This window comes from Brenneria izadpanahii (assembly GCF_017569925.1).
Taxonomy (GTDB): domain Bacteria; phylum Pseudomonadota; class Gammaproteobacteria; order Enterobacterales; family Enterobacteriaceae; genus Brenneria; species Brenneria izadpanahii.
In genome coordinates, this window is sequence record NZ_CP050854.1 from 4,838,969 (window position 1) to 5,300,341 (window position 461,373).

A 461,373-nucleotide genomic window follows, 5' to 3' on the forward strand; every position below is an offset into this window, starting at 1 on the left:
TCGATACCGATGGCGTGGTGCGTTACCGCCTGTTTTCCGAAGGCTATTTCGTCATTACGCCCCCGGAATACCGTAAACGGATAAAAACAATCGAGGATATTCGCGAGCTGTCCGCCGCGATGCCGCTGGTCAGGTTTAACCGGAACTCGCAGATCGGCATGCAGATTGAGCGCTATCTGCGCAGAATAGATATTCGCGTTCCCAATATGCTCGAATTTGATAACGCGGATACGTTAACGTCGATGGTGGCGGCGGGGATCGGCTGGGCCGTTACCAGCCCCATCAGTTTTCTCCAATCGGAGACCTATTCCAGACAGGTTTTAACGCATATGCCGGAACAATTGAACATAAAACGTTCGCTTTATATTGTCGGGCACCGTGATGAATACAGCGCATTCTTTGACGAAGCCTGTGATGTTACGCACGAAATAATCAAAACCGTATTTATTCCAAAATTGAAGAGCCTTAATCGGGGAATAGAAAAGCTGGTTTCTATTAATGCGGATGATACGGAATAACGGTTGGTAAATTTTCAACAATTGGGAATATCAGCGCCAATGTAAATAAAATAAAGCCATGAAATAAACACGTTACGGCGTGTTTATACTCGTCATACTTCAAGTTGCATGTGCGTTGGCTGCAACTCGAATTATTTAGAGTATATCGGGATTCTTCATCCTAAAAAAATAATTACTCCATCATGATTCAGTAAAAAATCGTGACAGGAAACGTCGTCTCATTAATAAGCCGGCCGTATTTTTAAGTTATACCTCCGCGCAAGAGAAAGGAATAATGGTTATGTCAAATAACATCCGTATAGAAGAAGATCTGTTAGGTACTCGTGAAGTTCCGGCCAATGCGTATTACGGTATTCATACGCTGCGGGCGACCGAGAACTTTTATATTAGCGACAGTAATATCAGTGATATTCCAGAATTCGTACGCGCCATGGTGATGGTAAAAAAGCGGCGGCGTTGGCAAACCGGGAATTACAGACGATTCCACGCAAAATCGCCGATACCATTATTCAAGCCTGCGATGAAGTGCTGAATAACGGCAAATGTATGGATCAGTTTCCCGTGGGGGTCTATCAAGGGGGCGCGGGCACGTCGGTCAATATGAACACCAACGAAGTGCTGGCGAATATCGGTCTGGAGTTGATGGGGCATCAAAAAGGCGAATATCAATACCTCAGCCCGAACGACCACCTGAACAAATGCCAGTCCACCAACGACGCCTACCCCACCGGTTTCCGCCTGGCGGTGTACAGCTCCATCCTGAAGCTGGTGGATGCCATCGCCCTGCTGGGCCAGGGGTTTGAGCGTAAAGCGGCGGAATTTGAAAATATCCTGAAGATGGGGCGCACCCAATTGCAGGATGCGGTGCCGATGACTCTGGGCCAGGAGTTCCATGCGTTCAACATCCTGCTGAAAGAAGAAAACAGAAACCTGCTGCATACCGCGGAACTGTTGCTGGAAGTAAATCTGGGCGCCACCGCGATCGGCACGCGCCTGAATACCCCGGATGAATATCAGCATCTGGCCGTGCAGTATCTGGCGCAGGTCAGCGGCCTGCCGTGCGTTCCGGCCGAAGATCTGATCGAAGCCACCTCCGACTGCGGCGCTTATGTGATGGTACACAGCGCCCTCAAGCGGGTCGCGGTCAAACTCTCGAAAATCTGTAACGATCTGCGCCTGCTCTCTTCCGGACCGCGCGCCGGCCTGAACGAAATCAATCTGCCGGAGTTGCAGGCAGGCTCTTCCATTATGCCGGCGAAGGTTAACCCAGTGGTGCCGGAGGTGGTGAATCAGGTCTGTTTTAAGGTTATCGGCAACGATACCTGCGTGACGATGGCGGCCGAAGCCGGTCAGCTTCAGTTAAACGTCATGGAACCGGTCATCGGGCAAGCCATGTTCGAGTCCATCCATATTTTGTCCAACGCCTGCGACAATCTGCTGGAAAAATGCGTCAACGGCATTACCGCCAATAAAGAGGTGTGCGAGGCCTATGTTTTCAACTCCATCGGCATCGTGACCTATCTGAACCCGTTCATCGGTCACCATAACGGCGATATCGTCGGGAAAATCTGCGCCGAAACCGGCAAAAGCGTGCGCGAAGTCGTACTGGATCGCGGCCTGCTCACCGCAGAACAGCTGGACGATATCTTTTCCATCCAAAACCTGATGCACCCGGCCTATAAGGCCAAACGCTACACCGACGAAAAAGAATCCGTTTAGTCATCCGCTCTCAATAACAACGGCCCGGCACATGGCTATTCGTACCATGTGCCGTTATTTCAAAAGTGAAACGCCATAAAAATCAAAATAATACTTATACCAACTAATTTCTAGAGACGGGAAGGCGGCCCCGAAGGGGCAAGGTACTGAAGGAGGCGAATTGCCAGTCAACATCTCTGCAGCCTGAAAGCGGGGGGTATATCAAATTGTTTTAAGGAGCATTGTATGTTGGTCCCGGAACTCATTATCGTGCTGTTCGCCATCTATCTGGGGGCGCGGCTCGGCGGTATCGGTATTGGCTTTGCCGGCGGTCTGGGCGTGTTGATTCTCACCCTGGGCTTCAATATCGCGCCGGGCGCGATCCCTTTTGACGTTATCGAAATCATTATGGCGGTCATCGCCGCTATCGCCGCCATGCAAGTGGCGGGCGGCATGGATTACCTCGTCAGCCTGGCGGAAAAACTCCTCCGCCGTCATCCTAAATACGTCACCTTTCTCGCCCCGCTCGTGACCTACGTCATGACGCTGCTGGCCGGTACGGGGCATACCGCTTTCTCTACGCTGCCGGTTATCGCGGAAGTCGCCAAAGAACAAGGCATCCGGCCTTCGCGTCCGCTATCGATCGCCGTTGTCGCTTCTCAGGTGGCGATTACCGCCTCGCCGATTTCCGCCGCCGTCGTATTTGTCGCCAGTATTCTGGAGCCTTACGGCATCAGCTATCTGATGCTGTTGGGGATTTGTATTCCCACCACGCTGACCGCCGTTTTGCTTACCGCCATCATCACCAATTTCCTGGGGAAAGAACTGAAAAATGATGAAATTTATCAGGAACGTTTGAAAAAAGGCGAAGTTGATTTGCGCAGCACCAGCGCGTTGGAGGTCAAACCAGGGGCGAAACTTTCCGTACTGCTGTTTCTGCTCGGCATTATCGCCGTCGTATTTTACGCCACCGCCATCAGCGATACGGTGCAATTGATTGCTGACCCTGTTTTGCCGCGCAATGAAGCGATTGTGGTGTTTATGCTGACTATCGCCACGCTGATCTGCATTACCTGTAAAATTGATACCGGAAAAGTGCTTACGGCCAGCACGTTCAAATCCGGCATGAGCGCCTGCGTCTGCGTAATGGGGGTCGCCTGGTTAGGCGATACATTCGTTAAAGCGCATATCACCGATATTCAGGAAACGGCGGGAACGCTACTGCAAAACTACCCGTGGATGTTGGCCATCGTGCTGTTCTTCGCCGCCATGCTGCTCTATTCGCAGGCCGCGACCGCCAAGGCGCTGATGCCGGCGGCATTGCTGCTCGGCGTTTCTCCAGTGACGGCGGTGGCGTCGTTCGCCGCGGTATCCGCGCTGTTCGTGCTGCCGACCTATCCGACTTTGCTGGCCGCCGTGGAAATGGATGACACCGGCTCAACCCGCATCGGGAAATATGTGTTTAACCACTCATTCCTGATACCGGGCGTGCTGACCATTGCGCTGTCGGTGATATTCGGGTTTATTCTCAGCAATATTCTGCTGTAACCCGCCGGGGGACGATCTCCTTCTCCTTTTGCCGACAAACTTGTCGGCGAATCCGGCGGCCGCGGGTGAGGCCTCTCTGTAGGAACCTCCCCCGTGTTTCCCCTCTACCCGCGCGCGCGCATTGCAAAGGACGAGCGAGGCGGGCACGAACAATCTTTATCAATCGGATACAAAGCCAGTATTTCTGGCTTTTCATACTTTTCATACGCATAGCGGAATTAATTTTAGGCGCGCAAAAGAGCCCGCCGTCAGCAGGAAGCCCTTCTCTGGCAGTAAAAACAGCAACTTTTACCGTTTTTCCGTTTCGGAAGGAAAAGCCCGCCCACAGCCCTATTCAGCCGTGGTAACGTAGAAAGCGTCAGATTGCTGAAGTGTCGGCGTTAAACGGAATAAATTGAACAGGTAAACAGGTTATCCTGACGCATTGAACCGCCTGGTACGGCAAAAAAGAGAAAGGTGATATCGGTTATGACGAGTAAGAAAACAGCAACAGCACTGGTCGCCGCGGGGCGCAGCAAAAAATTTACGCACGGTTCGGTAAATCCCGTCATCCAACGGGCGTCCTCCCTGGTATTCGACACCGTTCAGGATAAAAAAAACGCGGCCATTAACCGGGCCAACGGCGGCTTATTCTACGGACGCCGCGGCACATTGACCCATTTTTCCCTACAGGAAGCGATGGTCGAACTGGAAGGCGGCGCCGGCTGCGTCCTGTATCCGTGCGGGGCGGCGGCGATCACCAATGCGATTTTTTCTTTCGTATCGGCCGGCGATCACGTACTGGTCACCGGTTCAGCCTATGAACCGACTCAGAGTTTCTGTAACGCCGTTCTCAGTAAACTGAATATCGGCACCACCTATTTTGATCCGCTGATCGGCGCAGGCATCAGCGAGTTAATCCAGGAAAATACTAAAGTCGTATTTCTTGAATCGCCAGGCTCCGTCACCATGGAAGTCCACGACGTACCGGCAATCGTACAAGCCGTTCGCCGCATCAACCCGGAAATCGTCATCATCATGGATAACACCTGGGCGGCGGGCATCCTGTTTAAAGCCCTGGATTTCGGCATTGATATCTCGGTGCAGTCCGGAACGAAATACATGGTCGGCCACTCTGACGCCATGTTGGGCACGGCCGTGGCGAACGAACGTTGCTGGGAGCAGCTACGTGAACACTCCTACCTGATGGGGCAAATGGTTGATGCCGATACCGCCTATGTCGCCAGCCGTGGCTTGCGAACGCTGGGAGTCCGGCTCAAACAGCATCAGGAAAGCAGTATCCGCATCGCTAAATGGCTGTCCGAGCGCCCGGAAGTGGCCGTCGTCAATCACCCTGCGCTGCCGGGCTGTAAAGGCCATGAATTCTATGTGCGTGATTTTAAAGGATGCAGCGGATTATTTTCATTTGTATTGAAAGATAAGCTGAGCAACGCGCAGCTGGCCCACTACCTGGATAACTTTGAACATTTCAGCATGGCGTACTCCTGGGGCGGTTTTGAATCGCTGATTCTGGCCAATCAGCCGGAATCTCTGGCATCGATCCGTCCGGTTGCCGGCGTTGACTTTACCGGCACACTCATTCGGTTACATATTGGGCTTGAAGATAGCGATGATCTGATTGACGATCTGGCGCGCGGCTTTGACAGAATTCAGGAAGTGTGACGGCAACAGGCCCATATCCCTTGATTTAGCTGCATTGAAGTAGGTAAAGCGTGTATCATAGTCGAGATAATCTTAACTAAAACCGCTTTACCTTAACCCAACGCTTATCCTAACCAGCATTAATCTTAACAGAATAAGCGCTTAGCCCTGCGCTGGTCTTAGCGTATTTAAGTACAACATGGTCGGGCAGTTTCGCCCCTTTTTTATTTTTTAGGGCTTCAGTTACCTGACAGGAAGTAATATGAGTGTGGTTCACGAAATTATTCAGGCGCTATGGCACCAGGATTTTAGCGCCCTGGCAGACCCCCATGTCATCTGGGTGGTTTACGGTATTTTGTTTACAACCCTATTTCTAGAGAATGGCCTACTGCCAGCCTCTTTTCTTCCTGGCGATAGTCTGCTGCTGCTGGCCGGCGCCATGATCGCCAAAGGCGTCATGAGTTTTATTCCCACCATGATTCTGCTGACCGTAGCCGCAAGCCTCGGATGTTGGTTCAGTTATCTTCAGGGACGCTGGCTAGGCGATACCCGGTTGGTCAAAGGCTGGCTGCTGCAACTCCCGGCCCATTACCACCAGCGGGCTTACCACCTGTTCCACCGCCACGGGCTGGTGGCGCTGCTGATTGGCCGCTTTCTGGCGTTTATCCGTACGCTATTGCCGACCATTGCCGGTATTTCCGGACTCAATAACATGCGTTTTCAGATATTTAACTGGCTGAGCGGTTTCCTTTGGGTCGGCGGTATCGTGACGCTCGGCTACGCCATGAGCCATATCCCGCTGGTAAAACGCTATGAAGATCAGGTAATGACCGCGCTGATCCTGCTGCCCGTCATCCTGCTGATCAGCGGCTTAATCGGTATCGTCATCATGGTATGGCGCAAAAAACACGCCACGGCCTGAACGCGTTAACCCGCCCCCCAAAGCGTTAAAATACGATTTCACGCCGTATAAAATAGCAGCCTCATTTTCTACTATAATCAATCGATATGTCTGCGGGGCCAAAAACCTATCGGCCATACCTCCGCAGGCGACCCCACCTCCGTTATTCACTGGATATCGCATTGATTAATGGTAGAAAAAGGAGAGTGATATGACGCAACCTAAATTGAAACTGGCTGACGGCAATATTATGCCTCAGCTGGGTCTTGGCGTCTGGCGGGCAAGTAACGAAGAGGCTGTTAGCGCCGTAACCGAAGCATTAAACGCGGGTTATCGCGCCATTGATACCGCCGCCATCTACACAAACGAAGAAGGCGTCGGCCGGGCATTGCAATCCACCGACATCCCGCGCGAAGAATTATTCATCACCACCAAACTCTGGAACAGCGACCAGAAAGAGCCGCAAAAAGCGCTGGAAGCCAGCCTGAACAAGCTGCAATTGAGCTATGTGGATCTCTATCTTATCCACTGGCCGCTGCCGCGACAAAACACCTATGTGGATGCCTGGCGGGCATTGATTAAATTACAGGAACAGGGGCTGGTAAAAAGCATCGGCGTCAGCAACTTCCATATTCATCACCTACAGCGGCTGAAAGATGAAACCGGCGTATTTCCCGTCATCAATCAGATAGAGCTCCACCCGCTGTTTCAGCAGCGTCAGCTTCACGCCTGGAACGCCACCCACCGAATCCAGACCGAATCCTGGAGCCCGTTGGCGCGAGGCGGCGAAGGGGTCTTCGATCAACCGATTATCCGTAAACTGGCGACGAAGTATAATAAAACTCCGGCGCAAATCGTGATCCGTTGGCATCTGGACAGCGGATTGGTCGTCATTCCGAAATCCGTTACCCCTTCCCGCATCAGAGAAAATTTCAACGTGTTTGATTTCCGTCTGGATAAAGACGAGCTGGGCGAAATAGCCAAACTGGACAGCGGCAAACGCCTCGGCCCTGACCCGGATAACATGGAAAGCGACTGACGCCGCGCCTCTCGCCGGCAAGACTGCTTTCTGTCGGCAACGCGACTAATCCGTTACCTGAAACTCATACACATCGCTGCGGCAATAAATTTCACAGTATTCCAGCAGTTCACCCTGGGCGTCATAGGTATGCTGACGGCTTAACAACAGCGGCGCGCCCGACGGTACGCCGAGATGCCCGGCCACATCCGCCGGCGCCGCCACCGCTTTTAAGCGATAACGTTTTTTATCCGGATAAATATTGCGCTCCGCCCAGTATTGATACAACGAGTGCTCCAATTGCCGCGGTTCCGGTAATAACGCCGTCGGGATCCATACGCTTTCCAGTGACGCCGGTTCGCCATTAATTAATCGCACACGCCGCAAATGCGTGACCTCGCTATCCTTGGGCAAAGACATTTCCTCGGCAATTGCGGCAGAAAGTTTTTTTCTGCTCCTTTCCAGCCAAAGATTGCCCGCCTTGCCGCCGCATTGCAGCACCAGCGAGGTAAAACCCGATTCATCCTCGTTCAGAGAATAACTCAAATGCTGACTCACTCTGGTGCCAATCCCCTGCTGACGAACGATTAAACCGTTCTCTTCCAGTAGCGCCAAAGAACGGGAAACGGTCACGCGAGATAGGCCGGTCTGTTGCGCGATCGTTCTTTCAGCAGGTAGAAACTGGCCGGATAGGTCTTTTCGCCGCTTAATTTCCGCCTTAAGAAGCGAAGCAAGCTGCATATAAAGTGGGGCAGAGGACGGTTCAGCCAGCTTATCCCTGACCCAAAGTAGTAATTCCTGCATATTGCATGCCTTTTTATTGTTTTTTACGCTGTATTAAGCATACGCAATTGTTAAACAAAAATGTTGAATCGATTAAGTTGTAGAGCAAAATTCATCGGACTGGTATTGGCATATTATAGGCATTAAATTGGACTTGCGCCTGTGGATTGATTTCCGTAAACTCATGCGCGCAATGCCAACACCAGGGTATTAATTAACCGACACCAGAAAACCCGGCGACACCCCGGCTGGTTGCTTTCCGAACAGCCGACAATTGGTGCGTCAGGGTCTTCATCAGAGCTACAAAGGCAGGCGTTGGTTCAAAAATGCGCCGCCTAGCCCTGATAATAATATAGCCGCGGTTGAATTGACCGCAGGCGAATATAGCAACGATAGAGACTAAATCGTCGTCTTAATGGATGCCGATGAGTCGGTCGAACCGGATATTTTCTTCCGGTCTGAACCGGCCGCATCGACGCTTTTCATCAAGACGCCGTTGCTCGCGCGTTCGACACCTCCCTGAATTCCCAGCGTTAAATCCTATTATCTGCTACCCTTGGGGACGGCGCGAATACCATCGATTCATAACCATTGCTAACCAAATGGCGCATCACATGGCATTCGGCCTTCCCAGCGGCATGGTTTACCCCATCGGCTAACTCGATGGGTTCGCCCTCTGCGCCGCCATTCGTCATACCAAGGCTAAAAAGGAGCATGCCGACATGGGTGAGCTACAACCAAATCAAACCAACGCGGCGCCGCCACAAAACAAAACATGGAAAGTGGAAAATGCCGGCATCGATCGGATCCCGGAAACGGAACGCACCGGTAAGCCGCTGGAGTTATTTTGGATCTGGTGTGCGGCGAATATTGGTATCCTCGGCATTGTCTACGGCGCCATTATCGTGTCGTTCGGCCTCTCGTTCATTCAATCCATTCTTGCCGCTATTCTCGGGGTGGCCAGCTTTGCGCTGGTAGGCTTTACCTCGTTTGCCGGTCAAGCCGGACGTACCGCCACCCTGACGCTTTCCCGCACGATTTTCGGTCTGAAAGGGAATATCGCGCCTACCGCGTTCAGTTGGTTTACCCTGATGGGATGGGAAGCCGTCAACCTGATAACCGGCACGCTGACGCTATCCGCCCTGTTTGAAGCCCTGGGGTTGAGCGGCGGCGCAACGCTGACCGCCGTTTGTTTACTGCTGTTCGGCGGGCTGACGATTGCCGTCAGCATTCTGGGGCAAAGCACGCTGATCCTGCTGCAAAGCTGGATAACGCGAATTTTCGGCACCATGACGCTGGTGGTGGTGATCCATATTCTGTTCAACACGCCGTGGCATACGGTGCTGTCACTACCGTCCGGCGACTGGCTAACCAGTTTCCTGCCCGCGGTATCGGTCATTGCCGCCGGTACCGGCGTGGGCTGGACGATCGCCGGCGCGGATTACAGCCGCTACCAAAGTCCGGCCAGCAGCCGGGGCAGCGTCTTCGCCGCTGTCGTAGGCGGCTCCGCCCTGCCGTTGATACTGCTGATGCTGGCCGGTATTTTGCTGTCCTCCCAATTGCCCGAGCTCTCCAGCGCGGCGAACCCGATCGCGCTGATCGGCACGGTGTTGCCGACCTGGATGTCCGTTCCCTATTTATTAACCGCCACGGCCGGTATCATTACGATTGCCGTATTAAGCCTCTATTCCGCCAGCCTCAATCTGCTGACCATCGGCGTAAAGGTACGCCAGTCGATCGCGGTGGCCTTTGACGCCTTGCTGGTTGTGGGCGTCGCCATCTATGTGCTGTTTATATCCGGCGACTTCCTGACGCCCTTTATCTCCTTTCTGATTTTCTGCGGCCTGTTCCTCGGCCCCTGGTCCGCGGTGTTCATCCTCGATTATTTCCTGGTTCGCCGCCGTCACGGCTACAACGACGAACTGCTCTTCGGCCTAAACGGCAAGAATCTTGGCGTCCGCTGGATACCGCTATGCTGCTGGCTGCTGGGCGCCGTCGCCGGCCTGATGGTGACAAAAACCGGCTTTATCGACGGACCGCTGGCGATAGGTATTTTCGCCAATTCCAGCTTAGGGCTGTTTATCTCGTTTGCTATCAGCCTGGCCACCTACTGGCTTTACCTGGCGGTTAAACCGCAAGAGAGGCTGATATGAGGACATTTACGCCTGAACGGCCTGTCGTCGTGGTTGGCGGCGCCTGCGGCGATCTGCTGCTGGCGCTGCCGCGCCTGCCGGTCAGCGGCGAAGATATCGAGGGCAAGGATCTCGGCCACCAGATTGGCGGCTGCGCGTTTAACGTGGCTCGCGCGCTGCACCGCCTCAATGTGCCGATCGTCAACGGCATGCCGGTCGGCAACGGGCCGTGGGGGAGAGCCGTCGAGGCCGCCATGACGGAGATGAATCTGCCGGTGCTATTGCGCCATGCCGAAATGGATAACGGCTGGTGTCTGGCAATGACGGAGCCTGACGGCGAACGGACATTCATCGGCATCACCGGATGCGAGGCCCACTGTAGCCGGGAAATGCTGCAACAGCTCACAATGCCCGACCACGCGCTGCTGTACGTTAACGGCTATGAGCTGTTCGGCGATGGCGGACAGGCGCTGCGCCAGTGGACGCTGGAACAGACTCAGCAAAAGTTGATTGATTTCGGCCCGCGCCTGCCCTTCATCCCGGCCGAGTTCATTCACGCGCTGGCCGGCAGCGACACCATCCTGACGCTGAACCGCGATGAAACCCGGCAGCTATGCGGAGAGGGCGATCTGGTTGCGCAAGCGATGCGGTACGCGCAGCGCTGCGGGCTAACGCTGATTTGCCGCCTGGATAAGGAAGGCGCCTGGATTTGCCCGCCGGACGGCGAACCCGCTGCCGTAGCGGCCTATCAGGCGCAGGTTGTCGATACCGTTGGCGCAGGCGACGCGCACAGCGGCGGTCTGCTGGCGGGTCTATCCGCAAACTGGCCTTTACGCGATGCCGTAGATCTGGCTAACCGGGTGGCGGCCTGCGTCGTTGCCGGCCGGGGCGCGGCGGCCGCGCCGGACTGGAACACGCTGCGCCACCGCTTTCCAGACTCCGGCCGGCCGTAAAAAGGGCCGGCAAGCCATCAGGCTGAAGGCTGTACCACTAATTGGCCGGTTGAGCCATGATCGGCCATTTCCAGCGTCTGGCTGTAATACAGGAAAGGAAAAGCCAGCGATGACGGTTGGGTAAAATAAACCAGCAGTTCGACGTCGCTGTCCACCCACACCGTATCCTTCCAGCCGCTGTCCTCTATCGGCACCGCGCCTCCGTTGACGCTGCGCACTAAAAACTTCACCCCTTGAATATGAAAGGGCTGGGGGGTATCGGCATGAATAATCCAGCGTTCACAGCGGCCCAGTTGGGTCTGAACATCGACGCGGGTCATATCCCACATAGCGCCGTTGATGCCCGGCAGACTATCGCCCAGACGAAATTCCCGCGTGCGGCTGATGCTGCCTTCGATAATATTATCCGCCAGCAAACGCATCGGCAGGTTATTCGTCACCAATGGCAATAACCCGGTCGGCTTAAGCGTTAATACCTGCGTAGAAATCAAAATGCTGGACGGCTCAAACAGCCCGCGCAAACGGTCCATAATGCCGGCTGATTCGCCCGCCGTCAGCGAAACCTCACCGCCCTGCGACATATCAATCAAGATCTCCCGCCGCTCGCCGGGAGCCAGGGAGATCTGATTAATCGCCATCGGCGCCGGCAGCAGCCCCTGATCGCTGGCGATAACGTGGATCGACCGCCCGTCGCTCATACGCATCACGTAGCGGCGGGAATTTGACGCGTTCAGCAGCCGCAAGCGCACCCAGCCGCGAGATACTTCAACATAAGGATTCTGGGCGCCGTTAATCAGCAGCGTGTCGCCGACAAAACCGTCGCTGCCCGCCGGGTTATAAATCGGCACGCCAAAGCTATCCAGGCGTTTATCCTGAATAATCAGCGGAAAATCATCCACGCCGTAATGATTGGGGATAGGCAGGGATTTAGCGGTGCTATCTTCCACCAGCCAGAGCCCCGCCAGCCCGTTGTACACATGCGGCGCCATGCGGTTCGGCGTGTTGGCGTGATACCAACAGGTGGCGGATGGCTGACGGATCGGCAGTACCGGCGACCAATCCATCCCCGGCGATATCATGCGCGCCGCGCCGCCCATTAGCGAGCCGGGCACCTGGAGTCCGCTGATGGTCATGGATACCGGTTCATTGAGCCGATTATTGTAAATCAGCTTAACGTCATCGCCGTCAAATACCCGGACCGTCGGTCCCAGATAACGGCCGTTGATGCCCCAGACCGACGTTTTACGGTCATCGGTGAAAGCCCAGTGAGCTCGTTGCATCGTCAGAAACAGAGGCTGTCCCCTACGCGACTCCAGCAATGGGGGATCGGTAAAGCGGTTGGCATTCCGCCTGTTGCCGCCAACAATGGCTTGCCCCCCGCACAATATAATGCAAAACCCGATGCCTGAATAAACTGACGCCGGCTGAGTGACATAGTGACTCCGTAAATCTAATAAACCGTATAAAAGATTTAACTTCCGATTAGTCATCTGGAAGAAAACAAGTATTCGGACTGCCGGCCAACGTTTTCAGATTTCGTCGGCGCGAGTCCAACTTTCCTTCATCGCCTTTGCAACAACAACACCGGGAGTGTTTTCAAGCACCCTTGCGGCGCAGACACTACATTAATGCTCCGTCGTCGAGCCGCCTTCCTGCGTCATTCCCGCAGATCCCCGGCCACGACGGCGATAATAATAGACGGGAGATGACGTTAGAGCGACCGTTCAGGAACAGTCTATTTTTATTGTTCTGTGTTTATTATCAGGCTCAATGTTAAACCTGAAAAATAGCCCTTTACCGAAAAGCAAAGGGATAGGCCGTTTGCGAATTATTTTTTTTCCGCCGCTTCGCGTTCCGCGACTTCCGCATCCAACTGCGCCAATTTGGCGGCCATAATGTCATGGCAGTGCGCGGCCAACTCGCGTACCTGATCTTTGCCGTAGGAGCGGGTATCGATCGGCGGCAGCATCTCTATGATGACATGACCATTATTCCAGCGGTTCAGTTTTATTTTATTGCTGGTCGTGGAAACGCAAATCGGCACGATCGGCACTTCCGCGCTGATGGCGGCATGAAACGCCCCCGTTTTAAACGGCAACAGCCCGCGTCCCCGGCTGCGCGTGCCCTCCGGGAACATCCAGATGGAAATATTCTTTTCCTTGATATGTTTGACCACCTGAGCAATGGTGCCGTGCGCTTTGGCCCGGTTGTCACGATCGATCAGCAGATTCCCCGTCAGCCAGTACAGCGGGCCAAAGAAAGGGATCCACAGCAGGCTTTTCTTGCCCACGGTGACCGTGCGCGGCTGCACGATATTCGAAGCGGTGACCATATCGTAATTATTCTGGTGATTCGCGATATAAATACAGTTGCCGTAATGCGCGGCTTCTTTTGGGATCCGCAGTTCTACTTTTAAACCAAACACCACCGACAGGCGACCAAAAAGGTGACCGAATGTCGAAACGTGACGCGGGTTTTTAGGACTGAAAAGACAGTAAATAGATCCAAAAACACAGACTAAAATCGAAAATACGATCACCACAATAAAACGAAGAATGAATAACATAACAACCTCATAAGCCAACTGCCGCCGCTAGTATAGCTATTCTGCTACAAAACACACGGTGATTCCTTTTGCAGAACGGTCAGTTTTCCGCTGCGATACGCAGAGGGCCGGCGGTCTGTAGACAGGATGAAATCCGAAGGGGCGAATCGCCAGGGAAAGCGCGGCCATCTTACTCTTATCGCGCTTTCCCGGCGTTGATTATTTACTCTTCGCTACTGCCGCCGCCGATCCGCTTCGGCGCATCGACATCAATATGATCGATACGCTGCAAGCCGCGCAACAGCGTCCCTTTTCGCCCGCGTTCAGACTGGTATCGCTGTAAGTCGTTCGGGCGCAGAATCAGTTTTCGTTTGCCGAAGAACAACGTGACCGACGACTGCGGCAGCAGCAGCAGCAGCCAGCTCAGACGATCCTTGCCGCTGGAGAAGTCCGCTGACGAAATAGACACGATCTTATTGCCCTTTCCTTTCGACAACTGCGGTAAGTCAGAAACCGGGAACAACAGCATCCGGCCTGCGGCGGTGATTGCCAGCAGGGTATTGTCCTCGCCGTGGATCTCAAGCGGCGCCAGCACCTTGGCATTATCCGGCAGCGTGATGATGCCTTTACCCGCGCGGTTGCGCGCCACCAAATCGTTAAAGGTGCAGACAAAGCCGTAGCCGGCATCGGAGGCCATCAGCAGCGGCTGATCGTCCGCGGCCATCAGCACATGCTCGATGGTCGCTCCCGGCGGCGGCGTCAGCTTGCCGGTCAACGGTTCGCCCTGACCGCGCGCGGAAGGCAAGGTCAGCGGGTCCAGCGCATAGCTGCGGCCGGTCGAATCGATAAATACTACTGGCTGATTGGTTTTACCGCGGGCGGCGGAACGGAAGCTATCGCCCGCTTTGTAACTTAATCCCGCCGGATCAATGTCATGCCCTTTGGCGCTGCGAACCCACCCCATTTCCGACAATACGATGGTGACCGGCTCCGAAGGCACGAAATCATGTTCGCTCATCGCTTTCGCTTCAGCGCGCTCTTTCAGCGGCGAACGGCGATCGTCGCCGTAAGCGGCGGCATCCGCCTGAATTTCCTTTTTCAGCAGATTGCTCAGCTTGCGTTCGGATGCCAGCAATGCCTGTAAATGGTCGCGCTCTTTCGCCAGATCGTCCTGCTCGCCGCGGATTTTCATCTCTTCCAGCTTGGCCAAATGACGCAATTTCAGTTCCAGGATCGCTTCGGCCTGGGTTTCGCTCAGGCTAAACTGGCGCATCAATACCGGTTTGGGCTCATCTTCGGTACGGATGATGTGGATCACTTCATCAATATTCAGGAATGCAATCAGCAACCCTTCCAGAATATGCAGACGCTTAAGCACCTTCTCCAGCCGGTAATTCAGCCGGCGGCGCACGGTATCACGGCGGAACACCAGCCATTCCGTCAGGATTTCAACCAGTCCCTTAACGCTGGGCCGGCCGTCCAGACCGATCATATTCATATTGATGCGGTAGCTTTTTTCCAGATCGGTAGTGGCGAACAGGTGGTTCATCACCTGATCCAGATCGATACGGTTGGAACGCGGCACCAGCACCAGACGCGTGGGATTTTCGTGATCCGATTCATCGCGCAGATCTTCAATCATCGGCAGCTTTTTCGCGCGCATCTGGCTGGCTATCTGTTCCAGCACCTTGGCGCCCGAAACCTGATGCGGCAGCGCGGTAATCACCGCTTCGCCATCTTCTTTTTTCCAGATGGCGCGCATCCGCACCGAACCGCGCCCGTTCTGGTAAATTTTACGCACTTCATTACTTGGGGTGATGATTTCCGCTTCCGTCGGGAAGTCCGGCCCTTGCACGTGCTGCAATAAATCTTCCAGCGAGGCGCCGGGTTTATCAATTAACGCGACGGCCGCCGCGGCGACTTCCCGGATATTGTGGGGCGGGATGTCCGTCGCCATACCTACGGCGATCCCGGTGGTGCCGTTAAGCAGAATGTTCGGCAGGCGGGCAGGCAGCATTTTCGGCTCCTGCATCGTTCCGTCGAAGTTCGGCACAGTGTCAACCGTGCCCTGCCCCAGTTCGCCAAGCAGGGTTTCCGCGTATTTGGACAAGCGGGATTCGGTATAACGCATGGCGGCGAATGACTTCGGATCGTCCGGCGCGCCCCAGTTCCCCTGGCCATCCACCAGCGGATAGCGATAGGAAAAGGGCTGAGCCATTAATACCATCGCTTCGTAACAGGCGCTGTCGCCATGCGGATGGTATTTACCCAATACGTCGCCGACGGTACGGGCGGATTTTTTGAATTTGGCGCTGGCGTTCAGGCCCAGCTCCGACATGGCGTAAATGATACGCCGCTGTACCGGCTTCAGGCCATCGCCGATAAACGGCAATGCCCGATCCATGATGACGTACATGGAGTAATTTAGGTACGCATTTTCAGTAAACGTGTGCAGCGCAAGGCTTTCTGCGCCGTCATGCGTCATCTCACTCATTTATCTCGTTTCCTCACATCGCAGCGCGATTAGAACGCTTTCCGACACGCTTGTTTGGCGGGAATAGTACCTTATCCGGCGGTCTCCTGTCACAGAGAACAAAGGCCGGCAACCTTAACGGCCGCCGGCGATGCGGCATCGCCGCCTGAGATTCATGCCGGTGAGCCGTTTTCAGCGCATCGGCCCAGGTTTGCGCGGCGGTCAAACCGGCTTCTCATGCTTCTCGTCTTTTTCCGTTTCCGAATAGTTGGCCGTTCCGCCCAACGACAAATAATGACATCCAGAAGACACTTTTATTAAGAGTTTTTAATAAAACCGCAATTGAAAAGACGAATGATAACTCTTAATGTTCGGTAATAATTATCATTACGGTGTTCCTGTGTTGTTACCAAACCCTGGCTTCATTTCCGCCGAAGTCCATTGCCCGCGTTACCATCCCTGGTCGCTGGAGTCGTCTATCAATAGAGTATCACTATGTTAATCAACAAGAATTTCAAAAAAATCATGCTCACCGGGATTTTGGCCGGCACAGCATTCAACAGCGCTGCCGCCGATACCCCAACATCTGCGCAAACCAATACGGCCAGCAAATCTGAATCGACTGGCGACGTGATGACGGTTTATTCTCCCAAAGTTGAGAAAGAAGCCGGCAGCAAAACCACCATCACCGCCAGCGATATGCAGAAAGAGGGCGGCAATGATTTCGGCACCATTATGCGCTACCAGCCGTTGATCAGCGCCACCGGCGCCAGCGGCGGCTCCAACACCGGCAAAAGCGGTTATACCGGAGATCGCGGCGGCTATACCGGCTATAACATCCGCGGGCTGGAAGCCAACCGCATCGCCATCGACGTGGACGGCATCGCGCAACCCAACGCCACGGGGCGGCCTTCCGTCGGTCGAACCGGCTCCAACACCTTCGGTATCGGCCGCGACTATATCGACCCCTATATGTATGGCTCCGTGGGCATCGAATCCGGCGCCACCGCGGTATCCAACCCCAATACTGCGCTGGGCGGCTCGGTGTCTTTCCTGCCCAAATCCGCCGATGATTATCTTTCCGCCAATAAATCAAGCTACTTCGGCTACCAGAGCGACTATGATTCATCCAACAGCAGTTGGCACAACGGCATCACCGCCGCCGCGGGCGATGACTACCTGCGCGGCGTGATTGTGATCAGCCGCCGCGACGGCCAGGAAACCGAAAACAACAGCGGCACCATCGATGCCTATCCGGCCAACTGGCACTCCGACGCGATAATGGCGTCCGGCATTTGGCAGGCGACGGATACCCATCAATTGACCGGCACGCTGGATTACTACCACAAAACCAACCATACCAACTATGACTACTGGGGCACCAGCACCAGCACAATCTACGGCAGAGCGCAGCAGAGCAGCCAGACCCGTCGCTGGAGCGCCAGCCTGAAAGATCGCTGGACGCCAACCGACAACCCGCTGATCGATCTGGCTGAAACCAAGGCGTACTACCAGCAGACCGAAGCGCACGATAATACCTGGGCGCCGGCAACCACCGGCGCCACCGCGGCTGAGGCTCACCGCATCTATTCCGATTACAATGTGAAGACCTACGGTTTGGAAACCAAGATGTCCAAAGAATGGGGCATCCATAATCTGAATTGGGGCTTGAACGCCAGCGAATCGAAAACAGAACGCCCGTATCGCCTCGATCCGGAGTTAACCTCGTACAATGACATATCCAAACCAGAAGCGGATAGCCGCACTTATATTCTGGGCGGTTTCGTACAGGACACAATGACCTGGGATCTGGCCGGCCATGACTTCTCGGTGGTGCCGGCGGTGCGTGTGGCCTATCAAAACAGCAAGGCCACCAATTTGTCCAATATGAGCGGTGGCGACGCCAACGTTTCCGATTCGGACGTGCAAAAACTCTACGGCGAAGGGTTCAGCGATTCGCAGGTGTTGCCTTCCCTGAGCTTCCTGTATGACATTACGCCAAAACTGACCACCTATCTGCAATACAAGCGCGGCGCACAGTTCCCCAACGCCAGCCAGTTGTATGGTTCTTATAACCTGACGGCAAACTATGCGACGGCTTACGGCGCACAATATGCGCTGCTGGGCAGCCCCGAGCTGGAAACCGAAACCAGCAATAACTTCGAGCTGGGCCTGAAAGGGGAAGCGGTTGAAGGGATTACGGTCAGCGCCGCCGCGTTCTACAATGACTATAAAAACTTCATTGACTACACCCGTTACTCCCGGACGGCCAATCCGGAAAAATTCACCAACGTACCGAGCAATATCAACATCGTCTATCAGGCGGAAAATCGTGATAAAGCCTATATTTACGGCGGTGAAATCAGTACCAAATTCAACTTCGGCACCTGGTTCGAACAGGTTAACGGTTTAAGTGCGCGCTTGGCGTTCGGTTACGCCGAAGGCGCATCCAAATCCAGCTACCTGGGAGACAAATATGTCGATCTGGCCAGCGTAGCGCCGATGAAAGCCATCGTAGGCGTCGCCTATGACGATCCGTACGGAAACTATGGCGCCGCGCTGACCGCGACGTTCAACAAAGGCAAACAAGCCTCTTACACCAACCGCCAGAGCTATAACAACAGCGGCACGCCAATTACCGATTCCACAAGCGAGTATATGCGGGTGCCCGGCTACGGCCTGGTGGATCTGACCGCTTACTACCGCGTGTCCAAAAACGTGAAGCTGAGCGGCGGCATCTACAATATTACCGATCGCAAATACTGGAACTATCCAAGCAGCCACAGCTTGGAAAACGCCAACACCCAGGATCTGTACGATCAGGCGCTGTCCGTCGCGCCGGGCCGCACTTTCCAGCTTGGGGTTAACGTTGATTTCTAATTAATGGCCTATGGCGGAGCCGGCCCGGCTCCGCCTATCTCCGCAGGGATAAGAGAAGGTTCGGCGCTCTTATCCTTTTCTTTGTCATGCGGGTTCATTCGGAACAGGATCTTCCGGATTTTCTCACTTATCCCGGCCGGGATAACGAGATTATTGCGCCGCAGTCAACAGTGTTGTGACATATTCCCTATATTTTCACCCATGAAAATCTGCCAAACTGGTTCTTTATCAACCAGAATCCAATCCAGGCAAGACAAATCCATAAGCGAGTCTACGATGCATAACATATTGATTATTCATGCCGGTAAGGCATTTGGTCATTCCGGCGGCAAACTCAACAAAACCCTTACCGAGGTTGCGATTAGCGAGTTACAGGATAAAGGCCACGATGTACGGGTGACCTGGGTCGATCAGGGCTATGACATCGAGCAGGAAGTGCAGAATTACCTGTGGGCCGACGCCGTCATTTATCAGATGCCCGGCTGGTGGATGGATGTTCCCTGGATACTGAAAAAATACGTCGATGAGGTCTTCACCGCCGGTCACGGCTCGCTGTATGCCAGCGACGGCCGCACCCGTTCCGACAGCAGTAAAAAGTATGGTTCCGGGGGCTTGCTGCAAGGCAAGAAATATATGCTTTCCTTGACCTGGAACGCGCCGCTGGAAGCCTTTACCGATCCGCAGCAGTTTTTCCACGGCGTCGGGGTGGACGGCGTGTATTTACCGTTCCATAAAGCCAATCAGTTTATCGGCCTGTCGCCGTTGCCGACGTTCATCTGTAATGATGTGATCAAATCCCCCGATGTAGAAAACAACATCGCCCGCTATCGTCAGCATCTGGCAAAAGTTTTTGCCTGACGGCAACCGCCCGCAACGACGGCGCAACGCCCGCCAATCAAAGCGGATGTTGCGCTATTTTCTCACTGAGGAAATCCAGAAAGCAGCTAATCCGCGCCGCCAGCGGCGTATGACGGTAATACACCGCATTAACCGGCATGCGCACGTCCATCGTCTCATCCGCCAGGATCTGCACCAGACGCCCGCCGGCCAGATCTTCATGCGTCATAAAATCCGACAGACGGACAATCCCTTCGCCATGAAGCGCCAACTGGCGCAGCATCTCGCCGTTTGAGGCGGATACCGACGGCAAGATGGGGTAACAGTCCCGGTTACCGTCCTGCAGCGGCCAGTGATTGAGCCATTCCAACTGCGTAAATCCCAGACAGCTATGCTGCGACAGTTCCTCAACGCTCATCGGCGTACCGTGGCGGCGCAAATAGTCCGGGCTGGCCAGCACGCGCAAGCGGCTGCTCCCTAAAAAGCGGGCATGAATGCTGGAATCTTTTAAGACGCCGATACGAATAGCGACGTCCGTTTGCTGTTCCAGTAAATCGATAATGAAATCATCGCTGTTCAGCTCCAGCATTATCTGTGGATAACGGCGGCGGAATTCAGGGATGAGGGGGATGATGACGTGCTGCATGAAGGGGAAAGCCGCATTAACCCGTAACCGGCCGCAGGGCTGTTCATGGCGCAACGCAATCTGTTCTTCGGCGTGCTCGACGGCGCGGATCACATCGCGCGCATGCTGAAGAAACATAATGCCTTCTTCCGTCAATGCCAGCCGCCGGGTGGTGCGCTGCAGCAGCGTGGTGCCCAATTTGCCTTCAAGACGACGCAACGCCCGGCTGATGCCGGACGTCGTCTGACCGAGCTGTTCCGCCGCCGCGGTGATCGAACCGGTGTCGACCACCACGACAAAAGCCTGCAATTCCTCAAGCGTCACTTTCATTAACGTTTACCCTGCTATCGCGGCGGCCGCGAATATGCCCGATCTCCGCCCGGCGAGCGGGAAGATACCGCGCACATTCCGCGATTGGCGTCGGCTTGATTGCGCCGCATCAGCGTCAGACTTCGATTTCAGCCTTGTCGCCTTTTTCCTGTAGCCAGTTGCGGCGGTCTTCGGCGCGCTTCTTCGCCAGCAGCATATCCATGATGGCCATCGTCTGATCGATGTCGTCGTCGTTGATCGTCAACTGCACCAGGCGGCGGGTGTTCGGATCCAGCGTGGTTTCACGCAGTTGCAGCGGGTTCATTTCACCCAGCCCTTTAAAGCGCTGCACGTTGGGTTTGCCTTTTTTACGCTTGAGTTGTTCCAGTACGCCCGCTTTTTCTTCTTCATCCAGGGCGTAATAGACTTCTTTGCCGAGGTCGATGCGGTACAGCGGCGGCATTGCCACATACACATGCCCGCCCTTCACCACCGAGCGGAAATGGCGCACGAACAGAGCGCACAGCAGCGTGGCGATATGTAAACCATCGGAGTCCGCATCCGCCAGAATACAGATCTTGCCGTAACGCAGCTGGCTCAGATCGTCGCTATCGGGATCGATGCCGATCGCCACCGAAATATCGTGGACTTCCTGCGAGGCCAGAACCTCATCGGAAGAGACTTCCCAGGTATTCAGGATCTTCCCCTTAAGCGGCATGATCGCCTGATACTCGCGTTCCCGCGCCTGCTTGGCCGAACCGCCCGCCGAATCCCCTTCTACCAGGAACAGTTCCGTACGGTTAAGATCCTGCGACGTACAGTCGGCCAGCTTGCCGGGCAACGCCGGTCCGCTGGTCAACTTTTTACGCACCACTTTTTTGGCGGCGCGCATACGGCGTTGAGCGCTGGCGATAGCCAGTTCCGCCAGTTGCTCGGCGGCTTGAATGTTCTGGTTCAGCCACAGGCTGAACGCATCTTTCACCACGCCGGAAACAAATGCCGCGCACTGGCGCGAGGAAAGACGCTCTTTGGTCTGCCCGGCAAATTGCGGATCCTGCATTTTCACCGATAGCACATAGGCGCAGCGTTCCCAGATATCATCGGCGCTCAGCTTTACGCCGCGCGGCAGAATATTGCGGAATTCGCAGAATTCGCGCATCGCGTCCAGCAGACCCTGGCGCAATCCGTTAACGTGCGTGCCGCCCATCGGGGTGGGGATCAGGTTGACATAACTTTCGGTCAGCAGTTCGCCGCCTTCCGGCAACCACAGCAGCGCCCAATCAACCGCTTCGGTATCGCCGGCAATCGCGCCCAAAAACGGTTTCTCCGGCAGCGTGATCAATCCGTTCACCGCTTCACTCAGGTAATCGTTCAATCCGTCCTGATAGCACCAGCGTTGCTCGGTATTATTGACCTTATCTTTAAAGACGATCTCCACGCCGGGACACAGTACGGCTTTGGCTTTCAGCAGGTGCGTCAAACGCGATATGGAAAAACGCGGGCTATCGAAGAATTTTTCATCCGGCCAGAAATGTACGCGGGTGCCGGTATTACGGCGGCCGCAGGTTCCGGTAACGGCGAGCTCCTGCACTTTATCGCCATTCTCAAACGCCATGTCATACACTTGACCATCGCGCCGAACCGTCACCTCCACCCGTGAAGACAACGCGTTGACCACCGAGATCCCCACGCCGTGCAACCCGCCCGAAAACTGATAATTTTTATTGGAGAATTTACCGCCGGCATGCAGCCGGCACATGATCAGCTCAACGGCCGGGACGCCCTCTTCCGGGTGGATATCCACCGGCATTCCGCGGCCGTCGTCGATCACTTCCAATGACTGATCGGCATGCAGAATCACATCAATCCGGCGAGCATATCCTGCCAATGCCTCATCGACGCTATTGTCTATTACCTCTTGCCCCAAGTGGTTGGGACGCGAAGTATCGGTGTACATTCCCGGACGACGGCGCACCGGTTCCAGTCCGCTGAGTACTTCAATCGCATCAGCGTTATAACTTGATTGAGTCATGGTTTGATTTAATTCGTTGTTTTAAATGAAAAGTGGTGAACCGTACCGATGAGCGTTATTGCCAAAAACATGACCGGCAACGTTCGCCTGCGCGCCATCGCCATCATTGCTGCCGGCGCCCTGATGTTCAGTCTGCCGCGAGCCCCAAAAAATTCACTATGGGTGAAAAAAAGTGCTCAAATCCGACAAAGGCATGGTTGCCCCCTGATTCCACTGTTTGACGGCAGTCCGTGTAATAAGACACCGCCTGACGATAATCCAGTACTTCATCTCCAGTCTGAACCAGTAGCCACAACAAATCGGGCGACTCCAGCGGTTCAACCTGCATGACCTTCAGATCGTAAACGTGCCGTGACTCTAGCACATATTGTTCACCGGTGTAGGGGTTCTGATATTCGCCCAAATAATCAAGCAAAAGCTCGAACGGTTTTACCGCCGGATTCACCACCACGGCGGGTATGGTAAAGCACTGCGACAGCCAGGTGGCATAATAACCACCGAGAGAAGAGCCAACAATACCCAGCGGGCTACCGGCCCGTTCCATCACCAGCGATTCCATCATTTCAGCCGCGTCGGCCGGATAAGGCGGAAGCTGCGGCACCAGCATCTCAATGTCGGGATGATGGCGCGCCAGCCACGCTTTCAGCGCCGTCGCTTTGGTTGAGTTGGGCGTGCTGTTGAAACCGTGCAGATAGAGTAAAACCGGCATCAGTAGCCATCCGAATTCATGTCGGGCAGGAATTCGCTGCCCTCCAGACGAAACACCTCGGTTTCCAGCCCGCCATCCGGCATTAAGTCCAGATAGCGCCAGCCCGGCGCGACATCGTCAATGGCGAAATTCGTACAGTGCGGCTTAAACTGAACGCAGGTGGACGGCGTTGCCAGCAGGCGTTTCCCGTGCCAGTCAAGATCGAGTTCCTGATGAATATGCCCGCATAAGATGGTATTCACCAGAGGATAACGGGCCAGCACCGCGGCCAGGTTATGCGCGTTACGCAAACTGTGTTGATCAAGCCAGGTACAGCCGGAAGGGTGAGGATGATGATGGAGTAAAAGCAGGGTAAAACGATCCGGCTGGCTTTGCAGACTACGCTCAAGCCATTCGAGCTGATAGTCGCTGAGTTCGCCGTGCGGCACGCCGAACACCTGGCTATCCAGCAAAATAATCTGCCATTTATCGCCTAACATCACATGCTTGGACGGCGCAATCCCCTCTTGGGCCAGCACATCGACCATCGCCGGCTGAAAATCATGATTCCCCGGCAGCCACACGCAAGGAGCGGACAATTGCCGGATCCCACGGGAAAAGTGGCGATAGGCTTCCAGAGAGTGATCCTGTGCCAAATCGCCTGTCGCGACGATCAAATCGAAAGGATATTGTTGCGCCTGAATGGCGGCCAACACCGCGCGATAACTGCGGTATGTGTTAACGCCAAGCAGTGTTTCATGCTCACCGGCAAAAAGGTGGGTGTCTGTTATTTGTAAAATCCTGATTCTGGCCCCACTCGCCACAGGAAGTGTCAACAGGCTTTCCAAATGATGGTGTCCTTGGTTACTTAAATCTGTCTAACAAACAGGGATCGACATCGAACCATACGCCAAACAATATTTTAGCCAATCAGCAAGAAACTGATTAATTTGATGCTTTTCGTCACGTTGATGTAACTTCTTATTCGGATAATCATAACGTGCCTTGAAGCGGAAGATCTGCTGACTGGCACACACTTCCGCAACCAGCGCGTCATGATATAACCGCACCGTCATCATGGGCAGGCTCCAGTAGCTTACCGCAGGCGCAGTCTGTTGAATCTTAACCAAAGAGGTATAGCGGGTCGATTCAAGGATAGTTAAGCGATAAACGGTATTATTAACGTGATAAACCGCGGTTTCACCGACTTCGTCTATACGGGGCAGCAAACGCCGTAATTGCATGAAATTGGTTTCGCATAGCCTCATCATCGCCGGGAAATCCGGGGTATAACGCTTCATAAATTCAATCCACCCACTCATTTCTCAGTTTTTCATGGTGCAACGCCAGCCATTGCAGGGCAATGACAGAAGCTGCGTTATCGATAATTCCTTCCTCAACCCATTGATAACTCTGTTCGCGGCTCACTACATGCACCCGGATATCTTCATTTTCCTCCGCCAGGCCATGAATTCCCGCCGCCGTCCTGGTATCCACTTCCCCTACCATAACAGCCAGACGCTCGCTGGTGCCACCGGGACTGGCAAGATAGTTGACGATGGGCCGGCAGCGCCCGACGACCAGGCCGGCTTCTTCCTGCGCTTCCCGCCGGGCGACATCTTCCAGGCTTTCACCCGGTTCAATCATGCCCGCCACCAGTTCCAACAGCCAGGGAGAAACGCTGCTGTCATAAGCCGCAATGCGTATCTGCTCAACCAGCACCACCTCATCGCGCACGGGATCGTACGGCAACAGCACGACCGCATGCCCGCGTTCGAAGATCTCGCGGCTCACTTCATCGCTCATTTCACCATTAAACAGACGATGACGGAAACGATAGCGCACCAGTGAAAAAAAACCCTTGTATAATTCTTCACGTGCAATAATTTCTACGTCATCTTTATTAAAGGTGACAGGACTAGATTCTGAAGACGCCATAATGCAACTCCTGTAACGGGTATCGATGGAATCCATCATTGTATGGCGAAAATGCCGCTCATCATACTCGCTGTTGTTTGTGCTAGATTTACATAAAATCAGGATCTATCCCAGCAGGCATTATTACTCAAGACCGTTTCAGTACGGCAAGTGCAAACTGTATATGTATGAAAGCTCTGCGCCGCAGGGTCTAAATAACACCGGAACCGCCCTGATCGGGCGGCTCCCGGAAATATGGCACGTTCAGTTACCTAATCTTATTGGCAGATTCTGATAGAATCGGAAACTATTCGTCTACAGACAGCGCTATCATAGAGACATTGCTGTACAACAAGGAACGCAAATGAAGAAATTGCTCCCTCTTCTCATTGGTTTGAGCCTGGGCGGTTTTAGTTTAATGAGTCAGGCGGAAAACCTGCTACAGGTATACCAGCAAGCCAAAAATACCAATCCAGACTTACGTAGCTCAGCAGCCACCCGTGATGCCGCGTTTGAAAAAATCAATGAAGCACGAAGCCCGCTATTGCCGCAATTAGGCTTAGGCGCGGATTACACTTATACCGACGGTTTTCGCGATAACAGCGGCGTTAACAATGATGTCAAAAGCGCATCATTGCAGTTAACCCAGACACTGTTCGATATGTCTAAATGGCGCGCGCTAACCTTGCAGGAAAAACAGGCCGGTATTGAAGACGTTACTTTCCAGACGGCTCAACAAGCCCTGATTCTGAATACTGCGACCGCGTATTTCAACGTACTGCGCGCAATTGATTCCCTGTCTTACATCAACGCCCAGAAACAGGCTATTTATCGTCAGTTGGATCAGACGACCCAGCGCTTTAATGTCGGCCTGGTTGCGATTACCGACGTGCAAAACGCCCGCGCCGAATATGATAGCGTCCTTGCCAGCGAAGTGCTGGCCCGCAATACGCTGGACAACGCTCTGGAAGTTCTGCGCCAGGTCAGCGGTAATTTTTACCCGCAGCTGGCGGGACTGGACATCAAACGGTTTTCGACTCAAAAAACAGAGGGCGTTAACAATCTGCTGAAGGAAGCGGAAAACCGCAACCTGAGCCTGTTGTCCGCCCGTCTGAGTCAGGATCTGGCGCGTGAGCAAATCCGCTACGCCCAGACCGGCCACATGCCGACGCTGGATCTGACCGCGTCCAGCAGCGTAAGCGATACCAGCTATTCCGGTTCGAACACCCGCGGCAGTTCATATAGCGACAGCAATGTGGGCCAGAATAAAGTCGGCATCAGCTTTAATCTGCCGCTGTATAGCGGCGGCGCGACCAGTTCGCAGGTGAAACAGGCTCAACACAGTTTTGTCAGCGCCAGCGAACAGTTGGAAAGCACGCATCGCACCGTCGTTCAAACCGTGCGTTCGTCGTTCAACAATATTTCCGCGTCTATCAGCAGCATCAACGCGTACAAACAGGCTGAAGTTTCCGCGCAAAGCTCTCTGGACGCGATGGAAGCGGGCTATCAGGTCGGCACGCGCACCATTATCGACGTGCTGGACGCCACCACGACGCTGTATAACGCCAAGCAGCAGCTTTCCAGCGCCCGTTATGATTACCTGATTAATCAGCTAAACATTAAGTCCGCCCTGGGTACGCTGAACGAAAGCGATCTGCAAGCGCTGAACGCCGCGCTGGGCCAGCCGGTTTCAACTACGCCGCCGGTCGCCGACAACAGCGTCAGCGCGCCGCTTGCCCACACGACGGCATCGCGTCAGTAATCACTTAGCCTCTCGCTGCAAGGGGAACGTCCGTTCCCCTTTTTTGTTGTTTTTTCAGGCGGCCGCGATATGTCATCAGGAAATTCTTCCGGCATTTTCCATCCCCGTCCGCCAGATAAAGCGAACCGCCGCACAACCGAATGTATAGCAACGTAAAGAGTCGCCGGGTTACCGCCATTGGCGCTTTAAATTCAGGCAGCCTTACCCTATCCTTAAGCGCAATTGTTAACAATTGGGCTTGATGCCTATACCCTGAATGATTCGGGCGGCGGCCGATACGACGCCTGCCGCTTGAAAAATAAAAGGTATTTTCTCTGGGATTAATATGATGAAACGTACTAAAAACATCAATCAGGAAATGTTTCGTAAGGGATGGCGGCCGTATCGCCTGGCGCCTATCGCGTTAGCGGTCAGCAGCGTATTTATGTTAGCCGGCTGTGAACAGGCTGATGAAACGGTTTCTCTTTATCAGAACGCCGATGACTGTTCGCGCGCCAACCCATCCATGAGTGAACAATGCACTACCGCTTACAATAACGCGCTGAAAGAAGCCGAAAAAACCGCGCCTAAATACGCCACCCGCGAAGACTGCGTGGCGGAGTTCGGCGAAGCGCAGTGTACTCAGGCTCCAGCGCCCGCGCAGGCGGGCATGGCTGCCGAATCTCAACAGAGCGGCAGCTTCTGGATGCCGCTGATGGCGGGTTACATGATGGGCCGAATGATGGGAGGCGGCGGTTACGCGCAACAGCCGCTGTTTACCTCAAAATCCCCCGCCAGCCCGGCTAACGGACAATTTGTCGACGCTTCCGGTAAAAACTACGGCAGCGCCACAACGGGCCGCACCATTAACGTACCGAAAACGGCTCTGGCGCCCAAACCCGCCACCACCACCACCATCACCCGCGGCGGCTTCGGTGAAACGGTAGCCAAACAGACCGCCATGCAGCGCAGCAGCGCCGGCACTTCCCGTAGCATGGGGGGCTGAGGACACATTTAATGAAGCGGATTGAAATTACCGAACGCCCCGACTGGCGTGAAAAAGCTACGGAATTCGGGTTCCAGTTTCACACCATGTACGGGGAACGTTACTGGTGTGAAGAGGCGTACTATCAGTTCACGCTGGCGCAAATTGAAGAGTTGGAAGACACCACCGCAGAGCTGCACCAGATGTGTTTGCAGGTGGTGGAGAAAGTCGTCGGCAGCGATGAACTGATGGCCAAATTTCGCATTCCCAAACATACCTGGGAATTCGTCAGGCATTCATGGCGAACCAACCAGCCGTCGCTCTATTCGCGTCTCGATCTGGCCTATGACGGGAAAACGCCGGCCAAGCTGCTGGAAAATAACGCCGATACGCCGACTTCGCTGTATGAAGCGGCGTTTTTCCAATGGCTGTGGCTGGAAGATCAGATCAAAGCCGGCCAATTGCCGCAAACCGCCGATCAGTACAACAGCATTCAGGAAAAACTGATCGAACGATTTGAAGATCTCAGACTGAATCATGGCTTTGGTCTGCTGCATTTCGCCTGCTGCCAGGACACCGCTGAAGATCGAGGTACGGTGCAATACCTGCAGGATTGCGCGCTGGAGGCGGGCCTGCCGAACGAGTTTCTCTATATGGAAGAAATCGGCCTCGGCGAAAAGGGGCAGTTTACCGACCTGGAGAATCAGGTCATCAGTAATCTGTTTAAACTCTATCCGTGGGAGTTTATGCTGCGCGAGATGTTCTCCACCAAGCTTGAGGACGCCGGCGTTCGCTGGCTGGAGCCGGCCTGGAAGAGTATCGTTTCCAATAAAGCCTTGCTGCCCATGCTGTGGCAGATGTTCCCGAACCACCCGAACCTGCTACCCGCTTATTTCACCGAAGACGAACACCCCGAGTTGGAGAATTACGTCATCAAACCGCTGTTCTCACGCGAAGGCGCCAATATTCAAATAGTGGAAAACGGCAAGGAGATCGCCGCGGTGGGCGGCCCCTACGGTGAAGAAGGCAAGATCGTCCAGCAGTATCATCCGCTGCCCAAATTTGGCGACAGCTATACGCTGATCGGCAGTTGGCTGGTAAACGATCAGCCCTGCGGCATCGGCATGCGTGAAGACCGGGAACTGATTACTCAGGACTTATCGCGTTTTTATCCGCATATCATTCTGGACTAACCCTATCCGGGTTAAAACAAGGCGCGGTCTCATACCCAATAGATTTCAAGTTGCATCAAGGCGGCGGCCGAATGAATCCCCAGTCAATTACTTAAGTAAGCGACTGGGGTGAGTGAGGGAAGTCAACGCAGATGCAGCTTGAAAGATGACGGGGATACGCCGTGCCTTGTTCGCGTTATCCCACCTGTACCGACAGCATACTCAGTGAACCCATTTCAATGCCGTCCACCGGGATACTCACCGCTTCTTTGCCGTCCCAGCATCCTAAAACGTAAAGCAGCGGCAGATAGTGGTCGGGCGTTGGGTTGGATAACGACGCGCCCTCATGCCGCATAAAGTTTACCAGCGGATGATCGTCCCCTTGATACGTCAGATTATCACGCACAAACTGATTGAACGAAACCGCCCACGGATAAGGCTCCGCATCGCCATCCCATTTAGCCATACGCAGGTTATGCACCACGTTGCCGCTGGCGACAATCATGATCCCCTCATCACGCAGGGCGCTCAGTTTCTTTCCCAACTGATAGTGATAGGCGGCTGGCTGTGTGCCGTCTACGCTCAGCTGCACCACCGGAATATCCGCCTGCGGATACATTTTTATCAGCACGCCCCAGGAACCGTGATCCAATCCCCACTCGCCGCGATCAGCCGCCACCGGAACCGGCGCGAGAAGTCGTTGAATTTTTTCGGCCAAATCAGGCGATCCCGGCGCCGGATACCGAGTATCAAACAGCGCCTGCGGGAAACCGCCGAAATCATGAATCGTCCTGGGTTTATCCATTGCCGTAACGGCCGTGCCGCGGGTATACCAGTGGGCGGAGACCGCGACGATAGCCTTTGGTCGCGGTAATGTTTCCCCCAGCGTCCGCCATGCCTGAGTGTACGGGTTATCCTCCAGCACGTTCATCGGGCTGCCATGACCGAGGAACAGAGCGGGCATACGGGAAGCATTGTTCATAGCTGTATCCTTAATGAAAGATCGGCATCGTGCAACAGCACGTTATGGCAATCACTGTACGCCTTTTGCACATCGGAAAAACTCGGATATCTGTGATGAAGACCATCAATAAATTTGAAGAGAAAGCGTACGCATTACGCATAAAAAAACGGCCAACCTGTGCGGTTAAACATAGGTTGGCCGTATAAAGAGAGTTGAAACTGACCATTAAGCCGCGTTCTTTCATAAAAAGCGTCGTGGACAGTCATTCATCTTTTCGCCCGCTCGCGCGGGCTGAAAACCGCCGCGGCGGAATTCATAGAAAAGTTGAAACTGACCGTTAAGCCGCGTTCTTTCATAAAAAGCGTCGTGGACAGTCATTCATCTTTTTGCCCGCTCGCGCAGGCCGAAAACCGCCGGGGCGGAATTCATAGAAAAAGTTGAAGTTGACCGTTAAGCCGCGTTCTTTCATAAAAAGCGTCGTGGACAGTCATTCATCTTTTCGCCCGCTCGCGCGGACTGAAAACCGCCGCAGCGGAATTCATAGAAAAAGTTGAAGTTGACCGTTAAGCCGGGTTCTGTCGTGGACAGTCATTCATCTAGGCCAGCAATCGCTCACTGGCTCAAGCAGCCTACCCGGGTTCAGTACGGGCCGTACCATGTGAACCCCTATTTGGCCTTGCTCCGGGTGGAGTTTACCGTGCCGCGGACTGTTGCCAGCCGCGCGGTGCGCTCTTACCGCACCCTTTCACCCTTACCTGATCCCGCTTACGCGGGCCATCGGCGGTTTGCTCTCTGTTGCACTTGTCGTAGGCTTGCGCCTCCCAGGCGTTACCTGGCACCCTGCCCTATGGAGCCCGGACTTTCCTCCCCTCCACCTGTCTCCCCCGAGAGGGACGGCAGTGAAGCGGCGACTGTCTGGTCAACTTCGGCGCGGATTGTATAGTGTTTTACGCGAGCTGTCATCCTTCCTGCTGGTCGAGCGCGTGCTTATACAGAGCATTTTTCTTAACGCCGTGTATTTCCGCGGCTAACGCGGCCGCCTTCTTCAAGGGCAATTCTTTCTGCAACAGGGACAGGGTGCGTAAGGCTTCGGCCGGCAAAGCCTCGGCGTCCGCTTTATGCCCTTCGACAATCAGCACCATCTCGCCCTTACGACGATTTTCGTCTTCCTTCACCCACGCCAGCAGTTCGCCTACCGGCGCGCCGTGAATCGACTCCCAGGTTTTGGTGATTTCACGCGCCAGCACAACATAACGCTGCGCTCCCAATACTTCGGTTATGTCCAGCAAGCTCTCCAGCAGCCGGTGCGTCGACTCATAAAAGATCAGGGTTCTCGGCTCTTCCTGCAGTGCACGCAGCGTATCTTTACGCGCCTTGGTTTTTGCCGGCAGAAAGCCTTCATAACAGAAACGATCCGAAGGCAGCCCCGCCGCCGAAAGCGCGGTAATCGCCGCGCAGGCGCCGGGCAGCGGCACAATTCGGATCCCCGCCTCGCGGCAGCGACGCACCAGGTGATAGCCGGGATCGTTAATCAGCGGCGTTCCCGCATCGGAAACCAGCGCGATACTTTGCCCTTCCTGCAATTTTGCCAATACCGAATCTGCTTTCTGCTGTTCATTATGATCGTGTAATGCGAACAGCCGTGCATTAATTGCAAAATGTTGTAACAACAGACCGGTATGACGGGTATCCTCTGCAGCAATCAGATCGACGCGCCGCAATACGTCCAAAGCGCGCTGGGTAATATCGCCCAGATTGCCAATCGGCGTGGGGACAATGTAAAGGGTGGATGCAGAAATGTCTGCTTGTTGGTCTTGATTCATTGTTTCATCCGGGTTGCCGATTTAATATTGAGCATCTTTAAAAAAAATCATTGGATACAGTATGCTTTCCTTTCGTTCCGTCCGTACTCAGACAGGGCGTGTTATTCCTGTTTTGCTAGCGGCGCTGTTTCTTGCAGGCTGTCCAAGCCAGGCGCCGCAAAGTCCGCCGCCTGAGGTGCAGGGCAAGGCTGATGCTTCTGCCGACTATTATCTGCAACAAATGCAGCAAAGCGGCGATAGTAACAAGGCCGCCTGGCAGTTACTCGCTATTCGCGCCTTATTGCAGGAAGGTAAAACGCCGCAGGCCAGCCAGCAGTTTAACGCATTACCGGCCAATTTAAGCGCAGCGCAGAAGTTGGAACAGCAATTATTGAGCGCTGAGCTATCCGTCGCACAGAAAAATGTGAACGCCGCCAATGCGGCGTTAAGCCAGTTGGACGTCAACGCGCTCTCCGCCCAACAGCAGCTTCGCTACTACGACGCGCAGATCCTGGCGAATCAACAACGTCCGTCGGCGGCATTGCTGCGCGCCTACATCGCTCAGGAACCCTTACTGCAGGATAATTCCGCCCGCCAATCGAATATCAACCAAACCTGGCAAACGCTGGTGCAGATGACGCCGCAGGAGTCTGACTCAATCCTGATCAATGCCGACGAAAACGTTCTGCAGGGCTGGGTCGATCTGCTTGGCTCCTATCAGGCCAACCGCCAGTCTCCCGACCAGCTAAAATCGGCCATTGAGGATTGGCAAACCCGCTACCCGCGTCATCCGGCGGCCCAAATGCTGCCGACGCAGCTGACGCAATTCATCGATTTCCATCCGTCGCAGGTCAGCAGCATCGCCCTGCTATTGCCGTTAAATGGTCAGGCGCAGGTGTTCGCCAATGCCATCCAGCAGGGATTTAACGCGGCCAGAAGCGGTCAGGCCATGGTAACAAACTCATTCCCGCAGGCGGCCGGCGACGGTCAACAAACCGGCTCTCCGGACCAAAACGCCGGCGCTGCCGCTACCCCAAGCGAACCAACCGATCTGAACGGTCAGAACGAGCAGAACGGGCAGAACGGGCAAGATGGTCAGCCGGTTGCGCAATACAGCGATGAGATTGCCCCGGTAACACCCCCCGCCGCGCAGCCCTCTCTCCCCAGTTCATTGCCGGTAAGAGTGTATGACACCTCATCACAACCTTTAGCGAATGTCTTGGCGCAGGCTCAGCAGGACGGCGCGTCTCTTGCCATCGGGCCGCTATTGAAAAACGAAGTGGAACAACTGGCGACCAGCCAATCCCCCTTGAACATTCTGGCGCTCAATCAGTCTGAGCACGTACAAAATATTCCTAATATCTGCTACTTCGCTTTATCGCCGGAAGATGAAGCCAGAGACGCCGCCAAGTTTATTCATCAGCAGGGCAAACAGCAGCCGTTACTTCTGGTTCCGCGCGGGAACCTTGGCGATCGCGTCGTCAATGCGTTTGCGCAAGCCTGGAGCCAGCAAGGCGGCGGTCTTCTGCTGCAACAGCGCTTTGGCAATACCATCGAGCTCAAGCAGGCTATCAACAGCGGCGCAGGTCTGAGCCTGAGCGGTCAACCCGTTAACCAAACGTCCCAGACGCCGCCGGGAACCACCGTGGGCGGCTTAACCATCCCGGCACAGGTAGAACCGGTGGTCGGTTCATCGGTGAGCGGCAATATCGATGCCGTTTACATCATCGCCACGCCTGATGAACTGTCATTGATCAAACCCATGATCGATATGCGCACCACATCGCGCGCACGTCCCGCGCTGTATGCCAGCTCGCGCAGCTTCCAGGCAGGCAGCGGCCCTGATTTCCGTCTGGAAATGGAAGGATTGCAATTCAGCGAGATCCCGCTGTTGGCGGGCGCGAACCCGACCTTGATGCAGCAGGTAAGCAGCCAGTTCAAAAATGATTATTCGCTGGTGCGCCTCTATGCGATGGGCATGGACGCCTGGACGCTGGCCAGCCATTTTGCTGAAATGCGCCAGATGCCCGGACATCAGGTCGATGGAGCGACCGGTATACTGAGCGCAACGCCCGATTGCGTGATTAACCGGCAAATGACCTGGCTGCAATATCGTCAGGGCCAGTTGGTGCCGGCATCCTGACCGCCCGGACAACCGGCGCGGATTATGAACAGCGGGCCCGGCGCTATCTTGAAGACGCCGGCTTGACCTTCGCCGCCGCCAATGTCGCGTTGCGCGGCGGTGAGCTGGATTTGATTATGCGCGACCGGCAAACCTGGGTCTTTGTGGAGGTTCGCTATCGGAAGAATGCCGATTTCGGCGATGCCGCCGCCAGCGTCACTCGGCGAAAGCAACAGCGGCTGCTTCATGCCGCCGCCGTCTGGCTGGCGCAGCGCGGGAGCGGTTTTGACACGGCGGACTGTCGCTTCGACGTAGTGGCGATCACCGGCGATCAGATTACCTGGCTTCCTAACGCCTTCAACGCGCAGGGATGATACATTTCATAAATAATTCTAACGAGATAGACCAGGCATTTATCACGTATCGCGCGGCATACGGATAACGTATAAATGCCGCAGGCCCGGCTGGCGTACATCCGGGCGCTTAGTTCATGGACTCTAATTAAAAGTAGGTTAATTCAACGTGCTGGATAGAATAAAAGTTTGTTTTACCGAGAGTATTCAGACGCAGATTGCTGCTGCGGAAGCCTTACCGGATGCAATTTCCCGTGCGGCCATGGTGCTGGTGCAGTGCCTGCTAAACGGCAACAAAATTCTGTGCTGCGGCAACGGAACGTCGGCGGCCAATGCCCAGCATTTTGCCGCCAGCATGATTAATCGTTTTGAGGCGGAACGCCCTAGTTTACCGGCCATCGCACTTAATGCCGATAATGTGGTCTTAACTGCGATTGCCAATGACCGGCTGCATGAAGAGGTCTACGCCAAGCAAGTTCGGGCATTGGGACAAGCCGGCGACGTGTTGTTGGCGATATCAACCCGCGGGAATAGCAGAGACATTGTCAAAGCGGTGGAAGCGGCGGTAACCAGAGATATGACGATTGTCGCTTTGACCGGCTACGATGGCGGTGAACTAGCGGGGCTGCTTGGCCCGCAGGATGTGGAAATCCGCATTCCTTCCCATCGTAGCGCCCGTATTCAGGAGATGCACATGCTGACAGTTAACTGCCTGTGCGATTTAATTGATAACACACTTTTTCCACACCAGAACGATTAAGGAGCACTACATGAGGATAAGTTCTGCATTTGCCGTGCTGTCTATCGCCCTCTTGTTACAAGGTTGTGTTGGCGCGGTAGTGGTTGGAAGCGCCGCGGTCGCCACCAAAAGCGCCACCGATCCCCGCACCGTGGGGACGCAGGTTGACGACAGCACACTGGAAATCCGTGTGACCAATGCGCTCGGCAAAGATGAGCAATTGAAAAAAGAGGCCCGCGTTGTCGCTACCGCCTATCAGGGAAAAGTTTTGCTGACGGGACAAGCGCCGACGGCCGAATTATCCGAACGGGCTAAACAGATTGCGCTCGGCGTGGACGGCGCGGCCGAAGTGTATAACGAAGTTCGCCAGGGCACCCCCGTTTCATTGGGAACCGCGTCAATGGATACCTGGATCACCACCAAAGTTCGTTCTCAGATCCTGGCAAGCGATACCGTTAAATCTTCGAACGTGAAAGTCACCACCGAAAATGGCGAAGTATTCCTGTTAGGTCTGGTTACCCGGCGCGAAGGCACGTCCGCGGCTGAAATCGCCAGTAAGATTAGCGGCGTGAAGCATGTCACCACCGCCTTTACCTATCTGGACTAAACCATAAGCCCGCCATGGCCGCCGATGCGCGATACATGCATCAGCGGCCGTGGTTGCCCGACCTATTGCCCCCTGGTTCTCCGCTCTGTACGCTTCCGTCATCCCGGCAAACTCTGCCGTCGTCATTCCATCCTTGCGCCGCTAGGGGCATTTTTCATCATCGGCTTACTGCGCCGCGGACGATAGCAGCCAGATGGCCCGCCGGGTATACATGCTGACGCCACGCTTTGGTTCTTCTAGGCCGGTTTGCTTTTCACCAGACACCAGGTCGGAAAAACCGGCTTGTGCGATCTCGTTGCGATAACGCGGCGTTTGCAACGCGCGTTCAGCCTGCAACATCAGCGGTATCAGAACGCTGCTCTGCCGTTCGTGCCGATCGATGGTCTGGTACGGCCATACTCTGTTGTCATCAAGGTAAGGCGCCATAAAGTCCAGCGCGGCGATCAGGCTGCTCCCTTGCGCCGTTTGATATCGCCATAAGTTTTCACCCGCCTGGGAAGCCAGCGTCGCCATATCCGTCATCGCCTGTAGATTGAAGTAGCTGTAGTGGAAAGAGCGGGTTCTCGCCAGCTCTTCCGGTTGGGAGCCGTCAGCCTGCAGTTGATGATCCATTTTGCGCCGCAATAGCGCCGCCATCGATTTTACGCTATCCGTTTTTCCCACATACCAGGCGATACCGGCTACCTGTACGGCATACCAACTGCCGTGGTTATTCATCGCCGCCGACTCTTTTTTCCCCAGCTTGCTGGTTTGCAGCCAGCGTAGATATTCCCTCATCCATTGCTGCATTTGTTGCTCGTCCAGCGTTGTCCAGCCAGGCGCTTTGCGCAGCATGATCAGCGCATCGACAATACGGACGGCGAAATATCGGCCGTCCAGCACTCCGGCCCCGCGCCCTGACGCAATGCCCGGCACGCCTTGAGCGTAATCCAGGTTGGGATTCATGCGGGTTGTAGGATCAATGAACCAGGTTCGGATCATCGAGATCGCTTTATCGGCGTAGGCCTGTCGCCCGGAGAAATACCATGCCAGCGCCAGAGCCTGCGTCTGCGCGGTAAACGCCGCCAGTCGCTCGCCATCGGTCCGCTCATCCTTACTGGCGGGGTTTACCTGCCCATCGCGCCGTATCCAAGGCAAACCATCAGCTTTGTCCGGATCCGGCCACCAGTAGGCGCTGAGGCTCAAATAATCATGTTTTGAACCGCTGGAAGGCAGGGACATTTTCTGCGTGACGCTGGGATTGGTGATTTTCAGCGCGCGATCGGCCTGCGCGAGCAATTGACGATAGGCCAGACTCGTTTGCGGTTTCGCTCTATTTTGCCGCAGCTGTTGCTTTACCGATGCCAGTTGGGGCTGAGATAAAAAAGCGTAAGGATTGTTCGTTTCATCAGCCGAACTGATTGTTGCCGCACCACCCCACAGCGACGCGGTAAACAGTAATAGATAACTCAACCGCATAATTTCCCTCACCGCAAAAACATTTCAGGATGTTGCGTTGTGAGTCATCCGGCATATGGCTTAGCGTATGAAGCCTATTCAGTTTAAGCCGTTTGAACGCAAAAACGCTTCGCCGCCGATCTGGCGCATCTGGCGCAAAATCCACTGCTGGCGCTGAATTACGTACCCGGAAGGCGCATTGACGCGAAAACGGATCGGATTTGGCAGCACCGCAGCCAGCAAAGCCGATTCGCTCGCCGTCAGCCTGCTGGCGGGCTTGTTGAAGTAATGCCTTGAAGCCGCCTCTACGCCAAAAATACCGGGGCCGAACTCCGCGATATTCAGATACACCGTCAGAATGCGCCGTTTGGTCCATACCAGCTCAACCCCCGCGGTGATTCCGGCTTCGAGCCCCTTGCGCAGCCAGCTGCGGCTATCCCACAAAAACAGATTCTTCACCATCTGCTGGGAAAGCGTGGACGCCCCGCGGATCCGCTGCGTATTGCGTTCGTTGTGCCGCAACGCCGAGTTAATGGCATCGAAATCAAACCCCCAATGTTCGGGGAATTTCTGATCTTCCGCGGCGATCACCGCCAGCGCCATCGACGGAGCGATATCATCCATCGCCACCCAGGTAGAATGGGCGACGTAGGAAAAATCGCCGTTCAACCATGCGCTGATCTGACGGTCGGCCATCACGGCTGAGAACGGTACCGGCAGGAAAGAAAACAGTAAGATCCCTGCCAGCCAGAGTCCCAATACCGCCAGCAGGCAGCGAACAATCAGGCGCTTAAAACGCATCAGCAGACCGTTACTGCGACGGCTCAATCTCATTCAATAAAGTCCAGTACGCGCGCGACCAGCTTATCGATACCTTTTGCCGCCTCACTGATTGAGTTGGCTAACATGTAAGCGGGCGTAGTCACGATTTTATGTTCCGCATCCACCACGATATCATCCACCGGGCAAACAACATGAATCCCGCCCATTTCTTCAATGATTTCAGCAGTATCAATATCATTACCAATTGTAAGTCTAATCGGCTCGCCCAATAACGTTGGTAACAGCGCGGGACTGATGCAAATAAAACCAATTGGTTTATTTTGCTTATAAATTTCCTGTGTGAGTAATTTTAAATTTTCATCAACATGACAGGCCGCCCCTTGGGTGGCGAAGTCGCTTAAATTTTTAGCGGAGCCAAAACCGCCGGGTACAATCAGCGCATCAAGCTGTTGCGCATCGGCGTCTGAAAGCGGTTGAATTTTTCCTCTGGCGATCCTGGCGGACTCAACTAAAACGTTGCGATTTTCATTGGTTACGTCACCTGTCAGGTGATTAATAACATCGGACTGCGGCTTATCGGGCGCAAAACAAACCGCCTCCGCCCCGGCCCGATCCAATGCAAGCAGCGTCAGCACTGCTTCATGAATCTCTGAACCATCGTAAACGCCACACCCGCTCAGGACAATGCCGACTCTTTTCATCATATTTTCCCTCATTTCATTACATCAACTAATTGATTTTTTAATTGACAAACACTAATCTACATCACACATTTTAATGATTCTTCTAACTAACGTTTCTGCTTTTGCTATTTTGTTGCTTGACGAAGATGTAAAATAGTTAGGATATGAACATCCGCACTTGCGAGCTTACGAACCCTGATATCTAAACGCAGGTGCCCGTTTTCCCTGGTGTTGGCGCATAATTCGCGCACCCCGGCCTCGGTCGGGGTCATTTTTTTCTGGCGACAGCTACTGATACTCTCCCTTCGAACCCGCGTTCCGCACTGTCAAAAATCTCTCCCGATAATTTTTTACTCGCCTCATCCCTGAGCTTCGATCCGCGGTCACTCCGCCGTGTGATGCCGATACACGCATCAAAAAACATCGGGGTTGAGTTTGATGGCAAAGCCCTGACCGGCAAACCCGTCATTCCCGCGCAGGCGGGAATCTATTTTAATCAACGGGTTATTTACTCGCCTCGTCCTGCGGCCAACTAGCCCTTGGCGTTTGTTTCGGCCTTCGCCACCCAATCCCGCAGCACCTGAACATCATGACGCCAGTCATGCTTCAGTTCATCAATCCATTCCTGGACGTTATCCCACCAGGCCGGCAATGTCGCCGTCTGTATCTGTTGGGCGACCTGCTGCAGATGGCGCAGGCCGACCGAACCCGCGGCGCCTTTAATCTTGTGCCCTTCTTCAGTAATTCCTTTCTGATCGCGCGCGGTCATATTGGAATCAAGAATGGCCAAATATCCCGGCATCATTTGCTCAAACATATCCAGACTTTGGTGAATCAATTTTGGCCCGACCAGCTCCAGATACTGTTCCAGCATCGCAATATCCAGCAGATCTTCGTTAACCGCCGCGCTGTTTTTGGCCGCAACGGGCTCATCGGCGCGGGTAATCTGATGATCCCAATATTGTTTGATCACCGTCGTCAGCGCGGGGACCGACAGTGGTTTGCTGAGTACGTCGTCCATACCGGCGTTCAGATACTCTTTTTTATCTTTCAATACGTTGGCCGTCAACGCGACCAGCGGCGGCAAACTGCGGTTGGCGTAACGCTTGCGGATCTCGCGGGCCACATCCAATCCCGTCATATCCGGCAGTTGGATATCCAGCAACGCTAAATCAAACTCATCGGGATCGAACATATCCAGCGCTTCCTGGCCGGTCATCGCCACTTCCACGCTGCTGCCCAATTTTTCCAGCACCGAGCGCGCCACCACCACATTCAACTCAATATCCTCCACCAGCAGCACATGCAGCGCCGGCAGCGGCATCTCATCATCAACGTCAGGGCTACTGAGCGTCTCCTCAACGCTTGGCGCGGTGACGGTCACGGTAAAGCAAGACCCTTTACCCTGAATACTGGCGACGTGAATATCTCCGCCCATGTTCTGCGCCAGGCGTTTCGAAACCGACAGGCCGATTCCGGTGCCGGTCGCCGGCTTCCCGCCGTGCTGGTCTTTTACCTGATAGTACATGGCAAAGATTTTTTCCAACTCATCCGCCGGGATCCCCATCCCGGAATCCTCGACCTCAAAGCGCAGACAATCGCCCTGCTCATGCCACACCCGCACCACGATTTCTCCTTTCGGCGTGAATTTCACGGCGTTGCTGAGCAAATTCCACAAAATCTGCCGCAGGCGAGTGCCGTCGGTGATGATTTTCTGCGGCAGCGGCTGGTGCAGCTCCATGATCAACTTCAGACCTTTCGGCTGGGCCAGCAGCCCGCCCAGGTTCTCCAGATCGACCAGAAATCCGGTAAAATCTATCGGCTGGTTGTCCAACTGCACCTTGCGGCGCTCCTGCTTGTCCATTTCAATCACGTCGTTAAAGATATTGCCCAAGGTAATCGCGCTGACATGAATGGTTTTCAGATACTTTTGCTGTTCCGCATCCAGTTGGGTATCCAGCAAGATACGGCTTAACCCGACGATGCCGTTAAGCGGCGTACGAAGCTCGTGGCTGATTGTTGAAATGAAGGTGGTCTTCTCCCTGCTGGCATTCTCTAACGCGTCCTGGTAACGCTTACGCTCCGTTATATCGCGCCCAAAGCCCATCAGCCCGTGACGTTTGCCCATGCGATCGTAAAAGGGGACTTTTCGCAGCTCAAAACAGGCTTTGCGGCCATCCGGATAGACCAGCCATTGCTCATACGTCAGCGAAACGTTGTGGCGGAAGACTTTCTCGTCCGTTTCCATCACTTTTTCAGCGATATCCGGGGGATAAACATCCTGCGGCGTCAGGCCAATCAACTGTTTCTGGCTTTTGCCCACCAGCAGTTCCATCGCCCGGTTGCAGCCGGAGAACTCTTTTTCTTCATTGCGGTAGTAAACCAGATCCGGCGAGGCATCAAGGAAAGAGCGCAACAACGCGGACTGTTGCTCCAGCTCAATCTGCGCCTGCTCACGGCGGGACATCTCTTCTTTCAGCTTGCTCACCACCCGCAGGCGCGCTTCTTCTGATTTGATGCGATCGGCGATTTCCTGATTAAGCTGGGCGATATTTTCCTGCAGTTGTTCATTCAACTCCAGATCGCGGTGACGCATCTCTTCCAGCTTCGCAACCAGCTTTGATAAACGCTGACGCGACTCTTCGAGTTGTTCCACCACCACGGAAAGAAAATAGACGGCCCAGGGGGTGATCAGTAACCCAAAAAAGACGGAACGCACGACATCGATATTTTCCACTTTCCCGCTGAGCAGCAGGGTGACGGCCATCTGCACCACCATCGCCAGCAGCACCAACACCGAGGCCAGCAACAGTGAAAAACGGACAAGCCCCAGTTTTACCATCAAATCAACGTAGTACTGAGCTAACAGGCGGATTTGCTTCATAGCGGTTTCCTTAAATCACGAACCACCGAATCATATCGTAAAATGGCGGCGCATACGGTACCCGGCGCAACATATAGTTTGCCGGCGGCATCATAAATCCGCTTTTAGGGTAAACGCCGCGCGGCGTTAAATAGGATGGTACTGATAAGGCGTGCCCAGCGCCGATCCCTGAACGCCGTTTTGCTGTAGATAGCGATCCAGCTCGACCATGCCGGTCCAGCGGTTTTCACACCAGAGCGGAGCGAGCAACGTTGGTCGGCGGGCGCTGGCGGATATGCGGTGATAGATGATTTCCGGCGGCGTGCGGCGAATCATCTCGCCGGCGGTCGATACATATTCTTCCAGCGGCAGCGCGGACAACCGGCCCGCACGCCAGGCTTTAGCCATAATGCTGCCATCGACAATATGCAGCGGATGGAGTTTGATGCCCTCCACGCCGGTTTCAACAACCTGATCGAGCGTGGAGAAGCAACGTTGCGCGTCTTCCCCGGTAGGCCGACGATAAGATGACAGCAAACGTTCAGGCCACGTTCGCGGGCGCGCCGAACCGTCCGTTGATAACAGGCGAAATCATGGCCGCGGTTAATCCGGCGCAGCGTTTTGTCGCTGGCGCTCTGCAGGCCCAGTTCCAGCCACACTTCATAACCCTTCTCATGATAACCGGACAATAAATCCAACACGGTATCCGGCACGCAGTCTGGCCGGGTGCCGACGCACAGCCCCACCATATCCGCCTGGGCCAGCGCCGCCTGATACATGCTTTTCAATACATTCACTTCGGCATAGGTGCTGGTGTAAGCCTGAAAATAGGCGAGATAGCGGCTCGCACGGTTTATTTTCCCGGCCTGCGCGGCCAACTGCTGGGCAATGCTGCGCTGCTGCATCTGTTCGTCGGCAAACGACGCGACATTACAGAACGTACAGCCGCCGCGTCCCAGCGTGCCGTCCCGGTTGGGGCAGCTAAAACCGCCGTGCAGCGTGAGTTTGTGTATCTTCTCCCCGTAGCGGCGTTGAAGATTTCCGCCAAACATATTGATTAATTTTTGTAATTGCATATTCTGGTTAGCCCTCTTGAGGTTGAGCAGCCTACTCCGTCAGCCTTTTGGCCGCGATGACGCCGATCAATCCCCCGCCTTTGGTTAAAATGAATTATTATTCATTTTTGGTGCAAATAAACGCACATCGACGCTAATTAATTTTTCTTATCCGCTCGCCTGAATTCATTAGAAGATGACGGAAAAATGAAAAACAGTGGCATAAGTTAAAAAATCAAACAAAAGCAGTATAAGATTCCACAAAGCAAAAATATGGCAGCATGTAGGGAAGATATTATGACATATGCATAGTGATACAGCTCACAGTTCCATCCGATCCAATAATCGTTCGCCGGCATATTTTTACTAAAAAAATCATTAAGTTTCATATGTATAACTAAAAATTATTCCTTAATCGCCTATATTGCATGGGTATTTGACCTGAACAGGCTTTCTCGCTAATTTGGAAATCCGCTGGAAGCTTTCCCGACAAGTTATCGACTTGTCATATTTATGCAGTAAATGAAGACTCCCTCTACAAACAAGTCATTCATCACTTGTGAGACCGTCACGAGAGGCCAAAGAAGAGAGCGGCAGGCATACGCAGCTCAACGCCACAGCGCCTTCTTGCAGTAGGTTATGAGAGTCACACAGAGCCCGGGGAGGTTCACTATTATGTTGTACGATTCATCTCAAGAGAGAGACAACTGTGGTTTTGGATTAATCGCCCATATAGAAGGTGAACCTAGCCACAAGGTAGTGCGTACCGCGATTCACGCACTCGCCCGTATGCAGCACCGTGGCGCGATCCTTGCTGACGGCAAGACCGGCGACGGCTGCGGCTTATTGCTTCAAAAACCCGATCGCTTCTTCCGCCTGGTGGCGGAGGAACGCGGCTGGCGGTTAGCCAAAAACTACTCCGTCGGCATGATGTTCCTCAATCAGGACGAAGAGCTGGCCCGAGCCGCTCGCCGCATTGTAGAAGAAGAGCTGCAAAACGAAACGCTTTCCGTGCTTGGCTGGCGTGAAGTGCCGACCAATCCTGATGTATTGGGCGAGATCGCGCTCTCTTCCCTGCCGCGTATTGAGCAGATTTTCGTCAACGCCCCGGCCGGCTGGCTGCAAAGCGATATGGAACGCCGTTTGTTTATGGCGCGCCGCCGTATCGAAAAACGGATTGAAGACAAAGAGTTCTACGTTTGTAGCTTCTCCAATCTGGTTACCATCTATAAAGGTCTGTGCATGCCCGCGGATCTACCGCGCTTCTATCTCGACCTGGCCGACCTGCGCCTGGAGTCGGCGATCTGCCTGTTCCACCAGCGTTTCTCGACCAACACCGTACCGCGCTGGCCGCTGGCGCAGCCGTTCCGCTATCTGGCGCATAACGGCGAGATCAACACCATCGCCGGCAACCGGCAGTGGGCTCGCGCCCGCGCTTATAAATTCAAGACCCCGCTGATCCCCGATCTGCAGGATGCCTCCCCGTTCGTTAACGAAACCGGTTCCGATTCCAGTTCACTGGATAACATGCTGGAACTGTTCCTCAGCGGCGGCATGGACATCATCCGCGCCATGCGTCTGCTGGTGCCGCCGGCCTGGCAGAACAACCCGGATATGGATCCGGAGCTGCGCGCCTTCTTTGATTTTAACTCCATGCATATGGAGCCATGGGACGGCCCGGCCGGCATTGTAATGTCCGACGGTCGCTACGCCGCCTGTAACCTGGACCGTAACGGCCTGCGCCCGGCGCGCTACGTTATAACCAAAGATAAGCTGATCACCTGCGCCTCCGAAGTGGGGATCTGGGATTACCAGCCGGATGAAGTGGTCGAAAAAGGCCGCGTCGGGCCGGGCGAACTGATGGTCATCGATACCCGTCACGGACGCATTCTGCATTCCGCCGAAACCGATGACGACCTCAAAAGCCGCCACCCGTATAAAGAGTGGATGGAGAAAAACGTTCAGCGTCTGGTGCCGTTTGAAGAGCTGCCGGACGATCAGGTCGGTAACCGCGAATTCGACGATGCCTTACTGGAAACCTACCAGAAACAGTTTGGCTACAGCGCCGAAGAGCTGGACCAGATCCTGCGCGTCCTGGGTGAAAACGGCCAGGAAGCCACCGGTTCGATGGGGGACGATACGCCGTTCGCCGTACTTTCCAGCCGTCCGCGCATTATTTATGACTATTTCCGCCAGCAGTTCGCCCAGGTCACGAACCCGCCCATCGACCCCTTGCGTGAAGCGCACGTTATGTCGTTGGCGACCTGTATCGGACGCGAAATGAACGTCTTCTGTGAAGCGGAAGGCCAGGCGCACCGCCTGAGCTTTAAATCGCCGATCCTGCTTTACTCCGATTTCAAACAGCTGCTCTCACAGGATCGGCAACACTACCGCGCCGATGTACTGGATCTGACGTTCGAACCAGAAAAGCAGACGCTGCAACAGACCATTGAAAAACTGTGCGACGCCGCCGAACACAAAGTTCGCGACGGCGCGGTTCTGCTGGTGCTTTCCGACCGCGGGATTGCCGAAAAACGGCTGCCGGTGCCGGCCCCGATGGCGGTTGGCGCCATTCAGCGCCGCCTGGTTGAGAAAAGCCTGCGTTGCGACGCCAACCTCATTGTCGAAACCGCCAGCGCACGCGATCCTCACCATTTCGCCGTACTGCTCGGCTTCGGCGCCACGGCGATTTATCCTTATCTCGCCTACGAAACGCTGGCGCGGATGGTCGATAACCACACCATCGAAAAACCCTATCGGGCTGTGATGCTGAACTACCGCAACGGCATCAACAAAGGGTTGTACAAAATCATGTCCAAAATGGGCATATCTACCGTGGCGTCCTACCGCTGTTCCCAATTGTTCGAGGCCGTCGGTCTGCACCGGGACGTTTCGACCCAGTGTTTCCAGGGCGTGGTCAGCCGTATCGGCGGGGCCAACTTCAGCGATTTCGAACAGGATTTGCAAAACCTGTCCAAGCGCGCCTGGCTGAAGCGCAAAACCCTGGATCAGGGCGGACTGCTGAAATTCGTTCACGGCGGCGAGTATCACGCCTACAACCCCGACGTGGTCACCTCGCTGCAGCAAGCGGTTAAAAGCGGCGAATACAGCGATTACGAACAATACTCCAAGCTGGTCAACCAACGTCCGGCCGCAACCCTGCGCGACCTGCTGGCGTTGAAACCGCAGGAAGGCGCCGCGATCTCTATCGATGACGTCGAACCGGCGACGGAAATGTTCAAACGCTTCGATACCGCGGCGATGTCGATCGGCGCCCTCAGCCCGGAAGCGCATGAGTCGCTGGCCGAAGCGATGAACAGCCTGGGCGGTTTCTCAAACTCCGGCGAAGGGGGCGAAGATCCGGCACGCTACCGCACCAATAAGGTTTCCCGCATCAAACAGGTAGCCTCCGGCCGCTTTGGCGTTACGCCCGCTTATCTGGTCAACGCCGACGTTATTCAGATTAAAGTGGCGCAGGGCGCCAAACCCGGCGAGGGCGGCCAGTTGCCCGGCGATAAAGTCACGCCTTACATTGCCAGACTGCGTTACTCCGTGCCGGGCGTGACCTTGATTTCACCGCCGCCGCACCACGATATCTACTCAATCGAAGATTTGGCGCAGCTGATTTTCGATCTAAAACAGATCAACCCGAAGGCCATGATCTCGGTAAAACTGGTTTCCGAACCGGGTGTCGGCACCATCGCCACCGGCGTGGCGAAAGCGTATGCCGACCTGATTACTATCGCCGGTTACGATGGCGGCACCGGCGCCAGCCCGCTGACGTCGGTGAAATATGCCGGCTGTCCGTGGGAACTGGGCCTGGTGGAAACCCAGCAGGCGCTGGTCGCCAACGGTTTGCGCCACAAAATCCGCCTGCAGGTGGACGGCGGGCTGAAAACCGGGTTGGATATCATCAAAGCGGCCATTCTGGGCGCGGAAAGCTTCGGTTTCGGCACCGGTCCGATGGTGGCGTTAGGCTGCAAATACCTGCGAATCTGTCACCTGAACAACTGCGCGACCGGCGTCGCCACGCAGGACGAAAAACTGCGCCGCGATCACTACCACGGTTTGCCGGAACGCGTGACCAACTACTTCAAATTCATCGCCCATGAAACCCGGATGCTGATGGCGGAGCTAGGCGTGAGCCGGCTGGTGGATCTGATTGGCCGTACCGACCTGCTGGTCGAACTGGATGGCTTCACCGCCAAACAGAACAAGCTGGATCTCTCCCCGCTGCTGCATACCGCTCAGCCCCAGCCGGGCAACGCGCTGTACTGCACCGAGAGCAACCCTCCATTCGATAAAGGGCTGTTGAACAAAGAACTGCTGGCGCAGGCGTTGCCGCATGTGGAAGCGAAACAGAGTAAAGCGCTCTACTTTGATATCCGCAACACCGACCGTTCCGTGGGCGCGACCCTGTCTGGCGAAATCGCGGCGCAGCATGGCGATCAAGGTCTGGCGAGCGACCCGATAAAAGCTTACTTCACCGGTACCGCCGGGCAGAGCTTCGGCGTCTGGAATGCGGGCGGCGTAGAGCTGACGCTGACCGGCGATGCGAACGACTATGTCGGTAAAGGCATGGCCGGCGGCAGCATCGCCGTGCGTCCTCCGGTGGGTTCGGCATTCCGCAGCCATGAGGCCAGCATCATCGGCAACACCTGCCTGTATGGCGCGACGGGCGGGAAACTGTTCGCCGCAGGGCGCGCCGGCGAACGCTTTGCCGTGCGTAACTCCGGCGCCATCACCGTGGTGGAAGGCATCGGCGATAACGGCTGTGAATATATGACGGGCGGCATCGTTTGCGTGCTGGGCCGCACCGGCGTTAACTTTGGCGCGGGTATGACGGGCGGTTTCGCCTACGTCCTGGACGAAGACGGCGAATTCCGCAAACGTGTTAACCCGGAACTGGTGGAAGTGCTGGATGTAGAACAACTGGCGATTCATGAAGAACATTTGCGCGGACTGATTACCGAGCATGTGCAACATACCGGTTCGCAACGCGCAGAAGAGATCCTCGCTAACTGGCCGGCATGGGCGGCGAAATTCGCCCTGGTGAAACCGAAGTCAAGTGATGTGAAGGCATTGTTGGGTCACCGTAGTCGTTCCGCAGCCGAGCTGCGGGTTTTGGCGCAGTAAGAGGTCATCATGAGTCAGAATGTTTATCAATTTATCGACCTGCAGCGCGTTGATCCGCCTAAGAAACCGCTGAAAATTCGAAAAATTGAATTTGTTGAAATTTACGAGCCGTTCTCGGAAGGTCAGTCCAAAGCACAGGCGGATCGCTGCCTGTCATGCGGCAATCCTTACTGCGAATGGAAATGCCCGGTCCATAACTATATTCCTAACTGGCTGAAGCTGGCCAACGAAGGCCGGATTATTGAAGCCGCCGAGCTATCGCATCAAACCAACAGCCTGCCGGAAGTATGCGGCCGCGTTTGCCCGCAGGATCGCCTGTGCGAAGGCTCCTGCACGCTGAATAGCGAATTCGGCGCGGTCACCATCGGCAATATTGAGCGCTATATCAATGACAAAGCGCTGGAAATGGGCTGGAAGCCGGATGTTTCCAACGTACAGCCGACCGGCAAACGCGTGGCGATTGTCGGAGCCGGGCCGGCAGGGCTGGCCTGCGCCGACGTACTGGCGCGTAACGGCGTACAGGCGGTGGTGTTCGATCGCCATCCTGAAATCGGCGGCCTGCTGACCTTCGGCATCCCGGCGTTCAAGCTGGGAAAAGAAGTCATGATTAAACGCCGCGAAATTTTCAGCGGCATGGGCATTGAGTTCCGTCTGAATACCGAAGTGGGTAAAGACGTTCAGTTAAAAGAATTGCTGGCTGAATACGACTCCGTGTTCCTCGGCGTAGGCACTTATCAATCCATGCGGGGCGGACTGGAAAACGAAGATGCATCGGGCGTTTATGACGCGCTGCCTTTCCTGATCGCCAATACCAAACAGTTGATGGGCTTTGCCGCATCGCAGGAAGAACCGTATATCACGATGCAAGGCAAGCGCGTGGTGGTGCTGGGGGGGGGAGATACCGCGATGGACTGCGTGCGTACCTCGATTCGCCAGGGCGCGACGCACGTCACCTGCGCCTATCGCCGTGATGAAGCAAACATGCCGGGCTCTAAACGCGAAGTGAAAAACGCGCGCGAGGAAGGGGTTGAGTTCAAATTCAACCTGCAACCGCTGAGCATCGAAATCAACGGCGCTGGTGAAGTTTGCGGCGTCAGAATGGCGCGCACCGCGCTGGGCGCTCCCGACATCAATGGCCGCCGGCGTCCTGAAATCGTCGAAGGTTCAGAGCACGTACTGGAAGCGGACGCCGTGGTTATGGCGTTCGGTTTCCGTCCGCACAAAATGGAATGGCTGGCGGAATACGGCGTGGAATTGGATAAGCAAGGCCGCATTATTGCGCCGGAAGGCAGCGAAAATGCATTCCAGACCAGTAACCCCAAAATCTTTGCCGGCGGCGATGCCGTACGAGGCTCCGATTTGGTCGTTACCGCGATTGCCGAAGGTCGCAAAGCCGCCGACGGCATCATGAACTACCTGGAAGTGTAATCCTCTGTTTTTTGTTTTTTCGTCCCATCCCTGTGGCTTGCCCAGACGGGCTGCCACAGCCGGCATTTAAAAACGCCCCCGGCGTTGTTTTATAAAGGTAAAACGCGGTGATGAGGTCAATGCTTATGACGCCTCGCACCGCGCTCGCCCCGCTCCGTACCTTAACTCATCAATAGCGCTGCTTTATCTGAGCCGCACGCGATCGGCAACATTTTGAAATATTATCTCATCCAATGACAATTAATCATCATAATCAACTGCTTGGCATCTGCTATCATAGTGTCTAATATTGCTATATTCGATTACTTCAATATTAACTATAACTTTAATTTATCTTAAGGAGATAACATGGCAGTTAAAGTAGCGCTTGTCACCGGTGCAGGTCAGGGGATTGGTCGCGCTATCGCACTGAGATTAGCAAAAGACGGCTTTGCCGTTTCCGCTGTAGACTACAATGCAGACACCGCCAAAACCGTGGCTGAAGAGATCAATAAATCCGGTGGGAAAGCGATTGCCATCCAGGCTGACGTTTCCAATCGCGATGCGGTTTTTGCCGCCGTAGCAGAGACGCGGAAGCAACTAGGCGACTTCAATGTTATCGTCAATAATGCCGGTATCGCGCCCAATATGCAGTTTGAAGTTACGCCGCCGGAAGTTATTGAACGCGTTAATAAAATCAACGTTAACGGCGTTATCTGGGGGATGCAGGCCGCGATTGAAGCGTTTAAATCCCTGAAGCATGGCGGCAAAATCGTTAACGCCTGTTCACAGGCCGGTCATCTGGGCAACCCCGACCTGGCGGTTTACAGCGCCAGTAAATTTGCCGTTCGCGGCCTGACTCAGAGCGTTGCGCGTGAAGTGGCGAAATACGGCATTACCGTAAACGGTTATTGCCCTGGCGTGGTCAATACGCCGATGTGGCGTGAAAGAGATCGCATCGTTTCAGAAGAAGCGGGCAAACCTGCGGGTTACGCTACAGCCGAATTCGCTAAGCAAATCACGCTGGGCCGTCTTTCCGAGCCTGAAGATGTGGCTGCCTGCGTGTCTTATCTGGCCGGTCCTGACTCTGACTATATGACGGGACAATCCTTACTGATCGATGGCGGGATGGTGTTCAGCTAATCGCCGAATCGCATACCGATGCGTAACCGGGCCTCTGTGCCCGGTTGTTCCCCGCCGGGAACTAGGTGTTGTATAAATTCACGATCTCCTGCTCTGTCATTTCCTGGGTTTTCTCAGCAAACGAGTAATAGCCAGGCTTCCTGTCGATATAGATCTGAGCAACAAGTTTTTTCTCGGCATACTCGTCAAACAGCCCAACCGGTACGAAATAGGTCTCTGGCGCAAGCAATTTAAAGAACAGGTGTGTGCCGCATACCTTACAAAACGCACGCTCAGCCCATTTTGAAGAGCGATATGAGGTGATATTGGCCTCACCTTCTATCGATATGTCGTTCCGGCAATCAACCGACATAAAAGGCCCGCCGCTCCACTTTTCACACATACCGCAATGGCAGGCCGTTACCTCTTTAATCGCTTGCGCGGTCGAAATCGTCACGCCGCCGCATAAGCAAGTCCCCTTATAGCTCATAACTTCCTCCGTCACAGAAAAGCACAAGGCTTTACGATGAATCACAGCAAAAAATAGGCGCTGATTCAGAATGTATAAAGGCACATTCAATGTGCCTTTATACAAGTGTGGCTCGCTATTTAACGACCCGCAACGAGGGTCTTCCCCCTTTGGGGGGCTGGGGAGGATCGTCATCAGGATTCTCGCCTTCATCCGTCACGCCTGGCGGATTATTATCGACGATCGACATCACCGTGCCGGATGTGGCAGATTCATCCTGGAAATCATCAACCTCTCCCGCCGACTCATACGCGGGTTCCGGTTCAAACATCGTGCCAGCGCCATTTTCACGAGCGTAAATAGCCAGTACCGCCGCCATGGGTACATAAACCTGACGCGGCACGCCGCCGAAGCGGGCGTTAAAACGAACGCTGTCGTCAGCCAGCTCAAGGCCGCCTACGGCCCGAGGCGCAATATTCAGCACAATCTGCCCGTCACGGGCAAATTCCATCGGGACCATGACACCCGGCAGAGTAACATCGATAACCAGGTGGGGCGTCAGCTGGTTATCCAGCAACCAGTCATAAAAAGCCCGTAGCAAGTACGGCCGACGCGGAGACAGTTGAGACAACGCCATTTCGTTTAACCTCTGGTTTGCAAACGCATTTCACGTTCAGCTTCCGTCAGGGAAGCCAGGAACGCATCGCGTTCAAATACGCGAGTCATGTAACCTTTCAATTCTTTCGCGCCGGAACCGCTTAATTCGATCCCTAACTGCGGCAAACGCCATAACAGGGGAGCCAGATAGCAGTCTACCAGACTGAACTCTTCGCTCATGAAATATGGCGCTTCATTGAAAACGGGCGCCACCGCCAGCAGCTCTTCACGCAGTTGTTTGCGGGCGGCATCCGCTTCCGTCGCGCTGCCCTGCATGATTTTGTTCAGCAAAGAGTACCAGTCATTTTCAATACGGTGCATCATCAGACGACTGTTGCCGCGCGCTACCGGATACACCGGCATCAGAGGCGGATGGGGGAAACGTTCATCCAGATACTCCATGATGATACGTGATTCATAGAGCGTCAGTTCACGGTCGACGAGCGTCGGCACCGAACCATAAGGATTGAGGTCAATAAGATCCTGCGGCAGATTATCCATGTCTACCTGCTCAATCTCGACACTCACACCTTTCTCCGCCAGTACAATGCGGACCTGATGGCTAAAAATGTCGGACGGACCAGAAAACAGCGTCATTACCGAACGTTTGTTGGCAGCGACAGCCATGAAAACCTCCAAGTTTATCGAGAAAATACGGCGGATAGCCGATCTGCTATTACCCTGCAAACCCATATCTGTATTTTGTCATTCGGGGTAAAAGAACCACTTGGCAAAATCAGTCGATTTAGAAAAAACCACTTGCTGGCAAACAGGCATAAAATCGGCGAATAGTTTATCAGATTTTGTCCGTTCTGTGGGGACGCTAGCGCAATTTCATCGTTAACACACAGAAAATAAAGACTATTTTTTTTCGATAAAATTTTCGATAGCGATAGTCTTACAGACAGAAAAAACCCGGCGACAAGCACCGGGTTTTTCGCATTGATTTCGCTGCGAAAGCAGCAGGAAATTAACGCTTGGAGAACTGAGGACGACGACGTGCTTTACGCAGGCCGACTTTCTTACGTTCAACCTGACGAGCATCACGGGTAACGAAGCCTGCTTTACGCAGTTCGCCACGCAGAGACTCATCATACTCCATCAGAGCGCGGGTGATACCGTGACGGATCGCGCCGGCCTGACCAGAGATACCACCACCTTTAACGGTGATGAACAGATCCAGTTTTTCAACCATGTCTACCAGTTCCAGCGGCTGGCGAACTACCATGCGGGCAGTTTCACGGCCAAAGTACTGTTCCAGACTACGCTGGTTGATAACGATGTTACCGCTGCCCGGTTTGATAAATACGCGAGCGGCGGAGCTTTTGCGGCGACCAGTGCCGTAGTATTGATTTTCAGCCATTGCCTATAATCCCGATTAAATGTCCAGAACTTGCGGTTGCTGTGCCGCGTGATTGTGCTCAGTGCCCGCGTAAACTTTCAGTTTACGGAACATTGCACGACCCAGCGGGCCCTTCGGCAGCATGCCTTTAACCGCGATTTCAATCACACGCTCAGGACGGCGGGCAATCATCTCTTCAAAGGTCGCTTGTTTGATACCACCGATGTGGCCGGTGTGGTGGTAATACATTTTGTCGGAACGCTTGTTGCCGGTTACGGCGACTTTATCTGCGTTCAGAACGATGATGTAATCACCGGTATCAACGTGCGGAGTATATTCCGCTTTATGCTTGCCGCGCAGGCGACTAGCCAGTTCAGTTGCGAGGCGACCCAGGGTCTTACCGCTCGCGTCAACAACGTACCAGTCGCGTTTTACGGTTTCTGGTTTAGCTGTAAAAGTTTTCATTAAAAGCTTACCCAATAATTAGTTACACGTTGGTGAACACCCAAACGCTCGAAAACAGTTGAGGCTCACACGACCATCAAGTCCAGCAAACCTACCCCTTCGAATAGCCATTGCCGGCACTATAAAGTTTTTGGGAAAAAAACTTCGTTGTAACGTGGGGTCGCAAGATTATAGAGAAGTCGTTATCAAAAATCGACCTTTTTTCTTGCCGGGCCGCAGAAAAATCACCGATCTATGCTAAATGCGGCTGGCGCAAATACTCCTCGCTCTGCATCTCCTGCAGGCGGGATAAACAGCGCTGATATTCAAACTTCAGGTGTTCGCCCTGGTAGATCTCAAACATGGGCGCTTGCGCGGAAATAATCAATTTCACCCGCCGTTCGTAGAATTCATCCACCAGCGCCAGGAAGCGGCGCGCCGCGTTCTCGTCTTTCGTTTCCATAATCTTCACGTTATGCAGCAGCACGGTATGGTAAAGCTGCGACAGCGCAATATAGTCGTGCTGGCTGCGGGCATCGGCGCATAGCGTGGCGAAATCCACCGAAAGTACGCCGTCCCCCGCGCTGAGCGTCGGCAACGCGCGATGGTTGATCTGCAACACCGGACCGGGCGCCGCAAACGGCTTACCGGAGAGCCGTGTGAACATGCGCCGCATTTCCGTTTCGACGTCGGCAGAGAGCGGCGTCAAATACAGATGAGCCTGCGTCAGCGTGCGCAACCGGTAATCAATGCCGGCGTCAACATTGCGCACGTCGCAGTATTGTTTAATCAAATCAATGGCAGGCAGGAAACGCGTCCGTTGCAGGCCGTTGCGATATAAATCGTCGGGCGGAATGTTCGAAGTCGCCACCAGGGTAATCCCGCGGGAAAAGAGCGCGCGCAGCAGTTCGGCCAGCAGCATGGCGTCCGTGATATCAGAGACGAAAAACTCATCAAAACACAGCACGTCCGCTTCGGCTTTAAATCCATCGGCCACTTTTTCCAGCGGGTTCTCCTGTCCCTGAAGCTGATTCAACTCTTCATGAACCCGCAGCATAAAACGATGGAAATGCAGCCGTAGTTTGCGTTCGGTCGGTAAGCTATGGAAAAACATATCCATCAGCCAGGTTTTGCCGCGCCCTACGCCGCCCCACATGTACAGACCCTGAACCGGAACCGCGGCGCGCTTATCACTTAACCCCAGCCACGCGCGCCACTTCCCCAGCCGCCCTGCCGTATCGTCGCCAGAACGCGCCGCACGCTCGCATAACGCCTGATGAATATGGTCTAACTGAACCATGGTTTGATGCTGCACGTCGTCAGGTTGATACTCTCCGGCCGACAGTGCCTGCTGATAAAGCGTTAGCGGTGTGGTGGTTTGCTGCATAATGTTCGCGATCCCTGAGAAAAAATTTAATGATGTTTTGTCGCGCATTGTCGTCGATTTGAGCCGTAATCGTAGCAGTTAACCGCCTTGATGCCAGAGATGAGTCAACATTCCCCTCCGTCATCACGCTTCAGGATTCCACTCAGACAAGGTTAGCGGTTATAGTGGCTATTATATTAAGTGAAAAGCCCTACGGAACAACGAAGTCAAAATAGGAGTTATTATGACCTGGGAGTATGCGCTGATTGGTTTAGTCGTCGGTATTATTATTGGCGCTGTCGCCATGCGTTTTGGCAATCGAAAGATGCGGCAACAGCAGGTATTACAAAACGAACTGGAAAAGAGCAAAGCGGAACTGGAAGAGTATCGTCAGGAACTGGTCGGGCATTTTGCCCGTAGCGCCGAGCTGCTGGACAACATGGCGCGTGATTACCGCCAGCTTTACCAACATATGGCGAAAAGCTCCAACAACTTGTTGCCCGACGTTCCCGGTCAGGATAATCCTTTTAAATATCGCTTAACCGAAGCAGAGGCGGATAACGATCAGGCGCCGGTGGACATGCCGCCGCGCGACTACTCTGACGGCGCATCCGGTTTACTGCGCGGCGAGCCCCCGCTGCGCAAGTAAGCGCGCGATATTCAGCGTGAGGCTTGTTCCGGCCTCACGCTTTCCCACCTTGCATCTTCCCGCCGCCCCTCTTGCGTAGGCGATGGTTACAATCTACTGACGAAACATCAGTGAACTTTACACACCGATCGCCAGTCTGACTCTTCACCATATGTTTAAGTTTATATATCATCATTTTATTCATTCCGCAGGTTGTGAGAGAGTTAATCAGCAATGAAGAAAAAATCTTTATTATTTAGCGCATTGGCCATGAGCATGAGCCTCTCCTTGTTATCGCTCCCAACTGCTTACGCTACTCTGCCTGCGGCCGTTCCGGGGCAACAGCAGCTTCCCAGTCTGGCTCCCATGCTGGAAAAGGTCTTGCCCGCGGTGGTCAGCGTGCATATCGAAGGCACCAGAACGCAGAGCCAGCGCGTGCCGGAAGAGTTCAAATTCTTCTTTGGCCCCAATATTCCGCAAGATAAGCAGAGCTCCCGGCCTTTCGCCGGATTGGGTTCCGGTGTGATTATCGATGCGGCGAAAGGCTATGTTCTGACCAATAATCACGTCATTAATAACGCCGACAAAATCCGCGTACAGCTGAATGACGGTCGTGAATACGACGCCAAACTGATCGGCCGTGACGAGCAAAGCGATATCGCCCTGCTCCAGTTAGCCGATGCCAAAAACCTCGTTGAAATCAAAATGGCGGACTCCGATCGCTTGCGCGTCGGCGATTTCGCCGTTGCCGTGGGAAACCCCTTCGGACTTGGGCAAACGGCGACATCAGGCATTATCTCGGCGCTGGGCCGCAGCGGATTGAATCTGGAAGGGCTGGAAAACTTCATCCAGACGGATGCTTCAATTAACCGGGGCAACTCCGGCGGCGCGCTGGTTAACCTGAATGGCGAACTGATCGGTATCAATACCGCCATCCTGGCTCCCGGCGGCGGCAATATCGGCATTGGCTTCGCCATCCCCAGTAATATGGCGCAGAACCTGGCTCAGCAGTTGGTTGAGTTTGGCGAGGTAAGGCGCGGTCTTCTGGGCATCAAAGGCAGCGAAATGACCTCCGAGATGGCGAAAGCCTTCAAGGTCGACGTGCAACGAGGCGCCTTCGTCAGCGAAGTGCTGCCGCAATCCGCCGCGGCCAAAGCCGGCATCAAAGCGGGCGACGTGCTGACATCGCTGGACGGCAAACCGATCGGCAGCTTCGCCGAACTGCGAGCCAAGATCGGCACAACGGCGCCGGGTAAGACCGTGAAGGTCGGCCTGTTGCGCGACGGGAAACAGATGGAGGTCAGCGTTGTGCTGGATAACAACAACACGACTACGACCAGCGCGGAAACGCTATACCCGGCCTTACAGGGCGCTTCGCTGACTAACGGTCAGTTGAAAAACGGCAGCAAAGGCGTTCAGATTGAGAACGTAACCAAAGATTCGCCGGCCGCTCAGTTAGGTTTGCAGAAAGACGACGTCATTATCGGCGTTAACCGTGAGCGGGTAGAAAATATCACTCAATTGCGTAAAATTCTGGAAGCCAAACCGTCCGTTCTTGCACTGAACATCGTGCGCGGCGACGAAACAATTTATCTGCTATTACGTTAATTCTAAACGATAGCGGCAAGGCTCCCAAAGCGGCAGGCAAGACGCCCGCCGTAAAAAATCGAGCACTGCATCATGCGGTGCCCAATCATCTCATGATATTCTCACGTCATATTCTTTCTTTACCGTAAAAACATGCCCATGCTTGTTAAGTTATTCCGTTCCGTATTGATTGGAGTGATCGTCGCCGGCCTTCTGCTATTCGCGCTGCCGGCACTGCGATCAAATACGCCGTTGCTTCAAGGCGGTAATGATAATAGCGACAAATCCGCCGAAGACGCGCCGTTAAGCTATTACCACGGCGTGCGCCGGGCCGCGCCCGCCGTGGTAAATGTTTATAACCGAGTTCCCAGTCCAGAGCAGCCGAACGAGCTCAATGTTCAAACTCTCGGCTCCGGCGTGATCATGAGCGAAAACGGCTACATTCTAACCAACAAGCATGTCATTAATAACGCGCAACAAATTCTGGTGGCGCTGCAAGACGGCCGGCTCTTTGAAGCGATGGTTGTTGGTTCGGACAGCTTGACCGATCTGGCCGTACTGCAAGTCAGCGGCGTCAATCTGCCCGTCATTCCGATTAACCCCAACCGCACGGCGCATATCGGTGATGTGGTGATGGCGATTGGCAACCCCTATAACCTGGGGCAGACCATCACACAAGGGATCATCAGCGCCACCGGCCGCGTCGGGCTTAGCGCCGCCGGAGATAACCGTCAGAACGGCCGGCAAAATCTTCTACAGACCGATGCATCGATTAACCGGGGCAACTCAGGCGGCGCGCTGGTGAATACGCTGGGCGAACTGGTCGGCATCAATACCTTGTCTTTTGATAAAAGCAACGACGGAGAAACGCCGGAAGGCATCAGCTTCGCCATTCCCGTCGCTCTGGCGACCAAGGTCATGGGCAAACTTATCCGCGATGGCCGAGTCATCCGCGGTTATATCGGCATTAACGGCATACAGTTGGAAAATCTCGACAAGCAGGATATTGTGCATGAACAGGGAAGAATGAGCGGGATTCTGGTTAAAACCGTCGATCCGGGCGGGCCTGCGGATAAAGCGGGGATTCAGGTTAATGATATTCTGCTGAGCGTTAACAACAAGCCGACCAGTTCCGTCATCGAAACCATGGATCAGGTAGCGGAATTACATCCGGGCACCGTCATTCCGGTGACTATCGAACGCGATAAAAAAACGATCACGCTGAATATGACGATTCAGGAATTTCCGGTTAACTAACCGCTCTCGTCCGGCGGATAGGCAAATAAAACCGGGTAACGATTAAGCTACCCGGTCCGCTTTCATTGGCTAGTCGCTTTCTTTGACGCGTTCGATATTCGCGCCCAGCGCGCGCAGCTTGGCTTCAATGCGCTCGTAGCCGCGATCGATATGGTAAATGCGATCGACCACCGTCACGCCTTCGGCAATGCAGCCAGCCAGCACCAGACTGGCCGATGCGCGTAAGTCCGTCGCCATAACCTGCGCGCCGGACAGTTTTTCCACGCCGTGGCAAATTACCGTATTGCTTTCAATTTCCGCCTGAGCGCCCATGCGGATCAGCTCCGGCACGTGCATGAAGCGGTTTTCAAAAATCGTTTCGGTAATCACGCCGGTTCCTTCGGCAACCAGATTCAACAGGCTGAACTGCGCCTGCATATCGGTCGGGAAACCAGGATGGGGCGCGGTGCGAACAGTCACCGCTTTCGGACGTCGTCCATGCATATCAAGACTAATCCAATCCTCGCCGGTTTCGATATCCGCCCCCGCTTCACGCAGTTTCGCCAGCACCGCATCCAACGTATCGGGACGGGTATGACGGCAGACCACTTTGCCGCCTGAAATCGCCGCGGCGACCAGGAATGTCCCGGTTTCGATACGGTCCGGCAGAACGCGGTATACGCCGCCGCCCAACCGCGCGACGCCTTCAATGATTACTTTGTCGCTGCCCGCGCCGCTGATTTTCGCGCCCAGCGTATTCAGGAAGTTCGCCGTATCGACGATTTCCGGCTCGCGCGCCGCGTTTTCAATAATGGTGGTTCCTTCGGCCAGCGTTGCGGCGCTCATGATTGTCACCGTGGCGCCCACGCTGACCTTATCCATGACGATGTGCGCCCCTTTCAGACGCCCATTCACCGAAGCCTTGACGTAGCCCTCTTCCAGAGTGATTTCCGCACCAAGCTGTTCAAGACCGCTGATATGCAAATCAACCGGACGCGCGCCGATGGCGCAGCCGCCGGGTAATGAAACCTGCCCCTGCCCAAAACGCGCCACCAATGGCCCCAAAGCCCAGATGGACGCGCGCATGGTTTTCACTAAATCATAAGGCGCGCAGAATACGTTAACCTCGCTGGCGTCAACGTGTACCGAACCATTACGCTCAACGCGCGCGCCCAACTGACTGAGCAGCTTCATTGTCGTATCAATGTCTCTCAGCTTCGGCACATTCTGGATTTCTACCGGCTCTTCCGCGAGCAAGGCGGCAAACAGGATGGGCAGAGCTGCGTTCTTGGCTCCGGAAATGGTGACTTCACCAGTGAGCCGGGTTGGCCCCTGCACACGAAATTTATCCATAGCGGCTGTTTCTCAGTGTTTCAAATTCAATATTGCGTCACATAGCCGCAGGCTTAAAAACCATTAAGCTTACGGTCGCGCTGCCATTCTTCCGGCGTGTAAGCCTTGATCGACAGGGCGTGGATGCGGTTATCCGCGATATACTCCATCAGAGGAGTATAAACGGCCTGCTGTTTCTTCACCCGACTCATGCCGGCGAACAGTTCACCTACAGCAATGACCTGAAAGTGGCTGCCATCGCCCGATACGTGGGCTTCTTCCAGTGCTAATGCGTTCATCAGCACATCTTTAATTTCATTATTTTCCATCGCTCTCGATATCTATGTCAGGGGGGGATGATAAACAAGGTGGTATATTAGATGAATACAGCGCTGTCTTAAACAAAGAAAAAGCCCCTGGCCGCCATCTTTCAAATTGCCGGCGCGGCGGCTCGCCGGTTACCCGGCCCATCCATGGCCTCTCCCCTTGCGGGCCGCCGCAAACAATTTCAGACAGATTCGCATAGAGACTGACTATACGGCCGGTTCAACAGGAATGATTTCATCCAGGTTATACAACGCTATCAGCGTCTTTAGCCGGTCGCCTGCCCCGACTATCTTCAATTCTCCCCCTTTCAGGGAACGCTGGTAATAAAAATGAATCAACAAGGCCAGCCCGGCGGAATCAACCCGGCTCAGCCCGGACACATCCAGCGTTGTCTTATCGGCCAGCAACATGTCGCGCTGCTGCCAGAGCGGCAGCAACGTTTCACGGTTCAGTCCGCCCGATAAAACCAGCGTTGATTGCTGCGATTGCCAGCTCAGTGCATTATCCATTTTTCTTACTCTGTTTAGTTTTGCTTATCCAGCGTAATCGGTTGTTTTGCGGCGGCTTCCAACTGCTGAGTCAGGCCATCGACGCCTTTCTGACGCAATGTCGCCGCCCATTCATTTTGCTTGGTGGTAATCATGCTGACGCCTTCGGCAATCATGTCGTAAGCCTGCCAGTTGCCGGTTTGCGTATTTTTGCGCCATTGGAAATCAAGACGAACCGGCGGACGGCCGCCGCTATCGATAATCGTCACGCGGATGGCGATTATATTGGCGTCTCCCAACGGCTGTTCGGGCGCGATCTGATAGGTCTGCCCGTGATATAGCGCCAGAGCCTGGCCGTAAGCCTGTTCCAGATAGGCTTCAAAAGCCTTGAAATAGGCATCGCGTTGCGCCGGCGTGGCCTCTTTATAGTAACGGCCCAGAACCAACGCGCCGGCATATCTGATCTGCACATACGGCAGAAGTTCTTCGCGTACAACGTTACGCAGATAGTCAGGATTCTGCCTGATGCGCGGCTGCTCGGTTTTCAGGCGGGTAAAAGTTTTTTCCGCCGCTTCATTCATCAGGCGGTAAGGATTCGTTTGATCCGCGGCGCTGGCCAATGGCGCAACCGCCAGCAAAGCCACTATCAGTAAACGTTTAAACATGCAGCTATCCTCTTATGGATGTGAAGTAACGGGTTGGCTCTGAGGCGCAGGCGCGGCGTCTGCGGCCGGAGCCGAATTCCCCTGCCCGGCATTATCCTCGTTATTGCCGCCGCTCTTATATAAGAATTGACCGATGAGATCCTCCAGCACCATGGCTGATTTAGTGTCCTGAATGACGCCGCCGTCTTTCAGGATCGCCGTTCCCATCTCTTCATCCTCAAAACCGATATTCAATGCCAGATACTGTTCGCCCAACAGGCCGGAGGTGCGGATTGCCAGAGAACTGGTATCCGGAATATGGTCGTAACGTTGCTCGATATCCATCGCCACGCGGGGAAGGTACGTTTTCTCATCAAGCGTAATATCCGCAACCCGGCCTATCACCACGCCGCCGATCCTTATCGGCGAACGGGTCTTCAACCCGCCGATATTGTCAAACGTCGCGTATAAACGATAGGTGGACTCGCTGCCGATTGACTTGAGGTCGGCCACTCTCAGACACAAAAAGATAATGGCGAACAGCGCAATCAGCATAAATACGCCAACCCAAATTTCATTTTTCTTTGTTTGCATCGACTCAGTTCCCAAACATCAGTGCTGTCAGCACAAAATCCAATCCCAATACCGCTAATGATGAATGCACGACGGTACGGGTCGTTGCACGGCTGATCCCTTCTGAAGTAGGAATCGCATCATAGCCATTAAACAGCGCAATCCAGGTCACGGTGATGGCGAAAACCACGCTTTTAATCAAGCAGTTCAACATGTCCTGCCGCCACTCGACGGCCCCTTGCATGGCCGACCAGAAAAATCCGCTGTCTATGCCTTTCCAGTCAACGCCGACCAGCGCCCCGCCCCAGATACCGATGGCGACGAAGATGATCGTCAGCAGCGGCATGCTGATTACGCCGGCCCAAAAACGCGGGGCCACCACGCGTCTAAGCGGATCGACCGCCATCATTTCCATACTGGAAAGCTGTTCGGTGGCCTTCATCAGGCCGATTTCCGCCGTCAGCGCCGAGCCGGCGCGACCGGCGAACAGCAACGCCGTGACGACCGGGCCAAGCTCGCGCAGCAATGATAGGGCGACCATCATACCCAGACTGGCTTCGGCGCTATAGGTGGTCAGGACAAGATAACCCTGCAGCCCCAGCACCATGCCGATAAACAGGCCGGACACCATAATAATCAGCAGCGACTGCACCCCGACGCTATAAAGCTGTTTGATGAGCTGCGGCCACTGTTTCCTGAATTCAGGCCTGCCCACCAATGCATTAAACAGCATCAGCCCGGCACGGCCAAAAGAAGCGCAGGTAGAAATTCCCTGACGTCCCAGCGACGCCAATGCCTGTAAAAACATGAATTATTTAACCCCCAGATAAACCTAGCAGCGCGGTTTTATAGTCGCCCGCCGGATAGCGGAAAGGAACCGGGCCATCCGCAACGCCATCCAGAAACTGGCGTACGCGGGAGTCATCGTTCATTTGCAATTGCGCCGCCGTTCCTTCGGCGACGACCTGCTGCTCGGCGATGATGTAAGCGTAGTCGGCAATGCTCATCACTTCCGGCACATCATGTGAAACGACGATACAGGTGACGCCCAATGCATGATTCAGTTCATCAATCAGCTTCACCAGCGTTCCCATGGTTATCGGATCCTGACCGACGAAAGGCTCATCAAACATAATCAGTTGCGGATCGAGCGCAATCGCCCGCGCCAGCGCGGCGCGGCGCGCCATCCCGCCGGAAAGCTCCGCGGGCATCAGCGAGGCAGCGCCGCGCAGCCCCACGGCCTCCAGCTTCATCATAACGGTGCTGTACAGCAGCGGCTCCGGCAAACGGCTGTGCTCGCGCAGCGGCCAGGCGACATTATCGAACACGTTCAAATCGGTAAAGAGCGCGCCGGATTGAAACAACATGCTCATTTTTTTACGGGATTCATACAGTTCAGAGCGTGAAAGCGCCGGAATGTTGTCGCCGTCAAACCAGATCTCGCCGCTATCCGGCCGTATCTGTCCGCCAATCAAACGCAGCAATGTCGTTTTACCAATGCCGGAGGGCCCCATAATTGCGGTAACCTTCCCCTTGGGGACGCTGAGCGTAATATCTGTGAAAATCTGCCGTTTCCCGCGCCTAAAGTTCAGACCGCGAATTTCAACCAGATTAGTAGTCTCATGGTCCATTATCTTATGTTCCTTACCAATCAGCATGTTACGTATTATCGTCCCTGTTTAACGAATGACCGTAATGCAACCCCGCGTGGCCGCTCCCAGCGTTATCTTCGCGCAGACGGCGCTCGCCGAATAAACGAACGCAGCGACGCTCATGAGATACCTGCGCAGATATGACGGATTGGGAAGCGAAACAACGGGATAATACTTTATCCCTACTTTGAGCCTAACGTATGGCATCTTTCCGGACCCGAGTTTTACAAAAAATTACGGTAACTTCTTGTTCAAAGGGGCTGAAACAAAACTGCCATAGGTTTTACTTTTCCGTCGCGCGCGGTCAGAATTAGCGCTAATGATGGAAAGCATCCTTTTCGTTCATAATTCGTCCAGAACTGCTGGTTTATATAACGCATAAGCCAGTGATTATACCTCAATAAAGGACGCTGCATGCTTTTTGCAACCGTACTCTTGATCGTTGGTTTAGTATTGCTGGTCTATGGCGCCGATCGCCTGGTCTATGGCGCCGCGGCTCTCGCGCGTTCTTTTGGCATATCCCCGCTGGTTATCGGCATAACTATCGTGGGTTTCGGTACATCCCTGCCCGAACTGATAGTGTCCGTCACGGCCGCGTTAAACCATCAGATCGATATGGCCGTGGGTAACGTTCTGGGCTCCAATATCGCGAATATTCTGTTGATCCTCGGCAGCGCCGCGCTGATTCGCCCTCTAACGGTTCATTCCGAACTGCTGCGCCGCGAATTTCCGCTTATGCTGTTGGTCACCGTTTTATGCGGCTTTCTGCTGCATGATAGCTACCTGAGCCGCACGGACGGCGTGCTGCTGTTGATCGCCGCCGGACTATTTATATTACTGATGTTCAAAATGACGCGGCTGGCTCAACAGGAAGGCTCCGATAGCCTGACCAGGGAACAATTGGCGGAATTGCCGCAGGAAGACAGCAATCAGACGGTCGCCATCTTGTGGCTTATCCTCGGCTTGATTATTCTGCCGATGGCCGCTCGTATTGTAATCGACAACGCCACCGTAATAGCCCGCCACTTTAATATCAGCGAACTGACCATCGGCCTGACCGTGCTGGCGATTGGCACCAGCCTGCCGGAGTTGGCGACGGCGATTGTTGGCACGCTGAAAAAAGAAGATGATATTGCGTTGGGCAATCTGATTGGCTCGAATATTTTTAATATCGTGATCGTTCTGGGCGTTCCGGCGCTGCTGTCTCCGGGAGGCGTCAATCCACTCGCATTCCAGCGCGATTACTGGGTCATGCTGGGAGCCAGCGCGCTGTTGACCGCGCTTTGCCTCAGCAGGAAACGCCGCATCGGACAGGGCGCCGGCGCGCTGTTATTATGCGCTTTCGCCGCTTACCTGTCGGTGTTGTTCTTTTTTTCCTAACCAGAACATCAAAACAAGCAGGATTATCCAGGTATGTCACATTTTGAACTACAACCCGGTTTTGATTTTCAGCAAGCTGGCAAACAGGTGCTGAACATCGAACGCGACGGGCTGGCGCAGCTTGACCAATACATCGACGACAACTTCACCCAGGCCTGTGAAAAAATATTCTACTGCCAGGGGAAAGTGGTGGTGATGGGCATGGGGAAATCCGGCCATGTCGGCTGCAAGATGGCCGCCACCTTCGCCAGCACCGGCACCCCGGCGTTTTTCGTCCATCCCGGAGAAGCCAGCCACGGCGATCTGGGGATGGTCACGCCGCACGATATTGTGATCGCCATTTCCAACTCCGGCGAATCCAATGAGATTTTGTCGCTGATCCCGGTATTGAAACGCCAGAAAGTGTTCCTGATCTGCATGACGGGCAACCCTGAAAGCACGATGGGAAAAGCCGCCGACATTCATCTGTGCGTTCACGTTCCGCAGGAAGCCTGCCCGCTCGGACTGGCGCCCACCAGCAGTACGACGGCGACGCTGGTGATGGGCGACGCCATGGCGGTGGCGCTATTACAGGCGCGCGGTTTTACCGCCGAAGATTTCGCCTTATCCCATCCCGGCGGCGCGCTGGGCCGCAAACTGCTGTTGCGCGTCAGCGATATCATGCATTCGGGCGACGAAATCCCGCACGTTCCCCTGGAGGCCTCTCTGCGCGACGCGCTGTTGGAAATTACGCGCAAAAATCTGGGGATGACGGTAATCTGCGACGAGGAGATGAATATCCAGGGCATCTTCACCGATGGCGACCTGCGCAGAATTTTCGACATGAATATTGACTTGAACAGCGCCCGCATTGCTGATGTTATGACCGCGGGCGGCATTCGCGTTACGCCGCAAACGCTGGCGGTGGAAGCCCTGAATCTGATGCAATCCCGCCATATTACGTCGCTGCTGGTCGCGGAGAACGACCGGCTGCTCGGTATCGTTCACATGCACGATATGCTGCGTGCCGGCGTCGTGTGATATACCCCATACTGTAGAGTAAAAAAGCAAGGATAAACCTGAATGAATGAAACCGGGGCGCAAACCGATACCTGCTATGGACCTGTCGATCGTCAGGTGCTGGATAAAGCCCGTGAAATTCGTCTGCTGATTTGCGATGTCGATGGCGTACTGTCTGACGGCTTGATTTACATGGGCAATCAGGGAGAGGAACTGAAAGCGTTTAACGTCCGGGATGGCTACGGCATCCGCTGTTTGCTGACATCCGGGATCGAGGTGGCCATCATTACCGGCCGATCGGCCAACATGCTGGTCGATCGCTGTGAAACGCTGGGGATCTCGCATCTTTACCAGGGACAATCGGACAAGATTTTGGCCTTCAACGATCTGTTGGATAAACTGTCGGTGAATGCCAGCCAGGCGGCCTATATCGGCGATGATCTGATCGACTGGCCGGTAATGTCTCAAGTGGGGCTGAGCGTTGCCGTCGCGGATGCGCATCCTATGCTGCTGCCGCGGGCGGACTACGTCACTCGCATCGCAGGCGGGCGCGGCGCGGTTCGTGAACTTTGCGATTTAATTCTGCTCTCACAAGATAAGCTGGAAGATGCCAAAGGGTTGTCGATATGAGTAAAACAAAGCGTTGGCTGACAGCCTTACTGGCGCTGCTGGTGCTTATTTTGATCGGCTGGAATTTAACCGATCAGGATACCGAGCCGCAGTCGGATACCCCGACGGATGCGACGCCGGTTTATACCAGCGAGAAAACCACGACGCTGGTTTACAGCCCGGCCGGCAAACTGAGCTATCGACTGATTGCAGATAAAGCGGAGTATTTCGATGACGAGCAGCTCAGTTGGTTTACAACCCCCGTCGCTACGCTGTTCAACGACCAGGGGACGGCCACCTGGTCGGTGCGCGCCGATCGCGCCAAGCTGACCAAAGAAAAAATGCTCTACCTGTATGGCCACGTCGAGGTCAACAGTCTGACGAATGATTCACAGTTGGAGCGGATTAAAACCGACAACGCCCAGGTCAATCTGGTAACGCAGGATGTCTCTTCCGACGACGAGGTTACCCTGTATGGCGCCAGTTTCACCTCTAACGGGATGAAAATGCGTGGTAATCTGCGTGAAAAAACAGCCGAGTTGATCGAAAAGGTAAAAACCTCCTATGAAATCCAAAACAATAAATAATCCGCTGCGCACCGCCCTGATCGCCAGTTCGCTGTTAACCGTTAGCGTTTCGGCCTTTGCCGTGACGGGGGACAGCAACCAGCCCATTCACATTGATTCAGCACAGCAGTCCCTGGATATGCAGGGCAACACCGTGACCTTTACCGGTAACGTGGTGGTCAAACAGGGAACGATCGAGGTAAAAGCCGATAAGGTGGTCGTAACCCGTCCACAGGGCGCGCAGGGGCGCGAGGTGGTGGAAGGATACGGCAACCCGGTCACGTTTTACCAAATGCAGGACAACGGCAAGCCGGTGAAAGGGCGCGCCCAAAAAATCCGTTACGAGTTGGCTAATGATTTTCTGGTGCTGACCGGCGACGCTTATCTGGAACAGTTGGATAGCAACGTCAAAGGCGACCGCATCACTTATTTGGTGAAGCAGCAGCAGATGGAGGCATTCAGCGACAAAGGCAAACGTGTTACCACGGTATTGGTTCCCTCTCAACTTCAGCAAAAAGAGAACAAGGAACAAACCTCCAATTCTCAACAACCGAAACCACGAGTCACTGAATAACTTATGGCAACATTAATCGCAGAAAACCTGGCTAAGGCGTATAAAGGCCGTAAGGTCGTGGAAGATGTCAGCCTGACGGTCAATTCCGGTGAAATTGTCGGCCTATTGGGCCCGAACGGCGCCGGGAAAACCACAACGTTTTATATGGTTGTGGGCATTGTCCAGCGTGACGCTGGGCGGATCGTGATTGATGACGAAGATATCAGTCTGCTTCCGCTCCACGATCGCGCGCTTAGGGGGATCGGCTACCTGCCGCAGGAAGCCTCGATCTTTCGCCGGTTAAGCGTGTATGACAATCTGATGGCGGTATTGCAGATCCGCAAGGATCTAACCACGGAGCAGCAGGAAGATCGGGCGAATGAACTGATGGAAGAATTCCATATTATTCATTTGCGCGATAGTCTGGGACAATCGCTCTCCGGTGGGGAAAGACGCCGGGTGGAAATTGCCCGCGCACTGGCGGCGAATCCGAAATTCATCCTGCTGGATGAACCTTTTGCCGGTGTTGACCCCATTTCGGTGATTGATATAAAAAAAATAATAGAACATCTGCGTGACAGCGGACTGGGCGTGTTGATAACCGATCATAATGTCCGCGAAACGCTGGATGTCTGTGAGCGCGCCTATATCGTCAGTCAGGGGCATTTAATCGCTCACGGTTCACCGACGGAGATACTGGCCGACGAACAGGTCAAACGCGTCTATTTGGGCGAAGGCTTTAGACTCTGATAGGGTATGAGCTTTATCGCATGTTCTATATCCGATAGATTTCAGGATGCAGCAAAGCGGTAACCGAATGATTTCCCTTATTTTAAGCGGGGTTCGGCAGGGAAACGGCGGCGCTGTGACCGGAAAGCTAAAGGGAATATAAGGAAGTTAGCGCAACTTATGAAGCAAGGTTTGCAACTCAGGCTTAGCCAGCAACTGGCCATGACTCCACAGCTACAGCAGGCAATCCGTCTGTTGCAGTTGTCCACGCTTGAACTGCAACAAGAGATTCAACTGGCGCTGGAAAGCAATCCGTTACTTGAGCAAACGGATAATCACGAAGAAATAGAGTCATTTGAAACCACAGACAGCGATTCACTGGATACCGGTGAGGCGCTTGAACAAAAAGATATGCCGGAAGAGTTGCCGCTTGACGCGACCTGGGACGAGATCTATTCCGCAGGCACGCCATCCGGCACCGGCACCGATTATCGCGATGAGGAATTGCCGATCTACCAGGGGGAAACTACCCAAACCCTGCAGGATTACCTGATGTGGCAGGTCGAACTAACGCCTTTTTCCGATACCGATGCCGCCATAGCGACGTCCATCGTCGATGCCGTGGACAACACGGGTTATCTCACCGTGCCGCTGGAAGATATTCTCGACAGCATCGGCGACGAAAACGTCACGCTGGATGAGGTTGAAGCGGTGCTGAAACGGGTTCAGCGTTTTGATCCCGTCGGCGTTGCGGCTCGCGATCTGCGCGACTGTCTGCTGGTTCAGCTTTCCCAGTTCGCGGACGATACCCCGCGCCTGGCGGAAGCCCGATTGATTGTCAGCGATTATCTCGACCTGCTGGCGAATCATGATTTCCGCAGTTTGATCCGCACCACCCGGCTGAAAGAAGAGGTGCTGAAAGAGGCGCTGGCGCTGATTCAATCCCTCGATCCCCGTCCGGGCCAGTCAATCAATACCGGCGAATCGGAATATGTTATCCCAGACGTTCTGGTGCGGAAGATTCATGGCCGCTGGGTGGTGGAGTTAAATACCGACAGCATCCCCCGGCTGCAGATTAATCAGCAATATGCCGCGCTGGGCAACAGCGTGCGCAGCGACAGCGACGGTCAGTTTATCCGTAGCCATTTACAGGAAGCCCGCTGGTTAATAAAGAGTTTGGAAAGCCGTAATGATACGCTGCTCAAAGTCACCCGCTGCATCGTCGAACAGCAGCAGGAATTCTTTGATCAGGGCGAGGAATTCATGAAACCGATGGTCCTGGCGGATATTGCCCAGGTCGTTGATATGCACGAATCCACGATTTCCCGTGTGACGACGCAGAAGTTTCTGCACAGTCCGCGCGGCATTTTTGAACTAAAATACTTCTTCTCCAGTCACGTGAATACCGACAATGGAGGTGAAGCCTCCTCAACGGCGATCCGGGCGCTGGTCAAGAAGCTGATCGCTGCGGAAAACCCCGCCAAACCGTTAAGCGACAGCAAACTCACCACGCTGCTCTCCGAGCAGGGAATTATTGTGGCGCGCCGTACCGTCGCTAAATATCGAGAGTCTTTATCTATCCCACCATCAAATCAGCGTAAACAGCTGGTTTGATCTCAACTAGAAGGAAGACGCTATGCAGCTCAACATTACCGGACATCATATCGAAATTACCGAACCTCTACGCGATTTCGTGAATACAAAATTTGCCAAGCTGGAGCAATTTTTTGACCGCATTAATCAGGTCAATGTGATACTTAAAGTGGAGAAAGTGCAAAAAATCGCCGACGCCACGCTTCACGTTAATGGCGGAGAGCTGCATGCGACATCGGAAGCGGAAGATATGTACGCCGCTATCGATTTGTTGATCGATAAACTGGCCCGGCAGTTGACCAAGCATAAAGACAAGCTCAAACAGCACTGATTTTCCTCTCTGGTCATTTAGCCAGAGAACAGACCTGGCCCATAAAACCTATGGGCCAGGCTCATCGGAAGTGAATGAACGTGTCGTCAAGTGAATATAAAATGAACAACGATCCCATATTGCAACTCAGCACCGTGTTACGCCCCGAGTGCACCCGAAGCGCCGTCCATTGCCAAAGCAAGAAACGAGCATTGGAAATCATTAGCGAGCTGGCCGCCAAACAGCTTAATCTGTCCTCTCAGATTATCTTTGACGCCCTGCTCGTTCGTGAACGCATGGGCAGCACCGGTATCGGAAATGGCATCGCCATCCCTCATGGTAAACTTGAAGGGGAGGATGTCCTGGGGGCAATCGGGGTATTTATCCAGTTGGAGCAGCCTGTCGCGTTCGATGCCGTCGATAACCAACCCGTTGATTTACTTTTTGCCTTGCTGGTTCCCGCAGAACAATGTAAAACCCATTTACATACGCTTTCGCTGGTCGCCAAACGATTGGCCGATAAAACCGTTTGCCGACGTCTGCGCGCCGCGCAAAGTGATGAAGAGTTGTATCAGATTATGACGGAAGCCGGTTAAATCAGGTGATGATACCGGCGATAAAGGGCGGCATAGTCTGCAATAAGCGTGCGCTGTATTCTCGAAAACAGTGGTATTCTCGAAGGCATTGCATTATCGAAAACAGGGGCAGCGATAGTTCGCCATCACGTTGCCAGGGGGGAGTCGCCAGATGGTGCTGATGATCGTCAGTGGTCGCTCAGGCTCAGGGAAATCCGTAGCCCTGCGAGCGCTGGAAGATATGGGATTCTACTGCGTAGATAACCTTCCTGTGGTTTTACTGCCGGAGTTAGCTAATACGTTGGCCGCGCGGAATATCTCTGCGGCGGTCAGCATTGACGTGCGCAATATGCCGGAATCGCCGGAAATATTCGAGCACGCCATGGCGCAACTGCCGCAAAGCTTTTCGCCACAGTTGCTGTTCCTCGACGCCGATCGCAATACGCTGATCCGCCGTTACAGCGATACCCGCCGCCTGCACCCGCTGTCCAGCAAGAATTTGTCGCTGGAAAGCGCCATCGATGAAGAAAACGATCTGCTGGAACCGCTGCGATCGCGCGCCGATCTGATCATCGACACCTCGGAAATGTCGGTGCATGAACTGGCGGAAATGCTGCGTACCCGTCTGCTCGGCAAACGGGAACGTGAACTGACGATGGTTTTTGAATCCTTCGGCTACAAGCATGGCATTCCGATCGACGCCGATTATGTATTTGATGTCCGCTTTCTGCCCAATCCCCACTGGGATCCGAAATTACGTCCGATGACCGGTTTGGATAAACCCGTCGCCGCCTTCCTCGACCGGCATACCGAAGTACATAATTTTATCTATCAGACCCGCAGCTACCTGGAACTGTGGCTGCCCATGCTGGAAACCAATAACCGCAGCTATCTGACCGTGGCGATTGGCTGTACCGGCGGCAAACACCGTTCCGTTTATGTTGCGGAACAGCTGGCTGATTATTTCCGTTCGCGCGGTAAAAATGTACAGTCCCGCCACCGCACGCTGGAAAAACGTAAATAATCATGACCGTCAGGCAATCCGTTGAAATCAAAAACAAGCTGGGTATGCATGCCCGTCCCGCCATGCAACTGTTTGAACTGGTGCAAAGTTTTGACGCTGAAGTGATATTGCGTAATGACAGCGGCACCGAAGCGGAGGCCAGCAGCGTGATTGCCATGCTGATGCTGGACTCGGCCAAAGGCCGCGTTATCGAAGTGGAGGCCAGCGGCCCGGATGAGGCTAAAGCGCTGGCCGCCGTTGTTGATCTTTTCGAAGCCGGATTTAACGAAGAGTAACGCGCCGCATCATCCGGCCCCATAACCGCCGGGGCGGCCTCACTCTCCCGCAATCTTCATTTCAGGCAGCAGCACCGAGCCGCATTGAATATTGCTGCGCGTTTCGGTGTCATTCCCTACCGTCACGATGTTGCGCAGCATCTCTTTCAGATTACCCGCGATGGTAATTTCACTCACCGGATACTGAATTTCGCCATTTTCGACCCAGAACCCGGAAGCCCCGCGGGAATAGTCCCCGGTCACGCCGCTCACGCCCTGGCCCATCAGCTCGGTAACCAGCAGCCCTTTCCCCATCTGTTTCAGCAGGCCGTTAAAATCCAGCCCCTGCCCGGCAATACGCCAGTTATGAATACCGCCGGCGTGTCCCGTGCTCTTCATACCCAGCTTGCGGGCCGCGTAGCTGGTCAGCAGCCAGGTTTGCAGTACGCCGTCTTTCACAATGTCACGCCGGCTGGTGCGTACCCCTTCGCTGTCAAACGGCGTGGACGCCAGCCCTTTGCGCAGATGCGGCAATTCTTCTATCGTCAGCCACTCGGGCAGGATTTGCTGCCCCAGCTTATCCAACAGGAAGGTTGATTTACGGTACACGCTGCTGCCGCTGATCGCCCCGACCAGATGGCCGAACAGTCCGGTTGCCACTTCGGCGGCAAACAGAACCGGCGCCTGCATGGTCGGCAGCTTGCGCGGGGACAGGCGGGACAGCGTGCGGCGCGCGCACTCTTCCCCAACCCACTCCGGGGTGCGCAACTCGTCCAGCGATCGGCCGATGGTGTAGGCGTAGTCGCGCTCCATATCGCCATTCACTTCCGCGATCACGCAGCTGGACATGGAGTGACGGCTGGAACAATAGCTTTGCAGCATACCGTGGCTATTGCCAAAAACCTTAATGCCATAATGGCTGTTAAAGCTGCCGCCTTCGGTATTGGTGATGCGCTTATCCGCTTTCAGCGCGGCCTGTTCAGCGCGGGCCGCCAGTTCGATGCCGCGTTCCGCATCCAGCTCCGACGGATGAAACAGATCCAGATCCGGCGCATCAAACGCCAGCAGATCTTTATCCGCCGGGCCGGCGTACGGATCGACGGAAGTGTAGCGGGCGATATCCAACGCGGCCCGCACGGTACGGGCTATCGCATCGGGACTAAGGTCGGTCGACGATGCGCTGCCTTTACGCTGCTGGTGGTACACCGTAATCCCCAGCGCGCCGTCACTGTTAAATTCAACGTTTTCAACTTCACCATAGCGGGTGCTAACGCCAATCCCTGTCGTTTTCGACACCGCGACTTCCGCCGCATCGGAACCCGCCCGCGCCAGCTCCAGAGCCTGAGCAACCGCCTGTTCCAGCGCTTTACGCTGTTGTGCAACCTGAGTGATTATTGTCATCGTCCTGCCATAATGAATGAGAAAACCGAAACCAATATATACCTGCAACTTGAAAGATGAAGGGTATAAAAGGGTGTAGCATAGTGCTTCTAAGTCTAACAGGATCTTTAGACAATTTCGCACAAAGCCCAAACCTGTTAGGATCGGTCTCTTTTTTATAACAGACGCCTTGCCTGACCCGCTGAAAGCCGCCGCTGCGGCGTTAAATTAATGGAAGGCATTCCCTTCTCCCTGGCGGCTAACGCTTCGCGTTGTTAAAGACGCTTCCGGCGTTTTTTTATTCTGGAATTTTTAAGGATCCACCATGAACAAGAAACCCGAAGACTGGCTTGATGAAGTCCCGGACAATAACGAAGACGACGATGATGAAATTATCTGGGTCAGCAAGAGCGAGATAAAACGTGATGCCGAAGCGTTGAAAGAGCTTGGGGCGGAACTGGTTGATTTGGGTAAAAACGCATTAGAACGGATTCCGTTGGATGACGATCTGCGCGCGGCGGTCGAACTGGCGCAGCGCATCAAGAAAGAGGGACGCCGCCGCCAGTTACAGCTGATTGGCAAAATGCTGCGCGCGCGCGATCCGGAACCCATTCAGACCGCGCTGGATAAACTGAGAAACCGCCATAATCAGCAGGTGGTGCTTTTCCATAAACTGGAACAGTTGCGCGATCGTCTGATGGCCGAAGGGGACGATGCGATCCCCGACGTTCTGGCGCTCTATCCCCATGCGGATCGTCAGCAGTTACGCTCGTTGGTCCGTAACGCGCAAAAGGAAAAAGCGGCCAATAAACCGCCCAAATCCATGCGCCAGATCTTTCAGTATCTGCGTGAGCTGGCGGAAGCCAGCGAATGATAAAGTAAGTAAAGGCGAGCCCCGGAAATGGGGCGACGCCGCCGGCCCTGAAGCCCCTCCCCGCGGCCGGACTCACCGGCTAGCCGGCCCGTAATGACTGCACCAGGCTTCCAGTTGCTCCGGAGGCAGCGGCCGGGAAAATAAAAAGCCCTGAGCCAGCTCATAACCTTGCTGCGTCAGTATTTCACGCTGCCTTTCATTTTCCACGCCTTCCGCCACGATGCATAAATTGAGTTTATCGCAAATATGGGTGACGGCATCGGTAAGCACGCGGTTTTTATGATGGCATTCAATGTCATGTACGAAACTTTGGTCAAGTTTCAGTTCATCGAAATTGATACGGTTAAGATAGCTTAAGCTGGCAAAACCGGTGCCGAAATCATCCATAGACAACTTAATCCCTAACTCACGCACCTTATTGAGGATATTCATGATATCGGCATTGGCGTCCAGAATGACCTCCTCGGTGATTTCAATGGTCAGATTGTCCGGCGGCAGCGACAGTTGCGATAACATGCGGGAGATCAACGCCGGCAGCTTAGGATTGTGAAAATTGGTGGGCGACAGATTAATCGATACCGTCGGTACGTTCACGCCTCGCTGGTGCCAGTCGGCAAGCTGCCGGCAAGCCTCCTGGATAACCCACTCCCCCAGCTTGTCCATCAGGCCGCACTCTTCAGCCAGAGGAATGAATCGGATCGGGGAGATTTCGCCGAACTCCGGGTGAAACCAGCGGGAGAGCGCCTCAACGCCATGGATCTCACCGTTCTTCAGGCTGATCTGCGGTTGATAATAGAGTTGCAAAGAGGAGTCTTCGAGGGCTTTTCTCAGCGCGCTTTCCAGCGTTAAACGCCTTCTGGCGATCTCATTCATCTCTTTATTAAAAAAGCCCAGGCGTCCTCGCAGATGGTACTTTGCCTGATGCAAGGCGATATCCGCCCCCTGAATCAATGTTCCCATATCATGGCTGTTATCCGGATAAAAACTGATGCCCATGGTGACGGAAGGGGTCACCATAACTCCGTTGATGGGAACCGGTTTTAACAAAACCGACAGCAGGCGTTCGGCCTTCGCCGTGGCATCCCGCACATCGGCGACGTTCAACAACATGGCAAACTCATCGACAGAAAGTTTGCCGACCAGATCGGCCGCGCCGCATTGCCGGCGCAAACATTCCGCGATATGGCAGAGCAATGTATCGCCCGCCGCCACGCCCAGAGAGCTGTTGACCTGCTTGAAACGATCCAGGCCGATCATCAACACTGCTAAAGAGTGGCCTCGGCGCGCGGCGTTGATCACGGCGTTATCCGCACTGGCACGGAACAGATTACGATTCGGCAAGCCGGTTAACGGATCAAAAAAAGCCAGCAGCCGGATCTTTTCACTGGACTCATCCCGTTCTATCGCCAATGCGCAAAGCCCGGTACTGAGCATAACCAGATCCTGATGAAATTTGCTGGGCCCGCGCGCCTGGCGAAAATAGAACGAAAGCGTGCCGATGACCTTATGCTGGCTTGAAAAAATAGGGCTGGACCAGCAGGCGGCCAATCCGAGAGGCAATACCAGATCGCTACATTCCGCCCACAATGGATTGTTGGCGATATCGCAGACCATCACGGGGACGCCCAACCAGGCTGCGGTGCCGCAGGATCCGGCCTTAGGCCCGATGGAGATGCCGTCTAACTTCTGACTGTAAGAGGCGGGCAATCGCGGCGACGCCAGCGGCCGCAGACAGCCATGATCATCCACGCGCGACACACTGCATATTACTTCAGGAGCGATGCTTTCTATCTCCAGGCAGAGGCGTTCCATAACCTCTTCCAACGGTCTGTCGCGGGCGAGCGCCTCCAATACCGGAAATTGCAGCACCTCATACATTTTGGTTGCGGTAATCTCAGTAAATACGCTGACGGCGTACATAACATTATTACGCTCATCATAAAAATGATTGAGCACAATAGAGCACCATAAGGGATAGCCGGACTTATGATAAACGCGGGTTTCAACGCGATAGCGATGGTTGACCGCCCGGAATTCATCTTTATCCGGCTGACAGCCGAACTCAGTCTCGCACCGGATAAGCTGTTCTGGCTCATGGCCTGACGCCTCCTGCCGGCTATAACCGAAAAGCTGCGTAAAACCGTCGTTTACGAAAGTGATTCGCCGCCGGCCGTCCACATAACGCGCAATAAGTATCGCACTGTCACTACCGTTGACGGCGGCTGCCAATAGCCATTCCTCAATCGATTCTGTAACAGCCCCCGCCTTTAAAGGGTGACTTTTCATACAATTACCTTTTCATTAAACAGAACCATCATCGCTATTGCGCACCCGCGCCGGGAAACGGTAGCGGCCCGGCGCGGCTCAACGTCAGCAGTAAATCTCTTTTACCGGCTAACCGTCATTCATCCTTTCCCGATAAGGATGCCGTCAGTTGGGCATCAGCATCGTTACCCCTTCCAGATAAGGTGAATACGCGCATTGACGCTTCCAATAAATCCGCCTGCTCGGCCAGCGAGTTGGTGGCGGATGAAGCCTCTTCAACCAACGCGGCGTTTTGCTGTGCGACCTGTTCTAACTGCGTTACCGCAACATTGACCTGCTCAATCCCCTGGCTCTGTTCTTCCGAAGCTAATGAAATGGCGGAAACCAGCTCCTTCACTTTATTGACTTCGGCCAACAGTGTTTCCATATCGTTGCCGGACGCCGTTGCCAATGCGGAGCCCTGATGTACCCTATTACCGGCATCTTCAATTAACTCTTTGATTTCTTTAGCTGACGAGGCGCTACGTTGCGCCAGATTACGCACCTCGGAAGCCACCACGGCAAAGCCTTTCCCGGCCTCGCCGGCCCTGGCTGCTTCAACTGCCGCATTCAGCGCCAGGATGTTGGTTTGGAAAGCGATGGAATCGATAACGCCGATAATGTTGGAGATCTTCTCCGAACTTTCGGAAATATCGTTCATCCGCTTAACAATATTGGTGATGTTGTCGCCGTTCTTTTGCGCTAATACCGCCATGCCTTCGGCCATTCCGGTCACCTGCCGGGTATTCTCCGTATTCTGTTTCACCGATGAAGTCAGCTCTTCCATACTGGCGGCCGTTTGCTCAATCGATGCCGCCTGCTCTTCCGTTCGGGATGATAAATCCTGATTGCCGGCAGACATCTGACGGGAGCCGACAGAAATCACCTCGGAAGATTCCCTAACGTCGGAAACAATGACTTTCAATGACTGCTTCATATCTTCCAATGAGGTTAATAATCCCCCCATTTCCGTTTTAGGCTGGCGCGGAATATCAACTGACAGATCGCCTTTGGCAATCAGGCTGAAGAAATGCTTGGCCTCGTTGATCGGGGTGAAAACAATCGCGCTCATCAAAATTTTTGATATTATAATCAATGCAATAGTTAAAATAATGGCGGCAATCACCACGCCTACGTTGATGTTATAGGTGCCGACGGAATGTTCGATTTCCTGATCGCCCAATGCGCTAGCGAAAGTAGAAAACTCTTTAATACTTTTCTGCAGCGCCTCACCCTTTTTCGAAACCGTTGTGGTTATCATCTGGTAAAAAAGATCTAAATTACCCGCATCCAGAGCCTGTTTTGCAGGAACGACGCCCTCTTTTATATAGGCGTCGTAGGCCTTCTCAATGTTAAGACGCAGCTGCCGCCCCTGCTCCGTCACCGGGACAATACTCCGCAGCTCCTCCATATTTTTATTAGCTGAATTTAAGTAACCGTTCGCTTTCGCCTCCATGGCATCGGTATTTTTTCCATCTTCCTTGGCCACAGCCAAATTATAAAATACGATCCTGCCGCTTAATAAGTCGGCATATAAAGCATGGAGTGGATTGAGCTGATCCCCTTCAATTCTGTCTATGGTATACAAAGCATTATTACTTTTCGTCAGCGCATTGATACTAAAAACGCCGATGCCGATAAGCAAAAGACTGAACACCCCTATAATTATAGTCAGACCTAGACTTATTTTTATTTTCTTAAACATCGTCACCTCCAAAAAATATTAACAACGGTGACTATCGTCCTGATTAGATAAAGCTTTATCACAAAAACTTTATTTAAAATAATCAACTAACACAAAATAAAAACCAAGCTAATAACTCCAAATAACATATAGATACTAGAACTATGCTCCGCAAAAATATCATTTTGCTCCGCAATAATCCCGCAGCAAAACAGTTAACATCTCATTTATTTTATCGGGGGAGATTTAAATGATTTACCTCATTAATCCTTCAATAAAAAATCATACACTCGCGCCAAAAAAATCGGCCACAAAAACACTAATCAACTGATTTTATTTAATTTACTAGAAATCATCATTGCTGTGAAAATAAGCTAAACGCGTAAGCAAGCGTTATCGTTCGCTGGCGGACGCGAATATTCATAAAGTATTCATGACAGAAAATTCACTTGGATATCGCTACCAAAATAATTTTAATTCAACCAAAGTAAATAGTTATCAAATCACCAATCAAAAGTATTCTTAAAAAGTAAGAATAACCCAGCGTTATCGGCGCACAGATGCCAATACATACAGTGATAAAATATAATGTTCACAAAAAAATAATACCGGAAAGAAAAAATATCCTCGCAATAAAAAACCTTGGTTATTAAGAAAATAATCTTATTTATCAAGATACCAGAATATAATTTAAATAATAAAAAAGCGCCAGCCGATTGCGGCGGACGCTCTTTTGGCAAATGCCGTCGGCAATATCAGCTTACGCCGTACCGCCCACGGTAAGATTATCCAGTTTCAACGTCGGCTGGCCAACACCCACCGGCAGACTCTGCCCTTCTTTGCCGCAAACGCCGACGCCTTTATCCAACGCCAGGTCGTTTCCCACCATCGAAATCTGCTGCATCGCCTCAATACCGGAGCCGATAAGCGTAGCGCCTTTCACCGGGCTGGTTATGCATCCTTTTTCAATCAGGTAGGCTTCCGACGTGGAAAAGACAAACTTCCCGGAGGTAATATCCACCTGGCCGCCGCCAAAATTCGGCGCATACAGACCGTAATCCACGCTGGCGATAATCTCTTCCGGCGTGGATTTACCATCCAGCATATAAGTATTGGTCATACGCGGCATCGGTAAATGCGCATAGGACTCACGCCGGCCGTTACCCGTTGGGGAGACGCCCATCAGGCGGGCGTTAAGTTTATCCTGCATGTAACCTTTCAGGATCCCATTCTCAATCAGCACATTATATTGCCCCGGCACCCCTTCGTCATCCATCGCCAGTGAGCCACGGCGGCCATCCAACGTACCGTCATCAACCACGGTACAAAGCTCGGACGCCACCAATTGGCCTATCTGACCGCTGAATACCGATGTGCCGCGACGGTTAAAATCGCCTTCCAGCCCGTGCCCCACCGCTTCGTGCAACAGCACGCCCGGCCAGCCCGCGCCCAGCACCACCGGCATGGAGCCGGCCGGCGCCGCTATCGCGGACAGATTGACCAGCGCCATGCGCACCGCTTCCTTCGCCCAGGCGTCGACGCGCGTTTCGCCTTCCGTCGTTTCCCAGAAATAGTCATAACCACTACGCGCGCCGCCGCCGCTGGAGCCGCGTTCACGTTTACCGTCCGCTTCGACCAGTACGCTGATAGACAGGCGAACCAGCGGACGGACATCCGCCGCCAGCGTGCCGTCAGTGGCGGCGACCAGCACCAATTCATACACGCCGCTCAGGCTGGCGGTAACTTCCTGCACTCTGGCATCGGCGGCGCGGGCCACCGTATCCGCGCGCCGCAACAGGGTTATCTTGTCTTCACGGCTCAGGCTATCCAACGGATTAAGCGGGGAATAAAGCGCGCGATGGGGAACCTCTCCCAGCGTATGCGCCACGCCGTTGCCCTGTTCGCGCACAATACTGCGCGCCGCCTGAGCGCTCTGGCGCAACGCATTCAGGGTAAGCTGATCGGCATAGGCGAACCCCGTTTTTTCGCCGTTAATGGCGCGGATCCCCACACCCTGATCGATATTGTAGGAGCCGTCCTTAATGATACGGTCTTCCAGCACCCAGGATTCGTGATAGCTGGACTGAAAATAAAGGTCGGCATAATCCAGACGACGCTCATTTAACACGTCCAGTACGGAAGACAGGTCTTGAAGACTCAACTTGTTTGCGGTGAGTAATTGCTCACTGACAAAAGACAGGCTCATATTTTTTCACTCTTTATTAGATGAAATCGGATGGACGAACCGCGCTAACCATTGATGCCGCTATTCGCCAGCGGGGGAAACGCGGGATGAGACTGCTCACCTCCATCTATCGCCCCCGTCAATCGACCGGCATTGTGCTATTCGGACTTATTTCTTACTCGTTTCGCGCAGTACTTCCTGAATCTTCGGCTGATCAAGGCTACCGGAAATCTGGTAGCGGATCAGCGAAATTTTATTCCATAACGGCGCCAGCACCTTACTGGCGGCAAATACCGCGGCGCCCACCACCGGGTTTACGACAAATGCCGTCGCCACGCCGACCGTGGCCGAGATTTCCGGCGCAATTACCGCTTCCATATTGATCTGGCGGTTCGCCAGATCGACATCGCCCTTCATGGCGATATCCGCCTCCAGCCCATCAACCAGCATATCGTCGGTATGCAGAACGCCGTCCTTAATCCATGCGGTGCTGCGAATGGAGTCAAAGTAAAAACCGCGGCCAAAGGTATCGCTGAAATCAAGCTTCAGCTTGCGCAGCAACGCATCAAAGCTGACTAAGCGCAGCAGTTGCCCGGCCTGCCCCGTGCCCGCGTCGGCGATTTCGCCCTTGCCTATCCGCGTATGCAGTATGCCGCTCAGGCTGGCAATATCGGGCGCCCAGGGCTTACCATGCCAGTAAAGATCGTAATCAACATCGAAAGGCCCGGCACGCAGCGGCGTATCGACGCCAAACCATTCGGCATTCTGTATCAGGCTATCGCCCGATACCTTTCCTTTCAATGCGGTGCGGGCGCCTTCGGCGTTTTCCTGCCAGCTGCCATTCACCGTCAGACGCGCTTTACCCGTATCAATGACGCCGTTGCTTAACGTCAGCTTCTCTTTTTCCGGCTGCAGCGTTCCCTGAACCTGACCGAAATTCTGCCCGACGAACCAGCATTGATGGCAATTTATCTGTAGTGCGGGCCAATGTTCAAAGCTGATGCCTTGCTCATTCAGCGGCGATCGGTTCTCAGCCAGCGTGATGGGGTTAGTCGCTTCATCCCCCTTCCATTGAGGATTGTAGTAGAGATAGCGAATATCGCCGCGCCACACGCCACTGCCGGGTATATCAAGCGTCGCGTCGATCTCACGCCCCTTGACCTGCGCCTCTCTGCCGCCGCCCAGGGTATTTTTGCTGCTAATCGACAAATCGTGCCACTGCTGGCCCAGTAGTTGAAGCTCGGGCGTACGCACGGTGAGGTTAGCCGGCAGGCGGACGCGGCTGGCGGCGTCAGTAACGCTAGGGCTCAGCGACGACCGCGCGGAGGGCAGTAGCCCAAGCCAGCGTTCGCCATCCAACGCAGGAAGATCGAGAGCCAGAACCGACGTTTCCGGCAAGGGCGGCGGCGTTTTTGCGCCCCGGCGCAGCGCGCCGCGCGCCAGCGTCACCGTATCGCCTTTCAGCGACCACTGGCTGTTAAATCCATAATCCTTGCCGGCGTTGCCCTGCATCGTAAAGCCATTCAGGTCGCCCCGGGTTTTGATCTGCAACGACTGGCTCTCTCCCGCCGCTTTGTTCAACGGTGCAGGTAAGTGACTACTCACTTTGTCGAGAGCAGCCAGAATATCGACGCTATAAGCCGATTTACCGCCATGAGGCAGCGTCACGGATACCGCACTTTTCCAATCCGCGCTGCCGGAGAGATTATCGGCGACCAACTTCGGCAATCCTGGTAAACGGGAGGGTTGCCACGCCCCCTGAAGATTAACATTCACCTGAAACGCCTTATCCTGTTCTTCCGTTGTAAAATCCACCGTCATCGGCTGATTTAGCCAATTGGCCTGCAGCGTTTCGCTGCGCAGATTGCCGTTATCATAGTGGAACTTACCGGTCAGATTTTTTATCGTGGAGGATAAGGGCTTGATGTAAAGGCCGTTGTTATTTAACGCGATATCTCCGCTGGCTTTAACTTCCTCGCCGTCCAGCGGAATATCCAGATGCAGCGACCCTGTTACCGCGCCGTCAATTTGCAACGCTTCAAGCGCGGCCCCCAGCGAGGATTTCATCGGCGTCTGTTGGAAATAATCGCCGATGTCCGATCCCAGCCCTTCTAACTCAGCGTCGATCAGCAAGCGCTCCTGGTGATAATCAGCAATGACCGCGCTGATATTCCTGCCATTCACGTTTCCCAACGAGGTTTGCGGCGCCAGCATCCACAAGCCGTTATTGGCAAAATCAAGATCGATATCCAGTTGCGTTAACGCAGGCCAGCCGGGCTGAAACTCAAAGGTCGAATTTTTGACCGGCGCCCAGACTTCAAATTGCCCTTCGTTGTGGGCGTAGGGGAAATGCTGTGGGTCGCCCGCGAAGATCAGCGTGCCGTTATCCACATACCCGCCCTTCAGCGCGCCGGTCAGGTAATCCATCAGCTTCGTTCCCATAAAGGGTTCAGGGTAATAGCGCCAGGCGTCGGCGGCATCCGTCAAACGCAGACCAGCCAGAATATCCAGCCTTGGCTCCCCTTTTTCAGGATGCTGATAATGGAAATCGCCGTTTACCCATAGCGATCTAGCCTGGACGTCCAACCCATGGCTCCATAGCTCCCATCCCTGACTGTCGTAACGCCAGTTAATCGCGCCGCTGGCCTGTTTGATTTCCAGCGGCGCCCGGAACATGCTTTCATAAGGCAGCGAACTGTCGCCCAGCGCCAGCTCCAACCGTCCTCGTTCGGCGCTGCCGCTCACGGCTCCCGAAAAATTCGCCATTCCCGGTAAACGCTGCCACGCTTGCCAGCTCACGTCATGCCATTTGGCCTGGAAACGGCTTTTCTCCGGCTGCCGCAAGGGAATGTCGATGGCCAGAGAATCAAGCATGCCTTTTGGCTGCAGCCCATCCCAGCGGCTTTTCAACGTGGGCGTGGTCGTGGATAGCAGCGGCAACACGGTTCCCAAACGCTTCAGATCCAAATTACCGGCTCGAATGCGTAATTCCTCCTGCGCGTCCGTACCCTGCGGATGTTCGCCCTTCGGCAGCCAAAGGGCCGACAATTGCCCCTTCGGCCAGGAAACCCCATCAGTCGCCAGATTCAGCGCCGGCACCGCAAGCTGCCAGCCATTATCCTGGCGATCGGCGTGCAGCACCATATCCTCAACGTTCAGATGGTGGGTTTCTTCATCCTCGGCCCAGGAAGCGGTTCCCCGATGAAGAAATACGTCCGCGCCATGAATATCGCCGCCGTTGACCTTGAGCCAGGCCGACAGGCTGAAATCAGCGCTTTCCAATCCGGTATTACTTTTCATCCAGCGGCTCAACCAGGGCTTCATGTCGATATTGTCGGCCTGTAGATAGATCGTGCCGTCATTAAGCCGCCCCTGCGCATCGTCCAAATCCATCCTCATCTGCACCACGCCATGCTGGCCGTTAAAGCTCGATAGGCTGATCAACCCTTCGGCGCGGTGGCGTTGGTCGCTATTCAGCCAGGTCAGTTGGGGGATGCTGAACTCGGCGCGCGCGCCGGAGGGCGTTAGAAAAGAGAGATGGCTGTCGCGCAGGTCGAAGTGATCAAACTGGCGCAGGAAAAGGTCATTCAGCCTGCCGGACTCCATCAGATCGCCATCCTGACGCTCTCCGGTCAGCGTGGTATTAAGATCGAGCTGTAGCTGATAAAAAGTGAGATCGCGGAACTGCCAGCGCCAATGCAGCAAGGATTGCCAGACATCCAGCGCCAGGGTAATGCGCTCGGCGCGCCAATCCGACTCCGGCAGGGTGGTTTGAAATTTTTCGAGTTCCAGCGAGGGGCCGAAAGACTCCCAGCTACCTTTAAGCGAGCCGATCTCCAGTGGAACCCCTGTGGCAGACTGAGCCCATGCGACCAACTGAGGCCGGAAGTAATCGAGCTGTGGCAGCACCAATCTTAAACCGCTGACTAACAGCGCAACAATCACGATAAGAGTGGCGCCCGTTACTAACAATATTCCGGGCAGTCGCCTCACGTATTTCTCCTTGTTTTCGTCACTGACGACGAGCGAAAGCCGTTTTCTCAGGGGATCGGTATGCTGTCGCCAACCATGCTCATGCCCGGGAAGGCGAGTACATAGCTGACATGAATCGCAAGCTAATTACATCATGACAACGTCGAACTGTTCCTGACTATACAATGGTTCAATCTGTACTTTGACCTGTTTGCCGACGAAGATTTCCACTTCGGCCAGCGCATGAGACTCTTCGCTTTTCAGCGCCTCTCCTACCGCCGGCGATGCATACACCAGGAAGCGATCGGTATCATAAGCATGATGAACGCGCACAATCTCGCGCATAATCTCGTAGCAGACGCTTTCAACCGTTTTCACCGTGCCGCGCCCGTGGCAAGTGGGGCATTCGTTACATAATACGTGCTCTATACTCTCACGGGTTCGTTTACGCGTCATCTCCACTAATCCTAGTTGAGAGAAACCATTAATACTGGTTTTTACCCGATCTTTACTTAACGCCTGTTCCAGAGAATGCAGTACGCGGCGACGGTGGTCTTCATTGTTCATATCGATGAAGTCGATGATGATGATTCCGCCGAGATTACGCAGGCGCAATTGCCGCGCAATCGCCTGAGTCGCTTCGATATTGGTATTAAAAATGGTTTCATCCAGATTACGATGGCCGACGAACGCCCCGGTATTGATATCGATGGTGGTCATGGCTTCGGTCTGATCGATAATCAGATAACCGCCTGATTTCAATTCAACTTTTCTTTCCAGCGCCCGCTGGATTTCATTTTCCACGTCAAACAGATCAAAAATGGGCTGCTTGCCGGAGTAATGCTCCAGCTTGTTGGTCATTTCGGGAATATATTCCGCCGTAAACTCCAGCAGCGAGTCGTAGGTCAGTTTGGAATCCACGCGGATGCGATCCAGCGACGCGCCGGCGAAATCACGCAGGATCCGCTGCGCCAGCGCGACTTCGCCATAGAGCTTATATTTGGTCTGATTGCGTTTTTTCCGCTCCATGACCTTACTCCACAGCCGCTTCAAAAACGCCGCATCCTGAGCTAGCTCTTCCTCGCCGATCCCTTCCGCCGCGGTACGGATAATGAAGCCGCCGTTCTCATCGCAATAGTCCGCGACCGTTTTCTTTAAACGCTCACGCTCGACTTCGCTTTCAATGCGCTGTGAAACCCCGACATGCGAGGCGCCCGGCATAAAGACCAGATAACGCGAAGGCAGGGTGATATCCGTTGTCAGACGGGCGCCTTTGGTGCCCAGCGGATCTTTAACCACCTGCACCATCAGATCCTGCCCCTGGCGAACCAGTTCGGCGATGTCGCGCACATGAAAGTTTTTCTGTTCGTCACCGGCAACGCATTCCGTATGCGGCATAATATCGGACGCATGCAGGAATGCGGCCTTATCCAGACCTATATCCACAAAGGCGGCCTGCATCCCCGGCAAGACCCGGCTAACCCGGCCTTTATAGATATTACCGACGATGCCGCGTTTGGCTTCACGCTCAATATGGATTTCCTGCAAAATGCCGCCGTCGATATAAGCAACCCGCGTCTCTGACGGCGTAACGTTTACCAGTAACTCAGCAGTCATGTTTTCCTCTTGCAATCCGCAACGCAGCAAAATTACTGAACAACTCATAGGTTTCCACCAGCGGTAAGCCTACCACCGCGTGGTAACTTCCCTTGATTGCCTTAACAAAGCATCCGCCTTTACCCTGAATGCCATAAGCGCCGGCTTTATCCATCGGCTCGCCGCTGGCGATATAATGCTCGATATCCTGACGGGAAAGTGTGCGAAAGACGACATCAGTAACAACAAGGCTGCTTAAAATATCGTGTTTATCCGCCAATGCCACGGCGGTCATCACCTGATGCCGTTGCCCGGACAACTGGGTAAGCATCTGTGCAGCATGAGCCTCATCCCTGGGTTTTTCCAGCACTTGTCCATTCAATACCACAATAGTATCGGCTCCCAGCACCGGTAAATCCGTGGGCGCGGCCAATACGCCAGCCGCCGCTTTTTCATGGGATAGCCGGCGAACATAGGTTTCCGCTGCTTCATTCGGCAAACGCCGCTCTTCCACCGCCACGCTCAAATGAGCGAAAGGGATATCGAGCAACGCCAGTAGTTCTCGCCGGCGGGGAGAAGAAGATGCCAGATAAAGTTGAGTCATGAACAGCCTTATTGCACGGTGAACTGACGGCGTATTTTGCGCATCAGCAGGAACAGCCACGGCCAGAGCACGCCGTCGACCACGCTATTCCAAAACGTCTCCGGACGAAAAGCGATGTTGATCACCAAAAATTCCGCCCAGAACACAATCAAATCCATCAACAATGAAAGCAGCATTACGATCAACGCCTGCTGCCATAGCGCCATATTACGGAACAGCTGAAATTTAAACGCCACCAGGTAGGCGACGATACTCAGCGCCAGCGCCCGCACGCCCAATGTCGATCCCAAGATCAGATCCATGATCATGCCCAGCACAAATCCGGTTCCCACGTTAACCCGATGCGGCAACGCCATAACCCAATAAATAAGGAACAGCGTCAGCCATGAAGGGCGATACATATAAATCTGCTCCGGCCACGGCATAATCTGCAAGACCATCGCGATCAAAAAAGAGAGCCAGATAATCCAGTTACCATTTCTGCGGTAGCGATTCATGGGCGTGCTCCGGCAGGCGGCTCGGCGGGATCGGCGGCCGGCTGCGGCGGCCCCATCTCATCCGGAGAAGGCAATACCTGGGGCATCATCTGCATCAGCCGTTCATTGGCGACGCGGTGCACCTCTCCCGGCGGTAAGGCCGCGCCTGAATTTTTTTCCACGCCCCACAGCAGCAGCAGATAGCGTAAACGCTGCAAACCGGCTGTCGGATGCGCCTGAATTACAGTATAGGCCCGTTGAGTATCAATTTTTACCGATGAAACCACCGCAACGGGATAGCCTTCGGGGAATCGGCCGCCCAATCCGGACGTTACCAGCACATCGCCAACGCGAATGTCGGTATTATTCGGCAGGTGTTCCAACTGTAGATCGTCAGTACAGCCATTCCCGGCGGCAATCACGCGGATATCGTTGCGCAGCACCTGAATAGGCAACGCATGGGAAACATCGCAAATCAGCAAAATCCGGCTGGTAAACTGTCCGACCGCCACAACCTGGCCGACCACGCCTTTGTCGCTGATAACCGGCTGTCCTTCATACACGCCGTTAACCCGGCCCTTATCAATGACCACCTGATCGCTATACGGATCGGTGCCCGCCGATATGACCTGGGTAACCATTTTCTGTTCATCCTGACGCAGCGGCGAGCCGAGCAGTTCACGTAACCGGGCATTTTCTTGTTTTAGTTGTCCCAGCAACAATAAATCGCTGTTTTTCAGCAGCAACTCCTGGCGCAACGCGGTATTTTCCAACTTCAGTTGTTCGCGAGTGGCCAAAGATTCAGACATGTTATCCAGCACCTGGCGCGGGCCATTTGCCAGAAAATAGAAGGGGCTGACGGCGGTATCCATGTACGTTCTGATGTGAACGAACGCACCAAGCCGGCTGTCGGCAATGATCACAGAAATCGCGGTAACGACAGCAAGGAAAAGTCGTAGTTGCAGGGAAGGCCCCCTGCTAAAAATCGGCTTCATAAAATTTGCGTATTCCTCGACAGCAATAAATCGCCTGGAGCGATTTTCAACAACGCGAAACATTGGCCCGCAGGGCGGCAGGCAGGGGCCGGCCGTAACAATCGCCCATCGCGTTTTGAGTCTGCCGACAAACGGTTCTCCCACTGTCGTCCCCGCGAAGGCGGGAACCGGCCCCATCCAACATGCCTGGATTAGAGATTCCCGCCCAAACGGGAATGATGAAGTCGGAGGTTTTGCCATTCATTACCCCCGCCCAGCCGCCGCATCAGGGACGGAGCTAATCCATTAAGACCTTCTTCCCTACCAGCCAGGAAGAAGACGGCGCGGGGTTATGAACCAGAAGATTCGCCAACAGCCTGAACGTTTTTAAACGCTCTACAGCAACGGCCCGCAAGGCCGCTTCTCACGGATGAGACGAGTAAAAAAAGGGCTGCCGTCCGGGATGAAGAACATACCGGTTCATCCGCTCGGCCTCCCTTTTCCCCTGGTCGGATTATTCTTCGCTGAACAAATCGCCACCGTGCATGTCGATCATTTCCAGCGCCTTACCGCCGCCGCGAGCCACGCAGGTCAGCGGATCTTCAGCCACCACGACAGGAATTCCCGTCTCTTCCATCAGCAGACGGTCCAAATTACGCAGCAACGCGCCGCCGCCGGTCAACACCATGCCCCGCTCGGAAATATCAGAAGCCAGTTCCGGCGGACATTGTTCCAGCGCCACCATTACCGCGCTGACAATGCCCGTCAACGGCTCCTGCAACGCTTCCAGAATTTCATTGGAGTTCAGATTAAAGCCGCGCGGCACGCCTTCCGCAAGGTTACGTCCGCGAACTTCGATTTCGAGCACTTCATCGCCCGGATACGCCGAACCGATCTCATGCTTGATGCGCTCTGCCGTCGCTTCGCCGATCAGCGAGCCGTAATTACGGCGGACATAGTTGATAATCGCTTCATCAAAGCGGTCGCCGCCGATGCGTACGGAAGAGGAATACACCACGCCATTCAGTGAAATAACGGCGACTTCGGTAGTACCGCCGCCGATATCCACCACCATGGAGCCGGTCGCTTCCGAAACCGGCAGGCCCGCGCCAATCGCGGCGGCCATCGGCTCTTCAATCAGAAACACTTCCCGCGCCCCGGCGCCCTGGGCGGACTCGCGAATGGCGCGACGCTCTACCTGCGTCGCCCCGACCGGCACGCAGACCAATACGCGCGGGCTCGGACGCATAAAGCTATTGCTGTGCACCTGCTTGATAAAGTGCTGCAACATTTTTTCGGTCACAAAGAAGTCGGCAATAACGCCGTCCTTCATCGGACGAATGGCGGCGATATTACCGGGCGTGCGGCCCAGCATTTGTTTAGCGTCATGGCCTACGGCGGCTACGCTTTTCGGAGAACCGGCGCGATCCTGGCGAATAGCAACCACAGAGGGTTCATTCAGTACGATGCCCTGCCCTTTAACATAAATGAGGGTATTGGCGGTACCCAGGTCGATGGACAAGTCGTTGGAAAACATGCCACGAAATTTCTTAAACATAACTAAAGGATAATCCTGCAAGCTGGGGGCGAAAAATAAATTCGCCTACTTTACCAACCACACAAAGCAGCGACAAGGCACGAAAACGCTCTGCTTTGGTGAAAAAAGTCTGTGTCGCGCACATCGGATCCGGAAAGGAATGCAACCTGAAACGCGCCCTCTCTAAATAGCAAGGCAGAATACCACTTTCCACCCGGCGGAATAGCACTAACACAGGACATAAAATCTGACATTTAACCGGATTGCCGCTAATGTGAGCACACACTAACTTAATCGACGGCCGACTCATTCTACGTCAATTCGCGCTGGACTTTTACACTAAACACGATAGTGCGGTGAATATTTTTTCAACTCATCGCTTACCGGTAGCGAAGCGGCAAAAAAATCGCCCTGTCCGCCGTAAACGCCCTTATCCAATAACGTCCGCCACTCTTGCTTCGTCCGAACGCCGGCGGCGAAAACTTTAGTCTGCGAGCCCTTGCAGGCTTCCGTCAGACTTTGCACAAACAACTGATTTTCCGGGCGTCGCTCAATGCTGCGCACCAAGCCCGGATGAAGCTTAATCACTTCCACCTGCAGCGACTTTATATAAGTCGTGCTGACCAGCGTCAATCCCGCCTGAGTGACCGCCAGACGGCAGCCGAAACCCTGGATAAGATGCAGCGCCGAACGCAAACGGCCGATATATTGACAGACGTCGGCCTCTGCAAGTTCAAATAAAATGCATTGTCGTTGTTTTTTAGGGCATTGCATCAGAATTTCCTGTAACCAGCTCAGAAACGTCTTTTGCAAAAGTGAGTCCACACTAACCGGAATAGCCAGGGTTTCATCAGGCCAACTGGCCGATAATGCGATGATCCGGGAGACCAGTTGCCGATCATAACTGACGGTCAGGCCCAATTGCTGCACCAGCGGCATGTACTCCGCGGCCAGCAGCTCTTGCGTACCGTCATAGATGCGGCTCATCATTTCACGATGATGGAGCACGCCTTCCTTCGTCACCGCCGGTTTCTGATACAACCGCGGCCCCCCTCGGGCCAATGTCTGTTCCAGCAGCGTGCGCCATTTCACGCTGCCGCGGCCTTTATCCGGCACCTGGCGGTCAAAGACACACCAGCCGTTGCCGCCTTGCAGCACCGCGTTGCGCGTGGCGTCTTCCACGCTTTCCATCACCTGCTCCGAACTTTGCCCGCTGCGATAGGCGCAAATGCCGATATGCAGCATATCCTCACGATCGATCAACGGCGTGACGGGCAGGATATCAATGGCTTTGACCAATTGCGCCGCAATATTGTCCGCCTCTTTCAAGGTGCGGTGCGGTAATAACACCGTGAAATCGCTGTTGAAATAACGCGCCAGAAGCGCCGACGGATAGCGCATCACAAACGTCGACAGCAAATTCACCAGCGTAAAGCTATATTCCTGAATCTCGCCGCCGTAGCCATGCGTTTCCTGCAAGGTTTCAAAATCGGGCAGACGAATCATCATCACAACGCCGTGCGTACCGACGTTTTCAATATCTTCCAACTGCGTCGCCAGCTGGTTGTCAAAAAACAGACGATTACTCAGCCCGGTTTCCGCATCCTGAGCCGCAAAGGCACGAATCAGGGTATCGACCCGGCCGCGCTCTTCCCGGGCTTCGAGCAGGTCAGCCAGCAGTTGATCGATAGCGCCGCTGGCGTTCATCGGCCACTCGCGCGCGGATCCGCGCATCACCTCCTCCCGCTCCCCGTTCAGAATTCGCCTGGCCCGCGCCTCAAGCTCTTTCTGCCCGGCCGTTTCACGATGCAGCCAGCGAATAAACAGATGCAGCGCCAGCATCGACAGACAGATAGCCAATGCCACCAACAGCGGAAACATCAGAAAATTCGGCGCCCCGATCAGCGGGTTGAGGAAAGTCGATACCACCACGATATCCGCATGGTGCGTCAGCGGGAGGTCGGTCTCGTGGTACAGAAAAGACCGATAGCGATCCGCATCGGACAGGCGTACCGAATACAGCACGGCGTCCGCATTCCGGATCTCCAACGCGACAACGCCCGCGGTTTTCATTATCGTCGGCAGCCAGTATTGGATATTTTCGGGCGATTGCGCCGAAAGCGCCCGATCAATACTGGACGCCATCTCGCTCAACTGTTGAGTCGCCCGTTGCTGACTATAGTAGAAGAGACTAAAAACGCTGCTGACAAGCATTAAGGCCATGGCTAACACCGTCAACAGCGTCATGCGCATGGTGAATTTGGTCGTAAATCCCATCCCTGCGTTCTACTCCTGATAAATGTTGTTTCTGCGGCTCTGCTGTCTTTTATCAGTCTGTATACTACCTGTACAAATATAGCCGCTAAATAGTTAAGTACCTTTTTATTCTGCCGCAAGAGAGCATACATGCACCCTCAGCTTCCCGAATAGCGAAATGGAATAATGCACCCCAAATCCGTGAACTTGATACGATTCAACGCCCAAAGGCAAGATAACGATAAGCCGCGGTGACCGCTTTCAGGCGTTAGCGCGTTATTCTGACAGATAGTCTTGTTACACCCTGCAAAAAACTATTTCTCTCCATCAATCGCGGTTTCCCTCCCGATTCATCTATAAATAGGTAGAGCGCCACCCCTAACCTACCCTGCGGGCAGAATACTTATGGCTAAAAATCGCAAGCTGACAGAGGCGGACGTCACGCCGGAGGCCATTTTCCACCAGCGTCGCCGCGTGTTGAAAGCGCTGGGCGTCACGGCCGCGACCCTGTCGTTGCCGCTATCGGCGCAGGCGGATTTGCTTGCCTGGTTTACAGGCGGCAATCGTCCCAAAGCCCCGCCGGGCAAACCGCTGTCGTTCACGCAGCCGGCGGACTGGCGGCTAAAGACGCCGCTCACGCCGGAAGATAAGGTCGCCGGTTACAACAATTTTTACGAATTCGGGATGGATAAGGCCGATCCGGCGGCCAATGCCGGCGGATTGAAAACGGCAGGCTGGGAAATACGGATTGACGGCGAGGTGGCAAAGCCCATCACGCTGGATATCGATGACCTGCTTAAGCGTTTCCCGCTGGAGGAGAGGATTTACCGTTTTCGCTGCGTGGAGGCCTGGTCGATGGTCGTGCCCTGGATCGGATTCGAGCTGGCGAAGCTAATCAAGTTTGCCGAACCCACCGGCAATGCCCGCTATATCGCCTTTCAAACGCTCTTCGATCCTGAGCAGATGCCGGGGCAGAAGAGCGGCTTTATGGGCGGCGGGCTTAACTATCCTTATGTTGAGGGGCTGCGGCTTGATGAAGCTATGCACCCCCTTTCGCTTCTGACCGTCGGCCTGTACGGCAAAACGCTGCCGCCGCAGAACGGCGCGCCAATCAGGCTGATGGCGCCGTGGAAATACGGCTTTAAGAACATCAAATCCATCGTGCAGATCCGCTTCACCCGCGAGCGCCCGCCGTCGACCTGGAATTTGGCGGCTCCCGATGAATATGGTTTTTACGCCAATGTAAATCCGCACGTAGACCATCCCCGCTGGTCGCAGGCGACGGAGCGCGTAATCGGCGCCGGCGGTATTCTGGATGTACAACGGCAGCCGACGCTGTTGTTCAACGGTTACGCCGAGCAGGTCGCCTCGTTGTATCGGGGTTTGAACCTGCGGGAAAACTTCTGATTAATGCGGATAATAACAGTTGGATAAAACCTGAATGCGGCTAACACCACAACACCTGAAGCGGCTGAAAATCATACTCCATCTGGCGGCCTTTTTACCGCTGCCGTGGCTGATCCTGGCGGTCGATCAAGGATGGCTAAGCGCCGATCCGGCAAAAGATATCCAGCATTTCACCGGTCGAATGGCGCTGAAATTATTGCTTGCCACGCTGCTGATCGCGCCGCTGGCGCGTTACGGCGGGCAGCCGCTGCTTATTCGCTGCCGACGCCTGATCGGGCTATGGTGTTTCGCCTGGGCGACGCTGCATCTGGCGAGTTACGCGCTGTTTGAACTGGGGCTGAACCATCTGGCCTTACTGGGGGAAGAATTGCTCGCCCGGCCGTATTTAACGCTGGGGATCGCCAGTTGGCTGATTCTGCTGGCGTTAGCGCTCACCTCCCCCCGCATCGTGATGCGCAAGTTGGGATCCCGCTGGCAAAAACTGCATAACTTTATCTATCTGGTCGCAATTCTCGCACCGATACACTATCTTTGGTCAGTCAAAATAATCTCACCTCAACCCATTCTCTATGCACTGCTGGCGCTGGTCTTGTTACTATTACGTTATAAAAAATTCCGCCAATGGTGGCGATAAATCATCGTCACGTTGAACAGGCGGGCGCGGCTCCCGGCGGGACGCCGGTTGAATATCTCCGCAGATAAGACCAGTATTTAGCTGCGAATTGCGACGAAATGGTTATAATGCTCGACTTTGTTTTCAGCATCGGGCAATTTGCATCTGAAAGGTGACAAACGAATAGCTTCGCGCTATTTTGTGCGACATTGTTTTTTGCAATCTGGATCAATCGCGGGAGATAGCGGCACAATGGCAGGAAAGTTTCACATTTTGCTTTTAAATGGCCCGAACCTTAATCTGCTGGGAACCCGTGAGCCAGATAAATACGGCAAGACAACGCTGGCGGAAATTGTTAGCAATCTGGAAACACAGGCTCAGGCGTTGGACGTGCAGCTTTCTCATCTGCAATCCAATGCGGAGCATATTCTGATTGACAGAATCCATCAGGCCAGGGGAAATACGGATTTTATTTTGATTAATCCGGCGGCATTTACCCACACCAGCGTCGCGCTGCGCGACGCTTTGCTGGCGGTCGCCATCCCGTTTATCGAAATTCATTTGTCCAACGTGCATGCACGTGAGCCTTTCCGCCATCATTCCTATCTGTCTGATGTCGCGGTGGGCGTGATCTGCGGCTTAGGGGCAGATGGTTATAACTATGCGTTACAGACGGCGGTAAAACGCCTGTCTACCTCCAATTAAACAGAAGAGTACGGAACCACATCAATGGATATTCGTAAAATCAAAAAACTGATCGAACTGGTTGAAGAATCCGGCATCGCCGAACTGGAAATTTCCGAAGGTGAAGAATCAGTACGTATCAGTCGTGCCCCGGCAGCGCCAAGCTATCCCGTGATGCAGCAGGCCTACGTGCCGGCGCAACAACAGCCGGCGTTATCCTCCGCTGTTGCGCCTGTATCCGCGCCCGCCGTGGCGGAAACCGCCGCGGCGCCGGCAGCCATCAGTGGTCACATCGTTCGCTCTCCAATGGTTGGGACTTTCTACCGCACCCCGAGCCCTGATGCCAAAGCGTTTATTGAAGTAGGCCAGCAGGTCAATGTCGGCGATACGCTGTGCATTGTTGAAGCCATGAAAATGATGAACCAAATCGAAGCTGACAAAGCGGGCGTCGTCAAAGCGATTCTGCTCGACAACGGTCAACCGGTTGAATTTGACGAGCCGCTGGTTGTCATCGAATAACGGGGCTTACCATGCTAGATAAAATCGTTATCGCTAACCGCGGAGAGATTGCGCTGCGTATTTTGCGTGCCTGCAAAGAGCTGGGCATCAAAACCGTCGCCGTTCACTCCAGCGCGGATCGCGATCTGAAACACGTACTGCTGGCGGATGAAACCGTGTGTATCGGTCCGGCGCCGTCCACCAAAAGCTATCTGAATATCCCGGCGATCATCTCCGCCGCGGAAATCACCGGCTCCGCCGCTATTCACCCCGGCTATGGTTTTTTGTCGGAAAACGCTGACTTTGCCGAGCAAGTCGAGCGTTCCGGCTTTATTTTCATTGGCCCGCGCGCCGAAACCATTCGCCTGATGGGCGACAAAGTCTCCGCCATCAATGCCATGAAAAAAGCCGGCGTGCCTTGCGTTCCCGGCTCCGACGGCCCGCTGGACGGCGATATGGAAAAAAACCGCGCCTTCGCCAAACGTATCGGCTATCCGGTGATCATTAAGGCCTCCGGCGGCGGCGGCGGTCGCGGTATGCGCGTCGTACGCAGCGATAAAGAGCTGGAACAGTCCATCAATATGACCCGTGCGGAAGCCAAAGCGGCGTTCAACAACGACATGGTTTATATGGAAAAATATCTGGAAAATCCGCGTCACGTGGAAATTCAGGTATTGGCGGACGGCCAGGGCAACGCCATCTATCTGGCCGAGCGCGACTGCTCTATGCAGCGCCGTCACCAGAAAGTGGTGGAAGAAGCCCCCGCTCCGGGCATCACCGGCGAACAGCGCAAATTTATCGGCGAGCGCTGCGCAAAAGCCTGTCTCGACATCAACTATCGCGGTGCCGGCACCTTCGAATTCCTGTACGAAAACGGCGAGTTCTACTTCATTGAAATGAACACCCGTATTCAGGTGGAACACCCGGTTACCGAAATGATTACCGGCGTGGATTTGATCAAGGAGCAATTACGCATTGCCGACGGTCAGCCGCTGTCCATCAAGCAGGAAGACATTCACGTTCGCGGCCACGCGGTAGAATGCCGTATCAACGCCGAAGATCCGAATACCTTCCTGCCGAGCCCAGGTAAAATCACCCGCTTCCACGCGCCGGGCGGTTTCGGCGTGCGTTGGGAATCGCATATCTACGCCGGGTACACCGTACCGCCGTATTACGATTCCATGATCGGGAAATTGATCGCCTATGGCGAAACCCGCGAAGTGGCGATTGCCCGCATGAAAAATGCATTGGCTGAACTGATCATCGACGGCATCAAAACCAACGTCGAACTTCAGATGAAGATCATGAACGACGAAAACTTCCAGAAAGGCGGAACCAATATCCACTATCTGGAGAAGAAACTCGGTTTGCAGTAAAGCGGCATATCGCTGAAAGCCAAGGGAAAACACGGGGATGAGGTTAACGCTTACGCCGCCTCGCCCCGCGTTTCCCGATCTCGCCGCGATGAATTCGCGCCGCGGCGATTAATAGCGATAGGCGATCCCCAGCCAGTAGTTGCGGCCCTCTTCGACATACCCTTCCTGATAGGCGTATGCCTTATCAAACAAATTATTGATTGATGCGTTAACGCTGACTCCGCGCCCCAGGTCGTAATCCAACCGAACGCTGGTGACGGCGAATCCGCGCGTTTTATCGTTATTGTCCGAATTATTGAATCCCCAGCTACGCGCCTCTTCCATCACGGTGATACTGAACGACTCGACCGGCGTTACGGTAGCCCAGGCGAAAACCTTATGCTTTGGCAAATCCACGATATTGCCGATTTCCCGGCGCTTAACATCGCTGTGGATCAAGCCGTAATTTATCCCGACCGATAACCAATGTTCGATGTCGCCATGAATGCCCACGTCCAGACCATAGTAATCCACCCGGCCGCTGTTGCGATTCTGAATCAGGGTCGGCGCGATGTTATGCGACAAAATCGCATCCGATACCCGGTTATAGTACACGCCGGCATCAAAGCCCCAGCCGTCGGCAAGAGCGCCACGATAATTCAGCTCAACATTGCGCGCACGTTCGGCCTTCAGATCAGGGTTTACCAGCGCGTCCTGATTGCTCGCGGGTTTCGATGTCGTATAGCGTTCCTTCAGCGTTGGAAATCGGCTGCGCTCGGATAGCGAAAACTGCAATTCGTCCTGATTATCGAAGCGGTATTTCGTCATCATTTGCCAGTTAAAGGCATGCTGCTTATTTTGCTCATAGGTTGTTATCGAACCATCGGTTTCATGCTTCATGCCCTGCTTGCTATCTCGCCAGTCGTAACTGGCGCCAAACACCACGTCCAATTTATCGAGCGCGCTCCACTGGTATTCGCTTGCCATCGACCAGGTGCGATCTTTATAGCGATCATAGGGTGCGTTCCGCTCCCCTTTTTCACGGTGCACATCGTCTTTCCAGTGCAGAGCGAACGACAGCAAATCCGCCTCGCGCATATCGATTCCCAACTGCAACCCGGCGCCATTACTGAAATCCGCATAACGGCTGTAACTACCGTTTCCGCTCTTAAAATCCTCCAGCGTTCTGTACATCAGCAACGTATTTTCAAACTCATCGTGATAGAGGCGGCTTTTCAGCGTCACCCCGTCGGTTAACCGCGTCGTTCCCTGATAGTAATAGCTTGTTTTGTCATATTCAGGCCATTGCCAGTAACGCGCCGTCTGCGCCGGCGAGTTTCCGGCATAAGGCGGGGTATTTTTTTCGCCATCCAGCTTAATGTAAGTGAAAACATATTCGTCCGATTCCCGCGGAGTAAAACCGACTTTGACCATACCGCGTTTATCATCGTTGCCGGAATTCATCCGCTTACCTTCGCTGCCCGCCGCCGGATTATCCACGCCGTGAGGCAACCCGGCGAAACGCTGCTTCTGACGGCCGCCGCTTACCTGGAAAAAGCCCAAATCGCTTTTCCCTCCCAGCGACATGTCCATGTTGTAGGCGTTGTCCCGGCCGCGCGCCCAGCCCTGGCTCATACGAACGCTCGCTTCCAGCTCCTTTTTCGGCCGTAGCGTGGTGAGGTTAATTGCGCCCCCCATTTGATTCGGCCCCTGCAACAACGAGGCGTACCCTTTGGAAACCTCCACCGCCGCCAGGTCGGAAGCCTGAACGCGCCCCAGATCCAGATTACCGTCATAGGGCACATAAATCGGGACGCCATCAAGAAATACCGGAACCTGCCGGCTGTCAAAACCACGCACTTTCACCTGCTGTTCACTGCGGCTTCCCGATTTCTGCAAGGTCACGCCCGGCACCACGTTCAATGTCTCCGCCACATTACGACGATTCAACTGCTCAATCTGTTTCTGGGTGACGACATCATTGGTCGCTGCGACCGGGCTGCTCCAGACGGTCATTACATCTGTATCCCGCGAGTCGTCGGTCTCCGTTTCAGCGGCGGCCGGCGCGGGTGAGAGGGGTAACAAACCGAGGGGTAACAAACCGAGGGATAACATCCAGCTTAGTTTTTGTATTTGCATCACATTTCCCCTTTAGAATATATCGCTATGTTTTTTCTACATATTGATAGCGATTTACGCGTTTCCGATAAGGCAACCGGCCGGAAAAGGAGCATTACGATTTGGGTATCAGGACGACGCGAACGGCCGTCTCAACGCCACGGTATCCCAAAACACAAACGCCCAGTCCCGCGTTGGCGACACAAACGGCAGGTCATCATGCCGGTGCTGGTTGTAATAGTCTTTCAGACTCAGCATTTCACTCTCGCTTAATCCCCCCAACGACCAGGCGACGCCCTGGGCAAAGCGTTCGAACGTTTCGATCTGTCCCTGGCAATTTGGCCCGCGGATAAAATCTACCTTGGCGTGGATCCCCATCCGATAGAGGATATTCACCGCATAAATGTAATTTGGCAGAGAGGCGGAGGTTCGCCCGATGGCCGACAGGATCCGGGGATCGACAAAAGTGGGAGACACCGTATGCGTGGTATATACCCGCATACGGGCCTGCTGATTCAGCTTGTAAAGCGCCTGTTCCAAATCCATCACCAGCGTGGAACGCGACGCGACGGCGATATCGCACTCCGGCAGCCCCGACCAGTCATCTTCCCAGGCGCAATGGATAAACGTTGCATGGGTTACGCCCATGGCGGCCGCCCGCCGCCGCGCGACATCCAACATGCCCTCGCTGTAATCGATGCCGTAAACCTGTTCGAAGTGCGCGGCAACATTCAAACACACGGAACCCGGTCCGCAGCCGACGTCCAGTAAGGTTTGCGCGCCGGAGAAATCCATTTTGGCGGCGAACTGCTCCAGATACGGATCGCGCGGCGCGGCGCAGTTTTCCGCTATCTTTTGCGCGCGTTTATCCCAATGTTCCGGCGTTTTGGCCGTCCTGGCGGCACGCGCCAGATGCGCCCGATAGAGCGCGGAAAAATCAATCTCATCAATAATCATGTTCTTTTCCCCCAAATAAATGCCGTCAGGTTCGGAAATGCGCGTGAATGTCGCTTTCGTCCACGCCATAAAGCTCCGCCAGCCGAGCGGGCGTCAGCATGGCTTCGGGCAAGCCCTGTTGCGCGCCCGCGGAGGGGTACAACAGCACGACGCTTTCCGCCACGGCCATCGCATGCTGGGGATGATGCGTCGACATCAATATCGTCATGCCCAATTCTTTCAGCCGTTTAATATGCGCCAGCAGCTTAATCTGGTTGCCGAAGTCCAGACTCGCCGCAGGCTCGTCCATCACCAGCAGCGTGGGCTGCTGAGCCAGCGCGCGGGCAATCAGCACCAGTTGCCGCTCTCCGCCGCTCAGCGTGGCATACGGGCGTTGACTAAGGGATAAAATGCCGAGTTGGGACAACGCCTCTTCGGCCAGAGATATTTCCCGTTTCCCCGGTACGGAAAACAGCGACAACCGGGCATGGCATCCCATCAGCACCATATCCAATACGCGAAACGAAAATGGCGAATGATGAGCCTGAGGAACATAGGCCGCCACCCTGGCCAATTCCAGGGCGGACCAGCTCATTATCGGTTTCTCCGCTATCCATATTTGTCCGGAAAGCCTCGGAATCAGCCCCAATAACGTGCGCATCAACGTGGTTTTGCCGCTGCCGTTGGCGCCCAGCAGGCAGGTAATCCGTCCCGGCGGCAATGACAGCGAGACATTGCGATTCACGATCTTGCCGCCATATCCTACGTCAACCGCTTGGAGCGTCGCGACACCGGCGTCAATCATGATCTCCCCCCTCGCAACAGCAGCATCAGAAAGAACGGCGCGCCAATGGACGACGTCAAAATCCCCAGCGGCAATTCGATGGCGGCAAGAGTGCGCGCCAGCGTATCGGTTAACAGCAGCAGCAGCGCGCCCGCCGCCACGGACACCGGCAATAGCCGATTGAAATTATCCCCCACCATCAAACGGCAGATATGCGGCACCACCAGCCCTACCCAGCCGATAATGCCGGCAATCGAAACCGCGCTGGCGGTAATCAGAGTCGCAGACAGAATAAACAGCAGCCTGGTCCGGGGAATATTCAACCCAAGCGTACGCGCCTCATCATCAGGCAGGCTGAGCAGGTTCATGCGCCAGCGCAGCAATATCAGCGGCGTCATACCCAGTAATATCAACACCGCCGCGCCTTGCAAATCATGAGTGGTGATAGCGGAAAGCCCGCCTAACAGCCAGAACGTAATCGAAGGCAATTGCGTATAAGGATCGGCAAGGATCTTGATCAATGAGATCGCGGCGCCGCCCAACGATCCAATCGCCAGCCCGACTAAAACCAGCGCCAATACGGGATCGTGCCGCCGGGCCATCCGCGCGATCAGGCAAACCAGCGCGACCGCGCCCAATCCGCCCGCAAATGCCATCAGTTGGATCGGCAGGATCGGCAAGCCGAGGAAAATCCCCACCGTAGCGCCGACTCCCGCACCGGCGGAGACCCCAAGAATATCTGGAGAAACCAGCGGATTACGGAACATCCCTTGATAGGCCGCCCCTGCCGCCGCGAGTCCCGCGCCAATAAGGAGCGCCGCCAGCAGACGCGGCAAACGAATATTCCAGAAAACCGTCGCCTTACGGGGATCGATCGGCGTAGCTCCCCACGTTGAGGTAACAATCTGGATAACTTCGCGTAATGAAAGGGCATATTTTCCCACCAGCAATGCCAACAGCACGCCGCTGATAAGCAAAACGCCCAGCAGCAAAACGACATTGCGGGTGCTCATGCAGGCTCCAATAGTTGCTCAAGCAGCATGTCATTCAGCTCGGTATGATAAAACAGACGGAAAAACTCCCGAATATCCTCCGCAATATGCCGTGTCGCGCCACGATCAAAATAGCCTTGCAAACGGCGCAGCCCCAGTAATCGATTAACGCCCGGCGGCGAATCCAGCCAGCCAAACGGTTTCCAGGGCATCAAGATAACGCGCCGTTGCATAACCGCCTGAACGCCGCGCCAGAGGTCTGAACGAGTAATCTGCCGGTAACTCTGAATATCCTGCGTAATGACGACCTCAGGGTTCCAACTCAGAATTTGCTCCATCGACACCTGCGTCAGCGTACTCAATCCGCCTGCCGCGGCGACGTTTTCAAGCCCCAGCAGCTCTACGGCCTCCGTGTGGATCGAGCCGCGCAGCCCCGTTTCCAACCCCATTGCGCCGCGGGCGAAATAAAAACGCGGCTTCTCAGCATAGCGGCCGGCCCGGTAATCGGACGCATGGCGCAAAATCCGCTCGGCAAACTGCGCCTGCCGCTCCGCCCGCGCGTCCACATCCAGCAGCCGTCCTACTTGTCGGAGCTGGGAAGGCGTGTCCTGAAGCCCGCCGTCCACCAGCACGTAAGGTACGCCAGTCTGTTCCGCCACCCGTTGCGCCAGCGAGAGGTAAGTCTCATCGACATCGCCGCAATCAATGATGATGTCCGGATCCAGCGAGAGCAGCGTTTCCAACGACAGCGTACTACCGCGCCCTGAAAGACGCCCCAAACGCGGCAACCGTCGCACCGCATCGGTAAACAGGCTTCCCGTATCCCCGGACAGATCAAAAGACGACAGCCCCAGAAGTTTTTCAGGCGCGAGAGCCAATAGCAGCATGTCCGCCGGCGGCCCGGCGCTGATAACGCGCCGGATTTCATGGGGCGCGGGAAGCTGGCCGAAACGTCCGGCGATCCGATCGGAAGGCTGCGCGAAAACGGGAGGAAGAAGAGGCAAAGACGAAAATGCAGCCAAATACGACAAAAATGTACGCCTGCTGATTCCCATAATGTCACCAGAGTCGGATAATTATCGTTATGTGTTTTTTTATACTGCGGCGTGAATTATCACCCGCTGCGAACCATGTTCAACCGCCGGTATCACGTTTTCCTCAATTAGACTTATTCCTGATGATAAAAAATGACGGAAACGCGTTTTCTACGGCGGACAAAATCCACTCTCGCACGCCCCGCCTAAAAAAACAGAATATGCCGCCGCGCTTCTTCAAAACGGGGTAAGCGGCAAGACGGCTTTTTCAGGAAGGCGGGCGCCGGCCTCAGCGATACTTTTGGCTTTCCGGGCCAATTATTACTAGGCAATTAGCTCACATGCCGTAAAATTCCCGGTTTTGTCATACCAATACGAATGATCCGCTATACGATGGATAAAAAAATGGATACACGTTTCATGCAGGCGCACCGGGAAGCCCGCTGGGCTTTTTTCCTGACGCTGGCGTACCTGTTCGCCTGGATTCTGGCGGCCTACCTGCCTGACAACGAGCAGGGCATTACCGGTCTCCCCCACTGGTTTGAAATGGCCTGTCTATTGCTGCCGCTTGTCTTCGCTCTGCTGTGCTGGTTGATGGTTCGCTTCATCTTCCATGATATCTCTCTGGAGAATGACGATGCAAAATGAAGTGCTGCTGCCGCTGCTGGGATATCTGTTATTGGTTTTCGGTTTGTCGGTGTACGCCTATCGCCGCCGCCAGGCGGGTAACTTTCTTAACGAGTATTTCCTCGGCGGACGTTCGATGGGTGGCTTCGTTCTGGCGATGACCCTGATCGGCACCTATGTGAGCGCCAGTTCATTCATCGGCGGTCCCGGCGCGGCCTATAAATACGGCCTGGGATGGGTGTTGCTCTCCATGATTCAGCTTCCCACCATGCTGCTGTCGCTGGGCATCCTGGGCAAAAAGTTCGCGATTTTAGCCAGACGTTATAACGCCATTACGCTTAACGATATGCTGTACGCCCGCTACGGCAGCCGGTTGCTGGTGTGGTTCGCCAGCCTCAGCCTGCTGGTGGCGTTTATCGGCGCCATGGCGGTGCAATTTATCGGCGGCGCGCGTCTGCTGGAGACCGCCGCCAATATTCCCTACGATATCGGCCTGCTGATTTTCGGCGTGACCATTGCGCTGTACACGGCGTTCGGCGGCTTCCGCGCCAGCGTATTGAACGATGCCATGCAAGGCATGGTGATGCTGTTAGGCACGATAATACTATTAGTGGGGGTGCTCCACGCCGCGGGCGGTTTGCACAGCGCGGTGGATAAACTCCAGTCGATCGATCCGGCTTTGGTGACGCCTCAGGGCAGCGGCCACATCCTGTCGATGCCGTTTATGGCCTCTTTCTGGGTGCTGGTGTGCTTCGGGGTTATCGGCCTGCCGAACACCGCCGTGCGCTGTATCTCCTACCGCAACAGCCAGGCGCTGCACCGCGGCATCATTATCGGCACCATCGTAATCGGCATTCTGATGCTCGGCATGCATCTGTCCGGCGCGTTGGGCCGGGCGATTATGCCGGATCTGACCATTCCGGATCAGGTGTTGCCGGCGCTGATGGTGTCCGTTCTGCCGCCGTTAGTGGCCGGGATATTCCTCGCCGCGCCGATGGCGGCTATCATGTCCAATATTAACGCGCATCTGCTCCAGGCTTCCGCCACAATTATAAAGGATCTTTACCTCAGCGTTCGCCCGCAGCAAATACGTAATGAAAGGCATATTAAGCGCCTTTCCAGCATGACTACCCTGCTGCTGGGGTTATTGGTATTGCTGGCCTCCTGGCGTCCGCCAGAGATGATTATCTGGCTAAATCTGCTGGCCTTCGGCGGACTGGAAGCCGTATTCCTCTGGCCGCTGGTGCTCGGCCTGTATTGGGAGCGCGCCAACGCGACGGGCGCCTTATGCGCCATGTTCGGCGGCGCCGGTTGTTATACGGCGCTGGCCGGTTTCAATATTCATGTGGCGGGCTTTCATCCCATCGTACCGGCGCTGACGTTAAGCCTGCTGGCGTTTATTATCGGTAACCGGTTCGGACATCGCGTACCAGAACCGATTACCGCCCCTACTTCACTTTAAAATGTATTAGAGACTGCTATGCCGTGGATTCAACTGAAAATAAACACCTCCGGCAGCCATGCCGAACAACTGGGAGACGTTCTGATCGAGAGCGGCGCCGTGTCCGTTACGTTTCAGGATACGCATGACACCCCCGTGTTCGAACCGCTGCCGGGCGAAACCCGTCTGTGGGGCGATACCGACGTCATCGGCTTATACGACGCGGAAACCGAAATGGCCGGGGTTATTGCCGCGCTGGAGCAGGAACCCCTGCTGGGCGCCGGATTCAAACATAAAATCGAGCAGTTGGAAGATAAGGACTGGGAGCGCGAATGGATGGATAACTTCCACCCCATGCGCTTCGGCGAGCGGCTTTGGATCTGCCCGAGCTGGCGCAACGTGCCCGATCCGGCGGCGGTGAACGTCATGCTCGATCCCGGCCTGGCCTTCGGCACCGGAACCCACCCCACCACCGCGCTGTGCCTGCAATGGCTAGACGGGCTGGAGCTACAGGGTAAAACCATCATCGACTTCGGCTGCGGCTCCGGCATCTTGGCCATCGCCGCGCTCAAGCTGGGCGCGGCCCGCGCTATCGGCATCGATATCGACCCGCAGGCCATCCAGGCCAGCCGCGACAACGCGCAGAGAAACGGCGTTTCCGACCGTCTGGAGCTCTATCTGCCAAAGGATCAGCCTGCCGATCTCGCCTTCTCCGCCGACGTGGTGGTCGCCAATATCCTGGCCGGCCCGCTGCGTGAGCTGGCGCCGTTAATCAGTGAACTGCCGAAAACCGGCGCCCATCTTGGTTTATCGGGCGTTCTGGCCACCCAGGCCGCCAACGTGGCCGAAGCCTATCAGGACAAATTCCAGCTTGATCCGGTGGCGGAAAAAGAAGAATGGTGCCGGATCACCGGCATTCGTAAGTAAGGTTTAAAAACGCGCAGAAATCGTCATCAGGCTATCTCTGCGCGTCGACAAAGCCTTCCACCATCATCCCCGCGTCTAGGTTTCATTGTTCAAACCGATCGGAATTATCCGTTTCTGGCCGATTTTCCTACCAATGCCTTAACCATTTAAAATGTAGGTGTATCCTCGATAACTCGTCTGACTATCATCAGTTATGTAAACCGATGAAGTGAATCATCATATTGTTTTAAATGGATTATCTAATGAAGTATAAACTACTGGCCGCCCTGGCTTTCACCGCCTGCTTCTCATTGCAGGCTTCCGAACACGCCCACTGGAGCTATGAAGGACAGGAAGCGCCTGCGCACTGGGGCGAGCTCTCCCCGGATTTCTCCCTGTGCGAGAACGGTAAGAATCAATCCCCCATTGATATCCACGGCGCGCTGAAAACCGTCCATGAAGGCTTAAAACTCGCTTATCAGACCGGTCCGCAGCATATCGTCAATAATGGCCACACCATTGAGGTGGAAGTCGGCGCGGGCAATACGCTGACGATAGATAACGATACCTTTACCCTCCAGCAATTCCATTTCCACTCTCCCAGCGAGAACGAAATCGACGGTAAAACCTTTCCGTTAGAAGCGCATTTCGTCTACAAAGACCAGGATGGAGCGCTAACGGTAATGGCGCTGATGTTTGAACAGGGTGAAGCCAACAAAGAACTGGAAAAAGCCTGGCGGCAAATGCCGTCAACGCTCAATAAGCCGGAATTATTAACCGCGCCATTGAACGTCGGCGCGCTGATCCCGGCAACGGCGCAACGGAGCTACTACCGCTTTAGCGGCTCGCTTACCACTCCGCCTTGCTCAGAGGGCGTCCGCTGGCTGGTGTTGGATAAACCGGCTACGATTTCGGCGGCCCAGATAGCCAAATTCACCGCGGCCATCCATCACGCCAACAATCGCCCCATCCAACCGTTAAATGGCCGGGTTATTGTTAACTAACCCTGCTGCTTTTGCCCGCGGCTCTCGGCTAACTTATGCCGGGAGCCCATCGCTTGCCGTGTTATGGTGCAAAAATTTATCGCTGTTCTTTGTTTATTGACGACGTATTCCCCTGCGAATACCAAATATCGCTGTCACTCCTGCTTGGATCACAGCAAATTACAGATAAACTACGATGCGACGGGAATATTTTTTTGCACAAAAAAAACTCATAAATAGCCAAAACTTATTGTTAAATATAGATAATATTTTCACCCAGCAGAATGAAACGCGTTTTCTTTGATCGCCTTAGGCTAATTGGTCAAAGTTTGGCCTTTCATATCACGTAAAAAATGCGTAATATACGCGCCCTTGCAGACACAGTATGGTCACTCTTTGTCTATGCGCATTGGACAATTTCAGCTACCTAATCGCTTGATAGCCGCCCCGATGGCTGGTATCAGCGATCGCCCATTCAGAGCACTCTGTCATTCGATGGGCGCTGGAATGGCCGTGTCCGAAATGCTGATTTCCAATCCGGAGGTTTGGCGTTCGGACAAGTCACGCTTGCGCATGGTGCATAGCGATGAACCAGGGATCAGAGCCGTGCAGATTGCCGGCAGCGATCCGGATGAAATGGCCGTCGCCGCGAAGGTCAACACCGATTTCGGCGCGCAGATCATCGACATCAACATGGGATGCCCGGCAAAGAAGGTGAACCGCAAGATGGCAGGATCTGCATTATTGCAGTATCCGGATTTGGTAAAACAAATCCTCTCGGCGGTAGTGAAAGCGGTAGACGTACCGGTAACACTAAAAATCCGTACCGGCTGGGCGCCAGAGCACCGTAACTGTGTAGAGATTGCCAAATTGGCTGAAGACTGTGGTATTCAGGCTCTGACCGTTCACGGACGCACTCGTGCGTGCCTGTTCAATGGTTCGGCGGAATACGACAGTATTCGGACAGTTAAGCAGGCCGTTTCCATTCCCATTATTGCGAATGGCGACATTACTGACCCGCATAAAGCCAGAGCGGTTCTTGATTACACCGGGGCAGATGCCCTGATGATAGGACGAGCCGCTCAGGGAAGACCCTGGATCTTTCGGGAAATCCAGCATTATCTGGACACAGGGGAGTTGCTGCCGCCAATGCCGTTGGCAGAGGTAAAGCGCTTGTTGATCAAGCATATACGGGAATTGCACGACTTTTATGGTCCAGGCAAGGGATTTCGTATAGCTCGTAAGCACGTATCCTGGTATCTCCAGGAAAACGCCCCAAACGACCAGTTTAGGCGCACATTCAACGCCATTGAGGATGCCAGCAAGCAGCTGGAGGCGTTGGAGGCATACTTTGAAAATCTTGCGTAAACAGAAAAAGAGCTGACAGAACTATGTTCGAACAACGCGTGAATTCTGACGTACTGACCGTTTCCACTGTAAACTCTCAGGCACAGGTAACCCAAAAACCCCTGCGTGACTCGGTTAAACAGGCACTGAAGAACTATTTTGCCCAATTGAATGGTCAGGACGTAAGTGACCTGTATGAGCTGGTATTGGCTGAAGTTGAACAACCACTGTTAGACATGGTGATGCAATACACCCGCGGCAACCAAACCCGCGCCGCACTGATGATGGGTATCAACCGCGGTACTCTGCGTAAGAAACTGAAAAAATACGGCATGAACTGATTCACCACCGTATCTGGTTGATTTAAAAGGCGCTTGTCGGAAACGGCAGGCGTTTTTTGTTTATATGGGCTACGCCACACAGCCATGCGCGTGCGATTCCGCGCCCTCTTTCAATCCCTTTAACCAGCACAAACCCGTTGCCATATGATATTGCGATGTGGAATCCTTTTATCGTCCGCTCGGCCATTTTTGGTTAACGGCGGAAAACGGGCGTCACTGACCTCCGGAGGGAAAAGAGATGCTGGATCACCTGAGTATTCCGGTTACGGATATTGACCGTAGTCGGCGCTTTTACCAACGCGCCTTGCAGCCGTTAGGATACAAGTTGATTAAAGATATGACGACCGCAGTCAGCTTCGGTATCACCGAGGGAGAAAGGAAACCGACCGATCCCGGCGGAGACAAATCTTTTATTATGAAAGAATCTAGTCCGCTACCGGATTACCCAGCCAAAGAATTTTCTCTTTTCCTTATCAAATCACGCTATTCCCGCCAACTAACCGTTGCTATGAAAAATGGTTAAACAGCCATAAAAATCATATAACAACCTAATATAAATAAAAATTATTCATTTTCAGCACAAATATTCCCGTATTTCCGCCGCGACGACAGCACACATCTGGTGCCATAGCCACTGGCCCCATAAATCAGCCATTTCTCACTAAACTTTCAAAATGAACAAAATAACTTTCAAAATGTGATCGAATTAAAGTTTAAAAAACACATTTAGATATATTTTTACCCCACTCCAATAAAACAACCATCGTCGGAAGCAAACCAGAGGAAACAGGAGAACATAATGATAGACGTCATCACCCATGGGGCTGAGTGGTTCATCGGCCTGTTTCAGAAAGGGGGGGAAGTTTTTGTCGGTATGGTTACCGGCATACTGCCTTTGCTGATAAGCCTGCTCGTTATTATGAATGCGCTGATCGTGTTTGTCGGTCAGGAACGGATCGAACGTCTGGCCCAGCGCTGTGCGGGCAACCCGATCTCCCGTTATTTGTTGTTGCCGGTTATCGGCACATTCGTCTTTTGCAACCCAATGACGTTAAGCCTGGGCCGCTTTATGCCGGAGAAGTACAAGCCCAGCTACTACGCCGCCGCCTCTTATAGTTGTCACTCAATGAACGGGCTGTTTCCCCACATCAACCCTGGGGAGCTGTTCGTCTACCTCGGCATCGCCAACGGCCTGACCACGCTCGGCCTGCCGCTGGGCCCGCTGGCGGTGAGCTACCTGCTGGTCGGTATGGTGAGCAACTTTTTCCGCGGCTGGATCACGGACCTGACCACCACGCTATTTGAACGCAAAATGAGCATCCAGCTCGACCGTCAGGTTCAGCTTTAACGGGGAACACCATCATGAATAACGTAATTCGTATCGAAAAAGGCGAAAGCGGCTGGGGCGGCCCGTTGCTGATTGAAGCCGTGCCGGGTAAAAAAATTGTCTATATCACCGCGGGAACGCGTCCGGCCATCGTCGATCGTCTAAGCGAATTGACCGGCTGGCCGGCCGTTGACGGCTTTAAAGACGGCGAGCCGCCGGCGGAAGAGATCGGCGTCGCCGTTATCGACTGCGGCGGCACGCTGCGCTGCGGTATTTATCCCAAACGCCGGATCCCGACGGTGAATATTCATTCAACCGGCAAATCAGGTCCGCTGGCGCAGTTCATTCTGGAAGACATCTATGTCTCCGGCGTCCGTGAAAAAAACATTCAACGGGTGGAAGATTCCTCGGCCGCATCCGCAACATCGTCTTCTCCGACAGAGCAAACAGAGGGCGGTTCGGCCTCCCCAAGTCTTGTCCGGGACTACGACGGCAGCAAGAAAATCACCGAACAGAGTGATGGTCTGCTGGCCAAAATCGGTATGGGCATGGGATCGATTGTCGCCGTGTTTTTCCAGGCCGGGCGGGAAACCATTGATACCGTACTGAAAACCATCCTGCCGTTCATGGCGTTCGTCTCGGCGCTCATCGGCATCATTATGGCGTCGGGATTAGGCGATGTGATCGCGCACAGCCTGACGCCGTTGGCAAACAGCCCGATCGGACTGATCACGCTGGCGCTGATCTGCTCATTCCCCCTGCTCTCCCCATTTCTTGGGCCGGGCGCGGTGATCGCGCAGGTTATCGGCGTATTGGTCGGCGTACAGATTGGACAGGGGAATATCCCGCCCGCACTGGCGCTGCCCGCGCTGTTCGCCATCAACGCCCAGGCTTCCTGCGATTTCATTCCCGTCGGCCTGTCGCTGGCGGAAGCGAAGCAGGACACCGTGCGCGTAGGGGTGCCTTCGGTACTGGTGGGACGCTTTCTTACCGGCGCGCCGACCGTACTGCTGGCCTGGGTGGTTTCCGGTTTTATCTACCAATAGTTTTTCGCACTGGGAGTCGGTATGAACACGGTTTTTCAAACGGTATTTACCCGTATTGGCGACAACGCGCCGGAGTCTCTGGTCGAGGACATGATGATCACTTTTCGCGAGGGAGCGCCGGAAGACATCGAGTCATTCTGCTTTATCCACCGGCACGGCGATCTGCAAGGCGAACTGCGCGCAGGCGGCACGCTGATGCTATCGGACGCGCGCTACCCGATTACGGCGGTAGGCTCGGTGGCAACGCAAAATCTACGTGAGCTGGGCCATATCACCATCCGGTTTGATGGTGCGACAGAAGCGGAGTTTCCCGGCTCATTGCACGTTGCAGGCAAGACGCCGACGGATATCAAGGTCGGCAGTAAATTAACGATTGTTTCTTAAATATCAGGTGGGGAGATGCATATGAAACAGGTTGCGGTAGTCATCGGCGGAGGACAAACCCTCGGTGCGTTCCTGTGTGAAGGGCTGGCCGACGCAGGTTATCAGGTCGCGGTGGTTGATTTAAACGCTCAACACGCCATGCAGGTAGCGGAAAAGATTAACGCGCAATACGGCGCCGGATGCGCCTGCGGCTTTGGCGCCGACGCCACGAATGAAAAGCAGGTTGAGCAGTTGGCGCAGGCGGTCGATGCCCAATTCGGTCAGGTCAATCTTTTGGTCTATAGCGCGGGGATAGCGAAAGCGGCCCCCATTACACAGTTCCAGCTTAACGACTTTGATTTGTCTTTGCAGGTTAATCTGGTGGGGTATTTCCTGTGCGCCCGCGAGTTTGCCAAGCTGATGATCCGCGACGGCATCGCCGGGCGCATTATCCAAATCAACTCGAAATCGGGGAAAGTGGGCAGCAAGCACAATTCCGGTTATAGCGCGGCCAAGTTCGGCGGCGTTGGGCTGACCCAGTCGCTGGCGCTGGATCTGGCGGAGTTCGGCATTACCGTCCATTCGCTGATGCTGGGCAACCTGCTGAAATCGCCGATGTTCCAGTCATTATTGCCGCAGTATGCCAAGAAGCTGGGCATCCGGCCGGAGGAAGTGGAGCAGTACTACATTGATAAAGTGCCGTTAAAACGCGGCTGCGACTATCAGGATGTCCTGAATACATTGCTCTACTACGCCAGCGACAAGGCATCTTACTGCACCGGCCAGTCGATCAACATTACCGGCGGGCAGGTCATGTTTTGATAAGCACAACGCCTCCGGCGCCATGCCGGAGGAATCACTAAGGAGGCGGATGATGACGCCAGCATCACTACTAATCACCTTTGCGGTAAGCGCGTGGCTGTTACAAATCGCTCTCGGCTGGTGGCAGTTGCGTCGTTTCAATCAGGCGTTTGACGATCTGTATCAACGAGGCCGCAAAGTCGGCGTTGGCCGCTCGGCCGGAAGATTTAAAGCCAGGGTGATTATCGCGCTGGCGTTTGATGAGCAGGACCGGGTGTGTGACGGCTTTATTATGCGCGGGCTTACGGTGTTTGCCCGTCCACGCCAGGTAAAAACATTAATCGGATTGAAAAGAGAACAGCTGGTGCCAAGTGTGATCTTTCCCATAGAACCAACCTGTCAGACCGCGCTTTCATTGGCGATTGAAGCGAAATCATGATATTTTCATTTTAAAAGGTATTTCCTTTCATTTGGTAGTATTTCATCCGCCAAATCACGTGAGGGAATAAATGAACATATCGGATGGAAATCGCATAATGAAACCGAAACAGCGTCAGGCGGCAATTCTGGAATATCTGCGGACCTACGGCAAAACGTCGGTGGAAACGCTCGTCAGCCGCTTTAATACGACGGGAACGACGATTCGTAAAGATTTAACCGCGCTGGAAGAGGAAGGCGCAGTTATCCGCACCTATGGCGGCGTGGTGCCGAGCCGTGAAGAGGGCGATCAGCCCATCGACCGCAAAACGCACATCAATACCGCCAAGAAAAAGCAGATTGCCCAAGCGGCCGCCACGCTGATTAATGACGGCGACTCGTTGATTTTTGATGCCGGCAGCACCGTGTTGCAGATGGTGCCGTGGCTCACGCAGTTCAACAACATTACCGTCATGACCAACAGCCTGAGCATCGTCAATGAACTGGTGGAGTTGGACAACGATCAAACCATTCTGATGCCGGGCGGAACCTACCGTAAAACCTCGGCCTCGTTTCACGGCAGCCTGGCGGAAGCCGCGTTTTCCCATTTCAGTTTCGATAAGCTGTTTATCGGCGCCGACGGCGTGGATCTGACTGCCGGCGTCACCACCTATAATGAACTGCACGCCGTCAGCCAGGCCATGTGCCGCGCCGCGCAACAGCTCATCCTGCTGGTGGATTCATCCAAATTCGGACGCAAAAGCCCGAATGTGGTGTGCGAACTCAGCGCCGTCGATATCCTGATTACCGATAGCGATATCAACCCCGATTATCTCTCCGCTCTCCGAGATAAAAACATTAACGTAATCGTGGTGGGAAATAACGATGAATGAGCGTTTATTAACTTTTGCCCGCGAAACGCTGGAAATAGAAATCACCGAGGCGCAGCGTATGCTGGCCCGGCTGGATTCGCGTTTTGTCGATGCCTGTAAGCTGCTGCTGGCATGCTCAGGAAAAGTCGTGGTATCGGGCATGGGGAAATCAGGGCATATCGGCAAGAAGATCGCCGCCTCGTTGGCCAGCACCGGCACGCCGGCGTTTTTCGTTCACCCGGCGGAAGCGCTGCATGGCGATCTGGGCATGATTGGGCCGCAGGATGTGGTGATATTTATCTCTTACTCCGGCCGGGCGCAGGAGCTCAATGTACTGTTGCCGTTGCTGGCCGAAAGCCATATCCCGGTTATCGCGCTGACCGGCAGCGCGGAGTCGCCCCTCGGTCTGGCCGCCGACTGCGTGCTGGACGTCAGTGTAACGCGCGAAGCCTGCCCGATGGGGCTGGCACCCACCTCCAGCGCGGTGAATACGCTGATGATGGGCGACGCGCTGGCGATGGCGCTGATGCGTCATCGCGGGTTCAGCGCCGAGCAGTTCGCCCGCTCGCATCCCGGCGGCAGTCTGGGCGCCAGATTGCTCAACCGCGTCCACCATATTATGCGCAGCGGCGATCAACTGCCCCGCGTCGGGCAAACGGCAAGCGTCATGGACGCCATGCTGGAGCTGAGCCGCACCGGGCTGGGTTTGATTGTGGTTTGCGATGATGAAAACCGGGTGGCCGGCGTATTTACCGACGGCGACCTGCGCCGCTGGCTGGTCAAGGGCAACTCGCTGGATACCGCGATTATCCAGGCGATGACCAGCCCCGGTTACCAGTTACCCGCAGACTGGCGGGCCGTCGCCGCGCTGGAAGCGCTGCATGAACAGCATATTACCGCCGCCCCGGTGGTCGACAGCGAAGGCCGGCTGGTCGGCGCGATCAATCTGCACGATCTGCACGCGGCAGGCGTCGCCTAGGCGGCGGTTAACGCGGGACGGAGCATCGCCGGCGCCTTTTCGGCGCCCAAACGCGCCGCTTTACTCTCCCGGCGTTTTCCCGCCGAGCGTCGCCCCGTCGATAAAGCGCACGCCGCACTGAATCTGTAGCGGTATGGCGTGATGGTCGGACATTCGGCGCTTCAGCAAGCGGATGCTTTCACGCCCTATCGTATAGCGGTCGACATGCACCGTTGTCAGGCGGGGCGTCGTCATTTCCGCGAAGGTCATATCCTCATAGCCCACCACCGACAGATCGCCGGGAACGGAAAGCCCTTCTTCGCTGGCGGCCTGCATCACCCCGACGGCGGTCAGATCGTTGACGCAGAATACCGCGCTATAGGGAAACGCCTCTTTTTGCGCAAACACATTGCCGAAATAGGCCAGCGCCGTTTCGAAACGATCGTAGCCGATTTCCAGCACATCGCCGGTAACGCCCTCCGCCTCTGCCACCGCGTCCATAAAGCCGCGCATTCTTTCGCGCCAGGGGAAACGCAAATCCCCGGTAACGAAAAGCAGCCGGCGGTGGCCGTTGGCGATAATCCGCTGAGTAGCCAAACGCGCGCCCGCGTAGTTATTGGCGATGACGCTATCGAACCGCATCGTCATATCCACCGTGTTCACCAGCACCAGCGAACCCTGAGCGGTGAAATGCTCAACCACCGCCGGCTCAGGCGAGGTATAGAACATGATGGCCGCGTCGGTATCGTGCGCCTGAGCGTTACGTTCAATACACGCCAGATCAACCGCGCCTTCAGGCATCAGCTTTGGAAACAGCACATAGCCTTCCTGCTCGGCCTCCAGTTTCGCGCCTTCCAGCACCTGCTGAAAAACCTCATGCAACCCGCCGGTTACCGGGTGCATCGGCAGATAAACGACCACATTGGCCGCGGCCCCCGCACGCTGGTTTTCTATATATCCCAAATCATCGGCAATCCGGCGGATCCGTTCGCGCAACTCCGCCGACATGCCGACTTGCCCGGAAAGCGCCCGGGAAACCGTACTGACGGACACATCGGCCAACCGGGCAATATCCGCCTGATTAATCCGTTTTGAGGGCTCCATGACTTCTCCTGCATAGCCGAAACAGCGGCAACGCAATTTTCGTATTTGCGCAAATTGCGTTGCCGAATAAGGTTCACACTCTCGAAAGTGCGGGAAACGACGGTTGATGAAAAGACATTCATCCTACTGACAATATTCAAGATCAAGGGCAAGCATGGGTAAGGCCAACGCTTACGCGGCCTTGCCTGAGTGAATCCCGTCGCTCTGGCGTTGGCGGCGGTCATTGTCATCAACCGTCAAGTTTATCTCAATTTCGTTGCATTGATAGCGGAGGAATTTACAGAAATTCCCGCCGGATGTCATAAAAAAATGCTATACGCAAATTGCGCAATTTGTGTTGACCAGGAAAATTATCAAGAATAGTCTCCAGATAGTGGAGGCGAACCGACGATGCCGTTAAGGCTAAACCGCCCCACCAGACAAAATTGGAATAACATAGGACGAGACTCATGCAACCTCTTCCATCTGATACAGCCTACGATCTGGTGCTCAAGGGCGGACGGCTGATCGATGAACGCAACGGTATTGACGCCGTACGCGATATTGCCATCAAGTCCGGCCGGATTGCCGCCATCGGACCGGATCTGGCGCCAGACGCCCGCTACGTGCGGGATGTTTCCGGTTGCATCGTATCGCCGGGACTGATTGACTTTCACACCCATGTCTACCACAAGGCGACATCGCTGGGCGTCGATCCCGATATGCTGGCGCGGCGCTCCGCCGTCACCACGCTGGTCGATGCCGGCAGCGCCGGCGCCGGGAATTTCGACGGATTGCGCGATTATGTCATGCGTCATTCGCCCTATCGTATCCTGGCCTTCCTCAACGTCTCCTTTCCAGGCATTTTCGGCTTTGATAAAGGTCTTTTTATCGGTGAGGCCACGCTGGCCGAGATGCTGCCGGTCGATAGATGCATCGCCAAAATAGAAGAAAACCGGGACAGCATTGTCGGCGTAAAGGTTCGCATCGGCGGCCCGGCCACGGGAGAGCTGGGACTGGGCGCGCTCGATCTTGCGCTGGAAGCGGCGAACGCGGTCAATCTGCCGTTAATGGCGCATATCGGCGGGCCGCCGCCCAGCTATGCCGATGTGGTCGCCCGCTTAAGACCCGGCGATATCCTGACCCATTGCTACCGTCCCGATCCTAATTCCGCCATCGGCGCAGACGGCCGCATTCTGCCGGAAATCATTGCGGCGCGTCAGCGCGGCGTGCTATTCGATATCGGCCACGGCATGGGCGCGCTTTCGTTCAAAAGCACGGAAGCCGCGCTGGAAAATGGTTTTATGCCGGACATTATCTCCTCCGACGTGCATGTCGCATCGGTAGAAGGACCGGCGTTCGATCTGCTGCATACCATGAGCAAACTGCTCAATTGCGGCATACCGCTTGCTTCTATTATCGCCATGGCGACCAACCGGCCAGCGCTGGCGATGCGGAGATCCGATCTTGGACACCTGGGCATCGGCGCCATTGCGGATATCACCATATTGGAAGAAGTTGAAAAACCGTTCAGTTTTGTCGATGTCGGCGGCGACATTCGTCAAGGCGACCGCCTGCTTCATCCGGCGGCGGTCTACCTGGGCGGCAAAGATATGGAAATCTCGCGCAGACCTTTCGAGGAGCTGCGTCATTACTCCTGTAGTTGTTGTCATCAACATTAGCATCAGGACGGTCCGGACAGCACCGGGCCGACACGCAAAATGGGGGCGAAAATGAAACTGAAATCACTCTTTGCTATCGCGGCGACTCTCTTGCTCTTCGGAGTCGGCGCGCCAGCCATGTCACAGGATAAGCAGGGCGGAATACTGACCATCGCCACGGTGGGCGAACCGCCAACGCTGGACCAGATGCAGACGCCGACCGATCTGGTCGGCATGATCAGCCAACATATCTACGAAACGCTCTACACATTCGATGACAAATGGCAGCCGAAACCGCTGTTGGCCGCCGATATGCCGATGCTGTCGGAAGATGGCCTGACTTATACGATCCCGCTACGCAAAGGGGTTACGTTTCATGACGGTAGCGCCATGACCTCGGCGGATGTGGTGGCGTCGTTACAGCGCTGGGAAAAAATCAACTCCAAAGGGAAACAGGTTGCCGATTACATCGATAGCGTGAGCGCCAACGGCGGCGATACGGTAATCGTCAAGCTGAAATCCCGTTATTCCCCGCTGCTGGCGACGCTGTCGCAGGCCGCCATCATCATGCCGGCGGCAAAAATCCAGGATACGCTGACCGAGTTCGTGGGAACCGGCCCCTATATGCTGAAGGAACGTAAACCAGACCAGTACATCCAGCTCGTTCGCTTCCCGGCTTATCAGTCCCCTGAAGGCGCGCCCAGCAACTACGCCGGCGAACGTCAGGCATTGGCCGATGAACTCCGTTTCGTACCGGTTCCCGATGCCAATACCCGCGTGGAAGGTCTGCTGGCCGGCCAGTATGACTATGCCGACTCTCTGCCGTTCAGCGCCTATGCGCGGGTCGCCGCCAGCGACAAAGCGCAACCGGTGGTATTGCAATCGGGCGGTTGGGCTTCTTTCAACATGAACATGAAAGAAGGGCTGTTCACCAATAAAGACCTGCGCAATGCGGTACAGGCCGCGCTTAATCCCAGCGATATGATGATGGCCGCATTCTCGGATGCGAAGTTCTACCATGTCGACGGCGCCTATTTCCCGCAAGGCTATTTCTGGCACACCGAAGCCGGCGTCGCCCGCTACGGCGAAGGCGATCCCGCGGCGGCCGGCGCGCTGCTGAAAAAGGCCGGCTATAAAGGAACGCCCATCCGGCTGCTGACGTCGCGCCAGTATGAATTCCATTACAAGATGGCGGAAGTGGCCAAAGCCTATCTTGAAGCCGCCGGTTTCAAGGTCGATTTACAGGTGACCGACTGGGCGACGCTGACCACGCGCCGCGCCGATCCGTCGCAATGGGATATTTTCATCACCCATTCCAATTTCCCCGGCGATCCGACCATGATGAACACCATTTCGGATACCTATCCCGGCTGGTATGTCTCTGCGGCCAAAACTAAGGCGGTGGATACCTATCTACAGGCCGTCACGCCGGAAGAAAAATTTGCGGCATGGGAAAAGCTGCAGGCCACGCTGTATGACGACGCGCCGCTTTTCAAAGTCGGCAATTTCAATGTGCTTTCCGGACTGGCTAAAGGCATTCAGGGGTACGAACCGCACTATTGGCCAACATTCTGGAACGTTCCAGCCAGATCGTAAGGAAGGGTTGCCATGTCGCGGATCTTGTATGCCTTTATTACCCGTCTTGCAGGTATCATCGCCGTCCTGCTGATATTGGCGACCGTCGTTTTCCTGATCGTCCGCGTCACGCCGGGCGATCCCGCCGCGGTGATGCTAGGCTCGGACGCCACGCCGCAGGACATTGCGGACCTGCGCGAAAGGCTGGGGCTTAACGCCCCGCTGCTGCAACAATACGTTTCCTTCATCGCCAAGGCGGTGCAGGGCGACCTCGGGCAATCCATCTTTCTTAATATGCCGGTGACCTCGGCGCTGGCGGCGCGCGCGGAACCGACATTTTTCCTGACGCTCTTTTCCATCCTCATCGCCACGGTGATTGCGCTGCCGGTCGGCATTCTGTCCGCTTACAAACGCGGCTCGGCGTTTGATCAGATCGTCGTGGGCGTCACGATGGTGGCCGCCAGCATTCCCAGTTTCTGGCTGGGTTTGATCCTGATCCAGACGATGTCGGTAAAGCTGGGCTGGTTCCCGGTATCCGGCTACGGCGGGCCGGATTCGCCGTTCCTCACCCGCCTGCACCACCTTGTCTTACCGGCCGTCGCGCTGGGGATCGTCAACTCGGCGCTCATCACCCGTTTTACCCGCGCGGCGATGCTGGACGTGCTGGCGGATGACTATATTCGCACGGCCAGAGCCAAAGGCGCGGCGGAGAAGAACGTTATCCTCAAGCATGCGTTGAAAAATGCGCTGATCCCGATCATCACGGTGATCGGCCTGTCCATCGCGCTACTGGTTTCCGGCGCGGTGGTGACGGAAACCGTCTTTGGCCTGCCCGGCATCGGCAATCTGGTCGTTTCTGCCGTACAGCGCCGCGACTATCCGGTTATTCAGGGCGCGCTGCTCGCCGTGGCCGCCATCTATGTGCTTATCAATTTCATTGTGGATATGCTCTACATTCTTGTCGATCCGAGGGTCCGGCTATGACCACCGCAACCCTTTCCCTTAACGTAAAGCTACGGCGCATGTGCCGTAACAAAGCCATTCTGCTGGGCGTGATCATCCTGAGTCTGGTGGTGTTCGCCGCGCTGCTTGCGCCGTGGATAGCGCCCTACGCGCCGAATAAATTGTCCATCGTCAACCGGTTGCAGCCGCCGTCGCTGACGCACCTGTTCGGTACGGACGAGTTTGGCCGGGATGTCTTCTCCCGCGCCATCCATGCCGGGCGGATTTCCCTGATGGTCAGCGCCGGCGTCGTGATTTTGGCGACCGTACTGGGCATTTTTCTCGGCGTGCTGGCCGGTTATTTCCGCCGCCTGGATGCGCCGCTCTCCCGCATGCTGGACGCCATGATGTCATTCCCCGATATCCTGCTGGCGATCGCCCTGGTGGCGGCGCTCGGCCCTTCGCTGCTCAACGTTATTCTCGCCCTGGGGATCACCTACGCCCCCAGGCTGGCGCGCGTGGTGCGCGGGTCAACGCTGGTGCTGCGCGAACTGCCTTACGTGGAAGCGGCCAAATCGCTGGGACTACCCACTCACCGCATATTGCTGCGTCACATCCTGATCAATCTGGCGTCGCCGATCCTGGTGCAGTCGAGTTTTATCTTCGCCTCGGCCATGCTGGCCGAAGCCAGCCTGTCTTTCCTCGGTATCGGCGTCAGCACCGACGTTCCCACCTGGGGCACCATGCTGGCGATGGGACGGGAATATATGAATGACGCCCCCTGGCTGATGTACTTTCCGGGGCTGGCTATCGTCTTTGCCGTGTTGTCTTTGCAGTTACTGGGTGACGGTCTGCGCGATCTCGTCGATCCCCGCTTGTCCAAGGAGGTCTGAGTGATGAACAATCCCGCTGCGCCGGTACTCAGTATTGAAGGCCTGACCACGTCATTTCGCACTGAAAGTGGTTGGAATCCGGTTATCCGCGATATCTCGCTTAGCGTAGCGCAGGGAGAAACCGTCGCCATTGTCGGTGAATCCGGCTCGGGGAAAAGCGTCACCGCCCTGTCGACCATGCGGCTGCTGCCCGCGGGTAAAGCGCGTTGTGAAGGAAAAATCCTGTTTCAGGGGCGCGACCTGCTCACGCTGCCGGAAGCGGAAATGCGCAAGATCCGCGGCAATCATATCGGCATGATCTTTCAGGAGCCGATGACCAGCCTTAACCCGGTGTTCACCATCGGCGCTCAGCTGGCGGAAGCCCTGATGCTGCACCGGGACATGTCGGCGCATGAGGCGAAGCAGGAGGCCGTACGCCTGCTGGAGCGGGTGCGCATTCCCTCCGCCCGCTCCCGGATTAATGACTATCCGCATAAGCTGTCCGGCGGTATGCGCCAGCGGGTGATGATCGCTATGGCGCTGGCCTGCCGGCCGCAGTTGCTGATTGCGGATGAGCCCACCACCGCGCTGGACGTCACGATTCAGGCGCAGATCCTGCACCTTATCCGTGAACTTCAGGCGGAAGAGAATATGGGCGTGCTGTTTATCACCCACGATATGGGGGTTGTCGCCGAAGTGGCGGACCGAACGGTAGTAATGTTCCGCGGCGAGAGAATCGAAACCGGAAAAACCGCCGATATCTTCGCCCGTCCCCAGCATATCTATACCCGCACGCTGCTCTCTTCCATTCCTCAGTTGGGATCGATGGGAGATGCCGCGCGTCCCATGCGTTTCCCGGAGATTAATCCGCACACCGGCGCAGTAATCGAACCGGCGCAGATAGAGGAAACCATCCTCAGCAACAACCCGATCATTAGCGTCAGCGATCTTTCCGTGCGCTTCGATATCTCCGCCGGGCTGGGCCGGCTTGCCGGCCGGGTTCATGCCGTCGAAAACGTCTCCTTCGATCTCTTCCCCGGCGAAACCCTGTCCATCGTCGGCGAATCCGGCTGCGGCAAATCCACCACCGGGCGCGCCATCATGCGCCTTAATGAGCCCACGGCCGGCGCCATCTTCGTTGCCGGACGCAATGTGCTGACCTCCACCAGCCGCGAGCTACGGGAAAGCCGCCGCACGGTGCAGATGATCTTTCAGGATCCCTTCGCCTCTCTTAATCCGCGCATCACTGTTGGTTCCGCCATCGCCGAACCGATTCTGGCCCACGGAATGATGGGGCGGAAGGCCGCGCGCGAACGGGTCGACGACTTACTGGAAAAAGTAGGTCTGAAAGCGGAAATGGCCGATCGTTACCCGCATGAATTTTCCGGCGGTCAGCGCCAGCGGATCTCCATCGCCCGCGCGCTCGCCCTGGAGCCGAAGGCCATCATCGCCGACGAAGCCGTCTCCGCGCTGGATGTCTCCGTAAAGGCCCAGGTGGCCAATCTGCTGCTCAGTTTGCAGGAAAGCATGAAAATCGCCTTTCTGTTTATTTCGCATGATATGGCGGTAGTCGAACGGCTCAGCCACCGCGTGGCCGTCATGTATCTGGGCGAAATCGTCGAGATCGGCCCCAGAGCCGCCGTTTTCAGTAATCCGCAGCATGAATATACCAGACGGCTGATCGCCGCCGTGCCGCTGCCGGATCCGTCTCGCCGTAAACCGCTGCCGCCGGAACTGACCAATGAGATAAAAAGCCCGGTTCGCCCGACCGATTACATTCCGCCCAAACGCACTTATCGCGAATGTTCTCCGGGGCATTTCGTCGCCATTGAGGCGCATTGAAACCACAACCGCTGGCGCATCGCGCCGGCCCATTATGATGGAGAAAACAACGCGTGAACGACATCGCCGATCCCGCTTCAATATATGGGGTGGATACGCCCGCCGTGCTGGTTGACCTTGATATCGCCAGCGCGAACATTACCCGTTTCCAACGCTACGCCGCAGGCCACGGTCTGAAAGTCAGGCCGCATATCAAAACCCATAAACTGCCGCAGATAGCCGAAATGCAGCTGGACGCCGGCGCCGTCGGCATTACCTGCCAGAAGGTTTCCGAAGCGGAAGCCATGATTGCCGGCAGTCCGCGCATCACCGATGTGCTGCTCACCTATAACATCCTTGGCGAAAACAAAGTGCGTCGGCTGGCGGCGCTGGCGCGTAAGGTTCGTCTTGCTGTGGTCGCCGATAGCGCCGAGGTGATTAACGGCCTGTCGGCCGTCTTCGCTTCAGAAGCGTCGCCGCTTGCCGTTTTGGTGGAGTGCGATACGGGGGCGCAGCGCTGCGGCGTATCCTCCCCGCAGGATGCCGCCCGCCTCGCCGGGCTGATTGACGGCGCGCCGGGGCTGACCTTCGCCGGGCTGATGACCTATCCGCCAGTTGCCGGAGAAGACGCCGTCGAGCGATTTATGCAAGAAGCGAAACAGCTTGTTTATCAACAAATTGGCGAGCGCGAGTTGATTATCAGTTCCGGCGGAACGCCCTCCATGATGCAGGCGGCGAACGCGCCGGCGGTCACCGAATACCGCCCCGGAACCTATGTCTATAACGATCGGTCGCTGGTCGCGCGTGGAGTATGCGGATGGGAGGACTGCGCGCTAACCGTACTGGCCACCGTGGTTTCGGTGCCAAACAACCACCGCGCCGTAATCGACGCCGGCAGCAAAACATTAACCTCCGATTTGCTCGGTATGTCGGGCTATGGACAGGTTCTCGGCCGCCCGGACATCGTCATCGATCAACTCTCCGAAGAGCATGGTCGTCTGATCAGCGACGCCCCTATCGGGCTGTCGGTCGGCGACAAGATCCGCATCGTGCCCAACCATGCCTGCGTCGTCACCAATATGGTCGATGAAATCCATATTATTCGCAACGGCCTGCTGGACGGCGTTCAGCCGGTTGTCGCACGCGGATGCATCATCTGACGCGGCGGACTTTTTTAGCGACGAGTGAAACAGAAGGAAAGAAGCAATGACAATTAAACGTTATGGTAGTGGAGAGAACGGCGCGGGCGGCAAAGCGCTGCCTTTTGCCCGTGCGGTACAGGCCGACGGCTGGCTATACGTTTCCGGCCAGGTCGCGATGGAAGGCGGCGAGATCGTCTCCGGCGGCATCGTGACCGAAAGCCGCAAAGCCATTGAAAACCTTATCGCCATCCTTAATGAAGCGGGTTACGGCACGGAAGACGTGGTGCGGGTCGGCGTATGGCTGGACGATCCGCGCGATTTCTGGAGTTTTAACGGCGTATATGCCGAATATTTTGGCGACAATCCCCCGCCCGCGCCTGTGTGCAATCCAGTATGATGGTCGATTGCAAAGTTGAAATTGACTGCGTGGCCTATCGATCCGACAAACGTTGATAGCTAAGACAGATAGAATAACGGCGGCAATAGATAATGGCGCCGCCCACCCGCCGCCGCTCTCACCGGTCACACCGCCGGGAACGGCTATATTCAGTTCTGATATAACCCATCGCGCAATGTAATTTATAAAAACAGATCTTCTCGCGTAAATTCATCATCAGTAAAAGTTATAGAACATAGCTAATCATTACCCACGGGAACTGATAATAATGAAGAAATTACAAGTTGCTTTACTGACTGGCGCCCTGCTTGCCACCAGCGTGCTGGCGCAAGCGCAGGATGATCTTAGCGCCATCAAATCCGCCGGCGTGATTAAATTCGGTACGGAAGGCACCTATGCGCCTTATACCTATCACGATAAATCGGGTCAACTGGTCGGTTTTGATGTGGATATCGGCCGCGCGGTCGCCGAAAAACTTGGCGTAAAAGCCCAGTTTATCGAGGGACGCTGGGACGGGCTTATCGCCGGCGTGGACGCCAAGCGCTACGATGCCGTCATTAATCAGGTTGGCGTGACGCAAGAGCGTCAGGTTAAATACGACTTCTCCAAACCTTATATCGATTCAAAAGCCGTGCTTATCACCCGCGCCGATAACACCGCCATCAAAGATTTCAACGATTTACAAGGCAAAAAATCAGCGCAAAGCCTGACCAGCAACTATGCGAAATTGGCAACCAGCCACGGCGCGGAAATTGTGCCGACCGATGGCTTTAATCAGTCTTTGGATCTGGTGCTCAGCGGCCGGGCTGACGCCACGCTGAACGACAACCTGTCTTTCCTCGACTTCAAAAAACAGAAGCCGGACGCTAACGTCAAAGTTGTCGCCACTTCCCCCACGGGAGAACCTTCGGCCATTTTAATCCGTAAAGGACAAACGCAGTTGGCGGACGCCTTGAACAAGGCGCTGGATGAAATTAAAGCGGATGGCACCTATAAAACGATAGCTATACGATACTTTGGTGAGGATGTATCTCAATAATCGCGCCTTTATCGGAGCCGTTTTTCATGCCGCCTTGGTTACAGCTTATGGCGGACTCTTTCTGGAGTCTGCTGTCCGCGGGACTGAAGTTTACCGTCCCGCTTGCTATTCTTTCCTTTATTTTCGGCCTGGCCGTCGGCGTTATCGTCGCCCTGATCCGTCTTTACGGCCCTAAGCCGCTGAAATGGCTAGGCGATTTTTATGTTTGGGTTATCCGTGGAACGCCGCTGCTGGTCCAGCTATTTCTCATTTTTTATGGGCTTCCCAGCGCCGGCATTACGCTGGATGCCTTCCCTGCCGCCTTAATCGGATTCACGATCAGCGTTGGCGCATACAGTTCGGAAATCGTCCGCGGCGCAATACTGTCCGTACCCAAAGGCCAGTGGAACGCCGCCTACTCTTTGGGAATGAACGGAACGCAGGCGATTCGCTGGGTCATCTTTCCGCAGTCGGTTTTCGTTTCATTGCCGCCGCTATCCAATACCTTCATTTCGCTCATTAAAGATACATCGCTTGCCGCCGTGATTACGGTTCCGGAGATGTTTTTATCCGCACAGCGCATTGTGTCCGTCACCTACGAACCGCTGATTCTTTACGTTGAGGCGGCGTTGATTTATCTGATGTTCAGCACGGTGCTAAGCCAGCTACAGGTGAAGCTCGAAAAGTATTACCAACGCCATATCGTGCAGTGATATTTTTGTTTTCCTCAACTTCGATAACAAAACGGATACGTTGACTCCGCCGTTTCTTGCGCTCCCAAATAGAGCAACATGGCCCTGATTTCTTTATTTTGGTGCAATTGCATTCATTAATTGCCCCTCTGCGGATCAATTCATTCTCATTTTCTTTTCTCTTATCAGCAAACTATAAAATTGGCACTCTAATTGCTTAGCTGTTGCCGCGGCGGTAAGCCGACAGGCAAGAGTGGTGCATCTCAATTTTTTGCACTTCAAACACAACAGCATATAACAATTTAGTTACAAGGATGATTATGAAAAGAATGATTATTTCGACTCTGGTTGCCGGTGCGTCCTTGCTTGCAGCGATCAATCAGGCCCACGCTGGCGCGACTCTGGATGCCATTCAGAAAAAAGGGTTCGTACAGTGCGGCATCAGTGATGGGTTACCTGGTTTTTCCTATGCGGACGCCAGCGGTAAATTCTCCGGCATTGATGTTGACGTATGCCGTGGCGTGGCGGCCGCCGTATTCGGTGACGCGGACAAGGTAAAATATACGCCGCTGACGGCGAAAGAGCGTTTCACCGCGCTGCAATCCGGTGAAGTCGATCTCTTGTCGCGCAATACCACTTGGACCTCTTCTCGTGATGGCGGCATGGGTATGCTGTTCACCGGCGTAACCTATTACGATGGCATCGGCTTCCTGACCCACAACAAGGCAGGATTGACCAGCGCTAAAGAGCTGGACGGCGCAACGGTCTGCATTCAGGCGGGTACGGACACCGAACTGAACGTGGCTGACTACTTTAAAACGCATAAAATGCAGTACACGCCCGTCACCTTCGACCGTTCCGACGAAAGCGCCAAAGCGCTGGAATCCGGCCGCTGCGATACCCTGGCATCTGACCAATCCCAGCTTTACGCGCTGCGCATCAAGCTGAGCAACCCCAGCGAATTTATCGTGTTGCCTGAAGTGATCTCCAAAGAACCGCTGGGACCGGTGGTACGCCGCGGCGATGAAGAGTGGTTCTCCATTGTTCGCTGGACGTTGTTCGCGATGTTGAACGCGGAAGAGTTGGGCGTAACGTCGCAAAACGTCGACCAGTTGGCCGCCAAACCCACCACGCCGGATATGTCCCACCTGCTCGGTCATGAAGGCAGCTACGGTAAAGATCTGAAATTACCGAACGACTGGGCGCATAAAATCATCAAACAAGTCGGTAACTACGGCGAAATCTTTGAACGCAATGTCGGGATGGGCAGCGAATTAAAAATCAAACGCGGCCTGAACGAATTATGGAATAAAGGCGGGATTCAGTACGCACCGTCCGTACGTTAATCGCCAGCAGAAACAGAAACACGGGTGCAGCAGGATTGCTGCGCCTTCTGTATCCCCGCTATTGAGGCTTCAATATGCAACAACGCCCAACCGTGAAAAGTGATTTATCACTAACGAATCCAGCGGTGCGCGCCTGGCTGTATCAAATCATCGTTGTCATCGCCGTATTGGCTATCGCCGCTTACCTGTTACACAACACCGTTACCAACCTGGCCCAGAGAGGGATCACATCAGGATTCGCATTCCTGAACAATAGCGCAGGCTTTGGCATCATCCAGCATCTGATTGACTACCAACAAGGCGACACCTATGGACGTGTTTTCCTTGTCGGGTTATTCAATACCTTATTGGTTTCAGCGCTATGTATCGTCTTCGCCTCAATTCTTGGTTTTGTCATTGGTCTGGCACGCCTGTCCGACAACTGGCTGCTGCGCAAGATCTCAACCGTCTACATTGAGATCTTCCGTAATATCCCGCCGCTGCTGCAGATCTTCTTCTGGTATTTTGCGGTGCTGCGCAACCTGCCCGGCCCGCGACAGGCTATCAATGCCTTCGATATTTCGTTCCTGAGCAACCGCGGCCTTTATATCCCCTCGCCCGAAGCCGGACCCGGCGCTATCGCGTTTTGCCTGTCCATTATCATCACGCTGGCTGTCACGCTGATGGTTTTCCGTCGCAATAAACGCTACCACGCGCTCACCGGACAAATCAGAAAAACATGGCCGGTGGCGTTAGGACTTCTGGCGGCGTTGATTGTGCTAAGCCACCTGATCTTTGGTCCGGCCATGCATTGGAATGTTCCGGTATTACAAGGCTTTAATTTCCGCGGCGGCATGGTATTAATCCCCGAATTAGCGGCGCTGACGCTGGCGCTGTCGGTTTATACCTCTGCCTTCATCGCTGAAATTATTCGTTCCGGGATTCAATCCGTTTCTTACGGTCAGCATGAAGCGGCCCGTTCCCTTGGCCTGCCGAATCCGATAACGCTGCGCAAAGTGATTCTGCCTCAGGCATTGCGCGTCATTATCCCGCCGCTGACCAGCCAGTATCTTAACATCGTTAAAAACTCCTCGCTGGCCGCCGCCATCGGCTATCCGGATATGGTATCGCTATTTGCCGGTTCGGTGCTGAACCAGACCGGTCAGGCGATAGAAACCATCGCAATAACCATGTCGGTGTATCTCATTATCAGCCTGCTGATTTCTCTGCTGATGAACATTTACAACCGCAAGATTGCGTTAATAGAGCGCTAAGAGGATTACATGACGATGATTTCTCCAACACAGAACCGTCAGGCCTCGCTTTTTAAAGCGATCTATTGGGCGCGGCGCAATCTGTTCTCCAACATCACCAACAGCCTGCTGACGCTGCTTTGTCTGTGGTTGCTGTGGCTAGCCATTCCTCCGTTATTGAACTGGGCCGTCTTGCAGGCCAACTGGATTGGCGCAACCCGCAACGACTGTACCAGAGAGGGCGCATGCTGGGTGTTTATCCATGCCAGATTTGGTCACTTCATGTACGGGCTTTACCCGGCAGAAGAGATCTGGCGCATCAACTTTGCGCTGGTTATCGGTCTGCTCAGCATCCTGCCGATGTTTTGGCGCAATCTTCCGCACCGCGGGCGCTACATCGCCGTCTGGGCCGTTACTTATCCTCTGATAGCCTGGGGGCTGCTGCACGGCGGATTCGCCGGGCTCAGCCAGGTTGAAACCCGTCAATGGGGCGGATTGACGCTGACGCTGATTATCGCCGCCGTGGGCATCGCGGGCGCTCTGCCGCTGGGTATTTTATTGGCGCTGGGGCGCCGCTCATCGTTACCCGTCGTGCGCGTGCTCTCAATTGTTTTTATTGAGTTCTGGCGCGGCGTGCCGCTGATCACCGTGCTTTTTATGTCGTCCGTTATGCTCCCTCTGCTTTTAACGGAAGGCACCAATATCGATAAGCTGCTGCGCGCGCTGGTTGGCGTGATTCTTTTCCAGTCCGCCTATGTTGCCGAAGTGGTGCGCGGCGGATTGCAGGCGCTGCCCAAGGGCCAGTATGAGGCGGCGGAGTCACTGGGGCTGGGCTATTGGCGGATGCAGGGACTGGTTATTCTGCCGCAGGCGCTGAAAATGGTGATCCCCGGACTGGTGAACACCATTATCGCCCTGTTTAAGGACACCAGTCTGGTGATCATCATCGGCTTGTTCGATCTCTTCAGCAGCATTCAACAGGCGACGGTCGATCCGGCGTGGCTTGGCATGTCGACTGAAGGCTATGTTTTTGCCGCCATGGTCTATTGGATCTTCTGTTTCAGTATGTCGCGCTATAGCCAGCATCTGGAAAATCGTTTTAACACCGGACATAAGTCGCATTGAGGCCAGCCATGAATCAGAATTCTTTAACGCAATCAGCCGATCACATGATCACATTAGAGAATGTGAATAAGTGGTATGGACAGTTTCACGTACTGAAAGACATCAATCTACAGGTAAAACAAGGCGAGCGGATCGTACTGTGCGGCCCTTCCGGCTCCGGGAAATCCACCACAATACGTTGTATCAACCATCTGGAAGAGCACCAACAGGGACGCATCGTGGTTGATGGCATCGAACTGAACGACGATCTGCGAAATATTGAGAAAATCAGAACTGAAGTGGGTATGGTGTTTCAGCACTTTAATCTGTTTCCACATTTAACGGTGTTGCAAAACTGCACCCTGGCGCCTTGCTGGGTACGGCATATGCCGAAGAAAGAAGCGGAAGAGCTGGCAATGCACTATCTGGAACGGGTGCGTATTGCCGCGCACGCGCACAAGTTTCCAGGACAGCTGTCCGGCGGGCAACAGCAGCGCGTCGCCATCGCCCGTTCGCTGTGCATGAAACCCAAGATTATGCTGTTTGATGAACCGACTTCGGCGCTCGACCCGGAAATGGTGAAAGAAGTGTTGGATACCATGCTGGGACTGGCGGAAGATGGCATGACGATGCTGTGCGTAACCCATGAAATGGGATTTGCGAAAACCGTCGCCGACCGCGTCATTTTTATGGATCAGGGGGAAATCGTCGAACAGGCGGCGCCGGATGTTTTCTTCTCTAACCCACGTTCCGAGCGGACGCAGGCATTCCTTTCTCAGATTCTGCATTAAGCAAAAAGGAAGCCTGCCATATTTGACAGGCTTCCTTTCAAACCTTCATCTCGCTTCCACCGCCTAATACATCGATTTATAGGCCGATACCGTCAGCATCGTTCAGTGATAAAATCCATCCGGACACGCCATCAATTTGAATATGGCGGCACTTACCCGTTGTCGGTAAACGTGGGGATTAACATATTGGGTGATGCATGTTGTTACTGATCGATAACTATGACTCTTTTACCTACAACCTGTATCAGTATTTTTGTGAGCTGGGTGCGGAAGTACAGGTCAGGCGTAATGATGAGCTAACGCTGGATGATATCGAACGGCTATCGCCGTCGCGGCTCGTTATCTCTCCCGGTCCCTGCACGCCGAATGAAGCGGGTATCTCACTGGCCGCTATCCGTCATTTTACCGGCAAATTGCCCATCCTTGGGGTGTGCCTTGGGCATCAGGCCATGGGGCAAGCATTCGGTGCGCGCGTCATTCGCGCCCGGCAGGTCATGCACGGCAAGACGTCAGCCATACAGCACGATAATACCGGTGTTTTTACCGGACTGTCTCAGCCTTTGACGGTAACGCGCTATCACTCGCTGGTGATTGAACCCGCCTCCCTCCCTGACTGCTTTGAGGTGACGGCCTGGAGCGAGCGCGATGGCAAACCTGACGAAATAATGGGAATTCGGCATCGCTCATTACCGTTGGAAGGCGTTCAGTTTCATCCTGAAAGTATTCTCAGCCAGCAAGGACACCAACTTTTAGATAATTTTCTTAAAATAGAAATGGATAGAAAATAAATTTTCTTTCGGGGCGATTAAACATTGCCTGCGATTGATTTTTTATGCATATTTATTGACTATATTTTCACTCAGTAGTCGTTGATATCGGAGCGTGCAGGCAGATGGCAACAGATAAAAAAGCAGTAACTCGGGAAACTCACGACAAAGTTATTTTGCCGGTTTATGCACCAGCGCAGTTTGTACCAGTAAAAGGTAAAGGAAGCCGAGTATGGGATCAGCAAGGACGAGAATACATTGATTTTTCTGGCGGTATTGCGGTTACCGCGCTTGGCCACTGCCATCCCGCTCTGGTCGCCGCGTTAAAACAGCAGGGAGAACAGCTGTGGCACACCAGCAATATTTTTACCAACGAGCCGGCGCTGCGGTTAGCCAGCAAGCTGATTAACGCAACGTTCGCCGACCGGGTCTTCTTTGTTAACTCGGGCGCGGAAGCAAACGAAGCCGCTTTCAAGCTGGCGCGACACTACGCGATTAAACGCCACAGCCCGTATAAAACCAAGATTATTGCTTTCTATAACGCATTCCACGGACGCACGCTCTTCACCGTATCGGTTGGCGGCCAGCCTAAATACGCCGATGGCTTTGGGCCAAAACCCGCCGATATCGTACACGTTCCCTTTAACGATCTGGCCGCGGTAAAAGCGGTAATGGATGACCATACCTGCGCCGTTGTGCTGGAACCCGTTCAGGGAGAAGGCGGCATTACCCCGGCAACGCAGGAATTCCTGCAGGGCGTACGTAAACTGTGCGATCAATATAAAGCGCTGCTGGTCTTCGATGAAGTACAGTGCGGCATGGGCCGTACCGGTAAGCTGTTCACTTATATGCACTACGGCATTACGCCAGACATTCTGACCACCGCCAAGGCATTGGGCGGCGGCTTCCCCATCAGCGCGATGCTCACCACGGAAGAGATCGCCTCGGTAATGACCGTTGGCGTGCATGGCACCACCTATGGCGGCAACCCGCTGGCCTGTGCGGTTGCGGAAGCCGCGTTAGATACCATTAATACCCCGGAAGTGTTGTCCGGCGTAGCGGAACGTCACGACCTGTTTGTCGGCGCGTTGGAAAAAATCAACCAACGGTATGATATTTTCGAACAAATTCGCGGCATGGGATTATTACTGGGAGCCGAGCTTAAGCCAAAATGGCATGGCCGAGCTGGCGACTTCTTAGCAGCGGCGGCGGAGCACGGAGTAATGGTTTTGATGGCAGGGCCGAACGTGATTCGTTTTGTGCCGTCTCTGGTTATCGATCCTAAAGAGGTGGAAGAAGGAATGGCGCAGTTCACCAAAGCAGTGGATCAGGTGGTTAATAACTCCGCCGGTTGATACTTGATACGCTATTTCTAATCCTCAAAAAGCCCTGGAGCCCACCAGGGCTTTTTTATCACGCCACACCGTTTGCAGATAGCTAGAGCTATAACGCAAAAACGCCCCAGCTTGCGCATGAGGCGTCTTCGCTTATGACCGGCGTCCTGCCCGTCCCTACCGGCCGTTGCCGCGCAACGCTCAAGTCCCGCTGTCCTGCGCCGGCGAGCGCTCTCCCACTAAACTCAAACTGCGCGCAAAACAAAAGGCCCAGTCTTTCGACTGGGCCTTCCGCCTGATTTGATGCCTGGCAGTTCCCTACTCTCACATGGGGAGACCCCACACTACCATCGGCGCTTCGGCGTTTCACTTCTGAGTTCGGCATGGGGTCAGGTGGGACCACCGCGCTATCGCCGCCAGGCAAATTCTGTTTTATCCCAACCGTTACAGTTTTCTCTGCAACCATCGGAACCAATCTTCGAACAAGCTGAACTTCTCTGAGTCTATTCGTATCATCCTGATACTCACCCCCATGGGGCCAGTGCTCCGCACTGTTCAAAATCGTTACCGACGATTTTGTCTCTCAAAACACCTTCGGTGTTGTAAGGTTAAGCCTCTCGGGTCATTAGTACTGGTTAGCTCAACGTCTCGCAACGCTTACACACCCAGCCTATCTACGTCGTCGTCTTCAACGGCCCTTCAGGGGACTCAAAGTCCCAGGGAAGACTCATCTCGAGGCAAGTTTCCCGCTTAGATGCTTTCAGCGGTTATCTCTTCCGCACGTAGCTACCGGGCAATGCAATTGGCATCACAACCCGTACACCAGTGGTGCGTTCACTCCGGTCCTCTCGTACTAGGAGCAACCCCTCTCAATCTTCCAACGCCCACGGCAGATAGGGACCGAACTGTCTCACGACGTTCTAAACCCAGCTCGCGTACCACTTTAAATGGCGAACAGCCATACCCTTGGGACCTACTTCAGCCCCAGGATGTGATGAGCCGACATCGAGGTGCCAAACACCGCCGTCGATATGAACTCTTGGGCGGTATCAGCCTGTTATCCCCGGAGTACCTTTTATCCGTTGAGCGATGGCCCTTCCATTCAGAACCACCGGATCACTAAGACCTGCTTTCGCACCTGCTCGAGCCGTCACTCTCGCAGTCAAGCTAGCTTATGCCTTTGCACTAACCTCCTGATGTCCGACCAGGATTAGCTAACCTTCGTGCTCCTCCGTTACTCTTTGGGAGGAGACCGCCCCAGTCAAACTACCCACCAGACACTGTCCGCAACCCCGCTCAGGGGCCCACGTTAGAACATCGAACATTAAAGGGTGGTATTTCAAGGTCGGCTCCACGCAGACTGGCGTCCACGCTTCAAAGCCTCCCACCTATCCTACACATCAAGGCTCAAGGTTCAGTGTCAAGCTATAGTAAAGGTTCACGGGGTCTTTCCGTCTTGCCGCGGGTACACTGCATCTTCACAGCGAGTTCAATTTCACTGAGTCTCGGGTGGAGACAGCCTGGCCATCATTACGCCATTCGTGCAGGTCGGAACTTACCCGACAAGGAATTTCGCTACCTTAGGACCGTTATAGTTACGGCCGCCGTTTACCGGGGCTTCGATCAAGAGCTTCGCCCAAAGGCTGACCCCATCAATTAACCTTCCGGCACCGGGCAGGCGTCACACCGTATACGTCCACTTTCGTGTTTGCACAGTGCTGTGTTTTTATTAAACAGTTGCAGCCAGCTGGTATCTGCGACTGGTCTCAGCTCCATCCGCAAGGGACTTCACCAAATCCAGCGTGCCTTCTCCCGAAGTTACGGCACCATTTTGCCTAGTTCCTTCACCCGAGTTCTCTCAAGCGCCTGAGTATTCTCTACCTGACCACCTGTGTCGGTTTGGGGTACGATTGCGTGTTGCCTGGAGCTTAGAGGCTTTTCCTGGAAGCGTAGCATCGGTTACTTCGTCACCGTAGTGACTCGTCGTCACGCCTCAGTGTTGACAGTGTTCCGGATTTACCAAAAACACCCACCTGCACGCTTAAACCGGGACAACCGTCGCCCGGCCAACCTAGCTTTCTCCGTCCCCCCTTCGCAGCAACACCCAGTACAGGAATATTAACCTGTTTCCCATCGACTACGCTTTTCAGCCTCGCCTTAGGGGTCGACTCACCCTGCCCGATTAACGTTGGACAGGAACCCTTGGTCTTCCGGCGTGCGGGTTTTTCACCCGCATTATCGTTACTTATGTCAGCATTCGCACTTCTGATACCTCCAGCAACCCTCACGGGCCACCTTCGCAGGCTTACAGAACGCTCCCCTACCCAACAACGCCTAAGCGTCGCTGCCGCAGCTTCGGTGCATGGTTTAGCCCCGTTACATCTTCCGCGCAGGCCGACTCGACCAGTGAGCTATTACGCTTTCTTTAAATGATGGCTGCTTCTAAGCCAACATCCTGGCTGTCTGGGCCTTCCCACATCGTTTCCCACTTAACCATGACTTTGGGACCTTAGCTGGCGGTCTGGGTTGTTTCCCTCTTCACGACGGACGTTAGCACCCGCCGTGTGTCTCCCGTGATAACATTCTACGGTATTCGCAGTTTGCATCGAGTTGGTAAGTCGGGATGACCCCCTAGTCGAAACAGTGCTCTACCCCCGTAGATGAGTTCACGAGGCGCTACCTAAATAGCTTTCGGGGAGAACCAGCTATCTCCCGGTTTGATTGGCCTTTCACCCCCAGCCACAGGTCATCCGCTAATTTTTCAACATTAGTCGGTTCGGTCCTCCAGTTAGTGTTACCCAACCTTCAACCTGCCCATGGCTAGATCACCGGGTTTCGGGTCTATACCCTGCAACTTAACGCCCAGTTAAGACTCGGTTTCCCTGCGGCTCCCCTATTCGGTTAACCTTGCTACAGAATATAAGTCGCTGACCCATTATACAAAAGGTACGCAGTCACCCCACCCCAAAACACTCACTGCTTGTTTTGTGTGTTGGTCATCGCAAAAAACGCGATGACAACCGTCACCTCGACATCCGCATCGCCTTTCGGCCCGGAAGTGTTTTGGTGGTGGGGCTCCCACTGCTTGTACGTACACGGTTTCAGGTTCTATTTCACTCCCCTCGCCGGGGTTCTTTTCGCCTTTCCCTCACGGTACTGGTTCACTATCGGTCAGTCAGGAGTATTTAGCCTTGGAGGATGGTCCCCCCATCTTCAGACAGGATATCACGTGTCCCGCCCTACTCATCGAACTCACAGCCTGTGCATTTTTGTGTACGGGACTATCACCCTCTGTCGTGCGACTTTCCAGACGCTTCCACTAACACACAAACTGATTCAGGTTCTGGGCTTTTCCCCGTTCGCTCGCCGCTACTGGGGGAATCTCGGTTGATTTCTTTTCCTCGGGGTACTGAGATGTTTCAGTTCCCCCGGTTCGCCTCGTTTGACTATGGATTCATCAAACGATGATGCACAAGTGCACCGGGTTTCCCCATTCGGGTATCGTCGGCTGTTACGGTTCATATCACCTTACCGACGCTTTTCGCAGATTAGCACGCCCTTCATCGCCTCTGACTGCCTAGGCATCCACCGTGTACGCTTAGTCGCTTAACCTCACAACCCGAAGGTGTTTCGTAAAACACATTCGCGCCGTGATTATTTGAGAGACTCCGATACAACCAAACCACATCCCGCTACGAGATAGGTTCAGCCGCATCGTTTCAAATTTCAGCTTGTTCCAGATTGTTAAAGAGCATAATACTTCACAGCATACTGTTTCCAATACGCTCTGAAGTCTTTATATGGTGGAGCTATGCGGGATCGAACCGCAGACCTCCTGCGTGCAAAGCAGGCGCTCTCCCAGCTGAGCTATAGCCCCAAATCAGTCATACCTCTGGCAACTCGCTTAGCCGACGAAAGGTTCGTTGCGAGTAGCGCAGTGTGCAAACGCACATGAGCAACGCAGCAGCGAAGATTTCAAGGATAAGTAGAGTTGGTAGGCCTGAGTGGACTTGAACCACCGACCTCACCCTTATCAGGGGTGCGCTCTAACCACCTGAGCTACAAGCCTATTAAGGTATTTCTGCTCGTCATTTTCATCAGACAATCTGTGTGGACACTGCACTAACCTGTATCAGGCTTTTGGTAAGGAGGTGATCCAACCGCAGGTTCCCCTACGGTTACCTTGTTACGACTTCACCCCAGTCATGAATCACAAAGTGGTAAGCGCCCCCCCGAAGGTTAAGCTACCTACTTCTTTTGCAACCCACTCCCATGGTGTGACGGGCGGTGTGTACAAGGCCCGGGAACGTATTCACCGTAGCATTCTGATCTACGATTACTAGCGATTCCGACTTCATGGAGTCGAGTTGCAGACTCCAATCCGGACTACGACGCACTTTATGAGGTCCGCTTGCTCTCGCGAGGTCGCTTCTCTTTGTATGCGCCATTGTAGCACGTGTGTAGCCCTACTCGTAAGGGCCATGATGACTTGACGTCATCCCCACCTTCCTCCGGTTTATCACCGGCAGTCTCCTTTGAGTTCCCGACCAAATCGCTGGCAACAAAGGATAAGGGTTGCGCTCGTTGCGGGACTTAACCCAACATTTCACAACACGAGCTGACGACAGCCATGCAGCACCTGTCTCAGAGCTCCCGAAGGCACGTTCGCATCTCTGCAAACTTCTCTGGATGTCAAGAGTAGGTAAGGTTCTTCGCGTTGCATCGAATTAAACCACATGCTCCACCGCTTGTGCGGGCCCCCGTCAATTCATTTGAGTTTTAACCTTGCGGCCGTACTCCCCAGGCGGTCGACTTAACGCGTTAGCTCCGGAAGCCACGGTTCAAGACCACAGCCTCCAAGTCGACATCGTTTACGGCGTGGACTACCAGGGTATCTAATCCTGTTTGCTCCCCACGCTTTCGCACCTGAGCGTCAGTCTTCGTCCAGGGGGCCGCCTTCGCCACCGGTATTCCTCCAGATCTCTACGCATTTCACCGCTACACCTGGAATTCTACCCCCCTCTACGAGACTCTAGCCTGCCAGTCTTGAATGCAGTTCCCAGGTTAAGCCCGGGGATTTCACATCCAACTTAACAGACCGCCTGCGTGCGCTTTACGCCCAGTCATTCCGATTAACGCTTGCACCCTCCGTATTACCGCGGCTGCTGGCACGGAGTTAGCCGGTGCTTCTTCTGCGGGTAACGTCAATGAATAAGGCTATTAACCTTATCCCCTTCCTCCCCGCTGAAAGTGCTTTACAACCCGAAGGCCTTCTTCACACACGCGGCATGGCTGCATCAGGGTTTCCCCCATTGTGCAATATTCCCCACTGCTGCCTCCCGTAGGAGTCTGGACCGTGTCTCAGTTCCAGTGTGGCTGGTCATCCTCTCAGACCAGCTAGGGATCGTCGCCTAGGTGGGCCATTACCCCGCCTACTAGCTAATCCCATCTGGGTTCATCCGATGGTGTGAGGCCCGAAGGTCCCCCACTTTGGTCTTGCGACGTTATGCGGTATTAGCTACCGTTTCCAGTAGTTATCCCCCTCCATCGGGCAGATCCCCAGACGTTACTCACCCGTCCGCCGCTCGCCGGCAAAGAAGCAAGCTTCTTCCCGCTGCCGCTCGACTTGCATGTGTTAGGCCTGCCGCCAGCGTTCAATCTGAGCCATGATCAAACTCTTCAATTTAAGATTTGTTTGATTCGCTTAATTAAAAGCTGTGCTCAAAGAATTAATAACTGTTTATTCGTAATGAATTTACTGTTGTCACTCTTCAAGACTTTTTTATATCGTTGCCGATACGGTCTTGTGAGTGCCCACACAGATTGTCTGATTGAATTGTTAAAGAGCAGTGCCACAATATCCTGTGGCGCGGGCGGCATATACTATGCTTTTCCGCAGTGAAGTCAAGCGATTATTGCCTGGCTTCCGACTTGCCGCACAACAGCGCGAGCGCCGTTGCCGTGTCAGTGGGAGCGCATTATAGGGACTTCTGAGCAGGTCGCAATAGGTAATTTGCATAAAAAAAACCATTTGCTGAATTACACAGCAAAAGGCCGGTTTATACCCATTTGTGCACAAGCTTATCCACAGTTCGGTTTCTTGCTGAAATTAGACGAGCATCACGCAAACGTTTTCGCTACAATTCTCCCGCGAAAAACGCACCATCTTTTACTGTGAACGCTAACTGAATATTTTTCTTTATCTTGCTGGGATGCATTATTAATGAAGAAAAAGACGATATTCACGTACTGTTCTTTACTGACTACCCAATCCAAGGGATACATCATCATGCAACAACCTCGTCCTATCCGCCGTGCTCTGCTCAGCGTTTCTGACAAAGCAGGTATTGTCGACTTTGCTCAAGCGTTATCACAACGAGGAGTTGAGCTTCTCTCTACCGGAGGCACCGCGCGCCTGTTGGCTGATGCCGGATTACCGGTCACGGAAGTGTCTGACTACACCGGTTTCCCGGAAATGATGGATGGACGCGTTAAAACCCTGCATCCGAAAGTTCATGGCGGTATTCTCGGACGCCGCGGTCAGGATGATGCCGTCATGACGGAACACGATATTCAGCCCATTGATATGGTTGTGGTAAACCTTTATCCGTTTGCCCAGACCGTCGCCCGCCCCGACTGTAAACTGGAAGACGCGGTGGAGAATATCGATATTGGCGGCCCGACCATGGTTCGCTCTGCGGCCAAGAACCATAAAGATGTCGCCATCGTGGTTAAGAGCAGCGATTACAACGCCATCATTAATGAGCTGGATGCTAATAACGGTTCATTGACTCACGCAACGCGCTTCGATCTGGCGATCAAAGCGTTTGAGCACACCGCAGCCTATGACGGCATGATTGCCAACTACTTTGGTTCGCTGGTGCCGCCTTATTATGGCGCAACCGACAAACCATCAGGGCGTTTCCCACGGACGCTCAATCTGAACTACATCAAGAAACAGGACATGCGCTATGGCGAAAATAGCCACCAGCAGGCTGCTTTCTATGTAGAAGAGAATGTAGCGGAAGCCTCTGTTGCGACATCCCGGCAATTGCAGGGTAAGGCATTATCCTACAATAACATCGCCGATACCGACGCCGCGCTGGAGTGCGTGAAGGCATTCGCCGAAGCGGCCTGTGTTATCGTCAAACATGCCAACCCGTGCGGCGTGGCCATCGGCGACTCGATTCTGGACGCCTATGAGCGCGCCTACAAAACCGACCCCACCTCCGCTTTCGGCGGCATTATCGCCTTTAACCGTGAGTTGGACGAACAGACCGCGCAGGCCATCATCAGCCGCCAGTTCGTTGAAGTGATTATCGCGCCATCCATCAGCGAAGCCGCCTTGAAAGTCACGGCAGCGAAACAAAATGTCCGGGTGCTCGCCTGCGGCGCATGGCAGCAACGCGTTCCCGGTTTGGATTTCAAACGAGTTAACGGCGGCCTGCTGGTGCAGGACCGCGATCTGGGAATGGTCGATGCCTCACAGTTGCGCGTGGTGACCGAGCGTCAACCTAGCGAGCAGGAGTTGCGTGATGCGCTGTTCTGCTGGAAAGTCGCTAAATTCGTAAAATCCAACGCCATCGTCTACGCCAAGGACAATATGACCATCGGTATAGGCGCCGGCCAGATGAGCCGGGTTTATTCCGCAAAAATCGCTGGCATCAAGGCCGGTGACGAAGGGCTGGAAGTTAAAGGTTCAGCCATGGCTTCCGATGCGTTTTTCCCATTCCGCGATGGCATTGACGCCGCCGCGGCCGTAGGCATCACCTGCGTCATTCAGCCGGGTGGTTCCATTCGTGACGATGAAGTCATCGCCGCAGCCAACGAACACGGCATCGCGATGATCTTTACCGACATGCGCCATTTCCGCCATTAATCCAGGATCTGACGAACATGAAAATTTTAGTTATTGGTAACGGCGGGCGCGAGCATGCGCTGGCCTGGAAAGCCGCTCAATCCCCGCTGGCGGATATCGTTTATGTCGCGCCGGGAAATGCCGGTACGGCGCTGGAGCCGGGATTAAGCAATGTGGACATCGCCGCAACCGATATTCCCGCGCTGGTCGCGTTTGCGCAGCAGAAGCAAATAGACTTAACCATCGTCGGGCCGGAACAGCCTCTGGTCATCGGCGTGGTCGACGCTTTCCGCGCCGCCGGTCTGAAAATATTCGGGCCCACGCAAGCTGCCGCGCAGTTGGAGGGTTCGAAATCCTTTACCAAAGATTTCCTTGCCCGCCATAACATTCCTTCCGCGGAATACCAGAACTTTACCGAAGTAGAACCGGCGCTGGCTTATGTTCGCAGCAAAGGCGCACCGATCGTGATTAAAGCCGACGGCCTCGCCGCAGGGAAAGGCGTGATCGTGGCCATGACGCTGGAAGAAGCGGAAAACGCCGTGCAGGATATGCTGGCGGGCAACGCGTTCGGCGATGCCGGTCATCGTATCGTGGTGGAGGAGTTCCTGGACGGCGAAGAAGCTAGCTTCATCGTCATGGTCGATGGCGAACACGTATTGCCGATGGCCACCAGCCAGGATCATAAACGTGTCGGCGACAAGGACACCGGTCTGAATACCGGCGGCATGGGAGCCTACTCCCCCGCCCCGGTGGTGACCGACGAAATTCACCAGCGCGTGATGGATCAGGTGATCTGGCCGACGGTGAAAGGCATGGCGGCCGAAGGAAATATCTATACCGGCTTTCTGTACGCCGGGCTGATGATTTCCGCCGACGGTCAACCAAAGGTGATTGAATTCAACTGCCGCTTCGGCGATCCCGAAACGCAGCCCATCATGCTTCGTCTGCGTTCCGACCTGATCGAATTGTGCCTGGCGGCCTGCGACGGCAGATTGGACGAAACAGACTCCGAGTGGGATGAGCGTCCTTCATTAGGTGTCGTGCTGGCATCGGGCGGATACCCCGGCGATTATCACACGGGAGACGTCATTTCTGGTTTACCGCAGCAGGATATTGAAGATGGTAAAGTCTTCCACGCGGGAACCAGGATAGACGGCGAGAATGTCGTAACCAGCGGCGGACGCGTACTGTGCGTGACGGCACTAGGCAGAACGGTAGCCGATGCTCAGAAACGGGCCTATCAGTTAGCGGCGGAAATTCAATGGCGGGGATGTTTCTGCCGGAAGGATATTGGCTATCGCGCAATTGAGCGGGAACAAGCCTAACGGATCGACAAGCCCGGAGAAATCCGGGTTTTTTTATGCGCCGCGCAAAATATCAAGATGAAATCGCCGCCGCGCCTGAGCCGTTAAGACAGGATCCGATCTACAGCCTGTTTGCTTCAGCGTCCCAGCGGCAAAAATCGCCCCGATCGACCAGCAGCAACTGCGTCCCTTCCGATGCTTCCAGCCATGCAATGCTCAGCGGACCGGTAAGCTGTTGTCTCTTTTGGGCAATCCAATCCTGTGAAGATTGGTCAAAATCGGGCCTGATGCGCGAACCATCGCAGGTAGTGACCTGATCGCCCTGCAACGCTCCCTGCCTTAATATGACATTCCCTGCCTGAAGGACATCGCTCAATTCCCGCGCCCTTTGGGCATCCCACTGATAGAGCGCAATATCGTCATCGGAGATTGACTCGCGTCGCTCAGCCAACTGGCGTTGCATAAAGCTGACGGCGCCGTCTTCCGCGAAACGTATCTGGGTATCATCTTTCCGGGCTTCCAGGGTTCTTTTGATTTCACGCACATTACCCTGCTGATACAAATAACGGGTCACGACCGTGCCATCGCCCTGAAACGGGTTATAAACCGATATCAGCCTGATGGTATCTTGCTGAGCGTCATCTTTCCGCCACAGACGAACAATCCCGCTGTCGGAAATGTAGCCGCTGGCGAAAACCGCCGAAGGGGGGGTATGGCCGCTACAGGCCACAATTGAAAATATCGCTGCGCCAATGACGAGCCGGCGCAATAAAAGCAAAAGGGGCGAATCCGCCCCCCTGCTTAAACTCTTAACCGGCATTGGCTTATTTAACAGCGTCTTTCAGAGCCTTGCCAGAAACAAATGCTGGCACATTGGCGGCAGCGATTTTGATTTCTTTACCGGTTTGCGGGTTGCGGCCAGTGCGCTCGTTACGATGGTTTACTTTAAACGTACCAAAACCAACTAATTGTACTGCATCACCTTCTTTCAGAGACTCTGTAATTGCCGCCAGAGTTGATTCCAGAGCAGCTTTTGCTTGTACTTTTGAAAGATCAGCTTTGTCCGCAATTACATCAATCAGTTGAGTCTTATTCATAAGTTATCCTTACAGTGTGTTTATCGCTTGCTAAGCATCGAGTGCGACGGATATGCCATGACAGCACTCTCCTGCATACACGCACCGACAGCCACTTTATTACGCCCCCCAAATGTAGACCAGACAGGGTGCGGATGTGAAGCCTTAAGACATATCAATTCAGGCCTTAAATCACGTTTTATCGTGTTATTGGCTTAAATTTATCCCAATGTTACTACTTCCGGCTTCGCGCAAATCGGCGCGAAGCCCTTTAATCAACTCAATGTCACGCTCTTCGCTGACAGCCAGCAGGCGAAAAATCTCCCATTGGATGTCCCATTCGTCTTCGATCGCCGGTAAGACTTTCAGTTCATCATCGGTCATTTCTTTACCGGCCTGCGTCATTTCCAACATAGCAACCGTACGGATCGACGTTTCACTGACGGCAATCGCATGCTCCAGCGTCTCTCCGCTCAAACGGGAGTGAATCAGTTCGCCTAGAGCAATACAAGCATCAATTGCCGGATAGACACCATATATATCATAGTCATCAGCGGCGGGAATCGCTTCTTCTAATTTTTCCAGTTGGTTATCAAAATTGACTTTGGCATCTTTAACCACCAACGTTTCCCAAACCAGATCGAGAATACGGCGATAAACCATAGCGTCGCCGAACCCGGTTTGCTGACAAAACTCATGATAGTTTGGATACATACGTTCGCAAAGGCATGCCATAAAAGTAACATGCTGCCAGCTTCCTAGCTTTTCCAAACGCAAATGAATCGGGTTACGTAACATCTCTATGCTCACTATAGACTATGCGCGGCAGTGTACCTGAAATTAGCGCCGCGCCCTATGCCTGAATTCCTAAAGTTTTTGTAACGGGAGCTATCGCAACATCCGTTGCTGCCAACGCTGAAAAGCAGGGCGGTTAGACGCCACCGCGTCAGCCCAGCGAGTGGGTTCGGGCAGACGATAGCCGCGCATGCAACGCTGCACCCACAGCAATGCCGTATCCATGCCGACGCGATGACCGGTCGCCACAAACAGCGGATTACAACGCGCTTTGCTGCGCCACACCCAGCCAATCTGTTCGCCTTTATCCAGCAACGGCTGCCGGCTGCCGACGTCATCCGCCAATCGCTCGAAATGCCCGCACAGGCGGCGTTTCGCCACGCCAATCGTCGGTACATCCACCAAAAGGCCGAAATGGCTGGCGACGCCAAGCCGGCGAGGATGCGAAATACCATGCCCGTCGACGAATAACAAGTCCGGCTTGCGCTCAAGCTGCGCCCAGGCGGCCATTAAGCCCGGACACTCCCGGAAAGATAGAAAACCGGGAATATACGGCATCGTCGTGCCGATACGCGCAATTTTATACTCCACCAGTTCCAGCGACGGGTAGCGCATCAAGGCAATGGCCGCTCGGGTCACCGCGCCGTCCTGTTCAAACCCCACGTCGGCGCCGGCAATAAACGTCGGCTGATCAAAGGGTAAATCGTCATAGCGGATAATTTCTGCGGCGCGCGTCAGTTGCTCCGCGCGCAACTGTTGGGTATCAATCACACGTCCTCCCTATGAATGATAGGCGCGGGATAACGCATGCACGGCGTCAACGAATACGCCCGCATGCTCAGGGGGCACATCCTGATGAATACCGTGGCCGAGATTAAATACGTGTCCGCTTCCCTGTCCGTACCCAGCCAGAATAGATGCGACTTCCTGCTCAATCCTGGCCGGCGGCGCATAAAGCATGGAAGGATCCATGTTTCCCTGCAGCGCGACTTTATCGCCGACGGCGCGGCGCGCCTCGGCAATATCGATCGTCCAATCTACGCCCAGCGCATCGCAGCCGGTTTGCGCCATCGCATCCAGCCACTGCCCTCCCCCTTTGGTAAACAGGGTGACGGGCACGCGCCGACCTTCGTTTTCGCGTTGCAGGCCATCGACGATTTTATGCATGTAATGCAGGGAAAACTCGCGATAATCACGACCGCTCAGCACCCCGCCCCAGGTATCAAACACCATGACCGCCTGAGCCCCGGCGCGGATCTGCGCGTTCAGATAAAGGATGACGCTGTCCGCCAGTTTATCCAGCAACAAATGCAGCGTTTTCGGTTGCGCGAACATCATCTTTTTGATGATGGTAAACGCCTTACTGCTGCCGCCCTCAACCATATAGGTGGCTAATGTCCAGGGGCTACCGGAAAAACCGATCAGCGGCACCGCGCCGGCAAGATTCTTACGGATGGTGCGCACCGCATTCATCACATACGCCAACTCTTGTTCCGGATCGGGAACCGGCAGGTTAACGACATCGGCGTGACTGGCGATCGGGGTCTGAAAGCGCGGACCTTCGCCCGCTTCAAAATAGAGCCCCAGCCCCATCGCATCGGGAATGGTCAGAATATCTGAAAACAGGATCGCCGCATCAAGATCGTAACGCCGCAAAGGCTGTAGCGTGACTTCGCAAGCCAGCTCCGCATTTTTGCATAGCGACATGAAATCCCCGGCCTGGGCGCGCGTCGCCTTATATTCCGGCAAATAACGCCCCGCCTGACGCATCATCCACACCGGCGTTACATCGACGGGCTGGCGCAGCAAAGCCCGCAGGTAGCGATCGTTTTTCAGATCAGTCATCTATTTTTCCTTTAGTCGTCATCCCGGCGCATAGTTGCGCCGCCGATTGTAACACGTTCGTTACCATCCTCATGATAAGCGCGACACAGCGCCACCGTGTCCTCAATCAACCGGCGGGCCACCGTGCCCGGCGGCGGCAACAGCGGAAGGCGGTCATAGCGGAACCAGCCTGCATCACGCAATTCCGAAGGATCGTGTTGAACTTCGCCCCCCGCATAGTCGGCCATAAAAGCCATCATCAGGGAGTGCGGGAAAGGCCAGGGTTGAGAACTGATATAACGCAGGTTCTTAATCTGAATACGGCTCTCTTCCATCACTTCGCGGGCCACCGTCTGTTCCAGCGTCTCGCCCACCTCGACGAAACCGGCCAGCACCGTATACATATTTCCACGGTGACGATTATGCTGCGCCAGTAAAATTTCATCCCCCCGGCGGATCGCCACGATAATGCACGGCGCAATCTGCGGGTAATAACGCTCCTTGCAGTGCTGGCACAGGCAGGCCAGTTCGGTTTTACTGCGTACCATTTCATGGCCGCAGTAGCCGCAAAACTTATGGGCGCGATAAAACTCCGCCAGTTGCACGCCCCGTCCGGCCATTTGAAAAAGCCCGGCGTCCTGATCGATAAGTTGGCGCACAGAGCCCATGCCGACGTCCCGGTTCTTACAAACCAGCCATACAGTTTGCCCCTGCCATTCGCCGATCCGGCGTGCGATCTCCCCTTGCAGCGACCAATTTTCCGCCGTTCCCTGCGGTAATTCTCCCTGAGGAAGCCATATTTGATTCGAGTGACTGACGACCCACCATCCTGTTTCGTCACCTTTTAACGTTTGTTCCATATCGTTCTATTGCCCCACTATCACTTAACTGGCTCTTTACCATTTAGAATGATTTAGATAACTTGATAAATAACGGCTAATTTTTACCATTCATGGAGCCAATAATGCTAAACCAGTTACAAAGCCTGACTGAACTTGTCGGTGGCAATAATGCGTTAATCGACCAGTGGCTACAAGCGCGTAAACAGCTCCTGATTACTTACTACCATCTGATTGGCATCAAGCCCAACAAAGACACATACACACGCCTTGATGAAAAGGCGCTGGACGACTTCCACCAGAATCTGGTCGATTATCTTTCAACCGGTCACTTTCATGCGTATGAAAGGATATTGCAGGAAGCCGCGTCCCTAAGCGAACAAAAGCTGTCGCAGTCTGCAAAGCTTGATTGCGCTTTACAAGACAATACGCAACAGATCATGGACTTCTATGATCGCCATCTGGCGGCGTCGGTCGATCATGACAACTGTATGGCATTCCAGCAAGCGCTCTCCAACGTTGGAGAAGCGCTGGAAGAACGCTTTACGCTGGAAGATAGAATGATCCGGCTGGTTTGCGATAATCCATAACGAGATCAATCATAAACCTATCATCCTCCTGCTGAAAGTCTCGGTCTGATGAGTAAAACGCCGCGTTTCCTCGCAGACCAGACAAGCAGTCTTTGACATGTCCCGGTTGTCGTCCTACAGTGTCATTGTTGTAATCAGCCCGCTAATAGTGGGGCTATCTTGTCGGAGTGCCTAGCGAGTTTCCCTTTCCCGGTTTTTAACCGGCAATGGAAACACACAGGCTGAGACCGTTAATTCGGGATCCGCGGAACCTGATCGGGTTAAGACCCGCGAAGGGAACAAGAGTAATGTGTCCGGTTCAAACGCAATTATTCAGCAGCGTGTTTATTCTCCGGCATTCAAATCGGTTATTACTCCCTCCGAACTCCAGACAAGCAATTTTCCCTTTACTCATTACAGGAACTTGCTATGTCTACAGAAAAACCACGTCCCCATTCGCCAAAAACCAGCCGCCGCCAGCAGCGCGCCGCCGCCCAGCAATTTATTGATACGTTGCAGGGCATGGCATTTCCCAATTCCCGGCGTATTTACCTCTCCGGTTCACGTGAGGATATCCGCGTCCCAATGCGCGAGATCCAGCTTAGCCCGACGCTGATCGGCGGCAATAAAGATAACCCGCAGTACGTCGCCAATGAATCCATTCCCGTTTATGACACCGCCGGCCCATACGGCGACCCGGCTTTACATCCCAATGTGCATGTCGGCTTAAACCGGCTGCGAACAAGTTGGATTGCCGAGCGCGGCGATACGGAAACCCTGCCCGGCGCCAGTTCCGACTTTACCCAACGGCGGCTGGCGGATGCCGGTCTTGACCATCTTCGTTTCGAACACTTACCCCGCCCGCTCCGCGCCAAAGCGGGAAAATGCGTGACCCAACTGCACTATGCCCGTCAGGGCGTCATCACTCCGGAAATGGAATTCATCGCGATACGCGAAAACATGGGGCGCGAACGCATTCGCGGCGAGGTGCTGCGTCAGCAGCATCCCGGCCAGAGCTTCGGCGCCAATTTACCGGAGAACATCACCCCCGAGTTTGTACGCCAGGAGGTGGCGGCCGGCCGCGCCATCATTCCGTCCAACATTAACCACCCGGAATCCGAACCGATGATCATCGGCCGTAACTTTCTGGTGAAAGTGAACGCCAACATCGGCAATTCCGCCGTGACCTCCTCCATCGAAGAAGAGGTCGAAAAGCTGGTGTGGTCCACCCGCTGGGGAGCGGATACCGTAATGGATCTCTCCACCGGGCGTTATATTCATGAAACCCGCGAGTGGATTCTGCGCAACAGCCCGGTGCCGATTGGCACCGTACCTATCTATCAGGCGCTGGAAAAAGTTAACGGCGTGGCGGAAAACCTAAATTGGGAAATGTTCCGCGATACTTTGCTGGAGCAGGCGGAACAAGGCGTTGATTACTTCACCATCCACGCCGGCGTGCTGCTGCGCTACGTCCCCATGACCGCTAAACGGCTGACCGGCATCGTCTCCCGTGGCGGCTCAATCATGGCGAAATGGTGCCTGTCGCACCACAAAGAGAGCTTCCTGTATGAGCATTTCCGCGATATCTGCGAAATTTGCGCAGCCTATGACGTTGCCCTGTCGCTGGGGGATGGGCTGCGTCCCGGCTCTATTCAGGACGCCAACGATGAAGCGCAGTTTGCCGAATTGTATACGCTGGGCGAACTGACCAAAATTGCCTGGGAATACGATGTACAGGTGATGATCGAAGGCCCCGGCCATGTGCCGATGCAGATGATCCGCCGCAACATGACCGAAGAGCTGGAGCACTGCCATGAGGCGCCGTTTTATACGCTGGGGCCGCTGACCACCGATATCGCTCCCGGTTACGACCATTTCACCTCAGGCATCGGCGCGGCGATGATCGGCTGGTTCGGCTGCGCCATGCTCTGTTACGTCACGCCTAAAGAGCACCTCGGACTGCCTGACAAAGAAGACGTTAAGCAGGGGCTGATTACCTACAAAATCGCCGCCCATGCCGCCGATCTGGCTAAAGGCCACCCCGGCGCGCAAATCCGCGATAACGCCATGTCCAAAGCGCGCTTCGAGTTCCGCTGGGAAGATCAGTTCAATCTGTCGCTCGATCCCGAAACCGCCCGCGCCTATCACGATGCCACGCTGCCGCAGGAGTCCGGCAAGGTTGCCCACTTCTGCTCCATGTGCGGACCGAAGTTCTGTTCGATGAAAATTTCGCAAGAGGTTCGTGATTACGCGGCGAAGCAGGAAGCCGAAGCCAAACCGATCGAAGTAGGCATGGCGCAAATGTCGGAAGCGTTCCGCTCCCGCGGCGGCGAGCTTTATCACAGCGTCACCAGCCTGCAAACGGAGGAGAGCAAATGACCTTATCTCGCACAGCGTCATCGTCTCAGATAGCCGCGCCCTTTGCTCCCACCGAGCAGCGGCTCGGCCTCTATCCGGTGGTGGATAGCGTAACCTGGATTGAACGCCTGCTCGGCGAGGGCGTCAAAACGATCCAATTACGCATTAAAGATCGAACCGATCAACAGGTCGAACAGGACGTTATCCAGGCTATCGCATTAGGCCGTCATTACCAGGCGCGGTTGTTTATCAATGACTACTGGCGGCTGGCGGTAAAGCACCAGGCCTATGGCGTTCATCTGGGACAGGAGGATCTGGATACGGCCGACCTCGCCGCCATTAAGCATGCCGGCCTGCGCCTCGGCGTATCCACCCACGACGATGCGGAACTGGCGCGCGCGATCGCCATCAATCCGTCGTATATCGCACTGGGGCATATCTTCCCCACGCAAACCAAAGAGATGCCTTCCGCGCCGCAGGGCCTCGCTGAACTGACGCGCCACGTGGCCGAGCTTGAGGGGCGCTTCCCGACCGTCGCCATCGGCGGCATCAGTATCGACAAAGTTCCATCCGTCCTGGCCACCGGCGTGGGCAGCATTGCCGTGGTCAGCGCGATCACCCGGGCGCCGGACTGGCGTCAGGCCACCGCGACGCTGCTCAATATGATTGAAGAGCGGGAGGTGTAACGTGCTAACCGATCAAGAGTTTCTACGCTACAGCCGTCAGCTGCTGCTGGAAGACATCGGTCCCGAAGGCCAGGAAAGGCTCAAATCCGCCAGCGTGTTACTGGTGGGACTGGGCGGACTGGGCGCTCCCGCGTCCATGTATCTGGCCGCCGCCGGCGTCGGCACATTGCTGCTGGCGGATGACGACAGACTGCACCTTACCAATCTGCAGCGGCAAATTCTTTACCGCACCGCCGATATCGATAAACCCAAGGCAGAGCTGGCGCAACAACGCCTGCGGGCATTAAACCCGAACGCGGAGATCGTCGCCCTGACGGAGAGGCTCGGCGGCGAAGCGCTGTCTCAAGCGGTCAAGCACGCCGATGTGGTGCTGGATTGCAGCGACAATATGGAAACCCGCCACGCCGTTAACGCCGCCTGCATCCGCGCGGGTAAGCCGCTGGTCAGCGGCAGCGCCGTCGGCTTCAGCGGACAGTTGCTGGTGCTGACGCCGCCTTACCATCAGGGCTGTTACGCCTGCCTCTATCCCGATGCGGCGGAACCGCAGCGTAACTGCCGAACGGCGGGCGTGCTCGGCCCGATCGTCGGAACGATCGGCTCGCTACAGGCGCTGGAGGCCATCAAGCTGCTGTCCGGCATCCCCTCGCCGTTAAGCGGAAAGCTACGGCTGTTCGATGGCAAACAGCAAAGCTGGAACACCCTGCAACTCGCCCGATCGCCCCATTGTCCGGTCTGTGGAGAGTTTGCATGAAAATTACCTTGAACGACCAGACTATCGAACTGGAGGATACCCTGACGGTTGAAACCCTGCTGACGCAGGTTAACCGCCTGGAACCCGGTACGGCGCTGGCCATCAATCAAACCATTATCCCGCGTGAGGCCTGGGCCCGGCATCGGCTACAGGACGGGGATGATATTTTGCTTTTTCAGGCAATCGCGGGAGGATGACATGCTGCAAATTGCCGATACGACTTTTACATCCCGGCTGCTGACCGGCACCGGAAAATTCGCCACGCCGGAGATCATGCTGGCCGCACTGCACGCCTCCGGTTCACAACTGGTCACTATGGCCATGAAGCGCGTTGACCTGAAAGGCGGCAACGATGCGATCCTTGCTCCGCTACGCCAGTTAGGCATTAAACTACTGCCGAACACCTCCGGCGCCAAGACCGCCGAGGAAGCGGTGTTCGCCGCTCAACTGGCGCGTGAAGCCCTGGGCACACACTGGGTGAAGCTGGAAATTCATCCGGATATGAAATATCTGCTCCCCGATCCGCTTGAAACCTTGAAAGCCGCCGAACGATTGGTCAAAGAGGGTTTCGTCGTATTGCCCTATTGCGGGGCGGATCCAGTGCTGTGCAAGCGGCTGGAAGAGGCGGGATGCGCCGCCGTTATGCCGTTGGGGGCGCCGATTGGCTCTAATCAGGGGCTGCAAACCCGCGATTTCCTGCGCATCATCATCGAACAAGCCCGCGTTCCCGTGGTGGTGGACGCCGGGATCGGCGCGCCCAGCCATGCCGCAGAGGCATTGGAAATGGGAGCGGATGCCGTACTGGTCAATACCGCCATCGCCGTCGCCCGCGATCCGGTAAAGATGGCGCAGGCTTTCAGGATCGCGGTGGAAGCCGGCGACCTGGCGAATCAGGCCGGTCTGGGGAGCAAGCGGTACATCGCCAGCGCCACCAGCCCGCTGACCGGTTTTCTGAACTCGCAGACCGAAGGAGCTATCTGATGGAAAACGACTTTCAAACCGTCTGGCAGCGACTCGACTGGGATGACCTTACCCTAAGGATCAACAGCAAAACCGCCTATGAGGTTGAACGAGCGCTCAATGCGGCGCGGCCAGACCGGGAAGACTTTATGGCGTTGATCTCCCCCGCCGCCGCCCCTTATCTGGAAGCGATGGCGCAGCGCGCGAAGCAGCTCACTCGTCAGCGATTCGGCAATACGGTGGGTTTCTACGTGCCGTTATACCTTTCCAATCTATGCTCGAACGACTGTACCTACTGCGGTTTCTCCATGAGCAACCACATCAAACGCAAAACGCTGGATGATGAAGAGATCTTGCGTGAATGCGCGGCCATCAAGAGACTGGGCTTCGATAATCTGCTGCTGGTAACCGGGGAGCATCAGCGAAAAGTGGGCATGGATTACTTCCGCCGGGTTTTTCCGCTCATCCGCCCGCACTTCAGCTCGCTGATGATCGAAGTGCAACCGCTGGAGCAGCAGGCCTATGCCGAATTGAAGCAGTTAGGGCTGGACGGCGTCATGGTGTACCAGGAAACCTATCATCCGGCGACCTACCGACAGCACCATCTGCGCGGAAAGAAACAGGATTTTTACTGGCGGCTAGGCACCCCGGATCGGCTTGGCCGCGCCGGGATCGATAAGATCGGCATCGGCGCCTTGATCGGCCTATCGGACAGTTGGCGCACCGACTGCTATATGGTGGCGGAACACCTGCTTTACCTGCAGCAAACCTACTGGCAGAGCCGCTATTCCATCTCCTTCCCGCGGCTGCGCCCCTGCGCCGGCGGCATTACGCCCGCCTCGCTGATGGATGAAGCCCAACTGATGCAGGTGATCTGCGCCTTCCGCATGCTGGCGCCGGACATTGAGCTATCGCTTTCCACCCGCGAGTCGCCTTTCTTCCGCGACCATGCGGTTCCCATCGCGATAAACAACGTCAGCGCCTTTTCGAAAACGCAGCCGGGCGGCTATGCCGATGACCATCCCGAATTGGAACAGTTCTCCCCGCATGACGCCCGCCGGCCGGAAGAGGTCGTTCAGGCGATTATTCAGGCCGGATTACAGCCGGTCTGGAAAGATTGGGATGGTTATCTGGGACGAGGTTCGCAATAGATCATGAACGTTGCGCATCGGAAAAATATCTCTCTACAGGGCTTCGCAAAACGCAGATGTTCCTGTCGTCACGATGAAACAGGCTGGCTACAGTAGCGGCGTCGGCACGTCGCCGGCCAGAGTGTTTGCCGCTTGCCGCTCTGCATACCAACCGGCCGATACGGTTTTTATCCTTAACCGTATCGGCCCTTCCCTGACCGCGGCGCCATCAAGATGCGTTCATCATCCGGCTGACCGTTTCCCCCAGGATACGCAGTCCTTCGCCCATTTCGTCAGTGAACGGCAAGGCGTAGTTTAGTCTCAGACAGTTGCGGTATTTTCCCGAGGCCGAAAATAGCGACCCGGCGGCAATCTGAATACCTGATTTACGCACCTCACAGTTGAGCCGCAGCGAGTCAAAAGACTCCGGCAGCTCAATCCACACCAGAAATCCGCCTTGCGGACGACTGACGCAAATGCCGCAGGGAAAATAGTGGCGTACCCAGCAGGTAAATACGTCAAGATTGCTCTTATACTGCATACGCATACGCCGTAGATGGGGCTGATAGTGGCCCTGCCGGATAAACTCGGCCACCGCCAGCTGCGTATGCGAAACCGTATAGCCGGTGCCGGTATATTTAGTATGAACAACGCGATCGAGGTAACGGCCCGGCGCAATCCAACCCACACGCAGGCCCGGCGCCAGGCTTTTGGAAAAAGAGCTGCACAGTAATACCCGGCCGTCTTCATCAAAGGATTTAATGGTTCGTGGACGAGGATAATCATAGGTCAACTCGCCATAAGCATCGTCTTCAATAATGGCGAGATCGAAGCGCTGGGCCAGTATGACCAAATCTTTCTTGTACTTATCGGGCATAGTGAATCCCATCGGATTATTGCAGGTCGGCACCAGCAGCACGGCTTTGACCGGCCACTGTTCCAACGCCAGCTCCAGCGCATCAAGACTAATACCGGTGACGGCGCAGGTCGGGATCTCAATCGCTTTAATCCCTAATCCACGCAGAATCTGCATGGTGCCGGGAAACGTCGGCGACTCAACCGCCACGATATCGCCGGGCTGGCATACCGCACGCACCGCGGTGAACAACGCTTCCTGACAGCCGGTGGTGATCACGATATCGTCCACCGTCAGCAGGCAACCGCTATCCAGCGCCAGACGAGCCACCTGCTCACGCAGTGCTGGCATGCCATACATACAATCATACGTCAACACGCGCGCATCCTGACGCTGACACAGACGACCCATCGCTTTCCACAGCGGTTTCACCGTTGACTGGCTCACATCCGGCATCCCGCTGCCAAAGTTGAACGCGCTGTTTTCGGGGCCATCGTTAAACAGCTCGCGCACGGACTCCCACTGGGTGATCTCAACCGGCCGCTGAGCCGGACGAGTCAATTCCGGAACCGGCGGCGTAGCCTTGCGGGATGCCACAAAATACCCCGAGCGTGGCCGCGGCGAAATAAGCCGCCGGGCTTCCAGCAGATGGTAAGCCTGCTGGACGGTACTGATACTGACGCCGTGTTCCAGACTCAATGCCCTGACCGACGGCAGGCGTTCACCGTTTTGGTACAAGCCTTGTTCGATGCGCTGCGCCAGTAAGGAAGCAAGATGTTGGTAACGCGTCATGTATCGCTCCTCACACATAATTGAAGACATAACCAGTACAGATTAAGGTAAAAAATACCATTCAGATGCAATATCACACAATCTGTATGTTAAAAAAACGCATTTCCTGAATCTGTATCGGATCAGCGTTCCCCCGCATCATAGTGCAAAGCAATCAGCCAAGGGGGAAAACATGGAAAATCAGACCAAACACGCGCAACCGACGTCCGGTAGATCCTCGCGGTGGTCAATGCTGATACGGCTCTATCAGAAATGGAGAACGTGGCGGCTCAAAGTGCAAACCCGTAGGGCTTTGCTGCGCATGAATGATGAAAGGCTGAAAGATATCGGACTGACGCGCGACGATATAAATCGCCTTTAGCGCACGGCACCCGGTTTATGAGCCGATACAAAACCGTATCGGCTCTGTTTGATTAATCCAGCGGTTGTGGCTTCATCCGCATACCGACAATGGCCGATAACAGACATCCCACGGCAAGGTACGTTGCCACGCCGTGCCAGGAGCCGCCTAAAACTTCCACCAGCAACACCGCGATAAACGGCGTAAAACCGCCGCCGACGACGCTGGCGACCTGATAACCCACGCCCGCGCCGCTATAACGGTACGCCGTACCGAATAGCTCGGTAAACATCGGCTGCTGCACGCTGACGATCATATCGTGAGCGATATTAGCCAGCATGATGGCAAAAAACAGTATCCACAGACTGGCCTGCGCTTCCAGCGCGATAAAAAAAGGAAACGCGCTGACGGCGCCGATCAACGCGCCGGTGACATAAATCCGCCGACGGCCGAAACTGTCGGCCAGGCGGGCAAAGAAAGGAATAGACAAGCAGCTTATCCCCCCTACCAGCAGACTAATGTTGAGGAAGAGCTCCCGCGGCATCCCCAGATTGGCGGTGGAGTAATTAAGCGCAAAAGCCGTGACGATATACATGGTCAACAGCTCCCCTAAGCGCAGGGCGATGATCAGCAAAAATGCCTTGGGGTGTTTACGCAACGCCTCGACAATCGGAAACGAACGGGCTTTTTCCTGCTGCTGCTTGTTGGCCTCAAACTCTTGAGACTCCTCCATTCCGGAACGGATCCACCAGGCGATCGCCACCAGCACGACGCTGAATAAAAACGGCAGACGCCAGCCCCAGTTGATGAACTCCTCATTCGTGGTGTGGTGGCTGACCAGGGAAATCGACCCCGTCGCCAGCAACAGCCCCACGCCATAACCGACCTGCACCCCGCTGCTGTAGAACGCTTTCTTCTTTTTAGGCGCATTTTCCACCGCCAGCAGCGCGGCGCCGCCCCATTCGCCCCCGACGGCAAATCCCTGAATGGCACGCAGCATTACCAGTAAAACCGGCGCCCACCAGCCGATGGAGGCAAAAGTCGGTAAGAAACCAATTAACGCGGTGGATAAGCCCATCGTCCAGACGGTAATCATCAGCATGCGTTTGCGGCCCAGCTTATCGCCAAAATGACCGAACACAATCCCGCCCAGCGGCCGGAATAGAAACCCTACCCCAAAAGTACCAAATGCCGCCAGCGTACCCATGGCGGGACTGATTTGAGGGAAAAACTCAATATTAAAAACCAAAGCGGCGACAATGCCGTAAAGCAAAAAATCATACCAATCCACCACGGCGCCGATAAAACTCCCCCAGGCAGCCCGTCGGGCGCGCCCAGTCGCCGGGTAAGCGGCAGTTCCTGCTGCCGATGAAGGTATTGATGTTGTCGAGGAATCCATGTCTATCTCGCTGTCTATCTGGTACAACAAAAAGCCCCGGCTTTGGCGGCCAGGGCTTTTAGCAACGGAACCGCCCCTGGGGGCGGTTTTATACGGTGCTTAGCAACGATTATTCGTCGTCGCTGTTACCGAAGCCAGCGTTAAGCAATTCAGCCAGGTTGGCGGATGCTTCATCAGCACTGACCTGAGGCGCGACTGGCGCCTCGCCTGCCTGACGGCGACGCATGCGATCCTGATGGTAGGCATAACCAGTACCCGCCGGGATCAAACGACCAACGATAACGTTCTCTTTCAGGCCGCGCAGTTCATCACGTTTACCGGCAACCGCCGCTTCAGTAAGAACACGCGTAGTTTCCTGGAACGAAGCCGCAGAAATGAAGGACTCGGTCGCCAGAGATGCCTTGGTAATACCCAGCAGATCGCGGCTGAAGGTAGCCGGGATCTTGCCATCCGCTTCCAACTGACGGTTGGCAATCTTGACGCGAGAGATTTCCGCCTGCTCGCCTTCCAGGAATTCCGTGCTGCCCGCATTAACGATGGTGCCTTTACGCAACATCTGACGAACGATAACTTCGATGTGTTTATCGTTAATCTTAACGCCTTGCAGACGGTAAACTTCCTGAACTTCGTTGGTGATGTAACGCGTTACCGCATGTACGCCACGCAAACGCAGGATATCGTGCGGCGATTCCGGGCCATCGGAAACCACGTCGCCACGCTCTACGCGTTCGCCTTCGAACACGTTCAGCTGACGCCACTTCGGAATCATCTCTTCGTACGGTTCGCTGCCATCCAGCGGCGTAATCACCAGACGACGCTTGCCTTTGGTTTCTTTACCGAACGAGATAACCCCGCTGATTTCAGCCAGGATAGCCGGTTCTTTCGGACGACGCGCTTCAAACAGGTCGGCGACGCGCGGCAGACCACCGGTAATATCCTTGGTACCGCCGGATTCCTGCGGAATACGCGCCAGGGTATCACCCGCGCCGATCTTCACGCCGTCTTCCAACTGGACAATCGCTTTACCCGGCAGGAAGTATTGAGCAGGCATATCAGTACCCGGAATCAATACATCTTCGCCTTTATCGTCAACAATCTTCAGCGCCGGACGCAGATCTTTACCGCTACCGGTACGTTCCGCGCTATCCAGAACCACGATGGAAGACAAACCGGTCAGTTCGTCGGTCTGACGAGTAATCGTCTGACCGTCAACCATATCCGTAAAGCGGATGCTGCCGCTCACTTCACTGATAACCGGCATGGTATGCGGATCCCAGTTAGCAACGGTTTCGCCGCCGTTAACTTCAGAACCGTCGCCTTTCGCCATTACCGCGCCGTAAGGCACTTTATAGCTCTCTTTGGTACGACCGAATTCGTCGATCAGCTTCAGTTCGGTATTACGTGAAGTAATAACCAGTTTACCGTTGCTGTTCACCACGAACTTGGCGTTATTCAGCTTCAGGCTACCTTTGTTTTTCACCTGAATGCTGGACTCTGCCGCCGCACGCGATGCCGCGCCACCGATGTGGAAGGTACGCATGGTCAGCTGCGTACCCGGTTCACCGATGGACTGCGCCGCGATAACCCCGATGGCTTCACCCTTGTTGACCAGGTGGCCACGCGCCAGATCGCGACCGTAACACTTGGCGCACACGCCGAAGTCGGTTTCACAGCTTACGACGGAACGGACTTTGACCGCATCGACGGAGTTTTCTTCCAGCAGGTCACACCATTGCTCGTTCAGCAGGGTGTTACGCGGCACCAGAATATCCGCCGTACCCGGTTTCAGCACATCTTCCGCCGTTACGCGGCCCAGCACACGTTCACGCAGCGGTTCTTTAACATCGCCGCCTTCGATAACCGGCGTCATCATGATACCTTCGTGCGTACCACAATCGTCTTCGGTCACCACCAGATCCTGCGCCACGTCAACCAGACGACGAGTCAGGTAACCGGAGTTCGCGGTTTTCAACGCGGTATCCGCCAGACCTTTACGCGCGCCGTGCGTAGAGATGAAGTACTGGAGTACGTTCAGACCTTCACGGAAGTTCGCGGTGATTGGCGTTTCGATGATGGAGCCGTCCGGCTTCGCCATCAGACCACGCATCCCGGCCAGCTGACGAATCTGCGCCGCGGAACCACGCGCACCGGAGTCGGCCATCATAAAGATGCTGTTGAAAGAAACCTGCTGTTCAACTTCGCCATCACGGTTAACCACGTCTTCAACAGACAGGTTTTCCATCATCGCTTTGGCGACGCGTTCGTTGGCCGCGGCCCAGATATCGATAACTTTGTTGTAGCGTTCGCCGGCGGTAACCAGACCGGATTGGAACTGTTCCTGAATCTCGGCCACTTCGGTTTCGGCTTCTTCGATGATCCCGGCTTTCTTCGCAGGGATAACCATGTCGTCGATACCTACGGACGCACCGGAGCGCGCGGCGTAAGCAAAGCCGGTATACATGATCTGGTCGGCAAAGATAACGGTCGGCTTCAGACCCAAAATGCGGTAACAGGTGTTCAGCATTTTGGAGATCGCTTTTTTACCCAGCGGCTGGTTCACAATTGAGAACGGCAGACCTTTCGGTACGATCATCCACAGAATGGCGCGACCGACAGTCGTATCAATCAGCGTGGTCTGATGCGTGATTTCGCCCTCAATGCTCTTGATCTCTTCCGTAATACGCACTTTGACGCGCGCATGCAGAGAGGCCAGGCCGGCGCGGTAAACGCGTTCAGCTTCTTTCGGCCCGGTCAGCACCATGCCTTCGCCCTTGGCGTTAACGCAGTCGCGGGTCATGTAGTACAGGCCCAATACCACGTCCTGCGAAGGAACGATGATTGGTTCGCCGTTCGCCGGAGACAGAATGTTGTTGGTAGACATCATCAACGCACGCGCTTCCAACTGGGCTTCCAGCGTCAGCGGTACGTGCACGGCCATCTGGTCACCATCGAAGTCGGCGTTATACGCGGCACAAACCAGCGGGTGCAGCTGAATGGCTTTACCTTCGATCAGTACCGGTTCAAATGCCTGGATACCCAAACGGTGCAGCGTCGGCGCACGGTTCAGCAGTACCGGGTGTTCGCGGATAACTTCGTCCAGGATATCCCAAACGACCGCTTCTTCACGCTCGACCATCTTCTTGGCGGCTTTGATCGTCGTGGCCAGGCCACGCAGTTCCAGCTTGCCGTAGATGAACGGTTTGAACAGTTCCAGCGCCATTTTTTTCGGCAGACCGCACTGATGCAGACGCAGGTATGGACCAACGGTGATAACGGAACGGCCGGAGTAGTCGACGCGTTTACCCAGCAGGTTCTGACGGAAACGACCCTGCTTACCTTTGATCATATCGGCCAGCGATTTCAGCGGACGCTTGTTGGAACCGGTGATGGCCCGACCGCGACGGCCGTTATCCAACAGCGCATCAACCGCTTCCTGCAACATACGTTTTTCGTTACGTACGATGATATCCGGCGCGGCCAGATCCAGCAGACGTTTCAGACGGTTGTTACGGTTAATGACGCGACGATACAAATCGTTCAGGTCTGAAGTCGCGAAACGGCCGCCGTCCAGCGGAACCAACGGACGCAGATCCGGCGGCAGCACCGGCAGAACGGTCAGGATCATCCACTCCGGCTTGTTGCCGGACTGCACGAACGCTTCCAACAGCTTGATGCGTTTGGTCAGCTTCTTGCGTTTGGTTTCGGAGTTGGTTTCATTCAACTCTTCGCGCAGCTGTTCGCATTCCTGTTCCAGATCCATGTTTTTCAACAGAGCCTGGATAGCTTCCGCGCCCATCTTGGCGTCGAATTCGTCGCCGAACTCTTCCAGCGCGTCCAGATACTGCTCTTCAGTCAGGATCTGACGCTTTTCAAGATTGGTCATGCCGCCTTCGACAACCACGTAGGATTCGAAGTACAGCACGCGTTCGATATCGCGCAGCGGCATATCCAGCAGCAAACCGATGCGCGACGGCAGCGATTTCAGGAACCAGATGTGCGCGGTGGGAGACGCCAGCTCGATGTGGCCCATACGCTCACGGCGTACTTTGGTCTGGGTCACTTCAACGCCGCATTTCTCACAGATAACGCCGCGGTGTTTCAGACGCTTATACTTACCGCACAAGCATTCATAGTCTTTTACCGGCCCAAAGATACGGGCGCAAAAAAGGCCGTCACGTTCCGGTTTGAACGTACGGTAGTTGATGGTTTCTGGTTTTTTAACTTCACCAAAAGACCACGAACGGATCATGTCTGGCGAAGCCAGAGCAATTTTGATCGCATCAAACTCTTCGGTTTTAGTTTGCGCTTTCAGAAACTTTAATAAGTCTTTCACGGATTGGCTCCTGTCGGAGTTAGACCTGTTAGGCATCTAAACCGAAATTTAGATGCCCCTATGACGAATGCCAGCGACACAACGGGCTGGAATTACTCTTCTTCCAGCTCGATGTTGATACCCAGCGAGCGGATTTCTTTCAACAATACGTTGAAGGATTCCGGCATGCCCGGCTCCATCTGATGATTGCCGTCTACGATGTTCTTATACATCTTAGTACGGCCGTTCACGTCATCGGATTTAACCGTCAGCATTTCCTGCAGGGTATAGGCTGCACCGTAAGCTTCCAGCGCCCACACTTCCATCTCACCGAAGCGCTGACCACCGAACTGAGCTTTACCACCCAGCGGCTGCTGAGTAACCAGGCTGTAAGAACCCGTAGAACGCGCATGCATCTTGTCGTCGACCAGGTGGTTCAACTTCAGCATATACATGTATCCCACGGTAACCTGACGTTCAAATTGCTCGCCGGTACGTCCATCGTACAGTGTGATCTGACCGGAAGTCGGGATACCGCCCATCTGCAGCAGTTCCTTGATTTCTTTCTCCTTCGCACCGTCGAATACCGGCGTTGCGATCGGCATACCTTTTTTCAGGTTCTCAGCCAGACGCATCACTTCTTCGTCGGAGAAAGTGCTCAGATCGACTTTCTGGCGCACGTCGTCGCCCAAATCGTAGGCTTTCTGAATGAACTCACGCAGCTTGGCCACTTCTTCCTGCTGCTTCAGCATGGCGTTGATCTTCTCACCAATACCTTTCGCAGCCATACCCAGGTGGGTTTCCAGAATCTGACCGATGTTCATACGCGAAGGTACGCCCAGCGGGTTCAGAACGATGTCTACCGGCGTACCGTTTTCATCGTAAGGCATATCTTCGATCGGGTTGATCTTGGAGATAACGCCCTTGTTCCCGTGACGACCCGCCATCTTGTCACCCGGTTGAATCCGACGTTTAACGGCCAGATAAACCTTGACGATTTTCAGCACGCCCGGCGCCAGGTCGTCGCCCTGAGTGATCTTACGGCGTTTAGCTTCAAGTTTTTTCTCAAACTCGTGCTTCAACTCGTCGTACTGCTCGGCCAACTGTTCCAGCTGATTTTGTTTCTCTTCATCAGTCAGAGCCAGTTCCAGCCAGCGCTCGCGCGGCAGTTTGTCCAGTTTATCCGCTTCCACGCCGCCGGAAACCAGCACCGCATGGATACGGGCAAACAGACCGGCTTCCAGAATCTGCAGCTCTTCGGTCAGGTCTTTCTTAGCCTGCTTGAGCTGCATCTCTTCGATTTCCAACGCACGTTTATCTTTTTCCACGCCGTCGCGGGTAAAGACCTGTACGTCGATAACCGTACCGGAAACGCCGTTCGGCACGCGCAGAGAAGAATCCTTAACGTCGGACGCCTTCTCACCGAAGATCGCTCTCAGCAGTTTCTCTTCCGGGGTCAGCTGGGTTTCGCCTTTTGGCGTAACCTTACCGACCAGAATGTCGCCGCCGGTCACTTCCGCGCCGATATACACGATACCGGACTCATCCAGTTTGGAGAGCGCCGCTTCGCCCACGTTCGGGATATCGGCCGTGATTTCTTCCGGCCCCAGCTTGGTGTCGCGAGACACGCAGGCCAGTTCCTGAATATGGATGCTGGTAAAGCGATCTTCCTGCACCACACGCTCAGAGACGAGGATGGAGTCTTCGAAGTTGTAACCGTTCCACGGCATGAACGCTACGCGCATGTTCTGACCCAGCGCCAGTTCACCCAGATCGGTGGACGGGCCATCGGCCAGTACGTCGCCGCGTTCAACCGGCTCGCCCAGAGATACGCAAGGCATCTGGCTGATGCAGGTGTTCTGGTTGGAGCGGGTATATTTGGTCAGGTTATAGATATCGATCCCGGCTTCGCCCGGATACATTTCATCATCGTTAACGCGGATCACGATACGTGACGCATCGACATACTGCACGGTACCGCCGCGTTTCGCGACAGCCGTTACGCCGGAGTCGACCGCAACCGCACGTTCCATACCGGTACCAACCAGCGGCTTATCGGCGCGCAGGGTTGGAACGGCCTGACGTTGCATGTTCGCACCCATCAATGCACGGTTGGCGTCATCGTGTTCCAGGAATGGAATCAGTGAAGCACCGACGGATACCACCTGCTGAGTGGATACGTCCATATATTCAACCTGATCGCGGCTGAACAAGCTGGACTCGCCTTTATTACGGCAGGTAACCAGTTCATCAATGAAGTGGCCGTCTTCATCCAGGTTGGTGTTCGCCTGGGCGATAACGAAGTTGCCTTCTTCAATCGCGGACAGGTAATGGATTTCATCCGTTACCACATTGTCGCGCACGCGACGGTAAGGCGTTTCCAGGAAACCATACTCGTTAGTCTGCGCATAAACAGACAGGGAGTTGATCAGACCGATGTTCGGACCTTCCGGCGTTTCGATAGGACATACGCGGCCATAGTGGGTCGGGTGTACGTCTCGAACTTCAAAGCCGGCGCGTTCACGAGTCAAACCGCCTGGGCCCAAGGCAGAGATACGGCGTTTGTGCGTAATCTCGGACAGCGGGTTGTTCTGATCCATAAACTGCGACAGCTGGCTTGAACCGAAGAACTCTTTCACCGCGGCCGAAATCGGCTTGGCGTTGATCATGTCCTGCGGCATCAGCGTGTCGAGATCGCCCAGGGAAAGACGCTCTTTCACCGCGCGTTCAACACGAACCAAACCAACGCGGAATTGGTTTTCAGCCATTTCGCCGACGGAGCGGATACGACGGTTGCCCAGGTGGTCGATATCATCGACTTCGCCTTTACCGTTACGAATATCAATGAGCTTTTTCATCACATCGATGATGTCTTCTTTGCTCAGGATACCGGAACCTTCAATTTCGTCGCGCAGCAGAGAACGGTTGAACTTCATCCGGCCGACCGCAGATAAGTCGTAGCGATCTTCGGAGAAGAACAGATTCTCAAACAGCGTTTCAGCCGCTTCACGCGTCGGCGGCTCGCCGGGACGCATCATGCGGTAAATTTCAACCAGCGAGCTCAAACGGTCGTTAGACGGATCCACTCGCAGAGTTTCCGAGATATACGGGCCGTGATCCAGATCGTTGGTGAACAGCGTTTCAATACGTTTGTGGCCGGATTGGCTCAGCTTCGCCAACAGATCCAGCGACAATTCCATATTAGCGGTGCCGATCAGTTCGCCGGTGCTTTCATCCACGTAATCTTTGGAAAGCACTTTACCGACGATATATTCGACCGGTACTTCAATACGCTCGATGCCGTCTTTCTCTAACTGACGGATATGGCGGGCGGTGATGCGACGCCCTTTCTCAACGTAAACTTTACCTTCCGCTTCAATATCGAAAGAAGCGGTTTCACCGCGCAGACGCTCAGGCGTCAGATCCATCTGCAATTTGTTGCCATTGATTTCATAGACAACTTTATCGAAGAACAAGTCCAGGATCTGTTCGGTAGAGTAGCCCAGCGCGCGCAGAATAATCGTCGCGGGCAGTTTACGGCGGCGGTCAATACGGACAAACAGGTTATCTTTCGGATCGAATTCGAAATCCAGCCAGGAACCACGATAAGGAATGATGCGTGCGTTATACAGCACCTTACCTGAAGAGTGGGTTTTACCCTTGTCGCTGTCGAAGAATACACCAGGACTACGGTGCAACTGAGAAACGATAACACGCTCAGTACCGTTGATCACAAAAGTGCCGTTGTCGGTCATGAGCGGAATTTCGCCCATGTAAACTTCTTGCTCTTTGATATCTTTAACGGTGCCTTCAGGCGCTTCACGTTCGTAAATCACCAGGCGCAATTTGACGCGCAGCGGCGCAGAAAATGTCACGCCACGGATTTGACATTCTTTAACGTCAAATACCGGTTCACCCAGGCGATAGCTAACGTATTGCAGCTCTGAATTACCGCTATAACTCTGTATGGGGAAAACAGAACGGAATGCAGCTTCCAAACCGTACTGACCTTCCGGATCTTGCTCGATAAACTTCTGGAACGAGTCAAGCTGGATAGAAAGGAGATAAGGCACGTCCAGCACTTGCGGTCGTTTGCCAAAATCCTTACGAATGCGTTTTTTCTCGGTATAGGAGTAAACCATAGGGTTCCTCAGCTCGCTGAAAAGTCGAACCACTCTGTCCGTCCTAGCAAAGGACAGGTCATGCAACACTATTTCTGTCTATCGGAAAATGAAGTCCTTTCCGTAATACATCTTTCTATTACTCTTAAACCATTTCATTGCTCTTGCTCAGGCAGGGAACCCGGACAGGGAAGCAGTATATTAAGTCGTCAATAGAAAAATATATTGGGGGTAAAATCAATGGCTGAATAGTGTGAAATACCATTGATGCCCTACAGCGCAAAAAGGCTGGTGACCAAAAAGTCACCAGCCATCAGCCTAATAAATCAGGCTGCAACCTGGAAAGTCGGCTTATTTAACTTCAACTTCTGCGCCAGCTTCTTCCAGTGCTTTCTTCAGAGCTTCAGCGTCGTCTTTGCTGATGCCTTCTTTCAGAGCGGCCGGAGCGGATTCAACCAGATCTTTGGCTTCTTTCAGGCCCAGACCAGTTGCGCCACGTACTGCTTTGATAACAGCAACTTTGTTGCCGCCGATAGCTTTCAGTACAACGTCGAACTCAGTTTTTTCTTCAGCAGCTTCAGCCGGGCCAGCAGCAACAGCTACAGCGGCAGCAGCGGAAACACCGAATTTTTCTTCCATAGCGGAAACCAGTTCAACAACGTCCATTACAGACATAGCTGCTACTGCTTCCAGAATTTGATCTTTAGTGATAGACATAACAATTGTTCCTAAGAATCAGAAATAGTTTATACGTTAGCAAGTGCGGTAGAGAAAAAAGGGCAATTAAGCAGCTTCTTTCTGATCGCGTACAGCAGCCAGAGTGCGGACCAGTTTGCCTGCGGCGGCTTCTTTCATGGTCGACATCAGACGTGCCAGTGCTTCTTCGTAAGTCGGCAGCGTTGCCAGACGGTCAATTTGAGCCGCCGGGATCAGCTCACCTTCAAAGGCTGCAGCTTTGACCTCGAATTTTGCATTCGCTTTCGCGAATTCTTTGAACAAACGAGCAGCGGCGCCCGGGTGTTCTAAAGAGTATGCAATCAGGGTCGGACCAACAAACGTGTCTTTCAGGCACTCAAAAGAGGTCCCTTCAACAGCACGGCGCAGCAGAGTGTTGCGAACAACACGCATGTAAACGCCAGCTTCACGACCTGCTTTACGCAGTTCAGTCATTTTATCTACGGTTACGCCACGAGAATCCGCAACAACCGCAGACAGCGCACCTTTGGCTACTTCGCTGACTTCAGCAACAATTGCTTGTTTGTCTTGAAGATTTAATGCCATTAGCTTTTGCTCCTGGATTTAGCCGGAGGAAACCTCCGGAACTCACTTCACTTATCGCCAAAATGGAAATAAGCGTTGAAACACGGTGAGCAGAATCCAGCAAAGACAATCAAATGTTCTTCAGGCTCTGTCACCGTCTACGCAGGAAGATTAAGTCTCTTACAAGACACCTGCGGTCTTGGACGGAGGCCTGGATAGGCCAGGCTCCAACCGAAAATTCTTCTTTAATTCCGCTAACGGAACAACGGGCGTAAGATTATAGGTAAATCCCACGCCCGAGTAAAGCGAAACAAAAGCTATCAGACAGCGACTGCGTTCAGACCGCTTTGGTCAACAGCAACGCCGGCGCCCATAGTGGTGGACAGGCTGACTTTCTTGATGTACACGCCTTTCGCCTGAGACGGTTTGGCTTTTTTCAGCGCAACCAGCAGGGCTTCAAGGTTTTCTTTCAGTTTGTCAGCATCGAAATCAACCTTACCGATAGTGGTATGGATGATGCCGTTTTTGTCGTTGCGATAACGAATCTGACCTGCTTTAGCATTTTTAACCGCTTCAGCAACGTTAGGCGTTACGGTACCCACTTTCGGGTTTGGCATCAGGCCGCGAGGCCCCAAAACCTGACCTAATTGGCCAACAACGCGCATAGCATCTGGAGATGCGATGACGACGTCAAAGTTCATTTCGCCTTTCTTGATCTGATCGGCCAGATCTTCCATACCTACCAGTTCAGCGCCGGCAGCTTTCGCCGCTTCAGCGTTTGCACCCTGGGTAAAGACGGCAACGCGAACGGAACGACCGGTGCCGTGCGGCAGAACGGTTGCACCACGAACGTTTTGATCGGATTTACGTGCGTCGATGCCGAGGTTAACGGCAACGTCCACGCTTTCGACGAATTTAGCAGTGGCCAGCTCTTTGAGCAGGGCAACGGCTTCGTTGATGTCATATTGTTTGGTTGCATCAACTTTTTCACGGATCACGCGCATGCGCTTGGTCAGCTTAGCCATTTATTAACCCTCCACTACCAGGCCCATGGAACGAGCAGTACCTTCAATGGAACGCGCCATGGCTTCCACGTCGGCACCAGTCATGTCCGCAGCTTTGGTTTCTGCGATTTCACGAACCTGAGCACTCGTTACTTTACCTACCTTGTCTTTGTTCGGCTTACCGGAACCAGACTTGATACCCGCCGCTTTTTTCAGCAGAACGGCTGCCGGAGGCGTTTTGGTAACGAAGGTAAAAGAACGGTCAGAATAAACGGTAATAACAACCGGAATCGGCAGACCTTTTTCAACGCTTTCAGTTTTAGCATTGAACGCCTTACAGAATTCCATGATGTTAACACCTTGCTGACCCAGAGCCGGACCTACCGGTGGGCTCGGGTTAGCCATACCAGCCGCAACCTGCAGCTTGACATAGGCTTGTACTTTCTTGGCCATTTAACTTTCCTCGAATGGGTGATAGCGCCTTAAAAAAGGCTCCCCGTTATTTAATACGTTTCAGACGCTATAGCGCCCTGAAAACAAAAGGCGCGAAATTGTAGATTAATTTCGCGCCTGATACAAGCAACTCTTGCAGGAAACTTGGAAGTCCGCTTTAGCCTTTTTCGACCTGGCTGAAATCGAGCTCTACCGGCGTTGCGCGACCGAAGATCGACACAGACACTTTCAGGCGGCTCTTTTCATAATCAACTTCTTCGACTACGCCATTGAAGTCCGCAAACGGACCATCATTAACGCGAACCATTTCACCGGGTTCAAACAGCGTTTTCGGACGGGGCTTATCACCCACCTGCTGAAGGCGATTCATAATCGCATCCACTTCTTTATCGCTGATAGGCGCGGGACGATCCGACGTACCGCCGATAAATCCCATGACGCGGGGAACGCTACGAACCAGGTGCCAGCTCGCATCTTCCATCACCATCTGTACCAGCACATAACCAGGGAAAAATTTCCGTTCGCTTTTGCGACGCTGGCCGCCACGAATTTCAACCACTTCTTCCGTTGGCACCATGACTTCGCCAAACAGATCTTCCATGTTATGCAATTTGATATGCTCACGCAGCGACTGAGCCACGCGGCCTTCAAAACCGGAAAACGCCTGAACGACGTACCAACGTTTTTTTGGGGCTTCAGACATCTTAGAACCTCAGGCCAGTGATAAACGATACCAATCGGACCAGAATACCATCCAGCCCCCACAAAATCAGTGACATCACGGCAGTAACCGCGGCAACGATTAACGTGGTGTGTAACGCTTCCTGGCGAGTCGGCCAAATCACTTTACGTACTTCGGTACGAGCTTCACGGGCAAACGTTACTGTTGCTTTACCTTTTGTGGTCAGCAATGCCACGCCACCGGCGGCAGCAATCAGGATCACAACAGCTAATGCGCGCAGCGGCAGACTAAAGTCGCGGTAGTAATCGTTGCCGACAATCGCAACTATCAGCAATACAGCCACTACCAGCCATTTAATCACTTCCAGGCCACGCCCGGTCCCCTGAGCTTCGGTATTCGCACTCATAAACCAACCTGTCACAATGATTCAGACAAATAACTTTGCCCCGCAAAGCAGGGCAAACCAAACCGAAAGATGTTCTGTAAACGAATAATTCGGTATTTACGCCGTATCTACAGAGCCTATCTCACCAATGATTATATTCCATAATCGCTGATGAGATAGGTTCTACCACATGACAGCGTAGAAAAAGGGCATCAAATGATGCCCTTTTATCGCGTGTCGCGTCAAACGTTATCAGCGATTAAGCGATAACTTTAGCAACAACGCCCGCGCCAACGGTACGACCGCCTTCACGGATAGCGAAACGCAGACCGTCATCCATTGCGATTGGCGCAATCAGAGTAACAACCATCTTCACGTTATCGCCCGGCATTACCATTTCCACGCCTTCCGGCAGTTCGATGGTGCCCGTTACGTCAGTTGTACGGAAGTAGAACTGCGGACGGTAGCCTTTGAAGAACGGAGTATGACGGCCGCCTTCATCTTTGCTCAGGATATACACTTCAGATTCAAACTGCGTATGCGGCTTGATTGAACCTGGTTTAGCCAGTACCTGACCACGCTCAACGTCATCACGTTTGGTACCACGCAGCAGAACGCCCACGTTCTCGCCCGCACGGCCTTCGTCCAGCAGTTTGCGGAACATTTCCACGCCGGTACAAGTGGTTTTCGTGGTGTCTTTGATGCCGACGATTTCAACTTCGTCGCCAACTTTGATGATACCGCGTTCTACACGACCGGTAACAACCGTACCACGACCGGAGATGGAGAATACGTCTTCGATCGGCAGCAGGAACGGCTTGTCGATGGCACGTTCCGGTTCCGGGATATAAGTATCCAGGGCGTTAGCCAGTTCGATGATTTTCGCTTCCCACTCGGCGTCGCCTTCCAGCGCTTTCAGCGCAGAACCGCGGATAACCGGCGTGTCGTCGCCCGGGAATTCATACTGAGACAGCAGTTCACGCACTTCCATCTCAACCAGTTCCAGCAGTTCTTCATCATCAACCATGTCACATTTGTTCAGGAACACGATGATGTAAGGAACGCCAACCTGACGACCCAGCAGGATGTGCTCACGAGTCTGCGGCATCGGGCCGTCGGTCGCGGCAACAACCAGGATAGCGCCGTCCATCTGCGCAGCGCCGGTGATCATGTTTTTCACATAGTCGGCGTGTCCCGGGCAGTCAACGTGCGCGTAGTGGCGAGTCGGGGTATCGTATTCAACGTGAGACGTGTTGATGGTGATACCACGGGCTTTTTCTTCCGGCGCGTTATCGATCTGATCGAATGCACGAGCGGCACCGCCGTAGGTTTTAGCCAGCACGGTAGTGATCGCTGCAGTCAGCGTTGTTTTACCATGGTCAACGTGGCCGATAGTACCGACGTTAACGTGCGGTTTTGTACGTTCAAATTTTTCTTTAGACATCGATTGTCCCTCTAAGACACGGATAAATCGGTGGTATCACCACATCAACCAAGCAACTGCTTGCTGAATTTTTTAACAGAAAGAAAATCAGGAGGAAGAATTAAAGAAGTGGTGCTGATAGGCAGATTCGAACTGCCGACCTCACCCTTACCAAGGGTGCGCTCTACCAACTGAGCTATATCAGCACATCTTTGGAGCGGGCAGTGGGAATCGAACCCACATCATCAGCTTGGAAGGCTGAGGTAATAGCCATTATACGATGCCCGCATCCTGGAACTCGGCTACCTGATTTTTCTGTAGATTTTGAAATTGGAGGACAACATTAACCTCCGCATTCTTCGATCCGGCTTAGTGCTGCATACCGTATCGATTTTATCCTGTCGCCAGGATTGAATTTGGTGGTGGGGGAAGGATTCGAACCTTCGAAGTCTGTGACGGCAGATTTACAGTCTGCTCCCTTTGGCCGCTCGGGAACCCCACCTGATTGTGCACTTAATGGTGCCGGCTGCCGGAATCGAACTGGCGACCTACTGATTACAAGTCAGTTGCTCTACCTACTGAGCTAAGCCGGCATCAAGTGCTGCGCATTCTAGGTAGACCGAACGGCCTATGCAACAAAAAAATCGCATAAAATGCGCTATCGCTTAGATTTTATCCAAATTTGAACACGGATCCATAACGGCAGCAATAATTCGCACAAAGAAACACCAAATCCGATCAGTATCAAATACCCAATCAATGAAATTTCTAACGGCTCTGTTGCACCAAAAACGTGATGCTTGCCCCGATAAAAGGCATTTTTTAATGACTACAGCCTACCTTTCATGCGTCTGGTCGTAATTGCAAGTTGGAACGGATCTTGCCTAATAATAGATATGTCCCACCTGCCAGGAGACTCATCATGAAAATCGTATCCCTCAATGTCGCCACCTTGCCAGTCTACCGTGGCGAGCTTGCGAATCTATTAATAGATGCGGTAGCTAAAGGCGCCTCGGTCGGGTATCAAGCGCCGTTATCACATGAAGAAGCGGAAAGCTATTTCCACAGCCTGCGTCCATCATTAGCAAAGGGAGAGCGTATTCTGTGGATTGCCCGCGACATCGAGGGTGTCATCGGCAGCGTGCAATTGGAGCTTTGTCAAAAAACAAACGGGCAGAACAGAGCCGAAATTCAAAAACTACTGGTGCATAGCCGGGCGAGAAGAATGGGAATCGGCAGGCAATTAATGCAAACGTTGGAAAAGGCCGCGTTGCAACAACAGCGTGGGTTACTTTATTTGGATACTCAGGCTGGTTCGCCCGCGGAAATGTTTTACCGTTCATTGGGATACAGGTACTTAGGCGAACTTCCTGATTATGCCAGCACGCCAGATGGTTATTACCATCCCACCGCGATTTATTATAAACGCCTCTTCGCGGTGAATCATGTAGGGCGAGCCATTGCCAGCTAATCTCCAGCCCGATGCCTCCTTATTTCATATCGGCATCGGGTATCAAATTGTTTTTCTCTTCTTTTTTTCACCAGCAAAGTGTTAACCTGCTCATAATCCAAATTTTTATACAAAGAAAGAGTTCTATGCCCTGAGCCTGGCTGATTATACTATGTAGCTCGTTTAGCTTAGGTGGGCTAGAGTCCCCTTTCTTACCTGTACAAGCAGGCAGAATTAGACTTATGAGAAATAGAGAGCAACCTTTGGCTACACCATATCTGCAATTTGATCGCCGTCAATGGGCCGCTTTGCGCGATTCTGTTCCATTAACGCTGACAGAAGAAGAAATAGTTAAACTTAAAGGGATTAACGAAGATCTATCCTTGGATGAAGTCGCTGAAATCTATCTGCCTTTATCCCGACTGCTTAACTTCTACATTAGCTCAAACCTGCGACGTCAGGCGGTTTTGGAGCAGTTTTTGGGAACGGATGGCCAAAAGATCCCTTATATCATCGGTATTGCCGGCAGCGTAGCCGTGGGTAAAAGCACCACCGCTCGCGTTTTGCAAGCGCTACTCAGCCGCTGGCCGGAACACCGCAGCGTAGAGTTGATCACAACGGACGGCTTTCTGCATCCGAATAAGGTATTAAAAGATCGCAATCTGATGAAGAAAAAAGGCTTTCCGCAGTCTTATGACATGCATAGCCTGGTAAAATTCGTTTCCGATATTAAATCAGGCGCGCCTAAAGTCATGGCGCCAACCTATTCTCATCTTATTTATGACATTGTTCCCGACCATCACAAAATAATACAACAGCCAGATATTTTAATACTGGAAGGTTTGAATGTATTACAAAGCGGCATGGATTACCCCCACGATCCGCATAGGGTTTTTGTCTCTGACTTTGTTGATTTTTCAATTTATGTTGATGCGCCCGAAGACTTATTAAAAAGCTGGTATATCAATAGGTTCCTAAAGTTCAGACAGGGCGCGTTTTCAGATCCCAGCTCATATTTTCATAACTACGCAAAGCTATCCGAGCAAGAGGCGATCGATATTGCATCTCAACTTTGGCAAGAAATAAATGGACTTAATTTAAAACAGAATATTCTACCGACTCGCGAGCGAGCCAGCCTTATTATGACAAAAAGCGCTAATCATGCCGTGGAACGCGTCCGTTTAAGAAAATAAATATCAGCTTAGAATAAGGGGATAACATCCCCTTATTCTACAATCCTCTTAACGAGATCTCCCCGCCAATATACGGTGTGATTTCACCATCGCTTTCCAACAATAATGCGCCTTGTTGATCGATACCCCGATCAATTCCATGTATCTCTCTATTACCGATAATCAACTTAACAGGGCGATTGAAATAGTTGTCCAGCTGTTCCCAGCGGGAAATAAATGGAGACAGTCCTTGTTGTTCAAACATAGCCAGCGCATGTCTGAGTTCTGAAATCAGCGTAGCGGCCAGGATATTACGATCGACCGAGATCCCAGCTTCCTGAAGGTTTATCCATCCTTGATTAATCACATTATCTGTCGGATCTCGCATCCGTAAATTAACACCGGCACCAATCACCAAGTGCGCCGCATCGCCCGTTTTTCCCGTCAGTTCAACCAGAATTCCAGCCAGCTTGCGATCGTTCAGATACAGATCGTTAGGCCATTTTACACGAACCCCCTCGGCACCAAGCTTATGCAACACCTCGGACATGATTATCCCAATAACCAGGCTTACGCCAATAGCGGCTGCCGGGCCTTGTTCCAGACGCCAATATAATGATAAATAAAGGTTAGCGCCAAAAGGAGAAAACCACTGACGACCGCGGCGTCCGCGCCCTGAGTATTGATATTCAGCAATACAGGCATCACCGGAGGACAGAGAATTAAACCGCTCTAGAATGTACTGGTTAGTTGAATCAACTACCGGTAAAACAGTGACCCCACCTTCCGGTAGCGCACTAAGGATCTTTTCCTCATCCAGCAACTGCATCGGCGCAGGCAAGCAATACCCCTTTCCGGTGACGGTAAAAATATCAATCCCCCACTCTCGAAGCGTCTGGATATGTTTATTAATCGCCGCCCGACTCATTCCCAACATTTCACCCAGAACTTCCCCTGAATAAAAGCCACCGTCGGACAGAATATTAATTAGTTTAAGAGGAACCTTAATATCCCTCATGATAATACCTCAACAGCATTGACCTCTCCCCGAGCGGCAATAAAACGAACTTCTGGCTCCAGCCAAATGCTAAATCGTTCAGCAACCTGATTGCGGATATGACGAGCTAGATTAACAACATCAAGACTCGTTGCATTACCTTGATTAATCAACACTAACGCCTGCTGGCTATGTACTGCGGCCCCCCCAACCTGAAACCCCTTCAGATGGCACTGGTCTATCAACCATCCCGCAGCCAGCTTAACCTGACCGTCAGGCTGCGAGTAATGGGGGGCATTAGGATATGTCTTCAGAATATCGGCGGCATTATCAGCCATAATAACAGGATTTTTAAAGAAGCTTCCCGCATTTCCAGTCACCGCGGGATCAGGCAGCTTACTGCCCCGCATATGACAGACCATATCGAATATTTGCCGAGGTGTTGCCGTTGCCGGATCCAGTTTGTTCAAATCACCATAACCTAACAGGGGGCGCCAGTTTTTATTCAAAAATAAACCGACGGCAACGATGGCGAATCCGTCCCGGTATTGATGTTTAAATATACTTTCCCGATAACCAAATTGACATTCGGAAGCGGTGAGGCGTTTTATCGTGCCGTGAGTCAAATCCAGTAAATCCACATACTCACATACGTCTTTTAACTCTACGCCATAAGCGCCAATATTCTGAATAGGCGCGGAACCAACGCATCCTGGAATTAAAGCCAGATTCTCTAAGCCCGCTATCCCCAACGCGAGCGTATGCTGCACCAGATAGTGCCAATTTTCGCCCGAACCGACGTGCAGGCGCCACCCATCAGTATCTTCTTTAACATCGATACCTTTAATACGGTTGAGCAGAATTGTTCCCGAAAAATCTTCAAGGAAAAGCACATTACTCCCTTCCCCTAATAGGAGAACAGGGGTCTGTGATAAGCAGGCCGTTCGCCACCCGTCAATTAATTGCTCTTGTGTATCCGCGATTGTGACTTGCGACGCGAAAACAGGTAATGCGAAGGTATGATACGGTTTTAGCGATATGACACTATTCGTCATAGTATGAGTACTCTTTAGATCAGATATTCCATAGTCTACCTGATCCAGAACGGATATTTGCGCGGTTTTATCTTAATAACGAATGTGGCGTACAACGTAAATTGAAAGGGTTTTTATTCCATCCGCAACGTCCAAATCCCGCTGTCCCGCGCCGGCGACCGCTCTCCCATCAAACTCGAACTGCACGCAAAACAAAAGGCCCAGTCTTTCGACTGGGCCTTCCGCCTGATTTGATGCCTGGCAGTTCCCTACTCTCACATGGGGAGACCCCACACTACCATCGGCGCTTCGGCGTTTCACTTCTGAGTTCGGCATGGGGTCAGGTGGGACCACCGCGCTATCGCCGCCAGGCAAATTCTGTTTTATCCCAACCGTCGCAGTTTTCTCTGCAACCATCGGAACCAATCTTCGAACAAGCTGAACTTCTCTGAGTCTATTCGTATCATCCTGATACTCACCCCCACGGGGCCAGTGCTCCGCACCGTTCAAAATCGTTACCGACGATTTTGTCTCTCTAAAACACCTTCGGTGTTGTAAGGTTAAGCCTCTCGGGTCATTAGTACTGGTTAGCTCAACGTCTCGCAACGCTTACACACCCAGCCTATCTACGTCGTCGTCTTCAACGGCCCTTCAGGGGACTCAAAGTCCCAGGGAAGACTCATCTCGAGGCAAGTTTCCCGCTTAGATGCTTTCAGCGGTTATCTCTTCCGCACGTAGCTACCGGGCAATGCAATTGGCATCACAACCCGTACACCAGTGGTGCGTTCACTCCGGTCCTCTCGTACTAGGAGCAACCCCTCTCAATCTTCCAACGCCCACGGCAGATAGGGACCGAACTGTCTCACGACGTTCTAAACCCAGCTCGCGTACCACTTTAAATGGCGAACAGCCATACCCTTGGGACCTACTTCAGCCCCAGGATGTGATGAGCCGACATCGAGGTGCCAAACACCGCCGTCGATATGAACTCTTGGGCGGTATCAGCCTGTTATCCCCGGAGTACCTTTTATCCGTTGAGCGATGGCCCTTCCATTCAGAACCACCGGATCACTAAGACCTGCTTTCGCACCTGCTCGAGCCGTCACTCTCGCAGTCAAGCTAGCTTATGCCTTTGCACTAACCTCCTGATGTCCGACCAGGATTAGCTAACCTTCGTGCTCCTCCGTTACTCTTTGGGAGGAGACCGCCCCAGTCAAACTACCCACCAGACACTGTCCGCAACCCCGCTCAGGGGCCCACGTTAGAACATCGAACATTAAAGGGTGGTATTTCAAGGTCGGCTCCACGCAGACTGGCGTCCACGCTTCAAAGCCTCCCACCTATCCTACACATCAAGGCTCAAGGTTCAGTGTCAAGCTATAGTAAAGGTTCACGGGGTCTTTCCGTCTTGCCGCGGGTACACTGCATCTTCACAGCGAGTTCAATTTCACTGAGTCTCGGGTGGAGACAGCCTGGCCATCATTACGCCATTCGTGCAGGTCGGAACTTACCCGACAAGGAATTTCGCTACCTTAGGACCGTTATAGTTACGGCCGCCGTTTACCGGGGCTTCGATCAAGAGCTTCGCCCAAAGGCTGACCCCATCAATTAACCTTCCGGCACCGGGCAGGCGTCACACCGTATACGTCCACTTTCGTGTTTGCACAGTGCTGTGTTTTTATTAAACAGTTGCAGCCAGCTGGTATCTGCGACTGGTCTCAGCTCCATCCGCAAGGGACTTCACCAAATCCAGCGTGCCTTCTCCCGAAGTTACGGCACCATTTTGCCTAGTTCCTTCACCCGAGTTCTCTCAAGCGCCTGAGTATTCTCTACCTGACCACCTGTGTCGGTTTGGGGTACGATTGCGTGTTGCCTGGAGCTTAGAGGCTTTTCCTGGAAGCGTAGCATCGGTTACTTCGTCACCGTAGTGACTCGTCGTCACGCCTCAGTGTTGACAGTGTTCCGGATTTACCAAAAACACCCACCTACACGCTTAAACCGGGACAACCGTCGCCCGGCCAACCTAGCTTTCTCCGTCCCCCCTTCGCAGCAACACCCAGTACAGGAATATTAACCTGTTTCCCATCGACTACGCTTTTCAGCCTCGCCTTAGGGGTCGACTCACCCTGCCCCGATTAACGTTGGACAGGAACCCTTGGTCTTCCGGCGTGCGGGTTTTTCACCCGCATTATCGTTACTTATGTCAGCATTCGCACTTCTGATACCTCCAGCAACCCTCACGGGCCACCTTCGCAGGCTTACAGAACGCTCCCCTACCCAACAACGCCTAAGCGTCGCTGCCGCAGCTTCGGTGCATGGTTTAGCCCCGTTACATCTTCCGCGCAGGCCGACTCGACCAGTGAGCTATTACGCTTTCTTTAAATGATGGCTGCTTCTAAGCCAACATCCTGGCTGTCTGGGCCTTCCCACATCGTTTCCCACTTAACCATGACTTTGGGACCTTAGCTGGCGGTCTGGGTTGTTTCCCTCTTCACGACGGACGTTAGCACCCGCCGTGTGTCTCCCGTGATAACATTCTACGGTATTCGCAGTTTGCATCGAGTTGGTAAGTCGGGATGACCCCCTAGTCGAAACAGTGCTCTACCCCCGTAGATGAGTTCACGAGGCGCTACCTAAATAGCTTTCGGGGAGAACCAGCTATCTCCCGGTTTGATTGGCCTTTCACCCCCAGCCACAGGTCATCCGCTAATTTTTCAACATTAGTCGGTTCGGTCCTCCAGTTAGTGTTACCCAACCTTCAACCTGCCCATGGCTAGATCACCGGGTTTCGGGTCTATACTCTGCAACTTAACGCCCAGTTAAGACTCGGTTTCCCTGCGGCTCCCCTATTCGGTTAACCTTGCTACAGAATATAAGTCGCTGACCCATTATACAAAAGGTACGCAGTCACCCCACCCCAAAACACTCACTGCTTGTTTTGTGTGTTGGTCATCGCAAAACACGCGATGACAACCGCCACCTCGACATCCGCATCGCCTTTCGGCCCGGAAGTGTTTTGGTGGTGGGGCTCCCACTGCTTGTACGTACACGGTTTCAGGTTCTATTTCACTCCCCTCGCCGGGGTTCTTTTCGCCTTTCCCTCACGGTACTGGTTCACTATCGGTCAGTCAGGAGTATTTAGCCTTGGAGGATGGTCCCCCCATCTTCAGACAGGATATCACGTGTCCCGCCCTACTCATCGAACTCACAGCCTGTGCATTTTTGTGTACGGGACTATCACCCTCTGTCGTGCGACTTTCCAGACGCTTCCACTAATACACAAACTGATTCAGGTTCTGGGCTTTTCCCCGTTCGCTCGCCGCTACTGGGGGAATCTCGGTTGATTTCTTTTCCTCGGGGTACTGAGATGTTTCAGTTCCCCCGGTTCGCCTCGTTTGACTATGGATTCATCAAACGATGATGCACAAGTGCACCGGGTTTCCCCATTCGGGTATCGTCGGCTGTTACGGTTCATATCACCTTACCGACGCTTTTCGCAGATTAGCACGCCCTTCATCGCCTCTGACTGCCTAGGCATCCACCGTGTACGCTTAGTCGCTTAACCTCACAACCCGAAGGTGTTTCGTAAAACACGTTCGCGCCGTGATTATTTGAGAGACTCTGATACAACCAAACCACATCTCAATACTGCACGGAGAGACAGGTTCAGCCGCATCGTTTCAAATTTCAGCTTGTTCCAGATTGTTAAAGAGCATAATACTTCACAGCATACTGTTCCCAATACGCTCTGAAGTCTTTATATGGTGGAGCTATGCGGGATCGAACCGCAGACCTCCTGCGTGCAAAGCAGGCGCTCTCCCAGCTGAGCTATAGCCCCATGACCTACACTTACAGCTACCTTTAGTACCACTCATAGAAGAGTTAATCCGTTTCCAGGCAAGGCGTGAAATGGCGAAGCATACTCTCGTATGCGAGTCATTTCACAACGCAGCATGGGAATGAATTTGGTAGGCCTGAGTGGACTTGAACCACCGACCTCACCCTTATCAGGGGTGCGCTCTAACCACCTGAGCTACAAGCCTATTAAGGTATTTCTGCTCGTCATTTTCATCAGACAATCTGTGTGGACACTGCACTAACCTGTATCAGGCTTTTGGTAAGGAGGTGATCCAACCGCAGGTTCCCCTACGGTTACCTTGTTACGACTTCACCCCAGTCATGAATCACAAAGTGGTAAGCGCCCCCCCGAAGGTTAAGCTACCTACTTCTTTTGCAACCCACTCCCATGGTGTGACGGGCGGTGTGTACAAGGCCCGGGAACGTATTCACCGTAGCATTCTGATCTACGATTACTAGCGATTCCGACTTCATGGAGTCGAGTTGCAGACTCCAATCCGGACTACGACGCACTTTATGAGGTCCGCTTGCTCTCGCGAGGTCGCTTCTCTTTGTATGCGCCATTGTAGCACGTGTGTAGCCCTACTCGTAAGGGCCATGATGACTTGACGTCATCCCCACCTTCCTCCGGTTTATCACCGGCAGTCTCCTTTGAGTTCCCGACCAAATCGCTGGCAACAAAGGATAAGGGTTGCGCTCGTTGCGGGACTTAACCCAACATTTCACAACACGAGCTGACGACAGCCATGCAGCACCTGTCTCACGGTTCCCGAAGGCACTAAGGCATCTCTGCCAAATTCCGTGGATGTCAAGAGTAGGTAAGGTTCTTCGCGTTGCATCGAATTAAACCACATGCTCCACCGCTTGTGCGGGCCCCCGTCAATTCATTTGAGTTTTAACCTTGCGGCCGTACTCCCCAGGCGGTCGACTTAACGCGTTAGCTCCGGAAGCCACGGTTCAAGACCACAGCCTCCAAGTCGACATCGTTTACGGCGTGGACTACCAGGGTATCTAATCCTGTTTGCTCCCCACGCTTTCGCACCTGAGCGTCAGTCTTCGTCCAGGGGGCCGCCTTCGCCACCGGTATTCCTCCAGATCTCTACGCATTTCACCGCTACACCTGGAATTCTACCCCCTCTACGAGACTCTAGCCTGCCAGTCTTGAATGCAGTTCCCAGGTTAAGCCCGGGGATTTCACATCCAACTTAACAGACCGCCTGCGTGCGCTTTACGCCCAGTCATTCCGATTAACGCTTGCACCCTCCGTATTACCGCGGCTGCTGGCACGGAGTTAGCCGGTGCTTCTTCTGCGGGTAACGTCAATGAATAAGGCTATTAACCTTATCCCCTTCCTCCCCGCTGAAAGTGCTTTACAACCCGAAGGCCTTCTTCACACACGCGGCATGGCTGCATCAGGGTTTCCCCCATTGTGCAATATTCCCCACTGCTGCCTCCCGTAGGAGTCTGGACCGTGTCTCAGTTCCAGTGTGGCTGGTCATCCTCTCAGACCAGCTAGGGATCGTCGCCTAGGTGGGCCATTACCCCGCCTACTAGCTAATCCCATCTGGGTTCATCCGATGGTGTGAGGCCCGAAGGTCCCCCACTTTGGTCTTGCGACGTTATGCGGTATTAGCTACCGTTTCCAGTAGTTATCCCCCTCCATCGGGCAGATCCCCAGACGTTACTCACCCGTCCGCCGCTCGCCGGCAAAGAAGCAAGCTTCTTCCCGCTGCCGCTCGACTTGCATGTGTTAGGCCTGCCGCCAGCGTTCAATCTGAGCCATGATCAAACTCTTCAATTTAAGATTTGTTTGATTCGCTTAATTAAAAGCTGTGCTCAAAGAATTAATAACTGTTTATTCGTAATGAATTTACTGTTGTCACTCTTCAAGACTTTTTTATATCGTTGCCGATACGGTCTTGTGAGTGCCCACACAGATTGTCTGATTGAATTGTTAAAGAGCAGTGCCACAATATCCTGTGGCGCGGGCGGCATATACTATGCTTTTCCGCAGTGAAGTCAAGCGATTATTGCCTGGCTTCCGACTTACCGCACAACAGCGCGAGCGCCGTTGCCGTGTCAGTGGGAGCGCATTATAGGGACTTCTCGGCGGCTGACAAGCGCTAAATGAAAAAAAATCCTCAAGCGCTTATTATTTACCCATCGCGCCATTAAAGTGATAGTTTTTCCAGCGATGAAAAGCCGTAACGCTGTAATACAGGCCAAAGCGTCGCCACTTTAGGTGTTATCGCCAGACAATAAACCAGATTCTTTTCCGCTGAGACAGGCGCATGCTCAAGGTTAGCGATAAGCCATGCCGTTCTCCTGGCGATAGCCGCCCCCGAATCAACCAGGCGAGTGCCGTTGGGCAACGCCAGATGCAGCTCATCCGCCAATAGAGGGAAATGCGTGCATCCGAGCACGACGGTGTCAGGCGGTTCCGGCAGCCGTAACCACGGACGCAAGACTTTTTGCAGCTCGTCTGTACTAATGTTTTCCCCTTGAAGTTTAGCCTCCGCCAGTTCAACCAGCTCGGAAGATCCCAGCAACAGTATCTGGCAGTCATTGGCGAAACGCGCGATAAGCTCATGCGTATAGGGCCGTTGCACGGTCGCGCGGGTGGCCAACAGCCCGACGACGCCATTGCGCGTCAGCTTAGCGGCAGGTTTAACCGCCGGAACAACGCCCACCACCGGGAAGCTAAAGCGTTCGCGCAGTGATGGAAGGGAAATGGTGCTGGCGGTATTACAGGCAATCACCACCAGCGCCAACCGGTGTCGTTGCTGGATTGCCGTAACAACGCTGAGAACACGTTCGATAATAAACTGCTGAGGCTTTTCGCCGTAAGGAAATGCCTCATTGTCGAACGCATAGATATAGTGAAGATCCGGCAATAATTGCCGGATTTCATTATAAACAGACAACCCGCCTACGCCGGAATCAAACACCAGCACGGTAGGACGGGCAGGCAGGTCAGAAGGTATAGCTTCCGGTGAGATAGTATTCTCGCCCTGCCGTACGGTAGCCATATGCCGTCTCATAATCTTTATCAAACAGGTTGGCGATTCTACCACGAACCGTTAGTTGGGGGGTTATCGGATATGAGGCGGAAAGATCGACCGTGCTGTAGCTTGGCAGGCGGCGTTGTTGAGCGTTAAATATACTTGGGCTGTTATCGTATCGTTTGCCGGTGTACTGATAAACGATATCCATATCAACATCAAACATGGTCCAGTCAATCTGGTATGAGGCTTTTTGCTTAGCGCGACGCGCCAACACGCTATTATCCGAGTCCCGTCGAGGATCCAGGTATTCTAGCGTGAGACGATGACTAAATATCCCAGTATCAACGTTACCCGTCCACTCCACGCCTTTTATGGTCGCTTTATCCGTATTGAAATACTTGCTGGTGGCAAAATCGTAATCAATCAGATTATCAACCTTGTTGCGGTAAGCGGATAAACGCCATGACAACGGCCCGGTAAGCCCTTCCAATCCGGCTTCCCACTGAGACGACTCCTCTGCCTTAATATCTCTATTACCCCAGGTGCCGTATATCTGACCAAAAGCCGGAGCGCGAAACGCGGTTCCGTACGACACGGTGAAGCGATAGCCCGGTATAAATTCCCAGCCAGCGGCGCCCTGCCAGGTATTATGGCGATTATATTGGCTGCTATCGTCCGTCCGTACGGCGCCTTCTAATGTTACCTGATCAAAGTATTGTTGCTGGGCGGTAAGATAGAACCCAGTGTTTTCACGCGCATGTCCTTCATTGCCCGTGCCCGGCTTGTTCTCTTCCCTCCGCCAGTCAGCACCGGCGCTCACCGAACCATGCGCTATTTGTAACGTATTGCCCCATAATACGCTGCGCTGCGTCACTTCATTCAATGAGTAGCCGGGGGCATAGTTCCCTTGGTCGGATTCGAAATTATAATCTTTATATGTCTGATAACTTGCAATAAATTGCGATGAAAAATCGTTATGTTGGAATCGCAGGCCGCCATCAAAATTCCGGCTGTATAGCTGCCGCGTATCGCTGCTGCCGGCAGAGGTTTGATCGTAATCGGTCTTATTGCCGTAGCCATAGGAGCGCACAAAACCGGACACAGAATCATTGAATCGCTGTTCTATGCTTCCCCAAAGAGCCTTGCTACGAAAGCCATCGTCATCGTTATCGGCTGGAACGGATGACCTAGGGTAGACATTGAAACCCTGTGTTTCCTCAAAAGATCCGGCCAAACTTAACGCGGTATTATCTCCGATATGCTGACGAATGCTGCCATCATAGATTTGATATTTATGCGAACCCATGCCCGCTTCCAGTTTTCCGCCATCCGTCTCTTTTTGAGTAATGATATTAATTACCCCGCCGATGGCTTCCGAGCCATAAACAGCCGAGCGAGGGCCGCGGATATATTCAATACGCTGCACCAGCGTCATCGGTATCTGATTAAAATCAACGCTACCGATCACTCCCGGCGAGGCCATGCGAACCCCATCAATCAAGACGAGCACATGACTGGAATTGGTTCCGCGAATAAACATCGACGCGCTTTGCCTCATCCCCCCGTTCTGCGCGATATCCACGCCCGGCAGACGGCGCATAACATCCGTCAGGTTTTTTGCCTGCCAGCGGTCGATATCTTCGCGGGTAACGATATCTACCGGGGCAAGAACAGAAGAAACGGGTTGAGGAACGCGGTTAGCCGTAACGACGATATCACCGTCACGCTCTTGAGATGAATCCGTATTGTCTTGCGCCCAGACGGGAAAGGCCGTGACAGAGAACACTGTCGACAGCAATATTTTTTTATTAAGCATTTATCGAGCATCCAAACGATATAGAGGATGCCGCACTACCATGATGAATAGCACGCGATGATCATGGTCACTGCGACGTATACCGGCAGGTCTTCGGGCTTGGGGCCGCTGTTACTTTGATTCCCGAAACATCGTTCGTGATCGCCATGATTCGCAATAAACGTTGGTAACAACCGTTCGTAACAACAAAGAGCGATGACTTCCCATCTTTAACAAGACAGTGTCTGCATCATGCTATCGCTCTGACTACCCTTACCGCTGCGCGTCAGCTCCAGATTCACACTGGATTCCCTTTTAACTTGTAATAAAAGGCCGGATTTTCATGCTACGATCGCGCTACTCGGAGGTCTAGTCTCTTATTTCATTACAGAGTAATAACATTGTAAAGCTGGACTTCCCAGCCGGATTACCTGGATTTTCCGGCCAATATAGCCATTTTTGATGCCGTTCAGATGAGAAAACCATGACGCCAGAGAACTTGCCCGTTGAACAATACGACAACCAGTTAGCACAAAAAACAGAACGTCTTAGCAACATGATGGCATCATTTAATGCGCCTAAACCTGCTGTTTTTCGTTCCCCCGCCAGCCATTACCGAATGCGCGCAGAGTTCCGCATCTGGCATGACGGCGACGATCTTTACCACATCATGTTCGATCAACAGACCAAGCAGCGTATTCGCGTCGATCGGTTTCCGGCGGCCAGCGAATTGATAAACCGGTTGATGCCTGCATTGATCGCCGCTCTGCGGCCCAATCCTATTCTGCGTCGCAAACTGTTCCAGATTGATTATCTTTCCACCATGAGTGGCGAAGTAGTGGTTTCCATGCTGTATCACCGGGCGTTGGATGATGAATGGCGGCAGCATGCCGGCGCGCTGCGCGATGAACTGCGTACGCAGGGGTTTCAATTGCAACTGATTGGCCGCGCGACAAAAACCAAGATCTGCCTGGATCGGGATTATGTCGACGAATGTCTGCCCGTCGCCGGGCGCGATATGATTTACCGGCAGGTTGAGAACAGCTTTACCCAACCCAACGCGTTCATCAACATTCAAATGCTGGAATGGGCGCTGGACGCGACAAAAGGTTCGACGGGGGATCTGCTGGAGCTGTATTGCGGCAACGGAAATTTCTCACTGGCGCTGGCGCGTAATTTTGATCGCGTGCTGGCGACCGAAATCGCCAAGCCGTCGGTCGCCGCCGCGCAATACAATATTGCCGCCAATCACATTGATAACGTGCAAATTATCCGTATGTCGGCGGAAGAGTTTACGCAAGCCATGAATGGCGTTCGCCCGTTCAAGCGTTTACAAGGCATCGATCTGACAGACTATCGCTGCGAAACCATTTTCGTCGATCCCCCGCGTAGCGGGCTGGATACGGAAACCGTCAAGCTGGTACAGGCTTATCCGCGTATTCTTTATATTTCCTGCAATCCCGAAACGCTGCGCCATAATCTGGAAACGCTGACGGAAACTCATCAAATCAGCCGGCTGGCGCTGTTTGACCAATTCCCCTACACCCACCATATGGAATGCGGCGTGCTGCTTGAGAAACGCCAGTAATCATGCGGCAAGGCAGGTGGTCTTTACTCGCCTGCCGTACGTCATACCTCCGGGGCGTCATTCTCTTTGGCGGATTTCCGGGCTTTTAGCTTGAAGCCGATCCAGAACACCAATGCCACGCACAGAATTGAGGGCACAAAGTTTGAGCCTATACTGGGATACTCAACGCGCACGATCGCGCTGTAGAGCAACAGCCCCAGTAAAAAACAGGCGGCCACCAGCAGGGGAGCCTCTTCCGACATACTGCGGCTCATATATCGCTGGTGAAGGCAATAGATGGATAAAATCAGCGTAATGATGGGAAATATCGAAAACGGCACCAGCGCGCTAAACAACGCAGAAAATGAACCGTTAATGGATAAACCCGCGACCAACGCTAAAATCAGCGTACCTTTTTCTCCATAATGGTAGGATTGTTCTGTCATAGCTTTTCTCTTCTCTATAGCTGTTTATACCCTTCCATTTTCCAAGCCGGCTTCCGGCGCGCTGAAATCTATCGGGTATATACCAAAAATTTACGACATACCTGCGTGGCTATCCTGCTCTTTGCGATACCAGTAGTAGGCGCCTTTGGAAATCATGCGCAGTTGCAATACCAGCCTCTCCTCCAGTTGTTTCCGCTGCTCCAGGCCGACATCCAGCGCCTCCGCCCCGGCGCTGAAAACAATGATGACCATCGCTTCCGCCTGCGCTTCCGCAAAACTGCGTGGAATATGATTTTCGACTTCCAGATAATCCGCCAGTTCAGCAATAAAATGCTGAATCTCGCGCGCGACAGCGGCGCGAAACGCGGCGGAAGTCCCCGAACGCTCGCGCAATAACAGCCTGAAGGCATTAGGGTTATTGCCGATAAACTCCATAAAGGTTGAGACCGACGTTTTTATCACGCTGCCGCTTTTGGCAATTCGTTGCCGCGCCTGGCGCATCAGCTGGCGCAGCATCAGGCCGCTTTCATCGACCATCGTTAACCCGAGCTCATCCACATCACGGAAGTGACGATAGAAAGACGTCGGCGCGATGCCGGCCTCACGCGCGACCTCGCGTAAACTCAGGCTGGCAAAACTGCGCTCCGCGCTTAACTGGCTGAATGCCGCTTCAATGAGGGAACGACGCGTCCGTTCTTTTTGTTGTGCTCTGACACCCATTATCCTGCCCAAACCATCCGTATTTCTCTCCAGAAAAGCACTATAGCAAACTTTATTGTCAGCATACTGAGACAAAGTCTGCCACATTAAAAATGTGATCATAGGTTTCCATAATAAATACAAGGGTTATTGGGTTGCACCCTGGCGCATGTTACAATGTCGTTATCGCCTTGTATGGAATGAGTTACTTACTATGACCACAAAACAACCATTCGATTATGATGCCATCGTTATCGGTTCCGGCCCCGGCGGTGAAGGCGCCGCGATGGGATTAACCAAACAAGGGGCGAAAGTCGCGGTGATTGAACGGCACTACAATGTCGGCGGCGGCTGCACGCATTGGGGAACCATCCCTTCCAAGGCGCTTCGCCATGCCGTCAGCCGTATTATTGAGTTTAACCAGAACCCGCTATATAGCGACAACGCCCGCGTTATCAGTTCCTCTTTTTCCGATATCCTGCGCCACGCGGACAGCGTTATCGGCCAGCAAACCCGGAGGCGCCAGGGATTTTATGAGCGTAATCAGTGCGAGCTGTTCTCCGGCGAAGCCCGTTTTGTCGATGAGCATACCGTTGCCGTTCATTATCCAGACAACAGCCACGACACGCTGACGGCGGCCAATATTATTATCGCCACAGGCTCGCGCCCCTATCGCCCAACGAACGTCGATTTCAATCATTCCCGCATCTACGACAGCGATTCCATTCTGCAGCTCGACCACGAACCCCGGCATGTCATTATCTATGGCGCGGGGGTCATTGGTTGCGAATACGCGTCCATTTTTCGCGGCCTTAACGTCAAGGTTGATTTAATTAATACCCGCGATCGTCTGTTGGCTTTTCTCGATCAGGAAATGTCCGACGCGCTCTCTTACCACTTCTGGAACAACGGCGTCGTCATCCGCCACAACGAAGAGTTTGACAGCATTGAAGGCCTGGCGGACGGCGTTATCGTTAATCTCAAATCCGGCAAAAAAATGAAGGCGGATTGTCTGCTGTACGCCAACGGACGCACCGGCAATACGGAAACGCTCGGTCTGGAGAATATCGGCCTGAGCACCGACAGCCGCGGACAAATCAAGGTCAATAGCATGTATCAAACCGGACTGGCGCATATTTACGCCGTCGGCGACGTTATCGGCTATCCCAGTCTGGCTTCCGCCGCCTACGATCAGGGGCGTCTTGCCGCGCAGGCGATCGTCAAAGGGGATGCCAGCGCCCATTTAATCGAGGATATTCCCACCGGGATTTACACCATTCCTGAAATCAGCTCGGTGGGGAAAACCGAACAGCAGCTTACGGCAATGAAAGTTCCCTATGAAGTGGGTCGGGCGCAGTTCAAACATCTGGCGCGCGCGCAGATTGTCGGAATGAACGTGGGAAGCCTGAAGATCCTTTTCCACCGCGAAACGAAACAGATACTGGGTATCCACTGTTTCGGCGAACGCGCGGCCGAGATTATCCATATCGGACAGGCGATTATGGAACAGCAAGGCGAAGGTAATACTATCGAATACTTTGTTAATACTACCTTCAACTACCCGACAATGGCGGAAGCCTATCGGGTTGCGGCATTGAACGGGTTAAACCGCCTGTTTTGACACGTTTTCCATATAACTTTGCATATGCTCGCGGATGGTATCGGCCAGTTGCTCATAGCGTCCGCGCAACGGCGAACCGGGGCGGTAAACCAGAGCAATAGTGCGCTTCGGTTCGGGTTTGTGGCAAGGCAGGTAGCAGACGCCATCGCGCTCGCGCTCGTGGGGAACCGCCAGCGATGGCAACAGCGTGATACCGCTCCCCGCCGCCACCATATTGCGCAGCGTTTCCAGACTGGTGGCGCGGAAATGAGTGTCTTCGTCGGCTCCCGCCTGGAAACAGAACCCCATCGCCTGATCGCGCAGGCAGTGCCCGTCTTCCAGCATCAGCAACTTTTCGCCAGCCAGGTCGGACATCGCCACGCGCTCACGATTCGCCCAGGGATGATCCTGATAAATCGCCAGCTTCATCGGCTCATCGAACAACGGCACTTCGATAAAAGCTTCAGACTCTTTCACTAACGCCAGGATAGCGCAATCCAGCTTACCGCTGTCCAACTGGGCCAAAAGCTGATGGGTCTGCGCTTCATGCAGATACATTTCAAGTTTGGGGAACGTACGATGCAGCATCGGAATGATCTGTGGCAGCAGATAAGGCCCGACCGTCGGGATCAAACCGATATGCAATGGCCCAGACATGGTTTCTCCCTGCTGGCTGGCCATCTCTTTCAATACTTTAACTTCACGTAATACCGTACGCGCCTGTTCAACCAGCAGCAAACCCGCCTGAGTGAACAAAACTTTTCTACTGGTTCGTTCCAGTAGCATCACGCCTAACTCGTCTTCCAACTTACGGATTTGTCCACTGAGCGTTGGCTGACTAACATGGCAAGAGTCTGCGGCGCGTCGAAAATGACGATGTTCTGCTAGCGCCACCAGATATTCCAGATCCCGAATATTCATTTATTATTCTCCTTATAATGATAGCAATTAACGATAGAAAGATTAGCAACGAATGATTATTCCTATCAATATTTAAGCGAATAATATTATCCATCGAAGCGCATCTGTTTATTTAACCTAAATAAAGCAACACTTTCACCATTAACAGTTCGAGTCCATATTATCAGCCAGAACATATTATCAGCCAGAAAAGTAAGCAAATTACATAGAAAGCTTTCCATACGCGCCAAGGCGAGCAATGGAGTGGGGTTAACAAATACGTTAATGATAAAACTGTCATCGTCTTTCTTCACCGGAGGCTTTTAGCAGCCAGATCCCTTAGCCATCTGCCACGCTATAACGAGTGAGCCGGCGTATTCAAGTGATTTGGCGCCGATCGCATTTTGTGTAGCTATATTAACGACACATCTATATTACATGCTTAGGATTCCGATCCAGGTACAGACGATATTGCGGCCATTCCTTATAAGAGCGGATAATTTATTGTTTATACAGGGATATGGGTGAAAAACTCTGCTTTTTGATGTGATGCCTGAGGATGTTATTTCTCGATTGAGGCTATTTCGGAAGTCGATACAACAGAAAAACCCTGCGTCGGCAGGGTTTCAGACAATCTTCGCTTTTCTTGTTCAGGCAACGGTCGGACGCACACCCAGGGTATGGCAAATCGCGTAGCTCAGATCGGCGCGGTTGAGGGTGTAGAAATGGAAATCTTTCACGCCTTCCCGGCTGAGGATTTTCACCATATCCATGGCGATAGACGCACCGACCATTTTACGGGTCTCAGGATCGTCATCCAGCCCGTCAAACATTGAGGTCATCCAGTTTGGCACACGAACGTTGGTCATGGTGGCGAAACGCTGTAACTGTTTGAAGTTGGAAACCGGCAGAATGCCCGGCACTATCTCAACATCAATGCCGGTAGAAACGCAGCGGTCGCGAAAACGAAGATAGCTTTCCACGTCAAAAAAGAACTGGGTGATCGCCCGATTTGCGCCGGCGTCAATTTTACGCTTCAGATTAATCAGGTCGGCCTGAGCGCTTTTTGCTTCGGGGTGTACCTCGGGGTAGGCCGCGACGGAAATATCAAAATCCCCGACTTCTTTTAGCAAAGCGACCAAATCGGCGGCATACATTTCCGGTTTACCGCCGCCTTCGGGTAAATCGCCGCGCAACGCCACAATGTGGCGAATGCCGCTTTGCCAGTAATCCTGCGCGATCTCGCGTAGCTGCTCGCGGGAGGCGTCGATGCAGGTAAGATGCGGCGCCGCTTCCAGGCCGGTCCGTTCTTTAATCGTTTTGATAATGCTGTGGGTGCGGTCGCGTTCGCCGGAATTCGCACCGTAGGTAACGGAAACAAACTTCGGTTTGAGTTTGCTCAGGCGGTCAATGGAATTCCAGAGCGTTTCTTCCATTTCGCTGGTACGCGGCGGAAAAAACTCAAATGACACATTAATCTGTCCCTGTAATTCCGCCAGACTTTGATTCAGCGATTCCCGCTGATTTGCGTGAAAAAAACTCATACCTGCCTATCCTATTAACCAATGCGATTATTATCGTTTTTCATAACCGTCTATACGTTTAGACGTCCATATAGAAAATGACGCAATCTGCCTGAAGAGTCAATGTTTTTGCTCGGCTATATGGTGATGATTATTCATCAAACGTGAAAAATATTCATAACAAGGTTCGAGCGTAACGATGGGTTCGGCCCGTCGGACCCTGTTTATGGCTGTCCATGCGCCAAGCAGGCTTGTGCCGCAACAGAGGATGCAAAGTAGCATGGTGGAAAATAACGCGGTCGACGCGTGCGCAGACGATCCCGCCTCGCACGCTATTTTTCCGAACGCGATCCTTCAGCATCGCGCATGCGTCAGCTCAAAGCAGCTGCGCCAGACGGTTTAAATCCGACTGAATCGCCCCGGCCGTGACATCTCGCCCGGCGCCCGGTCCGCGGATCACCAGAGAGTTATCCCGATACCAGCGGCTTTCTATCGAAAATACATTATCGCCCGGCAGCAGCGAGGCCAGAGGATGATCGGGTCTGACCGCCTCAACGCCAACGCGAGCCTTGCCATTAGCATCAAAACGAGCGACATGGCGCAGAACCATCCCCATTTCCTGAGCGGCCTCCAGCCGTTGCAGCATCTGTTCGTTCAGCGATTCGCCATTCTCAAAGAACTGATCGACCGAGCCTTCTTCACACCCCGCCGGCACCAGCGATTCAACCCGCACCTGACTGGGCTCAATCTCATACCCGGCTTCACGCGCCAGAATAACCAGCTTGCGCATCACATCCTGCCCGGACAAATCAACGCGCGGATCCGGCTCGGTCAACCCTTGCTGGCAAGCCTGATCCACCAAATCCATAAAGGGTACCGAACCATCAAACTGGAGGAACAGCCACGACAGCGTTCCCGAAAAAATACCGCTGATCGCCAGAATGCTGTCGCCGCTTTCCCGCAGATCCCGCACGGCAAAGTTCACCGGCAGACCCGCGCCGACAGTGGCGTTATATAACCAGTGGCGGCCGGTTTTGGCGAAAGCGTCGCGAATCTGACGATAATTATCGCCGCCGGACGCGCCCGCCAGTTTATTCGCGCTGATGACGTGGAAACCATAACTGGCGAAATCGAGGTATAAATCAGCGACCGACTCGCTGGCCGTCACATCCAGCACCACTAAATCATCATAGGGATGGGAACGCATCCACAGAAACAGATCTTCGCCATCCCGCTCCTGCGCTTCGCTGTCGAAAAACGCCAATACCCGGCTGACGTCCAGACCGTCATAGTTCAGCAAACTGCGGGTACTGTCCACCACGCCGGCGAGAACAAACTCAAACCCGGTACGGGCGGAAATATGCGACTGCTCGCGGGCGAACAGCTCCAGCCAGCGGGATCCGATATTTCCTTTACCAAACAACACCAGACCAATGCGTTTTTCCGCACGGAATAATGAATGATGCAGCCCGCGCACCAGATGTTCCGTCGGCCCGACCCGCAATACCGCCACTAGGCTGATGCCGTCTTCCGACTGCCAGATGAACTCCGTCGGCTGATCTTTCAACTGCTGGTAAAAACGGTGGCTATGCAACGGATTATTGCAGACGCCCGCGCCCACCATCGCCACCAGCGCCAAACCTTCGCGCAGGGTTAACTGCGCGGACAATCCGGCCTGATTCAGCAATTGCCAGGCGCTGTCGACCACTTCCGTGGTGTAACACAGTTGCAGTAGATTGCGATCGTGATGGATCCCCGTCGCCAGCGGTTTCACTTGCGAGCGATTCAGTAACTGTTCAACATCTTTTTGGATCTGCGGGAAATCGTGTTCCGATGGCGCCTGAATTTCAATCAGACAAACATCGTCGTGGCTGGTGACGATTTTTGCGCCCGTACCCGACGCCAGCACGCGTTCAATACGCGTAGAACCTTGCTCTGGCTGATAGCTGCAACGCAATTGCAGATCGATATCGCTGCCGGATACTGGCTGTAAGGTACGGGTATGCAGCACCGGCGCGGCCAGCCGCGCCAGTTCGCTCGCTTCATCCAACCGCAGCAGCGGCAGCAGACAGGCATCCTTGACTTTGCGCGGATCCGCGCTGTAGACCCCGGCGACATCGCTCCAGATGGTCACTCTTTCAACGCCGGCCAGCGCGCCGATCTGGGTAGCGGAATAGTCGCTGCCGTTGCGTCCCAGCAGCACCGCTTCACCCGCTTCGTTGCGGCAGATAAACCCGGTGACGACCAAGCGCTGCCCTGGGTATTTTGCCAAAAACTGTTGCAGCAGCGGTCTGGAACGGCTTTCATCCACCTGTGGCTGCGCGGCCCGCTCAGCGCGCAGAAAATCGCGCGCGTCCAGCCAGGAAGCCTGAATATCCATCTGGTTAAGCAGCGCGGCCATCAGACGAGCCGACCAGATCTCTCCGTGACCGACCACTTCGGCATACACGGCGTCATCGATCTTACCGTCCAGGAGTGCGGCTAAACGCTCCAGATCGCGAATAAACTGCGCCGTCAGCGGTTCGGCCACTTCTGGAGGTAATAGCCCGACAATCAGATCGCTCTGATAACGGCGCAACGCCTGCTGAACCTGATGCGCGGAAAGACGATCGCTTTGGCTCAGTCTTAACCAGCTAATCAGGTGGTTAGTCGTGCCGCCGGCCGCCGAAACCACCATTAAATCGCCCGGCTGGCTGTGCTCGGCCATAATGCCGGCAACGCGCTGATAACACTTCACATCGGCCAGGCTGCTGCCGCCAAATTTATGCAGTTGCCGGCCGGTTACCGTTCCCGCTACTCCTGATGCACTCATTCTTACCCCTTCGCCGCAGCCTGAAATGCACGATCCAGATCGGCAACCAGATCGTCGCCGTCTTCAATCCCGGTTGATACACGTAACAAGGTTTCTGAAATCCCGGCAGCCGCACGCGCTTCCGGCGCCATCCCCGCATGCGTCATCGTCGCCGCATGGGAAATCAGGCTTTCCACCCCGCCCAGCGATTCCGCCAGCGTAAACAGCTCCAACGACGCCAGAAAACGGCGCAAGGTCTCTTCGTCGCCGTCCAGCTCAAAACTCAGCATCGCCCCAAACCCGGATTGTTGGCGACGGGCGATATCATGACCGGGATTTTGCGGCAGCGAAGGATGATACAATTTTTTCACCAGCGGCTGTTGCTGTAAATACTCCACCAACTGTAGCGCATTTCGCTGCGCTGCGGCCATACGCGGAGACAGGGTACGCAAACCGCGCAGCAGCAGATAACTGTCGAAGGCGCCGCCGGTTACGCCGATATTGTTCGCCCACCAGGCAAGGTCGGTCGCCGTTTCCGGATCGCGCGCAATTACCGCCCCGGCGACCACATCGGAGTGACCGTTCAGGTATTTGGTACAGGAATGAAGCACCAGATCCGCGCCCAACGCCAGCGGTTGCTGCAATGCCGGGCTGAGGAAGGTGTTATCCACCACGCTGATCGCCCCGGCTTCTCTCGCCGCCTGACAGATGGCCGCGATATCCACCACGCGCAGCAACGGATTACTGGGACTTTCAATCAGAACCAGTTTGGGTTTCTCTTCCAACGCCGTTTTAAGCGCGGTTTCATCCCCCTGATCGACGAACTTGACGCGAAACGCCCCGCGTTTGCTTAAGCTATCGAACAGACGGTAACTGCCGCCATAGCAATCATGAGGCGCGACCAGCAGATCGCCGGGACGCAGAAAAACGGTGCACACCAGCATAATGGCGGACATGCCGCTGCTAGTCATGACCGCCCCCGCGCCACCTTCCAGTTCGGCCAGCGCCCGCTGCACGACATCGCGGCTTGGATTACCCCGGCGGGAGTAGTCATGGGCTCTTGGCTGATTGAATCCGGTAAAATTATAAGTACTGGAAAGATGAATGGGGGGAACAACGCAGCCATACTGCTCGTCATTGTTTAACCCGCTGCGAACTGCGATCGTTGCCTGTTTACGCGTCATCGGATCTTTTCCTGGCTAGAGACTGAGAGATAAGGGTTAAAGAGTAAACCCAGTCAGCATAGACGTCAATACATCTAGACTTCTAAACTTCTTTGCGTATAGATTGAGCATAAGCATAATAACCGCTAGAATCGTAGTATTTCATGACAGATGCTATACCCGATAGATTTCAGAATGCAGAAAGCCAACTTCCTGCGACGTGAAAGATGACTGGTATATCTTCATTACGACTATTTTTAAGGTATCCCATGGCTGAGTGGAACGGCGAATATGTCAGCCCTTACGCTGAACACGGTAAAAAGAGCGAACAGGTTAAAAAAATAACCGTCTCTATTCCTCTTAAGGTATTGAAAATATTAACCGATGAGCGAACCCGGCGTCAGGTAAACAACCTGCGTCATGCAACAAACAGTGAGCTGCTGTGTGAAGCGTTTTTGCATGCCTTCACCGGACAGCCGCTGCCAAACGATGAAGACTTACGTAAAGAACGCAGCGATGAAATTCCCGAAGCCGCCAAAATCATCATGCGGGAGATGGGTATCGATCCTGATACTTGGGAATACTGATGGGGAATAACGAACAAAGGCGCCGGAAGGCGCCTTTGCTATCTTAACCGCTAACGGGCAAAACTTATTTTTTAGCGCCCGGTACGCTGAAACGCTTGTTGAAGCGCTCAACACGACCGCCGGTATCAACAACACGCTGTTTACCCGTGTAGAACGGGTGGCAAGCGCTGCACACGTCCAGGTTCAGGTCGTGGCCCACGGTAGAGTGGGTTTTGATAACATTACCGCAAGAGCAAGTTGCAGTAACTTCAACATAATTCGGGTGAATACCTTGTTTCATGGGAAACCTCTGTTAAGGCCGTGTCGCTATCCAGCCCTGTTCCGCCAGACACCACACGAAAGTGAGTTAAAGAAGTTGAGTCAATCAACCATTATACAACGCAGTATAATGGCGGCGAATCATACAGAAACTAACCTCCCGATGCAATCGCATCAACACATTATCATACGCAACATGTACACTAGCGCCTTGCATTAATTCGCGCCTATGCCGCGGTTGGTTAAAATCACCATATTCTGAACCCAGTCGGAGAGGTCATGTCTGTCGCTCAGGTCGCATTTCCCGTGCCGTTGGCACGTACGTTCGATTATTTACTGCCTGCGGGCGTCGCCCCTCAGACCGGCGTGCGGGTTAGCGTATCTTTTGGCAACCGCAAGGCCGTCGGCATTATCGCCGCTATCAGCGAATCCAGCGAATTGCCCGTCGAACAGCTAAAACCGATACACGCCATACTTGACGACAGGCCGTTATTTCCGCCCAGCCTGTGGCGAATCTTAATGTGGGCGGTGGAATACTATCACTATCCCATCGGCGAGGTGCTGTTCCATGCCCTGCCAATACTCCTGCGCCAGGGAAAGCCGGCGCACCGCGCGCCGCTTTGGCAATGGTTCGCCACCGAACAGGGTAAGGCCACGCCGCTGGACTCGCTGAAACGCGCCCCCAAGCAGCAACAGGCGCTGGCGGCGTTACTTCAGGCTCCGCTTTATCGCCATCAGGTCAGCGAAACCGGGCTGACGGAAACCGCGCTGCAATCCTTGCGTAAAAAGGGGCTGTGCGATTTAAAAGCCGCCGAGCAAGCCGTCCGCGACTGGCGTGAAGATTTCAGCATTGCGGGCGATCGCCTGCGGTTAAATACCGAACAGGCCACCGCCGTCGGCGCGATTCGCAGCGAAGATCAACATTTCGCTGCCTGGCTGCTGGCCGGGATCACCGGGTCGGGGAAAACCGAGGTTTACCTCAGCGTATTAGAAAACGTGCTGGCCGAGGGAAAACAGGCGTTGGTTCTGGTGCCGGAGATCGGGCTGACGCCGCAGACCATCGCGCGCTTTCGCGAGCGCTTCAACGCCCCGGTCGAAGTGCTGCATTCAGGCCTGAATGACAGCGAGCGGCTTGCCGTCTGGCTCCGCGCCCGCAGCGGCGAGGCGGCTATCGTCATCGGCACCCGTTCGGCGTTGTTTACGCCATTTGCCCGCCTGGGGTTGATCGTCATCGATGAAGAACACGATGGTTCTTACAAGCAACAGGACGGCTGGCGTTATCATGCGCGCGATCTGGCGGTGTTTCGCGCCAGGGAAGAGGATATCCCGATCGTTCTAGGCACGGCGACGCCGGCGCTGGAAACGCTGTACAACGTACAGATCGGTAAATACCGGCAGTTAACTCTCAGCAAACGTCCCGGAAACGCCCGATTAGCCAGCCAGCATCTTTTGGACTTAAAGGGACAACCGCTTACCGCCGGACTGTCGCAACCGTTGATTACCCGCATCCGCCACCACCTGTCTCAGGACAATCAGGTCATTTTATTCCTCAACCGTCGCGGTTTCGCCCCGGTGGTGATGTGTCACGAGTGCGGCTGGATTGCAGAATGCCCGCGCTGCGATCACTATTATACGCTGCATCAGCAACAGCACATATTGAGCTGTCATCACTGCGATAGCCACCGTCCGGTGCCGGATCAGTGTCCACAGTGCGGCTCAACCAATCTGGTTCCGGTCGGAATGGGAACCGAACGACTGGAACAGGTGCTGGCGCCGCTGTTCCCAAACATACCGATAACCCGTATCGACCGCGACACCACCAGCCGCAAAGGGGCGCTCGAACAGCAGCTATCCCAAGTGAGACAGGGCGGCGCCCGCATTCTGATCGGCACCCAAATGCTGGCGAAAGGCCACCATTTTCCCAATGTGACGCTGGTCGCGCTGCTGGATGTCGACAGTTCGCTGTTTTCCGCCGACTTTCGCGCCGCCGAACGGTTCGCCCAGCTTTATACGCAGGTGTCGGGACGCGCCGGACGCGCCGGCAAAGCGGGGGAAGTGGTGCTGCAGACGCATCATCCCGAGCACCCGCTGCTGCAAATCCTGCTGCAACAAGGCTATGACGCTTTTGCCCGCCAGACGCTGAAAGAAAGGCAGAGCGTTTTTCTGCCGCCGTATACCAGCCACATTCTGTTTCGCGCCGACGATCATGATAACCAGCAGGCCGCGCTGTTCCTGCAACAGTTGAAGAATCTTTTGGAAAGCAGCCCGCTACGGGATGAATCGCTCTGGCTGCTCGGCCCGGTGCCGGCACTACAGCCCAAACGGGCGGGACGTTTCCGCTGGCAGTTGCTGTTGCAGCATCCCTCCCGGGCTTTGCTGCAACGGTTGATAAGAACATCAATACCGTTAATCGGCACCCTGCCGCAGTCACGAAAAGTGAAGTGGGTGCTGGATGTCGACCCGACGGACAGTTAGCGCTTTTAGCGTCGCCGTCATTGCGAGGCTGGTCGAGAAACTGACATCTATCACACTTGTTATGCAAATTAAGCAGTAAAAATTGCGCGCAATCTGCTTAGACTAGTCACGAAAGCGGTATTCTGAAAGGAATTGCAACACAATGCCGTACAACACAATGAACACCGTCATCGATAAATGATGGTAGTAACCACGGCCTAAAGGCTGAAAACGCCCCTGGCTACAACGCCAGTTTAGGCTGACGCAAGGAGAAGAGCGTTGGAGCAGAAGAAAGGCATCACCACAGCAACGATGAAAGACGTGGCGGATAAGGCGGGCGTATCAACGGCCACAGTGTCCCGCGCGTTAATGAATCCGGAAAAAGTGTCCGCGGCCACACGACAAAAAATCGAACAGGCGGTCATTGCTGTAGGATACTCTCCCCACTCCTCGGCCCGAAATCTGAAACGTAATGAGTCACGGACCATCCTGACCATTGTTCCCGACATCTGCGATCCCTTCTTTTCCGATATTTTCAGGGGAATCGAATCGACCGCGGCTGAACATGGTTATCTGGTGCTGATCGGTGATTGCGCTCACCAGCATCAGAAAGAGAAAACGTTTGTCGATTTAATTATTACCAAACAAATCGACGGCATGCTGCTGCTTGGTTCAAACCTGCCGTTCGATGCAGGCAAAGAAGAGCAGCGTAACCTGCCGCCAATGGTTATGGTCAATGAGTTCGCCCCGGAACTGGAATTACCGACCGTACATATTGATAATCTGACGGCCGCGTTTGAAGCCGTGCACTATTTACAGCAGTTAGGCCACCAGCGTATCGCCTGTATCGCCGGGCCGGAGCACGTGTACCTGAGCCAATATCGCCTACAAGGTTATATTCAGGCATTGCGCCGCAGTGGAATAACCGTCGATAATCAATATATTATTCGGGGCGCGTTCACTTATGAAACCGGCGCGAACGGTCTGATTGCCCTGATGAAGCATCCTTCGCCCCCCAGCGCCATTTTTTGCCATAGCGACATCATGGCGATCGGCGTGCTTGCGCAGGCAAAAAAAATGGGGTTGGAGATACCGCGCGATATCTCGGTAGTCGGTTTTGATGATATCGTGCAGGCTCAGTATTGCTCTCCGCCCTTAACCACGGTGGCGCAACCACGCTATCAGCTTGGGCGAGAGGCGATGCAGTTGCTGCTAGAGCAACTACACGGACACATGGTACACAGCGGCTCTCGGCTGCTGGCCAGCGAGTTGGTCATACGCGAAAGCACTGCGGCGCTAAATTATTCACGAAACAGGCTTTAAGATTTCAGGAACTGGTCAAATATTTTAGTGTTCAGTAACATGGCATCCTAATTACTTTATTTAATTCACAGCGAAACGACAGTGGCACAAAGAGACTATGTCAGCCGGGGGCGTTCCAATACGCGCCGGAAAAAGACAACCAGCCGGAGAAAAAGCAGTTCTTCAGGAATGTCCAAAACCATGATGGCGTTGGCTGTCGCTGTTTTGGTCACCTTTGCGGGCGGCTTATATTTTATCGCCCACAACAAACCGGCGGACTCACCTGTGTTGCCGCATCAAAATACGGGCAAAAGCAATGGATTGCCGCCTAAACCAGAAGAACGCTGGCGCTATATTAAAGAGCTGGAAAACCGTCAACTGGGCGTCGTTTCCCCCACTGAGCCTTCCGCCGGAGGCGGGATCCAATCGCCGGCGCAGTTGACCGATGAACAACGTCAGCTATTGGAACAGATGCAGTCTGATATGCGTCGCCAGCCGACGCAGCTCTCTGAAGTGCCCTACAACGATCAAACGCAGGTACCGCGCTCGCAGGTCACCATCAAGCCGCCGGAACAAACCCGGCCGATAACGCCGCCGCCGGCCGTTCGGGCGCCGACGGCCGTCGCTCCGACCGCGCCAAAGCAAGAATTACCGAAACAGGAAACGGTGAAACAGCCGGAAGCGGCAAAAACAGAAAAAACGCAGCGCTGGATGGTGCAGTGCGGCTCGTTCAAGAGCGCGGAGCCCGCCGAATCGGTCAGGGCGCAGTTGGCGTTTGCCGGTATTGAAAGCCGGATATCCTCCAACGGCGGATGGAACCGGATCATGCTGGGGCCCTATAATAACCGCGCCGCCGCCGACAAAATGATACAGCGTCTCAAGGAGATCGGTACTTCCAGTTGTATTCCGCTCGCCAGTGGGGGTTGAAAAAAACCACGCCATCCCCATTTATAAAACCAATATGCCCCGTGGTCAGCAGGTAATGCCGTCCACTTAAGTCTGATATCAGGGGAAACACGGCGATAACGTTCCCGCAGGGAGGTTTTTCTTCGTGGCCGCGCCCGATTATCTGGCTTTTTAAACAAACGACATTACGCAGTCAGCGGGGGTCTTTTTATTCGGTAACGGGGACTTACTCGTGACAACAATTGTAAGTGTACGCCGCAATGGTCATGTGGTCATCGGCGGTGATGGACAGGCGACGCTGGGAAATACAGTCATGAAGGGCAACGTGCGCAAAGTACGCCGCCTCTACAACGATCGCGTTATTGCAGGTTTTGCCGGCGGCACGGCGGATGCCTTTACCCTATTCGAGCTCTTTGAACGCAAGCTGGAATTGCATCAGGGCCATCTGGTGAAAGCCGCGGTAGAATTGGCGAAAGATTGGCGAACGGACCGTATGCTGCGTCGTCTCGAAGCGTTACTCGCCGTGGCGGATGAGAATGCGTCATTAATTATCACCGGTAACGGCGATGTCGTGCAGCCGGAAAATGATTTGATCGCGATCGGCTCCGGCGGCCCCTATGCGCAGGCTGCCGCTCGCGCTCTGCTGGAGAATACAGAACTAAGCGCGCGGGATATTGTCGAGAAATCGTTAGGTATTGCTGGCGATATCTGCATCTACACCAACCAGTTCCACACGATTGAAGAACTAGCCTCAAAGGCGTAAGGATCAACTATGTCTGAAATGACCCCGCGCGAGATAGTCAGCGAACTTGATAGCTATATCATCGGTCAGCATAACGCCAAACGCGCCGTAGCCATCGCGCTGCGTAACCGCTGGCGGAGAATGCAGCTGGAAGAATCGCTGCGTCACGAGGTGACGCCCAAAAATATTTTGATGATTGGCCCGACCGGGGTAGGTAAAACCGAAATCGCCCGTCGTCTGGCCAAACTGGCCAATGCGCCGTTCATAAAGGTTGAAGCCACCAAATTCACCGAAGTCGGCTATGTTGGTAAAGAAGTCGATTCGATCATCCGTGATTTAACGGATTCGGCGATCAAAATGGTGCGCCAGCAATCCATCGAGAAAAACCGTAATCGCGCCGAAGAATTGGCCGAAGAACGTATTCTCGACGTACTGATCCCCCGGCTAAAAACAACTGGGGCCAACCCGACGAGCATCAAGAGTCGTCAACGGCTCGTCAGAACTTCCGCAAAAAACTGCGTGAAGGCCAGTTAGACGATAAAGAAATCGAAATCGATCTGGCCGCCGCACCGGTTGGCGTGGAAATTATGGCTCCTCCGGGCATGGAAGAAATGACCAACCAGCTGCAATCCATGTTTCAGAACCTGGCAGGCCAAAAACAGAAGGCCCGCAAGGTAAAAATCAAGGAAGCCTTTAAGCTGCTGGTGGAAGAAGAAGCGGCCAAGCTGGTTAATCCGGAAGAGCTGAAACAACAGGCAATCGAGTCGGTTGAGCAACACGGCATCGTGTTTATCGATGAGATCGATAAAATCTGTAAACGCGGCGAGAGCTCCGGCCCGGATGTGTCCCGTGAAGGGGTGCAGCGCGACCTGCTGCCGCTGGTGGAAGGCTGCACCGTCTCAACCAAACACGGTATGGTTAAAACCGACCACATCCTGTTTATCGCTTCCGGCGCCTTCCAGGTTGCCAGCCCGTCGGATCTGATCCCCGAGTTACAGGGGCGTCTGCCGATTCGCGTTGAATTACAGGCGCTGACGACGGAAGATTTTGAGCGTATTCTGACGGAGCCAAGCGCATCATTGACCGAACAATACAAGGCATTGATGGCGACGGAGGGCGTCAATATTGAATTCTCGGCAGACGGTATCCGCCGGATTGCGGAAGCTGCATGGCAGGTCAACGAACGCACTGAGAATATCGGCGCCCGTCGTCTGCATACCGTACTGGAGCGTTTGATTGAAGATATCTCTTACGAAGCCAGTGAAATGAGCGGTCAAAACGTTACCATTGACGCAGATTACGTACGTAGTCACCTGGATGAATTAGTAGCAGATGAAGATCTGAGCCGATTTATCTTATAATCCGTTTTCACGGATCGTCCTGTTAACTGTTAAGTGGGAGGCCAAGGCCTCCCATTTGTGTTTATGGCGCTGTCGTTAGAAACTTTTTATACCCAATAGATTTTAAGATGGCGGGTATATTCATAAACAACGGATGTATTCCTATCGGGAATCGCCAATAAAAATGAAGCACACCATGACTTTATTAACCCATAAAAGCAAAACCAAAGCCTGGCTGGACAGTTTGCGTCCTAAAACCTTGCCGTTAGCTTTCGCCTCCATCGTCACCGGCTCGGCGATAGCGAGCTGGCATAGCAGTTTTAAACCGGGCATCGCGCTGCTGGCTTTGCTTACGGCCGGGTTACTGCAGATTCTTTCCAATCTGGCGAATGACTATGGGGATGCGATAAAAGGCAGCGATACCGAAGAGCGTATCGGCCCGCTGCGTGGAATTCAGACGGGCGCGATCACCCTGGCGCAGTTAAGAAACGCGCTGATAGTCACCATTGCCCTAACCATTATTTCCGGCGTGTGCCTGGTGATCGTCGCCTGTGAAAAACCGACCGATATCATCGGGTTCCTGATTTTGGGTCTGCTGGCGATTCTGGCCGCCATTACCTATACCGTAGGCAGCAAACCTTACGGTTATATCGGTCTGGGCGATATCTCCGTGCTGATATTTTTCGGCTGGCTAAGCGTGGCCGGCTCCTATTACCTGCAAACCGGCCATTTCGACAGTATCGTCATGCTGCCGGCCACCGCCTGCGGCTTGCTGGCCACCGCCGTGTTGAACATTAATAACCTGCGCGATATCGACAACGATCGCATCAGCGGGAAAAACACGCTGGCGGTACGCCTCGGCGCGCAAAGGGCCCGCTGCTACCACACCATGCTGCTGTTATTGGCGCCGGTTTGCCTCGGCTTGTTCGCCATTTTCTATCTGCATAGTCTGGCGGGCTGGCTTTTTATCCTGGCCCTGCCTTTGCTGCTCAAACAGGCTATTTACGTTCTGCGTGAAACCAGCGCCTTTAGCATGCGTCCGATGCTGGAAAAAACCGTCAAGGGCGCTCTGCTGACCAATATTCTGTTTGCCGTGGGCGTCATACTGAGCTGACGGACTTATCCGCGGTCTGACATAACGGTTTACTGATACGCATCAAGTTAACATTTGATGATTTTGCCAACATCCGTCAGAAAGGGATATACTCACTATCCCGGTGGCAAACTGACGTAAATCCTATGAAATACGATACTTCCGAACTGTGCGATATTTATCACGAAGAGGTGAATGTTGTTGAACCTCTGTTCTCTAATTTTGGCGGGCGTACTTCATTTGGTGGGCAAATCACCACGGTGAAATGTTTTGAGGATAACGGCCTGCTTTATGACCTGCTGGAAGAGAACGGCAGCGGGCGCGTACTCCTGATCGACGGCGGCGGTTCGGTACGCCGGGCGTTAATCAACGCGGAATTGGCAAGATTGGCCGTCCAGAACGAATGGGAAGGCATTGTCATCTATGGAGCCGTGCGCCAGGTGGACGATCTGGCTGAACTGGATATCGGCATCCAGGCAATGGCGGCAATCCCGGTGGGCGCGGCCAGCGAAGGGATCGGCGAGAGCGACATTCGCGTTAATTTCGGCGGCGTGACTTTCTTCTCAGGCGATCATCTCTACGCGGATAATACGGGGATCATTCTGGCGGAAGATCCGCTGGATATCGAATAATCCGCATCGATAGCCGCAAATCCCCCGTGGCGAAAAGGGCGGCGACGCGCCCTTTTCTGAAAGCGTTAGACTTCTTCCATCTTCCCTAACAGGGCGCGCAGACGCTCCTGCCACATCGTTTGTTCTTCTTTCAGTTGCTCGTTTTCACGCACCAGCGCTTCACGGGAACTTACCGCAGCCTGAACATCTTGCGACAAGGCGTTGTTTTTTTCTTTCAGCTCTTCAATTTCCATTTGTAACAATGTAATAGTATCAATCGCTTGCTGAACTTTCGCTTCCAGCTTCTCAAACACTTCAAATGACATTCTTCAAACCCCTTTTAATCGCAAGGCATAAAAATCGGTTAACGCTAGCCCATAGCGTCCGCTGTGGTCACTATACAACCGCACACCTGACGCGGTGTCCGTTTAATACGCCCATAGACGTAATCCGATGGTGGGACTGACCTGATGACAGGACTGACCATAATAGAATTGTATGTAGCCAATGTATCCCTGTCTAGCAGACATCCCATACAGCGCCGAGTGTGACATCTTTTCGTCACAACCTCTATCAGCGCAGACTGAAAAAGAGCGTTAGCCACTTGTCGCTTTATGTTTTATGTTAATAAATTTAACGCGGAAGTTAACATCGATCAGGGTCATCAATCACCAAAGGACAATAAATTAAGCGAATACGCTCATTTTTTTGACGGACAACACACATTTTGATTTCGATATTTCTCGTTTTCGAACATTAACGATAAATTCACATCATAAATACATTTAAAGCAGAGAGTGTCGCTGTTCAGGCACCTTTTCCACCCGGCAGTACCCTACAACCAGCAGGATAATAATTATGAGCCAATCAGAAAATTCAACCCTTAAAGGCCAGTGTATCGCCGAATTCCTAGGCACCGGCCTACTGATTTTTTTCGGCGTCGGTTGCGTCGCCGCACTAAAATTGGCAGGAGCCAGCTTCGGGCAATGGGAAATCAGCATCATCTGGGGTTTGGGCGTGGCAATGGCCATCTACCTGACCGCGGCTATTTCCGGCGCCCATCTCAATCCGGCGGTCACTATCGCCCTATGGCTGTTTGCCTGCTTTGAACGCAGAAAAGTCATCCCCTACATCCTGGCCCAGATAGCAGGCGCATTCTGCGCCGCCGCACTGGTCTACGGCCTGTATTACAACCTGTTCGTGAATTTTGAACAGACGCATAACATGGTGCGCGGCAGCGTAGAAAGCCTGAATCTCGCCGGTATCTTCTCTACTTATCCACACCCCCTGGTTTCCGTTATGCAGGCGTTTCTGATCGAAATGGTGATCACCTCCATAATGGTGGGTCTGATCATGGCGTTGACCGACGATGGCAACGGCATCCCGCGCGGGCCGTTGGCGCCATTACTGATCGGTATTTTAATCGCCGTCATCGGCGCTTCTATGGGGCCGCTTACCGGCTTTGCGCTGAACCCGGCGCGCGACTTTGGTCCCAAACTGTTCGCCTATCTGGCCGGGTGGGGAGAAATCGCCTTCACGGGAGGACGCGATATTCCTTATTTCCTGGTGCCGATTTTCGGTCCCATAGTCGGCGCCTGCCTGGGAGCATTTGGCTACCGCGCCGTTATCGCCCGTAATCTGCCTTGCGATGTCTGCAAAGCCGACAACGAAACCACTGTACGCACCGAGAGCCATTAGATTCAACGCCACGGTGTTTATTCTTGATATGGTTTAATAACAGGATTTGATTTATGAACCCGGAAAAAAAATACATTGTCGCTCTCGATCAGGGAACCACCAGCTCCCGCGCCGTGGTGCTGGATCACGACGCCAACATCATCAGCGTCTCACAGCGTGAATTCAGCCAAATTTATCCGAAAGCCGGCTGGGTGGAACACGATCCGATGGAGATATGGGCCTCGCAAAGTTCCACTTTGGTGGAAGTGCTGGCCAAAGCCGATATCAATTCCGATGAAGTTGCGGGTATCGGCATCACCAACCAGCGTGAAACCACCATCGTCTGGGAGAAGGATACCGGTAAACCGATTTACAATGCCATCGTCTGGCAGTGCCGCCGCACGGCGGAAATCTGCGAACAGTTGAAGAAAGACGGTCTGGAAGAGTATATCCGTAACACTACCGGGCTGGTCGTCGACCCTTACTTTTCAGGCACTAAAGTTAAATGGATCCTGGATCACGTTGAAGGATCGCGCGAGCGCGCCCAGCGCGGCGAACTGCTGTTCGGCACGGTCGATACCTGGCTGATCTGGAAAATGACCCAGGGACGCGTCCACGTCACCGATTACACTAACGCATCCCGCACCATGCTGTTCAATATCCATACGCTTGAGTGGGATGACCGCCTGTTGCAGGCGCTGGATATTCCACGGGAGATGCTGCCGGAAGTTCACTCCTCTTCGGAAGTTTATGGTCAAACCAACATTGGCGGTAAAGGGGGCACGCGTATTCCCATTGCCGGCATCGCGGGCGATCAGCAGGCGGCGTTGTATGGTCAGCTGTGCGTTCACCCCGGCATGGCCAAAAACACTTACGGCACCGGCTGCTTCCTGCTGATGAATACCGGTACGGAAGCCGTACTGTCGAAACACGGTCTGCTGACCACCATTGCCTGCGGTCCGCGCGGTGAAGTCAATTACGCCCTGGAAGGCTCCGTTTTCGTCGGCGGCGCGTCCATTCAGTGGCTGCGCGATGAACTGAAACTGATTGGCGAGTCCATGGATTCGGAATACTTCGCCACCAAAGTGAAGGATACCAACGGCGTCTACGTCGTCCCCGCCTTTACCGGGCTCGGCGCCCCCTACTGGGATCCGTATGCCCGCGGCGCGATCTTCGGCCTGACCCGCGGCGTGAACGCCAATCACATCATTCGCGCCACGCTGGAATCTATCGCTTACCAAACCCGCGACGTGCTGGACGCCATGCAGGCGGACGCAAATACTCGCCTGAAGGCTCTGCGGGTGGATGGCGGCGCCGTTGCCAACAACTTCCTGATGCAATTCCAGTCCGATATTCTCGGCACTCGCGTGGAACGTCCGGAAGTCCGTGAGGTCACGGCGCTGGGCTCCGCCTTCCTGGCCGGTCTGGCGACCGGATTCTGGAACGATCTGGATGAAGTGAAAAGCAAAGCCACGATTGAACGCGAATTCCGCCCCAGTATCGAAACCGTTGAACGCAACTTCCGCTATAAAGGCTGGCAAAAGGCCGTCGCGCGCGCCCGCGAGTGGGAAGAACACGACGAGTAACCCGGTCAGACGCAGAAAGGGCGCATCACTGCGCCCTTGGATTTGATAACAATGCCGCCATCCCCGCCATCTCGGCCGGCGGATCCCATATTCATCGTCCCCGCAGGCAGTCGGCGGGGAGCTCCCGCTGAGACCGCAAACAACCATCGGCTGATTCCCGCCGGCGCGGAAAGATAACCATCCGGGATTAAGCGGTCATTGAGCCTTGCTCGCCATGATCTCTATAATCTGGACATCCGTCTGCTGCATTGAGCCGCAGGCCAGCGCGCACAGATTAGCGATAGACTGGTCGACATCATGGGCCACGATGCCTTCGTTGCCGGTGACCGCGCTGTTATCGAGCGCCATCAGTACCGCTTTATAAGCGGCGGAGACGCTGGTCGAAACTTTCATCGCGCAGCTATTGGACGCGCCGTCGCATATCATGCCGCTCACATCGCCGATCATACTGCCGATGGCCATCGCCACTGGTTCGTAACGGCCGGCAATCAACCAGGCGATACCGGCCGCCGCGCCCATGGCGGCCGTCGTCGCGGCGCACAGCGCCGAAAGCGCGGGGAGCTTGCTATGGATGTAAATGGCCGTCAGATGAGAGAGCATCAGCGCGCGCGCCAGTTTCTCTTCGCCGCTGCCCAAATATTCCGCCGCCACCACCACCGGCATGGTCGCCGCAATCCCCTGATTGCCCGATCCCGAATTACTCATCGCGGGTAGTACGGCGCCGCCCATACGCGCATCCGAAGCCGCAGCGGTTCTGATCATGATATCCGAGAGCAAATCATGCGACAGCAATCCCTGCTCGCGCTGACGCGCCAGGGTGGCGCCGATATGCAATCCATAATGCTTACTCAGCCCTTCACGGGAAAGCGCGGCGTTCAGTTCAGCCGAATCCAGAATAAAGCGAAGGCGCTCAAACTCGACCTGAGTGGCGAAATCGTAAACTTCCCGCGTCGTTGCCTTTTTAAGACCGCCGCCATCAACATGCGCATCGGCCTGGCAGCCGCCGTTCAAGCGCTCATCGAAAAGCACCTCGCCATTCTTTTCAATGCGGATAACGTTGGTGTGGCTGCCCGCGATGGTGACCGTAGCGGACGCCTGCTGACTGTACACGGTTACCTGTGAGTAAAGAATGTCCTCGCAGGGCTGCATCATGCTGACGCTAACGCCGCCTTGCGCCAATAGCGCTTTCCCCGCGTCTATAGCCTGAGGTTCGGCGTAGCGAAGAACTTCCAGCCCGGCCTGCGGATCGCCGCCGAATGCGCCAACCGCGGCGGCGATGGGCAGACCAACCATACCGGTGCCGGGAACCGACACGCCCATCCCGTTTTTCATCAGGTTAGGCGACACCTTGGCGGTCACTCGCTCCACCCTCCCCGGCAGATAAGAGGCCGCCAGCGCAGATGCCAGCGCCACTGAAATAGGCTCGGTGCATCCTACCGCCGGTTTGACTTCCTGCTGTACGACGCGGATAAATTCATTCCACAACGGATTGCTTTCGCGCTTATTCATCATTCATACCCTAAGCCCACGGAGATCGGCCGATATTTGCCGGCTTTTGCTATGAATAATCATATTCCAGGTTGGATAGAAATTTTTTTCAACTTTCGTCGTCACTCGATGAAATAATAGAAAAAATTTCTCCTATTCTTTCCATTCCATTGGTTAATACCTAGGTATAAGCAAATTTATATAATAAAATTATCTCGCCATAAAAGATGACTGCCGCATGGATAACCAATTCATCCTGCTATGCGATCGCGCTGATTCCCTGGCAACACGCTTTCCCTTTCAGTAAGCTACGGTGCATAATTGCGTCATCCCCCGGCGTCATTCCTTCAGGTATGCTTTGCATGAAAAATCAACGCGTCACGCTACAGGACATTGCTCAGTTATCTGGCGTTACCAAAATGACGGTCAGCCGTTATCTTCGTACCCCTGATAAAGTGGCGCCTGAAACCGCTGAACGTATCGCCAAGGTTATGGCTGAAGTTGATTATTGCGCGGAGAATCATAAAGAAGGCCGGCCCGCCTCCCTGTCGCCCCGCATCGGCATATTGGTTCCCTCTTTCAATAACCAAATATTTTCTGATTTGCTGACCGGCATCGAGTCAATAACCTCGGCGAATGGCTACCAAACCCTGGTAGTAAACTACAACTACGACAAGACGCGCGAAGAAGAACAGATCATCAATCTGCTATCGTGCCGGATATCCGGTCTGATTCTCACCGACTCCGAACATACGCTGCGCGCCAACAAATATCTGGAGTCGGCTGAAATTCCGGTTGCTCAGGTGATGGATCTGGAACCGCTTCCCGGCCGTATCGTCGTGGGATTCAACAACTATCAGGCCGCTTACGATATGACGGGCGCGCTGTTGGCCAGCGGGAAACGCCATATCGTTTATTTTGGCTCCATGTCGGATATCCGCGATCGCAAGCGCTATCGGGGTTATAGCCAGGCGATGGAAGACGCGGGCCTATCCCCGATGCAGATCACGCCGAATAAGGTTTCTTCGGTATCGATCGGCGCGGGTATGCTGGCGTTGGTGCGCCAAATGTATCCGCAGGTGGACGCCATCTTCTGCACCAATGACGATATTGCGGTCGGCGTATTGCAGGAATGCCTGCGGCAATCCATCGCGATACCGTCGCAGATGGCGATATCCGGCTTTCACGGCCTGGATATCGGTCAGGCCACTACCCCAACGGTCGCCAGCGTCGTCACGCCCCGCTTTGAGATGGGCAAGGTCGCAACCGAGATTCTGATAAAAAAAATCAATAAATTACCGACGATTGAATATGTCGATCTTCACTATCGGCTTTCGCTTGGCGGAACGCTCTAAATCAGGCTCCAAAGCCGAGATTGGCTGGCGCGGCGTCAACCGCTTCGATGAATTTTTCTACCTGATATCAGCAAGCGCCTCCATCGGGTGTGATAAAATCTTCGCCCAAATTTTCCCTTCCCGGTTCAATAACAGACAGGTATCCATGAAACGTGAATTAGCCATCGAATTTTCGCGCGTTACCGAAGCGGCAGCGCTGGCAGGTTATAAATGGTTAGGCCGAGGCGATAAAAACGCCGCGGATAACGCCGCAGTACAGGCAATGCGCATTATGCTCAATCAGGTCGATATCAATGGTCAGATTGTTATCGGCGAAGGCGAAATCGATGAAGCGCCGATGCTTTTTATCGGCGAACAGGTCGGCACCGGTCGGGGCGATATGGTGGACATCGCCGTCGATCCGATCGAAGGCACCCGGATGACGGCGATGGGTCAGGCCAATGCGCTGGCGGTACTGGCCGTTGGCGAAAAAGGGGCGTTTCTGCATGCGCCCGACATGTACATGGAAAAACTGATCGTCGGCCCGCAAGCGAAAGGCGTCATCGATCTGGCGCGGCCGCTGGCGGAAAACCTGCGCAATATCGCGGCGAAAATGAACAAACCGCTCAACCAGTTAACGGTTATCACGCTGGCCAAACCGCGCCATGACGCCGTTATCGCCGAAATGCAGCAGTTGGGCGTGAAGGTGTTCGCCATTCCCGATGGCGATGTGGCGGCCTCTATCCTTACCTGTATGCCGGACAGCGAAGTCGATGTGCTGTACGGCATTGGCGGAGCGCCGGAAGGCGTCATCTCGGCGGCGGTCATCCGAGCGCTCGACGGCGATATGCAAGGCCGGCTGTTGGCCCGCCATCAGGTAAAAGGCGACAGCGAAGAGAACCGCCGTATCGGGCAAGATGAACTGGAACGCTGCCGGCAAATGGGAATCGAAGCAGGGAAAGTGCTGCAACTCAGCGATATGGCGCGTAATGACAACGTGATTTTCTCCGCAACGGGCATCACCAAGGGCGATCTGCTGGAAGGGATCGCGCGCAAAGGGAATATCGCGACGACGGAAACGCTGCTGATCCGCGGTAAGTCGCGCACCATCCGCCGTATCCAGTCAACGCACTACCTCGATCGTAAAGATCGGGCGTTACATGACTTCCTGCTTTAACGCGATGGCGGGCGACGCTGCTGGCTGAATAAGCGGGATAGCGGATTGGCCGCGGCGCGGGGAGCCCGGTGGCGAGCCTCGCGCCGCCATTTCGTCATAACACGCGAAAGCGACTGATTGTTTCACAGTTGTTAATAAATAGCGTATCTTAGATGCGGCCGTTCAACGGCCGCACACCGACACAACAAGAATACCGCCAGGTGTTGCACTTCAGGATATGACTGCCAGATCAATATAGATAGGAGCACAGAACGATGGCTGAATGGGTAACAGGCAAAGTTATTCAGGTAGAAAACTGGACAGAGAGTCTGTTTAGCATTCGAATTCATGCCCCCACCGCGGCCTTCACCGCCGGACAGTACGCCAAACTGGCGCTGGACGTGGATAACGAACGCATTCAACGGGCCTACTCCTATGTCAACGCGCCCAGCGACCATAATCTTGAGTTCTACCTGGTCAATGTTCCTGAAGGGAAACTAAGCCCGCGCTTACACGCGCTGCGCCCCGACGATGAGGTCATGGTGACCAGAGATGCCGCCGGATTTTTCGTGCTGGAGGAGATTCCGGATTGCGAAACCCTGTGGATGCTGGCAACCGGCACCGCGATTGGGCCTTATCTTTCCATTCTGCAGGAGGGCAAAGATCTGGATCGGTTTAAGAACATCGTACTGGTTCATGCCGCCCGTTTTGCGCAAGACCTAAGCTATCTGCCGCTGATGCAGCAGTTGCAACAACGCTACAACGGCCAATTGCATATTCAAACGGTGGTCAGCCGTGAAGAATCGGCCGGCTCATTGACGGGCCGAATCCCGGCGCTGATCGCTAACGGCGCGCTTGAATCAGCCGTCGGTCTGCCAATGGATAGCGCGACCAGCCATGTCATGCTGTGCGGCAACCCGCAAATGGTGCGCGATACTCAGCAAATACTGAAAGAAGAGCGGCAAATGACCAAACATCTGCGCCGCAGGCCCGGTCATATCACCAGCGAACATTATTGGTAAACCGGCATCAGGGGTGGAATTTAACCGGTTTCGCTTGCGGTCCGAATCGATTATCTCCAGGCACGCCGGCAAAAACGCCGCAGTCGAGAAACACCATCATACAGATTAGCGACGGAATAAAACGGCCGATTCCCCACTGCCAGACGCCCGGCAGCATATGCCAGTTGCCGGCGGCAAGCATCCACGCCACGATCAACAACAGCGCCCACCAGCCGCTTTTGTTACGATCGTGCAGGCGTTTCACCACTACCGCTGCGGTTGGCCACAGCAGGACGACCAAGCCAAAGGCCGTGGATTGCGTATCCAGCCAGTTCTGTCCGGCCAGCGTGAAGAGCGCCATCATCAGCGCCAGCCAAACGCCGATCCAAACCCAGAAATCACGCCGGCCAATCCGGCCTTTAAACGAAAAACACCATTGTTGTAACGTCATTAACCACTGCGCCCTGAATTGTCGTTTTATTTTGGCCGAGTTTACCCTAACCCGGCGCTACGCCGACAATCTTTATGCGAATTTTGACAAGCGCTAACCAATGCCGCTTTAATCAAACGTATCGTCGTTATCGCCGCGCTTGGCTCAATGTAAAATTCATCTGATAATGTACCCATGATAAAAAAATATCTCGCGCCCTTGTTCGCTCTGTCTACGCTGGTGCTATACCTTCCCGGCGCCTGGTCCGATCCGGTTTTTCCGGCGAAAACACCGGCCGCCGCGCCTTATCTGCTGGCAGACGCGCCTACGTTCGACCAAACGATCGTACAGTTTCGCACGCACTATAATCTGAGTAACCCAACGCTGCCGATCGGCGAGTTCCGGGTCGTCGATACCGGTCATAACTCCAGTCTGCTGACCCGCGCCGCCAGCAGGATCAACGATCGGCTGTATGCTTCAACGGCGCTGGAGAAAGGGACGGGTAAAATCAAAACGCTGCAAATTACCTACCTTCCGCAGCCGGATGATACGGAAGCCGAGGCCAGACGCACGCAGGCCATCAGCTATATGGCGGCCCTGTCGCGGGTTTTCGCGCCCTCGCTGACGGAGGAGCAGAGTATCCGCAAGATCACGGAGTTACTGGAAAAAGGCAAAGGCCAGCACTTTTACCAGCAAACCGAAGGCGCATTACGCTATGTTGTGGCGGATAACAGCGAAAAGGGGCTAACTTTTGCTATTGAACCGATTAAGCTAACGCTATCCGAACCGTGATCAATACAGTCACTATTAATGACGAAAAACAGAGCCACGATCACATTTCATCTTTATACTGTTGGCAGGTTCGACTGCCGGCAGGCAGTAAAATTTTGATTCATTCGCTATTCCGTCTGGAGGAAAAAAAATGCGACATCCATTAGTTATGGGTAACTGGAAACTGAACGGCAGCACCAGCATGGTCAACAGCCTGATTACCGGCCTGCGCCAGGAATTGAGCGACGTTGACGGCTGCGGCATAGCCATCGCTCCACCGGCAATCTACCTGGATATGGCTCAGCATTTATTAGCCGGCAGCCGTATCGCGCTGGGCGCGCAAAACGTGGACGTGAATCTTTCCGGCGCTTTTACCGGTGATACTTCCGCCGCAATGCTGAAAGATATCGGCGCCAAATACATCATCATCGGCCACTCAGAACGCCGTACCTATCATAAAGAAAGCGATGAATTCATCGCCAAGAAATTCGGCGTGCTGAAAGAAGCCGGTCTGATCCCCGTACTGTGCATCGGTGAAACCGAAGCGGAAAACGAAGCCGGACAAACCGAAGCCGTATGCGCCCGTCAGTTGGACGCGGTGCTGAATACGCTGGGCGCCAAAGCGTTTGAAAACGCGGTAATCGCTTACGAACCTATCTGGGCTATCGGTACCGGCAAATCGGCGACCCCGGCTCAGGCTCAGGCGGTTCACAAATTCATCCGCGATCATATCGCCAAACAGGATAAAGCCGTCGCCGAACAGGTTACCATTCAGTACGGCGGCTCCGTGAACGCTTCCAACGCAGCAGAGCTGTTCACTCAGCCGGACATCGACGGCGCGCTGGTTGGCGGCGCATCGCTGAAAGCCGACGCTTTCGCCGTAATCGTCAAAGCCGCGGCAGAAGCCAAACGCGGCTAAGCCCGACGTTGCCGTCAGAAAAAATGCCTGCTCGCGCAGGCATTTTTTTTACATGAAAAATCGCTCCAGGCGATCTTTTATTTATTGCGCGGCCGGAATCTGCTGGGTAATACAGTGGATATTGCCGCCGCCCAGCAGGATCTCACGGGCGGGTACGCCGCTTATCGTATAGTCCGGGAACATCCGTTGTAGTAAATCGCGCGCAATATCATCCGTACGGGCATCCAACAGCGGGAAAATGATCTGCTGATTGCTGATTAAGAAGTTCACGTACGACCCCGCCAGACGCGCTCCGGCGTTGCGTTCAATCGCGTTCCCCGCATCCACGCCCCGCGCCTCTTCCGGCGTTGCATACAGCGGGCCGGGAGCCGGCATTTTCCAGATCTTAAGCGGACGCCCCTGCGCGTCTCTGGCGCTGGATAACACCTGATAAGCCGCCGCCGAGCGGGCATACTGCGGATCGTTTTCGTCATCCGTCCAGTGCAGCGCGACTTCACCGGGACGAACAAAGCAGCACATATTATCGATATGGCCGTCGGTCTCGTCGTTATAGACCCCTTCCGGCAGCCAGATAATCGTCGAGACGCCCAGATAGTCGCGCATCAACTGTTCGATCCGCGCTTTATCCAACTGCGGATTCCGGTTGGGATTCAACAGGCACTCAGCCGTCGTCAACAGCGTCCCTTCGCCATCGGTATGAATCGACCCGCCTTCCAGAATCAATGGCGCCGCGTAACGGCTATTCCGATGATAAGCCAGAACCTGCGCCGCGACTTTTTCATCCTGACGCCAATCCTCATACAACCCGCCCAATTCTCCGCCCCAGGCGTTGAACCGCCAGTCAATGCCGCGGCGATCTCCGGCCTGATTCAACACCATGGTGGGACCGGTATCACGCATCCAGGCATCGTCGCTTTCCATTTCAACCAGCGTCACGCTGGTTGGCATAATGCGTTTGGCATCAGCCATACAATGGGCGGGCACTCCCATAATCACCGGCGTTTTCCGCAAGATGGCCTCAGCCACCGCGGCAAAAGTTTTTTGCGCGGGCAAGGCGTCGTCGCGCCAGTTATCCCTGCGGTAGGGCCACAGCATCCATACGGCATCCTGTGGCGCCCATTCAGCAGGCATCGTAAAGCCGTCTTGATGCGGCGTGGTCAGCTGTGACATCGATTATCTCCAGGTTTTGCCGTCGGAGGTGGCGATCGCGCCATACATTTCCGGGCGGCGATCGCGGAACAGCCCCCATGCCGCACGCTGAGCAGCAATAGCCTGTAAATCAAATTCATGAACCAAAACGGCTTCATCCGTTTTATTCGCCGCCGCCACCAACGCCCCGGTCTGATCGGCGATGAAAGAGGAGCCGTAGAAGGTCATTTCCAAACCGTCGATGTATTTGCTGGCTTCGGTGCCAATACGGTTGGATGCGATCACCGGCACCAGATTAGCGGCGGCGTGGCCCTGCTGGACGCGCGTCCAGTGCGGCTGGCTGTCGATCTCCGGGTAGGCCGGCTCGGAACCGATCGCCGTCGGGTAGAAAATCAGCTCGGCTCCCTGCAACGCCAGGCAGCGCGCGGTTTCCGGGAACCATTGATCCCAGCAGATACCCACGCCGATTTTCGCATAGCGTGTCTGCCAGACTTTAAAGCCGGTATCGCCGGGGATAAAAAATTGCTTTTCCTGATACGCCGGGCCATTAGGAATATGGGTTTTACGATAAACGTCGAGCACGGAACCATCGGCATCGATCATCACCAGCGAGTTGTAATACGCGTTATTGGCGCGTTCAAAAAAGCTCAAAGGCAGAACGACCGCCAGTTCGGCCGCCAGCGCAGAAAAATGCTTAATCAGCGGGCTACTTTCCAGCTCCTGCGCCAACGCATAATGTTCCGGACTCTGATCAATACAGAAATAAGGCGCGGCAAACAGTTCCTGGATTAGGATAACCTGCGCCCCTTTTGCATGTGCTTGTCGCACCAGCTTCTCGGCATTCTCAATGTTTCCGGGCAGATCCCAGGAACACGCCATTTGTGTTGCGGCAACGGTAACTTTTTTCATGCGAAAACCTCAATAATCTCTTATTTATACTCGCCATTTTCATCAGACGAATATCAGCAGCGAGCGCTAGCACGCATCTGCGCCCAACAGGCGCGACCATAACGAGTTTAGGTCAACACGCCGTCCAATGTTTAGCCCCCTGATCAGGCATTCACCGAAATGACATCCTCATTATGCCAGTTAATCGGCTGACGTTAATAAAATTAAAGAGATCCCGCGCTGACGGCGGGATTGGCGGGTTTAACTGACACGCCGCCGTACTCCGCCGGCGCGAAAACATTCTCAATGAACCTTTAGTTCCATCAGCATCAGTTGATCCGCATCGCCACTCCCCAGCTTTGGCGATAAATCGCTGATCATCTTTCCTATCCGGTTCATAAAGGAGACAAAGTTTTCTTTATCCTGAAAACTGAATATACCGTTGTCAGGATCGTAAAACGCATATTGATCGCAGCCGTTGGCGTAGATCGCCATGGCATGGCCGTCAGAGTGAACCGATAAAAGTTGCTCCCGGCCTTCACGCAGCACATCGCGCACCAGCCCGTCGCCAAATTCCTCTCTGCGATTGAGCAGCACAAACGGCGTTTCCCCCGCCACCGGAACGACGGACATCTTCGCCAGATTGGCAATACGCTGCATCAAATCATAACGCCGGACGACCGGCGCGGCGGCGTCAAAGCGCCGGTCTTTCATTTGTCCGTCAAAACGCGCGCTATTCTGAAACTGTTCTTGTACGACATAGACTTTCTCAACCCCGCTTCTCGCCCGGCTTGCCGATATCATCTCGTCGTCATCCGCATCGTAACCCAGTAAATTACCGATCACCGTTCTGTCATCCAAACCGCTGTGACGCCCCAACAGCCAGAGGGCCGTCATCCCCAGACAGGCGCCGTCTTCCATGCTTTGTATCTTTTTCCGCATGTCGGGCAAGTGCGTCTTCATCGTTTGCAGATAATCACGTTGTTCCATCAGGATGGGTTGTCCCGAATACTCATTACAAGCGATCTCCAGATTCGACTCATAAATCCTTGGTTTCTTGCCTAAGGCGTCGATATCCGCGGCCTTCCTGTCTGAAAAAATGGAGTTTAGCGGCAATGAAATGGCAAGCGGTACGGACGGCAGCTTATTAAGCAAACCGAGTAACGAGAAATTGGCGTGTCCCTCTTTTTGGCTTAACGGCGTAAACACCGCCTGTTCCGTCATGATTTCAAACTGGGAAGTCCCCGGCTTCGCGGCTTCGGCCTGCGGCAGTGAAGCTGTCATCGCCGGTAAAGAAGTCTGATGGATACGCATAGTTACTATCTCATCGTGCTGAATGATTAAAACTGGGAAGGAATCGGGGGCGCTCGATACGGCGTAACCTTGGATAGCGGCGAAGTTTTAACGTTGGCCGGCGCTTTACGGCCGTTCACAACCGAAGCGAACTCTTCACGGATGCGCAGACCGAGACTCGCTACGTTTTCTACCCATGCGTTCAGCCCCCGATCGTCAAACGCGCGGATATCCTGGTGCGCCGTCAACATCAGCGTATGCTGATGCGCGTCCAGACCGATTGCCGCGCCGCACATCAATCCATGCTCCAGATTCAGCATCATGCCCAGCGCGAGCAAATCGCCGTCCCGATTGAAATCCAACGAATAAACCGGCATAAAAATGAACAGGTGATCCCGCGCTTGGGGCAGTTTTAAAAAAAACGTCTGTCCGTTAAACACCACCTGAACGCCCGTCTCGACATCAAGCGTTCCGTTTACTTTCGTCTGCTTTTCAATCCAACGTATCAATAGCGATCTGGCATAGCTCGACTCAGACATGCACTCCCCCTGACGATTTAAAACGCATCCGTATTGTCTGTCGCCACGGCCCGCGCGCGGCAAACGCCTATAGGGTTAGTGTCAAAAAAAGCGTTAGCGTTCCTGCCTGCGAGCGCTAAAAAAACAAAACCCCCGGAAACGGGGGTTGGTTAACGATTGGCGATTCCGCCTGAGAGCGGAATTTACGACTCACGGAGCGCCATCGCGATGGATCAGAACAGTTTCTTAGCCGTTTCCAGCCAGTCTTTCTTGAAAGGACGCTTCATGTTTTCAATCGCGTCAATGATGTCGTGATGCACCAGTTTTTCATTCTGAATGCCGACGCAGCGGCCGCCGTAGCCCTGCAGCAGCAGTTCTATTGAATACGCGCCCATGCGGGAGGCAAGAATACGATCGTACGCCACCGGAGAACCGCCGCGCTGAATATGTCCCAACACGGTAGCGCGCGTTTCACGGCCGGTCTCTTTCTCAATATATTTCGACAGTTCGTTAATATCGCAGATGTGTTCGGTAATCGCGACAATGGCGTGTTTTTTACCCTTATCGATACCGACCTTGATCTCCTGAACCAGATCTTGCGGGCTGAATTCCACTTCCGGCAGAACGATGAATTCACAACCGCCGGCAATCGCCGCGGCCAGCGTTAAGTCGCCGCAGTGACGCCCCATCACTTCAACAATGGAAATACGCTGGTGTGACGAAGAGGTGTCGCGCAGGCGGTCAATGGCTTCCAGCACCGTTTCCAGCGCGGTGAAATAACCGATGGTGTAATCGGTTCCTGCAACGTCATTATCAATCGTACCGGGCAGGCCGATACAAGGGAATCCCATTTCCGTCAAGCGTTTAGCCCCCATATAGGAACCATCGCCGCCGATAACCACCAGCGCGTCAAGCCCTTGGGCTTTCATGTTCTGAATAGCGACTTCGCGCACTGCCTCTTCGCGAAATTCAGGGAAACGGGCCGAACCCAGGAAAGTGCCGCCACGGTTGATCATGTCGGATACGCTGTAGCGATCCAACTGCACCATCCGATTCTCATACAACCCCAGATAGCCATCATAAATACCGAAAACTTCCAACCCTTCTGTCAGCGCAGTACGTACCACACCACGAATGGCCGCATTCATGCCGGGTGCATCACCACCACTCGTCAATACTCCGATCTTTTTAATCATGACAACCTCTGGACTTGTAGATGTAAATTCGCAGGATTCTTCTATCAAAAACCGACTGTCGTTTGTTTTACCGTTTGTCTTTCAGACGCCGGCGATATGGCAGCGACTGAAATCTACTGGTTAGTATCGACAGCATCCCTCTAATTTTTAATAAAGGCATATTATAACAAATACCCGCTGCTGAATTGATTCAGGTCAGACTAAATTGCGCAATAATTTTTACAGTCGGCCAGGTCAAGACAATATGGCTAAAAATCATCCCGTGCAAACGCCGACCTACTCATTCAACATTCCCCGCTGCTCTTCCGGCACCGCCGAAACCGGGTCCTGGTGGATAAGAATATCGGAGTCTGGAAATTTTTTGAGCAACGCCTGCTCAATATCATCGGCAATCTGATGCGATTGCACCAAGGGCAGCGCGTCATCCATCTCCAGGTGAAGCTGGATAAACCGGGTCGGCCCGGACCGGCGGGTGCGTAAATCGTGCGCGCCTTTGATGCCCGGCCATCCCGAAATAATATTGACGATAGCTGCGCGCTCTTCATCCGGTAATGCGCGATCCAGCAAAGCCTGCACGGCCTCATACCCCATACGTAACGCACTGTACAGAATATAAACACCGATGCCCAGCGCAAATAGGGCATCCGCATGCGCCACGCCTTTCCAGCTTAATACCAATGCAACCAGAATCGCCCCATTCATCAGCAGATCCGACTGATAGTGCAGCATATCCGCCCGCACGGCCTGACTATACGTACGTTTGACCACCCAGCGTTGGAACGCCACCAGCAGCAAAGTCGACAGCAACGCGATAACCGTCACCCAGATCCCTACTTCCGGGGCGTTCAGTTCCTGGGGGGTCAGCGTATGCTGCAACCCGGTTAAAATAAGAAACAGCGCGGAGCCCGAGATAAACATACTCTGCGCCAACGCGGCCAGCGATTCCGCCTTCCCATGGCCAAAGGCATGTTTGGTATCCGCAGGCTGCAGCGAATAGCGCACCACCAGCAGGTTTACCAGCGATGCGGCGATATCCACCAGAGAATCCACCAATGACGCCAGCAGGCTCACCGACCCGGTAAACCACCAGGCAAACAGCTTCATAGTAAACAGCAGCAACGCAACCGCCGTCGCCCCAAACGCCGCCATGGTGACTAGACGCCGATACCGTGAATTCATAACACTCCAGCTTAAAACCAGAACAATCCGCCGCTCAGGTTTAACTAATAGAGCTATTAGTCAAATCCTGAGCATAACGTTTAAAGATAAAAATACACCATCCCAGCGCAATCACGCCTAATGCCGCGCCGATAAAACCGATATCCGACAGGCTCATGTGCGTAATAACCTTATTTCCCAGCAGCGCGCCGCCGCCGATACCGATATTGTAAATACCGGAAAGCAGGGACATAGCGACATCGGTCGCATCGGGCGCCAGCGCCATGACTTTGACCTGCGTACCCAGCCCTATCGCCATAATCGCAGCGCCCCAGACGCAACAAAGCAACGACAGCGCTATTTGATTGAAAGAAGACGGCAACAGCAACAGCAGACACAGGGGCAATAGCGCGATAGATGCGGTCAAAAAGCCCGAGGGATACTTACTGCTATATTGACTGAAGAGAATGCTGCCGATAATCCCGGCGCCGCCGAACAGCAGCAGCAGCGCGGTAATAAAGTCTCCGCTCATCATCGCCACGTCCTGAACGAAAGGTTCTATATAACTGTAGGCGGTAAAATGCGCGGTAATAACCACTACCGTTAAGCCATAAACACAAAGCAGAGCAGGACGTTTAAACAATTCAGGCAGGCTCTTAAACGATCCGGCATGGCTGCTAGGCAATAGAGGCAGCTGTTTCATCATGACCAGCATAATTATGCAGGCCAAAAGACCGATAATCGCAAACGTGATGCGCCATCCCAGATACTGGCCGATCAAGCGGCCCAAAGGCAGCCCCAGCACCATCGCCAGCGCGGTTCCCGTAGCCAGCAAACTCAACGCCTGCGCCTTCTTGCCCGCCGGCGCCAGACGAACGGCCAAAGATGCCGTGATCGACCAAAAAACCGCATGAGACAATGCGACGCCGATGCGGGCGATCACCAGCACGCCAAAATTCCATGCCACGCCGGATAACAGATTGCTGACGGCAAACAGGATAAACACCTTAATCAACAGGCTTTTGCGCTCCATCTTACTGGTAAGCAACATACAAGGCAGCGACATAGCCCCCACCACCCAGGCGTAGATGGTGATGATCAGTCCTACCTGAGCAGCGCTCATGGAAAAGCTGACTGCGATATCGGATAAAAGCGCTACGGGGACAAATTCGGCGGTGTTAAAAATGAAGGCTGCCAGAGCAAGGGTGATAACACGCAACCATGCAATCGATCGGGGAGAACGAGTCATATATTGATATCAAAGTTAAAATGATGGAAAAATGCGAAAATCAACTCTACTAGGAGGGGATTACGCGAAGCATCAATACTGCCGGGAGAGTATAGCGCTGAGATGTCAAATCTGTAATCAAGATCCCATTTTTTTCTAACTTACAAATAACCTCCCGAACGTGATATCAGCGCACGGGAAGTTTTATGGTCTGACGGACTATTTCAGCTTCAGCGTACTAATAATGCTTTCCGCTTCGCTTTGAGCCTGCTGCTGGTTATCCGCCGGCAGCGTAATTTGCAGCGTCAACAGGTGTTCGTCCACCTTGCCAAGCACAATGGATGAGTAGGCCTGCTGCCCGCTGCTGGTAATAATGCTATCCAACTGTTGCAGTTTCTGCCCATCCACATCAATGGCTTTATTGGTCACCACTTGGAGGTTGGCATCACGGGTACGCTGCTGATCTTCCAGACGCTGCGTCAACACGGATAACTCTTCCGTGGTGTTATCGCCCAAGATCACGATCACCGCTTTTTGCCCGTTGTCGTTAGCGTAAACGTGCATATTGTTCGCCTGAGTACCCAATTTACCGCTTTGGTCGCGCATATCCGCGGGCAGGGTGAATGCGATTTTGCCGGACATCAGTTCAATAGCCACGCCCGCTGAGGCCTCAGCCGCCGGCTTATCCTGTGCTGGAGCCGCCGCGCTATCTTCCGTTTTGCCGTCACAGGCGGCGAGCATGACAACCAGCAGACTCATTCCGAGGTATTTCACTACATTCGGCATAGGGGGTCCCTTTTCTTTTTTATTTAGAACAGATGAAAACATTATCGCACGCTATTCTGTGCGTAAAAACAAGCGGATTGTTGTCACAAACCATAAATTCAGGCGCGTAGCGTAGCAGCGTTTCGCCGCCATATCCGGTCGGCGAAACGCGGTTTAGCGGCGGTTTTCAACTAATAGATAAGGCATGTCGAGTTGCTGCTCGCTCAGGCGTTTCAGCACCATATTCAGCATCACGCCATACATCGGCAGAAAGAAGATCATGCTTATCAACAATTTAAAAGTATAGTCCACCATCGCGATTTCAACCCAATTGGCGGACATAAAGGGGTCGGTGCTGCGATAAAACGCAATAAAGAAAAAGGCCAGCGTATCGCTGAGATTCCCGAACAGCGTCGAAACGGTCGGCGCGACCCACCAGGCGTTACGCTGGCGCAGACGGTTAAAGACATGGACATCCAGAATTTGCCCCAATACATACGCCATAAAGCTGGCGCTGGCGATGCGGGCGACCACGATATTGACCTGTCCCAACGCACTGAACGATTGCCATTCGCCCTGATAAAACAGGACGGATACCAGATAGGAAATCAACAGCGCGGGTATCATAACGGTCAGAATAATGCGACGGGCCAACGGCGCGCCGAAGATTCGCACGGTCAGATCGGTCGCCAGAAAAATAAACGGAAAGGTAAAGGCGCCCCAGGTGGTATGAAAGCCGAAAATCGATACCGGAAGCTGCACCAGATAATTACTGGAGGTAATGATCAGGATGTGAAATAACGAAAGCCATAGCAGCGCCGTCAGCCGCTGTTGGGGAGTAAATCGATACATAATATGTGACCTTTTTGGTTATTGGGGTGAGGGAACCCAAGAAACATTTTATTCGGCATAGCCGCACGTTTGGACGTGCGCGCCGCATGATACGCATTTCTCCCCACAATGCAATGGCTGTTTTTTATGCAAACGATGTCGTCGCTTGCGCCTAAAAATCCCCAGCGTAAACTAGGATGGCTTTTTTATTACCCCCAGATCGAAGAGAATATTGATGACCAATCCTTTTGCCAACCCCGATAAAACCCTTGATGCACAGGGGCTGCGTTGCCCGGAACCCGTGATGATGGTGCGCAAAACGGTACGCCAAATGGAGCCCGGCCAAACCTTATTGATCCTGGCTGACGACCCGGCGACGACCCGTGATATTCCCGGATTTTGCCGTTATATGGATCATCACCTGCTGGCGCAGGTGACCGAGCAACTACCTTACCGTTATTTGCTGCGTAAAGGCGGCTAACCCCAGCGCGCCGACGATAACCCGGCGCTTTCCCCCGCCCCCCTTGTCAGGCGATCCCTCCCCGGCGAAAGGGAGGGTTGGAGTCAGAATCAGAGGTTTCGCCGACGACCGGCCGCCGCTACTCATCCCGTTTTTTGAGCAACCGCAGGGCGTTGGCGGTGACCAGCGCCGTAGCGCCGGAATCCGCCAGCACCGCCAGCCACAGACCGGTAATGCCCATCACGCTGGTGATCAGAAACAGCGCCTTCAGCCCCAGGGCAATGGTAATATTTTGACGGATATTGCGCCGCGTGGCGCGCGACAGCCGGATCATCATCGCCAGGCCATTCAAACGGCTATGGGTTAACGCGGCGTCCGCGGTTTCCAGCGCCACATCCGTCCCATTTCCCATCGCAATACCGATAGTCGCCGCCTTCATGGCCGGGGCATCATTAATACCGTCCCCCACCATCGCCGTGGGCTGCCGCCGATTAAGCTCGCCGAGCGCCGTCACTTTATCCTCAGGCAGTAAACCGGCCTGGTAATCAATCCCCAACTCACCCGCGATAGCGGCCGCGGCGCGGGGATTGTCTCCGGTCAGCATGATGCAGCGTATATCCATGGCCTGTAACGCATCCAGCGCGGTGCCGGCGTCGTCGCGCAGCGAGTCGCGCAGGGCCAGCAATCCGATTACGCGACGGTCCTCATGCACCGCCACCACCGTTTTACCTTCGTTTTCCAACGCCGCGACACGCTGCCGCCAGTCATCATCCAGCGTATCAGCAGGCAGTTTGGCCGGAGAACCGGCCTGAATACGCTGGCCGCCGATCGTCCCCTCCACGCCGATCCCCGCCAGCGTTCTGCGATTCTCCGCGACAGGCAAAAACGCGCTCTCTTCCCGCGCCCGGCGCACGATGGCTTTAGCCAGCGGATGGTGTGAACCGGACTCTATCGCGGCGGTACGCGTCAACAGCGCGGTTTCGCTAATGCCGGCCGCCGGTAAAATATCCGTAACCTGCGGCCGCCCTTCGGTCAAAGTGCCGGTTTTATCAAAAGCCACTGCGCGGATCCCCCCAGCGATTCCAGCGCGGCCCCGCCTTTAATCAGCGCGCCCTGACGGGCCGCCGCCGCCAGGCCGGAGGTAATCGCGGCCGGGGTGGAGATCACCAGCGCGCAGGGACAGCCAATCAGCAATAGCGTCAACCCGCGATAAATCCACTCCTGCCAGGACTGAGCCAGCAACAGCGGCGGGATCAGAATAACCAGTAAAGACAGCAGCATAATGGCCGGCGTGTAGTAACGGCTGAAGCGGTCAAGGAAACGCTCTATCGGCGCGCGGCGCTCTTCCGCTTCTTCTATCAACTGTAGAATGCGGTCAATGGCGCTATTGCCCGGTTGCGACACGACGCGTAACTGCGCTATTCGATCAACGCACAGGCTGCCCGCCGCCACCTTCTCGCCCGGGCCTCGTTCAACCGGCACCGACTCCCCGGTCAGCGCGCTTTCATCGAAACTGGCTTCCGCCGCCAGCAGTTCCGCATCGGCCGGCAATCGGCCGCCGGGGGCGACCTCAATCACATCGCCGGGAGACAAGCCGGCGACCGGCACGCTGATACGCCGTCCGTTGCGGATCACCGTGGCTTCTTCAGGGAGCAGCGCCATCAGCGCGGTAACGCCTCGCCGGGCTCGGTTGGAGGCATAAGACTCCAACTGTTCTCCCAGCATAAAAAGCAACAGCACCACGGCGGCTTCCGTGGCGGCGCCGATCAACAATGCCCCGATAGAGGCCACGCTCATCAATGTTTCAATCGCGAAGGGGGTACCGGAGCGAATAAGCCGCGCCGCTTTTTTCGCCACCGGAACAAGCCCAACCACGGTGGTGGCGATAAAAGCGATCTGTCCGCCGGATTCGCTCGCCAGCGAAAGTCCCCAGCTTACCGCCGCCAACAAAGCAAAGAGGATCAAAAAACCATATTCATGGCTAAAACGATGAGAATCAGGAGAAAGGGGGGCTTGCGGGGCGAGATCCTGCAAGGTAAAACCGACCTGCTGAACCGCATATTGCACCTGTGAGCGGACATCGCTACGGGCATCGACAACCAGTTTTTCAGTGGCGAACAGCACGTTGGCCTGTTCTATTCCAGTAAGATTTCTTACTGCGTTTTCAACTTTACGCGCACAGTTGGGGCAATCCATCCCGCTGATTTTCCAGCTGAAGCGCTGACATAACGCCGGTCGGTCGCCCTCTCCTCCGTCGGGGTCGCCGGAATCGGCATTATCGCCGCTCTCCGACTGTTGGCTATCCGGCCCCCGGCCGGTATCGGCAAGGGAATCCGGCGCGTGTTTCACGGCGCAACAGCTTTTCTCGGCGCGTGATGAATGACGGGCATGTTCATGGCAACAGGCCGATTTCCCGGCGCTGCATGAGTGAAGCTGATGAGAATGCATACCTTCCTCCTGTTTTGATGCGAGTAATTCTCATCAGAAACTTTACAACGTCGTTCCCGGTCAATCCAGCGTTTCGCATAGCCGGTCAGCACTAAAAATACAACGAGCGGACGATTAAGAAATGTCCGCCAAAATAGCACGCCGCCACAATGGCCTGATGGGCGCGAAAATTGATGCGGTAATGGTGGATGAACCAGGCCGCATGAGCGATAAACAGCAGCGCGCTGCCCGCCAGCAACGAGAAGTTATAATCCGTTCCAAGCGCGAAATAGCGTTCGCCGGCGACCCAGACCATCAGGGTCGTCATGATGATAAAGGCGCACGCCGGCCAACGCTGCGCATCCAGGCGGCTCCAGATGATTGCGATCAGGATTGCGGCCGCAATGATAAGCGCCAGCGCCAACGGCCAGAAAAACGTGAGCGTCATCTGGCTGGTGAAAAAACTTATGGTATAAAGCAAATGAGAGAGAAAGTAGGCGCCGAACGCATAAAGCAGCCGCTGTGTCGGCAATAGCATCAGGGCGTCCGCCGCCAGGCTCGCCAATAATCCAACCACGATCAGGTAGCCCGGCACGCTCAGCAGCGGCGTCTGCCAGGCCAGAACCAGTAATAATACCAAGGTAACGGGTTTAAACAGCCAGCGCTGCCATACCGGTCCGCGGTAGCTGGCGTCGACATATAACCAACCGGAAAAGAGCACGGCAATAAATGACCAAAGCATAGATTATCCTTATTTGTATTAAACATGCCGGATCAAAAAACCCGGAATCAGCTACACATCCCTCCTGAATGATTAAGTTTTTCTCAGCATCCGTAGCCTTATTCTTTCAGTGTAGGGGATCGTGGTAAGGATCAACAACATCAGGCGAGACAGATGCGCATACCGGTGCTTCATGCTATGTTATCGACCCGTCTGGGCTGCTGATTAGCGCATGTGATTATCTTGAAGGAGAGTATGGTTGAATGAGCAATGAACCCGCGCTTTATCGTATTCAGTTCATGAACAATGGTAAAAATTACCAGCTTTATGTGCGTGAATTGGTACCAAGCAATCTGTTTGGCTTTATTGAAATTGCCGACTTCGTGTTCGACAGCCAATCGACGGTACTGGTTGATCCTTCCACCGAAAAGCTGAGAACCGAATTTTCAGGCGTTAGCCGCAGCTTCATTCCGCTACAGGCCGTGATACGCATTGACGCGGTGACGGAAAAAGGCAGCGCGCGTATCTCCGAATTAGGGGATAACGTCACGCATTTCCCTTATCTTCCCGGCCGGAAGCCCTGACGCATGCGTGATTTCCCCCCGCTGCTGATACTGGCCGTAGCGCTCATTCTGGCGCTGGCCTGGCGTCAATACCAGCACCAGCGGAATCAGGAAGCGCGCAACGATGCGGCTCCGCTACGGACGATAATGGCGGAGATAAAAGCCAAACGTGAATTTCCGCAGACTCGCAACCGCTCCCGCGGTTATGAAGACGGGTTTAAAAATATGTTTTACGAGGCCACGTTTCGGCCTGTCAACGGCGGCGCCGATATAACGCTGCGGCTCAGCCAAACCGACTATAACCAGCTCGATAAAGATATGCGGGGCATGTTGCAGCTCAAGGGCACCCGCTTCATCAGCTTTGCGCCCCGGCAGGAATAATCGTTATTTTTTCGGTTGCTTCGGCAATTTTTTCTGCCAGGCGAGCAGCTCGAACACGCCAAACAGAAAAATGCGCGCCTGAAACGCCGGACCTAGCGCGGGGCTATCCTTGGGCTGGCTGGCTCTCAGCAACAGCAGTTGGAAGCCATGCATCAGGAGCGTGAATATCATCGCCACCGTCATAAAGATATTCAGCGGCCTGGGGAAAGGTTGAATCAGGTTAAAGACCAGAATTCCCCATATTCCCAGCATCAATAACCGGCCAAGATTAATCCATATCATCATGTTCCCCTTATTTTCTTTTCCCTACCCTACGATGATTATTGGCGGATGTATAAACGGTACGCCACCTGACCGGCGATTTTTTCACGATGCAGTTGCCAGTTATCCGGAATAACCAACTGCGCGTTCTCGGCCTCGGTTTCCACGTAGATCCGCGCCTCCGGCGCTAGCCAGCCCTGCCGTTCCAACAGCGCCAGCGTATCGTTCAATAAATCCTGGCGAAACGGCGGATCGAGAAACACCACGTCAAACGGTTCGCCGACCTGGGCCAGCCATTGCAGAGTATCGGTATTAACGACGCGGGCGTTCTCCGCCCGGAGCAGCATCAGATTCTGCGTTAATTGCCGGGCCACGGCGCGATCCCTTTCCAGCAACGTGGCGTGCGCGGCGTAGCGCGATAACGCCTCCAGCCCCAGCGCGCCGCTGCCGGCGAAGCAGTCCAGACAGCGCGACTGCGGAATAACCGGCGCCAACCAGTTAAACAGCGTTTCACGCACGCGATCGGTGGTGGGCCTTAGGCCGGGACTATCGGGAACAGGAAGTTTTCTGCCGCGCCACTGACCACCGATAATTCGGATCTGCCCGGCGGCCGACGATGCATTTTTTTTAGCCATAGATCACATATTGGTTACTACGCCGGATGGCCAGCACAGTACTGTCAGGAAGATTTAAACATTATTCTAACGGCGCTTAAGCTATATACCCAACAGATTTATGGCGGGCTATCCATCCCGTCCGCCGCTCCGCGTTTTTTCAGGATACCGCCAGGAAGACGCGTAACGCGCGGCAAAAAACCGGCTGCGGCGGTGTAAACCAACGGGTTTGACATACTTCGTTACCGAGATTGTCCGCCATTGCCCCCTCCGGCCGCGTGTTGCTGTTGACAGGAAAGTGTTAAACTCGTGGTTTATCGTCAAAATAGATTGGTTTTAATTATTTATTCGCCGCAGTGAGCGGCGTGGAGCGCGATTGCAAGATGACAAAAGAGAAAAAGCGCGGTTTTTTTTCCTGGTTCGGATTAGGCCGGCAGGAAGAAAAACAACAAGAGCAACCGCAAGATAAATCTGAAATTCCTGATACGCCGGCGGCCGAATCCACAACCGACGCCGATGAACATCCGGTATCCGAACAGAAAACAGAGTCCCCGGAATCCCCGGTTCTGGAAAACGACGCGCCTGCCGGACAGGTACAGCCGGAAGAAACTCATGCCGGGGCGCAGACGCTGACGCAGGAAAGCTCGCCGGCGAAAGAGGCGGCGACGGCTGAAACGCTATCCGCCGATGAGGATAACGCCGAAGAAGAAACGCCCGTTGAAGACGAAGCGGAAGAGATTCCGCCTGAGGATACCGTTCCGCCAATGCACGAACAGGAGCGGCCGACCAAAGAGGGATTCTTTGCCCGCCTGAAACGCAGTCTGGTAAAAACCCGCCAGAATCTGGGTTCAGGATTTATCGGATTGTTTCGCGGCAAGAAAATCGACGACGATCTGTTTGAAGAGCTGGAAGAACAGCTGCTGATTGCGGATGTCGGCGTTGAAACCACGCGTAAAATCATTGCCAGCCTGACGGAACACGCCAACCGCAAACAGTTGAAAGATGCGGATACGCTTTTTGCCAAGTTGAAAGAAGAAATGGCGGCAATCCTTGCTAAAGTTGATGAACCGCTGAATATCGAAGGCAAGACGCCCTATGTAATCCTGATGGTCGGGGTCAACGGCGTGGGTAAAACCACCACCATCGGCAAAATGGCGCGCCAGTTTCAGGCTCAGGGTAAATCAGTGATGCTGGCGGCGGGAGATACTTTCCGCGCCGCCGCGGTTGAGCAGCTTCAGGTCTGGGGGCAGCGCAACAATGTCGCGGTGGTCGCCCAGCACACCGGCGCCGACTCCGCTTCCGTCATTTTCGATGCCATCCAGGCCGCGAAAGCCCGCGGGGTGGATGTACTGATTGCCGATACCGCCGGTCGCTTGCAGAACAAAGCCCACCTGATGGAAGAACTGAAGAAAATTGTACGCGTTATGAAAAAACTGGATGACGAAGCGCCGCATGAAGTGATGCTGACGCTGGACGCCAGTACCGGACAAAACGCGGTAAGTCAGACTAAGCTTTTCAACGAGGCCGTCGGTCTGACGGGAATTTCGCTGACCAAACTCGATGGCACCGCCAAAGGCGGGGTGATTTTCGCTATCGCCGACCAATTTGGCATTCCTATTCGCTATATCGGGGTCGGCGAAGGTATAGAAGATTTGCGGCCGTTTAAGGCTGACGATTTTATTGAGGCACTTTTTGCCCGTGAGGATTAAAACGGATGATTCGCTTTGAACAGGTCAGTAAAGCTTATCTCGGTGGACGTCAGGCATTGCAGGGGGTGGATTTCCATTTGCGTCCGGCGGAAATGGCCTTCCTGACCGGTCATTCCGGAGCGGGGAAAAGCACCCTGCTGAAGCTGATTTGCGGTATTGAACGCCCCAGCGCCGGCCAGATTCTATTTGGCGGACATAACATCAGCCGTTTAAAGAAGAGCGAAGTGCCGTTTCTACGCCGCCAGATCGGCATGATCTTTCAGGATCACCACCTGTTGATGGAGCGTACCGTTTATGACAACGTCGCGATGCCGCTGATCATTGCCGGCGCCAGCAGCGAAGACATTCGCCGCCGGGTCTCCGCCGCGCTCGATAAAGTCGGCCTGCTGGATAAGGCGAGAAACTACCCTATCCAGCTTTCCGGCGGGGAACAGCAGCGGGTCGGCATTGCGCGCGCCGTGGTCAACAAACCCTCGGTTTTGCTGGCGGATGAACCTACCGGCAACCTGGATGACGCCCTGTCCGAAGGCATTCTTCGCCTGTTTGAAGAGTTCAACCGGGTGGGCGTCACGGTATTGATGGCAACCCACGATACCGGATTGATCTCCCGGCGGCATTACCGGGTGCTGACGCTGTCCAACGGCCGCATGATTGGGGGAAACCATCATGGCGAATAATACCCGTAATGCGAAAAGGCCGGAGAAGCGGAACAGATCGCTGCGTGGCGGCTGGCAGGAACAGTGGCGCTACGCCTGGACAAATACGTTGGCCGATATGCTGCGTCAGCCGCTGGCGACGTTATTAACCGTCATGGTGATAGCGATCTCGCTGGCATTGCCCAGCATCTGCTATCTGGTGTGGAAAAACGTCAGTCAGGCCGCGGCGCAGTGGTATCCCACGCCGCAGCTAACCGTCTATCTGGATAAAGCCCTGGATGACAACGCCGCCCAGGCGGTGATCGCCAAGCTCCAGTCGGAAGACGGCGTTGATAAAGTCAATTATCTGTCGCGCGATGAGGCGATGGGCGAATTCCGTAACTGGTCGGGTTTTGGCGGCGCGCTGGACATGCTGGAAGAGAATCCATTGCCCGCGGTGGCCATCATCACCCCGAAAATGACGTTCCAAAGCGCGGAGACGCTCACGACGCTGCGCGATCGGGTGGCCGCTACGCAAGGCGTGGATGAAGTGCGCATGGACGATAGCTGGTTTGCCCGTCTGGTGGCCTTAACCAGCCTGGTCGGGCAGATTTCCGCAACGATTGGCATACTAATGGTGATTGCCGTCTTCCTGGTGATCGGCAACAGCGTTCGCCTGAGTATCTTTAGCCGGCGGGAAACCATCAACGTCATGAAGCTGATCGGCGCGACGGACGGCTTTATTCTGCGGCCCTTCCTCAACGGCGGCGCGGTTATGGGATTTGCCGGCGCCGTGCTGTCGCTGATCCTGTCTCAGGCGTTGGTGTGGAAGCTTGACGCGGTGGTCGACCAGGTCGCTTCGGTGTTTGGCACCACGTTTAGCGTCAAAGGGCTAAGCTGGGACGAATCCCTGCTATTGCTGCTTATCGCCGCGATGATCGGCTGGCTGGCCGCATGGCTGGCGACCGTTCAACATTTACGTCGTTTTACACCACAGTAATCTTTTTTTGCTATAATCTTCCCTTGTGCAACAGGCTGTGCGCACAAGGGATTTATCTCGGCCATCGCGTTTCTTTTTCGTCTCCGCCGACCTACGGTTTTCTCAGGAATTTCGTCTTGATATGTTAAATAAGATGGATAAAATTGGGGAACTTGTGAGAAAAATCACAGTCTGAATACATTGGATACTGCGACGGATTTTTAGCGGAATGGTTTACTCGAATTGCCGCAAAATATCAGAGTAAGCAGTATGAATATCGCGAATTGTTTTTAACAAGAATCGTTTTAATCGATAGTTTTAACAATCGCATGAGCGAGCTTCTTAAAAGAGCATCGCATAAACCGTAGTCATGAGAGAGGTTGAATGACCAAAGATATGCAAACTTTCACCTTAGTTCCCCAAGGCAGTCTGGAAGGTTACATTCGAGCCGCCAATGCCTATCCGATGCTGACGGCGGAGGAAGAGCGGGCTCTGGCTGAACGGCTGCATTATCAGGGCGATCTGGAAGCCGCTAAGCAGCTCATCCTGTCGCACCTGCGTTTTGTTATTCATGTAGCCCGTAATTACGCCGGCTACGGCCTGCCGCAGGCGGATCTGATTCAGGAAGGCAATATCGGCCTGATGAAGGCGGTACGCCGTTTTAATCCTGAAGTAGGCGTTCGTCTGGTCTCCTTTGCGGTGCACTGGATCAAAGCTGAAATCCACGAATACGTCCTGCGTAACTGGCGTATTGTGAAAGTCGCGACCACCAAAGCGCAACGTAAGCTGTTTTTTAACCTGCGCAAATCCAAACAGCGTCTTGGCTGGTTTAACCAGGATGAAGTCGAGCTGGTAGCCCGTGAATTGGGCGTAACCAGTAAAGACGTGCTTGAGATGGAATCCCGCATGGCGGCGCAGGATATGACGTTTGATCCGACGCCGGACGAAGAAACGCACGATGGCAAGGCAATGTCGCCCATGCTTTATCTGCAGGATAAGTCATCCGACTTTGCCGATGGCATTGAGGAAGACAACTGGGAAAACCATGCGGCGGATAAACTTACCTATGCGCTGGAAGGCTTGGATGAACGCAGTCAGCATATCATCCGGGCGCGTTGGCTGGACGATGACAACAAATCGACATTGCAGGAGCTGGCCGATAAATATGGCGTATCCGCAGAGCGTGTACGTCAGTTGGAAAAGAACGCCATGAAAAAGCTGCGGGCCGCGATAGAAGCCTGAAAACCCTACCCTGAATAATTCGGGTAAACGATAAACGACGACCGGGATCTTCCCGGTCGTTTTGTTTTAATGATCCAACCCCGGCTTTACTGCAAACCTTTCATTCCTGATATAGCGCCACCCGCCGGATACCGGCGAAAAGCCGCAGTCGAGCATAAATCTTCCCAGCACGGACTCATCCACCGTCGCGTGATCGGCCGTCGCCAGCCACCACTCTTTGACCTCAGGCGACATTCTGAGCGTCTCTTCCACCAGATACAGGCCCACGCCGCGTCTTCGGGTCTCTACACGCACCATAAGATCGCTCAGTTGAGCATTTTCCCCTTTGATTTCCACTAGCACGCCCGCCAACAGCCGATCGTTAAAACGGGCAGCAAACAAACGCCGTTCCGGTGTAAGTCCATTTTCCAGAAGATCGATATTTTGATGCGGCCATATTTTAGCCAGATCAATTTTATCCTGAGGGCTGAATACGGTAAGACACTCAACGGTTAGTTTCATTTACTAGCACTCCATTAAATGAGTGAAGAATAATGTATCTTGTTTGCAGCCTAATAGTTAAATAATTTATTCATTACGGTTAATGGGGAAAATGTTTTTTCGCTTTATCAATTTTCGAGTAAAACATCATCGATTAACCCGTAACCTAGCACAAGTAACTATAAATAAAATAAACATTGGCGTTTAAAGCTAGTATTTTATGCTGCGCAAACAGCTTATATTTAATGGCGTCAGTTGATTTGCAGCATAAAATTCCTGTTTAATAATATGAAAAATAACGCCTTATTAGAAATAATCACTAATAAAAGACCTAACCTATTCTGATATATCAGGAAAAAGGTTATCTTATGGCATAGGACAGTCAATTTTTAGACAGTATCCATAATAATGATACACGGGGTAAACGGATGAAATTTAGTAAAGGTAAAACATTGCTGATGGGATGTATGGCAATCGCATTGACTCAGGCGGCACACGCCGCGGATATCAAAGTAGCGGTTGTCGGCGCAATGTCCGGTCCTGTCGCACAATACGGCGACATGGAATTCATTGGCGCGCGTCAGGCCATTGCCGATATCAACGCCAAAGGCGGTATTGACGGAAATAAACTGGTTGGCGTTGAGTATGACGACGCCTGCGACCCTAAACAGGCCGTCGCCGTCGCCAACAAAGTCATCAATGACGGCATTCGCTATGTGATCGGCCATTTGTGTTCTTCCTCCACGCAGCCCGCATCTGATATTTACGAAGAAGAAGGCGTGATCATGATTACGCCGGCCGCAACCAACGCAGACTTGACTACGCGCGGCTACAACATGGTGCTTCGCACCACCGGTCTTGATTCCGATCAGGGGCCGACCGCCGCAAAATACATTGTCGATACGGTTAAACCTCAGCGTATCGCCGTTATTCATGATAAACAGCAATACGGCGAAGGTTTGGCCCGCGCGGTTCAGGATAACCTGAAAAAAACCGGCGCGAATGTGGTGCTATTCGAAGGCGTGACCGCGGGCGATAAAGACTTCTCTACGCTGGTTGCGCGCTTGAAGAAAGAAAACGTGGACTTCGTATACTTTGGCGGATATTACCCGGAAATGGGGCAAATTCTGCGTCAGGCCCGTCAGGCCGGTCTGAACGCCAAATTTATGGGGCCGGAAGGCGTGGGTAACTCATCGCTATCCAACATCGCGGGCGAAGCGTCTGAAGGGATGCTGGTCACGCTGCCCAAACGTTACGATCAGGTGCCGGCGAACCAGCCTATCGTTGATGCGCTGAAAGCGAAAAAACTGGACCCGACAGGCCCGTTCGTCTGGACCACCTACGCCGCATTACAGTCTCTGACCACGGCGATGCAGCGTAGCGGCAGCATGGAGCCGGAAGATCTGGCGAGCGATCTGAAAGCCAAAGCCGTCGATACCGTTATGGGGCCATTGAGCTGGGATGCAAAAGGCGACCTGAAAGGGTTTGAGTTTGGTGTGTTTGAGTGGCATGCAGACGGTACTTCCAGCGCAGTGAAGTGATCGCCGCAGTAATGGGGTAAACGGCGAAATAGCATAACGTTGCATTTCGCCGGTACGGCGATAAACCGCATTGTATTCAACCGAATCTGTATTAATCCTCAATACCGATGCCCCCGTTGTCGCAAGGCGCGGGGGCAGTATTTAAGGTAAAGGTATGTCCGAGCAGTTCCTCTATTTTCTTCAGCAAATGTTCAACGGCCTGACGTTGGGCAGCACTTATGCGCTGATCGCCATTGGCTACACCATGGTTTACGGCATTATCGGCATGATCAACTTTGCTCACGGCGAAGTGTATATGATCGGCAGCTATGTCTCTTTTATCGTGATCGCCGCCCTGATGATGATGGGCATCGATGCGGGATGGTTATTAATCGGCGTCGCCTTTATCGCCGCCGTAGTGATTTCCAGCGCCTACGGCTGGAGCATCGAGCGCGTCGCCTATAAACCGGTGCGCACCTCCAAGCGCCTGATCGCGCTGATTTCCGCCATCGGGATGTCCATTTTTCTGCAAAACTACGTCAGCCTGACGCAAGGCTCGCGCGATGTCGCCCTGCCCAGTCTGGTTACCGGGCAATGGACGCTGGGCGAAAACAACGGATTCGCCGCGACGATCAGCACCATGCAGTTGACCATCTGGGTCGTGACGTTCCTGACCATGCTGGCGCTAACGCTATTTATTCGCTACTCGCGCATGGGCCGCGCCTGCCGCGCCTGTGCAGAAGATTTGAAAATGGCCAGCCTGCTGGGCATCAGCTCTGACCGGGTAATCTCCCTGACGTTTGTGATCGGCGCGGCAATGGCTGCGGTGGCCGGCGTTTTACTGGGGCAGTTCTATGGCGTGATTAATCCCTATATCGGCTTTATGGCCGGGATGAAAGCCTTTACGGCCGCGGTACTTGGCGGCATCGGCAGTATTCCCGGCGCGATGATCGGCGGATTGATTCTCGGCGTGGCCGAAGCGTTGACGTCGGCCTATCTGAGCACCGAGTATAAAGACGCGGTATCCTTCGCGCTGTTGATCGTGGTGTTGTTGGTAATGCCGACCGGCATTCTTGGCCGTCCGGAGGTTGAGAAAGTATGAAAAAGCTCAATCTTCTCAATGCGTGTCTTTCCGCATTGATGCTGCTGGTGCTGGCCGCCTTCATCATGGGAATGCAGTTAGGGCTTGACGGCACCAAGCTGGTTGTCCGGGGCGCCGATCAGGTTCGATGGCACTGGATCGGCGCAGGCTGCATCGTGGTTTTCTTTTTCCAGTTAATCCGTCCGTTCATCCAGCAGAGCATGCGGAAGTTTTCCGGCCCGTCGCTGGTGCTGCCGAGCTTTGACGGCAGCACGCCGCGCCAAAAACTGCTGGCGGCATTGTTGATCATCGCCGCCATCGCCTGGCCGTTCCTGGTTTCGCGCGGGACGGTGGATATCGCCACGCTCACGCTGATTTACGTGATGCTGGGCCTGGGATTAAACGTCGTCGTCGGACTTTCCGGCCTGCTGGTGTTGGGCTACGGCGGCTTTTATGCCATCGGCGCTTATACCTATGCCCTGCTGAACAACTATTACGGTCTGGGCTTTTGGGAAAGCCTGCCGCTGGCCGGCATAACCGCCGCCCTGTCCGGTTTCCTGCTCGGCTTCCCGGTATTACGGCTGCGGGGCGATTATCTGGCTATCGTGACCTTGGGATTCGGCGAAATCGTCCGTATTCTGTTGCTGAACAATACCGAGATCACCGGCGGCCCGAACGGCATCAGCCAGATCCCCAAACCTACTTTCTTCGGCCTGGAATTCAGCCGCACCGCGCGTGACGGCTGGGATACATTCCATAACTTCTTCGGCCTGAAGTACGACCCCAGCGACCGTATCATTTTCCTGTATTTGGTGGCGCTGCTGCTGGTGGTATTGACCCTGTTCGTCATCAACCGCCTGCTGCGTATGCCGCTGGGCCGCGCCTGGGAAGCGCTGCGCGACGATGAGATCGCCTGCCGCTCGCTGGGGCTCAGCCCGACGCGCATCAAACTGACGGCGTTTACCATCAGCGCCGCGTTCGCGGGTTTCGCCGGTACGCTGTTTGCCGCCCGTCAGGGATTCGTCAGCCCGGAATCCTTTACCTTCGCCGAGTCGGCATTTGTGCTGGCGATCGTGGTCTTGGGAGGGATGGGCTCGCAGTTTGCGGTGATACTGGCCGCCGTGTTGCTGGTGGTTTCACGCGAACTGATGCGCGATCTGAATGAATACAGCATGTTGCTGCTGGGCGCGCTGATGGTATTGATGATGATTTGGCGCCCGCAAGGTCTGCTGCCGATGAAGCGCCCGCAGATGAAGCTGAAAGTAAGTAATAAGGAAGAGCAGGCATGAGTACGCAGCCATTATTATCCGTCAGAGGTCTGATGATGCGTTTCGGCGGTCTGCTGGCGGTCAATAACGTTGAACTGGATTTAAACGCGGGAGAAATTGTTTCGCTGATCGGTCCGAACGGCGCGGGAAAAACCACGGTGTTCAACTGCCTGACCGGTTTTTATCGCCCCACCGGCGGCACCATCATGCTGCGCGACCGGCATCTGGAAGGCTTATCTGGGCAAAAAATCGCGCGTATGGGCGTGGTGCGGACGTTCCAGCACGTACGCCTGTTCCGTGAGATGACCGTGATTGAAAACCTGCTGGTGGCCCAGCATCAGCATCTCAAAAGCGGCATATTCGCCGGATTATTGAAAACGCCGGGATTTCGCCGCGCCGAAGCCGATGCGCAGGATCGCGCCGCGGAGTGGCTGGAGCGCGTCGGCCTGCTTGAATTGGCCAACCGTCAAGCCGGCAACCTGGCTTACGGCCAACAGCGCCGGCTGGAAATCGCCCGCTGTATGGTGACCCGGCCGGAGCTGTTAATGTTGGACGAACCGGCCGCCGGGCTTAACCCAAAAGAAACCGAAGAACTGAATCAACTGATCGCCGAACTGCGCGAGCGTCATCAGGTTTCTGTGCTGTTGATTGAGCATGACATGAAGCTGGTCATGGGAATTTCCGATCGGATCTATGTCGTCAATCAGGGAACGCCGTTGGCCCACGGAACCCCGGCTGAAATTCGTAATAACCCGGATGTCATCCGTGCATATCTGGGTGAAGGATAACGTTTATGCTGTCATTAAATCAGGTCTCCGCCCACTATGGGAAAATCCAGGCGCTGCACCAAGTCAGCCTGCATATCGAGCAGGGCGAGATCGTTACGCTCATCGGCGCCAACGGCGCCGGGAAAACCACGCTGCTGGGTACGCTGTGCGGCGATCCGCGCGCCACTGAAGGCACTATCACCTTCGATGGAAAGGACATTACCAACTGGCAGACCGCGCAGATTATGCGCGAAGCAATCGCCATTGTGCCCGAAGGCCGCCGCGTATTTTCCCGCATGACGGTGGAAGAAAATCTGGCTATGGGCGGATTCTTTGCCGATCGGCGTCAATACCAAGAGCGGATCGCCCGGGTCTACGACCTGTTTCCCCGTTTGTACGAGCGCCGCGCTCAGCGGGCCGGCACCATGTCAGGCGGCGAACAGCAAATGCTGGCCATCGGCCGCGCGCTGATGAGCCAGCCGCGTTTATTGCTGCTGGATGAGCCGTCGCTGGGGCTTGCTCCGATCATCATTCTGCAGATTTTTGATACTATTCAACAACTGCGTGAAGAAGGCATGACCATTTTCCTGGTGGAGCAAAACGCGAATCAGGCATTGCGCTTGGCCGATCGCGGCTATGTGCTTGAAAACGGCCATGTGGTGCTGGAAGACAGCGGCGCCGCATTACTCGCAAATGAAGCAGTACGCTCAGCTTATCTGGGCGGTTAATCAAATTCAGGCCGGTTCACCGGCCTGTCGCGCTAAAACAAAGGCAAAGAAATGGCAACCGAAAATTTATTGGCGCAGCGTATCGCGCCATTGAAAAGCTCCGCTATTCGTGAACTGCTTAAGCACAGCAAGATGGATAATATTATCTCGCTGGCCGGGGGCATACCGTCGGATAAATTGTTTGATTTTGAAGGTTTGAATCAGGCAATTCAGTTAGCGGTTACCGAACAACCGCAAAACGCTTTTCAATATGGATTAACCGAAGGCAGCCCGGTGCTGCGTGAGCGCATCGCCGACCTATGCGCCATCCGCGGCGTGAAAACGCGGGCCGAAGACATTGTGGTAACCGCGGGTTCACAGCAGGCGCTGGACTTAATAATGCGCGCGATGATTGATCCAGGCGATATCATCGTTGTTGAACGCCCCACCTACCTTGCCGCATTACAGACGCTAGCACTGGCGCAGGCTCAGGTAATGTCCGTCTCGTCGGACGAAAACGGCATGGTGATCGACGATCTGGAAGCCTTGTTGCAAAAACAGCGTATCAAAGGCGTCTATATCGTGCCGAACTTCGGTAATCCCAGCGGCGTAACCCTGAGTTATGAACGGCGCAACCAATTGATTAAGCTGGCGGAACGTTACGGTTTCGTCATCCTTGAGGACGATCCGTACGGCGAATTGCGCTTTACCGAAGAACGTAGCCCGACGCTGTTTCAACTGGCGCAGGAAGAATTGGGCAACAATCAACACGTGCTTTATACCTCCACGTTCTCAAAGATCCTTTCCCCTGGCTTACGTCTTGGTTGGGCCATCATGCCGGACTGGCTGCTGCATAAAGTCGCCATCATTAAACAAGCGGCCGACCTGCATGCCAGTTCGTTATCGCAGAGCATCGTGGAATACTATCTGAGCCTCGGCCGTTTGGAAGACCAAATAAAAAAAATCCGCTCCGCCTACAAGGAAAAAAGCGAGCTGTTGTCGAGTCTGATCGGCAAAGAACTGGGTGATGTGATGACCTTTAACCAGCCCAAAGGCGGTATGTTCCTGTGGGCGAAATTCCGCCAACCGTTTAATACCACCGAATGGCTGAAGCAGACGCTGAACCAGGGCGTGGTGTTTGTGCCGGGCGAGTTCTTTTTCCCTGATGAGCCGGACTATTCGACGCTGCGCTTCTCCTATGTGACCGCAACGGAAGAGCAAATGCATGAAGCCGTGGCTCGGCTGCGCCGCGCGCTGTAAGCCCGCGCTATCAAAGTATGGATAAAATAAAAGGCCGCGGATACGGCCTAAGTTTAATGACAAAATTCGAAACGTTGCCGTTGGCGATCCCTACCCGTCCTCCCCTTTGTCTGGGGAAGCAGCTAACGCATTAAAAACGCCGGATTTTCCCTTCCCCTGTGAAGGCATGGGGTGAGATCCAGCGCTTTTCGTAGTTAGCGCCGCCCTTCATAAAACATTCAAAACCGTTATTTAAAACTGCTCCCAGTCGTTGCCGGATGAGAGCGCAAGTTTGGGCTGGGCGGGCTTGTTGAATGCCGGCGCCGCGGCCAGCGTTTTACGCGCCTGAGCAATACTGAATACGCTCATCAGTTCCACCAGCTTGGCGGCCTGATCGCGCAGGCTATCGGCGGCGCTGGCGGATTGCTCCACCAGCGCGGCATTCTGCTGGGTCACCTGATCCAGTTGGTTGATGGCATCGTTAATCTGGCTGATGCCATGCTCCTGCTCTTCGGTCGTGACGCCAATCTCGGTGATCATCGAGGCGACGTTGCGCACCTGTCTTACCAATTCATTGATGGTGGCGCCCGCATCGCCGACCAACGCCGCGCCTTTATCCACGGTGGTGACGCTTTCGCCAATCAGATCTTTGATTTCTTTAGCGGCGGAGGCGGAACGCTGAGCCAGAGAGCGAACTTCTCCCGCCACCACCGCAAAGCCCCGCCCCTGCTCTCCGGCGCGGGCGGCTTCGACCGCCGCGTTCAGAGCCAATATGTTGGTTTGAAAGGCGATACCGTCAATCACGCTGATAATATCGCCGATTTTCCGCGAGCTGCCGCTGATTTCCTGCATGGTCTGCACGATGTTGCCAACCGCGTCGCCGCCTTTAGCCGCGGTATCGCTGGCGGCATTCGCCAAATGAGCGGCAGAGCGGACTGTTTCGCCATTTTGGCGGATGGCCTGACTCATTTGCTCCATTGAGGCCGCCGTTTGTTGCAGGCTGGCGGCTTGTTCTTCGGTCCGCTGGCTGAGATCCGTACTGCCCGCGGCGATTTCACTGGCGCCGATGGAGATGGATTCGCTGCTCTCGCGCACCTGCTGCACAATGCCCTGCAGGTGTTCGCGCATCCCGTTCATGGCGGCCAGCAGACTGCCGCTATCGCCACGACGCAGATCGACCGGCATGGATAGCTTGCCCTCCGCCACCTGCCGGGCGATTTGTACCGCATAGGCCGGCTCGCCGCCCAACTGCCCCCTCACCGTACGGGTGATCGCCCAGGCGATCAGCGCCCCCAGCAAGGCGCTGACGGCGGTGAGAATTAGCATCAGAGTGCCGGCGGAATTGGCATCCGACATGAAACGCTGAGACATGGAAACCGTATCGTTCCTATGTTCATTAATCATGGCCGTTATGGCCGACAGCGCCTTTTCCTGCGCGCCTATCGCTTCGTTCAGAATGACATTGCGGGCGCTATCCTGTTGGCCGGCGCGGATAAGGTCGATCGCCTTTTTGATGGAATTTCTATATTCAACGCGCACCGCATTAAAGTTTTCAAACCGCTCACGCGTTTCTTTCAGCTTTATAGCTTCATCCAGCTGTTTTAATAACTCGCCGTTACGCCCCATAATACTTTCAATATGATGGATTTTCTCTTCCACACGCCGGGGATCGCTGTACAACGAGCTATCGCGGATATCCTGTGCGGCGATATTCATATTATCTTTAATTTCCTGCATCAACAGCAGATTGATTAGCCGCGTATTAGCCAGATAGTTAAGGTTATTGCCAACAGACACCAGCTCGATACGGCCAAACAGCGCGACAAGAAAGCCGATAACGATCAACAGCGTAAAACCGGCGCCCAACATAGTGCCGAGTTTCATTTTTTTTAACATATTCATGATCTTCCCTTAATAGTTGATTTAAGCCACGCCCTGAAAATTAATGATGACGCATAGGGAATGTGAGATAAGGCAACATGTTGCATATTATTTAAAATAATGATTCGCAAACTTTATCGGTTGGTTAATTGCGCGCTTTATTTTTAATAAGTTAATAAACTAAAAATATGATTTTATTGGCATTCGATATTTTATTTTTATAAATCAATAAATTAAAAAATAGCCAAGGTTAAAGGCATAAATATTTAACTTTACGCATTAGGGAAAAACGGGAAAAAAACGGAGTTTGATGACAGTGTTTCTGATTGGCCGCGGCTCTTACAGATGATGTAAGACAACGATCTTCGCCGCGCCCGGCAAGAGGAGAAGCGGCAGGGATAGTCAACGCACAGAAGGCCGCGGATGCGGCCTTCTGTTTATTACTGTAGATCAGTCCGTCAGCGTTAGAATGACGCCCAGTTCTGCGCGCCGGACGACGTTTCGCCCGCCAGCCTCAGCGCTTTCTCCGGGCGGGAAGCCGCCTGCGGGGCGATTTTGCCCACATAGGAAGCGCTTAAGCGGAAGGTGCTCATCAGCTCGACCAGACGTTTGGCCTGATCGCTCAAACTGTCTGCGGCGGTGGCGGATTCCTCCACCAGCGCGGCGTTCTGCTGCGTCACTTCATCCAGTTGGTTAACGGCATCATTTACCTGGGAAATCCCTTGAGCCTGCTCGCGGGTCGTCACGCCGATTTCGCTAAGCAGTTCGGCGACATGGCGCACCTGTTCCACTATTTCGCTCATCGTGCTTCCCGCTTCGTTTACCAGAGCGGAGCCGTTCTCCACTTTCTCCACGCTTTCGCCGATCAGATCCTTGATCTCTTTGGCGGCTGACGCGGAGCGCTGGGCCAGAGAGCGCACCTCGCCGGCTACGACGGCGAATCCCCGTCCTTGCTCACCGGCGCGCGCAGCCTCCACGGCGGCGTTCAGCGCCAGGATGTTGGTCTGGAAAGCGATGCCGTCAATAACGCCGATGATATCGCCAATCTTGCGCGAGCTGGCGGAAATATCCCCCATCGTGGTGACGACATTGTTCACCACGTCCCCGCCTTTGGCGGCGGTCGCGCTGGCGGAATTGGCCAACTCCGACGCCATATGAACGGTATCGGTATTCTGTTTGATGGTGGTGTTCATCTGCTCCATGGAAGCCGCGGTCTGTTGCAGATTGGACGCCTGCTCTTCCGTCCGCTGGCTCAAGTCGGTATTGCCTATCGCAATCTGACCGGCGCCGGTAGCGATAGATTCGCTGCTCTCGCGCACCTGATTGACCGTTTGGCTCAGGCCGTCGCGCATGGCCGCCATCGCCGCCAAAACGCTGGTGGTATCGCCCGCGCGCAGTTGAACGTCCAATGCCAGGTTGCCCTGCGCCACCTGTTGCGCAATCTCGACCGCATAAGTCGGTTCGCCGCCCAGCTGCTTCTTAATCCGGTAGGTAATGCCCCAGGCGACCAGCCCTCCCAACAGCGCCGCCAATGCCGCAATGCTCAACATTAATGAACCTGCCGTAGTTGCTTGGTGTTGCGATGCGTTGGCGGTTTCAATGGTCAGCGAGGTTTGGTAATCGATCATCGCATCCAGAGCATCAAAAATGCCGTTTTGCGCATCACGCAATTCGCCGAACAGCATGGCGCGCGCCTGCGCAATATTTCCCGACATCCCCGCATCGATCGATTTCTTCACCGTCTCAAGATAGGACGGAATAAGTTTTTCCAGGTTCTGCGTCCGCGTCCGCGCTTCCGGTGAAATCGTGCGCTCCCGAATCTGCGTGAACAATTCGCTATTGCGCGCCTGCAACTGAACGATGCGTTTCTGCTCCCCTTCCATTTCCTGCCGATCTTCCAGCAAGGCAATATTTCTGATCACGCGTGACATGGTATTGATGTTGTCTTTAACTTCCTGCATCAACAGCAGGTTATTAATACGTACCTGTGATAACTGGATATTGCCGCTTAGATCGGCCAGTTGCATACGGCCAAACAAAGAGACAAGACAGCCAATCAGAATGATTAAAGCGAAGCCCGCCCCCAACATGGTCCCCAGTTTCATGTTTTTTAAAGTGTTCATATTATTCCTTGGTATTGAATATCTGCCGACAAATCCGCTCGCCGCGATATGTTTGTTTGATTTTTTTCAATGAGGCGCTAAACAAGCTGTTATTAAATGCCTGTTATTGCAGGATTCACTCCCGTGCCTGATAAATTCGGATGCCGCGGCAAGAGGGTGAACGAGTAGTATATGGGGGAGCGAATAAATCTATTGTCGGATAAATGAGCGAAAACAGGCCCGATTGTCGCCATACAATAGCAAAAAACTTTATATGTTAATTTATTGATCGCTTTTAGCTATTGTTTGGATATAAACGCTTCACCAGGCGATTTTCCCTGTTATCGTCGAGGATCACGATCGCCGCGCCGTCATCACACCGTCATTTAACGGTTATTTTTCTGTCATGTAGTCATGTCACGTTACTTCCTGAATAAAAGAAGCGCTTTTTGCTCAAGCCAGGTTTAATTCCAGGAGACAGGCATGCTTAATCCGATTATTCGCAAAACGCATGGCATTAATAAAACAATGATATGTGCGGCATTGGCGCTGGCTTGCAGCGCCAATGCGCAGGCAGTGACCGAAATCCCTTTCTGGCACTCAATGGAAGGGGAGCTGGGAACCACGGTTAATTCACTAACGGACCGTTTTAACCAATCGCACAGCGATGTCAAAATCGTCCCGGTCTATAAAGGCAACTACGAACAGAGTCTGGCCGCCGGGATCGCCGCTTTCCGCGCCGGCAACGCTCCCGCGATTTTACAGGTTTACGAAGTCGGCACCGCCACCATGATGGCCAGCAAGGCCATTAAACCCGTCTATGAAGTGTTCAACCAGGCCGGAATCAATTTCGACGAGTCGGTTTTCGTCCCCACGGTTTCCGGTTATTACGCCGATGGGAAAAGCGGACATTTGCTGTCGCAACCGTTTAATAGCTCGACCCCCGTGCTGTACTACAACAAAGACGCCTTCAAAAAAGCCGGGCTGGATCCGGAGCAACCGCCTAAAACCTGGCAACAGATGGCCGAATACACCGCTAAACTGCGTGCGGCAGGCATGAAATGCGGCTACGCCAGCGGCTGGCAAGGCTGGATTCAAATCGAAAACTTCAGCGCCTGGCACGGGTTGCCGATAGCGAGCCGAAATAACGGTTTTGACGGTACGGACGCGGTACTGGAATTCAATAAGCCCGTTCAGGTCAAACATATCCAACTGCTTGAGGATATGAATAAAAAAGGCGACTTCACCTACTACGGACGTAAAGACGAGCCAACGGAGAAGTTCTACAACGGTGAGTGCGCCATTACCACCGCTTCTTCCGGTTCGTTGGCGAATATCCGCCAGCACGCCAAATTCAATTACGGCGTCGGCATGATGCCGTATGACGCCGACGTGCAAGGCGCGCCGCAGAACGCCATCATCGGCGGCGCAAGCCTGTGGGTGATGAACGGCAAAGACGACGCGACCTACAAAGGCGTCGCCGAATTTATGCAGTTCCTGGCGCAGCCTGAAATCGCCGCGGAATGGCACCAGAAAACCGGCTATCTGCCTATCACCACCGCCGCCTATGAATTAACGCAGCGGCAGGGCTTTTACGATAAGAATCCGGGCGCGGATATCGCAACGCGCCAGATGCTGAACAAACCGCCATTGCCGTACACCAAAGGTTTGCGTTTAGGCAATATGCCGCAAATCCGTACCGTGGTGGATGAAGAGCTGGAAAGCGTCTGGACCGGTAAGAAAACCCCGCAACAGGCTCTGGACAGCGCCGTCGAGCGCGGCAACGCCCTGCTGCGCCGTTTTGAGCAGTCGGCCAAGTAGTTGACAGACCTACCCCGCCTCTCCCCTTCTCAGGGGGGGAGGTAACCGGAATACCCCGTTGATTTCGTCCCTTAAGAAGGAGATACAAGGCGGGATTGACAGGTTTCCGTCATCAGCAATGAGTTAACGTATGACATCATCCCGTCCTGTTTTTGGCTGTAGCTGGTTACCCTACGCGCTGGTTCTTCCCCAGTTGCTGATCACCATCATTTTCTTTATCTGGCCTGCCGGTCAGGCGCTGTGGTATTCGGTGCAAAGCCTGGATCCGTTTGGGCTATCCAGCGAGTTTGTCGGGCTGGAGAATTTCAGGCAGCTATTCAGCAACGGCTATTATCTGGAATCGTTTTACACCACGCTGGTATTCAGTTTTCTGGTGACCGGTTTCGGCCTGTTGATTTCGCTGTTTCTGGCCGCGCTGGTTGACTACGTTTTGCGGTTCAGCCGCCTATACCAAACCCTGATTATCCTGCCGTACGCCGTGGCGCCCGCCGTCGCCGCCGTTCTGTGGATGTTTCTATTTAATCCCGGACTGGGTTTGATCACCTATTATCTGGCGAAGCTGGGCTATTCCTGGAACTACGCGCAAAACAGCGGACAGGCGATGTTTCTGGTGGTGCTGGCTTCGGTCTGGAAGCAGATAAGCTATAACTTTCTGTTTTTTCTGGCCGCGTTGCAGTCGATCCCCCGCTCATTGATTGAAGCGGCAGCCATTGACGGCGCCGGGCCGGTGCGCCGTTTTTTCAATCTGGTGCTGCCGCTTATCTCTCCGGTAAGTTTTTTCCTGCTGGTGGTCAATCTGGTGTACGCCTTTTTCGACACCTTCCCCATTATTGACGCCGCCACCGCCGGCGGTCCGGTACAGGCCACCACCACGCTGATTTATAAGATTTACCGGGAAGGTTTTGCCGGTCTGGACCTTTCCAGTTCCGCGGCTCAGTCGGTGGTGCTGATGCTATTGGTTATCGCATTGACGGTGATTCAGTTCCGCTTTGTCGAACGGAGGGTGAACTACCAATGATCGAAAATCGCCGCGGACTGGATATTTTCAGCCATCTAATGCTGGTGGTCGGCATCATCGCCGTACTCTTCCCGCTGTATGTCGCCATCGTCACCGCCACGCTGGATAACGAGCAGGTGTTTCAGACGCCGATGACGCTGATACCCGGCACCCACCTGTGGGAGAATCTGCGCCATATCTGGCAACACGGCGTGGCGAATAACGCCGCGCCCTTTGGGCTGATGCTGTTTAACAGTTTCGTCATGGCGCTGGCGATCACGCTGGGCAAAATCACGGTGTCCATATTATCCGCCTACGCCATCGTCTATTTTCGCTTTCCGTTCCGCAATCTGTTTTTCTGGATGATCTTTCTCACGCTGATGCTGCCGGTAGAGGTGCGCATCTTTCCCACGGTGGAAGTCATTTCCCAATTGCACATGATAGACAGCTACGCCGGACTAACGTTTCCGTTGATGGCATCGGCGACGGCAACCTTTCTGTTCCGGCAGTTTTTTATGACGCTGCCGAGCGAGCTGCTGGAAGCATCGCGCATTGACGGCGCCGGCCCGATGCGTTTCTTCTTCGATATCGTTCTACCGCTGTCGAAAACCAATCTGGCGGCGCTGTTCGTCATCACCTTTATCTACGGCTGGAACCAGTATCTGTGGCCGCTGCTGATCATCAGCGATGCGAACCTGGGGACGGCGGTGGCCGGGATCAAAAGTATGATCGCCTCCGGCGATGTCGCCACCCAATGGAATCAGGTTATGACGGCGATGCTGGTGACGATGCTGCCGCCCTTGATGGTCGTGTTGCTGATGCAGCGCTGGTTTGTTCGTGGTCTGGTTGATAGTGAGAAATAACACGTTATGGCATGCTTAAAACTTCAGGCCGTTACCAAATCCTATGACGGTAAAACACAGGTTATTCATCCCATCGATCTCGATGTGAACGATGGCGAATTCATCGTAATGGTCGGCCCGTCCGGCTGCGGTAAATCCACGCTGCTGAGAATGGTTGCCGGGCTGGAGCAAACAACCAGCGGCGATATCTATATCGATAACCAGCGGGTCACCGAGCTGGAACCCAAAGATCGCGGCATTGCGATGGTGTTCCAGAACTATGCTCTTTATCCTCACATGAGCGTTTATGACAACATGGCCTATGGCCTGAAAATTCGCGGCTTCGGTAAAACACAAATTCGCCAGCGGGTGGAAGAGGCCGCGCGAATTCTGGAGCTGGCTCCGCTGCTGAATCGCAAACCGCGCGAATTATCGGGCGGACAGCGTCAGCGCGTGGCGATGGGACGCGCGATCGTGCGCGAACCCGCGGTATTTTTATTCGATGAACCCTTGTCAAACCTGGACGCCAAACTGCGGGTACAGATGCGGCTGGAATTGCAACAGCTGCATCAGCGGCTGAAAACCACCAGCCTCTATGTGACGCACGATCAGATTGAAGCCATGACGCTGGCCCAGCGCGTGATCGTGATGAATAAAGGCGTCGCCGAACAGATTGGCGCCCCCGCGGACATTTATCGCCGCCCGGCGTCGCTGTTTGTCGCCAGCTTCATCGGCTCGCCCGCCATGAACCTATGGCCGGGCAGAATCAACGATGACGGCGGCCGGTTTGAAATCGGCGACGCCTTAGCCCTGCCGCTGCCGGCGGCGAAACCGCAATGGCGCGGACGCGAGTTGACGCTGGGGGTAAGACCGGAGCATATTCAACTGACGACCAGCGAGGCGGACGGCATTCCGCTACAGGTATCGACACTGGAGCTGCTGGGTGCGGATAATCTGGCGCACGGACGGTGGGGCGAACACAATGTGATTGTGCGCCTCTCCTATGAACACTGTCCGGCGGCGGGCTCGACACTTTGGCTGCACTTGCCTGAACAGGCATGGCATTTGTTTGATTCGCAAAGCGGATTACGGGTGGAATAATGGTAACGCAATGGCCTTATCCGGCTATCGTCGCCCATCGCGGCGGCGGCTCACTGGCGCCGGAAAACACATTGGCCGCGATTGATGTAGGCGCCGGTTTCGGTCATAAGATGATCGAGTTTGACGCCAAGCTATCGCAGGATGGTCAAATCTTCCTACTCCATGATGATACGCTCGAACGCACCAGCAACGGCTGGGGTATCGCCGGCGATCTGCCGTGGGACAAACTGGCCGCGCTGGATGTCGGAAGCGGGTACAGCAAAAAATTCGCCGGCGAACGGTTACCGCTGTTATCGGAAGTCGCAAAGCGCTGTAAACAGTATGGCATGGCCGCCAATATCGAAATTAAACCGACCACGGGCCATGAGCAGGAAACCGGGCGTCTGGTCGCCCTTGCGGCGCGTCAGCTGTGGCAGGATCACCCCATTACGCCATTGTTATCGTCATTCTCGGCGCAATCGCTGGAGGCCGCCCGGCAGGCGGTTCCCGAGCTGCCGCGCGGCCTGCTGCTGGATGAATGGGACGATGACTGGCGAAACCTGACCCGCCGGCTGGAGTGCGCGTCCATTCATCTCAATCACCATTTACTCACCGCGGAACGGGTTGCATTACTGAAGGCGGCCGGGCTGCGCATTCTGGTTTATACCGTCAATCAACCAGAGCGGGCCAAAACGTTGCTTAATTGGGGCGTTGACTGTATCTGTACTGACCGGATAGATTTAATCGGGGCGGATTTTGCTACCGGCTAAAATCAACCCATTTATCTCTTTTCAGCTAGGTGCCGGTTACTAAGGAATTGGCTCAATGCCTCCATTTATTAGTTCGCTCTGGCACCAGATTTTTCTATCTTTACCGCTATTTATTTTGATCGCACTGGGTTATGGCCTGATCCGCTACGGGAAATGGCCGTCAACCATTACCGACGGCATGAGCCGCTTTGTCTTCTCGGTGGCGATGCCGGCGATGTTGTTTCGCCTGATGAGCGACTTCTCCAAACGTCCGATGGTTGATGCCCGCCTGTTGATCGCCTTTTTCGGCAGTTGCCTGCTCGTTTTTATACTGGGCCGTCTTGTCGCGCGTAAGGTTTTTCAACTGGATGGCGTATCCGGATCGATTTTTGCGCTCAGCGGCATCTTTTCCAACAATGTGGTGCTCGGGTTGCCGATCGCCTCGCTGATGCTGGGCGAAGAGGCGATACCTTCCGTCGCGCTGGTGGTGGTGTTTAACGGTTTAATCCTTTGGACGCTGGTGACGGTCTCGGTCGAGTGGGCGCGCAATGGGGCGCTATCTCTGCAAGGCTTTACCAAAACCGCGCTGGGGGTGCTGAAAAATCCGCTGATTATCGGCATCCTGTCCGGGACGGCGTTCAGCCTGACCGGGTTTCCACTGCCGTATTATGTCGACCAGCCGCTAAATATGCTGGGGCAGATCGCCATGCCGTTATCGCTGATCGCCCTGGGGATGGGGCTGGCGGAATACCAGATCCGCGACGGCCTGCACATCAGCATCGCTATCTGCGTCATCAAGCTGCTGGTGCAGCCGCTGGTGATTTGGGGCATCGCGATTGCGATCGGCCTGCCGGAAATAGAGACGCGGGCGGTAGTATTGCTGGGCTCAATGTCAGTGGGCGTAAACGTTTATCTGATGTCGCGCCAGTTCAATGTGCTGGGCGGCCCGGTCGCCACCAGCCTGCTGGTTTCGACGGCGCTGGCCGCCTTGACCACCCCGCTTATCCTGACGCTGATGGGCGTGCGTCTCTAAACCGAAGCGGCGCGACGCCAGGCTCATCCCCTGCCGCTAAGAGGCGGACGGCGGCTGAACTGAGGGCGTCGCCTGCTGTATCCGCTTTTGCTGCTGTTGCAATTGTTGCTGCTGCTGTTGCTGCAACTGACTATTGCGCTGCTGTAATTGCTGATTCAACTGCTGTTTCTGCAACTGCTGATTCTGCTGCATACGTTGTTGTAACTGCTTCTGACTATTGATGCCGTTTTCATACTGTTGCTGCTGCGTCGATGGCGCTTTCGCGGCGTCGGCCTGTGTAACCAACGGCAGTGAAAACAAGGCAAACAATAATGCCGTCAGCGTAATTGCGTGTTTCATTCGGTCCTCCACGGCACGGAATGTGCCAAACCGTATCGCTATTCGGAACCGCATATATTCCCGGTCCCGTTGATATACAGTGTAATCGCTGCAAACGGAAACGTCGTGCAGAGTTATCTGCATTCTGCGTCCGCCAGGCTTTGGGCCGCCCGCGGAGAATGTTATATACTGCGGCGGAATTTTTCTTTGCGATTGAAGTTATCTCATGTTTCATATTGCGCTCTATGAGCCACAAATAGCGCCAAACACCGGCAATATTATCCGTTTGGCGGCCAATAACGGCTGCACGCTTCATCTGATTGAGCCGCTGGGTTTTGATTTTGAAGAGAAGAAGCTGCGCCGGGCAGGGCTGGATTATCACGATCTCGCCAGCGTCAAGCGCCATAAAAACTATCAGGATTTTCTGGCGGCGGTCGCAGGGCAACGCATTTTCGCCTGCACCACCAAAGGCAGCCGCCCTTACGACCAGCCCGATTATCGGCCCGGCGACGTACTGCTGTTCGGCTCGGAAACCGCGGGCCTGCCGGATGATATCCGTAACGGCTTTTCGGCGGATTTCCGCATCCGCATTCCTATGCAGCCGGAGTGCCGCAGCCTCAATCTGTCCAACGCCGTCGCCATTATCAGCTATGAAGCCTGGCGGCAGAACGGCTTTGGGGGACGAACCTAACCGGTTAAGGCTTTTTTCGCGGTGGATTAACCAGGAAAACGACCTCCCCGCGATAATAAGGGGAAGCCGCAAGCCGCCGTTGCCATTTCTTATCCCACTTACCGTGCTGCACCAAACCCAGCCGAAAAGGGATCGTCAACTTTTGCAGCGCCGGCAGGTAGTCGGCGTAGTTGGTTACGGTGCTGCGCCCCTGATAGGTTTGGATCACCAGTTCATCAATGCTGCCGCGCAACCGGTTCAACTCGGCGACGTCGCCGGTTTTCGACCAGTCGAGCAACCCGGTGACACTGATCAGGCAATCTTTCGGCAGCCGTTGCCGCAGTTGCTGTAAAAACGCCGCATATCCCGCCAGTTGATAACTTTCGGCGTCAAAATCAATCTGAATTCCCCTGACCTGATTACCGTGGCGGCGCCACGCTTCCTGTAGCTTCAACATGCGGTTGAGGTGCTCATCCGACAGCGACAGCGTCGTCAGCCGGTAAGACAGCCACAGAGAAGCAACGCGTAGTTTACTGGCGGGGATCCCCTGGCGCAGAAAGACCGTTTGCCCCTGCCGACGGGCGATCTCGCCCTGATGCAGATAGAGCGTCTGAGCCTGATGCAGCACGCTCTGCGGCCGAACGGCCGCCCACAGCCAGAAAGCCTGATATTGCGCGGCGTTGACGCTGCCGGCCTGAGCCGCCGCGCCGCTCCACGGCCAGAGCAGGAGCGCTATCCAGGTTACCAGTAATACTTGAGCTTGTTTGCCCACAGGCTGCCTTTAAACTCGGTTTTCAGTTGGGTAAACCAGGCCTTACGCGTCGCTTTACTGATGTCCTGTCCGCCGCAGTCGTTAAAACCGCTGGGCGCATAGCAGTAGACCGCCCGATAGAGCGCATAGCTTTTATCTTCCGGCGGCGCGTCAGGATCGGCGATAACCCGCATGTATCCATCCAGCCGATTATATTCCGTCCCTTTGAATTGCGTCGGCGCATTGATTAACTCATCCAGCATATTACTCTCTCCCCAGTCAAATCCGACGGTATCGCCGGTTCGCAGAAAGAACTCGCCGAGGCAGTTAATGGACCGCGCATCGTTCGGCCGCTGATTTAGCGTATTAACCACGCTATCCAGCGCAGGGCATTGATATCCCTCCTCGGTATCGCCGCCGTCCCAGTTAAAAACGGCTAGATCGTCCAGACTCCAGTCCATGTTTTCCGCATCATCCAACGGCAGAATTTCTTTTCTGAGCGCGCTATCTTTCAGATAACCGGCATAGTCCGCGTGTAGCAGCGATTTGGTTAACAACGTATGCAGGGCGATGGCCCGTTCTTCATGGGTTTGTTGCGGTCCCGTTTGCTGACGCAACAGGTCGGCGCTGGCGCTGACTTTTAGCACCGCGGAACGAAAACGCAGATTTTTAACCGGACTATCCGACGTGAATACCCTTTCCGGATGACCGGCCTTAACCAGCGTTTCAGCCAGCGCCAGTTGCAGGAACTGCTGCTGGGTATAGTCGGTATTCAAGGAGAGCAGGCGGCGCCAATGCATTTCTGCTTCATCCCAGCGCGCCAACTGCTGGAGCGCCTGACCGCGCAACACTTGCAAACTGAAACTCGTGGTATCGGTGAGATTCCGATCGTGAGTTTCCGCGACCCCGTTCACGACGGCGGCATAATCTTTCAGCCGATAAAACTGATAGGCGGTCTGTAGATAGTGGTATTCGTTTTGCATCGCCACCTGCTCGAACAGGGTTTGTTGGGCCGCCAACTCTTCGGCGGATAATTCAGGGAAACGTCCCCAGCCGCCATGAACCGCGCGCAGCCGTTTAAGATCCTGCACCAGCGCCAACAGCGGGCTATCCGCCGCCGCGGTAAATGTTTCCCGCTCCAGCAGTTTGTTGTCGATCTCATCGCTTAATACCTGCAGATCGCCGGCATTATCGGCGCGATCCAATACCTGCTGATAAATTTTGGGTAACGCGTTCAGATCGCCGAGGATCCAATATGCCCGCCGGTAGAGCCCTTGCGCGGAGCCGACATATAAACCCCGCGGATACTGCCGCAGATAATCATCAATGCGCCCTATGGCTGACGATGCCGCGTTTTTATCGGCTTTGCCGGCATCGAACATATTGTATTCATCCAGCGCGGATTGCATCGCTTCGTTAATCGCCACGCGGATCAGCATATAACGCGCGGTTTCAGCGACCCACGGTTGTCCGGCTTCCGTCAGTTCCTGAAAGCCGCTGTTTGCCTGCTTGAATTCCCCCTGATAGAAAGCCTGGCTATTGATCAGATAGCGTTTAAGATCTGCCGCATGTCCCTCATCCGGCAGACGCTCAAGCTCGTCGGATAACGAAGACGGGGAATAATCCGGGGACAGGATAATTAAACGCGCCAGAGCAAGCGGCGTGCGCTGAGCATCGGTTAACTGTTGGTCGGCCAACAGCACATCAAAAAAGTCTTCGACGGTCGAGAGATCGTTGGATATTTGCCGGCCTTCCCCGTCGTTGGACGTCAGCGTAGCGAATTTTTCCTGCACGTCAGACGGCAGCTTCAACTGACGGGCCTTATTTACCAGCGCGCTGTCGCCGGCGGCGGTTTGCGCTGAAGCCTCATCCGCCGATGGAGCCGGGCCTTCCGTCGCCGCCAGCCCCATAACGCGATATGCGGTAAAGGGGTCGGTACGCGACCGTGTCTGGTCGGGGAGCGGCTGAGGCACCGGCAAAGCAATATGCTGGCGGCTGCTCTGGAGCAGCATCAAATTGGTTCTGGTATCGTTATCCGGCAAAAGGTAAGGAAACGCCGGCATTCCGCACTCCGCGTCAGAAAAACCGCAAATACCATCAGTAGAGCTAAAAGCGTGGCAGCTAAAAAGCGTACTCAGTAGACCCGCCAGCAAAGTTAGTCCTTTCATGTACATGTTCCTGTTGGATTCAATTTCAGGCCATATGGCTGCCGGTCGGCTATTGTTCCCATCATCGCCGGGGTATCGCTCTATCCCGGCGCCAATAAGAGTAGCCTATTATCAAAAAGATATGGCTGGCGCCGATACGCAGCGCCCGGAGAGGATACAGCGGAAAAGATTAACGTGAAGTTAACGACAATACCGTGGCGCAAAAACCGGAACGCCAGGGCTTTACCAACAGCCTGACGTTGTTGCCATTTATCTTTGATGTAATGGTAACCAGATAACCAATCGTAATCCACCCAGCGGACTATCTTCCGCTTTCACCCAGCCCTTATGCTGCGAAATCGCCGTTTCCACGATGGCCAGCCCCAAACCGGTGCCGCCAGACTCCCGATCGCGGGCTTCGTCCGTGCGGTAAAAAGGCCGGAAAATCTGCTCCCGGTCTTCCGGGCTAACGCCTGGGCCGTCATCATCCACCTTGATGGTGATGCCCTGATTATCAACGGAGAATGCGACTTCAATATGACGGTGAGAGTAACGCAGCGCATTGCGGACAATATTCTCCAGCGCGCTGTCGAGCGCGGAAGGATTGCCATACAACGTCCACGGACCGGGAGGATACGGCACATCCAGCGTTTTCCCCATTTGCTCCGCTTCAAAACGGGCGTCATCCAACACATCGCTCCACAGCTCATCGGCGCGGATAAATTCGCGGGTGAGCTCGTTCTTATGTTGATTGCGGGACAAAACCAGCAGGTCGTTAATCATGCTGTCCAGCCGCTGCGTTTCGGTTTCAATGCGGCTTAGCTCGTTGCCCTCCCCCTGGCGTCTGCGCAGCAATGCGGTGGCCAGTTGCAAACGGGTGAGCGGCGTGCGCAGTTCGTGTGAAATATCAGACAACAGCCGCTGTTGCGCCGTTACCATCCGCTCCAGCGCGCTGACCATCTGGTTAAAACTGACCCCGGTCGCCAGAAACTCCTGCGGACCGGCTTCCAACTCAGGATGTTGACGCAGGTTGCCGCGCGCCACTTCGTCCGCCGCATACTTCAGCTTACGGGCCGGTTTGGCCAGGCTCCAGGCTAACCATAACAAGAGAGGGGAGCTGATCAGCATGGTGAATATCAGCAGTAATAACGGCCGGTCAAACAACAGGTTAATAAAATCCGACTGTAGGCTGCTGGCCGGGCGAATCAGATAAAGCTGGTAATTATCTTCACCATCCCGAATGGAAAACGGCCCCAGCAGCTCAACACGGCCATATTTCTTTTTTTGCGGATGATCGGCATTATCGGACAGGCCGATAAAATTACGCACAATTTGCGTTTCATTTTTCTGAGCGCCAAGCACCCGTCCTTCACTGGTAACCAACAAAAGACGCTGCCCCGGCGGAGCCCATTTCTCAATCACCCAGAATAACCGCAGCCACCAGCGTAAATCATTGGCCGGGGTGTTCGCCAGATCGGCTTCAATATGTTGCTCCAGCATAATCCCTTGCCGCTGCTCGCTTTCCAGCAACGCTGTCAACTGGCGTGAATCAAGCTTGGGCACCATCAGTACCAGCATGAGAACCAGCGCCAGCGTCAACCAGAAAATAGCGAAAATACGCGCAGTCAGGCTATTAATCATGCAGCAGACACCATCAGGTAACCTCGCCCGCGTAACGTTTTAAACCACGGCAAGCCATCTTTCCGCTCCGGCAATTTACGACGCAGGTTAGAGATATGCATATCAATGGCGCGGTCAAACGGCGTAAGCCGTTTCCCCAACACTTCCTGACTCAAATGCTCGCGCGAAACCACCTGACCCAGCCGCTGCGCCAGCAGATACAGCAGCGTGAATTCGGTGCCGGTCAGATCCAGCACGGTTTCATCAAAGCTGGCTTCCTGCCGGCCGGGATTCAGCCGCAGCCCGTCAACTTCCAGCGTCGGCGCGCCGTTTTCACCAGACTGTTGCTGGTCCGTCCAGTTTGAACGCCGCAAAATGGCGCGGATACGCGCCACCAGTTCACGGTCGTTAAAAGGCTTCGGCAGATAGTCATCCGCGCCTAATTCCAGGCCGAGAACACGATCCAACTCGCTGCCGCGGGCAGTCAGCATGATCACCGGAGTCTGATGCTGCTGGCGCAGCTCTTTTAACGTATCGATACCGTTTTTCTTCGGCATCATGACATCCAGCAATAACAGGTCAACGGTGCTATCCAATACGCTTAACGCCTGTTCGCCATCGTAGGCGACAACGACGTTAAAACCTTCCATTTCGAGCAATTCTTTCAATAAAGACGTTAGCTCTCTATCGTCATCAACCAACAGGATCTTGTTCATATATTCTTTACCTCCAGGGGGCAAAATACGTCATAGATTAGCGCTATTCCATGACTTTACGTAGTTTTACATCCTCTGACGCATGTTTGCAGCAAGACGATTAGACTCATGTCCATTGATTCACAAAACAGCACGCCAAACCGGGGAGTTATTGATGCCGCAAGTCACAACGTTATCTCTTGCTTCACTGCTGATGCTGAGTTCCTTTACCACGTTTGCAGCAGGTTTTGAGAGTGTGTCTGTGAGTAACTGTCATCATAATGACTCTGCCACGAAACCATTTTCCGGTCAGCCGGGGATGTTTGACGGTGTGAAGTTAAGCGAGCAGCAGCGGCAGCAGATGCGCGATCTGATGCATCAGGGCCGTCAGGACTCCCCGGAGTTTAACGCTGAAGATGTTGAGGCCATGCATAGGCTGGTTATCGCGGGCCAATTTGATGAAGCCGCCGTCCGCGATCAGATAACCAAGATGATGCAAGTGCAGATTGAGCGTCAGGTCCAGATGACCCGCGTTCGCAACCAGATGTATAACCTGCTGACGCCGGAACAAAAAAAGGTTTTAGAACAGAAACATCAGCAAAGAATGAAAGAGATGAGCCAGCAGGTTTCAATGTTTAATCAGATGTCTGCGCAATAATCAGGCATCGCCGAGCAATCCTGAGTAGTGTGTAGTTCGAGTAATAACCTGTAGTAGATATACCCTGTTTTCCTTGCCATAGACACCATCCCTGTCTTTTGCCCTCCATGACGGAGGGCTTTTTTTTGGCGGTTTTCCGGGTAAACCGTTTTAAAATAACCACCTATTAAGCGATTACAAGCAATTGCACGCGGTTGGAAACAGGTGATAACAATCCGGAAAAAATAGCTGATGCATTGTATGAGATATTAAAAAAATGAAGCGGTTTATTCTATGGTTATTGCAGTCTTTCTTTTACCTCGTCCCTATTATAATTAGTGTGATTGGGGCATATGTTATCGTTCGTTTCGTTCCGTTCTATCCGGGGCTCTTCGTTGTGCTCTGGATTATTATCGTGGCTTATGTATACATACGATATAGCAAATGGGTTTAACTCTTTCGACGAATGAATACTCACCCTATCAAGGTTTCAGATAAGCCCGAATATATAACGATCCTGATTAGGATTTATGTCGTTTGTCTGAACAGGGAAACATTTACGCCAGCGTAGCATCGATTTTCGCAGTCTAACGGACAGTACCGATACATCGACGGCAATGGAGCGCTAGCCGAAATGAAGCGAGAGCCGCAATAACGTTTAATGTCGCCGTTTCAACGCGTTCTTTTCTAACGTGGCCGCACGCGCGGCCACCACCCCTTTGAATCAGGCGCTCAGCGCGGCGTTTTTCCCGGCGATGCGGCCAAAGACGATGCAGTCGGTCATGGCGACGCTGCCAAGCCTGACCGCGCCGTGTACGCCGCCGACCGTTTCTCCGGCGGCATACAAGTGAGGTATCGGCTTCAGATCAAAACCGATAACCTGCGCCTCTTTGTTGATCGCCAAACCGCCCATCGTGTGGTGTACCCTCGGCCACAGACGCGCCGCGTAAAACGGCGGCGTGACGTTTGGCGCCGCATCTTCGAAAATCATACAGTCAAGGTCGGGATCGCTGTGCTGACTGACGAATCCGTTCCAGCGATTAACCTGCTCGACAAACGCCGCTACCGGCATATCGTACGCTTTCGCCACGTCTTCCAGCGTATCATAAGCCTTTAACGATCCGTTCTTTAACGCCCCTTCCAACTGGCCGGGGTCAACCATATTGGCGGTGTTGGTCTTATCCGCCACGATAACGGCCGGATGGCCCAGCTGAATAATCGCATCGGCCCGCTCCTTACGGTTCCCCGTTTCTTTAAAAAAGCGCTTCCCGTTAGCGGGATCAACCATCAGGCCATAACCGACGACACGCTCAACGAACTGAGGCACATAGCCGAATCCCTGCTCGTCCGGGCTGGTCCAGGGCCCCAGTTGGATCCAGTCCATTTGAGTATCCAGCGCGCCAATCATGCAGGCAGCCATAATCACCTCGCCGGTTGCCCCCGGATGATTGGTGGATGTGAACTGCTCAGTCAGTCTGGGATCGTACATCTGCCGCAACGCCACGCCCTGCGAGAAACCGCCGGATGCCAGCACCACGCCCTTTGTGGCCCGAATATAGGCGATATTGCCGGACTCTTCGTCCGGGAAGCGGTATCCGCGTCTGACCTCGGCGCCAATCACGCCGCCATCCCGATCGACAATCAAGCGCAGCAGTTTGGTTCTTTGCTCGATAACCGCGCCCAGCTCTTTGGCTTTCTGCTGCTGTTTCACGATCAGACCGGAACCTGAACGTTGCGCCAGCTGATGCGCGCGCTTCACCGAATGACCGCCGTGATAGTTGACGACGTTAAATTCCGCGCCAATACTCTGCGCCCACTCAAGGGCTTCCACCGAATGTTCGGCCACCGTTCTGGCAAGTTCCGGATAATTGAGCCAGTTACCGGCTTTCATCATGTCCTGATACATCAGTTCCGGCGAATCCTGGATCCCCAGCTCTTTTTGCATTTTGGAGCCCGCGGCGGAAAGATCTCCGCCGTTAAGCACGGAGTTCCCGCCCAACAGAGGCATTTTGTCAATCACCAGCACGCTAGCCTTGGCGTTACGTGCCTCAATGGCGGCCGCCAGTCCGGCAAACCCGGTACCGATAACCAGAACATCGACGGTCGTATCCCACTTCTCCGGCGCCGGAGCGGGAACAGGCACTGCCTGCGCCGTCCGAGACAGCGCCATTCCCCCTAACGCGCCAATAACGATGCCGGTCGATTTCAGAAAATGACGGCGACTTTTAGGATCACGTGTTGGCTTATTACTCATTGGATTATCTCCATGTCCAGAAACCGTAAATCACAATAGAAAGCGGAAGATATTTGGAATAGTGCAAAATATGAGGCAGGTGATGAATACAAGACTAAGCACCTGTTTACATTTCAACACAAAGCATGGGGGTTAAACGTGAGTCCACTCGCACTGTCGTTATTGACCGTAACAGACGGCGTTCACAGGGCTAGGAAGCCCCATGGAACGCAAGAAGAGGGGGAATAACGAATAATATTAGGAGCCTTCACCGAGCATTACGGCGACTCAGACGCCACGTCAGCAACAGGCCGCAGATTCCCAGCATAGCGGCCGCCAGATATATCGAAGCGATACCGGTATAGCCCATCAGCACGCCGGCGGCCGGGCCCACAATCCCTAAAGAGAGATCGAGGAAAATGGTATAGGTGGCCAATGCGCTTCCTTGATTCTGCGGCGATACCACTTTAACGGCCACCACGCCCAACGCCGGAAAGACCAGTGAGAATCCGGCGCCCGCCAGCAGCGCGCCCAATTCGGCCATAAGCGGCTGCGTCGCGCCCCACACCAGCAGCAAGCCGGTAATTTCCACCACAAAACAGGCCAGCGCCACGCGTAAACCGCCAAAGCGGTTAATACTATTCGGAAACAGCAGACGCGCGCCCACAAAAGCGCAGCTAAAAATCGTCAGCGTCAGCGCCGCGCCCTGCCAGTTTCTATCGGCATAGAACAGCGTGATAAAAGTCGCGATCACCCCGAAACCTGCCGACGCGAGAGCGAGGATCATGCCATAGACCCAGACTTTGCCCAGCACTTCCTTAAACGGGATTTTCCTGCCCGGCGTCACCTTCACCGCCGGTCGCCGCAGGGCAAAAACGATGGCGATGGCCGCCACCAGGATAATGAAGGTCGACAGCAGCCTCAGGCCGCCAAGATGGCTTAACCACACGCCCAGCGGCGCGCCAATCGCCATCGCGCCGTAAGTGGCGATGCCATTCCACGAAATGACCCGCCCGATGTGGCGCGACCCGACGATACCCGCGCCCCATAAGGTTGCGCCGGTGCCGGCAAAGCTCTGCCCGGCGCCGAGGATCAGGCGTCCGGCGCACAGCAGCAGCAATGCAAGGGCGGGAGAAGCATCATTCCAGGCCGCCAGAAGATAAAACACGCCGCTCAGCAATGTGCCCGTCAGACCCAATAACACCACGTTTTTGGGGCCTTTCTCATCGGCATACCGCCCGGCATGGGGCCGGCTCAGCAGAGTGGAAAAATATTGCAGGCTAATCACCAATCCCGCCCAGAACGCGCTGTAGCCCATGTGATCGTGAACATAACCGGGTAATACCGCGATCGGCAAACCGATGGTCAGATAGCTGGCGAAGTTGAAAATAACGACAGACACGATACGCAAATTCAAACGTAATGCGCCGACAGCGGATTCAGGTGGAGATGAAACAGACATGAGGCCTTTTTACTCACTAAACATTATTGCTACGGCAACAACATTAACTACAGCTCGAATTGAAGCTTCTGAGTATAAACAAGCTATTCCCGCCTTTCACGCTCAAATAATGCTAAAAAGTAACGGGGATTATTATTAGTTTGTACATTCAAAAGGATGCGAATTGGTAAGTTGATATATACCCAATGGATTTCGAGCTGCATCAAGGCGGCGGTAGCAAAAACTGTTCATTAAAACTGAGCAGGTCATTGAGTAATGGCATAGAAAAACGGCGCCCTCATTTTAAGCAAAAAAGACGCCATAGCGCCGCCCGACAATCCAACGTGGCGGTTTGGTTCTCAGCTAAATAGCCGCGCCCACGCTATTAACCTGCGCAGGCAAAATAAGGCGAATTGGCGATAAACCACAGAAATCGTAACGTTCTTATCTTGTTGGTTATAATTAAGCTAGCCGCGCAACACAAAATCCAAGCACAGGAGAAGTTCAATGCCAGTACCGGCAGACAAAGCCCATCACTCTCAGCCGGCCCCTACGGAAAAAAAAGAGGGCAAATCATCACAACAATCACGAACCCTTTTAACCCGCAGCAAAAGGTGGGCGGAACGCATTCAGGCCATTCCGAGCGTGGCGCATATGATCCGCGCAGGAGAGCGTTTTAATGACCGGATGGGGAACCAGTTTGGCGCGGCGATCACCTATTTTTCCTTTCTGTCCCTGATTCCCATTTTAATGGTCTCCTTTGCCGCCGTCGGTTTTGTACTGGCTTCAAATCCAGATCTTCTAACGGAATTGATTAACCGCATCGTCAACAGCATCAGCGACCCCAACCTGGCGAATACGCTGAAAAATACGGTGAATACCGCGATCCAGCAGCGCACCACGGTTGGGATCACGGGGTTGCTCATCGCGCTTTATTCCGGCGTCAGCTGGATGGGGAATTTACGTGAGGCGATCCGTGCGCAATCGCGCGATGTCTGGGAACGCAACCCGCAAGATGAAGAGAAAATCTACTTTAAGTACACCCGTGATTTTTTATCTCTGACCGGGCTGGTGGTCGCGTTGATTATTACGCTGTTCCTGACCTCAGTTGCAGGCACCGCGCAGAATATGATCGTCAGCGCATTAGGGTTGCAGGACATTGAGTGGCTGCGTCCGGCGTTGACCCTGATCGCGTTGTCGATTTCGATTTTAGCCAACTACTTATTATTTCTATGGATCTTTTTCGTATTGCCCCGGCATAAGCCTAAACGTAAGGCGCTATTCCGGGGAACGCTGCTTGCCGCAATTGGTTTTGAAGCGATTAAGTTCGCCATGACAGTCTCACTGCCCAAACTGGCGAGCTCCCCGTCTGGCGCCGCCTTCGGTTCCGTTATCGGATTGATGGCGTTTTTCTACTTTTTCGCCCGCCTGACGCTCTTTTGCGCCGCCTGGATCGCCACGGCGAATTATAAAGGCGATACCTCGACAGATCGCAACGAACGGCAAGACGACGTGCGGCAGTAAAGCGCCGCCCTTAACTCATTCAAGCGGCGGGCAGCAAACAGGCCTGCCATTTGAAAGATGAAGAGGATGTAAAAACATAGTCTCAACAGATGTCATCACAACCATAAACTGGAGCCTCTATGCCGTACGTTAATATTAAAATCACCCGCGAAGGCGCAACCGCCGAGCAAAAGAAAACCCTAATCTCCGGCGTCACCCGGCTTCTTGCCGATACGCTGGGGAAAAACCCCGCCACCACCGTCGTGGTAATCGACGAAGTAGACACCGACAACTGGGGGATCGGCGGGGAAAGCGTCACCCATCTGCGCCAAAAATAGCTGTCCCGCCCAGTTCATCGCCGGCAAAATGGATCGGAGCATCGTTGTTTTCCGATCCATATCATAAAAAAATAAAACATCATTTCAACACTATTGACTCGGCGTCCCGTTATGTTGAGACTGGCAGTAATTTCTGCGTTTTACTGATTCCTTATTTTTCAAACAGGCCAGCGTTGATGACAACTAACAACATTGCCGTAATCGGCGAATGCATGATCGAACTGTCGCAAAAAGGCACGGATCTTAGCCGTGGATTTGGCGGCGATACCCTGAATACCGCCGTGTATATTGCCCGTCAGGTTCAGCCCGATGCATTGGCGGTTCATTACGTTACCGCACTCGGCACCGATAGCTTTAGCGAAGAGATGATTGCCGCATGGCGACAGGAAGGGGTGCAAACCGATCTGATCCAACGTCTGGATGATAAGCTGCCCGGTTTGTATTTTATCGAAACCGACGCCAGCGGCGAGCGCACGTTCTACTACTGGCGCAATGATGCCGCCGCCCGCTATTGGCTTGACAGCGCCGAGGCGGAAAAAATTTGCCAAGATTTGGCACGCTTTGATTATCTCTATCTGAGCGGCATCAGCCTGGCGATTCTGAATGCCGAAAGCCGTCAACGTCTTTTAACTTTATTACGAACCTGCCGCGCCAATGGCGGTAAAGTTATTTTTGACAACAACTATCGTCCGCGCCTGTGGCAAAGCAAAGAAGAGACGCAAAAGGCCTATACCGACATGCTCTCCTGCACGGATATCGCATTCCTGACGTTGGATGATGAGGATATGCTGTGGGGAGCCAAACCCGTCGCCGAAGTGCTGGAACGCACCCACGGTTTGGGCGTAACGGAGATTGTGATTAAACGCGGCGCAGACTCCTGTCTTATTTCGCAACAGGGGCAAGAATTGATCGATGTACCCGCCGTGAAGCTGCCAAAAGAGAAAGTGGTGGACACCACCGCGGCGGGCGACTCCTTCAGCGCCGGTTATCTGGCCGTCCGTCTGAACGGCGGCAGCGCGGCGGCGGCGGCGCAGCGCGGCCATCTGACCGCCGGCACGGTTATTCAGTATCGCGGAGCCATCATCCCGCAGGAAGCGATGCCGGCTTAACGGCGATTGATCTCCCGCCGTTATAACAGGCCGTCCAAACGGCCTGTTCGTCATCGATGGATATATACAGGCCAGGAAATAAACCTCAAATAAATTATCAAGCCTGTTGCCAACCGTATTAATTATTATTCTATTAAATTATTCGTTAAGTCATTTCATTCAACAAATACATTATATATAAAATAAATGATTACAGGCTAGTCGATTATTTTAATAATGGTTAATAGATTAGCTTTATATTATTTAGTTAAATTCCGGCGCGCCAAAGTTGAATATATCCAGCGGATAGACATAATACGTGCGACATGGATGTCAATTCCGCCTCGCAATGGATTATTGCCGTTATGGTGAAAGACGCGCCCAACGTTTTTACGCAGCAAGAGAAATACGGTGACGCAGTTTGCAGGAATATCTCACGCCGCCGTCTTCGCGACAGCAGGCGGGACTACGGCCCGGCGAGTAAAGGGAGCGTCGAAACCGCCGACATGGCGACGGCGGTAAGGCTCGCGATTACGAACTATTGTGCTGCGGGCGCCGCCGCTTCATCCTGCGGTTTGGCCTCTTCCGCCTCGGCGTCCGCCGTCGGCGTCATAATCCGGCTATAGGCTTCCTGAAGCTCCTTCATATGCGCTTCCTGCTCGCCCTGTTGCTGTATCAGCATCAGCGCGGCGTCTTGCGACAGCCACTGATGCAATTCCTGATTCAGCGCATCCAGCGTCAATTCGGATAAAGAAGTCTGCCGTAATTTTTGGTATTGCTCCGGGGCAATATCCACCACGCCGTTTTGTTGCGACCGCAAGCGCTGCTCCATTAGCACATCCGTACTGGTACGGGCATAGGTGGCGAACAGCTTGCTCAGTTCGTCGGTTTTACGCGCGATCAGCCCATCAAATTCCTGCTGCGTCAGTCCGTTATCCCTCAGAGCCGCCAACTCCTGGGCCAAAAACGTCATCGCCGGCATCACGCCGTCAACGCCGGGGAAATCCATATGAATGGCGCACTGCGCGCGAGTATAAAAGACGTTACAGTTAAACCGGAGGTTATTGTCTTTCTGCGAACTTTTCTTCAACGCCTGCTGCACATGCCAGAACAAGGCTTCCCTGGCTAAATCGCTCTGCCAGTAACGGGCCAACGCCGTAGCGTCCCGAATGGGATGCCACGGCATATCCCATACCAGCGACAGCGTGTCCTGCTGAACGTTTTTGTCCATCAGACTGATGGCCTGAAGCGGTAACGGGCTTAGCGTCGGCACCGGCGCCGGATCCTGTCGCTTGCCTTGCAGCGATGAGAACGCTTTACCGATTTGTTCAACGATGCTGCGGTGATCAACATGGCCGACGACATAGAGCGTCATGGCATCCGGGGTGTACCAGGTTTTATAAAATTGCCGCAATTGCTCGCTGCTTAACGGCGTAACGACCGCCTGACCGGGATCGTGGGCCAACAGCGTAGATCCCTTCAGCCGGTAGCGCCAACTGGGATCCTGTGGATTAAGCGGAAAAGTCGCCACCCGATCGGGCGTGCTTAACGCCGTGCCGATGCGCTGATCGTTGATATCCAAGCGCCCCGCCGTTTCTGATAACCAATTTAGCGCTTCTTTCAGCAGATCCGGTCGGTTATTCGGCAAGCTCAGATTGTAAAAGGTGAAATCATATGACGTGACCGCCGGCGGCATAGTACGCTCGCCGCTTTCCGCCTGTTGCCAAAAAGAAGGCAGTTGCACGGACGAAAAATCCTCCCCGGACGTTAACGCCAGGCGGGGAATAAAATGGGCGAATCCTGATTGCTGAGTATTCTCTGCCAGAGAACCGGTATTCACCATCAGACGTAACTCGACCCGATCGCCCGGACGTTGCGGGGTGGTCAATAACTGCCAGGAAAAACCATTATCAAGTTTGCCCTGCTGCCAGGCGGGATCGGGTTGTAGTGTTTCAGCCTGCACGTTGTTGCCGGCAACCGCCAGCAACATTCCACCAACTAAAAGTCCAATTTTGGTGCCCTGCATGTGAACCCCTACTTAAATAACTATCCAGATTATTGTTGATAATAAAAATAGTGGCCTTGCGCTTGCCACCAAACACTCTCATGAATGCATCACGGAAAATGGGAAAGGCGCAGTGTACCATTCCCTTGGACCACACGCTTTCATCTATGTCACTTCAACAGACTAAATAATGCGCAAAAAAGGAAAATATTGAGATTTAACCGATCCGATATGAAACTCATGTTACGCATTCCGCTATCGGACAAAGACAACGTTATGGATGATGGTCGGCAAATCGCAAGGCGCTTTCGGCATAGAAATTCATGCCGTATTCATGCGTGGGAACGATGAATGCCCGCGGACATACACAGCCCGACATTTGACAACGATAATTTACATTTTCTCCTTAATTTTTCCACGATTCGTTAAACATTACCGGATAAAGTAATTTGCGGCGCATGCTGTAATAACTATTTAAGTTTTATACCCAATGGATTTAGAGTTACAGGAAAGCGGCGGCCGGGCCGGCGGATCCGCCCGGAGCAGATAAGAACGCCGGCGGGTATATACCCTAAATAATTCGAGCGGCAGAGCCGACGCCCATGCGATTTAAAGTATGACGCGTATAACACGATTCGGTTAAGCATTGAGAAGCCGGGATGGCCAGATGAAGCGGCCTTCCTGCGGGGGATTGTGTTTTCGTTTTTATCCTTGTCGCCAAATTAGCCGACTGGTTGGTGTTTTTTGTAGAACGGCGTTACCCGTTACCGATTCCGACGGTTCATACATAGCGTATAAACTCTGCTGAGGAGCTGTATTTCAATGGCGAATTTTTTTATCGATCGCCCCATTTTTGCCTGGGTATTGGCAATTTTACTCAGCTTGTGCGGTACTCTGGCGATAGTTTCGCTCCCCATTGAGCAATACCCCGATTTGGCGCCGCCGACTGTACGAATCAACGCCAACTATCCCGGCGCTTCCGCCCAAACCATTGAAAATACCGTAACGCAGGTTATCGAGCAGAGCATGACCGGGCTGGATAACCTGATGTATATGGCGTCAAACAGCAGCAACACCGGACAGGCGCGGATAACGCTCAGCTTTGAGGCCGGAACCAATCCGAACGAAGCCCGCCAGCAGGTGCAGAATCAGCTGCAATCGGCGTTGCGAAAACTCCCGCAGGCCGTGCAACAGCAGGGGGTCACGGTCAATAAAACCGGCGATACCAATATCCTGATGATCGCCTTTGTTTCTACCGACGGCAGTATGGATAAACAGGACATTTCAGACTACGTCGCCAGTAATATTCAGGAGCCGCTCAGCCGCATCAACGGCGTCGGCGGAGTGGACGCCTACGGATCGCAGTATGCGATGCGTATCTGGCTCGATCCCTTGAAGCTGGCCGATTACTCGCTCATCACCGATGATGTGGTATCCGCCATCGAGTCGCAGAACAGCCAGGTTTCCGTCGGTCAGGTGGGGGGAACGCCGTCGGTGGATAACCAACTGTTGAATGCCGCCATCAACGCCCAATCGCTGCTGCAAACGCCGCAGCAGTTCCGTGATATCACCCTACGGGTCAATCAGGACGGTTCCGCGGTCACCCTGGGCGACGTCGCCGAAGTCGAACTGGGCGCGGAAAGTTATGACTTTCTCAGCCGATATAACGGCCAACCCGCTTCCGGGCTGGGGGTAACGCTGGCCTCCGGTGCCAACGAACTGGAGACGGACAAACTGGTGCGCGCGCGTATCGAGGAGCTATCGCACTACTTTCCCCGCGGGCTGGAAGCCAAAATCGCCTTTGAAACCTCCCCTTTTGTTAAGGCCTCCATCACCGATGTGGTGAAAACCCTGTTTGAAGCGGTACTGCTGGTGTTCCTGGTCATGTACCTGTTCCTGCAAAACTTCCGCGCCACGCTGATCCCCACCATCGCCGTCCCGGTTGTGCTGTTGGGCACCTTCGCGGTGCTTTACGCCTGCGGATTCAGCCTGAATACCCTCACCATGTTCGCCATGGTGCTGGCGATCGGCCTGCTGGTGGATGACGCCATCGTAGTGGTGGAAAACGTCGAGCGCGTGATGAGCGAAGAGGGGCTCTCCCCGCGCGAAGCGACGCGGAAATCAATGGGCCAGGTTCAAGGGGCGCTGGTGGGGATCGCCATGGTGTTATCGGCGGTATTTGTGCCGATGGCCTTTTTCGGCGGGACGACCGGCGCGATTTATCGCCAGTTCTCCATTACCATCGTCTCCTCCATGATCCTGTCGGTGCTGGTGGCGATGATCCTCACCCCGGCGCTGTGCGCCACCCTGCTCAAACCCATCGCCAAAGGCCATCAACACGGACGCAAAGGGTTTTTCGGCTGGTTTAACCGCAGCTTTAACCGCGGCGCGGCGCGTTACGAGCGGGGGGTGGCGAAAATCCTGATAAGAAGCGGCCGCTGGATGCTGCTTTATCTCGGCATCATCGGCATCATGGCGTTCCTGTTTATCAAACTGCCGACCTCGTTTCTGCCGCTGGAAGACAAGGGCGTGTTTATGACGCAGGTGCAACTGCCGCCCGGCTCGACGCAGCAACAGACCTTGAAGGTGGTGGATAAGATTGAGCGCTACTACCTCACCAAAGAAAAAGACAACGTGGTATCGGTATTCTCCACCGTAGGTTCCGGCCCCGGCGGAAACGGGCAGAACGTCGCGCGCCTGTTCGTCCGTCTGAAAGACTGGGATGAACGCACATCGGCGGACAATAGCTCCTTTGCGATTATCGAACGCGCCACCAAAGCCTTCCGCAGTATCAACGAAGCGCGGGTCATCGCCAATAGTCCGCCCTCCATCAACGGCCTGGGCAACGCGGCCGGCTTTACCATGGAATTGCAGGATCACGCCGGACTGGGCCACAACGCCATGATGCAGGCGCGCGACCAACTGCTCTCGATGGCCGGCGATAATCCGGCGCTGACCCGGGTGCGTCACAACGGTCTGGACGACAACGCGCAGTTGAGGATTGATATCGACCAACGCAAAGCGCAGGCGCTGGGCGTCTCCGTCGACGATATCAACAGCGTGCTGCAAACCGGCTGGGGCTCCACCTATGTCAATGACTTCATCGATCGCGGACGGGTAAAGAAAGTTTATGTGCAGGCGGCCGCCAAATATCGCATGCAGCCGGACGATATCAGCAAATGGTACGTCCGCAACGGTACTGGCGGAATGGTGCCTTTTACCGCTTTCGCCCACACCTCCTGGGAAAGCGATTCGCCTCGTCTGGAGCGGTATAACGGCTATTCCTCGTTGGAGATCGTCGGGGAAGCCGCGCCCGGCGTCAGCACCGGAACGGCGATGGACCTTATGGAAAGTCTGGTGAAAAAACTGCCGGAGGGCATTGGTCTGGAATGGACGGGGATGTCCTACCAGGAAAGGCTGACGGGCTCACAGGCGCCGGCGCTGTACGCCATTTCGCTGCTGGTGGTGTTCCTGTGTCTGGCCGCGCTGTATGAAAGCTGGACCGTGCCTTTTTCGGTGATGCTGGTGGTGCCGCTCGGCGTGCTGGGCGCATTGCTGGCCACCTGGGGACGGGGGCTGGAGAACGACGTCTATTTCCAGGTCGGGCTGTTGACCGTTATCGGCCTGGCGGCGAAGAACGCCATTCTGATCGTCGAGTTTGCCAACGAGATGAATCAACAGGGGCGGGATCTGGTTGAGGCAACGCTGGAGGCGTCGCGCCAGCGGCTGCGGCCCATACTGATGACCTCGCTGGCGTTTATTTTCGGCGTGCTGCCGATGGCCACCAGCAACGGCGCGGGCTCCGCCAGCCAGCACGCGGTGGGAACCGGCGTCATCGGCGGGATGGTTTCCGCGACTATCCTGGCGATCTTCTTCGTACCGCTGTTCTTTGTTGTGGTGCGCAGACGTTTCCCGCTGAAAGCGAAGGCGGAGTAACACCTTAAAAAAACTGAAGAAAAACGCGCAGGAAAAAATTAGCCGCTTATATATATCCAATGAATATAAGTAAGAAGAAACCATAATAGAAAACAATCTACCGTCGCGATTAAAGTAACCGATTACTGTCTGAAGAAACGGGTTCAGGGTATCGGGATGGCGGCATTACTGGATATACAGGGGTTGAGCGTTCGCTTCCCCGGACATGTGGCGGTGGATAATCTCGACCTGCGTATAGCAAAGGGAGAAATGCTGGCGCTGGTGGGCGAATCGGGCTGCGGCAAGTCCACCACGGCGCTGAGTATTATGCGGTTGCTGCCGTCACAGACAAAAATCAGCGGCGCCATTACCCTCGGCGGCAAAGATCTGCTGCGTCTGGGAGAACGGCAGCTAGCCGATGTGCGCGGCAACGATATCTCAATGATTTTTCAGGAGCCGATGACGTCGCTCAACCCGGTGATGTCCATCGGGCGGCAGGTTGAGTAAGCGTTGACCCTGCATCTGACGTTAACCCGGCGGCAGGCGCGCGCCCGCGCGCTTGAACTGCTGCATCAGGTTAAGCTGCCCGACCCTGAAAGCCGCTTCGACGATTACCCCCACCATCTATCCGGCGGACAACGCCAGCGAGTGATGATCGCGATGGCGATCGCCTGTCAGCCCGACCTATTGATTGCCGACGAACCGACAACGGCGCTGGACGTCACCATTCAATCGCAGATACTGGCCCTGCTCGACGAACTGCGGCGTGAGCTGAATATGGCCGTGCTGCTCATCACCCACGATCTGGGCGTGGTTTCCCAGTGGGCCGACCGCGTGGCGGTAATGCATAACGGCCGCAAGCTGGAGGAAGGCCCCGCTGATCGGATATTGCTCCATCCGCAACATACCTATACGCAAGGGCTGCTGCACGCGTCGCTGCATCTGGAACAGGATGCGCACTATCGCCGGTCGCGGCTGGCGGAGATCCGTTACAACGACGAACAGGGCTTCACCCTGTTCCAGCCCCCGGCGCGCTCGGCGGAGATTGCTGCGGCGGCAATCGCGCCGCAACCGCTGCTGACGGTCAGCAATCTAACGGTGGCCTATGAATCCGCACAGGACGATATCACGGCGGTAAACGATGTTTCCTTACGGCTGCACGCCGGGGAAACGCTGGGTCTGGTGGGCGAATCGGGCTGCGGCAAATCCACGCTGTCGCGCGCCATCATGCGGCTGGAGCAGGCGCAGAGCGGCCGGATCGTCTTTGACGGCCAGGATCTGCTGACGCTGTCGCGCCGCCAACTGCTGCCCTGGCGTAAACGTATCCAGATGGTTTTTCAGGATCCTTATGGTTCGCTCAATCCGCGCCAAAGTATCGATGAGATCTTAGGTTATGCGCTGGCGATCCACGGCATCAAAGATCGGCGCGAGCGCGAGCGGCGCATCGTACGCATTCTTGACGATGTCGGCCTGCCTCAGTCGGCGCGCCAGCGCTACCCGCACGAATTCTCCGGCGGACAGCGGCAGCGCATCGGCATCGCTCGGGCGCTGGTATTGCGCCCGCAGCTGCTTATCTGCGATGAGCCCGTTTCCGCTCTCGACGTTTCCGTACAGGCGCAAATCATCAATCTGCTGGTGGACTTAAAGGCCGAACTGGGACTGACCTACCTGTTTATCTCCCACGATCTGGCGGTCGTGCGCTATATCGCCGACCGCGTTCTGGTGATGCACGGCGGACGCATTGTGGAAGAAGGCGATCATGAACGTATCTGGCATCATCCCCAGCATCCCTATACCCGGACGCTGCTGGATGCCGTGCCGGGAAGAAAAAACCGCGGGCCGCGGCCATCCGCCAGCCCGTCATTCGCTTCCGCGCTAAGTTGAGCGGTTGACTTACTTCGATTTTATTGACAGGCACAGGGGCAACAAATAATGAATAAACCTCCATCAGACAGCAATATCGACGCGCTGGTCGAGTACGAGCTCAACCGCCGCAAGTTTCTGGGCATCTCCGGCGCTATTCTGGCGTCAGGGGTATTTGGCGGCATCTGGCCGAACGAAAGCGCGGCGGAAGTCGGCAGCCTGCCGAATACCGTGGCGGGCGCGGTACGCGGCGGCACGCTGGAGGCGGTGGTGCATCCCGAACCACCGACGCTGGCGTTCTTTATCAACACCTCGACGCCCGGCCGCACCGTCGTCAGCAAGATCTTCGACGGCCTGTTCGACTACGCGCCGGATCTGACGCCGCGTCCCCAACTGGCGGAAAAGGTGGCGGTATCGGATGACGGGTTGACCGTCACGCTGTCTCTGCGCCGCAACGTACTGTGGCACGACGGTCAGCCTTTCAGCGCGGCCGACGTAAAATTCTCGGCGGAAAATGTCTGGAGACAATACTCTCCGTTCGCCCGCCGGGTGTTCCAATACCTGTCCGCCGTGGAAACGCCGGATGAACATACCGTGATCCTGACGCTGACCAAACCCACGCCGGTAGTGCTCAACGCGCTGGACGTGGTGGCCACTCCTATCCTGCCGCGCCATCTGTATGAAGGCACGGATATTCCCAACAACCCTTACAACAACAAACCCGTCGGCACCGGGCCGTTCGTGTTCCGCGAATGGCAGCGCGGCAGCCACATCGCGCTGGAGCGGTTCGATAAATACTGGCAGCCTGAGCGTCCGTTCCTGGATAAACTGCTGTTCAAAATCATTCCCGATGTTTCCGGACGCGCCACCGCCTTTGAAACCGGCGCAATCCAGTACGGCGAACGCAATCCCGTCACCTTCGCCGACGCCGCCCGTCTGGCGAAGCTGCCGACTCTGACGCTGGATACCGACGGCTATAATGGTTTCGCCACCTCATTCTGGCTGCTGCCCAATCTGCGCGATCCCATTCTGAGCAATCTGAAGGTGCGCCAGGCCATCGCCCACGCGGTTAATAAGGAGCTGCTGGTCAGAACCGTGTGGGGCGGCTACGCCAAACCGGCGACCGGGCCGGTATCTTCGCAGCTCAGCACCTTTTATACCGCCGACACCCAGCAGTATCCGTTTGATACCAAAAAGGCGCAGGCGCTGCTGGATGAAGCGGGATATCCGAAGAAAGCCGACGGCTGGCGCTTTAAGCTCAATCACGATTTCATTCCGTTTGGCGATGACTATCGCCGCACCGGCGAGTTCGTCCGTCAGGCGCTGCGCGCCATCGGCATCGACGTCACGCTGCGCGCGCTGGATCTGGCCACCTGGACGACCAATGTCTTCAAGAACTATGACTATCAGCTTGCCAGCTCCTGGGGGGTAAACTGGACGGATCCTCAACTGGGCGTCGAGCAGCTCTACTGGTCTAAAGCGGAAAGCAAGGGTACGCCCTGGACCAACGCCTCAGGCTACGCCAGCCCGGAAGCTGACGCCATTATCGAAGCGGCGCAGATCGAGGTCGATCCGCAAAAACGGCTGGCGCTCTATCACGATCTGCAACGCATCGTGCAGCGCGATCTTCCCCAGATTAACCTGTTTGAATTCAAATGGTTCGGCATCTGGGCCCGCAACCTGCGCAACGTGACGGATACCTTCAACCACAGTCAGAATAATTTCGCCCATGTATGGCTGGATAAAAAAAGCGCCTGAGCGAGGGGCGTAACACCATGACGGCACGTATTTTTCTCCGGTTGCTGCAACTGGCCGGGGTGGTTATCGGCATCGCCACCCTGAATTTCTTTCTGCTTAAGGCGCTGCCCGGCGACCTGGTGGACGTCATCGCCAGTGAAAGCGGCAGCGCGACGCCGGAATATATTCAGCAGCTGCGCGAACTTTACGGTCTGGATCGCCATATCGTCGCGCAGTGGGCCGCCTATTTGCTACAGCTGGCGCAGGGCGATCTGGGCTTTTCATTCCGCTTTGGCGAGCCGGTATTGGATCTGATCGTCGATCGGCTGCCGGCGACCCTGCTGCTGGTGGGCGGCGCCCTGTTGTTGTCGGTGGCGGGCGGCGTACTGCTCGGCGTCGCATCGGCGCGCCGTCCTCACGGCGTCGCGGATTCGGCCATTTCGATGCTTTCCACCATCGGCTACTCGGCGCCGATGTTCTGGGTGGCGCTGATGCTGATCGTGCTGTTCGCCGTCAAGCTGGAGTGGCTGCCCGCCGGCGGCTGGCAAGATATCAATGCCGGCTACGCCGGGGTGGATAAACTGCGGGACATTGCGGCGCACCTGGTGTTGCCGGTGCTGACACTGACCATTTACTACATGGCGGTGTATGCCCGGCTGGCAAGAGCCTCAATGATTGAAACGCTATCCGAAGATTTTATCCGTACCGCGCGGGCCAAGGGCGCGCGCGAAGGACGCGTGATTTTCACCCATGCGTTGCGTAACGCCATCATCCCGGTGATCACCATGCTGGGCCTGCAAAGCAGCGCCTTGCTGGGCGGCTCCATCGTGGTGGAAACCGTTTTCGCCTGGCCGGGACTGGGACAGCTATCGTTCGAGGCGATCAGGAACCGGGATATCCCCATCCTGCTGGGCGTCTTGCTATTCAGCAGCGTACTGGTGGTGGCCTCCAACCTGCTGGTGGATATGGCGCACGCCGGGCTTGACCCGCGGGTGCGCATTACCGGCGGCAGGCGGAGAAAAACAGCAATAAGGAAAGAGAGGTAATATGCGTCGCTGGTTATTACAGCCGTCCGCGCTGATTGGTCTGGCCGTACTGGCGCTGGTTGTCGCCGCGGCATGCCTGGCGCCCTGGTTTTTCCCGGACGATCCGATGAACATGGTGGCGGAGCCTTATCTCTGGCCGGGACAAGACGCCCAATTTCCGCTGGGAACCGATCTGATGGGGCGCGATCTGCTGGCGGGCTTACTGCACGGCGCGCGCGTGTCGCTGTTGGTCGGCGTGACATCGACCCTGATCGCGCTGTTTATCGGCATTGCCGTCGGCGTGCTCTCCGGGTTTTATCGCGGCCCGGTGGATCGGGTGCTGACCGGCATCACCACGCTGTTTCAAACCATCCCGGCTTTTTTGCTGGCGATTATTCTGGTGGCGGTGCTACAGCCCTCCATCGCCACCATCACCGTTGCGCTCGGCATCACCTCCTGGACCAGTATCGCCCGTCTGGTGCGCACGGAGTTTCTGTCTCTGCGCCAGCGGGAATTCGTGCGCGCCAGCATTTCACTGGGCGCCAGCGATATGCATCTTATTTTTCGTGAAATCCTGCCCAATGCCTGGACGCCGGTGGTGGTTTCCACCGCGCTGCTGATCGCCAACGCGATTCTTTCCGAAGCCGGATTGTCTTTTCTCGGTCTGGGCGATCCGAATGTGGTGAGCTGGGGTTCGATGATCGGCACCGGGCGGGATGCGCTGAGAACCGGCTGGTATATGACGGCTATTCCGGGCGTCGCCATTATGCTGACGGTGATGGCGCTGAATTTATTGAGCGATGCGCTGCATACCGCGCTAAACCCGCGCTTGCGCCGGCGGCGTTCGGCGTTTTCCATACTGTGATTCGGCGCGCGGTGCGCCAGACGTCCTGCGCTGAAAAAAACTTTCCCCACTGCACAAGCGTACAGTGGGGAAAAGCGGTACGGGCGGGAAAGCGTGGATTATGACAACGTCGTCGTTTCCGCCGTTTTATCGCCTTTATTATCGGTATCGCCTTTATCGCCGGAAAGCACGGCGTTCATCTTATCTTCATCCAGTTCACGGCAATATTTCGCCACCACGATAGTGGCTACGCCATTGCCAATCAGGTTGGTCAGCGCGCGCGCTTCCGACATGAAGCGGTCAATACCCAGAATCAGCGCCAGGCCGGCCACCGGCAGATGACCTACCGCGGAAAGCGTGGCCGCCAGCACGATAAACCCGCTGCCCGTAACGCCCGCCGCCCCTTTGGAAGAGAGCAGCAACACCACCAGCAGCGTGATCTGATGCCAGATATCCATATGGCTATTGGTCGCCTGGGCGATAAAGACGGCGGCCATCGTCAGATAAATCGAGGTGCCGTCCAGGTTGAAGGAATAACCGGTGGGAATAACCAAGCCGACAACCGATTTCTTACACCCGACTTTCTCCATTTTCTCCAGCATGCGGGGCAGCACCGATTCGGAAGAGGAGGTTCCCAGCACAATCAGCAGCTCTTCCTTGATATAGCGGATGAACTTGAAGATGCTGAATCCCGTCGCTCTGGCAATACTGCCCAGCACCAGGAAGACAAACAGCAGACAGGTGATATAGAAACAGACGATCAGCTGGCCCAACTGCACCAGCGTGCCCAGCCCGTATTTACCGATGGTGAACGCCATTGCGCCGAACGCGCCCAACGGAGCCAGCCGCATGATCATATTGATAATGCCGAAAATGACTTTGGAGAAACTTTCGATCACATCAAATATCATTTTGCCTTTTTCGCCCAGGCGATGCAGCGCAAAGCCGAACATGACCGCAAACAGCAGTACCTGCAGAATATTTCCGCTGGCGAACGCCCCGACCGCGCTTGCCGGGATCACGTCCATCAAGAACGGAATCAGCCCCTGTTGAGCGGCCTGCTGGGTGTAAACCGCCACGGCGGAGGCATCCAGCGCGGCGGGATCAACGTTCATGCCCGCCCCCGGTTTCACCACGTTCACAATTATCAGCCCGATGATCAAGGCGACAGTGCTGACGACTTCAAAATAGAGCAGAGCGACCGCACCGGTTTTACCCACGGACTTCATGCTCTCCATGCCGGCAATACCGGTCACCACGGTACAAAAAATAACCGGCGCAATAATCATTTTGATTAATTTAACAAATCCATCACCCAGAGGTTTCATCTGCTCACCAAGTTCAGGATAGAAATGGCCCAGCAGTATCCCTATCGTAATAGCAGTAAGCACCTGAAAATAAAGACTTTTAAAAATAGATGTTTTCATACTTATGTCCTATGGTAGGGAAACACAGGTGAATAAATAGAATATGTGTAGGGAATACCACCTGTGATTGCGCCGGAAAATAACACCGCAATAATAGTCTGGAAATGTTTTCTAACTTTAGTTTGTGAACGATTGGTTAAAAATAAGAGAGGAATCGCTTCAGCAAATATGAATATTAAACATTGGCGCAATTTATTTGCAACAAAGCGTCATATAGCGCAACACATGACGTCAAAAAAACGTCACTTAGGACAATCAGTTTGCGTACAAAAAAACCATAATAGTCAGTATTTAAAATAATGATCTGCCTATTTATTTACAAAAACGTGAACGCCGCCCTTCCCTTCATGGCGGGCCAATTGCATGGCGAAACGGGCCTGTGAAAGAAGAAAATCCGCGCGCTTCGTTTCTTTTATATCGTGAACATCAAGGTTGAGGACGCCGGCGCAGGCAAACGGGGAAGATTGACCGTTGGCTAACATAAATGATGCGTTTATTTGTCGCATAACGTTCTGGATCCAGACCTGCGCCGGTTTCCCGGCCAATTGCCGATCCCCCAATAGCGCAAATTCGTCTTTGTCCAGACAAGCCAGCAAAACAGACTCTTTTTCCCCCAGCTCATCAACAGCCGCTTTCAGCTGATTGACCGGATCAAAGAAAATGTCGCCCTCCTGACCGCCGTTATCCGCCGGCAATGGATCAAAACCTATCGCCATCAGGCTAAGGGGCGAGTTTTCCGCCAGCCGTTGTTGCAGACGAACCATAAAATCGGCTTGATCCGGCAGACCATACCGCGCGGCGGCACAAGCCAGATATTGCTCCAGCAACTGCTGATTGCGGTTATAGCTGCGAACCAACATGCCCAGCTCATCATCTTTATGCCATTCCGGCAACATCAACTGATGGCGGGGGATCTCCTCCCCCGTCAGACTCTGTAATTCAGCAATAATCGCCCGTAGAGGATGCACCATCAGCCGGTTTATGCACCAGGTAATGGAGATGGATAAAATAAGCGCCAATAGCAGATAAGTCGCCAGCATGGTCGAAAAGGTGCTGACGATAAACTGAAACATGCGATAAGAATCGGCCTGCAAGACCAGGTGCGCCAATGGCGTCGAATTCTGCGTCTGCGGCGGCGAATATAGCGGCACGGAAATGCGTATCGGCAGCTCAAAGATCCTGGCTATCCAATCCGGCACCGTTCGTTCAGTCGGGAAATTGGCATGCAGCGTCTGAAATTCATCGGGCAAAATCACATCGGCGCGGCTCAGAAAGCCGACCGGCAATAAGCCGTTGAGAATATCTTCGGCCCGCTGCACTTCGCCCTGCAGCACGGCCTCCGTTAACGGCTGGCGCACAGAGTAAGCGATGACCTCCAGTTGCCTGGCATAATCGTCACGACGTTGATTCACGAAGTGAAAAAGCTGTATCACTATAAACAGGCTGATGGTAACCAGCGCCACAGCGGACACGGCTGTCATCTGCTTAATAGTTAACGAACGTCTGAGCCGCAAACACTTTCTCCGTCAATTCCATACTGCTGCTGTGTTATCAAATTTGCCGCGAGCGCCCGGTTATGGGCTTAAAATAATAGTTAAATCGCGCCTTGCTTTGCCGGCGTCTGATAAATCCTGGTTAGTATAAGGCAGCCGCCCTTCGCCCCAATGCTGTTTTCTTCTTGTATCTTCAGGATTTCATCTTAATCCTAAGCCCCTGGCAATGCTGAATCCACCTTTACATCGCGGAATATGGGGCATCCCATCGCACGCCGGGGAATGAACAAAAAGTAATGGGACAGGATGAACGATTGATGAAGGCAAAACTTGAGCGATACGACGAGGGAGTAAAATGGCGCGCCTCCCGCCGTATCAGCGGGAGGGGAAAGAAAGGGGCGGAAGCCGGCCTCCGCCCGGAAAAACACAGCTTACTGCGGGTAAGGCACCCATTCTCCGCCATTAAGACGAATATAAGGTTTGCTCTGATACGGCATGACGATCGCGTTCTCATTCTCTGAAATCGCTTCCGTTTGCGGTAAATCTTTCGCCAGAGCCGGCCAGTCAATCACCGGCGCGGAAAAGACTTTTCCATCCACCATGCGGGCGACCAATGTGGAAACGGCCAGGTAGCTGCTTGGGGATTTAACCTCTAACGGGCTGCTTTGCGGCGGAGCCTGTAAACCGAACAGCTTCACGCCGACGGGGACATGCGTAATGCCCGGGCTAGGTATATCGCGCAGCCCCGACATCTGCATTTTATCGCCCACCAGCGCCGCGCCATGTTCCGGCACCACGATAACCATCACTTTTCGTCCTGATCTTTGCAGGGCATCGAAGAAGGTATCCAACTGGTCGAACAGAATTTTCGCCCGCGGCCTGTAGTCGGCCGATTTATTGGTGCCGACGAAACGGTTACCGTCATGCAGCGGGAGCAGGTTAAAGAAAGTCGCGCTGCGTCCCGTCTCTGAACGGTTATCCAGCCAGCGGTTAAGCAGTTCCAGATCGTTATAAATCGGCTCGCCTTCAAATGAGGTCAACTGATAGCTGATGCCCGCCTGAGACATCATCGCCGACGGCAAACTCCCGTAATCATGGAGCCCTTTCAGGTAGTTGCCGGATAGGCCGGATACGCCTGAATGATCGAGCATCAACTGCTTTTCAAAACCCAGCTTGGCCAGGTTATCAAACAGATAGCACTGTTGATTGGCGGGTTGATACAAATCGTGATGCGATTCCTGACCGCAGCTTGCCCGTAACAAACGAATGGCCGCAGGCCCGCTGTAAGCCGTCGCCGAGTTGAAGTTACTCAACAGGATGTCGAACTTACGCCACAGCGGATGATCCATCAGCTGTGAGGCTTCCATATCCGACCACGCAAGCGAACAGATATTGATAATCAACAGATCAAAGGGCTGCGCGTCTTCAGACAGTGATTCGGGAAAAGCCGATACCCGTTCTTTTTCCCGCGCGTAAAACTGATTCAGGTAAGCGGTCAGATTCTCATTGGTGGGCGGAAGGTTATCGGCGGGCGACGATAGCGTCGCGCCGCCGGCCGAGCCTGACGAGTTGCCGGCGGCCGCCGCCGCATTCGGCGCCAAAGAAACCATCGGCCCGGTGAGGTGCACCACGTTCAACCATCCCAGGATAGCCACGCTAAATACCGTGATGCGAATCCATTGGGAAAAAAACAGATAGGCCACCACCATCACCAACGCGGCGCCGACCATCTGCCAGTTAATAAACCGGTTGATTAACTCCAGCAAATATAGCGCGTCGAAATCGGCGAGATAACCGCCCTGATGAAAGATCGTATTTACTCCAGGCAGCCATGTATCGTGATAGAACAACCCGATGCCGATTGGAATAGCAATAATATGCCGCCAACGGTGCAGCCTGAGCGGGGGAATCGGCATCAATAAAAACGCCAGAAATACCAGATTGAGCAATGGGTGAAAATTAAGATAGCCAAACCACAGCAAGGCGAATTTAAGTAAAAAATAGAGATTCCAGCCGCCTAACCCGCGCCAGTAGCGCCACGCATTCTGATTTGGTTGCGTGTGTATATTTTTCTCGTCCATTTTATTTCTTAATTTTTGATAAAGAACCGTCACGCAGCCAAATGTCTGCGGACTTCAGATATCTCGGTGATAATAACCGGCATTCCCAATACTCAAGCCAGCGGGGAATAAAACGATGAGCAACGTAGCCAAGCGTAAAAAATACTACGGCGCTCAACATGACCAGTTGAACTATATCGATCAGGTTTAGCATGTATTTTCTCTCGATTGTTCGGCGAATAAAGAAATAGCGACGGGCCGACGGCGAACTATCTGTTCTTTCTGTAACGGCGTTTCCTTTCCGGCGGGAACATAATTATTAATCGGCGGTATGTCCCCGCCTCCGCCGTCTGCGGATAATAGATCAATTGCGGAAAGCACTTGCGCATCCCGCGACCACGCTATTCGATTACTGAATATTTCATCAACCGGTAAACGAAAAATTGATTTCAGCGCCATATCCAGTTCGTTCATGCGGCAGGTGAAAAGAAATAGCAATAAACGCCCTTGGGATATCGTAATAACATCGCCGAACCGTCTTAAGCTGCAAAGGGTCAATGCCTGAGCGGCAAGCAATCCGGAAACCGGGCGCAACGCGACCAAAAGGCCTTTGCTTCCCGCCGGGATCATCGTGTTGCTCATAAGCTGTTTAACGGATTGGGCGAACCGGTCCGGCGGCAGATAACCTTTAACGTTTAACGGGCGCGTCATGATCAGCAACGGCTCGATATCCGCGGGAATATGTTTGGTGAAACGCTGGCCCTGCACGCTTTCAAGGCGGGAAAGAAAACGGGAAAGCGGCTCGGTATGCGCCACGATAGTATTGACGCCGCACGCCAGCAGCAGGCGTTCATCGCTGGATCGCAGAGCTGGCTTCATTTCCCGCACCACGATTTTCAGCATCTCGCCACGCCGGCGGCGCAGACGATGAATTTGTCTGGCCAGGTTCTCCACCTGACGGGGATTGTGAAGCGCAAAAATCAGGGTGGCGGCATAAGCCGACATGCCTTGCTCTATAATCGATTGATTTTCATTAAAAACACGCCAATTTTCCGATAATGCCGGCGCGCCTTCCAAAACGCTTTTTTCCGCCAGATACCACCCTTCATCACTCAGTAAAGGAGCCGGCGGCCGTTCGCCGTCATCAACGGCTCGCCACCCTTCCGTTTCCGGCTCCAGCATCCGCGTCTGATTGGCCGTGATGCCATTTTCCGTGCCCCACCAGGACGCCGAATATTGTACGCGATTCTGCCGCCGGTACAGGCTGGCTAAACCATACAATGCGCGATGCTGGGAAATAAGCGTATTGTTCAGTTTAGCGATATCGTCGCCATGGTTAAGAACGATTAGCGTGCATTGTCGCCGCCGCAACCATTCACCGGTTTCGCTCATCCAGCGTTGCATTGTTTCCCGACCGATGCCGCTCCACAGACCGGCCGGCGTATAAAAGACCAATAACCGAGCTTTCGGTTTTAATACGCGCATCAAATCATTGGTGAAATGAAATAACGCCGCCTTTTTTTCCGGTAAAATATAGTAAGGCGTTTGTTTTAATTTGGTTAAAAATAATGGTGTGAATAGCGGTTCATTGTTTTCTTCGCAACATATTAGCGCCATGCGCGTATCATTTGTTTGAGCGCTAATTAATTGCTGACAAAATAATGTGGCATCCGACTCACGTTCAATATTAACCCAATAAAAACCGGGCGATTGTAGTAATGACAATTCATTCCCAAGCCTTCGGACACCTAATGAAAATGACTGTGTCATATGATAAATTTCTTTTCTGAGAAAGCCATTCTGATCTATCATCAATAATAATTGAGATGTAGACTTTAACACCACGTTTTGAAATCTCAACCTTCGGTTATATAAATAGGAATGTTCTCTAATAACCTATTTATATCTTAATTAACCCAACCGAAGGGAGAGCGTTATTATTGAGAATTTCTATAAGAATATTACTAAATCAGTGATTGGGATAAGCAATAAATATGTCAGCGACAGTTTTAAACGCCTCCTGTAGCGGTTCCTGTAAGGTTTAGTCCCGGCAAAGCGCCGGGCGCAATTAAGGCCAATACATCCGTACCTGAAATATGTACGGATATGGTTGTTATTTCCCAAAACTATTATCAATAAAATAATCCCGTTTTCAGAGACATTAAGATGGATGATAAAATCGATTATTCGCAAACGGTAGCCTATGCCGGGATGCACGACGATCTGCGTGTATTAGGGCAGGCTTTTTCATTGCCGAAAATAAACTATATAGACATATCTCTCCAAACGCGGTTAACCCAAATGATGAAGCGCTGGCCCTTGCTGGCGGAGCTGAAAGAATCGACGGGGAGCCGCTGAATATGCCGGTAATCGTATTACAAGGCGTGCGGGGCGGCGTAGGAACAACGTCCGTCGCCGCGGGGCTGGCGTGGGCGTTGCAGCTATTGGGCGAAACCGTGCTTGCCATTGATTTCTCGTCGGATAATTTATTGCGCCTCCATTTTAATACGCCCATCGCGCAATCATCCGGCTGGGCGCGAGCGCAAGCGGATGGCGCGCCTTGGCGGCAAAGCGCGATGCAATATGTGCCCAGGCTTGATTTTCTGCCGTTCGGCCAGCTCAATCAGATCGAAATTACGGCGCTGCAACAGCATTGTATTCACGCCCCTGCCTTCTGGCGGGACAACCTGGCGCAGATCAACGCGCAGGGCAGGCACCGATGGATCCTGATTGACGCCCCGGCGGATAACAGCCCGCTGGCCCGCCAGGCGCTGGCCGCGGCTGACGCCGTTTTGCTGCTTCTCACGCCCGATGCGAACTGTCACTTGCGGTTACACCAGCAGGAATTGCCGGCTAAGCGCCATTTTCTGATCAACCAGTTTACCCCCACCAGCGTGTTGCAGCAGGATCTGCATCAGCTATGGCTGCATACGCTGCCACACTTGCTGCCGCTGGTTATTCACCGCGACGAGGCGCTGGCGGAATCGCTGGCGGCGAAGCAACCTCTGGGAGAATACAGCTCGCTAAGCGTTGCGGCGGAAGAGATCGTTACGCTGGCGAACTGGTGTCTGATTCATCTGACGAAAGAGGCGGTATGAAACAGATACTACGCGTTTTTCTCGCGCCTTCGGCCTATCAGGCGGCGCGGAAACGCTATGCCGGCTATCGCGGACAGGGCGCTTGCGCCGTTGCCGCTTTCCTGACGACGCTTCTGACGATACTTGGCTGGACGTTTCTGACGTTGGAATCCGATAGCTGGAAACAAATTCGGCAGGCTCACGGCTATTGGTTCCCGCATATATCGTCCCGAAGCCCTCGCCCCGCCGATCTGCTTCGCTATCTTACGCAGGGGATATGGCTGCTGATCGTCAAGAACGGCCCAATAACGGCGCCCGGCAAAAACCGTTTTTCCGGATGGTCCGGCCGGCTGCCGCGTTATATCAATGGGTTGCAAGGTTTTTCCCGGCATATTCCGCGCGCGGATACGAAAACAGAGCGCGACGCGAACGCCCCTCGTGCGGCAAAGGGGCTACGGAAACTGTTGTTTGCCGTAATCAGTCTGTTATGCGCCGCCCTGGCCTTACTGTGCATCACCCAACCGTTTGACCTTTTATCACAGTTTATTTTTATGCTGCTGCTTTGGGGCATTGCGCTGCTGGTGCGCCGCATTCCGGGGCGCATGCCGACGCTGATGATGATCGCGCTCTCCTTAACCATTTCCTGTCGTTATATATGGTGGCGTTATACCACGACGCTCAATTGGGACGATCCGTTGAGCCTGCTCTGCGGCGTACTGCTGCTGGCGGCGGAAACCTATGCCTGGGTCGTGCTGGTGCTGGGCTATTTTCAGACCATCTGGCCGCTTAACCGCGCCCCGGTATCCTTACCGTCGGAGAGCGAAAAATGGCCGACGGTGGATCTGTTGGTGCCGACCTATAACGAGCCGCTGGAAATCGTAAAACCAACGGTTTACGCCGCGCTGGGGATGGATTGGCCGCAGGATAAGCTCAATATCTATATCCTTGATGACGGCGGCCGCCCCGAGTTCAGCGCTTTCGCCGCACAGGTCGGGATACACTACATCGCCCGCACGACTCATGAACACGCGAAGGCCGGCAATATCAACCACGCGCTGAAACAGGCCCGAGGCGAGTTTGTCGCCATTTTCGATTGCGACCATGTGCCCACCCGTTCATTTCTGCAATTAACCATGGGATGGTTCCTTAAAGATAAAAAGCTGGCGATGTTACAAACGCCTCACCACTTTTTCTCGCCCGATCCCTTCGAGCGCAATCTTGGCCGTTTCCGCCGCACCCCCAATGAAGGCACGCTGTTCTACGGTTTGGTGCAGGATGGTAATGATATGTGGGATGCCGCCTTTTTCTGCGGCTCATGCGCCATTCTGCGCCGTAAAGCCCTGGATGAAATCGGCGGCATCGCAACCGATACCGTCACCGAAGACGCCCATACGTCATTACGGCTTCATCGGCTCAACTACACCTCCGCTTATATCCGTATCCCGCAGGCCGCCGGGCTGGCGACAGAGAGCCTGTCGGCGCACATCGGGCAACGTATCCGCTGGGCCAGGGGGATGGCGCAGATCTTCCGGCTGGATAACCCGCTGTTGGGGAAAGGTTTGAAACTGGGACAACGGCTATGTTACGCCAACGCCATGCTGCATTTTTTGTCAGGCATTCCCCGGCTGATCTTCCTTACCGCGCCGTTGGCCTTCCTGCTGCTGCACGCCTATATAATTTTCGCCCCGGCGCAGGCCATCGCTCTGTACGTTTTCCCGCATATGGTTCACGCCAGCCTGACGAATTCCCGTATTCAGGGGCGTTACCGTCACTCTTTCTGGAGTGAAATCTATGAAACCGTGCTGGCGTGGTACATCGCCAGACCCACTACCGTGGCGTTGTTCAACCCGCATAAAGGCAAATTTAACGTTACCGCCAAAGGGGGGCTGATAGAGGAGCAGCACGTCGACTGGATAATCACCCAGCCTTACCTGCTGCTGGTGCTGCTGAACATCGCCGGGCTGATAGCCGGAATATGGCGTCTGTGTTATGGCGCGCCCGAAGAAATGATGACCGTTATCATCAGCCTGCTGTGGGTTGTCTACAACATGACGATTCTCGGCGGAGCCGTAGCGGTTGCCATAGAGACGAAACAGGTGCGCCAATCGCACCGGGTGGCGATGGCGATGCCTGCCGCGGTTCTCTGTGCCGACGGCCACCTTTTCCCCTGTGTGATGAACGACTATTCCGACGGCGGCGTGGGCATAGAAATGCGGGAACCCGGACGGCTGCGGGAAGGCGACGACATTTCCCTGTTATTGCATCGCGGCCGGCAGGAGTTCGCCTTCCCTTTTAAAATCGCCAGAATCCTCGGCAATAAAATCGGCCTGCGAATGATGGGATTAACCACCAGGCAACATATTGATTTTATTCAATGCACCTTCGCACGAGCAGATACCTGGGCGTTATGGCAGGACGGCGTCCCCGAAGACCGGCCGATCGAAAGCCTGCGTGACGTACTGACGCTGGGCTTCCGTGGCTACTTACGTATGACGGATTACGCTCCCCCGGTTATACGCAGCGTCTTCGTCGCTTTCACCACCTTGATTGCCTGGGCGCTGTCGTTCACTCCGCGTTACGTCGGGAAACAGCCCGACGAAACGCCGCCAGACTTATACACGCCCCCCGCAAGGCTGTAACTCTCACTCTCCCTCTCGCTGCCGCGAGATAGGCTTTTAATATCGATGATGACATGATGACGAAAAAAACAACCTGGTTTACCGCCTTTGCTTTAGGCATCAGTTCGTTGTCTCAGGCCGCCGTTACGCCGACCACTGAGACGGATCTCCAGCCCGCCGTGAGCACTTCCATAGCGCAGGAGATACCACAAGAAAACCATGAGCCCATACGCAGCGTGAAGCTGTCGTTCGCGCAGATTGCGCCCTCGCCGGGCTCTATTTCCCTACGCGGCACCAGTCCGTATGGGCAGATCGAATTCGGCGTACGCGGCGATGAAGTGGTCACGCAGGCGGCGCTCGATCTGGAATTCACCCCATCCCCGTCGCTGACGCCCGTGGAATCTCACCTCAAGGTTTATCTGAATGACGAACTGATGGGGGTCGCCGCCATCACCCAGGATCGGTTGGGGAAACCCAGCCATATTCTGATGCCGCTCGACCCTCGCTATATCAGCGACTTTAACCGGGTACAGCTGGAATTTATCGGCCATTATTCAAACATTTGCGAAAGCCCGGCCAGCACATCCCTATGGCTGGACATCAGCAAATCGAGTTCGCTTAACCTGCAATTCCAGGCATTGCCTCTGAAAAACGAGCTATCTCCCTTCCCGGCGCCTTTTTTTGATAACCGGGACAACCGGCCGCTGACGCTGCCGATGGTATTCGCCCAGCGGCCGGATCTGACGCAGCAGCGGGCGGCGGCGATCCTGGCATCCTGGTTCGGCAGCAAAGCCCAATGGCGCGGGCAATCATTCCCGGCGCTGTTTAACCAGTTGCCGGATCGGCACGCCATCGTGTTCGTCACCAACCAGCAACGCCCGGACTTCCTGCATGATATGCCGCCGGTCAATGCCCCGACCGTTTCCATCATCAACCATCCCGACAATCCGTATACCAAATTGCTGCTGGTACAAGGCCGGGATGACAACGATCTGATCACCGCCGTGCAAGGCATGGTGCAAGGCAACATTCTGTTCCGCGGGCAAAGCGTCACGGTGGATAAGGTTGAGCAACTGGCGCCGCGGCAGCCTTACGATGCGCCGAACTGGGTACGAACCAACCGTCCGATGACCTTTTCCGAACTCCAGCAATATGAAGGACAGCTGCAAACCAGCGGCACGGTGCCCTACCCGATTGCGCTGAACCTGAACCTGCCGCCCGACCTGTTCCTGATCCGCAGTCAGGGCATCGATATGAAGCTGAAATATCGTTATACCGCGCCGCAGCTCAAAGACGGCTCCCGCTTGAGCGTGCACCTGAATAATCAGTTTGTTCAGGCGTTCTCCCTGGTGCCGGAGCACGATCAGGATTCATTGCTGCTGCGTTTGCCGTTGACGCAGGGGTTGTGGGATTCGGATAAAAACCTGAGGATCCCGGCGTTAAAGCTGGGAACCATCAATCAACTGCGTTTCGATTTCACCTACACGACGCTCCTTGCCAGCGGCGCGGCCGGACGATGCGAAACCTATACCCCCGTCGTCAACCATGCAATGATTGACGGCAGTTCGACAATCGACTTCTCCGGTTACCGTCACTTTATGTCCATGCCGGATCTGCGCGCCTTTGTTACCGCGGGTTACCCTTTCAGCCGGCTGGCCGATTTATCGCAAACGCTGGTGCTCATCAACAAACAACCCACCCCCTCGCAGGTCAGTACGTTACTTAATGCGTTGGGAAGTATCGGCGCACGCACCGGTTACCCGGCATTGGCCATGCAACTGAGCGATGACTGGGTCCAGGCCGGCCGGCAGGATCTTGATATTTTGCTGATCGGCTCCATCCCTCCCGAACTGCGTGATGATGAAAAAATCAATCTGCTGGTGAATACGGCACAAAGCTGGGTAAAACAACCGACCCGCCAGGTCGCGGCAGCGGATACGGACGCGGCGGCCGACGACATCATACCGGACACGAAAACGACCATCGGTTCTGACGCGCCGATGTCCGCCATTATCGGCATTCAGTCTCCCTATCACGATCAGCGCAGTATCGTCGCGCTGCTGGCGGACAGCCCGCAGGGCTATGCGCTGTTGAATAATGCGTTGAGCGACGACGGCAAACGCGCCGCGCTGTTCGGCTCGGCGGCGGTTATCCGCGACTCCGGCGTCAATAGCCTGCTGGTAGGCGACGTCTATTACGTCGGCCATCTGCCCTGGTGGGAGCGACTCTGGCATACGCTGGCGACGCACCCGGTATGGCTGGCGCTCATTTCCACGCTGACCGTGGTCATCATCGCCTGGCTGTTATGGCGCGCGCTGAAGATAATCAGCCGCCGCCGTCTGTCGCCTGCTGAAAAAGATTAAACCTCATGAGGATGCTGAAAAAACTAATCTCCAGACCAGCGATGGCGCTGCTGCCTTTGTATCTGGCCGTCATCCCGCTGGCGCAGAGCGCGGAGGCGGTTTCGCCGCAGCAGTTTCTGATAGAACAGATACATCTGGGGGAAGCGCGTTACAAAGACGATCTGGTGCGCCAGTCGCTCAACCGGTTGGCGCTGATCGACCCGAATAATCCTGAGATTATGATGGCGCGAATGCGCCTGGCGCTGCGTCAGGGCGATCAAGCGCAGGCCCGTCAACAGTTGGAAAAACTGCGGGCGATCGCGCCGGACTCTGAGATTTATCGTCAGGCGGAGATGAATCTGGCGCTGACGCAGCAAGACGTCCGGCAAAAGCTGCAGCAGGCCCGTCTGCTATCAGGCGCGGGCCGCTACGCCGAAGCCAAGGCCCGGTACGATGAACTGTTTCACGGCGAACCGCCCACGATAGAACTGGCCGTTGAATACTGGCGTCTGGCGGCGCGCTTGCCCGACCAGGAGCCGATAGCCATTAAACAGTTGGAAGCGCTGGATCGGCGTTATCCCGGCAACGTGCAGCTACGCGTCGCGCTGGCCCGCCTGTTATTCAGTCAACACCATAACGAGCAGGCTTACGACATATTGCGGCAACTCGCGTCGGACCCCGCCGGCGCTGGCTCGGCGGGCTCGCTGTGGCTGGAAATCGTCGGCAGAATGGACGTTACGCCGCAGAGCGTCGACGCCTTGCAGCGTTTTATGACGGTGTTCGGCGAGAGCAATCAGGCTGAAACCGGCCGTAGAATGCTGAAAAAACAGCAGGCCATGCTGGCCGATCCGGCCTATCAGGCCCGCCTCGACGGCCTGGAGAAAATCAGCAGAGGCGATAGCGGCGCCGCCGTTATCAGCCAACTGACCAAAGCGCTGGCCGCATCGCCCAACGACTCTGAATTGATCGGCGCCATCGGCGTAGCCTATTTGCGCGCCGGTAATCGGGAAAAAGCGCTGACCCAGTTTCAACTGGCGTTACAGGCCGATATCAACCACCTTAACGCGGGAAAATGGGAAACGCTGATCAAAAGCACGCGTTACTGGCTGACGATAAAAGAGGGCGACGACGCGCTGCAGGCCAATAACCTGATGCTGGCGCAACTAAAATATAATCAGGCCCGGCGGCTGGATAATACCGATGCTTACGCGCTTATCGGTCTGGGCGACGTGGCCGTCGCCGCTCAAAATGACGCCGCCGCCGAAGTCGCTTATCAGCAGTCGCTGCATCTCGCGCCCGGCAACGGCAGCGCGTTGCGCAGGCTGGTAAACCTCCATCTGCGCCGGTCGCCGGAAAGCGCGCTGGCCTATATCAACGGACTGCCGCGCGCCCAGCAAGATACGCTGCGCGATACGCTCAACGGCCTGCGGCGAGATATTATGAAACAGCAGGCGGACCAGCTTTTCGAACAGCGGCAATGGGCGCAGGCCGCCGACAAATATCGTCAAGCGCGGCAATGGGATCCCGACGATATCTGGATGGCTTACCGCTATGCGCAAACGTTGCGAAATCTGGGGCAATTCGAGCAGGCTGACGGCATGTTGCAGAACGCGGCCGCTCGGCCCCCCGCCAGCGCCGAGAAAAACTTTGCCTACGCGCTGTATCTCTCCGCTACCGATCGAAACGCGCAGGCGCTGGCGCAGCTCAATACGCTGCCCGCCGAACAGTGGAACGGCAACATGCACGAACTGTCGCAGCGCCTGACGCTGCAAACCGCGTTGGAGCGCGCCCGGTCGATGCGCGATGCGGGCGACGAGCCCGGCGCGATAGCCTACCTGAACCGGCAGCCCGCCAACCCGCAAATCGATCTTGAGCTGGGGGACTGGGCGTTGGCACGTGGCGAATACGACGCAGCGCTGGCGGCTTATCAACAGGTCATCGCGCGTGAACCACAAAACCCCGACGCGCGACTGGGCGAGGTTGAAGCCTTTATCGCGCAGGGAAGGCTGGACGAAGCCCGCCAGCGCCTGCAGCAGCCCGCCGGGCAAACCGATAACACGCTCAACAGCCGGCGCCGGGTCGCCAACGCCTGGCAGGCAGTCGGCAACACCGAACAGGCGGCGGCGCTTTTTCAACGGCTGCGCATCGACGCGCAAAAAGACTCGCCGGAACCAGACCAGGCGCTGGTTTACCGCGATGCCGCCCGCTTTGAACGGCGGCGGTTACAGCCGGAACAGGCGCAACAGGATTATCGCCGGGCGATGGTCGCCGGCGGCATCACGCCGGTGGTGCCGCAGGATAACGCCGCCTACACCAGGCTAACGCGTAGTGACCCCAGCGATGACTGGCTAAAACGCAGCGTTCGCGCCGACGCCGCCGACCTGTATCGCCAGCAGGATATTAACGTCACGCTCGGCCACGATTACTGGCGTTCCAGCGGCACCGGCGGCATATCCAACCTGAAAGCGCATGACACTATGCTGCAGGCGGACATGCCCTGGTATGACGGACGGGCGTTTCTGCGCACCGATACCATCCGCATGAATGCGGGCTCGTTCGCGCTAAACAAACACGGTTTCAACGATGCCGGATTCGGCACCTGCGCGGATCTGCAATGCGCCAAAGGGAAAAAACAGAAAACCACCGGCACCAGCATCGCCGCGGGCTGGAAAAACGATCGCTGGGAAGCGGACATCGGCACCACGCCGATCGGTTTCGAGGTGGTCGATATCGTCGGCGGCATTAGCTACAGCGGTAACTGGAAGAACATCGGTTGGACGACAACCGCCTCGCGCCGCCCTATTTCCAGCTCATTGCTGGCATTCGCCGGCGCCAAAGATCCGGGAACGGGCGTCTCCTGGGGCGGCGTCCGGGCAAACGGCGTCTCCCTGGGGCTAAGCTACGACCGGGGGGCGCAACACGGCGTCTGGAGTAATTTCAGCGCCCATCAAATCACCGGGAAAAACGTTGCCGATAACCTGCGCCTGCGCGCCATGGCGGGATATTACTACAAAGTCGTCAATCAGGACAACCGCCGGGTTACCGTCGGCCTCAACCACCTGTGGATGCATTATCAAAAGGATCTGAGCGGTTATTCGCTCGGCCAGGGCGGATACTACAGCCCGCAGCAATACTACTCCGCCAGCATACCGGTTAATTACCGCCAACGTACCGATAACTGGTCATGGGAAGTGGGTGGTTCGGTTTCCTGGTCGCACTCCTCCACCAAAGACCAGCGGCGTTATCCGCTATCCAGTCTGCCCGCTAACGCCGGCTTGACGGACGGTGACAGGAACTACGTTGAACCGGGCGGCGGCAGCCACGGATTTGGCTATACCGTACAAGCGGTGGTCGAACGCCGGCTTAGCGCGCACTGGACGCTGGGGGCCGGCGTCGATATTCAGAAAGCCAAAGACTACCCCCCAGCCACGGCATGATCTACATACGCTACTCCGCCGCCGGCTGGCACGGCGATCTGGACAGCCCGCCCCAGCCGCTGACCCCGTATGCCGATTTTAGGTAGCGCGTTGACAGAGGGCGGGAGCCAGATCGGCGCAGCCCGGAACGCCTGGCGGTTCATCGTTACGATACGCCCAAGCGAAAACTTCCTCCTCTGTCGCCCTAAAAGATAACAAAAATGTTGTATTACACAACTTTCATGCTATTCTGTTATCGATTTCCATAACGCAAAGGTGTTATATGTTCAATTACCCGGCATTAGTGAGTTTTGATGAAGACTCAGGACAGTATGAAATTCTTTATCGGGATTTCAAAAACTTAACATCCACCGCATTCACAGAAGAAGATATTGTTCTGGAAGCGGCCCGTTGGTTAACGGAAATTATTGGAGAATACATTGATTCAAGAATACCGATTCCGCAGCCGTCAGCGTTGCAGCACGACGAAATACGCATTCACCTTCCCGTACTGGTCAACCTGAAAGCGGCGTTACATAACGCGATGATCCAGACCGGTACGCGAAAAGCGGATTTGGCTCGCAAGCTTAATCAGAAAGGGCCGCAGATAGACCGCCTGTTGGATGTGAATCATGCGTCAAAAATTGAGACATTAGAGCAGGCTTTATATTTACTCGGCTATGAAGTTTCCGTTTCCGTTGCGGAATTAGATGCGTGATTTATTGGATAGGCGTAATAAAAACAGATTACATCGGATAAATTAACTCTTATTTTGATGCATTACCGCATCTTCTATTTCTATTTTTTATATCCTTTATCTTTCGAGTCGCGGGTACGTTAATTGCTTAATTATCCGGTTGCCGCGTTACGAGGCTCATGGATGGGCCGAGTAACAAAGCCAACGTACATGCAAATTGAAGTATGACAAGCATATAATTCAAGATTAAACAGCAACCTATCAAAATAACTTCCATGAGTTGAGTCACAAAATAAAAGACCAATCCCTCGCTATACTAATCGAATACTAAAAATAAATTAAACGGTTTTTAATTAACATTACTGGAGCAAATATCATGTTTAAAACTTTATTTGAGCCGAAGAAAATAAATCAGTGTGTTATTCCCAACCGATTGATTGTTACCGCAATGGTGGCCAACTATTGTCATGCGGACGGCACCGCCTCCGATCGGTATATCGCCTACCACGAGGAGAAGGCGAAAGGCGGTTGGGGATTAATTATCACCGAAGACTATGCGGTCAACGAACATGCGATGGGATATCAATACATTGCCGGCTTATGGCACGACGATCAAATCGCGAGCCACCAAAAATTAACGGATACCGTGCACCGCTATGAAAGCAAAATTTTCGCCCAAATCTATCATGCCGGCCGGCAGAGCTGCCGCGCCGTCAACGGCGGCATGCAGCCGGTCGCGCCTTCCGCCATTCCCTGTCCGTGGCTAAGAGAGATGCCGCGCGAACTGTCGGCGGCGGAGATCCGGCAACTGGTCAAGGATTTCGGCCAGAGCGCGCGGCGGGTCAGGCAGGCGGGTTTTGACGGCGTCGAAATTCATGCGGCTCACGGCTATCTGATCGCCGAGTTCCTCTCTCCCTATGCCAATAAACGCGTCGATAAGTACGGCGGCTGCCTGGAAAACCGGGTGCGGTTTTTAAAAGAAATCTATCAGGAAGTCCGGCATCAGGTCGGCCCGGATTTCCCGGTGATCGTGCGCTTTTCCGCCGACGAGGGCTTCATCGGCGGCCGCGATATTTCCGAAGCGCGGGTACTGGCGCAGCTATTTGAAGAATGGGGGCTAGATGCGCTGGACGTGTCCGTCGGCGCCTACGGCGATCACAATAAATACGGCACCGTTTCCCCCATGTACGTCGGCCATGCCTGGACGGCGCCGCTGGCGGAAGAGATAAAAAAACTGGTGAACATCCCGGTGATTACCGCTAACCGCATCAACGATCCACGAATGGCGGATACCCTGCTGACGATGGGGAAAGCCGACTTTGTCGGCATGGGCCGAGGTTCGCTGGCCGATCCGCATTTGCCCCGCAAGGCAAAAGCCGGCGCGCTGACGTCGATTCGCTACTGCATCGGATGCATGCAGGGCTGCACCGGCAGCCTGTATCTGGGGGAACCGCTGAAATGTCTGGTCAACCCGTCGCTGGGAAGAGAGGGCGAGCTGGACTACAGCCAAACCGCGACGCCCAAAAACGTGTTTATCGCCGGCGGCGGGCCGGGCGGCATGGAGGCGGCAAGAGCCGCCGCGATGCGCGGGCACCGCGTAACGCTGTTTGAAAAGCGCGGCCGGCCAGGCGGACAATTTCTTTCCGCGGCCTATCCTCCCGGTAAAGGCGAACTGGCGACCTATACCGCATGGATGATTGAGGAGCTGGAAAAGCTGAACGTAACGATAAAATGCAATACCGAGCTGACCCAAGAGATAATCCGGCAGGAGAAACCCGACGCCGTGATTGTGGCGACCGGCGGCAAACCGGCTATTCCGCCGATTAAAGGCGTCAATCTGCCCCACGTTGTTTTAGCGGAGGATGTGTTATTAGGCAACGTGACCACCGGAAATAACATTGTTATCGCCGGCGGCGGCGAAGTGGGCGGTGAAACGGCGGCGCACCTCGCCATGCAGCAAAAGAACGTCGCCATTATTGAAATGCGCGATACCCTCCTGCTGGAGCTGGACGGCGTGAGTAAATTACACGTCTTAAAGCTGCTCGATGAATTCAACGTTAAGCAATATCTGAATACCACGGTCGCCGAAATCACCGAGCGGCACGTGGTGGTTGAAAATCAGCAAGGACGCATGAATATTGCGGCGGACACCGTGGTGCTGGCGCTGGGTTATATTCCCGTTAACCAACTGGCGAAACAGCTGGATGAAGGCGGCGAAAGTGTTGCGGTAATCGGCGGTGCGGTGAAAACCAGCAACGCGCTGGTGGCTATCCGTGAAGGGTTTGACGCCGGTATGGCGGTGGTTTAACGCCGCACGTTAAAATCCCGGCAATCATAACGGGGCGAATGACCGTTCGCCCCGTCGCCGCCATTTTAGCCGGCGCGCCAGCAGCGAACCTCAACGCCCTGCGCCGTTGGCGACATCGGCTGCCGTTGCTCGCATCCGGCGGTCGCCTGCGGGCAGCGCTCGCGGAAAAAACAGCCCTGCGGCAACACGCGGTTGCCCGGCAGTTCGCCTTTCCGGTCCTCTACCTCGCCATCCAGCGAACGATCCACGCGCGGCACCGAATCAAGCAGCAGTTTGGTGTAAGGGTGTTTGGGCGCGGTCAGTACCTGCTGCGCCGCGCCCAACTCGACAATTTGCCCCAGATACATCACCGCGACGCGGTCGCTCATATGGCGCACCACCGACACATTGTGTGAAATCAGCACGTAGGTCAGCTGGCGCTGCTGTTGCAGTTTCACCAATAGATTGAGGATTTGCGCCTGAACGGAAATATCCAGCGCCGACGTCGGCTCATCCAACACGATAATATCGGGCTGCGACGAGAGCGCGCGGGCAATGGAGATACGCTGGCGTTGGCCGCCGGAAAAAGCGTGAGGGAGCCGATCCAGATATTCCGGGCGAATGCCGACCAGCTCCGCCAGTTGCACCGCTAATTCACGGCGTTCGCGTTCGCTATTGTGTTTCTGTAACCAGACCGGCTCGGTAATAATGCGCCAGACCGGTAAACGCGGATCCAGCGATGAAAGCGGATCCTGAAACACCATCTGCATGCCGCTGCCCAGCCATGAGGTCGGGGTGCGGGCGCGAACGCACTCTCCCGCCGCGGGTTTTAGCATCCCCATCAGTAACTGGGCCAGCGTGCTTTTACCGCAGCCGGACTCCCCCACGATACCCAGCGTTTCGCCACGGGCGATTTGCAAATCCAGGCCATTTAACGCGTGCACCTGTTCCGTGACTTTCCCCCGCCAGTTTTTGCGGGCGGGGAAATTGACATGCACGTCCTGTAGTTCAAGCAAAATATCAGACATGTTCTGCCTCCAGTTGCGGATGCCAGCAGGCGGCGTGTTGTTCACCGGCCCCGCAGGGCGTCAGCGCGGGCTGCCGCCGGCAATGCTCGTCGGCGGCGAAACAGCGCTCGCGGAAAGCGCAGCCGACCGGCAGCGACGCCAGATTGGGCACGGTGCCGGGAATCGCGGGCAGCGGCGCGCGCGGCTCCGCTTCTTCCGGCGCGCAGCGCAGCAGGCCGATGGAGTAAGGATGGACGGGATGGGCTATCACATCCCGCGTGGCGCCGTTTTCAATCACCGTTCCGGCGTACATCACATACAGACGGTCGCAAAGCTGAGACACCACCGCCATATCGTGGCTGATAAACAGCACCGACGTACCGCTGGCGCGCGCTTTGCGTTGCAGCAGGCGCAACACCTGCCGCTGCACGGTGACATCCAGCGCCGTGGTCGGCTCATCGGCGATAATCAGCGCCGGATCGCAGGAGAAAGCCAGCGCGATCACCACCCGCTGACGCATACCGCCAGACAGTTCAAAGGGGTAGCGATCCATCACCCTGGCGGCGTCGGAAATCTGCATTTCATTCAGTAGGCCGATGGCTTTCTCAATGGCCGCCTTGCGGGAGATCGGCTGATGCTGGCGGATCACGTCGGTCATCTGCTGCCCGATGCGCCGCGTGGGATTGAGCGCCGTCATCGGCTCCTGAAAGATCATCGCCACTTTCGCCCCGCGCAGTTGCCGCATCTGTTTTTCGCTGGCGTTCAGCACATCCTGACCCAGCACGGTAAGGCTGCCGCCGTTGATGCGATAGCTGCCGGGAGTCAACAGACGCATGGCCAGCATGGCGGTCACCGACTTGCCGGAACCGGACTCCCCCACCACCCCGACAATTTCGCCGCGTTTCACATGCAGCGAAACCTGATTGAGCGCGCTGACCTCGCCGTTATAGATGGGGAAGCTCAGTTGTAAATTATCGATATTCAGAACGTCGTCATGCATTAGTGTCGCCCTCCGCTTTTCGGGTCGAGCAGGTCACGCAGCCCATCGCCAAACAGGTTGAATCCGACCGCGGTAATCAAAATCGCCAGACCGGGGAACGTGCAGTACCACCACTGGTCGAGCACATAGTTACGGCCGTTGGCCACCATCGCGCCCCACTCCGCCGTCGGCTGCTGCGCGCCCAGGCCGATAAATCCCAACGTGGCGGCCATCAGTATGGCGGTGCCGATATCCAGCGACGCCTGCACAATCAGCGGCGGCAGCGCGTTGCGCAGAACATGCCAGCTAATCAGATGCCAGCGTGTGGCGCCAAAAATTCTTGCCGCATGAACATAGGCCAACTGGCGCACCACCAGGGTTTGTCCGCGCGCCAGGCGAACGTAAAAGGGAATACGCACGATGGCGATCGCCAGCATGGCGTTAAACAGGCTCGGCCCCAGCGCCGCCGCCAGCGCCATGGTCAAAACCAGCGAAGGGATCGACAGCATGATATCCATGATGCGCATAATCAGCGCATCGGCCCAGCCGCCCAGCACGCCGGAAAAGCAGCCCAGCAGCGAACCGATAATGCCGGAGAACAGCACCACCGCCAGGCCGGCGGCCACCGACTGCTGGCTGCCGATCAGTACGCGGCTAAACAGATCGCGCCCCACTTCATCGGTGCCGAACCAGTGCTGCGCCGAGGGCGGTTGCAGCCGGGCCGCCAGGTCGATGGCGTTGGGATCGAGCGGCGTTAGCCACGGCGAGAAGATCATCATCAGCAGCATAAACAGCATAATGACGCCGCCTATCAGCGTCAGCGGGCTGCTTTTCAACAGCCAGAAGCGTTTGCCCCAGCGCTGTCGCCGTTCGCTTTTACGCGGCGCGGCGATAGTTTCGTTGATGGACATTATTGCGCCCCTCCACGTCCAATGCGGGGATCGATCCATAAATAGAGCAGATCCACCACCAAATTAACCACCACATACGCCAGTGAAACCACCACCGCGAAACCCATAACCGCGGGGAAATCCAGCGCCTGAATCGACGACACCACATAAGCGCCCATGCCGGGCCAGGAAAAAACGGTTTCCGTCAGCACCGCGCCATACAGCAGGTCGCCCAGAGCCAGCCCCAGCACGGTAACGGATGGGATCAGCGCATTGGGCAACGCATAGCCAAGGATGACGCGCCAGGCGGGCAGGCCGCTGGCGCGCGCGGTGCGAATATAATCCTCGCTGAGTTGCTCCAGCATGGCGGAGCGAATTTGGCGCGCCACAATGCCTAAATGCACGAACGCCAGCGTCAGCGCGGGCAAAATCAAATGTTGCAGGCTGTTCCAGAGCGCTTCCCAGTCCCCCGACAGCAGTGAATCGATGGTATAAAAGCCGGTAACATGCGGCGGCGGGTCGAGCCAGTCATCCAGGCGTCCGCCGCCGGGCAGCAGATTAAGATGTCCGTAAAACAGCACGATGACGCCCAGCCCCAGCCAGAACGCAGGGGTGGAGATACCGGTGATCGCCAGTAAACGCACCAGATGATCGAGCCAGCGGTTGCGGTACACCGCCGACAATACGCCAAGCGGCACGCCCAGCATCAACGCCAGCAGCAGGGCGAAAAAGGCCAGCTCCAGCGTGGCGGGGAAAAAGGTGCGCAAATCGTCCAGCACCAGTCGGCCGGTGCGAATAGACGTTCCCAGATTGCCATGCAGTAAATCGCCGACGTAGCGATAAAACTGGACATACAGCGGCTGATCCAACCCCAGTTGCTGGCGGATATGCCGCACGATCTCGTCGCTGGCGCGATCGCCCGCCAGCAGTCTCGCCGGATCGCCGGGGATCAGGTGGGAGATAATAAAGGTAATGACGCAAACCCCCGCCACCACCAGTATTAGCCCCCAACAGCGCTGCCGTAAAATGCTCCAGAAGGTCATGTTAAAGCCCCCAGTTAAAAACGGGCCAGCGGCCTGACCCTGTAATAAAAATCGCGCTTCAGTCCATTAACAACGCCGGTTATCAAGAAGAGCGCGCCGAAGGGCCGTGGCGCGATAAGCCGCCGGCCCCGGCGCGGCGGGCCTGCGTATCTCAGGTTCACAGGCCGCGTTGTCAGCAATTTCCTTGCTTTTTCTTATTTACTCATGGTCGCAACGTTAAACACCTGCTCCAGCATCGGGTTGTAAACAAAGCCTTTTACCTCTTTGTTCATCGCGACCTGATAATTTTTCTGGAACAGATAAACGTAAGCGGCTTCGTCGATAACGATCTTCTGCGCCGCCTGATAATCTTTGGTGCGCTCGGCCTGATCCGACGTCGCAACGGCTTTCTTCAGCAAATCGTCGACGGTTTTGTTGTCATAAAAAGAACGGTTGCCCGGCAGGCCTTTCTTATCGGATTCGAACCAGTAGTTCATAAACATATAGGGATCGGCGAAGTCGGGGCTCCAGTTGCCGATGGCGATGTCATAATCCCCTTTGCCGACGCGATCGCGCATGGTGGCGTTAGCCAGCTTCTCCAGCCTGACGTTAAGGCCCAGGTTTTTGAGGCTCGCCTGCGTGGAAATGGCGATCGGCTCCCAGTTGGGATCGCTGTCCGAATAGAGGAACGTCAAGCTCTGCGGCTTCTCGGCAACCTTGTCATAAGCGGCTTTCGCTTGCGCGGGATCCAGACTGTACTGCATGGCTTGCGCATCGTAGCCCCACATCCCTTCCGGGATCGGACCGCGCATCTGTTTGCCGTTGCCGCCGAGAATGCCGTTTACCATGCCCTGATAATCGGTCGACCAGGAGACGGCGCGCCGCAGATCGACCTGGTTCATCGGCGCTTTGCCGTTGTTGAGATAGAGATAGGTCACGCGCAGCGACGGATATTCATCGATAGCCACCGCCCCCTCTTTTTTCAGCGCCGCCAGCTGATCGACGGGCAAGGATTCGGCGATATCGATATCGCCGCGGGAGAGCTGTAAACGGCGGGACGCGCTCTCGCCGATGATCTTCACGGAGACGCGTTTAAAGGCCGGTTTCGCGCCGTGATAGTGCGGGTTGGGAACCAGCACCAGCTGCTGCCCTTTCTGCCAGCGCTGCAACATGTAAGGGCCGGAACCGGCGGTGTTCTCCGCCAGCCAGCCTTTGGCGTCATCGGCGCCGTGCTCTTTCATCACCGCGGGATTGACGATCGCGGCGCCATCATTGGCCAGCGTATACAGGAACGGCGCAAACGGCGTGCTAAGCGTGAAACGTACGGTATAGGGATCAACCACCTCGACGCTTAAGTCCTTCGGATAGGCCTCCGATGGTCCTTGCCCAATCTTCAGCAGACGTTCAAACGAGAATTTGACCGCCTCCGCCGTGACCGGCGCGCCATCGGAAAATTTAGCGTCGTTTCTCAGCTTAAAAGTCCAGACTTTCTGATCGTCGGAAGCCTGCCAGCTTTCCGCCAAATCGCCTTCCACCTCCGTGGAGCCTTTGCCATTTTCCGTTTTATACTGCACCAGGCGCTGATAGGCGGGATAAGTGACCGTCCAGTCGTTATTATCGATGGTAACGGCCGGATCGAGCGTCTGCGGATCGGCGGCTTTGCCAATCACCAACATATCTTTCGGCACCGCCGCCAGAGCTGGCGTAATGCTTATGGCGATCGCCGCGGCGATCAACGCCGGCCGAAACAATGAAACTGCGGTGGTAGTTATCTTCATGACAGTGCTCCTGGTTTCAAAGTAAGTGGGGTGTGGTGTACGTCGGGTGTCGTTATATTTTGTGGCGCGATACAGCTAAACCGGTCGCTCAACAGCGGATAGGCCGGGGAACCCGGCAATTCAAAGTGCCACCATTCGCTGGCGATGCCGACGAAACCGCCGCCGAACATGATGGCGTTCAATAACAGACGATTACGCTGCGCCGCGGGCGGCACATCGGGATGGTAAGGGTGAGAGCGTTCATTCATCTCATCAAAGCCGGTGCCCATATCCAGCGCCTGGCCGTTTTGGTCGATCAGCGTGACATCCACCGCAGTGCCGCGGCTGTGATTAGAGCCTAACGAGACTTCCACCACATATTTCGGATCCGGGCAGGCCAGCCATAGATACTCTTGCGCTTTCTTCGGCCGATAGGCGTCGTAAACCAGCAGCGTAACGCCCGCCAGCGCGGCGATCTCCACGCTGCGCATCAGAGCTTTGGCCGCGTCCGGATGCAGTAAGCAGCGATTTTCGCTGTAAATGGTCTGTCCCGTAATGTTATCCGGCGTCGCATATTTCATGTCGATGACCAGCTGCGGCAAAATAGCGGAAACATCAACCAATTCAATTTCTTGATTCATATAACCAATCCTGTTTAACGTTCGAATTGTCCAAATTCCTGTTGCAGTTGGCGGTTCAACGCCAGACGTGGGCCTAAACGATCGCCGAGCCGATCCACGACCGCGGAAAGCAGCAGGTTGAACAGGCAACTGAGCGGCGCCAGCGAATCCCAAAAATGGCCGGTATCGGTATGAACTTGCAGCAAGTCCAGCGGATAATCGCGCGCCCACGGGCACCAGATGTCGGTAACCAGCGCCAGCGGCAGATTGCGTTCACTGGCGGCGCGGCAATACTGCCGGGCCACGGCGGAGTACGCGCGGGTATCGGTAACCACCAGATAGGGCCGTTCAAACTCCGAGTTGAGCGATTCCACCCAGGTGCCCGATAGGCCGTCGACATAGCTGACGCGCGGGCGCAGATACTCCAGATGGCTGAAAAACGCGTTGGCGATACCCCGCGTAGACTGGATGCCTAAAACGAACACCGCCTCCGCCTCGGCAAGCTGCCGGCTGACCCGGTCAAAGACCTCACTCCGGGCTAGCTGATAAACTTTGGCGATGGCATCCAGCTCAAGCTGGAGCGACTGAGAGAAACGATCGGGGAGGGCGTGCTGTTGCTGCCATGAATCGAGACGGTCGATTACGCCCCAGGGCTTGTAAGGAATATCCGGCGCAGTGCGCAAACTGCTTTTGGCGTCTTCCAGATTGCGGTAGCCCAGTTTACGCAAATAACGGCCCACGGTAATGCCGCTGGTCCCCGTCGCTTTGGCGATGCTATCCGCGGTTTCAAACGGAACCTGATCGATATGCGTGAGCAGCCAACCGGCAATACGTTTGCCGCTGGGTGTTTGCTGGCTAAAACTCGCTTCAATTCTTGCGATTAATTCCGTTTTCTCCGCCATTTCCCGCCCCGATGTTATTTGTCTGTCATTTATCAAAATGATGTTATGCAAGTAACAATGCAGGGTGCGTGCCAAGTTTGATACGAGACGAAAAGGACGCGCTGGCGGTACGTTAGGGGAATAAAGGGAAAATAAAGGAGGAGAAAAGCGCAAAAATCGTGCGCGGACGATCAATTATGGTGCAAACCAATAATGAACTAATCATCTCAGCGAATGCGACGTCTTCATTATATTAAGCGGCAGGAATTCATAACGCGGGGCATCCCATCCCCGCTCAACATCAAGCGTGGTTAGTGGCTCACGCCTGCGCCAGTTTTTCCACCAATTGCGTTTTATTCAACGGCACGCAATAACAGGGCGTATCGCGCTCAAAGCGCCAGCCTTGCGCAAGCGCGCCGGCATCCACGCTATCAAAACCGACTTGATCCAAAAACTCGGCCACCAGCCGCTTCGCCTGCGCGTCATCACCGGCAATCGGCAACGCGCGGCGATCGGCTGCTCCCGCGGCTCTGGCGTCGCTCAGCAGATCTTTGGCATAGATGGCATTAAACGCTTTCACCACTTTCGCCCCCGGCAGCATTAGCGCCAACATCTCGCTAGTGGTGGTTTCATGATTGTCGAGCTGCGGATAGCGTCCGTCCCGATCCGGGTAGTAGTTGTTGGCGTCCATCACCACTTTTCCCTGCAAGGCATCGGCAGGCAATGTCTTCAACTGGTTAAACGGGATCGCCACCAGCACCAGATCGCCAAATGCGGCAGCCTGCTCTACCGTGCCGCCTTCGCACTTCAACGTACGCAGCGTGCTGAAAATCGTTTCCGGGCCGCGAGAGTTGCTCAGCATCACCTTATGCCCCGCTTTTATCGCCAGTTCCGCCACGCCACGACCAATAAATCCAGCGCCGATGATTCCAATGTTCATATCTCACCTCTGATAAATACGTTCGATAAATCCACGATCGGTTGGTGTAATGACAATATTTGATTACGAATAACGGATAAACAGACCTTTTCTTATTACAGAAGAAACGATATGTTTCTAATCGGGCATCGCTAGCGGAGAAAACACAATGGATAAACTCACCAGCATGGCGGTTTTCATTAAGGCCGTCGACTGCGGTTCGTTCGCCGCAGCGGGTAGCCAACTCAATCTTTCGCCGCAAATGGTGGGTAAGCATGTATTGGCGCTGGAAACGCAGGTCGGCAGCACGCTGCTGCACCGCACCACCCGCCGCCAGAGTCTGACCGAGGCCGGTCGCCTGTACTATCAAAGCTGTAAACGGGTCTTACAAGAAGCGGAAGACGCCGACCGGCTGATGGCGTCAATTCATGCCGAACCCGCCGGGCTGTTGCGGGTCAATGCGCCCGTCACTTTCGGCTCCTGCAGCCTGATGCCCGCCGTCACCCGCTATATGCGGCAGTATCCGCAGGTTCAGGTGGAGCTGACGCTTTCGGACCAGTTTGTCGATCTAATGGAAGGCGGCTATGAAGCCGTGCTGCGGATCGGTCAGCTTGATGATTCGCCGCTGATTGCGCGCGAGTTAAGGCCTTACCGCTGCGTGGCGTGCGCCTCGCCCGCCTATCTTGCCGAACGGGGCATGCCGCTCAAGCCGACGGATTTGCTGGAGCATGAGTGCCTGGGATTTACCTACTGGGCCAATAAGCCAACCGGGAACTGGGTCTTCGCCAAAGAGGGCAAAACCGAGCATGTGCATATCAACAGCCGCCTGCAAATCAACGATAGCAAAGCGATGCTCAGCGCCGCGCTGGAAGGCTTCGGCATTGTATTGGGCGCGGAAGTATTGCTGAACGAGGCGCTGGCGCGCGGGGATTTGGTGCGTATATTGCCGCACTATGAAACGCCTTCACGTCCGATGCATCTGCTGTTTCACGGTGAACGCCATTTGTCGTCGCGCCTGCGCGCTTTTGTCGATTTTATCGTGCGGGAATTCAGTCCTCACCCGCAGGCATAGCCGACGCCGCGTCCCGCCTGGCCGTCCGGCAAATCCGTTTTTAGCACAATTTTTTCTGCACAATAAAGGGGCACCGGCGCACTACCGACAAACAAAGCGGATAACGTTTATCCCCCTGCGCTGAGGATTTACTTCTCTGGCCCCGATCCACAACCCATTAATTTTTACTTTAATAACAATAAGATAATTATTATCTCTTTAGTGTATTTCCCTATCTGACAGACTGGCACGCATCATGCTTATGTAATTTCATGCAAGTTACTTGAATGAAATGAATGCCACTTTCACCAGGGGAATACCATGATACGACGCAAGTTCACCACCGCCTTTTGCGCATCCGCACTGTGTGTTGCCAGCGCCCTTGCCTTTCCCGCTCACAGCGCCGATTTGCTGGATAGGATCAGCGCCGGTAAAACCATTACCATCGCCACCGAAGCCCGCTATGCGCCGTTTGAGTACGTGCAGGACGGGAAAATCGTCGGTTACGACGTTGACCTGATGAACCATATTCTGCAAAAACAGCTGCCGGACGTGAAGGTGAAGCAGTTGGACCTGCCGTTTCAGGGCATCCTGCCGGGGCTGGACGCGAAAAAGTTTGATTTTGTGGTGACCGCCGTCACCGTTAACAAACAGCGCGTCGCCCATTTCGCCTTTACGGTGCCGATAGCCGAATCCACCGTCGCCCTGCTTAAGCGCGAAAACGATGCTTCCATCGCCTCGCTGGACGATCTCAACGGCAAAGTGGTCGGTTCACAGGCCGGCTCCGGCCAGTTGCAGATTTTGCAGTCGTTTAACGAGCAATTAAAAGCCAGCGGCAAACCCGGCATCAAGGAAATCAAGCAGTACGTCTCTTTTGATGAAGCCTATGCGGATTTGGCGAACCGCCGTCTTGACGGCGTCGCACAGTCGCTGGCGAATCTCGGCCCGCTAATCAAAAGCCGCCCCGGCGTATTCAGCACGCTGGAGCCGATGCTTGGCCCTACCACCTACTTTGGCTGGGTTGGACGTAAAGACGAAGACAGCGCCAGGCTGGTAAAAATGTTCAGCGACGGCATTGCCGAAGCCAACCGCGACGGCACGATGAAAGCGCTGCAGGAGAAATGGTTTGGCTTCACGATGACCGTTCCGGCGGATCAGATGCCTGAGCCGAGTCTGTAAGGGACGCGCATGGCGGACTTTTTCGCACAGTTCCTTTCCTGGTCTCCCGTTCTGCTTAGCGGCGCCGTCACCACGGCATCGCTGTGTCTGACCGCTATCGTCGCCGGTTTTTTCGTCGGCGTGGGTATTCACCTGATGGAGCGCAGCCGGCTGCGGCTCTGCCGGGGGATCGCCGGCGCCTGGATCAGCCTGTTTCGCGGCACGCCGGTATTGGCGCAGATGCTATTGTGCTTTTATTTGCCCGGCGAACTGGGGCTGGAAATTTCCGGCTACCTGGCCGCCGTTCTGGCCCTGACGCTGAATACCGCCGCCTATCAGTCGCAAATCCTGCGCAGCGGTTTCGCCGCCATCCCGCCCGGTCAGTTGGAGGCGGCGGCGATCTGCGGTCTGAGCGCTCGACAAACCCTGTGGCGCATTCAGGTGCCGCAGGTGCTGCGCCTGACGCTGCCGTCGCTGATCTCCGAACTGATCGACGTGGTGAAAGCCTCCGCCGTGGTGTCGATCATCGCCATTACCGATCTGATGCGGGTGGGCCAACAGTTGGCCTCGTCGACCTATCAGCCGTTGCAAGTTTATATCGCCACGGCGCTGGTCTACCTGCTGCTAACCAGCCTGCTGGCGCTGGCGGGCCGCTATTTTGAACGCCGCTGGGTTAAGGAAAGAACATGAACGAATTGCTTCTCTACCTACCCGACTATCTGCGCGCAATGGGCGTCACGCTGTGGATCAGCGCCTGTTCAGCCGTACTCGGCGCGCTGCTCGGCTTCGCGCTGCATGGAGCGTGCCGCAACCAGCCGGGGCTTTATGCGGCGTGGCGCTTCTATGTTTGGGCGATTCGCGGCACGCCCTACCTGGCGCAGTTGGCGGTCATTTACTTCGGTCTGCCGTCGGTCGGCGTCATGCTGAGCGCCGTCGAAGCCGCCATTTTATCGCTGACCTTATACAGCGCCGCCTACTTCAGCGAAATTTTCCGTGCCAGTTGGCAAAGCATTACCCGCGGCCAGTTGGAAGCGGCGGCGGCGCATAATATTTCGCCGTGGCGGAGCTTCTGGCATATCCAAACGCCGCAGGCGATGCGCTTTAGCCTGCCGATGCTCGGCAATCAGTTCATTCTGACCATTAAAGAGAGCGCGGTGGCATCGGTGATCACCGTCCCCGAACTCACCATGACGACGGGACAGATCGTCGCGAATACCTATACCTATGTCCTGCCCTACGCCTTGCTGATCCTGAGCTACTGGCTGCTGGCGCAGGGCGTCAGTCTGAGCGTTCGCCTGCTCGGCCGCTGGCAAACCTCGAAAGGATAACCCTATGGCAGAAACGCTTATCGAACTGCGCGGCGTCGGCAAATCATTTGACGGCAACCGGGTGCTGAAAGATATCAATCTGACCGTCGAAACGGGCGAGATCGTCACGCTGATCGGCCCGTCAGGTTCCGGGAAAACCACCGCCTTACGCTGCATGAACTTTCTGGAAGCCTATGACGAAGGCGAAATCTGGATTAAAGGCCAGCTATTGGGCTACAGCGGGCCGGGGCGCGAACCGCGGCACCGCGATAGCCCGGCGCTGATTGCGGAAGTCCGCCGTCCGCTGGCCATGGTGTTTCAGCAGTTCAACCTTTGGCCGCATATGACCGTGCTGGAGAACGTGACCGCGCCGCTGGTGCTGGGGAAAAAACTACCGCGTCAGGAGGCGCGCCGGCGGGCCGCCGCCGCGCTGGCGCAGGTCGGCATGAGCGAGAAAGCCGGCGCCTGGCCGTCCCGCCTGTCGGGCGGGCAGCAGCAGCGCGTAGGCATTGCCCGCGCGCTGGCGCTGGAGCCGGAACTGCTGTTGCTGGACGAGCCGACGTCGGCGCTCGATCCCGAACGGGTCGAAGAGGTGCTGGATGTGATCAAAGCGCTGGCGCAAAAAGGCATCACCATGGTGATGGTGACCCATGAAATGTCGTTTGCCGCCCATATTTCGTCGCGCATCGTTTTTATGGCCGACGGCGGCGTGGTGGAAAGCGGCCCGCCCGCTACGCTGTTTCGCAATCCGCAAACCGAACGCCTGCGCGCCTTTCTCGCGCCGTGGTTTCAACGCCCTTTACAACTTGATGAGCCAGGATGCGCCGATGGTCAGTGAACAAGGAAAACAAGCCGCAAACAGCGTCAGCCAGGCGCGTTTGCTCAACAATCTGGCCACGTTGTCGCGCTTCGGCGCGCTGGCTTCCGGCGGGGTAAACCGTCAGGCGCTCTCCGCCGACGATCTTGACGCGCGCGCCTGGCTGATCGAGCTGGCGCGATCGCTGGGCTGCGAGGTATCCACCGATGCGTGCGCCAATCTGTTTATTCGCCGCGCGGGGCTGCAAGATCTGCCGCCGGTGGTTACCGGCAGTCACATCGATACCCAGCCGTGCGGCGGCAATCTGGACGGATGCTACGGGGTGATGGCGGGCATCGAATGCCTGAGCGCGCTCAATGAAGCCGGGATAACGACCCAAAGGCCGCTGGAAGTGGTGGTCTGGACCAACGAGGAAGGCAGTCGCTTCGCCCCCGGCGCGATGGGATCCAGCGCCTTCGTTGACCCGGAGAATCTGGCCGGCTATCTGAATAACCAGGATCGGGACGGCGTTACGGTCGGCGCGGCGCTGGCCGATTGCCACCGCCGCTTCGCCGATCTGCCGCGCCGCGACAGCTACCCGATGGCGGCATTTATCGAGCTGCATATCGAACAGGGGCCGGTGCTGGAACAGGCGGGACTGTCTCTGGCCACGGTAGCGGGCATTCAGGGCGTCAGATGGTATCAGATCCGCTGTATCGGCCGGAGCGCCCACGCCGGCACCACGCCGATGAACCGCCGCGCAGACGCCATGACGCTGGCGCGCCGTCTGACGGATCGTATCGAACGCGCGGTGGCCGACGCGCCGGCCGACCAGCTGCGCTTAACCTTCGGCTGCTGGCAGGTGATCCCCAACGCCATCAATACCGTGGCGGGCGAAGTCAGCTTCACCATCGATTTCCGCTCCCCCGACGACGATGCGTTAGCCCGCTTTGATGCGCTGATCGCCGGGCTTGCCGCCGAGAATGTGATTGTCACCCCATCGCTGCGCCAGCCGCCGATCGCGTTCGATGCGCGTCTGCTGGCGCAGCAACAGGCGTGCTGCGACGAGTTGGATATCCCGACCGCTAAACTTGTTTCCGGCGCGTTTCACGACGCGATGTATCTGGCCCGTCATTGCCCGACCAGCATGTTTTTCGTTCCAAGCCGCAACGGCATCAGCCATAACCCGGCTGAATATACCGATCCCCATTCGCTCTGGCTTGGCGCCAGGGCACTCGCCTGCTGTCTGACAGAACTGGCAAACCCATTAACAGGAGTCCATTCATGAGCACTATCAACTACCCTGCCTGCTGTGAAAAAGATAACGGCACCGCACTGGGCACCAATGCCACCGCCACCTCGCCGATTTCCGCCGACGGCACGCCGACGCCCGGCGAGCTTTACACCGTACCGGCCCGCTGCGGCCGCGCCGTACGTCTGCAAAAGGGGCAGGTTATCCGCATTATCAACACGCCGGGAAGCCAGGTGTGCGATACCTGGCTGTTCAACAGCGACGATCTGAGCGAGTTCTCCTCCATGGAACATACGCGCGCGTTCATTGACAAAATCATCCCCCAGCCGGGCGATGTCTTGGTCACCAACCATCGCCGTCCGATCGGCACGCTGCTGACCGATACCTCGCCGGGCATTCACGACACCATGATTGCCGCCTGCGATCTGTTCCGCTACAGCAATATGGGGATCACCGAATACCACGACAGCTGCGCCGACAACATGCGTCTGGCGCTTAACGCCATCGGCCTGCGCGCCCGCGAAGTGCCGCAGCCGCTCAACCTGTGGATGAACACCCCGGTCAATCCCGACTACACCATCTCCTGGCTGCCTACCGTCAGCAAAGCGGGGGACTATGTAGAGATCCGCGCCGAACTAGATTGCATCGTGGTCATGTCCGCCTGTCCGCAGGACATCGTGCCAATCAATGGTTGTAATCCTCAGCCGATTCATTTTAGTGTAATTGAATAATCAGCCATGCTGCCCGCTGTCAGGCGGACGACGGGCAGCGCTTACTTTCACAATCGACAACTCGTTATGAAAAAAAACGGCGATACCGGCAATACTGTATTATCCAATCTGGGCATGCGGCTACGGCATGCCCGGCTGGCGCAGGAAATGACCTTAAAACAGCTGGCGAAGAAGGTGGAATGCTCTGAGAGCCTGCTATCCAAACTGGAAAACGAGGTGGCGACGCCTTCTCTGGCCATGCTGCACCGCCTGGCCCACGCGCTGGAAACCAACATATCAGACCTGATGGCTGAAAACTGGGTTGCGGACTCTCCGGTGCTGAAACCGGAACAGCGGCGGCGCAAGCGTTTCCTGCAACGTAATAAACAGGGCGGCATTGAACTGGAAAACCTGACGCACAACCATAAGGGCGGCCTGTTGCAGGGCAATATCCACATCATTGAGCCTGGCGTCGCCAGCGATGGCCTGATTGAGCACCACGGCGAAGAAATGGGATATGTGCTATCCGGCGATATCGAATTGTATCTGGGCGAGATGACCCACCGTTTAACCGCCGGCGACTCTTTCTATTTTCCCAGCCACATCCCTCACGGTTACTGCAACATCGGTAAAACGCCGGCGCATGTGCTGTGGGTCAATACCCCGGTCACCTTCTGAATCGCGTTAGCCGCATGCCGTTTCTTCCCCCCAGCCTGGCCGATGTTCATACCGCGGCCAGCGCGTAATACGGACGTTTGTTTTAAGAATAGAAATAGCCGGGCGCTCGGCATTAAAGCCGGCCTGCACTTAACCAATCCACTGCGCCGCACGGTCAATGTTTGAACTTTTTTAGTGCGAAATCTCAACAACCTGCTCCATTTCTGCACAGCCGATTCCGGCGGCCGGCCGCATTAAGACGGCTGCGATCCGGCGGCCGGAAAATACGCGTGGTTTTATCCGCCGCCTTTTCCGTTTCTCCACCATCGCGAATCACGGCGAATGCCCGGCCGGTGCGGCCCTAGCGCTGTTTTCACCCTCTTCGGCGCCATAGCCGAACCACGCATCCCAGCCGCCGTTTCTCCTTTCTTTAGCCACAAACAAAAAGCAGGCATGAAATTTGCTTTAATTAAAATCAAGTTACTTGAAAGAAAGTTAATTTAATTGAATAGGAGAATAAAGATGGCCACCTTGCATACCCCGCGTCCTTTTGCCGTACTCCATCGCATGGCGGCCGTCGCCGCGGTTGCGATAACGCTGGCTTACGCCGGCCTGGTCAACGCGCAGCCGTTGAAAGTGGCCATCGTGATGGCCGGTAATATCACCGACCACTCGTTTAATCAGTCCGGCTACGAGGGCGTGATGCAGGCGGGCAAGGCGCTGGGGATCGAAGTCGCCTACAGCGAGAAAGTGCCCCAGCCCGATCAGGCGCAGGCTTTGTCGGACTATGCCCGCCGCGGCTATGACATCGTGATCGGTCACGGCGGCGAGTTTCAGGACGCGGTTGACCGGGTCGCCAGACGCAACGCCGACACGCAATTCCTGATCGTCAACGGAACGAAAAGCGGCGGCAACGTCTCCACGCTGGCGTTTGACATGAAAGATATGGGCTACGTCATCGGCTATATCGGCGGTAAAAGCTCGCAAACCGGCGTCGGCGGATTTATCGGCGCGCAGAAAATCAAAGCCTACACCGACCTGAACGACGGTTTTGTCGAAGGCTTTATGGCCGCCCGCCCGGACGGCAAGGTGCTAAGCGCCTGGACCAACGACTGGGACGATCTGGCGAAAGGCAAAGAAGCGGCGCTGAACCTGATTGACCAACAGGCGGACGCCCTGTTCCCGACCATGGATAATGCGGTGCTCGGCAGCCTTCAGGCGATAAGAGAGAAAAACAAGCAGGGCTTCGGCATTTACTATGATGCGCTGCAAGACTGGCCGGATAACCTGCTGCAATCCGCGGTGCTGGATATGCGCGGCGCGCTGCTGGCTATTCTGACGCAGGCGCAAAAAGCGCCGCTGGCGGGCAAAACCTATGTCTACGGCTTCGAGACGCCGGCGGCGTTTCGTCTGGGCAGCTACGGCAAAGGCGTATCGGAACAGACCAAAACCGAGGTTGCCGCGTTGATTGAGGAGATCAAGCAACGCAATGCCGCGGCGGCGGCTCAGCCATAATGAATTACCTGCGTATTGAAGGCCTGAGCAAACGCTTCGGCGATTTTACCGCGCTGGATACGGTTTCGCTTAGCGTCGACAAGGGCAGCATCCATGCGCTGCTGGGCGAAAACGGCGCAGGTAAAACCACGCTGATGAATATCCTGTACGGCCTGTACCAGCCCGACGGCGGGCAGATCAGCCTGGCGGGCGCGCCGTTCAAAGCCGCTTCGCCCAAACAGGCGCTGGAAAACGGCGTCGGAATGATCCATCAGCACTTCATGCTGGTGGATAACCTGACCGTGTTGGAAAACGTGATTCTCGGCGCCTCCGGCGGACTGCGATTACGGCTGGCGGAGCACCGCCGCAGGTTGATCGAACTGAGTGAGCAGGTGGGCCTGGACATCAACCCCGACCATCCGATATGGCAGTTGCCTATCGGCATGCGCCAGCGGGTTGAGATCCTTAAGGCGCTTTACCGCAACGTCGATCTGCTCATTCTCGACGAACCCAGCAGCGTGCTCAGCCCCGAAGAGATCGGCGCTTTTTTGCAGATTCTGGAAAAACTGCGCGGCATGGGAAAAACCATGCTGTTCATTACCCACAAGCTGGATGAAGTGTTCCGGGTCTGCGACCGGGTGACGGTGCTGCGGCGGGGAAAGGTGGCGGGGAATGAGGAGATCGCCGACACCACGCCGCAGGCGGTTGCACGGCTGATGGTCGGCCGCGAACTCCCCAAACCGCCCGATCTGCCGCCAACGCCGCCGGGCGAGGTGGTGCTGACGGTGGCCGCGCTCAACGCCAATAACGACCGGGGAATAGCGGCGCTGCGCGATATTTCGTTCCAGATCCGCGCGGGCGAGGTGCTGGGCATCGCCGGGGTCGACGGCAACGGCCAGTCGGAGCTGGCCGAAACCATTACCGGGCTGCGCCAGCCCACGTCCGGCGATGTCAGGGTGCGCGGAGAATCGGTGCTGGGTTATGACGTCGGCCAACGCCGGCAGCGCTTCAACGTGGCCTACGTGCCCGAAGACCGCCATAGCACCGGCCTGATTCTGGATTTCTCCCTGTGGCAGAACGCCATGCTGCGTGACGCCCGGCGCGCGCCCTTTGCCCGCAACGGACTGATCGACGCCCGCGCGGCTCAGGAGATCGCCCGTAACTGGTGCGAAAAATACGATATCCGTATGCATACGGTAAATCAGAAGGTGCGTTTTCTGTCCGGCGGTAATCAGCAGAAGTTAATCTTCGCCCGCGAAGTGGAATGCGATCCGGCGCTGCTGGTGGTGATGCAACCCTGCAAAGGACTCGACGTCGGGGCCATTGAAGCCGTACAGCGCGTGGTGCGGGAACAGCGCATGCAGGGCAAGGCGATACTTTATATCTCGACCGAACTGGATGAAATCATGGTCATTTCCGATCGCATCGGCGTGATGTGCGCCGGTCAGCTTACCGGCATATTGACGCGCGCCGAGGCGACCACGGCGCGCATCGGCGAACTGATGACCAGCGACGTGGTAGAGGGCGGCAATGATGACTAACCTATGGCGGATACTCTACAGCTTGCGCATGGCGCTGGCCGTGCTGGCGGCGTTTACCGTCGGCTCATTGCTGATTCTGGCGAGCGGCCATAGCCCCATCGGCGCCTATCGCGCCCTGTTTCAGGGCGCATTTTTCGATTATTACGGTCTGGCCGATACGCTGACCAAAATGTGCCCCATGCTGCTGGCCGGGCTGGCGGTCATCATTCCGATGCGCTGCGGCCTGCTGAACGTGGGCGGCGAAGGGCAGATTTATATCGGCGGACTGGCGGCGGCGGCGGTCGCGCTTTATCTGCCGGAGACGTCCGCCTGGCTGCATCTGCCGCTGTGCCTGCTGGCCGGGATGCTGGGCGGCGGACTGTGGGGCGCGATCCCCGGCTACCTGCGCGCCGCGCGCGGCATTAATGAGGTGATAGTCACGCTGCTGATGAACTATATCGGCATCAATATCGTCAGCTATTTCGCCGGCGGCCCGATGATGCAGGAAGGCGCGCCCTACCCTTACTCCTACGAAATCAGTGAACACCTGTGGTTGCCGATTTTCCTGCCGCAAACGGATACCCACGTCGGCGTGTTCATCGCCATCGCGCTGAGCCTGCTGGTGTTTTGGATTTTGCGCTACACCACCGTCGGCTTTTCCATGGCGGCGGTCGGCAAAAGCCCGAAAGCGGCGCATTATGCCGGTATGTCCATCAAACGGCATTTAATCGGCAGCATGATCGCCGGCGGCGCGGTGGCCGGTCTGGCGGGGGCGATTGAGGTCGTCGGCGTTAAATACCGGCTGTATCACCTGTTCAGCCCCGGCTACGGTTATGACGGTATCGTGGTGGCGTTTATGGCCAGCCTTAATCCGCTGCTTGCCGCGCTATCCGCCTTCTTCCTGTCCGGCTTGAGCACCGGGGCGCAGTATATGCAACGGGCTATCGGCCTGGACGTCACGGCGATCGAAGCCTTGCGCGGCCTTATCGTTATTTTTGTCGCCGCCGGCCTGATCTGGAAGATGCGCCAGCAAAAACCGCCCGCTGCCGTTAATAGCCCCGTACTTTCTTCCCTTTCATCCCGGAGCCAAAAGTGATGGATGCCACCTATCTTGCGATCGTCTCAACCGGGCTGCGCCTGTCGGTGCCGCTGATCTTCGCCGCATTGGGCGGCATCTGGTCGGAGCGCGCCGGGGTGTTCAATCTGGCGCTGGAGGGCAGCCTGCTCAGCGGCGCTTTCGGCGCGGCGGTGGGCAGTTTCTACTTCCATAGCGCCTGGGCCGGGCTGGCGGTCGGTCTGTTCGCCGCCGGGCTGACCGGCCTGCTGCTCGCGGTGATGACCGTCTGGCTGTCAATCAATCAGATGGTGGCGGGCATCGCCATCAACATGTTCGTTATCGGCATCACCGCCTTTCTCTCGCGCATCGCCTTCAGCGGCCAGGGCGCGTCCGACAGCCTGACGGGCTTTACCGCCGTCGCCATTCCCGGACTCTCCTCGCTGCCGGTGGTGGGGAACCTGTTGTTCAATCAGGATGCGCTGCTATATCTGATGTATGCGCTGGCGCCGCTGGCCTGGTGGCTGTTATTCCATACCTCCTGGGGGCTGAATCTGCGCGCCACCGGCGAGTACCCGCGGGCGGTGGACAGCGCCGGCCTGTCGGTATTTGGTATCCGTTTTATCAGCGTGATCGGCTCCGGCGCTATCGCCGGTCTGGGCGGATGCTACCTGGTGCTCTCGCAGGTGTTTATGTTTACGGAACACATGAGCGCCGGTAAAGGCTTTATCGCACTGGCCGCGCTGATACTGGGCCGTTGGCATCCGATCGGCGCCGTGGCCGCCTGCCTGTTGTTCGGGCTGGCGGATGCGCTCCAGCTGCGGCTGCAATTCAGCCACCCTGACGTGCCGTATCAACTGTTCGTCGTTCTGCCCTATGTCGCGTCGATCGGTGCGCTGATTATCTTTGCCGGAAAAATCAAGCCGCCAGCCGCCGCCGGAGAACATTACCAGCGCGGGGGGAAATAACGCCCGCGCCCTTTTTTCACTTTATCGCCAGGCAATGCTATGACAACAAAACACAGTATGATCAAAAACCCCATTCCGTGGCCCAACGGCGCGCGCTGCGCCGTGGCGATCACCTTTGACGTAGACGTGGACAGCTTTCTGCACCTGCAACGTCCGGCCGACAGCTATAAACGGGTCAGCACGCTTTCAACCCTGCAATACGATCCGCAGGTCGGCGTGCCGAGGATCCTGCAAACGTACCGCGAACTAGGTCTTAAGCAGACGTTCTTCGTGCCGGCGTGGTGCATTGAGCGTTATCCGCAGATGGTGGAAGCCATCGTCAGCGACGGCCATGAGGTCGGCCACCACGGCTATATCCACGAACACGTCAACGAGCTTAGCGAAGCCGAAGAGCGTTTCTGGCTGCGCAAATCCATTGAGATTATCGAGCGCCACACCGGTAAGCGGCCGCGCGGCTTCCGCGCTCCGCTGTATAACTTTTCCCCGGCCACCACGGATTTACTGATAGAAGAAGGATTTCAATACGATGCCTCGCTGATGGGGGACGATGTGCCTTATCTGCTGCGCGGTAAAAAAGGGCATCTGGTGGAGCTGCCCACCCATTGGGCGATGGACGACTGGCCGCCGTATGTGCATATGAGCGATATCGACTACGTGATGCCGATCCGCTCGCCGCAGGAGGCGATCGGCGTGTATAAGGCCGAATTCGACGCCATGTGGGAGTACGGCGGTCTGCTGGTGGCGGTGTGGCACCCGTTCGTTACCGGACGGCTGGCCCGCTGGCATGAAACGGTGCGTTTTATTGAGTATATGCAGTCGCGCGGCGGCGTATGGTTCGCGCCGCTTGAAGAGATCGCCGCCCATGTGAACCAGATCCATGCCGCGGGGCAGACGCCGCTGCGCGAGGAACCCATGCCGCCCTACCCAGGGCCGGTCACCTACGATAAGTTCTGATGCGGGATAAAACCGCGCCGCAATTTGGCTTTGAGCTACGAGCCAGCACCAACCGAAGGATGGCGCTGGTTTGTTACCATTGATTTTGTAGCGGATCCCTCAAGTTTATGGGGCATTTGCTGAAACATAATTTGACGTTGAGCAACACGTTCATATCTGAACGTAAAGTCATGTCCATATACAGACCATATATGGACTCATTGATGATTTGGATATACTCTTTCATTGGCTGTTGTATTTCATTATTGGAGAACGCCATGACCCAATCTACTTCGCCGCGCATAACGACGGTCTCAGCATTTAAGAAAGAACTGGCTTCTATGGATGTTTCTGACCCTGTAGTCGTCACGCAAAATGGAGAGCCGCTCTACGTGGTTCAAGATCCCGCTCAGTTTGAAATGCAGCAGGAACAGATGGCTCTGTTACGACTGCTGTCTTTTGCTGAAAAGGACGTACAAGCAGGCAGAACGGTTTCATCAGCCGACCTCAGGGCCGGGCTGAAAGGATTGGTTGATGAGGTTTGAGTACTCTTTTGCGTTTCGGAACCAACTTCATGACAGGTTCTACTATTTGGCAAGACATATAGGTCAAGCCGCTACCCAAGAGCGCCTTGATAGCTTTATTGCTGGGTTCGAGAGAAGAGTAAACGACAATCCCGGAAGTACGCCATTATGTTTGGAGGCTGCGGATCTTGGTTTCACCACTTATCACGATTATGTTGACCCCAAACTCCAGCTAAGAGCTATTTACCGTTTTTCTGAGGCGGAAGGCATCGTTTATCCGCTGCTATTTCTAAGTACCAAGCAAAGTATCAGGCAGGCGCTTATTCAATACTGTCTACGTCACTAAGCAGCGGCCAGACTTTGGCCGCAAGCAAGCCCCATCGGCGATATATCACAAACAGGTAAGCCGTCCGTCACTATAGAAAGAGTATTTTAACGCAACTCGCCAGCGCCAATCGAAGGATGGCGCTGGCGAGTCGACATGGATTTTGTAGGGATCCCTCAGCTCCATAGAGGCACCCCGTCTTCACATTGAATCAATAACCGATGGCGGCGCCCGCCGGGCGGCGGATATCATTGGCGCCGTACAGATAGCCTTCGCGCACTTTGCCGGATAGCGCGGAGTCATTGCCGGAATTGGCGGGCGTCACCCCCGCAGCGCCCGGCAAACCGACCAGAATCAGCTCCGCCGCGCCCCAGGGCGTCTGCTCGACCATCTTGTATCCGCGCTGTTTCAGCAACGCCAGCGTATCCGCCGACAGGCCGCGTTGCTCGTAGTACACCTCGTCCGGCAGCCACTGATGATGGATGCGCGGCGCGTCAACCGCCTCCTGCGGCGCCATGCCGTGGTCGATGACATTCAGCGCCGTTTGCAGCGTAATCGAGATAATGCGCGAACCGCCCGGCGAGCCGAGCACCATAAAGATTTTTCCGTCTTTAGTGACCAATGACGGGCTCATGGATGAGAGCGGGCGCTTACCGGGAGCGATGGCGTTGCGTTCTCCCTGCACCAGCCCGTACAGGTTTTTCTCCCCGACTTTGGTGGTGAAGTCATCCATTTCATCGTTGAGGAAGAAGCCGGTGCCCGGCGCAATCACCACCGCGCCAAAGCGGCCGTTGACCGTATAGGTGGTGGAAACGGCGTTTCCCTGATTATCAACGATCGAATAGTGAGTGGTTTCCGGTTTCTCATGCGGTCCGATCCCCGGCTCCACCTGCTGCGACGGCGTGGCGTTCTCCGGTTCGATTTTGCTGCGGATTTCAGCAGCGTAATCTTTACTTAACAGGCGATTCACCGGGTTGCGCACAAACTCCGGGTCGCCCAGATAGGTATTGCGATCCATATAGGCGTGACGCATGGCTTCCGTCAGCACATGCACCGAAGCCGCGGAATTAAAGCCCATGGCTTTGAGATCGTAACCTTCCACGATATTCAGAATTTCACATATCGCGATGCCGCCGGAGCTGGGCGGCGGCGAGGAAACGAACGTATAACCGCGGTAATCACAGCTCACCGGCGCGGTTTCAGTAATGTGGTAATTGGCGAAATCGGCCGCCGTCAGAATACCGCCGCCCTGCTTTGCCGCCTGCTCGACCGCCTGAGGAATTTTCCCTTTATAGAAGGCGTCCGGGCCGTTATCGGCAATGGCCTGCAAAGTATGCGCCAGATCGCGCTGCACCAGCTTATCGCCGGGCTGCAACGGGCTGCCGTCAGGACGCAGGAAGATGCGGGCCGCTTCGGGATCGTTTTTGAAACGCGCAACCGTGGTATCCAGAATATCGGTATCCGCCCGCGTCAATTCAAAACCATAACGCGCCAGTTTGATCGCGGGCGCCATTACCTGTTCACGGCTCAGTTTGCCGTACTTTTGCTGCGCCGTATCCAGCCCCAGCACCGTACCCGGCACGCCGGCGGCCAGATAGCCGTACAGGCTGGCCCCTTTTTTCAGGTTGCCCCCGGCATCAAGATACATATCGGCATTGGCGGCGGCAGGCGCGGTTTCACGGAAGTTGATAAACGTGTCTTTGCCGTTCGCCAGATGGATGGTCATAAACCCGCCGCCGCCGATATTGCCGCAGCAGGGGTTAACCACCGCCTGGGCATAGCCCACGGCGACGGCGGCGTCGATGGCGTTGCCCCCCATCTTCAGAATGTCCACCCCTACCTGCGAAGCCAGATATTGTGAACTGACCACCATGCCGTTTTTCGCTTCCACCGCCGGGGCGGGCGCGGCCTGCACCGTACCGCAGACCAATAACGCTCCTGCGGCCAAGGACGCAAACCATTTCCTTCTTGTCATAGCAATTCCTTTAATTCTGTTGATTATATTTGAAATAGTCACGGAGTTTGCCTAGCAAAGTTCGCGCCAACAGAATATTGAACAAAAAACGCGCTCATTACGCCGCAGGGAACCATAAAAGCGTAGAAAATGAGCGGGGAATTGCGAAAAAACGATACATTTTTGTGAGACCGCACAGCCAATACGCCCTATTTAAGCGCAAAGGCTAAGCCTGTTTTGTCAATCGCCCGGCCCACAAACGGGAACCAAATACATTGATCAACAACCCCAGCATAATCATCAGGGCGCCCACTATCTGTAACTCAGTCAGCGATTCGCCAAGGAACAGCGCGGCGCTGATCAATCCCACCACCGGCACCAGCAGCGAGAGCGGCGCAACACGCCAGGTTTCATAACGCGTCAGCAGTTTTCCCCAGATGCTGTAACCGACGATCGTCGCGATGAAAGCCAGATAAAGCAGCGACAGAATGGTCGGCAGCTGAATATTCGCCAGGCTTGAAATAATCTGCTCTTTCCCCTCGAACAGCCATGAACAGGCGAAGAAAGGCAGAACCGGGACCAGCGCGCTCCACACCACCAGCGACATCATCTTCACGTCGCCGTTCCGGCTCATAATCACCTTGTTGCTGATGTTGCCGAACGCCCAGGACAGCGCCCCGCCCAACGTAAGCAGTAGCGTAACCAGCGTCATGCCGCCGGCCGTCTGCGCCGCCGGTCGGCCTTCGGCCAGCACCGCTATCCCAGCCACCGCCACCAGGATGCCCGCGATATGGTTCCATCTGAGTTTTTCCGCCAGCAGCACGACGCCGATCAGCAACGTAAAAAACGCCTGCGCCTGTAAAACCAGCGAGGCGATACCCGCCGGCATCCCCAATTTAATCGCACAGAACAGAAAAGCGAACTGACCGAAACTCATCGTCATACCGTAGGCCAGCAGCCAGCGGAAAGGAATGCGGGGCGCCGGCACAAAGAAGATGGCCGGTAACGCCACCAGAGAAAAGCGCAGCCCGGCAAGCAGAAAAGGCGGCATGCCATGCAGGCCGACCTTGATCACCACGAAATTCACGCCCCATAAGATCACTACGCAAAGCGCGAGCAACCTATCCGTCACTAACATAATGATTCCTTGATTACATAGCAGGAAGATCCGTCACCTCGCATCCGGCGATAATCTCCTGATAAAAATGTGCATGGGTAACAACGCTACACGCAAAATATCAAGACGGACATAAACAGATCGGCGCAATCTTAGGTACGACAGATCTCTTTCAGCAATGGGCCGTTTGGGATGCGGGGATGATGTGAGTAAGCGGTTTTTTTAACGCCGCCTTATCCGATAAAACAAGATAGCCCTAGGCTATCGCAATATTAATATTATTCGATTTTATCTATATCTCAATAATCCATAAGATAAATCAGACGTTAATCGGATCGCCAGCCGTATGGGCAACCTTTGAAAGTGCCGATACGCGCCGGTTTATGAAGCGCATCACGGTCGGTTCTGATGATTCATATCGACGGCCGAACCTTTAAAGCCTGATACTGTTGCCGGGTGGCGGAAATACGCTAAAAGCGGATGCATTACCGCAACCTTCAGCAAAAAAACTTTTTTCGTGTCCGGTTGCAGAACCCGACAAAACCGGATAGCCGATTACCCAATAATTAAAGGTAGGGGATATTATGTCAACTGAAGCAAAGTGCCCATTTGCCCATGGCGCCGCCGCCAAACTCACCGCCGGCGGCGGCACCACCAACCGTGACTGGTGGCCGAATCAACTGCGCGTCGATCTGCTGAGCCAGCACTCATCCCGATCGAACCCGTTGGATCCGGCGTTCAACTACCGCGAAGCATTCAAAAAGCTGGATTATCAGGCGCTGAAAAACGACCTGCGTAAATTGATGACGGATTCGCAAGAGTGGTGGCCCGCCGACTTCGGCCACTATGGTCCCCAGTTTATTCGCATGGCGTGGCATAGCGCCGGCACCTACCGCGCCGCGGACGGACGCGGCGGCGGCGGACGCGGCCAACAGCGTTTCGCCCCGCTGAACGCGTGGCCGGACAACGTCAATATCGATAAATCCCGGCGCCTGCTGTGGCCAATCAAGCAGAAATACGGCCAAGCGATCTCCTGGGCCGACCTTTTTATCCTGACCGGCAATGTGGCGCTGGAAACCATGGGTTTTCGCACCTTCGGTTTCGGCGGCGGCCGCGAAGACACATGGGAACCGGATCAGGACGTCAACTGGGGTTCCGAAGCCGCATGGCTTGCCCACCGGCCGGCCGATAAACTCGACGAAAAACTCGGCGCGACCGAGATGGGCCTGATCTACGTCAACCCTGAAGGTCCGAACTCCAGCGGCGATCCGGTCGCCGCCGCTCACGCCATCCGCGTGACTTTCGGACGCATGGGGATGAACGACGAAGAAACCGTTGCGCTGATCGGCGGCGGACACACCTTCGGCAAAACCCACGGCGCGGCGCCGGAATCCCATAAAGGGGCGGATCCCGAAGCCGCCGGTCTGGAAGCGCAAGGCCTTGGCTGGGCCAGCGATTACGGCACCGGCCACGGCGGAGACGCCATCGGCAGCGGCCTGGAAGTCATTTGGACACAGACGCCGGCGCAGTGGAGCAACTACTTCTTCGAAAACTTATTCAAATATGAATGGGTCCAGACCCGCAGCCCGGCCGGCCTGATCCAGTGGGAAGCCAAAGACGCCGAAGAGATCATTCCCGACCCGCACGATCCGTCGAGAAAGCGCAAGCCGACCATGCTGACGACCGACCTGTCGCTGCGCATTGATCCGATCTACGAGAAAATCTCGCGCCGGTTCCTGGAAAATCCGCAGGCTTTTGCCGAAGCATTCGCCCGCGCCTGGTTCAAACTGACCCACCGCGACATGGGGCCGCGTTCGCGCTACCTCGGTCCGGAAGTCCCCAATGAAGCGCTGATTTGGCAAGATCCGCTGCCTGCCGTCAACCATCCGCTGATTGACGAGGCGGATGCCGCGGCACTCAAAGCCAAAGTGCTGGAAGCGGGCCTGACCGTATCCGAACTGGTTGGCACCGCATGGGCTTCGGCCTCCACCTTCCGCGGCGGCGATAAGCGCGGCGGAGCCAACGGCGCGCGCATCCGCCTGGCGCCGCAGAAAGACTGGGAGGCTAACCAGCCTGAAAAACTGGCCAAGGCGCTGAGCGCGTTGGAAGCCATCCAGCGCGAGTTCAATCAGCAGGCCGGCAACGGTAAACAGGTGTCGCTGGCGGATTTGATCGTGCTGGCCGGCAACGCCGGGATCGAACAGGCGGCGCAAGCGGCCGGCTATGAGGTGACCGTCCCCTTCACGCCCGGCCGCACGGACGCCTCGCAGGAGCAGACCGACGTCGATTCCTTCTCCAAGCTCGAACCGGCCGCAGACGGTTTCCGCAACTACGAGGCGGCCGGCCTGACGACGCCCGCCGAGGTGCTGCTGATCGATAAAGCGCAGCAACTGACGCTGACCGCGCCTGAATTAACCGTGCTGATTGGCGGCCTGCGCGCCATCAACATCAATGCCGACGGCTCCGCCAACGGCATCTTCACGGACCGGCCCGGTACGCTGACCAACGATTTCTTCGTCAACCTGCTGGATATGGGGACGACGTGGAAAACGGATCCGGCAAGCGCCAACCTGTATGAAGGACGCGACCGCGTGACCGGAGAACTGAAGTGGACCGCAAGCCGCGCCGACCTGGTGTTCGGTTCAAACGCGCAGCTGCGCGCCCTGGCGGAAGTGTATGCCTGCGCGGACTCCCAAACGAAGTTTGTTCAAGACTTTGTCTCCGCCTGGAACAAGGTAATGATGCTGGATCGTTTTGACCTGGCGTAATACCAAAGATCGGAACTGACCTATCTCCCGCCCGTCGCCACGCCGGGCGGGATTTTTTTGTCCGGCGATGGGGCGGTTTGTCTATCACGCATCGGTATGAACCGCACCGCGCTGACGAATCCCGCGCCTGCGTCTAATCAGGCTCAAATTTCCCATAAAAAAAGCGCCCAGATGACCATATCATCAGGACGCCTCTCTGACCGGGCGGGTTGTCTCTTACCCGTCAGCGCATGGTGACAAACTCTTCCGACGCCGTCGGGTGGATGGCGACCGTGTTGTCGAAGTCTTTCTTGGTCGCGCCCATTTTCAGCGCCACCGCAAAGCCTTGCAGCATTTCATCCATACCGAAGCCGATGCCGTGGATGCCCACAATCTTCTCATCCTTGCCGACGCAGACCAGCTTCATGCGGCACGGCTGACGATGCTGCGTCACGGCGGTGTACATGGCGGTGAAGGAAGAGGTGTAAACCTTCACCTTATCGTCGCCGTACTGCTCGCGCGCCTGCGGTTCGGTCAACCCGACGGTTCCGATCGGCGGATGGCTGAAGACCACGGTCGGAATATTGCTGTAATCCAGGTGTTCATCGGGTTTGTTGTTAAACAAGCGCTCCGATAAACGGCGGCCCGCGGCGACGGCGACCGGGGTCAGCTCCACCGCGCCGGTGTTATCGCCCACGGCGTAAATGCCCGGCACGTTGGTATTCTGGAACCGATCGACCTGGATATAGCCTTTATCGTCCAGTTCGACATCGACTGCGCTCAGATTCAGGTTATCCGTCGCTGGCTCGCGGCCGATAGCCCAAATCAGGCAATCAACGGTCTGTTCGCCGCCGTTTTCCAATTGCAGCGTCAGGCTGCCGTCGGCATTTTTCACCACCGCTTTCGGGATCGATTCGGTATGCAGCGTCGGCCCTTCGCTGTTCATCACCTCAACCAGCGTCTCAGCGATCAGCGGATCGAAGCTGCGCAACGGCGACTGTTTACGCACGAACAGATGCGTTTGCGAGCCCAGCGCGTTCACGACCCCGGCAATCTCAACCGCGATATAGCCGGCGCCCACGATGGCGGTGCGTTTCGGCAGGGCGTCCAACGCAAAGAAACCATCGGAATCAATACCGTACTCGGCGCCCGGAACATCAGGCCGTACCGGACGGCCGCCGGTGGCGATCAGAATATGGTCGGCGGTAATTTTCTCGCCGTTGACTTCCACGGTATGCACATCGACGAAGCGGGCAAAGCCGTGAATCACATCCACCTTGTTTTTGCCCAACACGTTATTGTAGGACTGGTGGATACGGTCAATGTAGGCGCTACGGTTTTTAATCAGCGTGTTCCAGTCAAAGCGGTTGACCGTAGTATCAAAACCGTAATCCGGGCCATATTGATGGATCGCTTCGGCAATCTGCGCCGCGTGCCACATCACTTTTTTCGGCACGCAACCGACGTTGACACAAGTACCGCCCAGATATTTCGCTTCGATCAACGCACATTTTTTCCCATACATCGCCGCGCGGTTAACCGAGGCGATCCCGCCGCTGCCGCCGCCAATCGCCAGGTAGTCATAGTGTTTAGTCATCAGAATATCCATTGCTTGGTAAATAGAGTTTTTTTAAAGTGTAGCGCCAGCGTCCAGCGCACCGCAAAGGTTATGCCTATGATTGCGATAGGGAAAAACCGCGGCGATGGTTTTGCGTATCTCCCACCGCCGGCTGACCGGCCGCGTTACTCCGGTACGATTTGTTCAACGCTGACGTGTCCGGTGCCCGCCGGAACCAGCGCGTTGTGCAGCCAGGGCAGTACGCTTTCCATCTGCGCTTTCAGCTTCCACGGCGGATTGATCACCACCATGCCGGAAGCCGTCATGCCGTGCCGATCGCTATCCGGCAGCACCGCCAGCTCGATCTGCAAAATATTGCGAATACCGGTGGCTTCCAGATCTTTCAGTAACCGTTTGATCTGCTGACGCAGCACCACCGGATACCACAGGGCAAACACCCCGGTGGCGAAGCGCCGGTGGCCTTCCTGAATACCTTTGACCACCGCCTGATAATCCGTTTTCAACTCATACGGCGGATCGATCAGTATAAAACCGCGGCGCGATAGCGGCGGCAGCTGCGATTTCAACTGCTGGTAGCCGTCTTCACGCAATACTTTGGCGCGGGCATCTTTCTGAAATTCATTGCGCAACAGCGGAAAATCGCTCGGATGCAGCTCCGTCAGATGAATTTTATCCTGCTCGCGCAGTAGCTGGCGGGCAATCAGCGGCGAGCCGGGATAATAACGCAGCTGATCGTTATGATTATAGGTGCGCACCGCCCGCATGTAAGGCTCAAGCTCGGCGGGAATATCATCCCGCAGCCAGATTTTGGCGATGCCGTCCAGATACTCGCCGGTACGCGCCGCATGTTCGCCGCTTAACTGATAACGCCCGGCTCCCGCATGGGTATCCAGATACAGAAAGGGTTTTTCTTTTTCTTTCAGCGCGGTGATGATCAGGCTCTGAACGGTGTGTTTCACCACATCGGCATGGTTGCCGGCGTGAAAACTATGGCGGTAACTTAGCATTAGGCTCTCTTGCTTTCCGGTGAGATATTTTATGAGAAAAATCAGTTAATGCTTTTTACTCCCCTGCACCGATCCGCAACCATCTCAGCGTGGCGGGAAACGAAGAAAACAGGAAAGAAAAGCCATGAGGCACAGTATAAACGCTCTGCCGGGAAAAATATCCTCACAATGCGGCGCCAGCCGCCTGTCTGATGGGGAATGACTAACTTCATTATAATCTTTATAATTTTTATCATATTGTTTTTTAAGCATTGCTGCTTTTAACACATAGAAGACTACCGATATTAACCAACATCAAGTACGATTTTCCGCCACGTGCGATGAAACGGGACCTTACTGATATGGAATCCGAACACCAGCTTTGGTTACTGGCGCTTTCCGCCCCAATGGCTGCGCTCAATCTTGAATATGGCGCCAGCTTCCGCGAGCATTCGTTTTATCCGAACGACACCTCCATAAATCTCAAAAACGCCTGGGGGATCGACTCCCGCGACACCCTGATCGACATGATCAATAGAATGACCGATGGCGGCCATGCGGAAAATTTGGCTTACCACTATTTTCTGTGGCACCACATCTCACTGGCCGACTGGCAGGATTACTGCGCCCATCAACCGCCGGAACAGCAGGCGGTGATGTCCCTGATTGGCGAAACAGCCGTGCTGTGCGGCGAAGGGGGAATACGCGCCTGGGATCTGGGAAGAATGAGCTTTCTGAGCCGGGTCGGCCTGTTAAACGGGTGGATTAACGAGACGGAAAGCCTGTGGATCCATACCCGGCTGGCCGACCGCGCCCGCTACTACTATCGCAGTTGGCAGAATTATTTCGCCGCCTTTTTCGTTGGCCGCACCTATTGGCTGGCCTCGGATGAAGAAGATCCGACGCTGCAACGCTATGCCTATAGTCACTACACCGAAGATCCAAGCTACATCAATCAAATCAGTTCGCTTTACACCCATCCCGACAGCCCGATTCATGACCTTGAGTGGGATGTTGATGTTTTTCAAATAGACAGGCCTGAGTCGCTGTCAGGAGTAGAGATATAATGGACGCGCGTTGCTGGCAGATATTGGACATACCGCCAACACAAGATCAGGATATTATTCGTCAGGCTTACCGGAAAAAAGTTCCGCAATTCCACCCGGAAACCGATCCGCAAGGCTTCCAACTGCTGCGTCAGGCGTATGACGCCGCCTGCAAACTGGCGCAAACCCCGCCGCCCGAAAACAGCGCTGCAGACGAAACGGATACCGATACCCCGGAAGCCGATAGTGAATTAACGCCGCTACAGACCGCCTTTGATCAACTGTTGAGTAACCCGGCGCAGCGGTGCGACCCGCAATATTGGCACCGTTATATTCATTTACTGAACCAGTACGGCGTAGACGTCATTGACCGCATTCGCTGGCCTATGCTTCAGCGTCTTTATCAGGAGCCCGGACTCTCAAACCACTGCGCCCGGATACTGGCCGAACGTATGCGTTGGCAACAGCGCCTGAACGATATCGGCGAAGACTTATCAGAGGAAATCAAAGACTTTCTGGACTCGCTTGAGCAAGACGACCTGTTCGATTTTTCCGTCTTATCGCACCTTAGCCTGCCCGCGCAGTTGCAAACCATCGACTACTTTCAGCAGGCCAACGCACTCTTTTGGAACCGTCTGCCGTTTATGCTGAAAGCCCTGCTGGGCGGCGCCACCACCATTTACTGGCCCGATACGCCGGATTTGATGCCGCGCTTAGCCCGCTGGCACAGCTATGCGGAAGAACCCAGCAGCCAACTGCGCGATTACTGTCTGCAACAGATGGCGGAAAAACCGGAAGATGATGACTGGCTATACCTCGCCGCTCGTCACTGTTCGCTGTGCGATGACCAGCAACAGGCATTCACGCTCTGGTTAAGGCTTTATCAGCGTAACGGCCATCCTCACGCCGAACAGTGGATTCTAAACTGGTGCTTCCGCTATCAGAACGATCTGCTGCCGGTGCTGATTCAGTCGCTCAATCACACGCCGGCGCCCGAACTGGCAGGTTTGCCGGTTGATGCGCCGCAACAATCCTTCTTTATTTCGCAGCACAATACGCAAATGTTGACGCGCTGGGGACTGGCGCTACAGCTGGATCCCGCCCCGCAAGCGAAAGACTATATACTGTGGAGGCTGGGTAAACAGGATGCGTCGGTCATCTACCGCCACCTGCTGCAAAACGACGACGGCGGCATCCCCCAGATGCTCTACTGGCATGCCTGTATGCTGACGCTGGGCGATGAGCGCCTATTGCAAGACATACTCGACCAGCCTCAACCGGAAGATCCGCTGTACGCCCTGATTCTCCAGGGATTACAAACGCAGGCGGCGCAACGGCTGTCGTGGCTGACGTCATCGGCGATTATTCAATCTTTCACCCAATGGCTGGCGGATCCGGCATCCCCGCTGCCTGAGGCGTTCAGTCAGGAAGACTCCGCGAGTTGGCAACAGGCTCGGGCCTGGCTTCGGCAATATCGTCCGTTGCCGCCGGACAGCCTGCGGAAACTCTATAACGCGGAATTACCGCAGCAGCGGATTGAACCGATAAAAGATTGTCTGGCCGATCTGTTGCCCTATGCCGAGATCGATCTTGCCCTCGCCGAAGAAAACATCAGCGCCCGGGATGCGCTACGGCAAGCCATACTATTAACCATCATGCTGGACGATCCGCTGGATGACACCATCACCGACGTCCTGCCGACGCTGCCCCAGCCGACGCCGGCGCACCCGGCTTATTCGCTCTTTACGCTATTCGATGGGGTGGATACGCGGCGGGAAGACGCCGTCACGGTGTTGAAGCAGCGGTTAACGTTGAGCGATCCGTTGCATTACCGCTGTTGGCTGAAGCTGCCGGTTTCGCCGGAAGAGTACGTCGATAATCCGGAAAGCGTCGGCTTTTTAGCCGCCGACGATTTCTATCGCAACAACCGGCAATGGCAAGCAACGCTGGCGCAATCCCCCATGATTTACCAGCTGTTCTTTCATGCCCTTTACGCCTTACTGAGCGAGGGAGAACCGGCCGAGCGGCATCGCAGACATCTGCAACAACTGGAGGTCAACACTGACCTGGAGGAGCAAATCAGGAATGAACTGCTCAACGGGCCGTCTGGGGCGTTGACCAAGCTGTTAACACAGCTTTCCAATGATAAAAGGATCACCGAGACAGGCAGCATTCTTTGCGATTTATCTAATCAGGACAGCAAATTGCCCGATAGTAGCGAAGAGGATTGTTTGCTCGAATACGTCAACTATCCGTATGAAAATATCACCCTGCGGTTGATCGCGAAAACGTTACTGCAACTGGCCGAACAACGGGAACGTCATTTCAGAGCGACGGCTCCGGCCAAGGCAAGCCACGTATGGCAGTTCTGGCGCCTCAATAGCCGCATTAACCGGGTTGGCTATCTGCTTCAGGCGGGGTTGGGCAGCATTATCATCCACTACGCAGGCCGCTGGATCCCCCCGTCCATTCCCTATCACCACCTTGTGCCGCTGTTGCTGATAGTATGCAATGTCTTTATCGCAACGCGCCGGCGATTTAATGATATGGGGCATAGCGCGCCACAAAAAGGGGCGATCGTTACCATGTTGTTGCCTATATTGCTGCTGTTACCGTTAATCGGGCCCGGTTCGAAGGGCTGGAATAAATTTGGACCGCCGCAGTAACGGGCAAACGGCTAAACATCCGCAAGCGGTACTACGATGTACCGCTTTACTGGCTCACCGTTGTATTTCATCCAGATTCCGCTCAATACGCCGACGCGTCTCTTCAATCGCCTGCGTATTCTGCGCCGCCAGCTTCTGCTCGAACTCACGCAGCCAGCCGCCGATCAACGCCCGTTCATCCGACCGGGATTGCGCCCAGGACTTCTCCAATCGAGCCAGTAAATTACGATTGATCAGATTATCTCTGGGGTGAATTTTCAACGCCTTTAAGCGCTGACGGCTGGCCTGCTGTTGCTGCTGACTGAGTCCCGTTGGACTGCGGTCAATCACCTTGCTGAATGAGTCTCCGCTATCGGGCAGGCTGACATCCACTTCAAGCAATCCGTTGATGTCATAGCTAAAGCGAACATCGATAGACTGGAGATATGCCTGTGGTTTTATCGGCATATCGAATTCATCAATAAAAACGTTATTGGCGACATAGGGGTTTTCCCCCTGATAGATGGCGATACAGATATAATCCTGACCGGGCGAAGACGTGCTGAACGTTTCTATCCGCGAGGTCGGCACGACCGTATTTCGTTCCAATATCGGCGAGAAAAGACCGTTCTGCGTATCATTTGCCGTTTTGATGCCTAAGGTGTACGGGCAAACATCGGTCAGGATAACTTCCTCGATATCCTGCTCGCGCAGCCGACAGGCGGCCTGAGCCGCAGCGCCCTGCGCAACTACCGTGTCGGCATCCAGATATTGATACGGCAGCTTGCCGAAAAGCCTGACGACCAGCTTCTGAATAACGGACATTTTCGACGCCCCGCCCACCAGCACAATGTGCTCCAGCTGTTCGGGCTTCAGACGCGCATCATGCAACGCTTGTTCAATCGGCGCGCGTATTCGGTTCAGCAAGGGCAGCCAGGCCGCTTCTATCGATTGCGCATCCGAAACCATAGGCCAGTCTTGCTCCCGCCAGCGCCACAGCATGGCGTTTCCTGCGGCAGGATAACCCGGCTGGCACTTCAGAGCTTCGGCATGACTATACAAACCAGCCAGATCCTCCGCCGGAATATCTCGCTCATCCAGTTTCCACTGATGCAAACAGGCTTTCACTATCGCCTGAGTGAAATCCTCGCCGCCGAGATAGTTGTCGCCCGCCGAGCTATGTACTTCAATCAAGGGAAAAGCGTATTCCAGCACCGTGACGTCAAAGGTTCCGCCGCCCAAATCGAATACCAGAGTCCGGCCCAGATCCTGAGTGTGCAGACCATAGGCCATCGAGGCGGCGGTCGGCTCGTTAATCAGCCGCACCGCATTCAACTCAGCCAGTTCCGCCGCAAAACGCGTCTGCTTGCGCTGCTCATCGCTGAAATAAGCGGGAACGGAAATCACCACATCCTTGATGGCGCACCCAAGAAAACTTTCGGCGTCCGCCTTGAGCGATTTTAATACCATTGCTGAAAGTTCGGCGGGGGAAAAGGTCTGATCGCCCAGACGGAACGTTTTTTGACTCCCCATATAGCGTTTGAACAGCGATGCCGACAGATGGGGATGCGTAGTCAGACGAGACAGCGCGGGTTTGCCAACCAGTATGCTGCCGTCATCATCGATACTGATCGCCGACGGCGTGGAATATTCATCCAGCGCGTTCGGGATCAGCTGCGCTTTCCCGTCCCGCCAGACGCAAATCAGACTATTGGTGGTTCCCAGATCGATCCCGATTGCCAGAGAAGTATGCTGGGAATGAGTCATGCTGTTGTTCCTCTTTAATTCTATTAAACCGATGCGCAGGGATGGGCCGACGACGGGAGCGGCAAAGTTGAATATTACATTAAACCAGCCTGGCGACAGGCCGGCATTATAAACCACCGGGCAATGAATGCGATCTTTGCGCTTGTTTTTACTCGGATATAACCGTTCATTGTCGCCGCAGGAGGCGGTTAAATAGGGGATAGGCAAGAATAGAAGTGATAGTGCGCCGTGGCGGCGGGCGGCGTTGGCGCAAAACGTAGAAGGCGGCGAATAGCGCCGCCTTCTGCGAAGAGAGACTTGCGGATTAACCCCAGACTTCATCGGCGATGGCTTTCACCAGCGCGATTTTCGCCCACTGCTGCTCTTCCGTCAGAATGTTGCCCTCTTCCGTGGAGGCGAAACCACACTGGGTGCTGAGGCACAGGCGCTCCAGAGGGATATAACGGGTCGCTTCATTGATGCGGTTAATCACCGCCTGCTTATCTTCCAATTCGCCTACTTTCGACGAGATCAGCCCCAGCACCACCTGTTTGTTGCCGGAAACCTGCGCCAGCGGCGAAAAATCGCCGGCACGTTCGGTATCAAACTCCAGGTAGTAGGCTGAAACATTCTCACGGGCGAACAGAACACCGGCCACCGGCTGGTAGCCGCCGCTGGCCGCCCAGGATGAGTGGTAGTTGCCGCGGCAAACGTGGGTGGTCAGCGCCAGATCCGCCGGCGCGCCTTCAATCGCGGCATTGTTCACCTTCAGATACAGCTCGGCCAACGCGCCGACCTTGCTGTCTTTCGGCGCTTCGCCGTGGGAATGGCCGCAACCGCAGCCGTCGGTGGATTTCGGCGTATCCGCCGCGCCCGAACCGGCAAATTTCGGATCGACCAGCATCCCCCAGGTGCAATCATCCAGTTGCAGATTGCGGCAACCAGCGGCATAAATTTCTTTGATGAACGTCTGATACGCCTTGGCGATATCCGCCACCAGTTCGGCTTCCGTCGGGTAGATTTCGGCGGTCAGCGCCTTGTTATCCGGGCGCTGAAGTTCCGCCAGAAATTGAGCCGGCGACGGAACCGTCATCCGGGGCACGATACCCGGCTCGGCAAACTGGAGCAGAAATTTGAAATGTTCGACGAAAGCATGGTTCTCGCCGGAAATTTTACCGGTCAGACGGGCCGTTTCTGGGCGGGTTTCTTTATCGGCAAACACGTATCCCTTGGAGATAGCCGCTTTTTCAACGCCGTTCAGCGCCCACATAAAGTCCAGATGCCACCAGCTGCGACGAAACTCCCCGTCGGTGATCACCTGTAATCCGGCGCGTTTTTGTTTCTCAACCAGCTCGGTAATCGCTTTGTCTTCAACGCTTTTAAGCTGCTCGGTGGACAGTTCGCCGTTGGCGAACTGGGTACGCGCATCGTGAAGATACTGGGGACGAAGGTAACTACCGACGACATCCGCGCGGAAAGGAGGGGTTTGCAGTTGTGATGTGCCCATATTGATTCAGTCTCTGTTTTTCATTTTAGGATGATAAAAAGAGACTACCACGTAACATTCCGGCCTTGAGCTGAAAACTCTTCACCAGAAAGAACGAACTTGAAATTTTTTCATGATGGCGGGCGAGCGAGCGGTAAGCATGCCGGGGAAAGAGGGCGATGGGTTCGCCGGGAAAGACGGAGCGTCAATCGGGCCGGCTGGCAATCAATTCATGCCTATCGCGCGCGCCGCCATTGATTTTAACTATAATTGACCTCATCTTAATGGTTAATCAGCAATTTATATCAGCCTTGTCGGCCCCACTACATCAGGACTGCGTTATGACGAATCCATTACTGTCCCCCTTTACCCTTCCTCCCTTTTCCAAAATCAAAACGGAAGACATCGTCCCGGCGGTAAAAGCCGCGTTGGAAACGTGCCGTCAAACCGTGGAAAACGTTGTCGCGCAGCCAGGCCCCTTTACCTGGGATAACCTCTGTCAGCCGTTGGCCGACAGCGACGATCGCCTCAGCCGTATCTTTTCGCCGATCGGCCATCTGAACGCGGTAAAAAACAGCCCGGAACTGCGCAGCGCCTACGAACAGTGTCTGCCGCTGCTGTCCGAACACAGCACCTGGGTCGGCCAGCATGCCGGGCTATATCAGGCGTACCGCAGCCTGAAGGAAGGCGAACATTACGCCGCCATGAGCGTGGCGCAAAAGAAAGCGGTCGACAACGCCCTGCGTGATTTCGAACTGTCCGGCATCGGCCTGCCGCCCGAAAAGCAAAAACGTTACGGTGAAATTGCGGCCCGGCTGTCCGAACTGAGTTCGCTGTTCAGCAACAACGTGCTGGACGCCACCATGGGCTGGAGCAAACTGATCACCGATGTCTCCGAGCTGGAAGGGATGCCGGAAAGCGCGCTGGCCGCCGCCAAAGCGCAGGCGGAAGCCAAAGGGCAAGACGGCTGGCTGTTGACGCTGGATATGCCCAGCTACCTGCCGGTGATGACCTACTGCGCCAATCAGGCGCTGCGCGAGGAAATGTATCGCGCTTATACCACCCGCGCGTCCGATCAGGGACCGAATGCCGGCAAGTGGGATAACAGCGACATCATGGCGGAAAAATTGGCGCTGCGTCATGAACAGGCGCAACTGCTCGGTTTTGCGAGCTACGCGCATAAGTCTCTGGCGACCAAAATGGCGGAAAACCCGCAACAGGTGATCGATTTCCTGTCCGATCTGGCCAAACGCGCGCGTCCCCAGGCGGAAGAGGAACTGGCCCAGCTGCGCGCTTTCGCCAAAAAATTCTACGGCGTCGCAGAGTTACAGCCGTGGGATATCGCCTACTACAGCGAGCAGCAGAAACAGCATCTCTACTCTATCAGCGATGAGCAACTCCGCCCCTATTTCCCGGAACAGCGCGTCGTCGAAGGGTTGTTTGAAGTGGTTAAACGCATCTATGGCATTACCGCCAAAGAGCGCAAGGATGTGGATGTATGGCATCCGGAAGTCCGTTTCTTCGATCTGTTTGACGAAAACGGCGAACTGCGCGGCAGCTTCTACCTTGATCTCTATGCGCGCGAAAACAAACGCGGCGGCGCCTGGATGGATGACTGCGTCGGCAACCTGCGCAAAGGCGACGGCGAGCTGCAAAAACCGGTCGCCTATCTGACCTGTAACTTCAACCGTCCGGTCAACGGCAAACCGGCGCTGTTCACCCATGATGAAGTCACCACGCTGTTCCATGAGTTCGGTCACGGCCTGCACCATATGCTGACCAAAATCGATACCGCGGGCGTCGCCGGGATCAGCGGCGTACCGTGGGATGCCGTCGAATTGCCAAGCCAGTTTATGGAAAACTGGTGCTGGGAGCCGGAAGCGCTGGCCTTTATCTCCGGACACTATGAAACCGGCGAGCCGCTGCCGCAGGAACTGCTCGATAAGATGCTGGCGGCGAAGAATTATCAGGCGGCGCTGTTCATCCTGCGCCAGCTCGAATTCGGGCTGTTCGATTTCCGTCTGCATGCGGAATTCGATCCGGCCAAGGGCGCGCAAATTCTGCCGACGCTGGCCGAGGTCAAAGCGCAGGTCGCCGTGGTGCCAAGCCCAAGCTGGGGACGCTTCCCGCATGCGTTCAGCCATATCTTCGCCGGCGGTTACGCGGCCGGCTACTACAGCTATCTGTGGGCCGATGTGCTGGCGGCGGATGCCTATTCCCGCTTCCAGGAAGAAGGCATTTTCAATCGCGCCACCGGTCAGTCTTTCCTGGATAACATCCTGTCGCGCGGCGGTTCCGAAGAGCCGATGACGCTGTTCAAACGTTTCCGCGGCCGTGAACCGCGTCTGGATGCCATGCTGCGCCACTATGGCATTAAAGAGTGAACGGCGTTAAAGGATGAGTATCCGCCTGATCGCAGAAGAAGGCGCCGATAACGGCGCCCTGGCCTCGCTGGCCGAGCGCTGGGGGCTGATATCCGATCCCGCCGCAATCATGGCTCTGGCGCTGACGCCGGAGCGTCTGGAGTTGCGTAAACTGGATGAGCCCCGTCTGGGGGCGATCTATGTTGATTTCATCTCCGGGCCGATGGCGCACCGCCGCCGCTTCGGCGGCGGGCGTGGCGAGGCCGTCGCCAAGGCGGTTGGCATTAAAAAGGATTATCTGCCCGATGTGGTCGATGCCACCGCGGGGTTGGGGCGCGATGCTTTTGTGCTCGCTTCATTGGGGTGCCGGGTAAGAATGCTGGAGAGGAATCCCGTTGTGGCGGCGCTGCTGGATGACGGCTTGCAACGCGGCTATCAGGATGAGGAGATCGGCCCGTGGCTGCGCGAGCGGCTGACGCTGCTGCATGCTTCCAGCCTGCATGCATTACGCGACATAACCCCGCCGCCGGACGTTGTTTATCTCGATCCGATGTTTCCGCATCGGCAAAAAAGCGCGTTGGTGAAAAAGGAGATGCGGGTGTTTCAATCATTGGTGGGAGCGGATAACGACGCCGACGCCTTGCTGGCCCCCGCCCGGCGGCTTGCCAAAAAACGCGTGGTAGTGAAACGGCCGGACTATGCGCCGCCGCTGGCCGGCGTTCCCGCACAGTCAATGCTTGAAACCAAAAGCCACCGCTTCGATTTTTATCTGCCGCAGGACGAAGAATAATACCCAATCCTCGCTTACGCGAGGATTGATCGCTATGACGTTACGCCCGCCTTAACCTATCCCATTAACCGCCTTTTATTCTTCTGCCTCTTCCTCTTCATCCCGCAGCGGCACAATCAACATATCGATATGCACCGTGTTAATCAATTGACGCGCGGAAGACATGAGTTTGCTCCAGAAATCCTGATGGTGGCCGCAGAGCACCAAATCCATATCGTATTTCTTGATGGCATCAACCAGGATTTGGCCCAAATCGCCGCTGCCGCTCAATGTCTGAGTGATGGGATAGCCGGCGTTCTGAGAAAGCTCAAGCAGCGCATGCTGGGTTTCCTCAGAGATCCGTTGCTGCATATCACCCAAATTGACGTCGATAAGCCCAGTGTAAAGATCAGAGTAATTCACATCGACGTGAATCAAAGAAACTTTCGCGTTATACGGTCTGGCCATAGAGACCGCTTTTTCCACTAACACTTTGCTTTCCGGAGAAAGGTCAACAGCAACAAGGATATGTTTGTAAGCCATAATAAGACTCCTTCCGTAAAGGCTAATATTGGTTCAGCAGATTTTCTGCTGCCAATCTGACATTTAATAGCGATTTATATGATAGCACTTTGCTGCCTCACGGTATGTTTAGCAGATCACAACGCAATGCTTTAGCAAATACCGCACAAGATTACCCAGTAATGGAAAGCTAACATCTTGATTCTTCCATTAAAGACCTATTTTAAATCCTGTCAATATTATGCGCTAGTTTAGTAGAAAGCGCTCCTTTTTGCGCTTAAAGCATGCAGTTTATGCTTCTCTTCCGGGCATTACGGCAGAGAAAGTCGCCTAATGCGTCGATTTTATCGTAACTGTAGAAAAAAAAGACGTTCCTCTTCTACAATGAAAATGAGGGGCGTCGGTACTGTACATCCGCCTCCTCAGGGGAGAAACAACGATGGGGTTAACCGTGATGCGTTGGTCATCCGGTCACACGATAAAATCACGTGCATAACGTGTGGCATAAATATTCGCAGGCGTGTAACTGCTACTGACGAATATGACACCTACCGGGAGGGGAGCATGATCAGTACATTTGCGCTTTTCTGGGCTTTATGTGTTGTCTGCATCATCAATATGGCGCGGTATTATTCCTCATTACGCGTATTACTTCTGGTATTACGTGACTGCGATCCGTTGCTTTATCAGTACGTGGATGGAGGAGGGTTCTTTACATCGCATGGTCAGCCAAGCAAACAAATCCGGCTGGTACGCTATATCTACGCTCAGCGCTATCTTGAGCACCACGATCCCGAGTTTGTGCGCCGCTGTGAAAGGGTGCGGGGTCAGTTTCTGCTTACAACCGCGTTGTGTGGATTGGTGGTTATCAGCCTGATAGCGATGCTGATTTGGTATTGAACACATGAACTGTTATCGATAGTAAAAGGCGATCCGCTAAGAATCGCCTTTTTTATGTTTCGCAGATCCCCGCCGGCGGCCACGGATACCGTGTTAAGCATCCGTAATCAACCGGCCTTGCCTATCGCTAGATCAGCTTTAATGCCAGCCAGTACAAGGCGCCCGATAATAACAATGAGACCGGCAGCGTCAGTACCCAGGCCAACAGGATGTTTTTCACCGTTTTGCTCTGAACGCCGCCGCCATCAACGATCATCGTTCCCGCCACCGCGGATGACAATACATGGGTAGTGGAAACCGGCATCCCGGTATAACTGGCGACCCCAATCGACAACGCGGCCGTTACCTGCGCCGATACGCCCTGCGCGTAGGTCATCCCTCTCTTGCCGATTTTCTCGCCGATGGTGGTGGCGACTCGCTTCCAGCCCACCATGGTTCCCAGCGAAAGCGCCAGCGCTACGGCGACGATGATCCAAATCGGCGCATATTCGACAGTCTGCAGCAGATCCTTACGCAGATTGCTCAGGTAGCGTTTATCATCAAACTGCGTTTCCGGCAGCTTGATAACCCGATCCATAGTATCGGCAATGCACATCAGCAACCGCCGCGTCTTGCCGCGATCGTATGCGCTTAGCTGCTCATAGCTTTTCAGGTTATTGAGCAGATTCTGCGTCTGCTCGATAGCCATCATGACGCGGGAACTATCGCAGTAGAATTCCGTCGCGCCGTTCTCATCAGCGGGAATACTCTTTTCTTCCGTCGGAATCAACGGCGGCGACAGGTCGATAACATGCCCCAGCGCGGCGCCATGCTGCAGATAATATTCCTGCAGGTTAATCACCGAATCGCGGGTACGGCTGATGTCATAGCCGGAGGCATTAATATTGACGATGAACCCGGCCGGCGCCACGCCGATCAACACCAGCATAATCAAACCAATACCTTTCTGACCGTCATTGGCTCCGTGCGAAAAGCTAACGCCGATGGCCGATAAGATCAGTGCGGTGCGCGTCCAGAACGGCGGTTTCCGTTTGCCATCCTGCTTTTCACGATCGACAGGCGTTAGGTGGACGCGTTTGCGCTTTTTACTGTTGTTCCAGAAACGGCGCAGCAGGAACACCATCACGCCGGCAATAACCATCCCGACGATCGGCGACAGAATGAGCGACAGAAAGATGCTGACCATTTTGGGAATATTGAGCGCATCCACTACGGACGTATCCGTCAGCAAGGCATTGGTTAAACCGATGCCGATGATGGCGCCAATCAACGTGTGCGAGCTTGAAGCGGGAAGCCCGAAATACCAAGTGCCGAGGTTCCAGATAATGGCGGCAAGCAGCATGGAAAAGACCATTGCCAAACCATGGGCCGAACTGACATTCAGCAATAAATCGGTTGGGAGCAGGTGAACGATGGCGTAAGCGACGCTTAACCCCCCCAGCAGCACCCCCAGAAAGTTAAATACGCCCGCCATAACAACAGCGAACTGCGCTTTCATTGCGCGAGTATAGATAACGGTAGCGACGGCGTTGGCGGTATCGTGGAAGCCATTAATAGCTTCATAAAACAATACAAACAACAAAGCCAGAATCAACATCAGGCCGGTGTAATAATCCAGTCCGGCAAATAAATGTAGCATAATCGTTAGGCCATTCAGTGGTCATGAACGCGGCGCATTATCTGCGACAAGAGGTAGTGGGGAAAAGAGAAATATGACATTTTTTTGACTTAGCATATTACAGCATATGGCAAAAACGACGATTAATTAATAAAAATCAAATGATTATAATTTTTTACCAAACAACGTAAATTGTTACGCTAGTATCTGACTGAAACGAACACTACAATTTGCCGCCCTGAAGGCCGAAGACCCTCATAATCAGAGCAGATATAACCGGAGAATTTATCGTGGAACAGTTTGACGTTGTCATCATTGGCGCCGGCGCGGCGGGATTGTTCTGTGCCGCACAGGCCGGACAACGGGGACTACGCGTGCTGCTGCTCGACAACGGCAAAAAGCCGGGGCGTAAAATTTTGATGTCCGGCGGGGGACGCTGCAACTTTACCAATCTATATGCCGAACCTGCCGCTTATCTGTCTCTGAATCCTCATTTCTGCAAATCCGCCCTGGCGCGATATAGCCAATGGGATTTCATCAGCCTGGTGAACAGCCATAATATCGCCTATCACGAAAAAACCCTTGGCCAGCTATTTTGTGATGATTCGGCCCAACAGATCGTCGATATGTTGGTTAAAGAGTGCGAACGGGCTAACGTTACGATCCGTCTACGCAGCGAAGTGGCCGTAGTGGAAAAATCGGGCGACGCGTTTACGCTACAGTTAGCCGGCGGAACGACGCTGCGCGGTTCAGCGCTGGTGATCGCCAGTGGCGGCCTATCCATGCCGGGTCTGGGGGCGACACCGTTCGGTTATCAAATCGCCCGGCAATTTGGTTTGAACGTCTTGCCCACGCGCGCCGCCCTGGTGCCTTTTACGCTGCATAAACCCCTGCTGGAGCACTTACAGACGCTTGCTGGCGTCTCTGTACCGGCGGCGATCGCCGCAGAGAATGGCGTAACGTTTCGTGAAAATATCCTGTTTACCCACCGGGGACTTTCCGGCCCGGCGGTGCTCCAGCTCTCCAGCTATTGGCAGGCCGGCGAGTTCGTAACGATTAACCTGTTGCCCGATCGGGACGTGGCGGCGCTGATTAATGATGAACGGCAGTCCCACCCCAATCAAAGCCTGAAAAACACCCTGGCGCAGTGGCTCCCCAAACGGTTGGTCGAGTGTCTGCAAACGCTGGGGCAATTGCCTGATGTCACGCTAAAGCAGTTGAATGGCGCTCAGCAGTTGCAAATCGAGAAAGCCATCGGGCAATGGCGGGTGCAGCCTAATGGCACCGAAGGCTACCGAACGGCGGAAGTCACGTTAGGCGGCGTAGATACCCGTGAGCTGTCGTCAAAAACCATGGAGGCCGGTAAAGTACCGGGGCTGTATTTTATTGGCGAAGTGGTTGATGTAACCGGCTGGCTTGGCGGCTATAATTTTCAGTGGGCCTGGAGCTCGGCCTGGGCCTGCGCGCAAGCGCTTCCTCCCGCCAGCTAGCAACAATAAATAAAATAATAGTAGCGGTTGGCTATGACATCCCACCATCATGACATTGAAACAAAAGAACATTCGTAGAAACGATTTAATTCGCGCCTAGTAATAAATTATCAGTAAAAACAATGTATTTTACTGCCTTTGCAGGCTTGTCACCGCTGCCAACTCACGTATCCTCATCCAAGGCATTGGATCCGCGAAAAAGGAGAGGCGGATGATTTCCGAACATGGCAAGAAGCATAAAAATCATTGGTTCCTATTATTCATAGCGGGTGTGCTGCCGCTACTGCTTGGCCTACTGTTTACCTTCGTTGAATCCCGAATGATGGTGAAACGAGACCTTGAATCTACCGCGCAAATCGTCATGTTTCATACGGAACACATCGCAGAACAAGCATGGACGATGGTTGCCGAACTCAATCATTTTGCCGGCCGGCCGTGTAGCGCAATCAGCGCCGATCTACAGCACCTCAGCTCGGTATTCTCCTACTTTCGCGTGATAGGCGTAACGCAAGGCGGCAAGATTTACTGTTCGTCGAGACCCCGCAATATCTCAACACCAATGGATATCGCCATTCAACAATCCCTATCCGCGCCAATATATGAACGATGGAGCCGATCCATTAAAGGGGGGCTCAGCCCAAAAGACCGGCCGGCGATCATTTTCGCTCAGTCATCCCCCAAGGGTTATGGTTCTTATGTCGTGGCTGATGCCCGGTATCTTATCGATCTGATGCGCGCGGTCAGTCAGATGCGAAAATACCTGCTGACGTTAACGGTAAACAAGGGTTATTCCATTCAGGTTGGCCAGCCAATCCCCCCCATTTCAGGCATCTTCCCCAGTATGGAATTGATTCTCAAATCAAGCCGGTATCCGATCGCCATACGCGTAACCGCGCCAACGGCGGAATCGATAAGGGCATGGAAACAAACGAGCTTTATCTTCCTTCCGCTTACGGTCGCCCTATCGCTGATTTTCACCGCCATCACATGGCGCAGGCTAAAGCGTAAACACTTTTTCCAGGATAAAGTGCGCAAAGGGATCGCCAAAGGCGAATTTTCCGTCTATTACCAGCCGATTTATAACTCCGAGTCGCAAAACTGCACCGGGGTTGAAGCCTTGCTGCGCTGGCGGCGCAGCAATGGAGAGTGGATCAAGCCTGAAGTTTTTATCTCGATCGCCGAAAAGGAAGGCATGATTATTCCCATCACCCGCCACCTGTTTGATCTTGTCGCATCAGACATCGCGGGCTGGAAGATAAAACCGGGGTTCCATCTTGGCCTCAATGTGGCCGCGGAACATTTACACCACCCGGATTTTGTCGAGGATGTCCGCCGCTTCGCGGCAAGGGTCGCATCATACCGGTTGAACATTACGCTGGAACTCACGGAACGAACCCTGATCAGCACCGGTTCCGACGTAATACAGCGTCTGCATCAGCTGCGGAAGGATGGATTTCTCATCTCCATTGATGACTTCGGCACCGGCCACTGCTCGCTTTCGTATCTGCAAAATTTCCCGTTGGATTTCCTGAAAATCGATCGGGGGTTTATCCGCACCGTCTCGTCGCCGGATGAGGAAGCGCCTATCCTTGACGCCATCATTAACCTCAGCCATCGCATGAAGCTGGGCATGGTGGCGGAAGGCGTCGAAACTATCGAACAGTTGACCTACCTAAAACAGCGCGGCGTTATTTTCATTCAGGGATTCCTTTACGCCAGACCCATGAGCAACGAATCCCTTATCGTCTGGCTTCATTACAACGGCGACAGATCGCTGGAGAGGATGATAGGTTAAGAAGATTAGGACATAACCGGCGGGGATCAACGCCTGCCGGTTATGTTTTGCAAACACAGAAAATCAGAAGCGGTAGCCGACGCCAACGTTGAAACTGTCGGCTCGGACATCAAAGGTTTTCGTGCCTTCATAACCAACGTCAATCACCCAGTTTTCGACAGGCGCGACCTGCACGCCAAAACCATAGGCAAAGCTGGTTTTCTTTTCGCTGCCGGATTGACGCATTACGTCGCCTTCTTCCCAACTCGACTTACCATAGCCAATACCAGCCAGACCATAGACGCTGACAATGTCGTTAAAGCGGTAAGACGGCCCTGCCATCAATGAGTAATATTTAAACTTATAGGTGTCATTGCTGGAATTTGGATAATAATCGGTCTGTTTCGCCCCTAAATAGGTGAAAGAACCGATAATACCGACGGCGGAATCACCCTGATAATGGTACTTGGCCGTAATACCTTTCAGGTCTTTAAAATCGTCAACCTTAGCTTGCGCATAACCTAATGATACCGTCTGAGTTGCATTTGCAACCGACATTCCCATACCAAGCAGAAATCAACAGCGTCGTTTTTTTCATCATTGAGACATCTTCCATGTTTGCATAATCGTGACAATGCAATGTGTAAACTACGTGATAGTTAAACACCGCACCTATTTTGTTCGCACACAAAATTACATTTAACAAAGATTTTGTAAACAGACTTACATTTCACTATTAACTTAAATTTAACATAAGTTTTTAAGATGTTGATTAATAAAGAATAAAAAATAAATACCAGCGTAATCCACTGTTTTTTGAGAAATGTCTTATGACTGAAAAGATCACCATTACGAAATGACGGAGCCGATCACGATTAACGATGATGACATCGGCACATCAGCTATCAGATGTAATAAAAAGGGAACGGAAAACAGAGAGAAAAGCAAAGAAAGGAATTGGTCGGTGAGAGAGGATTCGAACCTCCGACCCCTTCGTCCCGAACGAAGTGCGCTACCAGGCTGCGCCACTCACCGAATGCGGGCGCATATTACTGCTACCCTATTGAAGCGTCAATCCCTTTTTAGAAAAACGATTCCGGCTGTTGGTAAAGTATCCACTCGCCGATCTCATCCCTAGCCCGTATTCACGTCCACGGTGAATCAGGCGGATAGACGATCCGCTAAACGTGTTAAATACGGAACAAACGAACAAGACTTGAACGATGCAATCAGTGACGTTAAGGTACTCGCCTGTTATAACGCCTGGTTTTCCCATGATCACTATTGCTCTCATTGACGATCATCTCATCGTTCGTTCCGGTTTTGCCCAACTGCTGGCGCTTGAGCCGGATATGCAGGTGGTCGGCGAATTTGGCTCCGGCCGCGAAGCGCTGGCCGGTCTACCGGGACGCACCGTGCAAGTCTGCATATGCGATATCTCAATGCCCGATATTTCCGGTCTCGAACTCTTAAGCCAGTTGCCGAGAGGAATGGCGGTGGTGATGCTGTCGGTTCACGATAGCCCGGCGCTGATTGAACAAGCGCTAAATGCCGGCGCGCGCGGATTTCTCTCCAAACGCTGTAGTCCCGATGAACTCATTGCGGCGGTTCGCACCGTGGCAACCGGCGGTTGTTACCTCACGCCGGACGTCGCGCTGAAGCTGGCCTCGTCCAAGCGGGATCCGCTAACCCGCCGCGAACATCAGGTAGCGGAAAAGCTCGCGCAGGGGATGGCGGTAAAAGAGATTGCCGCGGAACTGGGGTTATCGCCCAAAACGGTACACGTTCACCGCGCCAACCTGATGGAAAAACTCGGCATCAGCAACGATGTCGAGCTGGCCCGACGTATGTTTGATGGTTGGTGATGCGTCCATTACTTACCCGGCTGATTTCCATTATCGCCAGCTTCTTTATCTTCTCCGCCGCGTGGTTCTGCCTGTGGGGCATTAGTCTGCATCTGGTGGAGCGGCCCGATCTGGCCGCGTTGCTCTTCCCATTCGGTTTACGCCTGGGCCTGATGTTGCAATGTCCGCGCGGCTACTGGCCGGTATTGCTCGGCAGCGAATGGCTGCTGCTGGTTTGGCTGTCGCAGGAAGTTCCCCTGCTTCATTTACCCTTATTGATGATCGGAAGCCTGCTGTCGCTATTGCCGGTCACATTGATTAGCCGCCGCCGGCCACGCCGGAATGACTGGCACATCCTGTTGCTGCAAGGCGGCGCGCTGATCGCGGCCGCGTTATTACAATCCCTGCCGTGGATTGGCGCGGGAGAAGATCCGTTTACCGTACTGCTGCTGACCCTGACCGGCGGACTCACGCTGGCGCCCACCTGTCTGGTTATCTGGCATTATCTTACCAGCGCCACCTGGCTGCCGCTTGGCCCGGCCCTGGTTTCGCAGCCTATCAACTGGCGCACCCGCCACCTGGTCTGGTATCTGCTGCTGTTTGTCATCAGCCTGTGGCTACAGTTAGGGTTGCCGAATGAACTGGCGCGTTTTACGCCATTCTGCCTGGCGCTGCCGATCATCGCCCTCGCCTGGCATTATGGCTGGCAAGGGGCGTTAATCGCGACGTTGATGAATGCCATCGCCCTGCTGGCCAGCCAGACATGGCACGATCATCCCGTGGATTTACTGTTATCGCTGCTGGCGCAAAGCCTGACGGGATTACTCCTGGGGGCGGGGATTCAGCGGTTAAGAGAGCTTAACCAGTCTTTGCAAAACCAGCTCGCCCGCAACCACCTCCTGGCGGAGCGGTTACTGGAAACCGAAGAGAGCGTGCGACGGGAAGTCGCGCGCGAGTTGCACGACGATATCGGCCAAACGATTACCGCGATCCGTACCCAGGCCGGTATTTTACAACGCCTGGCGCCGGAAAATGACCGGGTGAAACAGAGCGGCGCGTTGATAGAGACATTGTCTCTCGGCGTATATGACTCGGTTCGCCGTTTGCTGGGCCGGCTGCGTCCGCGCCAGTTGGACGACCTTTCCCTTCAGCAGGCGATACGTTCGCTGATGCGCGAAATGGAATTGGAATCGCGCGGCGTCGTAAGCCGCCTTACCTGGCTAATCGATGAAACGCAACTTAGCGAAAGCCAGCGCGTCACGCTGTTTCGCGTCTGCCAGGAAGGACTGAATAACATCGTCAAGCATGCCAATGCCGACATGGTAACGCTACAGTGCTATTGCAAAGACAACCAGATCCTGCTGGTGATTGAAGACGACGGCTGCGGCATGGCGCCGAATTCCGGGCAACTGGGTATGGGACTGACCGGAATGCGCGAACGCGTTTCGGCCCTTGGCGGTTCGCTGAATATTTCCGGCACTCGCGGAACGCGCGTTGCCGTCAGTCTGCCGTTGCGCAATCAATAAGGATCGTCATGTTTGGTTTTCTGAAAATCCCCCCCAGCATACCGCCGCTCACCGACCGGCAAGCGATCGACGATACGTACCGCTACTGGCGGCGACATATCCTTATCTCCATCTATCTGGGCTATGCGCTGTTTTACTTCACGCGTAAAAGTTTCAGCGCGGCGGTGCCGGATATTCTCGCCAACGACATTCTGACGCGCAGCGATATCGGCCTGCTCGCCACGCTGTTTTACGTCACCTATGGGCTATCGAAGTTCTTTTCCGGTATCGTCAGCGACCAGTCCAACGCCCGCTACTTCATGGGGTTGGGCTTGATGGCCAGCGGCGTGATAAATATCTTGTTTGGTTTTTCATCATCGCTGTGGGTATTCGCCCTGCTGTGGGTCGCCAATGCGTTCTTTCAGGGGTGGGGTTCGCCGGTATGCGCGCGCTTACTCACTACCTGGTACTCACGTACCGAACGCGGCGGCTGGTGGGCGGTATGGAACACGGCGCATAACGTGGGCGGCGCGCTAATCCCGATAGTCGTGGGTGCGGCGGCGCTGCACTACGGCTGGCGCGCCGGGCTGGTTATCGCCGGGGCATTGGCGATTTTGGCCGGTCTGTTTCTATGCAGGCGATTGCGCGATCGTCCGCAAACGCTTGGGCTGCCGAGCGTGGGAGAGTGGCGGCGCGACGCGCTGGAAATCGCGCAACAGTATGAGGGGACGGGGCTATCGCACCGGGAAATCCTTCATAAGTATGTGCTCGCCAACCCCTACATCTGGCTGCTGGCGCTCTGCTATGTGCTGGTTTACCTGGTGCGGGCGGCCATCAACGATTGGGGCAATCTGTATATGTCGGAGACGCTCGGCGTGGATCTGGTCACGGCCAATTCGGCGGTAACGATGTTTGAATTGGGCGGATTTATTGGCGCGCTGGTTGCGGGCTGGGGATCGGACAAACTATTCAACGGCAACCGCGGGCCGATGAATCTGATCTTCGCCGCCGGCATCCTGCTATCTGTCGGATCGCTGTGGCTCATGCCGTTCGCCAGCTACGTTATGCAGGCGGCCTGTTTCTTTACCACGGGATTTTTTGTCTTTGGCCCGCAAATGCTGATAGGCATGGCGGCCGCGGAGTGTTCGCACAAAGACGCGGCGGGTGCCGCGACCGGCTTCGTCGGCTTGTTCGCCTATCTGGGCGCGTCGCTTTCCGGTTGGCCGCTGGCGCAAATTATGGATATCTGGCACTGGACCGGTTTCTTTGCGGTTATTGCGGTGGCGGCGGGCGTTTCCGCATTGCTGCTACTGCCGTTTTTAAACGCCCAGGCTCCGCGCGCTCCGGAAAAAACGCGCGCAGAAGCGTGACCCGCTTCACCCTTTTTCACACAGAAGGCCAAAACCGAGAAAATTTCCTAGTTTTGACTGGATGATGTCTTAAGCCAGTTCCGGCCCCGGTTTCTTACAATGCGGCCATTTTCCAGCGTTCGCATTGTAAGAGGAGACAACCATGCTGGCCTTTCTTAATCAGGTGCGCAAGCCGACCCTGAACCTGCCGCTCGAAGAGCGGCGCAAAATGTGGTTCAAACCCTTTATGCAGTCCTACCTGGTGGTCTTTATCGGCTACCTGACGATGTACCTGATCCGCAAGAATTTCAACATCGCCCAGAATGATATGATCTCCACCTACGGCCTGAGTATGACTCAGTTAGGGATGATCGGTCTGGGATTCTCCATCACTTACGGCGTGGGGAAAACGCTGGTCTCCTACTATGCGGATGGTAAGAATACCAAGCAGTTCCTGCCGTTTATGCTGATTCTCTCCGCCATCTGTATGCTGGGCTTCAGCGCCAGTATGGGCTCCGGCTCCGTCAGCCTGTTTCTGATGATCGCCTTCTATGCGTTGAGCGGGTTCTTCCAGAGCACCGGCGGATCGTGCAGCTATTCCACCATCACCAAATGGACGCCGCGCCGTAAACGCGGAACCTATCTTGGCATGTGGAACATCTCTCATAACCTGGGCGGCGCCGGCGCGGCGGGCGTAGCGTTATTCGGCGCGAATTACGTGTTCAACGGCCACGTGATCGGCATGTTCATCGTCCCCTCCGTTATCGCGCTGATTATCGGCTTTATCGGGCTGCGCTATGGCAGCGACTCCCCGGAGGCTTACGGCCTGGGCAAGGCGGAAGAGCTGTTTGGCGAAGAGATCAGCGATGAGGACAAAGAAGCGGAAGACAGCTCGATGACGAAATGGCAGATCTTCGTCGAATACGTACTGAAGAACAAAGTCATCTGGCTGCTGTGTTTCTCCAACGTCTTCCTCTATGTGGTGCGTATCGGCATCGACCAATGGTCCACGGTCTATGCCTATCAAGAGCTGAAGATGTCAAAAGAGGTGGCGATTCAGGGCTTTACTCTGTTTGAAGCCGGCGCGCTGGTGGGCACGCTGCTGTGGGGCTATCTCTCCGACCTTGCCAACGGCCGCCGCGCTCTGGTCGCCTGTATCGCACTGGCGCTGATCATTGCAACGCTGGGCATCTACCAGCACGCCAGCAATCCGTACATTTATCTCTCCTCGTTGTTTGCGCTCGGCTTCCTGGTTTTTGGCCCGCAGCTGCTGATTGGCGTCGCCGCCGTGGGCTTTGTGCCGAAAAAAGCCATCAGCGCCGCCGACGGCATTAAAGGCACCTTCGCGTATCTGATTGGCGATAGCTTCGCAAAACTGGGGCTGGGGATGATTGCCGACGGTACGCCGATCTTCGGTCTGACCGGCTGGGCGGGCACCTTCGCCGCGCTGGATACGGCCGCCATCGCCTGCATCTGCCTGATGGCGATGGTGGCGGTAATGGAAGAACGTAAAATCCGCCGCGAAAAACGTATTCACAAACAAAAGACAGCATAATCCGTTGATAACAGGGATAAGCCCGGCCGATGTACCGGGCCGTTTCCGATGACGCCAAACCGCAGCGAAAGCGGATCCCCATCGACATAAATGCTGCGTTGATTACCGGAAACCAAACCACGCTTCTGCTTCATTCCCGCGCTGGCGCGAATTAGTCTAATGGTTATTCACGGTCTCAGCGGCAGCATCCCCGCCAACTAACGCGGGGATAACGATGGTTGTTGCCGGGAATGCGAAGTATAGGCGGGGATGGCCCGATACTCTTCGCAGATACAGCGTCAATCAGGCACCGCAAGGTTGCCATCCCGGCCCATTCCCCAACCAGAATAACGCCTTCAATACCGGGCTTCCCCGTTAGCTTCCCTTGTTGCACCAGTTATTTTTAGGATTGATGCCGCCATTCGGCGAGGTATAGCCGAGACATCCCAGTATCGAGTCAAACAGCTCTTCGTGACGATGCGTTTTCCCTATTCGCTGTTGCGCCTTTAGCCGGTCGAAAGCATTCAGGTTATTGGCGTCCGCCAGGAATTTATCCGACGCCCACACCATCATCGGTGAGCGGAACTGCTCCGGCGGCGCCATTTCGCGCGGCGTACCGTGCAGATGGAAGTTTTCATCGATGGACTCGCCGTGATCGGAGGCGTAAAACACCAGCGCCTTCTTATCCCGCACCTGATTGATAACGTTGTCTATGAAACTGTCGGTGTACAACACGCTGTTATCAAAGGCATTAATCAACTGCTCGCGGGAACAGGATGCGTCTACCCCCATGCATTCCGGCTGGTAGCGGGCATAGCTGCGCGGGTAACGCATTGAATAGAGATAGTGAGACCCTTTGGTATGCAGCACAATCAAATGCTTGCCTTTCGGGTAGCGAGCCAGCGATTCCTTAACTTCGTCCACCAGCAGCATGTCATCCACGGACTTACCATCGTTATCCCTTTCCGATGCGATCATTTCACGGAAAGAATAGTTGTCCGCTTCAATGCTGTTATAAAACCAAACTTCACTTTGCATCGCAAAGAGCTCGGACGTGAACCCCAGTTCCTTTAGCACCGCAAAGATATTCTGTTCTTTCAGCGTCCGTTGCGGGTTATCTTCCGTCCCGCCTTCCCGTACAAACATGCAACGCATGGAAAGTTTGGTCGAGGTGTCGCAGGATTGCCCGCGAAAAGCCACCAGATTTTTTTCTTTCGACAGTTTTGGCGTGGTATCGCGGCCATACCCAAGCAGACCCATGTGATCCCAACGGGTGGTTTCGCCAATGATGAAAACCACATAAGTGTCATCAATCCCTTTTGGCGGAATATAGGTAAAATGTTTGCCGGGATCGAACAGGTTCTCCGCATCCTGATTTTCATCATATTTGGTGTAAGCGAACAGCCCCAGCGCAGACAGCCAGTTTGACGGCAGATAAGAGTGAGCGACCACCCCGCCGTAGCTCGGCAAATCAACGTTAGAAGACTTTTCAGAGATAGACTGGGTTTTATCCATATAGCGGATCGGAAACCAGACCAGGGCGACCACCGCCAGCAGCACAAGAACCGGCGTCAGGCGTTTCCCCGGCGATTTGAGTTGCTCAATCAACGTATGACGTAACGAGTTTTTCCAAATCAGCAGCAAAGGTAACGCGCTCACCACCACCATCCATAGAATAAAACGCATCCCTATAACTTCTTTAGAAAGATCGATGTCGGTTGTCATGACGGCGGCAATAATGCCGTAACCGATAACGACATTAAAAAATGTCATGTAATAACTGGCTGCGACAGAAATAAGCACCAGTAGCGATGCGACAACGCGATAAAAATAGCGCCCCCCCAGAGAGATAATGCGCATAAGAAAAAAGGTAAAAAGGATACAAGCGGCCAGCTCAATTATCATGGGAATGAACTTTGATACCTGGGTACCCGCAAGTAATGAGAAAGAATCAAAACGGCGATGAAAAACGGAAAGATTAAGAAAAAAACCGATGTATACTGCCAGTATGAACGATAACTTGGTTTGAGAAACAGAAGGGCTCAACTTCATTGCAGCAAATGCTCCGACAGAACTTTATTTATTATCTGAAGCTATAGGACAACACTGTAATGCCAGAGTTCAGGCCCGGAAAATAAGTAGTTATTTTTGTAATAAGAAGTAATTGCGTCATAAAGCCACCGAGAGCCGCATTAAACATGGTCAGCCGCATATCCAAAGAAGAAAAAACGCTATACTTTCCTTTCAAATCATAAAATTAAACCCTAAAAGCAAATGCGGCGGCCTTCTGTTTTTCATCCGCCAAATAATAAACCACCGTTATTTTGTGGATATTGAGTATTATTCATTCGACACGATAAATGATGAAATTTATTCCCCATTGCCCCTCCAGAACCAATCAGGATATTCATATCTACAAGATTACCGTCGGATTTTTATTTATGCGTCACAGCATAACCTGTCTCTCATTTAGCACATGATGCTGCTATCCATATTTTAATTATGGTTAATTTTCATCGTACTAAGCCGCCGGCGCTTTTCTGCAAACTACGTTTTGATCCCTTCACGGCTTATTCTGGCTATAAGTTCAACAACGACCGGATGGTGCAAAAAAGCCATAATCTCTTCAGCCAATTTAGCGCCAACCCCCGGAAACTGTCGCCACTGCGACAATGTACGTTGTTGCAGCTGCAACCAGTTCATATTATCCAGCGCGCCGCTGGCTGAACGGGGTAAGGGAAGCCCGAGCGCCAATAACCAACGCGCCAGAGGTTGCCGACGAGCCTGTTGCAAACTCTCATAAATATTATCGGCCTGTTTGTTGCCCACGCCCCAGACATCGCCTATCTGCGCTCTGGTCAGAGTCAACCATGATAAAACGTCACTCAGCGCGCCGTGCTGTATCAGGCGCCGCCACACGCCTTCACTGATGCCTTTAAGATTCAGTCCATGCTCCCCGCTTAGCCAGGTTAAACGCGAGAGCATTTGCCGCTGGCAGGGAATGCTGTACTGAAAACAGCTAAGGTTATGGAAATCATCCGCATTCGGAGGCGTGACCGGTGAACGCTCAGCCGTCCGCCAGACGACCTTATCCAACCGCGGAATCCCCTGCCCCGCCAGGCTGATGCCGACCTGATCGCCGGGCAGAACGTCCCATTGCCTCCAGCGCGATAGCGATCCGACATTAACCCGGTGAACAAACTTATCATCCAACCGCAATGGATTGAGATTCAGGACAACGTTTACCTTACCGGTGCGACCAATAGAAAAATCTACCCCCTTCACTTCCGCCACCCGCTGAACCAACGGATATTTCCAGGCGATAGCCCAATCGGCGGGCGTATCTCGCCAGTAGCGTCCCGCAGGCTCCTTATCCTGACGGATCACCACGCCATCGGTAACGAAAGGCAAGGGATGGCGATACCAGTACGCCCGCCAGCGCTCGGCGTCTCCCAGCGATGAAATGGGATGCGTATAGTCGGCCGTCAAAGCGAATCCCATCGCCCGCAGCGCATCAAGACGCTCAGGCAATGCGGCGGGGCCATCGGGCCATGCCCAGATAAAGATTCCGATGCGCGGCAAAACAGATGAGGCCGCATGGCGACGCATTTCCCCCGCCACCGCCGCGCGGGCATTGATGCCACCTTGCCGCTCCTGCCGATGGTCGTCCACCTTAAGAAATAGCTCCCCCTGCAACACCACGCTTGGGGGCGCATTCATCAACCGTTTGGGAATATCCGCAATAGCGAGAGCCTTCTCCGTCCAGTTTTCGCCCCGTATGCCGTTGCCCCGGCTCGTTGCCGATACCAGCCTTCCCCGCCGATACGCCAGCGTTACTGCTACGCCGTCAATTTTGGGCTGGATCCATAAATCCTTATGCCGCGTTATCCATTGCGACAGCCGTTCGCGTTCAGACAGCTTTTTCAAACCAGTATGCGCCACGGGGTGACGTTGTTTACCGCCGTTCGGCAAGCGGACGGCGAAATCCTCCCCATCCGGTTGAAAACAGCGACGCCAATAGTTCAACCGGCTCCGGAGCTGATCATAAACCTCGTCCTCCACCAGGCTGACGCCCGCTTTATAATAGGCGTCGTCCCACTGCGCCAACTGCTGGCGCAGCATCGCCATCTCTTTTAGGGCCCGGTCGTTCGACCACTCCGGGCAGGAGGCGATCGCAATGCATGGCCAACCGACCCATCCCGCCAATACCATGACGACAAACCGTCTGAACCAGAAATTCATGTAGCCTCTCCCATCAATACGGACTGAATGCAGGCAGTACAGCGCAGTCGCCGGCGCAAAACGAGGGAGAAAACCGGGGAATGCAAAACGCTTCGCAAAGTTTTTTATCGTTTGCAAACCGTATGAAAAACAATGGGAACCGGCGGTGAAACGCAGGTGGAAAGACTTGGCAAGCGGCATTTATAATGGCATAACGATAAAACATTCTGCGGCGATATTTATCGTAACGCGACTGATGGGGCATCGCCGTGTATAATGTGAGGAAATGCACACTCTGCTGCATCCATACCCTAAATAATTCGAGTTTCGGGAAGGCGGCGACGCGGTGAATCCCCGGCGGCTTGCTCAAGTAAGCGGCTAAGATGAACGAGGAAAGCCAACGCACCGGCAACTTGAAGTACGACGGGTATATACCCGTTAATCGCAATTAATAAAACTTCAATTATGGCTCAAGGCACGTTATATATCGTTTCCGCCCCCAGCGGGGCAGGAAAATCCAGTTTGATCCAGGCGCTATTAAAAACACAGCCGCTTTACGACACTCAGGTATCGATTTCTCATACCACGCGAGCCAAACGGCCGGGAGAAAGCCACGGCGAACACTACTTCTTCGTCTCGGTTGATGAATTTAAACGTATGATCCGGGAAAACGAATTTCTGGAGTATGCTGAAGTTTTCGGTAATTACTACGGTACATCCCGCACTGCGATTGAACAGGTATTGGCAACGGGCGTAGATGTATTTCTGGATATTGACTGGCAAGGCGCCCAGCAAATCCGTACCCAAATGCCGCTGGCGCGCAGCATTTTCATTTTGCCGCCGTCGAAAGAAGAGCTGGAACGCCGCCTGCGCGGCCGCGGCCAGGACAACGAGGACGTCATCGCGCGTCGTATGGCTCAGGCCGTCGCGGAAATGACGCATTATGCCGAATATGATTATTTGATTGTTAATGATGATTTCGATTTGGCATTGCTCGATTTAAAAACCATTATTCGCGCCGAACGTCTGCGTTTAAGCAGACAAAAAGTACGGCATGATGCATTAATCACCAAACTATTGGCAGACTGACGGCTCTTTCAGTATGATGCCCAGTCATTTTATATCCCTGTGGAGTAGCACATTATGGCACGCGTAACTGTTCAAGACGCTGTAGAGAAAATTGGTAATCGTTTTGACCTGGTGTTGGTCGCTGCTCGTCGCGCCCGCCAAATCCAAACGGGCGGCAAAGAGCCGCTGGTTGCGGAAGAAAACGATAAATACACGGTGATCGCGCTGCGCGAGATCGAAGAAGGTCTGATCAACGCCCAAATTCTGGACGTTCGAGACCGTCAGGAGCAGCAAGAGCAGGAAGCCGCGGAAATTCAAGCGGTCACCGCAATTGCTGAAGGCCGCCGTTAATTAGACTACGAGTCCCCCTTGTACCTTTTTGAAAGCCTGAATCAACTGATTAAGCGTTATCTGCCCGAAGAGCAGATTAAACGTTTACAGCAAGCTTATGTCGTCGCGCGTGATGCTCACGAGGGGCAAACACGCTCCAGCGGCGAACCCTATATCACGCACCCGGTCGCCGTGGCCAGTATTCTGGCCGAGATGCGCCTCGACTATGAGACGCTGATGGCCGCCTTGCTGCATGACGTGATAGAGGATACGCCCACCACCTATCAGGATATAGAACAGCTCTTCGGCAAGAGCGTCGCTGAACTGGTGGAAGGCGTCTCTAAACTGGATAAGCTGAAATTTCGCGATAAGAAAGAAGCGCAGGCTGAAAACTTTCGCAAAATGATTATGGCGATGGTGCAGGATATTCGCGTTATTCTGATAAAACTGGCCGACCGTACTCACAACATGCGCACGCTGGGCGCGCTTCGCCCGGACAAACGCCGTCGCATCGCCCGCGAGACGTTGGAAATATACAGTCCGCTGGCGCATCGGCTGGGTATCCATAATCTGAAAACCGAGCTTGAAGAACTGGGTTTTGAAGCGCTCTATCCCAACCGTTACCGCGTAATCAAAGAGGTGGTCAAGGCCGCTCGCGGCAACAGGAAGGAGATGATCCAGAAAATCCTTTCCGAGATCGAGGGCCGCTTGACCGAAGCCGGAATCGCCTGCCGCGTAAGCGGCCGCGAAAAGCATCTGTACTCTATTTACTGCAAAATGCACCTGAAAGAGCAGCGTTTCCATTCCATTATGGATATTTACGCCTTCCGGGTGATCGTTAAAGAAGTAGATACCTGCTACCGCGTGTTAGGCCAGGTTCATAGCCTGTATAAGCCGCGCCCCGGACGGGTAAAAGACTATATCGCCATTCCCAAGGCCAACGGCTATCAGTCGCTGCATACCTCGCTGATTGGCCCGCACGGCGTGCCGGTGGAGGTGCAGGTCCGTACCGAAGATATGGATCAGATGGCGGAAATGGGCGTGGCCGCGCACTGGGCCTACAAAGAAGGCGAAAGCAGCACCACGGCTCAGGTTCGCGCGCAACGCTGGATGCAAAGCCTGCTGGAGTTGCAGCAGAGCGCGGGCAGTTCGTTTGAATTCATCGAAAGCGTGAAGTCCGATCTCTTTCCGGACGAAATATATGTGTTCACGCCGGAAGGCCGAATCGTGGAATTGCCGGCCGGCGCCACGCCGGTCGACTTCGCCTATGCCGTGCATACCGACATCGGCCATGCCTGCGTCGGCGCCAGAGTCGATCGCCAGCCTTATCCGCTGTCCCAATCCCTAAGCAGCGGTCAAACCGTCGAGATCATTACCGCGCCCGGCGCTAGACCCAACGCCGCCTGGCTGAACTTTGTCGTCAGCTCCAGAGCCCGCGCTAAAATTCGCCAGATGCTGAAAAACCTCAAGCGCGACGACTCCGTCAGCCTGGGCCGGCGCTTGCTTAGCCACGCCCTGGGCAGCGGCCGTAAACTTTCAGAGATCCCGCAAAAGAATATTCAGATTGAGCTGGATAGAATGAAGCTCGCTACGCTGGACGATCTGATGGCGGAAATCGGATTGGGTAACGCGATGAGTGTCGTGGTGGCGAAAAACCTGCTGAATGAACCAGCTCAGTTGAATAACGCCGGGCCGCACAAATTGCCGATTAAAGGCGCGGACGGCGTGATGATCTCGTTCGCCAAATGTTGCCGCCCGATTCCGGGCGATCCGATTATCGCGCATGTCAGTCCCGGCAAGGGATTGGTTATCCACCACGAATCCTGCCGCAATATTCGCGGTTACCAGAAAGAGCCAGAGAAGTTTATGGCGGTAGAATGGGATAAGGTGACCGAGCAGGAATTTATCGCCGAGATCAAGGTGGATATGTTCAACCATCAGGGCGCGTTGGCGAATTTGGCGTCCGCCATCAATGCCGCCAACTCAAACATCCAGAGTATCAATACGGAAGAAAGAGACGGCCGCGTGTATAGCGCGTTTATCCGTCTCACAACGCTCGACCGCGTTCATCTGGCGAATATTATGCGCAAGCTGCGCGTAATGCCGGATGTAATAAAAGTTAACCGTAACCGAAATTAAACGTTATGACGCCTCAACGCTATGCACGCATAAGAGAGATGCTGACCTGCCGTCAGCCCGATCTGACCATTTGCATGGAGCAGGTGCATAAGCCGCATAATGTTTCCGCGGTTATTCGTACCGCCGATGCGGTGGGCGTCCATCAGATTCACGCCATATGGCCCACCAAAAAGATGAGAACGCTGGTTTCCTCCGCGGCCGGCAGCAATAGTTGGGTACAGGTTAAAACGCACCGCACGATCGGCGATGCGGTCAGCCACCTGAAAATGGCGGGCATGCAGATTCTGGCAACCCATCTTTCCGAACAGGCCGTCGATTTTCGCGAAATTGATTACACCCGCCCGACCTGCATTCTGCTGGGTCAGGAGAAGAGCGGTATTAGCGCGGAAGCGCTGAAACTGGCCGATCGGGATATCATTATCCCGATGACGGGCATGGTGCAGTCGCTGAATGTCTCCGTTGCCTCGGCATTGATTTTGTATGAAGCGCAGCGCCAGCGTCAGCTAGCGGGCATGTATCTGCGCGAAAACAGCCCGCTGGATGAAGAAGATCAGCAGCGGTTGCTGTTTGAGGGCGGCTACCCGGTGCTGGCCCGTGTCGCCAAACGTAAAGGTCTGCCTCGTCCTTATATCGATAACAGCGGTCAAATCGTTGCCGATACGTCCTGGTGGGCGTCAATGCAATCCTCGGAGTGCTGATGAAAAGCCGTCTGCTGGATACCCAACCGTTGAACACGCTTGCCGGTGTGGGAGCCAGTCAGGCCGCCAAACTTGCCCGCATCGGGCTGGAAACCGTACAGGATTTATTGTTTCATCTGCCGTTACGTTACGAAGACCGCACCCATCTTTACCCCATCGGCGATCTTCTCCCCGGCATGTATGCCACCGTAGAAGGCGAAGTCCTGCGCAACGATATCACCTTTGGCCGTCGCCGCATGCTGACCTGCCAGATTAGCGATGGCAGCGGCGTACTGACCATGCACTTTTTTAATTTCAACGCGGCGATGAAAAACAGCCTGGCGCCCGGCCAGCGTGTTACGGCCTATGGTGAAATCAAGCGGGGTAAAATCGGCGCGGAAATTATTCACCCGGAATACCGCATCCAGGGCGATAACAGCCAGATCGAATTACAGGAATCACTGACGCCGGTTTATCCCACCACCGAAGGCGTGCGTCAGGCAACGCTGCGTAAGCTTACCGATCAGGCTTTGGCGCTGCTGGACGCCAATCCCATCGATGAACTGCTGCCGGAAGAGCTAAGCCGATCGCTGATCAGCCTGCCTGAAGCCCTGCACATCCTGCATCGTCCGCCGCCGGATATGCAGCTCGGCGAACTGGAGCAGGGGAAGCACCCGGCGCAGCAGCGGCTGATTATGGAAGAGTTGCTGGCGCACAACTTAAGCATGCTGGCCGTTCGGGCCGGGGCGCAGAGCTATCGCGCGTTACCGCTGCCGGTAAATGACACGCTGAAGCAACGGCTGCTCGCGATTCTCCCTTTCTCGCCGACGCAGGCGCAGGCGCGGGTGGTTGACGAAATTGAAGCCGACCTGGCAAAAAATATCCCCATGATGCGACTGGTGCAGGGAGATGTCGGGTCAGGGAAAACGTTGGTTGCCGCACTAGCCGCCCTGCGCGCGATTGCGAACGGCAAACAGGTCGCGCTGATGGCGCCGACAGAGCTGCTGGCGGAACAGCATGCCCATAATTTTCGCCAGTGGTTTGAGCCATTGGGAATTGAAGTGGGCTGGCTGGCCGGCAAACAGAAAGGAAAAGCCCGCCAGGCCCAGCAGGAGGCCATTGCCGGCGGCCAGGTATCCATGGTGGTGGGTACGCACGCCATCTTTCAGCAACAGGTCAAATTCAACGGCCTGGCGCTGGTGATTATTGATGAACAACACCGCTTCGGCGTACATCAGCGTCTGGCCTTGTGGGAAAAAGGCGAAGAGCAGGGCTTCCATCCTCATCAGTTGATTATGACCGCCACGCCAATCCCCCGAACGCTGGCGATGACCGCTTACGCCGATCTGGATACCTCGGTTATCGATGAACTGCCGCCGGGAAGAACGCCGGTCACCACCGTCGCCATAGCGGATTCGCGCCGTAACGACGTGATCCAGCGGGTTAACAATGCCTGCCGGCAAGAGGGGCGTCAGGCCTACTGGGTTTGTACCCTGATTGAAGAATCCGACCTGTTGGAAGCCCAGGCGGCCGAAGCAACCTGCCAGGAGTTGAAAGCCGCATTACCGGACATCAACGTCGGGTTGGTTCACGGGCGAATGAAAGCGCAGGAAAAACAATCCATTATGGAAGCCTTTAAACAAGGCGAGCTCCAACTGCTGGTGGCGACAACGGTGATTGAAGTCGGTGTCGACGTACCGAATGCCAGCCTGATGATTATCGAAAACCCGGAGCGGCTGGGGCTGGCCCAGCTTCACCAACTGCGCGGGCGCGTTGGGCGGGGAGCGGTGGCTTCCCACTGCGTGCTGCTTTATAAAACGCCGTTAAGCAAAACCGCGCAAAAGCGGCTTCAGGTGCTGCGCGACAGCAACGACGGTTTTGTTATCGCACAGCGTGATTTGGAAATCCGCGGACCGGGTGAATTATTAGGTACGCGCCAAACCGGCAATGCTGAATTTAAAGTCGCCGATTTACTTCGCGATCAGGCATTGATCCCGCAGGTACAGCGCGTCGCCCGCCATCTCCACCAGCGCTATCCGGAGCACGCCCGCGCCTTGATCGAACGCTGGCTGCCGGAGCGAACCCGTTATACCAATGCCTAACAGCGCCCCCGCCGCACGCAGACGCCGTTTAATATCCCTCTAAATAATAAGGCATTATCAGCCAAACAAATTTCATATTAGAAACAGTGTTCCGCAAACGTTTGCTTTTATAAAGGAGCGCATTAAAATGCCCTCTTTGTCGTTTTGGAACGCCAACTATTATGACCACCACCACGGATATTCCCCAGACAGAAGCGCCTGCCGCCGCGCCGCGCCGCAGTGAATTGATCTACCGCCTGGAAGACAGACCTCCCCTTCCGCAAACGCTATTTGCCGCCAGCCAGCATCTGCTGGCGATGTTTGTCGCGGTGATAACCCCCGCCTTGCTGATCTGTCAGGCGCTGGGGTTGCCGGCGCAAGACACGCAACACATCATCAGCATGTCGCTGTTTGCCTCCGGACTGGCCTCTATTCTGCAAATAAAAACCTGGGGGCCGGTGGGATCGGGGTTGCTGTCCATCCAGGGCACCAGTTTTAACTTCGTCACCCCGTTGATTATGGGCGGGCTGGCGCTGAAAAACGGCGGCGCCGACGTCCCCACCATGATGGCGGCGCTGTTCGGCACATTGATGTTCGCCTCTTGTACGGAAATCATTCTATCCCGCTTCCTGCACCTTGCCCGGCGGATTATTACGCCGCTGGTCTCCGGGGTGGTGGTGATGATAATCGGCCTGTCGCTGATTCAAGTCGGCCTGACCTCCATCGGCGGCGGTTATGCCGCAATGAATAATAATACCTTTGGCGCGCCGAAGAACCTGCTGCTGGCGGGGATCGTGCTGTTGGTCATTATCCTGCTGAACCGCCAGCGTAACCCTTACCTGCGCGTGGCATCCCTGGTGATTGCCATGGCGATCGGTTATCTGGCAGCCTGGCTGATGGATATGCTGCCGAATAGCGCCCCGGCGGAACAGAGTTCGTTAATCATGGTGCCCACGCCGCTGTATTACGGTCTGGGTTTTGACTGGAATCTGCTGATCCCGCTGATGCTGGTCTTTATGGTGACGTCGCTGGAAACCATCGGCGATATCACCGCGACGTCCGACGTATCGGAACAACCGGTCAGCGGCCCTCTGTATATGAAACGGTTGAAAGGCGGCGTACTGGCAAACGGGCTGAACTCGTGTTTGTCCGCTATCTTCAATACCTTTCCGAACTCCTGCTTCGGCCAGAATAACGGCGTAATCCAGCTTACCGGCGTCGCCAGCCGCTACGTCGGTTTTGTCGTGGCGCTGATGCTGATTATTCTGGGGCTGTTCCCTGCCGTCAGCGGCTTCGTACAGCATATTCCAGAGCCGGTGCTCGGCGGCGCCACCATCGTCATGTTCGGCACCATCGCCGCCTCCGGGGTACGTATTGTGTCGCGCGAACCGCTGAACCGCCGCGCCATCATGATTATCGCGCTCTCCCTGGCCGTCGGACTGGGCGTTTCGCAGCAGCCGCTGATCCTGCAATTCGCGCCTGACTGGATAAAAACGCTGTTCTCATCGGGTATCGCCGCCGGCGGTATCACGGCGATTGTGCTGAATCTGATTTTCCCGCACGACGAAAAATAATACTTATTGCTTCAATAATTTCTGATACGCATGGATAAAAGCGACCGAGGATGCAACAGCGGTCGCTTTTTACTGTCTGTAACTGCATTATCTATTGAGCCGTTAAGGTAATTGCGGCATAAAAACAGATATCCCTGACGATTGGCATGGACTGACACGATGAGATTTATCGGGAAATTATTGCTGACTATACTGCTGCTGGCATTGCTGGCGCTGGTTATATTGTATGTATTACTGCAAACCACCTGGGCCTCTGGCCGGATCAGCAATTGGGTGAATCAAAACACCGACTATCAGGTGTCGTTGGGGAAAATCGACCATGACTGGTCTGAACCCGATCATATTCTGCTGAAAGAGGTTATCTTCGGTCATAAAAACCAGCCGCCGACGCTCACCGCCAAACAGATTTCCGCGGGGCTCAGCGCACGCCAGATAACCGAACCCCGTCATTTCTCCAGTCTGGAATTAGAAGGCGGTTCGCTGAATCTGTCGCCAACGGCGGCAACGTTACCGATCGAAGCCGACGTTTTACAACTGCGAACGATGGCGCTTCAGACACAGGACGATAACTGGAACTTAAACGGTCAGCAGGTCAACGGCGGGATCACCCCCTGGCGGCCGGAAGAGGGATATTTATTAGGCAAACAGGGGCATTTTCAACTCAGCGCCCGCTCACTGCGGCTCAATGATGTCCCCGCCAGCCAGGTTCTGGTGCAGGGCGAGATTAATCAGAATCAGCTTACCTTAAGTAATTTTGGCGCGGACGTGGCGCAAGGCCAGTTAACCGGCAACGCCAGCCGGGCGGAAGATGGAAGCTGGCAGATCGGCAACCTGCGCCTTAGCAAGGTCCGTTTGCAAACGCCGAGAACCATACAGGAATTCTGGCAGCCGATCACCACATTGCCGTCGGTCTCCGTCTCCCGTTTTGATTTGATTGATGCCCGTATCGAAGGGCCGGGATGGGCATTTATCGATCTTGACGTCACCCTGCAGAACGTAACGTTCAAGCAGGATGACTGGCAAAGCGATGGGGGTGAGCTAGCGTTCAACGCCACCGATATTGTTAACGGCAATATGCATCTGATCGACCCTATCGTTAACCTGGCGCTGTCCCCGGATGGCGTTGAAATCAAACAGTTCACCACCCGCTGGGAAGGCGGCCTGCTACGCACCAACGGCAACTGGCAACGCAGCGATCACCGCTTGCAGCTAAATGAATTTGTTGTGGCGGGGATGGAATACACGCTTCCGAGCGACTGGCTTCAGCGCTGGCAAACAACGTTGCCGAACTGGCTGGCGGAAGTGGATATCAAAAAGTTCACCGCGAACCGTAATCTACTGATTGATATCAACCCGGATTTTCCATTTCAGCTTACCGCGCTTGATGGGTACGGCAGCGATCTGCTGCTGGCCCGAAACCATCAGTGGGGCGTTTGGGGCGGCTCGCTGAATTTAAACGCCAGCGATGCCACCTTCAATAAGGTCGACGTCCGTCGTCCATCATTGGCGTTAACCGCCAACGACAGCCAAATTTCATTCACCGATCTCAGCGCCTTTACACAAAACGGCTTGCTGGAAGCGAAAGCGACTATCGCTCAAAGCCCCAGCCGGGCATTTTCAATTACGATGACCGGGCGCTCGGTGCCCTCGGATGTTTTAACCCGCTGGGGATGGCCTGCTGAAATTGCGCCGTCAGACAACACCAATCTGCAATTGCAGCTAAGCGGACAACTCGCAGCCAATACGCCGCTGAAACCCACGCTAAACGGCTCATTACAAGGCGTCGGTCATGATGGACAGCCAATCAGACAGCAAATACAGCAGGGCGCGGTAACGGAGACATCGCCGTAAAAAGCATCGGATGATGGGGCGGCGTCACCTGATTTCGGAACCGCCCTTCTCCAGAGGCGTTTCCGGCGTAACGGGTAATACGATATAGACGCCTTCAAACAACGAGCCCTTTTTACCATCCCCGAACAGCTCGACTTTTAATTGAACCCTAGCTTTGCGTCCGCGGGCCAGGCGATCCAGATCGCCGCTCAATGAGCCAAGATCGGCGATGGCGCTCGGCCTGCCGGTGACCGGGGTGCTATAGCGGATGTGCGCATCGGCCAGAATAATCGTGCCGCCTAAATGCCTTTCTCGCAGCAGCAACCAGATCAATCCCCATCCCGTTAGGGTGGCGAGAGAAAACATGCTGCCGGCAAACAGGGTACGATGAGGATTCTGGTTGCCGGTTTCCGGCATGGTGGTGATAAATTTCTGCCCGGTGTACTGACTGATTCGCACTCCCATTTTTTCACTCAACGGAATGCGATCATACCAGGCTTGCTGTAACTGTCCGCACCAATCCGGCCGATGCAGAATATCATCCAGCGTCTCTACCGGTTTGATCATCAGAAAATGCCGTATTGGCGTGGTTTGCGGTGCGGCAATCTCGCCCTGGTTAACGAAGCCCAATTTGGCGAAGAATTCCATCGCATCCTCGCGAGCGCTACAGACGACGCGTTTTACCCCTTCCTGGCGCGCTACGGACTCCAGCGTCATCGCCAGCAACGTTCCCAGCCCCTTTCCCCTGACATCGGGATGAACCGCCAGAAAGCGGATTGACGCTTCGTTATCCGCATTGATGGACAATCGGCCAATCGCCACCAGCCGCCCCTGTTCATCCACCACCGTCTGATGATGCGCCAAAGCATCATAAGCATCGCGTTCAGATCCCAGCGGTTGATGCAGCGGTTTACGCAACATTTCCCAACGGAATTGATAGTACGCATCAAGTTCTTCTGCGGTTTGCGGTACTCTCAGGTGATACATAAACAGGCCTCATGAAAAAAGAGTGACGGGGCTTTTAGTTTTTAATTTTAAATATCGAGATACCTGAATCCGCCACGGGCGAGGCTTCCTACGATAACCTCATCCTCTGGCGCCTTCCAACACATTAATTACGCAACGTTTTTATACTTGCAGCCAGAATGTCACCGGCCCGTCATTAACCAACGACACTTTCATATCCGCCGCAAAACGGCCGGTTTCAGTGCGAATACCTTGTTCGCGGCACTGTCCGACAAAATATTGGTACAGGCGATCGGCCTCCGCCGGGTGCGCGCCACGGGAAAAGCTGGGGCGCATTCCTTTTTGGGTATCGGCCGCCAGCGTAAACTGCGATACCACCAATACGCTGCCCCCGGCCTGGCGGACATTGAGATTCATTTTGCCATTGTCATCGCTGAATATACGGTAACCGAGAACCCGCTCACAAAGGCGCGCGGCTTTTGGCTCGTCATCATTTTGCTCAACGCCCAATAACACCAACAGTCCGGTTCCTATTTCTCCAACGATCGCATTTTCTACAGTAACGCTAGCGCTGGAAACCCGTTGAATTAACGCGATCATCGAATGTTACCGCTCCTGTTTTCATTATTCTGCAAGAGCCATAGCGAATATGCGCTCCTTCCAGGTTTGACTTTACTCACTGACAGAGGCGGTTTGCGCGGCAAAAAAGTCCGGAACCACCTGACGGTCTTTAACCAGAATGCTGCGGATACCCAGCGCCTGAGCGGCGGCGATATTGGCGGGGTTGTCATCAAAGAAGATGGATTGATCCGGCGTAACCCCTTCCTGCGCCAACAGGTGGTGATAGATAGCCGCTTCAGGTTTACGCGCGCCGATATCCTGAGAGAGATAAAGACGATCTGCCGCCTCTTCCACTTCCGGGAACAACACGGGCCAATGACCGCAATGCAAACGATTGGTGTTGGAAAGGATCACCACCCGGTGCCCTTCTTTACGAAGCAACTGCATGATATTGATGACTTCGGGACGCAATGCGACAAAAATAGCCTGCCAGCCTGCGGAAAACTGCTCAAAGCTCAGCGCGATGCCCATTTCATGGCATAACTGCTCGGCAAACGCTTCATCACTGATTTCACCGCATTCATGCTGTTCAAAGGTTTCGCCCATCACAAACCGCTCTTTCAGAGTGGCCAGCGGCGCACTGCTCAACCTGCTCCATACGCCTAATACACGGTTGAAATCAATATCAATGACAACATTGCCCAAATCAAAGATATAAAGCATGGCACTTTCCTTCTGCTGTAACCGTAGGATTTTTTACTGTAACGGGAAATGGCAAAACTGAACAGCGGGGAGATCAAAGCGAAGTGTATCAATAAAACTCAGGGCACCCGAAGGTGCCCTGTTATACGCCAAACGGCAGAAAAATCAGTTTCCGCCGCGATTAGCGCGTCGACGATCGTTTTCCGTCAGATAACGCTTACGGATACGAACCGACAGCGGCGTTACTTCAACCAGTTCGTCATCATCGATAAACTCCAGCGCCTGCTCCAGCGACATTTTGATTGCCGGAACCAGCGTCGTCGCTTCATCCGTACCGGAAGCACGCATGTTGGTCAGTTTCTTACCGGTCAGGCAGTTTACCGTCAGATCGTTGGAACGGGAGTGGATACCGATGATCTGGCCTTCATACACTTCCGCGCCGTGACCCAGGAACAGTTTACCGCGATCTTGCAGACCGAACAGCGCAAACGCGACGGCTTTACCCTGACCATTGGAAATCAGCACGCCGTTCTGACGTTGGCCGATATCGCCCGGACGTACGTCATCGTAGTGGCTGAAAGTGGAGTACAGCAGACCGGTACCGGATGTCATGGTCATGAATTCGGTACGGAAGCCAATCAGGCCGCGAGCCGGGATCAGGTAATCCAGACGGATACGACCCTTGCCATCCGGGACCATGTTTTTCACATCGCCCTTACGTTCGCCCATGGCCTGCATGACCGCGCCCTGGTGCTGTTCTTCAATATCCAGCGTGACGTTTTCGAACGGTTCCTGATTGCGGCCGTCGATAACGCGGTTGATAACTTTCGGACGAGATACCGCAAGTTCAAACCCTTCGCGGCGCATGTTTTCAATCAGTACCGACAGATGAAGTTCGCCACGGCCGGAAACACGGAACGCATCCGCATCTTCCGTTTCTTCAACGCGCAGCGCCACGTTGTGAACCAGCTCTTTTTTCAGACGATCCAGGATCTGACGAGAAGTCACAAACTTCCCTTCCTTGCCACAGAACGGAGAGGTGTTAACACAGAAGAACATGGTTACCGTCGGCTCATCAACGCTCAACGCCGGCAACGCTTCAACCGTATTGGGATCGCAGATGGTATCGGAGATATTCAGCTCACCCAAACCGGTGATGGCGATGATATCGCCCGCTTCCGCCAGCGTGGTTTCGATACGTTCCAGGCCCATATGGCCCAGGACTTTACCGACTTTACCGTTGCGGGTTTTCCCTTCGCTGTCGATAATCGTGACCTGCTGGTTAGGTTTGACCACGCCGCGTTTGATACGGCCGATGCCGATAACGCCGACATAGCTGTTGTAATCCAACTGGGAGATCTGCATCTGCAAAGGACCGTCGCGATCGACCTTCGGCGCGTCAACATGTTTGACGATCGCTTCAAACAGCGGCGTCATATCGCTTGCCATGTCGTTATGATCCAGACCGGCAATGCCGTTTAATGCGGAAGCATAAACGATGGGGAAATCCAGTTGTTCGTCCGTTGCATCCAGGTTCACGAACAGGTCGAACACCTGATCGACAACCCAGTCTGGACGGGCGCCAGGACGGTCAACTTTGTTGATTACCACGATCGGCTTCAGACCATTAGCAAATGCTTTTTTGGTCACGAAACGGGTCTGCGGCATCGGGCCATCCATTGCATCAACGACTAACAGCACCGAGTCAACCATCGACATTACACGTTCAACCTCACCGCCGAAGTCGGCGTGTCCGGGGGTATCCACGATATTAATGCGGTAGTCTTTCCAGTTAATGGCGGTATTTTTGGCGAGAATGGTTATTCCACGCTCTTTCTCCAAATCGTTGGAGTCCATTACACGTTCGGTTGCTTCTGTACGTTCTCCGAAAGTTCCGGATTGTTGCAACAACTTATCGACCAGGGTGGTTTTCCCATGGTCAACGTGCGCAATAATGGCGATGTTACGCAAATTTTCGATCACAGCTTTGCCTCAGGCATTTAGAAATAGCGCGCTATTGTACACGTATTAATCGAGAGACTAAACAGGATCACAAGCATCAATCGTAAACAACCCGATACTGCTTACTTTGTGATCCCTTTCACGGTGCAAAAACGCTACAAGCGATCATTAATGCACCACACTAGTGCATTAGTTCGCAAATAAAGCACCATTTTGGTGCTACAAGCTATAATGGTGCAGCGTGTCTTGAGGGGAAAGCCCCAAGTGGCAACACATAGCATTAATTTAAAAAGTTGGCACACTTTTAGCTTTAGTCTACTCACGGTAACAACATCAATCTACAACGATATTCGTTCCACGACGATAAATGACAATCGGGAGAACCAAGTATGTCCGCAGAACACGTTTTGACGATGCTGAATGAACATGAAGTAAAGTTCGTTGATTTACGCTTTACTGATACCAAAGGCAAAGAACAGCACGTCACCATTCCAGCTCACCAGGTTGACGCCGACTTCTTCGAAGAAGGCAAAATGTTTGATGGTTCCTCGATTGGCGGCTGGAAAGGTATTAACGAATCCGACATGGTACTGATGCCAGATGCCAGCACCGCAGTCCTCGATCCTTTCTATGAAGAAGCCACGCTGATCATCCGCTGTGACATTCTGGAACCAGGCACCATGCAGGGTTATGACCGCGACCCGCGCTCTATCTCTAAACGTGCTGAAGACTTCCTGCGTTCTTCCGGTATCGCCGACACCGTACTGTTTGGGCCGGAACCTGAATTCTTCCTGTTCGACGACGTTCGTTTCGGCAGCAGCATCTCCGGCTCTCACGTCACTATCGATGACATCGAAGGCGCCTGGAACTCCAACAAAGAATACGAAGGCGGCAACAAAGGCCACCGTCCGGCAATCAAAGGCGGTTACTTCCCGGTTCCTCCGGTCGATTCATCACAGGACATCCGTTCCACCATGTGTCTGACCATGGAAGAAATGGGCCTGGTTGTTGAAGCGCATCACCACGAAGTGGCAACCGCTGGTCAGAACGAAGTGGCAACCCGCTTCAACTCCATGACCAAAAAAGCGGATGAAATCCAGATTTACAAATACGTTGTCCATAACGTCGCTCATGCTTTCGGCAAAACCGCAACATTCATGCCGAAACCGATGTTCGGCGACAACGGTTCAGGTATGCACTGCCACATGTCTCTGTCCAAAGACGGCGCAAACCTGTTCTCCGGCGACAAATACGGCGGCCTGTCCGAAACCGCGCTGTACTACATCGGCGGTATCATCAAACACGCCAAAGCGATCAACGCGCTGGCCAACCCGACCACCAACTCTTACAAACGTCTGGTCCCTGGCTACGAAGCGCCGGTCATGCTGGCTTACTCCGCTCGTAACCGTTCCGCTTCCATCCGTATCCCGGTGGTCGCCAGCCCGAAAGCGCGCCGCATTGAAGTTCGCTTCCCGGATCCGGCAGCCAACCCATACCTGGCATTCTCCGCGCTGCTGATGGCCGGCCTGGACGGTATCATCAACAAGATCCATCCTGGCGATGCCATGGATAAGAACCTGTACGATCTGCCGCCGGAAGAAGCGAGCGAAATCCCAACCGTAGCCGGTTCTCTGGAAGAAGCGCTGAACGCGCTGAATGCAGACCGTGAGTTCCTGACCCGCGGCGGCGTATTCACCGATGATGCGATCGATGCTTATATCGCGCTGCGTAAATCAGAAGACGACCGCGTTCGCATGACTCCGCATCCGGTTGAGTTTGAACTGTACTACAGCGTTTAATTACTAAGCGCTTAACCGCCGGTAGTCCGATCGCGCTGACGTTCGGGCTGCCGTAAGACAGCTAATTTATTGATGTTATGTTTTTGTGATGGGTTTTGTTCATGCCCGTCGCATCAGGAGGGCCGTCGCGGCGCGACGTTAAAAATTTCTCCTGGAAATTTTTTGTTGCCGTGGAAACTTTTCAGCCCATCTTATGATGGGCTTTTTTCTCCACGGGCTCTGAAGTTGCTACATCATATCTATAATCTACAATACTATGCACTCATATGGTGCGGGAGTCTGCGTTATGGCAACAGGCACGCTGCCCGATGCTGGGCAGATCCTAAATTCTTTAATAAACAGCATATTGTTATTGGATAACGATCTGGCTATTCATTATTCCAACCCGGCGGCGCAACAATTATTGGCCCAGAGTTCCCGTAAATTATCAGGTACGCCTCTGCCAGATTTGCTGGGATATTTTTCTCTGAATATAGATTTGATGCGTGAGAGTCTGGATTCAGGGCAAGGTTTTACGGATAACGAAGTCACCATTGTTGTAGACGGCAAAGCGCACATCATGTCGCTCACCGCCCAGCGGATGCCCAACAGTTTCATTCTGCTGGAGATGGCGCCGATGGATAACCAACGCCGCCTTAGCCAGGAACAACTTCAGCAGGCTCAACAGCAAGCTGCCCGCGATTTGGTCAGAGGGCTGGCTCACGAGATTAAAAATCCGCTTGGCGGATTACGCGGAGCCGCGCAGCTGCTCTCGAAAGCATTGCCTGATCCAACGTTGACCGAATATACCAAAGTCATTATCGAACAGGCGGATCGCCTGCGTAATCTGGTCGACCGGCTGCTTGGCCCGCAACAGCCCGGCCTGCACGTCACGCAAAGCATCCATCAGGTTGCGGAACGCGTATGCCAGCTGGTTTCCCTGGAAAAACCAGATAACGTAACGCTGGTAAGGGATTACGATCCAAGCCTGCCGGAACTTACTCACGATCCGGATCAGATAGAGCAGGTTTTGCTGAATATCACTCGTAACGCGTTGCAGGCTTTAGGAAAGGAAGGCGGCACCATTACCTTACGAACCAGAACCGCATTTCAGCTCACTTTACATGGTGTCCGTTATCGCCTTGCCGCTCGCATTGATATTGAAGATGACGGGCCCGGCGTTCCCGCGCAATTACAGGATACATTGTTTTATCCCATGGTAAGCGGACGCGAGGGCGGCACCGGTCTGGGATTATCGATTGCCCGCAACCTTATCGATCAACACTCCGGTAAAATTGAATTTAACAGTTGGCCAGGCCATACCGAATTTTCGGTTTACCTGCCCATTCGCCAGTGAGGTTCACAATGCAACGAGGGATAGTCTGGATTGTCGATGACGATAGCTCCATCCGTTGGGTACTCGAGCGTGCGCTCACTGGCGCGGGCTTAACCTGCGCCACATTCGATAACGGGAATCAGGCGCTGCACGCGCTGGCGACGCAAACGCCGGACGTACTGCTGTCAGATATCCGTATGCCGGGAATGGACGGACTGGCGTTATTGCAGCAGATAAAACAACGGCATCCGATGCTGCCGGTCATTATTATGACGGCGCATTCCGATCTTGACGCCGCCGTCAGCGCTTATCAACAGGGCGCTTTTGATTATTTACCAAAACCATTTGATATTGATGAAGCGGTCGCCTTGGTCGAACGCGCAATCAGTCACTATTTGGAACAACAGCAGCCCGTCCGCAACCAGCCAATGAATGGCCCGACAACGGACATCATCGGCGAAGCGCCTGCAATGCAGGATGTATTCCGGATTATCGGCCGTCTTTCACGCTCTTCCATTAGCGTATTAATCAATGGCGAATCCGGTACGGGTAAAGAGCTGGTCGCCCATGCTTTACACCGCCACAGCCCGCGGGCCAAAGCGCCGTTTATCGCGCTGAACATGGCGGCGATTCCAAAAGATTTAATCGAATCTGAATTGTTTGGCCATGAGAAAGGGGCGTTTACCGGCGCTAATCAAATCCGTCAGGGTCGGTTTGAGCAAGCGGACGGCGGTACGCTGTTTCTTGATGAAATCGGCGATATGCCGCTGGATGTTCAGACGCGTTTATTGCGGGTGCTGGCCGACGGTCAGTTTTATCGGGTAGGCGGCTATGCGGCGGTTAAGGTCGATGTACGAATTATTGCCGCCACGCACCAGAATCTTGAACTGCGGGTGCAGGAAGGAAAATTCCGTGAAGACCTCTTTCACCGCCTGAATGTCATTCGCGTCCATTTGCCTCCGTTGCGTGAACGCCGCGAAGATATTCCTCGTTTGGCGCGCTATTTCTTACAGGCGACCGCCAAAGAGCTGGGCGTTGAACCCAAAAACCTTCATCCGGAAACGGAAACGGCGCTGACAAGGCTGCCGTGGCCGGGTAACGTGCGCCAGTTAGAGAATACCTGCCGTTGGTTGACCGTGATGGCCGCCGGGCAAGAGGTGTTAATTCAGGATTTACCTCCTGAGCTTTTTGAAACAACCGCGCCGGACGCCACAGTACATATGCTGCCGGATAGTTGGGCAACCCTGTTGGCGCAGTGGGCCGACAGAGCGCTACGCTCCGGTCATCAAAACCTGCTGGCGGAAGCGCAGCCGGAAATGGAAAGAACCTTGCTCACCACGGCATTGCGTCATACGCAGGGTCATAAGCAGGAAGCCGCGCGTTTGCTGGGCTGGGGGCGCAATACCCTCACGCGGAAGCTGAAAGAACTGGGCATGGAATAGCCCATACTGCGTTTTTTGCCAGAATACCGGTAAATGTCTTAGCAACGGCGATGCCGCCCGCTTGGCAGGCAAACACGGTGATGAGGTCGCCTCGCACCGTGATCGCCCTGGTATTTCGATGCGTGGACGATCGGTATTAGCTAAAAATCAGGCGATGACAAAAACGCAAACTACCGCACGAAATTGTCGTTAATTTATACTTTACATGCCTGAAGTCAGCAGTATGATCGTGTCGCTGATTCGGGAGGAGTACTATGCTGGATTCTTTAATTTCCGTGGTGACACACGGCGCTGAAATAGGCTCAGCGGCAAGCCATACGCCGCAGACGGCTATCGCAGCAATACTGTGTGCCGCTCTGATTAACTTCTTTAGTTAATGTTCAGGCCATATCTCAGGCCTGAATCTTGACTAAAGCTGTATAAAACAGCCGCACAAAGCGGCTGTTTGTTTTTAAATCACTTTGGAAAACTGCTGCTTGCGCATTTTATCCCGCAGATAGATATCGAAGCACATACAGATATTACGAATCAGTAAACGCCCTTTCGCCGTCACCACAAGGCCGGCGTCCTTAATCTCGACCAGCCCATCCTGCGCCAATGGGGCCAGCATGCGTAGATCCTCAGCAAAATAGAGGCGGCAATCAATACCGTATAACGCCTCGATCGCCGCGTAATCCAGTCGGAAATTACAAATCAGGCTTTTGATTACGTCGCGTCGGATACAGTCGTCGTGCGTCAGGCGCAATCCCCGCCACAGGGCGTCGCCATGCTCGCGCACTTTGTCATAGTAGACTTTCAGTACCTTCTCATTCTGCATGTAACTATCACCGATCATACTAATCGCCGACACGCCCATGCCCAGCAGATCGCAATCTCCCTGGGTCGTATAGCCTTGAAAATTGCGATGTAATTTCCCAGCCCGCTGAGCAATCGCCAGTTCATCATCCGGGCGGGCAAAGTGGTCCATCCCAATAAACTGGTAACCGGACTGGGTTAAGGTGGCGATGGTTTCTCGCAGAATATCCAGCTTCTGCGCCGGAGTCGGTAAATCCGCTTCCTTTATTTTCCGCTGGGCGGCAAACAGGCTGGGCAGATGGGCATAATTAAAAACGCTGAGACGATGCGGACTCAGTTCAGCAACGCGTTGCAGAGTAAAAGCAAAACTCTCCGGCGTCTGTTTCGGCAAACCGTAAATCAAATCAATATTGGTTGACGTGAATCCAAGCGACTTGGCCCGCTCAATCAGCGCAAAGATAAATGACTCATCCTGCTCGCGGTTTACCAGCCTTTGCACTTCTTTATTAAAGTCCTGCACGCCCATGCTAAGACGGTTGAATCCCTCAGCATGCAGATGATCGATAATATCAAGTTCAATTTCCCGCGGATCGATCTCCAGCGATAGCTCCGCCCGCTCGGAAAACGAAAATTGATCGCGCAACAGCGACATCAAACGGCCGATCTGCGCTTTAGTCAGATAGGTGGGCGTACCGCCGCCCCAATGCATCTGCGTCACCGTTCGTCCGGCAAATAACGGCGCACGCCGGCGAATTTCCTGCTCCAGCGCATTCAGATACTCATCGGCCTTATGCCGTTGACGCGTAACCAGCTTATTACAGCCGCAGAAATAACACAGCCGATGGCAAAAAGGGATGTGGATATATAGCGAAAGCGGGCGGTCCGGGTAACGTGCGATCGCCTGCTGAAAAGCCGGTTCATCATAGCTTTCGCTGAACTCTAACGCGGTGGGATAAGACGTATAACGAGGCCCGGAATAATTATATTTTTGGATCAGGGCCAGATCCCAGTCGACGGCCTGCTCAGACATGATGCTCACTCCTTCCAGTCTTTTTTATTATCGGGCGTCCCGCCCGCCCCTTCAGGGCGTCACATAGTGACGTTAAAAATGCTCCCGGCGTTTTTTTCTGGCCGAGCGCGCCGGCATCGGCGCCTGCCGCCCTTTAAAAACCGTACGATGCAGCAGAGCCTTTCGTTTCGACAGGAGCCATAGTTTGCCCAGCAGGCAAAAAAGATAAAACGCGACGAGTAATGTTAGCAGCAGGAACAACAACTTCATTGATTAAAAATCGTCTTTCGAACTATTACGCTTCAGAAGTTGCAGCATATCTTCCTTTTGCTCCTCTTCGTCATCGTCGCCCAGTTCAATTCCAAGCTGCTCCATCAATATATCGATGCGATCTAATGTCTCATCGACCCAGGTTTGATCTTTGGCGCTTAGCGTCTCTCCATTATCCATACGGTCCAGCAGCTCATCCAACCGAGCGTCGTTTTCCAGCTGCGCCAGCTCTTCCTCTGGCGACAGGGCGGCCGCTTTCGCTTCAGGCGCGGAAAATTTCGGCTTGGTTGTTGCTTTTTCTTTAATCCCAAGCGGAACCGGCTTCTTGCTGCCGATACGGGGATCGGCGACCTTGCGCTGCCCGGCGGCGTTACTTGCTTGTCCGGTTTCCTGAGCGCGGCTTCCCGCCGCATTACCGCGATGTTTTTTCTGCCGTTTCCGATCGCGTGCTTCCTGATTTAATTCCTCTCGGCTTTTTCTTTTCATTTTCGGTTTGGTGGCGTTACCACCAGATCCCTTAACTGGTCGGTTCATAATGGCGCTCTCAGGTACACAGGTGAAGGTAGTTGCGGCGGAATCTAGCAGAAAGCCCGGCAATAAAAAAGAGCACACATCGACCAATGATGCTTTTCGTCATTTCAGGGACAATCCAAGCTACGCCTAATAGGTTTGGCGATATAAAGTATAAACATAGTCCTAAGGTACAGATAAAACCGCCTTTACCGTCAGTTACAGGTATAATCCCCAACCAGACATAGATCCAGACAGAGATAATCATTGTGACCCAGCAATATAATTACCACATGACGCATTTTGTCATCAGCGCCCCGGATATTCGCCACCTGGCAACAGATAGCGGTATTGAAGTTGCCTTTGCTGGGCGCTCTAACGCCGGAAAATCCAGTGCATTAAATACGCTGACCAATCAAAAAAATCTGGCCCGCACCAGTAAAACGCCTGGAAGAACGCAGCTCATCAATATGTTTGAAGTTGCGGAAGGCGTGCGTCTGGTCGACCTGCCCGGTTATGGCTATGCCGAAGTTCCAGAGGAAATGAAGCTCAAATGGCAGCGGGCCTTAGGGGAATATCTCCAGAAACGGAATAGCCTGAAAGGATTGGTGATACTGATGGATATTCGCCATCCGCTGAAAGATCTCGATCAGCAAATGCTTTCATGGGCGGTCGAATCGCAAATTCCGGTCTTGGTTTTGCTGACCAAAGCAGACAAGCTGGCTTCCGGCGCGCGCAAGGCGCAACTCAACATGGTGCGTGAAGCGGTATTGCCATTTATGGGTGATATTCAGGTGGAGGCGTTTTCTTCACTGAAAAAATTGGGCGTGGATAAGCTACGCCAGAAGCTTGATAGCTGGTTCAGTTCTCTAGAGGGAAACGAGCAGGAAAGCGAATAATCGGATTATGTGGCGTGCAAAAACGCCGCCCATCCCTTTTAACTTCTCAGATGGTTTTACCAAATAACCGCTCAGTACGATTAAAAATGCCGAAAGCGTTTTTCAACATCGCGCGGCGGCGGTCCGAAAGGCTATAGGTTAGATAGCCGCAATAAAAAACGCCCCAGTCAAAACTGACCGGGGCGGCTAACATTCAGCCAAATCCGATTACGTGAAGTAAAAGGTCTGAAAGATAGAACATCTTACCTCTGTACCCTACGTCTCTAACTCTACCCTATTTTTTCACGATAAAAAAGGGGTTTTTGTTGTTTACTTTCATAAAAAATGGCGACCAACTATACAAAGTTAAACCTGGTCACACGATCCTGTTGTTTAATTACAGGAGTTGGCGGCGCTTAATGCGCTTCATCCCAATTCCGTCCGGTCCCGATATCCACCCGCAGCGGCACATTGAGCTGCATACAGCCTTCCATTAACTCTTTGATTTTACTTTTAGACTCTTCCAGTACCGAATCATGAATCTCGAAAACCAGTTCATCGTGAACCTGCATAATCATCTTCACTAATGGCTTGTCTTTTTGTAACCAGCCATCAATAGCGATCATCGCCTTCTTGATAATATCGGCGGCGGTCCCTTGCATGGGCGCATTAATCGCAGCGCGTTCAGCGGCTTTGCGGGCGATGGCGTTACGCGACTGAATATCCGGCAAATAGAGGCGCCGGCCGTCCAACGTCGAGACATAGCCTTGTTCGGCGGCATGCTGGCGGGTTCGCTCCATATAATCTTGAACGCCAGGGTAGCGTTCAAAATACAGATTCATATACTTCTGTGATTCACTGCGCGGGATATTCAACTGGCGGGACAGCCCGAAAGCGCTCATGCCATAAATCAAACCAAAGTTAATGGCCTTAGCGCTGCGACGCTGCTCAGACGACACTTTATCGAGTTCAAGACCGAATACTTCCGCCGCGGTAGCCCGGTGGATATCTTTCCCTTCAGAGAACGCGCGCAGCAGCCCTTTATCGCCAGAAAGATGCGCCATGATGCGTAACTCAATCTGCGAATAGTCAGCCGCTACGATGCTATACCCTTCCGGCGCAATAAACGCCTGCCGGATACGGCGGCCTTCATCATTACGCACCGGAATATTCTGCAGGTTGGGATCGCTGGAGGATAAGCGCCCGGTCGCCGTTACCGCCTGATGATACGAAGTATGAACGCGCTTGGTCGACGGATTAATCATCAGCGGCAGTTTGTCGGTGTAGGTCGACTTCAGCTTTGCCAGGCCGCGATATTCAAGAATCAGCTTCGGCAGCGGATAATCCAGCGCCAGCTCAGCCAGCACTTCCTCATTGGTGGAAGGCGCCCCTTTGGGCGTTTTTTTCAGCACGGGCAGTTTTTGCTTCTCGTACAGAATGCCCTGTAGCTGCTTGGTTGACGACAGGTTGAACTCTTCGCCGGCCAGTTCATAGGCCTGTGTTTCCAATTCCCCCAAACGAATGGTGATCTCTTGCGAGTGTTCCGCCAAAATATTGGGATCGATAAGAACGCCGGTACGCTCCATTCGGGATAACACCGGAACCAGCGGCATGTCGATTGCCTGGAACACCTTACATAGTTCCGCATGCTGCTGTAATTTCGCCCACATCTTCTGATGCAGATACAGCGTGACATCCGCATCTTCCGCAGCGTAGGGACCGGCCTGTTCCAGAGCGATCTGATTGAAGGTAAGCTGATTTTTACCTTTGCCGGCGATCTCTTCGAATTTGATGGTTTTATGGCCAAGATAACGATCCGCCAGGCTATCCATATCGTGACGCCCCGCGACGCTGTCCAGAACATAAGACTCCAGCATGGTATCAAAGGCGATGCCCTGTAATTCGATGTCATAGCGTTTCATCACGCCCTTATCGAATTTAAGATTCTGGCCGACCTTTAACAGCTTTTCATCTTCCAGCAGCGGCTTAAACAACGCCAGAATCCTGTCGCGATCCAACTGTTCCGGCGCATCCAGATAATCATGCGCCAACGGCAGATAGGCAGCCTCGCCCGGCGTCACGGCAAACGACATCCCGATAAGATTGGCTGTAAGCGTGTCCAACCCATCGGTTTCGGTATCAAAAGCGAAAACCCCCGCTTTTTTGATACGCTCAACCCACTCCAGCAACGTCTTCTCATCCAGGATGACGACGTAGCCTTCCGAAGAGAGCACGGCGGTGCTTTCCTCTTTATCGGAACGCTCTTTAGCCGCTACCGTAACTTTCTGCGCCGGCTGATTATTCTTTTTACCCTGCAACCAAGTACCGGACTCGACATCCGACAGCCAACGTCTGAATTCGTAGCGGGAAAATAAGCGGTGCAGTTCATCCACATCCGGTTCAGCGACGGTTAACTGCTCGCAGCTCAGCTCCAGTTCGACATCCGTTTTGATGGTGGCCAACTGATAGGAAAGGTAGGCGACGTCCTTATGCTGCTCCAGCTTCGGCGCCATCGTCTTGGATCCTCGGAACGACAGATCGGCGATCTTATCCAGATTGGCATACAGCGTATCCAACCCTCCCAGCCCTTGCAGCAAAGCCTGAGCCGTTTTTTCGCCCACGCCGGGCACGCCGGGAATGTTATCGGACGAGTCGCCCATCAGCGCGAGAAAATCAATGATTAATTCAGGGGGAATGCCATACTTGTCACACACTTCCTGCGGACCCAGGATGGTATTGTTCATGGTGTTAATCAGCGTAACGTTTGGCGTTACCAACTGAGCCATATCTTTATCACCGGTACTGATTAAAACCGGAATACTCGATTTTTCGGCCTGCAGCGCAAGCGTGCCGATAACATCGTCGGCTTCGACGCCGGAAACGGCCAATAGCGGCAATCCCATCGCTTTAACCATGCGATGCAAAGGTTCTATTTGTTCGCGTAAATCATCCGGCATCGGGGGACGATGGGCCTTATAACTTTCAAATAACTCATCGCGGAACGTTTTGCCTTTGGCATCAAAGACCACGGCGACATGAGTGGGATGATATTGCACCAGCAAACTTCGCAGCATATTCAATACGCCATACATTGCACCCGTTGGTTCTCCGGCACTGTTTGTTAACGGAGGAAAAGCGTGATATGCACGGTACAAATAGGAGGAACCATCTACCAGAATTAAAGGGTTTTCTGCAATCTGAGTCATAGCCTGTCGTGATCTTTGTCGTCTGCCATGCTGCTAAGCATGCCATAGCTGAGGCAAAGAGACGATCCTTAACGCACGATATTCGTCGTTTTTTGCGAGGATATCCGCAAGATCAGCCTGTGGATAAGTTTGTGAATAGAAATAACAAATTAATTATCCATGATGTTCATAGATCGGCGCATTATTTTTATATCTATGTTTTTCATGCATTTATAATAAAAATATTATTTTTGATGATCGATGAGAGACAATTCATATTTGTGGATATAAATTATATCTGACAAATATTAAAGCAAAGTCAGTTTCATCGTCTAAACGAATGATTGCGATAGATGAATACAACCACGCCGATATAGCCAGCGTGGTTTACATCGTAAATAGATTATTTTTTATCAAGCAGGAACTTTACAACTTCCGCATACTGCTTTACATAAACATCCATTGAGCTGGTATCAAGTCCATCGCTCTTGATCATATATTTTCCATTAACGAACATAGCGGGAACACCGCGTAATTGTAAATCCGCCGCCGCTTTTTCCTGCTGAACCACTAATGACTTCACAACAAAGCTATTTAATGCGCCGTCATATTCTTCAGCGCTGACGCCAGCGCTAATAAATACATTACGAATATCTTCAGAATTCTGTACGGATTGCTTTTTCTGAACCGCATCAAACATCAATGGGCTTACTTTATCTTCTACGCCCAGCGCAATCGCCACGGCCCAGGCCTGGGTCAACTCCTTTCCTAATTGCCCCAGAAAATCAACATGATAGCGCGTCAGTTTTGTTCCCGCCGGCAACACTTTTTCTACCGCTTCCGGAATATGGTAAACCTGAGAAAATTGGTAGCAGTGCGGACAATAAAATGAGAAAAATTCGATAACCTGAGGTTCCTGAGTGGCGGATTTATCTAATTCTACATATTGCTTACCGTTAGAAAAATCTGCCGCTGATGCGCTAAATGCCAGGACCAGGCCAACCAGCGCAAACCATAGTTTTTTCATAAGACGCTCTCTCTCCATTCAATTTCAGTACATTGGCATCAGCTGCAGAGGAGGTTCCTGCAGCAGCTTAACCTGTTCGGTAAATATTGATGTCTGTTTAAGCCAGAAATCCGCATCCTTTATCCAAGGAAAATTTCGGGGAAAAGCAGGATCCTCCCAACGTCGTATAATCCAGGCTAAATAATGCACCTGCCGCATAGCTCGCAAAGGCTCGATTAATGCCAACTCTTTGTCCTGAAATTCAGCAAACTCGCTGTAAGCCTCCAACAGAATATCTAGCTGGATCCGCTGCTCATGGCGTTCGCCATGCAGCAGCATCCACAAATCCTGTATGGCCGGACCATTACGGGCATCGTCCAAATCAACAAACAGAGGACCATCACGCCATAAAATATTACCGGGGTGACAGTCCCCGTGCAGACGAATAGATTGCCAATCAGTATTCCAGTAAACCTCAACGGTATCTATTAACTTACTGGTTGCCTGTAAAAAAGCATTACGATAAGTTGCCGGTATTAACGGGCACCCCTCCAATAGCTTATAAGGTTCATGCAGATATTCATTCAAACCTATCGTTGGTCTTTGCGTAAATGAAGATCTACGACCAACCTGATGAATTCGGCCTAAAAAACGCCCAACCCATTCCAACTGATCTTCATTATCCATCTCATATTGCCGCCCGCCAACGCTTGGGAAAACCGCAAAATAAAATCCGTCATAGAGATGGAGCGTGTGACCGTTAAGCGCTAACGGTGCGACAATGGGCACTTCATCGTCGGCAAGCTCGCTCGCAAACGCGTGTTCTTCCATAATTTGTGGGCTATTCCATCGCTCAGGGCGGTAAAATTTAACCACAAAACGCTTTCGGTCCTCATCCGTGAACTGGTACACCCGGTTTTCATAACTGTTTAAGGCTGTTAAACCAGAATCCACACGTATTCCCGCGTCTAACAAGGCATCCATTATCAATTCAGGAAACAACGTCTGAAAATTAAAAACTGAACTGTTCATAACAACCACTACCAGTAACGTACGATGTAAGACAAACGCGTGCGGATATCGACATCAAAACTAGATTATGTAAGCCGGGTTCTACTTACGCTTCTGCCTGTATCAATCCTTAATTATCCCACGAGCACGAAGTAATGCCGTTTTGAAATCTTCTTCATAATCTTTTTTAAGCCCTGGAATAGCCTGCTCTTTATCCGAGTCACGCATTTTCAGATGATAAATAAGGATATCATCAGTCAGCTCACTAAACTGCCCCTCAAACCCCGCCTCCTGTGCAAGTTTTTGTAAAAATTGTACAAGATTTAAATCAGGCTCTTTTTGCCAGGCCGGATGCAACAGCTCAACCAGTTCATTAACGCGATGACATTTCATTTTTTTACCCTCAAATGTAAATACAATGACAAAAATAACAGTCTTATTAAGATGTGAAAAGAACTTGGTCTTCAGCAAATATTTTCAGAAAATAACCTATGGTTTAGACAACCGGGGCGAGAAATGATCACTGGCGTAATTCTGGCTGGCGGACAGGCAACCCGCATGGGCGGATGTGATAAAGGCCTGCTGGAGTTAAACGGGCTGCCGTTATATCAACATGTGCTGTCGCGACTGAAAACACAGGTCGATGAGGTTATTATTAATGCCAATCGAAATATTCCTGTCTATCAGCAAAGTGGATGTAGAGTAGTAAGCGACCTGCAAAATGGTTTTTCCGGGCCATTGGCCGGCATACTCGCCAGCATGTCCGCCATCAACACAGAATGGCTGGTTTTCGTTCCCTGCGATGTTCCCAACCTGCCTCAGGACTTGGTAAAACGATTATGGGAAGGTCGAAAAGAAAAAAACGCGGCCTATGCCACTGATGGTAAACGAGAACATCCCACATTACTGTTAATAAATCGGCGTTTTATGAAGCCACTGGAGGATTATCTTAGCCGTGGCGATCGTAAACTAATGATCTTTATGGAACAGATCGGTGCGACTGCCGTTTCCTTTGCCGATCAGCCTGAAGCATTCCGTAACCTGAATTTTCCCGAGGATCTGACACTTCTTCAAGGGCGGCCATCATGAATCCTGACCAGCCTCGCCTGCTTGCTATCGCAGCTTATAGCGGCACCGGAAAAACAACGTTGCTAAAAGCCGTCATTCCTATCCTTAAGCGCGATGGTATTCGGGTTGGATTAATCAAACATACGCATCATCATATGGATGTTGATACGCCAGGTAAGGACAGTTATGAGTTGCGGAAGGCCGGAGCAGAGCAAACTATGGTGGTCAGCAACCAACGATGGGCCTTAATGACGGAGACACCGGCGCAACAGCCGCCCGATTTACATGAACTGACGAAAAAGATGGATGCCTCCGCGCTCGATCTCATTTTAGTGGAGGGGTTCAAGCAGGAAAAAATTAACAAGATCGTACTGTTTCGTCAGGCATTGGGACGCCCGTTGAGCGATTTACTGGATGACTATGTTATCGCTATTGGCGCAGACAGCCCCCTTTCTACGCCACTGCCGCAGCTAGATATCAATCAACCTCAGCAGGTAGCTGATTTTATCCGCCGGTGGCTTACTCTGACGCCCTAACAACTATCTGTCAGTATCCTGCTATCTATCGAGCCAAAACTCTCCCAGCTTGCGCATGAGGCCGTCTTATCTTATCTGATGTCCGGCCGTTTATGACCGGCGTCCTGCCCGTCCCTACCGGCCGTTGCCGCGCAACGTTTAAATCCCGCGGTCCCGCGCCGGCGAGCGTTCGCCCACCAGACTGCGCGCAAAACAAAAGGCCCAGTCTTTCGACTGGGCCTTCCGCCTGATTTGATGCCTGGCAGTTCCCTACTCTCACATGGGGAGACCCCACACTACCATCGGCGCTTCGGCGTTTCACTTCTGAGTTCGGCATGGGATCAGGTGGGACCACCGCGCTATCGCCGCCAGGCAAATTCTGTTTCATCCCAACCGTTACAGTTTTCTCTGCAACCATCAGAACCAATCTTCGAACAAGCTGAACTTCTCTGAGTCTATTCGTATCATCCTGATACTCACCCCCATGGGGCCAGTGCTCCGCACCGTTCAAAATCGTTACCGACGATTTTGTCTCTCAAAACACCTTCGGTGTTGTAAGGTTAAGCCTCTCGGGTCATTAGTACTGGTTAGCTCAACGTCTCGCAACGCTTACACACCCAGCCTATCTACGTCGTCGTCTTCAACGGCCCTTCAGGGGACTCAAAGTCCCAGGGAAGACTCATCTCGAGGCAAGTTTCCCGCTTAGATGCTTTCAGCGGTTATCTCTTCCGCACGTAGCTACCGGGCAATGCAATTGGCATCACAACCCGTACACCAGTGGTGCGTTCACTCCGGTCCTCTCGTACTAGGAGCAACCCCTCTCAATCTTCCAACGCCCACGGCAGATAGGGACCGAACTGTCTCACGACGTTCTAAACCCAGCTCGCGTACCACTTTAAATGGCGAACAGCCATACCCTTGGGACCTACTTCAGCCCCAGGATGTGATGAGCCGACATCGAGGTGCCAAACACCGCCGTCGATATGAACTCTTGGGCGGTATCAGCCTGTTATCCCCGGAGTACCTTTTATCCGTTGAGCGATGGCCCTTCCATTCAGAACCACCGGATCACTAAGACCTGCTTTCGCACCTGCTCGAGCCGTCACTCTCGCAGTCAAGCTAGCTTATGCCTTTGCACTAACCTCCTGATGTCCGACCAGGATTAGCTAACCTTCGTGCTCCTCCGTTACTCTTTGGGAGGAGACCGCCCCAGTCAAACTACCCACCAGACACTGTCCGCAACCCCGCTCAGGGGCCCACGTTAGAACATCGAACATTAAAGGGTGGTATTTCAAGGTCGGCTCCACGCAGACTGGCGTCCACGCTTCAAAGCCTCCCACCTATCCTACACATCAAGGCTCAAGGTTCAGTGTCAAGCTATAGTAAAGGTTCACGGGGTCTTTCCGTCTTGCCGCGGGTACACTGCATCTTCACAGCGAGTTCAATTTCACTGAGTCTCGGGTGGAGACAGCCTGGCCATCATTACGCCATTCGTGCAGGTCGGAACTTACCCGACAAGGAATTTCGCTACCTTAGGACCGTTATAGTTACGGCCGCCGTTTACCGGGGCTTCGATCAAGAGCTTCGCCCAAAGGCTGACCCCATCAATTAACCTTCCGGCACCGGGCAGGCGTCACACCGTATACGTCCACTTTCGTGTTTGCACAGTGCTGTGTTTTTATTAAACAGTTGCAGCCAGCTGGTATCTGCGACTGGTCTCAGCTCCATCCGCAAGGGACTTCACCAAATCCAGCGTGCCTTCTCCCGAAGTTACGGCACCATTTTGCCTAGTTCCTTCACCCGAGTTCTCTCAAGCGCCTGAGTATTCTCTACCTGACCACCTGTGTCGGTTTGGGGTACGATTGCGTGTTGCCTGGAGCTTAGAGGCTTTTCCTGGAAGCGTAGCATCGGTTACTTCGTCACCGTAGTGACTCGTCGTCACGCCTCAGTGTTGACAGTGTTCCGGATTTACCAAAAACACCCACCTACACGCTTAAACCGGGACAACCGTCGCCCGGCCAACCTAGCTTTCTCCGTCCCCCCTTCGCAGCAACACCCAGTACAGGAATATTAACCTGTTTCCCATCGACTACGCTTTTCAGCCTCGCCTTAGGGGTCGACTCACCCTGCCCCGATTAACGTTGGACAGGAACCCTTGGTCTTCCGGCGTGCGGGTTTTTCACCCGCATTATCGTTACTTATGTCAGCATTCGCACTTCTGATACCTCCAGCAACCCTCACGGGCCACCTTCGCAGGCTTACAGAACGCTCCCCTACCCAACAACGCCTAAGCGTCGCTGCCGCAGCTTCGGTGCATGGTTTAGCCCCGTTACATCTTCCGCGCAGGCCGACTCGACCAGTGAGCTATTACGCTTTCTTTAAATGATGGCTGCTTCTAAGCCAACATCCTGGCTGTCTGGGCCTTCCCACATCGTTTCCCACTTAACCATGACTTTGGGACCTTAGCTGGCGGTCTGGGTTGTTTCCCTCTTCACGACGGACGTTAGCACCCGCCGTGTGTCTCCCGTGATAACATTCTACGGTATTCGCAGTTTGCATCGAGTTGGTAAGTCGGGATGACCCCCTAGTCGAAACAGTGCTCTACCCCCGTAGATGAGTTCACGAGGCGCTACCTAAATAGCTTTCGGGGAGAACCAGCTATCTCCCGGTTTGATTGGCCTTTCACCCCCAGCCACAGGTCATCCGCTAATTTTTCAACATTAGTCGGTTCGGTCCTCCAGTTAGTGTTACCCAACCTTCAACCTGCCCATGGCTAGATCACCGGGTTTCGGGTCTATACTCTGCAACTTAACGCCCAGTTAAGACTCGGTTTCCCTGCGGCTCCCCTATTCGGTTAACCTTGCTACAGAATATAAGTCGCTGACCCATTATACAAAAGGTACGCAGTCACCCCACCCCAAAACACTCACTGCTTGTTTTGTGTGTTGGTCATCGCAAAACACGCGATGACAACCGTCACCTCGACATCCGCATCGCCTTTCGGCCCGGAAGTGTTTTGGTGGTGGGGCTCCCACTGCTTGTACGTACACGGTTTCAGGTTCTATTTCACTCCCCTCGCCGGGGTTCTTTTCGCCTTTCCCTCACGGTACTGGTTCACTATCGGTCAGTCAGGAGTATTTAGCCTTGGAGGATGGTCCCCCCATCTTCAGACAGGATATCACGTGTCCCGCCCTACTCATCGAACTCACAATCTGTGCATTTTTGTGTACGGGACTATCACCCTCTGTCGTGCGACTTTCCAGACGCTTCCACTAATACACAAACTGATTCAGGTTCTGGGCTTTTCCCCGTTCGCTCGCCGCTACTGGGGGAATCTCGGTTGATTTCTTTTCCTCGGGGTACTGAGATGTTTCAGTTCCCCCGGTTCGCCTCATCACACTATGTATTCATGTGATGATAATGTGTCGAAACACACTGGGTTTCCCCATTCGGGTATCGTCGGCTGTTACGGTTCATATCACCTTACCGACGCTTTTCGCAGATTAGCACGCCCTTCATCGCCTCTGACTGCCTAGGCATCCACCGTGTACGCTTAGTCGCTTAACCTCACAACCCGAAGGTGTTTCGTAAAACACGTTCGCGCCGTGATTATTTGAGAGACTCTGATACAACCAAACCACATCCCATTACGAGACAGGTTCAGCCGCATCGTTTCAAATTTCAGCTTGTTCCAGATTGTTAAAGAGCAAATATCATAAAACCTGACTATTGCTAATCAGCTTTAGGATATGACGTAAGTAATCATTTCATGACTTACTGGATGACCCCCGCTTTCACCGGACTGGTCGGATGCGCTGGCGTCCCCTAGGGGATTCGAACCCCTGTTACCGCCGTGAAAGGGCGGTGTCCTGGGCCTCTAGACGAAGGGGACACGACACCGTACTTTGTTGACGCTTTTGCTCATGACGTTCATCAGACAATCTGTGTGGACACTGCACTAACCTGTATCAGGCTTTTGGTAAGGAGGTGATCCAACCGCAGGTTCCCCTACGGTTACCTTGTTACGACTTCACCCCAGTCATGAATCACAAAGTGGTAAGCGCCCCCCGAAGGTTAAGCTACCTACTTCTTTTGCAACCCACTCCCATGGTGTGACGGGCGGTGTGTACAAGGCCCGGGAACGTATTCACCGTAGCATTCTGATCTACGATTACTAGCGATTCCGACTTCATGGAGTCGAGTTGCAGACTCCAATCCGGACTACGACGCACTTTATGAGGTCCGCTTGCTCTCGCGAGGTCGCTTCTCTTTGTATGCGCCATTGTAGCACGTGTGTAGCCCTACTCGTAAGGGCCATGATGACTTGACGTCATCCCCACCTTCCTCCGGTTTATCACCGGCAGTCTCCTTTGAGTTCCCGACCAAATCGCTGGCAACAAAGGATAAGGGTTGCGCTCGTTGCGGGACTTAACCCAACATTTCACAACACGAGCTGACGACAGCCATGCAGCACCTGTCTCAGAGCTCCCGAAGGCACGTTCGCATCTCTGCAAACTTCTCTGGATGTCAAGAGTAGGTAAGGTTCTTCGCGTTGCATCGAATTAAACCACATGCTCCACCGCTTGTGCGGGCCCCCGTCAATTCATTTGAGTTTTAACCTTGCGGCCGTACTCCCCAGGCGGTCGACTTAACGCGTTAGCTCCGGAAGCCACGGTTCAAGACCACAGCCTCCAAGTCGACATCGTTTACGGCGTGGACTACCAGGGTATCTAATCCTGTTTGCTCCCCACGCTTTCGCACCTGAGCGTCAGTCTTCGTCCAGGGGGCCGCCTTCGCCACCGGTATTCCTCCAGATCTCTACGCATTTCACCGCTACACCTGGAATTCTACCCCCCTCTACGAGACTCTAGCCTGCCAGTCTTGAATGCAGTTCCCAGGTTAAGCCCGGGGATTTCACATCCAACTTAACAGACCGCCTGCGTGCGCTTTACGCCCAGTCATTCCGATTAACGCTTGCACCCTCCGTATTACCGCGGCTGCTGGCACGGAGTTAGCCGGTGCTTCTTCTGCGGGTAACGTCAATGAATAAGGCTATTAACCTTATCCCCTTCCTCCCCGCTGAAAGTGCTTTACAACCCGAAGGCCTTCTTCACACACGCGGCATGGCTGCATCAGGGTTTCCCCCATTGTGCAATATTCCCCACTGCTGCCTCCCGTAGGAGTCTGGACCGTGTCTCAGTTCCAGTGTGGCTGGTCATCCTCTCAGACCAGCTAGGGATCGTCGCCTAGGTGGGCCATTACCCCGCCTACTAGCTAATCCCATCTGGGTTCATCCGATGGTGTGAGGCCCGAAGGTCCCCCACTTTGGTCTTGCGACGTTATGCGGTATTAGCTACCGTTTCCAGTAGTTATCCCCCTCCATCGGGCAGATCCCCAGACGTTACTCACCCGTCCGCCGCTCGCCGGCAAAGAAGCAAGCTTCTTCCCGCTGCCGCTCGACTTGCATGTGTTAGGCCTGCCGCCAGCGTTCAATCTGAGCCATGATCAAACTCTTCAATTTAAGATTTGTTTGATTCGCTTAATTAAAAGCTATGCTCAAAGAATTAATAACTGTTTATTCGTAATGAATTTACTGTTGTCACTCTTCAAGACTTTTTTATATCGTTGCCGATACGGTCTTGTGAGTGCCCACACAGATTGTCTGATTGAATTGTTAAAGAGCAGTGCCACAATATCCTGTGGCGCGGGCGGCATATACTATGCTTTTCCGCAGTGAAGTCAAGCGATTATTGCCTGGCTTCCGACTTACCGCACAACAGCGCGAGCGCCGTTGCCGTGTCAGTGGGAGCGCATTATAGGGACTTCTCGGCGGCTGACAAGCGCTAAATGAAAAAAAATAGTTGAGTGCGTTTTTTTTCGGCAACTCGCCGGGAAAGGCAGCATTATGTAGGATATTTAAACGTTAAAAGGCTCGAATCATTGGTGAAATTAGTTACCCAACAGATTTACGCACCATCAATTCCGGCGTAAGCACCAGAACATTCGGTTCAGTATCGGGATGTTCCAACCGATACAGTAAGGTATCAACGGCCAACTCGCCGAGTTCATCTTTAGGTTGATGGATTGTCGTAAGAGGAGGGGACATATAGCGGGCCAACTCAATATCATCATAGCCGATAACCGCCATGTCTTTGGGGATGGTGAGTCCGGCTTGATACAGCGCATGATAAACGCCGACCGCCATGGCGTCATTGCCGGCAAACACCGCATCAGGTTTATTTTCTAACGACAATAGCTGCCGCATTGCCCGATAACCGGTTTCAAATTCAAAATCACCAAAAATTTCATACCCTGCTGGAATAGATAACCCGGCAAGCTGCATGGCCTGACGATACCCTTCGAGCCGGTTATACGCTGTGGTTTTATCTTTTGGGCCCGCAATACAGGCTATTTTTCGATAACCACGTGAAATAAGGTAATTCGTCGCCATCTCGCCGCCCAACAGGGAATTATCCTTAATGACGTCAATTCCCCCATCAAACGGCGCCCAATCCATCACTATCATCGGTATAGAAGGATAGCGATTCATCATATCAGGCAGCGGCCGATGGCTTTCTGTGCACATCAGCAGTACGCCATCGACGCGTTTTTGCAGTAATGTTTCCAGACTGCGACTCATTCGGTCGCGGTCACCTTCGGTATTACACAGGATCAGACTGTAGCCCCGTTCATAACAACTGCGCTCAACGCCACGCACCACCTCGGCGTAAAACGGGTTGTTACTGGCCGTCAGCAGCATGCCTATCGTTTGCGTCTGATTGATTTTGAGACTTCGGGCCAATGCAGAAGGCGCATAATTAAGCTGCTCAACGGCAGCCATCACCCTGTCGCGGACGGTATCGCTGACAAAGCGGTTATTATTGATAACGTGGGAAACCGTAGAGGTGGAAACACCCGCTAAACGGGCGACATCTTTCATGGTTGTCAAAGCTCACCTCTGGGATTGCAAGAAAGCATCTATCTCTTCACGCCACGGTACGGACGGCTGGGCTCCTGGACGGGTGACGGCGATCGCGGCGGCGGCATGAGCGAACTTAACCGCGGCCGACATCGGCTGATTCTCCAGCAGCGCCGTTACCAGCGCGCCGTTGAAGGTGTCTCCGGCGGCAATGGTGTCCACCGCCTGAACCCGATAGCCTGGAATACGTCGCCCATTGCCTTTTTCACTCAACCAGACGCCACGGCTGCCTAAGGTAATCAGTACGGTTGCAATACCTTTATCATGTAATACCTGCGAAGCGCGAGCCGCATCGTCTTCTGTTTTGACGGCGATCCCCGTCAGGCGCTGAGCTTCCGTTTCATTGGGGGTAATGATATCCACCAGCGACAGCAATTCATCAGGCAGTTCACAGGCCGGCGCGGGATTAAGAATAACCTGGGTATGATGTTCATGAGCAAGTCTGGCCGCCGCCGTTACCGTTTCCAATGGCGACTCAAGCTGCATAAGCAAAGCGGAAGCATCGATAATTTGCCGTTGATGACGGCGAAGGTAGTCTGGGGTAACGGCCGCATTTGCACCGGCGTTAACCGCGATCATATTCTCAGCCTCACCGTTGACGAAAATCAAAGCCACGCCGGTCGTTTGGCCTGAAACAGCTTCAACCGCCGAAATATCAATACGGTCTTCGCTTAACTGCCGGCGGATCTTTGTACCGATGTCATCATCGCCGACACAGGCGATAAAGGCGATATCCGCGCCGCTGCGTCCAGCGGCAACAGCTTGATTAGCCCCTTTTCCGCCGAAAGCGACACGGTATTGCTTACCGATCACCGTTTCCCCCGGAAAGGGAAATTGCTCCAGATTGAGAATATGGTCAGCATTAATACTGCCCAATACCACCAGCTTACCCATTTTCATGATGCTGAATTCCGATACGTTTATCATGCGCCGCCGTGTTAACGGCGGCGCTCGCCCTGCTCTTCTTTATATTGACTACTTTGTTACCAGTTTCAGATCAACCGGGATGATAGCCTGCACTTTTTCGCCTTTCAGCGCCTTATCGGCGGTTTCAACGCCGATAACGCCAATCTGATCGGGGCGCTGCGCGACCGTTGCGGCCAATCTGCCGGACTCAACGGCTTTCACGCCGTCTTCCGTGCCGTCAAATCCCACCACCAGCACATCAGTTTTACCTGCGGTTTGCAACGCCCGCAACGCGCCAAGCGCCATTTCGTCATTCTGAGCAAATACCGCCTGCACTTCAGGGTGCGCCGTCAAAAGATTCTGCATTACATTCAGCCCTTTAGTGCGATCGAAGTCGGCAGGCTGACTGGCCAGAATAGTAAACTTGTGGTTTTCGGCGGACTTTATAAAACCCGCGCCGCGCTCACGCGCCGCAGAGGTTCCGGCAATCCCTTCCAACTGGATGATCTTGGCGCCTTCACCCACTTTTTTCGCAATAAAATCACCGGCGACTTTACCGCCAAAGGCATTATCAGAAGCGACGTGGCTAACCACTTCACCGCTGCTTGCCACGCGATCGAGGGTAATTACCGGAATTTTCGCCTGGTTGGCCAGCTTAATGGCGTTACCCACCGCATCGGAGTCAGTAGGGTTAATCAGCAGTACTTTCGTGCCACGAACCGTCAGATCCTGAACGTTCGCCAGCTCTTTGGCCGGGTTGTTTTGAGAATCCAACACCACCAGGTTATATCCCAGCTTGTCGGCTTCTTTTTGCGCCCCATCTTTCATTGATACAAAGAACGGGTTATTCAATGTTGATACCACCAGAGCAATCGTATCTTTGGCCAGTGCATTGGCGCTGACAGCCGCACTTAGCGCAACAGCAGAAACCAGTGTCGCCAGTTTTTTCATATTCATAGCTCAATTCCTGTGTGAATAAGGGTTATTTACCGCTTTTGTTATCTACCAAAACCGCCAGCAAAATGACGACTGCTTTGACGATCATCTGGTAGTAAGAAGAAACACCGAGTAAATTCAGTCCATTGTTAAGAAAACCGAGGATCAGCGCGCCAATCAGCGTGCCGATAATACGTCCTTTTCCGCCGGCCAAACTCGTTCCGCCCAGCACTACCGCCGCGATGGCGTCAAGCTCGTAGCCTGTTCCGGCGGTAGGTTGAGCCGAAGATAAACGCGCCACTTCGATAATTCCCGCCAGGGCGGATAACAGCCCGCACAGGGAATAGACGATGATTTTAATTTTATCAACGCTGATGCCCGACAGCCGGGTGGCGGACTCATTGCCGCCCAGCGCATAGATATAACGGCCTAACCGGGTGTGATGCAGCATGTACCAGGCCGCCGCGAATACGATAACCATAATCCAGACGGGCGTCGGAACCCCCAACGGACGACCGATGCCGAACCAGCCGAAGGCATCCGCGGCATCGGAAAAGCCGGTATTCATCGGGCTGCCGTTGGTATAAACCATGGTGACGCCGCGCAATAACAGCATCATGACCAACGTGGCGATAAACGCCTGAACTTTTCCTTTCGCGACAATAACGCCCGTTCCCGCGCCAATAAACGTCCCCAACGCCAGCGCGCCTAACACCGCGAACAGGGCGTTGACCTCAAGACCGACAATCGATGCGGCCACCGCGCCGGTCAGCGCCAGTAAAGAACCAACGGAAAGATCGATGCCGGAAGTAAGAATCACCAGCGTCATTCCCACCGCCATGATGGCATTGACGGACGTTTGCTGGAGAATATTGAACAGATTGTTCAAGGTGAAAAAATTAGGGCTCATAGCGGAAACGGCCGCAATAAGGATCAGCAGGGCGATCAGCGATTTCTGCTCAAGTAGCCATTCTTTACTGAACCAGCGTTTTGCCGTGATGGATTGGGAATTCATGTCTGACTTACTCCTGCTTTACGCCGTATTGCTTACCAACGGCCGCAGCCATCAGCGCTTCCTGGGTTGCTTGCTCAATCGGAAACTCGCCGCTTAAGCGGCCTTCGTGCATAACAATGATGCGATCGCTCATTCCCAATACTTCGGGCATTTCGGATGACACCAGGATGATGCTCAGTCCCTCTTGTTTGAACTGATTGATTAACTGATAGATTTCTTTTTTGGCGCCCACATCGACCCCGCGTGTGGGCTCATCAAGAATCAACACGTTGGGGCGGGTCATCAATCCGCGGGCGATGGCGACTTTCTGTTGATTACCGCCGGACAACAGCCCGACAGGCTGCTCCATAGACGGAGTTTTGATATTAAACAGGCGGATAAAATCGCCGACGGCCAGCTGCTCTTGCGGATGTTTAATCTGACCGCCGCGACGGCTGAAATAACGCAGTGCAGTTAACGACATATTCTCTTTGACCGACATGCCTAATACCAAACCGTCGCGTTTTCGATCTTCAGAAATATAGACAATACCGTTGGCCAGACCATCCTGCGGTTTACGTGTCACGACCTCCCGCCCATCCAGCGCCACATAACCGCCGGACCGCGGCAGTGCGCCGTAAAGTATTTTCATTAATTCGGTACGCCCGGCGCCCATTAACCCCGCAACGCCAAGAATTTCCCCTTTGCGTACGGTAAAGCTGACGTTATCGACGCCTGGCCCGGAAAGATTCTTCACCTGTAAGCGAACGTGTCCCGGCGGCTGATTCAGGCGAGGATATTGATCTTCCAGTTTGCGGCCGACCATCATTTCAATCAGCCGATCTTCCTGCAAATCGCTAACCGGGCATTCGCCGATAAACTGGCCGTCGCGAAATACGGTCACGTCATCGCATATTTCAAAGATCTCTTTCAGACGGTGAGAAATATAAACAATGCCGCGCCCCTGAGCCTGTAACTCTTTAATTACGCTGAATAACGATGCGGTTTCGGTATCGGTCAGCGCATCGGTAGGCTCATCCATGATGATGACTTTTGATTCAAAACTCAGCACTTTGGCGATCTCCACCATTTGCTGATCGCCAATCGACAGATCGCCAACCATACGCCGGCTGTCATACCGCAGGTTCAAACGCTTCAGCAGTTTGTCCGCTTCCGCGTACATCTTATTCCAGTCAATACGGCCAAAGCGGTTGGTGAACTCACGTCCGAGAAAAATATTTTCGGCGATAGTAAGCTGGGGGATAAGGTTGAGTTCCTGATGAATAATACCAATTCCGGCGTCCTGAGAGGCTTTCGGACCGCTGAACTCCACTTCTTTTCCCAGAAAACGCACGCTGCCGGCGTCTTTCTGGTAGATACCGGTCAACACTTTCATCATGGTGGATTTACCGGCGCCATTTTCGCCCACCAGCGCCATCACCTTGCCCGGATAAACATTCAACGCCGCCCCGGAAAGCGCCTTAACGCCGGGAAAAGTTTTGGTAATGCCTTGCAGTTGCAGTAAAGGTTGCATTGATGCCTCAGAACGTTACGCCTGCGCAAAGAATGACATTGGCATACGGAGAGCATTCTCCGCTGCGAATGATGGCCCGGCTTTTTCCGCTTTGAATTTTGAAATCCTCATGGCTGACATAATGCAATTCGATTGAGTTTCCCTGATGTCGCTCAAGCTGTTTCAATTGATCGAGTAACGCGTTATGGAGTGTTGGATTTTTTTCCGCCATTTCTTCCGCAAGAATCGCGGCCTCGACCTGCATCTCGCTGGTGACGGCCTCCACAACCTGTAAAAAGGTGGGGATGTTGTGAGTCAATGCCATATCGATTCGCGTTGTCGTATCGGGAATAGGCAAGCCAGCGTCGCCAATCACCACCCGATCGGTATGACCCAAACGGGAAATTACGGAAGATATATCTGCATTCAGCAATACGGCTTTTTTCATTGATTCACCCCACCAGCGAAACGTTTCGCTGGTAAAGATTGTAGGAAAAGAGAATACGGAAAGGCAAAGGAGAGATAGTAAAATTGTGATCGTTATCGAAACGTTTCGCTGACGTGAAGTAAAATTGAAGATACCGACGGTAAAAACCGCGGAGAAATGCGAATAAACGCAACGCACAAAAAGCTAGGCCGATGCAAAAGGCGGAACATGCCTAATACCAGTTTGATATTGCCCGCCTCTACGCGGTTCGACCTAACAGGCGCCGCTTGCGGCGTGTAAAAACGCACGCGTTTTTGTAAGGGAACACAGCGGCGGGGTTAACGTTTAGGATACCCCGCGCCGTGATCCCGGCTTAAACGCAAGGCATCAGGATTTATGCTCGCCTGGCCCAATATTCAAGCCCGGAGTTCAAAGTTTACGGATATGTTTTACTTCCAGCTCAACGGAGTTGAAATCTTTATCCAGCTCGCCCTGAATCTCGACTTTATCCGTGGGAGAAACGTTCTGCCCGTTCCAACGCTTATGATCGATCTCTACTCTTATCGTGCCCGTTGCATCACGGAACAGGTAATCGTCATTGCCGATGCGCTGTTCTATATTACCTGTCAGAGTAATCCAACTGTCATCTTTCATCTCCAGAGCCTTGTCTACCGTGGTCGCGCTGCTGTTCGGGCCTGAAAATCCGCCTTGCGGCGCGCTGACGGCCGAAGAATCAGGGCTTACCAAGCCCCCAGTCTGGGCAGCGAAGACCGGTGCGGAAATCAGGGCCGTAATGGCGAAAAGTGCGATTGTTTTTTTCATGCTCTACCTTCCTTATTCCATGTATTTTCATCGTAGTTCGGTTTTCAGGCAGCATTAAAACAAATGGTTCTTAACAGCATCTTAAGAAATGGCCGCCGGTGATTTTATTTGTTTATCTTGTCGTTATTGCCCGATTCTGGCGATTTTACCTGTACATGCCGTCACGCTATTTCGTATAAAAACCCAAGACAAGAATGCATGGAGCAGCCATGAGAATTTTGTTAATCGAAGACGATCGTCTGATTGGCGACGGGCTTAAAGCCGGACTAACCAAACTTGGTTTTAATGTTGACTGGTTTACGCAAGGTAAAGCAGGCGCCGCGGCCATAGACGCGGCACCTTATGATGCGGTGGTGCTCGATCTCAGCCTGCCGGAAATAGACGGGTTGGATATTCTGCGGCAATGGCGCCAGGCCAGACACGATGAACCGGTACTGGTCCTCACCGCCCGAGACGCGTTGGAGCAGCGCGTTGAGGGGTTGCAACAGGGCGCTGACGACTATCTGAGTAAACCCTTTGCCCTGACGGAGGTCGCCGCGCGCCTACAAGCGCTGATCCGTCGTCGGCACGGACAGCTTCAGCCCGTACTGACGCATGGCGCCGTATCTCTTGAGCTGGGATCTCGTACCGTAACTTTAAACAACGAACCGCAGGTACTTAAATCCCGCGAGTTGGCGCTGCTTGAACTGTTTCTGATGAATCCCGGCCGCGTATTGACGCGCGCGCAGTTGGAAGAAAAACTGTATGGCTGGGATGATGACGTATCCAGCAACGCTGTCGAAGTGCATATCCATCATTTACGCAAAAAGCTGGGCAGCGGCTTCATCCGCACGGTACACGGCGTCGGCTATATTCTGGGAGAGGCGTCATGAAGTCTCTCAGCCTGCGCCTGCGGCTGGCTATCGGATTTATTTTGCTGACGCTGGTCTGTTGGGGGATAGCCGGACTCCTGTCCTGGCATCAAACACGCCATACGATTAATGAACTGTTCGATACCCAGCAAATGCTATTTGCCAAACGGCTGGCCACTGTAAATCCCAAAGAGTTAAGCGCCAATCCCCAGTCACTGCCGAAAACCAAAAAGCTGGCGCGCCATCATCGAGGCAATCAGGAAGAAGATGCGCTGGCCTTTGCGCTATTCACCCGGGATGGCCGGATGGTGCTGAATGATGGCGAGAACGGTAAAGATTTCATCTTTAACTACTCGCAAAATGGGTTTACCGACGGCAGGCTGCGCGACGATGATGATAAATGGCGTATGGTATGGCTGGCGACGGAAGATAACCGCTATATCGTCGTTGTCGGGCAGGAATGGGAATACCGTCGGGATAGGGTTCTGGATATCGTAAAGACTAATCTCATGCCCTGGCTATTTGCCCTGCCGGTTATGCTGCTACTGATGTTCTGGCTGATTTCCCGTGAACTGTCGCCGCTTAAGCTCATCGCCAGACAGCTTAGCCGGCGTCCTCCTGAAGAGGACGCGCCGCTTGATACCCGTGCGATACCCAAGGAAGTTCTGCCGCTGGTCAATGAGCTGAACAACCTGTTTACCCGCATCAGCGACATGCTGTTGCGCGAGCGTCGCTTTACCTCCGATGCCGCCCATGAGTTGCGCAGCCCGCTGGCGGCCCTGAAGGTGCAGACGGAACTGGCGCAGTTGTCCGATGACGACGAGATCGTACGTCGTCGGGCGCTGAATAATCTGGACGAAGGAATAGATCGCGCCACGCGGCTGGTGGATCAACTGTTAACGCTTTCCCGGCTGGATTCTCAATCCTTCGCTAACGGATTGATGCCCGTTCAATTACGGGATCTGCTACAGCAAATGGTTGTCGATCATTACCATAAAGCACATATGGCGGGCATCGAACTGATGCTTGATGTTCCGAAAGAGCCGGTTGTTATCCAGGGCCATCCGCTGCTGATGACGGTACTGATTCGTAATCTGCTTGATAACGCCATTCGCTACAGCCATAAGGGCGGAACAATAAAACTGAAGCTCTCGGCGCGGAAAATCCAGGTTATCGACGATGGACCGGGTATTAGCGGCGAGGCATTGGCCAGGGTGGGCGAACGCTTTTATCGCCCCCCCGGACAGGAGAAATCCGGCAGCGGTTTAGGGCTATCCATTGTGAATAATATCGCCCGGCTGCATGGCATGCGGGTTAATCTGGCCAACCGTCCCGAAGGCGGTCTGGAAGCATCGGTAAGCTGGTGAAGGCCGGCGGGGCGTCGTTCCAACCCCGTCGGGCCGGGTTTTACCCGCTCCGCGCCGCCACCGCAATGAATTTGCTTAAATCTCTACCTGAATACCGAGTTCAATCAACCGGTTAGGCGGAATTTCAAATTGATCGGCCGCCCGTAGCGCGTTACGGCTAAGCATCATAAATAGTTTGCCGCGCATACGCAGATACCAGGGACGTTTGCCCATCGTCAGTGACTCGTTGGACATAAAGAATGAGGTTTCCAGCATCTCGCAGGTCAACCCATCCTGCCAACAGCGATGAAACACCTCTTCTACGTTAGGCGTTTCACGCCAGCCATAGTTGGCGATAACGCGCCAGAACGTGGGCGAAAGTTGTTCCACCGAAACCCTGCGCGCATTAAGCACGTAGGGCGCATCTTCGTTTTTCATGGTCAGCAGCACCACCCGTTCATGCAATATCTTGTTATGTTTCAGGTTGTGCAACAGCGCAAACGGAATAACGTGCGTGGCCCGCGACAGATAAACCGCCGTTCCCGGCACTTTTAACGGGGGATTTTTCTCTAACGAGGCGATCATGGCGTCCAGCGAATTACCATGCTCGTTCAGGCGGCGTAACAGCCTGAACCGCTCACTTTTCCAGGTGGTCATGATGATAAACATCACCATTCCCAGCGTCAGCGGCAACCAGCCGCCTGAGAAGATTTTCACCACGTTGGCCAAAAACATCGGCACGTCGATCAGCAACAGCCCGATCAGCAGTATCCACACCAGATAACGGTGCCAGTGCCAGTTATGTATCGCGACGGTACAGGACAGGATACTGGTCAACACCATGGTCCCGGTTACCGCGATACCGTAGGCGGCGGCCAGGTTGCTCGAATGTTCAAAGCTGGCGATCACGATCACCACGGCAACGTATAACAGCCAGTTAATCGACGGGATATAAATCTGACCGGACTCCATATCAGAGGTATGCACAATACGCATGGGGGGAAGATACCCCAGGCGCACCGCCTGGCGGGTGAGTGAAAATACGCCGGAAATGACCGCCTGTGACGCAATGATCGTCGCCAGCGTCGCCAACACCAGCAATGGAATCAACGCCCAGTTGGGCGCCAATAGAAAGAAGGGGTTTTTAATCGCATCCGGATTTTTAAGTAATAACGCGCCCTGACCAAAATAATTGAGCACCAGCGAGGGAAGAACGACGGTAAACCAGGCCAGACGGATAGGAAACTTGCCGAAGTGCCCCATATCCGCATACAGCGCCTCGACGCCGGTAATAGCCAGCACCACCGCCCCCAGCGCAAAAAACGCCACCATTTTATATTCAATAAAGAAGTGAATGGCCCACATCGGATTCAGCGCATGCAGCACTTGCGGGTTGGCAATGATGCTCCGCGCGCCCAGCACCGCCAGCGTAAGAAACCAGAGCATCATGACCGGCGCAAACAGTTTTCCTACGCTTCCGGTGCCATGCTTCTGAATAATAAACAGTAATGTCAGCACGACAATCGATGCCGGAACGATATAGTGATCCATCGACGGCGCGACGATTTCAATCCCCTCTATCGCAGACATCACCGATATCGCCGGCGTGATGACCACCTCGCCATAGAAAAAACTGCCGCCAATCAGCCCCATAATCACCAATATCGACGTCATTCGATAAGAGGTATTACGCCCGGCCAGCGACATCAGCGTGAGGATACCGCCTTCACCGGCGTTATCGGCCCGCATGACATAAGCCAGATACTTCAGAGAGACGACAATGATCAATAGCCAAAAGATCAAAGAAAGAAAACCAAATACCGAGTCTGGTTCAACACCAAAACCAAACTGCCCAGATAAGCACTCCCTTAGCGTATAAAGCGGGCTGGTTCCTATATCTCCATAAACCACCCCTATCGCTGCCAGCGTGACGGCCGGAAGCGAACGTTTATGTTCTGAGCTCATAAAACTTATCTTCTTTTATCAATCTGTTAGCGAATACTGGCTTTGAATTTCTATCCGCCCAAAAACGCACAGTATGCACAAATAACCGCAAAATCCTATTTTTATATTGATTATGAAACATCCTGAAAAAGGTCGTTTATTGATTAACCAACCTGGAAGGATTGATAATTAGCTCTTTCCAGCTAAGAAAAATCTGTGATCTGCCGTTTATTATTAGTATTGTTTTTATGCTAGCGAAACCACGGGAACGATTGATTAATTATGGTTCAATCCGCCGCTTTGGCTGAGAGAATTTCACGCCTCAGTAATGCACTAGAGCATGGCCTGTATGAACGGCAACATGCTATTCGCCTGTGCCTGCTGGCCGCGTTAAGCGGAGAAAGCGTTTTTCTGCTGGGTCCGCCGGGCATAGCCAAAAGCATGATCGCCCGACGCCTTAAATTCGCTTTTCGTCATGCGAATGCTTTCGAATATCTGATGACGCGCTTTTCCACGCCCGAAGAGGTGTTCGGTCCGTTGTCTATTCAGGCGCTAAAAGATGAAGGACGCTACCAGCGATTAACCGAAGGTTATCTGCCGGAAGCGGAGATAGTCTTTCTGGATGAAATCTGGAAAGCCGGCCCGGCGATATTAAACACGTTACTGACCGCCATTAACGAACGCCGCTTCCGCAACGGCAACAGCGAAGACCCCATACCAATGCGTCTTCTGGTCACCGCTTCCAACGAACTCCCCGAAGCAGACAGCAGTCTGGAAGCCCTGTATGACCGAATGCTCATTCGTCTGTGGCTGGATCGGGTGCAGGAAAAACATAATTTCCGCGCCCTACTGTTGAATAACGGCGGCGCCCATGACAACCCAGTCAGCCCGTCCGTCAGCGTAAGCGATGAAGAATATCAGCAGTGGCAAAAGGATATTGACCAGGTTTCACTGCCGGAAAACTGCTTCGAACTGATTTATCAATTACGCCAGAAGCTCGATACCCTGGAGCAGGCGCCCTATATCTCCGACCGGCGCTGGAAAAAAGCGCTGCGTCTGCTCCAGGCCTGCGCCTTTTTCAGCGGGCGGGAAAGCATTACCCCGGTTGATATTATCTTGCTGAAGGATTGTCTGTGGCACGACGGGGATACCCTGATTCTGGTAGAGCAGCAGCTCGAACAGCTGGTAACCGAGCAGGCTTATCAGCAAAAGGATCAGCTGTTTCGCTTACAACAGTTAAACATGAAGCGTCAGCAATACCAGATGCAGCAGAGCGAGCTACAGGCGCTGACGCTGGAAAGACACGGCCACTTTTTAGGCCGGAAATTCCACTATTCCTTACCGGAGACGTTGAGCGAGGATTCCATCGGTCTGGTTTTACAACGGCCGCTCGTACTCAACGACATAGAGGTTACCCATCTGGTCATTGATAAAAACGCCTTGCAAAGCTGGCTGCAAAAAGGGGGAGAAATACGCGGAAAACTAAATGGCGTCGGTTTTACTCAACCGCTGGATCTGGTGGTGGACGATCGCCATCATCTGACCATCCGCGATATCAGCCTGCAATCATCCATCCTTTCACTGCCGGAAAAGCGCGACGTCACCTTACCGGCGGAACTCATGGATGAATACGCAAATTTGAAAATACAATCGAGTGAACAACGGCGTTTATTCAATCAACATCAGCCCTGTTTGTTCGTTCCCGCAGAATGGCTGGCAAAGATCGAATCCAGCCTGCAACACGTTGCTGAGCAAATTCAGCAATCAGAACTGGATTAAACGCCGATGATCACGCTGGAATCATTGGAAATGCTGCTGTCGATCGACGAAAACGAACTACTGGACGACATGATAGTGACGCTTTTGTCTACCCCGCAGTTGGCGGTTTTCTTTGAGAAGTCTCCCAGACTAAAGTCCGCGCTGCTTAACGATATCCCGATCTGGAAAGAAACGTTAAAGCAGCGCCTGCACAGCACTCAGGCGCCTCCAGAGCTGGAAACGGAGTTCGAATGCTATCAGCGTTCCCAGACGGCGAACCAGCAGGCATTTCAGACGCGGCTGCCGCGAATAATGGAAATGCTCAGTTCGGTTGAGTCTCCGTTTCTAACCCAGGCCGATCGGCTGATACACCAGCCAGAATTCACGCTAGGGCAAAAAATAAGCAGCGGATTACGCTCGCTGTTTTTACAGCGCTGGCGGCTAAGCCTGACGCTGCAAACCGTTTCCCTGCATCATCAGATCATGGAGCAGGAACGGGAGATCCTGCTGGATGAGCTACAGCAAAGACTGACGCTGAGCGGCAAGCTGGAGCCTATTCTGGCGGAGAATGAACATGCGGCGGGGCGGTTGTGGGATCTCAGCGCCGGGCGGCTGATTCGCACCGATCATCAGATTCTGCTGGATTTCGGCGCATTCCTGCAACGACAGCCCGCGCTGCAACGCCTGGCCGAACGTTTGGGACGCAGCCGGGAAACAAAATCCATTCTTAGCCAGGACGCGCCGAAAGAAACATTCCGGGTGATGGTTCGTGAACCGGAAACCGTACCGGAACAGGTCAGCGGCATTCACCAAAGCGATGACATCCTGCGCCTGTTGCCGGTGGAAATGGCTTCAATGAACATCGGCGAACTTGAATATGAATTCTACCGCCGATTACTGGAACATCGCCTGTTAACTTACCGTTTGCAAGGCGAAAACTGGCGCGAAAAAATCAGCGAGCGGCCGGTTATTCATCAACAAAACGAACAACAGCCGCGCGGGCCGTTCATCGTCTGCGTTGACACTTCCGGCTCTATGGGCGGATTTAACGAGCGCTGTGCGAAAGCCTTCTGTCTGGCGTTACTGCGCGTCGCGCTGGCCGACAATCGCCGTTGTTACATCATGCTGTTTTCAACCGGCATAGTGAAATATGAGCTGACCGGCGAAAACGGGCTCGAACAGGCGATTCGCTTCCTAAGCCAGACATTCCGCGGCGGGACAGACTTAAGCGCCTGCTTATCCGCCCTGATAGATAAAATGGAGGAAGGACAATGGCACGATGCCGATGCGGTCGTTATTTCAGATTTTATTGCCCAACGCTTGCCGGATGAGGTGATCAATAAAGTCAAACAGCGTCAGAAACTGTTACAGCACCGCTTTCATGCCGTAGCGATGTCCGATCACGGCAAACCCGGCATCATGCGCATCTTCGATCATATCTGGCGCTTTGATACCGGCTTAAAAAGCCGATTAATGCGGCGCTGGCAGCACGTATAAACCCATCCCTACCCGACCGAATGGCTGAAAGACGCCGGCACGCCCGTTGTTCAAGAGATGGCGGGACTATCCGAATCGGCGTATAAATTATCTTCTTGATTGAGATTCTTCCTGGTAAGTTGCCCTTTAAGAGTCAATCCATCACCTTATAACGCGATTAAATGAAGATTTAAGGAGAAAACGTGTCGGAAACCTATCAGATCGATAATCTCGATCGCGGCATTCTTTCTGCGTTAATGGACAATGCCCGAACGCCCTATGCCGAACTGGCGAAGCAGTTTTCCGTCAGTCCCGGAACCATCCATGTCAGGGTGGAAAAGATGAAACAGGCGGGCATCATCATCGGCACGCGGCTGGATGTGAGTCCGAAACAGCTGGGGTATGATGTCTGCTGTTTTATCGGCATCATTCTGAAAAGCGCCAAAGATTATCCGTCGGCGCTGGAAAAGCTGAATAACCTGGAAGAAGTGGTGGAGGCTTATTACACCACAGGCCATTACAGCATTTTTATTAAGGTTATGTGCCGCTCAATTGACGCCCTGCAACACGTACTTATCAACAAGATCCAAACAATTGATGAGATACAGTCCACTGAAACGCTGATCTCCCTGCAAAACCCCATTATGCGGACGATCGCGCCCTAACTCATTTTTCTATACCCCTATTATCCACAGGTAGATCCCAGCCTGATCACAGCGTACAATGTCCCGTCTTTTATCAGGTGGGATGGTGTATGGCAGATATTACGCTAATCAGCGGCAGTACCTTGGGCAGCGCCGAATATGTGGCGGAGCATTTAGCCGAAATACTGGAAAAGAAAAACTTCTCCACGGAAATGCTGCATGGTCCCGAACTGAATGAGCTGCCGGATAGCGGTTTATGGCTGGTGGTCACATCGACTCACGGAGCGGGTGAACTGCCGGACAATCTGCAGCCGCTGTTTGAACAGTTGGAACAGCAGAAACCCGATCTTTCCCAGGTGAGTTTCGGTGCGATCGGTATCGGCAGTAAAGAGTACGATACGTTTTGCGGCGCGATCCTGACAGTGGATCGAATTCTTAGCCAGCTAGGCGCAAAAAGGATCGGCGAGATACTGCGAATTGACATCACCCAACACGAAATCCCGGAGGATCCCGCAGAAGAGTGGCTGGGATCCTGGATTAATTTACTCAATTAAGGTGAAATATTCAGCAGTTGAATGTGGATAACTATGCTCAATTCAGGTGTGAAAGCGGTAGTTATCCAAAGAACAACTGCTGATCGTTTTTTGCCCTGTGCACAAGTAGCCATTAAGATCCCAGCTTATACGTTGCAGGATCACCGATCATTCACAGCTAACGATCTTCATTAATTCATTGATCCTTAGCATGAATAAGCACTTATCCACACGGATGGACGATCCTAATAAGAGATCTAATAAAGAGATCTTTAAATAAAAAGATCTTTCTTTAATTAGCAACGATCCAACCTACTTGGTCGTTTGCTTAAAGTTGAGTAGAATCCACCTCCCCAGAGCCAGTAACGATCATTCGCAACTATGCGAGGAGCAGTACCATGTTTTATCCAGATCCTTTTGACGTCATCGTGATCGGCGGCGGTCACGCCGGTACGGAAGCGGCAATGGCCTCAGCCCGTATGGGACGGCAAACCCTTTTGCTGACGCACAATATCGATACGTTGGGGCAAATGTCTTGTAACCCGGCGGTTGGCGGCATCGGGAAAGGTCATCTGGTTAAAGAGATCGATGCCATGGGCGGGCTGATGGCTCGCGCCGTCGATCAGGCAGGCATTCAGTTTAGGATACTAAACATCAGTAAAGGCCCGGCGGTCCGCGCAACACGCGCTCAGGCCGATCGAGTCCTCTACCGGCAGGCGATCCGCACCGCGTTGGAAAACCAGCCTAATCTGATGATCTTCCAGCAGGCGGTTGACGATCTTATCGTTGAAAACGATCGTGTTGTGGGCGCGGTGACTCAGATGGGGTTAAAGTTCCGGGCCAAGGCCATCGTGCTGACCGTGGGAACTTTCCTTGATGGCAAAATTCATATTGGTCTGGATAATTACAGCGGCGGACGCGCCGGGGATCCGCCCTCCATTCCGCTGGCGCGACGCCTGCGTGAGCTGCCGTTGCGGGTTAATCGCCTGAAAACCGGTACGCCGCCGCGTATCGACGCCAGAACCATCGATTTTAGCGTACTGAAGCAGCAGCATGGCGACGATCCCATGCCGGTGTTTTCGTTCCTGGGGCAGGCAAGCCAGCATCCGGCGCAAATGCCTTGCTATATCACGCATACCAATGAAAAAACGCATGACGTGATCCGCAATAATCTGGATCGCAGTCCGATGTACGCGGGGATCATTGAAGGGATCGGCCCTCGTTATTGTCCTTCCATTGAAGACAAGGTTATGCGCTTCGCCGATCGCAATTCGCACCAGATCTTTCTGGAGCCCGAAGGGCTGACCAGCAATGAAATTTATCCCAATGGGATTTCAACCAGTCTGCCGTTCGATGTGCAATGGCAGATCGTACGTTCCATGACCGGAATGGAAAATGCCCGTATTGTGCGTCCCGGTTATGCCATTGAGTACGATTTCTTCGATCCGCGCGATTTAAAAAATACCTTGGAGAACAAGTTTATCCACGGGCTGTTCTTTGCGGGCCAGATTAACGGCACCACCGGCTATGAAGAGGCCGCGGCTCAGGGAATGCTGGCGGGATTGAATGCCGCCCGTTTGGCGTTCGAACAGGAGGGGTGGTCGCCACGCCGCGATCAGGCCTATCTGGGGGTGCTGGTGGACGATCTCTGCACGCTGGGAACCAAAGAACCCTACCGGATGTTTACCTCCCGCGCCGAATACCGCCTGATGCTGCGGGAAGACAATGCCGATCTGCGTTTAACGGAAATCGGCCGCGAACTGGGGATGGTGGACGACTATCGCTGGGCGCGTTTCAATGAGAAGCTGGAACGCATTGAAAAAGAACGCCAGCGTTTACGTGATATCCGGATCCATCCGCAATCCGAACATCTGGATCAGGTCAATGCCTTGCTGAAAACGCCGCTTTCACGTGAATCAAACGGCGAAGAGCTGCTGCGTCGTCCGGAAGTCGACTATGCCATGCTTACCCAACTGCCGTTATTCGCCCCGGCGTTGACGGATGAACAGGCCGCCGAACAGGTTGAAATTCAGGTTAAATACGAAGGATATATCGCCCGTCAGCAGGACGAAATCGAGAAACAGCTGCGTAACGAAAATACGCTTCTGCCGGCCGAGCTGGATTATCGCCAGGTCAATGGTCTGTCTAATGAAGTGATCGCCAAGCTTAACGATCATAAACCCGGTTCGATCGGCCAGGCTTCCCGAATTTCCGGTATTACGCCCGCGGCGATCTCTATCCTGTTGGTATGGCTGAAAAAACAAGGTCTGCTGCGCCGCAGCGCCTGAGTTGAGGTTGCATTATCATTCTGAACTGGTGACGAAGGGGCTATCGGTCGCGTATTCTTTGCGATAGTCGTTCTCGCGCGTTTTCCGTCGTTCCTGCCTACTGATTTCGCCATCCCTGCGGCGGTAGGCGGGGATACCTGTCACCAGTCTGATATCCACATAAATAATTCCAGGATCTTATTGTGCACAATACTCTCGATAATCTGCTGAAAACAGCCGGCATTGTGATCTCAGATAAACAAAAAATATTATTAATACAATATGTTGAGATGCTGAATAAGTGGAATAAGGCCTATAACTTGACCTCCGTTCGCGATCCCCGCCAAATGCTTGTCAGACACATTATGGACAGCATCGTGGTCGAGCCCCATTTGCAGGGGCAGCGTTTTATCGACGTGGGAACCGGGCCCGGACTGCCGGGGATCCCGTTGGCGATAGTCCGCCCCGCGTCGCATTTTACGCTGCTCGACAGCCTGGGAAAACGCGTTCGCTTCCTGCGTCAGGTTCAGCACGAACTACAGCTTGAGAATGTTTCACCGGTACAAAGCCGCGTCGAAGATTTTCCCGCCGAACCTCCCTTTGATGGTATTATCAGTCGCGCATTTGCTTCTCTGCAGGATATGGTTAAGTGGTGTCACCATCTTCCCGCCAAACCGTCCGGCCGTTTCTATGCCTTGAAAGGCGTATTACCTGAAGAAGAGCTTGCGGCGTTGCCGCAAGGGATTGGGCTAGAGCAGGCCATTAGCTTGTCGGTGCCGGAATTGGAAGGCGAGCGTCATCTGATTGTGCTTAAACCAAACTAATTTTGCGTTTTATCAAAAAAATTATAACTAATATCTTGTTATCGGTTATTCACATTGCTGGTCGTTTTATGTGTGCTTTGATGGTTAGCGATCACCAATATTTCACATATGACTGTTTTACTTTTGAAAAATTTACTTTCAAGATGAATGTTCATCGATCAAAAAATTGCCCGCTCGCAAAAATCATGCTGATTTGTTTGTTAAATTGGTAAAGTAAAAACATTAATAATGTCAACAAATGGTTTATGCGCTGTTTATCGCGTGTTTTTGATGAGTGTTTTTTTAACTAATTGAATTTAAATAATATAAATAGCTCTCTCTGCTAAAGACAAGAAACGACGCCATCCGCTATAAAATGTTAAAAGGCGCGTTTATGTGAGGCGTATCACAGATTAGAGGGCGTTAGAAATTAATTGCAATACATTGATGCGAGTATGGTTGTTAGCGAAAATGAGGTTCTGGCAAGAGATTTAAATAATTGTTCACCTTTTCGCTACTTATCGATTGAATTCGCAGGTATGACCCGTATAATTTGCTCGTTTTTTGCTGCTTGACTCAAGGGGATAAAGGCAGTTTTATACGTCTTCAGCATGCCTCTAGAGGTACGGAGAAAACAAACGTATGTCTGTGTCCCTTTACAGCGGAAAAACGGCTCTGAGGTTGCTGTTATTGCAGTTAGCCACGTTTATTCTGCTGAGCGCGGTGTTTACGGCTCGCAGTCTTGAGGCCGGGAGTTCCGCGTTGGGCGGGGGGCTGGCGGCCTGGTTGCCAAACGTCTTGTTTGTGCTGTTTACCTTGCGTCATCAGTCAAATAAACCAGCGGATGGACGCGTTGCCTGGTCGTTTGCTATTGGTGAGGCGCTTAAGGTATTGCTCACCATTGCACTATTGGTGGTAGCGTTAGGGATGTTCAAAGCGGCCTTTTTTCCGCTTGGCCTGACTTATTTATCGGTGCTGGTTATGCAGATAGTGGCGCCGGCCATCGTTAATCGTTACCGTAATTAACAACAAAAGGGTAAGAGACATCATGTCTGCATCAGGAGAAATCTCTACTCCTCAAGAGTATATCGGTCATCACCTGACACACTTGCAGGTGGGAACGGGGTTCTGGTCGATTAACATTGATTCGATGTTTTTCTCTATCGCTCTTGGGATCCTCTTTCTGGTTATCTTCCGCCGGGTTGCTAAAAAGGCGACCAGCGGCGTGCCAGGTAAATTGCAAACGGCCGTCGAGCTGATTATCGGCTTTGTCGATGGCAGCGTGCGCGATATGTATCACGGCAAAAGTAAGCTGATTGCCCCCCTGGCGCTGACCACTTTCGTCTGGGTCTTCCTGATGAACCTGATGGATTTGCTGCCCATCGATTTTCTGCCGCAGGTCTGGGCCGCCATTTACGGCGCTCTCGGCCACGATCCGGCGCACGCCTATCTGCGCGTGGTGCCCTCTGCTGACGTGAACATCACCCTTTCGATGGCGCTCGGCGTTTTCATTCTTATCCTGTTTTACAGCATCAAAATGAAGGGTGTCGGCGGGTTTGTGAAAGAACTAACCATGCAGCCGTTTAATCATCCGGTATTTATTCCTATCAACCTGATTCTTGAAGGTGTCAGCCTGCTGTCTAAACCTGTTTCCCTTGGTTTGCGACTGTTTGGCAACATGTATGCGGGTGAGTTGATCTTCATCCTGATTGCCGGCTTGCTGCCGTGGTGGTCTCAATGGGTGTTGAATGTGCCTTGGGCCATTTTCCACATTTTGATCATTACGCTTCAGGCTTTTATTTTCATGGTTCTGACGGTTGTTTATCTCTCGATGGCATCTGAAGAGCATTGATTTTCTTTCAACACAATAACGTTTTAACTGAAACAAACTGGAGACTGTCATGGAAAACCTGAGTGTGGATCTGCTGTACATGGCTGCCGCGTTAATGATGGGTTTGGCGGCAATCGGTGCTGCGATCGGTATCGGCATTCTGGGTGGTAAATTTTTGGAAGGTGCTGCGCGTCAGCCTGACCTGATCCCTCTGCTGCGTACACAGTTCTTTATCGTTATGGGTCTGGTCGACGCCATCCCGATGATTGCTGTTGGTCTGGGTCTGTATGTGATGTTTGCGGTGGCCTAAGCGGGAATGTTTTCTGCTGGGGTTGAAACATCAAACTATTTAACTTTGAAAGAGGCATTGTGCTGTGAATATTAACGCAACAATCCTCGGCCAAGCCATTGCGTTCGTCCTGTTTGTCTGGTTCTGCATGAAGTATGTATGGCCGCCGATTATGGCAGCCATTGAGAAACGTCAGAAAGAAATCGCTGACGGTTTGTCTTCTGCCGAACGTGCCAAAAAAGATTTGAACTTGGCGCAGGCCAATGCGACGGAGCAACTGAAACAAGCTAAAGCTGATGCTCAGGTCATCATTGAGCAGGCGAACAAACGCCGCGCTCAAATCCTGGATGAAGCTAAAGTTGAAGCGGAAGCTGAACGTAACAAAATTGTGGCGCAGGCGCAGGCTGAAATTGAAGCCGAACGTAAACGCGCTCGTGAAGAGTTGCGCAAGCAAGTCGCTATGTTGGCTATTGCCGGTGCCGAGAAAATTATTGAACGTTCCGTGGATGAAGCTGCTAATAGCGACATCGTTGATAAACTGGTCGCTGAACTGTAAGGAGGAAGGGGCTGATGTCTGAATTTATCACGGTAGCTCGCCCCTACGCCAAAGCAGCTTTTGACTTTGCGGTTGAGAATCAGGCCGTTGATCGCTGGCAGAATATGTTGGCGTTCACGGCTGAGGTAGCGAGTAATGAACAGATTTCCGATCTGTTGTCCGGGGCGATGGCGCCGGATGAACTGGCGAAAACGTTCATTGCCGTTTGTGGTGATCAACTTGATGAAGCCGGTCAGAACCTGATCAAGGTCATGGCCGAGAACGGACGTTTGCCGGTGCTTCCTGAAGTACTGGAACAATTTATTCAACTGAGGGCGGCGCAGGATTCGACAGTCGATGTCGATGTTGTTTCTGCCGATACGTTGAGTGAGCAGCAGTTATCGAAGATAGCTGCCGCGATGGAACAACGTCTGTCACGCAAAGTGAAGCTGAATTGCAAAATTGATAAGTCTGTCATGGCTGGCGTGATTATTCGCGCGGGCGATATGGTGATAGATGGCAGCATTCGTGGTCGTCTGGAACGTCTGGCAGACGTCTTGCAGTCTTAAGGGGACTGGAGCATGCAACTGAATTCCACCGAAATCAGCGAACTGATCAAGCAGCGCATTGCTCAGTTCAATGTAGTGAGCGAAGCTCACAATGAAGGTACTATTGTTTCCGTCAGTGACGGGATCATCCGTATTCACGGTCTTGCCGAAGTTATGCAGGGGGAAATGATTTCTCTGCCTGGCAACCGTTATGCGATTGCACTGAACCTGGAGCGCGACTCCGTTGGTGCGGTGGTTATGGGTCCGTATACGGATCTGGCCGAAGGCATGAAAGTAAAATGCACCGGCCGTATTCTTGAAGTGCCCGTTGGCCGCGGTTTGCTGGGGCGTGTCGTCAATACGCTGGGCGCGCCGATTGATGGTAAAGGTCCGTTGGATCACGACGGTTTTTCCGCGGTTGAAGCGATTGCGCCTGGCGTTATCGAGCGTCAGTCCGTCGATCAACCGGTTCAGACGGGGTATAAATCCGTCGACGCCATGATCCCGATCGGCCGTGGTCAACGTGAGTTGATCATCGGCGACCGTCAGACGGGTAAAACCGCGCTGGCTATCGATGCCATCATCAACCAGCGTGATTCCGGCATCAAATGTATCTACGTTGCTATCGGCCAGAAAGCGTCCACCATTTCCAACGTGGTGCGCAAACTGGAAGAGCACGGCGCGCTGGAAAACACCATTGTGGTGGTTGCTACGGCGTCGGAATCCGCCGCGCTGCAATATCTGGCGCCATATGCCGGATGCGCCATGGGCGAATATTTCCGTGACCGCGGCGAAGACGCGCTGATTATTTATGATGACCTGTCCAAACAGGCCGTTGCCTATCGTCAGATTTCCTTGCTGCTTCGTCGTCCGCCAGGTCGTGAAGCTTATCCGGGCGACGTTTTCTACCTCCACTCCCGTCTGCTGGAACGTGCCGCGCGCGTAAACGCCGACTACGTTGAGGCTTTCACCAAGGGTGAAGTTAAAGGAAAAACCGGTTCTCTGACCGCACTGCCGATCATTGAAACTCAGGCAGGCGACGTTTCCGCGTTCGTTCCGACCAACGTTATTTCGATTACCGATGGTCAGATCTTCCTGGAATCCAACCTGTTCAACGCCGGTATCCGCCCTGCGGTTAACCCAGGGATTTCCGTATCCCGTGTTGGTGGTTCCGCACAGACCAAAGTGATGAAAAAACTGTCCGGCGGTATTCGTACCGCATTGGCTCAGTATCGTGAACTGGCGGCATTCTCCCAGTTTGCATCCGATTTGGATGATGCGACACGCAAGCAGTTAAGCCACGGTCAGAAAGTGACCGAGTTGCTGAAACAGAAACAGTACGCGCCGATGTCGGTCGCTCAGCAGTCTCTGGTTCTGTTCGCTGCGGAACGTGGTTACCTGGAAGACGTTGATCTGGCGAAAGTCGGTAGCTTTGAAGCGGCGCTTCTGGCATATGCCGACCGCGAGCATGGCGAACTTCTGCAACAAATCGACCAGACTGGCGCTTATAACGATGAGATCGAGGGTAAATTCAAAGGCATCCTCGACACCTTTAAAGCAACTCAGTCCTGGTAACGCCCGGCGGCCTGCTTTACTGCAGGCCGCAAGGCTTTGAGGAGAAGCTAAGATGGCCGGCGCAAAAGAGATACGTAGTAAGATCGCAAGCGTCCAGAACACGCAGAAGATCACTAAAGCGATGGAGATGGTCGCCGCTTCCAAAATGCGTAAATCGCAGGATCGTATGGCGGCCAGCCGTCCTTATGCAAAAACCATACGCAATGTGATTGGTCACCTTGCGTTGGGGAATCTGGAATATAAACACCCTTACCTGGAAGAGCGTGATGTTAAACGCGTTGGGTATCTGGTGGTGTCTACCGACCGCGGCTTGTGCGGTGGTTTGAACATCAATCTGTTCAAAAAACTGCTGGCTGAAATGAAAGCCTGGAACGAGAAAAGCGTTGAGATCGATTTGGCGCTGATTGGCTCCAAAGCGGTCTCTTTTTTCGGTTCGGTAGGCGGGAACGTTGTTGCTCAGGTCACCGGCATGGGGGATAACCCTTCCGTGTCGGAACTGATTGGCCCGGTGAAGGTCATGCTGCAAGCCTATGACGAAGGCCGCCTGGACAAGCTGTATATTGTGAGCAACAAGTTCATCAATACCATGTCTCAGGAACCGCTTGTGGTTCAACTGCTGCCGTTGCCGCCAGCGGATGACGGCGAGTTGAAGAAAAAATCCTGGGATTATCTGTATGAACCCGATCCTAAGTCGCTGCTGGATACCCTGCTGCGCCGTTATGTGGAGTCACAGGTTTATCAGGGCGTCGTAGAAAACCTGGCCAGTGAGCAAGCCGCTCGAATGGTAGCGATGAAAGCCGCTACTGATAATGGCGGTAGTCTGATCAAAGAGCTGCAGTTGGTATACAACAAGGCTCGTCAGGCCAGCATCACCCAGGAACTCACTGAAATCGTCGGGGGAGCCTCCGCGGTTTAAACCAGGTTTACGAATTACGTATTGTCGAATTACGTAGAGGATTCAAGATGGCTACTGGAAAGATTATCCAGGTAATCGGCGCCGTGGTGGACGTCGAGTTCCCGCAAGATGCCGTACCGAAAGTGTACGATGCGCTTGAGGTAAAAAACGGTGCTGAAAAACTGGTGCTGGAAGTTCAGCAACAGTTGGGCGGCGGCGTTGTTCGCTGTATCGCAATGGGGTCTTCCGACGGCCTGCGTCGTGGGTTAGATGTAATTAACCAGGATCACCCGATCGAAGTACCGGTTGGTAAAGCAACGCTGGGCCGTATCATGAACGTGCTGGGCGACCCGGTCGACATGAAAGGCGACATCGGTGAAGAAGAACGTTGGGCGATTCACCGCGCGGCGCCAAGCTACGAAGAACTGTCCAGTTCGCAAGAACTGCTGGAAACCGGCATCAAGGTTATCGACCTGATGTGTCCGTTCGCTAAAGGCGGTAAAGTGGGTCTGTTCGGTGGCGCCGGTGTAGGTAAAACCGTAAACATGATGGAGCTGATCCGTAACATCGCGATCGAACACTCCGGTTATTCCGTGTTTGCCGGTGTCGGTGAACGTACTCGTGAAGGTAATGACTTCTATCACGAAATGACCGAATCCAACGTACTGGATAAAGTATCGCTGGTGTACGGCCAGATGAACGAGCCGCCGGGTAACCGTCTGCGCGTGGCGCTGACCGGGCTGACCATGGCGGAAAAATTCCGTGATGAAGGCCGTGACGTGCTGCTGTTTGTCGATAACATTTACCGTTATACCCTGGCCGGTACGGAAGTTTCCGCATTGCTGGGACGTATGCCTTCTGCGGTAGGTTATCAGCCGACGCTGGCGGAAGAAATGGGCGTGCTGCAAGAACGTATCACCTCCACGAAAACCGGTTCCATCACTTCCGTTCAGGCGGTTTACGTTCCTGCGGATGACTTGACTGACCCGTCGCCGGCCACCACCTTTGCCCACTTGGATGCAACCGTGGTACTGAGCCGTCAGATTGCGTCTCTGGGGATTTACCCTGCGGTTGACCCGCTGGATTCCACCAGCCGTCAGTTGGATCCGCTGGTTGTCGGTCAGGAACACTATGACGTTGCTCGTGGCGTGCAGTCTGTTCTGCAGCGTTACCAGGAACTGAAAGACATCATTGCGATCCTGGGTATGGACGAACTGTCGGAAGAAGACAAACTGGTCGTATCCCGTGCCCGTAAGATCCAGCGCTTCCTGTCGCAGCCGTTCTTCGTGGCGGAAGTGTTCACCGGTTCTCCGGGTAAATATGTTTCGCTGAAAGATACCATTCGCGGCTTTAAAGGTATTATGGAAGGCGAATACGACCACCTGCCGGAGCAGGCGTTCTACATGGTTGGTTCCATTGAAGAAGCAATGGAAAAAGCCAAGAAACTGTAACGCCTTGTAGGAGGGTGATATGGCTGCTATGACTTACCATCTGGATGTAGTTAGTGCGGAGCAGGAAATGTTCTCCGGTCTGGTGCAGAAGATCCAGGTGACGGGGAGCGAAGGCGAACTGGGTATTTATCCGGGACACGCCCCTCTGCTTACTGCCATTAAGCCTGGTATGGTTCGTATTGTTAAACAGCACGGTGAAGAAGAGTATATCTACCTGTCTGGCGGCATCCTTGAGGTGCAGCCGAACATGGTTACCGTACTGTCAGATACCGCCATCCGTGGGCAGGATCTGGATGAAGCGCGTGCGTTGGAAGCGAAACGCAAAGCGGAAGATCATATCCGTAATTCGCATGGCGACGTGGATTATGCCCAAGCGTCCGCTGAACTGACGAAAGCAATTGCGAAGCTGCGCGTTATCGAGCTGACCAGAAAAGCGATGTAACAGATAAGCTTTTGATAGATAAAAGCCAGTCAACGAAAGTTGTCTGGCTTTTTTGCTTTGATCAATCTGGCGCTTCAGTATGCGTTTTCCAGAAAAAACGCCTGTATCCGGCATAAGTTTCGATAATATTGCGGTGATAATGAAATATCCCTCTGATAGCGGACTTCTCAGTATGAATCCGCTATAAAAATAGGTAGTAATTCTGTGTTATAACAGGTTTACTTTTATCCATTGATGGTCTGCCAATCAGTTTTTGTCAGGATGCTTATGTCGAACAGCGCTATGAGTGTGGTTATCCTTGCTGCAGGTAAAGGTACCCGCATGTATTCCGATATTCCTAAAGTTTTGCACCCGTTAGCCGGGAAACCGATGGTCCGGCATGTGATTGATGCCGCAATGACCGTTGGCGCACAGCATGTTCATCTGGTTTATGGGCATGGGGGGGATTTATTGAAGAGCGCGCTGTCCGATCGGGAATTGAATTGGGTGTTGCAGGCGGAGCAATTGGGTACGGGCCATGCCATGCAGCAGGCCGCTCCCTATTTCGCCGATGATGAAGATATCCTGATGTTGTACGGCGATGTGCCGTTAATTTCCCCGTCGACGCTGCAGCGTTTGCTGCAGGCTAAGCCGCAGGGCGGCATCGGATTGCTTACCGTTAAGCTGGACGATCCGTCAGGTTATGGGCGTATTGTGCGTGAAAACGGCGAGGTCGTCGGGATCGTAGAGCATAAAGACGCCAGCGATGAACAGCGTCGGATTAATGAAATCAATACCGGAATTCTGGTTGCCGGCGGCAAAGATTTGAAGCGCTGGTTAAGCCGGTTGAATAATGATAATTCACAGGGCGAGTATTACATCACCGATATTATTGCGATGGCGGCCGCCGAAGGGCGCCGTGTCGTCGCGGTGCATCCCGAGCGCTTGAGCGAAGTGGAGGGGGTGAATAATCGTCTGCAGCTTTCCTCTTTGGAGCGTATTTATCAACGTGAACAGGCGGAAAAATTATTGCTGAAAGGCGTAATGTTGCTTGATGCGTCCCGCTTTGATCTGCGTGGTGAATTACGCCACGGCCGTGATGTTACTATTGATGCCAACGTGGTGCTGGAAGGTCAGGTTACATTGGGCCATCGGGTAAAAATCGGCGCGGGCTGCGTGATTAAAAACAGCGTCATTGGTGATGATTGTGAAATCAGTCCATACTCAGTGCTGGAAGACGCGGTGTTGGAAGCTAACTGTACCATCGGGCCGTTCGCTCGTTTGCGTCCGGGCGCTGAGTTGGAAGAAGGCGCTCATGTCGGTAATTTCGTCGAACTAAAAAAAGCCCGACTGGGCAAAGGCTCGAAAGCCGGCCATCTGAGCTATCTCGGTGATGCGGATATTGGCGCGGGGGTTAATATCGGCGCGGGAACCATTACCTGTAACTATGATGGCGCCAATAAATATAAAACCATCATTGGCGATGACGTTTTTGTCGGCTCTGATACCCAACTGGTGGCGCCGGTCAAGGTGGCGGCAGGCGCGACTATCGCCGCAGGCACTACGGTGATGAAAGACGTAAATAGCGCGGATCTGGTCTATAACCGTAAAGAGCAGAACCACAAAGCCGGCTGGCAACGGCCGGTGAAGAAGAAGTAACCGGTTTTAGCCTTCGCCGGCGGCGGAGGCTGTTTTGCTCTGTGTTTTGATGATCTATCAGAAAAAATGCAGGGCAAAACATAATAATCCCCACTCTCTACAAGGCTCGGGGAACCCGGAAAAAGCCGGAATAATCAGGTCAAAGACATCCCTGGTGACACAATATGTCGCTTTTATAGGAATACAATCGATGTGTGGAATTGTAGGCGCTGTTGCGCAGCGTGATATCGCAGAAATCCTGTTGGAAGGTTTACGCCGTCTTGAATACCGTGGCTATGACTCTGCCGGTCTGGCTGTGGTAAATAGTGAAGGGCAGGTTGCCCGTTTGCGGCGGTTGGGAAAGGTGCAGATTCTGGCTCAGGCGGCCGAAGAACATGCGCTGAACGGCGGCACCGGGATCGCCCATACCCGTTGGGCAACGCACGGCGAGCCCTCAGAAGCCAATGCGCATCCCCATGTTTCTGAAAACATTCTCATCGTTCATAACGGAATTATCGAAAACCACGAACCGTTGCGCGAACTGATGATTGAACGCGGCTACCATTTTGTTTCGGAAACGGATACCGAAGTGGTCGCTCATCTGATTCATTTCGAACAGAAACAGGGCGGTTCGCTGGTTGAAGTGGTTAAACGCGTCATTCCGCAACTGCGTGGCGCTTATGGCATGGTGGTGCTGGATAGCCGCGATCCAAGCGTATTGGTTGCCGCCCGTTCAGGCAGCCCCTTGGTTATCGGCCGCGGTATGGGGGAAAACTTCATCGCGTCCGATCAGTTGGCGCTGCTGCCGGTTACCCGTCGCTTCATCTTCCTGGAAGAAGGCGATGTTGCTGAGATTACCCGTCGCGACGTTCGTATATTTGATAAATCCGGTAACCTTGCCGAACGTGAAGAGATTGAATCAAAAGTTAATTATGATGCCGGTGACAAAGGCGCTTACCGTCATTACATGCAAAAAGAGATCTATGAACAGCCGATGGCGATTAAGAACACCCTTGAAGGGCGCTTCAGCCACGGCGAGGTCAATCTTTCCGAATTAGGCCCGAAAGCCGACGAACTGCTATCGAAAGTACAGCATGTTCAAATTATCGCCTGCGGCACCTCGTACAATTCCGGTATGGTTTCACGCTATTGGTTTGAAGCGTTGGCGGGCGTTCCCTGCGATGTGGAAATCGCCTCTGAATTTCGTTATCGCAAACCGGCGGTTCGCCAAAATAGCCTGATGATTACCCTGTCCCAATCGGGTGAGACCGCCGATACGCTGGCGGCGTTGCGTTTGTCCAAGGAACTTGGCTATCTGGGATCGCTGGCTATTTGCAACGTGGCGGGATCGTCGCTGGTGCGCGAATCCGATCTGTCGCTGATGACCAAAGCGGGCGTTGAAATCGGCGTTGCTTCCACCAAAGCGTTTACCACCCAACTGACCGTGCTGCTGATGCTGGTGGCGCGTATCGGCCGTCTGCGCGGCATGGACGCTCAGGTTGAGCACGGCATTGTGCATAGCTTGCAGGCATTGCCGGCGCGGATTGAGCAAATGCTGTCGCAGGATAAACTCATCGAATCCCTGGCGGAAGGGTTCTCTGATAAGCATCATGCGCTGTTCCTGGGACGTGGCGATCAGTATCCCATCGCGATGGAAGGGGCGCTGAAGCTGAAAGAGATCTCTTATATTCATGCTGAAGCCTATGCCGCCGGTGAGTTGAAACACGGTCCGCTGGCGTTGATCGACGCCGATATGCCGGTGGTGGTGGTGGCGCCCAACAATGAGCTGCTGGAAAAACTGAAATCCAATATTGAAGAGGTTCGCGCCCGCGGCGGCGAACTGTACGTCTTTGCTGATGAAGACGCCGGATTTGCCGGTAGCGAAAATATGAAAATTATTCCGCTGCCGCACATTGAAGAAGTGATCGCGCCGATTTTCTATACGGTGCCGTTGCAACTGCTGGCTTACCATGTCGCCCTGATCAAAGGTACCGATGTCGATCAGCCGCGTAATCTGGCCAAGTCTGTAACGGTGGAATAAGCCGATAAGCGAAAATACATAAAAAGTCCGGCAAAGTATCGCCGGACTTTTTTTATTGGCTTGATAACTTATTTGGCCGGCAGAAAAGAAATATCCATGTAGTATTTTTTTTCGTTGTTTCTGTCAACGTAAACGGTCACGGTATCGCGGTTAATATCGTGCTCCGGGTTGTAAAAGATATTGGTGCTGTAAAAGGTTTTCGTTTGATTGGCGCTGTCGGTAAATTGGGCGACGATCCGGTATGGGTGGACGCCGTTCACTTTCAGCATGCTATTTTGCCGTACTTCGGTTATTTTCGCTGTTATGGGGTTGCCGGTGCGCTTGAGCGTTTCGCCCATGGCTTGCTTTCTGCGGATCAGATAAAGCGGCACGCACCCGACAAGTATAAAGGTCAGCCCCATGATAGCCATCATAAAGGGGGCGAAATAAAACAGGAAAGTCGACTGAGGATTAATTTTTGCGTTACCGGGGTTGTCCGGATCGTACAGTACGTCAACTACTTCACCGTAACTGTCGGCATAGCTGCTGCTGCCCATGTCGGAACGAAAGGTTATCTTTTTTCCATCGGGGCCAAAGAAACCGACGATAGGATAATAAGATGAGGACTCTGATGAAGATGAGGATTTCTTTACGCTGCGATCGAGGTCGACGATCACGCCTTTAGCACTGACGGCGCTTTGCTTGAACTTGTAATCCTTGATGAAAAGATACCCGCTCCCGCCCAAAATCATCATACCGATCACCAAAAAACACATTAGTACTTTCTTCATTGTTAACTACCGCTCCTTGCTTTAGGTTGTCCATTTCATTAATTGGTCCGGTTCAGGCAAGATTCTGTATAAAAATGGCGCGCAGTTCAATTTATTTAGCCGCGCGGCCTGCTTAATAATAATTAATAGCGAAAATTCGGCGTCTATTTCCCCGTGGCGACCGGACGTGAAACGTATATTTTATAGCGCTATTAACATGTTAGAATGCCCGCTAATTTCCGGTATGATTAAAACGGATCATTATGAACAATAAACAACAGTATTTGGATATTGCCGCAGGAAAAGGTAAAGCCGCGCCCTCTACCATGGTTGTTTTTCCTTCTGAAGCGTTGAACTACCCATTGCTGGAAAAGAATTTAGAGGCGCAGCGTTTCTTCACCGACGGAGAGGTGAGCTACGCGGAAGATGAACAGGGCGGCTTTATTTACACCTGCCGCCACGGCGACGATGCTCTGGCGTTTCGTATTCAACTTTTTGATCGTTCAGAGGAAGATGAGGTTAAGCCGTATTACTCAACCGATCCTCTCTCGCCCGAACGGCTTGCCGAAGTCAACGCTTCGCCGCAGGCCGTGTTCGTGGAGTGTGTTTTTAATCAGCATCCGCTGATCTCCTATCGTTATCAACTGAGGATGCTGTCCTTGTTGGTGCCGGATTTATTACTTGGCATCGATATTTCCGCCGCTGACAAAGCGTTTACGCCTGAATGGCTGCGCTTCCAGCTGGAAGATGATGTATTGCCGGATGTGGAGAATCTATACACGATTCACGCCATTTACGACCCGAACAACAACCCACCGACCGCGTTTTGGTTCCATACCCACGGGCTTACCCGTTGCGGCATAACCGAAGTGGAGCTGGTTATTCCGCATACGCTGAATTCCTATTACGGCATTCCTGAATTGTTCAGAAACTTTGCTAATAACTGTATTGAAAACCAGCAGGTTACGTTTAACAAACCGATTTTGTGCGGGCAAACGCAAGCTGGGTATGAATATGTGGTGGCGTTGCCTTTTGAAGAAGGCCTGCGTCACGTTAATAAACCAATACCCGTCGTTCAGCTTAGACCGCTTGAAGATATGAATTACGACCTGACCGATGCGCCTGAAGGCGAGTTTCTTGGCGATCGGGCCGATCGTGATGACGTTCACATGACGCCATCCTGTATGCTATTCCGCGCAACGGAAGAAAATTCGGCGCTGGAGACGTTTTTTAAGGGATTTGAAGAGCAGAATGCCATCATGTTCTGGCGGACCAACGCCGAGACGTATGAAATGTCGCGCAAGGCTAAGCTGCGTTGGCATTACTTTGGCCGGATGTTCGAAAACTATGCCGTGCCCGCGGAACCGATTAAAAAAGGCTTTTTTGCAAAACTGCTCAATAAATCAGCCGCGCCGCAGCAGGAAAACGAATGGCGTTTTCTGGTCAAATGCGGAATTCCCTACGGCGACCCGGCAGAGGAAGAGCGTGAACATATGTGGTTTATACCTGAGTCGATGAACGGCGACGCTTTTAGCGGCAAATTAATAAATCATCCTTTCTATATCGATAAGATGAAAGAGGGTGGCGTTTATCCGCTCGATTTGGGGTTAATTACCGACTGGGCGATTTATTACCAGGATGATAAATATACGCCGGATACCATCTATAAACTGTTGGGCGGCAATGGCCAGACCCATTAAAAGTGTTGACCAACGCCAATCTGCCTGAAGCGAAATCAGCGCGGGTTTGGCGTTACTGCCCGCCGACATACGTTCCGCGAACGGGTGCTATGCCTATGCTAGAACGTATAGGTAATGGCGGCCGTGCCGGCTAGTCCAATAACTTTGCCTTTGGCGGTATTAATACGTCATTGGTTTTCCGCCGCTGGCGGTGAGTTGGGATGACAGGGTATCGGGTCCGTTAGGCATAATAATAAAGCGTTGTATCGTCGGGATATCGCCGCAGTCAGCGAGTGATATCCTGCGAACAGTCATAGTCTTTTTCTCGTACCTTGAAATCTATTGTGAGTAATAAGAGAATGGATTGTCGTTAATTTTCCCCAACGGATGGAGGTATATAATGGCTGTGCTGAATTATTCTGCTGAACAAGGATTAATGAATTACGATTTTTCCCGATGGATGGGAAATAGCGCTGGTGCGGACTTTGATTTTAAAGCGCTGGGGCAGGCAATGGATTGCCATCGCACGTTCAATCAGGCCGGAATCATTTTCAATGATGGCGTCCGCAGTTTTCTGGTTCGTCCTTCTCGTCGCTATGCCAATCCGTCGCATAGTCAGGTAACGCATGTGGTTGTTAGTAAAGTGCCTCAATTTAATAGTCACTTTACGGGAAAGTGCATCAAAGAGGCTGTATCTTCACCTTCATTGGGGGTTGAAATTGCATCAACGGCTTTATCCTGTGGCGCTTCGTTACTAACTGCTGCTGTTTTTATTTTCGGATCTTCGGCTATGCCTATCACTGCTGGCGCCAGTGGTGCATTAGCTGTTCTTGCTTATGCGGGCACGATGGCGACGGGGGCTCAATGTATTAACGGTACATTGCGCGTAGTAGATATCGGATTATTAGATTCTCAAACTGTTAGCTGGTTGGATTCAGAGGATTGGTATATAGCGACTTCAACGGCTTTGGATTTGATCTCGCTTGCGGCAGCGGGTGGGGCGCTGAGGGAGGTATTAAGAACGTATAACACCATGAAATCTATTTCATCACTGAAAGTTCGTGACTGGTTAAAAACCTATCCGCGTCAGGATCGCGCTCGTCTTACAGAGCAAATTATCAAAGCTCAAAACCCTGGTATTTCCAATAAGGAAATTAAGGCGATGATCCGCGCAGGAATTTATCCGAAGCGTTTTCCTGTTGAGCCCATTCAAAAAGAATTGCAGAAACAGTTGGTTAATACGCTTAATAGTGCAATGGCATTTGCTGGAAGCGCCGTTAGCGGTGTTGTGGCCGCGCCTGGTAATGTGAGACGTACAGGAAATTATGTTTTGGGTACACTTCAATCTCTGGCGACAATAAAATGAAGTGGATAGAGCTCATTGTTGGCAGCACTTTTCAGGATCTCATCGCACATGGGAAAGAGATTGATACGGCTATCCGGCAAGGGGGAGATACGCTGACCGAGCGCTCGACGCGGGGAATGGAAGACTATTTTGATAAACCCTTTTATGAACAGGCGATTCCCCATCCTTTTGCTGCTGGTGGAGTTTATCTCATTTTACTGATAGCGTTTTCAGTAAATATGGTATTTACTTTATACCTCTTCCATCTGGTGCCTGCCGTTTTTATATCGATATATTTTGGCGCTATGTCGATTTTCTTAATCATTTTACTTTCTGCCGCTCGTCTTATCTCGCGTGGGCTGGTGCAGGGATTAGTTGTTTTTAATTATCTATTTATTATTGTTTTTTTTATGTTGATTGCGACATCAGGATACACCGTCTTTGTTGAAGGATTGCATGATACGAAAAAAATGGTTTTCTTCATTGGCGAATTCGCGGTGCTTTGGTACGGTCGTTGGTTAATGAATAGCCACGCTTTTCTTATCTTTGCGTTGTATTGTAGAACGAAGCGCCTTGCCCATGCTTCTAAACAAGTTAGAATGCGAAAAATAAGTAAAACGTAAATGGCGGTGCGCTAAAAGAAGCGGACTTACAGAACGATGAGATCCTTAAAGCCACCGAATGGCTGAAAGGCTACCCGCGCCAGGATCGTGCCCGTCTTACAGAGCAAATCATCAAAATTCAAAACCCCGGTATTTCCAATAAAGAAATAAAAGCGGCTATTCGTGCGGGAATCTATCCAAAACGATTTCCGGTTGAACCTGTCCAGATGGAATTAAAAAAGCAGTTAACGAACACCATTACCAGCATGATGGCCTTCACTGGCAGCGCAGTAAGCGGCATTGTTGCTGCTCCTGGTAACGTCGTGCGGTCAGGACAATATGTAATTGGAACCATACAGTCGCTGGCGATCATAAAATGAAAATCATAGCTTTTCTTTGCGGCACTGCTTTCTCTGAGCTTATTGAACACGGGAGAAAAACTGATGCGGCCATTGATGAAGGAAAAAAAGCATTACTTTCCCATTCAACACTAAAGATGGAGCGTTATATTGCTGAAGTTCCGGCGCAGTTACCACGACAAAATATCTTTGCACTTAGTCTTCTGACCATGCTGTTGGTCGTTTCCTGCGCCATAAATTTCAGTTTTCTAGTCAGTCAATTGGTTGATATGGGGCCTTTTGAGGATTTTATCTCTTTTGCTATTCCTATGATGGTTTTCGGTATTTCTATTCTTACAGCCAGTTATCTTGTGGCCCGAGGCAAAAATAGAGGGCTTTTGATTTACAAAGGACTTTACTTATTTGTTACCTTTATCTGGTTGTTTCATATCTTGTATTTGTCAGGGGAGGCTATATTTGACGGCCAACTACCGTTATCCACGTTCGTTTTTGCTTTTATCGTCTTAGGGAGTTTGATAATTAGTCGTTGGTTGATGAATAGCCAGGCTTTTCTTATATTTGCATTGTATTGTAGGACGAAGCGCCTTGCTCATGCTTCTAAACAAGTCAGAATGCGAAAAATAAGTAAAACGTAAATTTGTCGATAAGAGCGTGTTTATCATGGATGATTTTCGCATAACAATAGAAAAAAGGGGGGCGATTGCTATGCTGGATTTTGCTGTATCCTCGTACTTCTTATATGCATAATGTAGTCAGTTACATCGGTCTTTCCATGCAGAAGCGCCAGAATCTCCCCTTCTGTCATAAAAATGTCACATTTCGTACATTTTACTGTCACTCAACTGTCCTATTTTTCCTCCTGCAAACTACACTCTGATTAATCACGACTCCGGGTCGACACAACTTTTGTTTTGGTATCCCACAGGAGGGATTATGAAACTTATGCGTACCTCTATTGCCAGTATTGTCGCGGCAACGTTTTCTCTGACGGCGGTTTCCGCTTTTGCCGCTGCCAATCTCACTGGCGCTGGTGCGACATTTCCCGCACCGGTCTATGCCAAATGGGCTGACTCCTATCAGAAAGAAACCGGTAATAAAGTTAACTATCAAGGCATCGGATCTTCAGGTGGTGTAAAACAGATTATTGCTAAAACCGTCGATTTCGGTGCGACCGATGCGCCGCTGACTGACGATAAGCTGGCACAGGATGGCTTGTTCCAGTTCCCGACCGTTATCGGCGGCGTGGTGCTGGCTGTGAACATTCCGGGCATAAAATCCGGCGATCTGACGCTGGATGGTAAAACGCTGGGTGATATCTACCTGGGTAAAATCAAAAAATGGAACGATCCGGCCATTACCAAACTGAACCCGAACGCCAAGCTGCCGGATCAGGATATTGCGGTAGTGCGTCGCGCCGATGGTTCCGGTACTTCTTTCGTGTTCACCAGCTATCTGGCGAAAGTGAATCCGGAATGGAAGGAAAAAATCGGTGCCGGCTCTACGGTTAACTGGCCGACCGGTCTGGGCGGTAAAGGTAACGACGGCATCGCCGCGTTTGTTCAGCGTCTTCCGGGCTCCATCGGCTACGTTGAGTATGCCTACGCCAAGCAGAATAACCTGGCTTACACCAAACTGCTGTCCGCAGACGGTAAAGTCGTCAGCCCGACAGGTACGACTTTCAGTAATGCGGCCAAAGGCGCAGACTGGAGCAAATCTTTCGCTCAAGATCTGACTAACCAGAAAGGCGATGATGCATGGCCTATCACCTCAACGACTTTCATCCTGATTCAAAAAGAACAGCCGAAAGCCGAGCAGGGCACTGAAGTCCTGAAGTTCTTTGACTGGGCTTACGAAAAAGGCGGTTCTCAGGCTACGGCGCTGGATTACGCCATTCTGCCGACCGAAGTGGTTGAACAGATTCGTGCCGCCTGGAAGACCAATGTGAAGGACAGCAGCGGTAAAGCATTGTATTAATATAATTAGAAAAATAATTTAGTTAAAAATTAAGTGTACTAAAATTGTACTACGTTCCTTGTGTTTGGTAGCAAGGTTATCTCGCTGAGTGCAGCAGGATAAACGGGATGGAGAGGCAATGACTCTCCTCTCCATCCTTCGCTGCACTTTTGTTTGTTATCAAGCATCGTTAAATTAAGAAGAGAGACACATGGCTGAGTACAAGCCAACTATCAAAGCCCCCGGAAAGCATGGCGATATCATTTTTGGTGCGCTGGTGAAATTGGCCGCGTTGGTGACGCTACTGTTATTAGGGGGCATTATTGTTTCCCTGATCGTGGCTTCCTGGCCCAGCATCGAAAAATTTGGTTTTTCCTTTCTGTGGACGAAAAACTGGGATGCTCCCGCCGAGGAATTCGGCGCGCTGGTACCGATCTACGGCACCATCGTTACCTCACTGATTGCCCTGATTATCGCGATACCCATCAGTTTTGGTATTGCGCTGTTTTTAACTGAACTGGCTCCGGGGTGGCTGAAACGCCCTTTGGGTGTAGCCATCGAATTGCTGGCCGCGATCCCCAGTATCGTTTACGGTATGTGGGGTTTGTTTGTTTTTGCGCCGTTATTCGCCAAGTATTTTCAGCAGCCGGTCGGCAATGTCCTGTCCGGTATTCCAATCGTGGGCTCATTGTTCTCAGGTCCGGCATTTGGTATCGGCATTCTGGCCGCAGGCGTGATTCTGGCGATCATGATCATTCCTTATATTGCAGCGGTAATGCGCGATGTCTTTGAACAAACGCCGGTGATGATGAAAGAATCCGCCTACGGTATCGGTTGTACTACCTGGGAAGTTATCTGGCGTATCGTTCTGCCTTATACCAAGAACGGGGTGATTGGCGGCATTATGCTGGGGTTAGGCCGTGCGTTGGGAGAAACCATGGCGGTGACCTTTATTATCGGGAATACCTACCAACTGGACAGCGCATCGCTGTATATGCCCGGTAACAGTATTACATCGGCGCTGGCGAACGAATTCGCCGAGGCTGAATCAGGTCTGCACACCGCGGCGTTGATGGAACTGGGTCTGATCCTGTTTGTTATTACCTTTATTGTTCTGGCGTTCTCTAAGTTGATGATTATGCGTCTGACAAAAAATGAGGGGGCGCGCTGATGGCGACATTAGGCATGGAACAAGAAAAGGAATTGATACGTTCACGGCAAAAAATGCAGGCCTGGCGGCGACAAAAAAACCGTATTGCCCTGTGTTTATCCATGATTACCATGGCGTTCGGTCTTTTCTGGCTGGTTTGGATCCTGGTTTCAACCGTTAGCAAAGGGTTTGACGGGATGTCGCTGGCGTTATTTACCGAAATGACGCCGCCGCCGAATACCGAAGGCGGCGGGCTGGCAAACGCCATCGTCGGCAGCGGTCTGTTAATCCTGTGGGCGACCATTTTTGGCACGCCGCTTGGCATTATGGCCGGTATCTATCTGGCCGAGTACGGCCGGAAATCGTTTATTGCCGAAATTATCCGCTTTATTAACGATATCCTGCTGTCAGCGCCATCGATAGTGGTCGGGCTTTTCGTCTATACCCTGGTAGTGGCGAAAATGGAGCACTTCTCCGGTTGGGCCGGGGTGATTGCGCTGGCTCTGCTGCAGGTGCCTATCGTTATCCGCACGACGGAAAATATGCTTAAGCTGGTGCCGGATAGCCTGCGTGAAGCGGCGTACGCGTTAGGAACACCGAAATGGAAGATGATTTCCGCCATCACATTGAAAGCGTCTGTTTCCGGCATTATGACGGGGATTTTACTGGCGATAGCGCGTATTGCCGGGGAAACCGCGCCGTTGCTGTTTACGTCGCTGTCCAATCAGTTCTGGAGCACGGATCTTATGCATCCGATTGCTAACCTGCCAGTGACCATATTCAAGTTTGCCATGAGTCCGTTTGTTGAGTGGCAGCAATTGGCCTGGGCTGGGGTATTGCTGATTACCCTGTGTGTCCTGCTGCTGAATATTCTGGCGCGCGTTATTTTTTCCGCCAAGAAACACTAATAAATTTAAGATGCCGCTTCGCAGCATCCGTGTAAAAGAGAGAAGTCTTAATGAGTATGGCTACTGAGACATCCACCAGTAAGATCCAGGTTCGTAATCTGAATTTCTTTTATGGGAAATTCCATGCGTTGAAAGACATCACGCTGGATATCGCCACCAATCAGGTTACAGCTTTTATCGGCCCTTCGGGCTGCGGTAAATCGACGCTGCTGCGTACCCTGAACAAGATGTATCAGCTCTATCCGGAACAGCGCGCCGAGGGCGAGATCCTGCTCGATGGCGATAATATTCTGAGTGATAGAAAGGATATCTCGCTGCTCAGGGCCAAGGTGGGAATGGTATTCCAGAAGCCGACGCCGTTTCCGATGTCCATTTATGACAACATTGCCTTCGGCGTGCGGTTGTTTGAGAAGTTATCGCGGGCGGATATGGATGAACGGGTGGAATGGGCGTTAACCAAAGCCGCGTTGTGGCACGAAACCAAAGATAAGCTGCATCAGAGCGGTTACAGTTTATCTGGCGGTCAGCAGCAGCGTCTGTGCATTGCGCGAGGCATCGCCATTCGTCCTGATGTGCTGCTGTTGGATGAGCCCTGCTCTGCCCTTGACCCGATCTCTACCGGCAGAATTGAAGAGCTGATTTCTGAGCTGAAGAATGATTACACCGTGGTTATCGTCACCCACAATATGCAGCAGGCTGCGCGCTGTTCGGACTACACTGCATTTATGTATCTGGGTGAACTGATCGAATTCAGCGATACCGACACGTTGTTTACTGCGCCACGGCAGAAACAGACTGAAGATTACATCACCGGCCGTTACGGTTGATTACGGGAAGCATCATGGATAATTTGAATCTTAATAAACACATTTCCGGGCAGTTTAATGCCGAGTTGGAAAACATCCGTACCCAGGTGCTAACCATGGGTGGGCTGGTGGAGCAGCAACTGACCGACGCCATCACCGCGATGCACAATCAGGACGCTGAATTGGCGCAGCGCGTGGTTGAAGCGGACGCCAAGGTCAATATGATGGAAGTGGCCATTGATGAAGCCTGCGTGCGCATCATTGCTAAACGTCAGCCGACCGCCAGCGATCTGCGTCTGGTGATGGCGATCATCAAAACGATTTCCGAACTGGAGCGAATCGGCGACGTGGCGGACAAAATCTGCCGCACCGCGCTGGAGAAATTCTCTCACCAGCATCAGCCGTTACTGGTCAGCCTGGAATCGTTGGGGCGTCATACGGTGCAAATGCTGCATGATGTGCTGGATGCGTTTGCCCGCATGGATCTGGATGAAGCCGTGCGTATCTACCGCGAAGATAAAAAGGTGGATAAAGAGTACGAAGGCATTGTACGTCAGTTGATGACTTACATGATGGAAGACTCCCGCACTATTCCAAGCGTGCTGACGGCGCTGTTCTGCGCTCGTTCCATCGAGCGTATTGGCGACCGCTGCCAGAATATCTGCGAATTTATTTTCTATTTCGTCAAAGGGCAGGATTTTCGCCACCTGGGCGGTGATGCGTTGGAAAAACTGCTGGTCGAGAAAGATAATAAAGAAGAGGAATAACGTTGCTGACGATGTTTGTTTTTACCTGGTTTTAGGAAAAACACGGGGATGGATAGGGAGTTCCACCCCGTGATAGCCTTGTGTATGTAGCTTGCTGTTTTTTCTGTCTGATTCCACTACCTGCTGTTTTTGTCGTTCGGCGTTACAGAATTTATCGACCTCCATCCCAATGTTCCATTTCGTCTTTCTCAATACGGCAATTCTTATTGCGCTCTCTTTTTCGGTGTATAAAATTTTATACATACGTGAGGGATAATGTATGATTGGAAAAGAGATAGATTGGCGTGGAAGCGCATTGGATGATCTGAAAGCATTCCCGGAAAAGGCTCGGGCGTCCGCAGGCCACCAGCTGAGGCGTGTTCAATATGGCCTCGAACCAAATGATTTTAAACCAATTAATCATTGGGGTGCGGGCGTTATCGAGATTCGTATTGATGATGAAGATGGTACTTACCGAGTGGTTTATGTCGCTAAGTTTCCAGAGAAAATTTATGTATTACATAGTTTTAAAAAGAAATCCCGGACTACTCCAAAAAAAGACGTTGATCTCATAAAAATGCGTTATCAAGAAGTAATCATTGAGCGGAGAAAGAAAAAATGACTAATCATATCGACGTTAAGTCTCGTCATATCACGGCGGCGACCGATAATATTTTTTCAGATCTCGGCTTTTCTGTAGAGAAAGCGGAAGCGTTGTTATCAGAATCCGATAAAGAAATTGAGCAGGCTTTAGCTATGAAGAAAGCGCTGATGGTTTCAATTGCTGCCTGGATAAAATCACAAGGATACCGCCAATCTGAGGCTGCAAACTTTTTACATATTTCCCGTCCACGCGTATCTGATGTCGTGAATCAGAAAACAGAGAAGTTTACCCTCGATTCTTTGGTTGGAATGGCGGAGAAAATTGGTAAGCGAGTAAAACTGGTGATTGAATAACTGGTTATCGTTAATTGAGTAGAAAAAAACGCCCTGCTTTTGCGGTAATGCCGTTCACTTAAGCTTGATATTAGGGGAAACACGGCGATGAGGTTCCCGCAGGGACGCCTCTCGTCGTGGTCGCCCCGAGTATCTCGATCTTTAAACGAACAGTATTACTGCTTTTGCGGGGCGTTTTGCTTTTAAACAGTGCAAAAAAAGAGCGGAACTGCACTATTACCGCGCTAACTATCTAGATGAAACGCTTATAGATAAAAGCGTAACTTAATTTATTCCCCGCACTATTCAAAAATAGTGTATGCCACGCCTACGGTTTCTTATTTTTAGAAATCTCTTACCTAAAATCTGTAAGGTTATAAACCCGCTATTGGCTTCAGTCTTGCAATGAATATACCTGTCATCTTTCACGCTGCAGGCGTGTCGGCTTATTTAAAATATTCGGCCCTTCCTGGAAACTCGCCCATTAGGGGGCCCCGGCAAGCAACGTTCAAATCTGCTCCAGGCGGATTTGTTATCCCGGTTTATTAGGTCGTTGCCAAGCCTCTGGGCGTTCGTTCAATTGCCGATTTCCTGCATCCTGAAATTTATTGGGCATACATGGTGGCTATTTAATTTATTCATTAATGACATGGAGAAATAGCATGACTCGTTCCCTGGCTAGACGGATACAACAATATGCTTTATCTGCATTACTGATTGGATGCGCATCTTATAGTTATGCAGGCAAACAGAATGATACTTTGGTTTATGCCTCGGATAACGAGGTCGAGAATATCAGCCCTTATCATAATAACATGCGCGAAGGGGTGATTATTTCCAACCTGGTATGGGACAGGCTGGTCTATCGCGATCCCAAAACCGGTGAATATGAACCCCTGTTAGCGACATCATGGGAGTGGGATTCGCCGGAAATACTGGTTTTGCATTTGCGTAAAGGCGTCAAGTTCCATAACGGCGATGATTTTACCGCCGATGATGTGGTTTACACCTTCAATGATATCGCCGGCGCGGCGGATTCAGTGGTTCCACAGAGCGTTGACTGGATTAAGACAACTGAAAAAGTTGATGACTACACGGTAAGACTGCTGCTGAAAAAACCTTTCCCGGCGGCGTTGGAATATTTATCCGGCCCGACGCCGATCTTTCCTGCCAAATATTATCAACAGGTGAAACTGGCCGGCTTCAGTAGAGCGCCGATCGGCACCGGCCCTTATAAGATCACCAGCGTGACCCCGGCGCAGGGCATCTCTATGGAGAAAAACCCTGATTACTTTAAAGACAGCCCGATCGGTCAGCCGAAAATCGGCAAATTGCAGTTTGTGGTGATCCGCGATCCGGAAACCCGTCTGGCGCAATTGATGACCGGTCAGGTTGACTGGATCTGGCGGGTTCCCGCCGACCAGATGACCTCGCTGGAAAGCATGCCGAACATCTCGGTGAAAAGCGGCGAAACCATGAGAATCGGTTTCCTGGCGCTGAACATCAACGCCTCCGGGCCGGGGGCGAGCCGTTCAAGGATCTGCGCGTCCGTCAGGCGGTGAACTACGCCATTAACCGTCAGGGAATGGTCGATAATCTGGTGCGCGGCGGCAGCCAGCCGGTCTATTCCGCCTGTTTCTATACTCAGGCGGCGTGCAACACCAGCAAAGTGATTAAGTATGAGTACGACCCGGAAAAGGCCAAACAACTGCTGGCGGAAGCGGGTTATGCCAATGGTTTCGATACCGATATCTGGGCCTATCGTGAACGCGATTATGCCGAAGCGATCATCGGCGATTTGCGTAAGGTGGGGATTCGCGCGCGCCTGCACTATGTGCAGTATCCGGTGCTGGCCGCCGATCTGATTTCCGGTAAGGCGCCGATGGCGGTTCGTACCTGGGGATCTTTTTCCATCAATGATGCTTCCGCCTTCGTTACGCCTTACTTCGGCGGCAAGGGCGATGACATCTGGAAAGACGCGCAAGTCACCAGCCTGCTGACCAAAGCGGATGAAACCATCGATACCAAACAGCGTAGCGCCATGTATGCGGATTTGCTGGGACGCATCTCTTCCCAGGCTTATCTGGCGCCGTTGTTTTCCTATTCAACCAATTACGCCTTTACCTCCGATCTGAACTTTGACAGTTGGCCGGATGAATTGCCGCGCTTCGCCATGGCGAGCTGGAAGTAACAAGCTGCCGGGGATCGGTAGCGATACCGGTTCCCGCAGACATCTGGTGAGAATGAGGAACCGCTCATGATTATCTATATCTTACATCGGCTTCTGGTCGCGCTGGCGGTGCTGTTTACCGTGGCGGTAGTCAGTTTCTCTCTCTTGCATCTTTCCGGCGATTTAGCGGCGGCTATTGCCGGACCGGAAGCCACCGCCGAGGTTGTTGAGCGTATCCGGGCGCAGTATGGGCTGGATCAGCCATTAACCACGCAGTTTATGCACTGGATGTGGTCGGCTTTGCATCTTGATTTCGGCCGTTCGTTCTATTTTGAAAATACGGTCATGGAGCTGGTTGGTCAGAGAATGCCGGTCACTCTGAAGCTGGGGGCGGTTTCTCTGCTGCTGGCGCTGGTGGTGGCTATTCCGCTCGGGGTGCTGGCGGCGGTGTTCCGCGATACCTGGGTCGATAGATGTTCCATTTTCATTTCCGTTGTCGGTCAGGCGATGCCGAATTTCTGGTTTGCCTTGTTGCTGATAGTCATCTTTGCCGTAGGCCTGAAATGGTTGCCGGTGGCGGGGAACAGCAGCTGGCAAAACTTCGTGCTACCGGCGGTGGCGCTGGGTTATTACGCCATGCCGTCGCTGATGCGTCTGACGCGCTCCGGTATGCTGGACGTGCTGGGATCGGACTATATCCGCACCGCGCGGGCCAAGGGGCTGAGTTCTTTCAAGGTGATCGTCAAGCACGGCCTGCGCAACGCCATCATACCCGTGGTGGCGCTGGCGACGGTCGAACTGGGTTTTATGTTGGGGGGATCGGTGGTGATTGAGTCGGTGTTTGCCTTGCAAGGTCTGGGGCAACTGGCATGGGATTCCATCTCCCGCAACGATTTTCCCGTCGTGCAGGCCATCGTACTGATTATCTCGGTGTTTTATATCGGGCTGACGTTTCTGGCCGATGTTCTTAATGCGGCACTTGATCCGCGTCTGCGTAATTCATAGGGAGCTTGCATGAAAACCTCTCCATCACTCTCTTCCTCGCTGGCCGCCAAGCCGATGATGCCTGAGCCGGGATTGATTCCGGAGCCGGCTCCCTGGCGGCGCTGGGTTCGCAGTATCCTCGGCCATCACAGTATGACGTTCGGCCTGATTATTCTGGCGGTTATCGTCCTGGCGGCGATCCTCGCCCCGTTAATCAGCCCGCACGATCCCTACGCGCAGGATGTGAGCCGCCGCCTGATTCCGCCGGTATGGCATGAGAAAGGCAGTTGGGAACACATATTGGGAACGGACAAGCTGGGGCGCGACTATCTGAGCCGGCTGCTGTTCGGGGCTCAGGTGTCGTTAACCATCGGGCTGGTGGCCGTGCTGGTGGCCGGCTTCATCGGCATCACGCTGGGCGTGCTGGCGGGCTATTTCGGCGGCCGGGTTGATGCGGTGGTCAGCTATATTCTGACGGTTCGCTTATCCATGCCGATCATCCTGGTGGCGCTGGCGACGGCCTCGCTGGTGGGGGGATCGGTAAAAGTGGTGATCCTGCTGCTGGGGTTGCTGCTATGGGATCGCTTTCTGATCGTTTCCCGATCGGTCACCCGGCAACTGCGCGAGGCGGAGTTTATCGCCGCGGCCAAGACGCTGGGCGCTTCTTCGCTGTTCATTATGCTGCGGGAAATTCTGCCTAATCTGCTCGGTCCGCTGACGGTGGTGGCGACGCTGGAGATCGCCCACGCCATTTTGCTGGAGGCCACGCTCTCTTTCCTTGGGCTGGGCGTCCAGCCGCCGATGCCGTCATGGGGACTGATGGTGGCGGAAGGCAAGGCATATATGTTCTTTCAACCCTGGGTCATTCTCATCCCCGGCGTGGTGCTGGCAATCCTCGTGCTGGGGATCAATCTGGTGGGAGACGGCCTGCGCGATGTTACCGCGCTGGACGGACGTAACTGAGGAAGCGGCCATGAATAATGACATTTTGCTGGATGTAAAAAATCTGCGCGTCGATCTGCCGACCGCCAGGGGCACGCTGCATGCGGTGCGCGGGTTGGATTTCTCGGTACGGCGCGGGGAAATGCTGTGTCTGGTGGGGGAGTCCGGCTGCGGTAAGTCTATGACGTCGCTGGCGCTGATGGATCTGCTGCCGCGTAAGGCGGTGCGCACCGCGGACCATATTCTGTTTAAAGGCACCGAGTTGCAGTCGTTGAAAAAGCGGGAAATTACCGCGCTGCGCGGCGACAAGATGTCGATGATTTTTCAGGAGCCGATGACGTCGCTCAATCCCTCCTACACGCTGGGCAACCAGCTATGCGAGACGCTGTTGGCCCATCGCAACGTTTCCCAGTCGCAGGCGCGCGATCGGGCGGTTTACCTGATGGAGCGCGTGGGCATCCCCATGGCGGCGGATCGCCTGAATCAGTATCCCCATCAGCTTTCCGGCGGCCTGCGGCAGCGCATCATGATCGCCATGTCGCTGATGTGCGAACCGGAGCTGATTATCGCCGATGAGCCGACCACCGCGCTGGATGTCACCATTCAGGCGCAGATCCTGCGCATGTTGCGTGAGCTGCAACGGGAGTTCGGCATGGCGGTGATTTTCATCACCCACGATCTGGGCGTCGTGGCGCGTATCGCCGATCGGGTGGCGGTGATGTATGCCGGAAAAATCGTGGAAACCGCGCCGGTAATGACGCTATTTAACCATCCCCGGCATCCTTATACCCAAGCGCTGTTGGACTGTATTCCCATTCAGGGGAAAACCATACCGGGGCAGCCGTTGAACGCCATCCCCGGCGTTGTTCCCAGCCTGATTGGCGAACAGCAGGGCTGCGCGTTTAGCAACCGTTGTTCCTATTGCACCGAGGCCTGTAACCAGGAGACGCCTTATATCGAGGTCACGGACCAGCATGCGGTGCGCTGCATTCGGGCGTTACCGGTGCGGAATGCGGAGGTCGCATGAATCAGAGCGTAAACCATGACGTCGCGCCTGCCGCGCTGCCGACGCATATTCCCGGTAATGATGATATTGCGCTGGAACTGTGTTCCTTATCGCGGGTTTTTCGCCTTAATCGCGGTTTGTTCTCGCGCGCCGGCGAGATCCGGGCGGTGAATGAGGTTTCCTTGCGCATCCGGCGGGGAGAAACGCTGGGGCTGGTGGGGGAATCGGGATGCGGGAAAAGTACGCTGGCGAAAATGCTGCTGGGTCTGCTGCCGCCGACTTCCGGCAACGTCTTGATTGAAGGGCGTGAGATTGATTCCGGCAACCGTAAGGAGATGGCGTCCCGCATTCAGCCCATCTTTCAGGATCCCTATTCATCGTTGAACCCGCGCCGCACCGTTGCGGATATCGTGGAAGTCGCGTTGCGTCTGCACGGTATCGGTACGCCTGAAGAGCGTAAGGCGCGCGTCAAAGAAATGCTTGATGTGGTCGGCATGCCCGCCCGCACGCACAGTCAGTATCCCGGTCAACTGTCCGGCGGTCAGCGTCAGCGGGTGGCCATTGCCCGCGCGTTGATTATGCGGCCTGACATTCTGATCTGCGATGAGCCGACATCGGCGCTGGATGTGTCGGTTCAGGCGCAAATTCTCAACCTGCTGCTGGCGCTTAAACAGGAGTTTGGGCTGACTTACCTGCTCATCAGCCACAACCTGTCGGTGGTGGAACATCTGGTCGACCATGTGGCGGTGATGCAGAAGGGGACGATTGTCGAACAGGGGACGCGCGAACAGATTTTTCACTCGCCGCAGCACCCTTATACCAAATCGCTGCTGGCTTCGGTGCTGACGCCGGAGCCGGGATTGGGCATTCCGGATATCGAACAGTATTAACCGATCCCGGTATCTCGTTTCTTAAACGATCGGCATTACGCCTGCGGGGCCGTGTTGCTGGTTAACGAATATCTGAGAAAAAGAGGACAGACAGAATATGACGCGTGAAGAGACGATCCTGGCAACCGTCGATTATTTTGCTTCAGGAAAATTCAAGGAAACCCTGGCGCGCAGGGTGGCATACCGGACGGAAAGTCAGGATGCCGGCAGCGGACCCGTTCTGATGTCCTATCTGACGGATGAAATGATCCCGGTGCTTGAGGCCATGGGCTTCGAGTGTCTGCTGGCGGATAACCCCATCGGCGGCAAAGGCCCTTTTTTGCTGGCGCGGCGCCTGGAGCCGGAAGCCGCGCTGACGCTGTTGACCTATGGTCATGGCGATGTGGTGCGGGGTTACGATGACCAATGGCGCGAGGGATTATCGCCGTGGCAGCTGATTCAGGACGGCAACCTCTGGTATGGGCGCGGCACCGCTGACAACAAAGGGCAGCATTCCATTAATCTGGCGGCGTTGGAGCAGGTTCTGAAGGCGCGCGACGGCCAGCTTGGCTACAACGTGAAAATCATTCTGGAGATGGGAGAAGAGGATGGTTCGCCGGGGTTGAACGAAATTTGCGAGCAATACCGCGACTGGCTGGCCGCCGATCTGTTTATCGCTTCCGATGGGCCGCGAATATCCGCCGTCCGCCCCACTCTATTCCTGGGTTCGCGCGGCGTGTTTAATTTTGAACTACGGGTGAATCTGCGCGAAGGCGCGCACCATTCCGGCAACTGGGGCGGGCTGTTGAGCAACCCCGGCATCCGTTTGTCCCATGCCCTCGCCAGTCTGGTGGACGCGCACGGCTGTATTTTGGTGCCGGGTCTGCGGCCGCCGGCGATATCCGAGACCATGCGCCGTATTCTTGCCGATATCGAACTGGGCGGCGGAGCGACGGATCCGGCCATCGATCCCGGTTGGGGCGAACCCGGACTAACGGCGGCGGAGAAACTTTATGGCTGGAATACGCTGGATGTGCTGGCCTTTGTCACCGGTAATCCGGACAAACCGGCTCACGCTATTCCGCCGAGCGCCAAAGCAAATTGCCATATGCGCTATGTGCTGGGCAGCGACGTGGAGAACTTCGAACAACATATCCGCCGTCACCTGGACGCCAACGGATTTGAAGACGTGGAGATCGTTAACGCCATCAGCAATTATGCCGCTACCCGGCTCGATCCCAACGATTTGTGGGTGGAGTGGGGGAAGGCGTCGATTACCCGATCCGCCGGCGCCAAGGCCGCGGTGCTGCCGAACTTCGGCGGCGGATTGCCGAACGCCTGCTTCTCGGAAACGCTGGGCTTGCCGACGCTGTGGGTGCCGCACTCTTATCCCGCCTGTTCGCAACATGCGCCCAATGAACATATTCTGGCTGATATGACGCTACAGGCGCTTAAAATCATGACCGGCCTGTTCTGGGATCTGGCTGAGCAAGGAGCCGACGTGGCGCATCGTCGTTCACAGATGAAAGCGAAGCAACCTGCAGCAACGGTCTAGACTGGATAAATGACGCGACGAATGACGTGTCCGTGTTTTGCTTACTCTTTCCGTATAGCCGGTATCATGGGCGCTACGGGCTTCTTTTGATGATGCCACATGTGTGAGAGACAATGCATAGCAACGAAATTCGTTACTTTATGGCGGTGGCCAGCACCGGGTCGCTGAGCGCGGCCAGCCAGCAGCTATTTGTCGCCGTTTCAGCCATCAGCAGACAGATCCAGCGGCTGGAGGCGCGCCTCGGCGTTCCGCTGTTTGAGCGGCATGCTAGAGGCATGGTGTTGAATGACGCCGGACATATTCTGGAGAATCATGTCCGGCGCAGCATGGCGGACATGGAGCTGGCCGTCGCTGAAATTGAAGGGCTGAAGTCCGCCCGTCAGACCACCATCCGGGTGGTGTGTACCGACGGCATCGGGTTTAATCTGCTGCCGACGCTGATGGCGAAGTTTCGGCGGCAGTGCGCCGAGGTCAACTTTGTACTGACGGTCGGCAGCGCCAGACAGGTTCCCGAGCTGATTCGTAACGGCGAGAGCGACGTGGCGCTGAAATTCAGTCTGGCGCCGGAACACGGCGTTCAGGTCATCGCCTCTTTTCCCGCTCCGTTTCTGGCCGTAATGCAGGCCGACCATCCGCTGGCCGCACGAGATTTCCAGCTCGACGATCTAAATACTTACCCGATTGTACTGCCCGACCAGGCGGCTACCGTACGCCAGCTGTTTGATCTCTCATGCCGGATGAAGGGGGTTTTCATCGATCCGGTGTTTACCTGTAACCATTTTTCAACGCTGTACGCCTTCTTGCTGGATACGCCGGACGCCATTGTCATATGCAGCCACTTTTCCGTGCTGTATAGCGCCAAACGCGACGGTTTGCAGGTGAAGTCCATCAAGATGGATCAATTAGGGCAGCGGATGCTGCAAATTCAAACCGAGGTGGGGAAACCGGCAACCAAGGTGATGGAGGATTTTTTTGCCTTTCTGCGCTACGAACTGGAAACGCAGGACGCGCTGTTTCGGCAGGAATATCCTTTTCAGGGGTGATGACACCTGAAACATTAGCGGACTTTCAGTCCGTCCTGGGACGCGGCTTATTCAGGGTCACCACCAGCATCCCGGCGATGATGGCGACAACGCCGGCGACCAGCCCGGCGCTCAGGGATTCATTGAGAAACAGGATCGAGATAAACAGCCCGACGACCGGCACGCCCAGCATGGAAGACGCCATACTGGTGCTGGAGATCCATTGGCTGGCGGCGTTGACGGCGCAGAAACAGAAAGCGGTGGCTATCGGCCCGACAAACAGCGAGATCTCCCAGAAACGCAGCGAATTATCGCCGGTGTACGGTCCCTCTTTATACCAGGCGATGATAATCAGCGGGACGGCGGCGATCAGCATCTGCCAAGGCGCCAGATGGTAGGCGCTGGAAGCGCCGCGATGGTGACGCAGATGCAGGATGCAGATGGCCCAGCAGAATGACGCGATCAGCAGCAGGGTATTGGCCTGCAGCGCTTTGGTATCCTTCCAGTCCAGCGTCAGCGGATTAAACAGGATGGCGACGCCGGCGATCCCCAGCAGCGTGCCGATCAATTCCTGACGGGTTATGCGCTGTTTGAAGAACAGAATAGCGCCCGGCAGAACCCACAATGGCGTGGTGTAGGCCAGGATCGCGGATCGGCCCGCGGGTATCGCGGTCATGGCGATGGCGCCCAGCGCGGTAAACGTCAGCATTTGCAGCAGGCCGACGCTGAATAGCAGAGGGACATCACGGCGTTGCGGCCGTTTCAGCGTGCCGGTGACAATCTGGATAAAGAACAGGCAAAGCCCGCCCAGCGCGAAACGCAGCGCGGAGAACCAGAGCGGCGTAATGTGTTCCAGTCCGAGTTTCATGACCGGCCAGTTGGCGCCCCAGACGACGATCGCCAGTAATAGCAGAATGATTCCCCCAACCTGGCGCAATGGTAATCCGGTTGGTAATGCATTGGCGGATTTGTCTTTCAGCCAGATTATTTTCTTATTTCTTAATGAGGGAGAAATCATTTTATATTTCTTCGCGACGGTTACTGGATAAATCCAGTTTATTATTTTTTCGTCGGAAAATTTTTCCCTTATCAATCGCGATATTTTTGTTTGCAGGGCGATTTTTCCAACTGATTTGTTATTAACAGGAAAGGTTTTCTTTTATGCGTAAACTGGATAAAACCGATATCGGTATCCTCAATAAATTGCAGGAAAATGCGAAAGTCACGCATGTTGAATTGGCGAAAGCGGTCAATCTTTCCACCACGCCCTGTTTTAACCGGGTGAAGGCGCTGGAAGAGCTCGGCCTTATCCGTCAGCAGGTGACGCTGCTGTCGCCGGAACGGCTGGGATTGCATGTGAACGTGTTTATTCATGTCAGCCTTGATCGGCAAATAGAAGAAGTTTTGCAGCGCTTTGAGCAGGCGATTTCCGAGCGGCCGGAGGTGATGGAGTGTTACCTGATGACCGGGGACGCCGACTATCTTCTGCGAGTGTTGGTCAAAAATATCAATGAGATAGAGCATTTCATTCTAAATCATCTGACCCGCATTCCCGGCGTTGCCAATATCCGCTCCAGCTTTGCGCTTAAGCAAGTTCGCTATAAGACCACCCTGCCTTTGCCGCCGGAAGGTATGATTTTGCCCTAGCAAACAATGGGGTGTTAATTTTATTTCGTTATGTGGCGATTTCTTAAAGGTAAAAGGTTGATTAATGGTTTTTGATGAAATTTTCATGATAAATAATGATGAATTTAGCAATTTAAATTCATTTGTTTGCAGGTAATATGATGGGCATGGAGTGACGGTATTTCTCAATGGAATATTGACAACCTGCGGCTATCATTTCTCATTATTTACCGGAGCGCTATTATGAATCTGGAGAAATTTCCACGTTATCCATTAACTTTTGGACCTTCCCCCATTACGCCAATGAAAAGGCTGAGTGAATATTTGGGCGGAGAGGTAGAAATATATGCCAAGCGTGAAGATTGTAATAGTGGTCTGGCGTTTGGCGGTAATAAAACCCGTAAGCTGGAATATCTTATTCCCGAAGCGTTGGAACAGGGTTGCGATACGCTGGTTTCCATCGGCGGTATTCAGTCAAACCAGACGCGTCAGGTGGCCGCGGTGGCCGCGCACCTGGGTATGAAATGTATTCTGGTGCAGGAAAACTGGGTGAATTATGCCGATGCGGTGTACGACCGGGTCGGTAATATCGAGCTGTCGCGTATTATGGGCGCCGATGTTCGTCTGGATGCCGCCGGTTTTGATATCGGTATTCGCGAAAGCTGGAAAAACGCCATGGAAGAAGCGGCGCAAAACGGCGGTAAACCCTTCCCGATCCCCGCCGGTTGTTCCGAACACCCTTACGGCGGGCTGGGGTTCGTCGGCTTCGCGGAAGAAGTGCGCCAGCAGGAAAAAGAGCTGGGCTTCAAATTTGACTATATCGTCGTATGCTCCGTGACCGGCAGCACCCAGGCCGGTATGGTGGTCGGTTTCGCCGCCGACGGCCGCGCCCGTAACGTTATCGGTATCGACGCCTCGGCGAAACCGGAAAAAACCAAGGCGCAGATCCTGCGTATCGCGCAGAACACCGCCAAACTGGTTGAACTTGGCCGGGAAATCACCGAAGAAGACGTGGTGCTGGATACCCGTTTTGGCGGCCCGGAATATGGTCTGCCGAACGAAGGCACGCTGGAGGCCATCCGTTTGTGCGCCCGCATGGAAGGCGTGATGACCGATCCGGTCTACGAAGGTAAATCTATGCAGGGTATGATCGGTATGATCCGAAACGGCGAATTCCCGAAAGGCTCTAAAGTGCTTTATGCCCATCTGGGCGGCGCGCCGGCGCTGAGCGCCTATAGCTATATTTTCCGCAATGGTTAACTGCCGTACCCACCAGTAGGTTCTAGACCGTTAAGTAATCTTGTGGCCGTCATTCCCGCGTAAGCGGGAATGACGGTGATTTCGTCGTCAACTTCAGAACGTCAATTGCGTGGTGGAAAGCACTTCCCGCAGGCCGATAAAAGAGCGGATCTGACGCACGCCGGGCAGAAACAGCAGTTGTTCGGCGTGTAGCCGGTTAAAGCTCTGATTATCCTTGGTGCGAATCTTCAAAATATAATCAAACTCGCCGGTGACCACATGGCATTCCATACAGCCGCTGATCTGCTGCACCGACGCTTCAAAATCTTCAAATGAGCTCGGCGTCGAGCGATCCAACACCACCCCGATTAACACCACCAGACCGGCGTTAAGCGCTTCCGGGTCAAGCAGCGCGACCACGCCTTTAATCAGGCCGATCTGTTTGAGGCGTTCAACCCGCCGCAGACAGGCCGGCGGGCTGAGATTGACCTTTTCCGCCAGCGCCACGTTGGACAGCGAGGCATCCGACTGCAAAAGACGCAGGATGGCGATATCGAAGCGGTCCAACTCATAGGATTTCTTTTCCTCCGGGGGAGGCGTAACGATGGGGGATTTGGCTTTCATGCTGGGTTTCCTCGCTTCTGCGCCCGATATCGCATTATGACAATACAATAATTGTGCCGTGAAGGTATTTTTTGCAATTAAACGATAGAAATATGGCCCTCATTCCATAAAAAATTATAAGAAATTATCTTTATGAGAAATTAATGGCGTTTGCATATCTGCTGGCTTGTTTCCTGTTTTTTAGACGGCGAGAGCGGCGGTTGACGGGCGGAGGTGAATAGATTAAATGCTTTTTATTTTCAATTGGATATCTACGGTATTCCCTATGTAACATAAGGTTATATTATAGCTATTTATATTATTTACCGCTTTTCCACTGCTCTGATAGCCTGAAACCAATATATTGACTGGTTAGGGGTAGGGAATGAAGAATCGTATCTTGGCATTGTCGTTATTGATGGGTTTAGCTTCTGTTTCTGGCGTCGCGCAGGCTGATAAGCTGGATGATATTCAAAAAGCCGGCGTGGTTAAGGTAGCGGTATTCGATAGCAATCCGCCGTTTGGCTTCGTCGATCCGCAGAGCAAAAAGCTGGTGGGTTACGATGTTGATATTGCCGAAGCGATTGGTAAAGCGCTGGGGGTGAAGGTGGAATTGCGGGCGACGAATCCGGCCAACCGTATTCCGCTGTTGAGCTCGCAAAAAGTGGATCTGATCGCCGCCAATTTCACCATCACCGATGAGCGCGCCAAGCAGGTAAACTTCAGTATTCCCTATTTCGCTACCGGACAAAAATTCATTGCCCGCAAAGGCGTGCTGAAAACCCCGGACGATATTAAAGCGCTGCGCATCGGCGCGGATAAAGGCACGGTGCAGGAAATCACCCTGCGCGAGCACTATCCCACCGCGAAAGTGATCTCGTATGACGATACGCCGCTGGCGTTTGCCGCTCTGCGTAACGGCAACGTCCAGGCCATCACGCAGGATGACGCCAAACTGGTCGGTTTGCTGGGCAATGTGCCGGAAGCCCAGAAAGCCGAATTCGAAATTTCGCCGTTCAGCATTACCAAAGAGTATCAGGGGATTGGTATTCCCAAAGGCGAAGAGCGCCTGACAGAGAAAGTGAATGAAACGCTGCTGAATCTGGAAAAACAGGGCGAAGCGAAAATTATCTACGACCGTTGGTTCGGTCCGGAAACCAAATCGGCTCAGCCGCGCGGCGACTTTACCTTCGCACCCCTGGATCAACAGCCAAAGGCCTGATGTAGGCTCATAGGTCTGGTTGTTTCGGCCCTCTGCCCGGCAGGGGGCATTGTTGTTTATAAAAATTAGTTAACTATGAAACTGACAGATACGGCACTGCAATTCGTTGAAACGTGGCTGTTGGCTCCCCACTATCTCAGTTGGCTTTGGCAAGGCTTTCTGGTTACGTTGTGGATTTCCTTCTGTACGATAATTCTGGCGACGTCGCTGGGATTCCTGCTGGCGGCGGCGCGGGATAGCCAATTGCGTCTGTTGCGCTGGCCGGTCGTCGCCTACAGCTCGCTATTTCGCAATACCCCTTTGCTGATCCAGCTTTTTTTCTGGTATTTCGGCGCCGGTCAGTTATTCCCGGCGGCCATGATGCAATGGCTTAATACGCCGCATGATTTCACGTTGCTGGGGATGAATGCGGCGTGGCCTTCGTTTGAGTTTCTGGCCGGACTGTGGGGGCTGACGCTCTACTCCAGCGCCTTTATTGCGGAAGAGATCCGGGCCGGTATCGGCGGCGTGGCGCGCGGGCAAAAGTTTGCGGCGCTGGCGCTGGGGTTAACGGGATGGCAATCCATGCGCTATGTCGTATTGCCGCAGGCATTGAAAATCGCCTTGCCGCCGCTGCTGGGCCAGTACATGAACGTGATTAAGAACTCCTCATTGGCAATGGCGATTGGCGTGGCCGAACTCTCTTATGCCTCCCGTCAGGTGGAAACGGAAACCCTGCGCACTTTTCAGGCGTTTGGCGTCGCGACCGTGCTATATATCGCGATCATTGCGCTGATGGAAGGCTGGGGAATGTGGCGTCAGCAACGTAATCTGGCCGGGGAACGCTGAATATGGATTTCAATATCATTTACGATAACTTCGGTTATCTCATGTGGGGCACTTTTCCTGACGGCCCGCTGGGCGGCGCGGCGCTGACGCTGGCGATTAGCCTGATGGCGGGCGCCGCCTCCGCCGTGCTGGGAACCATACTGGGCGTGGCGCTGGCCATGTCCCGCGGCTGGTGGGCGGCGTTGCTGTCGATGGCGCTCGGCTTTTTCCGCGCGATCCCGGTCATCATGCTGATTTTCTGGACTTATTTTCTGCTGCCGATTCTTTTCGGCGTCGATATCCCCGAAATTACCACGGTGGTGTGCGCCCTGGCGCTGATTGCATCGGCGTATCTGGCGCATGGCGTGAAGGCGGGGATCGTCGCCATTGGCCGCGGCCAGTGGCAGGCCGGGCTATCCCTAGGATTCAATCGCTGGACGGTGTTGTGGTATATCGTCCTGCCGCAGGCGCTGAGAATGATGGTGCCGTCTTTCATCAACCAATGGATTTCGCTGATTAAAGATACCTCGCTGGCGTACATTGTAGGCGTCGGCGAACTGACGTTTTTAGCCACGCAGGTGAACAACCGCAGCATGGTTTATCCGATGGAGGTCTTCCTGTTTGTCGCGCTGGTCTATTTCGTTTTTTGCCTGTCGCTGGAACTGCTGGCGAACGGGGTCAACAGGCGTTTTAGCCGCCAGGAAAAACCGCTAAAACGCGCGTGGCTATGGAGACGCAATACGGCTGCGTGAGGATATTACCCGGTAATATCCCAACCTTTTTCACGCCATATCTGCGGCAGTTCGTTCATGTCGTTAAACATGGTGACCAGCGGATGGTGAATCGGCGTGTTGTGCGGATCGGCGCAGTAGTAGAAAACCGGAATGCCGGCGGCAATCCCCGCCTGAACGCCGGATGTGGAATCATCCACCAGAATACCGTGTTGAACCGGCACCTGCATTTGCTCGGCGGCGTAGAAGATTACGGCGGGATCGGGCTTCCATTTTTGCAGCTCGTAGCCGCTGTACAGGTGGTCGCCAAAGAATTCGAGCAGATTCGTCAGCCCCAGTGAATGCTGCATCTTGCTGACGGGGCCGTTGGAAACCACCGCTATCGGCACCTTAATCGACTGAATCAGTTCACGCGCCCCTTTGATCGGTTGCAGTGATTCGTTAAACAGGCGTGTTACCTCTTGCCGGTAATGGCGCTCGGCGCTCTCCATCGGTACGGTCAGACCGTGTTTCTGGCTGATGCGGGCAATGATTTCATGCAGTTTCATGCCCTTGTAGGTTTTTATCACCTCTTCCAGCGATAGCCTGATGCCGTAGGGAACGAAAATATTTACATAAGCCTGGCAGCACAGTACCTCGCTATCGACCAGCGTGCCGTCACAGTCGAAGAAGACGCATTCAATACGGGGCATGAAGGATCCTTACTGGTGAAATTAAAGATTAAATAATGATTTTTAATACGTTGTTTTATCTGTCCGTTCTTTGCCTGATGTTCGGCCGCAACTCTTTTAAACATACTGACCGGGTTCAGGGTGCTGAGCGGCGGCCGAACGGATGGCATTCGTCGTCCTTTGTATCGACCAGAGTATAATATGTGCAATGAAACGACTACCAACCTTTATCTGCCGATGAAGAGCATAAAGGCCGGGGCAGGCGCGCGCTTTATCTTTCCCGCAGACTTTCCGTTGCCGCCCGCGGTTTGCGGCTCGTGTCGTTGCCCGCCGGCGTGTCGATGATGTCGCCCTTATCGGAGCCGAACGCCGTATCGTCGCCGGTTGTACGTGTCGTTGCGTTCAGCGCGTCCAGTATCTGCTGCTGGCTCAGGCTGCCGCCGTCGATAAAATGAAGCAGCTCGATAGCGCCGGCCGCCACCGAGTCATCGGCGTTGAAGAAATTATCGATGCGTAGCGAACCAGCATCGCTGCCGTCGACATTTTTGATCTGGATGTGGACCGTGGCGGCGTCACGCGTGAAGACCAGATCGGTCTGGCTGATATCATTGCTGAATACAATTTGGTCCATACCGCCGAGATCGGAGAGCGTATCGTCGCCCTGGTTACGAAAAACATGGTAACTGTCGTCTCCCCTCTGCCCCTGGAGCCGGTCGTTACCGACGAAGCCAAAAAAAGCGGAGGGAGTATTCGCCCCGGACAGAGTATCGTCGCCTGCGGTGCCAAGTAAGATCACGGAATTATTAAAGAAAGGTGTCAGGGCGGGATGGGTGGCGGCAATAGTCTGGAAGGCGGCGGCGCGTCTGCTCCGGTAGCCGGGCGAATAGGCGCCCAGATCGGTCAGAATCGTCAATGTACCGGGGATTCGTTCAATCCGGCCCTCGGCGTACAGGGCTTGCAGTTTGCTCTCCAGCGCGGCCCAGTCAACCGTAATGCTGTGCGCGTCGGAGCCAAACGCCGAGCGAATGCTATCTAGCTCTTCGGCATAGTTGGTTTGCGCCTGAAGCTGTGCGGCGGTAAAGCGTTTGAACTTCTGATACTCGTCCTTGAGGATGGAGGCGGCCGCAGGACGGGGATTGGAAGGGGAAGCACTCCGTTGTTTGCTTACATAAGGACGGCCGGTCAGACTTTCCAGCGCGACAAGCTGGCGTGCATCTATAAAATGCGCGCCCTTCCACGGGGCGCGGCTGTGGGGATCGATACCGGCGGAGTCGGTCCAGCGGTAAATCAGATCGTCAAGCAGCTCATCGCGGTCCGCGCCGTCTGCGGCCGCGGTATATTGGTCCAGCAGGTCTTTCAACCCAGGATCGAGTATTATCGCCTGGCGCAAATCGTGCACCTTGCCAAACCCTTTGGCGTTAGCCAGAAACAGTGAATCGGTGGTTAGCTTGATATCGCCGCTGTTGATGCGGCGGGCGCTATCCACCTTGAACCACACGTCTGCCGCGCTGGAAGTTGTACCGTCGCTCAGCGTCACGCTTGCCGTCTGACGGTGTTGGTGGCCGTGGGCATCGACGCGGCTGGAATTGTTGTAGTCGGTGCTGATGGCGGCCACGCCAGCGTCGGCAAGGCTTTGCAGCTCGCTTTTATTGCTGATGCCATTGCCGTTAAGGTCGCGCCAGATTTGCAAGGTGGCGTAGGCGGCATCCTGCGCGTCGATGGTTTTGTCGCCGTTATCATCATACTCGGCCAGCGCCAGAAAGCCGTTGTCGGCCGTCTTGCCGTTGCCCAGAAGTGTGTGGTTGCCGAACAGTTCGCCGCCGTTGCTGATGCGGCCGTCGCCGTTGCGATCGTGCGCGAGCAGACCGTCGTCGGGACTAACCCAGCCGGTCATTTCGCTCAGCGCGTCACCATCCAGGTCGAAGTACGTCGCGCCGGTTTTCAGCGTTTCAATATCGTCGCCGTCCAGATCGATGACAATAGGCGAGATGAGGTCGGGGATGGATTCGAAGCCTACGACACTTAATTCGACGATCCTGCCCATATGGGAAGGGGCGATAACAGGCTCAAGCGCTTCCGATGCCGTCCCCCCATCGAAATCAACGTTATGATTATTATCAGGCACAATGACGACGTTATGGATTTCCCGCGAGCCGTCGGCATGGGTAACCCATTCAGCGTCATCCGCAATTTTGAACTTGGTGGTGCCCCAGATATAGGCGCATTCGGCGTAGTCCGCACAAAGATAGATCTGATTAACGTTATAACCAGCATATCTGTTCCTCTCTCAATTCCGTGAGCCGATATAATCGAGTTGCTGTTGAATTTCGCTCTTGGTATAAGTGCCGGGTGGTATATTGATATTAAAGCGTTTTTCAACGATATCGACGTTGGCCGAATTAACTTGCATAACCGCAGTTATTAACCAGGTAATACGTATTTTGAGATATTATTTCCTTACGGACGCCGGTTGTTCTGTCGATATAGCGAATTTTATGTTGGAAATCGAACATGCCGTCGCCTGCGCCGTTCGTGCGTACCCAGAACCAGGACTTACCTCCCTCCTCTAGTCCCCAGGTACGTTTGCAACATGTCGGATTCTCCTTTAGAAATTCCGCTTTGTTGTTGTAATGTATTAAGGTGAAACGTTGCTCTGTCTTATCAGGGTTATCAATGATTCGTTCGGCTTTTCTTATTTCCATATCGTCATCCGTCGTTTGATTTTTCAGATAGTTGGCGATGGCAATATCCAACCGTTCTTGAGTAGTATAACGCTTTCCCATTTGCTGATTATCCCTGGTACAGTAGCCGAGATAGTTGCGTGTGTCGGTATAGGCAATATCAATAACTACAACAATCGTCCGAGTAATAAACATTAACATTAGTATTTTTAGGATAAATTTAATTAACGTGCTAATTTTTATTTTTTGTATTTTATGAATCATTTTTACCTGCTATTTATTGATTGGATAATTAATTTAATCAGCGTTACGATTTATTTAATAACACCTGTTGTTTATTACCCACATCCACCAATTGATATTTCAGGTCCACGGAATAGATCGTCGCTTCCGATAATGCATTCATCAGAGTTGCTACCGTCTCTACGGAAAAAATATAAAGTTGGACATATCCCCTTGCCTGCGCGAACGGATGCAAGTTCGGTTTTAGAAAATCGCATTTTCATTTCTATCTGGAGTATTGTGCTGACTGTACAATCAGATTCGAAGGCGGACGTAATAAAAAGCACAGGGATTAGCATGACGGCGATCGTACTGAGGTAGATGAACGCTTTCACAAGGAATTTATTACTCATTTTGGCTTTCCCTTAATGTAACGTATTTACATACTGTTTTTATTCAATTTACTCAGTAAGTTCAGTAATCACCAGGATAATAAATATCATTAGGCGTGTTTTAGGATGAATTTAATCGGCGTGCTAATTTTTGTTTTATATAAATCATTTTTGATATCCGGCTATTAATATTAATGCTAATTAATTTATGACGAAAGATTGTCTGGCGCTTTAATCACATAATAGAGTGATTAAAGCGTGACCTGATTTTTATCAAAAAAGATTAAAGCAATATACTGGCAGTAGATGATAATGAAATGCATTTTATACTGATAAATAAATTTACTTCAAATTCTATTTTTATGGTTTATTTGTTTTCCATATAAGATTTTATTGCGTTAGCCAGATGGTTATATTTTTATTTTATATAAATAAATGCAGCTTGAAATATTGTCTGGAAACGCTTCCTCTGCATCGCCGGTATAGATAACCCATTCGTCGCCGTCCGCGACGTTGAACCAGGCAGGCGCGTTCGGCGAAATCTGGAGCGCTTGTGCCGAGATAGATTTGGTTGAAGGTGTAACCGCCGGGCGGGACAGCGCTATTGGCATCCGCTCGCTCCTTTTCGACTTCTTGAAATCTATTAGCATAAGTTATGTTTATAGAAAGAAAAAAATGGCGGAACCGCGTTAATGCGTATCATTTTGTTATAGGATACCCGAAAATCATCACACTCTTTTTTTTTTGGAACTCTGACAATGAATAAATCGCAATCTGGTCATGCCGATGAGCAAGGACTGTTGGAGCGTGTGTTTAAACTGACACAGCACGGCACCACAGCGCGGACAGAAATGATCGCCGGCTTCACCACCTTCCTGACGATGGTGTATATCGTTTTTGTTAACCCGCAGATTTTGGGCGTGGCGGGTATGGATACCCAGGCGGTGTTTGTCACTACCTGTCTGATCGCCGCCTTTGGCAGTATTTTTATGGGGCTGCTGGCTAATTTGCCGGTTGCGCTGGCGCCGGCCATGGGCCTGAACGCCTTTTTCGCTTTTGCCGTCGTCGGGGCGATGGGGCTTCCATGGCAGGTGGCGATGGGGGCGGTTTTCTGGGGCGCAGTCGGTTTCCTGCTGCTGACCATCTTCCAGATCCGTTACTGGATGATTGCCAATATACCGGTGAGTCTACGATTGGGGATCGCCAGCGGTATCGGCCTGTTTATTGCCATGATGGGGCTGAAGAACGCCGGCATTATCGTTTCCAACCCCGAAACGCTGGTTACCGTGGGGAATTTAACCTCACACAGCGTGTTGCTGGGGGCGCTGGGCTTCTTCATTATTGCGGCGCTCGCTTCGCGAAGCATTCATGCGGCGGTGCTGATTTCCATCGTGATTACCACATCTATCGGCTTGCTGCTGGGTGACGTTAAGTTCAACGGCGTTTTCTCCATGCCGCCGAGCGTCACTTCCGTGGTGGGACAGGTCGATTTGGCGGGCGCGCTGAATCTGGGGCTGTCCGGCGTTATCTTTTCCTTCATGCTGGTTAATCTGTTTGATTCGTCCGGTACGTTGATTGGCGTCACGGATAAAGCCGGTCTGGTGGATGCGCGCGGTAAGTTTCCCCGCATGAAACAGGCGCTGTACGTGGACAGCATCAGTTCGGTCGCCGGGGCGTTTATCGGCACTTCTTCGGTTACCGCCTATATCGAAAGTTCTTCCGGCGTATCCGTCGGCGGGCGTACCGGGTTGACCGCCGTCGTCGTCGGGCTGTTGTTCCTGCTGGTTATTTTCCTGTCGCCGCTGGCCGGTATGGTGCCGGCTTATGCCGCCGCGGGCGCGCTGATTTACGTGGGCGTGTTGATGACGTCAAGCCTGGCGCGGGTGAAGTGGGATGATTTGACCGAAGCCGTTCCAGCCTTTATTACGGCGGTGATGATGCCGTTCAGTTTCTCGATCACCGAAGGGATCGCCCTGGGCTTCATCTCTTACTGCGTGATGAAGCTGGCTGCGGGGCGCTGGCGCGAGATTAGCCCTTGTGTGGTGGTGGTTGCGCTGTTGTTCCTGCTAAAAATCATCTTTATCGACGCGCATTAATTTCATCATGCTCCGGGGCATTCGCCCCGGAGTTCTGCGTTTGTCGCCAGTCCGAGTCTCTCAGCTACCTTACCGATCGGGGCCGCCTAGCCGCCTATGCCGATTTTTCTGCGGTATGGCTGGTGAGCTTCATGTAGCGCAGGGATTGACGCTGCCGATGCACGATTTCACCGGCTTTCTTCATACCCGCGTCTGTCGCGTAGGTCCACATAATCAATCGGTTAAGCGTTGGCACATGAGCGCATGCCCAGGCCAGATAGTCGTCGATATCGCTCATCACCTCAACCGCCGGAAGGCAGTTGGAGCGCAAACGCCCGGAGGCGGGGTGAAGCCGCAAATTTTCCGCACGGCACTCATTCGATCTTGGTATTTTCATCAGGGAGTGGCGAATGGTGCATAGTTGGGTGGCGGCCTCCAGCGGATCGCGCTGCGCTTCAATCCAGGCTTTTTCAGCCTGAGTCTGCGGCTGCATGTCGGCAGGCGTTTGATTGTTTGACCGGACGTGAACGATCTCGATATCTATGCCGACGCTGCCTTCTTCGCTCAGCAGAATAGCAATAGTATTGCCGGCATAACCCAGGCTGAAATTAGGCAGATCAGGATCGGCGAAGTAGGGGCGGCCGTCCGGGGAAACAAGCAGCTTGGGGAGCAGCGGGTAGCCGAAAAAATAGAACATCATTTCAGCCAACAACGCTCGGCTTTTCAAGTAACGTTCGCGACGTTTAGTCGAAAACCCTTTTGTTGATGAAATGAGCTCATCCGGCAATCTTTGTAGATTGGGAAGCGCTTCCGTGCTGGTCCACCGGACAAAATGGCAGGACATCGTTCACTCCATGATGATAATAAAAACAGAACGTCTCGTTTGAGACATGTTTAAAAAGGGGATGCTTGTTCTCTTTCAAGCTGCCGGTGTTTTTAATTACCCGTTCTCACCCCAGGGCCGCAGCAAGCCGAGTTGAATCTGCGTCTGGCGAATTGGCCCTCCTTCCGTTTAGTCATCTAAATCTAAGCGCCGGGAATTCACCCGCTCGCCGCCTTCCGGCATTTTCAAACTCATTGACTAATGGGCGCATATTACCAGACAAAAATATGATCTAAAGAAAAATAAGTGGATAAATCTGCGATAATTGTTTGTTAATCACAATTATCTTCCGAAATGCTATTTTTTATCAAAAAATAACATATACACGACGTCGTGCGGATAGGCGTGAAAAAAGCTCGCGTGACTGATTTCAGATCCGGTTCGTTGGCGTGGAACGGAGGCGCTGCGGTTGAGCAGCCGCCAAACCTCGGCGGAGGCGGCGGCACTAATGCGGAGAGGCGCGTTAACGGGTTAAGCTGAAGGCGGCAAATAAGAGGGCTGATTACGCTATTGCTTCCCCTGAGGTTGCGTATCCGGATTATTTATCCTGATAGCTTTCCTGCGCCGCTAATATCACGGCCAGATTTTCCTCTATCCAGTCCGCCAGGATTTTGACCCGCTCGCTGACCTCTTTGCCCATCGGCGTCAGGCTATATTCAACATGCGGCGGCACCACCGGATACGAGGTTCTCAGGATAAAGCCATCGCTTTCCAGCCATTGCAGGGTTTGCGCCAGCATCCGCTCGCTGACGCCGCCGATTTTGCGCCGTAGCTGGCTGAAACGAAGCGTTCCATCCAATAATGCCAGTAAAATCAGCACGCCCCAGCGGCTGGTTACGTGGTTAAGTATCTTGCGGGAAGGGCATTTTTCAGCGAACAGATTGCCCTGCAACGGTATGGCGGATAATAACGAAGCGGCTTTTACTTTTTCCGGCATGACACTTACCTTTATGTGCGTACTTACTTAAAGTTAGTTTATTGACTATTCTACCTGTCAATGACGGTCAAAAAAAGGAGCTTAATGATGATTGCTGTTACAGGTATTTCTGGTCAGTTGGGGCGTTTAGTTATTGAACAGTTGCTGGAAAAAGTCCCCGCGGGTGAAATCCTGGGATTGGCGCGGGATGTCGGCAAGGTTGCTGATTTAGCCGCCCGCTGTATCCAGGTGAAAGCCGCGGATTACACTCAGCCAGAGTCGCTGATCGCCGCGTTGCAGGGCGTGGATAAACTGTTGCTGATTTCTTCCAGCGAAGTGGGTAAACGCGTGGCGCAACATCGTAATGTGATTGAGGCGGCGGTGCAGGCCAAGGTCAAACTCTTGGCGTATACCAGCATTCTGCATGCCGATCGCTCCCCGCTGGGGCTGGCGAAAGAGCATCGTGAAACCGAAAGCCTCATCACCGCCTCGGGCCTGCCTTATGTGCTGCTGCGCAATGGCTGGTACACTGAAAACTATGCCGCCAGCATACCGGCTGCCTTGCAGCATGGCGTTTTTATCGGTAGCGCCGGCGAGGGGAAAATCGCCTCAGCCACGCGGGCTGACTATGCCGCCGCCGCCGTTGCCGTGCTGACGCAGGATAATCAGGCGGGTAAGGTTTATGAACTGGCGGGTGACGAACCGTACACCCTGACGGAATTGGCTGCTGAAATCAGCCTTCAGTCTGGTAAAACGGTTAGCTACCAGAATCTGCCCGAAGCGGAATTCCGCGCGGCGCTGGTGGCGGCTGGTCTCCCCCCGGTTATCGCCGATATGATCGCCGACTCCGATGTCGGCGCATCCAAGGGCGGTTTATTTGACGACGGCCATCAATTGAGCCAGTTGATCGGGCGCTCAACCACACCGTTGGCGGCCGTGGTGAAGTCGGTAATTAAGTAAGCCCACTACCGGTTGCGTAAGACGGGTTATCATGGGGCGCCGGCGTTATTTTACGCCAGCGCCCCATGATCCTGGCGATCCGGGCACAAATCCCTTCTATGCTTCGCTGATTCCTGCTAAACGCGGGAAGTGCGGTTCCGCGGCGAAAAGCGGCTTTCGGCGTCGTACGCGAAAACCGGAGATCTAATACTCCTCGCCCTCGCCGAATGCGCCGTCCAGCAGACAAATTTGCGCCGCGAAGGCGGCTGCGTTTTTCAGGCTGTCCGGTAACGATCTTCCCGCTTGGTGCGCCAGTAAAAACGCGGTGATAAACGCATCGCCAGCGCCGAGCGTGTCCCGCGCCGCCACCTGTTGCGGCGGTTGCTCCAGCCAGTGTTGGCCGTCAAATAGCACGGCGCCTGCCGCGCCGCGGGTAGCGATGGCGTAACTGCTCCCCTGGCGATGGGCGTCAAGCAGAATCCGCCGCGTCTCCTCCAGGCTGCGTTCGGCGCAGGAGAAAAACGCGTAATCCAACAGCGGGCATAAAGCGAGTGCGGCCTCGATGTTGAAATCATCGGAAAAATCATACGACAGGCGACCCGGCAATACGCTCAGCGCCGGCAACTGCTTATCCAGATAGCTGTAAGCGCTGGTGTGCAGCAACGCGAACTGACTCAACCAGGCGGTGTCCGTTACGGCGAAATCCATCGGTATCCGTTGCCGAATACCGCCCGCATTGGAGCCAAGGAAAATCCGTTCGCCTTGTTTAATGGTCAGGTCGGCATAGCCGTTTTCACCAGCCGCCATGCGGCAGCGGGACGTATCAATGCCGCGGGCGGCCAGCGCGCGCTGCACATGCGCGCCGTTGTCGTCATCGCCAAACACTCCAAGGTAGGCGGCCTGGGCGCCAAGCATTTTCGCATAGACGCTGAAATTGAGGGCGTTGCCGCCGGGATAACGAATATGCGTGTGCGTGTAGCGATCAACAACGTTATCGCCGATGCCGAGTACTTTCATCATAGCGTCCTTAATAAGCGACTTTCCCCATATAGCGGCGCGTTTCCAACGGATGTTGCCGCACCAGGGCCAGCGCGGCGCGGTATTCGCACATCACGCTATAGAACAGCACCGGGTTGAAATAATCCACCACCGGCTCCGGAATAACGCTCAGGCCGAGTTCTTTGGCATCAACGATTTCTATTTTATCGCCATATTGGGCCAGAAAATGGACGGCGCGCTCGTCAAGCGGGCGCGTGCGGCCTTCATTCACCATCACAATCCAGGGCGTGTTTCTATTGGTTACTTCAAATGGGCCGTGGAAAAACTCGCCGCTGTGAATTGATGCGGCATCGAGCCACTGCATTTCCATTAACGAACAGATAGCGAAACCATAGGCGTGGCCGTAAGAAGCGCCGCTGGAAAGCACATAGAACAGCGATTCGTCACAATATCGATCGGCGAATTCGGCGCAGCGCTGTTTTACTTGCATCCGTGCGCGGGCGATGACGCCATCGATTTGCGCCATCCCGCTGTGGAAATCCGCATAGCCGTTGAATCCTTCGCTTTGCGCTAACGCTTCGACGCACAGATTGAGGATCAGCGCCATCGGGTTGTCGACGACCTGGCTGTCATTGCCCCATGCATAGAGAATATTGTTGTCGGACCAGGCGATCAACTCGGCTTCGGCATTGTGAGTCAGGGTAATCGTCGTACTGCCATGCTGCTGCGCCAGCTTGGCCGCCGCGACCGATTCCGGCGTATTGCCTCCGTGGGAGCAGACGATGGTCAGGGAGTGTTTGCCCAACGTTTTTGGCGTAGCGTGGACGAATTCATTCGCCGTCATCATAAAGCTGCGCAGCGTGGCGGATTCGCAGTTAAGAAAATAGTGCGCGGGGTACATATCCACCAGCGATCCGCCGCAGGCGACAAGAAAAATCTGGCGCAGGCCGCCTGCCGGATGAAAACGGTTTTCCATTAACGAGGTGATGATTGCAGCGGTATTCATGAATTAATCGCCATACACATTGAAATTAAAGTATTTTTTCGCCAGCCGGTCATAGGTGCCATCGCGGCGGATTTCGGCAATCGCGTCGTTGAGTTGTTCGCGCAGTTTGTCGTTCTGCTTGCTGACGCCGATACCCGTTCCTGGCCCGAAAATCACGTCATCCTTTACCTGCGGTTCAATCAGGGCAAAGCCTTTACCCTGGGGCTTGCTGAGCAGGGACTCGGTAACCACGGTCGCATCGTCGAGCGTGGCGTCAAGCCTTCCCACGATCATATCGGCATAGACGTCGTCGGCGCTGGGGTAGGCGATCACTTCCACGCCGTGGTTTTGCCAGTGTTTTTTGGCGTAAGACTCAAATACCGAGCCTTGCTGCACCCCCAGGCGTTTTCCTTTCAGCGATTCGGCGGTGGGTTTTAAACCGCTGGATGCCGGGGCGACGAGAAAAGCGGGCGTGTTGAATAACTTGTCGGTAAAGTCGATGGCCTTTTTGCGCTCGTCGGTAATCGACAGAGAGGAGAGAATAGCGTCGAACTTGCGCGCATGCAGCGCAGGGATCAGGCCGTCAAAGCTGCTTTCCACCCATACGCATTTGGCGTTGAGTTTGGCGCACAGCGCGTTGCCGATATCAATATCGAAGCCCTGCAATGAGCCATCCGCCGCTTTTGATTCAAACGGCGGGAACGTGGGGTCCGTTCCGAAGCGGATCTGCTGTTCGGCGTGAACGTTTAAAGGCAGCCACGGCAACGCGAGGCCAAGCAACAAAAGAGAAAGCGCTTTTTTCATTGTTTGCTCCACATTAGTAATGTGTACCATAAAGTATACCATGCTAGGTATACTCACCGGTTTGGCTAAAGGCAAGGTATTGTTTGTTTTTTTCTTTTTATAATAATTGCTTATGGTGATGTGGTCTGGTTTTTATCGTGGCTGTTTATCATCGCGGCGGCGGTTTTTTGCTAGCTAATCAAGCAATCATCAGTATACTTGGTACAAAATTTAACGATGTTGAGTGAATAAAAATAGACCATGACGCAGATCGGCGAAATAAAACGGCGCCCGCGCAAAGCCTATTTGCAGGCCCGGCAATCTTTGCTGGCGCTATTGGCGACGCCGGAATACAACCAGGGCGATCAAATTCCCGCCGAGCGCGAATTGGCGGCGATTTTACAGATCAGCCGGATGACGCTGAGAAAAATTCTTGATGAACTTGTTGCCCAGGGCGTGCTGGAGCGGCGCGGCAATCAGGGAACCTGGCTTACGGCCGCCGCCATTGAGCGTCCGTTAACTCAGGCGATAGAGCAAGGAATCAGCAAAATCATCGAACATAACGGCGCGGTGCCCAGCAGCCGTCTGATCTACTTTCAGGATGCGGCCGCCAGCGAGCGTATCGCCCGTTTATTGCAGATAGAAACCGGCGCGCCTTTGCTGATGATAAAACGCCTGCGGCTGGCTGATGGGGTGCCGTTCTGCCTTGAAACCAGCTATCTGCCGCGCCGGCGCGTGCCTGATTTAAGCGCGCCGATGCTCGAAGCCAACGGCTCCTTGTATCGCCTGTTGGCCGAGCGTTACCACATTCAGGGGATCGCGGATGAGGGAACGATTCGGGTTGGCGTAATGAGCGAGGAAGAACAGGCGCTTCTGGATGCGCCGCCAGACAGTCCGGCGCTGGTGTACCGCGGGGTTATTTCCGATCGCCTTAACCAACCGGTGGAATATCTGGTGTCGATCAATCATCCACAGCGTGTGACGTTTCGCATCAGCCATAATGCCGTCGGACAGACGGATGTAAATGCTAAAGTTCGTTAGCGGCCAGCAGGCTAATAGTAAAACTAAGTTCAGCGTAAAACCTTTATTGCGATATCAGTTTTCTTAACACGGTTACTTTTAGCAAGCCGGCTTCTAATTATTTCTCATCCATTGCTTTTATTATGCCCGCCGTAAATAACGGCGGCTTAAATTTAATTTAATCATTATGAATCACATTAAAAACCGCCGGCGGCGTTTTTGTAATTCATGGTTTTTGATTTACTTTATATATATCATGCAATTAACGTATTTTTGGTAAGGTTTTCAATCAGGAAGACGCCATTCCATCCGCTTTAAAAACGCGGAATCTGATAAGGAAAAGTATGACGCTACTTGCTGTTTATGCACTTGCACAATAATGTACGACGGAATTGGTTATTGCCGGTCTGCTCCTATATTGGGAGCTTGCCTATAAATATTTTTTCCTGATCTTGGGCGTAGTTATCCGCCCGTAGCTAAATCCCCATGAATATATATTTCATATTGTAGTAAAAATTTCCCATAAGAATCCCGTGTGATATCCTGCCATTTATCAAATAGATGAAAAAAACCTACGACGGCTCCGAACTTACTCACAAAAGGTGATCGCTTGAGCTTGTTTGAATTGCTTGCCGGATGCGCCCATTTATTGGCGGCCATCACACTGCTTTTGGCTAACGTTTTTCCAGACACTCCCTTGCTGGCGATTGCCATGGGCGCCACGGTGCTGGCGACTTTATTACGGTTTAACGCCCTCTCGCTGCTGGCTCGGGGATTTTGTCTGGGCGCTATCGCGGCTTTTGCGTGGGTGGCCTGGCGCTATCCTCTGCAACTGCACGTTATGGTTCAAGCGCTGGCGCAAGGGGTGGCGTTTTCATGCCTGCTGATCGTTCTGGGGCTGTTGCGTTATCCGGTGAGCCGCTCCGGCACCGTGCGCGAGGCGGCCGGATATCTGCTCTCTTTCCCCATTAGCCGCCGCTATGCGGCGGTTAATGCCGGCAGCCATTTTCTTAGCCTGCTATTTAACGTCGGCATCATTCCGCTGATTGCCGATCAATTGGGGAGCGCCAAAGATAAACCGGCCGAGGGCGAAGACCGCATCATGCTGCTGGCGGGAATGCGCGGCGCGGTTCTGATGACCATCTGGTCGCCGATGGGGCTGGGTTTTGCCATTGTCACTACCGCGCTGACGGCGCTGAATGCGACGTATTTTATCGCCGCCGCGTTCGCCTCGGCGATGCTGATTATGGTCGTCACCTGCCTGTGGGCGATGCGCTACGAAGGCGCGGAAGCGGATACTCACGCCTCCGGCGCGGGATCGGCCGGCTCCGCGCGCACGCTGCTTGGCGTGCTGCTGGCCTGCGCGGTGCTGCTGGCGGCTGTGATCGGTATCCATATCTGGTTACAATGGTCGTTCGTGGTTTCGACTGTGCTGGTGCTTCCGCTGTTCGCGCTGGCCTGGCTATGCCTGGAACGGTCATCTCCCCGCGCCGACCTGGCTCAGGATGCCCAGCATATTTTTAAAAACATCGGCTCCATGCGGATGGAAAGCGCCATTTTCCTTTCGGCCAATGTGATTGGCGCGGCCATCTCGTTGACCATCCAGCAGCAGCCGGGATGGCAGGCGCTGCAGTCTGCCCATTTCCCCGCGTTGGCGGTGTTGTTGGCCTGTTTGCTGATTGTTCCGTTGGCTGGCGGCCTGTTCATCCCCCACTCGATTTTCGTGGTGTTGCTGGCCCAGATATTCGGCGCCAGCGAATTGGGGATGGCGCACCCGATGTCATTGGCTTTGGCCCTGACCTTTGGCTGGGCGATGGCCATCGCCATATCGCCCATTAGCGCCATGTCTTTACTGACCGGCGCGCTGTGCGGGGTGAAGCCGCAAAAAGTCGGCTTGCTATGGAACCGCAGCTTCGTTGGGCTGATGTTCGTCGTTTCCGCCGCCATAATCGGCGTGTCTTATAGCTATGGATGGTAATCCTGGTTGGCCCGCCTGAGTCACTTATTTTAGGAGTCTTTTCGTGAAACTCTTCGATGCCGAAGCTACGGCCAAACTACTTCCTTACGATCGTCTGGTTGACGCACTGGACCTGATGACGCAACAAGCCCTGAACGGGCAGGCGCAAGCGCCGGTGCGCCAGAGCGTGCCCGCCCAGGACGGCGGCGTACTGCTGATGATGCCGGCCTCCGATGCCCAACATCTGTGCGTAAAACTGCTTACCGTACACGCGGGCAATCCGAATCGCGGCTTGCCGGCGATTCAGGGCGAACTGGTGCTGATGCGCGCCGATACCGGCGAGCGTCTGCTGTCGCTGGATGCGCCGACGGTAACCGCGCGTCGCACGGCGGCGCTCTCGCTGCTGGGGGCGCGCAAGCTGGCTCACCCGGATGCCGATACCCTGCTGCTGATTGGCTCCGGCGTACAGGCCAAAGAGCATATTCAGGCTTTTGCCCGGCAGTGGCCGCTACGCCGGGTACGTATTTTGTCCAAGCGTCTGCCGCGCGCTCAGGCTCTGGCGGACTATGTGCGTGAGCATCTGGGGCTGGATGCGGAAGCCATCGAGGCGGTGGATGAACGTGAAGCGCAGGCCGGACTGATCGTTTCGGCGACCACCAGCCGTACGCCGGTGCTTTCGGTTCCGGTGCCGGATGACAGCACCATTATCGCTGTCGGCGCTTATCAGCCGGAGATGGCGGAGATCGCGCCGGCGGTGGTGCATCGCTGCGACCTGTTCGTCGATACGCTGGAAGGCGCACGGGAAGAGGCGGGCGATCTGATGCAGGCCGGCGTCGAGTGGATCCGCGTCGGGGAGATCGGCGGTATCGTCAGCCCGCGTCCTCGTCAGGGGCGTCCGGTAATGTTTAAAACCGTTGGCACCGCGTTATGGGATCTGGCCGCCGCGAAGCTGGCGGCGGAGATGGCCGGCTTAAGCTGATTTCTTTGTGGCGTTATTGCGCATGACGCATGGCGAACATTTCGTTCGGATCGATGTTAAATCCGGCGGACGAAAGGAGAGCGGGCATAAAAAAGGGCTCGCCGGTTGCGGCAAGCCCTCGCGCGGTTGATTGCGCGGTTATTTCATGCAGCTAGCGCACGACTTCTGCTGAATCTGTTGGAAGAAATCATTGCCTTTATCATCCACCAGAATAAACGCCGGGAAGTTTTCCACTTCAATTTTCCAGATGGCTTCCATGCCCAGTTCCGGATATTCCACGCATTCCAGGCTCTTGATGCTCTGCTGAGCCAATACCGCGGCCGGGCCGCCGATACTGCCCAGATAGAATCCGCCGTGTTTGTGGCAGGCGTCCGTCACCTGCTGGCTGCGGTTGCCTTTGGCCAGCATAATCATGCTGCCGCCGTGGGATTGCAGCAGATCGACATAGGAGTCCATGCGTCCCGCGGTGGTTGGGCCCAGTGAACCGGAAGCATACCCCGCCGGCGTTTTGGCCGGACCTGCGTAGTAGATCGGGTGATCCTTAACGTACTGCGGCAGACCTTCGCCATTATCGATACGCTCTTTCAACTTCGCATGGGCGATATCGCGGCCCACGATAATGGTTCCGGTCAGGGATAGGCGGGTGGATACCGGGTATTGGGAAAGCTGGGCGAGAATTTCCTTCATCGGGCGGTTCAGGTCGATATGCACCACTTCGCCTTCGCCCTGCTGACGCAGGGATTCTGGAATATAGCGCGCCGGATTGTGCTCCAGCTTTTCAATCCAGATGCCTTCGCGGTTGATTTTGGCTTTGATGTTGCGATCCGCGGAGCAGGATACGCCCATGCCGACCGGGCAGGATGCCCCGTGGCGCGGCAGGCGAATCACCCGGATATCGTGAGCGAAATATTTACCGCCGAACTGCGCGCCCAGCCCCAGGTTCTGCGCTTCGGTCATCAGTTCCCGCTCCAACTCCACGTCCCGGAATGCCCGGCCGTGTTCGTTCCCTTCGGTCGGCAGGCCGTCGTAGTATTTGGTTGACGCCAGTTTTACCGTCTTCAGGGTGCTTTCCGCCGAGGTGCCGCCAATCACAAAGGCGATATGGTACGGCGGGCAGGCTGCCGTACCCAGGGTGCGCATTTTTTCCACCAGGAAGTTTTTCAGCTTACCGGGATTAAGCAGCGCCTTGGTTTCCTGATAGAGATAGGTTTTGTTGGCGGAACCGCCGCCTTTGGCCACGCACAGGAATTTATATTCATCGCCGTCCACGCTGTAGAGATCGATTTGCGCAGGCAGATTGGTGCCGGTATTCACCTCTTTGTACATATCCAGCGCGACATTCTGGGAGTAGCGCAGGTTGTCTTCGGTATAGGTGTTGTACACGCCGCGCGTCAGCGCCGCTTCATCGCCGCCGCCGGTCCAGACGCGCTGGCCTTTTTTCCCCATGATAATGGCGGTGCCGGTATCCTGGCAGGTCGGCAGCACGCCTTTGGCGGCGATTTCCGAGTTTCTCAGAAACTGCAACGCAACATACTTGTCGTTTTCGCTGGCTTCGGGATCGTGCAGGATAGAGGCAACCTGTTGTTGGTGGGCCGGGCGCAGCATAAACGCGGCATCGTGAAAGGCCTGTTGGGCCAGCAGCGTCAAGGCTTCGGGGGCAACTTTAAGTATTGATTGTCCTTCAAACTCGCTCTCGGAGACATATTCGCTGCTTAGCAGGTAATACTCCGTTTCATCTTTGGCGAGGGGGAAAGGCTCCTGATAATGGAAAGGTTTGTTCGACATTTTTTCTCACTTAATAATTTATCGCCGCTGTTAGTGGGTATCAGCAAAAAATATTATTGCGGCATCTTGTTCGGTACGACATTTGCCGGCCCGGCGAAACGGGGGCCGGCAACCTGTTATCAAAACATCATCGACATCCACGGATAACCGATAACCAGCAAGGCGACCAGGAAGATTGCGCCGAAAATGGTGCCCAGACGCCAATAGTCCGCCGTCGGCAGGTAACCGCTGCCGTAGTAAATCGGGCTTGGACCGGTACCGTAAGGCGTGATAATCCCCATGATACCCAACGACGTTACCATCAATAGGCAGAATACCTGCATGTTCATGCCCGGGATGGTGGAGGCGATGGTCAGCATGGCGGGCAACAGCGCGGTGGTATGCGCGGTGGTGCTGGCGAACAGGTAGTGCAATAGGTAAAAAGCGACCAACAGTACGATGGACGCCATGCCGGGGGAGATGCCGCCCAGCAGCAGGCCGCCTTCTTTACCCAGCCAGCCGATAAACCCGGTGGCGGACAAACCATCGGCCAGCGCCACCAGCGTGCCGAACCAAACGAAGGTATTCCACGCGGCCTTGTTGCCGGTAATATCGCCCCATTCCAGTACGCCGGTCCACAACATCAGGCTGATCACCAGCAGGGCGGCCAGCGCCGGTTCAATCCAGTTGGCGGCGAAAATCCACATCACCAGCGCACAGCAGACGAACACCAGCAGGAGAATTTCATTACGAGACAGTTTGCCGAGTTTTTCCAGTTCCTGGCTGGCCCAACGCGGCACTTCATCGTTGAATTTCACTTCAGGCGGATAAAGCCAGTAAGCCAGTAACGGCATAGCCAGGATCAGCAGGATGCCCAGCGGCAGGAAGGCGATAAACCAGGTTCCCCAAGAAATGCTGATGCCCACCGTGCTTTTGACCAGCGCCAGCGCCAACAGGTTCGGCGCGAGCGCCGACAAGAACATGGAACTGGTGATGCAGGCGGCGGTAATCGCCACCCACATCAGGTAGGAACCGATCTTGCGGGAACTGGGATCATTGGGCTTGGAGCCGTACAACGGCGGCAGGTTGGCGATAATCGGGTAAATCGTACCGCCGCTGCGCGCGGTGTTAGAGGGGGTGAACGGCGCCAGCAGCAAGTCGGCGAAGGTGATGGCATAGCCCAGCGTCAGGCTGCGGCGGCCGAGGTATTTCACCAGAATCAGCGCCAGACGACGGCCAAACTGGGTTTTATCGTAGCCTGCGGCGAACATGAAGGCGCCAAAGATCAGCCAAACGGTTGAGTTACCGAACCCGCTTACCGCCCACTTAAAAGATTGCCCGGCGAGTTTGAAGCCGGGATCGGCCAATTGCTCCGGACTGAATAGCAACCACTGGCTGCCCAGGGCGATGATCACCAATCCGGTCAGACCAATGACGGCGCCCGGCAATGGCTCGAAGATTAAGCCGACGATTACGCCGACAAAGATGGCGAAGAAGTGCCATGAATAGGGTTGCAATCCATCGGGTACGGGAGTTAGCAGCAGTAAAACTGTAATCGCCACCGTCGCCAATATATATTTTAGATTGCTTTTCTGTTTTCCACATGAGGCTTTTTTAGCCATTTGTGAAGTATCGCTTTTTGCTATTACGTTCATTTCGTTTGTCTATTAAGTAGTTAAGAATCTTTTTCTTACATTTCTTACGGGTAAATAATTCTGCTTTATTTAGTTTTTTAAATTTATATGGTTATTTAACGATGACATTTTGAGTGTTTTATTATCGCCATCTATCGCAGGTAAATTATACAATCCGCAGAGTGAGAATGATTTATATAATGCGTTTTTCGTATTTGTTGCCGTTGATCTTGATCAATAAACCACAGTGATACATCGCTTTTTGAAAGTTAAAAATTCATATTTCAGTATTTTATTTTTTATCGTATTTATTCGTTTTTTTATTTCTCAGATGTTGTTTATACGTAAGGAAATATTTCATTAGATTTCTTATGGGTATTGTCAACATAACCTTTCCACCTGTGTTGATTTTTCAACCTCAGTATCGGCGCGGCTTGTAGGGCTATTGGTGGGTGAGATTTTAATTATTTTTTATCTTGGTAAATAAAAAGTTATTTTAATTTAACACAATGTGATCTTTTCTTTTTAAAAGTAATGATGTTTGGATAAAACGAGTAATTTGATACTTGGCAAATAGTTAAATAAGTAAAATTAATGATTTTTAAACTAAATATAAAGTTATATTAATAGCATGACATCGGCTATGAATTAAAACCAATAAATAATAAACCGATAACGGATTCAGAGAATATTTATAATTTGGAGTTGATTATTATGAACAGTAACGATCGCATACTGAGTCCATTTACTTTGCCAAATGGCACCCAGGTAAAAAACCGCCTTCTGATGGCGCCGATGACAACCTGCACCGGTTTTTATGACGGCTCCGTCACCAGTGAATTAGTGGAATATTATCGGGCTCGCGCCGGTAATATCGGTACTGTTATTGTTGAATGCTGTTTTATTGATGATAAAGGCCTGGCATTTCCTGGGGCCATTGGCATTGATAATGACAATAAAATCTCTGGTCTGGCAAAAGTCGCCGATGCCATTAAATCCAAAGGTTCAAAAGCGATTTTGCAGATCTATCACGGCGGCAGAATGGTGGAGCCTAAACTGATCGGCGGCCAGTCTCCCGTCGGGCCGAGCGCCGTCGCCGCGCCCCGTGACGGCGCGCCGACGCCGACGGCTTTAACCGCCGATGAAGTGGAAGGCATGATCGCTAAATTTGGCGAGGGCGTGCGCCGCGCCATTGAGGCCGGATTCGACGGCGTGGAAATCCACGGCGCCAACACTTATCTGATCCAGCAATTCTACTCGCCGAACTCCAACCAGCGCGACGATGAGTGGGGCGGCAGCCGTGACAACCGGGCTAAATTCCCGCTCGCGGTGCTGGACGTCACCCACAAAATGGCGCGCAAATATGCGGATTCTTCTTTCATCATCGGCTATCGCTTCTCGCCGGAAGAAATTGAAGAGCCCGGCATTCGCTTTGACGACACCATGTATCTGCTGGAAAAACTGGCCGAACGCGGGCTGGATTATCTGCATTTCTCCATGGGTTATACCCTGCGTCCGTCGATCGTCGATACCGCCGATCCCACGCCATTGATCGATAAGTACATCGCCATGCGTTCCGAAACGCTGGCGAAAGTCCCTGTCATGGGCGTTGGCGGCGTGGTTAACAAAGAAGATATCGAACTGGCGCTGGAACACGGTTACGACATGGTCGCCGTTGGGAAAGCCTGTATCGCGTATCCGGATTGGTTCGACCGCATCGCCAAGGATGAAAGAATCGATCTGTTTATCGACAATACCAAGCGTGAAGATCTGATCATTCCGGAACCGCTGTGGCGCTTCTCGCTGGTTGACGCGATGATCCGCGATATGAGCCTGTCGTCGAAAAAATTCAAGCCCGGCGTATTCCAGGAAAAGGCGCAGGATGACGCCAATGAACTGGTCATCAACGTCAGTCTCGAAACCGATCGCATTGCCGATATAGAGCTGGACGCCAGCTCCAATCTGGATGTCTCCTTCGCGACCAGCTTTGAGGTTATTCGCTCGCGTATTCTGGACGCCAACAGCCCGCATGTGGATGCGGTCACCGGCGCCACGACGCAAAGCGAAGCGGTGAAAAAGGCCGTTTCCAAAGCGTTGGCGAAATCCTGCAAGGCGCAGATTCTGGAGGAAGGCGGTAACCCGGCCACGCCGCAAAGCTACGATGTGGTGGTTGTGGGCAGCGGCGGCGCCGGTCTGGCGGCGGCGATTCAGGCCAGCGATGAAGGCGCCAGCGTTCTGATCATTGAGCAAATGCCGACGATTGGCGGCAACACCATCAAGGCTTCCGTTGGTATGAACGCGGCGGAAACCCGTTTCCAGAAAATAAAGGGCATTGTCGACAGCAAAGAGCTGTTCTATCAGGAAAGCATGAAGGGCGGTAAAAACAAAAA

The 461,373-nt window shown here is 54.0% G+C and carries 377 protein-coding genes, 10 tRNA genes, 9 rRNA genes, 1 other RNA gene, 7 pseudogenes and 2 riboswitches (2 of these 406 only partly in view); of the genes and pseudogenes, 225 read left to right on the forward strand and 179 right to left on the reverse strand.

Annotated elements, in window-relative coordinates:
* The 6 genes and pseudogenes from HC231_RS21660 to dkgA form a co-directional block, all read left to right on the forward strand.
* Positions 1–518, forward strand: the 3' portion of a protein-coding gene (locus tag HC231_RS21660; RefSeq protein WP_208228725.1) for a LysR family transcriptional regulator. 478 nt of this gene lie to the left of the window's left edge; 518 of the gene's 996 nt are visible here — the last part of the coding sequence; the start codon falls outside the window, past its left edge; it ends in the stop codon at positions 516–518.
* A gap of 280 nt (positions 519–798) precedes the next feature.
* Positions 799–2,237 (forward strand): annotated as a pseudogene (gene aspA / locus HC231_RS21665) (aspartate ammonia-lyase).
* A gap of 225 nt (positions 2,238–2,462) precedes the next feature.
* Entirely contained in the window at positions 2,463–3,764 is a 1,302-nt protein-coding gene (locus HC231_RS21670; protein ID WP_208228726.1) for an anaerobic C4-dicarboxylate transporter, read from the forward strand.
* A gap of 468 nt (positions 3,765–4,232) precedes the next feature.
* Positions 4,233–5,426: a cystathionine beta-lyase gene (gene metC, locus HC231_RS21675; RefSeq protein ID WP_208228727.1), complete on the forward strand. Its 1,194-nt coding sequence runs from the start codon at positions 4,233–4,235 to the stop codon at positions 5,424–5,426.
* A 241-nt stretch (positions 5,427–5,667) separates the two neighbouring features.
* On the forward strand, positions 5,668–6,327 hold the full coding sequence (locus HC231_RS21680) for a DedA family protein (RefSeq protein ID WP_208228728.1): 660 nt from the start codon (positions 5,668–5,670) through the stop codon (positions 6,325–6,327).
* 190 nt (positions 6,328–6,517) lie between these two features.
* Positions 6,518–7,345: a 2,5-didehydrogluconate reductase DkgA gene (dkgA, locus tag HC231_RS21685; protein WP_208228729.1), complete on the forward strand. Its 828-nt coding sequence runs from the start codon at positions 6,518–6,520 to the stop codon at positions 7,343–7,345.
* A gap of 45 nt (positions 7,346–7,390) precedes the next feature.
* Here the strand turns inward: dkgA and HC231_RS21690 are convergent, their stop codons facing one another.
* Complete coding sequence (locus HC231_RS21690) at positions 7,391–8,128, reverse strand: GntR family transcriptional regulator (protein WP_208228730.1); 738 nt, start codon at positions 8,126–8,128, stop codon at positions 7,391–7,393.
* A gap of 701 nt (positions 8,129–8,829) precedes the next feature.
* Here HC231_RS21690 and HC231_RS21695 point away from each other — a divergent pair.
* Positions 8,830–10,260: a purine-cytosine permease family protein gene (locus tag HC231_RS21695; protein WP_208228731.1), complete on the forward strand. Its 1,431-nt coding sequence runs from the start codon at positions 8,830–8,832 to the stop codon at positions 10,258–10,260.
* Positions 10,257–11,192, forward strand: coding sequence for a PfkB family carbohydrate kinase (locus HC231_RS21700; RefSeq protein ID WP_208228732.1), 936 nt, complete (start codon positions 10,257–10,259; stop codon positions 11,190–11,192). The genes HC231_RS21695 and HC231_RS21700 overlap by 4 nt, the downstream gene beginning before the upstream one ends.
* A gap of 17 nt (positions 11,193–11,209) precedes the next feature.
* Here the strand turns inward: HC231_RS21700 and ftsP are convergent, their stop codons facing one another.
* The 3 genes from ftsP to parC form a co-directional block, all read right to left on the reverse strand.
* Positions 11,210–12,682 carry a cell division protein FtsP gene (gene ftsP, locus HC231_RS21705; protein WP_246494621.1) on the reverse strand — a complete coding sequence of 491 codons (1,473 nt, stop codon included), beginning with the start codon at positions 12,680–12,682 and terminating at the stop codon, positions 11,210–11,212.
* Positions 12,683–13,020: 338 nt separating this feature from the next.
* Complete coding sequence (locus HC231_RS21710; protein WP_208228733.1) at positions 13,021–13,758, reverse strand: 1-acylglycerol-3-phosphate O-acyltransferase; 738 nt, start codon at positions 13,756–13,758, stop codon at positions 13,021–13,023.
* Between the two features lie 202 nt (positions 13,759–13,960).
* Positions 13,961–16,231, reverse strand: a complete 2,271-nt coding sequence (gene parC, locus HC231_RS21715; RefSeq protein ID WP_208228734.1) for a DNA topoisomerase IV subunit A — start codon at positions 16,229–16,231, stop codon at positions 13,961–13,963.
* A 474-nt stretch (positions 16,232–16,705) separates the two neighbouring features.
* On the opposite strand from parC, the gene HC231_RS21720 reads away from it, so the two are divergent.
* Positions 16,706–19,090 (forward strand): TonB-dependent receptor domain-containing protein, encoded by a 2,385-nt coding sequence (locus tag HC231_RS21720; protein ID WP_208228735.1) that lies wholly within the window; start codon positions 16,706–16,708, stop codon positions 19,088–19,090.
* 276 nt (positions 19,091–19,366) lie between these two features.
* Complete coding sequence (locus tag HC231_RS21725) at positions 19,367–19,948, forward strand: NAD(P)H-dependent oxidoreductase (protein WP_208228736.1); 582 nt, start codon at positions 19,367–19,369, stop codon at positions 19,946–19,948.
* A 37-nt stretch (positions 19,949–19,985) separates the two neighbouring features.
* Here HC231_RS21725 and HC231_RS21730 read toward each other — a convergent pair whose 3' ends face one another.
* From HC231_RS21730 to nudF, 6 genes are all read right to left on the reverse strand, one after another.
* Positions 19,986–20,882: a LysR family transcriptional regulator gene (locus HC231_RS21730; RefSeq protein ID WP_208228737.1), complete on the reverse strand. Its 897-nt coding sequence runs from the start codon at positions 20,880–20,882 to the stop codon at positions 19,986–19,988.
* Positions 20,883–20,997: 115 nt separating this feature from the next.
* Positions 20,998–22,893: a DNA topoisomerase IV subunit B gene (gene parE, locus HC231_RS21735; RefSeq protein WP_208228738.1), complete on the reverse strand. Its 1,896-nt coding sequence runs from the start codon at positions 22,891–22,893 to the stop codon at positions 20,998–21,000.
* A 127-nt stretch (positions 22,894–23,020) separates the two neighbouring features.
* Entirely contained in the window at positions 23,021–23,602 is a 582-nt protein-coding gene (gene yqiA / locus HC231_RS21740) for an esterase YqiA (RefSeq protein WP_208228739.1), read from the reverse strand.
* The gene (gene cpdA, locus HC231_RS21745) at positions 23,602–24,429 is read right to left on the reverse strand and encodes a 3',5'-cyclic-AMP phosphodiesterase (protein WP_208228740.1); all 828 of its coding nucleotides are present in this window, start codon (positions 24,427–24,429) and stop codon (positions 23,602–23,604) included. Before cpdA ends, yqiA begins: the two co-directional genes overlap by 1 nt.
* 30 nt (positions 24,430–24,459) lie before the next feature.
* The gene (locus HC231_RS21750; RefSeq protein ID WP_208228741.1) at positions 24,460–24,882 is read right to left on the reverse strand and encodes a DUF1249 family protein; all 423 of its coding nucleotides are present in this window, start codon (positions 24,880–24,882) and stop codon (positions 24,460–24,462) included.
* A 4-nt stretch (positions 24,883–24,886) separates the two neighbouring features.
* Entirely contained in the window at positions 24,887–25,519 is a 633-nt protein-coding gene (gene nudF, locus HC231_RS21755) for an ADP-ribose diphosphatase (RefSeq protein ID WP_208228742.1), read from the reverse strand.
* A 343-nt stretch (positions 25,520–25,862) separates the two neighbouring features.
* Between nudF and tolC the strand changes: the two genes are divergently transcribed.
* The 3 genes from tolC (at position 25,863) to HC231_RS21770 (ending at position 29,417) form a co-directional block, all read left to right on the forward strand.
* Positions 25,863–27,260, forward strand: coding sequence for an outer membrane channel protein TolC (gene tolC, locus HC231_RS21760; RefSeq protein ID WP_208228743.1), 1,398 nt, complete (start codon positions 25,863–25,865; stop codon positions 27,258–27,260).
* Positions 27,261–27,588: 328 nt separating this feature from the next.
* Positions 27,589–28,245, forward strand: coding sequence for a DUF1190 family protein (locus tag HC231_RS21765; protein WP_208231470.1), 657 nt, complete (start codon positions 27,589–27,591; stop codon positions 28,243–28,245).
* An 11-nt stretch (positions 28,246–28,256) separates the two neighbouring features.
* Positions 28,257–29,417 (forward strand): glutathionylspermidine synthase family protein, encoded by a 1,161-nt coding sequence (locus HC231_RS21770; protein ID WP_208228744.1) that lies wholly within the window; start codon positions 28,257–28,259, stop codon positions 29,415–29,417.
* Between the two features lie 175 nt (positions 29,418–29,592).
* On the opposite strand, the gene ygiD is transcribed toward HC231_RS21770, so the two are convergent.
* From ygiD to rsmI, 3 genes are all read right to left on the reverse strand, one after another.
* Positions 29,593–30,378, reverse strand: a complete 786-nt coding sequence (gene ygiD / locus HC231_RS21775; protein WP_208228745.1) for a 4,5-DOPA-extradiol-dioxygenase — start codon at positions 30,376–30,378, stop codon at positions 29,593–29,595.
* Positions 30,379–30,908: 530 nt separating this feature from the next.
* An RNA gene (gene rnpB / locus HC231_RS21780) (RNase P RNA component class A) lies at positions 30,909–31,287 on the reverse strand.
* A gap of 32 nt (positions 31,288–31,319) precedes the next feature.
* Positions 31,320–32,183 carry a 16S rRNA (cytidine(1402)-2'-O)-methyltransferase gene (gene rsmI, locus HC231_RS21785; protein WP_208228746.1) on the reverse strand — a complete coding sequence of 288 codons (864 nt, stop codon included), beginning with the start codon at positions 32,181–32,183 and terminating at the stop codon, positions 31,320–31,322.
* Positions 32,184–32,244: 61 nt separating this feature from the next.
* On the opposite strand from rsmI, the gene HC231_RS21790 reads away from it, so the two are divergent.
* The 4 genes from HC231_RS21790 to dolP all read left to right on the forward strand — a co-directional run bounded on the left by HC231_RS21790 (position 32,245) and on the right by dolP (position 35,983).
* Positions 32,245–34,305 carry a penicillin-binding protein activator gene (locus tag HC231_RS21790; RefSeq protein WP_208228747.1) on the forward strand — a complete coding sequence of 687 codons (2,061 nt, stop codon included), beginning with the start codon at positions 32,245–32,247 and terminating at the stop codon, positions 34,303–34,305.
* Complete coding sequence (locus tag HC231_RS21795) at positions 34,302–34,658, forward strand: YraN family protein (RefSeq protein WP_208231472.1); 357 nt, start codon at positions 34,302–34,304, stop codon at positions 34,656–34,658. The genes HC231_RS21790 and HC231_RS21795 overlap by 4 nt, the downstream gene beginning before the upstream one ends.
* Before the next feature lie 148 nt (positions 34,659–34,806).
* Positions 34,807–35,397 (forward strand): DnaA initiator-associating protein DiaA, encoded by a 591-nt coding sequence (gene diaA, locus HC231_RS21800; protein WP_208228748.1) that lies wholly within the window; start codon positions 34,807–34,809, stop codon positions 35,395–35,397.
* Between the two features lie 10 nt (positions 35,398–35,407).
* The gene (gene dolP / locus HC231_RS21805) at positions 35,408–35,983 is read left to right on the forward strand and encodes a division/outer membrane stress-associated lipid-binding lipoprotein (protein ID WP_208228749.1); all 576 of its coding nucleotides are present in this window, start codon (positions 35,408–35,410) and stop codon (positions 35,981–35,983) included.
* 165 nt (positions 35,984–36,148) lie between these two features.
* Here the strand turns inward: dolP and HC231_RS21810 are convergent, their stop codons facing one another.
* The 5 genes and pseudogenes from HC231_RS21810 to mnmL form a co-directional block, all read right to left on the reverse strand.
* On the reverse strand, positions 36,149–37,441 hold the full coding sequence (locus HC231_RS21810) for an alginate lyase family protein (RefSeq protein ID WP_208228750.1): 1,293 nt from the start codon (positions 37,439–37,441) through the stop codon (positions 36,149–36,151).
* A gap of 78 nt (positions 37,442–37,519) precedes the next feature.
* Positions 37,520–38,221, reverse strand: coding sequence for a monofunctional biosynthetic peptidoglycan transglycosylase (gene mtgA / locus HC231_RS21815; protein WP_425490566.1), 702 nt, complete (start codon positions 38,219–38,221; stop codon positions 37,520–37,522).
* 29 nt (positions 38,222–38,250) lie between these two features.
* Positions 38,251–38,904 (reverse strand): isoprenoid biosynthesis glyoxalase ElbB, encoded by a 654-nt coding sequence (gene elbB / locus HC231_RS21820; protein WP_208231473.1) that lies wholly within the window; start codon positions 38,902–38,904, stop codon positions 38,251–38,253.
* Positions 38,905–39,418: 514 nt separating this feature from the next.
* A complete protein-coding gene (arcB, locus tag HC231_RS21825; protein WP_208228752.1) occupies positions 39,419–41,770 on the reverse strand; it encodes an aerobic respiration two-component sensor histidine kinase ArcB in 2,352 nt (783 codons plus the stop codon).
* Between the two features lie 126 nt (positions 41,771–41,896).
* Positions 41,897–42,825: pseudogene (gene mnmL / locus HC231_RS21830) on the reverse strand (tRNA modification radical SAM protein MnmL/YtqA).
* Between the two features lie 654 nt (positions 42,826–43,479).
* On the opposite strand from mnmL, the gene gltB reads away from it, so the two are divergent.
* The 3 genes from gltB (at position 43,480) to HC231_RS21845 (ending at position 50,490) form a co-directional block, all read left to right on the forward strand.
* Positions 43,480–47,940: a glutamate synthase large subunit gene (gene gltB / locus HC231_RS21835; RefSeq protein ID WP_208228753.1), complete on the forward strand. Its 4,461-nt coding sequence runs from the start codon at positions 43,480–43,482 to the stop codon at positions 47,938–47,940.
* Positions 47,941–47,949: 9 nt separating this feature from the next.
* Positions 47,950–49,368, forward strand: a complete 1,419-nt coding sequence (locus HC231_RS21840) for a glutamate synthase small subunit (RefSeq protein ID WP_208228754.1) — start codon at positions 47,950–47,952, stop codon at positions 49,366–49,368.
* Positions 49,369–49,716: 348 nt separating this feature from the next.
* Entirely contained in the window at positions 49,717–50,490 is a 774-nt protein-coding gene (locus HC231_RS21845; protein WP_208228755.1) for a (S)-acetoin forming diacetyl reductase, read from the forward strand.
* 61 nt (positions 50,491–50,551) lie between these two features.
* Here the strand turns inward: HC231_RS21845 and HC231_RS21850 are convergent, their stop codons facing one another.
* From HC231_RS21850 to zapE, 6 genes are all read right to left on the reverse strand, one after another.
* A complete protein-coding gene (locus HC231_RS21850; protein ID WP_343073009.1) occupies positions 50,552–51,064 on the reverse strand; it encodes a GFA family protein in 513 nt (170 codons plus the stop codon).
* Positions 51,065–51,074: 10 nt separating this feature from the next.
* Positions 51,075–51,575 carry a ClpXP protease specificity-enhancing factor gene (gene sspB, locus HC231_RS21855; RefSeq protein WP_208228756.1) on the reverse strand — a complete coding sequence of 167 codons (501 nt, stop codon included), beginning with the start codon at positions 51,573–51,575 and terminating at the stop codon, positions 51,075–51,077.
* Between the two features lie 5 nt (positions 51,576–51,580).
* The gene (gene sspA / locus HC231_RS21860; protein WP_208228757.1) at positions 51,581–52,222 is read right to left on the reverse strand and encodes a stringent starvation protein SspA; all 642 of its coding nucleotides are present in this window, start codon (positions 52,220–52,222) and stop codon (positions 51,581–51,583) included.
* A 343-nt stretch (positions 52,223–52,565) separates the two neighbouring features.
* Positions 52,566–52,958, reverse strand: a complete 393-nt coding sequence (gene rpsI / locus HC231_RS21865) for a 30S ribosomal protein S9 (RefSeq protein ID WP_208228758.1) — start codon at positions 52,956–52,958, stop codon at positions 52,566–52,568.
* Between the two features lie 15 nt (positions 52,959–52,973).
* On the reverse strand, positions 52,974–53,402 hold the full coding sequence (gene rplM, locus HC231_RS21870; RefSeq protein ID WP_208228759.1) for a 50S ribosomal protein L13: 429 nt from the start codon (positions 53,400–53,402) through the stop codon (positions 52,974–52,976).
* A gap of 232 nt (positions 53,403–53,634) precedes the next feature.
* On the reverse strand, positions 53,635–54,768 hold the full coding sequence (gene zapE / locus HC231_RS21875; RefSeq protein WP_208228760.1) for a cell division protein ZapE: 1,134 nt from the start codon (positions 54,766–54,768) through the stop codon (positions 53,635–53,637).
* A gap of 223 nt (positions 54,769–54,991) precedes the next feature.
* On the opposite strand from zapE, the gene zapG reads away from it, so the two are divergent.
* The 3 genes from zapG (at position 54,992) to degS (ending at position 58,219) form a co-directional block, all read left to right on the forward strand.
* Positions 54,992–55,396 (forward strand): Z-ring associated protein ZapG, encoded by a 405-nt coding sequence (gene zapG / locus HC231_RS21880; protein ID WP_048636506.1) that lies wholly within the window; start codon positions 54,992–54,994, stop codon positions 55,394–55,396.
* A 213-nt stretch (positions 55,397–55,609) separates the two neighbouring features.
* Positions 55,610–56,983, forward strand: coding sequence for a serine endoprotease DegQ (degQ, locus tag HC231_RS21885; protein ID WP_208228761.1), 1,374 nt, complete (start codon positions 55,610–55,612; stop codon positions 56,981–56,983).
* 138 nt (positions 56,984–57,121) lie between these two features.
* Entirely contained in the window at positions 57,122–58,219 is a 1,098-nt protein-coding gene (gene degS / locus HC231_RS21890; protein ID WP_208228762.1) for an outer membrane-stress sensor serine endopeptidase DegS, read from the forward strand.
* Between the two features lie 69 nt (positions 58,220–58,288).
* Here degS and murA read toward each other — a convergent pair whose 3' ends face one another.
* The 7 genes from murA to mlaF form a co-directional block, all read right to left on the reverse strand.
* On the reverse strand, positions 58,289–59,551 hold the full coding sequence (murA, locus tag HC231_RS21895; protein ID WP_208228763.1) for a UDP-N-acetylglucosamine 1-carboxyvinyltransferase: 1,263 nt from the start codon (positions 59,549–59,551) through the stop codon (positions 58,289–58,291).
* A gap of 53 nt (positions 59,552–59,604) precedes the next feature.
* On the reverse strand, positions 59,605–59,859 hold the full coding sequence (gene ibaG, locus HC231_RS21900; protein ID WP_208228764.1) for a BolA family protein: 255 nt from the start codon (positions 59,857–59,859) through the stop codon (positions 59,605–59,607).
* A 204-nt stretch (positions 59,860–60,063) separates the two neighbouring features.
* Positions 60,064–60,366: a lipid asymmetry maintenance protein MlaB gene (gene mlaB, locus HC231_RS21905; RefSeq protein ID WP_208228765.1), complete on the reverse strand. Its 303-nt coding sequence runs from the start codon at positions 60,364–60,366 to the stop codon at positions 60,064–60,066.
* A gap of 14 nt (positions 60,367–60,380) precedes the next feature.
* The gene (gene mlaC / locus HC231_RS21910; protein WP_208228766.1) at positions 60,381–61,010 is read right to left on the reverse strand and encodes a phospholipid-binding protein MlaC; all 630 of its coding nucleotides are present in this window, start codon (positions 61,008–61,010) and stop codon (positions 60,381–60,383) included.
* Between the two features lie 12 nt (positions 61,011–61,022).
* On the reverse strand, positions 61,023–61,583 hold the full coding sequence (gene mlaD / locus HC231_RS21915) for an outer membrane lipid asymmetry maintenance protein MlaD (protein ID WP_208228767.1): 561 nt from the start codon (positions 61,581–61,583) through the stop codon (positions 61,023–61,025).
* 4 nt (positions 61,584–61,587) lie between these two features.
* Complete coding sequence (mlaE, locus tag HC231_RS21920; protein WP_208228768.1) at positions 61,588–62,370, reverse strand: lipid asymmetry maintenance ABC transporter permease subunit MlaE; 783 nt, start codon at positions 62,368–62,370, stop codon at positions 61,588–61,590.
* 7 nt (positions 62,371–62,377) lie between these two features.
* A complete protein-coding gene (gene mlaF / locus HC231_RS21925) occupies positions 62,378–63,193 on the reverse strand; it encodes a phospholipid ABC transporter ATP-binding protein MlaF (RefSeq protein ID WP_208228769.1) in 816 nt (271 codons plus the stop codon).
* A 435-nt stretch (positions 63,194–63,628) separates the two neighbouring features.
* Here mlaF and HC231_RS21930 point away from each other — a divergent pair, with 435 nt between their 5' ends.
* The 11 genes from HC231_RS21930 (at position 63,629) to npr (ending at position 71,827) form a co-directional block, all read left to right on the forward strand.
* On the forward strand, positions 63,629–64,594 hold the full coding sequence (locus HC231_RS21930; RefSeq protein ID WP_208228770.1) for a calcium/sodium antiporter: 966 nt from the start codon (positions 63,629–63,631) through the stop codon (positions 64,592–64,594).
* A gap of 33 nt (positions 64,595–64,627) precedes the next feature.
* The gene (gene kdsD / locus HC231_RS21935; protein WP_208228771.1) at positions 64,628–65,614 is read left to right on the forward strand and encodes an arabinose-5-phosphate isomerase KdsD; all 987 of its coding nucleotides are present in this window, start codon (positions 64,628–64,630) and stop codon (positions 65,612–65,614) included.
* A gap of 42 nt (positions 65,615–65,656) precedes the next feature.
* Positions 65,657–66,223, forward strand: coding sequence for a 3-deoxy-manno-octulosonate-8-phosphatase KdsC (gene kdsC, locus HC231_RS21940; RefSeq protein ID WP_208228772.1), 567 nt, complete (start codon positions 65,657–65,659; stop codon positions 66,221–66,223).
* A complete protein-coding gene (gene lptC, locus HC231_RS21945) occupies positions 66,220–66,789 on the forward strand; it encodes an LPS export ABC transporter periplasmic protein LptC (RefSeq protein WP_208228773.1) in 570 nt (189 codons plus the stop codon). The genes kdsC and lptC overlap by 4 nt, the downstream gene beginning before the upstream one ends.
* Positions 66,767–67,342, forward strand: a complete 576-nt coding sequence (lptA, locus tag HC231_RS21950) for a lipopolysaccharide ABC transporter substrate-binding protein LptA (protein WP_208228774.1) — start codon at positions 66,767–66,769, stop codon at positions 67,340–67,342. The genes lptC and lptA overlap by 23 nt, the downstream gene beginning before the upstream one ends.
* 3 nt (positions 67,343–67,345) lie before the next feature.
* A complete protein-coding gene (lptB, locus tag HC231_RS21955; RefSeq protein WP_208228775.1) occupies positions 67,346–68,071 on the forward strand; it encodes an LPS export ABC transporter ATP-binding protein in 726 nt (241 codons plus the stop codon).
* Between the two features lie 159 nt (positions 68,072–68,230).
* Positions 68,231–69,664 (forward strand): RNA polymerase factor sigma-54, encoded by a 1,434-nt coding sequence (gene rpoN, locus HC231_RS21960; protein WP_208228776.1) that lies wholly within the window; start codon positions 68,231–68,233, stop codon positions 69,662–69,664.
* 22 nt (positions 69,665–69,686) lie between these two features.
* Entirely contained in the window at positions 69,687–69,974 is a 288-nt protein-coding gene (gene hpf, locus HC231_RS21965) for a ribosome hibernation promoting factor (RefSeq protein WP_208228777.1), read from the forward strand.
* Positions 69,975–70,075: 101 nt separating this feature from the next.
* Positions 70,076–70,549, forward strand: coding sequence for a PTS IIA-like nitrogen regulatory protein PtsN (gene ptsN / locus HC231_RS21970; RefSeq protein WP_208228778.1), 474 nt, complete (start codon positions 70,076–70,078; stop codon positions 70,547–70,549).
* Between the two features lie 151 nt (positions 70,550–70,700).
* The gene (gene rapZ, locus HC231_RS21975; RefSeq protein WP_048636524.1) at positions 70,701–71,552 is read left to right on the forward strand and encodes an RNase adapter RapZ; all 852 of its coding nucleotides are present in this window, start codon (positions 70,701–70,703) and stop codon (positions 71,550–71,552) included.
* Positions 71,553–71,554: 2 nt separating this feature from the next.
* The gene (gene npr / locus HC231_RS21980; protein ID WP_208228779.1) at positions 71,555–71,827 is read left to right on the forward strand and encodes a PTS phosphocarrier protein NPr; all 273 of its coding nucleotides are present in this window, start codon (positions 71,555–71,557) and stop codon (positions 71,825–71,827) included.
* 39 nt (positions 71,828–71,866) lie between these two features.
* On the opposite strand, the gene pmbA is transcribed toward npr, so the two are convergent.
* The gene (gene pmbA, locus HC231_RS21985) at positions 71,867–73,207 is read right to left on the reverse strand and encodes a metalloprotease PmbA (protein ID WP_208228780.1); all 1,341 of its coding nucleotides are present in this window, start codon (positions 73,205–73,207) and stop codon (positions 71,867–71,869) included.
* A gap of 304 nt (positions 73,208–73,511) precedes the next feature.
* Here pmbA and yjgA point away from each other — a divergent pair, with 304 nt between their 5' ends.
* Positions 73,512–74,060, forward strand: coding sequence for a ribosome biogenesis factor YjgA (yjgA, locus tag HC231_RS21990; protein ID WP_208228781.1), 549 nt, complete (start codon positions 73,512–73,514; stop codon positions 74,058–74,060).
* Between the two features lie 72 nt (positions 74,061–74,132).
* On the opposite strand, the gene HC231_RS21995 is transcribed toward yjgA, so the two are convergent.
* From HC231_RS21995 to csrD, 10 genes are all read right to left on the reverse strand, one after another.
* Positions 74,133–76,346: a bifunctional diguanylate cyclase/phosphodiesterase gene (locus HC231_RS21995; protein ID WP_208228782.1), complete on the reverse strand. Its 2,214-nt coding sequence runs from the start codon at positions 76,344–76,346 to the stop codon at positions 74,133–74,135.
* A 115-nt stretch (positions 76,347–76,461) separates the two neighbouring features.
* Complete coding sequence (locus HC231_RS22000) at positions 76,462–78,069, reverse strand: methyl-accepting chemotaxis protein (protein WP_246494622.1); 1,608 nt, start codon at positions 78,067–78,069, stop codon at positions 76,462–76,464.
* 739 nt (positions 78,070–78,808) lie between these two features.
* Positions 78,809–80,254, reverse strand: a complete 1,446-nt coding sequence (gene tldD, locus HC231_RS22005; protein WP_208228784.1) for a metalloprotease TldD — start codon at positions 80,252–80,254, stop codon at positions 78,809–78,811.
* Between the two features lie 147 nt (positions 80,255–80,401).
* Positions 80,402–84,226 carry an AsmA2 domain-containing protein YhdP gene (gene yhdP / locus HC231_RS22010; protein WP_208228785.1) on the reverse strand — a complete coding sequence of 1,275 codons (3,825 nt, stop codon included), beginning with the start codon at positions 84,224–84,226 and terminating at the stop codon, positions 80,402–80,404.
* A gap of 126 nt (positions 84,227–84,352) precedes the next feature.
* Positions 84,353–85,822 carry a ribonuclease G gene (gene rng, locus HC231_RS22015; protein WP_208228786.1) on the reverse strand — a complete coding sequence of 490 codons (1,470 nt, stop codon included), beginning with the start codon at positions 85,820–85,822 and terminating at the stop codon, positions 84,353–84,355.
* Positions 85,812–86,405 carry a Maf family protein gene (locus tag HC231_RS22020; protein ID WP_208228787.1) on the reverse strand — a complete coding sequence of 198 codons (594 nt, stop codon included), beginning with the start codon at positions 86,403–86,405 and terminating at the stop codon, positions 85,812–85,814. The genes rng and HC231_RS22020 overlap by 11 nt, the downstream gene beginning before the upstream one ends.
* An 8-nt stretch (positions 86,406–86,413) precedes the next feature.
* Complete coding sequence (mreD, locus tag HC231_RS22025; protein ID WP_208228788.1) at positions 86,414–86,902, reverse strand: rod shape-determining protein MreD; 489 nt, start codon at positions 86,900–86,902, stop codon at positions 86,414–86,416.
* On the reverse strand, positions 86,899–87,876 hold the full coding sequence (gene mreC / locus HC231_RS22030) for a rod shape-determining protein MreC (RefSeq protein ID WP_208228789.1): 978 nt from the start codon (positions 87,874–87,876) through the stop codon (positions 86,899–86,901). Before mreC ends, mreD begins: the two co-directional genes overlap by 4 nt.
* A 493-nt stretch (positions 87,877–88,369) precedes the next feature.
* Positions 88,370–89,413 (reverse strand): rod shape-determining protein MreB, encoded by a 1,044-nt coding sequence (gene mreB, locus HC231_RS22035; RefSeq protein ID WP_009114770.1) that lies wholly within the window; start codon positions 89,411–89,413, stop codon positions 88,370–88,372.
* Positions 89,414–89,731: 318 nt separating this feature from the next.
* Positions 89,732–91,669 (reverse strand): RNase E specificity factor CsrD, encoded by a 1,938-nt coding sequence (gene csrD, locus HC231_RS22040; protein WP_208228790.1) that lies wholly within the window; start codon positions 91,667–91,669, stop codon positions 89,732–89,734.
* Positions 91,670–92,053: 384 nt separating this feature from the next.
* Between csrD and msrP the strand changes: the two genes are divergently transcribed.
* The 5 genes from msrP (at position 92,054) to accC (ending at position 96,226) form a co-directional block, all read left to right on the forward strand.
* A complete protein-coding gene (gene msrP / locus HC231_RS22045) occupies positions 92,054–93,055 on the forward strand; it encodes a protein-methionine-sulfoxide reductase catalytic subunit MsrP (protein ID WP_208228791.1) in 1,002 nt (333 codons plus the stop codon).
* Positions 93,056–93,089: 34 nt separating this feature from the next.
* On the forward strand, positions 93,090–93,689 hold the full coding sequence (msrQ, locus tag HC231_RS22050; RefSeq protein WP_208228792.1) for a protein-methionine-sulfoxide reductase heme-binding subunit MsrQ: 600 nt from the start codon (positions 93,090–93,092) through the stop codon (positions 93,687–93,689).
* A 231-nt stretch (positions 93,690–93,920) separates the two neighbouring features.
* On the forward strand, positions 93,921–94,373 hold the full coding sequence (gene aroQ / locus HC231_RS22055) for a type II 3-dehydroquinate dehydratase (RefSeq protein ID WP_208228793.1): 453 nt from the start codon (positions 93,921–93,923) through the stop codon (positions 94,371–94,373).
* Positions 94,374–94,397: 24 nt separating this feature from the next.
* Entirely contained in the window at positions 94,398–94,871 is a 474-nt protein-coding gene (accB, locus tag HC231_RS22060) for an acetyl-CoA carboxylase biotin carboxyl carrier protein (protein WP_208228794.1), read from the forward strand.
* 11 nt (positions 94,872–94,882) lie between these two features.
* The gene (gene accC / locus HC231_RS22065) at positions 94,883–96,226 is read left to right on the forward strand and encodes an acetyl-CoA carboxylase biotin carboxylase subunit (RefSeq protein WP_208228795.1); all 1,344 of its coding nucleotides are present in this window, start codon (positions 94,883–94,885) and stop codon (positions 96,224–96,226) included.
* Positions 96,227–96,334: 108 nt separating this feature from the next.
* Here the strand turns inward: accC and HC231_RS22070 are convergent, their stop codons facing one another.
* The 5 genes from HC231_RS22070 to HC231_RS22090 all read right to left on the reverse strand — a co-directional run bounded on the left by HC231_RS22070 (position 96,335) and on the right by HC231_RS22090 (position 102,090).
* Positions 96,335–98,344: a TonB-dependent receptor plug domain-containing protein gene (locus HC231_RS22070; protein ID WP_208228796.1), complete on the reverse strand. Its 2,010-nt coding sequence runs from the start codon at positions 98,342–98,344 to the stop codon at positions 96,335–96,337.
* Between the two features lie 108 nt (positions 98,345–98,452).
* The gene (locus HC231_RS22075; protein WP_208231476.1) at positions 98,453–99,280 is read right to left on the reverse strand and encodes a class I SAM-dependent methyltransferase; all 828 of its coding nucleotides are present in this window, start codon (positions 99,278–99,280) and stop codon (positions 98,453–98,455) included.
* Between the two features lie 25 nt (positions 99,281–99,305).
* Complete coding sequence (locus tag HC231_RS22080) at positions 99,306–100,064, reverse strand: ABC transporter ATP-binding protein (protein ID WP_208228797.1); 759 nt, start codon at positions 100,062–100,064, stop codon at positions 99,306–99,308.
* Positions 100,061–101,056, reverse strand: a complete 996-nt coding sequence (locus tag HC231_RS22085) for a FecCD family ABC transporter permease (protein ID WP_208228798.1) — start codon at positions 101,054–101,056, stop codon at positions 100,061–100,063. The genes HC231_RS22080 and HC231_RS22085 overlap by 4 nt, the downstream gene beginning before the upstream one ends.
* Positions 101,053–102,090, reverse strand: coding sequence for an ABC transporter substrate-binding protein (locus tag HC231_RS22090; protein WP_208228799.1), 1,038 nt, complete (start codon positions 102,088–102,090; stop codon positions 101,053–101,055). The genes HC231_RS22085 and HC231_RS22090 overlap by 4 nt, the downstream gene beginning before the upstream one ends.
* A 384-nt stretch (positions 102,091–102,474) precedes the next feature.
* On the opposite strand from HC231_RS22090, the gene HC231_RS22095 reads away from it, so the two are divergent.
* The 14 genes from HC231_RS22095 (at position 102,475) to gutQ (ending at position 113,519) form a co-directional block, all read left to right on the forward strand.
* Positions 102,475–102,717: a YhdT family protein gene (locus HC231_RS22095; protein WP_208228800.1), complete on the forward strand. Its 243-nt coding sequence runs from the start codon at positions 102,475–102,477 to the stop codon at positions 102,715–102,717.
* Positions 102,707–104,158: a sodium/pantothenate symporter gene (gene panF / locus HC231_RS22100; RefSeq protein WP_208228801.1), complete on the forward strand. Its 1,452-nt coding sequence runs from the start codon at positions 102,707–102,709 to the stop codon at positions 104,156–104,158. The genes HC231_RS22095 and panF overlap by 11 nt, the downstream gene beginning before the upstream one ends.
* Before the next feature lie 18 nt (positions 104,159–104,176).
* Positions 104,177–105,064, forward strand: a complete 888-nt coding sequence (prmA, locus tag HC231_RS22105; RefSeq protein ID WP_208228802.1) for a 50S ribosomal protein L11 methyltransferase — start codon at positions 104,177–104,179, stop codon at positions 105,062–105,064.
* A 242-nt stretch (positions 105,065–105,306) separates the two neighbouring features.
* Positions 105,307–106,047, forward strand: a complete 741-nt coding sequence (locus HC231_RS22110; protein WP_208228803.1) for a carbonic anhydrase — start codon at positions 105,307–105,309, stop codon at positions 106,045–106,047.
* 381 nt (positions 106,048–106,428) lie between these two features.
* Positions 106,429–107,394 (forward strand): tRNA dihydrouridine synthase DusB, encoded by a 966-nt coding sequence (gene dusB, locus HC231_RS22115; RefSeq protein WP_208228804.1) that lies wholly within the window; start codon positions 106,429–106,431, stop codon positions 107,392–107,394.
* A 23-nt stretch (positions 107,395–107,417) separates the two neighbouring features.
* Positions 107,418–107,714: a DNA-binding transcriptional regulator Fis gene (gene fis, locus HC231_RS22120; protein WP_005975342.1), complete on the forward strand. Its 297-nt coding sequence runs from the start codon at positions 107,418–107,420 to the stop codon at positions 107,712–107,714.
* 238 nt (positions 107,715–107,952) lie between these two features.
* Entirely contained in the window at positions 107,953–108,237 is a 285-nt protein-coding gene (locus HC231_RS22125) for a VOC family protein (protein ID WP_208228805.1), read from the forward strand.
* Positions 108,238–108,513: 276 nt separating this feature from the next.
* On the forward strand, positions 108,514–109,062 hold the full coding sequence (srlA, locus tag HC231_RS22130; protein ID WP_208228806.1) for a PTS glucitol/sorbitol transporter subunit IIC: 549 nt from the start codon (positions 108,514–108,516) through the stop codon (positions 109,060–109,062).
* Positions 109,063–109,076: 14 nt separating this feature from the next.
* Positions 109,077–110,087 carry a PTS glucitol/sorbitol transporter subunit IIB gene (gene srlE / locus HC231_RS22135; protein WP_208228807.1) on the forward strand — a complete coding sequence of 337 codons (1,011 nt, stop codon included), beginning with the start codon at positions 109,077–109,079 and terminating at the stop codon, positions 110,085–110,087.
* A gap of 21 nt (positions 110,088–110,108) precedes the next feature.
* Entirely contained in the window at positions 110,109–110,471 is a 363-nt protein-coding gene (srlB, locus tag HC231_RS22140; RefSeq protein ID WP_208228808.1) for a PTS glucitol/sorbitol transporter subunit IIA, read from the forward strand.
* 21 nt (positions 110,472–110,492) lie between these two features.
* Positions 110,493–111,272, forward strand: coding sequence for a sorbitol-6-phosphate dehydrogenase (srlD, locus tag HC231_RS22145; RefSeq protein WP_208228809.1), 780 nt, complete (start codon positions 110,493–110,495; stop codon positions 111,270–111,272).
* Positions 111,273–111,324: 52 nt separating this feature from the next.
* Positions 111,325–111,690, forward strand: a complete 366-nt coding sequence (gene gutM / locus HC231_RS22150) for a transcriptional regulator GutM (protein WP_208231478.1) — start codon at positions 111,325–111,327, stop codon at positions 111,688–111,690.
* A gap of 97 nt (positions 111,691–111,787) precedes the next feature.
* Positions 111,788–112,561 (forward strand): glucitol operon DNA-binding transcriptional repressor SrlR, encoded by a 774-nt coding sequence (gene srlR, locus HC231_RS22155; RefSeq protein ID WP_208228810.1) that lies wholly within the window; start codon positions 111,788–111,790, stop codon positions 112,559–112,561.
* Positions 112,554–113,519 carry an arabinose-5-phosphate isomerase GutQ gene (gutQ, locus tag HC231_RS22160; protein ID WP_208228811.1) on the forward strand — a complete coding sequence of 322 codons (966 nt, stop codon included), beginning with the start codon at positions 112,554–112,556 and terminating at the stop codon, positions 113,517–113,519. The genes srlR and gutQ overlap by 8 nt, the downstream gene beginning before the upstream one ends.
* Before the next feature lie 60 nt (positions 113,520–113,579).
* Here gutQ and HC231_RS22165 read toward each other — a convergent pair whose 3' ends face one another.
* Positions 113,580–114,602, reverse strand: coding sequence for a LacI family DNA-binding transcriptional regulator (locus tag HC231_RS22165; RefSeq protein WP_208228812.1), 1,023 nt, complete (start codon positions 114,600–114,602; stop codon positions 113,580–113,582).
* A gap of 449 nt (positions 114,603–115,051) precedes the next feature.
* On the opposite strand from HC231_RS22165, the gene HC231_RS22170 reads away from it, so the two are divergent.
* The 15 genes and pseudogenes from HC231_RS22170 to argD all read left to right on the forward strand — a co-directional run bounded on the left by HC231_RS22170 (position 115,052) and on the right by argD (position 131,296).
* The gene (locus HC231_RS22170; RefSeq protein ID WP_208228813.1) at positions 115,052–116,263 is read left to right on the forward strand and encodes an amidohydrolase/deacetylase family metallohydrolase; all 1,212 of its coding nucleotides are present in this window, start codon (positions 115,052–115,054) and stop codon (positions 116,261–116,263) included.
* A 51-nt stretch (positions 116,264–116,314) separates the two neighbouring features.
* Positions 116,315–117,838 carry an ABC transporter substrate-binding protein gene (locus HC231_RS22175; RefSeq protein WP_208228814.1) on the forward strand — a complete coding sequence of 508 codons (1,524 nt, stop codon included), beginning with the start codon at positions 116,315–116,317 and terminating at the stop codon, positions 117,836–117,838.
* 12 nt (positions 117,839–117,850) lie between these two features.
* On the forward strand, positions 117,851–118,801 hold the full coding sequence (locus tag HC231_RS22180; protein ID WP_208228815.1) for an ABC transporter permease: 951 nt from the start codon (positions 117,851–117,853) through the stop codon (positions 118,799–118,801).
* Positions 118,798–119,652 carry an ABC transporter permease gene (locus tag HC231_RS22185; protein WP_208228816.1) on the forward strand — a complete coding sequence of 285 codons (855 nt, stop codon included), beginning with the start codon at positions 118,798–118,800 and terminating at the stop codon, positions 119,650–119,652. Before HC231_RS22180 ends, HC231_RS22185 begins: the two co-directional genes overlap by 4 nt.
* Positions 119,653–119,655: 3 nt before the next feature.
* Positions 119,656–121,473 carry an ABC transporter ATP-binding protein gene (locus HC231_RS22190; RefSeq protein WP_208228817.1) on the forward strand — a complete coding sequence of 606 codons (1,818 nt, stop codon included), beginning with the start codon at positions 119,656–119,658 and terminating at the stop codon, positions 121,471–121,473.
* A 53-nt stretch (positions 121,474–121,526) separates the two neighbouring features.
* A complete protein-coding gene (locus HC231_RS22195) occupies positions 121,527–122,612 on the forward strand; it encodes a D-TA family PLP-dependent enzyme (RefSeq protein WP_208228818.1) in 1,086 nt (361 codons plus the stop codon).
* Positions 122,613–122,658: 46 nt separating this feature from the next.
* Positions 122,659–123,047, forward strand: a pseudogene (locus tag HC231_RS22200) (RidA family protein).
* Positions 123,048–123,259: 212 nt separating this feature from the next.
* On the forward strand, positions 123,260–124,030 hold the full coding sequence (locus tag HC231_RS22205; protein WP_208228819.1) for an amino acid ABC transporter substrate-binding protein: 771 nt from the start codon (positions 123,260–123,262) through the stop codon (positions 124,028–124,030).
* A 26-nt stretch (positions 124,031–124,056) separates the two neighbouring features.
* Positions 124,057–124,722, forward strand: a complete 666-nt coding sequence (locus HC231_RS22210; RefSeq protein ID WP_208228820.1) for an amino acid ABC transporter permease — start codon at positions 124,057–124,059, stop codon at positions 124,720–124,722.
* 299 nt (positions 124,723–125,021) lie between these two features.
* Positions 125,022–126,047, forward strand: coding sequence for an amino acid ABC transporter substrate-binding protein (locus HC231_RS22215; RefSeq protein WP_048636561.1), 1,026 nt, complete (start codon positions 125,022–125,024; stop codon positions 126,045–126,047).
* A gap of 74 nt (positions 126,048–126,121) precedes the next feature.
* A complete protein-coding gene (locus tag HC231_RS22220) occupies positions 126,122–127,300 on the forward strand; it encodes an amino acid ABC transporter permease (protein ID WP_208228821.1) in 1,179 nt (392 codons plus the stop codon).
* A gap of 9 nt (positions 127,301–127,309) precedes the next feature.
* The gene (locus HC231_RS22225) at positions 127,310–128,404 is read left to right on the forward strand and encodes an amino acid ABC transporter permease (protein WP_208228822.1); all 1,095 of its coding nucleotides are present in this window, start codon (positions 127,310–127,312) and stop codon (positions 128,402–128,404) included.
* A gap of 8 nt (positions 128,405–128,412) precedes the next feature.
* The gene (locus HC231_RS22230) at positions 128,413–129,174 is read left to right on the forward strand and encodes an amino acid ABC transporter ATP-binding protein (RefSeq protein WP_281397361.1); all 762 of its coding nucleotides are present in this window, start codon (positions 128,413–128,415) and stop codon (positions 129,172–129,174) included.
* 197 nt (positions 129,175–129,371) lie between these two features.
* The gene (locus HC231_RS22235; protein ID WP_208228823.1) at positions 129,372–129,962 is read left to right on the forward strand and encodes an aminodeoxychorismate synthase component II; all 591 of its coding nucleotides are present in this window, start codon (positions 129,372–129,374) and stop codon (positions 129,960–129,962) included.
* Positions 129,963–130,066: 104 nt separating this feature from the next.
* Complete coding sequence (gene argD, locus HC231_RS22240; protein WP_208228824.1) at positions 130,067–131,296, forward strand: bifunctional acetylornithine/succinyldiaminopimelate transaminase; 1,230 nt, start codon at positions 130,067–130,069, stop codon at positions 131,294–131,296.
* Between the two features lie 284 nt (positions 131,297–131,580).
* Here argD and rrf (HC231_RS22245) read toward each other — a convergent pair.
* From rrf (HC231_RS22245) to HC231_RS22265, 5 genes are all read right to left on the reverse strand, one after another.
* Positions 131,581–131,696, reverse strand: a 5S ribosomal RNA gene (gene rrf, locus HC231_RS22245).
* A gap of 183 nt (positions 131,697–131,879) precedes the next feature.
* A 23S ribosomal RNA gene (locus HC231_RS22250) occupies positions 131,880–134,887 on the reverse strand.
* Between the two features lie 189 nt (positions 134,888–135,076).
* Positions 135,077–135,152: transfer RNA gene (locus HC231_RS22255), tRNA-Ala, on the reverse strand.
* Between the two features lie 115 nt (positions 135,153–135,267).
* Positions 135,268–135,344, reverse strand: a tRNA-Ile gene (locus HC231_RS22260).
* Between the two features lie 75 nt (positions 135,345–135,419).
* Positions 135,420–136,961: ribosomal RNA gene (locus tag HC231_RS22265) — 16S ribosomal RNA — on the reverse strand.
* The 16S, 23S and 5S rRNA genes sit together here with 2 tRNA genes alongside, the layout of an rRNA operon.
* 603 nt (positions 136,962–137,564) lie before the next feature.
* Here HC231_RS22265 and purH point away from each other — a divergent pair.
* Together purH and purD are read left to right on the forward strand one after the other, a co-directional pair.
* Positions 137,565–139,154 (forward strand): bifunctional phosphoribosylaminoimidazolecarboxamide formyltransferase/IMP cyclohydrolase, encoded by a 1,590-nt coding sequence (gene purH / locus HC231_RS22270; RefSeq protein WP_208228825.1) that lies wholly within the window; start codon positions 137,565–137,567, stop codon positions 139,152–139,154.
* Between the two features lie 17 nt (positions 139,155–139,171).
* Complete coding sequence (gene purD, locus HC231_RS22275; RefSeq protein ID WP_208228826.1) at positions 139,172–140,458, forward strand: phosphoribosylamine--glycine ligase; 1,287 nt, start codon at positions 139,172–139,174, stop codon at positions 140,456–140,458.
* Positions 140,459–140,558: 100 nt separating this feature from the next.
* Here the strand turns inward: purD and HC231_RS22280 are convergent, their stop codons facing one another.
* The 6 genes from HC231_RS22280 to nudC all read right to left on the reverse strand — a co-directional run bounded on the left by HC231_RS22280 (position 140,559) and on the right by nudC (position 144,992).
* Positions 140,559–141,257 (reverse strand): DUF1481 domain-containing protein, encoded by a 699-nt coding sequence (locus tag HC231_RS22280; RefSeq protein ID WP_208228827.1) that lies wholly within the window; start codon positions 141,255–141,257, stop codon positions 140,559–140,561.
* Between the two features lie 4 nt (positions 141,258–141,261).
* Positions 141,262–141,534, reverse strand: a complete 273-nt coding sequence (hupA, locus tag HC231_RS22285; protein WP_009114799.1) for a nucleoid-associated protein HU-alpha — start codon at positions 141,532–141,534, stop codon at positions 141,262–141,264.
* A gap of 186 nt (positions 141,535–141,720) precedes the next feature.
* Positions 141,721–142,311, reverse strand: coding sequence for a YjaG family protein (locus HC231_RS22290; RefSeq protein WP_208228828.1), 591 nt, complete (start codon positions 142,309–142,311; stop codon positions 141,721–141,723).
* A 90-nt stretch (positions 142,312–142,401) separates the two neighbouring features.
* Positions 142,402–143,079, reverse strand: a complete 678-nt coding sequence (gene nfi, locus HC231_RS22295) for a deoxyribonuclease V (RefSeq protein ID WP_208228829.1) — start codon at positions 143,077–143,079, stop codon at positions 142,402–142,404.
* A gap of 9 nt (positions 143,080–143,088) precedes the next feature.
* Positions 143,089–144,153, reverse strand: coding sequence for a uroporphyrinogen decarboxylase (gene hemE / locus HC231_RS22300; protein WP_208228830.1), 1,065 nt, complete (start codon positions 144,151–144,153; stop codon positions 143,089–143,091).
* Between the two features lie 11 nt (positions 144,154–144,164).
* Positions 144,165–144,992: an NAD(+) diphosphatase gene (gene nudC / locus HC231_RS22305; protein WP_208228831.1), complete on the reverse strand. Its 828-nt coding sequence runs from the start codon at positions 144,990–144,992 to the stop codon at positions 144,165–144,167.
* 104 nt (positions 144,993–145,096) lie between these two features.
* Between nudC and rsd the strand changes: the two genes are divergently transcribed.
* From rsd to thiH, 7 genes are all read left to right on the forward strand, one after another.
* Positions 145,097–145,561 carry a sigma D regulator gene (rsd, locus tag HC231_RS22310; RefSeq protein ID WP_208228832.1) on the forward strand — a complete coding sequence of 155 codons (465 nt, stop codon included), beginning with the start codon at positions 145,097–145,099 and terminating at the stop codon, positions 145,559–145,561.
* A 153-nt stretch (positions 145,562–145,714) separates the two neighbouring features.
* A riboswitch (TPP riboswitch) is annotated at positions 145,715–145,856 on the forward strand.
* A 113-nt stretch (positions 145,857–145,969) separates the two neighbouring features.
* Positions 145,970–147,919, forward strand: a complete 1,950-nt coding sequence (thiC, locus tag HC231_RS22315) for a phosphomethylpyrimidine synthase ThiC (RefSeq protein WP_281397362.1) — start codon at positions 145,970–145,972, stop codon at positions 147,917–147,919.
* Positions 147,916–148,584, forward strand: a complete 669-nt coding sequence (thiE, locus tag HC231_RS22320) for a thiamine phosphate synthase (RefSeq protein ID WP_208228833.1) — start codon at positions 147,916–147,918, stop codon at positions 148,582–148,584. Before thiC ends, thiE begins: the two co-directional genes overlap by 4 nt.
* Position 148,585: 1 nt before the next feature.
* Entirely contained in the window at positions 148,586–149,335 is a 750-nt protein-coding gene (locus HC231_RS22325) for a HesA/MoeB/ThiF family protein (RefSeq protein WP_208228834.1), read from the forward strand.
* A complete protein-coding gene (thiS, locus tag HC231_RS22330) occupies positions 149,332–149,532 on the forward strand; it encodes a sulfur carrier protein ThiS (RefSeq protein ID WP_208228835.1) in 201 nt (66 codons plus the stop codon). The genes HC231_RS22325 and thiS overlap by 4 nt, the downstream gene beginning before the upstream one ends.
* A 1-nt stretch (position 149,533) precedes the next feature.
* Positions 149,534–150,316 (forward strand): thiazole synthase, encoded by a 783-nt coding sequence (locus HC231_RS22335; RefSeq protein WP_208228836.1) that lies wholly within the window; start codon positions 149,534–149,536, stop codon positions 150,314–150,316.
* The gene (gene thiH, locus HC231_RS22340) at positions 150,316–151,446 is read left to right on the forward strand and encodes a 2-iminoacetate synthase ThiH (RefSeq protein WP_208228837.1); all 1,131 of its coding nucleotides are present in this window, start codon (positions 150,316–150,318) and stop codon (positions 151,444–151,446) included. Before HC231_RS22335 ends, thiH begins: the two co-directional genes overlap by 1 nt.
* Before the next feature lie 208 nt (positions 151,447–151,654).
* Here the strand turns inward: thiH and HC231_RS22345 are convergent, their stop codons facing one another.
* On the reverse strand, positions 151,655–153,073 hold the full coding sequence (locus tag HC231_RS22345; protein ID WP_208228838.1) for an aminotransferase-like domain-containing protein: 1,419 nt from the start codon (positions 153,071–153,073) through the stop codon (positions 151,655–151,657).
* A gap of 229 nt (positions 153,074–153,302) precedes the next feature.
* Here HC231_RS22345 and HC231_RS22350 point away from each other — a divergent pair, with 229 nt between their 5' ends.
* Positions 153,303–153,434: a DUF1127 domain-containing protein gene (locus tag HC231_RS22350; RefSeq protein WP_425490567.1), complete on the forward strand. Its 132-nt coding sequence runs from the start codon at positions 153,303–153,305 to the stop codon at positions 153,432–153,434.
* Positions 153,435–153,486: 52 nt separating this feature from the next.
* Here the strand turns inward: HC231_RS22350 and shiA are convergent, their stop codons facing one another.
* The 14 genes from shiA to HC231_RS22420 all read right to left on the reverse strand — a co-directional run bounded on the left by shiA (position 153,487) and on the right by HC231_RS22420 (position 169,045).
* A complete protein-coding gene (shiA, locus tag HC231_RS22355; RefSeq protein WP_246494624.1) occupies positions 153,487–154,812 on the reverse strand; it encodes a shikimate transporter in 1,326 nt (441 codons plus the stop codon).
* Positions 154,813–154,921: 109 nt separating this feature from the next.
* Complete coding sequence (rpoC, locus tag HC231_RS22360; RefSeq protein ID WP_208228840.1) at positions 154,922–159,145, reverse strand: DNA-directed RNA polymerase subunit beta'; 4,224 nt, start codon at positions 159,143–159,145, stop codon at positions 154,922–154,924.
* Between the two features lie 92 nt (positions 159,146–159,237).
* The gene (gene rpoB, locus HC231_RS22365) at positions 159,238–163,266 is read right to left on the reverse strand and encodes a DNA-directed RNA polymerase subunit beta (RefSeq protein WP_208228841.1); all 4,029 of its coding nucleotides are present in this window, start codon (positions 163,264–163,266) and stop codon (positions 159,238–159,240) included.
* A 330-nt stretch (positions 163,267–163,596) separates the two neighbouring features.
* Positions 163,597–163,962: a 50S ribosomal protein L7/L12 gene (gene rplL / locus HC231_RS22370; RefSeq protein WP_048636584.1), complete on the reverse strand. Its 366-nt coding sequence runs from the start codon at positions 163,960–163,962 to the stop codon at positions 163,597–163,599.
* A gap of 66 nt (positions 163,963–164,028) precedes the next feature.
* Positions 164,029–164,526, reverse strand: coding sequence for a 50S ribosomal protein L10 (rplJ, locus tag HC231_RS22375; RefSeq protein ID WP_048636585.1), 498 nt, complete (start codon positions 164,524–164,526; stop codon positions 164,029–164,031).
* Between the two features lie 299 nt (positions 164,527–164,825).
* Positions 164,826–165,530 (reverse strand): 50S ribosomal protein L1, encoded by a 705-nt coding sequence (gene rplA / locus HC231_RS22380; RefSeq protein ID WP_208228842.1) that lies wholly within the window; start codon positions 165,528–165,530, stop codon positions 164,826–164,828.
* 3 nt (positions 165,531–165,533) lie between these two features.
* Positions 165,534–165,962, reverse strand: a complete 429-nt coding sequence (gene rplK / locus HC231_RS22385; protein ID WP_048636587.1) for a 50S ribosomal protein L11 — start codon at positions 165,960–165,962, stop codon at positions 165,534–165,536.
* Between the two features lie 157 nt (positions 165,963–166,119).
* On the reverse strand, positions 166,120–166,665 hold the full coding sequence (nusG, locus tag HC231_RS22390) for a transcription termination/antitermination protein NusG (RefSeq protein ID WP_048636588.1): 546 nt from the start codon (positions 166,663–166,665) through the stop codon (positions 166,120–166,122).
* 1 nt (position 166,666) lies between these two features.
* Entirely contained in the window at positions 166,667–167,050 is a 384-nt protein-coding gene (secE, locus tag HC231_RS22395; RefSeq protein ID WP_208228843.1) for a preprotein translocase subunit SecE, read from the reverse strand.
* A 238-nt stretch (positions 167,051–167,288) separates the two neighbouring features.
* Positions 167,289–168,473 (reverse strand): elongation factor Tu, encoded by a 1,185-nt coding sequence (gene tuf / locus HC231_RS22400; RefSeq protein WP_208228844.1) that lies wholly within the window; start codon positions 168,471–168,473, stop codon positions 167,289–167,291.
* A 109-nt stretch (positions 168,474–168,582) separates the two neighbouring features.
* Positions 168,583–168,658, reverse strand: a tRNA-Thr gene (locus tag HC231_RS22405).
* A gap of 7 nt (positions 168,659–168,665) precedes the next feature.
* Positions 168,666–168,740: transfer RNA gene (locus tag HC231_RS22410), tRNA-Gly, on the reverse strand.
* Positions 168,741–168,869: 129 nt separating this feature from the next.
* Positions 168,870–168,954 (reverse strand) — tRNA-Tyr (locus HC231_RS22415).
* 15 nt (positions 168,955–168,969) lie between these two features.
* A tRNA-Thr gene (locus tag HC231_RS22420) sits at positions 168,970–169,045 on the reverse strand.
* Between the two features lie 329 nt (positions 169,046–169,374).
* Here HC231_RS22420 and HC231_RS22425 point away from each other — a divergent pair.
* The gene (locus HC231_RS22425; protein ID WP_208228845.1) at positions 169,375–169,923 is read left to right on the forward strand and encodes a GNAT family N-acetyltransferase; all 549 of its coding nucleotides are present in this window, start codon (positions 169,375–169,377) and stop codon (positions 169,921–169,923) included.
* A 221-nt stretch (positions 169,924–170,144) separates the two neighbouring features.
* A complete protein-coding gene (gene coaA / locus HC231_RS22430) occupies positions 170,145–171,095 on the forward strand; it encodes a type I pantothenate kinase (RefSeq protein WP_208228846.1) in 951 nt (316 codons plus the stop codon).
* Between the two features lie 37 nt (positions 171,096–171,132).
* Here coaA and birA read toward each other — a convergent pair whose 3' ends face one another.
* The 9 genes from birA to btuB all read right to left on the reverse strand — a co-directional run bounded on the left by birA (position 171,133) and on the right by btuB (position 181,784).
* Positions 171,133–172,092, reverse strand: coding sequence for a bifunctional biotin--[acetyl-CoA-carboxylase] ligase/biotin operon repressor BirA (gene birA / locus HC231_RS22435; RefSeq protein ID WP_208228847.1), 960 nt, complete (start codon positions 172,090–172,092; stop codon positions 171,133–171,135).
* Complete coding sequence (gene murB, locus HC231_RS22440) at positions 172,089–173,126, reverse strand: UDP-N-acetylmuramate dehydrogenase (protein WP_208228848.1); 1,038 nt, start codon at positions 173,124–173,126, stop codon at positions 172,089–172,091. The genes birA and murB overlap by 4 nt, the downstream gene beginning before the upstream one ends.
* Positions 173,127–173,361: 235 nt before the next feature.
* Positions 173,362–173,477, reverse strand: a 5S ribosomal RNA gene (gene rrf / locus HC231_RS22445).
* Positions 173,478–173,661: 184 nt separating this feature from the next.
* Positions 173,662–176,670 (reverse strand): 23S ribosomal RNA (locus HC231_RS22450).
* Between the two features lie 197 nt (positions 176,671–176,867).
* Positions 176,868–176,943: transfer RNA gene (locus tag HC231_RS22455), tRNA-Ala, on the reverse strand.
* A 128-nt stretch (positions 176,944–177,071) separates the two neighbouring features.
* Positions 177,072–177,148: transfer RNA gene (locus HC231_RS22460), tRNA-Ile, on the reverse strand.
* Between the two features lie 75 nt (positions 177,149–177,223).
* Positions 177,224–178,764 (reverse strand): 16S ribosomal RNA (locus HC231_RS22465).
* Between the two features lie 370 nt (positions 178,765–179,134).
* Positions 179,135–179,992, reverse strand: coding sequence for a glutamate racemase (murI, locus tag HC231_RS22470; protein ID WP_208228849.1), 858 nt, complete (start codon positions 179,990–179,992; stop codon positions 179,135–179,137).
* On the reverse strand, positions 179,937–181,784 hold the full coding sequence (gene btuB / locus HC231_RS22475) for a TonB-dependent vitamin B12 receptor BtuB (RefSeq protein ID WP_208228850.1): 1,848 nt from the start codon (positions 181,782–181,784) through the stop codon (positions 179,937–179,939). The genes murI and btuB overlap by 56 nt, the downstream gene beginning before the upstream one ends.
* A gap of 67 nt (positions 181,785–181,851) precedes the next feature.
* Positions 181,852–182,117, reverse strand: a riboswitch (cobalamin riboswitch).
* 130 nt (positions 182,118–182,247) lie between these two features.
* Between btuB and trmA the strand changes: the two genes are divergently transcribed.
* Positions 182,248–183,351: a tRNA (uridine(54)-C5)-methyltransferase TrmA gene (gene trmA, locus HC231_RS22480; RefSeq protein WP_208228851.1), complete on the forward strand. Its 1,104-nt coding sequence runs from the start codon at positions 182,248–182,250 to the stop codon at positions 183,349–183,351.
* Between the two features lie 41 nt (positions 183,352–183,392).
* Here trmA and HC231_RS22485 read toward each other — a convergent pair whose 3' ends face one another.
* Both HC231_RS22485 and fabR read right to left on the reverse strand, forming a co-directional pair.
* Positions 183,393–183,776 (reverse strand): YijD family membrane protein, encoded by a 384-nt coding sequence (locus HC231_RS22485; RefSeq protein WP_208228852.1) that lies wholly within the window; start codon positions 183,774–183,776, stop codon positions 183,393–183,395.
* Positions 183,777–183,866: 90 nt separating this feature from the next.
* Positions 183,867–184,496 (reverse strand): HTH-type transcriptional repressor FabR, encoded by a 630-nt coding sequence (gene fabR, locus HC231_RS22490; RefSeq protein WP_208228853.1) that lies wholly within the window; start codon positions 184,494–184,496, stop codon positions 183,867–183,869.
* A gap of 193 nt (positions 184,497–184,689) precedes the next feature.
* Between fabR and sthA the strand changes: the two genes are divergently transcribed.
* A complete protein-coding gene (gene sthA / locus HC231_RS22495) occupies positions 184,690–186,096 on the forward strand; it encodes a Si-specific NAD(P)(+) transhydrogenase (protein ID WP_208228854.1) in 1,407 nt (468 codons plus the stop codon).
* On the opposite strand, the gene oxyR is transcribed toward sthA, so the two are convergent.
* The 4 genes from oxyR to metB all read right to left on the reverse strand — a co-directional run bounded on the left by oxyR (position 186,079) and on the right by metB (position 192,473).
* Complete coding sequence (oxyR, locus tag HC231_RS22500; protein WP_208228855.1) at positions 186,079–186,996, reverse strand: DNA-binding transcriptional regulator OxyR; 918 nt, start codon at positions 186,994–186,996, stop codon at positions 186,079–186,081. The two genes, sthA and oxyR, sit on opposite strands and share 18 nt — an antisense overlap.
* Before the next feature lie 629 nt (positions 186,997–187,625).
* On the reverse strand, positions 187,626–188,519 hold the full coding sequence (metF, locus tag HC231_RS22505; protein WP_208228856.1) for a methylenetetrahydrofolate reductase: 894 nt from the start codon (positions 188,517–188,519) through the stop codon (positions 187,626–187,628).
* A gap of 355 nt (positions 188,520–188,874) precedes the next feature.
* Positions 188,875–191,310 (reverse strand): bifunctional aspartate kinase/homoserine dehydrogenase II, encoded by a 2,436-nt coding sequence (locus HC231_RS22510; protein WP_208228857.1) that lies wholly within the window; start codon positions 191,308–191,310, stop codon positions 188,875–188,877.
* 2 nt (positions 191,311–191,312) lie between these two features.
* The gene (gene metB / locus HC231_RS22515; protein ID WP_208228858.1) at positions 191,313–192,473 is read right to left on the reverse strand and encodes a cystathionine gamma-synthase; all 1,161 of its coding nucleotides are present in this window, start codon (positions 192,471–192,473) and stop codon (positions 191,313–191,315) included.
* A gap of 248 nt (positions 192,474–192,721) precedes the next feature.
* On the opposite strand from metB, the gene metJ reads away from it, so the two are divergent.
* Positions 192,722–193,039 carry a met regulon transcriptional regulator MetJ gene (metJ, locus tag HC231_RS22520; protein WP_005973355.1) on the forward strand — a complete coding sequence of 106 codons (318 nt, stop codon included), beginning with the start codon at positions 192,722–192,724 and terminating at the stop codon, positions 193,037–193,039.
* A gap of 64 nt (positions 193,040–193,103) precedes the next feature.
* Here the strand turns inward: metJ and rpmE are convergent, their stop codons facing one another.
* Positions 193,104–193,319: a 50S ribosomal protein L31 gene (rpmE, locus tag HC231_RS22525; RefSeq protein ID WP_048636604.1), complete on the reverse strand. Its 216-nt coding sequence runs from the start codon at positions 193,317–193,319 to the stop codon at positions 193,104–193,106.
* 257 nt (positions 193,320–193,576) lie between these two features.
* Here rpmE and priA point away from each other — a divergent pair, with 257 nt between their 5' ends.
* From priA to rraA, 7 genes and pseudogenes are all read left to right on the forward strand, one after another.
* Positions 193,577–195,772, forward strand: coding sequence for a primosomal protein N' (priA, locus tag HC231_RS22530; RefSeq protein ID WP_208228859.1), 2,196 nt, complete (start codon positions 193,577–193,579; stop codon positions 195,770–195,772).
* Between the two features lie 258 nt (positions 195,773–196,030).
* Positions 196,031–197,074 (forward strand): DNA-binding transcriptional regulator CytR, encoded by a 1,044-nt coding sequence (gene cytR, locus HC231_RS22535; RefSeq protein ID WP_208228860.1) that lies wholly within the window; start codon positions 196,031–196,033, stop codon positions 197,072–197,074.
* Between the two features lie 81 nt (positions 197,075–197,155).
* Positions 197,156–197,980 carry a cell division protein FtsN gene (gene ftsN / locus HC231_RS22540; RefSeq protein WP_208228861.1) on the forward strand — a complete coding sequence of 275 codons (825 nt, stop codon included), beginning with the start codon at positions 197,156–197,158 and terminating at the stop codon, positions 197,978–197,980.
* 211 nt (positions 197,981–198,191) lie between these two features.
* Positions 198,192–198,722, forward strand: coding sequence for an ATP-dependent protease subunit HslV (gene hslV, locus HC231_RS22545; RefSeq protein WP_048636608.1), 531 nt, complete (start codon positions 198,192–198,194; stop codon positions 198,720–198,722).
* A gap of 9 nt (positions 198,723–198,731) precedes the next feature.
* Positions 198,732–200,062, forward strand: a pseudogene (gene hslU / locus HC231_RS22550) (ATP-dependent protease ATPase subunit HslU).
* A 175-nt stretch (positions 200,063–200,237) separates the two neighbouring features.
* Entirely contained in the window at positions 200,238–201,155 is a 918-nt protein-coding gene (locus HC231_RS22555) for a 1,4-dihydroxy-2-naphthoate polyprenyltransferase (protein WP_208228862.1), read from the forward strand.
* 125 nt (positions 201,156–201,280) lie between these two features.
* On the forward strand, positions 201,281–201,766 hold the full coding sequence (rraA, locus tag HC231_RS22560; RefSeq protein WP_208228863.1) for a ribonuclease E activity regulator RraA: 486 nt from the start codon (positions 201,281–201,283) through the stop codon (positions 201,764–201,766).
* A 65-nt stretch (positions 201,767–201,831) separates the two neighbouring features.
* Here the strand turns inward: rraA and zapB are convergent, their stop codons facing one another.
* On the reverse strand, positions 201,832–202,071 hold the full coding sequence (zapB, locus tag HC231_RS22565; protein WP_208228864.1) for a septal ring assembly protein ZapB: 240 nt from the start codon (positions 202,069–202,071) through the stop codon (positions 201,832–201,834).
* Positions 202,072–202,603: 532 nt separating this feature from the next.
* Between zapB and HC231_RS22570 the strand changes: the two genes are divergently transcribed.
* Positions 202,604–203,443 (forward strand): MIP/aquaporin family protein, encoded by an 840-nt coding sequence (locus HC231_RS22570; protein WP_208228865.1) that lies wholly within the window; start codon positions 202,604–202,606, stop codon positions 203,441–203,443.
* 53 nt (positions 203,444–203,496) lie between these two features.
* Positions 203,497–205,008: a glycerol kinase GlpK gene (gene glpK, locus HC231_RS22575; RefSeq protein WP_208228866.1), complete on the forward strand. Its 1,512-nt coding sequence runs from the start codon at positions 203,497–203,499 to the stop codon at positions 205,006–205,008.
* A gap of 195 nt (positions 205,009–205,203) precedes the next feature.
* Here glpK and HC231_RS22580 read toward each other — a convergent pair whose 3' ends face one another.
* Complete coding sequence (locus HC231_RS22580; RefSeq protein ID WP_208231484.1) at positions 205,204–206,517, reverse strand: L-cysteine desulfidase family protein; 1,314 nt, start codon at positions 206,515–206,517, stop codon at positions 205,204–205,206.
* A 341-nt stretch (positions 206,518–206,858) separates the two neighbouring features.
* Here HC231_RS22580 and HC231_RS22585 point away from each other — a divergent pair, with 341 nt between their 5' ends.
* The 3 genes from HC231_RS22585 (at position 206,859) to fpr (ending at position 210,008) form a co-directional block, all read left to right on the forward strand.
* Positions 206,859–207,851, forward strand: a complete 993-nt coding sequence (locus HC231_RS22585) for a LacI family DNA-binding transcriptional regulator (RefSeq protein WP_208228867.1) — start codon at positions 206,859–206,861, stop codon at positions 207,849–207,851.
* Between the two features lie 145 nt (positions 207,852–207,996).
* On the forward strand, positions 207,997–209,007 hold the full coding sequence (gene glpX, locus HC231_RS22590; RefSeq protein ID WP_208231486.1) for a class II fructose-bisphosphatase: 1,011 nt from the start codon (positions 207,997–207,999) through the stop codon (positions 209,005–209,007).
* A gap of 254 nt (positions 209,008–209,261) precedes the next feature.
* Positions 209,262–210,008, forward strand: a complete 747-nt coding sequence (fpr, locus tag HC231_RS22595) for a ferredoxin--NADP(+) reductase (RefSeq protein WP_208228868.1) — start codon at positions 209,262–209,264, stop codon at positions 210,006–210,008.
* Between the two features lie 7 nt (positions 210,009–210,015).
* Here fpr and HC231_RS22600 read toward each other — a convergent pair whose 3' ends face one another.
* Positions 210,016–210,438 (reverse strand): DUF805 domain-containing protein, encoded by a 423-nt coding sequence (locus HC231_RS22600; RefSeq protein ID WP_208228869.1) that lies wholly within the window; start codon positions 210,436–210,438, stop codon positions 210,016–210,018.
* 174 nt (positions 210,439–210,612) lie between these two features.
* Here HC231_RS22600 and HC231_RS22605 point away from each other — a divergent pair, with 174 nt between their 5' ends.
* Entirely contained in the window at positions 210,613–211,209 is a 597-nt protein-coding gene (locus HC231_RS22605; RefSeq protein ID WP_208228870.1) for a DUF1454 family protein, read from the forward strand.
* Between the two features lie 130 nt (positions 211,210–211,339).
* Positions 211,340–212,107 carry a triose-phosphate isomerase gene (gene tpiA, locus HC231_RS22610; protein WP_208228871.1) on the forward strand — a complete coding sequence of 256 codons (768 nt, stop codon included), beginning with the start codon at positions 211,340–211,342 and terminating at the stop codon, positions 212,105–212,107.
* A gap of 81 nt (positions 212,108–212,188) precedes the next feature.
* On the opposite strand, the gene aguA is transcribed toward tpiA, so the two are convergent.
* From aguA to HC231_RS22655, 9 genes are all read right to left on the reverse strand, one after another.
* Positions 212,189–213,277: an agmatine deiminase gene (aguA, locus tag HC231_RS22615; protein ID WP_208228872.1), complete on the reverse strand. Its 1,089-nt coding sequence runs from the start codon at positions 213,275–213,277 to the stop codon at positions 212,189–212,191.
* 3 nt (positions 213,278–213,280) lie between these two features.
* A complete protein-coding gene (gene aguB, locus HC231_RS22620; RefSeq protein ID WP_208228873.1) occupies positions 213,281–214,165 on the reverse strand; it encodes an N-carbamoylputrescine amidase in 885 nt (294 codons plus the stop codon).
* 282 nt (positions 214,166–214,447) lie between these two features.
* Entirely contained in the window at positions 214,448–215,458 is a 1,011-nt protein-coding gene (locus tag HC231_RS22625; protein ID WP_208228874.1) for a YopT-type cysteine protease domain-containing protein, read from the reverse strand.
* Between the two features lie 26 nt (positions 215,459–215,484).
* Positions 215,485–215,976, reverse strand: coding sequence for a CesT family type III secretion system chaperone (locus HC231_RS22630; protein WP_208228875.1), 492 nt, complete (start codon positions 215,974–215,976; stop codon positions 215,485–215,487).
* A 212-nt stretch (positions 215,977–216,188) separates the two neighbouring features.
* Positions 216,189–217,151 carry a 6-phosphofructokinase gene (pfkA, locus tag HC231_RS22635; RefSeq protein ID WP_208228876.1) on the reverse strand — a complete coding sequence of 321 codons (963 nt, stop codon included), beginning with the start codon at positions 217,149–217,151 and terminating at the stop codon, positions 216,189–216,191.
* Positions 217,152–217,427: 276 nt separating this feature from the next.
* Positions 217,428–218,330 carry a CDF family cation-efflux transporter FieF gene (fieF, locus tag HC231_RS22640; RefSeq protein WP_208228877.1) on the reverse strand — a complete coding sequence of 301 codons (903 nt, stop codon included), beginning with the start codon at positions 218,328–218,330 and terminating at the stop codon, positions 217,428–217,430.
* Between the two features lie 40 nt (positions 218,331–218,370).
* Positions 218,371–219,558, reverse strand: coding sequence for a sugar transporter (locus HC231_RS22645; protein WP_208228878.1), 1,188 nt, complete (start codon positions 219,556–219,558; stop codon positions 218,371–218,373).
* A 198-nt stretch (positions 219,559–219,756) separates the two neighbouring features.
* Complete coding sequence (locus tag HC231_RS22650) at positions 219,757–220,323, reverse strand: DcrB family lipoprotein (protein ID WP_208228879.1); 567 nt, start codon at positions 220,321–220,323, stop codon at positions 219,757–219,759.
* A 153-nt stretch (positions 220,324–220,476) separates the two neighbouring features.
* Positions 220,477–221,154, reverse strand: coding sequence for a 7-cyano-7-deazaguanine/7-aminomethyl-7-deazaguanine transporter (locus HC231_RS22655; RefSeq protein ID WP_208228880.1), 678 nt, complete (start codon positions 221,152–221,154; stop codon positions 220,477–220,479).
* Positions 221,155–221,368: 214 nt separating this feature from the next.
* Here HC231_RS22655 and tusA point away from each other — a divergent pair, with 214 nt between their 5' ends.
* Positions 221,369–221,614, forward strand: a complete 246-nt coding sequence (gene tusA, locus HC231_RS22660; protein ID WP_208228881.1) for a sulfurtransferase TusA — start codon at positions 221,369–221,371, stop codon at positions 221,612–221,614.
* Positions 221,615–221,732: 118 nt separating this feature from the next.
* Here tusA and HC231_RS22665 read toward each other — a convergent pair.
* Both HC231_RS22665 and HC231_RS22670 read right to left on the reverse strand, forming a co-directional pair.
* Positions 221,733–224,041 (reverse strand): annotated as a pseudogene (locus HC231_RS22665) (zinc/cadmium/mercury/lead-transporting ATPase).
* A gap of 91 nt (positions 224,042–224,132) precedes the next feature.
* Complete coding sequence (locus tag HC231_RS22670; protein ID WP_208228882.1) at positions 224,133–224,762, reverse strand: lysoplasmalogenase; 630 nt, start codon at positions 224,760–224,762, stop codon at positions 224,133–224,135.
* A 242-nt stretch (positions 224,763–225,004) separates the two neighbouring features.
* Here HC231_RS22670 and HC231_RS22675 point away from each other — a divergent pair, with 242 nt between their 5' ends.
* On the forward strand, positions 225,005–225,325 hold the full coding sequence (locus HC231_RS22675; protein WP_208228883.1) for a DUF1820 family protein: 321 nt from the start codon (positions 225,005–225,007) through the stop codon (positions 225,323–225,325).
* A 3-nt stretch (positions 225,326–225,328) separates the two neighbouring features.
* Complete coding sequence (locus tag HC231_RS22680) at positions 225,329–225,685, forward strand: DUF2500 domain-containing protein (RefSeq protein ID WP_208228884.1); 357 nt, start codon at positions 225,329–225,331, stop codon at positions 225,683–225,685.
* Between the two features lie 3 nt (positions 225,686–225,688).
* On the opposite strand, the gene HC231_RS22685 is transcribed toward HC231_RS22680, so the two are convergent.
* Positions 225,689–225,967 (reverse strand): DUF1145 family protein, encoded by a 279-nt coding sequence (locus tag HC231_RS22685; RefSeq protein WP_208231488.1) that lies wholly within the window; start codon positions 225,965–225,967, stop codon positions 225,689–225,691.
* A 38-nt stretch (positions 225,968–226,005) separates the two neighbouring features.
* A complete protein-coding gene (gene rsmD / locus HC231_RS22690; protein ID WP_208228885.1) occupies positions 226,006–226,581 on the reverse strand; it encodes a 16S rRNA (guanine(966)-N(2))-methyltransferase in 576 nt (191 codons plus the stop codon).
* Between the two features lie 362 nt (positions 226,582–226,943).
* On the opposite strand from rsmD, the gene ftsY reads away from it, so the two are divergent.
* The 4 genes from ftsY to rpoH all read left to right on the forward strand — a co-directional run bounded on the left by ftsY (position 226,944) and on the right by rpoH (position 231,125).
* Entirely contained in the window at positions 226,944–228,269 is a 1,326-nt protein-coding gene (gene ftsY, locus HC231_RS22695; RefSeq protein ID WP_208228886.1) for a signal recognition particle-docking protein FtsY, read from the forward strand.
* Positions 228,270–228,274: 5 nt separating this feature from the next.
* Positions 228,275–228,946: a cell division ATP-binding protein FtsE gene (gene ftsE / locus HC231_RS22700; RefSeq protein ID WP_208228887.1), complete on the forward strand. Its 672-nt coding sequence runs from the start codon at positions 228,275–228,277 to the stop codon at positions 228,944–228,946.
* Positions 228,936–229,904 carry a permease-like cell division protein FtsX gene (gene ftsX / locus HC231_RS22705; RefSeq protein ID WP_208228890.1) on the forward strand — a complete coding sequence of 323 codons (969 nt, stop codon included), beginning with the start codon at positions 228,936–228,938 and terminating at the stop codon, positions 229,902–229,904. The genes ftsE and ftsX overlap by 11 nt, the downstream gene beginning before the upstream one ends.
* Before the next feature lie 363 nt (positions 229,905–230,267).
* Positions 230,268–231,125, forward strand: coding sequence for an RNA polymerase sigma factor RpoH (gene rpoH / locus HC231_RS22710; RefSeq protein WP_208228892.1), 858 nt, complete (start codon positions 230,268–230,270; stop codon positions 231,123–231,125).
* Between the two features lie 66 nt (positions 231,126–231,191).
* Here the strand turns inward: rpoH and panM are convergent, their stop codons facing one another.
* Entirely contained in the window at positions 231,192–231,626 is a 435-nt protein-coding gene (panM, locus tag HC231_RS22715; RefSeq protein ID WP_208228897.1) for an aspartate 1-decarboxylase autocleavage activator PanM, read from the reverse strand.
* Positions 231,627–232,033: 407 nt separating this feature from the next.
* Here panM and HC231_RS22720 point away from each other — a divergent pair, with 407 nt between their 5' ends.
* The 6 genes from HC231_RS22720 to HC231_RS22745 all read left to right on the forward strand — a co-directional run bounded on the left by HC231_RS22720 (position 232,034) and on the right by HC231_RS22745 (position 238,208).
* The gene (locus HC231_RS22720) at positions 232,034–233,146 is read left to right on the forward strand and encodes a branched-chain amino acid ABC transporter substrate-binding protein (protein WP_208228898.1); all 1,113 of its coding nucleotides are present in this window, start codon (positions 232,034–232,036) and stop codon (positions 233,144–233,146) included.
* Positions 233,147–233,300: 154 nt separating this feature from the next.
* Positions 233,301–234,227 (forward strand): high-affinity branched-chain amino acid ABC transporter permease LivH, encoded by a 927-nt coding sequence (gene livH / locus HC231_RS22725; protein WP_208228900.1) that lies wholly within the window; start codon positions 233,301–233,303, stop codon positions 234,225–234,227.
* A complete protein-coding gene (locus HC231_RS22730) occupies positions 234,224–235,495 on the forward strand; it encodes a high-affinity branched-chain amino acid ABC transporter permease LivM (protein WP_208228901.1) in 1,272 nt (423 codons plus the stop codon). The genes livH and HC231_RS22730 overlap by 4 nt, the downstream gene beginning before the upstream one ends.
* Positions 235,492–236,262, forward strand: coding sequence for a high-affinity branched-chain amino acid ABC transporter ATP-binding protein LivG (gene livG / locus HC231_RS22735; RefSeq protein WP_208228903.1), 771 nt, complete (start codon positions 235,492–235,494; stop codon positions 236,260–236,262). The genes HC231_RS22730 and livG overlap by 4 nt, the downstream gene beginning before the upstream one ends.
* A 5-nt stretch (positions 236,263–236,267) precedes the next feature.
* On the forward strand, positions 236,268–236,969 hold the full coding sequence (gene livF, locus HC231_RS22740) for a high-affinity branched-chain amino acid ABC transporter ATP-binding protein LivF (protein ID WP_208228905.1): 702 nt from the start codon (positions 236,268–236,270) through the stop codon (positions 236,967–236,969).
* A gap of 51 nt (positions 236,970–237,020) precedes the next feature.
* The gene (locus HC231_RS22745; protein ID WP_208228906.1) at positions 237,021–238,208 is read left to right on the forward strand and encodes an aminotransferase-like domain-containing protein; all 1,188 of its coding nucleotides are present in this window, start codon (positions 237,021–237,023) and stop codon (positions 238,206–238,208) included.
* 231 nt (positions 238,209–238,439) lie between these two features.
* On the opposite strand, the gene HC231_RS22750 is transcribed toward HC231_RS22745, so the two are convergent.
* The gene (locus HC231_RS22750; RefSeq protein WP_208228908.1) at positions 238,440–240,089 is read right to left on the reverse strand and encodes a methyl-accepting chemotaxis protein; all 1,650 of its coding nucleotides are present in this window, start codon (positions 240,087–240,089) and stop codon (positions 238,440–238,442) included.
* A gap of 443 nt (positions 240,090–240,532) precedes the next feature.
* Entirely contained in the window at positions 240,533–242,191 is a 1,659-nt protein-coding gene (locus HC231_RS22755; RefSeq protein ID WP_208228909.1) for a methyl-accepting chemotaxis protein, read from the reverse strand.
* A gap of 462 nt (positions 242,192–242,653) precedes the next feature.
* Between HC231_RS22755 and ugpB the strand changes: the two genes are divergently transcribed.
* The 6 genes from ugpB (at position 242,654) to HC231_RS22785 (ending at position 248,692) form a co-directional block, all read left to right on the forward strand.
* Positions 242,654–243,991, forward strand: coding sequence for a sn-glycerol-3-phosphate ABC transporter substrate-binding protein UgpB (ugpB, locus tag HC231_RS22760; protein ID WP_208228911.1), 1,338 nt, complete (start codon positions 242,654–242,656; stop codon positions 243,989–243,991).
* Between the two features lie 130 nt (positions 243,992–244,121).
* The gene (ugpA, locus tag HC231_RS22765) at positions 244,122–245,009 is read left to right on the forward strand and encodes a sn-glycerol-3-phosphate ABC transporter permease UgpA (protein ID WP_208228913.1); all 888 of its coding nucleotides are present in this window, start codon (positions 244,122–244,124) and stop codon (positions 245,007–245,009) included.
* Positions 245,006–245,851 (forward strand): sn-glycerol-3-phosphate ABC transporter permease UgpE, encoded by an 846-nt coding sequence (ugpE, locus tag HC231_RS22770; protein WP_208228914.1) that lies wholly within the window; start codon positions 245,006–245,008, stop codon positions 245,849–245,851. The genes ugpA and ugpE overlap by 4 nt, the downstream gene beginning before the upstream one ends.
* A gap of 6 nt (positions 245,852–245,857) precedes the next feature.
* The gene (locus HC231_RS22775) at positions 245,858–246,931 is read left to right on the forward strand and encodes a sn-glycerol-3-phosphate import ATP-binding protein UgpC (protein WP_208228916.1); all 1,074 of its coding nucleotides are present in this window, start codon (positions 245,858–245,860) and stop codon (positions 246,929–246,931) included.
* Positions 246,931–247,680 carry a glycerophosphodiester phosphodiesterase gene (gene ugpQ / locus HC231_RS22780; RefSeq protein WP_208228918.1) on the forward strand — a complete coding sequence of 250 codons (750 nt, stop codon included), beginning with the start codon at positions 246,931–246,933 and terminating at the stop codon, positions 247,678–247,680. Before HC231_RS22775 ends, ugpQ begins: the two co-directional genes overlap by 1 nt.
* A 55-nt stretch (positions 247,681–247,735) precedes the next feature.
* Positions 247,736–248,692 carry an AEC family transporter gene (locus HC231_RS22785; protein WP_208228919.1) on the forward strand — a complete coding sequence of 319 codons (957 nt, stop codon included), beginning with the start codon at positions 247,736–247,738 and terminating at the stop codon, positions 248,690–248,692.
* Positions 248,693–248,728: 36 nt separating this feature from the next.
* Here the strand turns inward: HC231_RS22785 and HC231_RS22790 are convergent, their stop codons facing one another.
* The gene (locus tag HC231_RS22790) at positions 248,729–249,031 is read right to left on the reverse strand and encodes a hypothetical protein (protein ID WP_208228921.1); all 303 of its coding nucleotides are present in this window, start codon (positions 249,029–249,031) and stop codon (positions 248,729–248,731) included.
* A 205-nt stretch (positions 249,032–249,236) separates the two neighbouring features.
* Between HC231_RS22790 and HC231_RS22795 the strand changes: the two genes are divergently transcribed.
* Positions 249,237–249,701 (forward strand): tRNA (cytidine(34)-2'-O)-methyltransferase, encoded by a 465-nt coding sequence (locus HC231_RS22795; protein ID WP_208228923.1) that lies wholly within the window; start codon positions 249,237–249,239, stop codon positions 249,699–249,701.
* Between the two features lie 4 nt (positions 249,702–249,705).
* Here HC231_RS22795 and HC231_RS22800 read toward each other — a convergent pair whose 3' ends face one another.
* The 4 genes from HC231_RS22800 to cpxR form a co-directional block, all read right to left on the reverse strand.
* Positions 249,706–250,452 carry a DUF3142 domain-containing protein gene (locus HC231_RS22800; protein ID WP_208228925.1) on the reverse strand — a complete coding sequence of 249 codons (747 nt, stop codon included), beginning with the start codon at positions 250,450–250,452 and terminating at the stop codon, positions 249,706–249,708.
* A complete protein-coding gene (locus tag HC231_RS22805; RefSeq protein ID WP_208228926.1) occupies positions 250,422–252,599 on the reverse strand; it encodes a PA5441 family protein in 2,178 nt (725 codons plus the stop codon). Before HC231_RS22805 ends, HC231_RS22800 begins: the two co-directional genes overlap by 31 nt.
* A gap of 249 nt (positions 252,600–252,848) precedes the next feature.
* Positions 252,849–254,219, reverse strand: a complete 1,371-nt coding sequence (gene cpxA, locus HC231_RS22810; protein WP_208228928.1) for an envelope stress sensor histidine kinase CpxA — start codon at positions 254,217–254,219, stop codon at positions 252,849–252,851.
* Positions 254,216–254,914, reverse strand: coding sequence for an envelope stress response regulator transcription factor CpxR (gene cpxR / locus HC231_RS22815; protein ID WP_208228930.1), 699 nt, complete (start codon positions 254,912–254,914; stop codon positions 254,216–254,218). The genes cpxA and cpxR overlap by 4 nt, the downstream gene beginning before the upstream one ends.
* A 154-nt stretch (positions 254,915–255,068) precedes the next feature.
* Between cpxR and cpxP the strand changes: the two genes are divergently transcribed.
* Positions 255,069–255,551, forward strand: a complete 483-nt coding sequence (gene cpxP, locus HC231_RS22820; RefSeq protein WP_208231490.1) for a cell-envelope stress modulator CpxP — start codon at positions 255,069–255,071, stop codon at positions 255,549–255,551.
* Positions 255,552–256,254: 703 nt separating this feature from the next.
* On the opposite strand, the gene HC231_RS22825 is transcribed toward cpxP, so the two are convergent.
* On the reverse strand, positions 256,255–257,784 hold the full coding sequence (locus tag HC231_RS22825; RefSeq protein ID WP_208228931.1) for a flavocytochrome c: 1,530 nt from the start codon (positions 257,782–257,784) through the stop codon (positions 256,255–256,257).
* 247 nt (positions 257,785–258,031) lie between these two features.
* Positions 258,032–259,225 (reverse strand): MFS transporter, encoded by a 1,194-nt coding sequence (locus HC231_RS22830; protein ID WP_208228933.1) that lies wholly within the window; start codon positions 259,223–259,225, stop codon positions 258,032–258,034.
* 486 nt (positions 259,226–259,711) lie between these two features.
* On the opposite strand from HC231_RS22830, the gene yhjD reads away from it, so the two are divergent.
* The 3 genes from yhjD to kdgK all read left to right on the forward strand — a co-directional run bounded on the left by yhjD (position 259,712) and on the right by kdgK (position 262,154).
* Complete coding sequence (gene yhjD / locus HC231_RS22835; protein WP_208228934.1) at positions 259,712–260,728, forward strand: inner membrane protein YhjD; 1,017 nt, start codon at positions 259,712–259,714, stop codon at positions 260,726–260,728.
* A gap of 119 nt (positions 260,729–260,847) precedes the next feature.
* A complete protein-coding gene (locus HC231_RS22840; RefSeq protein ID WP_208228936.1) occupies positions 260,848–261,045 on the forward strand; it encodes a 2-hydroxymuconate tautomerase family protein in 198 nt (65 codons plus the stop codon).
* Between the two features lie 176 nt (positions 261,046–261,221).
* Complete coding sequence (kdgK, locus tag HC231_RS22845; RefSeq protein WP_208228938.1) at positions 261,222–262,154, forward strand: 2-dehydro-3-deoxygluconokinase; 933 nt, start codon at positions 261,222–261,224, stop codon at positions 262,152–262,154.
* A gap of 517 nt (positions 262,155–262,671) precedes the next feature.
* Here kdgK and HC231_RS22850 read toward each other — a convergent pair.
* Positions 262,672–264,159, reverse strand: a complete 1,488-nt coding sequence (locus HC231_RS22850) for a M16 family metallopeptidase (RefSeq protein ID WP_208228939.1) — start codon at positions 264,157–264,159, stop codon at positions 262,672–262,674.
* 801 nt (positions 264,160–264,960) lie between these two features.
* Between HC231_RS22850 and acrD the strand changes: the two genes are divergently transcribed.
* The 6 genes and pseudogenes from acrD (at position 264,961) to HC231_RS22875 (ending at position 273,543) form a co-directional block, all read left to right on the forward strand.
* The gene (gene acrD / locus HC231_RS22855; RefSeq protein ID WP_208228941.1) at positions 264,961–268,074 is read left to right on the forward strand and encodes a multidrug efflux RND transporter permease AcrD; all 3,114 of its coding nucleotides are present in this window, start codon (positions 264,961–264,963) and stop codon (positions 268,072–268,074) included.
* Between the two features lie 249 nt (positions 268,075–268,323).
* Positions 268,324–269,820 (forward strand): annotated as a pseudogene (locus HC231_RS24200) (ABC transporter ATP-binding protein); the annotation flags it as partial.
* Positions 269,797–269,937, forward strand: a complete 141-nt coding sequence (locus HC231_RS24245) for an ABC transporter ATP-binding protein (RefSeq protein ID WP_246494867.1) — start codon at positions 269,797–269,799, stop codon at positions 269,935–269,937. The pseudogene HC231_RS24200 and the gene HC231_RS24245, both read left to right, overlap by 24 nt.
* Before the next feature lie 48 nt (positions 269,938–269,985).
* A complete protein-coding gene (locus tag HC231_RS22865; RefSeq protein ID WP_208228943.1) occupies positions 269,986–271,674 on the forward strand; it encodes an ABC transporter substrate-binding protein in 1,689 nt (562 codons plus the stop codon).
* Positions 271,675–271,691: 17 nt separating this feature from the next.
* Positions 271,692–272,699: an ABC transporter permease gene (locus HC231_RS22870; RefSeq protein ID WP_208228944.1), complete on the forward strand. Its 1,008-nt coding sequence runs from the start codon at positions 271,692–271,694 to the stop codon at positions 272,697–272,699.
* Between the two features lies 1 nt (position 272,700).
* Entirely contained in the window at positions 272,701–273,543 is an 843-nt protein-coding gene (locus tag HC231_RS22875) for an ABC transporter permease (RefSeq protein WP_208228946.1), read from the forward strand.
* Between the two features lie 98 nt (positions 273,544–273,641).
* Here the strand turns inward: HC231_RS22875 and HC231_RS22880 are convergent, their stop codons facing one another.
* The 5 genes from HC231_RS22880 to bcsE all read right to left on the reverse strand — a co-directional run bounded on the left by HC231_RS22880 (position 273,642) and on the right by bcsE (position 280,272).
* Positions 273,642–274,949: a dicarboxylate/amino acid:cation symporter gene (locus tag HC231_RS22880; RefSeq protein WP_208228948.1), complete on the reverse strand. Its 1,308-nt coding sequence runs from the start codon at positions 274,947–274,949 to the stop codon at positions 273,642–273,644.
* Positions 274,950–275,257: 308 nt separating this feature from the next.
* Positions 275,258–276,430: a HAMP domain-containing protein gene (locus tag HC231_RS22885; RefSeq protein ID WP_246494625.1), complete on the reverse strand. Its 1,173-nt coding sequence runs from the start codon at positions 276,428–276,430 to the stop codon at positions 275,258–275,260.
* Positions 276,431–276,873: 443 nt separating this feature from the next.
* The gene (gene bcsG, locus HC231_RS22890; protein WP_208228952.1) at positions 276,874–278,523 is read right to left on the reverse strand and encodes a cellulose biosynthesis protein BcsG; all 1,650 of its coding nucleotides are present in this window, start codon (positions 278,521–278,523) and stop codon (positions 276,874–276,876) included.
* Between the two features lies 1 nt (position 278,524).
* Positions 278,525–278,716 carry a cellulose biosynthesis protein BcsF gene (gene bcsF, locus HC231_RS22895; protein WP_208228953.1) on the reverse strand — a complete coding sequence of 64 codons (192 nt, stop codon included), beginning with the start codon at positions 278,714–278,716 and terminating at the stop codon, positions 278,525–278,527.
* Complete coding sequence (bcsE, locus tag HC231_RS22900; RefSeq protein ID WP_208228955.1) at positions 278,710–280,272, reverse strand: cellulose biosynthesis protein BcsE; 1,563 nt, start codon at positions 280,270–280,272, stop codon at positions 278,710–278,712. Before bcsE ends, bcsF begins: the two co-directional genes overlap by 7 nt.
* 396 nt (positions 280,273–280,668) lie before the next feature.
* Between bcsE and bcsR the strand changes: the two genes are divergently transcribed.
* The 7 genes and pseudogenes from bcsR (at position 280,669) to HC231_RS22935 (ending at position 292,960) form a co-directional block, all read left to right on the forward strand.
* Positions 280,669–280,860, forward strand: a complete 192-nt coding sequence (bcsR, locus tag HC231_RS22905; protein ID WP_208228957.1) for a cellulose biosynthesis protein BcsR — start codon at positions 280,669–280,671, stop codon at positions 280,858–280,860.
* Between the two features lie 2 nt (positions 280,861–280,862).
* Complete coding sequence (bcsQ, locus tag HC231_RS22910) at positions 280,863–281,600, forward strand: cellulose biosynthesis protein BcsQ (protein WP_208228959.1); 738 nt, start codon at positions 280,863–280,865, stop codon at positions 281,598–281,600.
* Positions 281,597–284,218 carry a UDP-forming cellulose synthase catalytic subunit gene (bcsA, locus tag HC231_RS22915; RefSeq protein WP_208228961.1) on the forward strand — a complete coding sequence of 874 codons (2,622 nt, stop codon included), beginning with the start codon at positions 281,597–281,599 and terminating at the stop codon, positions 284,216–284,218. The genes bcsQ and bcsA overlap by 4 nt, the downstream gene beginning before the upstream one ends.
* 53 nt (positions 284,219–284,271) lie before the next feature.
* Positions 284,272–286,560 (forward strand): cellulose biosynthesis cyclic di-GMP-binding regulatory protein BcsB, encoded by a 2,289-nt coding sequence (gene bcsB / locus HC231_RS22920; RefSeq protein WP_425490488.1) that lies wholly within the window; start codon positions 284,272–284,274, stop codon positions 286,558–286,560.
* A gap of 41 nt (positions 286,561–286,601) precedes the next feature.
* Positions 286,602–290,062: pseudogene (gene bcsC / locus HC231_RS22925) on the forward strand (cellulose synthase complex outer membrane protein BcsC).
* A gap of 176 nt (positions 290,063–290,238) precedes the next feature.
* Positions 290,239–290,673: a type II toxin-antitoxin system HicB family antitoxin gene (locus tag HC231_RS22930; RefSeq protein ID WP_208228963.1), complete on the forward strand. Its 435-nt coding sequence runs from the start codon at positions 290,239–290,241 to the stop codon at positions 290,671–290,673.
* Positions 290,674–291,028: 355 nt separating this feature from the next.
* Positions 291,029–292,960: an oxidoreductase gene (locus HC231_RS22935; RefSeq protein WP_208228965.1), complete on the forward strand. Its 1,932-nt coding sequence runs from the start codon at positions 291,029–291,031 to the stop codon at positions 292,958–292,960.
* 65 nt (positions 292,961–293,025) lie between these two features.
* Here the strand turns inward: HC231_RS22935 and HC231_RS22940 are convergent, their stop codons facing one another.
* From HC231_RS22940 to HC231_RS22975, 8 genes are all read right to left on the reverse strand, one after another.
* On the reverse strand, positions 293,026–293,967 hold the full coding sequence (locus tag HC231_RS22940) for an ABC transporter ATP-binding protein (protein WP_208228967.1): 942 nt from the start codon (positions 293,965–293,967) through the stop codon (positions 293,026–293,028).
* On the reverse strand, positions 293,960–294,946 hold the full coding sequence (locus HC231_RS22945) for an ABC transporter ATP-binding protein (protein WP_208228968.1): 987 nt from the start codon (positions 294,944–294,946) through the stop codon (positions 293,960–293,962). Before HC231_RS22945 ends, HC231_RS22940 begins: the two co-directional genes overlap by 8 nt.
* Positions 294,946–295,839, reverse strand: coding sequence for a D,D-dipeptide ABC transporter permease (gene ddpC / locus HC231_RS22950; RefSeq protein WP_208231493.1), 894 nt, complete (start codon positions 295,837–295,839; stop codon positions 294,946–294,948). Before ddpC ends, HC231_RS22945 begins: the two co-directional genes overlap by 1 nt.
* Positions 295,836–296,858: an ABC transporter permease gene (locus HC231_RS22955; RefSeq protein WP_208228970.1), complete on the reverse strand. Its 1,023-nt coding sequence runs from the start codon at positions 296,856–296,858 to the stop codon at positions 295,836–295,838. Before HC231_RS22955 ends, ddpC begins: the two co-directional genes overlap by 4 nt.
* A 194-nt stretch (positions 296,859–297,052) precedes the next feature.
* Positions 297,053–298,615, reverse strand: a complete 1,563-nt coding sequence (locus HC231_RS22960; RefSeq protein ID WP_208228972.1) for an ABC transporter substrate-binding protein — start codon at positions 298,613–298,615, stop codon at positions 297,053–297,055.
* Positions 298,612–299,235 (reverse strand): D-alanyl-D-alanine dipeptidase, encoded by a 624-nt coding sequence (gene ddpX, locus HC231_RS22965; RefSeq protein WP_208228973.1) that lies wholly within the window; start codon positions 299,233–299,235, stop codon positions 298,612–298,614. Before ddpX ends, HC231_RS22960 begins: the two co-directional genes overlap by 4 nt.
* Positions 299,236–299,249: 14 nt before the next feature.
* Positions 299,250–300,116, reverse strand: a complete 867-nt coding sequence (locus HC231_RS22970) for a MurR/RpiR family transcriptional regulator (RefSeq protein WP_208228975.1) — start codon at positions 300,114–300,116, stop codon at positions 299,250–299,252.
* 298 nt (positions 300,117–300,414) lie between these two features.
* Entirely contained in the window at positions 300,415–301,035 is a 621-nt protein-coding gene (locus tag HC231_RS22975; protein ID WP_208228977.1) for an NADPH-dependent F420 reductase, read from the reverse strand.
* Positions 301,036–301,183: 148 nt separating this feature from the next.
* Here HC231_RS22975 and HC231_RS22980 point away from each other — a divergent pair, with 148 nt between their 5' ends.
* The 15 genes from HC231_RS22980 to HC231_RS23050 all read left to right on the forward strand — a co-directional run bounded on the left by HC231_RS22980 (position 301,184) and on the right by HC231_RS23050 (position 314,784).
* Positions 301,184–302,086, forward strand: a complete 903-nt coding sequence (locus HC231_RS22980; RefSeq protein WP_208228978.1) for a LysR family transcriptional regulator — start codon at positions 301,184–301,186, stop codon at positions 302,084–302,086.
* 300 nt (positions 302,087–302,386) lie between these two features.
* Positions 302,387–303,244: a transporter substrate-binding domain-containing protein gene (locus HC231_RS22985; protein ID WP_208228980.1), complete on the forward strand. Its 858-nt coding sequence runs from the start codon at positions 302,387–302,389 to the stop codon at positions 303,242–303,244.
* 9 nt (positions 303,245–303,253) lie between these two features.
* Positions 303,254–303,913 carry an amino acid ABC transporter permease gene (locus HC231_RS22990; RefSeq protein ID WP_208228982.1) on the forward strand — a complete coding sequence of 220 codons (660 nt, stop codon included), beginning with the start codon at positions 303,254–303,256 and terminating at the stop codon, positions 303,911–303,913.
* A complete protein-coding gene (locus HC231_RS22995; protein WP_208228983.1) occupies positions 303,910–304,551 on the forward strand; it encodes an amino acid ABC transporter permease in 642 nt (213 codons plus the stop codon). The genes HC231_RS22990 and HC231_RS22995 overlap by 4 nt, the downstream gene beginning before the upstream one ends.
* Positions 304,552–304,555: 4 nt before the next feature.
* A complete protein-coding gene (locus HC231_RS23000) occupies positions 304,556–305,368 on the forward strand; it encodes an amino acid ABC transporter ATP-binding protein (RefSeq protein WP_208228985.1) in 813 nt (270 codons plus the stop codon).
* Complete coding sequence (locus HC231_RS23005; protein WP_208228987.1) at positions 305,358–306,614, forward strand: M20 family metallo-hydrolase; 1,257 nt, start codon at positions 305,358–305,360, stop codon at positions 306,612–306,614. Before HC231_RS23000 ends, HC231_RS23005 begins: the two co-directional genes overlap by 11 nt.
* Complete coding sequence (locus HC231_RS23010) at positions 306,611–307,309, forward strand: DUF1989 domain-containing protein (protein WP_208228989.1); 699 nt, start codon at positions 306,611–306,613, stop codon at positions 307,307–307,309. Before HC231_RS23005 ends, HC231_RS23010 begins: the two co-directional genes overlap by 4 nt.
* Before the next feature lie 66 nt (positions 307,310–307,375).
* Positions 307,376–307,966: a cupin domain-containing protein gene (locus tag HC231_RS23015; protein WP_208228991.1), complete on the forward strand. Its 591-nt coding sequence runs from the start codon at positions 307,376–307,378 to the stop codon at positions 307,964–307,966.
* Between the two features lie 501 nt (positions 307,967–308,467).
* Positions 308,468–309,460 carry a BMP family protein gene (locus HC231_RS23020; protein ID WP_208228992.1) on the forward strand — a complete coding sequence of 331 codons (993 nt, stop codon included), beginning with the start codon at positions 308,468–308,470 and terminating at the stop codon, positions 309,458–309,460.
* Complete coding sequence (locus HC231_RS23025) at positions 309,460–310,980, forward strand: ABC transporter ATP-binding protein (RefSeq protein ID WP_208228994.1); 1,521 nt, start codon at positions 309,460–309,462, stop codon at positions 310,978–310,980. The genes HC231_RS23020 and HC231_RS23025 overlap by 1 nt, the downstream gene beginning before the upstream one ends.
* Positions 310,970–312,055 carry an ABC transporter permease gene (locus tag HC231_RS23030; protein WP_246494627.1) on the forward strand — a complete coding sequence of 362 codons (1,086 nt, stop codon included), beginning with the start codon at positions 310,970–310,972 and terminating at the stop codon, positions 312,053–312,055. The genes HC231_RS23025 and HC231_RS23030 overlap by 11 nt, the downstream gene beginning before the upstream one ends.
* A complete protein-coding gene (locus HC231_RS23035) occupies positions 312,055–312,981 on the forward strand; it encodes an ABC transporter permease (protein ID WP_246494629.1) in 927 nt (308 codons plus the stop codon). The genes HC231_RS23030 and HC231_RS23035 overlap by 1 nt, the downstream gene beginning before the upstream one ends.
* Before the next feature lie 39 nt (positions 312,982–313,020).
* Positions 313,021–313,935, forward strand: coding sequence for a polysaccharide deacetylase family protein (locus tag HC231_RS23040; RefSeq protein ID WP_208228998.1), 915 nt, complete (start codon positions 313,021–313,023; stop codon positions 313,933–313,935).
* 257 nt (positions 313,936–314,192) lie between these two features.
* Positions 314,193–314,459, forward strand: a complete 267-nt coding sequence (locus tag HC231_RS23045) for a type II toxin-antitoxin system prevent-host-death family antitoxin (RefSeq protein WP_246494631.1) — start codon at positions 314,193–314,195, stop codon at positions 314,457–314,459.
* Positions 314,449–314,784, forward strand: a complete 336-nt coding sequence (locus tag HC231_RS23050) for a type II toxin-antitoxin system RelE/ParE family toxin (protein ID WP_208229002.1) — start codon at positions 314,449–314,451, stop codon at positions 314,782–314,784. Before HC231_RS23045 ends, HC231_RS23050 begins: the two co-directional genes overlap by 11 nt.
* Positions 314,785–314,974: 190 nt before the next feature.
* Here HC231_RS23050 and ggt read toward each other — a convergent pair whose 3' ends face one another.
* A complete protein-coding gene (ggt, locus tag HC231_RS23055) occupies positions 314,975–316,738 on the reverse strand; it encodes a gamma-glutamyltransferase (RefSeq protein WP_208229003.1) in 1,764 nt (587 codons plus the stop codon).
* 205 nt (positions 316,739–316,943) lie between these two features.
* Positions 316,944–317,855 (reverse strand): EamA family transporter, encoded by a 912-nt coding sequence (locus HC231_RS23060; RefSeq protein WP_208229005.1) that lies wholly within the window; start codon positions 317,853–317,855, stop codon positions 316,944–316,946.
* 563 nt (positions 317,856–318,418) lie between these two features.
* Between HC231_RS23060 and katG the strand changes: the two genes are divergently transcribed.
* Positions 318,419–320,602, forward strand: coding sequence for a catalase/peroxidase HPI (gene katG / locus HC231_RS23065; RefSeq protein ID WP_208229007.1), 2,184 nt, complete (start codon positions 318,419–318,421; stop codon positions 320,600–320,602).
* A gap of 223 nt (positions 320,603–320,825) precedes the next feature.
* Here katG and gorA read toward each other — a convergent pair whose 3' ends face one another.
* Both gorA and HC231_RS23075 read right to left on the reverse strand, forming a co-directional pair.
* Complete coding sequence (gene gorA, locus HC231_RS23070; RefSeq protein WP_208229009.1) at positions 320,826–322,178, reverse strand: glutathione-disulfide reductase; 1,353 nt, start codon at positions 322,176–322,178, stop codon at positions 320,826–320,828.
* A 146-nt stretch (positions 322,179–322,324) separates the two neighbouring features.
* On the reverse strand, positions 322,325–323,167 hold the full coding sequence (locus tag HC231_RS23075) for a 23S rRNA (adenine(2030)-N(6))-methyltransferase RlmJ (RefSeq protein ID WP_208229011.1): 843 nt from the start codon (positions 323,165–323,167) through the stop codon (positions 322,325–322,327).
* 341 nt (positions 323,168–323,508) lie between these two features.
* On the opposite strand from HC231_RS23075, the gene HC231_RS23080 reads away from it, so the two are divergent.
* Entirely contained in the window at positions 323,509–324,213 is a 705-nt protein-coding gene (locus HC231_RS23080) for a DUF1266 domain-containing protein (RefSeq protein ID WP_208229013.1), read from the forward strand.
* The gene (locus tag HC231_RS23085) at positions 324,213–326,858 is read left to right on the forward strand and encodes a J domain-containing protein (protein ID WP_208229015.1); all 2,646 of its coding nucleotides are present in this window, start codon (positions 324,213–324,215) and stop codon (positions 326,856–326,858) included. Before HC231_RS23080 ends, HC231_RS23085 begins: the two co-directional genes overlap by 1 nt.
* Positions 326,859–326,912: 54 nt before the next feature.
* Here HC231_RS23085 and HC231_RS23090 read toward each other — a convergent pair whose 3' ends face one another.
* Together HC231_RS23090 and HC231_RS23095 are read right to left on the reverse strand one after the other, a co-directional pair.
* Positions 326,913–328,604, reverse strand: coding sequence for a molecular chaperone HscC (locus HC231_RS23090; RefSeq protein ID WP_208229017.1), 1,692 nt, complete (start codon positions 328,602–328,604; stop codon positions 326,913–326,915).
* Between the two features lie 304 nt (positions 328,605–328,908).
* Positions 328,909–330,090: a 5-methyltetrahydropteroyltriglutamate--homocysteine S-methyltransferase gene (locus tag HC231_RS23095; protein ID WP_208229019.1), complete on the reverse strand. Its 1,182-nt coding sequence runs from the start codon at positions 330,088–330,090 to the stop codon at positions 328,909–328,911.
* 320 nt (positions 330,091–330,410) lie between these two features.
* On the opposite strand from HC231_RS23095, the gene prlC reads away from it, so the two are divergent.
* Together prlC and rsmJ are read left to right on the forward strand one after the other, a co-directional pair.
* Positions 330,411–332,453, forward strand: coding sequence for an oligopeptidase A (prlC, locus tag HC231_RS23100; RefSeq protein WP_208229021.1), 2,043 nt, complete (start codon positions 330,411–330,413; stop codon positions 332,451–332,453).
* Positions 332,454–332,466: 13 nt separating this feature from the next.
* Complete coding sequence (rsmJ, locus tag HC231_RS23105) at positions 332,467–333,222, forward strand: 16S rRNA (guanine(1516)-N(2))-methyltransferase RsmJ (RefSeq protein ID WP_208229023.1); 756 nt, start codon at positions 332,467–332,469, stop codon at positions 333,220–333,222.
* A gap of 75 nt (positions 333,223–333,297) precedes the next feature.
* On the opposite strand, the gene uspA is transcribed toward rsmJ, so the two are convergent.
* Positions 333,298–333,744 carry a universal stress protein UspA gene (gene uspA, locus HC231_RS23110; protein WP_208229025.1) on the reverse strand — a complete coding sequence of 149 codons (447 nt, stop codon included), beginning with the start codon at positions 333,742–333,744 and terminating at the stop codon, positions 333,298–333,300.
* Positions 333,745–334,287: 543 nt separating this feature from the next.
* On the opposite strand from uspA, the gene uspB reads away from it, so the two are divergent.
* The gene (gene uspB / locus HC231_RS23115) at positions 334,288–334,623 is read left to right on the forward strand and encodes a universal stress protein UspB (RefSeq protein WP_048636734.1); all 336 of its coding nucleotides are present in this window, start codon (positions 334,288–334,290) and stop codon (positions 334,621–334,623) included.
* Positions 334,624–334,750: 127 nt separating this feature from the next.
* Here uspB and pitA read toward each other — a convergent pair whose 3' ends face one another.
* A complete protein-coding gene (gene pitA / locus HC231_RS23120) occupies positions 334,751–336,262 on the reverse strand; it encodes an inorganic phosphate transporter PitA (RefSeq protein ID WP_208229027.1) in 1,512 nt (503 codons plus the stop codon).
* Positions 336,263–336,531: 269 nt separating this feature from the next.
* On the opposite strand from pitA, the gene HC231_RS23125 reads away from it, so the two are divergent.
* Both HC231_RS23125 and HC231_RS23130 read left to right on the forward strand, forming a co-directional pair.
* Positions 336,532–337,731 carry a BaiN/RdsA family NAD(P)/FAD-dependent oxidoreductase gene (locus HC231_RS23125; protein WP_208229029.1) on the forward strand — a complete coding sequence of 400 codons (1,200 nt, stop codon included), beginning with the start codon at positions 336,532–336,534 and terminating at the stop codon, positions 337,729–337,731.
* Between the two features lie 211 nt (positions 337,732–337,942).
* Positions 337,943–339,526 (forward strand): EAL domain-containing protein, encoded by a 1,584-nt coding sequence (locus HC231_RS23130; protein ID WP_208229036.1) that lies wholly within the window; start codon positions 337,943–337,945, stop codon positions 339,524–339,526.
* A 63-nt stretch (positions 339,527–339,589) separates the two neighbouring features.
* Here HC231_RS23130 and HC231_RS23135 read toward each other — a convergent pair whose 3' ends face one another.
* A complete protein-coding gene (locus tag HC231_RS23135; RefSeq protein ID WP_246494633.1) occupies positions 339,590–340,063 on the reverse strand; it encodes an Ail/Lom family outer membrane beta-barrel protein in 474 nt (157 codons plus the stop codon).
* Positions 340,064–340,463: 400 nt separating this feature from the next.
* Positions 340,464–340,540: transfer RNA gene (locus tag HC231_RS23140), tRNA-Pro, on the reverse strand.
* Between the two features lie 239 nt (positions 340,541–340,779).
* Here HC231_RS23140 and uhpA point away from each other — a divergent pair.
* The 4 genes from uhpA (at position 340,780) to uhpT (ending at position 345,758) form a co-directional block, all read left to right on the forward strand.
* Positions 340,780–341,370: a response regulator transcription factor UhpA gene (gene uhpA / locus HC231_RS23145; protein ID WP_208229046.1), complete on the forward strand. Its 591-nt coding sequence runs from the start codon at positions 340,780–340,782 to the stop codon at positions 341,368–341,370.
* On the forward strand, positions 341,370–342,875 hold the full coding sequence (gene uhpB / locus HC231_RS23150) for a signal transduction histidine-protein kinase/phosphatase UhpB (protein ID WP_208229048.1): 1,506 nt from the start codon (positions 341,370–341,372) through the stop codon (positions 342,873–342,875). The genes uhpA and uhpB overlap by 1 nt, the downstream gene beginning before the upstream one ends.
* Before the next feature lie 8 nt (positions 342,876–342,883).
* Positions 342,884–344,224: an MFS transporter gene (gene uhpC, locus HC231_RS23155; protein WP_208229049.1), complete on the forward strand. Its 1,341-nt coding sequence runs from the start codon at positions 342,884–342,886 to the stop codon at positions 344,222–344,224.
* 142 nt (positions 344,225–344,366) lie between these two features.
* Positions 344,367–345,758, forward strand: coding sequence for a hexose-6-phosphate:phosphate antiporter (gene uhpT / locus HC231_RS23160; RefSeq protein WP_208229050.1), 1,392 nt, complete (start codon positions 344,367–344,369; stop codon positions 345,756–345,758).
* Between the two features lie 354 nt (positions 345,759–346,112).
* On the opposite strand, the gene eptB is transcribed toward uhpT, so the two are convergent.
* Both eptB and ligB read right to left on the reverse strand, forming a co-directional pair.
* A complete protein-coding gene (gene eptB / locus HC231_RS23165) occupies positions 346,113–347,789 on the reverse strand; it encodes a kdo(2)-lipid A phosphoethanolamine 7''-transferase (protein ID WP_208229051.1) in 1,677 nt (558 codons plus the stop codon).
* Positions 347,790–348,284: 495 nt separating this feature from the next.
* Positions 348,285–349,949: an NAD-dependent DNA ligase LigB gene (ligB, locus tag HC231_RS23170; protein WP_246494868.1), complete on the reverse strand. Its 1,665-nt coding sequence runs from the start codon at positions 349,947–349,949 to the stop codon at positions 348,285–348,287.
* 474 nt (positions 349,950–350,423) lie between these two features.
* Here ligB and gmk point away from each other — a divergent pair, with 474 nt between their 5' ends.
* The 7 genes from gmk to HC231_RS23205 all read left to right on the forward strand — a co-directional run bounded on the left by gmk (position 350,424) and on the right by HC231_RS23205 (position 359,678).
* On the forward strand, positions 350,424–351,047 hold the full coding sequence (gmk, locus tag HC231_RS23175) for a guanylate kinase (RefSeq protein WP_208229053.1): 624 nt from the start codon (positions 350,424–350,426) through the stop codon (positions 351,045–351,047).
* Between the two features lie 54 nt (positions 351,048–351,101).
* Positions 351,102–351,377, forward strand: a complete 276-nt coding sequence (gene rpoZ, locus HC231_RS23180) for a DNA-directed RNA polymerase subunit omega (protein WP_048636744.1) — start codon at positions 351,102–351,104, stop codon at positions 351,375–351,377.
* Between the two features lie 18 nt (positions 351,378–351,395).
* Positions 351,396–353,495, forward strand: a complete 2,100-nt coding sequence (spoT, locus tag HC231_RS23185) for a bifunctional GTP diphosphokinase/guanosine-3',5'-bis pyrophosphate 3'-pyrophosphohydrolase (protein WP_208229054.1) — start codon at positions 351,396–351,398, stop codon at positions 353,493–353,495.
* A 5-nt stretch (positions 353,496–353,500) separates the two neighbouring features.
* Positions 353,501–354,193 carry a tRNA (guanosine(18)-2'-O)-methyltransferase TrmH gene (gene trmH / locus HC231_RS23190; RefSeq protein ID WP_208229055.1) on the forward strand — a complete coding sequence of 231 codons (693 nt, stop codon included), beginning with the start codon at positions 353,501–353,503 and terminating at the stop codon, positions 354,191–354,193.
* Positions 354,193–356,274 carry an ATP-dependent DNA helicase RecG gene (gene recG / locus HC231_RS23195; protein ID WP_208229056.1) on the forward strand — a complete coding sequence of 694 codons (2,082 nt, stop codon included), beginning with the start codon at positions 354,193–354,195 and terminating at the stop codon, positions 356,272–356,274. The genes trmH and recG overlap by 1 nt, the downstream gene beginning before the upstream one ends.
* Positions 356,275–356,435: 161 nt before the next feature.
* A complete protein-coding gene (locus HC231_RS23200) occupies positions 356,436–357,827 on the forward strand; it encodes a nucleobase:cation symporter-2 family protein (RefSeq protein WP_208229057.1) in 1,392 nt (463 codons plus the stop codon).
* Positions 357,828–357,986: 159 nt separating this feature from the next.
* Positions 357,987–359,678 carry an AsmA family protein gene (locus HC231_RS23205; RefSeq protein WP_208229058.1) on the forward strand — a complete coding sequence of 564 codons (1,692 nt, stop codon included), beginning with the start codon at positions 357,987–357,989 and terminating at the stop codon, positions 359,676–359,678.
* Positions 359,679–359,702: 24 nt separating this feature from the next.
* Here HC231_RS23205 and fabY read toward each other — a convergent pair whose 3' ends face one another.
* The 4 genes from fabY to typA all read right to left on the reverse strand — a co-directional run bounded on the left by fabY (position 359,703) and on the right by typA (position 363,869).
* On the reverse strand, positions 359,703–360,644 hold the full coding sequence (gene fabY / locus HC231_RS23210) for a bifunctional GNAT family N-acetyltransferase/hotdog fold thioesterase (protein WP_208229059.1): 942 nt from the start codon (positions 360,642–360,644) through the stop codon (positions 359,703–359,705).
* Positions 360,645–360,785: 141 nt separating this feature from the next.
* Complete coding sequence (gene dtd, locus HC231_RS23215) at positions 360,786–361,223, reverse strand: D-aminoacyl-tRNA deacylase (RefSeq protein ID WP_208229060.1); 438 nt, start codon at positions 361,221–361,223, stop codon at positions 360,786–360,788.
* A 72-nt stretch (positions 361,224–361,295) separates the two neighbouring features.
* The gene (yihX, locus tag HC231_RS23220) at positions 361,296–361,907 is read right to left on the reverse strand and encodes a glucose-1-phosphatase (RefSeq protein ID WP_208229061.1); all 612 of its coding nucleotides are present in this window, start codon (positions 361,905–361,907) and stop codon (positions 361,296–361,298) included.
* 144 nt (positions 361,908–362,051) lie between these two features.
* Complete coding sequence (gene typA / locus HC231_RS23225) at positions 362,052–363,869, reverse strand: ribosome-dependent GTPase TypA (RefSeq protein ID WP_208229062.1); 1,818 nt, start codon at positions 363,867–363,869, stop codon at positions 362,052–362,054.
* 368 nt (positions 363,870–364,237) lie between these two features.
* On the opposite strand from typA, the gene glnA reads away from it, so the two are divergent.
* The 4 genes from glnA (at position 364,238) to HC231_RS23245 (ending at position 368,781) form a co-directional block, all read left to right on the forward strand.
* Entirely contained in the window at positions 364,238–365,647 is a 1,410-nt protein-coding gene (glnA, locus tag HC231_RS23230) for a glutamate--ammonia ligase (RefSeq protein WP_208229063.1), read from the forward strand.
* A gap of 286 nt (positions 365,648–365,933) precedes the next feature.
* Positions 365,934–366,983: a nitrogen regulation protein NR(II) gene (glnL, locus tag HC231_RS23235; protein ID WP_208229064.1), complete on the forward strand. Its 1,050-nt coding sequence runs from the start codon at positions 365,934–365,936 to the stop codon at positions 366,981–366,983.
* 8 nt (positions 366,984–366,991) lie between these two features.
* Positions 366,992–368,404, forward strand: a complete 1,413-nt coding sequence (gene glnG, locus HC231_RS23240) for a nitrogen regulation protein NR(I) (protein WP_048636756.1) — start codon at positions 366,992–366,994, stop codon at positions 368,402–368,404.
* A 254-nt stretch (positions 368,405–368,658) separates the two neighbouring features.
* Positions 368,659–368,781, forward strand: a complete 123-nt coding sequence (locus HC231_RS23245; RefSeq protein ID WP_208229065.1) for a YshB family small membrane protein — start codon at positions 368,659–368,661, stop codon at positions 368,779–368,781.
* A 74-nt stretch (positions 368,782–368,855) separates the two neighbouring features.
* On the opposite strand, the gene hemN is transcribed toward HC231_RS23245, so the two are convergent.
* The gene (gene hemN, locus HC231_RS23250) at positions 368,856–370,229 is read right to left on the reverse strand and encodes an oxygen-independent coproporphyrinogen III oxidase (RefSeq protein WP_208229066.1); all 1,374 of its coding nucleotides are present in this window, start codon (positions 370,227–370,229) and stop codon (positions 368,856–368,858) included.
* 252 nt (positions 370,230–370,481) lie between these two features.
* On the reverse strand, positions 370,482–371,012 hold the full coding sequence (gene yihI, locus HC231_RS23255; protein WP_208229067.1) for a Der GTPase-activating protein YihI: 531 nt from the start codon (positions 371,010–371,012) through the stop codon (positions 370,482–370,484).
* 269 nt (positions 371,013–371,281) lie between these two features.
* Here yihI and yihA point away from each other — a divergent pair, with 269 nt between their 5' ends.
* A complete protein-coding gene (gene yihA / locus HC231_RS23260) occupies positions 371,282–371,887 on the forward strand; it encodes a ribosome biogenesis GTP-binding protein YihA/YsxC (protein ID WP_425490568.1) in 606 nt (201 codons plus the stop codon).
* 193 nt (positions 371,888–372,080) lie between these two features.
* Here the strand turns inward: yihA and spfP are convergent, their stop codons facing one another.
* The 5 genes from spfP to HC231_RS23280 all read right to left on the reverse strand — a co-directional run bounded on the left by spfP (position 372,081) and on the right by HC231_RS23280 (position 377,461).
* Entirely contained in the window at positions 372,081–372,128 is a 48-nt protein-coding gene (spfP, locus tag HC231_RS24450; protein WP_071892919.1) for a small protein SpfP, read from the reverse strand.
* 154 nt (positions 372,129–372,282) lie between these two features.
* Positions 372,283–375,072, reverse strand: a complete 2,790-nt coding sequence (gene polA / locus HC231_RS23265) for a DNA polymerase I (protein ID WP_208229068.1) — start codon at positions 375,070–375,072, stop codon at positions 372,283–372,285.
* Between the two features lie 382 nt (positions 375,073–375,454).
* Positions 375,455–376,078 (reverse strand): thiol:disulfide interchange protein DsbA, encoded by a 624-nt coding sequence (dsbA, locus tag HC231_RS23270; RefSeq protein ID WP_208229069.1) that lies wholly within the window; start codon positions 376,076–376,078, stop codon positions 375,455–375,457.
* A 24-nt stretch (positions 376,079–376,102) separates the two neighbouring features.
* Positions 376,103–377,089 (reverse strand): serine/threonine protein kinase, encoded by a 987-nt coding sequence (locus HC231_RS23275; RefSeq protein WP_208229070.1) that lies wholly within the window; start codon positions 377,087–377,089, stop codon positions 376,103–376,105.
* Between the two features lie 102 nt (positions 377,090–377,191).
* Complete coding sequence (locus HC231_RS23280) at positions 377,192–377,461, reverse strand: YihD family protein (protein WP_208229071.1); 270 nt, start codon at positions 377,459–377,461, stop codon at positions 377,192–377,194.
* A gap of 123 nt (positions 377,462–377,584) precedes the next feature.
* Here HC231_RS23280 and mobA point away from each other — a divergent pair, with 123 nt between their 5' ends.
* Positions 377,585–378,157, forward strand: a complete 573-nt coding sequence (gene mobA, locus HC231_RS23285) for a molybdenum cofactor guanylyltransferase MobA (RefSeq protein ID WP_208229072.1) — start codon at positions 377,585–377,587, stop codon at positions 378,155–378,157.
* Positions 378,154–378,672: a molybdopterin-guanine dinucleotide biosynthesis protein MobB gene (gene mobB, locus HC231_RS23290; protein ID WP_208229073.1), complete on the forward strand. Its 519-nt coding sequence runs from the start codon at positions 378,154–378,156 to the stop codon at positions 378,670–378,672. Before mobA ends, mobB begins: the two co-directional genes overlap by 4 nt.
* Before the next feature lie 236 nt (positions 378,673–378,908).
* Here the strand turns inward: mobB and rrf (HC231_RS23295) are convergent.
* From rrf (HC231_RS23295) to HC231_RS23345, 11 genes are all read right to left on the reverse strand, one after another.
* Positions 378,909–379,024, reverse strand: a 5S ribosomal RNA gene (rrf, locus tag HC231_RS23295).
* A 183-nt stretch (positions 379,025–379,207) separates the two neighbouring features.
* Positions 379,208–382,218 (reverse strand): 23S ribosomal RNA (locus tag HC231_RS23300).
* A 249-nt stretch (positions 382,219–382,467) separates the two neighbouring features.
* Positions 382,468–382,543, reverse strand: a tRNA-Glu gene (locus HC231_RS23305).
* 88 nt (positions 382,544–382,631) lie between these two features.
* Positions 382,632–384,172: ribosomal RNA gene (locus HC231_RS23310) — 16S ribosomal RNA — on the reverse strand.
* 432 nt (positions 384,173–384,604) lie between these two features.
* Positions 384,605–385,600, reverse strand: a complete 996-nt coding sequence (gene rbsR / locus HC231_RS23315) for a ribose operon transcriptional repressor RbsR (protein WP_208229074.1) — start codon at positions 385,598–385,600, stop codon at positions 384,605–384,607.
* 3 nt (positions 385,601–385,603) lie between these two features.
* Positions 385,604–386,530, reverse strand: coding sequence for a ribokinase (rbsK, locus tag HC231_RS23320; RefSeq protein WP_208231498.1), 927 nt, complete (start codon positions 386,528–386,530; stop codon positions 385,604–385,606).
* A 75-nt stretch (positions 386,531–386,605) separates the two neighbouring features.
* A complete protein-coding gene (rbsB, locus tag HC231_RS23325; RefSeq protein ID WP_208229075.1) occupies positions 386,606–387,493 on the reverse strand; it encodes a ribose ABC transporter substrate-binding protein RbsB in 888 nt (295 codons plus the stop codon).
* Positions 387,494–387,518: 25 nt separating this feature from the next.
* On the reverse strand, positions 387,519–388,487 hold the full coding sequence (rbsC, locus tag HC231_RS23330; RefSeq protein WP_208229076.1) for a ribose ABC transporter permease: 969 nt from the start codon (positions 388,485–388,487) through the stop codon (positions 387,519–387,521).
* Between the two features lie 7 nt (positions 388,488–388,494).
* Positions 388,495–390,000: a ribose ABC transporter ATP-binding protein RbsA gene (rbsA, locus tag HC231_RS23335; protein ID WP_208229077.1), complete on the reverse strand. Its 1,506-nt coding sequence runs from the start codon at positions 389,998–390,000 to the stop codon at positions 388,495–388,497.
* A gap of 7 nt (positions 390,001–390,007) precedes the next feature.
* Complete coding sequence (gene rbsD / locus HC231_RS23340) at positions 390,008–390,427, reverse strand: D-ribose pyranase (protein ID WP_208229078.1); 420 nt, start codon at positions 390,425–390,427, stop codon at positions 390,008–390,010.
* Between the two features lie 408 nt (positions 390,428–390,835).
* On the reverse strand, positions 390,836–391,228 hold the full coding sequence (locus HC231_RS23345) for a YgiW/YdeI family stress tolerance OB fold protein (protein WP_208229079.1): 393 nt from the start codon (positions 391,226–391,228) through the stop codon (positions 390,836–390,838).
* Between the two features lie 209 nt (positions 391,229–391,437).
* On the opposite strand from HC231_RS23345, the gene qseB reads away from it, so the two are divergent.
* Positions 391,438–392,100 carry a quorum sensing response regulator transcription factor QseB gene (qseB, locus tag HC231_RS23350; protein ID WP_208229080.1) on the forward strand — a complete coding sequence of 221 codons (663 nt, stop codon included), beginning with the start codon at positions 391,438–391,440 and terminating at the stop codon, positions 392,098–392,100.
* Positions 392,097–393,446: a quorum sensing histidine kinase QseC gene (qseC, locus tag HC231_RS23355; protein WP_208229081.1), complete on the forward strand. Its 1,350-nt coding sequence runs from the start codon at positions 392,097–392,099 to the stop codon at positions 393,444–393,446. The genes qseB and qseC overlap by 4 nt, the downstream gene beginning before the upstream one ends.
* Positions 393,447–393,521: 75 nt before the next feature.
* Here the strand turns inward: qseC and kup are convergent, their stop codons facing one another.
* Entirely contained in the window at positions 393,522–395,390 is a 1,869-nt protein-coding gene (gene kup / locus HC231_RS23360) for a low affinity potassium transporter Kup (protein ID WP_208229082.1), read from the reverse strand.
* A 261-nt stretch (positions 395,391–395,651) separates the two neighbouring features.
* Here kup and ravA point away from each other — a divergent pair, with 261 nt between their 5' ends.
* From ravA to glmS, 17 genes are all read left to right on the forward strand, one after another.
* A complete protein-coding gene (gene ravA, locus HC231_RS23365; protein ID WP_208229083.1) occupies positions 395,652–397,148 on the forward strand; it encodes an ATPase RavA in 1,497 nt (498 codons plus the stop codon).
* Positions 397,149–397,154: 6 nt separating this feature from the next.
* Entirely contained in the window at positions 397,155–398,624 is a 1,470-nt protein-coding gene (gene viaA / locus HC231_RS23370; protein WP_208229084.1) for an ATPase RavA stimulator ViaA, read from the forward strand.
* 236 nt (positions 398,625–398,860) lie between these two features.
* Positions 398,861–399,268 carry a transcriptional regulator AsnC gene (gene asnC / locus HC231_RS23375; RefSeq protein ID WP_246494869.1) on the forward strand — a complete coding sequence of 136 codons (408 nt, stop codon included), beginning with the start codon at positions 398,861–398,863 and terminating at the stop codon, positions 399,266–399,268.
* Positions 399,269–399,357: 89 nt separating this feature from the next.
* Positions 399,358–399,801 (forward strand): FMN-binding protein MioC, encoded by a 444-nt coding sequence (gene mioC / locus HC231_RS23380; protein WP_208229086.1) that lies wholly within the window; start codon positions 399,358–399,360, stop codon positions 399,799–399,801.
* 377 nt (positions 399,802–400,178) lie between these two features.
* Complete coding sequence (gene mnmG, locus HC231_RS23385) at positions 400,179–402,068, forward strand: tRNA uridine-5-carboxymethylaminomethyl(34) synthesis enzyme MnmG (protein WP_208229087.1); 1,890 nt, start codon at positions 400,179–400,181, stop codon at positions 402,066–402,068.
* A gap of 182 nt (positions 402,069–402,250) precedes the next feature.
* On the forward strand, positions 402,251–402,871 hold the full coding sequence (rsmG, locus tag HC231_RS23390) for a 16S rRNA (guanine(527)-N(7))-methyltransferase RsmG (RefSeq protein WP_208229088.1): 621 nt from the start codon (positions 402,251–402,253) through the stop codon (positions 402,869–402,871).
* Positions 402,872–403,492: 621 nt separating this feature from the next.
* A complete protein-coding gene (atpI, locus tag HC231_RS23395; RefSeq protein ID WP_208229089.1) occupies positions 403,493–403,876 on the forward strand; it encodes a F0F1 ATP synthase subunit I in 384 nt (127 codons plus the stop codon).
* Between the two features lie 22 nt (positions 403,877–403,898).
* Complete coding sequence (atpB, locus tag HC231_RS23400; protein ID WP_208229090.1) at positions 403,899–404,702, forward strand: F0F1 ATP synthase subunit A; 804 nt, start codon at positions 403,899–403,901, stop codon at positions 404,700–404,702.
* Positions 404,703–404,751: 49 nt separating this feature from the next.
* Entirely contained in the window at positions 404,752–404,991 is a 240-nt protein-coding gene (gene atpE / locus HC231_RS23405) for a F0F1 ATP synthase subunit C (protein ID WP_005976545.1), read from the forward strand.
* A gap of 64 nt (positions 404,992–405,055) precedes the next feature.
* Positions 405,056–405,526 carry a F0F1 ATP synthase subunit B gene (gene atpF / locus HC231_RS23410; protein WP_208229091.1) on the forward strand — a complete coding sequence of 157 codons (471 nt, stop codon included), beginning with the start codon at positions 405,056–405,058 and terminating at the stop codon, positions 405,524–405,526.
* Positions 405,527–405,540: 14 nt separating this feature from the next.
* Entirely contained in the window at positions 405,541–406,074 is a 534-nt protein-coding gene (atpH, locus tag HC231_RS23415) for a F0F1 ATP synthase subunit delta (RefSeq protein ID WP_208229092.1), read from the forward strand.
* 12 nt (positions 406,075–406,086) lie between these two features.
* Complete coding sequence (gene atpA / locus HC231_RS23420; RefSeq protein WP_208229093.1) at positions 406,087–407,628, forward strand: F0F1 ATP synthase subunit alpha; 1,542 nt, start codon at positions 406,087–406,089, stop codon at positions 407,626–407,628.
* Between the two features lie 52 nt (positions 407,629–407,680).
* Entirely contained in the window at positions 407,681–408,544 is an 864-nt protein-coding gene (gene atpG / locus HC231_RS23425; protein WP_208229094.1) for a F0F1 ATP synthase subunit gamma, read from the forward strand.
* 47 nt (positions 408,545–408,591) lie between these two features.
* Positions 408,592–409,974, forward strand: a complete 1,383-nt coding sequence (gene atpD, locus HC231_RS23430; protein WP_208229095.1) for a F0F1 ATP synthase subunit beta — start codon at positions 408,592–408,594, stop codon at positions 409,972–409,974.
* Positions 409,975–410,002: 28 nt separating this feature from the next.
* Positions 410,003–410,416, forward strand: coding sequence for a F0F1 ATP synthase subunit epsilon (locus HC231_RS23435; protein ID WP_208231500.1), 414 nt, complete (start codon positions 410,003–410,005; stop codon positions 410,414–410,416).
* A gap of 267 nt (positions 410,417–410,683) precedes the next feature.
* Positions 410,684–412,054: a bifunctional UDP-N-acetylglucosamine diphosphorylase/glucosamine-1-phosphate N-acetyltransferase GlmU gene (gene glmU / locus HC231_RS23440; protein WP_208229096.1), complete on the forward strand. Its 1,371-nt coding sequence runs from the start codon at positions 410,684–410,686 to the stop codon at positions 412,052–412,054.
* Between the two features lie 190 nt (positions 412,055–412,244).
* Entirely contained in the window at positions 412,245–414,074 is a 1,830-nt protein-coding gene (glmS, locus tag HC231_RS23445) for a glutamine--fructose-6-phosphate transaminase (isomerizing) (protein ID WP_208229097.1), read from the forward strand.
* Between the two features lie 68 nt (positions 414,075–414,142).
* Here glmS and HC231_RS23450 read toward each other — a convergent pair whose 3' ends face one another.
* Complete coding sequence (locus tag HC231_RS23450) at positions 414,143–414,844, reverse strand: DUF3592 domain-containing protein (protein WP_208229098.1); 702 nt, start codon at positions 414,842–414,844, stop codon at positions 414,143–414,145.
* A gap of 242 nt (positions 414,845–415,086) precedes the next feature.
* Here HC231_RS23450 and HC231_RS23455 point away from each other — a divergent pair, with 242 nt between their 5' ends.
* The 19 genes from HC231_RS23455 (at position 415,087) to HC231_RS23540 (ending at position 433,876) form a co-directional block, all read left to right on the forward strand.
* On the forward strand, positions 415,087–416,523 hold the full coding sequence (locus HC231_RS23455) for a DUF4026 domain-containing protein (RefSeq protein WP_208229099.1): 1,437 nt from the start codon (positions 415,087–415,089) through the stop codon (positions 416,521–416,523).
* A 379-nt stretch (positions 416,524–416,902) separates the two neighbouring features.
* The gene (gene ssp4, locus HC231_RS23460; RefSeq protein ID WP_208229100.1) at positions 416,903–417,868 is read left to right on the forward strand and encodes an Ssp4 family T6SS effector; all 966 of its coding nucleotides are present in this window, start codon (positions 416,903–416,905) and stop codon (positions 417,866–417,868) included.
* Positions 417,865–418,470 (forward strand): hypothetical protein, encoded by a 606-nt coding sequence (locus tag HC231_RS23465; protein WP_208229101.1) that lies wholly within the window; start codon positions 417,865–417,867, stop codon positions 418,468–418,470. The genes ssp4 and HC231_RS23465 overlap by 4 nt, the downstream gene beginning before the upstream one ends.
* Before the next feature lie 355 nt (positions 418,471–418,825).
* A complete protein-coding gene (locus tag HC231_RS23470; protein WP_208229102.1) occupies positions 418,826–419,443 on the forward strand; it encodes a hypothetical protein in 618 nt (205 codons plus the stop codon).
* A gap of 298 nt (positions 419,444–419,741) precedes the next feature.
* Entirely contained in the window at positions 419,742–420,782 is a 1,041-nt protein-coding gene (pstS, locus tag HC231_RS23475; RefSeq protein ID WP_208229103.1) for a phosphate ABC transporter substrate-binding protein PstS, read from the forward strand.
* A 190-nt stretch (positions 420,783–420,972) separates the two neighbouring features.
* Positions 420,973–421,932 (forward strand): phosphate ABC transporter permease PstC, encoded by a 960-nt coding sequence (gene pstC / locus HC231_RS23480; protein ID WP_208229104.1) that lies wholly within the window; start codon positions 420,973–420,975, stop codon positions 421,930–421,932.
* On the forward strand, positions 421,932–422,819 hold the full coding sequence (gene pstA / locus HC231_RS23485) for a phosphate ABC transporter permease PstA (protein WP_208229105.1): 888 nt from the start codon (positions 421,932–421,934) through the stop codon (positions 422,817–422,819). Before pstC ends, pstA begins: the two co-directional genes overlap by 1 nt.
* 50 nt (positions 422,820–422,869) lie before the next feature.
* On the forward strand, positions 422,870–423,646 hold the full coding sequence (gene pstB / locus HC231_RS23490) for a phosphate ABC transporter ATP-binding protein PstB (RefSeq protein WP_048636810.1): 777 nt from the start codon (positions 422,870–422,872) through the stop codon (positions 423,644–423,646).
* Between the two features lie 14 nt (positions 423,647–423,660).
* The gene (gene phoU, locus HC231_RS23495; protein ID WP_208229106.1) at positions 423,661–424,392 is read left to right on the forward strand and encodes a phosphate signaling complex protein PhoU; all 732 of its coding nucleotides are present in this window, start codon (positions 423,661–423,663) and stop codon (positions 424,390–424,392) included.
* Positions 424,393–424,651: 259 nt separating this feature from the next.
* Positions 424,652–424,993 (forward strand): type II toxin-antitoxin system RelE/ParE family toxin, encoded by a 342-nt coding sequence (locus HC231_RS23500; RefSeq protein WP_208229107.1) that lies wholly within the window; start codon positions 424,652–424,654, stop codon positions 424,991–424,993.
* Complete coding sequence (locus HC231_RS23505; RefSeq protein WP_208229108.1) at positions 424,990–425,328, forward strand: helix-turn-helix domain-containing protein; 339 nt, start codon at positions 424,990–424,992, stop codon at positions 425,326–425,328. Before HC231_RS23500 ends, HC231_RS23505 begins: the two co-directional genes overlap by 4 nt.
* A gap of 641 nt (positions 425,329–425,969) precedes the next feature.
* Entirely contained in the window at positions 425,970–426,869 is a 900-nt protein-coding gene (locus HC231_RS24205; RefSeq protein ID WP_281397365.1) for an ABC transporter substrate-binding protein, read from the forward strand.
* Positions 426,866–427,498, forward strand: coding sequence for an ABC transporter substrate-binding protein (locus HC231_RS24210; RefSeq protein WP_281397366.1), 633 nt, complete (start codon positions 426,866–426,868; stop codon positions 427,496–427,498). Before HC231_RS24205 ends, HC231_RS24210 begins: the two co-directional genes overlap by 4 nt.
* Positions 427,499–427,564: 66 nt before the next feature.
* Complete coding sequence (locus HC231_RS23515) at positions 427,565–428,482, forward strand: ABC transporter permease (protein ID WP_208229109.1); 918 nt, start codon at positions 427,565–427,567, stop codon at positions 428,480–428,482.
* A 9-nt stretch (positions 428,483–428,491) separates the two neighbouring features.
* Positions 428,492–429,424 carry an ABC transporter permease gene (locus HC231_RS23520; RefSeq protein ID WP_208229110.1) on the forward strand — a complete coding sequence of 311 codons (933 nt, stop codon included), beginning with the start codon at positions 428,492–428,494 and terminating at the stop codon, positions 429,422–429,424.
* Positions 429,425–429,434: 10 nt separating this feature from the next.
* Positions 429,435–430,430, forward strand: a complete 996-nt coding sequence (locus HC231_RS23525) for an ABC transporter ATP-binding protein (RefSeq protein ID WP_208229111.1) — start codon at positions 429,435–429,437, stop codon at positions 430,428–430,430.
* Complete coding sequence (locus HC231_RS23530; protein WP_208229112.1) at positions 430,427–431,299, forward strand: ATP-binding cassette domain-containing protein; 873 nt, start codon at positions 430,427–430,429, stop codon at positions 431,297–431,299. Before HC231_RS23525 ends, HC231_RS23530 begins: the two co-directional genes overlap by 4 nt.
* 97 nt (positions 431,300–431,396) lie before the next feature.
* Complete coding sequence (locus HC231_RS23535) at positions 431,397–432,833, forward strand: M20 family metallopeptidase (protein WP_208229113.1); 1,437 nt, start codon at positions 431,397–431,399, stop codon at positions 432,831–432,833.
* A gap of 113 nt (positions 432,834–432,946) precedes the next feature.
* A complete protein-coding gene (locus tag HC231_RS23540; RefSeq protein ID WP_208229114.1) occupies positions 432,947–433,876 on the forward strand; it encodes a LysR family transcriptional regulator in 930 nt (309 codons plus the stop codon).
* A gap of 25 nt (positions 433,877–433,901) precedes the next feature.
* Here the strand turns inward: HC231_RS23540 and HC231_RS23545 are convergent, their stop codons facing one another.
* The gene (locus HC231_RS23545) at positions 433,902–434,873 is read right to left on the reverse strand and encodes a DMT family transporter (RefSeq protein WP_208229115.1); all 972 of its coding nucleotides are present in this window, start codon (positions 434,871–434,873) and stop codon (positions 433,902–433,904) included.
* A 143-nt stretch (positions 434,874–435,016) separates the two neighbouring features.
* On the opposite strand from HC231_RS23545, the gene HC231_RS23550 reads away from it, so the two are divergent.
* Positions 435,017–435,502: an Lrp/AsnC family transcriptional regulator gene (locus HC231_RS23550; RefSeq protein WP_208229116.1), complete on the forward strand. Its 486-nt coding sequence runs from the start codon at positions 435,017–435,019 to the stop codon at positions 435,500–435,502.
* Between the two features lie 222 nt (positions 435,503–435,724).
* Positions 435,725–436,741, forward strand: coding sequence for a 1-aminocyclopropane-1-carboxylate deaminase (locus tag HC231_RS23555; protein WP_208229117.1), 1,017 nt, complete (start codon positions 435,725–435,727; stop codon positions 436,739–436,741).
* Between the two features lie 93 nt (positions 436,742–436,834).
* Here the strand turns inward: HC231_RS23555 and HC231_RS23560 are convergent, their stop codons facing one another.
* Positions 436,835–437,344: an Lrp/AsnC family transcriptional regulator gene (locus tag HC231_RS23560; protein ID WP_208229118.1), complete on the reverse strand. Its 510-nt coding sequence runs from the start codon at positions 437,342–437,344 to the stop codon at positions 436,835–436,837.
* Between the two features lie 364 nt (positions 437,345–437,708).
* On the opposite strand from HC231_RS23560, the gene HC231_RS23565 reads away from it, so the two are divergent.
* From HC231_RS23565 to HC231_RS23575, 3 genes are all read left to right on the forward strand, one after another.
* Positions 437,709–438,545 (forward strand): ABC transporter substrate-binding protein, encoded by an 837-nt coding sequence (locus HC231_RS23565; protein ID WP_208229119.1) that lies wholly within the window; start codon positions 437,709–437,711, stop codon positions 438,543–438,545.
* Positions 438,546–438,620: 75 nt separating this feature from the next.
* Complete coding sequence (locus HC231_RS23570) at positions 438,621–439,373, forward strand: amino acid ABC transporter permease (RefSeq protein ID WP_208229120.1); 753 nt, start codon at positions 438,621–438,623, stop codon at positions 439,371–439,373.
* Positions 439,374–439,375: 2 nt separating this feature from the next.
* On the forward strand, positions 439,376–440,104 hold the full coding sequence (locus HC231_RS23575) for an amino acid ABC transporter permease (protein ID WP_208229121.1): 729 nt from the start codon (positions 439,376–439,378) through the stop codon (positions 440,102–440,104).
* Positions 440,105–440,109: 5 nt separating this feature from the next.
* On the opposite strand, the gene yieH is transcribed toward HC231_RS23575, so the two are convergent.
* The 4 genes from yieH to HC231_RS23595 form a co-directional block, all read right to left on the reverse strand.
* Positions 440,110–440,775, reverse strand: coding sequence for a 6-phosphogluconate phosphatase (gene yieH, locus HC231_RS23580; RefSeq protein ID WP_208229122.1), 666 nt, complete (start codon positions 440,773–440,775; stop codon positions 440,110–440,112).
* A 250-nt stretch (positions 440,776–441,025) separates the two neighbouring features.
* Entirely contained in the window at positions 441,026–442,879 is a 1,854-nt protein-coding gene (locus HC231_RS23585; protein WP_208229123.1) for a hypothetical protein, read from the reverse strand.
* Positions 442,880–443,153: 274 nt separating this feature from the next.
* Entirely contained in the window at positions 443,154–443,699 is a 546-nt protein-coding gene (locus tag HC231_RS23590; RefSeq protein ID WP_208229124.1) for a hypothetical protein, read from the reverse strand.
* Positions 443,700–444,459: 760 nt separating this feature from the next.
* Positions 444,460–444,660 carry a hypothetical protein gene (locus tag HC231_RS23595; protein WP_208229125.1) on the reverse strand — a complete coding sequence of 67 codons (201 nt, stop codon included), beginning with the start codon at positions 444,658–444,660 and terminating at the stop codon, positions 444,460–444,462.
* A gap of 147 nt (positions 444,661–444,807) precedes the next feature.
* Here HC231_RS23595 and HC231_RS23600 point away from each other — a divergent pair, with 147 nt between their 5' ends.
* On the forward strand, positions 444,808–446,145 hold the full coding sequence (locus HC231_RS23600; RefSeq protein WP_208229126.1) for an NCS2 family permease: 1,338 nt from the start codon (positions 444,808–444,810) through the stop codon (positions 446,143–446,145).
* A gap of 94 nt (positions 446,146–446,239) precedes the next feature.
* Here HC231_RS23600 and HC231_RS23605 read toward each other — a convergent pair whose 3' ends face one another.
* Both HC231_RS23605 and HC231_RS23610 read right to left on the reverse strand, forming a co-directional pair.
* Positions 446,240–446,968, reverse strand: a complete 729-nt coding sequence (locus HC231_RS23605) for a 4'-phosphopantetheinyl transferase family protein (protein WP_208229127.1) — start codon at positions 446,966–446,968, stop codon at positions 446,240–446,242.
* Between the two features lie 577 nt (positions 446,969–447,545).
* The gene (locus HC231_RS23610) at positions 447,546–447,944 is read right to left on the reverse strand and encodes a winged helix-turn-helix transcriptional regulator (RefSeq protein WP_208229128.1); all 399 of its coding nucleotides are present in this window, start codon (positions 447,942–447,944) and stop codon (positions 447,546–447,548) included.
* Between the two features lie 87 nt (positions 447,945–448,031).
* On the opposite strand from HC231_RS23610, the gene HC231_RS23615 reads away from it, so the two are divergent.
* Entirely contained in the window at positions 448,032–448,883 is an 852-nt protein-coding gene (locus HC231_RS23615) for an SDR family oxidoreductase (RefSeq protein ID WP_208231501.1), read from the forward strand.
* A 183-nt stretch (positions 448,884–449,066) separates the two neighbouring features.
* Here the strand turns inward: HC231_RS23615 and HC231_RS23620 are convergent, their stop codons facing one another.
* From HC231_RS23620 to HC231_RS23630, 3 genes are read right to left on the reverse strand one after another with little or no spacing between them, the layout of a single operon-like run.
* A complete protein-coding gene (locus HC231_RS23620; protein WP_208231503.1) occupies positions 449,067–449,879 on the reverse strand; it encodes a PfkB family carbohydrate kinase in 813 nt (270 codons plus the stop codon).
* Positions 449,880–449,889: 10 nt separating this feature from the next.
* The gene (locus HC231_RS23625; RefSeq protein ID WP_208229129.1) at positions 449,890–450,867 is read right to left on the reverse strand and encodes an SIS domain-containing protein; all 978 of its coding nucleotides are present in this window, start codon (positions 450,865–450,867) and stop codon (positions 449,890–449,892) included.
* A 3-nt stretch (positions 450,868–450,870) separates the two neighbouring features.
* Positions 450,871–451,650 carry an ABC transporter substrate-binding protein gene (locus HC231_RS23630; RefSeq protein WP_208229130.1) on the reverse strand — a complete coding sequence of 260 codons (780 nt, stop codon included), beginning with the start codon at positions 451,648–451,650 and terminating at the stop codon, positions 450,871–450,873.
* Positions 451,651–451,890: 240 nt separating this feature from the next.
* Between HC231_RS23630 and HC231_RS23635 the strand changes: the two genes are divergently transcribed.
* The 3 genes from HC231_RS23635 (at position 451,891) to HC231_RS23645 (ending at position 455,585) form a co-directional block, all read left to right on the forward strand.
* Positions 451,891–452,670: a GntR family transcriptional regulator gene (locus HC231_RS23635; RefSeq protein ID WP_208229131.1), complete on the forward strand. Its 780-nt coding sequence runs from the start codon at positions 451,891–451,893 to the stop codon at positions 452,668–452,670.
* A 589-nt stretch (positions 452,671–453,259) separates the two neighbouring features.
* Positions 453,260–454,627 (forward strand): hypothetical protein, encoded by a 1,368-nt coding sequence (locus tag HC231_RS23640; RefSeq protein ID WP_208229132.1) that lies wholly within the window; start codon positions 453,260–453,262, stop codon positions 454,625–454,627.
* A gap of 43 nt (positions 454,628–454,670) precedes the next feature.
* A complete protein-coding gene (locus tag HC231_RS23645; protein ID WP_208229133.1) occupies positions 454,671–455,585 on the forward strand; it encodes a delta(1)-pyrroline-2-carboxylate reductase family protein in 915 nt (304 codons plus the stop codon).
* 138 nt (positions 455,586–455,723) lie between these two features.
* Here the strand turns inward: HC231_RS23645 and fumA are convergent, their stop codons facing one another.
* Together fumA and HC231_RS23655 are read right to left on the reverse strand one after the other, a co-directional pair.
* Complete coding sequence (gene fumA, locus HC231_RS23650) at positions 455,724–457,370, reverse strand: class I fumarate hydratase FumA (protein ID WP_208229134.1); 1,647 nt, start codon at positions 457,368–457,370, stop codon at positions 455,724–455,726.
* A gap of 119 nt (positions 457,371–457,489) precedes the next feature.
* Complete coding sequence (locus HC231_RS23655; protein WP_208229135.1) at positions 457,490–458,971, reverse strand: anion permease; 1,482 nt, start codon at positions 458,969–458,971, stop codon at positions 457,490–457,492.
* 726 nt (positions 458,972–459,697) lie between these two features.
* Between HC231_RS23655 and HC231_RS23660 the strand changes: the two genes are divergently transcribed.
* Positions 459,698–461,373 carry the 5' portion of a flavocytochrome c gene (locus tag HC231_RS23660; protein WP_208229136.1) on the forward strand. The gene runs 1,102 nt beyond the window's last position, so the window shows 1,676 of its 2,778 coding nt (coding positions 1–1,676); it begins with the start codon at positions 459,698–459,700; its stop codon lies off the right edge, out of view.

Coding starts and splice junctions, on each gene's coding strand:
- HC231_RS21670 (WP_208228726.1), top strand. CDS start 2,463: ATGTTGGTCCCGGAACTCATTATCGTGCTGTTCGCCATCTATCTGGGG.
- metC (WP_208228727.1), top strand. CDS start 4,233: ATGACGAGTAAGAAAACAGCAACAGCACTGGTCGCCGCGGGGCGCAGC.
- HC231_RS21680 (WP_208228728.1), top strand. CDS start 5,668: ATGAGTGTGGTTCACGAAATTATTCAGGCGCTATGGCACCAGGATTTT.
- dkgA (WP_208228729.1), top strand. CDS start 6,518: ATGACGCAACCTAAATTGAAACTGGCTGACGGCAATATTATGCCTCAG.
- HC231_RS21690 (WP_208228730.1), bottom strand. CDS start 8,128: ATGCAGGAATTACTACTTTGGGTCAGGGATAAGCTGGCTGAACCGTCC.
- HC231_RS21695 (WP_208228731.1), top strand. CDS start 8,830: ATGGGTGAGCTACAACCAAATCAAACCAACGCGGCGCCGCCACAAAAC.
- HC231_RS21700 (WP_208228732.1), top strand. CDS start 10,257: ATGAGGACATTTACGCCTGAACGGCCTGTCGTCGTGGTTGGCGGCGCC.
- ftsP (WP_246494621.1), bottom strand. CDS start 12,682: ATGACTAATCGGAAGTTAAATCTTTTATACGGTTTATTAGATTTACGG.
- HC231_RS21710 (WP_208228733.1), bottom strand. CDS start 13,758: ATGTTATTCATTCTTCGTTTTATTGTGGTGATCGTATTTTCGATTTTA.
- parC (WP_208228734.1), bottom strand. CDS start 16,231: ATGAGTGAGATGACGCATGACGGCGCAGAAAGCCTTGCGCTGCACACG.
- HC231_RS21720 (WP_208228735.1), top strand. CDS start 16,706: ATGTTAATCAACAAGAATTTCAAAAAAATCATGCTCACCGGGATTTTG.
- HC231_RS21725 (WP_208228736.1), top strand. CDS start 19,367: ATGCATAACATATTGATTATTCATGCCGGTAAGGCATTTGGTCATTCC.
- HC231_RS21730 (WP_208228737.1), bottom strand. CDS start 20,882: ATGAAAGTGACGCTTGAGGAATTGCAGGCTTTTGTCGTGGTGGTCGAC.
- parE (WP_208228738.1), bottom strand. CDS start 22,893: ATGACTCAATCAAGTTATAACGCTGATGCGATTGAAGTACTCAGCGGA.
- yqiA (WP_208228739.1), bottom strand. CDS start 23,602: ATGCCGGTTTTACTCTATCTGCACGGTTTCAACAGCACGCCCAACTCA.
- HC231_RS21750 (WP_208228741.1), bottom strand. CDS start 24,882: ATGAAGCGTTATACCCCGGATTTCCCGGCGATGATGAGGCTATGCGAA.
- nudF (WP_208228742.1), bottom strand. CDS start 25,519: ATGGCGTCTTCAGAATCTAGTCCTGTCACCTTTAATAAAGATGACGTA.
- tolC (WP_208228743.1), top strand. CDS start 25,863: ATGAAGAAATTGCTCCCTCTTCTCATTGGTTTGAGCCTGGGCGGTTTT.
- HC231_RS21765 (WP_208231470.1), top strand. CDS start 27,589: ATGAAACGTACTAAAAACATCAATCAGGAAATGTTTCGTAAGGGATGG.
- HC231_RS21770 (WP_208228744.1), top strand. CDS start 28,257: ATGAAGCGGATTGAAATTACCGAACGCCCCGACTGGCGTGAAAAAGCT.
- ygiD (WP_208228745.1), bottom strand. CDS start 30,378: ATGAACAATGCTTCCCGTATGCCCGCTCTGTTCCTCGGTCATGGCAGC.
- rsmI (WP_208228746.1), bottom strand. CDS start 32,183: ATGAATCAAGACCAACAAGCAGACATTTCTGCATCCACCCTTTACATT.
- HC231_RS21790 (WP_208228747.1), top strand. CDS start 32,245: ATGCTTTCCTTTCGTTCCGTCCGTACTCAGACAGGGCGTGTTATTCCT.
- dolP (WP_208228749.1), top strand. CDS start 35,408: ATGAGGATAAGTTCTGCATTTGCCGTGCTGTCTATCGCCCTCTTGTTA.
- HC231_RS21810 (WP_208228750.1), bottom strand. CDS start 37,441: ATGCGGTTGAGTTATCTATTACTGTTTACCGCGTCGCTGTGGGGTGGT.
- mtgA (WP_425490566.1), bottom strand. CDS start 38,221: ATGCGTTTTAAGCGCCTGATTGTTCGCTGCCTGCTGGCGGTATTGGGA.
- elbB (WP_208231473.1), bottom strand. CDS start 38,904: ATGAAAAGAGTCGGCATTGTCCTGAGCGGGTGTGGCGTTTACGATGGT.
- arcB (WP_208228752.1), bottom strand. CDS start 41,770: ATGAAGCAAATCCGCCTGTTAGCTCAGTACTACGTTGATTTGATGGTA.
- gltB (WP_208228753.1), top strand. CDS start 43,480: ATGTTGTACGATTCATCTCAAGAGAGAGACAACTGTGGTTTTGGATTA.
- HC231_RS21840 (WP_208228754.1), top strand. CDS start 47,950: ATGAGTCAGAATGTTTATCAATTTATCGACCTGCAGCGCGTTGATCCG.
- HC231_RS21845 (WP_208228755.1), top strand. CDS start 49,717: ATGGCAGTTAAAGTAGCGCTTGTCACCGGTGCAGGTCAGGGGATTGGT.
- sspB (WP_208228756.1), bottom strand. CDS start 51,575: ATGGCGTTGTCTCAACTGTCTCCGCGTCGGCCGTACTTGCTACGGGCT.
- sspA (WP_208228757.1), bottom strand. CDS start 52,222: ATGGCTGTCGCTGCCAACAAACGTTCGGTAATGACGCTGTTTTCTGGT.
- rpsI (WP_208228758.1), bottom strand. CDS start 52,958: ATGGCTGAAAATCAATACTACGGCACTGGTCGCCGCAAAAGCTCCGCC.
- rplM (WP_208228759.1), bottom strand. CDS start 53,402: ATGAAAACTTTTACAGCTAAACCAGAAACCGTAAAACGCGACTGGTAC.
- zapE (WP_208228760.1), bottom strand. CDS start 54,768: ATGCAGCAAACCACCACACCGCTAACGCTTTATCAGCAGGCACTGTCG.
- zapG (WP_048636506.1), top strand. CDS start 54,992: ATGACCTGGGAGTATGCGCTGATTGGTTTAGTCGTCGGTATTATTATT.
- degQ (WP_208228761.1), top strand. CDS start 55,610: ATGAAGAAAAAATCTTTATTATTTAGCGCATTGGCCATGAGCATGAGC.
- degS (WP_208228762.1), top strand. CDS start 57,122: ATGCTTGTTAAGTTATTCCGTTCCGTATTGATTGGAGTGATCGTCGCC.
- murA (WP_208228763.1), bottom strand. CDS start 59,551: ATGGATAAATTTCGTGTGCAGGGGCCAACCCGGCTCACTGGTGAAGTC.
- ibaG (WP_208228764.1), bottom strand. CDS start 59,859: ATGGAAAATAATGAAATTAAAGATGTGCTGATGAACGCATTAGCACTG.
- mlaB (WP_208228765.1), bottom strand. CDS start 60,366: ATGGATAATGCACTGAGCTGGCAATCGCAGCAATCAACGCTGGTTTTA.
- mlaC (WP_208228766.1), bottom strand. CDS start 61,010: ATGTTTAAACGTTTACTGATAGTGGCTTTGCTGGCGGTTGCGCCATTG.
- mlaD (WP_208228767.1), bottom strand. CDS start 61,583: ATGCAAACAAAGAAAAATGAAATTTGGGTTGGCGTATTTATGCTGATT.
- mlaE (WP_208228768.1), bottom strand. CDS start 62,370: ATGTTTTTACAGGCATTGGCGTCGCTGGGACGTCAGGGAATTTCTACC.
- mlaF (WP_208228769.1), bottom strand. CDS start 63,193: ATGGACCATGAGACTACTAATCTGGTTGAAATTCGCGGTCTGAACTTT.
- HC231_RS21930 (WP_208228770.1), top strand. CDS start 63,629: ATGCTTTTTGCAACCGTACTCTTGATCGTTGGTTTAGTATTGCTGGTC.
- kdsD (WP_208228771.1), top strand. CDS start 64,628: ATGTCACATTTTGAACTACAACCCGGTTTTGATTTTCAGCAAGCTGGC.
- kdsC (WP_208228772.1), top strand. CDS start 65,657: ATGAATGAAACCGGGGCGCAAACCGATACCTGCTATGGACCTGTCGAT.
- lptC (WP_208228773.1), top strand. CDS start 66,220: ATGAGTAAAACAAAGCGTTGGCTGACAGCCTTACTGGCGCTGCTGGTG.
- lptA (WP_208228774.1), top strand. CDS start 66,767: ATGAAATCCAAAACAATAAATAATCCGCTGCGCACCGCCCTGATCGCC.
- lptB (WP_208228775.1), top strand. CDS start 67,346: ATGGCAACATTAATCGCAGAAAACCTGGCTAAGGCGTATAAAGGCCGT.
- rpoN (WP_208228776.1), top strand. CDS start 68,231: ATGAAGCAAGGTTTGCAACTCAGGCTTAGCCAGCAACTGGCCATGACT.
- hpf (WP_208228777.1), top strand. CDS start 69,687: ATGCAGCTCAACATTACCGGACATCATATCGAAATTACCGAACCTCTA.
- ptsN (WP_208228778.1), top strand. CDS start 70,076: ATGAACAACGATCCCATATTGCAACTCAGCACCGTGTTACGCCCCGAG.
- rapZ (WP_048636524.1), top strand. CDS start 70,701: ATGGTGCTGATGATCGTCAGTGGTCGCTCAGGCTCAGGGAAATCCGTA.
- npr (WP_208228779.1), top strand. CDS start 71,555: ATGACCGTCAGGCAATCCGTTGAAATCAAAAACAAGCTGGGTATGCAT.
- pmbA (WP_208228780.1), bottom strand. CDS start 73,207: ATGACAATAATCACTCAGGTTGCACAACAGCGTAAAGCGCTGGAACAG.
- yjgA (WP_208228781.1), top strand. CDS start 73,512: ATGAACAAGAAACCCGAAGACTGGCTTGATGAAGTCCCGGACAATAAC.
- HC231_RS21995 (WP_208228782.1), bottom strand. CDS start 76,346: ATGAAAAGTCACCCTTTAAAGGCGGGGGCTGTTACAGAATCGATTGAG.
- HC231_RS22000 (WP_246494622.1), bottom strand. CDS start 78,069: ATGTTTAAGAAAATAAAAATAAGTCTAGGTCTGACTATAATTATAGGG.
- tldD (WP_208228784.1), bottom strand. CDS start 80,254: ATGAGCCTGTCTTTTGTCAGTGAGCAATTACTCACCGCAAACAAGTTG.
- rng (WP_208228786.1), bottom strand. CDS start 85,822: ATGACTGCTGAGTTACTGGTAAACGTTACGCCGTCAGAGACGCGGGTT.
- HC231_RS22020 (WP_208228787.1), bottom strand. CDS start 86,405: ATGACTCAACTTTATCTGGCATCTTCTTCTCCCCGCCGGCGAGAACTA.
- mreD (WP_208228788.1), bottom strand. CDS start 86,902: ATGAATCGCTACCGCAGAAATGGTAACTGGATTATCTGGCTCTCTTTT.
- mreC (WP_208228789.1), bottom strand. CDS start 87,876: ATGAAGCCGATTTTTAGCAGGGGGCCTTCCCTGCAACTACGACTTTTC.
- mreB (WP_009114770.1), bottom strand. CDS start 89,413: ATGTTTAAGAAATTTCGTGGCATGTTTTCCAACGACTTGTCCATCGAC.
- csrD (WP_208228790.1), bottom strand. CDS start 91,669: ATGGGATTTACGACCAAATTCACCATGCGCATGACGCTGTTGACGGTG.
- msrP (WP_208228791.1), top strand. CDS start 92,054: ATGGCTAAAAATCGCAAGCTGACAGAGGCGGACGTCACGCCGGAGGCC.
- msrQ (WP_208228792.1), top strand. CDS start 93,090: ATGCGGCTAACACCACAACACCTGAAGCGGCTGAAAATCATACTCCAT.
- aroQ (WP_208228793.1), top strand. CDS start 93,921: ATGGCAGGAAAGTTTCACATTTTGCTTTTAAATGGCCCGAACCTTAAT.
- accB (WP_208228794.1), top strand. CDS start 94,398: ATGGATATTCGTAAAATCAAAAAACTGATCGAACTGGTTGAAGAATCC.
- accC (WP_208228795.1), top strand. CDS start 94,883: ATGCTAGATAAAATCGTTATCGCTAACCGCGGAGAGATTGCGCTGCGT.
- HC231_RS22070 (WP_208228796.1), bottom strand. CDS start 98,344: ATGCAAATACAAAAACTAAGCTGGATGTTATCCCTCGGTTTGTTACCC.
- HC231_RS22075 (WP_208231476.1), bottom strand. CDS start 99,280: ATGATTATTGATGAGATTGATTTTTCCGCGCTCTATCGGGCGCATCTG.
- HC231_RS22080 (WP_208228797.1), bottom strand. CDS start 100,064: ATGATTGACGCCGGTGTCGCGACGCTCCAAGCGGTTGACGTAGGATAT.
- HC231_RS22085 (WP_208228798.1), bottom strand. CDS start 101,056: ATGAGCACCCGCAATGTCGTTTTGCTGCTGGGCGTTTTGCTTATCAGC.
- HC231_RS22090 (WP_208228799.1), bottom strand. CDS start 102,090: ATGGGAATCAGCAGGCGTACATTTTTGTCGTATTTGGCTGCATTTTCG.
- HC231_RS22095 (WP_208228800.1), top strand. CDS start 102,475: ATGGATACACGTTTCATGCAGGCGCACCGGGAAGCCCGCTGGGCTTTT.
- panF (WP_208228801.1), top strand. CDS start 102,707: ATGCAAAATGAAGTGCTGCTGCCGCTGCTGGGATATCTGTTATTGGTT.
- prmA (WP_208228802.1), top strand. CDS start 104,177: ATGCCGTGGATTCAACTGAAAATAAACACCTCCGGCAGCCATGCCGAA.
- HC231_RS22110 (WP_208228803.1), top strand. CDS start 105,307: ATGAAGTATAAACTACTGGCCGCCCTGGCTTTCACCGCCTGCTTCTCA.
- dusB (WP_208228804.1), top strand. CDS start 106,429: ATGCGCATTGGACAATTTCAGCTACCTAATCGCTTGATAGCCGCCCCG.
- fis (WP_005975342.1), top strand. CDS start 107,418: ATGTTCGAACAACGCGTGAATTCTGACGTACTGACCGTTTCCACTGTA.
- HC231_RS22125 (WP_208228805.1), top strand. CDS start 107,953: ATGCTGGATCACCTGAGTATTCCGGTTACGGATATTGACCGTAGTCGG.
- srlA (WP_208228806.1), top strand. CDS start 108,514: ATGATAGACGTCATCACCCATGGGGCTGAGTGGTTCATCGGCCTGTTT.
- srlE (WP_208228807.1), top strand. CDS start 109,077: ATGAATAACGTAATTCGTATCGAAAAAGGCGAAAGCGGCTGGGGCGGC.
- srlB (WP_208228808.1), top strand. CDS start 110,109: ATGAACACGGTTTTTCAAACGGTATTTACCCGTATTGGCGACAACGCG.
- srlD (WP_208228809.1), top strand. CDS start 110,493: ATGAAACAGGTTGCGGTAGTCATCGGCGGAGGACAAACCCTCGGTGCG.
- gutM (WP_208231478.1), top strand. CDS start 111,325: ATGACGCCAGCATCACTACTAATCACCTTTGCGGTAAGCGCGTGGCTG.
- srlR (WP_208228810.1), top strand. CDS start 111,788: ATGAAACCGAAACAGCGTCAGGCGGCAATTCTGGAATATCTGCGGACC.
- gutQ (WP_208228811.1), top strand. CDS start 112,554: ATGAATGAGCGTTTATTAACTTTTGCCCGCGAAACGCTGGAAATAGAA.
- HC231_RS22165 (WP_208228812.1), bottom strand. CDS start 114,602: ATGGAGCCCTCAAAACGGATTAATCAGGCGGATATTGCCCGGTTGGCC.
- HC231_RS22170 (WP_208228813.1), top strand. CDS start 115,052: ATGCAACCTCTTCCATCTGATACAGCCTACGATCTGGTGCTCAAGGGC.
- HC231_RS22175 (WP_208228814.1), top strand. CDS start 116,315: ATGAAACTGAAATCACTCTTTGCTATCGCGGCGACTCTCTTGCTCTTC.
- HC231_RS22180 (WP_208228815.1), top strand. CDS start 117,851: ATGTCGCGGATCTTGTATGCCTTTATTACCCGTCTTGCAGGTATCATC.
- HC231_RS22185 (WP_208228816.1), top strand. CDS start 118,798: ATGACCACCGCAACCCTTTCCCTTAACGTAAAGCTACGGCGCATGTGC.
- HC231_RS22190 (WP_208228817.1), top strand. CDS start 119,656: ATGAACAATCCCGCTGCGCCGGTACTCAGTATTGAAGGCCTGACCACG.
- HC231_RS22205 (WP_208228819.1), top strand. CDS start 123,260: ATGAAGAAATTACAAGTTGCTTTACTGACTGGCGCCCTGCTTGCCACC.
- HC231_RS22210 (WP_208228820.1), top strand. CDS start 124,057: ATGCCGCCTTGGTTACAGCTTATGGCGGACTCTTTCTGGAGTCTGCTG.
- HC231_RS22215 (WP_048636561.1), top strand. CDS start 125,022: ATGAAAAGAATGATTATTTCGACTCTGGTTGCCGGTGCGTCCTTGCTT.
- HC231_RS22220 (WP_208228821.1), top strand. CDS start 126,122: ATGCAACAACGCCCAACCGTGAAAAGTGATTTATCACTAACGAATCCA.
- HC231_RS22225 (WP_208228822.1), top strand. CDS start 127,310: ATGACGATGATTTCTCCAACACAGAACCGTCAGGCCTCGCTTTTTAAA.
- HC231_RS22230 (WP_281397361.1), top strand. CDS start 128,413: ATGAATCAGAATTCTTTAACGCAATCAGCCGATCACATGATCACATTA.
- HC231_RS22235 (WP_208228823.1), top strand. CDS start 129,372: ATGTTGTTACTGATCGATAACTATGACTCTTTTACCTACAACCTGTAT.
- argD (WP_208228824.1), top strand. CDS start 130,067: ATGGCAACAGATAAAAAAGCAGTAACTCGGGAAACTCACGACAAAGTT.
- purH (WP_208228825.1), top strand. CDS start 137,565: ATGCAACAACCTCGTCCTATCCGCCGTGCTCTGCTCAGCGTTTCTGAC.
- purD (WP_208228826.1), top strand. CDS start 139,172: ATGAAAATTTTAGTTATTGGTAACGGCGGGCGCGAGCATGCGCTGGCC.
- HC231_RS22280 (WP_208228827.1), bottom strand. CDS start 141,257: ATGCCGGTTAAGAGTTTAAGCAGGGGGGCGGATTCGCCCCTTTTGCTT.
- hupA (WP_009114799.1), bottom strand. CDS start 141,534: ATGAATAAGACTCAACTGATTGATGTAATTGCGGACAAAGCTGATCTT.
- HC231_RS22290 (WP_208228828.1), bottom strand. CDS start 142,311: ATGTTACGTAACCCGATTCATTTGCGTTTGGAAAAGCTAGGAAGCTGG.
- hemE (WP_208228830.1), bottom strand. CDS start 144,153: ATGACTGATCTGAAAAACGATCGCTACCTGCGGGCTTTGCTGCGCCAG.
- nudC (WP_208228831.1), bottom strand. CDS start 144,992: ATGGAACAAACGTTAAAAGGTGACGAAACAGGATGGTGGGTCGTCAGT.
- rsd (WP_208228832.1), top strand. CDS start 145,097: ATGCTAAACCAGTTACAAAGCCTGACTGAACTTGTCGGTGGCAATAAT.
- thiC (WP_281397362.1), top strand. CDS start 145,970: ATGTCTACAGAAAAACCACGTCCCCATTCGCCAAAAACCAGCCGCCGC.
- thiE (WP_208228833.1), top strand. CDS start 147,916: ATGACCTTATCTCGCACAGCGTCATCGTCTCAGATAGCCGCGCCCTTT.
- thiS (WP_208228835.1), top strand. CDS start 149,332: ATGAAAATTACCTTGAACGACCAGACTATCGAACTGGAGGATACCCTG.
- HC231_RS22335 (WP_208228836.1), top strand. CDS start 149,534: ATGCTGCAAATTGCCGATACGACTTTTACATCCCGGCTGCTGACCGGC.
- thiH (WP_208228837.1), top strand. CDS start 150,316: ATGGAAAACGACTTTCAAACCGTCTGGCAGCGACTCGACTGGGATGAC.
- HC231_RS22345 (WP_208228838.1), bottom strand. CDS start 153,073: ATGACGCGTTACCAACATCTTGCTTCCTTACTGGCGCAGCGCATCGAA.
- HC231_RS22350 (WP_425490567.1), top strand. CDS start 153,303: ATGCTGATACGGCTCTATCAGAAATGGAGAACGTGGCGGCTCAAAGTG.
- shiA (WP_246494624.1), bottom strand. CDS start 154,812: ATGGATTCCTCGACAACATCAATACCTTCATCGGCAGCAGGAACTGCC.
- rpoB (WP_208228841.1), bottom strand. CDS start 163,266: ATGGTTTACTCCTATACCGAGAAAAAACGCATTCGTAAGGATTTTGGC.
- rplL (WP_048636584.1), bottom strand. CDS start 163,962: ATGTCTATCACTAAAGATCAAATTCTGGAAGCAGTAGCAGCTATGTCT.
- rplJ (WP_048636585.1), bottom strand. CDS start 164,526: ATGGCATTAAATCTTCAAGACAAACAAGCAATTGTTGCTGAAGTCAGC.
- rplA (WP_208228842.1), bottom strand. CDS start 165,530: ATGGCTAAGCTGACCAAGCGCATGCGCGTGATCCGTGAAAAAGTTGAT.
- rplK (WP_048636587.1), bottom strand. CDS start 165,962: ATGGCCAAGAAAGTACAAGCCTATGTCAAGCTGCAGGTTGCGGCTGGT.
- nusG (WP_048636588.1), bottom strand. CDS start 166,665: ATGTCTGAAGCCCCAAAAAAACGTTGGTACGTCGTTCAGGCGTTTTCC.
- secE (WP_208228843.1), bottom strand. CDS start 167,050: ATGAGTGCGAATACCGAAGCTCAGGGGACCGGGCGTGGCCTGGAAGTG.
- tuf (WP_208228844.1), bottom strand. CDS start 168,473: ATGTCTAAAGAAAAATTTGAACGTACAAAACCGCACGTTAACGTCGGT.
- HC231_RS22425 (WP_208228845.1), top strand. CDS start 169,375: ATGAAAATCGTATCCCTCAATGTCGCCACCTTGCCAGTCTACCGTGGC.
- coaA (WP_208228846.1), top strand. CDS start 170,145: ATGAGAAATAGAGAGCAACCTTTGGCTACACCATATCTGCAATTTGAT.
- birA (WP_208228847.1), bottom strand. CDS start 172,092: ATGAGGGATATTAAGGTTCCTCTTAAACTAATTAATATTCTGTCCGAC.
- murB (WP_208228848.1), bottom strand. CDS start 173,126: ATGACGAATAGTGTCATATCGCTAAAACCGTATCATACCTTCGCATTA.
- murI (WP_208228849.1), bottom strand. CDS start 179,992: ATGGCTACCGTACGGCAGGGCGAGAATACTATCTCACCGGAAGCTATA.
- btuB (WP_208228850.1), bottom strand. CDS start 181,784: ATGCTTAATAAAAAAATATTGCTGTCGACAGTGTTCTCTGTCACGGCC.
- trmA (WP_208228851.1), top strand. CDS start 182,248: ATGACGCCAGAGAACTTGCCCGTTGAACAATACGACAACCAGTTAGCA.
- HC231_RS22485 (WP_208228852.1), bottom strand. CDS start 183,776: ATGACAGAACAATCCTACCATTATGGAGAAAAAGGTACGCTGATTTTA.
- fabR (WP_208228853.1), bottom strand. CDS start 184,496: ATGGGTGTCAGAGCACAACAAAAAGAACGGACGCGTCGTTCCCTCATT.
- sthA (WP_208228854.1), top strand. CDS start 184,690: ATGACCACAAAACAACCATTCGATTATGATGCCATCGTTATCGGTTCC.
- oxyR (WP_208228855.1), bottom strand. CDS start 186,996: ATGAATATTCGGGATCTGGAATATCTGGTGGCGCTAGCAGAACATCGT.
- metF (WP_208228856.1), bottom strand. CDS start 188,519: ATGAGTTTTTTTCACGCAAATCAGCGGGAATCGCTGAATCAAAGTCTG.
- HC231_RS22510 (WP_208228857.1), bottom strand. CDS start 191,310: ATGAGTGCATCAGGAGTAGCGGGAACGGTAACCGGCCGGCAACTGCAT.
- metB (WP_208228858.1), bottom strand. CDS start 192,473: ATGACGCGTAAACAGGCAACGATCGCAGTTCGCAGCGGGTTAAACAAT.
- metJ (WP_005973355.1), top strand. CDS start 192,722: ATGGCTGAGTGGAACGGCGAATATGTCAGCCCTTACGCTGAACACGGT.
- rpmE (WP_048636604.1), bottom strand. CDS start 193,319: ATGAAACAAGGTATTCACCCGAATTATGTTGAAGTTACTGCAACTTGC.
- priA (WP_208228859.1), top strand. CDS start 193,577: ATGTCTGTCGCTCAGGTCGCATTTCCCGTGCCGTTGGCACGTACGTTC.
- HC231_RS22555 (WP_208228862.1), top strand. CDS start 200,238: ATGACTTTATTAACCCATAAAAGCAAAACCAAAGCCTGGCTGGACAGT.
- rraA (WP_208228863.1), top strand. CDS start 201,281: ATGAAATACGATACTTCCGAACTGTGCGATATTTATCACGAAGAGGTG.
- zapB (WP_208228864.1), bottom strand. CDS start 202,071: ATGTCATTTGAAGTGTTTGAGAAGCTGGAAGCGAAAGTTCAGCAAGCG.
- HC231_RS22570 (WP_208228865.1), top strand. CDS start 202,604: ATGAGCCAATCAGAAAATTCAACCCTTAAAGGCCAGTGTATCGCCGAA.
- glpK (WP_208228866.1), top strand. CDS start 203,497: ATGAACCCGGAAAAAAAATACATTGTCGCTCTCGATCAGGGAACCACC.
- HC231_RS22580 (WP_208231484.1), bottom strand. CDS start 206,517: ATGAATAAGCGCGAAAGCAATCCGTTGTGGAATGAATTTATCCGCGTC.
- HC231_RS22585 (WP_208228867.1), top strand. CDS start 206,859: ATGAAAAATCAACGCGTCACGCTACAGGACATTGCTCAGTTATCTGGC.
- glpX (WP_208231486.1), top strand. CDS start 207,997: ATGAAACGTGAATTAGCCATCGAATTTTCGCGCGTTACCGAAGCGGCA.
- fpr (WP_208228868.1), top strand. CDS start 209,262: ATGGCTGAATGGGTAACAGGCAAAGTTATTCAGGTAGAAAACTGGACA.
- HC231_RS22600 (WP_208228869.1), bottom strand. CDS start 210,438: ATGACGTTACAACAATGGTGTTTTTCGTTTAAAGGCCGGATTGGCCGG.
- HC231_RS22605 (WP_208228870.1), top strand. CDS start 210,613: ATGATAAAAAAATATCTCGCGCCCTTGTTCGCTCTGTCTACGCTGGTG.
- tpiA (WP_208228871.1), top strand. CDS start 211,340: ATGCGACATCCATTAGTTATGGGTAACTGGAAACTGAACGGCAGCACC.
- aguA (WP_208228872.1), bottom strand. CDS start 213,277: ATGTCACAGCTGACCACGCCGCATCAAGACGGCTTTACGATGCCTGCT.
- aguB (WP_208228873.1), bottom strand. CDS start 214,165: ATGAAAAAAGTTACCGTTGCCGCAACACAAATGGCGTGTTCCTGGGAT.
- HC231_RS22625 (WP_208228874.1), bottom strand. CDS start 215,458: ATGCGTATCCATCAGACTTCTTTACCGGCGATGACAGCTTCACTGCCG.
- HC231_RS22630 (WP_208228875.1), bottom strand. CDS start 215,976: ATGTCTGAGTCGAGCTATGCCAGATCGCTATTGATACGTTGGATTGAA.
- pfkA (WP_208228876.1), bottom strand. CDS start 217,151: ATGATTAAAAAGATCGGAGTATTGACGAGTGGTGGTGATGCACCCGGC.
- fieF (WP_208228877.1), bottom strand. CDS start 218,330: ATGAATTCACGGTATCGGCGTCTAGTCACCATGGCGGCGTTTGGGGCG.
- HC231_RS22645 (WP_208228878.1), bottom strand. CDS start 219,558: ATGACTCGTTCTCCCCGATCGATTGCATGGTTGCGTGTTATCACCCTT.
- HC231_RS22650 (WP_208228879.1), bottom strand. CDS start 220,323: ATGCCGAATGTAGTGAAATACCTCGGAATGAGTCTGCTGGTTGTCATG.
- HC231_RS22655 (WP_208228880.1), bottom strand. CDS start 221,154: ATGTATCGATTTACTCCCCAACAGCGGCTGACGGCGCTGCTATGGCTT.
- tusA (WP_208228881.1), top strand. CDS start 221,369: ATGACCAATCCTTTTGCCAACCCCGATAAAACCCTTGATGCACAGGGG.
- HC231_RS22670 (WP_208228882.1), bottom strand. CDS start 224,762: ATGCTTTGGTCATTTATTGCCGTGCTCTTTTCCGGTTGGTTATATGTC.
- HC231_RS22675 (WP_208228883.1), top strand. CDS start 225,005: ATGAGCAATGAACCCGCGCTTTATCGTATTCAGTTCATGAACAATGGT.
- HC231_RS22680 (WP_208228884.1), top strand. CDS start 225,329: ATGCGTGATTTCCCCCCGCTGCTGATACTGGCCGTAGCGCTCATTCTG.
- HC231_RS22685 (WP_208231488.1), bottom strand. CDS start 225,967: ATGATATGGATTAATCTTGGCCGGTTATTGATGCTGGGAATATGGGGA.
- rsmD (WP_208228885.1), bottom strand. CDS start 226,581: ATGGCTAAAAAAAATGCATCGTCGGCCGCCGGGCAGATCCGAATTATC.
- ftsY (WP_208228886.1), top strand. CDS start 226,944: ATGACAAAAGAGAAAAAGCGCGGTTTTTTTTCCTGGTTCGGATTAGGC.
- ftsE (WP_208228887.1), top strand. CDS start 228,275: ATGATTCGCTTTGAACAGGTCAGTAAAGCTTATCTCGGTGGACGTCAG.
- ftsX (WP_208228890.1), top strand. CDS start 228,936: ATGGCGAATAATACCCGTAATGCGAAAAGGCCGGAGAAGCGGAACAGA.
- rpoH (WP_208228892.1), top strand. CDS start 230,268: ATGACCAAAGATATGCAAACTTTCACCTTAGTTCCCCAAGGCAGTCTG.
- panM (WP_208228897.1), bottom strand. CDS start 231,626: ATGAAACTAACCGTTGAGTGTCTTACCGTATTCAGCCCTCAGGATAAA.
- HC231_RS22720 (WP_208228898.1), top strand. CDS start 232,034: ATGAAATTTAGTAAAGGTAAAACATTGCTGATGGGATGTATGGCAATC.
- livH (WP_208228900.1), top strand. CDS start 233,301: ATGTCCGAGCAGTTCCTCTATTTTCTTCAGCAAATGTTCAACGGCCTG.
- HC231_RS22730 (WP_208228901.1), top strand. CDS start 234,224: ATGAAAAAGCTCAATCTTCTCAATGCGTGTCTTTCCGCATTGATGCTG.
- livG (WP_208228903.1), top strand. CDS start 235,492: ATGAGTACGCAGCCATTATTATCCGTCAGAGGTCTGATGATGCGTTTC.
- livF (WP_208228905.1), top strand. CDS start 236,268: ATGCTGTCATTAAATCAGGTCTCCGCCCACTATGGGAAAATCCAGGCG.
- HC231_RS22745 (WP_208228906.1), top strand. CDS start 237,021: ATGGCAACCGAAAATTTATTGGCGCAGCGTATCGCGCCATTGAAAAGC.
- HC231_RS22750 (WP_208228908.1), bottom strand. CDS start 240,089: ATGAATATGTTAAAAAAAATGAAACTCGGCACTATGTTGGGCGCCGGT.
- HC231_RS22755 (WP_208228909.1), bottom strand. CDS start 242,191: ATGAACACTTTAAAAAACATGAAACTGGGGACCATGTTGGGGGCGGGC.
- ugpB (WP_208228911.1), top strand. CDS start 242,654: ATGCTTAATCCGATTATTCGCAAAACGCATGGCATTAATAAAACAATG.
- ugpA (WP_208228913.1), top strand. CDS start 244,122: ATGACATCATCCCGTCCTGTTTTTGGCTGTAGCTGGTTACCCTACGCG.
- ugpE (WP_208228914.1), top strand. CDS start 245,006: ATGATCGAAAATCGCCGCGGACTGGATATTTTCAGCCATCTAATGCTG.
- HC231_RS22775 (WP_208228916.1), top strand. CDS start 245,858: ATGGCATGCTTAAAACTTCAGGCCGTTACCAAATCCTATGACGGTAAA.
- ugpQ (WP_208228918.1), top strand. CDS start 246,931: ATGGTAACGCAATGGCCTTATCCGGCTATCGTCGCCCATCGCGGCGGC.
- HC231_RS22785 (WP_208228919.1), top strand. CDS start 247,736: ATGCCTCCATTTATTAGTTCGCTCTGGCACCAGATTTTTCTATCTTTA.
- HC231_RS22790 (WP_208228921.1), bottom strand. CDS start 249,031: ATGAAACACGCAATTACGCTGACGGCATTATTGTTTGCCTTGTTTTCA.
- HC231_RS22795 (WP_208228923.1), top strand. CDS start 249,237: ATGTTTCATATTGCGCTCTATGAGCCACAAATAGCGCCAAACACCGGC.
- HC231_RS22805 (WP_208228926.1), bottom strand. CDS start 252,599: ATGAAAGGACTAACTTTGCTGGCGGGTCTACTGAGTACGCTTTTTAGC.
- cpxA (WP_208228928.1), bottom strand. CDS start 254,219: ATGATTAATAGCCTGACTGCGCGTATTTTCGCTATTTTCTGGTTGACG.
- cpxR (WP_208228930.1), bottom strand. CDS start 254,914: ATGAACAAGATCCTGTTGGTTGATGACGATAGAGAGCTAACGTCTTTA.
- cpxP (WP_208231490.1), top strand. CDS start 255,069: ATGCCGCAAGTCACAACGTTATCTCTTGCTTCACTGCTGATGCTGAGT.
- HC231_RS22825 (WP_208228931.1), bottom strand. CDS start 257,784: ATGAGTAATAAGCCAACACGTGATCCTAAAAGTCGCCGTCATTTTCTG.
- HC231_RS22830 (WP_208228933.1), bottom strand. CDS start 259,225: ATGTCTGTTTCATCTCCACCTGAATCCGCTGTCGGCGCATTACGTTTG.
- yhjD (WP_208228934.1), top strand. CDS start 259,712: ATGCCAGTACCGGCAGACAAAGCCCATCACTCTCAGCCGGCCCCTACG.
- HC231_RS22840 (WP_208228936.1), top strand. CDS start 260,848: ATGCCGTACGTTAATATTAAAATCACCCGCGAAGGCGCAACCGCCGAG.
- kdgK (WP_208228938.1), top strand. CDS start 261,222: ATGACAACTAACAACATTGCCGTAATCGGCGAATGCATGATCGAACTG.
- HC231_RS22850 (WP_208228939.1), bottom strand. CDS start 264,159: ATGCAGGGCACCAAAATTGGACTTTTAGTTGGTGGAATGTTGCTGGCG.
- acrD (WP_208228941.1), top strand. CDS start 264,961: ATGGCGAATTTTTTTATCGATCGCCCCATTTTTGCCTGGGTATTGGCA.
- HC231_RS22865 (WP_208228943.1), top strand. CDS start 269,986: ATGAATAAACCTCCATCAGACAGCAATATCGACGCGCTGGTCGAGTAC.
- HC231_RS22870 (WP_208228944.1), top strand. CDS start 271,692: ATGACGGCACGTATTTTTCTCCGGTTGCTGCAACTGGCCGGGGTGGTT.
- HC231_RS22875 (WP_208228946.1), top strand. CDS start 272,701: ATGCGTCGCTGGTTATTACAGCCGTCCGCGCTGATTGGTCTGGCCGTA.
- HC231_RS22880 (WP_208228948.1), bottom strand. CDS start 274,949: ATGAAAACATCTATTTTTAAAAGTCTTTATTTTCAGGTGCTTACTGCT.
- HC231_RS22885 (WP_246494625.1), bottom strand. CDS start 276,430: ATGACAGCCGTGTCCGCTGTGGCGCTGGTTACCATCAGCCTGTTTATA.
- bcsG (WP_208228952.1), bottom strand. CDS start 278,523: ATGGACGAGAAAAATATACACACGCAACCAAATCAGAATGCGTGGCGC.
- bcsF (WP_208228953.1), bottom strand. CDS start 278,716: ATGCTAAACCTGATCGATATAGTTCAACTGGTCATGTTGAGCGCCGTA.
- bcsE (WP_208228955.1), bottom strand. CDS start 280,272: ATGACACAGTCATTTTCATTAGGTGTCCGAAGGCTTGGGAATGAATTG.
- bcsR (WP_208228957.1), top strand. CDS start 280,669: ATGGATGATAAAATCGATTATTCGCAAACGGTAGCCTATGCCGGGATG.
- bcsQ (WP_208228959.1), top strand. CDS start 280,863: ATGCCGGTAATCGTATTACAAGGCGTGCGGGGCGGCGTAGGAACAACG.
- bcsA (WP_208228961.1), top strand. CDS start 281,597: ATGAAACAGATACTACGCGTTTTTCTCGCGCCTTCGGCCTATCAGGCG.
- bcsB (WP_425490488.1), top strand. CDS start 284,272: ATGATGACGAAAAAAACAACCTGGTTTACCGCCTTTGCTTTAGGCATC.
- HC231_RS22930 (WP_208228963.1), top strand. CDS start 290,239: ATGTTCAATTACCCGGCATTAGTGAGTTTTGATGAAGACTCAGGACAG.
- HC231_RS22935 (WP_208228965.1), top strand. CDS start 291,029: ATGTTTAAAACTTTATTTGAGCCGAAGAAAATAAATCAGTGTGTTATT.
- HC231_RS22940 (WP_208228967.1), bottom strand. CDS start 293,967: ATGTCTGATATTTTGCTTGAACTACAGGACGTGCATGTCAATTTCCCC.
- HC231_RS22945 (WP_208228968.1), bottom strand. CDS start 294,946: ATGCATGACGACGTTCTGAATATCGATAATTTACAACTGAGCTTCCCC.
- HC231_RS22955 (WP_208228970.1), bottom strand. CDS start 296,858: ATGACCTTCTGGAGCATTTTACGGCAGCGCTGTTGGGGGCTAATACTG.
- HC231_RS22960 (WP_208228972.1), bottom strand. CDS start 298,615: ATGAAGATAACTACCACCGCAGTTTCATTGTTTCGGCCGGCGTTGATC.
- ddpX (WP_208228973.1), bottom strand. CDS start 299,235: ATGAATCAAGAAATTGAATTGGTTGATGTTTCCGCTATTTTGCCGCAG.
- HC231_RS22970 (WP_208228975.1), bottom strand. CDS start 300,116: ATGGCGGAGAAAACGGAATTAATCGCAAGAATTGAAGCGAGTTTTAGC.
- HC231_RS22975 (WP_208228977.1), bottom strand. CDS start 301,035: ATGAACATTGGAATCATCGGCGCTGGATTTATTGGTCGTGGCGTGGCG.
- HC231_RS22980 (WP_208228978.1), top strand. CDS start 301,184: ATGGATAAACTCACCAGCATGGCGGTTTTCATTAAGGCCGTCGACTGC.
- HC231_RS22985 (WP_208228980.1), top strand. CDS start 302,387: ATGATACGACGCAAGTTCACCACCGCCTTTTGCGCATCCGCACTGTGT.
- HC231_RS22990 (WP_208228982.1), top strand. CDS start 303,254: ATGGCGGACTTTTTCGCACAGTTCCTTTCCTGGTCTCCCGTTCTGCTT.
- HC231_RS22995 (WP_208228983.1), top strand. CDS start 303,910: ATGAACGAATTGCTTCTCTACCTACCCGACTATCTGCGCGCAATGGGC.
- HC231_RS23000 (WP_208228985.1), top strand. CDS start 304,556: ATGGCAGAAACGCTTATCGAACTGCGCGGCGTCGGCAAATCATTTGAC.
- HC231_RS23005 (WP_208228987.1), top strand. CDS start 305,358: ATGGTCAGTGAACAAGGAAAACAAGCCGCAAACAGCGTCAGCCAGGCG.
- HC231_RS23010 (WP_208228989.1), top strand. CDS start 306,611: ATGAGCACTATCAACTACCCTGCCTGCTGTGAAAAAGATAACGGCACC.
- HC231_RS23015 (WP_208228991.1), top strand. CDS start 307,376: ATGAAAAAAAACGGCGATACCGGCAATACTGTATTATCCAATCTGGGC.
- HC231_RS23020 (WP_208228992.1), top strand. CDS start 308,468: ATGGCCACCTTGCATACCCCGCGTCCTTTTGCCGTACTCCATCGCATG.
- HC231_RS23025 (WP_208228994.1), top strand. CDS start 309,460: ATGAATTACCTGCGTATTGAAGGCCTGAGCAAACGCTTCGGCGATTTT.
- HC231_RS23030 (WP_246494627.1), top strand. CDS start 310,970: ATGATGACTAACCTATGGCGGATACTCTACAGCTTGCGCATGGCGCTG.
- HC231_RS23035 (WP_246494629.1), top strand. CDS start 312,055: ATGGATGCCACCTATCTTGCGATCGTCTCAACCGGGCTGCGCCTGTCG.
- HC231_RS23040 (WP_208228998.1), top strand. CDS start 313,021: ATGACAACAAAACACAGTATGATCAAAAACCCCATTCCGTGGCCCAAC.
- HC231_RS23045 (WP_246494631.1), top strand. CDS start 314,193: ATGACCCAATCTACTTCGCCGCGCATAACGACGGTCTCAGCATTTAAG.
- HC231_RS23050 (WP_208229002.1), top strand. CDS start 314,449: ATGAGGTTTGAGTACTCTTTTGCGTTTCGGAACCAACTTCATGACAGG.
- ggt (WP_208229003.1), bottom strand. CDS start 316,738: ATGACAAGAAGGAAATGGTTTGCGTCCTTGGCCGCAGGAGCGTTATTG.
- HC231_RS23060 (WP_208229005.1), bottom strand. CDS start 317,855: ATGTTAGTGACGGATAGGTTGCTCGCGCTTTGCGTAGTGATCTTATGG.
- katG (WP_208229007.1), top strand. CDS start 318,419: ATGTCAACTGAAGCAAAGTGCCCATTTGCCCATGGCGCCGCCGCCAAA.
- gorA (WP_208229009.1), bottom strand. CDS start 322,178: ATGACTAAACACTATGACTACCTGGCGATTGGCGGCGGCAGCGGCGGG.
- HC231_RS23075 (WP_208229011.1), bottom strand. CDS start 323,167: ATGCTAAGTTACCGCCATAGTTTTCACGCCGGCAACCATGCCGATGTG.
- HC231_RS23080 (WP_208229013.1), top strand. CDS start 323,509: ATGGAATCCGAACACCAGCTTTGGTTACTGGCGCTTTCCGCCCCAATG.
- HC231_RS23085 (WP_208229015.1), top strand. CDS start 324,213: ATGGACGCGCGTTGCTGGCAGATATTGGACATACCGCCAACACAAGAT.
- HC231_RS23090 (WP_208229017.1), bottom strand. CDS start 328,604: ATGACTCATTCCCAGCATACTTCTCTGGCAATCGGGATCGATCTGGGA.
- HC231_RS23095 (WP_208229019.1), bottom strand. CDS start 330,090: ATGGGCACATCACAACTGCAAACCCCTCCTTTCCGCGCGGATGTCGTC.
- prlC (WP_208229021.1), top strand. CDS start 330,411: ATGACGAATCCATTACTGTCCCCCTTTACCCTTCCTCCCTTTTCCAAA.
- rsmJ (WP_208229023.1), top strand. CDS start 332,467: ATGAGTATCCGCCTGATCGCAGAAGAAGGCGCCGATAACGGCGCCCTG.
- uspA (WP_208229025.1), bottom strand. CDS start 333,744: ATGGCTTACAAACATATCCTTGTTGCTGTTGACCTTTCTCCGGAAAGC.
- uspB (WP_048636734.1), top strand. CDS start 334,288: ATGATCAGTACATTTGCGCTTTTCTGGGCTTTATGTGTTGTCTGCATC.
- pitA (WP_208229027.1), bottom strand. CDS start 336,262: ATGCTACATTTATTTGCCGGACTGGATTATTACACCGGCCTGATGTTG.
- HC231_RS23130 (WP_208229036.1), top strand. CDS start 337,943: ATGATTTCCGAACATGGCAAGAAGCATAAAAATCATTGGTTCCTATTA.
- HC231_RS23135 (WP_246494633.1), bottom strand. CDS start 340,063: ATGTCGGTTGCAAATGCAACTCAGACGGTATCATTAGGTTATGCGCAA.
- uhpA (WP_208229046.1), top strand. CDS start 340,780: ATGATCACTATTGCTCTCATTGACGATCATCTCATCGTTCGTTCCGGT.
- uhpB (WP_208229048.1), top strand. CDS start 341,370: ATGCGTCCATTACTTACCCGGCTGATTTCCATTATCGCCAGCTTCTTT.
- uhpC (WP_208229049.1), top strand. CDS start 342,884: ATGTTTGGTTTTCTGAAAATCCCCCCCAGCATACCGCCGCTCACCGAC.
- uhpT (WP_208229050.1), top strand. CDS start 344,367: ATGCTGGCCTTTCTTAATCAGGTGCGCAAGCCGACCCTGAACCTGCCG.
- eptB (WP_208229051.1), bottom strand. CDS start 347,789: ATGAAGTTGAGCCCTTCTGTTTCTCAAACCAAGTTATCGTTCATACTG.
- ligB (WP_246494868.1), bottom strand. CDS start 349,949: ATGGTATTGGCGGGATGGGTCGGTTGGCCATGCATTGCGATCGCCTCC.
- gmk (WP_208229053.1), top strand. CDS start 350,424: ATGGCTCAAGGCACGTTATATATCGTTTCCGCCCCCAGCGGGGCAGGA.
- rpoZ (WP_048636744.1), top strand. CDS start 351,102: ATGGCACGCGTAACTGTTCAAGACGCTGTAGAGAAAATTGGTAATCGT.
- trmH (WP_208229055.1), top strand. CDS start 353,501: ATGACGCCTCAACGCTATGCACGCATAAGAGAGATGCTGACCTGCCGT.
- recG (WP_208229056.1), top strand. CDS start 354,193: ATGAAAAGCCGTCTGCTGGATACCCAACCGTTGAACACGCTTGCCGGT.
- HC231_RS23200 (WP_208229057.1), top strand. CDS start 356,436: ATGACCACCACCACGGATATTCCCCAGACAGAAGCGCCTGCCGCCGCG.
- HC231_RS23205 (WP_208229058.1), top strand. CDS start 357,987: ATGAGATTTATCGGGAAATTATTGCTGACTATACTGCTGCTGGCATTG.
- fabY (WP_208229059.1), bottom strand. CDS start 360,644: ATGTATCACCTGAGAGTACCGCAAACCGCAGAAGAACTTGATGCGTAC.
- dtd (WP_208229060.1), bottom strand. CDS start 361,223: ATGATCGCGTTAATTCAACGGGTTTCCAGCGCTAGCGTTACTGTAGAA.
- yihX (WP_208229061.1), bottom strand. CDS start 361,907: ATGCTTTATATCTTTGATTTGGGCAATGTTGTCATTGATATTGATTTC.
- glnA (WP_208229063.1), top strand. CDS start 364,238: ATGTCCGCAGAACACGTTTTGACGATGCTGAATGAACATGAAGTAAAG.
- glnL (WP_208229064.1), top strand. CDS start 365,934: ATGGCAACAGGCACGCTGCCCGATGCTGGGCAGATCCTAAATTCTTTA.
- glnG (WP_048636756.1), top strand. CDS start 366,992: ATGCAACGAGGGATAGTCTGGATTGTCGATGACGATAGCTCCATCCGT.
- HC231_RS23245 (WP_208229065.1), top strand. CDS start 368,659: ATGCTGGATTCTTTAATTTCCGTGGTGACACACGGCGCTGAAATAGGC.
- hemN (WP_208229066.1), bottom strand. CDS start 370,229: ATGTCTGAGCAGGCCGTCGACTGGGATCTGGCCCTGATCCAAAAATAT.
- yihI (WP_208229067.1), bottom strand. CDS start 371,012: ATGAACCGACCAGTTAAGGGATCTGGTGGTAACGCCACCAAACCGAAA.
- yihA (WP_425490568.1), top strand. CDS start 371,282: ATGACGCATTTTGTCATCAGCGCCCCGGATATTCGCCACCTGGCAACA.
- polA (WP_208229068.1), bottom strand. CDS start 375,072: ATGACTCAGATTGCAGAAAACCCTTTAATTCTGGTAGATGGTTCCTCC.
- dsbA (WP_208229069.1), bottom strand. CDS start 376,078: ATGAAAAAACTATGGTTTGCGCTGGTTGGCCTGGTCCTGGCATTTAGC.
- HC231_RS23275 (WP_208229070.1), bottom strand. CDS start 377,089: ATGAACAGTTCAGTTTTTAATTTTCAGACGTTGTTTCCTGAATTGATA.
- HC231_RS23280 (WP_208229071.1), bottom strand. CDS start 377,461: ATGAAATGTCATCGCGTTAATGAACTGGTTGAGCTGTTGCATCCGGCC.
- mobA (WP_208229072.1), top strand. CDS start 377,585: ATGATCACTGGCGTAATTCTGGCTGGCGGACAGGCAACCCGCATGGGC.
- mobB (WP_208229073.1), top strand. CDS start 378,154: ATGAATCCTGACCAGCCTCGCCTGCTTGCTATCGCAGCTTATAGCGGC.
- rbsK (WP_208231498.1), bottom strand. CDS start 386,530: ATGAAAATGGGTAAGCTGGTGGTATTGGGCAGTATTAATGCTGACCAT.
- rbsB (WP_208229075.1), bottom strand. CDS start 387,493: ATGAATATGAAAAAACTGGCGACACTGGTTTCTGCTGTTGCGCTAAGT.
- rbsC (WP_208229076.1), bottom strand. CDS start 388,487: ATGAATTCCCAATCCATCACGGCAAAACGCTGGTTCAGTAAAGAATGG.
- rbsA (WP_208229077.1), bottom strand. CDS start 390,000: ATGCAACCTTTACTGCAACTGCAAGGCATTACCAAAACTTTTCCCGGC.
- rbsD (WP_208229078.1), bottom strand. CDS start 390,427: ATGAAAAAAGCCGTATTGCTGAATGCAGATATATCTTCCGTAATTTCC.
- HC231_RS23345 (WP_208229079.1), bottom strand. CDS start 391,228: ATGAAAAAAACAATCGCACTTTTCGCCATTACGGCCCTGATTTCCGCA.
- qseB (WP_208229080.1), top strand. CDS start 391,438: ATGAGAATTTTGTTAATCGAAGACGATCGTCTGATTGGCGACGGGCTT.
- qseC (WP_208229081.1), top strand. CDS start 392,097: ATGAAGTCTCTCAGCCTGCGCCTGCGGCTGGCTATCGGATTTATTTTG.
- kup (WP_208229082.1), bottom strand. CDS start 395,390: ATGAGCTCAGAACATAAACGTTCGCTTCCGGCCGTCACGCTGGCAGCG.
- ravA (WP_208229083.1), top strand. CDS start 395,652: ATGGTTCAATCCGCCGCTTTGGCTGAGAGAATTTCACGCCTCAGTAAT.
- viaA (WP_208229084.1), top strand. CDS start 397,155: ATGATCACGCTGGAATCATTGGAAATGCTGCTGTCGATCGACGAAAAC.
- asnC (WP_246494869.1), top strand. CDS start 398,861: ATGGACAATGCCCGAACGCCCTATGCCGAACTGGCGAAGCAGTTTTCC.
- mioC (WP_208229086.1), top strand. CDS start 399,358: ATGGCAGATATTACGCTAATCAGCGGCAGTACCTTGGGCAGCGCCGAA.
- mnmG (WP_208229087.1), top strand. CDS start 400,179: ATGTTTTATCCAGATCCTTTTGACGTCATCGTGATCGGCGGCGGTCAC.
- atpI (WP_208229089.1), top strand. CDS start 403,493: ATGTCTGTGTCCCTTTACAGCGGAAAAACGGCTCTGAGGTTGCTGTTA.
- atpB (WP_208229090.1), top strand. CDS start 403,899: ATGTCTGCATCAGGAGAAATCTCTACTCCTCAAGAGTATATCGGTCAT.
- atpE (WP_005976545.1), top strand. CDS start 404,752: ATGGAAAACCTGAGTGTGGATCTGCTGTACATGGCTGCCGCGTTAATG.
- atpH (WP_208229092.1), top strand. CDS start 405,541: ATGTCTGAATTTATCACGGTAGCTCGCCCCTACGCCAAAGCAGCTTTT.
- atpA (WP_208229093.1), top strand. CDS start 406,087: ATGCAACTGAATTCCACCGAAATCAGCGAACTGATCAAGCAGCGCATT.
- atpG (WP_208229094.1), top strand. CDS start 407,681: ATGGCCGGCGCAAAAGAGATACGTAGTAAGATCGCAAGCGTCCAGAAC.
- atpD (WP_208229095.1), top strand. CDS start 408,592: ATGGCTACTGGAAAGATTATCCAGGTAATCGGCGCCGTGGTGGACGTC.
- HC231_RS23435 (WP_208231500.1), top strand. CDS start 410,003: ATGACTTACCATCTGGATGTAGTTAGTGCGGAGCAGGAAATGTTCTCC.
- glmU (WP_208229096.1), top strand. CDS start 410,684: ATGTCGAACAGCGCTATGAGTGTGGTTATCCTTGCTGCAGGTAAAGGT.
- glmS (WP_208229097.1), top strand. CDS start 412,245: ATGTGTGGAATTGTAGGCGCTGTTGCGCAGCGTGATATCGCAGAAATC.
- HC231_RS23450 (WP_208229098.1), bottom strand. CDS start 414,844: ATGAAGAAAGTACTAATGTGTTTTTTGGTGATCGGTATGATGATTTTG.
- HC231_RS23455 (WP_208229099.1), top strand. CDS start 415,087: ATGAACAATAAACAACAGTATTTGGATATTGCCGCAGGAAAAGGTAAA.
- ssp4 (WP_208229100.1), top strand. CDS start 416,903: ATGGCTGTGCTGAATTATTCTGCTGAACAAGGATTAATGAATTACGAT.
- HC231_RS23465 (WP_208229101.1), top strand. CDS start 417,865: ATGAAGTGGATAGAGCTCATTGTTGGCAGCACTTTTCAGGATCTCATC.
- HC231_RS23470 (WP_208229102.1), top strand. CDS start 418,826: ATGAAAATCATAGCTTTTCTTTGCGGCACTGCTTTCTCTGAGCTTATT.
- pstS (WP_208229103.1), top strand. CDS start 419,742: ATGAAACTTATGCGTACCTCTATTGCCAGTATTGTCGCGGCAACGTTT.
- pstC (WP_208229104.1), top strand. CDS start 420,973: ATGGCTGAGTACAAGCCAACTATCAAAGCCCCCGGAAAGCATGGCGAT.
- pstA (WP_208229105.1), top strand. CDS start 421,932: ATGGCGACATTAGGCATGGAACAAGAAAAGGAATTGATACGTTCACGG.
- pstB (WP_048636810.1), top strand. CDS start 422,870: ATGAGTATGGCTACTGAGACATCCACCAGTAAGATCCAGGTTCGTAAT.
- phoU (WP_208229106.1), top strand. CDS start 423,661: ATGGATAATTTGAATCTTAATAAACACATTTCCGGGCAGTTTAATGCC.
- HC231_RS23500 (WP_208229107.1), top strand. CDS start 424,652: ATGATTGGAAAAGAGATAGATTGGCGTGGAAGCGCATTGGATGATCTG.
- HC231_RS23505 (WP_208229108.1), top strand. CDS start 424,990: ATGACTAATCATATCGACGTTAAGTCTCGTCATATCACGGCGGCGACC.
- HC231_RS24205 (WP_281397365.1), top strand. CDS start 425,970: ATGACTCGTTCCCTGGCTAGACGGATACAACAATATGCTTTATCTGCA.
- HC231_RS23515 (WP_208229109.1), top strand. CDS start 427,565: ATGATTATCTATATCTTACATCGGCTTCTGGTCGCGCTGGCGGTGCTG.
- HC231_RS23520 (WP_208229110.1), top strand. CDS start 428,492: ATGAAAACCTCTCCATCACTCTCTTCCTCGCTGGCCGCCAAGCCGATG.
- HC231_RS23525 (WP_208229111.1), top strand. CDS start 429,435: ATGAATAATGACATTTTGCTGGATGTAAAAAATCTGCGCGTCGATCTG.
- HC231_RS23530 (WP_208229112.1), top strand. CDS start 430,427: ATGAATCAGAGCGTAAACCATGACGTCGCGCCTGCCGCGCTGCCGACG.
- HC231_RS23535 (WP_208229113.1), top strand. CDS start 431,397: ATGACGCGTGAAGAGACGATCCTGGCAACCGTCGATTATTTTGCTTCA.
- HC231_RS23540 (WP_208229114.1), top strand. CDS start 432,947: ATGCATAGCAACGAAATTCGTTACTTTATGGCGGTGGCCAGCACCGGG.
- HC231_RS23545 (WP_208229115.1), bottom strand. CDS start 434,873: ATGATTTCTCCCTCATTAAGAAATAAGAAAATAATCTGGCTGAAAGAC.
- HC231_RS23550 (WP_208229116.1), top strand. CDS start 435,017: ATGCGTAAACTGGATAAAACCGATATCGGTATCCTCAATAAATTGCAG.
- HC231_RS23555 (WP_208229117.1), top strand. CDS start 435,725: ATGAATCTGGAGAAATTTCCACGTTATCCATTAACTTTTGGACCTTCC.
- HC231_RS23560 (WP_208229118.1), bottom strand. CDS start 437,344: ATGAAAGCCAAATCCCCCATCGTTACGCCTCCCCCGGAGGAAAAGAAA.
- HC231_RS23565 (WP_208229119.1), top strand. CDS start 437,709: ATGAAGAATCGTATCTTGGCATTGTCGTTATTGATGGGTTTAGCTTCT.
- HC231_RS23570 (WP_208229120.1), top strand. CDS start 438,621: ATGAAACTGACAGATACGGCACTGCAATTCGTTGAAACGTGGCTGTTG.
- HC231_RS23575 (WP_208229121.1), top strand. CDS start 439,376: ATGGATTTCAATATCATTTACGATAACTTCGGTTATCTCATGTGGGGC.
- yieH (WP_208229122.1), bottom strand. CDS start 440,775: ATGCCCCGTATTGAATGCGTCTTCTTCGACTGTGACGGCACGCTGGTC.
- HC231_RS23590 (WP_208229124.1), bottom strand. CDS start 443,699: ATGATTCATAAAATACAAAAAATAAAAATTAGCACGTTAATTAAATTT.
- HC231_RS23595 (WP_208229125.1), bottom strand. CDS start 444,660: ATGCCAATAGCGCTGTCCCGCCCGGCGGTTACACCTTCAACCAAATCT.
- HC231_RS23600 (WP_208229126.1), top strand. CDS start 444,808: ATGAATAAATCGCAATCTGGTCATGCCGATGAGCAAGGACTGTTGGAG.
- HC231_RS23605 (WP_208229127.1), bottom strand. CDS start 446,968: ATGTCCTGCCATTTTGTCCGGTGGACCAGCACGGAAGCGCTTCCCAAT.
- HC231_RS23610 (WP_208229128.1), bottom strand. CDS start 447,944: ATGCCGGAAAAAGTAAAAGCCGCTTCGTTATTATCCGCCATACCGTTG.
- HC231_RS23615 (WP_208231501.1), top strand. CDS start 448,032: ATGATTGCTGTTACAGGTATTTCTGGTCAGTTGGGGCGTTTAGTTATT.
- HC231_RS23620 (WP_208231503.1), bottom strand. CDS start 449,879: ATGAAAGTACTCGGCATCGGCGATAACGTTGTTGATCGCTACACGCAC.
- HC231_RS23625 (WP_208229129.1), bottom strand. CDS start 450,867: ATGAATACCGCTGCAATCATCACCTCGTTAATGGAAAACCGTTTTCAT.
- HC231_RS23630 (WP_208229130.1), bottom strand. CDS start 451,650: ATGAAAAAAGCGCTTTCTCTTTTGTTGCTTGGCCTCGCGTTGCCGTGG.
- HC231_RS23635 (WP_208229131.1), top strand. CDS start 451,891: ATGACGCAGATCGGCGAAATAAAACGGCGCCCGCGCAAAGCCTATTTG.
- fumA (WP_208229134.1), bottom strand. CDS start 457,370: ATGTCGAACAAACCTTTCCATTATCAGGAGCCTTTCCCCCTCGCCAAA.
- HC231_RS23655 (WP_208229135.1), bottom strand. CDS start 458,971: ATGGCTAAAAAAGCCTCATGTGGAAAACAGAAAAGCAATCTAAAATAT.